The sequence below is a fragment of the Chitinophaga sp. XS-30 genome (genome assembly GCF_008086345.1).
Classification (GTDB): Bacteria; Bacteroidota; Bacteroidia; order Chitinophagales; family Chitinophagaceae; genus Chitinophaga.
The window spans coordinates 5,017,420-5,478,792 of sequence record NZ_CP043006.1; the positions used below are offsets into that span (position 1 = coordinate 5,017,420).

The 461,373-nt window shown below is 51.1% G+C and carries 327 protein-coding genes, 5 tRNA genes and 2 pseudogenes (2 of these 334 cut by a window edge); 135 read left to right on the forward strand and 199 right to left on the reverse strand.

The window, feature by feature from the left end:
- From araA to FW415_RS20270, 3 genes are all read left to right on the forward strand, one after another.
- Positions 1-1,245 carry the 3' portion of an L-arabinose isomerase gene (araA, locus tag FW415_RS20260; RefSeq protein WP_148388663.1) on the forward strand. 252 nt of this gene lie to the left of the window's left edge, so only the last 1,245 of its 1,497 coding nucleotides appear in the window; its start codon lies off the left edge, out of view; its stop codon occupies positions 1,243-1,245.
- Positions 1,246-1,259: 14 nt separating this feature from the next.
- Positions 1,260-2,942, forward strand: a complete 1,683-nt coding sequence (locus FW415_RS20265) for a sodium/solute symporter (RefSeq protein ID WP_148388665.1) — start codon at positions 1,260-1,262, stop codon at positions 2,940-2,942.
- A 173-nt stretch (positions 2,943-3,115) separates the two neighbouring features.
- Complete coding sequence (locus FW415_RS20270) at positions 3,116-4,459, forward strand: glycoside hydrolase family 105 protein (protein WP_148388667.1); 1,344 nt, start codon at positions 3,116-3,118, stop codon at positions 4,457-4,459.
- 61 nt (positions 4,460-4,520) lie between these two features.
- Here FW415_RS20270 and FW415_RS20275 read toward each other — a convergent pair whose 3' ends face one another.
- From FW415_RS20275 to FW415_RS20315, 9 genes are all read right to left on the reverse strand, one after another.
- Positions 4,521-6,239 carry a DUF885 family protein gene (locus tag FW415_RS20275; RefSeq protein ID WP_148388669.1) on the reverse strand — a complete coding sequence of 573 codons (1,719 nt, stop codon included), beginning with the start codon at positions 6,237-6,239 and terminating at the stop codon, positions 4,521-4,523.
- Positions 6,240-6,249: 10 nt separating this feature from the next.
- A complete protein-coding gene (locus tag FW415_RS20280) occupies positions 6,250-7,494 on the reverse strand; it encodes an FAD-binding oxidoreductase (protein ID WP_148388671.1) in 1,245 nt (414 codons plus the stop codon).
- Between the two features lie 117 nt (positions 7,495-7,611).
- On the reverse strand, positions 7,612-8,625 hold the full coding sequence (locus tag FW415_RS20285) for a 4-hydroxyproline epimerase (RefSeq protein WP_148388673.1): 1,014 nt from the start codon (positions 8,623-8,625) through the stop codon (positions 7,612-7,614).
- 111 nt (positions 8,626-8,736) lie between these two features.
- On the reverse strand, positions 8,737-10,125 hold the full coding sequence (locus FW415_RS20290) for an aldehyde dehydrogenase (NADP(+)) (RefSeq protein ID WP_246858819.1): 1,389 nt from the start codon (positions 10,123-10,125) through the stop codon (positions 8,737-8,739).
- A 17-nt stretch (positions 10,126-10,142) separates the two neighbouring features.
- Positions 10,143-11,069 (reverse strand): dihydrodipicolinate synthase family protein, encoded by a 927-nt coding sequence (locus FW415_RS20295; RefSeq protein WP_210420749.1) that lies wholly within the window; start codon positions 11,067-11,069, stop codon positions 10,143-10,145.
- Between the two features lie 244 nt (positions 11,070-11,313).
- Positions 11,314-12,777 carry a Gfo/Idh/MocA family protein gene (locus FW415_RS20300; protein WP_148388677.1) on the reverse strand — a complete coding sequence of 488 codons (1,464 nt, stop codon included), beginning with the start codon at positions 12,775-12,777 and terminating at the stop codon, positions 11,314-11,316.
- Positions 12,778-12,942: 165 nt separating this feature from the next.
- Complete coding sequence (locus FW415_RS20305; RefSeq protein ID WP_148388679.1) at positions 12,943-14,826, reverse strand: OmpA family protein; 1,884 nt, start codon at positions 14,824-14,826, stop codon at positions 12,943-12,945.
- A gap of 41 nt (positions 14,827-14,867) precedes the next feature.
- Positions 14,868-15,875: a type IX secretion system membrane protein PorP/SprF gene (locus FW415_RS20310; RefSeq protein WP_148388681.1), complete on the reverse strand. Its 1,008-nt coding sequence runs from the start codon at positions 15,873-15,875 to the stop codon at positions 14,868-14,870.
- A gap of 68 nt (positions 15,876-15,943) precedes the next feature.
- Positions 15,944-39,982, reverse strand: coding sequence for a Calx-beta domain-containing protein (locus FW415_RS20315; RefSeq protein ID WP_168208911.1), 24,039 nt, complete (start codon positions 39,980-39,982; stop codon positions 15,944-15,946).
- Between the two features lie 328 nt (positions 39,983-40,310).
- Between FW415_RS20315 and FW415_RS20320 the strand changes: the two genes are divergently transcribed.
- Entirely contained in the window at positions 40,311-40,949 is a 639-nt protein-coding gene (locus FW415_RS20320) for a response regulator transcription factor (protein WP_148388685.1), read from the forward strand.
- Here the strand turns inward: FW415_RS20320 and FW415_RS20325 are convergent.
- Together FW415_RS20325 and pepE are read right to left on the reverse strand one after the other, a co-directional pair.
- A complete protein-coding gene (locus FW415_RS20325; RefSeq protein ID WP_148388687.1) occupies positions 40,946-43,945 on the reverse strand; it encodes an ATP-binding protein in 3,000 nt (999 codons plus the stop codon). The genes FW415_RS20320 and FW415_RS20325 overlap by 4 nt on opposite strands.
- A gap of 170 nt (positions 43,946-44,115) precedes the next feature.
- Complete coding sequence (gene pepE / locus FW415_RS20330; RefSeq protein ID WP_148388689.1) at positions 44,116-44,811, reverse strand: dipeptidase PepE; 696 nt, start codon at positions 44,809-44,811, stop codon at positions 44,116-44,118.
- 53 nt (positions 44,812-44,864) lie between these two features.
- Between pepE and map the strand changes: the two genes are divergently transcribed.
- The 3 genes from map to FW415_RS20345 are packed head-to-tail and all read left to right on the forward strand — an operon-like array spanning position 44,865 to position 47,757.
- Positions 44,865-45,632, forward strand: coding sequence for a type I methionyl aminopeptidase (gene map / locus FW415_RS20335; protein ID WP_148388691.1), 768 nt, complete (start codon positions 44,865-44,867; stop codon positions 45,630-45,632).
- Positions 45,633-45,690: 58 nt separating this feature from the next.
- Entirely contained in the window at positions 45,691-46,878 is a 1,188-nt protein-coding gene (locus FW415_RS20340; protein ID WP_148388693.1) for a heparan-alpha-glucosaminide N-acetyltransferase domain-containing protein, read from the forward strand.
- Positions 46,879-46,887: 9 nt separating this feature from the next.
- Positions 46,888-47,757: an aldose 1-epimerase family protein gene (locus tag FW415_RS20345; RefSeq protein WP_148388695.1), complete on the forward strand. Its 870-nt coding sequence runs from the start codon at positions 46,888-46,890 to the stop codon at positions 47,755-47,757.
- Positions 47,758-47,949: 192 nt separating this feature from the next.
- On the opposite strand, the gene FW415_RS20350 is transcribed toward FW415_RS20345, so the two are convergent.
- Genes FW415_RS20350 through FW415_RS20360 form a run of 3 tightly spaced genes read right to left on the reverse strand, consistent with a single transcriptional unit; the run spans position 47,950 to position 49,373 of the window.
- Positions 47,950-48,657 carry a DNA alkylation repair protein gene (locus tag FW415_RS20350; RefSeq protein WP_148388697.1) on the reverse strand — a complete coding sequence of 236 codons (708 nt, stop codon included), beginning with the start codon at positions 48,655-48,657 and terminating at the stop codon, positions 47,950-47,952.
- A gap of 32 nt (positions 48,658-48,689) precedes the next feature.
- A complete protein-coding gene (locus FW415_RS20355) occupies positions 48,690-49,058 on the reverse strand; it encodes a hypothetical protein (RefSeq protein ID WP_148388699.1) in 369 nt (122 codons plus the stop codon).
- 15 nt (positions 49,059-49,073) lie between these two features.
- Positions 49,074-49,373 (reverse strand): GNAT family N-acetyltransferase, encoded by a 300-nt coding sequence (locus tag FW415_RS20360; RefSeq protein ID WP_148388701.1) that lies wholly within the window; start codon positions 49,371-49,373, stop codon positions 49,074-49,076.
- 158 nt (positions 49,374-49,531) lie between these two features.
- On the opposite strand from FW415_RS20360, the gene bioA reads away from it, so the two are divergent.
- Positions 49,532-50,818 (forward strand): adenosylmethionine--8-amino-7-oxononanoate transaminase, encoded by a 1,287-nt coding sequence (gene bioA, locus FW415_RS20365; protein WP_148388703.1) that lies wholly within the window; start codon positions 49,532-49,534, stop codon positions 50,816-50,818.
- Between the two features lie 69 nt (positions 50,819-50,887).
- On the opposite strand, the gene FW415_RS20370 is transcribed toward bioA, so the two are convergent.
- The 5 genes from FW415_RS20370 to FW415_RS20390 all read right to left on the reverse strand — a co-directional run bounded on the left by FW415_RS20370 (position 50,888) and on the right by FW415_RS20390 (position 54,913).
- Positions 50,888-51,385 (reverse strand): DUF2911 domain-containing protein, encoded by a 498-nt coding sequence (locus tag FW415_RS20370; protein WP_148388704.1) that lies wholly within the window; start codon positions 51,383-51,385, stop codon positions 50,888-50,890.
- An 84-nt stretch (positions 51,386-51,469) separates the two neighbouring features.
- A complete protein-coding gene (locus FW415_RS20375) occupies positions 51,470-52,018 on the reverse strand; it encodes an SRPBCC family protein (RefSeq protein ID WP_148388706.1) in 549 nt (182 codons plus the stop codon).
- Between the two features lie 91 nt (positions 52,019-52,109).
- The gene (locus FW415_RS20380; protein WP_148388708.1) at positions 52,110-52,682 is read right to left on the reverse strand and encodes an SRPBCC family protein; all 573 of its coding nucleotides are present in this window, start codon (positions 52,680-52,682) and stop codon (positions 52,110-52,112) included.
- A gap of 56 nt (positions 52,683-52,738) precedes the next feature.
- The gene (locus FW415_RS20385) at positions 52,739-53,800 is read right to left on the reverse strand and encodes an ABC transporter permease (protein WP_246858820.1); all 1,062 of its coding nucleotides are present in this window, start codon (positions 53,798-53,800) and stop codon (positions 52,739-52,741) included.
- A 159-nt stretch (positions 53,801-53,959) separates the two neighbouring features.
- Entirely contained in the window at positions 53,960-54,913 is a 954-nt protein-coding gene (locus FW415_RS20390) for a hypothetical protein (protein ID WP_148388713.1), read from the reverse strand.
- Positions 54,914-55,147: 234 nt separating this feature from the next.
- On the opposite strand from FW415_RS20390, the gene FW415_RS20395 reads away from it, so the two are divergent.
- Entirely contained in the window at positions 55,148-55,486 is a 339-nt protein-coding gene (locus FW415_RS20395) for a hypothetical protein (protein ID WP_148388715.1), read from the forward strand.
- Positions 55,487-55,595: 109 nt separating this feature from the next.
- On the opposite strand, the gene sppA is transcribed toward FW415_RS20395, so the two are convergent.
- Complete coding sequence (gene sppA / locus FW415_RS20400) at positions 55,596-57,347, reverse strand: signal peptide peptidase SppA (protein WP_148388717.1); 1,752 nt, start codon at positions 57,345-57,347, stop codon at positions 55,596-55,598.
- 134 nt (positions 57,348-57,481) lie between these two features.
- Here sppA and folK point away from each other — a divergent pair, with 134 nt between their 5' ends.
- Both folK and FW415_RS20410 read left to right on the forward strand, forming a co-directional pair.
- On the forward strand, positions 57,482-57,976 hold the full coding sequence (gene folK / locus FW415_RS20405; protein ID WP_148388719.1) for a 2-amino-4-hydroxy-6-hydroxymethyldihydropteridine diphosphokinase: 495 nt from the start codon (positions 57,482-57,484) through the stop codon (positions 57,974-57,976).
- A 1-nt stretch (position 57,977) separates the two neighbouring features.
- Positions 57,978-58,601 carry a deoxynucleoside kinase gene (locus FW415_RS20410; protein ID WP_148388721.1) on the forward strand — a complete coding sequence of 208 codons (624 nt, stop codon included), beginning with the start codon at positions 57,978-57,980 and terminating at the stop codon, positions 58,599-58,601.
- A 73-nt stretch (positions 58,602-58,674) separates the two neighbouring features.
- On the opposite strand, the gene FW415_RS20415 is transcribed toward FW415_RS20410, so the two are convergent.
- On the reverse strand, positions 58,675-58,893 hold the full coding sequence (locus FW415_RS20415) for a hypothetical protein (protein ID WP_148388723.1): 219 nt from the start codon (positions 58,891-58,893) through the stop codon (positions 58,675-58,677).
- A 213-nt stretch (positions 58,894-59,106) separates the two neighbouring features.
- Here FW415_RS20415 and FW415_RS20420 point away from each other — a divergent pair, with 213 nt between their 5' ends.
- The 4 genes from FW415_RS20420 to FW415_RS25060 all read left to right on the forward strand — a co-directional run bounded on the left by FW415_RS20420 (position 59,107) and on the right by FW415_RS25060 (position 62,577).
- On the forward strand, positions 59,107-59,703 hold the full coding sequence (locus tag FW415_RS20420; RefSeq protein WP_148388725.1) for a hypothetical protein: 597 nt from the start codon (positions 59,107-59,109) through the stop codon (positions 59,701-59,703).
- Between the two features lie 108 nt (positions 59,704-59,811).
- Positions 59,812-61,809, forward strand: a complete 1,998-nt coding sequence (locus FW415_RS20425) for a carboxypeptidase-like regulatory domain-containing protein (protein ID WP_148388727.1) — start codon at positions 59,812-59,814, stop codon at positions 61,807-61,809.
- Positions 61,810-61,886: 77 nt separating this feature from the next.
- A complete protein-coding gene (locus tag FW415_RS20430; protein WP_210420750.1) occupies positions 61,887-62,363 on the forward strand; it encodes a hypothetical protein in 477 nt (158 codons plus the stop codon).
- Between the two features lie 58 nt (positions 62,364-62,421).
- Entirely contained in the window at positions 62,422-62,577 is a 156-nt protein-coding gene (locus FW415_RS25060; RefSeq protein WP_168208912.1) for a hypothetical protein, read from the forward strand.
- On the opposite strand, the gene FW415_RS20435 is transcribed toward FW415_RS25060, so the two are convergent.
- On the reverse strand, positions 62,574-63,821 hold the full coding sequence (locus FW415_RS20435; RefSeq protein WP_148388729.1) for an NAD(P)/FAD-dependent oxidoreductase: 1,248 nt from the start codon (positions 63,819-63,821) through the stop codon (positions 62,574-62,576). The genes FW415_RS25060 and FW415_RS20435 overlap by 4 nt on opposite strands.
- Before the next feature lie 116 nt (positions 63,822-63,937).
- Between FW415_RS20435 and FW415_RS20440 the strand changes: the two genes are divergently transcribed.
- Positions 63,938-66,373, forward strand: coding sequence for an MG2 domain-containing protein (locus FW415_RS20440; protein ID WP_148388731.1), 2,436 nt, complete (start codon positions 63,938-63,940; stop codon positions 66,371-66,373).
- Between the two features lie 73 nt (positions 66,374-66,446).
- Here the strand turns inward: FW415_RS20440 and FW415_RS20445 are convergent, their stop codons facing one another.
- On the reverse strand, positions 66,447-67,652 hold the full coding sequence (locus FW415_RS20445; protein ID WP_148388734.1) for a hypothetical protein: 1,206 nt from the start codon (positions 67,650-67,652) through the stop codon (positions 66,447-66,449).
- Between the two features lie 314 nt (positions 67,653-67,966).
- Between FW415_RS20445 and FW415_RS20450 the strand changes: the two genes are divergently transcribed.
- The 3 genes from FW415_RS20450 to FW415_RS20460 all read left to right on the forward strand — a co-directional run bounded on the left by FW415_RS20450 (position 67,967) and on the right by FW415_RS20460 (position 71,637).
- Positions 67,967-68,040: transfer RNA gene (locus FW415_RS20450), tRNA-His, on the forward strand.
- Between the two features lie 82 nt (positions 68,041-68,122).
- On the forward strand, positions 68,123-68,716 hold the full coding sequence (locus tag FW415_RS20455) for a DUF445 domain-containing protein (RefSeq protein WP_148388736.1): 594 nt from the start codon (positions 68,123-68,125) through the stop codon (positions 68,714-68,716).
- 356 nt (positions 68,717-69,072) lie between these two features.
- Complete coding sequence (locus FW415_RS20460) at positions 69,073-71,637, forward strand: outer membrane beta-barrel family protein (RefSeq protein WP_148388738.1); 2,565 nt, start codon at positions 69,073-69,075, stop codon at positions 71,635-71,637.
- A gap of 75 nt (positions 71,638-71,712) precedes the next feature.
- Here the strand turns inward: FW415_RS20460 and FW415_RS20465 are convergent, their stop codons facing one another.
- Positions 71,713-72,369: a protein-L-isoaspartate(D-aspartate) O-methyltransferase gene (locus FW415_RS20465; protein ID WP_148388739.1), complete on the reverse strand. Its 657-nt coding sequence runs from the start codon at positions 72,367-72,369 to the stop codon at positions 71,713-71,715.
- 104 nt (positions 72,370-72,473) lie between these two features.
- On the opposite strand from FW415_RS20465, the gene FW415_RS20470 reads away from it, so the two are divergent.
- A complete protein-coding gene (locus tag FW415_RS20470; protein ID WP_148388741.1) occupies positions 72,474-74,198 on the forward strand; it encodes a phospho-sugar mutase in 1,725 nt (574 codons plus the stop codon).
- A 107-nt stretch (positions 74,199-74,305) separates the two neighbouring features.
- Complete coding sequence (locus tag FW415_RS20475; RefSeq protein ID WP_168208913.1) at positions 74,306-75,205, forward strand: DUF2279 domain-containing protein; 900 nt, start codon at positions 74,306-74,308, stop codon at positions 75,203-75,205.
- Here the strand turns inward: FW415_RS20475 and FW415_RS20480 are convergent.
- Positions 75,202-75,699 carry a phosphoribosyltransferase family protein gene (locus FW415_RS20480; RefSeq protein WP_148388749.1) on the reverse strand — a complete coding sequence of 166 codons (498 nt, stop codon included), beginning with the start codon at positions 75,697-75,699 and terminating at the stop codon, positions 75,202-75,204. The two genes, FW415_RS20475 and FW415_RS20480, sit on opposite strands and share 4 nt — an antisense overlap.
- Before the next feature lie 64 nt (positions 75,700-75,763).
- Here FW415_RS20480 and FW415_RS20485 point away from each other — a divergent pair, with 64 nt between their 5' ends.
- The 4 genes from FW415_RS20485 to FW415_RS20500 all read left to right on the forward strand — a co-directional run bounded on the left by FW415_RS20485 (position 75,764) and on the right by FW415_RS20500 (position 78,595).
- Positions 75,764-77,074 carry a (Fe-S)-binding protein gene (locus FW415_RS20485; RefSeq protein ID WP_148388751.1) on the forward strand — a complete coding sequence of 437 codons (1,311 nt, stop codon included), beginning with the start codon at positions 75,764-75,766 and terminating at the stop codon, positions 77,072-77,074.
- Between the two features lie 26 nt (positions 77,075-77,100).
- Complete coding sequence (locus tag FW415_RS20490; protein WP_148388753.1) at positions 77,101-77,880, forward strand: (Fe-S)-binding protein; 780 nt, start codon at positions 77,101-77,103, stop codon at positions 77,878-77,880.
- A 15-nt stretch (positions 77,881-77,895) separates the two neighbouring features.
- A complete protein-coding gene (locus FW415_RS20495; protein ID WP_148388755.1) occupies positions 77,896-78,405 on the forward strand; it encodes a hypothetical protein in 510 nt (169 codons plus the stop codon).
- A 114-nt stretch (positions 78,406-78,519) separates the two neighbouring features.
- A tRNA-Gly gene (locus FW415_RS20500) sits at positions 78,520-78,595 on the forward strand.
- 8 nt (positions 78,596-78,603) lie between these two features.
- Here the strand turns inward: FW415_RS20500 and FW415_RS20505 are convergent.
- A complete protein-coding gene (locus FW415_RS20505) occupies positions 78,604-79,011 on the reverse strand; it encodes a type II toxin-antitoxin system HicB family antitoxin (RefSeq protein ID WP_148388757.1) in 408 nt (135 codons plus the stop codon).
- A 149-nt stretch (positions 79,012-79,160) separates the two neighbouring features.
- Here FW415_RS20505 and miaB point away from each other — a divergent pair, with 149 nt between their 5' ends.
- From miaB to FW415_RS20550, 9 genes are all read left to right on the forward strand, one after another.
- Positions 79,161-80,579: a tRNA (N6-isopentenyl adenosine(37)-C2)-methylthiotransferase MiaB gene (gene miaB / locus FW415_RS20510; protein WP_148388759.1), complete on the forward strand. Its 1,419-nt coding sequence runs from the start codon at positions 79,161-79,163 to the stop codon at positions 80,577-80,579.
- 20 nt (positions 80,580-80,599) lie between these two features.
- Complete coding sequence (locus FW415_RS20515; protein WP_148388761.1) at positions 80,600-81,844, forward strand: sigma-54-dependent Fis family transcriptional regulator; 1,245 nt, start codon at positions 80,600-80,602, stop codon at positions 81,842-81,844.
- 19 nt (positions 81,845-81,863) lie between these two features.
- Positions 81,864-82,379: an LptE family protein gene (locus FW415_RS20520; protein ID WP_168208914.1), complete on the forward strand. Its 516-nt coding sequence runs from the start codon at positions 81,864-81,866 to the stop codon at positions 82,377-82,379.
- 41 nt (positions 82,380-82,420) lie between these two features.
- A complete protein-coding gene (locus FW415_RS20525; RefSeq protein WP_148388765.1) occupies positions 82,421-84,187 on the forward strand; it encodes a hypothetical protein in 1,767 nt (588 codons plus the stop codon).
- Positions 84,188-84,192: 5 nt separating this feature from the next.
- Positions 84,193-84,558, forward strand: coding sequence for a preprotein translocase subunit SecG (gene secG / locus FW415_RS20530; RefSeq protein WP_148388766.1), 366 nt, complete (start codon positions 84,193-84,195; stop codon positions 84,556-84,558).
- 89 nt (positions 84,559-84,647) lie between these two features.
- On the forward strand, positions 84,648-85,697 hold the full coding sequence (gene mltG / locus FW415_RS20535; RefSeq protein WP_148388768.1) for an endolytic transglycosylase MltG: 1,050 nt from the start codon (positions 84,648-84,650) through the stop codon (positions 85,695-85,697).
- 35 nt (positions 85,698-85,732) lie between these two features.
- On the forward strand, positions 85,733-86,704 hold the full coding sequence (locus tag FW415_RS20540) for a YihY/virulence factor BrkB family protein (RefSeq protein WP_148388770.1): 972 nt from the start codon (positions 85,733-85,735) through the stop codon (positions 86,702-86,704).
- A gap of 218 nt (positions 86,705-86,922) precedes the next feature.
- Positions 86,923-87,525, forward strand: a complete 603-nt coding sequence (locus tag FW415_RS20545; protein ID WP_148388772.1) for a thioredoxin family protein — start codon at positions 86,923-86,925, stop codon at positions 87,523-87,525.
- A 122-nt stretch (positions 87,526-87,647) separates the two neighbouring features.
- The gene (locus FW415_RS20550; RefSeq protein ID WP_148388774.1) at positions 87,648-88,058 is read left to right on the forward strand and encodes a hypothetical protein; all 411 of its coding nucleotides are present in this window, start codon (positions 87,648-87,650) and stop codon (positions 88,056-88,058) included.
- A gap of 6 nt (positions 88,059-88,064) precedes the next feature.
- Here the strand turns inward: FW415_RS20550 and FW415_RS20555 are convergent, their stop codons facing one another.
- A complete protein-coding gene (locus FW415_RS20555) occupies positions 88,065-90,530 on the reverse strand; it encodes a M14 metallopeptidase family protein (protein ID WP_246858821.1) in 2,466 nt (821 codons plus the stop codon).
- A gap of 70 nt (positions 90,531-90,600) precedes the next feature.
- Positions 90,601-91,068, reverse strand: a complete 468-nt coding sequence (locus FW415_RS20560) for a hypothetical protein (RefSeq protein WP_148388778.1) — start codon at positions 91,066-91,068, stop codon at positions 90,601-90,603.
- 138 nt (positions 91,069-91,206) lie between these two features.
- Between FW415_RS20560 and ggt the strand changes: the two genes are divergently transcribed.
- From ggt to FW415_RS20605, 9 genes are all read left to right on the forward strand, one after another.
- On the forward strand, positions 91,207-92,904 hold the full coding sequence (gene ggt, locus FW415_RS20565) for a gamma-glutamyltransferase (RefSeq protein ID WP_148388781.1): 1,698 nt from the start codon (positions 91,207-91,209) through the stop codon (positions 92,902-92,904).
- Positions 92,905-92,970: 66 nt separating this feature from the next.
- Positions 92,971-93,507 carry a DUF1572 family protein gene (locus FW415_RS20570; RefSeq protein WP_148388783.1) on the forward strand — a complete coding sequence of 179 codons (537 nt, stop codon included), beginning with the start codon at positions 92,971-92,973 and terminating at the stop codon, positions 93,505-93,507.
- Positions 93,504-93,914 carry a hypothetical protein gene (locus FW415_RS20575; RefSeq protein ID WP_148388785.1) on the forward strand — a complete coding sequence of 137 codons (411 nt, stop codon included), beginning with the start codon at positions 93,504-93,506 and terminating at the stop codon, positions 93,912-93,914. Before FW415_RS20570 ends, FW415_RS20575 begins: the two co-directional genes overlap by 4 nt.
- A gap of 1 nt (position 93,915) precedes the next feature.
- Positions 93,916-95,031: an aminotransferase class I/II-fold pyridoxal phosphate-dependent enzyme gene (locus tag FW415_RS20580; RefSeq protein ID WP_148388786.1), complete on the forward strand. Its 1,116-nt coding sequence runs from the start codon at positions 93,916-93,918 to the stop codon at positions 95,029-95,031.
- A 6-nt stretch (positions 95,032-95,037) separates the two neighbouring features.
- Positions 95,038-95,919 carry a TraB/GumN family protein gene (locus tag FW415_RS20585; protein ID WP_148388788.1) on the forward strand — a complete coding sequence of 294 codons (882 nt, stop codon included), beginning with the start codon at positions 95,038-95,040 and terminating at the stop codon, positions 95,917-95,919.
- A gap of 81 nt (positions 95,920-96,000) precedes the next feature.
- Complete coding sequence (locus tag FW415_RS20590; protein WP_148388790.1) at positions 96,001-98,163, forward strand: outer membrane beta-barrel family protein; 2,163 nt, start codon at positions 96,001-96,003, stop codon at positions 98,161-98,163.
- 43 nt (positions 98,164-98,206) lie between these two features.
- Positions 98,207-99,295, forward strand: a complete 1,089-nt coding sequence (locus tag FW415_RS20595; RefSeq protein WP_148388792.1) for a sensor histidine kinase — start codon at positions 98,207-98,209, stop codon at positions 99,293-99,295.
- Complete coding sequence (locus tag FW415_RS20600; protein WP_148388794.1) at positions 99,288-100,013, forward strand: LytTR family DNA-binding domain-containing protein; 726 nt, start codon at positions 99,288-99,290, stop codon at positions 100,011-100,013. The genes FW415_RS20595 and FW415_RS20600 overlap by 8 nt, the downstream gene beginning before the upstream one ends.
- A gap of 87 nt (positions 100,014-100,100) precedes the next feature.
- Complete coding sequence (locus FW415_RS20605) at positions 100,101-104,915, forward strand: translocation/assembly module TamB domain-containing protein (protein WP_148388796.1); 4,815 nt, start codon at positions 100,101-100,103, stop codon at positions 104,913-104,915.
- 261 nt (positions 104,916-105,176) lie between these two features.
- Here FW415_RS20605 and FW415_RS20610 read toward each other — a convergent pair whose 3' ends face one another.
- The gene (locus FW415_RS20610; RefSeq protein WP_148388798.1) at positions 105,177-106,379 is read right to left on the reverse strand and encodes a bifunctional 3,4-dihydroxy-2-butanone-4-phosphate synthase/GTP cyclohydrolase II; all 1,203 of its coding nucleotides are present in this window, start codon (positions 106,377-106,379) and stop codon (positions 105,177-105,179) included.
- A gap of 317 nt (positions 106,380-106,696) precedes the next feature.
- On the opposite strand from FW415_RS20610, the gene FW415_RS20615 reads away from it, so the two are divergent.
- The 4 genes from FW415_RS20615 to FW415_RS20630 all read left to right on the forward strand — a co-directional run bounded on the left by FW415_RS20615 (position 106,697) and on the right by FW415_RS20630 (position 116,516).
- Positions 106,697-109,945, forward strand: coding sequence for a carboxypeptidase regulatory-like domain-containing protein (locus FW415_RS20615; protein WP_148388801.1), 3,249 nt, complete (start codon positions 106,697-106,699; stop codon positions 109,943-109,945).
- 511 nt (positions 109,946-110,456) lie between these two features.
- Positions 110,457-113,501, forward strand: a complete 3,045-nt coding sequence (locus tag FW415_RS20620) for a TonB-dependent receptor (RefSeq protein ID WP_246858822.1) — start codon at positions 110,457-110,459, stop codon at positions 113,499-113,501.
- Positions 113,502-113,518: 17 nt separating this feature from the next.
- On the forward strand, positions 113,519-115,156 hold the full coding sequence (locus FW415_RS20625) for a RagB/SusD family nutrient uptake outer membrane protein (RefSeq protein ID WP_148388803.1): 1,638 nt from the start codon (positions 113,519-113,521) through the stop codon (positions 115,154-115,156).
- Between the two features lie 10 nt (positions 115,157-115,166).
- On the forward strand, positions 115,167-116,516 hold the full coding sequence (locus tag FW415_RS20630; protein WP_148388805.1) for a glycoside hydrolase family 27 protein: 1,350 nt from the start codon (positions 115,167-115,169) through the stop codon (positions 116,514-116,516).
- A 23-nt stretch (positions 116,517-116,539) separates the two neighbouring features.
- On the opposite strand, the gene FW415_RS20635 is transcribed toward FW415_RS20630, so the two are convergent.
- Positions 116,540-117,289, reverse strand: coding sequence for an esterase family protein (locus FW415_RS20635; RefSeq protein ID WP_148388807.1), 750 nt, complete (start codon positions 117,287-117,289; stop codon positions 116,540-116,542).
- Between the two features lie 94 nt (positions 117,290-117,383).
- On the opposite strand from FW415_RS20635, the gene FW415_RS20640 reads away from it, so the two are divergent.
- The 6 genes from FW415_RS20640 to FW415_RS20665 all read left to right on the forward strand — a co-directional run bounded on the left by FW415_RS20640 (position 117,384) and on the right by FW415_RS20665 (position 122,734).
- A complete protein-coding gene (locus FW415_RS20640; protein ID WP_148388809.1) occupies positions 117,384-118,091 on the forward strand; it encodes an esterase family protein in 708 nt (235 codons plus the stop codon).
- A gap of 29 nt (positions 118,092-118,120) precedes the next feature.
- Positions 118,121-119,065 (forward strand): RimK family alpha-L-glutamate ligase, encoded by a 945-nt coding sequence (locus FW415_RS20645; protein WP_148388811.1) that lies wholly within the window; start codon positions 118,121-118,123, stop codon positions 119,063-119,065.
- 25 nt (positions 119,066-119,090) lie between these two features.
- Positions 119,091-120,194, forward strand: a complete 1,104-nt coding sequence (locus FW415_RS20650; protein ID WP_148388813.1) for a carboxylate-amine ligase — start codon at positions 119,091-119,093, stop codon at positions 120,192-120,194.
- 103 nt (positions 120,195-120,297) lie between these two features.
- Entirely contained in the window at positions 120,298-121,116 is an 819-nt protein-coding gene (locus FW415_RS20655) for a type 1 glutamine amidotransferase (protein ID WP_148388814.1), read from the forward strand.
- Positions 121,117-121,128: 12 nt separating this feature from the next.
- Complete coding sequence (locus FW415_RS20660; RefSeq protein ID WP_148388816.1) at positions 121,129-122,322, forward strand: hypothetical protein; 1,194 nt, start codon at positions 121,129-121,131, stop codon at positions 122,320-122,322.
- A gap of 16 nt (positions 122,323-122,338) precedes the next feature.
- A complete protein-coding gene (locus FW415_RS20665; protein ID WP_148388818.1) occupies positions 122,339-122,734 on the forward strand; it encodes a RidA family protein in 396 nt (131 codons plus the stop codon).
- An 88-nt stretch (positions 122,735-122,822) separates the two neighbouring features.
- On the opposite strand, the gene FW415_RS20670 is transcribed toward FW415_RS20665, so the two are convergent.
- The 4 genes from FW415_RS20670 to FW415_RS20685 all read right to left on the reverse strand — a co-directional run bounded on the left by FW415_RS20670 (position 122,823) and on the right by FW415_RS20685 (position 125,543).
- A complete protein-coding gene (locus tag FW415_RS20670) occupies positions 122,823-123,131 on the reverse strand; it encodes a rhodanese-like domain-containing protein (protein WP_148388820.1) in 309 nt (102 codons plus the stop codon).
- Between the two features lie 67 nt (positions 123,132-123,198).
- Positions 123,199-124,026, reverse strand: a complete 828-nt coding sequence (locus FW415_RS20675) for a PASTA domain-containing protein (protein WP_148388822.1) — start codon at positions 124,024-124,026, stop codon at positions 123,199-123,201.
- A 55-nt stretch (positions 124,027-124,081) separates the two neighbouring features.
- Complete coding sequence (locus FW415_RS20680; protein WP_148388824.1) at positions 124,082-125,068, reverse strand: D-alanine--D-alanine ligase; 987 nt, start codon at positions 125,066-125,068, stop codon at positions 124,082-124,084.
- A 127-nt stretch (positions 125,069-125,195) separates the two neighbouring features.
- The gene (locus FW415_RS20685; protein WP_148388826.1) at positions 125,196-125,543 is read right to left on the reverse strand and encodes a 4Fe-4S dicluster domain-containing protein; all 348 of its coding nucleotides are present in this window, start codon (positions 125,541-125,543) and stop codon (positions 125,196-125,198) included.
- An 89-nt stretch (positions 125,544-125,632) separates the two neighbouring features.
- Here FW415_RS20685 and FW415_RS20690 point away from each other — a divergent pair, with 89 nt between their 5' ends.
- Both FW415_RS20690 and FW415_RS20695 read left to right on the forward strand, forming a co-directional pair.
- Positions 125,633-126,646 carry an acyl-CoA reductase gene (locus FW415_RS20690; RefSeq protein WP_246858823.1) on the forward strand — a complete coding sequence of 338 codons (1,014 nt, stop codon included), beginning with the start codon at positions 125,633-125,635 and terminating at the stop codon, positions 126,644-126,646.
- 260 nt (positions 126,647-126,906) lie between these two features.
- A complete protein-coding gene (locus FW415_RS20695; protein WP_148388828.1) occupies positions 126,907-128,439 on the forward strand; it encodes a S1C family serine protease in 1,533 nt (510 codons plus the stop codon).
- 312 nt (positions 128,440-128,751) lie between these two features.
- Here FW415_RS20695 and FW415_RS20700 read toward each other — a convergent pair whose 3' ends face one another.
- Genes FW415_RS20700 through proS form a run of 3 tightly spaced genes read right to left on the reverse strand, consistent with a single transcriptional unit; the run spans position 128,752 to position 133,981 of the window.
- A complete protein-coding gene (locus FW415_RS20700) occupies positions 128,752-129,513 on the reverse strand; it encodes a LytTR family DNA-binding domain-containing protein (RefSeq protein ID WP_148388830.1) in 762 nt (253 codons plus the stop codon).
- On the reverse strand, positions 129,510-132,446 hold the full coding sequence (locus FW415_RS20705) for a histidine kinase (RefSeq protein WP_246859043.1): 2,937 nt from the start codon (positions 132,444-132,446) through the stop codon (positions 129,510-129,512). The genes FW415_RS20700 and FW415_RS20705 overlap by 4 nt, the downstream gene beginning before the upstream one ends.
- Positions 132,447-132,505: 59 nt before the next feature.
- Positions 132,506-133,981 carry a proline--tRNA ligase gene (gene proS, locus FW415_RS20710; RefSeq protein ID WP_148388834.1) on the reverse strand — a complete coding sequence of 492 codons (1,476 nt, stop codon included), beginning with the start codon at positions 133,979-133,981 and terminating at the stop codon, positions 132,506-132,508.
- Positions 133,982-134,305: 324 nt separating this feature from the next.
- On the opposite strand from proS, the gene FW415_RS20715 reads away from it, so the two are divergent.
- The 3 genes from FW415_RS20715 (at position 134,306) to FW415_RS20725 (ending at position 137,659) form a co-directional block, all read left to right on the forward strand.
- On the forward strand, positions 134,306-135,307 hold the full coding sequence (locus FW415_RS20715) for a hypothetical protein (RefSeq protein WP_148388836.1): 1,002 nt from the start codon (positions 134,306-134,308) through the stop codon (positions 135,305-135,307).
- A 124-nt stretch (positions 135,308-135,431) separates the two neighbouring features.
- Positions 135,432-136,982, forward strand: coding sequence for an OmpP1/FadL family transporter (locus FW415_RS20720; protein ID WP_148388838.1), 1,551 nt, complete (start codon positions 135,432-135,434; stop codon positions 136,980-136,982).
- Between the two features lie 281 nt (positions 136,983-137,263).
- Positions 137,264-137,659 (forward strand): hypothetical protein, encoded by a 396-nt coding sequence (locus tag FW415_RS20725; RefSeq protein ID WP_148388840.1) that lies wholly within the window; start codon positions 137,264-137,266, stop codon positions 137,657-137,659.
- A gap of 43 nt (positions 137,660-137,702) precedes the next feature.
- Here the strand turns inward: FW415_RS20725 and FW415_RS20730 are convergent, their stop codons facing one another.
- The 7 genes from FW415_RS20730 to FW415_RS20760 all read right to left on the reverse strand — a co-directional run bounded on the left by FW415_RS20730 (position 137,703) and on the right by FW415_RS20760 (position 144,312).
- Positions 137,703-138,791 carry a HigA family addiction module antitoxin gene (locus FW415_RS20730; protein WP_148388842.1) on the reverse strand — a complete coding sequence of 363 codons (1,089 nt, stop codon included), beginning with the start codon at positions 138,789-138,791 and terminating at the stop codon, positions 137,703-137,705.
- A 2-nt stretch (positions 138,792-138,793) separates the two neighbouring features.
- Complete coding sequence (locus tag FW415_RS20735) at positions 138,794-139,135, reverse strand: type II toxin-antitoxin system RelE/ParE family toxin (protein ID WP_148388844.1); 342 nt, start codon at positions 139,133-139,135, stop codon at positions 138,794-138,796.
- A gap of 382 nt (positions 139,136-139,517) precedes the next feature.
- Positions 139,518-140,417 carry a tRNA (adenosine(37)-N6)-dimethylallyltransferase MiaA gene (miaA, locus tag FW415_RS20740; protein ID WP_148388846.1) on the reverse strand — a complete coding sequence of 300 codons (900 nt, stop codon included), beginning with the start codon at positions 140,415-140,417 and terminating at the stop codon, positions 139,518-139,520.
- Positions 140,418-140,482: 65 nt separating this feature from the next.
- On the reverse strand, positions 140,483-141,058 hold the full coding sequence (locus tag FW415_RS20745) for a plasmid pRiA4b ORF-3 family protein (RefSeq protein WP_148388847.1): 576 nt from the start codon (positions 141,056-141,058) through the stop codon (positions 140,483-140,485).
- A gap of 39 nt (positions 141,059-141,097) precedes the next feature.
- Complete coding sequence (locus tag FW415_RS20750) at positions 141,098-142,516, reverse strand: CCA tRNA nucleotidyltransferase (RefSeq protein ID WP_148388849.1); 1,419 nt, start codon at positions 142,514-142,516, stop codon at positions 141,098-141,100.
- A 51-nt stretch (positions 142,517-142,567) separates the two neighbouring features.
- Entirely contained in the window at positions 142,568-143,140 is a 573-nt protein-coding gene (locus tag FW415_RS20755; protein ID WP_148388851.1) for an L-threonylcarbamoyladenylate synthase, read from the reverse strand.
- Positions 143,141-143,169: 29 nt separating this feature from the next.
- Complete coding sequence (locus tag FW415_RS20760) at positions 143,170-144,312, reverse strand: glycosyltransferase family 1 protein (protein ID WP_148388853.1); 1,143 nt, start codon at positions 144,310-144,312, stop codon at positions 143,170-143,172.
- 176 nt (positions 144,313-144,488) lie between these two features.
- On the opposite strand from FW415_RS20760, the gene FW415_RS20765 reads away from it, so the two are divergent.
- The 4 genes from FW415_RS20765 to FW415_RS20780 all read left to right on the forward strand — a co-directional run bounded on the left by FW415_RS20765 (position 144,489) and on the right by FW415_RS20780 (position 148,375).
- Positions 144,489-144,668, forward strand: a complete 180-nt coding sequence (locus FW415_RS20765) for a microviridin/marinostatin family tricyclic proteinase inhibitor (protein WP_148388855.1) — start codon at positions 144,489-144,491, stop codon at positions 144,666-144,668.
- A 71-nt stretch (positions 144,669-144,739) separates the two neighbouring features.
- Complete coding sequence (locus tag FW415_RS20770; protein WP_168208916.1) at positions 144,740-145,693, forward strand: MvdC/MvdD family ATP grasp protein; 954 nt, start codon at positions 144,740-144,742, stop codon at positions 145,691-145,693.
- 33 nt (positions 145,694-145,726) lie between these two features.
- Positions 145,727-146,725 (forward strand): MvdC/MvdD family ATP grasp protein, encoded by a 999-nt coding sequence (locus FW415_RS20775; protein ID WP_148388859.1) that lies wholly within the window; start codon positions 145,727-145,729, stop codon positions 146,723-146,725.
- Between the two features lie 153 nt (positions 146,726-146,878).
- Positions 146,879-148,375 (forward strand): sulfatase, encoded by a 1,497-nt coding sequence (locus tag FW415_RS20780; RefSeq protein WP_148388861.1) that lies wholly within the window; start codon positions 146,879-146,881, stop codon positions 148,373-148,375.
- Here the strand turns inward: FW415_RS20780 and FW415_RS20785 are convergent.
- The 4 genes from FW415_RS20785 to FW415_RS20800 all read right to left on the reverse strand — a co-directional run bounded on the left by FW415_RS20785 (position 148,370) and on the right by FW415_RS20800 (position 155,160).
- A complete protein-coding gene (locus FW415_RS20785; RefSeq protein ID WP_148388863.1) occupies positions 148,370-148,885 on the reverse strand; it encodes a DinB family protein in 516 nt (171 codons plus the stop codon). The two genes, FW415_RS20780 and FW415_RS20785, sit on opposite strands and share 6 nt — an antisense overlap.
- A gap of 165 nt (positions 148,886-149,050) precedes the next feature.
- Positions 149,051-150,682 carry a SusD/RagB family nutrient-binding outer membrane lipoprotein gene (locus FW415_RS20790; RefSeq protein WP_148388865.1) on the reverse strand — a complete coding sequence of 544 codons (1,632 nt, stop codon included), beginning with the start codon at positions 150,680-150,682 and terminating at the stop codon, positions 149,051-149,053.
- An 11-nt stretch (positions 150,683-150,693) separates the two neighbouring features.
- Positions 150,694-153,786 (reverse strand): SusC/RagA family TonB-linked outer membrane protein, encoded by a 3,093-nt coding sequence (locus FW415_RS20795; RefSeq protein WP_210420753.1) that lies wholly within the window; start codon positions 153,784-153,786, stop codon positions 150,694-150,696.
- Positions 153,787-154,437: 651 nt separating this feature from the next.
- A complete protein-coding gene (locus tag FW415_RS20800; RefSeq protein WP_148388867.1) occupies positions 154,438-155,160 on the reverse strand; it encodes a DUF4197 domain-containing protein in 723 nt (240 codons plus the stop codon).
- A gap of 147 nt (positions 155,161-155,307) precedes the next feature.
- Between FW415_RS20800 and FW415_RS20805 the strand changes: the two genes are divergently transcribed.
- The 3 genes from FW415_RS20805 to FW415_RS20815 are packed head-to-tail and all read left to right on the forward strand — an operon-like array spanning position 155,308 to position 157,430.
- The gene (locus tag FW415_RS20805) at positions 155,308-156,150 is read left to right on the forward strand and encodes an oxidoreductase (protein WP_148388868.1); all 843 of its coding nucleotides are present in this window, start codon (positions 155,308-155,310) and stop codon (positions 156,148-156,150) included.
- Between the two features lie 10 nt (positions 156,151-156,160).
- Positions 156,161-156,499, forward strand: coding sequence for an Atu4866 domain-containing protein (locus FW415_RS20810; RefSeq protein ID WP_148388870.1), 339 nt, complete (start codon positions 156,161-156,163; stop codon positions 156,497-156,499).
- 19 nt (positions 156,500-156,518) lie between these two features.
- Positions 156,519-157,430: an AraC family transcriptional regulator gene (locus FW415_RS20815; RefSeq protein WP_148388873.1), complete on the forward strand. Its 912-nt coding sequence runs from the start codon at positions 156,519-156,521 to the stop codon at positions 157,428-157,430.
- A 14-nt stretch (positions 157,431-157,444) separates the two neighbouring features.
- Here the strand turns inward: FW415_RS20815 and FW415_RS20820 are convergent, their stop codons facing one another.
- Positions 157,445-158,854: a right-handed parallel beta-helix repeat-containing protein gene (locus FW415_RS20820; RefSeq protein WP_148388875.1), complete on the reverse strand. Its 1,410-nt coding sequence runs from the start codon at positions 158,852-158,854 to the stop codon at positions 157,445-157,447.
- Positions 158,855-159,214: 360 nt separating this feature from the next.
- On the opposite strand from FW415_RS20820, the gene FW415_RS20825 reads away from it, so the two are divergent.
- The 5 genes from FW415_RS20825 (at position 159,215) to FW415_RS20845 (ending at position 164,238) form a co-directional block, all read left to right on the forward strand.
- Positions 159,215-160,921, forward strand: a complete 1,707-nt coding sequence (locus FW415_RS20825; RefSeq protein WP_148388877.1) for an arylsulfatase — start codon at positions 159,215-159,217, stop codon at positions 160,919-160,921.
- A 208-nt stretch (positions 160,922-161,129) separates the two neighbouring features.
- Complete coding sequence (locus tag FW415_RS20830; RefSeq protein WP_148388879.1) at positions 161,130-161,885, forward strand: lipopolysaccharide kinase InaA family protein; 756 nt, start codon at positions 161,130-161,132, stop codon at positions 161,883-161,885.
- A 274-nt stretch (positions 161,886-162,159) separates the two neighbouring features.
- Positions 162,160-162,645: a MauE/DoxX family redox-associated membrane protein gene (locus tag FW415_RS20835; RefSeq protein ID WP_246858824.1), complete on the forward strand. Its 486-nt coding sequence runs from the start codon at positions 162,160-162,162 to the stop codon at positions 162,643-162,645.
- Between the two features lie 135 nt (positions 162,646-162,780).
- Complete coding sequence (locus FW415_RS20840) at positions 162,781-163,095, forward strand: hypothetical protein (protein ID WP_148388881.1); 315 nt, start codon at positions 162,781-162,783, stop codon at positions 163,093-163,095.
- A 57-nt stretch (positions 163,096-163,152) separates the two neighbouring features.
- On the forward strand, positions 163,153-164,238 hold the full coding sequence (locus FW415_RS20845) for a hypothetical protein (protein ID WP_148388883.1): 1,086 nt from the start codon (positions 163,153-163,155) through the stop codon (positions 164,236-164,238).
- A 188-nt stretch (positions 164,239-164,426) separates the two neighbouring features.
- Here FW415_RS20845 and FW415_RS25200 read toward each other — a convergent pair whose 3' ends face one another.
- The 6 genes from FW415_RS25200 to FW415_RS20875 form a co-directional block, all read right to left on the reverse strand.
- Positions 164,427-164,942, reverse strand: coding sequence for a helix-turn-helix domain-containing protein (locus FW415_RS25200; protein ID WP_148388885.1), 516 nt, complete (start codon positions 164,940-164,942; stop codon positions 164,427-164,429).
- 358 nt (positions 164,943-165,300) lie between these two features.
- Positions 165,301-166,701 carry a TlpA disulfide reductase family protein gene (locus tag FW415_RS20855; protein ID WP_148388887.1) on the reverse strand — a complete coding sequence of 467 codons (1,401 nt, stop codon included), beginning with the start codon at positions 166,699-166,701 and terminating at the stop codon, positions 165,301-165,303.
- A 229-nt stretch (positions 166,702-166,930) separates the two neighbouring features.
- Entirely contained in the window at positions 166,931-168,298 is a 1,368-nt protein-coding gene (locus FW415_RS20860; RefSeq protein ID WP_168208917.1) for a RagB/SusD family nutrient uptake outer membrane protein, read from the reverse strand.
- 158 nt (positions 168,299-168,456) lie between these two features.
- Positions 168,457-171,945, reverse strand: coding sequence for a SusC/RagA family TonB-linked outer membrane protein (locus tag FW415_RS20865; protein ID WP_168208918.1), 3,489 nt, complete (start codon positions 171,943-171,945; stop codon positions 168,457-168,459).
- A gap of 168 nt (positions 171,946-172,113) precedes the next feature.
- Positions 172,114-172,692 carry an RNA polymerase sigma factor gene (locus tag FW415_RS20870; protein WP_148388893.1) on the reverse strand — a complete coding sequence of 193 codons (579 nt, stop codon included), beginning with the start codon at positions 172,690-172,692 and terminating at the stop codon, positions 172,114-172,116.
- A 428-nt stretch (positions 172,693-173,120) separates the two neighbouring features.
- Entirely contained in the window at positions 173,121-174,293 is a 1,173-nt protein-coding gene (locus FW415_RS20875) for a FecR domain-containing protein (protein ID WP_148388894.1), read from the reverse strand.
- Positions 174,294-174,495: 202 nt separating this feature from the next.
- Between FW415_RS20875 and FW415_RS20880 the strand changes: the two genes are divergently transcribed.
- The 4 genes from FW415_RS20880 to FW415_RS20895 all read left to right on the forward strand — a co-directional run bounded on the left by FW415_RS20880 (position 174,496) and on the right by FW415_RS20895 (position 179,265).
- The gene (locus tag FW415_RS20880) at positions 174,496-175,383 is read left to right on the forward strand and encodes a T9SS type A sorting domain-containing protein (RefSeq protein ID WP_148388896.1); all 888 of its coding nucleotides are present in this window, start codon (positions 174,496-174,498) and stop codon (positions 175,381-175,383) included.
- Between the two features lie 417 nt (positions 175,384-175,800).
- Positions 175,801-176,811: a helix-turn-helix domain-containing protein gene (locus tag FW415_RS20885; protein WP_148388898.1), complete on the forward strand. Its 1,011-nt coding sequence runs from the start codon at positions 175,801-175,803 to the stop codon at positions 176,809-176,811.
- 490 nt (positions 176,812-177,301) lie between these two features.
- Positions 177,302-177,631 carry a hypothetical protein gene (locus tag FW415_RS20890; protein ID WP_148388904.1) on the forward strand — a complete coding sequence of 110 codons (330 nt, stop codon included), beginning with the start codon at positions 177,302-177,304 and terminating at the stop codon, positions 177,629-177,631.
- A gap of 140 nt (positions 177,632-177,771) precedes the next feature.
- Positions 177,772-179,265: a sulfatase gene (locus tag FW415_RS20895; RefSeq protein WP_210420754.1), complete on the forward strand. Its 1,494-nt coding sequence runs from the start codon at positions 177,772-177,774 to the stop codon at positions 179,263-179,265.
- A 149-nt stretch (positions 179,266-179,414) separates the two neighbouring features.
- Here FW415_RS20895 and FW415_RS20900 read toward each other — a convergent pair whose 3' ends face one another.
- The 16 genes from FW415_RS20900 to FW415_RS20970 all read right to left on the reverse strand — a co-directional run bounded on the left by FW415_RS20900 (position 179,415) and on the right by FW415_RS20970 (position 195,102).
- Positions 179,415-179,672, reverse strand: coding sequence for a Txe/YoeB family addiction module toxin (locus FW415_RS20900; protein ID WP_148390024.1), 258 nt, complete (start codon positions 179,670-179,672; stop codon positions 179,415-179,417).
- Position 179,673: 1 nt separating this feature from the next.
- On the reverse strand, positions 179,674-179,928 hold the full coding sequence (locus FW415_RS20905) for a type II toxin-antitoxin system Phd/YefM family antitoxin (protein WP_148388906.1): 255 nt from the start codon (positions 179,926-179,928) through the stop codon (positions 179,674-179,676).
- An 88-nt stretch (positions 179,929-180,016) separates the two neighbouring features.
- Positions 180,017-180,103 (reverse strand) — tRNA-Leu (locus FW415_RS20910).
- Positions 180,104-180,176: 73 nt separating this feature from the next.
- Positions 180,177-180,989: a 2,3,4,5-tetrahydropyridine-2,6-dicarboxylate N-succinyltransferase gene (locus tag FW415_RS20915; protein ID WP_148388908.1), complete on the reverse strand. Its 813-nt coding sequence runs from the start codon at positions 180,987-180,989 to the stop codon at positions 180,177-180,179.
- Positions 180,990-181,059: 70 nt separating this feature from the next.
- Complete coding sequence (locus tag FW415_RS20920) at positions 181,060-181,257, reverse strand: hypothetical protein (RefSeq protein ID WP_148388910.1); 198 nt, start codon at positions 181,255-181,257, stop codon at positions 181,060-181,062.
- Positions 181,258-181,304: 47 nt separating this feature from the next.
- Entirely contained in the window at positions 181,305-181,592 is a 288-nt protein-coding gene (locus FW415_RS20925) for a SelT/SelW/SelH family protein (protein ID WP_148388912.1), read from the reverse strand.
- Positions 181,589-182,281, reverse strand: a complete 693-nt coding sequence (gene rpiA, locus FW415_RS20930) for a ribose-5-phosphate isomerase RpiA (protein WP_210420755.1) — start codon at positions 182,279-182,281, stop codon at positions 181,589-181,591. Before rpiA ends, FW415_RS20925 begins: the two co-directional genes overlap by 4 nt.
- Positions 182,282-182,306: 25 nt before the next feature.
- Complete coding sequence (locus tag FW415_RS20935) at positions 182,307-184,259, reverse strand: heparinase II/III family protein (RefSeq protein ID WP_246858825.1); 1,953 nt, start codon at positions 184,257-184,259, stop codon at positions 182,307-182,309.
- Entirely contained in the window at positions 184,256-186,109 is a 1,854-nt protein-coding gene (locus FW415_RS20940; RefSeq protein WP_168208919.1) for a heparinase II/III family protein, read from the reverse strand. The genes FW415_RS20935 and FW415_RS20940 overlap by 4 nt, the downstream gene beginning before the upstream one ends.
- Positions 186,110-186,125: 16 nt before the next feature.
- Positions 186,126-187,322, reverse strand: a complete 1,197-nt coding sequence (locus FW415_RS20945) for an alginate lyase family protein (protein ID WP_148388919.1) — start codon at positions 187,320-187,322, stop codon at positions 186,126-186,128.
- A 53-nt stretch (positions 187,323-187,375) separates the two neighbouring features.
- Entirely contained in the window at positions 187,376-187,546 is a 171-nt protein-coding gene (locus FW415_RS25070; protein ID WP_168208920.1) for a hypothetical protein, read from the reverse strand.
- 67 nt (positions 187,547-187,613) lie between these two features.
- Entirely contained in the window at positions 187,614-188,603 is a 990-nt protein-coding gene (locus FW415_RS20950; RefSeq protein ID WP_210420756.1) for a DUF4466 family protein, read from the reverse strand.
- A 23-nt stretch (positions 188,604-188,626) separates the two neighbouring features.
- Positions 188,627-189,031, reverse strand: coding sequence for a hypothetical protein (locus tag FW415_RS20955; protein ID WP_148388922.1), 405 nt, complete (start codon positions 189,029-189,031; stop codon positions 188,627-188,629).
- Positions 189,032-189,048: 17 nt separating this feature from the next.
- On the reverse strand, positions 189,049-190,902 hold the full coding sequence (locus tag FW415_RS20960; protein WP_148388924.1) for a RagB/SusD family nutrient uptake outer membrane protein: 1,854 nt from the start codon (positions 190,900-190,902) through the stop codon (positions 189,049-189,051).
- A gap of 11 nt (positions 190,903-190,913) precedes the next feature.
- Entirely contained in the window at positions 190,914-194,045 is a 3,132-nt protein-coding gene (locus FW415_RS20965; RefSeq protein ID WP_148388926.1) for a TonB-dependent receptor, read from the reverse strand.
- A gap of 442 nt (positions 194,046-194,487) precedes the next feature.
- Positions 194,488-195,102 carry a trimeric intracellular cation channel family protein gene (locus FW415_RS20970; RefSeq protein WP_148388928.1) on the reverse strand — a complete coding sequence of 205 codons (615 nt, stop codon included), beginning with the start codon at positions 195,100-195,102 and terminating at the stop codon, positions 194,488-194,490.
- A 97-nt stretch (positions 195,103-195,199) separates the two neighbouring features.
- On the opposite strand from FW415_RS20970, the gene FW415_RS20975 reads away from it, so the two are divergent.
- The 4 genes from FW415_RS20975 (at position 195,200) to FW415_RS20990 (ending at position 203,510) form a co-directional block, all read left to right on the forward strand.
- Positions 195,200-197,389, forward strand: a complete 2,190-nt coding sequence (locus FW415_RS20975) for a radical SAM protein (protein WP_148388930.1) — start codon at positions 195,200-195,202, stop codon at positions 197,387-197,389.
- 91 nt (positions 197,390-197,480) lie between these two features.
- Entirely contained in the window at positions 197,481-199,031 is a 1,551-nt protein-coding gene (locus tag FW415_RS20980) for a right-handed parallel beta-helix repeat-containing protein (protein ID WP_168208921.1), read from the forward strand.
- 5 nt (positions 199,032-199,036) lie between these two features.
- Complete coding sequence (locus tag FW415_RS20985) at positions 199,037-200,983, forward strand: alpha-L-arabinofuranosidase C-terminal domain-containing protein (RefSeq protein WP_148388933.1); 1,947 nt, start codon at positions 199,037-199,039, stop codon at positions 200,981-200,983.
- A gap of 130 nt (positions 200,984-201,113) precedes the next feature.
- Complete coding sequence (locus FW415_RS20990) at positions 201,114-203,510, forward strand: ABC transporter permease (RefSeq protein ID WP_148388935.1); 2,397 nt, start codon at positions 201,114-201,116, stop codon at positions 203,508-203,510.
- 50 nt (positions 203,511-203,560) lie between these two features.
- On the opposite strand, the gene FW415_RS20995 is transcribed toward FW415_RS20990, so the two are convergent.
- Positions 203,561-204,892 carry a DEAD/DEAH box helicase gene (locus FW415_RS20995; RefSeq protein ID WP_148388937.1) on the reverse strand — a complete coding sequence of 444 codons (1,332 nt, stop codon included), beginning with the start codon at positions 204,890-204,892 and terminating at the stop codon, positions 203,561-203,563.
- A 119-nt stretch (positions 204,893-205,011) separates the two neighbouring features.
- Here FW415_RS20995 and FW415_RS21000 point away from each other — a divergent pair, with 119 nt between their 5' ends.
- The 4 genes from FW415_RS21000 (at position 205,012) to FW415_RS21015 (ending at position 211,081) form a co-directional block, all read left to right on the forward strand.
- Complete coding sequence (locus FW415_RS21000) at positions 205,012-205,572, forward strand: RNA polymerase sigma factor (protein WP_148388939.1); 561 nt, start codon at positions 205,012-205,014, stop codon at positions 205,570-205,572.
- Position 205,573: 1 nt separating this feature from the next.
- A complete protein-coding gene (locus FW415_RS21005) occupies positions 205,574-206,560 on the forward strand; it encodes a FecR family protein (protein WP_148388941.1) in 987 nt (328 codons plus the stop codon).
- A gap of 9 nt (positions 206,561-206,569) precedes the next feature.
- Positions 206,570-209,605 carry a TonB-dependent receptor gene (locus FW415_RS21010; protein WP_148388943.1) on the forward strand — a complete coding sequence of 1,012 codons (3,036 nt, stop codon included), beginning with the start codon at positions 206,570-206,572 and terminating at the stop codon, positions 209,603-209,605.
- A 75-nt stretch (positions 209,606-209,680) separates the two neighbouring features.
- Positions 209,681-211,081, forward strand: coding sequence for a metallophosphoesterase family protein (locus FW415_RS21015; protein WP_148388945.1), 1,401 nt, complete (start codon positions 209,681-209,683; stop codon positions 211,079-211,081).
- Positions 211,082-211,131: 50 nt separating this feature from the next.
- Here FW415_RS21015 and FW415_RS21020 read toward each other — a convergent pair whose 3' ends face one another.
- Together FW415_RS21020 and FW415_RS21025 are read right to left on the reverse strand one after the other, a co-directional pair.
- Positions 211,132-211,977, reverse strand: a complete 846-nt coding sequence (locus FW415_RS21020; protein WP_148388947.1) for a tetratricopeptide repeat protein — start codon at positions 211,975-211,977, stop codon at positions 211,132-211,134.
- Positions 211,974-213,422, reverse strand: a complete 1,449-nt coding sequence (locus FW415_RS21025) for a PLP-dependent aminotransferase family protein (RefSeq protein WP_168208922.1) — start codon at positions 213,420-213,422, stop codon at positions 211,974-211,976. The genes FW415_RS21020 and FW415_RS21025 overlap by 4 nt, the downstream gene beginning before the upstream one ends.
- A 79-nt stretch (positions 213,423-213,501) precedes the next feature.
- Between FW415_RS21025 and FW415_RS21030 the strand changes: the two genes are divergently transcribed.
- Positions 213,502-214,389: a RimK family alpha-L-glutamate ligase gene (locus FW415_RS21030; RefSeq protein WP_148388951.1), complete on the forward strand. Its 888-nt coding sequence runs from the start codon at positions 213,502-213,504 to the stop codon at positions 214,387-214,389.
- The gene (locus FW415_RS21035) at positions 214,376-215,011 is read left to right on the forward strand and encodes a LysE family translocator (RefSeq protein ID WP_148388953.1); all 636 of its coding nucleotides are present in this window, start codon (positions 214,376-214,378) and stop codon (positions 215,009-215,011) included. The genes FW415_RS21030 and FW415_RS21035 overlap by 14 nt, the downstream gene beginning before the upstream one ends.
- 45 nt (positions 215,012-215,056) lie before the next feature.
- Here the strand turns inward: FW415_RS21035 and FW415_RS21040 are convergent, their stop codons facing one another.
- From FW415_RS21040 to FW415_RS21055, 4 genes are all read right to left on the reverse strand, one after another.
- A complete protein-coding gene (locus tag FW415_RS21040; RefSeq protein WP_148388955.1) occupies positions 215,057-216,085 on the reverse strand; it encodes a phytase in 1,029 nt (342 codons plus the stop codon).
- A gap of 13 nt (positions 216,086-216,098) precedes the next feature.
- Positions 216,099-218,912, reverse strand: a complete 2,814-nt coding sequence (locus tag FW415_RS21045) for a TonB-dependent receptor (RefSeq protein WP_148388957.1) — start codon at positions 218,910-218,912, stop codon at positions 216,099-216,101.
- A 243-nt stretch (positions 218,913-219,155) separates the two neighbouring features.
- Complete coding sequence (locus tag FW415_RS21050) at positions 219,156-220,727, reverse strand: tetratricopeptide repeat protein (RefSeq protein WP_148388959.1); 1,572 nt, start codon at positions 220,725-220,727, stop codon at positions 219,156-219,158.
- A 104-nt stretch (positions 220,728-220,831) separates the two neighbouring features.
- A complete protein-coding gene (locus FW415_RS21055; protein WP_210420757.1) occupies positions 220,832-222,013 on the reverse strand; it encodes a copper amine oxidase in 1,182 nt (393 codons plus the stop codon).
- Positions 222,014-222,270: 257 nt separating this feature from the next.
- Here FW415_RS21055 and FW415_RS21060 point away from each other — a divergent pair, with 257 nt between their 5' ends.
- The 3 genes from FW415_RS21060 to FW415_RS21070 all read left to right on the forward strand — a co-directional run bounded on the left by FW415_RS21060 (position 222,271) and on the right by FW415_RS21070 (position 223,991).
- Positions 222,271-222,705 (forward strand): carbohydrate-binding protein, encoded by a 435-nt coding sequence (locus FW415_RS21060; protein WP_148388961.1) that lies wholly within the window; start codon positions 222,271-222,273, stop codon positions 222,703-222,705.
- A gap of 130 nt (positions 222,706-222,835) precedes the next feature.
- Complete coding sequence (locus tag FW415_RS21065; RefSeq protein ID WP_148388963.1) at positions 222,836-223,663, forward strand: universal stress protein; 828 nt, start codon at positions 222,836-222,838, stop codon at positions 223,661-223,663.
- Positions 223,664-223,676: 13 nt separating this feature from the next.
- Positions 223,677-223,991, forward strand: a complete 315-nt coding sequence (locus tag FW415_RS21070; protein ID WP_148388975.1) for a hypothetical protein — start codon at positions 223,677-223,679, stop codon at positions 223,989-223,991.
- Between the two features lie 60 nt (positions 223,992-224,051).
- Here the strand turns inward: FW415_RS21070 and FW415_RS21075 are convergent, their stop codons facing one another.
- The 4 genes from FW415_RS21075 to FW415_RS21090 form a co-directional block, all read right to left on the reverse strand.
- Positions 224,052-225,110 (reverse strand): response regulator, encoded by a 1,059-nt coding sequence (locus FW415_RS21075; RefSeq protein WP_148388977.1) that lies wholly within the window; start codon positions 225,108-225,110, stop codon positions 224,052-224,054.
- Complete coding sequence (locus FW415_RS21080; RefSeq protein ID WP_148388979.1) at positions 225,107-226,336, reverse strand: PAS domain-containing sensor histidine kinase; 1,230 nt, start codon at positions 226,334-226,336, stop codon at positions 225,107-225,109. The genes FW415_RS21075 and FW415_RS21080 overlap by 4 nt, the downstream gene beginning before the upstream one ends.
- Positions 226,337-226,553: 217 nt before the next feature.
- Positions 226,554-226,898 carry a DUF1801 domain-containing protein gene (locus FW415_RS21085; protein WP_148388981.1) on the reverse strand — a complete coding sequence of 115 codons (345 nt, stop codon included), beginning with the start codon at positions 226,896-226,898 and terminating at the stop codon, positions 226,554-226,556.
- A gap of 91 nt (positions 226,899-226,989) precedes the next feature.
- On the reverse strand, positions 226,990-227,391 hold the full coding sequence (locus FW415_RS21090) for an MmcQ/YjbR family DNA-binding protein (protein ID WP_148388983.1): 402 nt from the start codon (positions 227,389-227,391) through the stop codon (positions 226,990-226,992).
- 32 nt (positions 227,392-227,423) lie between these two features.
- On the opposite strand from FW415_RS21090, the gene FW415_RS21095 reads away from it, so the two are divergent.
- Positions 227,424-228,443, forward strand: coding sequence for an MBL fold metallo-hydrolase (locus FW415_RS21095; protein WP_148388985.1), 1,020 nt, complete (start codon positions 227,424-227,426; stop codon positions 228,441-228,443).
- A 31-nt stretch (positions 228,444-228,474) separates the two neighbouring features.
- A tRNA-Leu gene (locus FW415_RS21100) sits at positions 228,475-228,558 on the forward strand.
- A 733-nt stretch (positions 228,559-229,291) separates the two neighbouring features.
- Here the strand turns inward: FW415_RS21100 and FW415_RS25800 are convergent.
- Positions 229,292-230,074 (reverse strand): annotated as a pseudogene (locus FW415_RS25800) (recombinase family protein); the annotation flags it as partial.
- Positions 230,061-230,234: a hypothetical protein gene (locus FW415_RS25075; protein ID WP_168208923.1), complete on the reverse strand. Its 174-nt coding sequence runs from the start codon at positions 230,232-230,234 to the stop codon at positions 230,061-230,063. The pseudogene FW415_RS25800 and the gene FW415_RS25075, both read right to left, overlap by 14 nt.
- 128 nt (positions 230,235-230,362) lie before the next feature.
- Here FW415_RS25075 and FW415_RS21110 point away from each other — a divergent pair.
- Positions 230,363-230,656: pseudogene (locus tag FW415_RS21110) on the forward strand (transposase); the annotation flags it as partial.
- A gap of 75 nt (positions 230,657-230,731) precedes the next feature.
- Here the strand turns inward: FW415_RS21110 and FW415_RS21115 are convergent.
- The gene (locus FW415_RS21115; protein WP_148388987.1) at positions 230,732-231,088 is read right to left on the reverse strand and encodes a helix-turn-helix domain-containing protein; all 357 of its coding nucleotides are present in this window, start codon (positions 231,086-231,088) and stop codon (positions 230,732-230,734) included.
- Positions 231,089-231,171: 83 nt separating this feature from the next.
- Between FW415_RS21115 and FW415_RS21120 the strand changes: the two genes are divergently transcribed.
- From FW415_RS21120 to rsgA, 7 genes are all read left to right on the forward strand, one after another.
- On the forward strand, positions 231,172-232,050 hold the full coding sequence (locus tag FW415_RS21120; RefSeq protein ID WP_148388989.1) for an oxidoreductase: 879 nt from the start codon (positions 231,172-231,174) through the stop codon (positions 232,048-232,050).
- Positions 232,051-232,057: 7 nt separating this feature from the next.
- Positions 232,058-232,801: an SDR family NAD(P)-dependent oxidoreductase gene (locus FW415_RS21125; protein WP_148388992.1), complete on the forward strand. Its 744-nt coding sequence runs from the start codon at positions 232,058-232,060 to the stop codon at positions 232,799-232,801.
- Positions 232,802-232,845: 44 nt separating this feature from the next.
- Positions 232,846-233,676 (forward strand): SDR family oxidoreductase, encoded by an 831-nt coding sequence (locus tag FW415_RS21130; protein ID WP_148388994.1) that lies wholly within the window; start codon positions 232,846-232,848, stop codon positions 233,674-233,676.
- 236 nt (positions 233,677-233,912) lie between these two features.
- Positions 233,913-234,866, forward strand: a complete 954-nt coding sequence (locus FW415_RS21135; protein ID WP_148388996.1) for an alpha/beta hydrolase — start codon at positions 233,913-233,915, stop codon at positions 234,864-234,866.
- Positions 234,867-234,959: 93 nt separating this feature from the next.
- Positions 234,960-235,793, forward strand: coding sequence for an SDR family NAD(P)-dependent oxidoreductase (locus tag FW415_RS21140; RefSeq protein WP_148388998.1), 834 nt, complete (start codon positions 234,960-234,962; stop codon positions 235,791-235,793).
- 9 nt (positions 235,794-235,802) lie between these two features.
- The gene (locus FW415_RS21145; RefSeq protein WP_148389000.1) at positions 235,803-236,717 is read left to right on the forward strand and encodes an AraC family transcriptional regulator; all 915 of its coding nucleotides are present in this window, start codon (positions 235,803-235,805) and stop codon (positions 236,715-236,717) included.
- Positions 236,718-237,690: 973 nt separating this feature from the next.
- Positions 237,691-238,752, forward strand: a complete 1,062-nt coding sequence (gene rsgA, locus FW415_RS21150) for a ribosome small subunit-dependent GTPase A (protein WP_148389002.1) — start codon at positions 237,691-237,693, stop codon at positions 238,750-238,752.
- A 165-nt stretch (positions 238,753-238,917) separates the two neighbouring features.
- Here the strand turns inward: rsgA and FW415_RS21155 are convergent, their stop codons facing one another.
- The 15 genes from FW415_RS21155 to FW415_RS21225 all read right to left on the reverse strand — a co-directional run bounded on the left by FW415_RS21155 (position 238,918) and on the right by FW415_RS21225 (position 258,360).
- A complete protein-coding gene (locus tag FW415_RS21155; protein WP_148389004.1) occupies positions 238,918-240,324 on the reverse strand; it encodes a TlpA disulfide reductase family protein in 1,407 nt (468 codons plus the stop codon).
- Positions 240,325-240,421: 97 nt separating this feature from the next.
- A complete protein-coding gene (locus tag FW415_RS21160) occupies positions 240,422-241,729 on the reverse strand; it encodes a TlpA disulfide reductase family protein (RefSeq protein WP_148389006.1) in 1,308 nt (435 codons plus the stop codon).
- A 21-nt stretch (positions 241,730-241,750) separates the two neighbouring features.
- Positions 241,751-242,836: a TlpA disulfide reductase family protein gene (locus tag FW415_RS21165; protein WP_148389007.1), complete on the reverse strand. Its 1,086-nt coding sequence runs from the start codon at positions 242,834-242,836 to the stop codon at positions 241,751-241,753.
- A 67-nt stretch (positions 242,837-242,903) separates the two neighbouring features.
- A complete protein-coding gene (locus tag FW415_RS21170) occupies positions 242,904-244,388 on the reverse strand; it encodes a RagB/SusD family nutrient uptake outer membrane protein (RefSeq protein ID WP_148389010.1) in 1,485 nt (494 codons plus the stop codon).
- 12 nt (positions 244,389-244,400) lie between these two features.
- Positions 244,401-247,850: a SusC/RagA family TonB-linked outer membrane protein gene (locus FW415_RS21175; RefSeq protein WP_168208924.1), complete on the reverse strand. Its 3,450-nt coding sequence runs from the start codon at positions 247,848-247,850 to the stop codon at positions 244,401-244,403.
- 192 nt (positions 247,851-248,042) lie between these two features.
- Positions 248,043-248,516: a protein-disulfide reductase DsbD domain-containing protein gene (locus FW415_RS21180; protein WP_148389015.1), complete on the reverse strand. Its 474-nt coding sequence runs from the start codon at positions 248,514-248,516 to the stop codon at positions 248,043-248,045.
- An 8-nt stretch (positions 248,517-248,524) separates the two neighbouring features.
- On the reverse strand, positions 248,525-249,691 hold the full coding sequence (locus FW415_RS21185; RefSeq protein WP_148389017.1) for a FecR domain-containing protein: 1,167 nt from the start codon (positions 249,689-249,691) through the stop codon (positions 248,525-248,527).
- Positions 249,692-249,860: 169 nt separating this feature from the next.
- The gene (locus FW415_RS21190) at positions 249,861-250,451 is read right to left on the reverse strand and encodes an RNA polymerase sigma-70 factor (RefSeq protein WP_148389019.1); all 591 of its coding nucleotides are present in this window, start codon (positions 250,449-250,451) and stop codon (positions 249,861-249,863) included.
- Between the two features lie 215 nt (positions 250,452-250,666).
- Entirely contained in the window at positions 250,667-252,832 is a 2,166-nt protein-coding gene (locus FW415_RS21195) for a TIM-barrel domain-containing protein (protein WP_210420759.1), read from the reverse strand.
- Positions 252,833-252,882: 50 nt separating this feature from the next.
- Complete coding sequence (locus FW415_RS21200; protein WP_168208925.1) at positions 252,883-253,746, reverse strand: ThuA domain-containing protein; 864 nt, start codon at positions 253,744-253,746, stop codon at positions 252,883-252,885.
- Positions 253,747-254,235: 489 nt separating this feature from the next.
- Positions 254,236-254,631 (reverse strand): hypothetical protein, encoded by a 396-nt coding sequence (locus FW415_RS21205; RefSeq protein ID WP_168208926.1) that lies wholly within the window; start codon positions 254,629-254,631, stop codon positions 254,236-254,238.
- On the reverse strand, positions 254,612-255,172 hold the full coding sequence (locus tag FW415_RS21210) for a LemA family protein (protein WP_148389026.1): 561 nt from the start codon (positions 255,170-255,172) through the stop codon (positions 254,612-254,614). The genes FW415_RS21205 and FW415_RS21210 overlap by 20 nt, the downstream gene beginning before the upstream one ends.
- Before the next feature lie 10 nt (positions 255,173-255,182).
- Positions 255,183-256,316 (reverse strand): hypothetical protein, encoded by a 1,134-nt coding sequence (locus tag FW415_RS21215; RefSeq protein WP_148389028.1) that lies wholly within the window; start codon positions 256,314-256,316, stop codon positions 255,183-255,185.
- 292 nt (positions 256,317-256,608) lie between these two features.
- Positions 256,609-257,772, reverse strand: a complete 1,164-nt coding sequence (locus FW415_RS21220; protein WP_148389030.1) for a FecR family protein — start codon at positions 257,770-257,772, stop codon at positions 256,609-256,611.
- 42 nt (positions 257,773-257,814) lie between these two features.
- Positions 257,815-258,360, reverse strand: coding sequence for an RNA polymerase sigma-70 factor (locus FW415_RS21225; RefSeq protein ID WP_148389032.1), 546 nt, complete (start codon positions 258,358-258,360; stop codon positions 257,815-257,817).
- 564 nt (positions 258,361-258,924) lie between these two features.
- On the opposite strand from FW415_RS21225, the gene FW415_RS21230 reads away from it, so the two are divergent.
- The 7 genes from FW415_RS21230 (at position 258,925) to FW415_RS21260 (ending at position 270,949) form a co-directional block, all read left to right on the forward strand.
- On the forward strand, positions 258,925-262,230 hold the full coding sequence (locus FW415_RS21230) for a SusC/RagA family TonB-linked outer membrane protein (protein ID WP_168208927.1): 3,306 nt from the start codon (positions 258,925-258,927) through the stop codon (positions 262,228-262,230).
- An 11-nt stretch (positions 262,231-262,241) separates the two neighbouring features.
- Positions 262,242-263,915, forward strand: coding sequence for a RagB/SusD family nutrient uptake outer membrane protein (locus FW415_RS21235; protein WP_148389036.1), 1,674 nt, complete (start codon positions 262,242-262,244; stop codon positions 263,913-263,915).
- Positions 263,916-265,367, forward strand: coding sequence for a DUF4832 domain-containing protein (locus FW415_RS21240; protein WP_148389038.1), 1,452 nt, complete (start codon positions 263,916-263,918; stop codon positions 265,365-265,367).
- Positions 265,368-265,447: 80 nt separating this feature from the next.
- Positions 265,448-266,488 carry a carbon-nitrogen hydrolase family protein gene (locus FW415_RS21245; protein WP_168208928.1) on the forward strand — a complete coding sequence of 347 codons (1,041 nt, stop codon included), beginning with the start codon at positions 265,448-265,450 and terminating at the stop codon, positions 266,486-266,488.
- Positions 266,485-268,233, forward strand: coding sequence for a hypothetical protein (locus tag FW415_RS21250; protein ID WP_148389039.1), 1,749 nt, complete (start codon positions 266,485-266,487; stop codon positions 268,231-268,233). Before FW415_RS21245 ends, FW415_RS21250 begins: the two co-directional genes overlap by 4 nt.
- A 17-nt stretch (positions 268,234-268,250) precedes the next feature.
- The gene (locus FW415_RS21255; RefSeq protein WP_148389041.1) at positions 268,251-269,243 is read left to right on the forward strand and encodes a right-handed parallel beta-helix repeat-containing protein; all 993 of its coding nucleotides are present in this window, start codon (positions 268,251-268,253) and stop codon (positions 269,241-269,243) included.
- Between the two features lie 35 nt (positions 269,244-269,278).
- The gene (locus tag FW415_RS21260; protein WP_148389043.1) at positions 269,279-270,949 is read left to right on the forward strand and encodes a DUF4082 domain-containing protein; all 1,671 of its coding nucleotides are present in this window, start codon (positions 269,279-269,281) and stop codon (positions 270,947-270,949) included.
- A gap of 159 nt (positions 270,950-271,108) precedes the next feature.
- On the opposite strand, the gene FW415_RS21265 is transcribed toward FW415_RS21260, so the two are convergent.
- The 4 genes from FW415_RS21265 to FW415_RS21280 form a co-directional block, all read right to left on the reverse strand.
- Positions 271,109-272,125: a terpene synthase family protein gene (locus FW415_RS21265; protein ID WP_148389045.1), complete on the reverse strand. Its 1,017-nt coding sequence runs from the start codon at positions 272,123-272,125 to the stop codon at positions 271,109-271,111.
- A gap of 108 nt (positions 272,126-272,233) precedes the next feature.
- Positions 272,234-273,223 carry a terpene synthase family protein gene (locus tag FW415_RS21270; protein ID WP_148389046.1) on the reverse strand — a complete coding sequence of 330 codons (990 nt, stop codon included), beginning with the start codon at positions 273,221-273,223 and terminating at the stop codon, positions 272,234-272,236.
- Between the two features lie 68 nt (positions 273,224-273,291).
- Entirely contained in the window at positions 273,292-274,290 is a 999-nt protein-coding gene (locus FW415_RS21275; protein ID WP_148389048.1) for a terpene synthase family protein, read from the reverse strand.
- Between the two features lie 294 nt (positions 274,291-274,584).
- Complete coding sequence (locus FW415_RS21280) at positions 274,585-275,475, reverse strand: DUF2268 domain-containing putative Zn-dependent protease (protein ID WP_168208929.1); 891 nt, start codon at positions 275,473-275,475, stop codon at positions 274,585-274,587.
- Positions 275,476-275,738: 263 nt separating this feature from the next.
- Here FW415_RS21280 and FW415_RS21285 point away from each other — a divergent pair, with 263 nt between their 5' ends.
- The 3 genes from FW415_RS21285 (at position 275,739) to FW415_RS21295 (ending at position 277,576) form a co-directional block, all read left to right on the forward strand.
- Positions 275,739-276,119, forward strand: a complete 381-nt coding sequence (locus FW415_RS21285) for a hypothetical protein (RefSeq protein WP_148389052.1) — start codon at positions 275,739-275,741, stop codon at positions 276,117-276,119.
- A gap of 38 nt (positions 276,120-276,157) precedes the next feature.
- Positions 276,158-276,685 carry a hypothetical protein gene (locus FW415_RS21290; RefSeq protein ID WP_148389054.1) on the forward strand — a complete coding sequence of 176 codons (528 nt, stop codon included), beginning with the start codon at positions 276,158-276,160 and terminating at the stop codon, positions 276,683-276,685.
- A gap of 81 nt (positions 276,686-276,766) precedes the next feature.
- Positions 276,767-277,576 (forward strand): DUF6624 domain-containing protein, encoded by an 810-nt coding sequence (locus FW415_RS21295; protein WP_210420760.1) that lies wholly within the window; start codon positions 276,767-276,769, stop codon positions 277,574-277,576.
- Positions 277,577-277,946: 370 nt separating this feature from the next.
- On the opposite strand, the gene FW415_RS21300 is transcribed toward FW415_RS21295, so the two are convergent.
- The 26 genes from FW415_RS21300 to FW415_RS21425 all read right to left on the reverse strand — a co-directional run bounded on the left by FW415_RS21300 (position 277,947) and on the right by FW415_RS21425 (position 316,408).
- Complete coding sequence (locus tag FW415_RS21300; RefSeq protein WP_148389056.1) at positions 277,947-278,738, reverse strand: hypothetical protein; 792 nt, start codon at positions 278,736-278,738, stop codon at positions 277,947-277,949.
- 191 nt (positions 278,739-278,929) lie between these two features.
- A complete protein-coding gene (locus tag FW415_RS21305; RefSeq protein WP_148389058.1) occupies positions 278,930-280,105 on the reverse strand; it encodes a TlpA disulfide reductase family protein in 1,176 nt (391 codons plus the stop codon).
- A gap of 105 nt (positions 280,106-280,210) precedes the next feature.
- Positions 280,211-281,668 (reverse strand): RagB/SusD family nutrient uptake outer membrane protein, encoded by a 1,458-nt coding sequence (locus tag FW415_RS21310; protein WP_148389060.1) that lies wholly within the window; start codon positions 281,666-281,668, stop codon positions 280,211-280,213.
- 3 nt (positions 281,669-281,671) lie between these two features.
- Complete coding sequence (locus FW415_RS21315) at positions 281,672-284,956, reverse strand: SusC/RagA family TonB-linked outer membrane protein (protein ID WP_168208930.1); 3,285 nt, start codon at positions 284,954-284,956, stop codon at positions 281,672-281,674.
- Between the two features lie 241 nt (positions 284,957-285,197).
- On the reverse strand, positions 285,198-286,364 hold the full coding sequence (locus tag FW415_RS21320) for a FecR family protein (protein ID WP_148389064.1): 1,167 nt from the start codon (positions 286,362-286,364) through the stop codon (positions 285,198-285,200).
- 107 nt (positions 286,365-286,471) lie between these two features.
- Complete coding sequence (locus FW415_RS21325) at positions 286,472-287,074, reverse strand: RNA polymerase sigma factor (RefSeq protein WP_148389066.1); 603 nt, start codon at positions 287,072-287,074, stop codon at positions 286,472-286,474.
- A 32-nt stretch (positions 287,075-287,106) separates the two neighbouring features.
- Complete coding sequence (locus FW415_RS21330; RefSeq protein ID WP_148389068.1) at positions 287,107-288,546, reverse strand: ABC transporter permease subunit; 1,440 nt, start codon at positions 288,544-288,546, stop codon at positions 287,107-287,109.
- Complete coding sequence (locus FW415_RS21335) at positions 288,543-289,970, reverse strand: DUF3526 domain-containing protein (protein WP_148389070.1); 1,428 nt, start codon at positions 289,968-289,970, stop codon at positions 288,543-288,545. The genes FW415_RS21330 and FW415_RS21335 overlap by 4 nt, the downstream gene beginning before the upstream one ends.
- Positions 289,971-289,979: 9 nt before the next feature.
- Positions 289,980-290,675 carry an ABC transporter ATP-binding protein gene (locus FW415_RS21340; protein WP_148389072.1) on the reverse strand — a complete coding sequence of 232 codons (696 nt, stop codon included), beginning with the start codon at positions 290,673-290,675 and terminating at the stop codon, positions 289,980-289,982.
- A gap of 14 nt (positions 290,676-290,689) precedes the next feature.
- Positions 290,690-291,511, reverse strand: coding sequence for a hypothetical protein (locus FW415_RS21345; protein ID WP_148389074.1), 822 nt, complete (start codon positions 291,509-291,511; stop codon positions 290,690-290,692).
- Between the two features lie 207 nt (positions 291,512-291,718).
- On the reverse strand, positions 291,719-292,237 hold the full coding sequence (locus tag FW415_RS21350) for a TlpA disulfide reductase family protein (protein WP_148389076.1): 519 nt from the start codon (positions 292,235-292,237) through the stop codon (positions 291,719-291,721).
- A gap of 6 nt (positions 292,238-292,243) precedes the next feature.
- On the reverse strand, positions 292,244-293,419 hold the full coding sequence (locus tag FW415_RS21355) for a TlpA disulfide reductase family protein (protein WP_148389078.1): 1,176 nt from the start codon (positions 293,417-293,419) through the stop codon (positions 292,244-292,246).
- A gap of 190 nt (positions 293,420-293,609) precedes the next feature.
- Positions 293,610-295,142, reverse strand: a complete 1,533-nt coding sequence (locus tag FW415_RS21360) for a DUF6850 family outer membrane beta-barrel protein (RefSeq protein WP_148389080.1) — start codon at positions 295,140-295,142, stop codon at positions 293,610-293,612.
- Between the two features lie 20 nt (positions 295,143-295,162).
- Positions 295,163-296,473: a DUF4876 domain-containing protein gene (locus tag FW415_RS21365; RefSeq protein ID WP_210420761.1), complete on the reverse strand. Its 1,311-nt coding sequence runs from the start codon at positions 296,471-296,473 to the stop codon at positions 295,163-295,165.
- Positions 296,474-296,482: 9 nt separating this feature from the next.
- Entirely contained in the window at positions 296,483-299,284 is a 2,802-nt protein-coding gene (locus FW415_RS21370) for a carboxypeptidase-like regulatory domain-containing protein (RefSeq protein WP_210420762.1), read from the reverse strand.
- 12 nt (positions 299,285-299,296) lie between these two features.
- Positions 299,297-299,899 carry a hypothetical protein gene (locus FW415_RS21375; protein WP_148389082.1) on the reverse strand — a complete coding sequence of 201 codons (603 nt, stop codon included), beginning with the start codon at positions 299,897-299,899 and terminating at the stop codon, positions 299,297-299,299.
- Complete coding sequence (locus FW415_RS21380) at positions 299,899-302,052, reverse strand: HEAT repeat domain-containing protein (protein ID WP_210420763.1); 2,154 nt, start codon at positions 302,050-302,052, stop codon at positions 299,899-299,901. The genes FW415_RS21375 and FW415_RS21380 overlap by 1 nt, the downstream gene beginning before the upstream one ends.
- A gap of 345 nt (positions 302,053-302,397) precedes the next feature.
- A complete protein-coding gene (locus tag FW415_RS21385; RefSeq protein WP_148389086.1) occupies positions 302,398-303,720 on the reverse strand; it encodes a DNA mismatch repair protein in 1,323 nt (440 codons plus the stop codon).
- A gap of 93 nt (positions 303,721-303,813) precedes the next feature.
- On the reverse strand, positions 303,814-305,121 hold the full coding sequence (locus FW415_RS21390; protein WP_148389088.1) for a DNA mismatch repair protein: 1,308 nt from the start codon (positions 305,119-305,121) through the stop codon (positions 303,814-303,816).
- A gap of 33 nt (positions 305,122-305,154) precedes the next feature.
- Positions 305,155-307,509, reverse strand: coding sequence for a Gldg family protein (locus tag FW415_RS21395; protein WP_148389090.1), 2,355 nt, complete (start codon positions 307,507-307,509; stop codon positions 305,155-305,157).
- A gap of 66 nt (positions 307,510-307,575) precedes the next feature.
- A complete protein-coding gene (locus FW415_RS21400; RefSeq protein ID WP_148389092.1) occupies positions 307,576-308,496 on the reverse strand; it encodes an ABC transporter ATP-binding protein in 921 nt (306 codons plus the stop codon).
- Between the two features lie 77 nt (positions 308,497-308,573).
- A complete protein-coding gene (locus FW415_RS21405; RefSeq protein ID WP_148389094.1) occupies positions 308,574-309,341 on the reverse strand; it encodes a DUF4397 domain-containing protein in 768 nt (255 codons plus the stop codon).
- A 60-nt stretch (positions 309,342-309,401) separates the two neighbouring features.
- Positions 309,402-310,940: a RagB/SusD family nutrient uptake outer membrane protein gene (locus tag FW415_RS21410; RefSeq protein ID WP_148389096.1), complete on the reverse strand. Its 1,539-nt coding sequence runs from the start codon at positions 310,938-310,940 to the stop codon at positions 309,402-309,404.
- Positions 310,941-310,947: 7 nt separating this feature from the next.
- Positions 310,948-314,331 carry a SusC/RagA family TonB-linked outer membrane protein gene (locus FW415_RS21415; RefSeq protein ID WP_168208931.1) on the reverse strand — a complete coding sequence of 1,128 codons (3,384 nt, stop codon included), beginning with the start codon at positions 314,329-314,331 and terminating at the stop codon, positions 310,948-310,950.
- Positions 314,332-314,444: 113 nt separating this feature from the next.
- The gene (locus tag FW415_RS21420; protein ID WP_148389100.1) at positions 314,445-315,656 is read right to left on the reverse strand and encodes a FecR family protein; all 1,212 of its coding nucleotides are present in this window, start codon (positions 315,654-315,656) and stop codon (positions 314,445-314,447) included.
- A gap of 158 nt (positions 315,657-315,814) precedes the next feature.
- Entirely contained in the window at positions 315,815-316,408 is a 594-nt protein-coding gene (locus FW415_RS21425) for an RNA polymerase sigma factor (RefSeq protein ID WP_148389102.1), read from the reverse strand.
- A gap of 217 nt (positions 316,409-316,625) precedes the next feature.
- On the opposite strand from FW415_RS21425, the gene FW415_RS25805 reads away from it, so the two are divergent.
- Positions 316,626-316,781 (forward strand): DUF4372 domain-containing protein, encoded by a 156-nt coding sequence (locus tag FW415_RS25805; RefSeq protein ID WP_371417065.1) that lies wholly within the window; start codon positions 316,626-316,628, stop codon positions 316,779-316,781.
- A gap of 76 nt (positions 316,782-316,857) precedes the next feature.
- Positions 316,858-317,400 carry a T6SS immunity protein Tdi1 domain-containing protein gene (locus FW415_RS21435; RefSeq protein WP_148389103.1) on the forward strand — a complete coding sequence of 181 codons (543 nt, stop codon included), beginning with the start codon at positions 316,858-316,860 and terminating at the stop codon, positions 317,398-317,400.
- Positions 317,401-317,637: 237 nt separating this feature from the next.
- Here the strand turns inward: FW415_RS21435 and FW415_RS21440 are convergent, their stop codons facing one another.
- Complete coding sequence (locus tag FW415_RS21440; protein ID WP_148389105.1) at positions 317,638-318,351, reverse strand: hypothetical protein; 714 nt, start codon at positions 318,349-318,351, stop codon at positions 317,638-317,640.
- Positions 318,352-319,129: 778 nt separating this feature from the next.
- Between FW415_RS21440 and FW415_RS21445 the strand changes: the two genes are divergently transcribed.
- Positions 319,130-320,476, forward strand: coding sequence for an amidohydrolase family protein (locus tag FW415_RS21445; protein ID WP_148389107.1), 1,347 nt, complete (start codon positions 319,130-319,132; stop codon positions 320,474-320,476).
- Positions 320,477-320,488: 12 nt separating this feature from the next.
- Here the strand turns inward: FW415_RS21445 and FW415_RS25080 are convergent, their stop codons facing one another.
- Complete coding sequence (locus FW415_RS25080; RefSeq protein WP_168208932.1) at positions 320,489-320,665, reverse strand: hypothetical protein; 177 nt, start codon at positions 320,663-320,665, stop codon at positions 320,489-320,491.
- Positions 320,635-321,387 (reverse strand): SDR family oxidoreductase, encoded by a 753-nt coding sequence (locus FW415_RS21450; RefSeq protein WP_148389109.1) that lies wholly within the window; start codon positions 321,385-321,387, stop codon positions 320,635-320,637. Before FW415_RS21450 ends, FW415_RS25080 begins: the two co-directional genes overlap by 31 nt.
- A 166-nt stretch (positions 321,388-321,553) precedes the next feature.
- On the opposite strand from FW415_RS21450, the gene FW415_RS21455 reads away from it, so the two are divergent.
- Positions 321,554-322,558: a GlxA family transcriptional regulator gene (locus FW415_RS21455; RefSeq protein ID WP_148389111.1), complete on the forward strand. Its 1,005-nt coding sequence runs from the start codon at positions 321,554-321,556 to the stop codon at positions 322,556-322,558.
- 19 nt (positions 322,559-322,577) lie between these two features.
- The gene (gene gap, locus FW415_RS21460; RefSeq protein ID WP_210420764.1) at positions 322,578-323,591 is read left to right on the forward strand and encodes a type I glyceraldehyde-3-phosphate dehydrogenase; all 1,014 of its coding nucleotides are present in this window, start codon (positions 322,578-322,580) and stop codon (positions 323,589-323,591) included.
- Positions 323,592-323,691: 100 nt separating this feature from the next.
- On the opposite strand, the gene FW415_RS21465 is transcribed toward gap, so the two are convergent.
- From FW415_RS21465 to FW415_RS21535, 16 genes are all read right to left on the reverse strand, one after another.
- Positions 323,692-325,128, reverse strand: a complete 1,437-nt coding sequence (locus FW415_RS21465; protein ID WP_168208933.1) for a redoxin domain-containing protein — start codon at positions 325,126-325,128, stop codon at positions 323,692-323,694.
- A 34-nt stretch (positions 325,129-325,162) separates the two neighbouring features.
- Complete coding sequence (locus FW415_RS21470; RefSeq protein WP_168208934.1) at positions 325,163-326,536, reverse strand: RagB/SusD family nutrient uptake outer membrane protein; 1,374 nt, start codon at positions 326,534-326,536, stop codon at positions 325,163-325,165.
- Positions 326,537-326,549: 13 nt separating this feature from the next.
- A complete protein-coding gene (locus FW415_RS21475; protein ID WP_168208935.1) occupies positions 326,550-329,804 on the reverse strand; it encodes a SusC/RagA family TonB-linked outer membrane protein in 3,255 nt (1,084 codons plus the stop codon).
- A 245-nt stretch (positions 329,805-330,049) separates the two neighbouring features.
- The gene (locus FW415_RS21480) at positions 330,050-331,204 is read right to left on the reverse strand and encodes a FecR family protein (protein WP_148389120.1); all 1,155 of its coding nucleotides are present in this window, start codon (positions 331,202-331,204) and stop codon (positions 330,050-330,052) included.
- Between the two features lie 64 nt (positions 331,205-331,268).
- Positions 331,269-331,862 carry a sigma-70 family RNA polymerase sigma factor gene (locus FW415_RS21485; protein WP_148389123.1) on the reverse strand — a complete coding sequence of 198 codons (594 nt, stop codon included), beginning with the start codon at positions 331,860-331,862 and terminating at the stop codon, positions 331,269-331,271.
- A 184-nt stretch (positions 331,863-332,046) separates the two neighbouring features.
- Positions 332,047-333,213 (reverse strand): TlpA disulfide reductase family protein, encoded by a 1,167-nt coding sequence (locus FW415_RS21490; RefSeq protein ID WP_148389125.1) that lies wholly within the window; start codon positions 333,211-333,213, stop codon positions 332,047-332,049.
- Positions 333,214-333,219: 6 nt separating this feature from the next.
- Positions 333,220-334,632 carry a RagB/SusD family nutrient uptake outer membrane protein gene (locus tag FW415_RS21495; RefSeq protein WP_148389127.1) on the reverse strand — a complete coding sequence of 471 codons (1,413 nt, stop codon included), beginning with the start codon at positions 334,630-334,632 and terminating at the stop codon, positions 333,220-333,222.
- 113 nt (positions 334,633-334,745) lie between these two features.
- The gene (locus FW415_RS21500; RefSeq protein ID WP_148389129.1) at positions 334,746-338,294 is read right to left on the reverse strand and encodes a SusC/RagA family TonB-linked outer membrane protein; all 3,549 of its coding nucleotides are present in this window, start codon (positions 338,292-338,294) and stop codon (positions 334,746-334,748) included.
- Positions 338,295-338,599: 305 nt separating this feature from the next.
- Positions 338,600-339,763: a FecR family protein gene (locus FW415_RS21505; protein ID WP_148389131.1), complete on the reverse strand. Its 1,164-nt coding sequence runs from the start codon at positions 339,761-339,763 to the stop codon at positions 338,600-338,602.
- A gap of 91 nt (positions 339,764-339,854) precedes the next feature.
- Positions 339,855-340,442: an RNA polymerase sigma factor gene (locus FW415_RS21510; RefSeq protein WP_168208936.1), complete on the reverse strand. Its 588-nt coding sequence runs from the start codon at positions 340,440-340,442 to the stop codon at positions 339,855-339,857.
- 203 nt (positions 340,443-340,645) lie between these two features.
- Complete coding sequence (locus FW415_RS25085) at positions 340,646-340,810, reverse strand: hypothetical protein (RefSeq protein ID WP_168208937.1); 165 nt, start codon at positions 340,808-340,810, stop codon at positions 340,646-340,648.
- 107 nt (positions 340,811-340,917) lie between these two features.
- Complete coding sequence (locus FW415_RS21515) at positions 340,918-341,583, reverse strand: hypothetical protein (RefSeq protein ID WP_210420765.1); 666 nt, start codon at positions 341,581-341,583, stop codon at positions 340,918-340,920.
- On the reverse strand, positions 341,522-342,271 hold the full coding sequence (locus FW415_RS21520) for a hypothetical protein (protein ID WP_148389135.1): 750 nt from the start codon (positions 342,269-342,271) through the stop codon (positions 341,522-341,524). The genes FW415_RS21515 and FW415_RS21520 overlap by 62 nt, the downstream gene beginning before the upstream one ends.
- Before the next feature lie 111 nt (positions 342,272-342,382).
- The gene (locus tag FW415_RS21525; protein ID WP_148389137.1) at positions 342,383-343,234 is read right to left on the reverse strand and encodes a hypothetical protein; all 852 of its coding nucleotides are present in this window, start codon (positions 343,232-343,234) and stop codon (positions 342,383-342,385) included.
- 133 nt (positions 343,235-343,367) lie between these two features.
- Positions 343,368-343,577 carry a hypothetical protein gene (locus FW415_RS21530; protein WP_148389139.1) on the reverse strand — a complete coding sequence of 70 codons (210 nt, stop codon included), beginning with the start codon at positions 343,575-343,577 and terminating at the stop codon, positions 343,368-343,370.
- A complete protein-coding gene (locus FW415_RS21535) occupies positions 343,577-344,332 on the reverse strand; it encodes a hypothetical protein (protein ID WP_148389141.1) in 756 nt (251 codons plus the stop codon). The genes FW415_RS21530 and FW415_RS21535 overlap by 1 nt, the downstream gene beginning before the upstream one ends.
- A gap of 164 nt (positions 344,333-344,496) precedes the next feature.
- Between FW415_RS21535 and FW415_RS21540 the strand changes: the two genes are divergently transcribed.
- The gene (locus tag FW415_RS21540) at positions 344,497-344,709 is read left to right on the forward strand and encodes a hypothetical protein (protein WP_210420766.1); all 213 of its coding nucleotides are present in this window, start codon (positions 344,497-344,499) and stop codon (positions 344,707-344,709) included.
- A 379-nt stretch (positions 344,710-345,088) separates the two neighbouring features.
- Here the strand turns inward: FW415_RS21540 and FW415_RS21545 are convergent, their stop codons facing one another.
- The 19 genes from FW415_RS21545 to FW415_RS21635 form a co-directional block, all read right to left on the reverse strand.
- On the reverse strand, positions 345,089-345,841 hold the full coding sequence (locus FW415_RS21545) for a hypothetical protein (protein ID WP_148389143.1): 753 nt from the start codon (positions 345,839-345,841) through the stop codon (positions 345,089-345,091).
- A 28-nt stretch (positions 345,842-345,869) separates the two neighbouring features.
- The gene (locus FW415_RS21550) at positions 345,870-346,454 is read right to left on the reverse strand and encodes a hypothetical protein (RefSeq protein WP_148389145.1); all 585 of its coding nucleotides are present in this window, start codon (positions 346,452-346,454) and stop codon (positions 345,870-345,872) included.
- On the reverse strand, positions 346,451-350,350 hold the full coding sequence (locus FW415_RS21555; protein WP_148389147.1) for a pyocin knob domain-containing protein: 3,900 nt from the start codon (positions 350,348-350,350) through the stop codon (positions 346,451-346,453). The genes FW415_RS21550 and FW415_RS21555 overlap by 4 nt, the downstream gene beginning before the upstream one ends.
- Before the next feature lie 16 nt (positions 350,351-350,366).
- Complete coding sequence (locus tag FW415_RS25215) at positions 350,367-353,768, reverse strand: tail fiber domain-containing protein (RefSeq protein ID WP_210420767.1); 3,402 nt, start codon at positions 353,766-353,768, stop codon at positions 350,367-350,369.
- A 12-nt stretch (positions 353,769-353,780) separates the two neighbouring features.
- On the reverse strand, positions 353,781-356,819 hold the full coding sequence (locus FW415_RS21565) for a tail fiber domain-containing protein (protein ID WP_148389149.1): 3,039 nt from the start codon (positions 356,817-356,819) through the stop codon (positions 353,781-353,783).
- Positions 356,820-356,834: 15 nt separating this feature from the next.
- Positions 356,835-360,098, reverse strand: a complete 3,264-nt coding sequence (locus FW415_RS21570) for a tail fiber domain-containing protein (protein WP_148389152.1) — start codon at positions 360,096-360,098, stop codon at positions 356,835-356,837.
- Positions 360,099-360,392: 294 nt separating this feature from the next.
- Positions 360,393-361,988, reverse strand: coding sequence for a hypothetical protein (locus FW415_RS21575; RefSeq protein ID WP_148389154.1), 1,596 nt, complete (start codon positions 361,986-361,988; stop codon positions 360,393-360,395).
- A 455-nt stretch (positions 361,989-362,443) separates the two neighbouring features.
- Positions 362,444-362,839 (reverse strand): DUF5071 domain-containing protein, encoded by a 396-nt coding sequence (locus FW415_RS21580; RefSeq protein WP_148389156.1) that lies wholly within the window; start codon positions 362,837-362,839, stop codon positions 362,444-362,446.
- A gap of 339 nt (positions 362,840-363,178) precedes the next feature.
- Positions 363,179-363,691 carry a hypothetical protein gene (locus FW415_RS21585; protein ID WP_148389158.1) on the reverse strand — a complete coding sequence of 171 codons (513 nt, stop codon included), beginning with the start codon at positions 363,689-363,691 and terminating at the stop codon, positions 363,179-363,181.
- Positions 363,691-365,778, reverse strand: coding sequence for an RHS repeat domain-containing protein (locus tag FW415_RS25460; protein ID WP_148390037.1), 2,088 nt, complete (start codon positions 365,776-365,778; stop codon positions 363,691-363,693). The genes FW415_RS21585 and FW415_RS25460 overlap by 1 nt, the downstream gene beginning before the upstream one ends.
- The gene (locus tag FW415_RS21595) at positions 365,673-372,197 is read right to left on the reverse strand and encodes a hypothetical protein (protein ID WP_148389160.1); all 6,525 of its coding nucleotides are present in this window, start codon (positions 372,195-372,197) and stop codon (positions 365,673-365,675) included. The genes FW415_RS25460 and FW415_RS21595 overlap by 106 nt, the downstream gene beginning before the upstream one ends.
- 6 nt (positions 372,198-372,203) lie before the next feature.
- Positions 372,204-372,959, reverse strand: coding sequence for a hypothetical protein (locus FW415_RS21600; RefSeq protein WP_148389162.1), 756 nt, complete (start codon positions 372,957-372,959; stop codon positions 372,204-372,206).
- Positions 372,960-372,966: 7 nt separating this feature from the next.
- A complete protein-coding gene (locus FW415_RS21605) occupies positions 372,967-376,410 on the reverse strand; it encodes a hypothetical protein (protein WP_168208938.1) in 3,444 nt (1,147 codons plus the stop codon).
- A gap of 88 nt (positions 376,411-376,498) precedes the next feature.
- The gene (locus FW415_RS21610; protein WP_148389166.1) at positions 376,499-376,978 is read right to left on the reverse strand and encodes a hypothetical protein; all 480 of its coding nucleotides are present in this window, start codon (positions 376,976-376,978) and stop codon (positions 376,499-376,501) included.
- A 17-nt stretch (positions 376,979-376,995) separates the two neighbouring features.
- Positions 376,996-382,620: a PA14 domain-containing protein gene (locus FW415_RS21615; protein ID WP_148389168.1), complete on the reverse strand. Its 5,625-nt coding sequence runs from the start codon at positions 382,618-382,620 to the stop codon at positions 376,996-376,998.
- Between the two features lie 34 nt (positions 382,621-382,654).
- A complete protein-coding gene (locus FW415_RS21620) occupies positions 382,655-383,713 on the reverse strand; it encodes a hypothetical protein (protein WP_148389170.1) in 1,059 nt (352 codons plus the stop codon).
- 40 nt (positions 383,714-383,753) lie between these two features.
- Complete coding sequence (locus tag FW415_RS21625; RefSeq protein WP_148389172.1) at positions 383,754-385,979, reverse strand: hypothetical protein; 2,226 nt, start codon at positions 385,977-385,979, stop codon at positions 383,754-383,756.
- 316 nt (positions 385,980-386,295) lie between these two features.
- The gene (locus tag FW415_RS21630; RefSeq protein ID WP_246858826.1) at positions 386,296-387,087 is read right to left on the reverse strand and encodes an O-methyltransferase; all 792 of its coding nucleotides are present in this window, start codon (positions 387,085-387,087) and stop codon (positions 386,296-386,298) included.
- Between the two features lie 35 nt (positions 387,088-387,122).
- A complete protein-coding gene (locus FW415_RS21635) occupies positions 387,123-387,860 on the reverse strand; it encodes a glycosyltransferase family 2 protein (protein ID WP_148389176.1) in 738 nt (245 codons plus the stop codon).
- Positions 387,861-388,027: 167 nt separating this feature from the next.
- On the opposite strand from FW415_RS21635, the gene FW415_RS21640 reads away from it, so the two are divergent.
- Positions 388,028-389,248, forward strand: coding sequence for a hypothetical protein (locus FW415_RS21640; RefSeq protein ID WP_148389178.1), 1,221 nt, complete (start codon positions 388,028-388,030; stop codon positions 389,246-389,248).
- Between the two features lie 100 nt (positions 389,249-389,348).
- Positions 389,349-390,305, forward strand: coding sequence for a hydrogen peroxide-inducible genes activator (locus tag FW415_RS21645; protein WP_148389180.1), 957 nt, complete (start codon positions 389,349-389,351; stop codon positions 390,303-390,305).
- Positions 390,306-390,350: 45 nt separating this feature from the next.
- On the opposite strand, the gene FW415_RS21650 is transcribed toward FW415_RS21645, so the two are convergent.
- Together FW415_RS21650 and FW415_RS21655 are read right to left on the reverse strand one after the other, a co-directional pair.
- Entirely contained in the window at positions 390,351-392,486 is a 2,136-nt protein-coding gene (locus FW415_RS21650) for a carboxy terminal-processing peptidase (protein ID WP_246858827.1), read from the reverse strand.
- A 146-nt stretch (positions 392,487-392,632) separates the two neighbouring features.
- Positions 392,633-393,811 carry a sorbosone dehydrogenase family protein gene (locus FW415_RS21655; protein ID WP_148389182.1) on the reverse strand — a complete coding sequence of 393 codons (1,179 nt, stop codon included), beginning with the start codon at positions 393,809-393,811 and terminating at the stop codon, positions 392,633-392,635.
- Positions 393,812-393,971: 160 nt separating this feature from the next.
- On the opposite strand from FW415_RS21655, the gene FW415_RS21660 reads away from it, so the two are divergent.
- Positions 393,972-395,186 (forward strand): MFS transporter, encoded by a 1,215-nt coding sequence (locus tag FW415_RS21660; protein ID WP_246858828.1) that lies wholly within the window; start codon positions 393,972-393,974, stop codon positions 395,184-395,186.
- 10 nt (positions 395,187-395,196) lie between these two features.
- Here the strand turns inward: FW415_RS21660 and FW415_RS21665 are convergent, their stop codons facing one another.
- Complete coding sequence (locus tag FW415_RS21665) at positions 395,197-395,688, reverse strand: YkgJ family cysteine cluster protein (RefSeq protein WP_148389187.1); 492 nt, start codon at positions 395,686-395,688, stop codon at positions 395,197-395,199.
- 159 nt (positions 395,689-395,847) lie between these two features.
- Here FW415_RS21665 and gcvP point away from each other — a divergent pair, with 159 nt between their 5' ends.
- The gene (gene gcvP / locus FW415_RS21670; protein WP_148389189.1) at positions 395,848-398,724 is read left to right on the forward strand and encodes an aminomethyl-transferring glycine dehydrogenase; all 2,877 of its coding nucleotides are present in this window, start codon (positions 395,848-395,850) and stop codon (positions 398,722-398,724) included.
- Positions 398,725-398,835: 111 nt separating this feature from the next.
- Here gcvP and FW415_RS21675 read toward each other — a convergent pair whose 3' ends face one another.
- The gene (locus tag FW415_RS21675; RefSeq protein ID WP_148389192.1) at positions 398,836-402,534 is read right to left on the reverse strand and encodes a WG repeat-containing protein; all 3,699 of its coding nucleotides are present in this window, start codon (positions 402,532-402,534) and stop codon (positions 398,836-398,838) included.
- 196 nt (positions 402,535-402,730) lie between these two features.
- On the opposite strand from FW415_RS21675, the gene FW415_RS21680 reads away from it, so the two are divergent.
- From FW415_RS21680 to FW415_RS21690, 3 genes are all read left to right on the forward strand, one after another.
- Positions 402,731-403,498 carry a LuxR C-terminal-related transcriptional regulator gene (locus tag FW415_RS21680; protein WP_148389193.1) on the forward strand — a complete coding sequence of 256 codons (768 nt, stop codon included), beginning with the start codon at positions 402,731-402,733 and terminating at the stop codon, positions 403,496-403,498.
- A 174-nt stretch (positions 403,499-403,672) separates the two neighbouring features.
- Entirely contained in the window at positions 403,673-406,114 is a 2,442-nt protein-coding gene (locus tag FW415_RS21685) for a TonB-dependent receptor (protein WP_210420768.1), read from the forward strand.
- A 218-nt stretch (positions 406,115-406,332) separates the two neighbouring features.
- Positions 406,333-409,161: a TonB-dependent receptor gene (locus tag FW415_RS21690; protein ID WP_148389195.1), complete on the forward strand. Its 2,829-nt coding sequence runs from the start codon at positions 406,333-406,335 to the stop codon at positions 409,159-409,161.
- A 3-nt stretch (positions 409,162-409,164) separates the two neighbouring features.
- Here FW415_RS21690 and FW415_RS21695 read toward each other — a convergent pair whose 3' ends face one another.
- On the reverse strand, positions 409,165-409,674 hold the full coding sequence (locus FW415_RS21695; RefSeq protein ID WP_148389197.1) for a DinB family protein: 510 nt from the start codon (positions 409,672-409,674) through the stop codon (positions 409,165-409,167).
- A 114-nt stretch (positions 409,675-409,788) separates the two neighbouring features.
- Between FW415_RS21695 and FW415_RS21700 the strand changes: the two genes are divergently transcribed.
- The gene (locus tag FW415_RS21700; protein WP_148389199.1) at positions 409,789-410,493 is read left to right on the forward strand and encodes a membrane or secreted protein; all 705 of its coding nucleotides are present in this window, start codon (positions 409,789-409,791) and stop codon (positions 410,491-410,493) included.
- A gap of 75 nt (positions 410,494-410,568) precedes the next feature.
- Positions 410,569-411,249 carry an FKBP-type peptidyl-prolyl cis-trans isomerase gene (locus FW415_RS21705; RefSeq protein WP_246858829.1) on the forward strand — a complete coding sequence of 227 codons (681 nt, stop codon included), beginning with the start codon at positions 410,569-410,571 and terminating at the stop codon, positions 411,247-411,249.
- Positions 411,250-411,374: 125 nt separating this feature from the next.
- Here the strand turns inward: FW415_RS21705 and FW415_RS21710 are convergent, their stop codons facing one another.
- From FW415_RS21710 to FW415_RS21755, 10 genes are all read right to left on the reverse strand, one after another.
- Complete coding sequence (locus FW415_RS21710; RefSeq protein ID WP_148389203.1) at positions 411,375-413,378, reverse strand: RagB/SusD family nutrient uptake outer membrane protein; 2,004 nt, start codon at positions 413,376-413,378, stop codon at positions 411,375-411,377.
- Positions 413,379-413,397: 19 nt separating this feature from the next.
- Complete coding sequence (locus FW415_RS21715) at positions 413,398-416,604, reverse strand: TonB-dependent receptor (RefSeq protein ID WP_168208939.1); 3,207 nt, start codon at positions 416,602-416,604, stop codon at positions 413,398-413,400.
- Positions 416,605-416,837: 233 nt separating this feature from the next.
- The gene (locus FW415_RS21720; RefSeq protein ID WP_148389207.1) at positions 416,838-417,833 is read right to left on the reverse strand and encodes a chorismate synthase; all 996 of its coding nucleotides are present in this window, start codon (positions 417,831-417,833) and stop codon (positions 416,838-416,840) included.
- Between the two features lie 30 nt (positions 417,834-417,863).
- A complete protein-coding gene (aroA, locus tag FW415_RS21725) occupies positions 417,864-419,135 on the reverse strand; it encodes a 3-phosphoshikimate 1-carboxyvinyltransferase (protein WP_148389209.1) in 1,272 nt (423 codons plus the stop codon).
- A 76-nt stretch (positions 419,136-419,211) separates the two neighbouring features.
- Complete coding sequence (aroB, locus tag FW415_RS21730) at positions 419,212-420,237, reverse strand: 3-dehydroquinate synthase (protein ID WP_148389211.1); 1,026 nt, start codon at positions 420,235-420,237, stop codon at positions 419,212-419,214.
- Between the two features lie 24 nt (positions 420,238-420,261).
- Complete coding sequence (locus FW415_RS21735; protein ID WP_148389213.1) at positions 420,262-421,347, reverse strand: chorismate mutase; 1,086 nt, start codon at positions 421,345-421,347, stop codon at positions 420,262-420,264.
- Positions 421,348-421,382: 35 nt separating this feature from the next.
- Positions 421,383-422,225 carry a prephenate dehydrogenase gene (locus FW415_RS21740; RefSeq protein ID WP_148389215.1) on the reverse strand — a complete coding sequence of 281 codons (843 nt, stop codon included), beginning with the start codon at positions 422,223-422,225 and terminating at the stop codon, positions 421,383-421,385.
- Positions 422,222-423,394, reverse strand: a complete 1,173-nt coding sequence (locus FW415_RS21745; RefSeq protein WP_148389217.1) for a pyridoxal phosphate-dependent aminotransferase — start codon at positions 423,392-423,394, stop codon at positions 422,222-422,224. The genes FW415_RS21740 and FW415_RS21745 overlap by 4 nt, the downstream gene beginning before the upstream one ends.
- 1 nt (position 423,395) lies before the next feature.
- Complete coding sequence (locus FW415_RS21750) at positions 423,396-424,223, reverse strand: prephenate dehydratase (RefSeq protein ID WP_148389219.1); 828 nt, start codon at positions 424,221-424,223, stop codon at positions 423,396-423,398.
- Positions 424,224-424,808: 585 nt separating this feature from the next.
- Entirely contained in the window at positions 424,809-425,087 is a 279-nt protein-coding gene (locus FW415_RS21755; protein WP_210420769.1) for a hypothetical protein, read from the reverse strand.
- Between the two features lie 60 nt (positions 425,088-425,147).
- Here FW415_RS21755 and FW415_RS21760 point away from each other — a divergent pair, with 60 nt between their 5' ends.
- Positions 425,148-425,711, forward strand: coding sequence for an RNA polymerase sigma factor (locus FW415_RS21760; protein ID WP_148389221.1), 564 nt, complete (start codon positions 425,148-425,150; stop codon positions 425,709-425,711).
- A 21-nt stretch (positions 425,712-425,732) separates the two neighbouring features.
- On the forward strand, positions 425,733-426,821 hold the full coding sequence (locus tag FW415_RS21765; RefSeq protein ID WP_246859046.1) for a trypsin-like peptidase domain-containing protein: 1,089 nt from the start codon (positions 425,733-425,735) through the stop codon (positions 426,819-426,821).
- A gap of 189 nt (positions 426,822-427,010) precedes the next feature.
- Here FW415_RS21765 and FW415_RS21770 read toward each other — a convergent pair whose 3' ends face one another.
- The 8 genes from FW415_RS21770 to FW415_RS21805 form a co-directional block, all read right to left on the reverse strand.
- A complete protein-coding gene (locus tag FW415_RS21770) occupies positions 427,011-427,778 on the reverse strand; it encodes a carboxypeptidase-like regulatory domain-containing protein (protein ID WP_148389226.1) in 768 nt (255 codons plus the stop codon).
- Positions 427,779-427,918: 140 nt separating this feature from the next.
- Complete coding sequence (locus FW415_RS21775; protein ID WP_148389228.1) at positions 427,919-428,104, reverse strand: CsbD family protein; 186 nt, start codon at positions 428,102-428,104, stop codon at positions 427,919-427,921.
- Between the two features lie 91 nt (positions 428,105-428,195).
- On the reverse strand, positions 428,196-429,146 hold the full coding sequence (locus FW415_RS21780; RefSeq protein WP_148389231.1) for an aldose 1-epimerase: 951 nt from the start codon (positions 429,144-429,146) through the stop codon (positions 428,196-428,198).
- Positions 429,147-429,231: 85 nt separating this feature from the next.
- Positions 429,232-430,560, reverse strand: a complete 1,329-nt coding sequence (xylA, locus tag FW415_RS21785) for a xylose isomerase (protein WP_148389233.1) — start codon at positions 430,558-430,560, stop codon at positions 429,232-429,234.
- A 12-nt stretch (positions 430,561-430,572) separates the two neighbouring features.
- Positions 430,573-432,060 (reverse strand): xylulokinase, encoded by a 1,488-nt coding sequence (locus FW415_RS21790; protein WP_148389235.1) that lies wholly within the window; start codon positions 432,058-432,060, stop codon positions 430,573-430,575.
- A gap of 63 nt (positions 432,061-432,123) precedes the next feature.
- Positions 432,124-433,758 (reverse strand): sodium/sugar symporter, encoded by a 1,635-nt coding sequence (locus FW415_RS21795; protein WP_148389237.1) that lies wholly within the window; start codon positions 433,756-433,758, stop codon positions 432,124-432,126.
- A gap of 85 nt (positions 433,759-433,843) precedes the next feature.
- A complete protein-coding gene (locus tag FW415_RS21800) occupies positions 433,844-435,313 on the reverse strand; it encodes an alpha-L-fucosidase (RefSeq protein WP_148389240.1) in 1,470 nt (489 codons plus the stop codon).
- A 95-nt stretch (positions 435,314-435,408) separates the two neighbouring features.
- Positions 435,409-436,530 carry an FAD-binding oxidoreductase gene (locus tag FW415_RS21805; protein WP_148389242.1) on the reverse strand — a complete coding sequence of 374 codons (1,122 nt, stop codon included), beginning with the start codon at positions 436,528-436,530 and terminating at the stop codon, positions 435,409-435,411.
- Positions 436,531-436,642: 112 nt separating this feature from the next.
- Here FW415_RS21805 and FW415_RS21810 point away from each other — a divergent pair, with 112 nt between their 5' ends.
- From FW415_RS21810 to FW415_RS21845, 8 genes are all read left to right on the forward strand, one after another.
- Positions 436,643-437,227 (forward strand): sigma-70 family RNA polymerase sigma factor, encoded by a 585-nt coding sequence (locus FW415_RS21810; protein ID WP_148389244.1) that lies wholly within the window; start codon positions 436,643-436,645, stop codon positions 437,225-437,227.
- A gap of 72 nt (positions 437,228-437,299) precedes the next feature.
- On the forward strand, positions 437,300-438,481 hold the full coding sequence (locus FW415_RS21815; RefSeq protein WP_148389246.1) for a FecR family protein: 1,182 nt from the start codon (positions 437,300-437,302) through the stop codon (positions 438,479-438,481).
- Between the two features lie 176 nt (positions 438,482-438,657).
- Positions 438,658-442,362 carry a SusC/RagA family TonB-linked outer membrane protein gene (locus FW415_RS21820; RefSeq protein ID WP_148389248.1) on the forward strand — a complete coding sequence of 1,235 codons (3,705 nt, stop codon included), beginning with the start codon at positions 438,658-438,660 and terminating at the stop codon, positions 442,360-442,362.
- Positions 442,363-442,383: 21 nt separating this feature from the next.
- Positions 442,384-443,838 (forward strand): RagB/SusD family nutrient uptake outer membrane protein, encoded by a 1,455-nt coding sequence (locus tag FW415_RS21825; protein ID WP_148389249.1) that lies wholly within the window; start codon positions 442,384-442,386, stop codon positions 443,836-443,838.
- Positions 443,839-443,929: 91 nt separating this feature from the next.
- Complete coding sequence (locus FW415_RS21830) at positions 443,930-444,865, forward strand: ABC transporter ATP-binding protein (RefSeq protein WP_148389250.1); 936 nt, start codon at positions 443,930-443,932, stop codon at positions 444,863-444,865.
- Positions 444,865-447,282, forward strand: coding sequence for a Gldg family protein (locus FW415_RS21835; protein WP_148389251.1), 2,418 nt, complete (start codon positions 444,865-444,867; stop codon positions 447,280-447,282). Before FW415_RS21830 ends, FW415_RS21835 begins: the two co-directional genes overlap by 1 nt.
- A gap of 6 nt (positions 447,283-447,288) precedes the next feature.
- Positions 447,289-448,623 (forward strand): DNA mismatch repair protein, encoded by a 1,335-nt coding sequence (locus tag FW415_RS21840; RefSeq protein WP_148389252.1) that lies wholly within the window; start codon positions 447,289-447,291, stop codon positions 448,621-448,623.
- A gap of 12 nt (positions 448,624-448,635) precedes the next feature.
- Entirely contained in the window at positions 448,636-449,952 is a 1,317-nt protein-coding gene (locus FW415_RS21845) for a DNA mismatch repair protein (protein WP_148389253.1), read from the forward strand.
- A 29-nt stretch (positions 449,953-449,981) separates the two neighbouring features.
- On the opposite strand, the gene FW415_RS21850 is transcribed toward FW415_RS21845, so the two are convergent.
- Positions 449,982-451,004, reverse strand: coding sequence for a type II TA system antitoxin MqsA family protein (locus FW415_RS21850; RefSeq protein WP_148389254.1), 1,023 nt, complete (start codon positions 451,002-451,004; stop codon positions 449,982-449,984).
- A gap of 340 nt (positions 451,005-451,344) precedes the next feature.
- Between FW415_RS21850 and FW415_RS21855 the strand changes: the two genes are divergently transcribed.
- The 3 genes from FW415_RS21855 to bioB all read left to right on the forward strand — a co-directional run bounded on the left by FW415_RS21855 (position 451,345) and on the right by bioB (position 454,336).
- Positions 451,345-452,130, forward strand: coding sequence for a UbiA family prenyltransferase (locus FW415_RS21855; RefSeq protein WP_168208940.1), 786 nt, complete (start codon positions 451,345-451,347; stop codon positions 452,128-452,130).
- A 41-nt stretch (positions 452,131-452,171) separates the two neighbouring features.
- Complete coding sequence (locus tag FW415_RS21860; protein ID WP_148389256.1) at positions 452,172-453,272, forward strand: M42 family metallopeptidase; 1,101 nt, start codon at positions 452,172-452,174, stop codon at positions 453,270-453,272.
- An 83-nt stretch (positions 453,273-453,355) separates the two neighbouring features.
- On the forward strand, positions 453,356-454,336 hold the full coding sequence (bioB, locus tag FW415_RS21865) for a biotin synthase BioB (protein ID WP_148389257.1): 981 nt from the start codon (positions 453,356-453,358) through the stop codon (positions 454,334-454,336).
- Positions 454,337-454,635: 299 nt separating this feature from the next.
- On the opposite strand, the gene aroQ is transcribed toward bioB, so the two are convergent.
- The 7 genes from aroQ to FW415_RS21900 all read right to left on the reverse strand — a co-directional run.
- A complete protein-coding gene (gene aroQ, locus FW415_RS21870; RefSeq protein WP_148389258.1) occupies positions 454,636-455,055 on the reverse strand; it encodes a type II 3-dehydroquinate dehydratase in 420 nt (139 codons plus the stop codon).
- A 42-nt stretch (positions 455,056-455,097) separates the two neighbouring features.
- On the reverse strand, positions 455,098-455,658 hold the full coding sequence (locus tag FW415_RS21875; RefSeq protein ID WP_148389259.1) for a UbiX family flavin prenyltransferase: 561 nt from the start codon (positions 455,656-455,658) through the stop codon (positions 455,098-455,100).
- A gap of 353 nt (positions 455,659-456,011) precedes the next feature.
- Positions 456,012-456,773, reverse strand: a complete 762-nt coding sequence (locus FW415_RS21880; RefSeq protein WP_148389260.1) for a hypothetical protein — start codon at positions 456,771-456,773, stop codon at positions 456,012-456,014.
- Positions 456,774-456,967: 194 nt separating this feature from the next.
- Entirely contained in the window at positions 456,968-457,828 is an 861-nt protein-coding gene (locus tag FW415_RS21885) for a S41 family peptidase (protein WP_168208941.1), read from the reverse strand.
- Between the two features lie 647 nt (positions 457,829-458,475).
- Positions 458,476-458,546, reverse strand: a tRNA-Gln gene (locus tag FW415_RS21890).
- A gap of 135 nt (positions 458,547-458,681) precedes the next feature.
- Positions 458,682-460,622 (reverse strand): ATP-binding protein, encoded by a 1,941-nt coding sequence (locus FW415_RS21895; RefSeq protein ID WP_148389262.1) that lies wholly within the window; start codon positions 460,620-460,622, stop codon positions 458,682-458,684.
- Between the two features lie 142 nt (positions 460,623-460,764).
- Positions 460,765-461,373 carry the 3' portion of an SUMF1/EgtB/PvdO family nonheme iron enzyme gene (locus FW415_RS21900; protein WP_148389263.1) on the reverse strand. Its footprint extends 384 nt past the window's final position, so 609 of the gene's 993 nt are visible here — the last part of the coding sequence; its start codon lies off the right edge, out of view; the stop codon is at positions 460,765-460,767.

The window sequence follows — 461,373 nt, forward strand, 5'->3', positions numbered from 1 at the left end:
GCCAAAATGTGGATCGGCGGATTGAAGGCCATGCAAAAACCGTTGTTGCACCTGCATACCCAGTTCAACCGCGATATTCCCTGGAGCAGCATAGACATGGATTTCATGAACCTCAACCAGAGTGCGCATGGCGACAGGGAATTCGGTTTCATGGTCAGCCGCCTCCGCCTGAACCGGAAAGTGGTGGCCGGCCACTGGGAAGATCCCGAACTGATCGACAGCATCAATACCTGGACCCGCGCGGCGGCCGGCTGGCACGACTGGCAGGGGGCGCGTTTCGTCAGGTTTGGCGATAACATGCGGTATGTTGCCGTAACGGACGGGGATAAAGTGGAAGCGGAATACAAATTCGGCTATTCCGTGAATACCTATGGTATCGGGGACCTCACCCATGTGATCGGCCAGATCGGTGACAAGGAAATTGATGTTTTGGTAAAAGAGTATGACGACCAGTATGCGCTGGCCGATTCCCTGCGAAAGGGCAATGCACAGCATGCCGCACTGCGCGAAGCCGCCAGAATAGAACTTGGCCTGAAAGCTTTCCTGGAAGACGGGGGCTTCAAAGGGTTTACGGATACGTTTGAAGACCTGCACGGCATGCAGCAACTGCCGGGCATTGCCGCACAACGCCTGATGGCGGCGGGATACGGCTTTGCCGGGGAAGGCGACTGGAAAACCGCCGCGCTCGTACGCGCCATGAAAATAATGGGCAGCGGTCTTCCCGGCGGCAACTCCTTTATGGAAGACTACACCTACCATTTCGATCCCAATAACCCGATGGTGCTGGGTTCCCACATGCTGGAGATCTGTTCTTCCATCGCGGAAGGCAAGCCTTCCTGTGAAATACATCCGCTCGGCATCGGCGGCAAATCAGACCCCGTGCGGCTGGTATTCAATGCCGGCCAGGGCCCGGCCATCAATGCCTCCATCGTGGATATGGGTCAGCGCTTCCGCCTGCTTGTGAACGAAGTGATTGCCGTCAATCCCGTACACAGCCTGCCCAAACTGCCCGTAGCGCGGGTATTCTGGAAACCTTATCCAAATATGAAAACAGGTTGCGCGGCCTGGATACTGGCCGGCGGCGCGCATCATACCTGCTATAGCCAGAACCTTACTTCCGCACATATGGAAGATTTCTCGGAAATGGCTAATATTGAATATGTGCTGATCGATAAACATACGGAACTGCGCCAGCTGAAAAATGAATTGCGCTGGAACGAGTCCTACTACCTTCTCAACAGCTAATATCACATCCCGTTATGAAGAACAGTCTCGTATTTTACGACTATCTTGTTTTTGCCATTTACTTCGTTATCGTCGCATCCTTCGGGTATTACATTTACCGGAAAAAAAGAAAGGCCTCCACGGATACAAAGGATTTCTTCCTGGCGGAAGGATCGCTTACCTGGTGGGCGATCGGCGCTTCCCTGATCGCATCCAATATCTCTGCGGAGCAATTCATCGGCATGAGCGGGGAAGGATTTTTTGTAGGGATAGCCGTAGCCGCTTATGAATGGATCGCCGCACTGGCGCTCATCATCATCGCCATATGGTTTATTCCCGTGTACCTGAAGAACAAGATCTACACGATGCCGCAATTCCTGAAAACACGTTATAATGAAACGGTAGCGCTCATTATGGCGGTCTTCTGGCTTTTCCTGTATGTATTCGTGAACCTGACCTCCATTCTCTACCTTGGCGCCGTAGCCATCAATGGTCTTGTTGGCGGAGAATCATTGCACATGATCATGCTGCTGCTGGCGCTGTTTGCCCTCATCATTACCCTTGGCGGAATGAAAGTGATCGGGTACACGGATGTGATACAGGTAGCCGTGCTGATCATCGGCGGACTGGCCACCACCTACCTGGCACTGACGATGGTATCGGAGAGTTTCGGGCTGGGCAGCAACGCCCTGGCCGGTTTCAAAGCCATGATGAACGATGCGCCGGAACATTTCAAAATGATATTGCCCAAACCCACCGCCGAATCTTCACAACTAGAAATAGACCGTTATGTGGTACTGCCGGGTATCGCCATGTACTTCGCGGGGCAGTGGATCGTGAACCTCAACTATTGGGGTTGCAATCAATACATCACCCAGCGCGCACTGGGCGCTAACCTGCAAACCGCCCGAACCGGCATCCTGTTCGCCGGCTTCCTGAAACTGATGATGCCGGTGATCGTGATGCTGCCGGGCATCGCCGCCTACGTATTGTACAAGAACGGCCATCTTCCCGAACTGAGCAGCAAGGACGGTGCATACTCCGCCATCCTCGGATTCCTGCCCAGTGGCCTGAAAGGCTTGTCCATCGCCGCATTAACGGCGGCTATCGTGGCTTCTCTTGCCGGCAAGGCCAACAGTATTTCCACCATCTTCACACTGGACATCTACAAGAAATATTTCAATACGGCTGCCGATGAAAAGAAAATGGTATGGGTTGGCAGGGCTACAATATTTGTCGCCATGCTGGTGGCCGTAATATTTACCTGGGAAGACCTGCTGGGGATCGGCGGCGAAGGCGGCTTTACCTTCATCCAGAAATATACCGGCTTCATCAGTCCGGGTGTTTTTGCGATGTTCATTCTCGGGATGTTCTGGAAGCGCACGACAGGCACCGCAGCCATCGCCGGGGTGATCACCGGTTTCCTGCTGTCAGTTTTCTTCAACAGCTTCGCGGTACCGATGTTCGGTACGGAAACATTCTTCTATACCGCGTATCCTGATGGCAAAGGCGGCTTTGTGATCCCCTTCCTGATCTGCATGGGATTATCATTCCTCTTTACCATGATCGTGATGGTGTTGCTGAGCCTCGCCGGGCCTAAAGTAAATCCGAAGGCGTTCGAGCTGGACAAATCCATGTTCAAACTCAAACCCTCTACTATCGTCATGATCATCTTTACCCTGATCATACTCACGGCCCTGTACGCCAAATTCTGGTAAGCAGGGCATGAAGGTGCAGGATGCCCGGCATGCGAACTATCTGTAACTTCAGCTACCGGCCACGTTGTAAACAATGCACTGATCACCTTTAACTCATATACATCGGGATGATGCAGCTGCGTCATCCCGTTTTTTTGTTCCGCGAAACCGGATAATGCACAAATCCGTTGCTCATGAAAACATGCTTCATTTTATTTTTCATCGCTTCAGCGCTTGCGCTACCTGCCACTGCACAATATGTTACCGGTAAAGGGAATGACGTTAACACTCCGCTGCATCTCCTGAAACCGGATTATACGATCCCTTACGGCGAAACCACAAAGGAAGAGATCGTGGATGTACTGGACCGGGTGTACACCTACCTGAACAAAGTCACCCCCATGGCATTGATCGATAAAACCACACAGGCCATGATCACAGACCCGTCGAAAGCCAATGCCAACAGTATTTTCAAACCGGGTGATTTCAGGCTGATCAGTTATGAATGGGGCGTGACATACACCGGTATGCTTGAAGCCACGGCGGCCACCGGCGATAAAAAATATGCCGCTTATACGATCGACCGGATCAACTTCATCGGGGATGTGGTGAAACATTACCGTGAAATGAATGGCGCCACACCTGTAAGGTCCGTATTGGAGCCGCGTGCGCTGGACGATGCAGGTTCTATGGCCGCAGCAACGATAAAAGCCATGCGGGCGGGAGCGGACAACAGCGAACTAAAGACTATCGCAGACCGCTACATCGCCTATATCCTCACGAAGGAATTCCGGCTGAAAGACGGTACCCTGGCGCGCAACCGGCCATTGCCCAATACCCTCTGGCTGGATGACCTCTATATGAGCCTGCCCGCGCTGGCGCAGATGGGCGTGCTTACCGGAGACGAACAGTATTTCGAAAAAGCATTAAAGCAGTACCGGCAATTCGCCGGCCGTATGTTCAATAAAGAAAAAGGGCTGTACATGCATGGCTGGGTGGAGGATATGGCCCCGCATCCGCAATTCCACTGGGCCAGGGCGAACGGCTGGGCAATCATGACGAAGATAGAACTGCTGGACGCCCTGCCGGACAATCATCCCGGCAAAGCGGAATTGATGGAGATGCTGCAACAACATGCCGCCGGTCTTGCTCAACGGCAACACAAAACCGGCTTCTGGCATCAGTTGCTGGACAGGAATGACTCCTACCTCGAAACCTCCGCCACAGCGATCTACACCTATTGCATCGCCAGGGCGATCAACAAAGGATGGCTGGATGCCAGGGCATACGGCCCGATGGTGTTACTGGCCTGGAATGCGGTGAGCACGAAGGTCACCGAAGAAGGCCAGGTAGAAGGCACCTGTGTAGGCACCGGCATGGGCTTCGACCCGGCGTTCTATTATCATCGCCCGGTCAACAATTTCGCCGCGCATGGGTATGGCCCGGTATTGCTGGCGGCCGCGGAGATGTACCGCCTGCTGGAACGGCACCCGTTCAGGATCAATGACAGTGCGGTGCAGATGGAGGGTTCACGATAAACATAGTGTACAAATGACGGTCGATAGCCAGCCTCATATAGATGCCGGGAGCAAGTTAACTTTACAGCTTATAGAACTTCCAGCTGGTTTTGAAATCCTTTTTCAGCGGCTGGTTGGTGAGGATGGCCCGCACCATTTCCACGGGCATGGCGTTCTCGCGGATAATGGCGTCATGAAACTGCTGATAGCTCATCTTTCCGCTGTCTACCAATTCCTTTTTCAGGGCTTCGAACTGCAGGCCGCCGATCATATAGGCTATCTGGTATAAGGGGCCGTAGCCGCCGGTGAAGGAGCGGCGCACCTCTCCTTCTGCATTGGCACGCTCGTGATTTACACGGTCAACCAGGAAGTCGATACACTGCTGCGGTGTCCATTTGTGGGTGTGATAGCTGAGGGAGAAAATGATCCTGGCGCAGCGGTGCATCCGCCAGAACAGCATACCGATGCGGTCTTCCGGAGATTGGGGAAATTTAAGGTCCCATAACAGCCGTTCCCAGTAGAGGGCCCAGCCTTCCACCCAGAAGGGCGTATTGAAACGGCGATAGGTCTTATACCGCCTGTTCATGAACTGCTGCATAGCATGGCCGGCGAACAGCTCGTGATGCACGGTGGCGCGGGAGAAATGCGGGTTATTGCCGCGCATGCTCATCATTTTATCGTCATGCTGCATGGTGTTGGTGGGATAGGAAATGATAAATTCCTCCCCGCCCAGGAAGAAGGGGCTGACCAGTTGCCTTTCCGGCGCCATCATGCTCATCCGCCAGGTTTCCTCTCCCAGTTCCGGGATCGTGATCAGCTGATGTTTTTTGATGAAATCAACGGATTCATCATACAGTTTCATCATGGCTTCCGGTTGCTTCGACGGCGGTACATAACTGTTCTTCACTTTTTCCATCGCAGCTTTCCAGTCATCGCCAAAACCCATTTCCCGGGAGGCTTTGAGCATTTCGGCATCGCACCAGGCGAATTCCTTGTTGGCAATAGCTATGAGGTCCTCCGGGGTGTAAGGGATCATTTCCTGCTGCAGCTGCCGGATAATTTCTTCACGGCCGATGGGACTGCCGATGATGCCGCTGCCATCGTCTTTCTGGGAGGGATCGTTCTTTCCTTTGCCGGTCAGCAGGTTCGCATATTCGTCCAGCAGTCCGTCCAGCCGCTTGTAGGGCATGGGGATCCACCAGGTGTACAGGGGATCGTAGCCGTTGTAGAAATCAAAGGAGCTTTTCAGGGCGGCCTGCAGGCCTTGTGCGGTGGCTGCTGCCCGGCGGCTTAAGGCCAGGGGCATATCTTTCTCTTTCTCCAGCGCTGTTTTCGACTGCGTCAGTTCCTTCGCGATGCTGTTCATTTCAGCTGCGAGTTTTTCGGCATCCGGTGCTGCGCCGCGGCGGCGCGCGCGTTCTATATCATAGATCCTTTCCGCAAAGGGGAACCATTTTACGATCTGGTCATACTCTTTCTTTTCCGTTGCCAGCTCGTACAGGTCATGCTGCATATCACGCTGAAAAAGGATGTAATCGACTTTGGAGCCGGTAGGCAGCTTATCGAAATCCAGCTGTGACAAGCGTTTTTCATATTCGTCCGTCATTTTTTTCATCCGCTCCCTTCTCTCCGGGGAATTGCGGATAGCGTAGAACCGGTTCAGCGCACCTTTATCCGCATTGAACAGCACCATGATATTGTTCACTTCGCTGGATTGCTGATAGAGGCCGATGTCAGCTGACTGCGCATTGACGGTGGAATGCAAAAGCAACAGGGAAAGGCAGCACAGGAAAATTCTCATGATACTAGGTTTAGAAACGTTCAGGGGAAAAAGGTTTGATATCCATGCTTGTTGGTTGTTCATTGGCCAGTTCGCAGACCAGTTTTCCGGTGCCTGCACCGAGACTCAGCCCCAGCATGGAATGCCCGGTAGCCAGGATGCAGTTTTCCGTTTTGCGCAAACGGCCGATATAGGGCAAGCCGTCTGCCGAGCAGGGCCGGTATCCGAACCAGATCTGTTCTTTAGGCGGCATGGGAATATTATATGCCGGGATGTACCGCTGCACCGTTTTCAGGATGCCTTTTACGCGATTCATATTGGGCGGCGCGTTGAGCGATGTGATCTCCATCGTGCCGCCGAAGCGTATCTTGTTGCCATCCATAGGGGTGATGGCCACGCGGCCTTCCATAAGAATGGCAGGATGATTGAGTGTGTAAGGCGCATTCTCGTAGGTAACGGAATATCCGCGACCTGCGGCCATGGGAAGGTCCACATCCAGCAGGGCGGCCATTTCACGGCTCCAGGAACCGGTGGCTATTACAACGGTATCGCAGTCATACACCGCTTTGGAGGTCTTTACCCTGCTGATGCGGCCGTGCTGCCGTTCAAAGCCGGTAACGGTTTCACCGGGCACGAAACGCACCTGCTTTTCGTGCAGGTATTCCAGCAGGCTATGCATGAGCTTGTTGGGATAGAGATGCGCATCACATTTGAAATATACCGCTCCGTGTATATTCAGTTCCGTTTGCGGTTCCATGGCCTGCACCTGCGCGGCATCCAGGTACACGGCATCCAGACCCAGTTCCTGTGCTTTTTCTACGGTATGATGCGCATGCGCTTCATTCTGCGGAAGCTGAAAGATATCCAGCAGGCCTTTTTCCTCGTAACCGGCATCAAGACCGGTTTGTGAAAACCACGCTTCATACGCGCGTTTGCTGAGGATAGCGATATCCCGCAGCGGGATGGCGCTGCGTTCCACATGTGCCGCATTGGCGCTGCGCACGAATTTCAGTCCCCAGTTCACCAGGTCCATGCTCAGGCGGGGCTTGACGTAGAAGGGACTTTCCGGATCGAGCATCCATTTCAATCCCTGTTTGACGATACCGGGCGTTGCCATCGGCACAAAATGGCTGGGGCAGACGTATCCCGCGTTGCCGTAAGAGCAGTTGTTGGAAAAATCACCTTTATCAATAACGGTAACTTCCCAGCCGCTTTGTTGCAGGAAATATGCCGAACTCAGGCCGATAATGCCGCCGCCGATAACGATACACTTCATCTGTTTACAATTGATTTTTAGCGGTGACATGGAACCTTGCATGGTGGATAATCATTCCTGTGCGTATTCCTTGCGTCATGCCCGATTTCATCTGTTGTTATTTGTCTTTTATCGCTGTTACAATACCTGGAAACCATATGCATAGGGATCATCCTCGGGGTCTATGCTGATGGTATTATAGCCGTAAACCCTTGCCCATCCCTCGATACCCGGCCGGATAGCTGGCTTTCCGGCAACGTTCGTTTCTTCTTCAATGGTGCCCGTAAAGGTGGAGCCGATGATGCTTTCATGAATGAACAGATCGCCTTTCTTCAGCTTTCCTTTGGCGTACCATTGGGCCATGCGGGCGGAGGTGCCGGTGCCGCAGGGTGAACGGTCTATGGCCTTGTCCCCATAGAATACCGCATTCCTCGCCGTGGACGCAGGGTCCAGCACAGCGCCGGTCCACAATACATGCGAGCAACCGTTAATGGTGGGGTCTTCCGGATGCACGAAGCTGTATTGTTCGTTTATCCGTTGACGTATTTCCCGCGCCCAGCTGATCAGCTTGTCTGCCGGGTAATGTTCCAGACCGGCAAAATTGGGCTGCACATCCACGATGGCATAAAAATTACCGCCGTAAGATACGTCAAACACCAGTTCCCCCAGTTCGGGGCATTCCACGGTCAGTTCCGTTGCCGCCAGGAAGGCCGGTACATTGGTCAGTTTTACCGATCTCACTTTATTGCCGATGGTCTTATAGCTGACGTTCACGAGGCCTGCGGGCGTTTCCATCCGCACGGTGCCCGGCTTTTTGGGCAGCAGCAGACCTTCTTCTATCGCAATGGTGATGGTGCCGATAGTGCCATGCCCGCACATGGGCAGGCAACCGCTGGTTTCGATGAACAGTACGGCCACGTCATTTTGCGGGTCATGCGGCGTATAGAGGATGCTGCCGCTCATCATGTCGTGCCCTCGCGGTTCAAACATCAGCCCTTTGCGTATCCAGTCAAATTCCTCCAGGAAATGCTGCCGCTTTTCGCTCATGCTGTTGCCTTTGAGGCTGGGGCCTCCGCCGGCTACCAGGCGAACAGGGTTACCGCAGGTATGTGCGTCGATGCAGAAAAAGGTTTTTTTACCTGTCGGCTTCATCTGTATATATTTATTTTTTACGGGCCAGATGGAATGCTATTTCATCTTTACAAAATAATAAAAGTTTATGTATCCGGCCAGTTCATGTTCACTGTTCTTCAACGGAAATGGTCAGGTGTTTAGCCACTGCTCGTTCACCAGCCGCCATATCTTCCGGGGATTGCCGTCCTGCAGCTCTTCCGGCAGCAGGTGACCGGGGAAACCCTGGAAACATACCGGGCGCACCCAGCGTTTGATGGCGGTAGCGCCAACCGAGGTAAAACGGGCGTCTGATGTGGCCGGGAAAGGCCCGCCATGCACCATGCTGTTGCAAACCTCCACGCCGGTGGGCGCATCGTTGATGATCACCCTTCCGGCAAGCGTGGCCTGCAGCGCTATAATGTCGCTATGATCTTCCAGGTCTTTCTCCGTTGCCATGACCGTACCGGTAAGCTGGCCTTTGACGTTTTCCAGCACTGCCGTCATCTCCGTTTTGTCTTTGCAAACGACCATCAGGGAAAACGGGCCGAACACTTCTTCGCGGAAATGCGGGTTGCGGAGAAAAACTGCAGCGGCTACTTTTGCGATCACACCGGTACCTCTCTGCACAACGGCAATGCCTTCCTGGTCCAGCATATCCTTCACCCCTTCCGCATAACTGTCTGCAATACCGCTGTGGAGCATGTCGTGCGCCTGTGCCTGGCTGACCTCGGCGCCAAGCTGCTGCAGGAAGACCTCCAGCGCGGGGCTTTCCAGCGCCAGCAGCAAACCCGGGTTGGTACAGAACTGGCCCATTCCGAGCGTAATGGAGGCGGCAAAGGTCTTCACCAGCGCCGCCGTGTTTTTATGGAGGGTATCCGGCAGTAATACAACGGGATTGATGCTGCTCATTTCGGCGAATACCGGAACGGGGCGTTCCCTTTCGGCTGCATACCGCATCAAAGCCCTACCGCCACTGAACGAGCCGGTGAACCCTACGCCGGTGGTATGCGGATGCATGACCAGCGCCTTTCCGGTGGTACTGCCCGGACCAAGCACATGTTGCACGGTATGTTCCGGCACGCCGGATTCCCGGATGGCGTCAAGCACTGCGCCGAACACCGCTTCCGAGGTGCGCGCATGCGCGGAATGCCCTTTTACCACTACGCTGGCCCCTGCGGCCAGGGCGCTGGCGGTATCTCCGCCTGCGGTGGAAAATGCAAATGGAAAGTTACTGGCGCCGAATACCACTACCGGCCCCAATGGCACCAGCATTTTGCGTATGTCCTTATCCCCTTTGTCAATGGACGCTTCCACCCAGCTGCCTTCCCTTACCAGGCGGGCGAACATCTTCAGCTGGTTCGTGGTGCGGGTCAGTTCCCCGTTCAGGCGGGGCAGCGGCAAACGGGATTCTTCATGTGCTGTGGCTACCAGGGCTTCGCGTCTGGATTCCAGCTGTGCGGCGATCTGTTCCAGGAACGCCGCGCGCTGCGTAGGCGGGGTTTTACCATACTCCTTAAAAGCAGCAAGGGATCGCTGCATGATTCCGTCTATATTATTCATGCGGTTACATTCAGTTGATGATATGCCGGTAATACCGGTCTTGTTGCCAGCGCCTGCTCAATGACGCCGAGTACCCGTTCCCGTTCTTCCCCCACCAGCATCAGCCGGGGAGCGCGTACATATTCCGATCCGATACCGGTCTGCGCTTCTGCCAGTTTGATGTACTGCACGAGCTTGGGATGGATGTCCAGCTCCAGCAAAGGCATGAACCAGCGGTACAGCGGCAGGGCCTCACGCAGCTTTCCGGCTTTGATCAGCTTGTAGAGCGCTACGGTTTCCGCAGGGAAAGCGCACACCAGTCCCGCTACCAGCCCATCCGCACCGGTGACCAGTTCTTCGAAAGTGAGGGTATCCACGCCGCAAAGTATGCTGAAGCGGTCGCCAAAGCGGTTGCGCATCCTGATCACATTGGTGACATCACGGGTGGATTCCTTCACCGCATTGATATTCGGCATTTCCGCCAGTTCATCGAACATATCAAGGGTTATATCGATCTTGTAATCTACCGGGTTGTTGTACAGCATGATGGACAGGTCTGTAGATGCCGCCACCGCCTTAAAGTAGGTCACGGTTTCCCGGTGATCTGCGCGGTAGCGCATGGGAGGCAGCAGCATCAGGGCATCCGCGCCCCATTGCTTCGCCAGGGCTGCCTGCCTTACCGCTTCCCGGGTGGAGCCTTCCGCGATATTCACGACTATCGGCACCTTTCCGCCGATCTGTTCCACGGCATGCTGCACCAGTACCGCTTTCTCCTCCGTCGTCAATACACTGGCCTCACCCAGTGAACCTCCGAGGATAACCCCTTCCACCCCGGCCTCCAGCTGCGCCTGCAGGTTTAAGCTGAACAGGGAGAGATCCAGTTCATCATCTTCCGTGAACTTGGTTGTGAGTGCGGGAAATACCCCTTTCCATTTAATTGCCATCGATTTCTTTTTTTTCAAAAGTACCGGGAATGGCGGTGGGGGTATTTGTGGTTTTTAATCACTTCTGCGCAGATTTTAATCAATCTGTGCATTTTTTGCGCGCGGCGGAATGCCGTACCGGTGCGTTTATGGGTTTTTCCTGGGCAGGACGGGCCTGTTCAGGCGATCTGCCGCTTCAGCGCAACAAAAAAGCGCTCCGCATGACACGGAACGCCTTTCCATTTATCAATTTATCAACCTTTGATCAATGTACGTTCAGTTGTTTGGACGCATCTTTCTTTTCAATATTGCGAACGCCGGTATTGCCGCCGCCATTCAGCGTAAGGTCCACCGGTTTGTTGGTTTTCCAGGAACCTCTTGTAAAGTCCGGAATATCCACGCTGTTGGAGCGTTTGGTGATGGATTTCTCGCTCAGCGGCACTATGCAGCTCCAGGATGCGGCATCGTACACGTCCTGATCCAGTGGCAGCCCGTTGCGCAGGCAGTCGATCAGGCGCCAGTCCATCATGAAGTCCATCCCCCCGTGGCCGCCTACCTGTTTGGCGATCTCGCCCACGTGCCGGATGATCTCCGGTGTGTACTTGTCATACAACTCCTTCAGTTCCTCTTCTTTGATCCATCCATGCCCGAAAGCGATGCGCTCGGGAGAAGGGTATTTGGAAGCGATGCCTTTGGTACCGCTGATGAGGTGAATACGCGAGTACGGGCGCGGCGTGGTCACATCATGCTGTATCATGATAGTTTTGCCTTTATTTGTCCTGATGGTGGTCGTATTCATATTCCCGCGGTAAGGTTTGTCCACAAACTCCTTATAGAAGGGGTCGGATGCGGCCTTTTCCTTTGCCATGGCGTTCATCATGAAATCATTGGTGGCCATGGATACGAGGTAATCCATTTTGTCTCCCCGGTTAATGTCCAGGCATTGCGCAACGGGACCAAGACCGTGTGTGGGATACAGGTTGGCGTTGTGGCTGGCATTCTGGCGGAGCCTCCACATACTTTCATAACCTGTCTTTGAAAAGTTCAGATCACGCAGATCATGGATGTATGCGCCTTCCGCATGCACCAGTTCCCCGAACATGCCGTTGCGGGCCATATTGAGGGTCAGCAGTTCAAAGAAGTCGTAGCAGCAGTTTTCGAGCATCATGCAATGCTTCTTTGTTCTTTCCGAGGTTTCCACCAGCTTCCAGCAATCATCGAGGGTCAACGCGATGGGCACTTCACTGGCCGCGTGGCTGCCGTGTTCCATGGCATACAAAGCCATAGGGGTATGCAGGTGCCAGGGGGAAGTGATGTACACGAGGTCCAGGTTCTCGTTATCGATCATCGTTTTCCATCCATTTTCACCGGAATACTCCTTCGCTTTGGGCCTGCCGGCTTTTTCAACGATTTGCTGGGCTTTGGTGGCACGGTCAGGCAATTTGTCGCACAGCGCAACGATCTCCACGCCATCGATAAAAGACATGCGCTGCACAGCGCCAGGGCCACGCATACCGAGGCCGATGAAGCCGATGCGTACCTTGTCGATCTTCGGGGCAGCGTAACCGCTCATGTTAAAACGTTGCTGCTTGCCCGACAATTCCAGGGCCTGTTTCAATTCCCGGTCCGACGGAACAATGGGTGAGGAAGCAAAAGAGGGCATCCCCACTGCGAGGGCACCAGATCCTATCGCCAGCTGGCGCAGGAAGTTTCTGCGATTAGAACTCATAATAAGTGGTTAAACTGTAGAATAATAAACAATAAAGAGAAAGGGGAAATTAGTAAAGTTTTGAAAATAACGGGGCTTTTTTTTGTCAAACGGCGGGGATCGAGGTTAAAATACGATCAGGCAGCCAGTATTTGTTAACCGGCTGCCTGATCGTGCAAAGCAGTTTTAATAAATGATCTTCAGCTCAGACCTTCTGTTCTGGCGCTGTTGCGCTTCCGTACAGGGTACACCGTCCTTGCAGTCATTCACCAGGAACTGCTCTCCCAGGTTACGGTAATACATCCGTTTGGCCGGAATGCCCTTGCTTGCAAGGTAATCGATCACGGCATAGCAGCGCAGTGCCGAAAGGTCGAGGTTATAGTCATCTTTACCGCGGCTATCCGTGTACGAGAGCACCACTAATTTCCAGTCGGGGTGCTGTTTCAGGATAGTGCTCGCATAATCCAGTATTTTCCTGGATTCCGGCAGCAGGGTTGCGCTGTTGAAATCGTACAGGAAGCGCAGTTTTTCCAGTTCGTGGATATGTTCTTTTTCTGTGGGTGTCAGCACCTTGCCGCCGCCCGGAGTTCCGCCTGCAAGATCTGTGCCTTTGCCCGGTACTGCGCCGCCGGTTTCTTTCTCTCCCGGTTTGCCGGGTGTTATGCCACCGGTGAGGTCTGTACCCTTACCAGGCGTTAGGCCGCCATCCCGGGGCGGATAATTCCTGCTATTGCCCGTAAAGAATGCGGGATCAATAAAATGGTAAACATCATCAGATCCCATACCACCGGTACGGTTGGAGGCAAAGTATCCTTCATAGCCATTCCGTTTCAGGATAAATCCCATATCATCCGCGCCGGAATTGAACGGCAGCTGCAGGTTCTCAGGGGTTTCCCAGGTGGCCTTGCTGCCTGTTGCCCGGTAAATATCATAACCGCCCATACCGGCGTACCCTTTACTGGAGAAATACAAAGCGCCTTCTTCGTTAAAGGTGGGAAAAGTTTCCGCGGCTACGGTATTTATCCGGGGGCCGCAGTTCACTGGCTTGCCCCAGGTACTGTCGGCCTGTTTTTCGCTGTACCAGAGATCGGTCTGACCCAGCCCCCCTGGCCGGTCGGACACGAAGTACAGCACATCGCCATCCATGCTCAGCACAGGATGGCTGCTTGAAAATCCGGCCAAATTGATGCCGGGCAATATTTCTAGGGGAGACCAGGCATTTTCCTTTTTCACGGAATAATACAGCAACAGTCTCCGGTTCCCCTGCACAAATCCTTTCTTTTGCCGTACCTCCGGCTTTTCCTGCTCATTCACGGTAACATACAAGGTGTCCTCCGCACTGCTGAAGCAGGCCGGCCCGATGTGGTAATTGTATTTGCCGATCAGCTGCGGCAGCATCTCCTCCAGGTACATCGTTGCATTTCCCTGCGCATATTGCTGGTACACGTATGCGTTGTAATACGGCTGGAAGGTCCGCTTGTCTGTAACAGGATTGGATTCCGCTCCATCGTTCAGCAGCATCCTCCGGTAACCGTTGGATACGATCAGCAAACCCTGCTTTACCACGCCGCTGATCCATTCGGAATACGGCGTATTCAGTTCTTTCAGCCCATTGAGATGGCTCAGTTTTACGGCATGCTGTTTCCAGACGACGGCACTGTCGCAACCCTGCATGGCCGCTTCTTTCAATGCCAGGCTATCCGGCTGCGATGTGGAAAATCGCGTGTACTGCACTTTTGCCGAATCATATAACTCCAGGTTACGCAATATCTCTCCGTAGGAGAAAAAGGCGGAAGCGGGACAATCGGGTCGTTGCACCACCTGAGCATACCATTCGGCTGCTTCGCTGAAGTGGCCCACTTCACGATGGCAGTTTGCCAGTTTGATCACCAGCTCCACCGGTGTTCTGTTACGTTTGCTCTTTACCACACGGGTATAGAGGCTGCCGGCCAGCGCATATTCCTGCCTTGCATATGCCTCTTCCGCCAGGCGAAGCTCACTTTTCTGCTCCTGGGCAATCAGCTGCATGCTGCAGCATGACAGCATAACACAACATATCAGACGTTTCATATGGATTGGGTAATGATGTATCAAGGTCTGCCGGTTTTAGATTAGAAATAGCGGGGATTGGTCAACGAATATTTTTTCGACGGGAACAGGAAGCCCAGGGATATTTCATGGGAACCGCCCTGGTAACCTGCCATCCGGGTTACGTTCAGATCGTAGGCATAACCGATGCGCAACCTTTCATTGGCATAGAACTCCACCATCACGCTGGCGGCATTCACCGCGGTCAGATCATCTATGAGGTTATCCTTGTTCCATAATTTTACATTGGTACGGTAAGAGCCGCCGATCCATATCTTTTCATTGATCAGCAGGAAGGCATTGAGGTCAAGGCTGGTGGGGCCTTTGAAATCTTCCTTCACCATCAGGGAGGGCTTTAGCTGCAGGACCGGAGAAAGGGTGAGCATCGTTCCTGTAGTGAAGTACACATGCTGCGTCTTGCGGATGGCAGCATAATTGTTCCCTTTCCAGGAGTAACGGGTAGCATCGGTGTATAGCGCAAACAGGTCCATCACCGAAACGCCGGCATAAAACCTGGAGGTATAATAATAGATGCCGAAGCGGGCGTCCGGTATCCAGGTGCTGGCTTTGCCGGTGGGGATCGCTTCATCGTCATTGTCCACATACTGCAAAGCAGCGCCGTCTATCGCGTACTGGGTAACACCGGCGCCTATGCCAAAGCAGAGCCTGCGGGTATCTTCGTCATCCAGCGGAATGCGGTAGGAATAGGAACCGTAAATGGACAAAGCTTCCTGGGGGCCCAGCCGGTCCACCATCATTTGCAAACCCAGCCCGACTTTGTTGTCGCGCGAGTTGGCCAGGCCGTCAACCGAAATACCGCCGGTACGGGGGGCGCCGGGGAAACCGGCCCATTGATGCCGGTAGATGGCATTCATGTACCAGTCCTGTTTATACCCCGCATATGCCGGGTTAACGCTCAGGCCATTGAACACGTACTGGCTGAATTGCACGTTTTGCTGTGCTTTGCCGGGTATCACTGCTGCAACCAGCAGCAGGAGGGTCATGTAGATCGTACGTTTGCGCTGCATCATGTACATTTTTATACCGATCTGCCCGGCGCTGCACTGCTATGGCAGCGCCGGTGATCTTCATCGGTTTGTTATCTCAATATTTCAATCCATCCTTTGTGAACACTGTTGCCTTCGGGGCGCTGCACTTCCAGGATGTAATAGTAGGTGCCTTCATTCAGGCCGGACCCGTTCCAGTCGTTCCGGTAATCCTTGCTCTGGTACACCATTCCTCCCCAGCGGTTGTAGATGTAGATCTTCGATCCCGGGTATTTCTCCAGGCCGCCGATCACGAACCTTTCATTCCTGCCGTCACCGTTCGGGGTGAACACGTTCGGGAAATTCAGGTCTTTTACTTCTACAGGGATGAGCGTGGACGGAGCGCCAGCCTGCGGCGATGGATGCGGCTCATTCGCATTCGATGGATCAGCAGGTAATGTGGGTTGCTCGCCTTGCCCGTTGCCATTGTCCACCATCGCGGTGTTGGTGATCTCGGTGATGCCGTTCAGGCTGTTGCTCACCACTACCGTGAAGTGTACGGTTGATGTGGCGCCTACCGCGATAGCTCCGATGTTCCAGGAAAGTTCGTCTCCGTTTCGCACACCGCCGTTGTCGATGCTCACCAGTTCTGTTCCCGCAGGAATCAGGTCTTCTACGATCACATTGTTCACGGTCACATTGCCCAGGTTGCGGACATGTATGGTGTAGGTGATATTGCTGCCTGAGCGCACGGCGCCTGTTGTTCCTGATGGCGTGTAAGCCGCGCTCTTCCAGTTCACCGTTACCGCGCCGCCGCCGTCTACCGGCACTTCCGTAGCGGGTTGTGACGGATCAGGGTTCGGATGCGGATTGCCCGGATCGTTCGGATCTTCCGGAACAGTCGGCTTCATGCCGCCACCGCCATCGGTCTGCGCCGTATTCGTAATGTTCACAATGCCCGTAAGATCATTGCTCACTACCGCTGTAAAGCTTACGCTTTCTGTAGCGCCGATCGCTATTTCAGCAATCGTCCAGGTCAGGTTTCCGTTCGTGTGTACACCGCCGTTAGCAATGCTGCGGAAATCTGTTCCATCCGGCACCACATCCACTACCTGCACATTCGTCAGCATCACGTTGCCGTTGTTGCGTACATGAATGGTGTAGATGATCTCGTCACCCGGACGAACAGCGCTGCCCGTGCCAGTGCCGGTATAACTTACGCTCTTCCAGCTGATGGAACCGTCTCCGCCGTTATCCACCGGAATGTTTGTTGAAGGTTCGGCCGGTGTGGGGTTCGGATGCGGGTTGCCCGGATTGTCAGGATCTTCCGGAACGGTATTCTCCTCTCCTCCTTCGCCGCCGTCATCCACCCTTGCGGTGTTGACGATATTGCTTGCGCCGGTCAGATCATTCACGACGCTCACCGTGAAGCTGCGGGTAGCTGTTGCTCCGGGCGCTATCACCGGTATCGTCCAGGTCAGGCTGCTGCCCACCGGTGCGATATTATCCTGGGCGCTCACAAACTCAGTATAAGCCGGAACATCATCCCTCACCGTCACCTGGTCGAGGTTCACATTTCCGGTATTGCGCACATGGATCGTATAGGTGATCTGGTCGCCGGCTTTCACTGCGCCGCTGGCACCTGTGCCGGTATAGCTTACGCTCTTCCATTTTTCGGATTGTTTGATGTCGTTATCCGCGATCGTTACCGTAGCCTGATGGCCCGGAGCCGCTGCTGGCTGGAAGCTGCCCAGCGAAGTGGTGCTGCCGCCAATTACAGTGAGCACTACCGTTCTGTCCCCATCCACGATCATATCATCAATGACATTCACCGGTACCCTCACTTCCTGTTCACCCGCAGGGATGATCACCGTTGTGCCCATCGTCTGGTAGTCCGTACCGGATATTGCCGTACCGCTCACGGCCAGTTGAACAATGATGTCTTCCCTGGCAGTAATGCCCGCGGGCAGGCTGATCAGGTATTCGCCGTTCACCGGTCCGGTCTCGTGCGCATCCGCTACAGTGGCGGTGATCGCCAGCGTACGGTTGGCCGTTGTGTTATCGTTATCAGCAATGATGACCGTAGCATCCGGGGTAGCGCCGGGCGTAAAAGTGATGCCCGCGCCGTTCACCGTAGCCGTCCCGTTTGTGATCGTCAGCACCACCGTACGGTTGCCGTCGATGATCTGGTTATCGATCACCTGCACCGGCAGGGTAATGGCGTTGGTATTGGCCGGAATAACCACCGTACCGGTATGCTGTACATAGTCCATTGTGGTGGCATTGATATCTGCGCCCGGCTTAGCTGTACCGCCGACCGTGTAAGTCACCGTTACCGGCACCGCGGAGGTCACGCCTTGCGGCAGGCTGATGGTGAACTGGCCATCATTGGACGGTTCTGCCGCATTCGGGATGCTCGCTGTAACATTGAGCACCTGGTTCGCCGCTGTCGCATCATCATCCGCGATCAGCACGGTGGCAGCGTTGGACGCTCCTGCCGTAAAGGCGCCGTTAACTGAAGCGGAGGCCGAAGGATCAATGGTAAGTATCACGGTTTCATCGTCTTCAATGATCTTGTCATCTTTCACCTTCACTTCCACGATCACGCGGCTGGCGCCGGCCGGCAGTACAATGCCAGTACCAGGATCTTCATAGTCCGTTCCGGCGATAGCTGTGCCGGAAGTTGCAAACACTACATTGATATTATTTGCGGTAGTATAACGTGTACCGGGAACAGCCTCCGGCAACCTGATCTCGAAGTGTCCGTTAACAGCAGGCTCTGCCGCGTTATCCAGGCTGATCACCTCCAGCGTGCGGGCCGCGGTGGTGTTATCGTCATCCGCGATCTGCATTGTTGCCGTATGGTCAGTTCCGTCTGCCGGGAAGTACACATCATCATTTGCACTGTTCTTTCCGTTACCGCCGAGCAGCTGCATGGTCACTGTTTCTGTACCTTCTATAATATAATCGTCAGATACGGTCACATCCACATCCACACCATTTGCGCCGGCGGGAATGATCACGGTGCCGACAGTATAATCAACTCCTGCGGTAGCGGTACCGGACAGGGTGTACATCACCGTGATATCATTCGCGGCGGTGGTCCCTGATGGCAGGCTTACCCTGAACCTGCCATTGGTAGCAGGTTCTGCGGCATCGGACACATGTGTGATCGATACCGGGTTATCTGTCGGAGCGTTCACATCCACAATGTTTACCGTAGCGGTGGTATGTGCCGGATCGATGGTGAAAGTTACCGCTGAGGATACACCGGTCAGCGTCATCACCGCATCTTCCGGCCCTTCGATGATACCGTCGTTATAGGCTTCCACATCTATCCAAATCTCATTTGCACCGGCAGGGATGGTGACCGTATTACCGCCCACCAGGCTGCTGCCTTGTTTCAACTGGTAGTCAGTTGTTGCATTACGGACAGCCGCACCGCTCATGCTGAATGTTACGGTAATGTCCGCCGCACTGGTAAAGCCTGCGGGCAGGCCCAGGCGATAACGGCCAAGCGTTGCACCTTCTATGGCGTCGGACACTTTGGTCAGCAATACCACACGGGCATTAGTACCCGCATCGTCATCCATGATCTCCACTGTGGCGCTGTTGCCTGCTCCCGCGGTGTAGCTGAACAGACCGTCGCTGCCGCTATTCACCTGCATGATGACAGTTTCAGTGGATTCGATGATCTGATCGTCCAGCACATTTACGGGAACGGTTACACTGTTCTGGTAAGCCGGGATGGTCACCGGTACCGGTATAGCGCTGTAATCCGCTCCAGCCGTGGCCGTGCCGGCATTATCGATCACGAAGTTCACCGTCACCGGTCTTGCCGATGTGATGCCTGCGGGCAGGCTGATCACGAAGGAACCGCTGGTGGCAGGCTCTGAAGCGTCCTGCTGTTTCGCGATGGTCAGCTGCAGGTTGGCAGGGGTATTGTCATTATCTGCAATGGTTACCGTAGCCGGTGTACCTGCAGGGGTAAGGTTGTAATTGGTGGCGCCTACTGTAACCGCACCGTTGCCGATGGTCATGATCACCGTGCGGTTGCCATCGATAATGGTATTATCGATCACATTCACCGGTACGTCTACGCTGTTGGTATTGGCCGGGATGGTTACGGTACCGCTCAACTGGATGTAATCCTTTGTTGTGGCGGCCGCATCCGCGCCCGGTGTAGCCGTGCCGCTGATCGTGTAGTTCACGGTCACAGGCGCCGTGATGGTGACACCCGCAGGCAGGCTGATGGTGAATGCTCCGTTCACAGGGCCGGTCTCACTGGCATTCGCAACCGTTGCCGTGGCCTGCAGCTGCAGATTGGCCGGTGTCAGGTCGTCATCCGTTATGATCACAGTGGCAGCGCTTCCGGTTGGCGTGTACACATCACCGCTGATCGCGGTGGAGTTAGCCAGTGTCATGATCACGGTTTCATCGCCTTCGAGGATATCGTCATCCTTCACGGTTACCGGTATAAATATGCTGCTGCTTCCGGCGGGTAATACCACACCTGTGCCGGCTGGTTCATAGTCTGCTCCGGACGTGGCCGTGCCGCTGATCGCAAATACCACATTGATATCTTCCGATACGGTGTAGCGGGTGCCGGGCACTGCTTCGGGCAGCCTGATCTCGAACTGGCCGTTCGTTCCGGGTTCCGCACCGTCTGTTACCTTCACCACTTCCAGCATGCGGTTGGCCGCGGTGTTGTCGTTGTCTGTTATATTGATCGTAGCGGTATGGTTGGTGGCGTCTGCAGGGAACAGCAGGTTATTGCCGCTGATATCCTGGCCATTGCCGCCGAGTACGCGCATGATCACGGTTTCTGTGCTTTCCAGGATGTAGTCGTCCTTCACGGTCACATCCACATCCACCCCGTTTGTACCAGCTGGAATGATCACAGTACCGGTTGTATAGTCTGCTCCTGTTGTAGCCGTACCGCTAAGGGCGTAGGACACGGTGATATCCCTTGCCGAAGTGGTGCCGGTTGGCAGGCTTACCCTGAATCTGCCGTTGGTTGCAGGTTCTGCGGCGTCTGTTACGTTTGTTATGCTCAGCGCTCCGCTGGCCGCCGCATTTACATCCACAATGTTAACGGTGGCAGCGAATTGTGCCGCATCAACCGTGAATGGCAGCGCCGAAGTGATGCTGTTGAGCGTCACAACAACCTGCTCCTGCCCTTCAATGATGCCATCGTCTGTGGCATCCACGTCTATCAGCACTTCGCCGGCGCCTGCAGGTATCACAATGGACCCGCCGCTGATCACGGTGCCGCCGGGTACGGTTGCCAGCTGGTAATCGGTAGCGCGGGTTGCGGTGCCGGTCACCGTGAAGGATACGGTAATATCCTGCGATGAAGTGATGCCAGGCTGTAACGCAATGCGGTATTGACCTTTGGCCCCGCCTTCAACGGCATCGGAGATTTTCGTGATCTGCACTACGCTGGTGCCGGAGGTAAGGTCGTTGTCTATAATATTAACAGTAGCCTGTGCAACATCTGTTGTGAAATTGATGGCTGTAGTGCCGTCCGCTTCAAGCCCAGTACCGCCGGTGATGTCCATCACAACGGTCTCTGTCAGCTCAATGATCTGGTCGTCCAGCACATTCACGGGAACGGATACACCGGGATTGCCTGCGGTGATCACCACCGTGCCGGTAATGGCCTGGTAGTCTGCCCCCGCAGTAGCCGTGCTGGCGGCGTTAATGCTGTAGTTCACGGTAATATCCTTCGCCGCGGTCAGCCCGGTTGGCAGGCTGATCAGGAAGGAACCGGCGTTCACCGGTTCGGAACCGTCTGCCGTATTGATAATGCTCAGTCTGAGTTTGTCTGCCGTATTATCGTTATCTGCGATCGACACGGTAGCCATGTGCGCCGGAGCGGCCGCGGGCGTAAAGAGGCCCAGACCGGACGTGCCGCCGGTGATCGTCACAATTACCGTACGGGTGCCGTCAATGATCATGTTATCGATCACTTCTACCGGAACGCTCACGCTCTTCTCTCCTGCTTTGAGGATGGCGGTGTACGGCATTGGCTCATAATCCACACCTGCCGCCGCTGTGCCGCCTATCGTGAAGCTGATCTCCACATCTTCCGCAGCGGTAATGTCCGTATCCGCAAAACTGAAGGTAACCTCACCGTCCACAGGACCGTCCTCAGACGCATTGGCAATTGTGGCAGTGGCCTGCAGCACGCGGAATGCTGCCGTATTATCATCATCGGCAATATTTACCGTAGCCTGGCTGGCGGTGCCGACAGGTACGGATACTGCGCCAATGCTGGCAGACTGCAGGGTCAACAATACCGATTCAGAAGGCTCGATAATGTCATCATCGGCCACGCTCACGGTTATCATCACTTCTCCGCTGCCTGCGGGAATCTTCACGGTATTACCGGTAATGATCATACCGCCGGCATCTGTCAACGTATAATCAGTGCCGTTTATAGCGGTACCCGCGATGGTATAGGTAACATCTATGTCTGTTGTAGTAGTCTGCCCATTGGCCAGGCGGATGGTGAACGTGCCGTTAGTGGCGGGTTCCGCTGCATTGGCATTGGAGGCGATCACCTCCACGCTGGCATTGCCCAGATCATCATCCGCGATGGTCACCGTGGCTTCCGCATCCGTTGTGCTTGCGCCGATAGTGCCGATGGTGGCGGTAGTACCGTTGGTGAGGGTCATCACCACATCACGGTTGCCGTCAATGATCGTGTTATCGATCACTTCCACCGGAACGGTTACGGAAGATAAACCTGCCGGTATCACTACTGTGCCGGAAAGTGTTTCATAATCTGTGCCGTTCACGGCCGTTCCTGTAAGCGTGTAATGAACGGTGACCGGTTCTGTTGCCGTGAAACCGCCATCTATGCTGATCGTGAACAAGCCGTCTGTAGAAGGTTCGCTGGCTGCGGGTATGGTGGCTGCCACCGAGAGCGTTGCATTGGAAGCATCGTCATCGGCAATATCCACCTGTGCTGTTTCTTCTCCGGTTTTCACCGCAATGGCGCCAACGCTGGCGGTTGTGCCGCCGAGCAGTGTAAGTACCACGGAACGGGTACCATCGATGACCGTGTTATCGATCACATCCACCGGAACGATCACCGTAGCGTCACCCGGCTGGATAACAGCGGTGCCGTTCAGCATCGTGTAATCGGTACCGTTAGCCGCAGTACCGGCGATGGAATAAGTGACACTGATCGCCTCCGTGGCGGACATACCCACCGGCAGGCTGATCGTAAATGCCCCGTCCGTTCCCGGTTCGCTGGCATTCGCCGTGCTGGCGGAAATGGACAATTCAGCTTTTGCGGCATCATCGTCGGCAATCGTAACGGTTGCGTTTTCCGCTGCACCGTCTACCCCGATGTTCACCACCTGTCCGTTGATCGTGGCTTCACCGGCGGTGATCGTTACAATGACCGTCCGATTGCCGTCGATAATATCGTTATCGATCACGGTTACCGGTATTACCGCCCCCGCTGCGCCAGCAGGAATGGTCACGGAACCGCTTAACTGGATGTAATCATTGTCTGTTGCGCTTGCATCCGCACCAGGTGTTGCGGTACCGGCAATAGTATAATGTACCGTGATGGGCTGGGTAGCCGTTACGCCGGAAGGCAGGCTTACGGTAAATTCACCGTTCGTACCGGGCTCCGTCGCATTCGGCTGGCTAGCGGTTATGCTTAACCTTCTGTTAGCAGCATCGTCATCGTGTATGATCAGTGTTGCCTGGTTACCCGGTGATGGGGACGTAAACGCGCCCAATGCGCTGCCGGAAGGCAGTTCAATGCTGGTTATATTCATCACCACGCTCCTGTCACCATCTATCAACGTATTGTCAACAGGTGTGATGTTCACGGTGATGCTGTTGCTGCCGGCCGGGATGGTAAAGGTCAGCGGGATGGTTTGATAATCCGTGCCATTCACCGCCTGGCTGCCCGTCAGCGTAACATGTACGGTAAGGTCTTCCGCCACCGTGATGTTTTCGGGCAGGCTGATGGTAAACTCACCATTCACCGGTGCTATTCCTTCCTGTGCATCAGGCTGGGTGGCGGCAATGGTCAGTTCGCGGTTCGTTGCGATGTCGTCATCATCATGAATGATCAATGTTTCATTGGCCGGGCTGATGGTGAACGGCGTTCCGTAGGGATTACCGCCTGTTACCGTGATGGCGCCAGGCGTCAGTATTACGGAGCGGTCTCCGTCTATGATGTTATTGTTGACCGGCGTTATGCTTACTGTAGCCGAAGGCTGTCCGGCCGGAATGGTTACCGTCATGGTAACAATGGAGGCGTAGTCCGTTCCGTTCACGGCCTGACCGGTCAGGGTATAGGCGATGTTCAGATCACGGGATGCGGTTACGCCATTGGGCAAACCGATGGTGAATATACCATCCACCGGTGTGGTGCCTTCCTGGGCATCCGGCACTGTTGCGTCCAGCGTCAGCACAAAGTTGGCTGGCACATCATCATTATCGGCAATATTGAATGTAGCGGTGTTTTCCGTTGCATGTGCGGTAAAAGTAGCCACCGGTGCGCTGATCACGCTGTTGTTGATGGTCACGATCACATTACGCGTCCCATCGATAACCGTATTGTCGATCACGTTCACCGGAACATCCACATAACCGCTGCCGGCAGGGATGATGGCTTGCCCGGACAGTATTACATAATCCTTGTCCGTTTCACTGATAACAGCACCAGGTACCGCGGAACCGGAGACGAGGTAATTGATCGTTACCGGCTCATTGGTGATCACCAGGTCTGTGCCAACGGTGCCGGGCAGCTTGAAGCGGAAGTTCCCGTTAACGGGACCGGTTTCATCGCCGTCAGCGCCGGTCTTCAGCACACTTACAACACGGTTCTCCGGTTTATCGTCGTCATCGGTGATCGTCATATCCGCACTGGCTGTTGCAGCCGGCGTGAAGGCGCCAACGGACGAAGTACCGCCGGTGATGCGCAGCACCACGTTCTCGCTGCCCTCGATCGCGTAGTCGTCCAGTACGGCCAGCGGCACATCTACATAAGAAGAACCGGCCGGGATCACCGCAACACCGGTGTTGGTGCCTGCTGTATATCCGGCGATGGTGAAGTCCGCGCCATAGGTGGCAGTACCGGCATCCAGCACATAGTTGACGGTAACATCCCCTGCGGCCACGAGCGTTCCCGGGAGGCTCAGGCGGAAAATACCGTCGTTGAGACCACCGCCCGGTTCCGCAGCCGCCTGTTGTACTGCTGCGGACAGCACCATATTGGTATTATCATCATCCGTGATGTTAAGGGAAACATCCAGGCTGTTGTTCACGGTAAAGGGCAGTGTTCCCGCCGATGCGTTTTGCAGGCGGATAACCACTGTTTCTGTTCCTTCAATAATATTATCGTCTATGACCGGTACATTGATCACAGCGGAATTGCTGTTTTCAGGGATGATCACAGTACCGCTCAGGTTCGTATAATCGACACCGGCAGTAGCTGTGCCTGTTGTCTCTATCGTATAGGTCACCGTGACATCTTTACCGGCCAGCAGTGAACCCGCGAGGTGTACCCGGAAGACGCCCGGAGTGGAAGGCTCTGCGCCATCGGTCTCGCCAATTGCAGCGACCGCCATGTCGTAGGCCGGATCATCCTGGATGTACACTGTGCGTTGAGCCGTGCCCAGTACCGGCAGGTTCAGCGTACCGGAAGGTACTACTGCGGCAGCACCGTTCAGGCGGATGAACACAGATTCCTCTCCTTCTATCAGGTCATCTGTTACGGCTTTCACTACAAGGTCAACAAATGACTGGCCCGGCAGCATGACGATGGTGCCATTACCTGTACCCGGATCATAAGTGCCCGTAGATGTACCAAAATCTATCGTATAATCGGAAGCTTGCGCGGTTCCGCCGGGCATTACCGTGAATGATAAGGTAAGGTCATCCCCTGCCGTTGCGGCGGGATTGACGAGTTCAAACCGCACATGCCCATCCGTTCCGCCTTCGAAAGCATCGAGGGTGGCCGTAGCGCTGATGCTGACAGCGGCTTCATTATCAGTAATATTCACTGTTGCGGCATTGGCCGTGCCGGCTGTGTAGGATACAACGGTTGCGCCATATGTTGCCGTGGCAACCGTTGGCGCCAGTGTGAGGATCGCCGTTTCGGTGCCTTCCACGATATTGTCATCCTGTACCGCTACGGTAACGGTCATGCTGCCCTGGTTGGCAGGCAGGGTCACCGAAGTACCGATATTGCCGTAATCCGTTCCTTCCGTTGCCGTTCCGCTGATGCCAAAGGCGATATTCAACGGTATGGCGGAAATATAGCGCTGTCCGGACCCATGCATAGGCAGGCGGATATCGAATTGTCCGTTTGTGTCAGGCTCTGAGCCATCGGCAAGCGATACAACTTCGAATTGCAGGTTGGCAGCGTTGGCAATGTCGTCATCGATTACGTCTATGGTGATGGTATGATCCGTAGCATGTGCCGGGAATGATACCGTTTGAGAAGCGTTGGCCGCATCCTCAGCATTACCGCCCAATACAGTAATCACAATATTCTCAAGACCTTCAATAATATGGTCATCGATCATTGTCACCGTTACCGGTACAGATGACTGGTTAGCCGGTATTACAATAGGCTGGATGGTTTGATAATCGAACCCTTGCGCCGCTGTTCCACTGATAGCAATGGATACGGCGATATCTCTTGTATAAGCGTTGCCACTGGCTGTACCCACCGTAAAGTTAACCGTACCGCCCACTTCTGATGCGCTCGCCGTTGCAGGGGAGATCACCAGTGTATTCTCCGCGGCGCCGTTCACATCCAGGATATTCACGGTAGCGCTGGCCGGGCTCAGGGTAAACGGATCACCGTTACCATTCTGGGCGCCGGAAAGGTTCAGGATCACCGTTTCGGTCAGCTCTATCAATCCATCACTGAAAGCGTCCACTTCGATGATCACTGAATTCTGGTTGGCAGGGATCGTAATTGTTCCTGCCACTGTATTCAGGTGAGGTGCGGGCACCAGCTCATAGTCCGGTCCCACGCCATACGTAGCGGTACCGGTCAATGTGTAGTTCATGGTAATGGGGGTAGAACTGATCACACCATTCGGAAGCGCCACTTCAAATCTGCCATGAGCGCCATCTTCCACGGCATCAGACACACGGGTGAGCAGCAATACATTGGAATTGGCGTTATAATCCTCATCAGTAATATTCACGGTAGCGGTAGCAGTACCGGTTGTATAAGTATGCACCCCATCGCTTCCGCCATCAAGATCAACAGTTACCGTACGTGTTCCATCAATTATAAAGTTGTTGATCACGTTCACGTACACACGCGCTTCATCAACACCCGCCGGGATAACCACGGTGCCTGACAAGGCAGAGAAATCACCACCCGGTACCGCTGTGGAATTGGGGGCATCGAATGTGTAGTTAACGGTAATATCGCGGGATGAGGTAACGAGCGGCGGCAGTTTAATGGTGAAGTAACCATTGGTAGCCGGTTCTGCAGCATCCTGGGTAGCTTCAATGCTCAGTACCTGCTTGGCCGGAACATTATCGTCATCAGCGATGGTCACCGTAGCCTGGCCGGAAGTTGTGGACAGCGTGAAATCTGTGGCTATGGCGCTGTTCAGGGCCATGATCACCGTTTCATCGCCTTCAATGATCTCATCATCCAGTACACGCACTTTCAGCAATACATCGGGCTGGCCGGCCGGAATGGTGATGGTATTACCAGCGATCACAACATCTGATGCATCCAGCAGCTCGTAGTCCGTACCCTGTACGGCCTGGCCGGAAAGGTTGAAGGTTACCTGGATGTCCTGCGCGGCAGTTATCGTAGCAGGCAGGCTGATCGTGAAGCTGCCGTCATGTGTCACAGGTGTGCCTGGCTCGGCGGCGGCATTATCGGTTGCCGCTACCGTCACCAGTATTTTAGCCGGATCATTCCGGTCATCATCGAAAATAGTGAGGGTGGTGGTGCGCTGCGCCGCATCCAGCGGATGAGCCGGATACAGCCCTGCGTTACCATCGCCCAGATCAAGGATAATGGTCTCATCGGTCTCGATGATATCATCATCAATAATGGCTATTGCAAATGTCGCGTCACGCTGCCCGGATGGTATGGTCACCGTACCGGTAAGCGGATAGGTATAATCCGTACCGTTTGCCGCCGTGCCCGCGCCGTTGATGCTGTAGTTGACAACAATGTCTTCCGATGCGCGCACTCCCGCAGGCAGGCTCACCCTGAAGATGGCATTCTGCGGTACGGTATTGCCGGGCGCTTTCTCATAGCCGTCCTGTACACGGGAGATACTGAGGTAACGTGCGGAAGGATCGTTATCGTCTTCAATCACCACCGTAGCCGTAGCTGCGGCGGCATCATTGGTAAAGGTAAAGCTGGTGGATGTGGCGGTACCCAGATCCAGGATCACGGTTTCATTGGCTTCCAGCAGATCGTCCGTTTGAACGGTAACCTCCAGCGTAACACTGTTCTGGCCTGCGGGGAGAATAATGGTACCGGTGTTCGTTCCGGCATCATAGCCGGCCAGAGTATAGTCATCTGTATAGGCAGCGGTACCGGCACCCAGGCTATAGGTGATCGTGACCGGTTCCGAGCTGGTAATATTCGCAGGCAGACTGAAGGTGAACTGACCGTGTACGGGCCCGTCTTCCAGCGCAGGGGTAATGGTGGCCGCCACGCCGATCACCGTATTGGCAGGGATGTTGTCGTTATCGGTAATGTCTGCCGTTGCTTCAAATTCGGTGGCATGCAGGCTGTAGGGAGATGATCCGCTCGCGCTGGTGAGGGTAAGCGTTACATTTTCGGTTACTTCGATCACCTGGTCATCCACTACCGGCACGTCTACATCCACACTGTTGCTGCCCGCAGGGATCACCACGGTCCCGGTCAGCGTTGCGTTATCAAGACCGGTTATCGTATAGTCGTCAACATTGGCAGCGGTACCGCTTATTGCATATTCTACCGTTACATCTTCACTGGCCAGCAATGTACCTGGCAGTTTGATCGTAAACCTGCCGTTGGCTCCGCCTTCAGCGCCGTCTGTGGCTTTCAGAACGCTGATCACACCAGTGGCTTCCGTGATGCCGCCGAATGTGGAGAAGCTTTCTATATTGCTGAACTCAACGTATTTCACACCATTCTCTTCACCAATGTTGTTCAGCAATACCGCTGTCATATTATTCAAACCTGTTTCTGTAAGATCTGCCAGCACGTCTGTTACTTCACCCGGATGTTTGAACCACTTCCAGTTTTGCGGTGTGGCAATACTCCGGTCATTGGCCAGGTAGCTCTCCGCATCTGCCTTCTCTGCATCATTCCAGAAGAAACGCACCCTCACTCCTCCATTGACGGTGAGCGGAGCCCCGGTGTAGGTGATCTGCAGCATGCGGCGCATCAGTTGTGTTCCGTAGTCTGTGCCACCAGCCTTACCTAGTTCGGTATCCATATCCCGGTTAACGGAAATATAAACGGAGAACTCGGAAGGATTGATGGTATTACCATTCGGGTCGATGGCAGCAATATATTGATCAGGATTTGCAGGATCTTTGAAATAGAGCATACCGTTTGCATCAAGACATACGTTGCTGGTGGTGGCATCAGTTCCATCGGGCACCAGGAAGGCTTCAGCGGCCTGTACATTGCGTGTTACCAGCGTGAATACATCGCCGTTGGCAAAGCTGCCCACGTTATCGAACCGCACTGTGGTGCCGTCCAGCTCAGTGGCGGGCACCAGCACGTAATCCGTGGGGGACAGTGTACCGAAATTACCGCTGCCGGTCTTGTCGATCAGCAGGGCATAGTGTTCCAGTACAGTTCCACCGGGTGTGAGGCCGGTCAGGTCGAACTTAAGCGTTACCGGTTGCGCAGCATTGTCGAAATTGGTCAACTGCACTTTCCATTCACGGCTCAGCCGCTCTGTGATGCAACCCGGCAGGTCTGCCGTGCTGATCGTTACCGCACCGGGGTTCGCGCTCCACATGAAATAGCTCATATCCGATGCAAAAGTTGCGGTATTGGAGATATTATCTGCGGAAATTCCGCCCAATCCTATTGTCAATACTGCACCGTCATTGACGCTGCGGCTTTGTTTCTGTACCAGCGCAGTCGCATCATCCCGACCGATACCCGCGATATTTATATTATACGTGCCATTAACGGCTGCTTCCCATATGCTGGTCGTTCCGTCGGTGGCCAGATAATCCTGCGGCGAAGTCTGGTCAAGTGTAATGCCGTATTTAACACCCAGGTAAGACTCCACCTGTTGAGCCTCGGCAGTGGTGAGTGCTGCCTTATATACGATGACCTCTGGTATTTTACCATTAAAGATACGGGGGTCGAAAGTAGCGCCGCCGGTAGTGCGGCCACCAACCTCAAAGTTGAGGCCGTCGTTCTGGGTAGCGCAGTTGGTTCCCAAAGGCCCTTGTTTACCGTTCAACCAGGTGCTTCCTCCCAATGAGTTATTGGGACTGATATAAGCAGCCCTTGCAACAACAGGCGCCGAGCTGGTGGGCGTAGACGGGCTTACCAGGCATCCGCTGCCATCCATTGTATAATTGCCGTTGACAAGATTGATGAGCCCTCTGCCTGAGATGCTGCCCACCCAATCTCCGTTCGTTGCGAAGATACCGGCCAGGTCTGCCTGGGTTCCTTCACGGTTGGCCACGGAGAATATTGAGATCGGGTTGGTAGAATTCCAGGCCGAAATGGCGCTTCCTTTCAGCGATCTGTTCACAGCACCTGTAAAGTCTACAGAGGGGTTAAAGTTGATCGCAACAGGTTCAAGCGTGATTGCTGCGGTAGGCGTAATCGGGTCTGTATGGGAGATTGTGGACGCACGCAGCTCTGTAGCAACATTATTGCTGCCGCTCTGGTCGATCCACTGCTCTACTTCATTGCCGGCATTCGCCTGTACGCCTGCATCGGCCTTCACCCATAATATATCCCCCAATACGCCGCCCGGTGCAGTTACCAGTGCGGCAAAGGTGAAATATTGGGCATTATTCAAATCTACAGTAGCGGCATAATAATCTTCACCACCGACAGTGATCAGCGAGAGTGTGCTGTACTGGTCATTCTCATCAATGGTCTCATCATTGCTCACCACCAGTTGCAGCGAAGAAACGGTGGGGGAAACGATAGACGCGGGAACGGCGATCTGTACATTTCCTACTGTGCCGGTTTCCTGCACTTTCCATATCCTCGTCATGCGGGCAGTAATACCCGGTTTGGTGGTCATGCCGGTGGCGAAGGCTGTAGAAGCACCGTCGTCCCCCCATATCATATATGCTTTGTCTGCCGTGAAAGTATTAGTATTGGCCAGGTTGTCCGCCGCAATGCCGCCAAGGCCCACTATGGGCTGGAAGCCGGTGTTAATGCTTCGTGACTGCTTCTGGTTCAGGCCTTCCACGTCATCACGACCGATACCGGTGATATTATTTTTGTAAGTGGTGTTGGCTGTGGCATCCCATATCTGGGTACCGTCAGTAGCCAGGTAATCTGTAGCAGCAGTCTGATCTATCGTATAGCCGTACTTGATGGCCAGGTAAGTAGACACGCGTTGCAGTTCATTGGCGGTTAACGCATTGGGATATACGATAACGTCCCCAATGGTGCCGTTCCAGGCCTGCGCAGCATCCCATGGAGCGTTACCTATCCGGGCGTCGCCGTTGCCTGTGTTCCAGGGCCGGCCTATCGGCCCGCCTAGAATTCCCATCTTGCTATACAGGGTAGCATTGCCACCACTGCCTGCCCATACGCCCACCATTTCGTTAAACACACCTGGTTGCCAGTTTCCGGCAGGGCTTGTTACGTCATTGGCATATCCCACAAAACCGGCTGTTCCATTTCCTCCTACCACCGCAATACCAGTACCCGTGTTGGTTCCCGCCGCACCGTATCCAAGAATAAACTTCTGAACACCAGCGATTGTGGTTAAACTACCAGTACCGAAGAATGTTCTCGCGCTGGTGCCTACCGGCAGTTTGGTGATATCAAGATTCAGGTAATCCGCCCCGTCAAATTTCACTACAGGATTAAAGTTGGTATTGTCTACCGGGTTGTTCAGGTAAAGGGGCTGACTGGCCGGCACAGTTGTTTGTGTAGCGTTGTTCAGCTCGGATGCGTAATCCGTCCAGCCGCTGATAGCCGTATTGTCGATAGTGCTGGAAGTACCTGCGTCAGGACGCAGCCAGAGTGAAGTACCCACCACACCGCCAGGCGCCTTGATATAAGATGCGAAGCTGAAGTATTGTCCACTGGTCAGATCAATGCTGGCTGCATAATGTTTCACGCCATTCAGCATGATCTCGCTTACCGGGATGAACTGGTCCGTTCCGTCCAATGTGGCGTCACCGCTCAGCACCAGGTAGGTTTCCGCGGCGTTGGGCAATGCATCATAAGGCACTGCTACCTGTACGCTTCCAACAGTACCTGTTTCCTGTACTTTCCAGATACGCGCCATACGGTAATTCACGGCCGGGTTGCCGGTGATCGCTGTTTTGAACAGTGTGCTGGCGCCGTCATCGCCCCAAACCATGTAGCTTCTATCAACTGTAAAGCCGTTGGTGTTGGCAAGGTTGGTCTCGGCCAGGCTGCCCAAAGCGATGGCAAGCTGCATACCCGTGTTTGAGCTCCGGCTCTGTTTCTGCGAAAGGTCTTCAGTATCATCACGGCCTATACCGGCGATATTGTTTTTATATGTTACGTTGATTGACGCGTCCCACACTTTGGTGGTACCGTCGGTTGCCAGGTAGTCGGTAGCGCCGTTGTTCAGCGTAATGCCGTACTTGATGGCCATATATGTATTGATACGCTGCTGCTCATTCGGCGTCAGCGCATTGGCGTAAACGATCAGGTCGCCCATGCGGCCGCTGTAGGAGTTCGTGTTGGATCCCAACTGGAAAATGCTGTTGTTACCGCTAAATGTGCTGGTATTATTACCAGTGGCCACACTTAAACCATTTTTGTAAATGGCCTGCCTGTTGGCAGCAAGACTAATATCGCTGGTAGTAGTCCAGAGAATAACCTGGTTACTGATATCTCCTGCGTTGTAGGTAAGGCGGTTGCTGACATAAGGAGCATCCCAGTAAACAATATTGTCGCCCCAGGTGGCATGCAGTGTAAACTGGGTGCCTGTACCAGCTTGTTCGGTAAAAATAACGGTGTTAACAGGAGTCGTTTGACTGGCTGCAAAGAAGGCGTTGGCAGCGGTATAGCTGCCTGTCTTGAGGAACGAGTTACCTGCCATCGAATGGGGAGCGCCATTGAACCTGACCACAGGGTTAAAGTTCATATTGCTGGCGGCGTTGTTATGATACAATGGCTGATTGGCCGGTGTTGCCTGCGCAACATTATTCATGTTGGGGCTGTAATCGTTCCAACTGCTTATCGGTGTATTGTCTGCGGTGGCGGAAGTTCCTATATCCGCACGCAGCCATACCAGTGTGCCGCTGCTTACACCACCCGGATATTTCACCGGAGCGCCAAAGGTGAAATATACACCATCGGGCATCAGGCTGGTATTGAGCGTTACCGTCTTGTCGATAGTCACCGGCAATTCCTGGTCGATCGTAGCAAATGTAGGATCTGTGCTGATCAGCAGGTATACATCCGTGCCTGTTGCATCTGCTTTCAGGATAATATCCTGGTCGGCCCAGTTGGTTTTAGCCACCTTCCAGACGCGGGGCAGGCGGCGGGTTGCGTTCGTACCGCTCACCACAGTGGCGTATGAGGTAGCGGACAAACCATTATCTGCAAATACGAAGAAAGATTTATCGTTGGTGATGGTATTGGCGTTCTGCTCGTTGGTGAGCGCAATGCTGTTGCCAAGTGATATGGTCACAAAGCCATCATCTACGCTGAGGGATTGTTTGGTGTTCAAACTGGTCGCATCGTCCCTGCCTATGCCGGTGATGGAGTTTTTGTAAGTAGCGTCCGCCGTCCAGTACGGGGCTCCATCTGTATCAACGTAGTTGGTAGCACCGCCATTCAGCGTAATGCCGTATTTAAGGCCCAGGTAAGATTCTACGGACTGGCGTTCTGCATCGGAAAGCACGCGGTCATATGCGATCACTTCTCCCATGCTGCCCTTCCAGTAAAGTCCGCGGGCAGCGATGGTACGGGAACCTATAGAAACGAGATTGGCAGTGAGTGGCGTTAAGTTGATGGTGCCCTGGTTATCAAATGCGTAGTTTTCAAAGACACGTATACCGTTAGGTGTATTATTCGTCTGCGTGCCGCTGAAAATATAAGGTTTACCAAGCTGTTTCGGTTTAACACCGTTTACTGCCACAACTGATGCGGCATTCTGCAGGTACTGCAGAACGTTGCCTGAGACCATCCGGAATTCCATTCCATGAGCTGTGCCGACTGCGCCTGAACTTAAAATATCTCCCAACCCCAAACCGCTGGCAACCGCAAAGATGGTGGCCGTAGAAGGATTTATTCGTGTAGTCGCAATATCCAAAAAGTCGTCCGTACCGTCGAAAACAAGACTGTAATTGAAATTCAGGCCCTTTGCATCTGTGATGGGCTGGCCGGCTACGGCAGACTGCAATGCATTGTTACCAAAGTTGCTGTAGTCGCTCCACTGTGCACCGCTGGACTTTCCATCATCCGCACGCAGCCAGAACGTAATGCCATCCCTCACACCATTCGGACCTCTCACCATCCTGGCGAAAGTAAAGTATCCATTATCAGGCAGCAGGCCGCTGTTAATGGTAACGGTGTTATCGTCATTCATCACGTAGGCGGCGTCACCTGCGCCGAAGGTTGCATCAGCACTCACCAGCAGGTAGGTTTCCGCGCTGCCGCCGGATAATCTGATCGTAATATCCTGGTCGGCCCAGTTGGTTTTCTGTACTTTGAAAATGCGGGCCATGCGCTGGCTGACATTGTTGATGCCGGTCACCGGTGTCAGGAAAGTAACAGCACCGTTGTCGTCCCCGAAGCTGAGGAAAGAAAGATTGTTGGTGATCTCCGTTGCATTTGCAGCATTGGACTCCGCAACAGCGGGACCGGCAGCGATGGTAACGATACCGTTCTCCGAGTTGAGGGACTGTTTCTGGTTCAGCATGCCCCTGTCATCACGACCGATGCCGGTGATGCGCCGGGAGTAGCTGCCGCCTTCGGCGGCTTGCCACATGGTAGTAGTACCATCGCTGGCCAGGTAGTCCATAGGCACATCGATGCCCAATGTAAGGCCGTACCGGAGCGCCATGTAGGATTGCACCTGCTGGCGTTCCACAGCGCTCAGCTTGCGGGAGTAGACGACTATTTCCGGAATATCCCCATTGAAGGGGGCGTTGTGGCCAGCCCCGATATAATCTTTGGCGCCTGCCGGAGATACAAAGCTCACTGCATTGGCGGCGGCGGTTGCCAGCACCTTCCCGTCAATACCGGCCGCCCAGTCGTTGGTGGCGCTCCAGATGTTCAGCATATGCGGATTGCGCACATTCACCCCCGCCGGGTAAGCAAAATTACGCCGGGCAGTGCCGGAACCGAAATACGTATAGTGGTTACTGTTACTCCATGTATATGTTCCCTGGTTGCTGGCATAGGTGCCGCCAAACTCAAAGGGATAGTGCAAAGTGGCTGCAGTGTTATCAAGATTGGACGACTGTACGGAGAATATTTCACCTGCCGTAAAGGTGTTTGCAAATTCCGGCAGCGAGAAGTAGGTAGCGCCGGCAAAGCCTACGCCGGGGTTGAAGTTGAAAGACGCCGGTTTCCATGCCGCCACATTTCCATTGACCTTAGGCCAAACGCGACCGGAGGGGCTCAGTTCTTTCCATTGTGTAACGTTGTTACCACCTGTGATGCCTGCATCCGCGCGGGCCCATACTTCCAGTCCTGCTGCAACACCGGCAGGAGCGGATTGTTCGATGGCGAAAGTAAAGTAGGCTCCATCCGGCAGAAGATCACTGTCCAGTGTTACCAATCCTTGTGCATCCAGCTGGTAAACCTCATCTCCTGCTCCGAAAGTCGCATCACTGCTCACCAGCAAGTATTTCGTACTGTCCGCTCCCATCAGTGCCAGGCTGATATTGCTCTTGGCCCAGTTGGTGCGGTCAATTTTAAAAATGCGCGCCATCCGCAGGGTAGCATCGCCCAGCCCGTTAACGGTCTGGGTGTAGGTAACTGCTCCCCCGTTATCGCTGAAAGCAAAGAAAGAAAGATCATTGTCAATATTGGTGGGGTTCTCCTTGTTGGAAGGGTAAAAGACGCTGCCTGCTGCAATGCTGACATTGGCGCCGTCTACCTGGGAGCGGCTTTGCTTTTGGAGCAGTGTGCCGTTATCGTCCCTGCCGATGCCGGTGATGCGCTGGCCGTAACCGGCATTTTTGGTTGCGGTCCACATCCGGGCCGTACCGTTGCTGGCGATGTAGTCAGTCGCAGCGCCTGCGGCAGTTTGCAGGGTGAGACCATATTTCAGGGCCAGGTAACTGTTCACCTGTATCCGTTCAGCATCGCTCAGGCGTCTGTTATAGAAGATCACCTCGGAGATGCGGCCGTTGAAGATGGAACTATGACCCGCGCCAATAGCTGTATTGAGAGCAGCGTGTCTCGAGAAATCAACTGTAAGTGTTGTACTGCTGCCTATCGTTTTGCCGTCGAAATTCAGCGACCAGTTGCCGGGAGCACTCCAGTTATTTAATATATGGGCGCGATTCATGTTGATGCCGCCCAACGGGAAGCCCGGCCGCGTACTGATGCCAAAGTGCGTATAGTGATTGCCATTACTATAGTGATAATGTTGTGCGGTCATGTTTACTGGGTCGCCACCAAACTCAAACGGGAAGCTGGGCGCGGTAGCAGTAGCCGCCAGATTCGAGAACTGTACAGAGAATATCTCTCCGGCTGTATATCCGTTTGTAAAGACCGGCACAGTAAAATAACTGTTGCCGGTGAAGTTCACACCCGGGTTATAGTTAATGGCGTTCGCCTGCCAGGGAAGGATAACACCGGGATGAGCTTTGGACCATTCCCTTTGCACAGCCTGGTCATCCCAGGAGCTGACGTTGTTATCAACCGCCCTTATACCCGCATCGGCCTTTACCCATGCCTGCAGATCTGTAGCCACCCCGCCGGGGAAACGCTGCTGCTTGCCAAAGGTAAAGAACACGCCATCGGCCAGATCGGCACTGGAGAGTGTAACTGTACCATTGCTGCCCAACTTCAACTCCCGGGTGAGTGTACCGAAGTCAGCGGCTGTGCTGACAAGCAGGTAGTTGTCCTGCGATCCGCCTTCCAGTTGCAGCGTTACCTGCTGGGTATTATCCCACGCGGTGGTTTTCTGCACTTTCCAGATGCGGCCCATGCGGTGCGTTACGTTGGCGCCGGTCACTGCCGTGAAGTAATTGGTGGCGCCGCCGTTGTCGCTAAATACCAGGAAGGCTTTATCGTTCGTGAAAGTATTTGTATTGGCGGCGTTGGACGCAACAATAACATCACCCAGCGCGATGGTCACCATACCAGTGTCCTGGCTGAGCGACTGCTTCTGGTTCAGCATCGTGCATTCATCACGGCCAATGCCGGTGATCCGTCTGCCGTAGCCTGTATTGTTTGCGGCAGTGTACATTTGCACCGTGCCGTCGCTTGTAACATAGTTGCTTGCCCCGTTATTGAGCGTGATGCCGTATTTCAGCGCCATATAGGATTCTATACGCTCCACCTCTTCCGGCAGCAGATCACGGTTATAAATGAATACTTCCGGCACCAGGACTTTCGAATATTCTCCGTAGGTCGCGGCACCCACGTCCAGCGTCCAAACGGACGCATCTGAAGTAGCGCCTGTTTTCAACGCTGCACCACTGCCCCGGAATTCATAGGCCCCTGCGGCAGCACGCTGATAAGAATACATCCTGCCTTTGGTGCTGATGGCAGCGCCTGTATTCAACCAGCCTTCCACATATAAACGGTCTTCATACCCTGCATGCCAGCCAAACAGCTTGTTGCCTGTAGAGCTGGTGAACACGCGTCCCGTCTGCGAACCTTCCAGTTCGGCCATCCCCATCAGGGTATAAGCACCGGTAACAGCGGCAGCGGCGGGCACACGATGGGCGTCGTTGCCATCGTAATAAATAGCAGGATTGAAATTCACCAGACTGGCAGTGCCATCCGGGTCGCCTACTACCGTCATATGGTTGGCGTTACCGGAAATATCGCCCCAGTTCACGCCGTCTACCGCCTGGTCCGCACGGTACCAGGCCACGATGCCGTCATTTACACAAGCCGGGCCGGCAAAGGTCATGGGTATGCTGTTACCGAATTCCGAAGTGCCGCAGTCATTGGCGGGAATACGAAGCGTAGCCGTCCAGAAACCCAGGCCCGTAGCGCCCGGACCGGCATTGTAGGTGATCGTTTGCGTGGAAGCGCCCGCGCTTACATTCGGTATGGAGGTAACAAAATATTGCCCGCTCGTTTTACTCGTAGCGGGATCGTTGGCATAAATATCTATCGCGTATTGCGCGCCGGCCGTTATATTCGGGATAGTTAGCTGGAGCTCGTATTGCCCTCCTCCGAGCGGGACAGACGATACCAGCACCGGCGTACGATTGGTGGCGGCTGTATAAGTACAGTTGCCCGCGGGATTTGAAATACCCAGACCGGCATTATTATAAATAGAGTTATTGGTGATGACCACCTTGTTAGGTGCATCGTTATTGACACCCGATCCACCATTATCATATAACACGCACCCACTCACCTGCGCGTCCGTTACGCCCGCGCCACCGTAGAACCAGATGCCATGATTGGCGCTATTGACTACCGTATCACCCGTCAGGTCATAATCAGAAACCGCATTGGCGCCATTGAGCACGATACCGGACCGGGTGTTGTTCCTGAAAGAAGAGTTGACAATATCTACATTGCTACGCGCGAAGTTCCCACCAAATTCAATACCATCCTCGTTCGCGGTAAATCTTGAATTGGAAACCAGGAAGTTGGTCGCCGCTGCCACCACAACTATCCCCTCGTTATCAAATTCATTGAACGATACGTTATCGATCGTTACGTCGGTTGCCGCGCCCAGGAAAGCGATGCCATGAATCCCATCAACCGTATTGGCCGGCTTGTCGCCATCCAGTACCGAATTGGTGATGTTAACACCGTTTGCTGTGGTTTCGAACCTGATAAAAGAAGAACCGCCGTGAAGACCCGGCATCCTGTTCTCCATCAGGACCTGGTTGATCGTGATATTGCTGGCAGCGCCATTGAACCAGATATTATAAATATCGTTCTCATTGATATTGATCGTATCCAGTGTTATATTGTCCGCAGTATTGTCGAAGCGGATGGCATAGTCCCCGTCATTATCGGCGCCAATTACATCCATATCCGCTGTAAACCTGTTCAGCTCTATATTGGTGCTAACAAAATCGCTGTAAAAACCCAGGGCCACGCCGCTCCACAAGCTGTCGATAGTGACATTCCGGAACATAATGTTATTCGCCGTTTCTACCGCACCGCCGGTATTGTCCAGCACGATGCCGTTCTGAAAACCGCTGATATTGGAATTCGTCAGCGTCCACCCGTTCACCGCTGCGTCGCGGAACACAATACCTTCCCCGCCACGTACATTCCCTGCAGAGCTTAAATGGATATTATCCATCACCAGGTTCGTTTGCATGCCGCCTGTAAAATAAAACGCGCGCCCATAGTAAGAGCCGCTGGCTGGTTGAATATCGTTGGAAATAATATTCCTTACGGTCAGGTCGGTGGATGCGCCCCGCACCCACATGAACGCATTCAGGAAATTGCCGACTGTGCTGAAGGAACGGATATTTTCAATGGTGATACCCGTCCTGTTCGCAAAAATATCCACGTTGATATCACCGTTGTTCTGCAACGTGAAGTTCCGCACTGTCACACTGTCCGCATCGATCACAAAAGGATTGACAATGGCATCGGCGCCGGTCGAAAACAGCGTGATCTTGTTCTCCCCGTCGATGGTCAGCTTCTTTACGGTAATGGTCGGCATCGTTGACACCAGCGTGATCTGCCCGTGCACATTGAACACGATCTCATGCGGACCCGGCCCCGCCGCGTTTGCATCCAATATTGCCTGCCTGAATGAACCCGGCCCGGAATCATTGGTATTCGTTACCGGAAATGTGGCTGCCTTTGCAAAAGCAGCCGCTAACAAACAACAAATTACTAAAAGGTACCGGGAATACGCACGCATACGCAGCCAGGAAAGGAGTGTAAAATTCCTCATAGGAGTTACTGGTTAATGAAAAACGATATTCGGGAAAGGGTTTTTTAGCTTTCTCGCCCACATGGGTTATGGTTATGCACTGCTAAATTAATTGAAGGACGACAGGGCGCTTATAGAATAAGTACGTAGCGGCTGTAGTATAAATTCTACTTTTATCAAAAGCCGGGAACGGAATATACATCCTGTTCAAAATATACTACATTTGTTTATCCTTGATTTGGCGGGCTGAAGAGCTGTGAGCAAACAAACATATACTATGAAAAGCATTCTTGTTGCGGATGACCATTCCATTGTTCGTCTGGGCGTTTCGCATATCATTTCTACATTATCCATTCCTGTAAAGATCACGGAGGCGGAAACCTTTGACCAGGTGATCGCTTCGCTGGAAAAACAATCTTTTGACGTACTGATCCTTGACATTAATATTCCGGGAGGAAACAACCTGCAGATGATAGATGCCGTAAAACTGCGGCAACCGCAGATCAAGGTGCTGATCTTCTCCGGATATGACGAGCAGTTGTTCGCGATCAATTATATACAAGCTGGTGCGGACGGATACCTGATGAAGTACACACCGGAAGAAGAGATCAGGCTGGCTATCCTTACCGTGCTGAAACAGGAAAAGTATATGAGCGCCGTTACCCGGCAGCAGATGCTCAATATGCTGAACAACCAGCGCGCTCCTGTCATCAATCCTTTATCCTCTCTCTCTCCACGGGAAATAGAGGTCATGAACCTGCTTACCAAAGGCGTACCGATCGCCAGAATTGCGGAAACACTGCATTTACAGATCACCACCGTCAGCACTTACAAGACCCGCATCTTTGAAAAACTGGGCATTTCCAATATTGTGGAATTGCTGGAAAAAGTAAAGATGTACAGCACCCCGGGTTAATTCAGACGCAGCAATATCTCCATGCGTGTGCCGGCATCTTCATTGGCATGTACCACCAGCTTTCCGTTGATCTGCTGCAAAAGTTCCAGCACGATCATCAGACCAACGCCCTGCTGCATGGATAGCAACCATTTTTCATCGGACAGCTCCCGGCCATTCCCGTTGATCCAGTCCCGCATCTCCGGGGACATTCCAATACCGGTATCGGATATCCTGATGGATACCACACCATCCTCACAGGATGCGGCCATACCTACATAACCGGCCGTAGTATATTTTACAGCATTATCCAGCAGATTATTGACCACTATGGCCAGTAGCTGGCGGTTTACCGGCACTTTCAGATCCGGGCTCGTATTATTGTATATCCTGATGGCTCTGGATTCGGCTATAGGACGGAAAATACCGGCTTTTTCCTCCAGCAGCTCATACAGGTCCACATGCTGAATAGCAGCATGGTTGTCCATGACCTGCATTTTCATGTACTGAATGAGGTTCTCTACCAGGTGGTACATGCGGTAGACCGATTCATGCATGGCGCCCGAACGCCGGTCTTGCTGCGCTGTTGTGGAAGACAACAGCAAAAGGTACTTCATGGGGGTTTTGATATCATGCGTGATAGCGGTGATAAGGTGTTGCTGCATCTGGCTCTTGCGGTGCAGCTGCTGTTCCGATGCCTGCAGGAACAGGAGCGTCTCCTGCAATTCCCTTGTGCGTTCCTCCACACGTTGCTGAAGCATCTGGTTTTTATGATGAATATATTTTACACGCCAGCGTACATATACAAATATCAGCAACCCCAGGAGAAAGATGGCAGCAACTCTGAACCAGGCCGTTTCGAACCATGCCGGACGCACGATCAGCGTGATGATCTTCTCGGAATAATTATTAAGCCCGAACCCGTTGATCTTGCGGATATGGAGTTTGTACTCGCCCGAGTGCATTCCGGAGAATGAGATCACGCCTTTATCTTCCACCGGTAACCAGACCTTCCCGGCTCCATCCACCAGGGCATAGTCCATCTGTACATTATATCCATCTCCAAAATAAGGGGTGCTGACATGCAGCGCCAGGCGCAGAAACTGATTGGGGAGGTTGACCGTATCGCCCACGGCTATAGCCTGGTTATCCAGCATAACCTGGTCTATGATCAAGGGCCCTTTCGGCAACTCCGGCCTGACGTCTGCCGGAGAGAATTGCACCAGGCCCTCCATAGCCGGTAATGATATCCGTCCATCCTGCAGTTTGAGCGCACAGGGCTGACATCCTCCATTGAACTCGTTCGTCAGAAAACCGTGTTCTTTTGCATAATAGAGATAGTACACATAGTCCTGCCGGCCTTCCGCGTACGCCATCAGATCAGCTCTGGCTGCCTGAAAAAGCCCTTTATTGGTCGGGATCCAGAAAAAACCCCTGTCATCTGCTGCAATGCAGTGAGCCGTATTGAGGTAGTCGAGTTTGTCTTTGGGCAGTGAGATGAGCTTGTTTTGCCGGTACAGGAAAAAACCGCTGTCATAAGTGGTGATCCATACTTCATCCTTCGCCGGAATAAAGAGGCTGCGGATGTAGCGGTCGTTGAATTCCGAAAGCGTGTCAATATGCCGGGACGGGAGATGGATCCTTACAAGCCCCTTGCCGCCACCTACCCACAGCAATTCAGGGATTTCATGCAGTATGAAGGAAGCATCCTTTACATCTCCGGAGTACAGGACAGGATCCGGCGCGGATGCATCGAGGGAATAAAGCCCTGCATTCTTTGTTCCGATCCACAGGCGGTTGCTGTACCCGAGATACAATTGGGTAACTTCATCTTTTTCAAAGGAAAAACTCCAGAGCACTTTCGTGATCTTTGGATCATATCTATATACCGTCGATTTATTCTTATACCAGTAGCATCCCTGTTCATCCCGCAGCATACTGTACCGGTCCCACTGCGCATGCCTGGATTTCATCAGGTCCACGTATTCCGCCCTCCCATTCCTGCCAAATACAATACCCTGAGCCGTCACTATCCCGCTATCGCCATAAGGCGCCTGCGCATAGAATACATTATTCTGCTCATCGGGAGAAATAAAAGGATGGAAATGTTTACGGGTGTAGATGTACAATCCTTTAGACCGGCTACCCATGAACACCCGCTCCTGCTCCTCATCATAATAAACAGAAATAATATTGTTCCTGTCGAAATCAAACCGGCCTACGATCTCTCTCGTTTGCATTCCCCCTTCAGGCGAAACGGTCATATAATAGCATTTTTTGTCCTGATACAGGAACAATTGCTCTGCCACATAATTCCAGTAAAGCCTGCTCGTTCCCCTTGCCGCATTGAGCCCACCCGTCACCGGAACCTGCTGCACCGTATCCATGTTGAAGGTTACAAACTTTCCGGGTGCGGGCATGTGGTATAACTTCCGGCCAATGGTGAAGAAGGTCCAGGGACTGTGGTTACGGTATGCAAACGCATATTGTACGTTTCCCTTGCGTATGTAAGCTATGGAATCCCGGCTGATCCGGAAAAATGCCTGCGCTGATATCGGGATCACATACCGTTCCGAGTTGATAAGGCCGGCAAATATATTCGGCAACCCTGTAACAGGATAAACACCTACGGTATCATGATAAACCAGGTATTCATATTTATCCGGAGAGGCAGGGACCTTTTTATATTCTTCAGCATATCCATTCTTTATGGACAATACCTGGTGCTTTTCGGTACGCGCAAATAATCCTTTTCTGCCGTTGCCCGGATAAATGTAGGAAATGCGGCTGTTGCCGAAACTGCGGAAACGGGTGCCTTCAAAGCGCACCAGCCCATTTTCGGTAGCCAGCCACAGAAAGCCCGCCCCGTCGGGTGCAATAAATTTCACACTGTTTTGCGGCAAGCCGTTCTCATCAGTAAAATGCTGGATATGGTAGCCCGTTGTGTCCTCCTCATGGGCATGGACAATAATAGGTACACAGAAAAGCAGCAGGATAGCCGTTAATTTCATTCTCATGCCTGAACAAACACTTACTTACGCGGTGTCATTCTATATAGGGAAGCGCATTAGTGATATGCCGGCATACGGCTTCATATTCAATAATACTTTCACATATAGGGTATAGTAGATGTACTATATTGCAAATATATGATAGATGATTCGGAATCCTAATGTTTTTTTCACATTCAGAATAACGGGCCCGGCTCCTGCTCTACCGGCTCCTCTCCCGCCCTGAAAATCCTGGCCCTCAGTGGTCCGCGCAGGGACATGGTATTTCCATTCACTTCGATCCAGCTTCCTTCCCTTAATCCGATAACGGGGATCTCCTGTTGGGTATGAAACTCCCTGATGCGGGTTTCCCTGGTTTCCCCCATATGCAGCAGGCCGGGAACCGGATCAAGATAATGCGGGTTGAGATTGAAAGGCACCAGTCCCATAGTAACGAAGCTCGGCGGATAAACAATGGGCATATCATTGGTCGTTTGCATATTGATGCCGGCAATATTACTGCCGGCGCTGGCGCCGAGGTAAGGCGTCCCTTTTTCCACTGCTGTTTTCAACACGTCCATTAATTGCTGTTCATGCAACTGTTTTACCAGCAGGAAGGTATTTCCGCCACCCGTAAAGAATCCTTCCGCCTGATGCAGTGCCTCTACCGGCGAGGCAAAGGTATGCAGCCCTTTCACGGCAATTCCCGCACCAGCAAATGCAGATGCGGCACGGGCAGTATAATCATCATGAGAAATACCGCCGGGCCGTGCATAAGGAATAAATATGATCTCTCTGATACCCTCGAAAAGCTTTTGTATCACAGGTTGCAGGTAGGCCAGGTATTCACCGCCCGGTAAAGTGGATGTACTGGCCAGAACGATATGCTTCATGCCTCAAAAATATTACTTATCCGTATATTGCAGATAATTTTAAATCAATTGCCATGTCAATCACATCACAGGCGGAACTGCTGGGTATGCAGCAAGCCAGCGAAGCCGTTGCGGTTACACTCAGAAGCATGCGCGAGTTTGCCAGGCCAGGCATGAGCACTGCTGAACTGGATGAATACGGTCGCGCCCTGCTGGAGCGTTTCGGTGCCAAATCCGCCCCCAAACTTACTTACGGCTTCCCGGGATGGACCTGTATCAGTGTGAACAACGAGATCGCCCATGGCATCCCTTCGGCAAAGACTATCCTGCAGGAAGGAGACCTGGTGAATGTGGACGTGTCCGCCGAACTGGATGGTTTCTGGGCGGACAATGGCGGATCATTTGTGCTGGGGCGGGATCTCCATCAGCACCAGCAACTGGTCAATGCCTCCAGCGATATTCTCCGGATCGCCATTGCCAATATCCGCGACGGGGTGCGCATAGCCCAGGTAGGCGGGATCATTGAAACGGAAGCGCGGAAACGCGGTTACACCGTCATCCGGAACCTCACCGGCCACGGCATCGGCAGAGGCCTGCATGAAGAACCGCATTCCATCGCCAACTATTATGACAAATACAACAGGTCACGCTTCCGGAAGAATGCCGTGGTAGCCATTGAGACATTCATTTCCACCAAAGGCAACTGGGCCTACGAAGGCAGCGACGGCTGGACGCTCTCCGGCAAAAAGGGCGCCTATACCGCCCAGCACGAACATACCATTATGGTCACGGATGGCGAGCCGCTGATATTTACCCGGGAGAACGGGGTGACCGCTATCTGAGGTATAAAGCGGGGAAAATGCTGATTTCTTTTGATATCTTGACCCAAATCCCTGTTGCATGACCTCCACCCAACGCATTGCCGCCATCGACATCACCCGTGCGCTTACCATGTTACTGATGATCTTTGTGAACGACCTCTGGTCGCTCCACGACATTCCGTTGTGGCTGGAGCATACTGCCGCGGAAGAAGACGGCATGGGCCTGGCGGACACGGTTTTTCCGGCTTTCCTTTTCATTGTGGGGATGAGCATCCCTTACGCCATTGCCAACCGCATCAAAAAAGGCGATACCACCGGCCAGTTGCTCCGGCATGTGCTGGAGCGTTCTGTCGCTTTGCTGGTGATGGGCCTTTTTCTCGTCAACGGGGAAAACCTCCATGCGGAAGCCACAGGCATTCCGCGCGGCGTATGGAACATCCTCAGCTGCCTCTCCTTTATTTTCATCTGGAACCAATATCCCCCATCCTGGTCCCCACTGGCCCGGAACATCCTGAAGGGCACCGGTATCATTATTCTGCTGCTGCTGGCCTGGATCTGCCGTTGCGGGCAGGGAACGGAGATAACCCGTTTTGGTACGCACTGGTGGGGTATCCTCGGACTGATCGGCTGGGCCTATTTTGTCAGCGCCATGATCTTTGTGGCCGGAAAAGGGCGTTTTACCGTGAATGTTGTTGCCTGGCTGTGCTGCCTTATGCTGAGCATGGCCACGCATGGCCGGCTGTTCACTTATCCGCATTGGCTGAGTACCATCCTCGGTCCTGTTGCATACGGCGCCATGCCCGCGCTGGTGTTGGGCGGCGTAGTGGTATCCCAGCTCTTCCGGCGCTACAGCGCAGCGGGACAGTGGAAAATGGTGACCGGCGTATTGCCGGCACTGGGCGCTGTATTGCTGATGGCAGGATTCCTGACGCGCCCGGTATTCGAAATATCAAAGATCAGGGCTACCCCTAGCTGGGTGCTGATCTGCAGCGCCATCACCATCGGCTTGTTCGTATTTACCTACTGGCTGGGCGACCTGAAGCAGAAGGCGCACTGGTTCCGCGTGATCGGACCGGCCGGCTCAGATACGCTGCTCTGCTACCTCATCCCCTATTTCATTTACGCTATCATGGGAATGACCGGCGCAGCGTTACCGGCGATCATGCTGGGCGGGGCGATCGGTATAGGAAAATCCCTGCTGTTTGCCGTACTGATGATACAGATCGCGGGACTGCTCAGTAAACAGGGAATCCGTCTGAAACTGTAACTTTACCACATGATCAACATAACAAATGAATACCTGCAGGTAAAGATCAGCACGAAAGGAGCTGAACTGCAAAGTATTATCCGGAAAGACAATCAGCTGGAATATCTCTGGAGCGGCGACCCGGCCTTCTGGGGAAAGAAAAGCCCCGTGTTGTTCCCCATCGTGGGCAACCTGAAGAACAACACCTATTCCTTCAAAGGCGAACCTTACCAGCTAAGCCGCCATGGCTTCGCGCGGGATATGGAATTTGAGGTCATCGAGCATACGGAAAGCGCGGTTACGCTCAACCTTAGCGACAGCCAGACCACGCGCAAGAACTACCCTTTTCCCTTCAGCCTGAATATCCGGTATTCCCTGCAGGATGCTTCGCTGACCGTCAGCTATGAAGTGCAGAATACCGGCGATGACACCATGTATTTTTCCATCGGCGCACATCCCGCATTCAAAGTACCGCTGGAAGAAGGCATGACGTATGAAGATTATACCCTGCATTTCAATGAGACAGAAACAGCAGATGTATGGATGCTTTCCACATCAGGAGAACTGTCCCGCACACCAACACCTTACCTGGAACATACCCGGGAGCTGCCATTGAAAAAAGAACTTTTCGATAACGACGCCCTGGTCTTCAAAAACCTGGCATCTACCGCTATCAGCATCAAAAGTGAGAAAAAACCGCATGGGCTTACGCTGCATTATGCAGGTTTCCCATACATGGGCATCTGGGCGGCAAAGCATGCGGACTTCGTATGTATTGAACCCTGGTGTGGTGTAGCTGACCATGAAGATGCGTCAGGAAAACTGGAAGAGAAGGAAGGCATCGTACCACTTTCACCGGAAGAAATATTCCACCGGCAATGGTCGGTTTTACTTTTCTGAAATTAACAATTTCAAAGGAGTTTGTGCGAATGCGTTATACCATGTATTAACATCCTCTTACAGTTATAAACCGCACCTTTGCATTGGCTAATTGACAAATTAGTCTCTCACTAGCAATCCGGTGAATGACAGTAGCCGGTTGAACGGTTGGTTATTAAATGCAGGCGCCCATCTTCCGATGGGTGTTCCCGTTTAACAGCGGATCGTCTTCTTTTTCTTTACACCGCCCGGCCTGTTGCGTGCAGCGCTGATATATTCTTCAGCCAATGGCACTTTGCAGGCTGTACCATTCATATCCACAGATACAGCGCCGATATTCCGTGCAACGGCTACCGCCTGTTCATGCAGGGCATCAACATAGGTCCCCACTCCTATCACAAATCCATTCATTACATAACGTACGCGGTTCGGGGAGCTGTGAATGGTCTTCTCAATACGCTGCAACAACTTTTTGATCAACGGCAGGTCCAGCTCCTCATCCGCTTTCATGGATACGATGCCCCCGAGCGTGTTCCAGCCGCTGCCGGCGATCAGTTCGTTATCTGAATCTATCCACCGCAGGGCAAGTTCCCAGCCTTCCGGATGCTCTGCGGCTACCCAGGGAACGGAATATTCGCTGATACCCTGGCTGTTGGATGTTTCCGCCCAATGCTGCAGCTGCGCTTCCGTCATCTGTGCGCCGTCTGCGATCAGTGCAGCGAGGTAGCGCGCATCGTACACACCGCTGTCGAACAATGCCAGCGCAAGCGGCACATCCTTTTTTATCTTCTTCTGAAGGATTTTGAGATCAGCCACCTTCGCACCATAAACGGGTTCGGCGGCGCCGTGTTTCATCAGGGTGTTTTTCGTAGATGCGCTGCCGTAAGACCTGATCGCATCCAGTACTTCAGGGAGTTGCATATATGTGGCTTTACGATGGTGGCGGGCGGGTATTATGCCGGCATCTGCTGTTTGAAGGACCTGAATTCTTCCCGCAGCTCGATGAACAGCCGGTCGAACGTATCCATATCTTCCTGCAGCCGGGTATGTAATGTTGTGAGCGCAGCGGGACTGCCCTCACTTTCGGACATCAGCTTGTCAGCCTTCACAATGAGCTGCAACTGGTCATTGACCACTTCCTTCTGGCGGATAAGCGCATTCTGGAAATGCTCCACCTTTATCAGCTGGTCCTGCTGCATAGGTTTGCTGCTGAGCTCCGTCAGTTCCTCCGTGAGTGATCTGATCTCCTTTTCACTCAGCAGGAGATCTTTTTTCCATGCCTGGTGAAGGCGGTGGATCTCGTCGAAATTATCTATGGGCATATCTACAGGGTTTTGCTACACATTGATGCCATGGGCCAGCAGGCGCTTCCATTCCGGATGACGGCGGAGATAGGTGGCCACATAGGGGCAAAGGGGCACCATCCTGAGCTTTCTTTCATCCACGATCTGCAACACCTTCTCAACAAGCGCTGATGCAATGCCCTTGCCTTCGAGCGCGGAAGCTACTTCTGTATGGGTCAGAAATATCCTGTCCGCCCCCATCATATATTCAACTTTGGCGAGATGCCCGTCCACACGCGTCTCAAACTGGCGTGCAAGCTCATTATCTACAATTTCCAACTGCTTCGTTTCCATAAAAAACCTGGATTTTAAAAATGATGATCGTCTGCTGACTCTTCACAGACCAAATACCCTGCCGGTATTATACAAACACAAAGTTACGAAATTGGTTGCAGCCGCAGAATTATTCATAATTCCATGTATGTTTTGTTTCCATCATTTACTTTTGCCTCATGCAAAAGAGTTTAAGTGAACGCGATCTCGCCGTCATCTGGCATCCCTACACACAGATGCAGACGGCTCCGGCGCCGGTGGGGATCGTACGCGGCGAAGGCGCACTGTTATTCGATGAGGAAGGGAACCGCTACCTGGATGCAACATCCAGCTGGTGGGTCAATATCCACGGGCATGCGCACCCCCATATTACGGCAAAACTGGCGGCGCAGGCGGCACAGCTGCATCACTGCATTTTTGCCGGTTATACGCATGAACCGGCTGTTTCCCTGGCCGAGCGCCTCCTTCCCATACTTCCCGGCAATCAGCGAAAGCTGTTCTATTCGGACAATGGGTCCACTGCTGTGGAAGTTGCGCTGAAAATGACGATCCAGTACTGGAAGAACACAGGCCGGTCCAGGCACCGCATCCTGGCCTTCAAAAACGCTTACCATGGCGATACTTTCGGGGCCATGAGCGTCAGCGCACGGAGTGTTTTTACAAAAGCCTTTGATGATTTCCTGTTTGAAGTGGTTTTCCTGGATCTGCCCACCGCGGAAAACATCGGCGGACTGAAAGAACAGATAGATACCCTGGCCGCGGAGGCGGGCGCTTTCATTTTTGAACCGCTGGTACTGGGTTCGGGGGGAATGATGATGTACGATGCCGCGTTGCTGGATGAGCTGCTGGCCCATTGCAGGACACATAACATCCTGCTGATCGCGGACGAGATCATGACCGGATTCGGCCGTACCGGCACCAACTTTGCCATGGACCAGGTGCAAACGCCGCCGGACATCATCTGCCTGTCAAAAGGCCTTACCGGCGGCACTATCGCCATGGGCGTCACCACCTGCACCAATGACATCTACAACGCCTTCCTGTCCACCGACAAGCTGAAAACGCTCTTTCACGGCCATTCCTACACCGCCAACCCGCTGACCTGTGCCATCGCGCTGGCGAGCCTGGACCTGTTCCTGGAGCCGTCCTGCGCCGCCAACCGGCAGCGGATCAACACCAGGCACCGGGCATTTGCCGTAACGCTGGCTTACCATCCGGAAGTGAAGAATGTACGCTCTCTTGGCACCATCCTCGCGTTCGAGATCGTGACGGGTGAGACCGACAGCTATACCAATGAACTGGCGGGCTTCCTTTTCAGCTTTTTCCGGGAAAAACGGATAATGCTCCGCCCCCTTGGCAACACTTTGTACATCCTGCCGCCCTATTGTATCACGGACGAGCAGCTGGACGAGGTGTACGGGAGCATACTGGCAATGCTGGAGGCGTACGGGAAACAGTGGGCATGAGATATCTGGCTTACGAAAAAGGGCTGTACCGCTGCGGCACAACCCTTTCCTTTAAATAATGTTTACAGCCTAGAAGGTCAAAGGCACGGTCACGCGGGTTTTATCCCAGTGGATCACCATTTGCCCTTTCGGGAAAGAGAACGTCAGTTTTTCTGCTTCGGGAGCATTATTGTCTGCCGGAACCTTTACTTCGGCTACATTCTTGTCTTTGTTCTTCTCATACTCGGCAGCACCGGGTTGCCCCGTAACACTGTTCAGGATCACCGTCCACTCCTTTTCACCGGGAATGGTGAACAGCGAATAGGTGCCGGCTTTCACTTTAGTGCCGCCGAAGGTGGCGTCTTTCTTGAAAGTGATGTCGGTAGATTTGTTTGCACCGGTACGCCATACTTTTCCATAAGCTTCCAGGCCAGGGAAGATCACACGGCCTCTTTTGGAAGGCTGGCCGTAGGACACTTCAACGTTTTCACCGGTTGTAGTGACACGTGGACTTTTAGGAGGAGCTTGCTGGGCAAATATTGCGCTCGTTGTAAAGATGAGGGCCAGGCCCATTAACATGCTTTTCATAAAAAATAGGATTTGTTTTTATGTTGAAAAAGGAAAATTACGTTCTTCCCCGCACAATTACCGTACCACTCGTAACAAAGTCGCCTAATACTTCTCGGAAAGCATCTTTAATTTGCTCAGACCCTCTTCCATAGACTCACCGAACATGCGATCCATCAGAAAGCCCCGGAGTTTCCACCAGGGCGCCATGCCCACCTGCGTTTCCAGCCGCCAAAGGATGGCCGTGCCTTTTCCGTCTGCCGTGGGTTTCAGTTCAATGACCCCTGTTACGGGCTTCATGGCCGGATGGGTCATATTATAGGTGATCCCTTTTTCAGGGTCCGCCAGTACGATCTCTACCCTTCCGGAAGCCGTCCGGCCCGCGGTGTTGCTCCAGGTAAACCAGGCGCCTTTGCCCTCCGCGGGATCGGAATATTGCTGCATGCTGGCGCCGCCGGTGCGGTAGGCCGGGTCCCAGGGGTTCCAGGCCGGCCAGGTTTTCAGGTCACTGACCTGGGCAAATACCGTGGAAACAGGAGCATCGATCGACCCCGATCTTTCCAGCCGGGCTACAGAAGGGAATAAAAGCGACAAAAGGAAAATCAGCAGGCCTAAAACGATCACTGCCGTCAGAAACATTTTCAACACACGCATAGCGGGGAAGGGAGAATTTAATGATCAAAGTAAAGGATAAAAGTAAAGCATTTGCAGGGATTTCCGCTATCCGGCAGGGTTGAACATGGCGCTATGCTCCCGCGGTAAAATGTTCCTGCGTGTTTCCCCTGAACTTTTCGCAGACCCTTTTCAGATTGTGCAACCCTCTTTCGAAATCGCTCCCTACCCATTTATGCATTTTTCTGCGCATCAGCCTGCGCATGGGATTACGCCCTACTTCCGTTTCCAGGCACCAGGTGACCCGGGTGCCATCCGCCGCCTGCTCAAAGCGGAAATAGCTTTTTGAGCTATGCTGCTGCATCAGATACATATCATTGGCAATATATTCATTGACCCTGGATTCCGTGATCACCAGACTGCCCTTCCCCACCTTGCGGCGACGGCTTTTCCAGCGGTACCAGGCGCCTTTTCCGGCGTCCTTTTCGGAGAACTCTACCTTCATTTGCGGATCTTTTCCGTGCCAGGGCGACCATTGAGGCCAGTTGCGCAACGCATTCACCAGCATAAAGATCCGGGTGACAGGCGCCTGTATGAAAAGGCTGCGCTCAATACGAACACGGGATGGCAGAAAGAGTGAAAGGATAAACGTACCCAGCACCAACACTGCCAAAGCCCCTAAAATAACGAACATGGCTTGTTGCATAAGGAATAGTTTAAGGGAATACAAAAGATACGCCTATTCCGGGAATTTTCCAGCATTTATTCCCAGCGGAATACCTTGATGGCAACCGCGTACACCACCACTCCCCAGATGACCATCACCAGCAGCTGCGGCCACACATTCCAGATATGCAAACCTTCAAAGGCCACCTTGCGGAGGGCATCATTGAGATAGGTAAGCGGCATCACCCTGCAGATGGGCTGCAACCATGCCGGGAATACGTCAATAGAGAAGAAAGTGCCTGCCAGCAGAAACTGCGGCAGCGTAACGATGTTGGCCAGCGGCGGGATCGTGCTTTCTGTTTTGGCAATACCGCTGACCACAAAGCCAAAGCCCATGAAAATGATCAGCCCGAACAAACACAGGAGCCACATTTCCAGGAAAGTCATAAACCCGTTCACCAGCGTGAAACCGAACAGGAAATAACCGATACCGATAATGATCACCGCGCCGATGGACTGGAACAGCAGGCGGCTGATCGCCTCTCCGAGGATAATGTACATCCGGCTGACCGGTGTGGCGAAGAAACGTTTCAGCACCAGCGTCTGCCGCAGGCTGAAAAACAGGAATGCCGTGCCGAAAACGGCAGCGCTCAACAGGGAAAAGCCCAGCTGACCGGGCAATATGAAGTCTATCGCCTTGTATTCCCTGCCCGGTACTACTTCCGGCATTATCCGGGCAACGGAAGGACGGGGATATTCCACGTCGTTCAACTGATTGATGTGGGCGTTCAGTACATTGAACAGGATGCCGGCACTTTCCCCGCTGGCGGAAGAGGTCTTTATGTGGATATTGTACCTGGGAACAGCGTTCGCCGTGTCGATCTTCACAATGGCCGTCAGACGGCCTTTTCGCAGCTCGTCTTCCATTTCCGCCTGCGAAACCCCGTTGGCGATGCGCAGGTTGCCGCTGGTCACCAGGGCACGATAAACAGGATTAAGGGTGTCCGAAGCTTCGTCAATGCCGATCCTGGCGGAAACGCCCCTCCCGCCGATAAAACCGAACACCAGTATAAACACCAGCGGAAAAGCGAAACTGAACACCACCGCAGAAGGACTGCGGAACATGCCGCGGATGCTCGCCTTTGTGATCGCCAACATGGCCCTCCACTGATTATACTTAACTGCCATACGTTTGCATTAAAGGGTGTAAAACTAGCATTCATAAGCGAATAAACAACTACCGGCGATGGCGTAAATGAAAAAGCCCCCGCGGCGCTGGGCGGCCGGGAGGCTTTGTTGCTTGTACCTGAGAGAAATTTAAAAGCCGTCGAGCGCTGTGATCTCAGCCTGTACAGTGCTCTCCGTGGTTTCAGCGAGGGTCAGCGCTTCCACCTGGTCTTCCGAGATCGTGATATCCTTTTTGGCGAAATAAAATTTTCCGTCCTTGATGCTGAAAGCGATCAGCCTGCCTTCCGCACCCACCGGCATTGCATTGTCATAACTCTTTACCTGGTTTTCACCATCCGGTGTATATAATTGCGCCACCACATTATCTCCTTTTGCGATAAAGAATACATAGGTTTCTCCGCTCATTGCCCGGAAATTGGCCATGGTACCGGGATTATTGGGAACGCTCACTTTAACGGTCGTTTTGGGATTGCTCATGCTCCAGAAAATATCGCAATTCACCCATCCCAGTTCTCCAAAATCGAAAACAAATGCCATACCCTCTGCCTTTACCTCTCTTTGTGCGCCCTGACGGGGATTCTGCCATGCGAACTGATCCCCCTGTACGGTGTCCGCACCTACCCACAATTGCGTAAACCCGTCACGCTCCGTTGGTATTTCTATACGGAGCGGCTCTTTCAGGACCGCATCCACACTCTGCCCACCACTCTTTACGTCAAGGAAAAAAGAACCGTCGGATTGCAGCGGCATCCCGGAGATATGATTGGTATTCACACCACCAAGCACCAACTGGCTGCGTTTCAGCAATTCCATGGCCTCCACCGTGAGATTGCCCGTTACTTCCACGCCGTTCTTTGTGAATGCACCGGCAGGGAACGTGATCTTTACCCCGCCTTTAAGTGTAACAGTTTTCGGCAGGTCGGCTGTGGAAAAGGTGAAGGACTGCACTTGGGGGCCGGCCTTTTCTATGAAATCACGGGTATTGCTGATCTGATCTTCCGGCGGAGGTGCATCATTCTTTTTACAGGCGTAAAAACAAAAAGCCCCGGCTGCCATCACTGCTAATAATTTCTGCGTTTTCATGAGATACTGTTTTAGTTTAAGGATCGTGTGTTTGGAGATATATCAGCAGACCGGAAGTTTTGTTACCTGGTTTCGCAGATTTTTTTTTAACCGGCGATTAACAAATTAAAAATCAGTGGATTTAGGGGATTTATTATGTTGCGGGCATGAAATACTGCTGGGCTAAAAGCCAGTAATAGCCAAATCAACCGAATTGCCGCATAGTACGGCGCAACTGCAAAATCTGAACTGGGTATGAACGAACAACAATCCCCCACCGCAATGAAAGAAAATAACGGGCTTGAAAAAATGTGTGCCTGTTACGACAACATCCTCGTTTCTTTACAGGAATTTGAAGCGTTCAGTGCATCGCAGATCATTTGTAATGTAGTGAATGAGCACATCAAAAGGCTGTCTCTCGTCATCCGCCAGCACAACGAGATAGCCGCGACAGCGGAAAAAAGCATGGAAGCGCTGGCAGACGGGTTGCGGCGTCTGCGCCTGCAGGCACAACAGATCGTGGACGAAAACCATAACCATGTGATCCGCATGACCAGCGATGAGCGTGACCCTGTGTACACAGGGGAAGGATGATCAGCGGCAGGGCAAAAAATACAGCTGCAAAACAGTCCGAAAAAAGCAAAAGTGAAAAGTACGGATACTTTTCACTTTTGCTGATATGCGATAAGGCCGCTGTCCGGCATTATTGTATGATGAAGTCTCCGGGCAGTCTGGCCTGCACTCCGTTAGTCATACGTTTCAGGGTTTTCAATACCTGGTAGAAACGATAGTGCTCTCCCAGCTCCTCTTTTACCATGCTGCTGCGGATCTCGCCACCCAGGGTCTTGAGTATCTTCTCGTATGGATGGACCGGTTTCGGGTAAGCAACAATGTTGGTCTCCGGCAAATTGGCCATGCGGGACGCGCAGGCCACGGCATCTGAAATGCCACCAAGACGGTCTACCAGTCCCAGCCGCTGCGCCTGCAGGCCAGTCCACACCCTGCCTTGCGAAATACTGTCCACTACCGCGGCGCTTAACTTCCGGCCGTCCATTACACGGTCTTTAAAAGTCACATAAATGCTGTCCACCATTCGTTGTATGATCGTCTTTTCCTTATCCGTCAATGGGCGATAAGCCGCGCCGAGATCTGCATATTGTCCGGTTTTCACATTATCGAACGTGATGCCGAGTTTGTTATTGAAGAAGCCCTGCATATTGGGCAGCACCGCAAATACGCCTATGGAACCGGTCAACGTAGTGGGCTCTGCAAAAACGGAATCCGCCATACAGGAGATATAATATCCGCCGGATGCGGCGTAGTTGCCCATAGATACGATCACCGGCTTGCTTTTGCGGGCCAACGTCAGTTCCCGCCAGATGCCTTCCGAAGCCAGGGCACTGCCGCCGGGGGAGTTCACCCGGAGCACGATGGCCCTGATATCCTTATCCTGACGTGCTTCACGGATGATCTTGATATAATCTTCACTCGCGATCATATCGCCGTTAGGGCTGCTGCCGTCAATGATGTCTCCCTGAGCGTAGATCAACGCCAGATTGCCCCTCGTATCCGAAAAACCTTCGGCCTTGTTGTACCGGCTGAGGGACACAAAATTCACCTTTTCATCATTTTTCAGGTTCAGGCTGCGCTTGATCTCATCCATTACCTGATCATCATACTTCAGTCCATCTACCAGTTTATACTGCAATGCATCTTCCGGGAACTGGATGTTCCCCTCATTGGCGTATTGATGCAGCATCGCCGTATCTATTCCTCTTGCCCTGGATACTTTCTGCAGAAAGTTGCCGTACAGCTCATTCAGGAAGGCGGTGGTCTGGATGCGGTTGGCTTCCGTCATCTTCGTTTCCCGCAGCGGTTCGGTAGCGCTTTTGAATTTACCGTTATAGAATATCTGCGGCTGTATGTCCAGTTTCTCCAGTGTGCCTTTGAAGTACATCATCGTCAGGGAGTACCCGGAAAAGTCAATGGAGCCTTTGGGGTTCAGATATATTTTATCTGCTGCTACAGCTATACTGTAAGCGCCTTGCGGCATACCCTCCGCATATGCATACACGAATTTTTTGCTTTCCCTGAACTCCAGAAGGGCTTTGTACAGCTCTTCGCTGGAGGCATAACCGTTGCCGTTGCCGTCTGTTTTCAGGTAGATGCCTTTAATGTTATCGTCTTTACCGGCTTTTTTGATGAGGCGGACGGCGTCATACAGTCCGGGTACCTGGCCGGGGGCACCGCTGAAGTACCCGAGTAACGGATCATTGGTCCGCTGCTCATTGAACGTCTGACTGATGTCTACCACCAGCACCGCATTGGTGCCGATAACCACTTTATCAGCAGTGGTCATCCGGGCGATCATCATCAACATAAAAAAGAACCCGATGATGGAAAAAACAATAAGGGCCACAAAGGAAGCAAAGAAAAACTTGAGAAAACTGCGCATGTTATTTGATTAGTTTATATACTGGTGAGCTGCCGGCGGATGTAAAGCCGTGTTAAATCAACCCGGCTGTTTTCCGAAATGCGAATTATTTTCCAAAAATAAGGAATATGGCTACTTTTGGGCCGTCTAAATACATGAATACTGCAATATTACTTATAGGTGGCAATATCGGTGACCGGCCGAAATACCTGCAGCAGGCGGCTTTGCTGATCGCTGCCCGGGCCGGCCGTATCGCGGCGGAATCCGCGCTGTACGAGACGGCGCCCTGGGGGGAAGTGGACCAACCCGATTACCTTAACCAGGCCCTGCGGCTGGAAACGGAACTGGAGGCTCCGGTTTTGCTGGAACTGTTGCTGGACACGGAAAAGGAGATCGGCAGGGTGCGCCGCCAGAAATGGGGCGCCAGGGTGATCGACATCGATCTGATCTTCTTTAACCAGGAAGTTATTACCCTCCCCCGGCTGAAAGTGCCGCACCCGCAGATGCAAAACCGCCGTTTTGTACTGGCGCCACTGAATGAGATCGCTCCGGACTGGATGCATCCCATCCTGCAACTCACTGTTAACCAGTTACTGGAAGCCTGTCCGGACCCACTGCCCGTACATAAATTTGTTGCAGCAGCCCATTAAGATGTTATATCGTTTTATTACCATAGAAGGCAATATCGGCGCGGGAAAAACCACTCTTGCCAACAAACTGGCGGAACATCTCGGCGCCCGGCTTATCCTGGAAGGCTTTGCAGACAACCCCTTTCTCCCCAAATTTTACGCACAGCCCGATCAGTATGCTTTTCCCCTGGAGCTCTTCTTCATGGCGGAACGTTACAAACAACTGAAGGAAATGCTGGCCACACGAGATCTCTTCGCCCAATATACCATCAGTGATTACCTTTTTGTCAAAAGCCTGCTGTTCGCCAAAATGAACCTGAAAGATGATGAATTCTCGCTATATCAGAAACTGTTCGATATCATCAACCCCCAGCTGGCCCAGCCGGATATACTCATATTCCTGAACGCGCCGGTGGACCTGCTGCAAAAGAACATCAAAAAACGCAACCGCTCCTACGAGCAACAGATACCGGATGCGTACCTCCATAAAGTACATGAGATGTATATGCATTTCATCCGTCAGCACCCTCTGCGGACATTGGTAATAGATACGACCAAAACGGATTTTCTCCGCAGCGAAGAGGATTTCAGGAGCTTGCTGGCGGCGCTGGACAAGGAGCATCCAACCGGGTTGACCTACCTTTGAACTATCATTCCGGTAATATAAAAAGGTGGCGGGGAATCCCGTCACCTTTTCTCTTTGCAATTACACCTCCCGATCAGGCGGCGATCACTACCGGATCTACAAAAGAGGTTAACAGTGAGGAGGCCAGCGGGCCCACAAGCGGCGCAGTCATCACAAATCCCTTGGTCAGGAAGTAGCCGGCTTTCACAACAGTGAGCAGGTCACTAACATATCCGCCGCCCTGAATTTCTTTCAGTTCCTGCGCGCTCAGGGCTTCACAGCCAAATTGTTTTTCCAGATTGTTTTGCATCATGACAGATTAAATGGGTGAAGAAATAGTTGAGGTTAATAATTTTGAATTTAATGATTGTTGCCTAATCTCCAGCATACCATTTTGTTCATTTTTAATCCCTTCTGTTCATTCTGTTCATTTATCCTTACAAAAGGCAAAAAAATATTTCCCTCCCCTTTGGGGTACCCCGGCATTTCTCCGTCATATATGCAGAAACCACAAAAAAGAAATATCATGAAACAGATCATGCTGGTCTGCGCAGTATTGCTGCTCAGCCAATTCGCAAAGGCACAACATATCGAAACCCTGACCAGCCGGACAGGTAAACCCTCCAGCTTCGGCGCATACGGGAACGCCCAGGGAAAGATCACTGCTATAGATGGCAAATTTGCGGTCATGACAGGAGGTTATGGCGGCGTATTCCTCAACAAGAAGATATTGCTGGGCGCCGCAGGGTATTCCCTGGCCAACCGTATCAAAGTACCGCAGCAGGAGGACCGGAACTGGAATGTATGGTACACCGGTGCGATAGCGGAATATGTATTCAATTCGGACAAGCTCTTCCATTGGTCTGCCGGGGCCCTGCTGGGTGGCGGTGGCGTATCTCAGCGCACGGAATACCGCAAAGGCCGTGACGACGTGCATGTTTCCAGCGGGTTTGCCGTAGCAGAGCCATTCATCAATGCAGAAATGAACATTACCCATTACCTGCGCATTACCGCAGGCGGCTCATGGCGGCAGACCTTCGGAACCAGCTCCGGTGCAGGCATCACGGATGCCAAACTCAGCGCCCCGGCCTTCCACCTCGGCATCAAAGCCGGGCTGTTCTGACCGTTCGTACCAAACCACCGCCACCTTTTAATCGTTTTGCCCTAATTTTGGCCGCCGGGATCTGAAAAGACTGTCCCGGCGTCCGCCATGTACAAACGCTCCGCTGTATTGAAAAGCATCGTCCGCATCCTCCTTGTCACATCCGGTATATTGTCCGCCCCCGGCCTGTATGCACAACAGCCGCTCAGCAAAACCGTTTCCATAAAGGTCAGCAAACAACCGGTAGACACCGTATTGCAGCAACTATCCCGCCAGGGCAGGCTGCACTTCTCCTACGTTGGTACCCCATTCCGGAAAGACAGCCTCGTGACCATCACCGTCATACAGAAAAGCGTCCGGCAGGTGCTGGACATCCTGTTCGATTACCGCATGCAATACATTGAATCGGGCGATAACATCATTCTGCAGCAGGCCGACGGCTACCGTGAAAGACATTATTCCATCAGCGGATATGTGCGGGACCGCGAGAACGGGCAGGCTATTTCCAATGCCAGTATTTACGAACGTGCAACCCTCTACTCCACCTTCACCGACGGTTCAGGATATTTTCACCTCCGGCTGAAGGACAGAGGGCGCATGCCTTCCGTTCAGCTGACCGTCAGCAAGGAATTGTATATGGACACCGCGCTTTACGTCATGCCGGGGTTCGACCGCGAGATATCCGTAACGATCGCACCCGCAAAACCTGTGATGTTGCGGGAATTCACGGTTTCCGACCAGGTGGACAAAACATGGATCGGCAAACGCCTGCTTTCAGAAGGGCTGAGAAGGCAAACCCAGAACATTTCCCGGTTCTTTGCCAACAAGCCGTTTCAGTCGTCCCTCGTTCCCTCTGTTGGCTCACACGGGAAAATGGCCGGGCAGGTGGTCAATAAGGTATCCGTAAACCTTGTCGGCGGTTATTCCGCCGGATTGAACGGCGTAGAGTTTGCCGGCGGGTTCAATATCAATAAAAAGGATGTGCAGTATGTACAGGCAGCCGGTATTTTCAATGTCGTTGGCGGCAGTATGAAGGGCGGGCAGGCCGCAGGAGGTGTCAACCAGGTCATGCGGTCCGTCAGCGGTGTGCAGGCCGCAGGCATCCTTAATACCGCCAATGATACCGTAACCGGCGCGCAGCTGGCCGGCGTGCTCAACCGCGCCGGTGGAGATGTTACCGGCATACAGGCCGGGGGATTGCTCAATCGCGCCGGAGGAAAGGCCGCAGGCGCGCAATTCGCCGGGCTTGCCAATACCGTGAAAGACAGTCTGCATGGCGTTCAGGCTGCCGGCCTGGGAAATCATGTTAGCGGGAATGCCGGCGGTGCGCAGGCAGCGGGACTGATCAATCATGTACATGGCCATATGACCGGCGCTCAGGCGGCAGGGTTTGCCAATATTGTTTCCGGCGATGTTACCGGCCTTCAGATCGCCGGAGCTGCAAATTTTAACCGAAGCAGCACTGTTGGCGCGAACATCGCCGGCGTATTCAATCACAGCCACCATCCCATGAAGGGTATGCAGCTGGCCGGTCTGGCCAACAACACAGGGGACAGTCTTAACGGCGTACAAATAGCACCGCTGGGCAACCGCAGCGGCGGCACCACACAGGGGCTGCAATTGGGCGTGGTGAATATTGCCGGCTGGCTGAAGGGAACGCAGATTGGCGTTGTGAACATATCTGACACCTCATCAGGTTACGGCATCGGACTGGTCAATATTGCCCGGAAAGGTGGTTATTACAAGTTATCACTGGCTGCCAATGACATCATGCCGCTCAACCTTGCGTTCAAAAGCGGGCGCAGCCAGTTCTACACCATGCTGTCAGGCGGGTATGATCCTGATGAGGAACGGCATGCCCTCGGACTGGGGATAGGCCGTGCCTTCCATTTGTCGGAACGCTTCGCGATCACCACGGAAATATTGCAGCAACATATATTTTCTTCAGGGTGGAAGTCACTCGGAGATATTTACAGATTTCAACCACAACTTCATTTGCGACTGAAACGCTGGTTTTCCCTTCATGCCGGTCCCGCTCTTACATTCAGCGATGATTTTAAAGACGCCGGATTATTGGCCGGGCAAGGCTTTTGGGCAGGATGGCAAATTGGTTTGAGTTTATTTTGATGAAATTCCTGTACGATGTCATTGCAGTAAAAAAGAATTAAAGTAATTTGCCGCCATTGTTATTGTTAACCAAGTTGATGAGCATGAATCATGCGAAGTATGAGCCACTACTGATATCAACAGATGGCCGTGAATTCAAATTCACCAGTGACGGACCGAAAGGTAAAATTCAAAAGATCGTTCAGTTCATTGAAACCGAAGATCCTTCCATTTATAACCTTGCCTTCGGGGATCTTTTATCTGACGGTTATATAGATGATCATGTAAAAAATGATAATAAAGACAGGAATAAGATCCTGGCCACAGTTGCGGCAAGCGTGTACGAATTTACGGCCTGCAACGCCGGGAAATATGTATTCTTCACTGGCAGCACACCCGAAAGAACGCGACTGTACAGGATTGCGTTGGCCATTAACCTGGAAGAACTGAGCAGAGACTTTGAAATATTCGGCATGAACATCGTGAAAGGTTGCTATTGCGCAAAGCCGTTTGTGAAAGGGGTAGCATATGAAGGATTTCTTGTGAAACGAAAAAAAATACTTAGTTTTATGTAGTGAAGTGAGAACAGATGAAATAACATTCCATCTGACCGTAAAAAATAAACATGAACAGATGAAAACAAAAAAAGAATTGAAAGGAGCCGCCGCGCTTGGAGTGAAAGTCAGAAGAGACCGTTCTCTCGACAAACTTTCCGGGAAAGTATTATTCCCCGAAAAACTTAAAACGGCCAACGCCATGATCTCCCGGCTGAAATGGGGAACAGTTTAACCTTTCCTTTCCCCCAAACCGGCAGCGATCCAGCCGCTGGTCCATGCATGTTGAAAGTTGAACCCGCCGGTGATCCCGTCCACATCCATGATCTCGCCGGCAAAGAACAAACCGGGCACTACTCTGCTCTCCATTGTATTCGGATCTATTTCCGATAACCGCACTCCCCCACAGGTCACAAACTCTTCCTTAAAAGTCGTTTTCCCTTTAACAGGAAATTCCATACCGGTCAAACACCGGATCAGCTTATGCTGTTCCTTTCCTGGCAGATCCGCCCAGCGCACTTCTTCGTGTATGCCTGCCTGTTGTAGCAGAAAATGCCAGAGCCTTTGCGGCAATCCGAAAGGATTTTTGGCATGCATCATCTGTCCACCCATATTCAGCCGTATCCCGTGCCAGGCATCACGGAGCGCGCTTTCATGCTGATCCGGCAACCAGTTGACCACCAGGGTAAAGGTATATTGCAGGCTTTGCAGCAGCCGCGCGCCCCAGGCGGACAAACGCAGGATCACCGGACCGCTCATGCCCCAGTGCGTAATGAGCAAGGGGCCGGCCTCCTGGAGCTTCGTTCCCGCTATCTTCACCTGTGCATGGGGAACAGACACACCCATCAGGGCTGTGACCGGATGTTCCGGCATATTGAAAGTAAAAAGCGATGGCGCCGGCGGTTCAATGGTATGCCCCAGTTCCTGCAGCCAGTTGAACTTCTCCGCCTGAGCATATCCGCCTGCGGCGATGCAAACATATCTGGCTTCCAGGGTATTGCCGCCCGGCAGATGCAATATCCATTTTTCTTTCTGCCGGCTAATCCGGCTTACTTCCGACTGTACCGCCACTTTTACGCCGTACCTGTCCGCTTCCCGCAGCAGGCAGTCGATAATTGTCCCGGAGCTGTCCGTAACAGGGAACATCCGGCCGTCATCCTCCGTTTTCAGTTCCACTCCCCGGTCTGCAAACCAGCGGACCGTATCCTGCACAAAGAAATGCGGGAATGAGCGCTTCAGGAACTGCGCTCCACGGGGATAGCGCTTAACCATTGCTGAAATGCTCGTCAATGCATGGGTGACATTACATCGCCCTCCGCCGGAAACCTTTACTTTGGAGAGCAGTTTGTTCGTCTTTTCCAGCAGGCGGACTTCCAGATGCGGGTGGAGCCTGGCGGCGTTCACCGCACAGAAGAACCCGGCCGCACCGCCGCCGATCACTACCAGTCTGTTTGTACCATTTTCATCGTTCTGACCCATATTCCGGCGAATTTCGGACTTAAATGCGCAAAAATGAAATGTTAAAATCCGGCAATTCTTCCCTACTAATTATTCGTAATTCATTATCTTGTTGGTTTAAACAGATAGCCAACGCCATGCAACGCAAATCCCTGCTAAAGTTTCGTAACCTGTTCATCGTCGGCTTCCTGGCCATCGGAGCCTGGGGTATAACAGGTTTCAGGTTACCCGATGACTGGACGGACAGGATCGTCACCGCACTACAAAAATTCGCCCAAAACTACCCACAGGAAAAGGTGTACCTCCATTTTGACAAAGATTATTACGCTGCCGGGGAAACCATGTGGTTTTCCGCATACATCACCCTGAATGACCTCCCCGCCCTCGGGGCCCGCAACCTCTACGCGGAGTTACGGGACGCCAAGGGCGCCATCGTTCAGAAAGAGCTGGTACTGGCATATGAAGGCGGGGCCGCGGGCGAATTCCAGCTGCCGGAGAACATGAAACCGGGCCTTTACCAGGTAAGAGCTTACACGGCCTGGATGCTTAACTTCGATTCTACCTTTCTCTTCTACAGGAATATACAGGTCTTCGACCCCAAAAGCGGCGCCGCAGGCGATAAAGCTACGTCCAAGAACTACGCCGTGCAGTTCTTCCCCGAAGGGGGGGACCTGATCCAGGAAGTCAACAGCACCGTAGCATTTAAAGCCATTGATGAGAATGGCTACCCGATAAAAGTGGCCGGCGTAGTGCGCAACAGCAAAGATGAACAAGTGGGCGTCATCGAAACCGTACACGATGGTATGGGCGCTTTTGAGCTGAAACCCGTAGCCGGTGAAACCTACAAAGCCGTTGTGGAATCTGCCAGCGGCCAGCAGAAAACATTCCCGCTTCCCGCCGTTAAACCCTCCGGTATTGCACTGAAAGTGTTTAACCGCGGCGCACGGATATTTTACCTGACCGGCTTCCATGGACTGGACAAAAATTTCAACGAACTGGTACTGATCGCCCAGATGCAGAACCAGATGGTATATAAAGCCATGCTGAACATAGAGGAAGGAAAGGTAAGCGGATTAATCCCCGCCAAAGACCTCCCCTCCGGTATCATGCAACTCACCGTTTTCGATAAAACAGGCCGCCCGCTCAGCGAAAGGATCGTGTACCTCAATCAGCGGACCGATACCCTGGATTTCTTCCTGGACCCCCAGGAACTGAACAAAGGCCCGCGGGAAAGAACAGAACTGGTGCTGCAGGTGCCCGACTCCATGCGCGGACGTGTAAGCGTATCCGTTACTGATGCCGACCAGGTACCAAGAGATGCCAACGCCAATAATATCATTACCCATAATCAGCTCACCTCAGACCTTCACGGGTATGTACATAACCCATACTGGTATTTCCGTAACGACAGTGCCAGTACGCTGAAAGCGCTGGACCTGGTGATGCTGACGAACGGATGGCGGCGTTTCGACTGGCAGAAGATCATCAATGACAAATTCCCGGAACTCCGTTATCCCTATGAACAGGGAATTTCCGTTTCCGGCACCGCCTATGCCGCAGGCCGCAATCCGGTAACGGACGGCCAGGTGAGCTTCCTGATCCGCATACCGGTAGACAGCTCTACAGCCATTGCTTCATCCCCCGTGGATGCGCGGGGCCGCTTCTCGCTGGATAACATGCTCTTCAGCGATACCGCCAATATTTACTTTCAGGGAAATATGACGAATAAAAAATGGAGAGATGTGGATGTGGAGTTTGACCGTCACTTCTTTGACGTGTACGCTCCGGTAAAAACACCCATCCCCTTGTTGCCGCCACCACCGATAGACGATCGTATGCTGAAAAACTATCTGGCTACGGTGAATGAAGGCAATACGGTAAACCGGACCATCACGAACCGGACCATCTACCTGAAGGAAGTGAATGTCAATGCCAAGAAGCCAACAGCAGCACAGACCACCAACGAACGGTACACTTCCGGCATGTTCACAAGCGATAACGGTTATACGTTCGATCTGACACAGGAAAATCCCGTGGCTTTCAATGTATTCCAATACCTCCAGGCCAGAGTGCCCGGCCTGCAGATCAACGGGAACGTCAACAGTCCGACCCTTTCCTGGCGCGGCGGTACGCCCGGTGTGTTCCTGGACCAGATGCCGGTGGATATCCAGACCGTAGCGAACATCCCCATGGCGGATGTTGCGCTGATCAAAGTATTCCGTCCGCCGTTCCTCGGCGGCTTTGGCGGCGGAGATGGCGCCATCGCCATATGGACACGCAGAGGCGGCGATTCCCAACCGGACCCGAACGCCAAGAGCCTGGAGCTTATGAAAAAAGGCGGCTACCGCATACTGAAAGAATTCTACAGTCCGGACTATGCCGTGAGAAAAGAAGTGCACCGCCTGCCGGACAAACGCCTGACCTTATACTGGAACCCTAGTCTGCGTATTGACACAACAAACAACACCGCTCGTTTCACGTTCTACAACAACGACTTTACGAAGAACTACCATGTTGTGCTGGAAGCAATGGACCAGTATGGCCGGGTAGGCAGGGTGGAAAAGGATTTCTGACCATCGTAACTTTCATAAAAAAAGCGGGGCATTGTACGCAATGCTCCGCTTTTCTGTTTCAAGCATATCCCGGTCAGTCTTTCAGCTTGTTCAGATAAAAGCTGAGTTTGAACAACAACTCGTCCTGCAGGCCGGCCCTCAGCTTGGCCTCGTCGTCCGTAATGCCCAGTCTGCGAAGGCGTTGATAGTACACGTAGGAACCGCCCACCAGCTCCAGGCATTCCTGTATCTTGGTTTTCACTTCGGCTTCCTTGGCCTTTTTGTCAAACTCTTTTTTGGAAAGTATCTTGTCTACAAAATAAAAAGCGTCCTTGTCTTCCGTCCATTTCCCGTCTTCCTTGTGCTGCGGCTTGTACACTTCCAGGTAGCAATTATCCAGCTTTAGCGGCTCACCGAATTCCGCTTTGATATCGATCACCATCGGTTTTTTGACCGTGCGGCCTGCCATGCGTTTTTTGATGGCATTGCTGATCTCGATACCGAGTTCGCCGCTGTTCATCAGCAACTGGTTCAGCTCGGAAAACTCCAGTGCTATGGTGATCCGGGAGTAACTTCTGCCGGTGCGGATCTTTCCAAAAAGACTGGGTGTGGTTTTGTCATCGAACACAATGTCCTCCACCTGTACTTTGGAAATGGTCTGATAATTCGGCTTGTATCCTTCTTCCGCGGGCGTCAACCGTTTATTTTGCGGCTTGGCCACCTCCTGACGGCGAAGGTGTTGAATGAAATCATCCACAAAGCGAAGCTGGTGCTTCTTCAGTTTCGCGTACAGCTCGTGACTGGAATAATTGTGCACTCCCTGCAACACCTGCAGGTCTTCCCAGCTATGATGCAACTGCACCTGCTTCAGTTCATCAAGAATATCCTGCGGTGCCATATTGCGGCGGTACAGTAATTCTCCCAGCAGAAAAAGGGCATAGTCATGCGCGGGGTATCCCAGTTCCGGCAGCACGTCATACGGACTTCTTTTCTGGTCACGCGCTTGTGTCAGCAGCTCAAGATTGCTCACTACGGGAGATAGCAGGTACTTGCGCGCCGCCGTCTTCAATTTGCGGCTGACATAGTCCAGCAACTGGTCGTTTATCATGCTGTGATGCACAAAATCGTGCAGTATCTGCACAAAACGCTTCGATACCGGCAAACCGAACTGGGTCAGAATATCACTTTCCATCTCTCCCACCCGGCTGCTCACCGCTGTACTTGCAGCTTTCCTAGGCTTTTTGTCCAGTTGCTGATAGTGCTCATAATACTCCTGTAATTTCAATTTCAGTTGGTCCATATGCATAATTAATTGTATTCCAATTTATTATATAATTTTTCTTTGATTCATGGCAACAAAAAGCCCAGCACTTCGCATGCTGGGCTAGTAAGTTTTCGGGTGAATTGCGAATCGCAAAGATACGATATTTTATGGGGAAATCATGTGCATAACCCGGTCCGCAAACGGTTAATTTTCGAAGGGTGAATTTCGGGCTTAATATCAGCCAGTTATTTCCGTCAAAAAAAACACCTATAACAAAAAAAGATTTTTGCTGCACATTTGGAAATTGAAAACGAATTACCTTAACTTTGCACTCCACAAAATACGACACGGTGGCTGTAGCTCAGTTGGTTAGAGCATCAGATTGTGGTTCTGAGGGTCGGGGGTTCGAGACCCCTCAGTCACCCACCTCGCAAAAGATGGTCTCTGTCAAAACGGAGGCCATTTTTTTGTGCAGCACACAAGATTGTGCATCATAAAAGACGCGTATGTTACTTTACCTGATTCCTTTTCTCGGCGCATTGACCGGCTGGCTTGTTATCAAAGCTGCCATGTGGCTGATCTTTCATCCGGTTAAACCGGTCAGCCTGGGCCTGTTCACCCTGCAGGGCATCTTTCCCCGGCAGCAACAGCAACTCGGGGAGCAACTGGGAAAAATGGTATCGGAACAGTTTTTCTCTTTTGAGGATATCCGCAGCAAGCTGACAGACCCCGAAAAGATCAGTGCTATCAAACCGCATGTAGAAGAGCATCTGGAGCATTTTCTCCGCAAGAAGCTGCCGGAAACCATGCCGATGATCTCCATGTTCATCGGAGACAGCACCATCCTCCAGATCAAAACCACTTTGGCAGCGGAACTGGATCTCCTCTTCCCGAAACTGATCGATCAGTATCTCCAGAATGTGAAAGATGAGCTGGACCTCCGCAGCATCGTCTCTTCCAGAATATCGGGCCTTTCCGTGGCACAGGTGGAGGCAGGACTGCGCCACCAGGCCGGTAAAGGATTGTCCGCCATGAGTTGGTTGGGTGCGGCCATCGGTTTTGTTATGGGTTGCCTGCAGTTGCTGCTCGCCATGCTGTAAAAAGCCTGACCCGTTGCCGGCTTTCCAACACGCCATCACCGGCAACTGCTGAAAGACGCTTTATTCTCCCGAAACATGCGCCTGCAGGGTGTTAAATACTGTTAATACCTTCTGCCCCCGTTTTAATATCATTCGTCCCTGTTTCCTTTCACTTCATCAATTTGTCTGCAACACAGGCCAAATTGCCCATACTTTTGTGCCGGCAAATACTCTTCCTAAAAACAACGTCTAAATCTGAGTTAAAGTAAAAATCAAGATGAAACCGACTAAGGTTCCATCTGACCCGTAAAAAAACAGATATTAACAGAGAAACCGAGTAAGGTTCCATCGGACCCGTAAAAAACAGATATTAACAGATGAGAAAATTGTTCTTTTTAATTATTGGATCAATTGTGATACAGACGTACGCTGCAGCGCAAGCGCCCCAGGGCACACGGCCTGCCGGTGCGGCAGCCGGCCAGCAACGCGCGGCCATGCCCCAGATCGGTCATGTGTACGGCAAACTGGTAGATGCACAGACCAGGCAAACCATAGAATACGCTTCAGTAGCCCTCCTCCGCCAGAAGGATTCCGGTGTGGTAACCGGCATGCTCAGCAAACCCAACGGGGATTTCAGCCTTGAGCAACTGCCCTTCGGCCAGTTTATTCTCCGTATCAATTTCATGGGTTATAAAACCATCTTCAAAAAAGTATCGGTAACCCCGCAGGCCATGTCGCAGGACCTGGGGAATATCCGGCTGGAAGCCAATACCGAAGTACTCTCCGAAGTACAGGTAACCGGACAAAGGACGGCCTTCCAGATGAGTATCGACAAAAAGGTGTTCAATGTAGACCGGAACCTGACCAGTGTGGGCGGTACCGCCGCGGATGTACTGAAAAGCGTGCCTTCGGTGAACGTGGATATTGACGGTAATGTGAAAGTGCGCAACTCCTCTCCCAATATCTTTGTGGACGGAAAACCCAGCACCCTGACGATCGACCAGATACCCGCCGATGCCATTGAAAGCGTGGAACTGATCACGAACCCTTCCGCCAAATACGATGCCGAAGGTATGAGCGGCATCATCAACATCGTGCTGAAAAAGAATAAAAAGGCCGGTTTCAACGGCATGATCATGGGCGGTATCGGTACAAATGACAAATACAATGCGGGTGGTAATATCAACGCCCGCCAGGGGAAATGGAATGTCTCCGCCAACTATAATTTCAACGCCAACCGCAACTGGGGCAGCGGCGAAACGGACCGGACCAATTTCGGCGTTCCCGGCAGCAGTGTTACCACCAACAATTATACGACACAAACGAGCGATAGCCGTAGCGGCGGGCAATTCCAGTTCGGCAAACTGGGGGTGGACTATTATATCGATAACCGGAACACCATCTCCGTGAGCCAGAACATCGTGCGCGGGTCTTTCAAGAACTTTGAAGATCTCACCAGCGTGTTCAGCGATGAGAACAAAAGCTTCACCGGGCAGAACCAGCGGCTTTCTGACAGCAAGTTCGGCTTCCGCAACTACACCACACTGGTAGGCTTCAAACATCTTTTCGCCAAACCGAACAAGGAATTGACAGCTGACTTTTCCATGAATAAAAGCAGCAATGAACGCAGCGGAGGCTTCAACACCCGGATGCAGGACGCCAGCGGCAACCCGCTTGGAGACCCGCGATTCCAGTTCAACAACAGCGATGGCAAAACCGATTTCTTCACGCTCCAGGCGGATTATGTGAATCCTGTTGGCGCCACAGGTAAATTCGAGACAGGCGTTAAAGCAACCCTCCGCAACTATAGCAGCATCTACGATGTGTTCAACCGCAACAATGCGGGTGTGGATGAGCGGATAGACAGCCTGTCCACCGACTATGAATACAACGAACAGATCTACGCCGCTTACGGCAACTACTCCAATGTGATCGGCAACTTCGGCTACCAGCTGGGCTTGCGTGCCGAGCAGTATGTGTACGCCGGAGAGATCCCGAGCCAGGGCCTGAAGTTCAACCCCACCAGGGCAAGACCGGGCCTGTTCCCCAGCGTGTACTTTTCTTATAAACTGGAGAAAGAGCAGGAACTGCAACTGAACTACTCCCGCCGGGTGAACCGTCCCAATTTCTTCCAGCTGATCCCTTACCGGGACATTACAGACCCGCAAAACCAGCGCGAAGGCAATCCCGACCTGAAACCGGAATTCACCAACAGTCTGGAGTTCTCCTACATGAAAACCTGGAAGGCGCATAACGTGCTGGCCTCTCTCTACTACCGGAATACCAATAACCTGATCACTTCCCTCAGCACCGTGATCGGCAGGGATTCCCTGCTTTCCACATTCGTGAATGCACGGAAAAGCGCATCATACGGAGCGGAGATAACGGTAAAGAACCAGATCGTGAAAGGATGGGATATCACGACCAATGTGAACCTTTATCAGCAGGAAATAGATGTTTTCAATGAAAAGACCGGCAATTATATCACCAACAACGGGTTCAGCTGGCTGGCCAAGATCAATTCGGAAACAAAGCTGCCGGCGAACTTTACCTTCCAGGTAACAGCCAATTACCAGGCGCCGACCATTACCCTTCCTGGCGGAGGCGGTGGCCGTGGCGGCGGGTTCATGATGATCCCTACTTCAGCACAGGGAATGATCAAAGGATTGAGCGCGGTAGACCTTGCCCTGCGGAAAGACTTCCTGAAAGGCAAGAACCTCTCCGCCACCCTCTCCCTGAGCGATGTATTCAATACCCGGCAGTATGAAATGGACCAGGTGGATGAAGCTTTCGCTCAATCCTATCTGCGCAAGCGCGAGTCCCGCATCCTGAAGCTGAATCTGAGCTACCGCTTCGGGAAATTCGATACCCAGCTGTTCAAGCGCAAGAATATGCGTTCCGAGCAACAAGGCATGCAGATGGATACCGGGCAGGGATTCTAATAACGCATAGTTGTAGTTATCAGTATATAGTAGAAATAAAAAGGTCCCGTTGGCTTCGGGACCTTTTTTAATGCCTTATCCGTTCTTTCCGGTAAGCATGGGAACAAACGAGAAGTTGTCGAACACCTCCTCCTCATAATCGTCTTCCCCCACCTTGGTGATACGCAGCATGCGCTGCACATCCTGGCCTCCGACGGGGATCACCATCTTCCCCCCGATCCTCAGCTGCTGTAACAGCTTGCGGGGGATCTCCGGCGCCGCCGCGGTAACCAGCACCTTGTCGAACGGAGCATAGGTAGGCAAACCTTCATATCCATCCCCATAAAAAAAACGGAGCGTGGGATACTTTGATTTGAAAGGGAATTGTTTCACCAGTTCGAACAGCTTCTTCTGCCGCTCAATAGTGTACACATTAGCTTTCAGCTCTCCAAGCACGCAAGCCTGGTAAGCGCTGCCGGTGCCGATCTCCAGCACCTTTTCAAAGGGTTTTACTTCCAGCAGCTGCGTCTGGTAAGCAACGGTATAGGGTTGTGAGATGGTCTGCCCCTCCCCGATCGGAAATGCCCTGTCCTCATACGCGATCCCTTCAAAGGCCGTATCCAGGAAATAATGCCGGGGAATGTTGTTGATGGCTGCCAATACATTTTCATCCGTAATACCTTTCTGCCTGATGTTGTCCACCAGTTGCCGCCGCAGCCCTTTTTGCTTGTAATTGTCTTCGTACCGCCTCATGGCCGCAAAAATAACATTCAATCTGCATAGATACATGGAGGTTCAGCATTTTCTCATTATTTTACACTCCTAAAGAAATTCGTGGCCCAAAAAAGATAATAACAATGGATGCAAACATTCTCAGCAAAGTAGAACAATGGCTGACCGGCGGGTATGACGCCGAAACCGTATCGACAATTGAAAAACTCCGTAAAGACAATCCCGAAGAACTGACAGATGCGTTTTACCGTAACCTGGAATTCGGTACCGGCGGTCTCCGCGGCATAATGGGCGTAGGCACCAACCGCATGAACAGATACACCGTAGGGATGGCCACACAGGGATTTGCCAACTATCTCAAAAAGTCATTCAACGGGGAAATAAAAATGGCTATCGCGCATGACAGCCGGAATAACAGCCGCTATTTTGCGGAAGTGGCAGCCAATGTGATGGCGGCAAACGGTATCAAGGTGTTTCTTTTTGACAGCCTGCGGCCCACTCCCGAACTGTCTTTTGCCATCCGCCACCTGCATTGCCAGGCCGGTATTGTGCTCACGGCCTCTCATAACCCGCGGGAATACAATGGGTACAAAGCCTACTGGAACGACGGCGCGCAACTGGTACCGCCGCACGACAAGAACGTGATCGCGGAAGTGGACAAGATCAGCAGCATCGGGGAAGTGAACTGGACCGGCTGGGAACAAAATATCACCCTTATCGGGAAAGACATTGACGAAGCATACCTGCAGATGCTCAAAGGACTGAGCGTGTACCCGGAAGTTGTTGCCGCGCAGAAAGACCTCAAGATCGTGTACACCCCCATTCATGGTACCGGCATTACCCTTGTACCGGAGATATTGCAGCGCTTCGGCTTTACCAATGTACACATTGTGGAAGAGCAGGCCCAGCCTGACGGCAACTTCCCGACCGTTGTGTATCCCAACCCGGAAGAGTCCGAAGCCATGAGCATCGGCCTGAAAAAAGCGGCGGCACTGGATGCGGACATTCTCCTTGGGACCGACCCCGATTCAGATCGTGTAGGCATCGCCGTGAAAGACCATACCGGCAAATGGATATTGCTCAATGGTAATCAAACCGCCGTGCTGCTCTTTAATTACATCGTGGAAGCCCGCAAACGCAAGGGCCTCACACAACCGAACGATTACATCTGCAAAACAGTGGTCACATCCGACCTGATAGACGTATTTGCCGCTACCAACGGCATCAAATGCTACAATACCCTCACCGGCTTCAAATGGATCGCAGACCTGATCCGCCGCAAGGAAGCAACAGAGAACTTCATCTGCGGCGGCGAAGAATCCTATGGTTACATGATCGGGGACAACGTGCGGGACAAGGATGCCATCGCTTCCGTGGCCATGATCTGTGAAATGGCCGCCTATGCGAAACATGAAGGCAAATCGCTTTTTGAGCAGCTGATCGACATCTACCTGAAATATGGATTCTACAAGGAATCGCTCATCTCCATCACCAAAAAAGGCATGAAGGGAGCGGAAGAGATCGCTGAAATGATGACGGTTTACCGCGACAATCCGCCCAAGACCATCAATGGCTCTCCGGTAGTGAAACTGTTCGATTACCAGCTGCAAAAGGTAACCAACATTGCCACCGGTGAAACCACCACCATAGACCTTCCGAAATCCAATGTGCTGCAGTTCCTCCTGGAAGATGGCAGCCGCATATCCGCACGGCCTTCCGGAACCGAGCCGAAAATAAAATTCTACTTCAGCGTGCATGAGCCGCTGGACAGCGTGGCCGATCTCGAAAGAGTGGAACAGCTGCTGGACAGCAAAGTGACCAATATTATTCACGATATGAAAATTGGATGACCCGGCTGAAACGGACATTTCTAAGGGAGGCTGTACCAAATGACTGGTATAGCCTCTTTTTATTCAGATACCAAACGGCCGTTCCGGCGATATCCCGCATAGGCTGGTTGTTTTGTCTGCTTGCTCTCCTCGCCCGTCAGCCCGTTCAGGCACAGGATTCTACGGACCATACCAAAGTCTGGATACTGGGAACAGCCTCCGCCGCCGTGTACACAGGCTCGCTGTTCATACTGAACGAATATTGGTATAAGGATTATCCCAAGAAAAGCTTCCACACACTGAATGATTTTGGAGAGTGGCTGCAGGTAGACAAGTTCGGGCATACCTACAGCGCATACATGCTTGCCAAATACAGCCGTGAACTGTGGCGATGGACCGGGATACCGCGCAAGCAGCAGATATGGATAGGGGGATTGAGCGGGTTTGCCTACCAGTCCGTGATCGAAGTGCTGGATGCGCATTCCGGGCATTGGGGGTTTTCCTGGAGCGACATGGGCGCCAATGCCACTGGCGCTGCCGCAATGATCAGCCAGGAGCTGCTTTGGGATGAACAACGCATCCTGCTGAAATTTTCCACGATACCGAAACGGTACACAGACCCGGTACTGCGTAGCCGGACGGATGAACAGTTCGGCGATATTCTGCTGGAACGCATCCTCAAGGACTACAATGCGCAAACCTACTGGCTGTCCGTCAACCCTTCCGCTTTTGTGAAAGACAGCCGCTTCCCGAAATGGCTGAACATCGCCATCGGTTACGGAGCGGACGGCATGTACGCAGCGGACGACAATACCTGGGAAGATGCGGAGGGACGGCGGTTCAACTACGCGCATATTCACCGTACCCGGCAGTTCTATCTTTCTCCGGATATTGATTTCACGCGTATCCCTACACGAAAAAAAGGATTGAAAATACTGTTCCAGGTACTGAACAGCCTGAAATTCCCTGCCCCCACGCTGGAAGTGAACAGCGCCGGCAGGATCAGGATGCATGCGGTGTTCTTTTAAACGAGATAAGCAGAACGGATCTCCTCTCCTTCTACATCTACCATAACCATATCTTTAATGGTAGTGGCCAGGCTGTAGCCTACGAAGTCAACCGACAAAGGAAACGATTTGTGGCGACGGTCCACCAGCACAGCCGTCTGTATCTTTCCGGGCAGGAACTGCAGGAATGGTTTAAGGGCATATAACATGGTACGGCCGGAATTGGCCACGTCATCGATCAGAATGATGACCTTGCCGTTAAAATCCAGCTGATGGGATAATTCCACTTCGGCGGGATGCTGTTTGTCCAGCTTTATTTCCATGACATCGATATGGAAGGAAGCGATACGTTTGAGGTGCGCCGCGATCTTGGCGGTGAGAATGGAGCCGCGGTCCCAGATGCCCGCCAGGATAATGGATGACTCGTCGTAATTATGTTCGTATATTTCATACGCAATCCGTTCTATTCTCTTTTCAATCGCGTCCTGCGTCAGGATAACGTTCTTATTTTCCATATAGCGGTTTTGTGCAGCCGTAAAAATACATAAATTGCAATAACAACAAGGTCAAATCAAGGATATGCAAATTGTTTACCAACTCCTCTTTTTAACGGCCCTGGGTGTGGCGGTGTGGTTGTTTACGCGAAGGGCGCTGGGTATCCGGCGGAACATCCTGCTGGGGCGGAATGTGGAACTGAATGACCGTCCCGCCGAGCGCTGGAAGAACCTGCTGCTGCTGGCATTCGGGCAGAAAAAGATGTTCCGCAACCCGCTGGTGGCGGTATTGCACTTCTTTGTGTATGCCGGGTTCATTATCATCAATATAGAGATACTGGAGATCATGATCGACGGGCTGGCCGGCACGCATCGTATATTCGCGCCCGTTCTGGGCCGGCTGTACCTGGTGCTGATCGGTTGCTTCGAGATACTGGCTGTACTGGTAGCTGTTTCCTGCGCCATCTTCCTGGTCCGCCGGAATATCCTCAAACTGAAACGTTTCATCAGCAAAGACCTTGACGGCTGGCCGCGCTCGGATGCCAATTACATTCTGCTGACGGAGATCGTGCTCATGCTGCTTTTTCTGACGATGAACGCGGCAGACCAGGCATTGCAGGCCCGGGGTGCGGAGCATTACATCACTACCGGGGATTTCTGGGTGACCAGTCAGTTCGCCCCGCTTTTCTCCGGCTTGTCCGATTCCGCACTGATAGCTGTGGAACGCGGTGCATGGTGGCTGCATATCCTCGGTGTACTGGCCTTTCTGAACTACCTGCCGTTCTCCAAACATCTGCATATCATCCTCGCATTTCCCAATGCTTATTATACCGATCTGCGGCCCAAAGGCAAAATGGAGAACATGCCGGCCATCCAGCAGGAAGTGCTGTATGCCATGCAGCCTGAGCTGGCGGCCAATGCCCCCGTATCCGACACCGTGCCGAAGTTTGGCGCGAAAGACGTGCAGGACCTGACCTGGAAGAACCTGCTGGACGCATATGCCTGCACGGAATGCGGCAGATGCTCCGCCGCCTGCCCTGCTACGCAGACGGGGAAAGCCCTTTCCCCCCGCCTCATCATGATGAAAACGCGGGACCGGCTGGAGGAAGTGGGCCGGAACATCCGGCAGCATGGCAGCGCTACAACAGATAACAAAAGCCTTTTACGCGATCATATCACCGAAGAGGAGCTGCGCGCCTGCACTACCTGCAACGCCTGCGTAGAAGAATGCCCGGTAAGCATCAATCCGCTGCATATCATCCTGCAGATGCGGAGGCACCTGGTGATGGAGGAATCCAGCGCCCCGCAGGAATGGAACATGATGTTTTCCAACATAGAGAATAATATGGCGCCCTGGAAATTCAGTCCGGATGACCGGGACGCCTGGATACAATAATCATACACCGGAAAAAAAAGAATCATATGCAGATCAAAACGATGGCCGAATATTTTGCCAATGGAGAAACACCGGAAGTGCTTTTCTGGGTAGGGTGCGCCGGCAGCTTTGACCAGCGCGCCCAAAAGATCACCAGGGCATTTGCCGCCATACTGGATAAAGCAGGCATCCCGTTTGCGATACTCGGCAAGGAAGAAGGCTGCACCGGCGATCCCGCACGCAGGGCCGGCAATGAATTCCTCTTCCAGATGATGGCCTACAGCAACATTCAGCTATTGAACAACTATGGCGTGAAATCCATCGTAACCGCATGCCCGCATTGTTTCAATACTTTCCGGAATGAATATCCCCAGCTTGGGGGAACATACGAAGTAGTGCATCATGCCACTTATCTTCAGCAGCTGATCGACGGAGGCCGCATCAAAATGAAGGAAGGCGGCACTTTTAAAGGCAAAAAGATCACGTACCACGACTCCTGTTACCTTGGCCGCGCGAATGGCATTTACGAGGCTCCCCGGCAGGTACTGGAAACCCTGGATGCAGAGCTGGTAGAGATGAAACGCTGTAAAAGCAAGGGCCTCTGCTGTGGAGCGGGAGGCGCACAGATGTTCAAGGAAGAAGAAAAAGGCAATACCCGCGTGAATTTTGCCAGAGGCCATGAAGCCGTGGCCACCGACGCCTCGGTTATTGCCGCCAATTGCCCGTTTTGCATGACCATGTTGACCGACGGCGTGAAAGAAGCCGGAAAGGAAGAAGAAGTAAAAGTGCTGGACATCGCCGAAATGATCGAACAAAACATGCAATAGCTTAACTTTGCCATTATGAACACGGATATCAAACATATATTACCACAGGATTTTGATCCCGCATCCCGGGTCTGGATATATCAAAGCAACCGCCCTTTCGGGGAAAAGGAAGCAGAGGAGATAGAGGAGCAATTGCATCAGTTCACCGCGCAATGGAACTCACATGGCGTTCCCGTTAAAGGCTGGGGCGCATTGCTGTTCGATCAGGTCATCATCCTGATGGCGGACGAAACCGAATCCCAGGTCAGCGGCTGCAGTACGGACAGCTCCGTAAGGATCATCAAAAGCATAGAACGGCAGTACAATGTGAATCTCTTCGATCGTTTGCTGCTGGGCTTCCTGGTGAAAGACCGGCTGCAATTACTCCCCCTGGCCCAGTTGGGGTATGCACTGGAGAAAGGGTTCATCGGGCACGATACGATCTATCTCAACAACACGGTACAAACGAAGCAGGAATTGGAATCGCACTGGCTGCTCCCCCTGAAAGAGAGCTGGCTGATGAATAAATTGGGGCAGACCGCATAGAAATTGTAGCTGAACGACTATATTTGTGCCCGGCAGTTTTACTACTGCCGTTTTTGGCGGGGCAGAACACCCTCTTCGTCAAAGGTTGAACAGTTCTTCTTTTCGAAACAACAAGCGGGAATAGCTCATTTGGTAGAGCATCAGCTTCCCAAGCTGAGGGTGGCCGGTTCGAGCCCGGTTTCCCGCTCCATTTTTTCTCTATAATCTGACGTTCAACAATTCCTGCCCCAGGTCGTGCAACCCTTTTTCTATTCTTTTCTTCTGGCGTTCCGAAGCGATGGCAAGCCCTGCTTTGTACTGCCTTAAAAGCGAAGCGTTCAGGCCGATCCTCTTTGCAAAGTTGGTCACATCCAGCATCCCGAAATGCGCAAATATGCTCGGGAGGTCATATTTGTAGATGTATTCAAAATTGCCATCGTTCAGCGCGGGATCCGGAGTGCCTTCCTCCGCATTAACATCCAGTACCGCCTGCAGGGCGTCTGCGAAATCCTTTTTGGCTTCGGGAATGGTTTTGGCATACCCGGTAATGCCCGGAAGATCCTCCGACCAGGTACCAAAACCTGTGGACGAGGCTTCTACAACTACGATTAACGGCTTCTTTTTCATATGGGTCAAAAATAACACATCCGTTATAACCATCCAAATTATTTATAACACATTTGTTATTATTCTTTTCTTAACACCTCTTCCCCTCAAAAACCTGTCATTCTGGCATTTTTTTATGTATTTTTGCAGTCCTAAATTTTGGACAGGAAATGCTGGAGATCGTAGACAAAACCCATGATGAACACCGCCAGGGCGAAGCAATAGCCCCCCAGGCCGGGGATACCCGCACCTATGCAAAAAAGTTTTACATAGAAAGTTATGGTTGTCAGATGAATTTCAACGATAGTGAAATTGTCGCTTCCATCCTCAATAATGAAGGTTTCGGCGCTACCCGTAACGTTGAAGAAGCGGACCTGGTGCTGCTGAATACCTGCTCCATCCGTGAAAAGGCGGAGCAGACCGTTCGCAAGCGCCTGACCGAATTCAAAAAAACAAAGAAGAGCCGCCCGGGCTTTCTGGTAGGCGTACTCGGTTGTATGGCGGAACGCCTTAAAGCCCAGTTCCTGGAGGAAGAAAAGCTGGTAGACCTGGTCGTTGGCCCGGATGCCTACCGTACCCTCCCCGCCCTTATTGAAGAAGCCGGAACAGGCCAGAAGGCCATAAACGTGCTGCTCAGCCGCGAGGAAACGTATGCGGACATCAGTCCCGTTCGCCTCAACAGTAATGGCGTAACGGCTTTTGTATCCATCATGCGTGGCTGCAATAACATGTGCGCCTTTTGCGTAGTGCCTTTCACCCGCGGCCGGGAACGCAGCCGCGATCCTTATTCCATCGTGGCAGAGGCTACAGACCTTTTTGAAAGAGGCTACCGCGAAGTGACGTTGCTGGGCCAGAACGTAGATTCCTACTATTTTGTGGACGAGCAAAAAGATGAGACCGTTACTTTCGCCGCGCTGCTTGAAAAAGTGGCTGCCATCAGCCCGTTGCTGCGGGTGCGCTTTTCCACCTCACACCCGAAAGACATCACGGACGAAGTACTGTTCACCATGGCCCGCCATGAGAATATCTGCAATTATATCCACCTCCCCGTACAGAGCGGCAGCACGCGCATCCTGCAACTGATGAACCGCACCTACACGCGGGAATGGTATATGAAGAAGGTAGACCGTATTAAAGAGATACTTCCGGATTGCGGGCTTTCCACGGATGTGATCACCGGCTTCTGCACGGAAACGGAGGAAGATCACCAGGATACGCTGGCGATGATGGAATATGCACATTATGACCTGGCTTACATGTTCGCCTACTCGGAACGCCCCGGTACACTGGCCGCCCGCCGGTACACCGATGATATACCGGAGGAAGTGAAAAAGCGCCGCCTGGCGGAAGTGGTAGCCCTGCACCGCAGGCATACCCTGGAAAGCATGCAGCAGGACGTAGGCAAGGTCTTTACCGTACTGGTGGAAGGCGTTTCCAAACGCTCGGAGAACGATCTCTTCGGCCGGAATGACCAGAACAAAGTAGTGGTGTTCCCCCGCGGCGATCATCAGAAAGGCAGCTACGTCAAAGTAAAAATAGTATCCTGTACCGCAGGTACATTGATCGGGAAACCGGTTGACATTGACTGACAGTTTCAAAACCCTGAAGAATGGACAATATTCAAAGCATAAAGAACCGCTTCGGCATCATCGGCAACTCGCAGGCATTGAACTATGCCCTGCAGGTGGCCTCACAGGTAGCCGGTACCGATCTCACCGTACTGATATCCGGTGAAAGCGGCGTAGGTAAAGAAGTTTTTTCACAGATCATTCACGCGCTCAGCTCCCGTAAACATAATCCGTTCATTGCCGTGAACTGCGGCGCAATCCCTGAAGGGACCATCGATTCCGAACTGTTCGGCCACGAAAAAGGCTCCTTCACCGGAGCTGTGGACAGCCGCAAAGGGTACTTCGAGACCGTGAACGGCGGCACCATTTTCCTGGACGAGATCGGAGAAATGCCGCTTGGCACCCAGGCGCGGCTGTTGCGGGTATTGGAAGCCGGTGAATACATCCGCGTAGGCTCTTCCAAAGTACAGAAAACGGACGTCCGCGTTATTGCGGCCACCAACCGCGATCTCCTGGAAAGCACCCATCAGGGTAAATTCCGGGAAGACCTGTACTACCGGCTCAATACCGTCCCCATCCGCGTCCCTGCGCTGCGGGACCGCAAGGAAGATATACACATGCTCTTCCGCAAGTTTTGCGTTGATTTCGCGGAACGGTACAAAACCACTTCCGTGCAACTGGATGAAGAAGCCCGCGAGATACTGATTAGCTATCCCTGGCGCGGGAACGTACGGGAACTGAAGAACATCGCGGAACAGATCTCCGTGCTGGCCAAGGACAAGCTCATCACCGCATCGGAATTGAGACGTTTCCTCCCCGAACAACCAGCCATGAACCGCCTGCCCATGCTGGCGCCACCGCAGGCCAACGCCGGCGGCGGGGATTTCGCCAGCGAAAGGGATATTCTTTACAAGCTCTTCTTCGACATGAAAAAAGATGTTACCGAGCTGAAGAAAATGTTCTTTGAAGTGCTGCAGAACCCCTCTATCGGCCACCATAACAATAATTACCCCGATGGAGAGGTAATGCACAACTTCCCGTCTTCCGAAGCGGCCTCATCACCCAATATCATTCCGCCGCCGCAGCCATATATCCTCCAGGACAGCAACAAGATAGACCATCATGAAGAAGTGGAGGAAACACTGTCTATTGCGGACAAGGAAAAAGAACTGATCGAGAAGGCATTGAAGAAACATAAAGGTAAACGTAAAGACGCCGCCCTTGATCTCGGTATTTCGGAACGGACTTTGTATAGAAAACTGAAGGAATATAATATCAATGAGTAAAACAGGAACCCGGCAACCTATGTCCAGAATTATCGTTTGCTTTATCAGCACCAGCCTGTGGCTGTTTGCAGCAGCATGCTCCGTAAAATATTCAGCCAGCGGTGCGAGCATCGACCCGGAAGCCAAAACGGTGAATGTCCGGTTTATAGAGAACCGCGCTCCGCAGAACAATCCGCAGCTCAGCCAGCAGCTCACGGAAAAACTGCGCCAGAAGATACTGGCACAGACGCGCCTTACACAAACCAACGATCAGAACGCCGATTATGAATTCAAGGGTACCATTTCCGGGTACTCCATATCAAATGCTGCCGTAACGGACATTGATAAAGCCGCATCCGCGCGCCTGACCGTCACCGTCAACATTACTTTCCTGAAAAGGATAGGCGACAAAAAAGGGTTCAATAACCAGTCGTTTTCCCGTTCGGAGGATTTTAATGCCACATTGACGATCAATGAAGCTGAGCCAAGGATCCTGCCCAACATCATCACCAACCTGGCTGACGATATTTTCAACCGGGCATTCGCCAACTGGTAGCCGCTATTTGATTTAAGTATTATTTTCATATTTTAGCACTCATGACCGCCAACAGGATCATTCACCATATTTTTAACCAACCGGACCTCCGGCAAGTTGACCAGGCTGAACTGGAGCGGCTGGTGGAAACATACCCCTATTTTGCGGCCGCCCGCCTGCTGCTGGCACAAAAGCAATATTCCGAACAGCAAGACCTTACTGCTCCCGCGATGAAAAAAGCGCAGTTGTACAGCAGTTCACCGCAACAACTTTACCAATTGCTGACCGGGCCGGTTGCAGAAGAGGGAAGTATGGCACACACACAGGCGTCAGATACGGTATCTGAAGAACTGATCGAGGCAGCGGAAGAAGAGATCGAAGAATATGACACGCTTACCCATGAGATCGTAGAAGATGAAACGCTCGCTGAAAGGACGGAGATCGTGGAAGATCATGTGGAAACGGAAAGCGCGTCAGTGAATACCGTATCTGAAGAACTGATCGATGCAGCGGAAGAAGAGATCGAAGAATATGACACGCTTACCCATGAGATCATAGAAGATGAAACGCTCGCTGAAAGGACAGAGATCGTGGAAGATCCTGCAGAAACGGGAAACACGTCAGCGGAAACAGTATCTGAAGAACTGATCGATGCGGCGGAAGAAGAGATCGAAGAATATGACACGCTTACCCACGAGATCGTAGAAGATGAAACGCTCGCTGAAAGGACAGAGATCGTGGAAGATCCTGTGGAAACGGAAAGCACGTCAGCGGAAACAGTATCTGAAGAACTGATCGATGCGGCGGAAGAAGAGATTGAAGAAGAAGATAGCGCCGAAGCTCGTGACATGACCGAAGTTGCAACAGAAGATCATGAAGAAGAAGAGCAGGATGAGGTCATTGCAGTAGACTACGAACCGATAAAAGAACAGGAAGCAGCCGAACTGGCCGATGAGATCCTCGGGGAGACAAAAGACGAGATCGTTGCCGTTGATTACGAACCGATAAAAGAACAGGAAGCAACCGAACTGGCCGATGAGATCCTCGGGGAGACAAAAGATGAGATCATTGCCGTTGATTATGAACCGATAAAACAACAGGAAGCAACCGAACTGGCCGATGAGATCCTCGGGGAGACAAAAGACGAGATCGTTGCCGTTGACTATGAACCGATAAAACAACAGGAAGCAGCTGAACTGGCGGAGGAAGAACCTCACTTCAGACCTGCTTACGAACCGGAGATCGAGGAAGAAGAGATCGTGTTGACAGCGGATACGGAGCCAGAGGGCCTGGCTGCAGCCGGCCTGACACTTCCCGGCATTGCGGAAGAAGGTGCTTCCGGTGAAAACGAAGGCCCCATCAGGATACACCCGATGGACACTCCCGCCGAAGAAACCACGCTAACCTTCCAGCCCCTTTACACAGATGATTATTTTGCCTATAAAAAGCTGAAAGAGCCGAATAACGCAGAAGCGATGAATGAAAAAGCACAGGCGGAAATGAGAAGTTTCACAGACTGGCTGCGGGAACTGAAAGATAATTTCACAGCCGGAAAAAACACCAGGAACTGGTATCAGCAACAAATGCACCGGTTATATGAAGATGAGGAACCCGAGGTATCCGAAACCGTGGAAAAAATGGCGATGGAGTCCATTACATTCAACAACGATATCGTATCCGAAACACTGGCCGAAATCTGGGTACGCCAGCACCAGCACGCAAAAGCGATCGATATCTACCAAAAATTAAGTTTGCTTAATCCCGACAAAAACGCTTATTTTGCGCAAAAGATCAAAGCATTACAATCACTAACAGACAACAATAAATAGCGAACATGTTAATTTTCTTTGGAATATTGATAGTAGTGGCCTGTATTTTACTGGGCTTCTTTGTGCTGGTACAAAACCCCAAAGGCGGCGGCCTGTCCGGCAGCTTCGGCGGTTTCGGCAACCAGGTGATGGGCGTGCGCCAGACCACTGACGTACTGGAAAAAGGCACCTGGGTACTGGCAGGCGTCATTGCCATTCTCTGCCTCACTTCTGCCATGTTCATTGGCGGCGGAACCGGCGGAAATCAGCAGAAAGGCACCATCGAAAAAATGGGCAGCGGTCCCGGCAGTGCAGCTCCGGCCGGCGGCGTAGCACCTTTTCAGCAAAATCAGCCCGCTCCTGCAACAGTTCCGCAGGATTCAGCCAAATAATATATCAAATTATAATATTTACATAAACCTCGCCGTTGAAAGCGGGGTTTTTTGTTGGCCGGACGGCCGCCCTGATCATACAACATCCCATGAAAAACAAAGCGAAGCATCAACGCTCCCCCTGGCTCCGAAGAATTGCCGTTGCAATAGCCTGCCTCCTCGCCGGAGGCATAGTACTGGCGGCATACCTCCTGATGGGGCCCAATACCAAACCCTTTGGCGACAAGAAATACTTTTATGTACGTACCGGCAGCAACTATAAAAGTGTGCTGGAAGGCCTTAAAGAACAAGGTATTATCAACTCCGCGGCAACCTTCAACATCGTGGCACGCAGACTGGAATACCCTTCCCGGGTGAAAGCCGGGCGATACGAGATCAAAAAAGGCATGAGCAACCTCGACATCGTACGCATACTCCGTTCCGGCAGGCAAGTCCCGGTGAGACTGGTCATTAACAAATTGCGTACGAAGGAAGACTTCATCCGCCTCGTTTCCCGCAACCTGGAAGCCGACTCCCTCACCATGAAAGCCCTCCTGGCAGACCCCGTGTACCTCCGGCAGTTCGGACTGGATACGAATACCGCCATGAGCGCCGTCATCCCCAACACCTACGAATTCTTCTGGAATACCTCCGCCGTCAACGTCTTTGAAAAACTGGAAGACAACTTCGAAAAATTCTGGACAGCCGAAAGAAAAGCCAAAGCAACTGCCCTGGGGCTCAGTCGCACCGAAGTGATCACCCTCGCCTCCATCGTAGAGGAAGAAACCAACCGCCACGACGAGAAGCCCGCCATGGCCAGTGTGTACCTCAACCGGCTCCGCATCGGCATGCGCCTGGGCGCCGATCCCACGGTAAAATTCGCCCTCAAGGATTTCGGGTTGAGACGTATCCGCGGCGAACACCTGGAATTCGATTCCCCCTACAACACCTACCGTTACTCCGGCCTGCCTCCAGGCCCTATCTGCACCCCTTCCATGAAATCCATAGACGCTGTGCTGACACCTGCGGACACCGAATACCTCTATTTCTGCGCAAGGCCTGATTATAGCGGGTATCACGACTTTGCCAGCAACTACAAAGAACATATGCAGAATGCCAGGGCTTACCAGAAATGGTTGAACTCCCGTAATATCAAATAGTTTGTATTTTTATGATAACCCAATAACATCCCCGGATGATCGACGTAGAAAAAATCGTACTGGAATCAAAACCTGTCAGATGGGTTATACACAAAAGCAAATCACTCGTGTTACCGGGTTTCGATGGCGCTCCCCTGTATGACGTTATCGTTTTTTTTCTGAAAGAAACCGCCAGGGAAAGCCTTGCGGAACGCGCCGCCGCCATCTCGTTCAATTTCCTGCTGGCCATTCCCCCATTTTTCATCTTCATCCTTACCCTCGTACCGTATATTCCCCTGCAGAACGTGGAGCCAACGCTGTATGATCTTGCGGAAACACTCACGCCGAACTACAGCAGTTATATTGTCGTGCGGGATATGATACATGACTTCCTGTACACTCAACGCAATACCCTGCTGTCCTTCGCCTTCATTCTCAGTTTCTACTACTCCTCAAACGGAGTTATGGGCATGCTGACATCATTCGACAAGCTGCTGCCCGGCTTCAAGCAGCGCACCTGGTGGCAAGCCAGGCTTACCGCATTGAAGCTCACCATCTTCCTGGTATTATTGCTGCTGGCCACCGTTGTGCTCATCATCATGCAGGGGCAAATACTGGAATTTGTGCTCCGGGAAATCGGCATCCGCAACTCCTTCACGCAGTTCGTGATCGGCGCTATCAGATGGCTGCTGATCATGCTGCTGTTCTTTGCCATTATATCCGTTGTGTACCGCTTTGGCCCGGCCACCAAAAAGAAATGGAAATTCATCTCCGCCGGTTCTACATTTGCCACGATATCGATGATCATCGTTACCCTGGGCTTCTCTTTCTGGGTCACCAACTTTGCCCAGTACAACCAGATCTACGGGTCCATCGGAACGATATTGGTGATCATGCTCGTCGTGTACTTCAATTCCTTCATCCTGCTCATCGGATTTGAGTTGAATACCAGCATTACCACGCTGAAAGAGATCGCCGCGGAGCGTGAAACAGCTGAAAAAGAGCCTGAGTTACAAGGCCTTTCGTAAGAAATTCCCCACGAGCGGTAAAATGTGTTGTACGGTTTTAAAAAACGTTTGAAATACCTTAATTTCATATCGACTGTAAACTGAAAACTGAGCCTATGAAACCAGGGCATTGGCCATTTTCCTGCGTAAGGCAATAGTGCTGTTTCATAAAACATAAAAATGCCGGAGAAAATATGCTTGTCGCTTCATCCGGCCATTTGAAAATCAAACTAAAGCAGATGAAAAAGCAATTTGTTTTGTTACTCGCAGCTGCGTTCTGGCTGACCGCCTTCCGGTCTCCCTACGCACTTGAAGTAGGCGCCAGGTTGCCGAAAGCCGACATCAAAATGAAAGATGTGTCCGGCAAAGAAGTTTCCCTGAATGACGCCAAAAAGACCAACGGCCTGCTGGTGATGTTCAGTTGCAACACCTGCCCGTATGTAGCCCGCAACCAGGCCCGTACCCGCGAGATATGCCAGTACGCGCTGAAAAACAATATCGGCGTGATCCTTATCAATTCCAATGAAGCGGAACGCAACGGCGGAGATTCCTATGAAGCCATGCAACGCTATGCCAAAGACCAGAGTTATAGCTGGTACTATGTGGTAGACAAAAATAACGCGGTGGCTGATGCATTCTCTGCAGACCGTACACCGGAGTGTTACCTGTTCGATAAAAATGCCGTACTGATATATAAAGGCGCGATCGATGACAACCCAGGCAATGAAGCCGGCGTAAAGCAGCAATACCTTCTGAATGCTATCAACGCGGCAGTAGCCGGGAAAAAAGTGGAAGTAACATCCACGGCATCAGTAGGATGCGGGATCAAACGAAAGATGTGATAAAATTTCGCAGTATATAATTGCACAGGGTCGTACCATCACCGGTACGGCCCTTTCTTTTGCCGTTCCGGTCGCCTCTCCCTGTTAATGAAAACGTCAAAAGCCGTATTATTGCTTCTGTTATGGTAGAAGAAAGCGATGTACGTATAGGCAATTTGGTCTGGTATTATGATTATAATATGATGGAGACCGTATTCCGGGTTGAAGGTATCCTGGAGGGATATGTGTACAACACCGGGCTGCCCAAAAGCAAATTACCGCTCTCAAAAGTCCATCCCGTAGCGCTGGAAACGGATCACCTGGAGAAATTCGGGTTTCTGCCGGGGGATGCGGAATATGGGGAGGATGTGCATACTTATTCCTTCAAGTATAATCATAAGGACAGCATCTACATCCGTGATACCGGAGCATCTTTTCAGCCGCTGGCGCAGTCAGCCGACGGGTTTGTGGCGTATGGACGGCCGATCGTGCATCTTCATCAGTTGCAGAATCTGTTTTATGATCTGACGCGGGAGGAAGGGTTTGTGGGGTGATTACCCTTATTGCCCCACCAAAAACACCGCATTCCCGAACAACAACTTCCCGTTCTCCCAGAAACTCCGGAACAGGGGATTATCCACCATCAGCACCACTTCTCCCCTGCCCATGGACCGTACGCCAAAGATCAGTCCGTCCTTCAGCTTCGCTTTCGTTTGCGCGCCTACGAAACCGGTGAGATAATTATCGTTCTTCAGCACCCCCACATTCCAGCCGCCGGACGGGAGATATTCCACCAGCTTGTCGTTTTGCTTGAGGGTATAGTAATAATCCGGATAGCCGAATGCCAGCGGATGCGTTTTATCCATGGCTACTTTATAGATAGCCCCGGGAATGAACTGCGATACGCTTTCCCGCTCCCGGTTGGCATAAGGCTTCAGGTCCAGGTACGGATCTTTCTTTTCATCTTCTTTTTTCTCTTCTTCTTTCTTCAGTTTAAAGCCCCAATCCCCTTCCGCCAGCTGGGATACGGCATCCTCCAGCGCGATCAGTTTCCCTCCGCCCTGTACCCAGTCTTTCAGCCGGTCCGCTACCGCCTTGTCGCTTAACGCATTGTAATGCCCGTCCGGAAGGATCAGCACATCCAGGTCTTTCCAGTTCACGTTATAAAGGTTATTGCTGTTCAACACCGTAACGGGATAATCGATCTGCTGCTCAAAAAAATGCCATATCTCTCCCATTCCCAATGAAGACACGCCATCACCTGCCATCACCGCCACTTTGGGCTTGCGGATAAAGCGGATCTTGTCTGATCCGAAATCCGCTCCTTTATCCACAAACCCCGTAGGCACTTTTACCAGTCTCACGCCCATCTGTATGGCCAACGCCGGGATCAGCGATCCAAGTGCTTCGTTGCCGGCTTTTGTGATGATGAGCGTACCGGATGGGTAGGTATTGCCGTTCAGCGAAAACGCCTGCTCCGCATACCGTACGCGCACATTCCGGTTGAGCAGCGCCGCCAGGAACTTCAGATCTTTTGTGCTGTTCCAGGGTGCCAGGTAAGCGTAGGCACTGCCTCCTGACGCAGCTTCTCCGGCAATCCCCGGCGGAGCCTCGCTCACCGCGGGCTGCAGGCGCTGTTTGACGGCATATGCCGGAAGCCCGTAGGCATAGGGCATTGCCCATGCCGTGATATCATATGTAACGGAGTCGGTTAAACGGGATACCGGTTCAAAAAGCACCCGTATAAGGTTGGAGCGCGGTTGAAAGGCGCTGATCACAAGATCGCCTTTCTCAATATCGAAGTGTTCCGTTTTACCGGTGAAATAATTGCGTCCGTCCGCGTTGCTGTTGCCGGTGGCGAATCCTGCGTCAATTTCATTACGACGCAGCACGGCTGCCAGCATCTGCAGTTTCTCGGGATTGCCGGCGGCTTTCACAACATAGGTTTTATAGTCACCGGCCGGGTTTGTGCGCGCATCTGCAAAATATCGTGCGAACTCACTGACGAGCTTTCCTGCATGGGCAGTGGATACTTCGATGGTGGCAATGCCGGTGGTGTAATGATGTTCCATCCTGTCCGCCAGCGTGAGGGTATCGCCTTCGCGGTTGATGATAGCGAGACCGGCCCGGCCGCTGCCGCCCTGCTCATAGGTCATGCCGATGGCGCCGTTGTACATCGGATAGGTATCGCCGTAGCTGGGATAGAACAGATCGAACTGCTCTTTTGTAAAATACAGCCAGCCTTTGGCATCAAAATAGGTCGCATTATGTTTCCCGATCTGCACCTGGAAGTCCCGCTGCCAGGCGGTCACCGCATCATGCAGCGGCTCCGCGGCCGGCGCAAAATAATAAGGCGCATCAACGCCCTGCTCGTGAAAGTCCACATGCACCTGCGGCATCCAGCGGTTGTACTGCACGAGCCGCTGCTGTGATTCTATCTGTGTTTGCCAGGCCCAGTCCCGGTTCAGATCGAAATAATAGTGATTGCTGCGCCCTCCCGGCCATGGCTCATAATGCTCACGGGCAAATGGGGTGGCATCGGCGTTTTTGCTGTGAACGGCATTATAAAAACTGACATAACGCTCCCGGCCATCGGGGTTCAGGCAGGGATCGATGATCACTACGGCGTGCTGTAATAAAGCTTTCTTCTCTGTCAGCAGCGCGTACAATGTTTTCATCGCTGCTTCTGTGGACACTGCTTCATTGCCATGCACATTATAGCTCAGCCAGATGATCACCGGTCCGGAAGTTTGTCCGCCGCCTTTTGTCAGCTGCAGGTTATGCTCCCTGATCCGGTCCAGCTGCGCCATGTTCTCCGGGGATGCAACAACGGCCAGCATCAGGGGGCGGCCCTCGTAGGTCTGCCCGTATGTTTCCAATCTGACAGAGGAGGTATGTCTCGCCACTTCTTCAAAATATCCGGTCACCCTGAAATATGGCGTAAACCGGCTGCCAAGGGAATATTGCAGGTATGCAGCAGGTGAAGGCACCGTTTGCGCGGCAATGGAATGGCATAGTGACAACAAGAGGAAAAGGATTGATAACATGCGCTTCATGAAGCTAAGATAGGGATTCGGGGAAGTATTTCCATCGGGCTCAGGGCAGCCGGTAAGAAACCTTGGGGAACATGCCCATCAGGCTGTCCAGCTCATTCGCACAGGCCCGTTTTCTTTCCATCGCTTCGATCACATCCAGTTTATGCAGCTTCCAGTTATCGGTGTAGATCGTGGTATTAAAATCGATGACCGTATTGTATTTGAGAAAGAACTGCCCGGTAATGTTCTCTTCAGACCAGAACAGCTGACGCGCAAAAACCTCCCCTTTTCTGTCGAAATAATAACTGCCATATTTGCTGTACACCAGCTTTACGGGAAACCTTTTGAAAATGTACAGGTCCATCTGCAGACGGCGTACTTTCTGGTAATAGTACACAGAATCGTCGATCACTTCCATTCGTCTTTTCAATGTTTTCACGATGGCGGAATCTTCTTTGGCAAGCGGCAGGATAACGGGAGGAAGGGGTTTGCTTGTCTTTTGAGTACTGTCCGCTGTTGTATCTTTCATAGCAGCAGGAGGTTGATGACAGGCAACAACCAATAACACGCAGTATTGAAGGTAACGGAGGAATCCTCTCATAGTACAGGCACGATACTTTCATACTAAAAGTAATAAATCTTAATTTAGAACCAAACAGCACGTTTTATGCGCTCTACTCTGATCTTGTCTATATTTCTGACCCTGCCCGCCGCGTTGGCAGCGCAACAGGTGCTGACTCCTTATCAGTATTCCATCAATAAACAGCTGAATGCCAGCCACTATGCCGTGGTTTCCGCCCATCCGCTGGCGAGCCAGGCCGGTGTGATGATCATGCAGCAGGGTGGTAATGCGGTAGATGCTGCAATCGCAACACAGCTTGCATTGGCTGTCGTATATCCGCAGGCAGGCAATCTTGGCGGAGGAGGTTTTCTCGTAGCGCGGTTGCAGGACGGCAAAACGCTCGCTATTGATTACCGGGAGAAAGCTCCGGCCGGATCGCACCGCGATATGTACCTGGATGACAGCGGCGTCGTGCGGCCACGCAGCAGTATGGATGGGCACCTGGCGGCAGGAGTTCCCGGTACGGTGGCCGGCCTGTTCGCTTCCCATAAATACGCCCGGTTGCCTTTTGCCCGCCTCGCCGCTCCCGCCATTCAGCTGGCGGAAAAAGGTTTTGTGATCACGGAAGATGAAGCATCCGGACTGAACAGGCTCCGGGAAAACATCCTGCGGCTCAACACCGCTCCCACCGCTTTTGTGAAAGACCGCCCCTGGAAAACCGGGGACACCCTCGTGCAGAAAGACCTGGCCCGCACCCTGCAGCTGATCGCCCGGAAAGGCCGGAAAGGCTTCTATCAGGGTGAAACAGCGGAAAAGATCGTTGCGGAAATGCAACGCGGCGGCGGCATCATCAGCAAAACGGATCTTAAAAAATATGAAGCTAAAGAACGTCAGCCGATGCTGTTCGATTTCCGGGGCTACACCGTGCTGACGATGCCCCTCCCCAGCAGCGGCGGCATCGGGCTACAGCAGATGCTGGGCATGGTGGAACCGTTCCCGCTGGAAACATGGGGTTTTCACAGCGCAAAAAGCGTACAGCTGATGATTGAAGCGGAACGGCGGGCGTATGCGGACAGGGCCCATTTCCTGGGCGACAGGGATTTTGTGAAAGTACCGGTAACTGCCATCACCACTGCGGCATATCTGCAGGAAAGAATGCAGACCTTCACCCCCGGAAAGGCTTCACAAAGCGAAAATACCGCAGCGGGAAAAGTGGCGCCGGAAAGCACGGAAACCACCCATCTCTGTGTGATCGACAAAGAAGGCAATGCCGTATCCGTGACCACCACGCTCAACGGCGGTTATGGCAGCAAGGTAGTGGTGGGAGGCGCCGGTTTTTTCCTCAATAATGAAATGGACGATTTCAGCATCAAGCCCGGCACGCCTAATATGTATGGCCTCGTAGGCGCGGAAGCCAATGCCATTCAGCCCGGTAAACGCATGCTCAGTTCCATGACGCCCACCATCGTGATCAAAGACAATAAACCTGTGCTCATCACGGGTACGCCCGGCGGCTCCACCATCATCACCTCCGTTTTCCAGACCCTGCTTAATGCACTGGTGTTCGGGCTGGATGCGGACCAGACCGTAAATGCTCCCAAATTCCATCATCAATGGCTGCCGGACATTGTGCATGTGGAAAGGGACTTCCCGGACAGTACGCAACAGGCGCTGAAACAGATGGGCTACAGGATCGTTCCGCGGTCGCCCATCGGCAGAACGGAACTCATCCGCATACACCCCGATGGCCGCATAGAAGCCGTAGGCGATAAAAGAGGGGATGACAGCGCTGCGGGGTATTAACCGGCACAATGTCCTCATGAATTGTCCCCAACGAATTGTATTTTTGAAAGACATCATATTATGGACATGACAGTTGCAGAAATTTACCTGGACAGCCTGAAGAAACGCCTGCTTGGATATAAAGTACTGGCGGAGAAGACGTTTGCACAGCTGAATGATGAACAGCTGCACTGGCAACCTGCCGGTGAGCCCAACAATATCTACATCATCGTAAAACACATGAGCGGCAACATGCTTTCCCGCTTTACGGATTTTCTCACCTCCGACGGAGAAAAGCCCTGGCGCGAGAGGGACGCAGAATTCACGGATGACCAGCCCACCGGCACAAAGGCCGCCATGCTGGAAATATGGGAAAAAGGATGGGATTGCCTGATGGCAACATTGAACAGCCTGCAGGAAGGTGACCTGGCAAAGACCATCTACATCCGCACGGAACCGCATAGCGTGATGGACGCCCTGAACCGGCAGCTCGCGCATTATCCCTATCACATCGGCCAGATCCTTTACCTCGGCAAGATCATGAAACAGGAAAACTGGGAAAGCCTTTCCATTCCCAAAGGCGGTTCGCAGCAATTCAACCAGGAAAAAGCATCCGGCAAATGAGATATTTCATCATCGGGATAGCGCTGGCGCTGACAGCCTGCGGGTCCGGCAAAACCAATGCGCTGCTGCAGCATAAAAAATGGAAGGTCGAGAATGTAAGCGTTCCCCCGGGAGACCCCTACAACCTCGTACAGGTCACGCAAGCAAAAGATCTGAAAAGCGGTTATTACAGCGATGTGTTCTACCAGTTCCTGGACGATGGCCTGTTCATCGCCACCATTGCCGGTCAACCGGATACCGGGAGATACCGGCTCATCAGCAACGGCCGCATTATTTCCATCACTTCCCCCAATGGCTCCCGCGATGCGGAACACCTGGTAGAAGTGGTGAAACTGGATGAACAGTCCTTTGACATGAAAGTCAAATCCGGCGATTATCATTTCATCCTTCATACCAGGAAACAGTAATATGACCCGGATCACAGATACAACACCCGGCAGAACGGCCATGATAGACGGCAGGAGCTTCCTTTTCTTTTCCGGCTTCAGCTACCTGGGCATGCATGCCTCACCGGCTTTCCGGGAATTGCTGGCCGCAGGCACCGCCAGGTTCGGCAGCGTGCACCCTTCGTCCCGCATATCGAACTTGCAGCTAAGGCTATACGAAGAACTGGAGCATGCCCTGGCCACGCTGCTGCACCGGCAGTCCGCCGTGTGCTTCTCCTCCGGTTACCTCGCCGCGCAGGCTGCTGTTACCTATGCCCACGGCAAAGGCGAGCTGCTATACGCGCCCGGCGTACATCCCGCGATCTGCTACCCCGGCGCACAGCTGCCCGAAGGATCGGTACAGGACTGGCTTTCGAATATTATCGATATAGTGAACCAGGGCGATGATCACCGCTATGTACTGGTATGTGACGCCGTTCACCCGCTGACAGCCACTATTCACGACTTTTCTCCCCTGCAGCTGATCCGGAAAAAAGTACTGGTGCTGCTGGATGATTCCCACGGCGTAGGGTTGCTGGGCGATGAAGGCGAAGGCATCACTGCCTCGCTCCCGGAAAACCCGGCCCTGCATTACCTCATTACCGCCTCGCTGGCCAAAGCTTTCAGCCTGGAGGGCGGTTTCATTGCCGGCCATGCGGCGGACATCGCCGCCATCCGGAAACTGCCGCTGTTCACGGCCAGCACGCCCATGATACCCGCGAATGCCCATGCTTTCCTCCATGCCCGGGAGGTCTTTGCTACCGCCCGGAGAACACTGCGGCAGCGCATCCAGACCTTCGCGAACCTCACCGCCGGTATTCCCGCACTGCAGCATACGCATCCGCTCCCGGTATTCGCCATCCGCGAAACCGCTACAGATGAGAAAACGCAGCAGGACGAGCGGCATACCGTTCAGCTGGACACGCATCAGCATATATATGAATACCTCCTGAACCTGGATACGCTGATATCCTCCTTTGCCTATCCGGACCCGCAAGGGGCCAGGATCAACCGCATCATCCTGTCCGCCCTCCATACGCCGTCAGACCTGGAGATACTGGCAGAACACCTCACCCGATTCTATTCATCCATCCAATAAAACATCATGCTCAGAAGAACTATCGTTACCATCGCGCTCCTCCTGTTGCTGTTACCCACTTTTGCACAGCATTCGCTGCTGTACAGGATCTCCGGCAAAGACCTGCCGCAACCCTCCTATCTCTTCGGCACCATCCATCTGATCTGTCCGGATGACTTTTTTGTATCCGAAGAACTGAAAAAAGCCTTTTCAGCAGCCAAAACCGTTTACCTCGAAATGGATATGGACGATCCGGCGCTGATGAGCGGGCTGATGAAAGCCATGCAGGAAACGGATGAAGATTACAAACTGGAGAATATTTTCAAGCCGGAAGATTTTGCCCGGCTTAAACAATACCTGAAAGACAGCATGAAGATGGATATCACCTTCTTCCAGCAAATGAAGCCCATGATGATCATGTCTACCATCATGCAGCGGGCGCTGCGCTGCCCTGTTCCCGCTTCCTACGAAATGACCTTCCTGACGATGGCGAAAGAGCAGAACAAAACGGTAGAAGGCCTCGAAAAGCTGGACGATCAGATCAATGTGTTCGACGAGATGGCCGATAGTACCGAAAGCCGCATGATCATGGATTATGTGAACGACATGGAAAAGCAGCGGGACTATTTCACCCGTATCGTAGCGGCCTACCGGCAGCAGGACATCAGCAAGATACACGACTTCATCAAAGAAACCCCCGATATGGCCGGTTATGAAGATGTCATGGTATATGACCGCAACCGCAACTGGATCCCGGTCATAGAAAAAGCCGCACAGAAAGAAACCACACTCTTCGCCTGCGGCGCCATGCACCTCGGCGGGGATCAGGGCGTGGTGGAGCTGCTACGCAAAAAGGGGTATAAAGTCGAGCCCATCCCGAATACGATTTCCTCTTCCGGCCAGCGTTGATACATCCAAAACACCAATTGGTGTATTAAATTTCCCTGCCCCCGGGGCGGAGTATAAGTTTGTGTCATCAATCTGACCAATATGAAACTTATAACCCTCCTCTCCGCCTCCATTCTAACCCTCAGCGCCCAGGCGCAACAAAAAAAGGACTCCGTTCCGCCGGTAAAACAGCTGAAGGAAGTCAATGTTACCGCCACCGCTCCTGTGATCACCATGCAGGGCGGTACCATGGTGATGAATGTCAGCAAATCCGCCACAGCTGCGGGCGCTACCGCCTGGGAAGTGCTGCAGAAAGCCCCCGGTGTGATCGCTGACAATACAGACAACCTTCAGCTGAACGGCAAATCCGTTACCGTATATATCGACGGCCGCCCCAGCCGTCTTGCCGGAGAAGACCTGAAAACCTTCCTCAACAGCACCCCCGCAGGCAGCATCGACAAGCTGGAACTGATGAGCAACCCCTCCACAAAATATGATGCCCAGGGCGCCGCTATCATCAATATCAAAATGCTGAAAAGCAAGGATTTCGGCACCAACGGCACCCTCAACCTCAGTGCAGGCTTCGGGCGCTATCCCCGCACATCCGAAGGGTTCACGCTCAATCACCGCAGCAACAGCAAAGTGAACTTCTATGGCAGCTACGATCACCTGTATGCCCGGCAGTTCACCCATACGACCTCAGACCGCCTGTTCCCCGATGCTTACACGCTGGAAGACAGTGATTATGCCCGGGACAACCGCCATTCGCATAACCTGAAAGCCGGGGCGGATGTGGATTTTTCCAAAAACACCGCGGCAGGTATCCTGCTCAAAGGCTCGTTCAGCAACCGCGGGCGATGGGCGGAGAACAATACCGCCCTCAATGCCGGCGGAGACTCCACATTCTTCCAGCTCGCGGATGGGCGGCAATCCATCGTCAACCCATCCCTGAACGTATATTTCAAAACCGGCAGCGAAAAGAAAAAGAACGAACTGAGCATCAATGCAGACTACTTTTCCTACAGCAAAGACTGGGATGATGCCTTTAATGCCCGGTACCTCGATGCCGTAAAACTGCCCATCGGCGAGGCGGCCTATATCCGCAACAATTCCATTTCAGACATCCGCCTGTACTCCCTGAGTGCCGACTATACGCAGACCTTTGCCTTCGCAAAGCTGGAAGCCGGGCTGAAAACCACCTTCACCAAAACGGATAACGATATGATCTGGGAAAACAAAGTGGGGGATGACTGGCAGAACGATGCGGGCAAAACGAACCACTTCATCTACCGGGAAAATGTCAACGCTGCATATGCGGGGCTGAGCAAGACCATCAAACAATTTACCTTCAACACGGTACTGAGAGCGGAACATACCTATGCCAGCGGGAACAGTCTCACTATTGCACAGAAGTTCCGCCGCGACTATGTGCAGCTCTTCCCCAGCGCAAGCATCAGCTACGCAAAAGATGCCATGAACCAGTTCAGCCTCTCCTACCGGAAGAGCATCAACCGTTTCGGGTACGAGATCGTGAACCCGTTCATCACTTACAAGAACGCCTATACGTACATGCAGGGGAACCCGGATATCAGGCCGGTGCTGAACCACGCGGTAGACCTGACCTGGAGCCACAAATACCAGCTGTTCACCACCCTGGGCTTTACCCGCAGTAAAGACAACCTCAGCATGGTATTCCGCCAGGACCCCGAAACCCGCATCCTCGTGAGCAGTTTCGACAACCAGGCCTCCTTCAATGTGGCCTACGCCAACATTGTATTCACCAAACAGGTGTTCAAAAAGCTCCGCACCACCTGGACGCTGACGGGGCTGTATATGGATGTAAATACCATGCTGGACGGGCTGGAGTATAAAAAGAAGAACTTCGGCGCCATGCTCAACACCCAGAACGCCCTCACCCTGCCCGCGGGCATGACCGCAGAACTGGGCGGCGCCATACAGACACCCTTCACTTTCGGGTACGCCTCCCTGAAAACGGTGGGGTATATCGACTTCGGCCTGCGCAAGAATGTATTGAAAGGCAAGGGTTCCCTCAAACTGGCCGTTAACGACATTCTCAACACCCGGCAAAACCGCTTTGAAGTGAAATACGGCACCATCAACAATCTCAGCAAAATGAACACCGATACACGGGTGGTAAACCTTACCTTTAACTACAGGTTCGGCAACAGCAACGTGAAACAGAACAAAACGCGCAAGAGCAAAATTGAAGCCGAAGCCGGCCGTACCAATACGCAAACCATGTGATCACGGGATTGATTACTTTTGAACCAAAGCAATACATTACTTCATGTTGCCAGAGATCAAGGCTTTTTTCAGATCGGAATGGAAAAGATTATTACCACTGTTCGTGATAGCAGCCATTTACCAGGTGCTCGTGTTCGTCCTGGTTTACAAGCTGGACCCCAATCTCGCGGAAAGATCGTACAAGCCCTTCGGCGGCTTCTACGTCCACTCCATACGGGGAACGGTGGAGTTTGTTTTCACCTTCTACCTGCTGATCTTCCACGCCTGCCTGCCCCTGCTGAACAAACGGAAAAGCTGGCAGTTCGTATGGGTAGTGTTCTCGGTATTCCTGGTCAAATTCAGTTTCACGGCGTTGTTTGAATATGAACGGATCGATTACAGCACAAGCGGCGGCGGTTCGCCTAATATCGAAAAGTTCATGCGGGAGCAGAAATTCCTGTTCTTCACCATCAGCAACCTTATCGTTTATTTCTTCACACTGATCGTCTCCTTCGTGGTGGCCTTCTTCATCGATTTCAACCTTCGTACCCGGCGGCAGAAAGAACTGGAAAAACAGAAGATGGATGCAGAGCTGTCCGCCATCAAATACCAGATCAACCCGCATTTCCTCTTCAATTCCCTGAGTTTCATTTACAGCAAGACGGTGCCGCTGAGCGAAGAGGTTTCCCATGCGGTACTGCTGTTGTCCGACATCATGCGTTACGCACTGGGCAAGGAGGAAGATGCGGAAGGCAAAGTGGAGCTGACAAAGGAGATCACCCATATGAAAAATGTGATCGCCATCAACCAGATGCGGTTCAACAACAAGCTGAACATCCAGTACAGCGAGCAGATCGAAAGGCCGGATGCCCGTATCACTCCGCTGGTCCTCATTACACTGGTAGAGAACGCTTTCAAGCACGGCGACCTTCTGGATGCCCGTAATCCGCTGGTGATCAGAACGGAATCAAACAGCGAAAAGATATATTGCTACATCCGGAATAAAAAGAAAACCGGCCCGAAGGAACTGTCCACCGGCATCGGCCTCAATAACGTCAGGCAGCGGCTGCAGCTGATGTACGGGGATAAGCATACCTTTGCAGTAACAGAAAAAGAGGATTTTTACACAGCAGAATTGACCATCCATGATTAATTGCATCATTATCGACGATGAGCAGCATGCCATAGACCTGCTGACCCATCATATTCAGCAGACGCCCTTCCTGAACCTGCTCTACTCCACCACCGAACCCCTGGAGGGCCTGCAGTTGCTGCATCAGCATAAAGTGGACCTGATCTTCCTGGACGTACAGATGCCATCCATGAGCGGTATCGATTTCATCAAGGCCATCAATGGCCGGAGCAAGGTCATTCTCACCACAGCCTACAGCGAATACGCCATGGAAGGATTCGAGCATGAGATCGTAGACTACCTGCTCAAACCCATTTCCTTCGCCCGTTTCATCAAAGGCGCCCAGCGCGCGCTTACCCTCATCCAACCGCCACCGGCCGCCCCGAAGGAGGAAAGCGATTTCATCTTTGTAAAAACGGAACAAAAAGGCAAGCTGATCAAAATAAATATCAAAGACATCGTGTTCATAGAAGGCTTGAAGAATTACGTGAAGATACACACCCGCCAGGGGGAAGGCATTATTGCCCTGCTGAACATGAAAGACCTCGAAGAACGCCTGCCGGCGGGGGAGTTCGCCAGAACACACAAGTCATTCCTCCTTTCCACCGCCTGCATCCGGATGATTGAAGGCAATGTGGTGCACCTGGAGCATACAAAAGAAACCGTGCCTGTCGGCGATACCTACCGCGAAGCTTTTATGAACCTGATGAAAGGAAAGATCATGACAAACAGGAAGTAATACCGGGATATTCAATTGGCAAACATTTTGCGAATACCTATTTTTGTCTGAATAAACCGGAGTTCCCTGAGAAAAGCACGTAAAATATTGACCATCGCGCTGTTGAGTTTGCTGGGCTTGTTATTGCTGGTCACCATCCTCATCAATGTTCCCGCTGTACAGAACGTGCTGGTGCAGCAGGTGACCAAACGCCTGTCCAGGCAACTGAACACAAAGGTAGAGATCAGCTACGTCAATTTCCGCCTGTTCAACAGCATGCGGCTGGAAGGAACGTACATCGAAGACCTGCACAAGGATACCCTGCTTTATGCAGGCGCCCTGCAGCTGCGGATCACGGACTGGTTCTTCATTCAGGACAAGCCGGTGCTCAAATTCATAGGCCTGGAAGATGCCCGGGTCAATCTCGTCCGCCCCAAAGGTGATTCCGTCTGGAATTATCAGTTCCTCGTCGATCAGTTCGGCGCTGCGCCCTCCGCCAAACCCGCAAAGAAAAAGTCCTCCGGCATTTCGCTCGATCTGAAGCAGGTGGACCTGCAACGCGTAAAATTCAATATCAGGGACGCCTGGGTAGGCGAGGATATGGCGGTATCGGCAGACCGCATCTTCCTGGATGCCCAGCGGCTGGACCTCCGTGCGCATGATGTGCTGATCAATGAACTGGCACTCGACAAACCGGTTTTCATTGTGAGCAGCTACAAAGCTTCCCGCATTAAACGTCCTCCGCCCCTGCCCGCCACCGTGGCCGCGCCGGCGCCGGACACCCTCAGCCCCGTTCCCCTGCGCTGGAATGCCGCCAACTGGAAGCTGATCATCAAATCCGTTGTGATCAAAGACGGCCTGTTCGGGGTGGACAACCTGCAGGACACCATTCCTCCCGAAGAAGGCAGCTTCGATCCCGGGCAGATCCGCTTCGGAGAGATCAACCTCACACTTTCCAACAGCCGCATCGTGCAGGACAGCATTTATGCGGACCTCCGGCTCTCCACCAGGGAGCGCAGCGGGTTTGAAGTGAAGCAGCTGACGAGCAGCTTCAAGATGTCTCCCGTAGAAATGGAGTTCAATGATCTCGATCTGGAGACCAATAGCAGCCACATCCGCGACTACTTCACCATGCAATATGAGGACCTGAGCGATATGAACGACTTCGTGGATGCCGTGACCATGCGCGCCCGTTTCCGGAATACCCGCCTGTCCTCCGACGATATCGCCTATTTCGCTCCCCCGCTGTCATCCTGGGATACGGAGATCACGGTGAACGGGCGGGTGGACGGTCCCGTCAGCAACCTGTCCGCCGACAGTCTCTTCCTCAAAGGCGGCAACAACACCCGGTTCTCCGGGAATGTGGACATGCGCGGGCTGCCCTATATCAACGAGACCTATATGGAGATCGTAGCCAAAGAGCTGATCACCAGCGGGCATGACCTCCGGCAGTTCTTTCCCCTGCTGAAAAATGTGGAGCAACTGCGGACAGACCTGATCTCCAGCCTGCACTTCCAGGGGTCTTTCGTGGGCTTCGTGAATGACTTCGTGGCTTACGGGAAATTCCAGACCAACCTCGGCAACCTGGATTCAGATATCAACTTCAAGACCAGCGGGGATGTACCGGTGTACTCCGGACGGCTCAACACCAGCGAATTCAATGTAGGCACCCTGCTGGATAACGAGATCGTATCCACCCTCACCATGAGCGCCCGCGTACAGGGCGAGGGCTTTAACTTCCAGACCCTCAAGGCATCCCTGGATGCAGACATACAAAAGATCGGGCTGCGGGGATACGATTATGTGAACCTGAAAACCGCCGGGGAAATGAACCAGAAGTTCTTCAACGGCGCCCTCACCGTGAATGATCCCAACCTGGACATGGATTTTACCGGTACGATCGACTTCAACAGCCGGCTGCCCGTCTTCCAGTTCTATTCGGAGATCCGCAACAGCGACCTGAAAGCCCTGCATCTCACAGAAGATTCCATCACCCTGCAGGCCAAGGCAGACCTGAACTTTGCAGGCAGCAACATCGACAACTTCGATGGTATCGCCCGGCTGTACGATGTGTCACTGTTCAAGAACCAGAGCCGCGTGGAATTCGACTCCCTGTCCATCAGCACAGACATCGAAAACGACCAGAAAACCCTGCACATCGCCGGCAGCGAAGTACAGGGATATGTGCGGGGCTCCTACAGCTTTATGGAGCTGCCGAACGCTTTCCGCCTGTTCCTCAACAAATATTACCCCAGCTTTTTCACCTCTCCGCCGATGGCCAATGCGGGGCAGGACTTTACATTCTCCTTCGAATTCGGGGAAGTGGACAAACTGCTGCGGGCTTTTACGGACGATATCAAAGGCCTGAACGGCACACAGATCTCCGGCGCACTGAACACGCTCACCGGGCAGGTGAACGTGAATGCGGCCATTCCCTATGCCGCCTATACGGACTTTGGCGTAAATAATCTGCTGCTCAAGGCAAACGGCGATTTCCGGAAGATAGATGTAAGCACCAGCATTGGCAACGTACTGTTCAGGGACAGCAGTATATTCACCAATCCCCTGATACTCGCCAGTTCCGGGCGGGACACCTCTTTCATCAAAGTAGACCTTAAAGCCGCTGACACGGCGGACCTGGATGGTTTCTACGCCCGGGTGATCACCGTAGGCGACGGGGTAAAGGTGAATTTCCTCAACAGCAATTTTACGGTAAACGGCCGTCAGTGGAGCATGACGCCCGGGAACGAAGTGTACTGGAGCAAGCATTTCCTTACCGTGAACAACCTGCGCATTTCCCGCAACCTCCAGAGCATCACCATCAGCACCAACGAATTTAACCCGGATGAATCCCGGTTCATGATCGCATTGAAAGATATCAACCTTGCGGATGTGATCCCCGCAGGCATTACCGCTACGCGGATAGAAGGGCTGGCTAACGGTACGATCAATATCATAGACCCCTTTGAACAGCTGGCGATAGATGCGGATATCAAAGCCACGCAGCTCCGGATCGATAATGACTCCCTCGGCCTGGTAGAACTGAAAGGCAGCTACGACAACAAACTTGGAACAGTTGGTTTCGATGTGAAGTCGGACAACTCCCTCGGCAGGTTCATGGCCAAAGGGAGCGTAGGCATCTCAGCCAGCAACAAGGCGGTGGACGCCTCCACGGAGTTGAACGGCGCCTCCATCTCCCTCCTGGAGAAATACCTGGGCGAATACGTCAGCAACCTTTCCGGAAAAGCCACCGGCAAACTCACCGTCACCGGCACAACGGACAAGCCGTCTTTCCGCGGATCGGTAAAAGTGGAAGATATAGGGATGAAAGTGAATTATCTTGGCACCTACTACAAGATCCCCCTGCTGCATGTGCATAACATGGATGACAACCTGATAGAGATGCACCCTTTCACCCTGATCGATAAATTTAACAACGAAGCCAGGGTGAATGGCTTTATCAGCCATCAGAACTTTTACGATATGAATTTCGAGATGGATGTGAGCGCCCAGCAATTCCTCTTCCTCAATACCGGCATGCAGGACAACAGTCTGTATTACGGCGATGTGATCGCACAAGGCAGGGTATATTTCTCCGGCCCGCTGAATGACCTCCAGCTGCGGGTGCTGGCCCGCCCGCTTCGCGGAACGCACTTTCGTCTTCCTATCTCTGACAGCAAGGACGTAGGCAAGCACGAGTTCATCAATTTCAGGCAATACGGCACCGTTGTACAGGAACCGAAAAAGAAAAGTGAAATAAAACTCAATGTGAAGCTGGACATTGCCGCCAATCCCGATGCACAGATCGATGTGATCCTCAATGCCACCACCAACGATATGATCTCCGCCAACGGCACCGGCAATCTTACCATGAACGTGAACCTGGACGGAGACTTTACCATGTACGGCAACTACGTGATCAACCAGGGGACCTACAATTTCTCGCTCTCGCGTTTCGCCAACTGGAAGTTCGATATCGACCAGAACAGCACCATCATCTGGAACGGCGATCCCGCGGATGCCAGGCTGAACATCACTGCCAGGTACACCCTGCCGAAAGTAAGTCTATACAACCTGTCTTCCGCCGCCTATACTTCCGGCTCTTCCCGGGACAACAACGACCTGCTTAACCGTTCCGAACGGGTAGATATCAATCTGAACCTTCGCGGAGCATTGATGCAGCCGGACATCGCCTACGAGATCACCCTGCCGGAAGTAGGCTCTCTTTCCTATGAAAGCAGCATTGCGGCAAGACTGAAAGAGATCAACCAGGACCAGAACCAGGCGCTCTACCAGATGTACTTCCTGCTCGCCGCAGGCCAGTTCCAGCCGCCGGACGGTGGCGGGGGAGCCAATGTAACGGTGACCGGCAAGAACAGCGTAGGCCAGGCCCTGAGCGCACAAGCCTCCGCGATCCTCAACAACCTGTCCAATACTTTCCTGAAAAATGCCGGCATAGGCTTTAACGTCAATTATACCGCCTATAACTTCAATACGGATGTGAGCAATTCATTTGACCGGAACCTTGTGAGCGCGGGCATCACCAAAAATTTCTTCAACAACCGCATACGCCTGTACGTAGGCGGGGACTACGACTGGGGCCGCGTGACCGCTTCCTCATCTTCCCAGAATATTGCCGGTGACTTCCGCCTGGAATACCTGCTTTCGCCGGACGGCCGCGTACGTGTGAATGCCTTCAGCAAAACGGATTACGATGCATACCTCCTCGGCAACCGCACCCGCAGCGGCCTTGGCCTGTCTTACGTAAGGGACTACAATGTGCTCAGAGAGCTGTTCCAGGACAGGCTGCAACGCCAGCTGGGGGACAGCCTTCGCCGTGCTGCTGCCATACGCGAGCGGCAGGACAGCCTGAACAGGGTGCGGCAGGACAGTTTGCTCAATACCATCGCCCCGTTGCCCTGATGACGCCGGAGCGGTTTGGGCGGTTGCTACATACAGGCTTTTGCGCCTTTTCTAAATAGCCTTGCGCTAAAACGCGCCATGCTGACCAATGCCTGGAATCAGCAATACCCTTGCGCTAGAGCACTCCATGCTGACCAACGCCTGGAACCAACAATACCCTTGCGCTAAAACGCCCCATGCAAACCAATGCAATGCCTGGGACCAACAAAAAAACCGCCCCTTAAAGGAGGCGGCTTCTCAATTATCTGATAAGGAACGGCTTCAGCCTTTCAGTATTTCATGCCCCAGCTTGTCCCGTTTTGTTTTGAGATAGAATTCGTTATAAGGATTCGGGCAAACCTCGATGCCCACATTCTCCACGATCTCCAGGCCATATCCGTTAAGCCCGGCCCGTTTACGCGGATTGTTGGTGATCAGCCGCATCTTGGTCACATTCAGGTGCCGCAGAATTTGCGCGCCCACGCCGTAATCCCTTTCATCCATCTTGAAACCCAGTTCAAGGTTGGCTTCTACGGTATCTTTCCCTTCTTCCTGCAGCTTATAGGCCTTCAGCTTGTTCATCAGCCCGATGCCCCGGCCCTCCTGGTTCATATACAGGATAAGGCCTTTTCCTTCTTTTTCCACCATCTGCATGGCCGCCTGCAATTGCTCCCCGCAGTCGCAGCGCAGGGAGTGGAGAATATCCCCGGTAAAGCAGCTGGAGTGTACCCGTACCAATACCGGTTCACCCGCCTCCCAGTCCCCTTTCTTCAGGGCCATATGCATATCGTTGGTATTGAGTTGTTTGAACGCTACCAGTTCAAAGTTCCCGTATTTGGTAGGCATCTGCACCCGCACTTCCTCTTCGATGAGGGTTTCCGTACGGAGGCGGTATTCGATCAGATCTTTAATGGAGATGAGTTTGAGGCCGAACCTTTTCGCGATCTCCAGGAGTTGCGGCAGCCTGGCCATGGAACCATCTTCATTCATGATCTCCACCAGTACGCCCGCCGGCTCAAAGCCCGCGAGGCGCGCCAGGTCAATAGTGGCCTCGGTATGGCCGGTACGGCGCAGTACGCCGCCGCTTTTGGCTTTCAACGGAAAGATGTGGCCCGGTTTGCCCAGTTCCTCCGGGCGTGTTTCGGGGTCTATCAGCGCCCGTACCGTTTTGGCGCGGTCATGGGCCGAAATGCCCGTTGTACAGCCATGCCCCAGCAGGTCCACCGAAACGGTGAAAGGGGTCTGATGTAAAGCCGTATTGTCCCGCACCATCATCTCCAGCCCCAGCTCCTCACAACGCTCTTCCACAAGCGGCGCGCAGATCAGTCCGCGGCCGTAAGTGCTCATGAAATTGATGATCTCCGGCGTTACATTCCTGGCTGCGGTGATGAAATCCCCTTCATTCTCCCGGTCCTCGTCGTCCACCACGATCACGAGTTTCCCCTGCTTGATGTCTTCAATGGCGGATTCAATAGTATCTAACATGTAGTTTTTGCTTAAATAAAAGAATGTGCAAAGTTAGGATTTAAAGTTGGTAGTTGAGGGCCTCCGGTGGGTGCCACCGGGCTAACAGAACCGGACTGTGGATAACTCATTATATTATAATAAAATCGATTTGAGATTTTAAAAATTCTGATCGCTTAATTAAACATTTATCGCCCAAAAACAGTTAATCTAAAAGATTATGTAATACAAACCCGGCCTATTCTTGAAAAACGGCAACTTGTAACAATTTGTTAACTTCAAGTTAAAGTTCGGATGGCTTATTTTATCATCTTTGCAGCATCATCAAATCGTTTGTTATGGGATTCAAAAAATTACTCTCTTCCTGTTTTTTATTGCTGAGTACGATTTCCGCTATTGCCCAGGTGACCACCAGTAGCATGACCGGTACGGTCAAGGACGCCACTACCGGAGAAATGCTGATCGGCGCAACCATCAGAGCCGTTCACACCCCTTCAGGAACCGTTTACGGCACCACAACCCTGGAAAGCGGCCGCTACAATATTCCCAATATGCGTGTCGGAGGCCCCTACTCCGTTACGGTAACTTATGTGAGCTACAAAGAAGAAACCGTACAGAACATCAACTTACCCCTCGGCCAAACCTTCCGTCAGGATTTCCTGTTGCAAAGCTCTGCCACGGGCCTGCAGGAAGTGGTGATCACCGGTACGCAGGACAAGACCTTCAACAGCTCCAGGACCGGCGCTGCTACCTTCATCAACCGGGAACAGTTGCAAAACCTGCCCACACTGAACCGTGGTATTGCGGATTTTACGAAGCTGACCCCACAGGCCGGCAAAGGCCTGAACTTCGCCGGCAGGAACAAGCTGTATAACTCTTTCACAGTGGACGGCTCGCTCTTCAGTAACGCCTTTGGCCTGAGCGAATTGCCCGGAGGGCAGACCAATGCGCAGCCGATCAGTCTTGATGCGCTTGATCAGCTGCAGGTGAACCTGGCCCCTTATGATGTAAAGCTGAGCGGTTTTACCGGAGCCGGTATCAACGCCGTAACCAAAAGCGGCACCAATGAGTTCTCCGGCTCTGTGTACACTTTCATCAGAAGCACTTCCCTCACCGGCGACAAGGTAAAAGGAGAAACCGTTGTCAATAACGAGTTCAAGCAAAACCAGACGGGATTCCGTATCGGTGGCCCTATCATCAAAAACAAGCTTTTCTTCTTTGTAAATGGAGAGATAGAAAGGCAAACCTCCCCCGCCACAACACTGCGCCCCCTGGACGGGCCGCCGCTGGCGAACCTCAATGATGTGCCCACCGGCTTTTCAAATGTCAGCCGGAACGAACTGGAGACCGTTAAAAATCTGCTGATCAATGAATTTGGATATGACCCCGGTGCTTACGAGAATTTTGATTTCAAGCAGAACAACGAAAAGGCCACCATCCGGCTGGACTGGAATATCAATGAGAAGAATTCACTTTCCCTCCGTTACTCCTATCTCAATTCATTCAGGGATATCGGACCAAGCGGCTCCAACTCCAACAGCGGACGCGGCCCCAACATCAACTCCCTGTATTTCGAGAATATGAAATACAGGCAGTTCAATAAGATCAACTCTGTTGTTGCAGAGTGGAACAGTCAGTTCTCCAATCGTTTTTCCAATAACTTTTCCATTACCTACAGCGCTTTCCGGGACTACAGGGAAACCTTCGGCGGAAAGCCGTTCCCGGTGGTGGATATAGAATTCAACGGCAGGAACAATATTTCATTCGGCTCTGAACCATTCAGCGGCCTGAACTCCCTGAACCAGGACCTTTTCCAGTTTTCGGACAACTTCAACTACTATGCCGGCAAACACACCTTCCTGTTTGGCGTAGCCGGTGAATACTTCAAGTTCTCCAATGCCTTTGCCCAGTTCGTATATGGTCAGTTCAGATATGCTTCCATGCAGGACTTCCTGGACGCAGCCAATGGCAATACGGCCATCAACCCCACACAGTACCAGCTCACCTACTCTACGGTACCGGGTAACCCAAGGCCCACTGCTGACCTGAATGCGATGACCCTATCTGCCTATGCACAGGATGCCTTCCAGATAAAAGACAATTTCAGGCTGACCTACGGTGTACGCATTGACGTACCTACGTATCCCAAAGACCTGATGACCAATCCGCTGGTAAATGCCATGACATTCCGCGACGGCGAAAAGCTGGACGTCAGCAAACTGCCGAAAGCCGTTGTGCTCTGGTCCCCCAGGGTCGGCTTCAACTGGGATGTGAATAATAACCAGCAATTCCAGATCAGGGGCGGAACAGGGATCTTCACCGGCAGAATACCCTACGTATGGGCGGTGAATCAGGCCGGCCAGAACGGTCTGTTGTTTGGTTCTGAATTCAGCACCAACCCTACCAACAGGCCCTTTACCGATGACCCGACAGCTTATATCCCTGCAAACCCGCAATTACCGCCGTCCTACGCGATCAACGTTATGGACGATGAATTCAAATACCCGCAGATCTGGCGTTCCAACCTTGCCGCAGACATCCGCATTCCGGGCGGGGTGATCGCTACGCTGGAAGGTATCTATACGAAAGACATCAATGCAGTCTTCCATCGCGATGCAAACCTGGTTTCACCCACGGGAACACTTGCAGGCCCCGATAACCGGGCCACCTTCCCCGGCGGCAGCGCCAACCGCATCAACTCCACCATCACCAATGCCATCGTGCTGGACAATGTCAGCAAAGGGCACTCCTATAGCCTTTCAGCGCAACTGCAGAAAGATTTCAACTTCGGATTGAGCGCGATGGTGGCCTACACTTACACCGATGCGGAGGACGTGACCTCCAGTCCCGGCTCTCAGGCCAATAGCGCATTCACGGGCAACCAGGTAGTAGGAGACCCCAATAACCCGGTACTCTCCTACACCAACTTCCTCGTGAAACACAGGGTTGTAGGTGTCCTCTCCTACAGCGTCAAATATGCTAAAATACTGGGAACAACCCTGTCACTGATATATGACGGCGCACCTTACTCCGATCGGTTTGAAAATTCCCGCTTAAGCTATGTTACAGGGAATATCAACCGGGACAATGGAACAAGCAACGACCTGATGTTCGTTCCCGCCACACAGGCAGACATCATTCTGATCCCCAGCGCGGCGGTAGGCGGAGTTCCGGACTCCCGTACAACTGATCAGATATGGAACGATCTCAACACCTATATTTCCAATAACAAGTACCTCAGCAAAAGAAGAGGACAGTACGCCGAAAGGAATGGCGGAGAATTCCCCTGGGTGAACAAATTCGATCTCAGGCTGCTGCAGGATATCGATTTCGCCAGAATAGCACCCAACTCCAAGAGTAAACTGCAACTGACGCTGGATATCATCAATATCGGCAACCTCCTGAACAGCGACTGGGGCGTAGTGCCTTTGACGACCGGAACAAATCTCCTGCAGTTCAGGGATTTCAATGGTCCAAACGGTCAGCCACGCTACTCGTTCAACAAACAGGACAATTCATTCACAGACAGCAATGGCGTAGATTCCCGCTGGCAAATGCAGATAGGGATCAGGTATCTGTTTAATTGATTGATCTGAAAAAACAGATAAGAGGACCTTCCCCACATTTAAAATCCAGACCTTCGGATAAGACAATTAGAAAAAGGGGTTGACCAAAAGGTCAGCCCCTTTTTACATCCGCCCCCTCCCACCACATACCACATCCCCACCGCCGAAAAATAAATCGGAAAAAAATTACCGCATAATATAAATAAGTGTTAACTTGACAGTAATAAAAGCTGTAGCAGGCCGTATTTTATAGTGAACAATTCGGCAAGTAGTTAATCAACGGGACTATATTCAAGATTTTCCACGTTTCTAAACAAAAAATAACCTAACACTACATGTAACCACTATTTACACTTATTAATTGGTCCTGCACGTGCAACCGGCAGGATAACCAGATCGTATCCATGATCCGGAACGGGATATGTCAGTTTCCTCACCGCCGCATGACCGGCAGTCGGATGCTATTCACAGCCCGCACCGGGATACACACAGTGAACGGACACCCATTTATTTGACCAAAAAATTCCAACGGATGAAAAAACGCAATTGGCGTAGCCATGCCATTCAAAAAACCATGCATATTGGCTGTTGCATCATGATCATGCTGGGTACGCAAACCTCATTTGCTGCCCCTTCAGCAGGGCCGGCCGCAAATACCGGCGGGCACTTTCAGCAAATCATCATAAAAGGCAAAGTGACGGATGAAAACGGCGAAGCACTGATCGGCGTGAGCGTCGGTGTGAAAGGTACGCAGACCGGTACATCAACCGATGCCAATGGCCGGTATTCCATTGCGGTGAATGACAGGTCTGCGATACTGGTATTTTCTTACCTGGGATACAAAAATAAAGAGGTCTCCGTATCCGGCAATCCGGCCATAGATGTGGTGATGGAAATGACGGCGGAAAATCTGCAGGAAGCCGTGGTGATCGGTTACGGAACGCAAAGAAGGGCGGATGTGACCAGCGCCGTAGCTTCCGTCAAGGCGAAAGATTTCGTGAAAGGTCCCGTGCTGGATGCAGGCCAGCTATTACAGGGCAAGGTGGCCGGTTTAACCGTAGGGTCACCCAGCGGCAACCCTACAGACGGCACACAGATCCTGCTCCGCGGCAATACCACTTTGTTTGGCGCAAATGCCAATCCCCTCGTGATCATCGACGGCATTCCCGGTGATCTCAAAACAGTGGCGCCGGAAGACATCGAATCCATCGATGTGTTAAAAGACGGTTCATCCGCAGCCATTTACGGCGTCAGGGGCTCCAATGGCGTGATCATCATCACCACGAAAAGAGCAAGAGGCGGGGCCGCAACCAGCCTTGATTATAATGGCTACGCCACTACCCAGGTCATTGCCAGAAAACTGGATATCCTTACCGCACAGGATTACCGCGACCAGATAAAGGCCGGCACCCGGCTCGCTGCATGGGATGCCGGAGCGGATACGGACTGGCTGAAAGAAGCCACCCGCACACCGCTGACACAGGTCCACAACCTGACGATCAGAGGCGGCAACAGCACCACCAATTACCTCGCTTCCGCCAACTACCGCGCTTTGCAGGGCATCTATAAAAAAAGCGATAACAACACTTTTACCGGCCGGATCGATGTGAACCACAGCATGTTCGACGACAAGCTGAAGCTGAACATCGGGATACTGAACCAGACCAATAATTACACCAGGAACAATAACGGCGGCAATAGCTTCAATGGCTGGATCTACAGGCAAACGATCATCCGTAATCCCACGGAACCGGTGTACAACGAGGACGGCGATTTCTATGAGCAAACAGGGAATTTCGACTATGAGAACCCGCTCGGCCTTTTGTACGAAAGCGACGGGGAATCGAAGAACGTCAACTCACGCATGAACGCCACGCTTACATACCGGCCGATCAGCAACCTGAAACTGTCTGCCCTCTTCTCCTATTCCCGGTTCAACGGAAATAACGGCTATTCGGAAACAAAAAAACATATCTCCACCATCAAAAGCGGCGTAAATGGCTTCGCCTCCGTAAGCTCCAACTTATCGATCGACCGGCTGACGGAATGGACGGCAGAATACTCGAAATCCATAAAGCACCACAATATTGTAATACTGGGTGGTTATGGTTACCAGGAGAACGTTTCCACCAATACTTATACGGATAACCAGGACTTCCCGACCGATCTTTTCGGCTATAACAACATCGGATTGGGAGAAGGGATCAGGAATAGCCTGGCCACTATCAGCAGCGGGAAATCCGAAACAAACCTCATCAGCTTTTTCGGCAGGGTAAATTACAGCTACCAGGACAGGTATCTGCTCATGGCTAGTTTACGGCGGGAAGGGGCCAGTCAGCTCTACGGCGCCAATGACCCCTGGGGTAATTTCTGGGCGGTTTCAGGTGGCTGGAGAATATCGAACGAACCATTCATGCAGGATCAGCATCTGTTTGATGACCTGAAACTGCGCGCAGGATATGGCATTACCGGGAATCCGCCGTTAGCCGGCTTCCTCAGCCAGCCGCTGATAAACTACGGGGATTATGTGTACACCAATGGTCAGTGGACGAGGATACTGGTCCCGGCCACCAACGCCAATCCCTTTATCAGGTGGGAAGAAAAGGCGGAAGCCAATATCGGGCTTGACTTCAGCATGCTGAAAGGCAGAATAAGCGGTAATATAGATGTGTACAACCGCCAGATCAGGGGCCTGCTCTATGAATACCAGGTGCCAAGCCCGCCTAACCTGTACCCCAGAACAACGGCCAATGTCGCCAAAATGGAGAACAGGGGCATAGAGGTCATATTAAACTTCGTACCGGTATCCTCCGGCGATTTTGTATGGAATACCAGCGTTAACTTCTCCACCAATACCAACAAGATCATCAGCCTGTCAAACGAACTGTACCAGGCCACTACGCCGTATTTCACCACAGGATTTGCCGGCATACCGATCCAGACATTTACCAGCATTGCATTTGTCGGGAAGGGGATCGGCGATTTCTACGGGTATAAAGTGATCGACGTGGACGAGAACGGCAAATGGATCTATGAAGGCCGGGACGGGGAACCCGTTAATTATGACGATTTCGCCCATAGTTTTGAAGATAAAAAGGTGATCGGCAACGGCCTTCCCAAATATTATGCGGGATGGAACAACAGCTTTTCCTACAAGCAGTTTGACCTGAGCGTTACCATGAGAGGCGCATTCGGCTACCAGATACTCAATTCCCAGAGAATGTACATGGAAAATCCTGCCATACAGAACTACAACATCCTGAGATCGGCTTACGACCCGGTTTTCGGGAAAACACAGCTGAACGTAAATGCTCTGGAGTTTAACAGCTACTACCTGGAGAACGGGAATTTCTGGAAGGTGGATAACATTACAATAGGGTACAATTTCAAGAACATCAAAAGCAAAAGCATCAAGGGCGCCCGCATCTACGCGTCATCTTTGAACACGTTCACTATCACCAAATACAAAGGGCTGGACCCGGAAGTGAACAGAATGGGCTTAAGTCCGGGTATAGATGATCGCGACAAGTACCCTACTACCCGCTCATTTACTTTAGGTGTGAATCTGAATTTCTAATCCGTAAAAAACAGACGATGAACAAGCTCAAAAAAATCCATCTATATATAGCCGTAGTCACCTCCGTTATTACGGTATCTGCCTGTACAAAGCTGAAAGACCAGCCATATTCCGCTATCATATCCACCGAATTCAATCCCACCCAGGAGGATATCGCGGCATTGGTAGGTGCGGGATATTCGCAATGGCGTTTTGTGCTGCTGGACTGGAATGGCCTGTGGCGCGCCCAGGAAGTTACGGGCGATCAGCTGGTGATCCCCAAGCGCCCCTGGGGATGGTTTGATGATGGTGTTTACCAGCGGTTGCACAAACATACCTGGACTACCGATGATGATGTGGTGAATCAAACCTGGGGCAGAACATACGCAGGCATCACGAACTGCAACAGGATACTCTACCAGATAGAATCCGGCCTGATCCCGATCACCGACGGCAAGGAAGCCACTATCGCGGAGCTGAAAGTGCTCCGGGCTTCCTATTATGCCATATTGTGCGACTTCTACGGGAATGTTCCCATCGTTACGCAGTTTGATCTGCCGGCCGGTTTTCTGCCTGAACAAAATACCCGCCTGGAAGTCTATAATTTCATCGTCAGTGAACTGGTTGAAAACATCCCTTTACTGAACACTGAAAACAACGCGGCCACCTACGGGAAATTCAATAAATGGGCCGGGTTCACGCTGCTGGCCAAAATGTACCTGAACGCCGGCGTTTATACCGGAACACCGGAATGGGCCAAATGTATCGCCGCCTGCGACAGTGTGATCAATTCAGGTGCGGGATATATACTGGAGCCCGCTCAGAAAAATGTATTTGTAACAGAAAATCAAAATTCAAAGGAGATCATTCTGGCTATACCCATGGATGAAGATTATACCAATAACTGGAATGCCTTCGACCTGCATATGCAAACACTGCAGCAGGAGAACCAGGCAACGTACAATCTCAGGAACACGCCTTGGGGAGGCATCTGCGCCATTCCGCAATTCATCAATACATTTGATCAAAGCGATGCACGGTACGAGAACAACTGGATAAAAGGCCAGCAATACACTTCCGCCGGCCAGATGTTATACGTGGCGCAGGGAGACTTCACCGGTGCTCCGCTGGCCTTTGTCAATGAATTGCCGGGGCTTGAAAAGGGAGAATCCGTTCACGGCTTTCGCCTGAACAAATTTGAAATAAAACCGGGTTCCACGAACCGGCTGAGCAATGACTATCCCCTCTTCCGTTATGCGGAGGTGCTGATGATGAAAGCAGAAGCCCTCCTTCGCAACGGCCAACCCGATGCCGCCGCTACCATCGTTACCGAGGTGAGGCAGCGGAACTTTACCTCCGACCCCGCAAAAGCCGTTGTTACCGGCGCGCAGCTGATGATGGGCAGCTCATATGCCTATGGCTTGAAGGACGAGGTAAATAACCAGTTCACCAATGAAGGCGGCGCCGATATTCAATACGGAAGGTTTCTGGATGAGCTGGGATGGGAATTTGACCAGGAAGGGCACCGGCGGACGGATATGATCCGGTTCGGAGCGTTCACTAAAAAATCATGGCTGTCGCATGCAGCCACCAACAATATTAACAGGACCTTGTTCCCGATACCCAGAACAGAAATAGAGAAGAACAGCAACCTGGAACAGAACCAGGGTTATTAAACAAAAACAGATGTTGAACAAAAGCACACTTCCCGTTTTATTACTTTTTTTCTGCTGCCTTACCGCACAGGCACAATCCGCAAAAGACTTCCATACCTGGGCGGCAACACCGCCCATGGGCTGGAACAGCTGGGACTGCTTCGGGCCCACCGTCACGGAAGCAGAAGTGAAAGCCAATGCGGATTACATGGCCGAACATCTGAAAGCCTACGGCTGGAACTATATTGTAGTGGATATCCGCTGGTATGTGCAGAACGATAAAGCGCACGGTTATAATGAAAAGGACCCGGCCTACGTGATCGACGAATACGGCAGGTTCCTGCCTGCCGAAAACCGCTTCCCTTCCGCCGCAGGCGGCAAGGGCTTCAAGCTGCTGGCGGATTACATCCACAGCAAAGGCCTGAAATTCGGCATCCACATCATGCGGGGCATTCCCGTGGAAGCGGTCCGCCGCAACCTGCCGGTGAAAGGCACGGGCGTAACGGCCGGGGACATCTATTCGGAAAAGGACCAATGCCGCTGGCTGAAGGATATGTACACCATCGTTCCCGGCAAAACGGGCGCTCAGGAGTACTACAATTCCCTGTTTGAGCTATACGCCTCCTGGGGCCTCGATTTTGTGAAAGTGGACGATCTGTCCTCCCCCATCTATTTTGAGCAGGAAGTGGAAATGATCCGCAAAGCCATAGACCGTACCGGGCGCAAGATCGTGCTGAGCACCTCGCCCGGTGAAACGCCCATCGCCCATGCAGCGCATGTGCAGCAACACGCCAACATGTGGCGCACGGTAGGCGATTTCTGGGACAACTGGAAGCAGTTGAAGGAACATTTTGCCGTATTCGAGCGCTGGAACAAATGGCGCGCGCCCGGCGCCTATCCAGATGGGGACATGCTCCCGCTCGGCCACATCGGCATCAGGGCGGAAAGAGGGGATCCCCGCATGGCGGCATTCACAAAAGATGAGCATTATACGCTCATGACCCTCTGGTGCATTTTCAAATCACCCCTGATGTTCGGCGGCCACCTGCCGGACAACGATCCGTTCACCCTGTCGTTGCTTACGAACAGGAATGTGCTGAAAGTATTGCATGAAAGCACGAACAATAAACCGCTATTCCGGGATGAGGAGAAAGCAGCGTGGGTAGCAGAAGAACGCGGCACCGGCGCCCGGTACCTGGCGGTTTTTAATCTCGCGGAGCAGCAGGCCCCGGTCCCGGTAGATCTTGAAGCGTTGGGATTTGCATCATCCTGTGAGGTCACGGACCTCTGGTCAGGGAAAGCACTGGGTAAATTTTCAGGAGCGTTTTCTCCGGCCATCAACCCGCACGGAGCTGGTTTGTACAGGATAACGGGCCTTTAGGGCCGGATGTATAAAAAGCCGGTTCAGGCTTTTACCACCCATTCCAGGAAGTTGGGCATCACGCCTGCCCATGTGGCCAGGTCGTGCTTCCCTCCTTCCACCAGGGTGTATTGAATATGTTTGCCCTTTTCATACCCTTTTTCCTCCAGTAATGTCAACAGCTCCTCCGTATCCAGCACAGCATCATTCCGGTCTGATCTTTCATCTTCCGTACCTGCTTCGAAAAAGAACCGGAGATCAGGGTTGAAACGCCCTTCCTTTACCTGGCGGTGCATGATGCGGTGATGATTGTCGTCATTCGAAGAACGCCACCAGAGGGAACCGGAGAACACCCCGGCTTTCCGGAAATGCTGGGGATTGTTCCACACAATATCCAGCGCGGATAAGCCGCCCATCGAAAAACCCGCGAAGGTCTTGTCCGGGAACGACTGGTGGTAGCGCTGCTGCAAAAAAGGCAGCAATTCCCTTACGACAAAACGCGTGTACAGCCCAGCTTTACAGCCTCTGCCCTGGTAATCCACATGCTTTGCCGTACCATACTCCTGCAGCCGCTGCGGCCCGGCATGAATAGCCACCACCCAGAGCGAAGGATGCGTGGTATCCTGCAAATGCTCCAGCATCGCCGGAAACCCGATCTGTTCCAGTTCCTGCCCGTCATTGATCAGCAATAAATGCGGGGTCTCCCGTGTATTCGCCGGCAGATAGACATCGAAGCCTACTTCCCTTTGCAGGAAGAGGGAGTATTGACCAAAGGATTCTTTTCTGGGAAGCATAAGCGGACGGGTTATATTGCTAAGTTAAAAAAAATGCGGATATTCACAACAAACACGCCGCAGGAATAACGTTATCTTTAAAAAACCCGATCCTTTGACAGAAAACTACTATACATGGCATTCTCCTCATACCGGCCGGAATTTTGACATGCTGGTCTTCGGCGACCGCGGCTACCCCCTCATCCTTTTCCCCACCTCCATGGGCAGATATTACGAAAGCAAAGACCGCGGGCTGATCGATGCCATCCGCTGGTTTGTGGAACAGGGCCATGTAAAAGTGTACTGTCCCGATGGCATGGACATCGACAGCTGGTACAACCGCCAGGCGCCCCCGGCAGAACGCGCATTGAACCATTTGTTATACGACGCCGTTATCTTTCATGAGGTACTGCCCCGTGCAGCGGAAGAAACAGGTTTTGAAAGAGTGGCCGTAGCCGGATGCAGTTTCGGCGGCTATCACGCGGCCAACTTCGCTTTCCGGCATCCGGAAAAAGTATCGTACCTCTTTTCCCTGAGCGGGCTGTTCGACATCCGGTCCAGAACAGACGGGCATTACGATGACAACGTCTATTTCAACAATCCTATGGATTTCATGCCGGACAATCCGCATCCGGACCTCTGGAGAATGGGCATTGTACTGGGTGTGGCGGAACGGGATGTCTGCCTCGGGCAGAATGAACAGTTCTCCGGCATCCTCCGGAACAAGCAGATCAGCCACTGGCTTGACATAAGACCGGATACGGTACACGACTGGCCCGTCTGGAAACAGATGTTGCCGCACTACTTGTCGCTGATAAAATGAATTTCATCACCGTAATCAATATTTGACGGATGAAGAAGATCGGTATTTTATTCGGACAGGAAAACTCCTTTCCCCAGGCCTTTACGGAGCGCGTCAACCGCACCTGCGGCCCGGGGCTGACCGCTGAATTTGTAATGATCGACAAAGCCCTGCAGGGAGAACCGGAAGACTACGCCGTGATCATCGACCGTATCTCGCAGGATGTGCCATTCTACCGTGCCTGGCTGAAGAACGCCGCCCTGGAAGGCACCGCGGTGATCAACAACCCTTTCTGGTGGAGCGCGGACGAGAAATATTTCAATAATGCGCTGGCTCAGCATCTTGACATACCGGTGCCCCGGACGGCATTACTGCCCTCCTTCGAACAGCCGCCCGATACCGATGCCCGTTCTTTCCGTAATCTGCGTTATCCGCTGGACTGGGAAGCCATCTTCTCCAGGATCGGGTTCCCGGCCTATATGAAACCCTTTGCCGGTGGCGGATGGAAAAACGTTTACCGGGTACAGGACCGGGAAGAATTCTTCAGGATACACGCAGAAACGCAATTGGAGGTGATGATGCTGCAGGAAGAGATCGTTTTTGAGGAATACTACCGCTGCTACTGCATCGGCGGCAAACACGTCCGCATTATGCCCTACGAGCCGCGTAACCCGCAGGCAGACCGCTACAAGGCCGGTTTCCAGCCCACCAGGGAGCTGATCTCCGCCATGGAACATTCCGTACTGGAGCTCAACCGGGCATTGGGGTACGACTTCAATACCGTGGAGCTGGCCGTCCGCAACGGCGTTCCCTATGCTATCGACTTCTGCAATCCGGCCCCGGATGCGGATGCCGCCTCCGTAGGCGCCGATAATTTCGAATGGGTGACAGACACCCTGGCCGCCTATGCCATCGAACGCGCCAAAACACAGCAGTTCGGGAAAGACAACCTGACCTGGGGCACCTTCATCCGGAAAGCAGCACACCAACATTGACATAAATTTTCCGATCTTCACAAATATGAATTTCTCAGCCTTTACGCTCGGTATCGAAGAAGAATATATGGTGATGGACCCGCAAACGCGGGAACTGCGCTCCCATGAGCAGAAAATCGTAGAGCAGGCGCAGAAAGTGATCAAAGACAAGGTGAAAGCCGAAATGCACCAGGCCGTTGTGGAAGTGGGCACACAGATCTGCAGCAATATACACGAAGCCTATGACGATGTGATGTTGCTGCGCAAGACCATTTTCCAGATAGCCGGTGAACTGGGCTTCAGCGTCGGGGCCGCCGGCACCCATCCTTTCTCCAAATGGGAGAAACAGCTTATTACCGACCATCCCCGGTACTTTGAACTGGTCAACGAAATGCAGGACGCCGCCCGGTCCAATCTCATTTTTGGCCTGCATGTGCATGTAGGCATGGAGAACCGGGAAATGGCGCTGCACATCGCCAACAGCGTCCGTTATTTCCTTCCCCACATCTTCGCCTTGAGCACCAATTCCCCCTTCTGGGAAGGGCGCAACACGGGCTTCAAGTCCTTCCGCACCAAAGTCTTCGATAAATTTCCCCGCACCGGCATCCCGGACTATTTTGCCAGCATCGAGGAATATGACAACTACATCAAACTATTGGTAAAGACCAATTGTATAGACAATGCCAAGAAGGTCTGGTGGGACCTCCGGGTACATCCCTTTTTCAATACCGTGGAATTCCGCATCTGCGATGTACCGCTGACCGTGCAGGAAACCATCACCCTTGCCGCGCTTTTCCAGGCGGTATGCGTGAAGATCTACAAGCTGCGCATGCAGAATCTCAACTTCATTATCTATAACCGCGCGCTGGTCAATGAAAATAAATGGCGCGCTTCGCGGTACGGCATAGACGGGAACCTGATCGATTTCGGGAAGGAAATGGAAGTGAATACCCGCGCCCTTATCTATGAACTGCTGGATTTTGTGGACGATGTGCTGGACGACCTCGGTTCCCGCGCCGCTGCGGTGGGCGGAACAGACAGGATACTGGCCGGAGGCACCGGAGCGGACCTGCAGCTGCAGGTGTTCTCCGAAAAAGAAGACCTCGTGGCCGTGGTCGATTACATACAATCGAGATTCCTGGAACAATGACCGTCCTGCATCATTCCCGATTTCTGGCTAAATTTGCAGGAGATGAAGCCGGTATGTTAAACATCCGGGGCTCCATCCAGCCCGCAAAAATTAAAAATAACGGATGAAAGTAGCTGTGCTAGACATGTACGAAGGCGTACCGAATGAGGGTATGCGCTGTATCCGCGAACTGCTGATGGACTTTGCGGAACAACAGCAGATACCGCTGCAACTGAATGAATTTGATGTACGCCTCCAGCAGCAGGTGCCGGACCTGGGGTATGATGTATATATCTCCACCGGCGGGCCGGGCAGTCCCCTTGAAAGCGCCGGCAATGCCTGGGAAGAAGCCTATTTCGGCTGGCTGAACGATCTGCTGGCCTGGAACCATGTACCGGGCAACCGCAAAAAATACGTCTTCCTCATCTGCCATTCCTTCCAGATCGTCTGCCGCTATTTCGCCGTAGCCAGGGTCTGCAAACGCAGATCTCCCGCATTCGGCGTGTTCCCCGTGCATAAAACGGCCGCCGGAGAAGAGGAACCGCTGTTCAACGGCCTTCCTGACCCTTTTCATATTGTGGACAGCCGCAACTGGCAGGTGCTGCAGCCGGATGAGGAGAAACTGGCCGCCATGGGCGCCAGTGTGCTCGCTATCGAAAAGGAAAGGCCCCATGTGCCACTCGAAAGGGCCACCATGGCCATCCGTTTCAATCCATATATGACCGGCACCCAGTTTCACCCGGAAGCCGATGCCGGGGGGATGCGCAAATACCTGATGGTACCCGCCAAAAAACAACGGGTGATACAGGAACACGGCGAAGAAAAATACCGGAACATGCTGGAACTGCTCACGGAACCGGACAAAATACTGCTGACCCATAATACCCTGTTGCCCAATTTCCTGCAGGACGCCCTGCAGCAGCAATTGCAACAGTACACTTAAACCCGGAACATCATGATCCCTGCAGTCCGCCAACAATATAACCAAACCTTCACCGTTGCAAAATACGGGGCGCTGCAAGCGGCGCTGACGGCGGAAACCGGCATAACGCCCCCATTCCGGGTAGCGGAAACGCCGGTATTCCTCCCTGCCTCGCTATGGCAACAGCTGACGGACGCCGGCGAAGCCATCATCGGGCTGCTGCTGCAACCGGATTTCCTGGAGCTGACGGCCTCCGCGATACCCAAGGGCCGGAGCGTACCGGGAGAAAGCGCCCATTCTTCCTTTGTGATCATCGACTTTGCCATTACCCGCACCGAACATGGCACCCTGGCGCCGCAGTTGATAGAACTGCAGGGCTTTCCCAGCCTGTTCGCATTCCAGGAGCTGCTGGCCCGGCAGTACCGCGCAGCGTTCGACATCCCGGCGGACCTCCGGCACTTCCCCACCGGGCTGGACACCGGAACATATACCGCATTGCTCCAACGCACCATCCTGAACGGACATCCACCGGAATCGGTGATCCTCCTGGAAGTGCTGCCGCAACAGCAGAAAACGCTGATAGACTTTACCGCAACGGAAAAAATGCTCGGCATCCGCACCGTTTGCGTAACGGAACTTATATCCGAAGGCAAGAAACTGTATTATGAGAAGGACGGCCGGAAGATCCGCATCCGCCGCATCTATAACCGCATGATCTTTGAAGAGCTGGAAAAACACAGCGAAGTGGCAGACCTCGCTGACATCTTCCGGCATGAGCTGGATGTGGAATGGGCCCCGCACCCCAACTGGTACTACCGCATCAGCAAATACCTGCTGCCATTGATACACGGCCCGTTCGCGCCACGGGCCTGGTTCCTCCACGAGATCCCCGTGCTGCCGCAGGACCTGGAGAACTATGTGCTCAAACCCCTCTACTCCTTTGCGGGGCAGGGAGTGATCATCGATCCCGCGCAATCGGATATCGATGCCATCGAAGACCCGGAGAACTGGATATTGCAGCAGAAGGTACAATACGCACCCGTGATAGAAACGCCCACCGGTCCCGCCAAATGCGAAGTGCGCCTGATGTACTGCTGGCCCGATGATGCGCCGCTGCCCGTACTCGCGTTTAACCTCGCCCGCATCAGCAAGGGAAAGATGATCGGCGTGGGGTATAATGCGGACCAGGAATGGGTGGGCGGCAGCTGCTGCTTTTATGAAGGATAATACCTAAATCACAGATATGCAACGTCTCAACATCAGTTCAGGCGCCCCCTGGGAAGCCAAAGTAGGATACTCCCGCGCGGTACGGATCGGCAATGTGGTGGAAGTTTCCGGCACTGTTTCCGTGGATGGCGACAAGATCATCGGCATCAATAACGCCTATGAACAAACGAAACATGCGCTTGCGAAGATCGAAGCGGCGCTGGTAAAAGCCGGTGCTTCACTGCATGATGTAGTGCGTACGCGGATGTTCGTCACAGACATTTCAAAATGGGAAGAGATCGGCCGTGCACATGGCGAGTTTTTTCAGGCCATCCGCCCGGCGACCACCATGGTAGAGGTCAGGAGCCTGATAGAGCCTGGTCTGCTGGTGGAAATAGAAGCCACGGCCATCGTAGGGGGCGCAGCGAAATAGCCGCAAGTCTTCTCGTGAAAATGCCGGTATATAAAAAAATGGGCCGCCCATATGTGGACAGCCCAGGTATCTTTCTGCGCTTCAGCGTTTATCCGGGGAACTGTTCTCTCCAGTTCGTCATGCCGCCCACAAGGTTCTTCGTGTTGGTGAAACCCATCGTATCCAGCAACATACAGGCCTGACCGCTGCGGTTGCCGCTTTTGCAATACACGATCAGTTCCTTATCCCGGAATGCTTCCAGTTCATCCACCTGCATGGCCCGGATGTCACCGAGTGGCAGATGGATGCCGCCGATATTAAATTCTTCCCTTTCATGCGGTTCGCGAACATCTACGATATGCAGTTCTTCGCCGCTATCCAGGCGTTTTTTCAGTTCTTCCGCGGTGATATTTTCCATGGTAGTTTGATTTTTTTGATACTATAAAGTTATGAAGCCGGCGCGACTTAAAATAACGGATAAAAGATCATTCTCCGGGAGCAGGTGCCGGTTGCGGCAACCCCGTGCTGTCCCTTACCGGCCTTTCAGCCGACAACCAGAGGTCAATACCCTCCCCGGCGCGGATCAGGTTCAGTTCACCCAGCGTATTCCTGCGAGCGGGCATCTGCTTGAACACAAAAGCGCCCAGGGTGTCCGTCACTCCGCCATCGAACAATACAATGCCGATATTGAGATTGCTGGCAGCCAGCACTTCCCGGGCCTCCATATAGGTCAACCCTACGATCTCCGGCACCGGGTTCTCCATACTGCCTGTTCCGCTGCTCAGCACCAGTGTAATATTACTGCCTTCGGGAATCTCCTTGCCGGCCTTGATAGGCTTGCCATTGAGCAGCTGCTGCAAAACGGTATTGGTCGCAAAATCCGGTTTGTAAATAGTATCCCCCACATTCAGGCGTCGGGCTTTCAGCGTCATTTCCGCACTGCGGAAGGTCAGCCCCTCCAGGTCAGGCATCGGCACCATCGGTGGCACCACTTTATTCACGGTAAGGTAGACGGTCCGGTTCACTTTCACCACATCTCCCCGCTCCGGCGTTTGCTCATATACCAGCAGCGCCTGCATGGTATCGATATACACGGAATCCCGCACTTCCACACCAAACCCAAGGCCTTCCAGTGTTGCAGTAGCCGCTTCGATGGATTTGCCCCTGATGTCAGGCACCGTTACCACTTCTCCGTGGCGGGTGAGAAAACCCAGCGAAAAAAAGAAAAGAAAACCCAGCACCACCGCTAACCCCAGGATTACCAGCACGTTAAACCCAAAAGAACGCCTGGTGACTTTGTCGAATAATTTCATCCGTATAATTTTTGTCTTTCCATCTCCGCGATGGAGCCTTTTGTATAAGGAATAATCAGGTCAGGCATTCTTCAATAAGCATGCCGTAAAACGCCTGCAACGTCATACCCGCTGCCCTCACCTGCTGCGGAACGATGCTGTTCTCGCTCTGGCCGGGCATGGTGTTCACCTCCAGGAAGTACACCTCGCCGGTGCCCTCTTCCAGGATGAAGTCTGCCCGCACAATGCCCCGGCAGTTCAGCCGGTGATAAAGCTCCTTCGCTGCCGTGCGGATCAGCTCCGCCGCTGTTTCCGGTATTTCGGCCGGCGTGATCTCCTGGCTGATGCCCGGCGTGTATTTCGCCTCGAAATCAAAGAAATCTTTCGTGCTGCGGATCTCCGTCAGCGGCAATACATGCATCTCTCCCTGTGCAAAGAAAAGTCCGCAGGTCACTTCCGTACCTTTGATGAACTCTTCGATGAGCACCTGGCTGTCTTCCGCGAAGGCCTTTTGGATCGCGGGCTCCAGTTCCTCCGCCTTCGCTACCTTGCTCATGCCTATGCTGCTGCCCCCTTCGGCGGGCTTTACGAATACCGGCAGGCGGAGCTTTTGCAGGATCTCCGCGGTGTCGTACGGTTTATTGCGGAATATGTGTATGGAGCGGGATACCTTCACCACATCCAGCGCAGCCACTACCTTGTTGCAATAGCTTTTGTTGAACGTCAGCGCGGATGCCACCAGGCCGCAGCTGGTATAGGGGATGTCCAGCATCTCGAAATAGCCCTGCAGGCGCCCGTCTTCTCCCGGCGTGCCGTGTATGCCGATGAAAACCGCGTCAAAAGTGATGTGTTTGCCGGCGATCGTCAGGCTGAAGTCATTCTTGTCCACCTCATATACACCGCCATCCGCGGCCGTATAACGCCAGCCTTCCTTGGTGATCACGATCTTGTACACCGTGTAAAGGGCCGGATCGATATTCTTTTCGATCACGGCGGCGCTCCCCACAGAGATCACATATTCACCGGAATACCCGCCGGCTACCAGGGCAATATTTTTAGTCATAAGAAAAAGATGAAAAATTTAAGGGATAAAAGTAAAAATTAAAACGATATCCCTCAATTAAATAAAAAGGAAGACTTCCATACGCCGGAAACCTTCCCTTTTACTTTCAAAGTCTTTCGATTTTCACTTAGAGGTGTAAACGAGCTTTCTTTTCCATCAGTTCATCTACCGTTTCCTGGTACATTTCGTCCGGTACACAGCAGTCTACCGGGCAAACCGCGGCGCACTGGGGCTCTTCATGAAAACCCTGGCATTCAGTACATTTATTGGGTACGATGTAATAAGTATCCACGCTTACGGGGGCATTGCGCTGATCGGCATCCATTTCGGAACCGTCCATAAGGGTATAGCTTCCTTTTACTGTTGTTCCGTCAGCCAGCGCCCATTCTACTCCGCCTTCGTAAATGGCATTATTCGGGCATTCCGGTTCACACGCTCCGCAGTTGATGCACTCGTCTGTTATCTTAATTGCCATGATGTAAACTTTTTGTTTAGGATGTAAGCCATTAATTTTGCTTCAAAAATAAAATATCTTCAATTCAATACTCAATTTATTTCCGGGAAATGATGGATTTATCACAAAAAAAAGCGGCTTTAACTCGTCTGGGAGCGTATTTGAGCGGTCAGGGAACAGCAGCGGAGCGTGACAGCCTGCAAGCTGTGAAGGAAAAGGCATACATACATAACGGCTGGTTCACCCCGGAATTTACGGACCTGGCCATAGCAGGCATCTGCCGTCAGTTTTTACAGCCGGAAGCACTGGACGCCTGGTTGACCGCATATCCGGGCTTCGGCGAACCCGCCGTGCCCCGGAAAGTAGGGATCGTGGCCGCAGGCAACATCCCGCTGGTAGGGTTCCATGACTGGATGACGGGCTACCTCTCCGGTCACGATATCCGCATCAAGCTCTCCTCGCGGGACAATGTGCTGCTGCCGCATATCCTGGACAAGCTGAAGGCATGGTACCCGGAGGATAATTCCACCACCATCCAGGAAATGCTGAAAGATTGCGACGCCTACATCGCTACCGGCAGCAACAACTCCGCCCGTTATTTCCACTACTACTTCTCCCAATACCCCCATATCATCCGCCGGAACCGTACCTCCGCAGCCCTGCTCACCGGGGAGGAGACATCCGCGGAACTGGAAGCCCTCGCCGATGATGTGATGCAGTACTTCGGCCTGGGATGCCGGAATGTGACGAAGGTGTTCGTGCCCCAGGGTTACGATTTCGAGCCGCTGCTCGCCGCCCTGAAGAAGTACGACCATCTTGGCGAGCATCATAAGTATAAGAACAATTACGACTATAACCTCGCGCTCTACCTCCTGAACCTCTCGCCCTATAAAACGAACGGGAACGTGCTGCTTCACGAGCAGGAAACGCTCTTCTCACCGCTGAGCGTGCTGCATTACAGCTTTTATGACGACAAAGCACTACTGGAAGCGGAACTGCAGCAGCACCCGGACCTGCAATGCCTCGTGGGAAAAGGGCACATCCCGTTCGGACAGGCACAGCAACCCGCGCTCACCGATTATGCGGATGGCGTGGACACCGTGGAATTCCTGCGCGCATTGTAGCATACCGCGGCCACACCGCAGCCGCTAACAAAATGACACATCTTATTGTTATACTGACAGGCGCCGCCATACTTTTGGCAGTGCCTGTTCCGTTTATTTAAGGCGGCTTTAACGAATGACCTAAAAATCTGTTAAATGCATAGATGTTACAACGCTCAATAGCCTTTCTACGTTAAATTTGTAAGCAAGGGCATATAAATTGATACATAAAGGCCGTAGATTATTCATGCTTTTTTGACCTTTTAAAACCAATTGCAAATATGAAATTCAAACAAGTTGCGGCCACCGTTCTTATCAGCGCAGCCACCGCGTTTGCGAGCATATTTGTCTACAGCAAATATTTGCAGCCCAAACCGGAAGGACTGTTCCAGAACGGTTCCGATGATATCCCTGTCAACTATGCCAGCTATACTCCCGGAACGATGCCTAACGTCAACCTGACGCCGCCTACCGACTTTCAGCAGGCGGCCAGAATAGGCACACCGGCAGTCGTGCATATCAAAACGAAGATCAATCCGCGCCAGCTGAACAATAATATCCAGAAAAGAAGAAGCCTGCTCGAAGAGTTCTTCGGCGAGCAATTCGATGACGGGAATTCCCGCCGGTACTATGTGCCGGGCCAGATGGCTTCCGGTTCCGGTGTTATCATCGCGGATGACGGGTATATCGTTACCAATAATCACGTAGTGGACGATGCGGACGAGATCTCCGTAACGTTGAGCAATAACCGGTCTTACAAGGCCCGGGTAGTCGGCACCGATCCGAATACGGACCTGGCTGTCATCAAAATAGACGCTTCCGGCCTCCCCTATCTCCTGTACGGCGATTCAGACGATATACAGGTTGGGCAATGGGTGCTGGCCGTGGGTTATCCGCTGAACCTGGAAACTACGGTAACAGCGGGTATCGTGAGCGCCAAAAGCCGGGCCATCGGCATCAACACCCGCCAGCGCAGGTCCGCCATCGAATCCTTTATACAAACGGATGCGGCGGTGAACCAGGGCAACAGCGGCGGCGCCCTCATCAATACCGCGGGTGAACTGGTAGGCATCAATGCCGCCATCGCCTCACCCACCGGCGCTTATGCGGGATATTCCTACGCCATACCGGTGAACCTGGTGAAAAAAGTGGCGAATGACCTCGTGAAGTTCGGCAATGTACAACGGGCGTACCTGGGCATCGAATACAACGATCCGTCCAGGATGACCGAGGCACAGCTGCGCGAACAGCAAATGAGCCGGGACATGGGAGGCATCAAGGTGCTGGGCGTACCGCCCACCGGCGCTGCGGCAGCCGCCGGAATCAAAGAAGGTGATATTATCACAAAAATAAACGGTGTTTCTACCGCATCAGTTCCTGAACTGATGGAACAGATCAGCCGATACAAACCAGGTGATAAAGTGAGCATCAATTACATGCGAAACAACAAAGAGTACACCGCCAGCGCGGTCCTGAAGAACCTCGACGGGAATACGGGCATCGTTAAGGCAACTGTACTCGATTACCTGGGGGCTGAACTGAGCCCGCTGAGGGCCAGCGACGCGGAAAGACTGGGGATCAATGGCGGCCTGATGGTCACCAATATCAACAGCGGCCTGATCAAGAAACAGACCACCATGAAGTCGTCATTCGTGATCCTGAAGGCAGATGACACCGGCATCGCCTCAACGGACGACCTCAAAAATGCCCTGACCGGCAAGAAAAAAGTGCGGCTGGAAGGTTTTTATCCGTCAGACAGGTACTCGAATATCTATTATTACGACCTGGACCTGAGCAACAGCGTAGCTTTCTAGCATCATATGCATGTGTTCATAAGTGTTTTCATATAGGTTTTATAGGTTAGGATTGAAGGCCTCCCGTTTCCGGGGGGCCTTGCTTTTGGGTGCAAAGCCCTGAAAAAAGAAAAGCCTCCTGGAATCAGGAGACTTTTATTATGACCATTATTGTAAAGGCTCACAACAATGACCATATATCCTATGAAAACCCTACACTAAAAGTAGGACTATAAAGCATATTACGTCACTGCCACTTGGTAAACGTCAAGAATTAACTCGTCAACGGCAATAAAGATGCGGTGAAAAAAATAAGGGACATAAAAAAGAGGGCTAAAGATTGATCACCCCCTTCAGCTGGGTAAAGAATTCGTCCTTCTTCCGGGATGAAATAGGGATGTTCTTCTGGTCGCTCATGATCACGGCGGTACCCAATCCTTTGATAATCTTCACAATATGATGAATATTGATCAAAAATGACTTGTGTACGCGGTAAAAACCCTTGTCGGACAGCATTTCCTCGTACTCCTTCAGGGATTTGGAAATAAGGTGGGAAACATTGTTGATGAGCTGGATCTTGGTATAGCTGTCAAATGCCTCGCAGTAGATGATATCTTTCAGATCGATAACATTGTATCCGTCATTGACGGGGATAACGATCTTCGAGAACGCATTATCATTATTCTTTACATAATCTTTCAGAATGGAAGCCAGTTCGTTCAACCGGCCTTTTTTGCTGCGCTTCACTTTTTCCAATGCATCCTCCACCTCACTCACCTTGATCGGTTTGAGGAGATAGTCCAGTGCTGCAAACTTGATAGCCTGAAGCGCATATTCCTGGAAAGCAGTAATAAAAATCACTTCAAAGTTAAGGACAGGAAACATTTCCAATAGCTGGAAACCGTTATTTGGGGGCATTTCAATATCCAGGAACAGTACATCAATAGGGTTATTCTTGATCATTTCCGCGGCCTCATGGATATTTTGTGCTTCGCCTATCACCTTTACATCCTTACAGTAATTTTCAAGAATGTTTCGCAGGATATGTATGTTGCGGACCTCGTCGTCAACAATGGCAGCTTTTATAATACTCATAACATCTTTACAATGGGAATCAGGATTTCAACCAAGGTACCTTCCTTGTTGCCGAATCCAGACTTAAATTTATCAATAATTTCTAACTTTCCAACGCTTCCATTAAAAGATTTGATAATCTGGAGCCTTTCTTTAATAACACTCAGGGCCGTGGATTCGTGTTTGGCGAGTTTTCCGCTCTTTATATTATTAGCGTGTTCCCAGCCTATCCCGTCGTCATCCACGGCGCATAACAGCAGATCCCCCCGCATTTCCAGCTTAACCAGCAGGTGCCCGCTTCCGTTCTTGGGGGCGAGGCCATGCTTGATGGCATTCTCCAGGATCGGCTGAATGAGCATGGGCGGGATATATACCGTGTATTCCTTCAGTTCTTCGCTCATTTCGAAGCGGTACACGAAGGAATTGGCAAAACGGATCTTTTCCAGCTCCAGGTACCGGGCCAGGAAAGCGATCTCGTCTTCCAGGGAAATGAACGATTTCCGCGAGTTATTGAGCATCTGGCGCATCAGGGTGGCAAAGTCCGCCAGAAAATTGAGCGCCTGTTTTTCTTCTTTTTCGAGGATCAGATGCTGTACCGAGTTCAGGGAATTGAAGATGAAATGCGGATTCATCTGGTTGGTCAGCGCCTTGGCCTCCAGTTCAGCGATACGCCGGTTGTATTCGGTCTTCCGTTTCTCCCCGCCCTTGATGCGTCCCACGATATAGCGGAGCACCAGCAGGATGGCCATCAGCCCCAGCAACACCAGGATGCCCCTGGCCCACCATTGCTGGTACCATTGCGGCAGGATGGAAATGGTGAGGGAAACCGGCTGGCTCCAGCCGCTTTTATACTTGCGGGCGCGGATCAGCAGTTTATAGTCCCCGGGCTGTAACCGGGGATAAGGTATGATATTGCTCATGGTGGTCACCCACCTGGAGGCCGTATCGCTGGAGAAATTGTACTGGTATTCCACCAGTTCGGGCAGGTCGTACGCAATGGCGCCGAATTCTACCTCAAAGGAGCTGCCCCGTTCGTACAGGTGCCGGAAATAGGGAAGCGCCAGGTAGGTGCTGTCCCCATACCGGATCGCGTTCAGGTACACGGTGGGCGGCACGGTGTCCACCGGAATGTGGTCCCGGGAGAAATAGCAAAGCCCGTTGGAGGTGGCAATGAAGAGCGTATCGCGGTAATGGCTGACGCCCCGGATATCATCGCTCATCAGCCCGTCGTTTGACGTGATATTACGCAGCAGTACCAGCCTGCGGGCATCAATAACCGAAACGCCGCGGTTGGTGGCTACATATACGCGGTCTGTGCCGTCATAATAAAGTTGCTGGCAGATATCGCTGGCCATGTCATCGCGGACGCTGAAGTGGCGGACCACTTTGTTGTTCCTTAACACGAAAATACCCTGATCGCTGGTGCCTACCCACAGCATGCTGTCGATCCACCGCATGTCCTTGATGCCCTGGCGAAGGCGCGGGTCCAGGTGCAGCGGCTTGGGCATGGCATTGCCGGTACCGAAATAAAGCCCGTTGCCGGCCCCGAGGTAATAGGTGCTGTCGTCGACACAGGAAATACTGGTCAACAGGGTTTCCAGGCCGGAAAGGTCCAGCGGTACGGTGCCGATGCCGTTCAGCAGCTTGTCCCGGCTCACCACGCGCACCTTGCCGGAAGGCGTGATGTCCATATCTTTCACATCGCGCATATCCACTATGCGCACCGGTTTCCGGTATGCCGGAGCATAACGGTACACGCCATTATCCGTGCCGATCAGCACTTCTTCTCCTTTCGGCAATGGCAATATGCCAAATACGCTGTTGCGGCCTCCGCTGGAATCCAGCGCAAAACGGCTGATGCGGCCGTTACGGTCCATCAGGTTCAGCATCCCGGCATTCTCGCCGATGTACAGCATGCTGTTCCGCTGATCGCGGAAAACGCTGTAGACGGAATGGGAATACAGTCCGTTGGTATTATCCAGGTAGCCGAAATAAAAATGTTTGAAAGGAATGTGGTACACCCCGTCGCCATAAGTGGAGATCCAGATGTTCCCGTCCCGGTCGTTCAGGATGGAGGTGATGTAGTGGTTATCCAGCAGTTTGCTGAGTTTTTTCTCCCCTTTGAAGAAGTCGCGGATATAGTACAGGGAGCGCTGTGTGCCGATCCAGAGATTATACCGGTCGATGCACATGCTGCTGATGCTTTCCCTGATGCCCCATTCCTGCGCTTTGAAGAAAGGGATGATATCCTTACGGGTGTAGGAATACAGCGTGTTGTCGTAGATCACCACGGGATTTTTACCCACTCTTTCCGCAAAATCCGGCCGGTCTACCGGGTAGGGCGGAACGAAGAATATCTTCTGTGCCGCGTTATTGCTGTCTTTCAGCCCCTGTAACTGGAAAACGTGTTGCAGCGGCCGGAAGATGGTATCGTTGCTGAGAAACCAGAAAAGGTCCGCCGGCTTGGCGCCCAGCTTGTCATAGATCGTTTCCCGGCCGTTATACTGGATGATGCGGCCGGCGGTGTTGAGGAACCATACCGCCTTTGCCCGGTCTTCAAACGCATACTGCATGTACTGGCTCCGGCTGTTGAAGCGGAGGCTGGTATCATTGTCCTGATTATGCACAATATACTGCCCGTAAAACGACGGCATGCCGTTATTGGTGAAGAACCAGACCCTGCCGCGGGAATCGGCGGCAAGTTTGATCACATCATTATCGGTCAGGCCATCCTTTTTGGTATAGTTGCGGAAGCGTTTGCCATCGAATTTGCTGACGCCGGTGGGTGTGGCGAACCAGATGAAACCGGCGGTATCCTGTACGGCGCCGTACACCGTTGCGTTGGCCAGCCCGTCCTTCACATTGTAATTACGGATCACCAGGCCCTGCGCACCCGCCATGCGGGCACACACCAGGCTGATGAGCAGGAATGTTATATAACGGATGGCTTGCATCAACTGTGACAGTCTAATGTTTTTGTTCATAAAGCCGGCAAGCTGCGGATTGCCGGAATTTAGTATGCCCTGGCGAACAATACCCTTTCCCTGGAGGGTTTGCCGGAAAGGATGCAGGTGCCTTCTTCCTGCGGATTGTTCAGCGGGATGCAGCGAATGGTGGCTTTGGTGCGTTCCTTGATAGCTGCTTCTGTTTCCGGTGTACCGTCCCAGTGAGCGGAAATAAAACCGCCTTTTTCATCGAGCAGCTGTTCAAATTCCGCCCAGCTGTCTGCTTTGGTGATATGGGCTGACCGGAAGGCCAGTGCCTTGTCGTACATGCTTTGCTGAATGTCTTCCAGCAAGGTTATAATGCGGTCGGACAGGCCGTCGAGGGAGTAGCTGGATTTCTCCTTTGTATCCCTGCGGGCCACTTCCGCTACATTATTCTCCAGGTCGCGCGCGCCGATAGCAATGCGCACCGGTACGCCTTTCATTTCATATTCAGCGAACTTCCATCCCGGCCGGGCATTGTCCGAATCATCATATTTCACCCGGATACCGGCCTTTTTCAGTTCGGCCACGATGCCGCCTACTTTTTCGTCGATCAGCGCTTTCTGGTCATTTCCTTTGTAAATGGGTACGATCACGACCTGTAACGGAGAAATGCGGGGCGGTAGTATAAGGCCGTCATCGTCGCTGTGCGCCATAACGAGTGCACCGACGAGGCGGGTGGATACTCCCCAGGAGGTGGCCCATACGTATTCCAGCTTGTTTTCGCGGTTGGAGAACTGCACATCGAAGGCTTTGGCGAAATTCTGGCCGAGAAAATGCGAGGTGCCTGCCTGCAGGGCTTTACCGTCAGACATGAGCGCTTCGATGCAATAAGTGTCTACAGCGCCGGCAAATCTCTCGGAGGCGGTTTTCACGCCCTTTACAACGGGCACGGCCATATAGTTCTCCACGAAATCCGCATAAACATCCAGCATCTGCCGGGTTTCTGCTACGGCCTCTTCAGCGGTAGCATGGGCGGTATGCCCTTCCTGCCAGAGAAATTCCGAGGTACGGAGGAAAAGGCGGGTACGCATTTCCCAGCGCATGACATTGGCCCATTGGTTGATGAGCAGCGGCAGGTCCCGGTAAGATTGTATCCAGTCCTTATATGTATTCCAGATAATTGTTTCGGAAGTGGGGCGGATGATCAGTTCTTCTTCCAGTTTGGCTTCCGGATCTACGATCACGCCATTGCCGTCAGGATCGTTTTTCAGGCGGTAATGCGTCACAATGGCACATTCCTTGGCAAAACCTTCCACATGCGACGCTTCTTTGCTGAAAAAGCTTTTGGGGATCAGGAGGGGGAAATAGGCATTCTGATGACCGGTATCTTTGAACATTTTGTCCAGCACGTCGCGCATATTCTCCCAGAGGGCAAATCCATAAGGTTTGATCACCATACATCCTCGGACAGGAGAATAATCCGCCAGGCCGCCTTTCAGGACCAGATCATTGTACCATTGCGCATAATCCTGCGAACGAGCTGTAATCTCTTTACTCATATAAGTTTTTTTCTTTTACCGTTTACCCCGTCCGGGCCTGTTTCAACCAGCTTTGTTACAGGCACTTGGAAAGGGCGTTCTTCCGTTCATCCCTCCCTGTTGCCATTTGCCCCGAAAGCTACAATTTACAGGGATTCCGGCACAATTTATTGGCGTAATATTTGTTCTAATAATAATACGGAAAACGCCACAAACATAAGTTGAAAAAAGCAAACCCTCAACGGGGGTGTGCGAAGATAATAAAACGCCGTGTGCATGGCGTCGTTCCACGGGAAAATTCGTTTAATTTGAGTAAATTTACATTGTTAATCAAACATCAGCAGAATGAAACCTATGATATATAGTGCCGTAGTTGCGCTGCTCGTGTTAAGCAGTTGCTCTACCGCTTACAGAACCGCCCAGACGCCGGATGATGTGTACTACTCTCCGGTGAGGGAAAATGTTTATGCCAATAACACTGCCCGAAATACGGATGATTATGTGGAGGAAACGTATGACGAGGATGAAGGCAATTATGTGACCTATGCGGACGAGGATGAGGAGCGTTATGACTATGCGCGCCGGATCGATCGTTTCAGCAGGGGATATAGCGGTAACTACTGGGATGGTTACTATTTCGATGCCTTTGGCCCGAGCATGTATATGAACAATTATTGGGGCAGCGGTCTCGGATGGGGTTCCTTCTGGGGGCCTTCCGTGAGTATCGGCTTCGGCTGGGGCTACAATCCCTGGCGTAACCCCTGGGGCTGGAACAGCTGGTATGGCGGTGGATGGGGACATCCCTGGTATGGCGGCGGATGGGGCAACCCTTGGTACGGTTCCGGCTGGTATGGCAACTACTACCCCGGATGGGGCGGCGGATGGCATGGCGGCGGATGGGCCGGCGGTTATTACAACCCGCGCCCTTCCAATTCCTGGGGCCCGAGAAGTTCATCCAATTCCCGTGTATTCAACAGCGGCAATTATGCACCACGACCGAATACCAGCGGAAATGCACCGATCCGTACGTTTGACCGCAGCGGCACGAACAACGTGGTAACGCCCGGCAACAACAACCGTACAACACCGAGAAGGGTGTTCCAGACCGCTCCTTCAGAGCGCCCGGTAACACAGCCGAACAGGCAGACCACAAGGCCCGCCAGAACGTTTGACAGGAGTAACAGCTCACCTGCCCCCAATAACAGGCAGTCAGCACCCGCTCCCCAACGCCAGGCTTCTCCGGCGCCAAGCAGATCATTCCCCAGCGCTGCACCTGCGCCTTCCAATAACAGAAGCAGCAGCCCAAGCAGCACACCCGCAAGAACTACCCGTCCCAGAGGCGGTTGATCATAAACCATGAATGATCAATTACAGGCCTTCGCGTTATCCGCATAAGTCTGTAATTGATCATTTTTCTTTAAATCCTATGCCCTTACCCGAAAAATTAATTTTTCACAACACTGTTATTTCGATGAGTAAAAGAATTGCAGGTCTTTTAGTAGCCCTTAGTGTATCCGTTCATGCCCTGGCACAGGACGAAAGCGATGCACTGCGTTACAGCCGGCTGACTACCGGCGGTACGGCCCGGACACAAGCGATCGGCGGCGCAGCCGGATCCCTCGGCGGGGATATCTCCGCCTCCCACGTCAACCCTGCCGGCCTCGGTTTCTTCCGGACCAGCGAGTTCGTGGTCACACCGGGATTCTATTTCCGCAGCAACCAGTACGACTATCTCAACACCGCTACCGATCAGCAGAAAAGCGGCGTTTCCCTGAATAACCTCGGCGTGGTGTTCGGCATGCCCACCCACTCCAGGTCAGGATGGCGCAATGTGGCGTTTTCGCTGAACTATAACCGGCTGGCAGACTTCAACAATAAAACATATATCGCCGGCAGGAACACTTCGCACAGCTATACCGAAAAGTGGCTGGAAGATCTCGCCTTCAATAACGTGCAGGACCCGAACGATGCGGGCGTCATCTTCCCGCTCGGCGCCAGCCTCGCCTTCAATACCTACCTGATCGATACCGTGAGCAGCAATGGCGTGCCGTCAGGTTACAGAACGCGGGTAAATCCCGCAACCGGCATCTACCAGCAGGACCAGATCACGGAAAAAGGCGGGCTGAATGAATTTTCCGTCGGCCTCGGCGCCAATTATACAGACAAGTTGTATCTCGGCCTCTCGCTGAACTTCCCCACCATCAATTACGAACGTAACCGCACTTATGCGGAAGATGATGACTCCGGGGACGGCAACAACGAATTCTCCTTCTTCGAACATACCGAAAACCTGAAGACAGACGCCGTTGGCTTCAATGCCAAACTCGGCGCCATCTACAGCCCGATGCCCAGCGTTCGCCTGGGCCTCGCCTTTCACACGCCCACCTGGTTCGGCATGCGCGATGCTTCCACCGCCAGCCTGCTGGTGAACACCGAAAACTTTGAAGTAGGCGGCAACAACGAACGTTTCCAGACCTCCGGCGATCTTACAGACGGCTTTCCGGTTGAGTATGAATACTCGCTGCAAACACCCTGGCGCGGTATGATCAGCGGTTCCTACATCTTCGGCACCAATCCCGATGTGAGCAAACAACACGGCTTCATCACCGCGGATGTGGAGTATGTGGACTATTCCGCCACCAAGTTCCGCTTCAACAAAGGCAGCCAGAGCGACCGTGAAATAGCCAACGGCCTCAACCGGTCCATCAACAATTTGTATAAAGGCGCAGTGAACGTAAGAGTAGGCGGCGAAATGAAATTCACCGTGCTGGCCGTCCGCGCCGGCTTCGCTTACTACGGCGATCCCTATCAGCAGTCCACTGTGGATGCCAGCACAAAAAAGATCAGCGGCGGCCTTGGTTATCGCAACAAAGGATTTTTCGCGGACCTCACGTATGTGCATACACTGATGAAAGACGAATATTCTCCTTATTATCTGCAGGAATCCGCTACCCCGGTATTGCCGGCTACCGTGGATGCCTCCGGCGGGAATATTGTGATGACGGTGGGGTTCAAGTTTTAGGAGAGTTTGTTAAAAGTTATCGGGAAATCCGCTTGCTGTTATGGTGAGCGGATTTTTTTATTTTTGTAAAAGAGTAAAATATTCACCTGCTATTAAAGATTTCTTTCCAAAGCTGCAACCGGGATTAGAAGGGCCGATTGCTAAAAGCGTTGAGAACTTCGGTAGTGGCTATAATACTTTTAGAAGAGTGATAGTCGCCAAAAGTTTATATGGCGATATTCGACATTATAGCATAAAAATTGATTTCGCACCAATGCTATAAATTAATAGCGATAAATTATATGCCAATAACATTTATTGATAAAAATGAAAATTTAATTAGTTCTCTTTCCGGAGATCTAACATTATTAAGTGGTGCTCTGAAAAAAATCGACTTCTATCTGGATGAAAAAAATGAACTTTTTATAGACCTGATAGTAGCATTACTGTATGATCCCGAAAAAAGAATCGTAAAACTTACTTTTTCAGGAATAAGGGAATACTTATTTTATGCCAGTCATCCTTCTATTTTTTTCTATATAGAAGATTATAAATTCCTGAAAAATGACAGAGGCATATACCTGTGCCTGGATCCATTCTGGGAAAACAAGTTGAATAAGGTATCCACGCAAGATCAAAATTATATTGTAGCGGAGCAGGTTGATGGATATTTCATCAAACCGGACAAACTAACCTAAGTACGATACAGCGCACTGGCGTCAGGCAATGGATAGATGGAATTTATTCAAATACCACCGGTTCCAAATACCCCCTTCCCAAAGCATAAGGAATGAGCTTCTTATGCTGCAATCGTCCAATGATAATGGCGGGATGCGTATTGAACTGCTTTGCAAAATGCCTTATTTTTTTGTCGCTAAGGGGAGCAGCTGCCAATATCTCTGTTTCCTCGTCCTCTGTCAATGTCCATTTAACGGCAAATGCATCGGCTTCCTTTTCCTTGATGAGATCTTTATCGGAATACGCTACTTTCTCCAGAAAAATATCCTTTTTGCCATGCAGGAGGATATGCCCCGCTTCATGAAAGAAAGTGAACCAGAAAATATCATTGCGGTTGTAACGGCCTGTCAACTGAATGAAAGGGGTGTCGTTTAACCAGCGGGTGGCCCCACTGATGGGAGCTTTGTTGATGCAGGGCGTATGCACCACTTTTACGCCTGCTTCCAGGCAAATATGCTGCAACTGATCAAAGAAGCCATCAGGATGGCTGGCCATAACAGCCTTTAATTCCGGCAATGCTTCCCTAAACTTCCTTTCTGAATAATCGTTCGCCTTTAACGCTGCCGCCTGCAATTCCCCCTGACGAAGCCAGGCGGAAATGGCATAAGGCTCGTTAGTTTGTGCCAGGGAAATACGGAAAGCAACTTTAAGTTGCTGCCTGAAATAATAGTCTTCCCAGGCTGTGTGATTCGAAAAGCCAAAGAAGGCCAGCATTTCCGTTGTTTTTTCCTGCATAGTGGTTACCGGTGGCAACCAGCCTTTCTTTATCATATCTGCCAGAGGAAACTGCTTTGCCCATGTTGTTGCTTCCTGAATAACCGTTTGCCTTTTTTCTCTTGCCATACATTCATCGTAACCCCTCTGGTGATTCATCCAGAAGCTTGCAGGGATCTTTGTAACATTTTCAAACTGCACAGCCATATCAGGAGTAATAGCACTTTCCCCTTTGAGAACAGCAATGATTGTTTTCTCAGGCTTCCCGGTACGGAGCGCAAACTCTTTCGGCCCCATTTCCATTTCCTTCAGCTTTTCAGCCAAAGTTTCACCCGGATGGGGAACTGATTGGGGAAAATATTGATTCTGCCTGGTCATGATCACTTTTCTTTATGATAGTTAACTATTTCTATAACTTCTACTCCCATGATTTCCATCCAGACATACTGGCCATGTTCGTTAGCGGGTATGGGCTTTTCGTGAGGTGTGAAAACCAACCTGTATGGTTGATCCAGATCACAAGCCCATTGCCCTTTTCGATTATTGGCAAGTTCATGATAGTTGCCGGGTAAATGCCTTACTTCTTCAAGATTGGCAGCAAATCTTAATTGGGTCAGCCTTGCCTTGATTTTCTCAGCCCGGAGTTTGCCAAACTCTTTTAACAGCTTTCTGTCATCGTTGACCAGTTTCCGGAATTTCTTATCTGTAAACGTCAATTCCACTGCAAAGATATTTATTTTTTAGTTAACAGCAAGTGTAAGTCAAATTTACATATTCTTCTTGCTTGCTGCCTGATTGTTATCCGTACTTCGTACTGATGATCAATCAGGAAATAACCCGGCTTGACCTGCCAGTTTGCAGGGCATGGCAAAGCCGGGTCCTGAGAACCTGAAGCTTTTCATTTTCTAGTCTGATTATTGTGCTTACCTGCCTGAAGAATGGGGTTATAAAGGTGCAGAACTGTACTGCACAGCTCTCTTCCGGTTTAACAACTTACATACTTTTTTTTAAAATTTCAGAAAAAAACTGTTTCAGGCTTGGGGTAGATAAACGCTGGGCACAATCTCTACCCCATCCCCAATATCTTACCACAGCCAACGCGCTTCAGACCCGAGCGGATACCCAATCGATCAGCGCACTTCCTTCCCCTGCATCGAACCATTGCGTGCCTTCTTCCCGGCGGAACCAGGTCATTTGCCGTTTGGCGTACTGGCGGGTATGGGTCTTGATAGCTTCTACCGCTTCGGGAAGGCTCATTTTACCGTCAAAATGATCGAATATCTCGGCATACCCCACCGTCTGCAGAGCATTGTGGTGGCGGTAAGCCGTTACGCTGCGCACTTCGTCCACCAGGCCGGCGGCCATCATCATATCCACGCGCTGATGGATGCGCTCGTGCAATAATGCTTTGGGCAGGTGAATGGCGGTGCGGATGATGTGGAAATCCCGCTGCTGCGGGGTGGCGGTGCGAAACGTGGTGATGGATTGCCCGGTGGCATCCAGCACTTCGAGGGCGCGCAGGAGGCGGCGGGGGTTCATGACCTCCGCGTTGGCATAAAATGCGGGATCGCGGTGCCGGAGGGTTTCCTGCAGCCAGGCCAGGCCTTTCTCTTCGTACTGCGCGCGGATGGATGTGCGGATTTCCGGGGGAATGCCGGGCATCTCGTCCATTCCCTCCAGCAGTGCGCGGATGTAGAGGCCGGTGCCGCCGGTTACGATGGCAACGGGATGGCGGCTGAATATATCCTGCAGATATTGCAGCGCCAGCCGTTCGTAGGCTGCGGCGTTGACTTCCTCGTGAATGGAATGGGAATTGATGAAGTGATGCGGTACGGCGGCCAGTTCTTCCGGAGCGGGTTTGGCGGTGCCGATGCTCAGCTCCCGGTAACACTGCCGGGAATCCGCGGAGATGATCTCCGTTCCTAGCTGCTGTGCCAGCCTGATCGCCAGGGCCGTTTTACCTGACGCGGTGGGACCGGCCAGTAGTATCACCGTAGGTTTCATCTATTAATATACGTCTTGAAAAAGCCGGATGGCGAATGCAACCCCGGCCCTGCCGGTCGGTCCGATCAAAACAGGTTTTCCTCTTCAGCGCCTCCTTCCAGACCATCATCATCCTTTTCACTGCTCTCTTCCCCTTCCTCTCCGAATCCGTCCTCACTCATGCCTTCCTTGTTGAGGTCATATTTCTCCTCCATTTCCACCAGCTTGTCGCCAATGAGGCCTTTTGTGCCGTATTGGCTGGGCGCAAGCCCTTCTTTACGCACGCAGGCGGGATAGGTGAGCTTGATGTTCTCATCTTTTGCCACACCGATGAGCTCCACGAGGAAGGTCCAGTTTTTGGCAAAATCGTAGAGGTAGATGAATTTCTGGTTGGGGGCCTTTACCATAGACCCGATGGGTGTTTCAGCCATCAGCAGCGGCTCGGCCACACGGGGCTGGCCATCCTGTTCCAGGATGATCTCGCGGCCGCGCTGCCAGTTGTCGTTACTGCGGAAAAAGGTGGCTTTGTGCTTGGAATCGAACTCATATGCCAGCAAAATGGCCTGATGGAACTGCAAAAAATTCTGGGCAGGTTTAAGCGCAATGTCTCTATAGACACTTTCGTCTTCCTCCCAATAAACTCTGAACTTCAATACCGGCATATGCTATAGTTAAGTTAAGCGTCCTGTAAAATTACCAAATTATTTCACAGGGGTCAAGTCAAGTTCTTTGGCCTTCAATAACATGAACTGGTAGGCCGCTTCATAATTATTAGGTATCTCGCCATCCAGAATGGCTTCGCGTATGGCATTTTTAAGGTCCCCTACAGCCCTTCCCGGCTTCAGCCCGAACGTCTCCATGATCATCTCGCCGGTGATGGGCGGTTGCCAGTTGCGGATACGGTCGCTTTCCTCCACTGCCTTCAGGCGCTCGCGCACCATCTCGAAATTCTCCAGGTACCGTTTCACTTTCGCCTTGTTCTTCGAGGTGATGTCCGCTTCACAAAGCATCATCAATGCTTCCAGGTCATCTCCCGCATCAAAAAGCAGGCGGCGTATAGCCGAATCTGTTATATTCTCTTTTGTCAGGCTGATGGGCCGCAGATGTAATTCCACCAATTTCCGTACCAGCCGCATTTTGTCATTCAGCGGCAGTTTCAGCCTTGTAAAAATGCGGGGCACCATCTTTCCCCCTACGGCATCATGCCCGTGAAAGGTCCAGCCATGGCCTTCTTCAAAGCGTTTGGTCGCGGGTTTGCCGATATCGTGCAGCAGGGCTGCCCATCGCAGCCAGAGGTCCTTCGTATGACGGGAAATATTATCGATGACCTGCAGGGTGTGGTAGAAATTGTCCTTATGCCCTTTTCCATCCACCATTTCCACGCCAACAAGGTCGGTCATCTGAGGGAAGATGATTTTGAGGATGCCTGCCTGATACAGGAGATCCAGCCCCACGGAAGGTTTGGAACAGAGCATGATCTTGTTCAGCTCGTCCGAGATGCGTTCCTGGGATATGATCTTTATTCTGCCGGCGTTGTCCTGAATGGCGCGGAAGGTTTCCGGCAGGATGGTAAAGCCCAGCTGGCAGGAAAAACGGATGGCCCGCATCATGCGCAGCGGGTCGTCACTGAAGGTCTGCGCGGGATCCAGCGGGGTGCGGATAAGCTTGTTCTGCATATCCTGCAGGCCGTCGAAAGGATCGATCAGCCGGCCGTAATCCGCTTCATTAAGACTGATAGCCAGTGCATTGATGGTGAAATCGCGCCGGAGCTGGTCGTCTTCCAGGCTGCCGGGCGCTACAACGGGATTGCGGGAATCGCGGCTGTAGCTTTCCTTTCTGGCCCCTACGAATTCAATATCCAGGTCTTTATAACGTACCTGCGCCGTGCCGAAATTCCTGAAATAGTTCACTTTAAGCGAGGGATCAAGCAAAGCGGCCACACGATGGGCCAGGGCTATGCCATCGCCTACGCAGACGATATCCAGGTCTTTTGAGGCCCGGTGCAGCAGTTTGTCCCGGACAAAACCACCGATCAAATAACAAGGTACGCCCACCTGGCGCGCCGCTTCTGCCACGCATCCGAATAACTCCTTTTCCCGTGCCGTACAGGGAATCTGCATATACTTTCTACTGGTTTAAGGCGCAAAAGTACTCAATTACGATCTATTCCTTCAATTTCTCAGGATTTGCTGCCGCCCGTCCGGCTGTATCCGAACGATGCGGGAGGGTTGGCGGGGAACGAGGTCGTCCTGCCGGTATTCCACCACATAATCCACGCCATTCCGGATCTCCGGGGAGATCTCCGGAAAATTCGCGGGCGGGGGAGCGCCGCTGATGTTGGCGGAGGTGGAAACGAGGGGCTTTCTCAGCCTTTTTACGAGGTGGCGGCAAAAGGTATCCTGCACCAGGCGTATCGCCACAGTACCGTCCTCATGTATCACATTGGGCGCCAGGTGCAGGGCGCCTTCGTAGATCACCGTGGTAGGTCGGTCAAATGTGGCAATGGTATCGGTGATATCCGGCGGCGGATGGGACAGGTATTTCACGAGGTCGCGCGGGTCGGCCATGAGGATCACGAGGCTTTTGGACTCATCGCGCTGTTTCAGTTCATAAATGCGCCGTACGGCTGTTTCGCTGGTGGCATCGCAGCCAATGCCCCAGATGGTGTCCGTCGGGTAGAGGATAAGGCCGCCAGACCGCAGTACAGAGAGGCATTGGACGATATCGTTCTCAAAATCGGTCATAACAGTTATTCGCATTTTTGCGCCGGGCTTCAGATGCTGATGCCCCGGGCTGTTTCTTCATATACGTTCATCACGGCAGCGGCACATTTTTCAGCGGTAAACCGCGCTGCGTGCAAAAGCCCCCGCTCCCGCATGCCCTCCGCCAGCGCCGGGTCTGTAGCCACTTTCACCATCGCTTCCGCAATTGCTCCGGGCTGCAGCGGATCGATATACAATGCCGCATCTCCCCCGGTTTCCAGGAAGCAGGAGCCTTGCGAGGTGATCACCGGCGTGCGGGACCACAGGGCCTCCAGGATGGGAATGCCAAAACCTTCAAATACAGAGGGATACAACAATGCCGTGGCGCCCTGGTAGAGCACGGGCAGATCTGCAAACGGGAAACGGCCGGTCTCGTTCAGCCAGATCACCCGTTGCTCCAATCCGGCTGACCGGAGATACTGTTTCACCTGCTCCTTGTACCTGCGGCCATCGCCCAGCACCAGCAGCGGAAGGTCCAGCCGGCCTTTCAGCGAAGCCATGGCCTTTGCGATGCCCAGCAGGTTCTTTCGTTCGATGACGGAGCCTACATACAGGAAATATTGTGAAGGAAGACCATGGCCTGCCAGCAATGCTGCGATCTTTTCCTTTGCTTGCAGCTGCATGAAAGCCGGATCGCAGCTCTGGTAAGCGACTGTAATGCGGTCCGCCGGCGTATGATAAAATTCGATGATGTCCTGCTTCGTCTGTTCGCTGATGGCGATCACCCGGTCCGCATACCGGCAGGCATATTGCGCTTTTTTGCGGTAGGTGAATACATCAACAGGGTTATACTGCCCGGGATAACGTTCAAAGATCAGATCGTGCATGGTCACCACACTTTTGATGCCGCTTTTGTGGATGCCTGACGGCAGTTCTGCACTGAGGCCGTGGTAGATGCCGATGTTATGCCGTTTGAGGTCCTCCACGACCCATCGCCCTCTCCATACCGGGCGGAGCCAGCGGTGGAAGGCTTTCTGCGGCTGCACCACCTGTATGCCGGGAGCAGGCCGGAAGAGCGGTTTCACTTTGGGAGCGAACAGCACATACCGGTGCTGCGGGTAATACTCCGCAAGCGACCGGATGAGGGTACGGCTGTAATTGCCCAGGCCGGTGCGGTTCTGAAAGGCCCTTTTTGCGTCGAAACCGATGTTCAAAATGTCCGTTGATTTTTATCCGGCGGCAAAATAGTAAAATTTGGGGCAAAGAGGGGTTTTACCCCTAACTCCGATTTTTTTCTTTGCGGTAAAATTCCTAAATTGACTATCCCTGTTCAATCAGGGGAACTATTGAAAAACATCCATCTGTATCATCACTTAAAAACATCACAAGTATGAAACCCAATGAACAAGTGCTCAAACCATTCTTTGCACAATTCCTCGAAACACAAATGAAACCGGAAGAAGCGAAAAAACGCTCCACAGAAAGCAACTGGACGAGCAAACTCGCGGATGCTCCGGACCAGACGCAGAAGTACCCCTCCGATGGAGATGAAGAATGGTGGTTGCTTTAGTTCAGTCAACCCCCATTGATCATTAGCAAGCAATGGCCCGACGGCTGTTGCTTGTTTTTTATTCCTCGCTCATGATCCTTTGCATTACTCACTCCCGGGATACCTACACGATCGACCTGGTGCAGCAACGCCTGCGGCAATTGGGATATGCAAGTTTCCGTTTCAATTCGGATGAATTCGGCACCCGTTACCGGTTGCAATACCGCCTGGAGCATAACGGGCCGCAATACCTGCTGCAGCACGGCAACACCCTCATCCGCGCATCGGATATCACAGGGGTGTGGTACCGCAAGCTGTGGGACCTGGAAGTCCCGGCCAACCTTGACCCCGCATACACCGCCGTATTCCGCAAAGAATACCGCACCGCATTGCTTATTTTCCTGGATGCGCTGCATGTTCCATGGATCAATAGTCTGCATGCCGATCACGCTATAGGCGGCAACAAACTGCTCCAGCTGGCATTCGCCCAGGCATCCGGCCTTCATGTACCACGAACGGTCTTCAGCAATCACGCGGCGGACGCCCTGCAATTCTATGAGGATTGCAAAGGCGATGTGATCGTTAAACTGCATGGCGCTTTATCCAAAACAATGGATGGTGCGGGCGCTTTCTTCCCCACCACCCGGCTCCGGAAAGAAGATACCCTCATGCTGGATTCCCTCGCTGCGTGCCCCATGATCCTGCAGGAGCATATCCACAAGGAAAAAGAGCTCCGGATCGCTTATGTGGACGGCACTTTCTATACCGGCAGCCTCAAAGCGCCGGATGTTACCGACTGGCGCGCTACCGTTGTGCAATGGGAGCCTTACGAACTGCCGGATGCCGAGGAGGAAAAGATCGATAGCATGATGCGTGCCATGGGCCTGCACTTCGGTGCTATCGACATGATCGTGCAACCGGACGGGAAACACCTGTTCCTGGAGGTGAACCCGCAGGGGGAATGGGGCATGCTGCAGAAATATCTCGGCTTCCCCATTGCCGAAGCCATCGCGGAAAAACTGGTGAGCCGGATCAAACAAGGATGACCGGCAGCCGTATCCTTAATTAACCTGAAACCCATGTCCAACAAAAAAATACTTGTCATTACCCATTCGGCGGACAATGCCGCCACCGATCAGGTGATCCGCTTCATCACGGAAACGGGCGCAACAGCTGTCCGTTTTGATGTGGACCGTTACCCGCTGGATACCCGCCTCACCACGATCTATCAATCCGGCCAATGGCTGTTGCTGCTGGAAATGGCCGGCGAAAAGCACCGGCTGGACAATGTTACCGCCGTCTGGTACCGGCGGAGTTACCACATCGGGAAAGGGCTGGAAACCCTGCTTGAAAAAACATATCTCTCCACCAGCATCGGTGAGCTGCGACGCACGCTGTTCGGCATGCTGGAAGGACTGCCCTGTTTCCAGATAGAGCGCTACAGCACCTACCGGCGGCTGGACAGCAAAGAGGAACAGCTGCGGATCGCCGTGGCATGCGGGCTGCAGATACCGGCCACCTGCATCACCAATTCCCCCGCACAGCTCAAAACCTTCATGGAAGAGACCAAAGGCCCCGTGATCGCCAAAATGCAAAGCGCTTTTGCCATTTACCGCGAAGGGGAAGAACACGTCGTGTTCACCAACGAGATCACCACGGAACATCTGGAGCAACTCGAACAGCTGCAATACTGCCCGATGGTATTCCAGGAGAAACTGGAGAAATCGCTGGAACTGCGCGTAACCATCGTTGGTAAAAAAATATTCTCCTTCGCCATCGATTCACAAAAGATCCCGGCATCGCGGGTAGACTGGCGCAAGGAAGGCGCAGCGCTGGCGGAAGACTGGCAGAGCCATCCCCTCCCCTCAGCTATTGAACGGTCCCTGCTGGCGCTGATGGATATGTACGGATTGAATTATGGCGCCATAGACCTGATCCTGACGCCGGAAGGGAAATACTACTTCCTGGAAGTGAATGCTGCGGGGGAATTCTTCTGGCTGGACAAACTGAGCGATCACGCGATCTCCCGTCATCTGGCCGCAGTATTGCTTGGTCAGGAAGCGCGCAGAGGTGTTTAATCCATTTTCCGTCAGGTGCGGGCATGATGATGGCACTACAGGCGAGCATGATGAATTCCTCCCGTCCATATCCGCTTCAGCGGCAAAAATACCGGCGGTATGATATGACATTCCGGTTTTATGCGGTATATTGAATCGCATAAGCATCCTGTTATGAAACGTACTGCGCTCTTACTGTTTTGCTGCCTGCTGCAGGCGGCGTTTTCCTTTGCCCAGCAAAAGCCGAATATCGTCATCATCCTGTCTGACGACCATGCCTTCCAGGCGATCAGTGCCTACGGCAGCAAGGTGGCGCATACGCCTAATATCGACCGCATTGCACAGCAGGGGGTTATTTTCAACCGGGGGTATGTGACCAATTCCATCTGCGGGCCCAGCCGCGCAGTGATCCTCACCGGCAAATACAGCCATAAGAACGGCTTTAAAGACAATGATAATTCCCGTTTTGAAGGCAGCCAGGATTCTTTTGCCAAGCAGCTGCAACAGAACGGTTATCAGACCGCATGGGTGGGGAAATGGCATCTGGGAACAAAGCCACAGGGCTTTGATTTCTGGCAGATACTACCCGGTCAGGGCAACTATTACAATCCTGATTTCATTATGATGGACAGCAGCAAAGAACGGCGGGAAGGATATGCCACCAACCTGATCGAAGATATTGCGGAAGACTGGCTGGACCAAAGAGACAGCTCCCGGCCGTTCTGCCTCGTGATCGGCCATAAGGCCACACACCGCGCCTGGGAACCGGACACGGCCGATCTGAACCTTTACGATAACGTTCAATTCCCGCTACCGCATAACTTCTATGACAATTATGCCAACCGCCCTGCGGCCACGGGTCAGGATATGAGCATTGAAAAGACCATGACGCTGGATTATGATCTGAAGATGCCGGGAAAGAACTCCCGCGGCAATACCGCCCGCATGAATGCCGCGCAGAAAGCAAGATATAATGCCTACTACGATTCCGTTGCGGCGGATTTTTCGCGCCGGGACCTTAGCGGCAATGCGCTGACCGAATGGAAATACCAGCGCTATATGCGGGATTACCTGGCCTGCGCCGCTTCGCTGGACAGGAACATCGGGCGGACGCTGGATTACCTCGACCAGCATGGCCTGCGCGACAATACCATCGTCATCTATCTTTCTGACCAGGGCTTCTACCTCGGCGAGCACGGCTGGTTCGATAAACGTTTTATGTACGAAGAGTCTTTCAGAACACCCATGATGATGCGCTACCCCGGTGTGATCAAACCCGGCTCACAGTCAGACGCCATGGTCATGAACCTGGATATTGCCCCCACCCTGCTGGAAGCAGCCGGTGCGGCCATTCCCCCCGCCATGCAGGGCCAGTCCATATTACCGGTGCTCAAAAAAGGGAAAGGGCGCGAGGCCATGTATTATCACTATTACGAGAACGGCACCCATTCCGTATCCCCCCACTTCGGCGTCAGAACAGAACGGTACAAGCTGATCCGTTTCTATGAACGGTCAGACGCCTGGGAATTGTACGATCTCAAAAAAGATCCGCGGGAAGTGAATAATCTTTTCGGCCGGAAGGGATATGAAAAGATCACGGCGAAGCTTAAAGCAGAGCTGACCTCCCTCATCCGCCGCTATGAAGACACGCAGGCGGAAACGCTGTTATAGCGCCGGCTCCTTCAGTGCTTTGAGGATGTTCTTCAGCTGATGGGTATGCCGTTGCGTGTGCACGGACAGGAAGCTGATCCATTCCTTGCGCGTCATGGTGCCCACCATCGGCATTTCAAAATCCAGGCACATCGCAGAAAGGTCCTGCGTTTCCGCGATAGCGATCGTTTTTTTCCATACATCCGCCAGCTCCTGCGTCAACGCCTGTTTATCATGCGGCCCATCGGATGGCAGGATGAAGTCGGGAGAGGTCATTTTGATCCCGAAGTTCAGGAATTGCTCCCTGAGCGGGGCTATATACTGGTCCGGGTCCCGTTCGGCAGGTGCTGTTTTGCCGGACATTATCTCACTGATGCCGGAGGACTTCAGCACATGCTCGCTCACCTGCCCTGCCGTCCAGCTGCCTTCAAACGGAACGGTATTGAATGTATCATCATTGAAGGCGGAAAGTGTCTGCAGCAATTCCGCGACGGTTTTTTCCACGTCTTTAAGGAGTTGTTCCCTGTTCATACTTTTCTGTTTTAATGTGATACAAACCTAGTATGATTGCGCCGTACGGCCGGCGTGCAGAATTGACAATCTCGGGGGGATTATGTGCAAGCCACGGCATTCCCAAAATAACAAGAGGGCGCACCGGAACCGATGCGCCCTCTTGCTGTTGTCAGCATAAATATTTTACTGTTCATCCCACCATACCCGCTGGTTCAGGTAGGTAGGTTTATCTGCATTGGGATTGGCTTCCAATACTCTCTCGATATTGTAATTGATCTCATAGCTCGGTACGGCAAACCTTCTCGGCCAGTCCGTAGCGTTGGGGTATGCATCGGCAAAGCAGTGCGAAGGGCGCTGAAATCCTTTGTAAACGCCGGCGGCCTCGTTGTAATTACCGGATGCATCGGTACAGTAATCCATCCTGCGCAGGTCCGCCCACAGTTCGATGGAATACGACAGGGCGATGTATTTCTGTATCATGATGTGACTGAGGGTGAGGGCATTGGCATCCTGCACCACGGAGCTGCTGGCGAGATAATCTTCGATGGCGGTGGCGTTGATGCCGAGCAGGCCCATATGTGCGCGGATACCTGCTTTATAGGCCGTGAGCGCGTCAGCCGGGCGGCTTTGGCGGAACATGATCTCCGCTTCGATGAATTTCATTTCCGCATTGGTGAGCAGCAGGCCTTTGCCGCCGCGTTCCGTGTACCAGGTGCCGGTGGACTGGATGCGGTCTCCGGGGCCGGGGGCGGCGGGGGTTTTGCGCATGATCACATATACGGAATCCTTGTTGCTGAAAGCATTCGTGCTGGCATTAAAGGAATAGCTGGCAGGGCCTGTCTTGGGAAGATCGGATGTCATGTCTACCCCTTGCGAGCGGATCAGGTTGCCGGCTTTGTCCGCCTGACGCGGTACCAACAGATCGATACGCGGATCTTCCATCGGGCCGGTCGGCGCACCGGTATAATTATTCGTCAGGTAATCCAGGTACAACTTGGTGATCCTTGCGGAAAGCCCTGTGTTAGCGTACTGCAGGGCCGCTTTAACCGAACTGCTGGTGGTGGCCGATTCATCCACATACTGCATCACGGCGCTTTGCGCATTCTCCTGGGGAGCATTCGCCAGCGCTGCCAGTACGGCATCCGGGTTATATTCCGCTGTTTTGGACAGGTGATTCAGGAAACGGGCTTTCAAGCCATATGCCAGGCGTATCCATTTATCCACGCTCCCATTATTGAGGATATCCCCTTTAGCCAGTTCCGGAGCGCCGATCTCCTGTGTTTTTTGCAGGTCTGCAATACCTTCATCCAGCAGTTCCAGTACTTTTCCCTGGATGTAGGAACCGTCGTCGAATTTTGGCGTGATGGTGCTGGCATCGTCAAACTCATCATAGGGCATCATGCCATAGAAATCAGCGAGCGCACCGAAGCCCCATGCCTTGATGATCTTGGCGGCGCCGATGTAGTGATAAGCCCCCACTTTCTCCGCAGCGGCAATGAGGGGAGCAACGTTCACAGCGGAGTTTACATACCAGCACTGCCAGGGCCAGTTGGCGCTGGATGTATTGGAATACCAGCGGGTGAGGTTCCAGTTGTTATTGACCGCATAGGTCACGGCCAGTTGCTGCGACAGGAATGCGGCCCTTGTGCCGGCGCTTTCATATGCATCCACGAACTGGGCGATCAATGGCGGAAGGCGCTGATCTGCCGTTGGTACGGTAGAATTGGCGCTGTTGGGATTGTCGTTGATGTCCAGCCACTTCTTGCAGGAAGTGAGAACGATCGACAAGCTGAGTATATACAGTAGTTTTTTCATTTCCGTTACTTTTAGAATTTGAGATTTAAACCGAGCGCGAAGCCTGATGTTGCCGGCACACCGCAATAGTCAATGCCCACAGATCCCGAACCTATCACACCCGCTCCGGCGGCGCTGGTTTCCGGGTCCATACCGGAATAGTTGGTGAACAGCAGCACATTGGTACCGGATGCGGTAAGGGTAGCGCCTTTCAGGAAGGGCAGTTTCCGCAGTGCCGGCTGAGGCAGCGAATAGGCCAGTGATATGGAGCGAAGGCGCAGCCAGTTCACTTTCTCGATGAAAGACGGCGCATTGTTCAACAGGATGTCCCGGTAGTATTTCTCATCGGCCACTACCGTCCTGGTCACTTCTTCATACTTGGCGGTAGCCGGGTTGAGGGCCATGCCGGTAAAGGTGATCTCGCTACCTCTGTTCGCGGTCCTTTCGCTCAGGCCATATGCGGTAAGCAGGTATTCGGTACCGTTGTATATATCTCCGCCAACACGGAAATCAAACAAAAATGAAAAATTGAATGATTTGTAGGAGAAGCTGTTGTTCAGACCGCCGAGCAGCTTCGGTTCACGGTTACCTACCGGTGTAGTAGTCAGCGTAGAGGTCAGCGGATAACCGGTATCCCAGTTCAGCAGCAGGTTCCCGTCATCATCCGTTTGCCATTTGGAGCCGCTCAGGCCCATGAAAGTACCACCGTCGAAGGAGGCAGCTTTGGCGTTGCCTACCTGCACATCGGTCACATACAGGATGGGCAGGGCGCCGGGCAGGGCTTTTACTTTTCCGCGGTTACCGGAAACATTCAGCATCACATCCCAGCGGAAATCTTTCTTCCGGATGGGGTTGGCGGTTACCGTTACTTCCAGGCCCTTGTTCTCGATCTCGCCGGTATTCACAAAGCTCAGGATATAGGCGGTAGCGTTACTCACGCGGGGTTGCAGGATCTGGTCCTTACTGTTATTGATATAATACGCAACATCCAGCCCCAACCGTCCGTTAAGGAACCGCAGTTCGGTACCGAACTCCGTGGATGTGGTGGTTTCCGGTTTCAGCAGATCGTTACCACGCGTCCAGTAATTGCGGAAACCGCCGCCGATGGTCTGCTCCGGACCGAAGAGATAAGTATTCGTCTGGTAGGCCGGGGCATCCTTACCCACCTGCGCCCAGGAGGCGCGCACCTTGCCGAATGACAGGATGCTGCTCTTCGGCAACAGCTCGGTAAATACAAAGCTGCCGCTGAAAGAGGGATAGAAGAAGGACTGGTTCTGCACGGGCAGGGTGGACGACCAGTCATTACGCCCCGTCACGCTCAGGAAGATGGTATTGCGGTAGGATACGCGCAGATCACCGTACACCCCTACAAGGCGTTTCCGGTTGATGTTCTCTGAAAAGTATTTGTCTTCCGGATTGGCATTGTTCAGCGTGTGAAAATCCGGGATGATAAAGTTCTCAGAACGATGGGAAACGGAACGCAGGTAAGTGTCTTCCGATGAGGTCCCCAATACCAGGCTGGCATCCCAGTCGTTGAACGTTTTATGGAAATTGAGCATCAGGTTGGAGTTCACATAATTGTAACGGCGATCTGTTTTGGATAACATACCGTTCTGCCAATCCAGCTTTACACTTGAGTTGGCGGCGATCAGATTGCTGTAGGCCGTAACGTAATTATCTACCCCCAACCGGTAAGTAGCGTCAAACCAGTCGGTGAACTTCACAGTAGCATATATATTACCGATGAAACGATCGGTCTGGTCCGATTGCGGATTCTTGTTCAGTATCCAGTAGGGATTGTCCACATTCGCATCCAGGGAAAGATCGGGAAGGAGCAGACGCTTCGTACCGTCCGGGTTCAGCCAGGTTTTCATTTCATCGTTACGGGGCCAGGCGATGATGCTTTCCATGTAACCTGAGCCGCTGGAGCCCCACAGTCCACTACCGGTCAGGGTCTTCTGCGTTTCACTGGTGGAATAGGAAGCATTTACCCCCAGGGTAACGATGCCCAGTTTCTGCTCCCCGTTAAAGCGAATGGTAGAGCGCGTAAAGTTAGTAGTGGGCACTACACCGGACTGATTGAGGTTGGAGCCGGACAGGAAGAAATTACCTGTCTTTGATCCACCGGAGAGGCTGAAGCTGTTGTCGAAGGCATTGGCAGTTTCGAAGAAATCGCCCATGTTATCGTACACGGCTTCTCCCGGCTCAAATTTATCGCCCCAGGAACGGGTCGTTTCATCCGTGAAGCTGCCGTTATAATAGGAGCCTTGTTTGTAGATGCCTTGTTGTTTCGGCAGCCTGTTCACCCAGTTGGTGATATAGCGGGAAGTGACGGAACCCGTTACGGTACCTTCCTGGCCTTTTTTGGTGGTGATGATGATAGCGCCTGCAGCTGCGCGGAGGCCGTATAATGCAGCCGCAGCGGGACCTTTCAGCACGGAAATGGATTCAATGTCTTCCGGGTTGATATCCATCGCGCGGTTGCTGTTGGTGGTAGCCAGGTTGGTGGTACCATCAAAGGCGCTGTTATCGCCCTGACCGGTAGAGTTGTCCATTGGCATACCATCAATGATAAAAAGCGGCTGATTGTCCCGCTCCAGGGAAGTTCCGCCACGAATAACGATGGAGGCCGAGCTGCCCGGTGCACCACCGGAATTGGTAATGCTAAGACCGGCGATCTTGCCGTTCAGCGAATTGATCAGGTTAGGGTCCTTATTCTTGAGCAGTTCATCCGACTTGATGTCCTGCACGGAATAACCCAGTTCCTTCTTTTCCTTTTTGATGCCCATCGCGGTTACCACCACTTCGCCAAGCGCCGTTTCGGACAGCCTCATGGTGATGTTCAGCGTACTGCTTTCCCTCACCGTTACCTCCTGGTCTGCATACCCGATGAAAGAAAGCACCAGCACTTCGCCGCTGCTGGCCTGAATGGTAAAAATACCGCGTACATCCGTCTGTGCGTTCCTGGTGGTGCCTTTGATCCTTACCGTAACACCTGGCATAGGGCTGCCTTCATCTGAAAGTACGGTTCCTGTAATCGTCTTTTGCTGTTGTGCCTGCATGGCGTCCGGCAACAACAGCATTACTGCCGAACAGATCGCCAGTAACCGGAGAAGTCTTCTCATGTTGTGTAGTTTTAGAAATTGGTTGAATAGAAAAATTGCTAAATTCTAGTTACCTGTTACATTACATACATAGGTATAAATGACCCCGGATCGCATGCCTGTTCCGTTATCGGCATGCATTGTATTGATTCACATTTTTTGGGCAGATATTACACCCCTGGTTTGTTACACTGTCCTGATCGATTGAAAATGCAGTAGTATTATTGAGCGATTCTGAATTTGATTTAATTTTTGACGCAAGCCGATGAGCGGCAAGGTTCCTGTATTATGTCGATTTTGATTTTTGTTCCTCTTCGATTTTGATCCTGATTTGTCCGGTCACTGTCTTGCAGTAATGTTCTCTTCGATTCGATCCTGATTCATCCGGTTACTGCTGTCCTGTAATATTTCTTTGATTTTGATCTCCGCCACTGTCTTGCGGTAATGTCCTCTTCGATTTCGGTCCTGATTCATCCGGTTACTGCCAGGCTGCAGCATTTCCCCGATTTAACTTCTGGTATTTGCCTGATTAACGCTAATATACGCGGTATTGTGCCTATTTTCAAGCATTAGTCTGAATTTTTTTGCGGTATTTTCTCCACAATCCGCTAAAACGCAGACAGGGACAGGTATGCGGAGATACCTGTCCCTGTCTGCCCTATTTTGATATACTTATCTTGTCTGCGCCAGCGGGCTGCCGAATACTGTTTTCAGCAGGTCTGTCACCCGGGCTGCGGGGTCCTGCCGGATCTTTTGTTCCTCCAGTCCCACTTCATGGAATATTCCGGCAATGGCCTTTTCCGTTACATAAGCCGTGAGGTCTGTATTGACCGGTGTGGAGGAGAATTTATTATACGTGGAGAAAATGTCCGACCAGTATTTGGTGGCATCTACATTTTTGAGCGCGTTGTTGATCACGGGGCGGAAAGCGGTGGTCAGGGCGTCCGTGGTCTTCTGCTTGAAATAATTGGTGGCGGCGAAGTCCCCTCCCCGCAGGATACCGATAGCATCGGTGATGGTCATTTGCCGGATGGCATTAACGAAAATGGGGGTTGCCGATTTTGCGGCCTCTTCAGCGCCCCGGTTCATGGCCAGCACAGCTTTGTCCACCAGGCTGCCGAAGCCCACATTCCGCAAAGTGGACTCTACTTTCTTCGCCTCAGGCGGCATCAATATCTTCAGCGCGGCATTGGCGAAAAAACCGTTCAGGGAAGAAAGCCTTCCGGTACTGTTCTGTGTGCCGATGGTCAGCGCTTCCTTCAGCCCGGCCGCTATCTGTGCGGTGCTGCCCGTCTGCCCGGTGGAGGCCGGGAGAGTGCTGAGGATCTGCTGGGTGGTTTCACAACCGGTAAAAAGCCATAAAACAGTGAGTGCTCCGAGTATCCTTTTTTTCATGGTAGTGTGCATTGGGTTTATCAACAGGCACAAAGATATGTGATCTTTCGGCAGTTCAATTGTTTGAATTATACAAGTATATGTTTCGCAGCCGTAATAACCGCCGTGCCTGCGCCATCTACCTTTGTGATATCAAAAACAAAAAAGATGAAAACAAAAGTATGGTTTATCACGGGGGCTTCCAAAGGATTGGGGCTTGCGCTCGTGCAAAAATTGCTCGCTGCCGGATACCGTGTAGCGGCAACATCCCGGAACGTTGCAGACCTGCAGAAAGCCGTAGGCGCGGGGCCGGACAACTTTCTTCCGCTTGGCATGAACCTGCTGGATGAAGCGGATGTGGAAAAGGGCATTCAGCAGACCGCCGCGCATTTCGGGCAGTTGGATGTGATCGTGAACAATGCCGGTTACGGATTGTTAGGTGCGCTGGAAGAACTGAGCGATGCGGAATCCAGGGCTAACTTTGATGTGAACGTATTCGGTTCCCTGAATGTAATCCGCAAGGCGCTGCCGATCCTGCGGGCGCAGCAGTCCGGGCATATATTCAATGTATCTTCTATCGGCGGTTTTACAGGGGCTTTCCCGGGATTCGGCATTTACTGCGCTACGAAATTCGCTGTGCAGGGCTTAACGGAATCCCTCGCCACCGAAGTGAAACCTTTCGGTATTCATGCCACCATCGTTTCACCCGGTTATTTCCGCACCAGTTTTCTGACGGACAATTCACTGGGCGTTACCAAAACGGAGATCCCCGGTTACGGGCATGTACGGGAAGTACAAAACGCCCATCAGCACAGTTATAACGGCAACCAGGCCGGTGATCCGGATAAGGCCGCGGATGTGATGATACAGGTGGCGGAACAGCCTGAGCCACCGGTACATCTTTTCCTCGGGGCGGATGCGTACGCGCTGGCGGAAGAAAAGATCAGTTCCGTACGGAAAGACATGGAACAGTTGAAAAACCTGGCTACAGCTACTGCCTACGCCGTATAAATTGAACACTATGGCGGCCTTACACTATCTCATCATTTCATGCACCCTGCTGCTGTCCTGCGCAAAGCCGCGGACAGCAGCTATTTCAACATCTTCCACCATGAACAAATACATCGGCATGTGGGTAACCGGGGACGGTTATATCCGGCAGGAATTGCTGCCCAATGGCCGTTATGACGAGGCACGCGGACAAAAACAAAGCGCCTATACCGGCCGGTACGAGATCAATGGCGATCACATACAGTATTGGGACGATACCGGTTTTACGGCAGACGGCACTTTCCGGGGCAATGACACCCTCCATCACGGCGGTTACATTTTTTACCGGGAAAAGCCCAAGCAACCTTAAATTGTTTTAACTTTTCAGTATGGCAAAAACAGAGACGCTGGAAGATTTTTACCGGCAAAAGCTCAACTGGCTGCCGGAGAACCTGCAGAAGGATATCGGGCATTTCAATGTGTTCCGGCTGGAGGATTGTATGGGAACCGACAAGGCACCCGTAAAGTACAGCCGCAGGGAGTTTTATAAAGTGACGCTGATGCGCGGGCGGCATGCCTATCACTATGCCGACAAAAGCGTTGAGGTTTCCGGCACTACCCTGCTCTTCTTCAATCCCAATGTACCATACACCTTCGAACAACTCAGCGGCGACTCCACCGGGTTCTTCTGCATTTTCAAGGAAGCCTTTTTCACCAGTCACCTGCGCAACAATATCCGGGAACTTCCGATGTTCTCCCCGCAGGGCAGGCCGGGGTATCAGTTGAGCAAGCAGCAGGACAAGCTCGTCAGCGGTATTTTCGAAAAAATGCTGACGGAGATCGCATCCGATTATGTGTATAAATATGATCTGATCCGGAATTATGTGACGGAGATGATCCATCATGCCATGAAGATGCAGCCCACGGAAACCCTTTATCAGCATGTAGACGCCAATGCGCGGATCACCGCCGTGTTCACGGAGCTGCTGGAGCGGCAGTTCCCGATAGAATCCCCCACCCAGCGGTTCTCGCTGCGTTCCGCGCGGGATTTTGCGGAGCAGCTGGCCGTGCATGTGAACCATCTCAACCGCGCCATCCGTCATACCACCGGCAAAACTACCACCGATCACATCTTTGAGCGGCTGGCCAGTGAAGCCATGGCATTGCTCAAACACACGAACTGGAACATTTCCGAGATCAGCTACAGCCTGGGATTTGAGGAGCCCGCCCACTTCAATCACTTTTTCAGGAAACAGACCAGCCAGACGCCCACCGCCTACCGGGCAAACGCCCTGGCATGATCGTTACGAACGGATTATTTTTTACGGAAGCCCGAATTGATCAGCGCCGATCCGCTCAGGGGAAGATAGAAATTATTTACATCCACGCCTGCAGCACTCACTGACGCCAGCTTGGTGTTGGCATTGGCGCCGGTGCCTTCGGTGACCTTCGCCTCATTTTCTGTGTAGATATAAGCGCGGTCCCCAATGTTACTGCCACCGGCCGTACGCGGTTCGATGAAAGCATTGGCATTAACGATCTGGCTGGATTTCATGCCCAGGTAACCATTGATCCGTAAAGACACGCCAGACGTGCGGGCAACGGTATTGTTCAGGAACTGCACCACCGCATCGTCCGTTCCGCGGAAGCTCACACCGTCGTTCGCAAAATTATCGCGGAAGAGGTTGTTGCGCACGATGTGGGTAGCGCCGTTCTCTCCCGAGCCGAAGAACTGGAACAACTCGCCCCAGCCGTCATGCACGATATTGTCATGAATATTGGAGTTGGTCACCCGGCCGCCGATGAGCAGGCCGCCACTGTGGGAAGGATTGTGCTGCATGCCCCAGTTGGTGATGTCGTTGCCGTAGACCTCCAACTGGTCGATCGCCGCCGTCTGCATACCATCCGCACCGATATTTTTGATGACATTGTTATAGATCTTCACATTCCGCCATTTGATGGGTTGCACGTACTCCTGTCCCAATACCGCACCCGCAGGCAAAGTATAATAGGAATAGTTGGTGGTCAGGTTCCAGTAGGTGGCGGTATGCCCGATGTACATGGCCTCGTTATGTGTTCCGGTGACGGACACGTCATGGATCAGGAGGTTTTCCATATACGCATTGGGATAATGCGTCAGCGGATCTGCTTTTACGGGATCAGTTTTTGCCCAGATGCCGGTGCCGCCGTTGGTGATGGTGATATTGCTGATCTCGAAATTATCGGAACGTTCGCTGAGGGTCAGGTTGAAATACGCCGGGCGGCCGGGCTGGGTGGAGCCGTTGATCACAAAGTTCCCCTGCGTGGTGCCTTCCACTTTTACGTGGTGGCTTTTGCGGAAGCTGAGCGCCGTGGCCCAGGAACCGCTGTTCCAGGCAGGATTGCCGATGCGCAGGGTAGTACCCGGAGCGTTCCGTACCGTGATAGGCCGTCCCGCGCTGCCGTTCAGGTTTGTGAAGATCACTGCGGAAAAGGTGCCTTTGAGGTTGATGATATCCCCCGGCTTGTAGGTGCCGGCCTTATCGTCGATCACCAGGCGGCCTTCCTTGTCCGGCACCAGTGTGTACTGTTTGGCATTCGGGTCCGGGTCAGGCGCAGGCTTTGCCGGGTTTTCCGTTTCCAACGGCAATTCTTCGGAAATAGTTTTAGTGCAACTGGTGAAAGTAAGGAATAAAGTAATGAATAAGCCCAGCATGGTGCTTGAATTGAAGCGGTTTTTTGTCATGGTTTTTCTTAAGTCTATGGTCAAATAATAGCGGCTGCTGACACCCGGCCGGTGTTACAGCTCTCCTGTGATATGGTTTAGGTTTTTGCTCCCTTGCGGGCGCACGCCGGTAACAGCAAAAAAACGGCCATATTTCAGAAATATTATCCCTTCATCAAACCCTGACACAGTTACGAAGGTAGCGCTGAAAGCGGATACTCTTTGCGCATCGCTTCGGATTTTTCATATTTATTTCTATTTTACATGACTATCAAGGGATGCAGCGCGGAAAATAAGATAAAGATTTTCATCGATACATCAGAAATGTTTATGTATAAAAAATTTCGTCCTGTACCCCGTTTTACATTCAAAATACCGCTCATGCGCATCCGCAGAAAACCTTTAGCCATCGTTTCCCTATCCGCAGCCCTCGCCGCGCTGGCCGTATTTGCCGGGTTCCGGTCCGCCCCGCCCGCCGCAAAAGCGCCGCGTCCCAATATCATTGTCATTCTTGCGGATGACCTGGGTTTTTCAGATGTGGGCTGTTATGGCGGGGAGATCAGCACCCCGAATATCGACTACCTCGCGCAGAACGGCATCCGTTACACGCAGTTCTATAATACCTCGCGCTGCTGCCCTACCCGGGCCTCGCTGCTGACCGGCCTGTATAACCAGCAGGCAGGCATCGGCAAGATGACGGAGCTGGAGAACCAGCCCGGTTACCAGGGGCATCTGGCGGAAAACACCGTCACCCTGGCAGAAGTGCTGAAAACGGCAGGTTACCGCACGGCCATGACCGGCAAGTGGCATGTTTCCAACACCTTCGAGCAGAAAACCCGGGAAGCGCAGATGGCCTGGCTCAATCACCAGCAGGAGGGCGGAGACTTCTCCCCCATCAGCCAATATCCCGTCAGCCGCGGTTTCGATAAATTCTACGGCACCCTCTGGGGGGTGATCGATTTTTTCGACCCCTTCAGTCTGGTTAATGGCGTTACGCCGGTAAAAACCCTGCCGCCGGACTATTACCATACCGACGCCATTAACGATACTACTGCCGCCTATATCCGGGAATTCGCGCAATCCCCCGACCCGTTCTTTATCTATGTAGCCCATAACGCGCCGCACTGGCCGCTTCATGCGCTGCCGGAAGATATCGCCAAATATAAGGACACCTACAAGGGTGGCTGGGACAGCATCCGCGAGGCCCGCTACCGGAAAATGGTGCAGCTCGGGCTGATCGACCCCGCCAAAACACCGCTGCCTAAACGCTGGGAAGACGAGCTCAGCTGGGAGAACAACCCCGCGAAGGAATGGGATGCCGAAGCCATGGCCGTACATGCCGCGATGGTTGACCGGATGGACCAGGGCATCGGCCGCATCATACAGGCGCTGCGGGAAACCGGGCAGCTGGATAACACACTGATCCTCTTCCTGTCAGACAACGGTGCCAGTCCGGAAGACTGCTCCGCCTACGGCCCCGGTTTCGACCGCCCGGACGAGACCCGCGACGGCCGCAAGATCGCCTACCCAACGAAAAAAGAGGTGATGCCCGGCCCCCAGACCTCCTTTGCCTCCATCGGGCGGCGCTGGGCCAATGTCGCCAATACGCCCTACCAGTATTGGAAAGCAGAATCCTTCGAAGGCGGAATCCATACCCCGCTGATCGCCCACTGGCCGAAAGGCGTCAAAGTGAAGAAAGGCAGCTTCAGCGCCCATACCGGTCATGTGATGGACTTTATGCGCACCTTTACGGAGCTGGCCGGGGCGGAATACCCCGCTCATTTTGAGGGACGCACCATCACTCCCAGCACCGGCATCAGTCTAGCCCCATCCTTCCGCGACCGGAAAAGCAGCGGCCACGCCACCCTGTTCAACGAACATTTCGGGGCGCGCTACGCCCGTTCCGGCAACTGGAAGCTGGTATCCGCGGCCGGGGACAGCACCTGGCGGCTGTTTGACCTGGCCACCGATAAAACGGAACTGCAGGATGTCGCCGCCGCTCACCCGGATAAAGTACGGCAACTGGACAGCCTCTGGCGGCAATGGGCCTGGAGCCACCAGGTATTCCCGAAGCCCGGGCGTCGCTGAGATATTTGTTTTTCTCGTAAAATCTGTTCAATTTTACACCGCAACAAATGATTGCGTTTACCCGTCAGCGCCTCCCATCCGCGGAGGATAGCTGCTCTCCTACCTGTTTTTCACTGGCCTACATGTTTCACTGTTTATCGGCACCCCTTTCCTTTTCCATAAAGGAACGGCATGTCTGTATTTTTTAATGTGATAACAAGTAAGGCCAATGAGCATCCATATAGATATATCGCCTGGATATGAGTTTTTGAGAGATTACGTGGAAAAGATCCCGCAAAGGTTCAATTCCCTCGGTGAAGTGGTACATAAAACCCGGAATGTGATCCGGGTGGATATGGGGAATAATGTGAAGCTGGTGATCAAATCTTACCGGAAGATCTATCTCCTGAACCGGTTCTTCTACGCCCATGTGCTGCCCTCCAAGGCCAAAAGGGCTTACCTATACGCTAAAATGCTGATAGACAAGGGCTTTACCACCCCCGAACCGGTAGCGTACATCGAATGCATCCGCAACGGCCTGATGCAGGAAAGCTTCTTCATCAGCACCTATACCGACTACACGGAGCTGAAATACATTGCCGACATGCCCCCGGAAGAAGGCGGCGCTGTACTGAAAGCGCTTGCCCTATACACCTTCAAACTGCATCAGCAGGATATCTACCACAAAGACTACTCGGTAGGTAATATCCTCTTTAAAAAGAACGGCGACAGCTACGATTTCACGCTGGTGGACAATAACCGGATGAAATTCAGCCGGAGCTCCTTCGCCTACCGGATGAAGAACCTGCGGCGGCTGGACCTGCCGCTGCCGGCGCTGGCGTATCTGTGCCAGGAGTACGCGCGGCTGAGCGGGGAGAATGAGCTGCTGGCGTTGACGACGATGTTGAATTATAGGCGGAGGAGGGTGTTGTTTGCTTATAGGAAGGGGTGGATGAAGGGGTTTTTAGGGGGTAGGAGTCTGTAAACATAGCAAGAAAATCGGACATCTTGCCGGGCGTGATTTCTATTTTTTTTCCTGACGTATTAATGCAGCGATGTATCTTATCTTCGATTTTAGAAAGGCAAAACTGATACAGGAATGATATAGAACTTACAAAAAATGAAAGCTTAGCTCGAAGTGAATTCATTCTATTTTTAAATCTCAACTTACTACTAAAGAAGTAGTGAAGTGAAATACTTCATAAGCAGAATGTTTTCAAAAGCACTTTCAATTTATTGCTTAAAACAAAACATAGTCGATGAAGAAATCCATTTCGCCGTTCATGCAACGATCCGTTTATAGGAAAAGAAAAATTTTGCATGCTACATTGGAAGCCATAATAGGTCTATTCATTCTCTTATGGATATATACTGGCCTGAATAAGGCACTGGACTTGGAGAATTTCAAGGTTCAACTCGGACGATCACCTTTTATACAACCACTGGCACCATGGATTGCTTTAGTTCTTCCAGTTGGTGAAATACTATTGGCATTACTCCTGGTTATAAAGAGAACAAGATTGATAGCACTGTATACATCATTCTTTGCTATGGCACTCTTCACGGGTTATGTATTTATAATGCTGAGATACAGTTACGATCTTCCTTGCAGCTGCGGAGGTGTTCTAGAGGCATTGTCGTGGGAAAATCATTTGATATTTAACTTTACAGGAACTATACTGGCTGCTGTAGGAATATTCTTACAGATCGGAACTACCGCAAGTAAAAGCGTTAAATCTGAGTGATACAGTTGTTACAGTTATAATAAAGAAATTTATAGCTCTAAGAATCTAAATATAATTGATCAATAAACAGGAACCTGCCCTGTACAAAAAAGGTAGTTGTTAATCTTCTATTTCATCACTTAAAAATTTAGTTTTATGACAAAGTTAAAATTCAGTTTTGGGTTACTGGTTGCTATTTGTGCGATCGCACTAACAGTAACAACCAATGCGAAATCTATTTTTGCTGCTTGCTCAACAGTTGTAACAATCACGAATCCTGACCCGGATGTTGTATTTTCACAAGGAGACAGTTACCTTAGCGTTAACCAATATCAAGGCAGGACAGATTCCCAGCTCAACACACCGAGCTTTGACACTGAAGCTTGCGATGGTGTACTGGAAGAGTTTTGCTGTGCAACCAAAGCAAACCCTTCTGCACCAGTAGTTTTACTTTACAGAACAATTCCGTAACAAACTGGGCAAAGCACCAACTGCTACCAGTTGGTGCTTTGCATTTAAGATTATTAAATGATGAACGGAAAACATACATTAGCTGTCTTTTCACTTTTGGCTACTGCTATTTTTATCATCCTCTGGTTAAAAAATAGTACATATTTGCCGAACGTAAAGAACAATGGGTTTAAACGAAAATGGATAGAAAATCTCGTTGTTTTAGAGAAAGAGAAAAATATTAGTTCTGCCTTTGCTCGCTTCCCTGGAACTCACTCAGGCTACAATTTCCTTGCTACAAAAGACCCTTTCGTTTTAGTTAAATTCTCTGAAGATTTGAACCCGAAAGACACCTTCACTTTAAATCTTCCTAAAATAAACGCGTCTTACAATCCCAATATATTAGTTGTTGATTCTTTCAATGTTTTAGTAGCGCTGCCCAATTCAGCACTTTCATTTACAATCTCTTTAGATTCCGAAAAAATAGATTCAGTTAGATTACAGTCGGATATATTTACACGCTTTTCGAAAATGAGAAATTCCAGTGCTATTGTTCGTGCCCTTACTAAAGACCAAACTAGGCAATCTTTTAAAAAGATAGACCTGAAGAGTGGCGAAGTTATCAAAGAGGCGTCAATAGTTGAGAATGATAAAAGCTATATGGGATTTGATAGTGATGGAATTCTTCAATTCGACCCGATAAGAAATCTATTTATATATGTACAATACTATAGAAATGAAGTCCATTGCTTCGACACCTCCCTTAATCTGATATACAAATCAAATACAATAGATACCATAAGCACAAATTCAGCGGTGTACACAAAACTGGAGAAATTCGATTCACAAAAAGTAACCTCATCCGCAGCTAGACTTATAGTTAACAGAGAATGTATAGTAGATTCAAAAAATGGTGTATATTTCATATTGTCAAACTTGAGATCCGACGATGCAACAAACTCTGACTTCAGGGAGAACAATACATTGGATATCTATAAAATAGATGATGGAATGTATCTAGGAAGTTTTACGATACCCAAAAGAAATTCCACCTATTTTTTGTCTGCTACTATAGATTCGTCCCATCTTCTTGTTTTAAATAAAGGCAACTTGGCAAAATACAGAATTGACTATTCGAAATTATTACAAATAATGGCAAAATAGAGGTTCTTCTTAGATATCGAGCTGCACCCGGTCGCCAAAAATTATCGACAACTGCGATACCGTGATGCCCCGGTTTTGTAGTGGCTGTGTAAATTCTGACGATGTTGACCCAGGGTTCTGGGATGTTGACCCACCTGCGAAGCAGGCAATAATAGTAAGAGCTTGATGCGGGATAAAAATACAAATGGTTATTGATTGGCTTTAGATTTTTTTCTTCTCAGAGACTCACCTTTCAGTTCTATTCGATGTGCATTAGCTGTCAATCGGTCAAGGATGTCGCCAACCTGATACTCCAGGTGCATCGACATATCCCGGTTCTTAAGATATTGGTTGAAGTGGTGACAATAATGGCTATAGACATATCCGTCCGGATGTTGAACGATATACTCTCCCCAAAGTAACTGGCGGGTAACGCCGGTTTTGCCCAGTTCTCCCTGGGCGTATTGAAAATGGGTAACTAACTGCTGCAACCGATGGGCGTCATGCGCCATGCTATCATTGCCATAGGCTCTGTCGGCAAGTGTTTTACTGTCCGGATCATCACTTTCAGCCGATGTATCGTCTTTGGCCAGCAAGGCTACGTATTTGCGCACACTATTGCGGCTAATTCCTGTGCGGCGCGCTATCTCACGTATACCAACCCCGTCCTTTTGAAGCTGAAGGATCTGTTTTAACTGTTCCATTGCTATAGGCTTTTGTGCCATGCTCCGTGTTTTTGAGAGCAAATGACAGCAAAAAGCGCTTAACCAATACCGTTCGCAGGTGGGTCAACATCCCAGAATGACAACCTTCCTTCACTCTAAACAAATAGAACCAGGATGGGTCAACATCCCAGAAGCGGGAGTATCCAGACGGAGAAGATTCCCAAAAAATGGTGGCGGGTCAACATTCCAGAATGATGGGTGAACATAAAACAGAACAGTGGGTCAACATAGATCAGAATCTACAGGCTGCGTCCATTTCTTCTCTATATTCCGGGTTGTAATGTTTAAAAATAAAAAAATCGGAAATCTTTTGAAATCCGATTTTATACGTTTATACAGTCTTTGGTATAATGTCAGTTCACACTTCCTTTAGCGTTAGACACCTAATCATTCTGTCTTCAACTTTTATTGTCAGCCCATGCATTCGCAAATCCTTGTCAAGCTCTTCAATACTCCTATCTCCAACTCTAAAATCAACATCAATAGTTCCGCTATACCCAGTTTCATCGATAACTGGTATTTCTCCTGGAAATTTCATAAAATACTTATTTATAATTGCGATCATGGAGCTAACGGAGTAATTTCTTATACGAATAATATTTTCTTTCGTTCTCTCCTGCAAAGGTTCACCACCTTTGGTTCTAAAAAGGTGACTCCCTCCAGTACTAGTAATCACAAGGCATTTTTCCATTTTGTACTCAATACTTGATTTCACCGAAAAAAAACGATCTAAGTCCCGAATTACTAATGAGTCTTGTACTTTAGCCCTCCTCTCCGCAGGAAGTTTCATTATAGAGGGTTCAAATACAGTTTCATAGCAATAGATGTTTTCACTCATCCATTTACCATAGTCTATTGAATTCTGATCTGGGTAATAATATTTATCTTTGTTTTCAGGTGACTTTGTAATAATACTAACTTTCATTGCATTTGTAACTCTAGCAAGTAAACCATCGGATTGTATTGGAGACTGGGGATGAACTAGACCATATGCAGTTTGGAAAAGTCCTAAGATCGGGAAGTTTAGCATCCTTTTGGAAGCTGTGTCAACAACCTGCATTGCACCATTATTATATAAATTCATTTTAGTAAATAGTGTATAGGCTTGTACTTGTTTCATTTGATTATAGTTCGGTCCAACAATTTGATTAAATAGTGGACCGAACTTTAGAGCATGGTCGAATTTGTCGTGCTTTAATGTCAATGATACTTCGCCGGTACTTAGAAATTTTTGAATTGACTCTAAATTGGTATTATATGCGGCTAAAGTATATCTGACAAAACCCTCTTTATCAATCCAAACATGGTATGGCACAGAACTGTGAGGAAATAGTTTCTTTAGAATTTTATCAGATGTTACAATAGGAAGTTTAGTATTTTTTACAATCTCGGATCTTTCAAATAGAGATTTGAGTTCTTCATCCGTGTCAGTTGTTACTAGAAGAATTTGAATACTATCACCGAATCGTTGCTGCAACTTTTCCATTTTGGGGAATGCTGATATACATGGAATGCACCATTTGTTCCAGAAATCAATAATTACTAACTTTCCCTTAAAGTCTGCTAATTCAACACTTCTAGCTGGATAGTTTCGAAGATTTTCCAACTTAACACCATTTGGTACTCTATCACCAATTCTAAGCGGTTCAAATACTCTAGCAACTTCATTCTGTTGCAAGGGCGTTGTTTGCTGACCTCGAATACATAACGTAAATGAAATCATTAACATAACTGTTAAACAGAGTCGGATATTTTCCATATTTCTTATTTTCAACAATTTCAAATTCGCTATCTAGCACATGATCGTGTCGTTCTCAGAGTATCGGCACAAAGAACAACAAATATCTCTTTCAAAACCTTGCGGCTATCATAACTACACATAAACTACATAATATAAGATGTAAAAATGACCATATTGGGTGAAGGAATATTAGCTTCTTAATTTGAGAGATGCCTGGGACGCCCCAAAAGTAGAGTCAATAGGAGACTTATCTTTCCCATCCAATATTCTGTTGAATACCGGACAATTGAATAACATCATCTGGTATAGGAAAGGTATATCGGAAGCTATTAGGTTCCAAAATATAGGTATTCCCCCCAATTGTCCTAGTCAATGTCTCGGCGAATTGAGGATCAGTATTTAGGCGCCTCAAATCTGTCCACCGCTGTCCCCTTAAAACGAACTCCTTTTTTCTTTCGGATAATACCTTATGTAAAGCATCATTCGAATTCTCCGCTACAATAGGGACAAAAGTGTTAGAATCGTATCTATTCAACAATAGCAAATTCAAATCTCTCATAGCCTTCTCTACATCCCCTTTCCGCGCAAAGCACTCCGCTCGAATCAAATACAAATCACTAGTAGAAAGTCCCAAAAAAAGATTAGTAGTGCTATTATAGTAGTTACCTTTGAATACAATGGTTCCTGCACTTTCAATTCTAAAAAATGCCTTCTTTCTTAAATCATCCATTAAATAACTATCATACAACGTTTTTTCAATCTTACCTGATGACGTCAACATATTGTATGGGCTGCCAATACTATGAAAAATCACTTCATCATTAAACGTACCTATAAAATTTGCGCTGGTATTTATCTTATTAAAGTCAAGCAAAGTGCTGTATAAAACAAGGCATGAATCCGCAAAATCTCCTGATTCTTCGTAGTTCCCCATGCTCAGGTAAACTTTTGACAGCAGTGCAAATACTGCAGGTTGTGATGCCCTTGTTTTGAAAATCGGCCTAATGGGCAATAAATTCTTTGCTTCCATTAAGTCATCAATTATAGCTTGATAAGTAGCTTTAAGCGTCGACCTAACACTTCGAATATTAATGTCAGATTCGAATCTCAGAGGGAGTCCTAGGTCCAACTCTGAGGACAATCCATTGTAAGGTGGACAAAATACTTGCGCTAATTCATACAGATGTCTAGCCCTATTAAATAGCGCACCGCCTCTAATTCTCCTCATTCTTTCGCTGTTTTCCCCTGTTGACTTTATTTTCCCAATTCCCTCCAATACTACATTAGATGTACTAATACAGTAGTATGGAGAATTCCAATCAGCAATGTTAACATATGGTCTTTCATTTGACCAAGTATATGCATTAGATAGAAAGTCAGGAAACCCAGTTGCCCACCTTGACTCTAGCACATAATGCCCATCAGTAGCCAATTCACCTAAAGTCAATGCGCTTCTGGAGTTCATATCTAAATTATCTAACATAGCCTCGAAATCATCCAAAGTTTCGGGAACCGTAAGATTTTTATCAGGTTTCTCATCCAACCACTCCTTTGAACAAGAAATAAAGAAAATGATACTCAATGAAAATCCGATAACGAAGCAATACTTCTTCATAATCATTTTGTTTTTACAAATAACAATTCTCAATCGCATATAAATTGTCACAACGCATAAAGTTGTATTCAGAACTCCATTAAACAGCCTTTCCAAAATAATCTGACATGAAATTCCATAAAAAACCTAGATGCTTTTACTCCTAACAACTATTTTAATTAAAAAGTGACATTCAATCCAATAGCCAAAGATCTCGAAGCGGCCATATTTTGGTTTTCCGGATCAACCCCTTCTTTATTTGTCTTCCATATTAGCCCTAAATTTGTCGCATATGCGAAAATTTGCGCACCCTTAAAGACTTTATAATTGCGCACTCCGTTTCCAAAGTCGTAGCTCAATCTGATATCTTGTAGTCTAATATGATCAGCTTTCTCCACTAAAATATCAGATTGCGAGTAAATGCTATTTACGCGACTTGCATCTCCAGAAGATGGAATAGAAGGAACATGTGTCTCAAGTTCATCACCTGGTTCTAACCATCTTTTTGAATAGTCTGAATGTTCATTAAGACCGCGATATAGGTTGGTATATCTAACTGAACTCCGCCTAAAATAATGTCCCATCTTATAAGTAATGTTCACGGATAAAGAAAAATTTCTAAATGAAAAATTATTTCTCAAAGCCCCATAGAAGACCGGCATCGTCGACCCCGCCAAAACAAGGTCTTCAATTTTAGAGTTGGTAGCTGCAGTACTAAAGGACGAAATAGTGTCATTAAGGTATACTCTAGGGCCTCCAGTAACCGGATCAAGCCCCGCCCACTCGTAGCTGTATATTTTAAATAATGGATCTCCTACTATAGGCGTTCCTTCAGATAAATACTGACTTACGGTGGTGGGCGTAATGCTATACTTCAAAACCTTGTCTTTGGTGAAACTAAACAAGAAATTACTGCTCCATTTGAAGTTATTCAGCCTGATATTATTTGAATTAATTGATACATCCACACCTACACCTTTAATTTCCGCATTATTGGTTGTGTACTTAGTAAACCCCGAAGTTGGATCAACTTGAATGTCACTTATCAGGTCTATGCCTTTCTTCTGATAATATTCAAAAGACCCAGAAATTATATCTTTGATCATTCCAAAGTCAATTCCAACATTTGTCATTCTAACTTTTTCCCAACGCAAGCTTGGATTTGGAGGACTAATTAGAGTCGCTGACTGCGCCTGAGTCAGTGAAGCAATAGAATATGAAACAAGAGGATAGGCAGCTGCACTGTTATTCGTATTCCCATTAAACCCATATGTCAATCTTACATTTAAATAGGGGAATGACTTTAGAGTAAAGAAATTCTCCTCGGATATATTCCATGAGAGTCCCGCAGACCAAAGAGGAACCTTTCTTTGATTCGCTTTAACACCAAAAAAATTGGACCCGTCGATTCGGCCGCTTACAGTTGCAGTATATCTTCCGTCATAAGTATATGCAGCATTCCCAAAGATGCTCCTATACCTACTAATATTCCCTGAAATATTATCTAAATAGGCAACATTGGCTGTACTGAAGCCATTACTAGATAAATAAGGAAACTGTGTAACATAGTCAACTATTGACGTCTGGCTCGTTTGTTCGTTAAATCCATACTTCCGAATAAACTCCTGTTCCATCTTCACCTCTCTAAACTCCACCCCTGCCAATCCAACTAAAGAAGAACTTTTCAAGGTTTTCGAATAATTTAACTGACTTCGAAAATTCCATGATTTTATATTAGAATCCTGCATATCTAGTATGCTTCCTGGTGGGACTCCATAGATAACTCTGCCATTGTCAATTGACATATACCTATTGACTAAATCCCTAGTAAAGTAGGTGTTTAAACTGTTCAGATTTCTGAGATGGGATATCTCATACTGGAATTGATACTTTGCTTCAACGGATAAACCAGGGATAACTGAATACCTAAATCCTGTCCCCAGTCGCATCTCTTGTCTATCCCCCCTATTATTTCGATTACGTAGCTCATCTAGCGGCCTATAATTCCAGTCATACAAGGACGGATAACTAGCAGTATCCACAAACTTCTTTCTAATTTCATTAGTTACAGATAAATAATTGCCTTCGTCATCAATTATCCTATTATATGGCAAAGCTGAAAGTCCACTTAAACTAACTGAATTGTTATCAGTTCGCGATGAGACATATACTATATACCCATTCGCCTCCAAATTTTTTATTGGGCTGTAAGTATTATCAAGCCTTACAGTTAGGCGCTTAAAGTTATCTCCTATTGAAGTGCTTCGATTATTGTCATATCCAATTGATCCGTAATATTTATGCTTTACCCCTCCTCCCGACAGATTAATAGCATATTGCTGATTAATGCCAGTTTGAAGAAGGTACTTAGTTATATCATTCCGAATATCATTACTACGCAAATAAGCAATTTGTTCGTCAGCTTGAAATTGGCTAATTTCACCCCGCCGATGAGCTAGCAACACCTCAGCAACTTCTGGAATTGCAGGAAAGTAATTAAATGACGGATACGAATCGTCATAGTCATTGTAATATCCAGATGCAAAAAGGCTCTTTTGGAAGTCAATCAACTCGTTGACAGACATAGTAGGGGTCGTAAATATCCTTGCCTTTTCTGCTATGCTGACGTTCGAAACAAACTGTATTTTAGATTCTTGATTATATCTACCTCTTTTGGTTTTTATGACTATTACCCCATTTCCTGCCTTCACTCCCCATATAGATGCTGAAGCTGCATCCTTCAGTACTGTCACCGACTCAACATCATTCGGATTAATATTATTTAAGTCCCCCTCATAAGGAAAGTTATCTACCACTACTAATGGTTGCATGCTGGCATTTATCGTGCTAATTCCTCGAATAGTAATCGCACTTCGGTTATTTACAAACTGGTTCCTAGATTCAAAATTCAATCCGCTTGTAACATTTAATATTCTCTCTAATACGTTTGTCCCTAGTTGTCTATTGTACAGTTCGTTGTCTATATGTGAAAAAGAACCAGTAACTCTTTCTTTAGGCAAATCCTGATATCCTGTGGATAGCACTTCGATATTCTTCAGTTCTGTAATCCTTTCTTCCAGTTCAATGAATAGATTTGAATTACCTCTTATTTTGATTTCCTTTTTACTATACCCTATACTGCTTATTAACAAAGTTGCGTTCGCATTAACTTTAAAAAGCTCGAAGCGCCCGCTAGAATCAGAGACTGTGATGACCTGAGCGCCTTTTACAGCGACAGTAACCCCAGAAAGAGGCTTTCCAGAGAAATCTCTCACTAATCCTGAAACATTGATTTTGGGAATTGTGTCTTTGGTTGAATATGGCAACTCACTTCTTCTGATTGATTCCCTACTCAACACCACAGCCCCTCCCCTGAACTTCCACACAATCCCCCTCGCCCCCAGCAGCGCATCCATCACCGCCGTAAACCCCTTCCCGGAGATATCCACGGTGATCCGCTCCGTATCATCAAGCGTCGGTTTCCCGTACACAAAGGAGAAACCCGACTGTTTTTCGATCTGACGTAATGCTGTTTCGATAGGGATGTTGTTGCCTTGAACGGTGATACGGGAACTGTCCTGCGTGAAGGCTTTACTCTGTAGAGACAGCAATACCAGCAATAGTAGCAGCCATCTTTCCCGCTTTGACCGGCAGTAGAAAATACTCATAATTCGCATGTTTGTTTGGTTAGTACGAGGCATAATTTGCCCACCCACCCTATAAAGGGCGAAAAATTTCATCTACGATAAATACAATGTTTATCCTCGCCTCAAGCCAGGAGAAAGAACATGCACAATTTCGCGTTCAGATTGTGTTAAGGTGTATGATGTTGAATACTAGATTTGGATGCGAATGCACATGCAGATGACCAATAAAATATGTATTAATGACCTCAGCTTGACCATTGCCAGTTTCAGATGCGTTTTTAAAGAATTTTTGGAAATGCCCATCCTGTCGGATGCTTCGGCGTAAGAAAGCTGCTCTATATAAACAAGCTCAATAGCTTGTCTCCGCATAGGCGTAAGAACAGACATCAGGTATTGAACCAGCGATTCGTTTTCATGTTGGTTGATATCCCGGAGCACTTCCGGCAGACCTCCATAGGTAGTAGTGTTGGCCCAATGGGCGTACTTCTCATATTTCTTCTCCTGGGACTGGCGTTCACGTATTTTCCACATGCATTGATTATGCACCATCCGCATCAGGTACCCCCGGATATCCTTGATCTTCTCCCAAAGCGCCGGCTTGCCCAGCAAAATGGCAAAACATTCCTGCACAACATCCTCGGCTTCCTTGTCATCTTTCATGATCGTATAGGCGTACCGGATCAGCTCCTTGTAGTGATTGGTAAATGCATGCCTGAATGCATGACGGTTCCCTTGTTGAATTTCAGATATGATATCCCTCTCTTTCATTATAATTCGCGGTATATAATCTCGAACTTTGATCTATTGCGATGCCAGTGTATTCTTCTTTTAATTCATCTAAACGGTTGGTAATGACGAGCAGCTAAAAGAGAGAAAAACGAACTTGATGCGACGAACATTCTATAATTACGGTTGATTAAAAAGAGTATCAATACAGTTCGAAAATTGTGAAATTATATCAAAGATATCGTTATTTATTTGTTAAGGAATTTAAAATGTTCGAATCCCCAAACTATGACTGGTATTGACTTGTAGAAAATTGACGATGGAAATATCATCCGCTTATTTGTTAAGGCAATTTTAAGGAATGTGAAGAAATATTGGCATTTTTATTCACCCTTAAAAAGTTGTTTTGCTATCTCCTGAATAGGGTAAAAAGTAGCGTTTTTACCGCCCGAAAAAGCAAACTGCCATCTCTATTTACAATGTAAAACACCGTCCTTCCAGTAAAAGTTCGCATCCTTCGTCAGATTCATCAACTCCACAAACTCGGAAAGCGGCCTGTTCCTGTCCAGCCGCCCCCGAAACTGCACTTTCGCGATCTCCGGGTTATCGATCACCAGCTCCGTATTGAACCAGCGCGACAGCATCACTGCGATCTCGCTCACCGGCGCATTCCGGAAATAGTGAATACCTTCCCGCCAGCTGACAGTGGTAGACAGATCAAAGGGCTGCACCATAATATTATCCGCCTTCTCCTTCACCACTGCCTCCTGGTTGGGTTTCAGCTCCTTACGCTTCCCGCCCCCGGCAGATACGGCTACCTTTCCGTTAACCAGCGAGGTGACCACCTGCCCGGCCTGGTAGGCATTCACATTGAATTCCGTTCCCAGTACATGTACATCGGCCTCGCTGGTATGCACCACAAAAGGCGCCTCCGCCTGCTGCGCTACCTGGAAGTACGCTTCCCCGGCCTCTATATACACTTCCCGGCTTTTCCTGCCCCGGAAACTGAGCGGGAAACGGAATTTCGTGGTGCTGTTCAGCCACACAACGCTCCCATCCGGCAATTCTATCCGGTAATCCAGCCGGTTAGGCACGGTGATGGTATTCCAGCCGCTGGCTTCGAGGTCCGCATCGCCCGCCAGGGCCGCCATTTTTAACACACGGTTGGTATTGGACAATTGTGCATTGCCCAAAGAAAGGACCTGTTGCCCGGAGTCATGCAGCACTATGACCTTTCCATTGGCCAGTTGCAAGGTTGCCTGCTCCCCGGGGGTCCCGGTCCCGGAAGCACTGATGCCCGCCAGGTCAACAGATCTTTGTTTTATGGGTGGGAGGAGAAAAATTGCCGCCAGCATAACCGATGCCGCCACCGCGGAACCAATGACCAGGTTCCGCCGCCGCACCGTCTTATGCCGCCGTAGCTCCTCTTCTTTTTCCAGTACTTTTTGCCAGGCTTCCTCCGGATCAAGCCGGTCCAGCATAGCGGCCATTTCCTCCCGAGGGAGCATGCTGATCTCGTCCCGGATCTGCCGGGCTTCCTCATGGGCCGCCAGCAACGCTTCCAGCTCAACGCTTTCTTCCGGGGTCAGCTCACCAAAATGGGCTTTGATTAAAAGTTCACGGATGTGAATGATATCGGGCATTATGCAAGTATCAGTGTAGTATTAAGACGCAGTTTAACAATATGCGGGTGAATTTAAAAAAAATTAACATTCAAAGTGCCTTTTTCAGGCGCTGCCCTGCAATGCTATCGCAGCGCGGACAAATAAATTTGTGATGAATACCCACCTCTGTCCGCAGCACTGCCTGTTTGCCCGATTGTCAACCATTTAAAAGCGCACTGCCATGAAACGCTTGCTACTTTTCGCCGCCTTTGTCCTGCCTAACCTCCCGCTATTTGCCCAATGCAGCGTGGATATCGGGGAAGATGAATTCCAGCCTATCTGTTATACCTACTGGGGAATGTATGCTACCCAGCTGGCCCCATGGGCGATCGAAGAACCGGGCTGGACCTACTCCTGGTCGCCCATAACGGGACTGGATGACCCGAACATCCTCCAACCCATGGCCAATCCCAGCGTTACCACCACTTACACCCTCACAGTCACCGCGCCGGGCTGCGGCACCTTCATCGCCGGCACCTCCCGCGTGGAGATCATGCCCAACACCCCTACCATCACGCCCGCCGGTCCCATTACACACCATTATACGGACACTTCCGCCGTGATCCTCACTTCAGACGCGCCCTACGGCGGCTGGTACAAAAACGGCACACTGGTACAGGGCTGCTGCAACGATACCTATATCGTCAATTTCAACAACAGCAGCAGCAATACGACCGACTACTACCGCTACTACTCCCCCTACAGCTGCAACTGGTGGTCCAATACCATTGAAGTGAATTATATCGGCTGCGGCCTTTGCAGGGTGACCATTATTAATGAGATAACCGACCCGGCAAAACGGCAAAACGAAAAGATCAAAGCCATGAGAGCACTGGAAAGCATCCGGCTATTCCCGAACCCCGCCAGCTCCAGGCTCTCCATCTCCGCCCAAACCCCTGTTACCGAAGTAGAGATCAGGAACGTCAGCGGCGCCACCGTCAAAAAGATCAAAACCAATGGAACAATGCCCTGTTCGCTGAATGTGGAAGACCTGCCCACCGGGTACTACATCTGTACAATGACTATGTCCGGCGGTATAAAGCAACTGCCTTTTGTGGTACGCAGATAAATTGTCCCGCTTAAAAAAAACACTCCAGGTATGAAAATACCCGGAGTTCCTTTTAAATTGATAAAAATATTCAAATGCGAGTTAGCGGCGTATTCGGCATTCCAAAAAACGCCTGAATACCACCACCTCCTTTAGTCTGCCAAATTATATAGAAAGCATGATAATAAAAGTATCAATTCGAATGCAATTCAATCAATCCTCCTGTTAAAAAAAACACTGCCAAGAAGCCACCATAGCCAATTTAAAAATACACCCACAAAAACCTTCTCATTTTCCGGCAAATTTCTATTTTTTGTTTTCACCCTTCCCTGCGAGTAACGCCCTCATTATTAGAGAGAAAATTTCAACACAACATTCTAAAACCACGAACCATTAGCAAAAATTAATTCACTAACCCGGCATAAATCAATAATCATTATGCAACCCAGTTTACCCTCTGCCATCCTCTGGATCGAAAGACCCACTTTCTGGCACCCCGCAGAACCCTCGGCAAAGATCGCAAAAGAGTATGCCAGCCTGATCATGCCCTGCAGCGTTGTGGATTTTTCCAGGACCAAACTTCACGAAAAGCTTTGCCAGAAAGTGGACCTGGGCGATTTCAACATCTGGACGCATGATGTGCTGGCCTTCCTCACCCATCAGCTCGGGCCGTACACGCCGGAGCATATACTGGCCCTGCATTATATGTCGCAATCCAATGTGGATGCAGCCATCCTCAACAAGATACCCGTCAAGCTGATCGCCAGCCAATACAACCTGTTCAACCTGCCGGAAGGTCTCAACAAGGCCACCCTTTCCGCAGGCGAACACTTCTTCAGCTTTCACATCAATACCCAACCCGGCACTTTCGCCCGGTTGAAAGACCGGTTCCCCGAACTGGCAAGACTGGCGGAGAAAGAAGAACAGATGAAAATGGCGCCCGGCCCCGTCAATAATTCCCCGCTGATGATCAACGATGCCATCAGACTGCTGATAGAAAGCATCCTGGCCTGCAGGTTCATCAACCTACAGGCTAAATATTATCTCTACCGGGCGTGTGTGGACCTGCATATCATTTTTGCCAATCAGGACAAAAACCTGGAACTGGACCGAAAGGCCCTTACCCTCCGGGAAGAAAACTGCCTGAAAAAGTGTTACGACATCCTCACCCGCCGCCTGGATATCGCCATCACTCCCGCCGAAATGGCACGAACCACCGGCATGAACGCCCGCGATCTGTCCCAGGCCTTCCTGCATGAATACGGCATGCCCATGGAAAAATTCCACTATATGTTGAGAATGATGGAAGCCTACAGATCGATCGTGCAGGGAACCGGGAGCCTGAGCGGGATTGCGCATCGCACCGGATTCATCAACGGCCGGCAGCTCACCCGGGAGTTTGTCGCGCATTACCACATACATCCGCATGAACTGACGCACGCCCAATAAAAACCCGGCACAAGCCATAGGATATTTCCGGATACTCCGCCGACAACAGCTGGGAGTTCCTTACCTGTTTGCCATCTTCTTCCAGCTGTACACCTGGCACAACTATACCGGCAACCGGAAAGAAAGCCGGGGGCCGGGCGATAAACGCGGATCCACATATTTGTTTGCGGAAAATTCACCCTTCCCGCGTCAAAATTCACTCTTAAATTGCGTACCAAATCGTCAATTTGATATGTAACTTTTCAAACATCATCCGCAGGCGGATTACCCTCCTTAATGTGCAATGCAGGGACATGAGATTTTCTATTCAAGCATACACCAACCGTTTTTCCTTCCCCGAACACTAGTTTCCGTTCTGATCAGATCTGTATCTGACAGGGTTCGCATCATTTTTCTCTCTTAGTATCACGACTGGCCCTTAAATGCATTACGCCTGCACTGTAAATCGTGAACGCATACATTATCTTTTATCGTCTAACCAAATGTCGTTATGAACAGCTTTTTAGGGCTTCCTCCTTATGAGAGCAAGCCTGCATTTGATGATAGGAATTTCAAAGCGTATGTAAAACAAAGATATTTCGACCAACTGTTATCACATAAGAAAGTAAGTTTCCGGGTAGCCATTATCCTCACCATTATGGCATCCATTTGCCTCATTCTCGCTATTACGATCAAAACGGATTATTATACCTTGTCCTTTGGCCTGGCTACCGTTCCTTTCAGCATTGCCACACAGCGATCCTTTTCGCATTATTACCGGATATGTAAAGATATTGCAACATTTGTGGACAAGGCACTGGAGTGGGATGAGGAGGTTTAGCATTCAAACCGCCAGGATATTTTTATACGGGAGTATCATGGATGAGGTTGTGAACCCTGTCTGCTATCCGTGAAAAAGTTGGGAATTTGATATTATTTTTTTGCATTTTAGTTGCCGGGTTCAAAAACAAAATCCACGTTATGAAGCATAAACTGAGGCAGACTGGCACCTGCATAACTTTGCTGCTGGCTTCTCTGCTTGTCCCGATCGGCAACATATATGCGCAAACGGCCAGACCAAATATCGTGATATTTATTGCAGACGATGTGTCTTACAATGATCTTGGATGCATGGGGCATCCTGTGCTGAAAACACCGGCGATCGACAAACTGGCCAAAAACGGGATCAGGTTTTCCAACGCATACCTCACTACAAGTTCCTGCAGTCCCAGCAGGGTTAGTATATTGACCGGCAGATACCCGCATAACACCGGTGCCGCCGAACTGCACAGTCCCATTCCTCCAGGCCAGGTAGCTTTTCCAAAGCTGCTGAAAGAAAGCGGATATTACACGGCCCAGGCGGGTAAGTGGCATTTAGGTTCATCGGGAATAAAACCGGATGGCCCATTTCTTGATGCGTTCGACAGGGTTGGCGGCTCACATGCAGATGGCGGTGGGCCGGGTGGTGAGCAGGCATGGGTAGAATATTTACAGCAGCGTCCGAAAGACAAGCCGTTTTTCATGTGGTTTGCAGCACAAGATGCACACCGTGGTTGGGATAACGCCCCCAAGCCTGTTCAATATTCAGCGCAAGATGTACAGGTGCCGGATAACCTGGCAAACACAGCAGCCACCCGCACCGATCTGGTTCGTTACTACGAGGAGGTAAGCCGTTTTGACCATTATGTTGGTAAAGTCGTTGATGAACTGAAGGCCCAGGGAATTCTTGAAAATACGCTGATCATTGTTATGGCAGATAACGGCCGGCCCTTTCCAAGGAATAAAACCCGTATGTATGATGAAGGGATCAAGACCCCGTTAATCATTCATTGGCCTGCCGGCGTAAAAGGACGTAACCAGGTTTCATCCAGTCTGGTAAGTGCGATTGATATTGCACCAACTATACTGGAGGTTGCCGGTATATCGGAATGCGCCTCCGTTCAGGGAAAAAGCTTCAAAACATTGTTAGCGGAACCAACCGCTAAATTCCGGAACTACGTGTTTGCGGAGCATAATTTTCACAGCTTCCGGGCTTATGAACGAATGGTGCGAACCGACAAGTATGTTTATATCGAGAACGGACTGCCCGAACAAAGCAATGTGGGAGCAACTGACATTATGGGTGGCGCAGCTGGTGCCGAATTGAAAAAACACTACCTGGCCGGTAAAGCAACCCCTCTGCAAGCCTTGATATTCATCACCCCTCAACCGCAATTTGAGTTTTATGATCATTCTGCAGATAAAGATCAATTGATCAATCTATACGGCCACAAGGGATATAAGGCTCAACAGCAACACCTGGCCGACATATTGGAAACGTGGAAAAAGGAGACCGGAGATGATCAACCGGAAGATCTTACCCCCGATTGGTATGACAGATGGGATAATAAGGCGTTGCCGGAAAAAGGTAAACGCGGCACAATGCCCGGAAGCCTTCAAAACGCGACTTCCATTCAAAAACCAGGGCCGTTTTAGGCGGGATGTAAAGCAAGTTTCCTGGCTGAAAAAACGCCTTGTAAACTTCTCATTTACAAGGCGTCTGGTGCCCCTTGGTGAACAATTTTCGAACTGGTTCCTGCAAGATTTAAAGTTGCTTCGGTATCTGAAACATTGTGGTTAGCTACCTAGTGATAATGAAATCTGCATTGAATAATATGCAACCGCTTGTCTTTCACAGCATATACCAGTCTGTGTTCATCAGTTATGCGGCGGCTCCAGAAGCCGGAAAGATCCCCTTTCAGGGGTTCCGGTTTCCCAATTCCTTTAAAGGGAGAGCGTAAGGTATCTTTAATAAGATCGTTAATGCGCTGAAGGATTTTTTTGTCCTGTTCCTGCCAATAAAGATAATCGTCCCATGCATTCGTCTGCCATACCAGTTCCAGCTTATTTTTCAATAAGTTTATGTTTAACGGATTTGCCTTTATTCATTTCTGCTATTGCATCTTCCAGTCTCTTTCTGTTAGCTTTGGTGCTGGTCAGATGCAATGTTTCCTGGATAGAATTATATTCATCTAAATCCATTACCACCACATTTTTACCCTGCATTCTGGAAACGACTACAATTTCTCTATCCTCATTTACCGCGTTCAGGTTTTCAGTGAGATTATTACGGAATTCTGTATAATTAACTACTCTCATAAGTACTTATTTAGGTACAAAAATACGTACTTATTTCAGAACTGACAAAATAAAAAAACGCCTTGCAAACTTTTCATTTACAAGGCGTTGGTGCCCAGAACTGGATTCGAACCAGCACACCGTTGCCGGCGCTGCGACCTGAACACAGTGCGTCTACCAATTTCGCCATCTGGGCAACCGTGTTAGGGAGTGCAAAAGTAAGTACTTTTCAATTATTTCCAAATTTCTGCACCGCTTTTTTCCTGCTGTTAAACAGCAATATTGAACTCCCGAAGCGTGTCGTTCAGGCTCGTTTTCAGGTCTGTACTGGCTTTCCGCTGGCCGATGATCAGCGCGCAGGATACCTGGTACGCTCCGGCAGGGAATTTCTTCGTGTATGTTCCGGGGATCACCACACTGCGCGCCGGTACGCGGCCTTTGTATTCCACCGGCTCGGGACCGCTCACGTCAATGATCTTCGTAGATTGCGTCAGCACCACATTCGCTCCCAGTACGGCCTCTTTTTCCACATGCACACCTTCCACCACAATGCAGCGGGAGCCTACGAATACACCGTCTTCAATGATAACGGGACTGGCCTGCAAGGGTTCCAGCACGCCGCCGATACCCACACCTCCGCTCAGGTGCACATGCTTGCCGATCTGTGCGCAGGAGCCTACGGTCGCCCAGGTATCCACCATCGTGCCTTCATCTACATATGCGCCAATATTCACATAAGACGGCATCAGGATAACGCCTTTGGAGATGTACGCGCCATAACGGGCCACGGCATGCGGCACTACCCGAACGCCCAGTTCTTTATAGTTGGTCTTGAGCTTCATTTTATCATGGAACTCGAAGGGGGGCAGTTCCATCGTTTCCATCGGCTGAATGGTAAAATACATCAGGATCGCCTGCTTCACCCATTCATTCACTTTCCATCCGCCTTCCGCCGGTTCCGCCACACGCAGTTTACCTTTGTCCACGGCCTCTATCACGGCCTTTACCGCATCGGAATATTGCGTTTGCTGTAACAGGCTCCGGTCGTTCCAGGCGGCCTGTATTTGTTGCTGTACATCCATTTTTCTAAATATTTCCGGCAAAAATAATACAATCGGGGAGAGTTAGGTAATCAAAAGCGCGGAATGCTTCTTACCAGTTTAGTAACTCCTTCACTTTGGGATGTGTGGCCAGCTTTGCGATCAATAGTACCACGGCCACCGCTTTTAGTACAGTTGCCACGATGATCACCGTATCGCTGTGCGGCCAGTGCATGATCTTGAAAAGAATACCGGTAAAGCCGGCAATGAACGCGAATCCCAGGAAAACGAGGGCGTGCCAGAGTTTCATAAGTCAAAGATTATTGGTTCAAAGTAACAAAAAAAACTGCAGCCGTATTACTCCGCCGGTTTCCGGTCCGCATGCCCGAGGCTCTTGCCGGGGTTCACCTTGTCCCGCACCAGTTGCTTCACTTCCTTGATCTCCAGGAAATGGCCTTCCCGCTTGCGGTCAAAAACAATGTCGTCCCCCACCCTGATCTGGTAGCTGCCGGCTATGGCAGAGGGTTCGAGGGTAACGCCGGCCAGGTCTTCTTCAAAAGTGGTGAGCAATTCCTGCGCCATATAAGCGGCACGCAGCAGCCAGCCGCATTTCGGACAATATGAGATGGTGATTATTGGCTTCATAACGTAAATGTACTGTTCTGTTTCAAAAAAACCTTCACTGTGTTTCCTTCGCCCATCAGCACCCGCTCCGCCAGGCCGGAGAACAGGCCATGCTCCACCACGCCAACGATATTGTTGAGTTGTATGGACAGGCTCACGGGATCTGCTATCCGCTTAAAATCCGCATCAATGATATAATTGCCTTCATCGGTGATGAAGGGAGCGCCCCGTACAACTCCTTCTCCGCCCAGCTGCCGCAATGCCTGCAGCACGTAGTTCGCCGCAAAGGGGATCACCTCCACCGGCAGCTTGAATTTACCGAGCTGCTCCACGTATTTCGAGGAATCGGCAACGATCACTTCCTGCCGGGTTTTCGCGGCCACGATCTTTTCCCGGAGCAAGGCTCCGCCACCGCCTTTGATCAGGTGCAACTCCCGGGTGAATTCATCTGCACCATCTATCGTAATATCGATATGATCGACCGAATTGATATCCACCAGCGGGATACCCAGCTCCCGGGCCAGCGCGGCGGTGCTTTCCGAAGTGGGAACGCCTTTGATCTCCAGCCCTTCCCGCACCAGGCGGGCAATTTCATGTATGGCCAGCACAGCGGTAGAGCCGGTGCCCAGCCCTACCACCTGGTGGTCCTTTATCAGTTTCACGGCTTCCAGTGCCGCATGTTGTTTTTCCTGTTGGATAGATGATGACATGATGCACTAAATTAGCGCATTCGTACTATTTCTCCGCGATCGTAAATGTCATCTTGTCTTTCAACCTGGATGAGCCGCCGGTAAAATTGATGCGGTAGATCGTGTCTCCCCACTTCTGCCTGATGCCGCCGTCTTCCATGGTGACCAGCGGCACTTTTTCCACTGCGGCGCTGAGGTTTGCCGGATAATGCACATAAAAGTCCTTTGCCGTACCGTCCACTGTTTTGTAGTGAATGGCGAGGGTGCCGGGCTTCACGACCGTAGCGGGGTAACAGGTCATCAGGTGCTGTTTGATGCCTTCGTTCCTCGTCAGCTGGAACACATCTTCCACGACCACGTTCTTCCCTTTATTGAGCCGGATATTCCGCTGCCATTTTTCTATCCCAGCATCTGCGGGGTAGGATGCGCCGATATCCATCGTCATTTCACTGAAGGAACGGCCGGTACGGTATGCCACATCCGTGGCCCGGAACTTCATGCCGGGGGGCTGGGTGCGGCCGTTGATGGTGGGCACGTTATGGTAATCAGAACAGTTGTACCAGATATCGTAGCGCTGCCCGCTAAAGGTCTTGGCGGTATAGGTGCCGCGCCCCACATCGATAAGCAGGGGCAGGCCATCGTAGTACACTACATAGTTGCCGATATCGTTATGATTATGGCTTTCATCATTATTCCCGCCTTTGGTGGCGATGAAGAAACCGCTGGTGCTGCCGCCTTTGTCGCGGGAGATCATGACCTGCAGATCAGGCCACCAGGCATCCGCGGGATAAGGCAGCCCTTTCTCCGCGGTGTCGAACTCCTGCTGCATGAACATGGAGAACATATTGCGGAAGAAATGGAACCGGCTCAGCGATGCCTTATCATCTTTTTTCAGATAAAATGCACCGAACTTCATCATGGCCGGGTCCTCTATGGCTTTGCCGTAGCGGTAGATCATGCTGCCGGCCATGCCGGGCTGCGGATCGGCATCCGCGAAGTTGAGGAAATACCGTTCGCTGATCTGTGCTTTGTAGATGAACTGGCCCATGTTCCGCACTTTCTCATCCCGGAACACGTAATCGAATGCGTTATTGCTGGCGAGATTGAGGAGGGAAACGTTATCATAGAGCGATGCGGCCGCTGCGCCCCAGTAACCGGGCCCTTCATCGCAACCGCCGTCCAGCGGATGGGGGTTCAGAAAAGCGTCCAGCACTTTCAGCACTTTTTCCACCCCGGCAACGCGGCGGGTGTCATCTTTTTCCAGCAGCAGCACGGTGTTGAGCCAGTTGGAACAGATCCAGGGGTTCCAGTTATTGGGACGGCGCCCGTTGGCATTGGAGGCCATCCAGCCGTGATGTTTCGTCATCAGCGGCTGGAAGATGCGGCGGTCCGTTTCATAGTAGATGCGTTTGCGCACCTGCGGGGAAACGGCATCCAGCTTGTCGCCCAGGAAATAATCCGCCCAAGCGAGGTAAGTGCCGGTTTCCGCTGCAAAAAGATCTACAAAAGGGGCTGACACATCCACCAGTCCACCGTACTCCTTCCCTTTCGGCAGATGTGCCGGTACGCCCCAAAAAGATTCTTCGCAGATGGACCATATGCCATTGATGACCTGGTCTGTAAAACGGCCTTTGTTCTCATATGCTTCGGCCAGCATCATCAGCCCCAGCACTTCGCGCTTTTTAAAGCTGATGGTCTGGTACTCATCGCGGTTGCCGTTCCTGACGATGAGCAATGATTTTACAGCAGGAAGGCCCGGCCATTCATAGTCCAGCAGGCTTTCCGCTTTCTGTACGATGGCTTTCATGGTAGCGGGGTCCGCTTTCGCCCATCCGGCCTGATCGCCGGCGCGGGGAAAGGGTTTCCAGTTCGCATAGGGCGTCAACACGGATTTGAGCTGCGCCATGTTGTATCTGCCGCTGAGCAAGTCCTGCTGCTGTGCATGGACGTTCCCGCAAACGGTCAGTAAAAGGCTGACTGCCATGAATATTCTTGTCATTTTTCCCATTTTTCAAGTGGTTGTGTAAAAACGCCGCCTTTAGCGCTGCCGCTGGCATGGAACATGACCGTGATGCCGGTTTGCGCGGTGGCGGGGAGGTGTATGGCGAGTTTGGAAATGCCTTTGTTCGGGTTATCCTCTTCCGGGTCAGGGGAAGTGGGCAGGGGTGCGGCGGGCATGATGGCGAATACGGCATTTGCCGGCGCCAGCAATGTAGCGGTGTATTTTTTCCCGTTCTGCGAGAATGTGGCCGTCCGTTTGTTGCGGCTGAGGCGCAGGTCTGCTTTCGTATGGGCGAACCAGTAGATCTCCGAAGGGGACGCTGTGCTGATCTCATCCCGGACGATCACGGCGCCGCTTTTCTTTATCAGCGCTATGCCCCGTTTTACCGAGCGGGCCTGCCGCACATAGGCGGGCGTGAGGTCCATCAGCGCGTAAGCGGCATGATCTGCGGTTTTGAAGGTGGCGATCTTTGCGGCGGCTTTCGGGTCCTGGTCTTCTTTATTATCAGGATTGATCACCAGGGTATTGTGCGCTTCCGCGCGGTTGCGGTAATACTCCCAGCGCTTGCCGCCCACGGCGGTATTGAAATAGCCGGGCATGTTGTAGTTATCCGCGCCCAGGTCCACGATCCAGCGCTCGCCGGATGCATCGAGGATAAAGCTGCCGAGGTCGAGGTGACTGTGATTGGCTTTGTTATCACCTGCCTTGAAGGATACAAAAGTGGCGTCCGGGTCATTCCAGCGGCTGCGCATGGACGCTACTTCGGCAACGCGGAAATATCCGTCCGGGGACAGCTGCGGCGCAGACCGGAGCAATGCCGGATCATACCAGATGAGCGCATAAGGATCTGCAGTATTGAAGCTATGCAGGTATTGCGCCACTTCCGGCTGGTTAAACCGTTTGGCGAACCAGTAAAGCTGTGCGCCCCTGATGGCGCCATCACCGCCATCGGCATAATTGAAAGAGCGGTTGATGGGACTGTTCAGGTACAGCGGGAACAGGCCGGTTTTAGAGAACCCTTCTATGTCAGACAGACCAAAATCACGGCCCAGCGCGGTTTCCATAGCCGCGATGATAGCTACGTTATAACGGGTGGCATAGTTCCAGTAACCGGGACCTTCATTCCATGCGCCATCCGGCGCAAAATGATGCATGGCCAGCGGCAGGTATTCCAGCACATATTTCAGTATCTCATTAGCCAGCCGCGGCTCTTCCTCCGCGATGGCCAATGCGCCTACGCCGATGCCGCCATTGCAGACCTGGTTCCAGTTATGCGGCACTTTGGGCCACCAGCCGGTCGTGCGCGTGGCGAGTCCCTGGTACGCCAGCAGCGCATGGGACAGTCCTTTTTCCATGATGGCGGATTTGATGATCTTCCGCTGATCCTTGTTCCAGTAACGATAAAACCAGTCGTACCCGATCGCAAAGGCGTACGTCATTTCCCCTACGTCCAGAAAGTGCGTGGGGTTCCAGTCCGGAAACTGTGAAGCGGCCAGCAGTTCTTTCCAGGCGCGCTCCGCAAAACGCTCTTCTCCGGAAACATTGTACAACAGGCCGAGAACGGACACCCGGTCCACCACTCTCCTGCTCGTGGCCAGCAGTCTTTTGCCATCGGGTATCACGTAAACAGAAGGTGCTGCATTTAGCAAAGCCTCGCCCTCTTCGTAGAGTTTTGCGTAAGCTGCTTTCAGGTAGGCATCCGTTTCCTTCGCCGCAGCTATCCGCCGGAAATCTTCCGCGGTGGCGATCAGGCGCGGGCGTTCCTGCCGGAGGCCGGACAACAGGGAATCCTGGCCCGTAACTGCCAGGCTGCAGATCATGTATAATGATAAAAAGAGATAACGCATGGTAGTCATTTTTCGGTCAGTATGTCCACTCCGTAAGGGTGAGCATGTAATGATGAAAATCCTTGTTGCTGTCGCGCAGCGGCTGCAGGTCCAGCCCCGGATACTTTTTCTCCGCCACTACAGCGAGTGCCAGGTACCCGTTGTTATGTATGGGCTTGATCTGTTTGTGCTGCCAGGTTTCCCTGCCTTCGGCATAGGGAAGCATCCAGGCAAAAGCTTTCTTCAGGCTTTTACCACCCGGAGATGAATAGTTCCACAGATCGACACCAACATTTTCCGCCAGCAGGGCCAGCTCGAAGAACCCTTTCAGGTTCATCTGCGAATAATTCCAGGACAGGGTGCGGGCCAGCTCATGCGGCTGGCTGCCGTCTTCTTTCAGCTGGCTTTCGATCCGCTTTTCGGTCTGCTCCCGCAGGATGGTCTTTGCCAGCTCCGGTTGTGCTGTGAACAGCGCCATAGCTACCGTTTGCACATCATACCAGGTGCCGTGGTTATTATGTTCGTCGGCTTCATCCAGACCAATGGGGCTGGTGCGCATCCACTGCAGGAACTCCCGGTACCATGCCTGAATGCCCGCATACACTTCGGGTTTCAGGGCGGTGGTGTTTTTCAGCAGCTGAATGCCATCAAGCAATTTGGCCAGGTTATGCGTGTCTATGATACCGATGCCCCTGCCTTCCGTACGGCCGGGGATGGCCTGCCCGAAGTTGAGGTTCGGGTTCATCCGCGTTTCCGCATCCAGGAACCAGATGTTCAGCAACTTCGCCGCATGCTCCGCATATTTTTCCTCCCCGGTAAAAAAGCGGGCCAGCCCTAAAATATAAACATCCCGGCATAAAGCATTGTGATATTCCGCGTCGCGGATAGAAAATCGTTCGGGGTTCACCTGCCCGTCTTTCCGGATATAAGGCAGGCCGTCCGCTTTAGTGGAATCAGGCCACCAGTAGGGGCCCACGCTCATGTAATCATGCTTGTCCCCACTCGCCGGTGTTTTGCTTTTGAAGGTAACGGAATAAGGACCTTTGGTCAGCGCCTCATCCGCCTCTTTCAATAATGTGTCCAGCGCTTTCTTCATCTCCGGGTCACCATTCTTTATTTTTTGCAGGGATGCCGTTAATACGGCAGGTTTGAGCAGGAAGGTTTCGGGCGGGCCCTGCTGCCCGGTGCAGCTGAAAGCCGCAAAGCTCATCAAAAACAATAAGAGATATCTCATAACATGAAAAAGTTTTTTTGACTGAACGTGCTGATTGTTTATAGCCGGGCAGATCACATCATCTCAACCGGCATCACTTCATAGGGAGCTGTTCCTTTCCCCACCAATTGCTTCATATACGCCAGGTCTTCTGCCGTCTGATCAATACCGGGATGTACGAATTGCTGTGCGCGGGCAACAGATATGACGGCGAACAGGCACAACATCAATAGTAGTTTTTGCATAACGTTCCGTTAAATAAAAAGGCAGGGGCTATGCTGATAGCCCCTGTTCTCCTTTTGTGATGATATTTTACGGCATGGTATAGCGCTTCATGCTGATGGTGGCATTCTTGGCGCCGTTGTTAACCTTGTTAACGTAGATGTAGGCGCGGTACCTCCCGTCTGCCGTTTCCGCCCATACGCCAGCTTCCGCTCTCACATTGATGGCGAAGTTCGGCGCGCCTTCCAGGTTCAGTTCCTGGAAATCCACGTCATCTATATAAACGCCGTATTGCAGGCGTGCGAGGTGAAAATCGCGAAGGTTCCACACCTTGTTCACTTTAGTGCTCCTGTTCACCCCGGCCGGCAATGTTACGCCGGGGAGGTATTGCGGATCAGCGGCCGGAGATACCAGCGCATGGTTGAACGTGAGACCGGTGGGTGTGCGGTGAAGGTACACCAGGTCGATCTTACCGGGATTGGCGGCGGCTTCCGCAGCGGTATAAATGGCCATATCCTCAATGGAAATATAGCAGGCCGCGGCATCTGTTGCCACCATATCCAGCTTCATGTCCATATTGGTGATGGTGTAAGGCCCCATGGCGTAGGACACGGATTCCCCGTTGCTGCTTTTCGCCGAGAAAGTGAAGCTCACCGTTTTGCCGCGGGCCTCTTCGGGTATCCTGTAGAAATACCGGAGGGTGGCCGCGCTGGTATCGCGGTTGAAGGTTACGCTGGAGGTAGCGCCGGTGGTGGTGGATGGTGCGGCCACTTCCACGCCAACGTCTTCGCCGCTGCCGTTGGTATAATACGAGCGGTGCTCCAGGTAAGTGCCGGTTGCCCCGGCGATGGAAGCTTCCACCTGTGCGGATACGATCTTGCCTTTTTCCGGCAGGATGGCCATCGCGTAGGCAAACTCGATATCCAGGCCCACGAGGTTCGGCCCCAGGGTGCGCTTGATCGCATCGTTCTGCAGCTCGCTTTTCGGAACGGGCAATGCATAGTCTTCATCCTTGCAGCCCGTCATCACCAGGAGGAACGACAGGAACAATGATGTATATGAGAAGGTTTTAATTAACATGATCGACAGTTTAATGTTACAAACTATTGCTGTACGGCAACATTGATGGTGTATGTTTTCCGCACTTTCCGGTTACCTGACACAACGGTGTACTGACGTGGATTGGCCAGATCGGAAAAATCCGTCTTGCCCGCTACCTTCGGGTCCAGCTTGGCATCGGTTACCAGGGAGAACACGGGGTAGAGGTTCTTCAGGTCCGTTCCGAAAAACACTTCTATGTCAATAGTGCAGGCTGTGGTATCGATCACCGGGTTCTTGGTCCGCACCGTTTGCAGGTCTGCTCCCAGCAGGTTGAAATCGCTCACATAACATTCCGCGCGGTTGGTGATCAGCAGGCCATCCTCATCCACCGGATGCTCTTTCTTGCAGCCCGCCCACACCAGTGCAACCAGCAGAACGGTGAAGGTTATCTTGATATATCTTTTCATCTTGTTCATGTTTTAGGTTATAACCAGGGTGTGTTCTGTGTCAGGTTCGGGTTGCGGTCGCGCTCGCCCGGAGGTATCCTGAAGATGTAGTTCTGCTCGTACGTTCTTTCGGGAGCATTCTGGTAATACCGCTGCATCTGTGCACCGTGGGTATCTAAACGCCATACGCCATCGCCATACGGGGCTCCCCATACTCTTTCGATGGCTCTCCAGCGGCGGAGGTCAAATCCGCGATGGCCTTCCCCGAACAGTTCAATGATCCTTTCCTGCTCTATGGCATCGAAGAACACTTCCTTGTTCGCGGTCTTTGCACCGCTTAAAGGCGGCAGGTTGCCGCGGTGGCGGATCTTGTTCACCAGCTCTATGGCATCGGCCTGCGGGCCGTTCACGGCATTGGTCGCTTCCGCATACATCAGGTACACATCGGCCAGGCGCATTACCGGGAAGGAGTAGTCCCCATCGCTGCGGCCCTGCCCGGCGTAGTTGCGCAGGAATTTGCGGAACACGTAGCCGGAGTTGCTGCCGTCTGTATTATAGGTAGTATAGTTCACGCCGTTAATGGTCACGGGCTGGTTCCAGGTTTTGTAGATGAAGGGGACCATGCCGGTGGATTTCAGGGAGATCATGCCTACGCTGAATTCATAATCCCACTGGATGGAAGCCTTCATGCGATAGTCGCGGTCCGCATAACTCTGCGGGTTCACGGCGGAATTAGGTGCTGTTCTGGCGCCTGCGGTGTTCGGGTTCATGGGGATCAGCGGGGGCGCAAAATCGCCGGTGGATACCTGCTGGTACCGGTCTGCGATCTCGAACCTCGGGGACACCCAGCACTGGGAGCCTTCATGGGAGCGACCCGCCACATCACGCATCAGCTCTTCCCCCTGGCCGGTGCCTGTACCGCCGTGGGTAAAGGTCATGATCAGTTCCGGATCGCCGTTGGCGATGGGGGTGAACAGGTAATAATAGTTCGGCAGGTTCTCCGCCTGGCCGGGAGGATCGCAGACACCGGGCTCACCGCCGCGGAAGAGCGCAAGACCATAGTCGTTGATCACGCTACGGAAATCGGCGGCCGCATTGTTATAGGCTGTTTGTGCGGCAGCAGCATCCGGTACGAAGCCTGCCAGCTCGGGCCATCCGAACTGGTTCCAGCAAGCCCAGTACAATTGCAGCTTACCCCGGAAAGCCAATGCCGCGGGTTTGGACGCGCGGCCCAGTTCGGTTGCATGCGTGGGCAGCTTCTCGAACGCATAATCGAAGTCCGCCATAATGGAATCTTTCACCTGGCCAATGGGCGTTCTCGCCAGGGTAGCCACTTCGCTATTACTGGTGATGATCCTGCTGAAATAAGGCACGTCACCCCACATGGAGATCAGGCGGAAATATACCATACCGCGCAGCAGGCGCGCTTCCCCGATCACTCTTTCCAGTTCGGGCAATGAAGTGGCGCTGGCATTGGGCAGCATCTTCTCCACATTTTCGATCACGTAGTTGGCGCGGTTCACGCCGCCGTACAGGTAACGGTACATCTTGTCGAAATACTGACCATAACCGGAAGGCGAGTAGGCGTTACCGTTGGAGGAGGTATGATAGGCATCCCCTCGCTGCAGGTTGCCGGAAGTAGCGCTGATGCCCCGGGTCCGAACGAATTCGCCATGACCGTCAAAATAGTAATCACGGTCAAATACCGGGCGGATATCCGCATAGGCGCCCATCAGCGCGGTAGTGGCATCCGCTTCCGTTTTCCAGAAGGCGTTGGCGCCAAGATCTGTAGTAGGCTGCTGATCCAGAAGGTCTTTCACACACGATGTTGCAAAGATGACCACTCCCGTCAGCGCCGCTATCATTTTTATAATGGATTGCTTTCTTTTCATGGTTCTGCTTTTTAAAGGCTCACGTTAACACCGATGGAGTAAGATTTGTTGAGCGGGTATGCATTGCTCCTGTTGCCGGTCAGTTCCGGGTCCAGACCGCGGTAGCCGGTAATGGTGGCTACGTTCTCCGTTGAACCGAAGATGCGGAAACTGTTCACGCCTATCCGGTTCAGCAATTTTGCCGGTATAGTATATCCCACCTGGATGTTCTTCAGGCGGATATAGCTCATGTCGTCCAGCCAGAAAGAGGTTTCCTCCCGGTTGCCGCTTCCAAGCAGGCGGGGCCATTCCCCGTTACGGTTCTCCCATGACCAGGGATTGTTCCAGTGCTCCCATGTCATCGCATAACGCTGCGTGCCGAAGTTGACGTTGTTATAGTTGTTCAGCCAGTAATCCTTTCGGCCGGTGGCGCCGGTGAACAGGAAGGCCACATCTATTCCTTTCCAGGAAAGATTGGTGTTCAGCGCAAAGTTGGTCGTAGGCCGGTCACGCTGCTGATTGGGATACGCCTTTCTGTCCTCACCGGTGATCCTGCCATCGCCATTCAGGTCTTTCCGCAGGATATCGCCGGGAGAAGCGCCTTGTGGTGTGGCATTGTACACATCTTCCCAGGTCTGGGCGATGCCGATATCTTCATACGTATATAAGAAATGGTAAGGCATGTCCAGGAAGATCCATCCTTTGCCGAGGAACTCGTTCCATTTCTCCAGTACGGTACGGTTGTAGGAAGCGTTCAGATTAACGCCGTAACGGAACTGGCCTACTTTGTCCGACCAGGTGATGTTGGCTTCCACACCGCGGTTGCGGAGGTCTCCGATATTGGCGCGGGGCGCCTGGTATGCACCATCCAGCAGGATGGAGAATTCGGAGGGCCGCAGCATACCTACAGTGAGGCGGTCATAATAATCCAGTTCTGTGGTCAGGCGGCTATCGAGGAAGGCCAGATCAAGACCGATATTGAACACGGTATTGGCTTCCCAGGAAAGGCCCTGGTTCACCATTTTCTCGTACACAAATCCCCGTACAATATCACCGTCTATCATGTAGTTGCTGGCATTGAGCGTTTCCTGCTGCTCGTACCTGCCTACGCCGGCATTGTTACCCAGTCCGCCGTAGGAAACCCTCAGCTTGCCGCTGTTGAGGAAACTTTTGGTGAAGTTGCTGATGAAATTTTCTTCTGTAAAGCGCCATCCGATGGCCACGGAGGGGAAGAAACCGAAACGGCTGCCATCCAGGAATTTTGAAGAACCATCGTAACGGAAATTGGCTTCGAAGAGATATTTGTCGAACGCCGTATAATTGAGGCGGCCGATGTAGGAACGAAGCCCTTCCGCGCTGGAGTTGCCGCCGGTGGACTGGATGTCCGTCAGGGCAGCATCGATCTCGTGCAGTGAAGGATGAAGACGGTCGTTCCGGCTGGAGCCCTGGTAGCGGGTGTACCAGTACTCTTCGCTATACACGCCGAGTACGTTGATCTCGTGATGCTCTCCTATTTTCCGCTGATAATTCAGGCGGCCGGTCATCATGGTCTTGTAACCGGTATTGGTAAAGTTGCCGACGCCGGCGTTCTCTCCTACATACACACGGCTGCCAAAGGCATTGTTCTGGAAGTTGAAGGAACGGTTGGGCATATTGGCATTCCAGCGGAACTGGTTGTTGTAGTTCAGGGTATAATCCACACGGCCGGTCAGTCCTTTTACGGGAGACCAGTCGAAATAGATGCTCCCGTTCGCTTCCTGCCTGTTCTGGCGGCTGAGGGCGTTGGTGTACACCGTGTAGGGATTGTATGCCTGGGGGTCCTCATTATAGGCCATCACACCGCCATAATAGCCTGTAGCAGGATCATAAGGGGTGATCCCGGCAATGGCGTACTGCAAGTCGAAACCCGCCGTGTTCGTTGCGTTATCGTCCGTAAAACCGTCTTCCAGGGCATAGGTGAATTTGGACCAGTTGCCATTGAAGCGGACGCCTACGTTCATATTCTTCCGCAGTTTGTAATCGTAGTTGAAACGGGCATTGTAGAGTTTGTAATCATTATTGATCTGCAAACCTTTTTCGTCCTGTACGCCAACAGAGATAAAGAAGTTGGAGTTGTCGCCGCCGCCGGAAGCGGAAACGTTGTAATTCTGGATATTACCCGTTCTGGAAATGACATCCCACCAGTCCGTATTCGGATACCGGAGCGGGTCGATCATGCCCAGCGCCATCCACTGATCGATCGTACCATCTTTAAAGAGGTAGTTGGACCGGAGGGCATTCACCGCAGCGCCACGCTGGTGCAGCGTAAGCGCGCGCGGATAATCCGCCATGAACTGGTATGCCCTGGTAGGCTTCACAATGGCCAGGTTGCCGTTGAAATTGATCTGGGGCCTCCGTTGGCCTTTACCGGATTTGGTGGTCACGAGAATGACACCGTTAGCCGCGCGGGAACCGTACACGGAGGCGGAGGTCGCATCCTTCAGCACGGAAATGCTTTCGATATCGTTCAGATTGATACGGTTCAGGTCCACATCCGGCATACCATCCACAACGATCAGGGGGCCGGCGTTATTCACGGAGCCGAGGCCGCGGATCAGCAATGTGGCGGAGTTCCTTCCTGCCATGCCGGTAGACTGGTTTACGGCAAGGCCCGGAACGAGGCCGGACAGAGCGGAGGAAGCATTCGGCAATGAACGGCCGGCGATCTTTTCATCCACCTTCACGGCGGATACCGCACCCACAAGGTTGACTTTTTTCTGTGTGCCGTAACCTACTACAACAACTTCGCCGAGCGCCTTCTGGTCAGACTTCATTGAAATGTTGCGGATGCCCGCGCCGGAAAACGGCACTTCCTGCCGGGCGTATCCGATAAAAGAAAATACGAGCACACCGTTGGGGGTGTTGCTGCGCAGGGTATAATCCCCGTTGGCATCGGTAGTGGTGCCCGTGCCGGAACCTTTCAGCGATACAGTAACACCTGGCAGTGGCAGGTTCTGATCATCTGTTACGCGTCCTTTGATCACAACAGGTTGTTGCTGTTGATAGAACGCAGCCGACGCTGTGGCAGGTGCCTGGATGCAGAGGCCGGCAGGAGCCATGGCCAGCAATATCCACCTGACGCGTAACCAGCGTGGGCATAGAGAAAGTGGTAAGTAATTTGACATAACGCTTTATTTTAAGGGAAGGCAATACAATATCATTAAGCCGGTTGCAGGACCGGCAGTCAGCTGATGCATTCAGCGAATGCAAACGTTTGCATTTCAAATCAGGTTTTCAGCCTCGTTTTATTTGGTGATAAAATTTTCATACGTGGAAAGAATTTTTGTTACGTTGGAATTTGTTGTTGATTTTGGTGCTTGCTGTGAAAACAAATGTATATAAAAACAATCGATTGTAATTAATTTTTTTTCGGCCGGTGCAACGACAGAAAAACATTAACCCAAACAACCGTAAATCTTCTTATAATTATTTTATTCTCAAACCTTTATACGCTGATAAAGATACGCCTTTGGAAACGTATCATGACAAATATAGGGAATAAAGTTATCGCAACTTAATTAGTGTAAAAAATACGCGTCTTCTTTTCAAGTGTTTTTGCTCATCTTTTTATTCCCATTCATCATGATAGACGAATTTAGGCATCTGCCATTTATAACGGATAGCGAGCAAACGAAGAATGAGGCCAGCTATGGCAGCGATGATGGTAGCCAGGTGCGTACTGTACCCGAGATATTCCACACCTACATAAATACCGCCGGTCAGAATGGATACACTGGCATATACTTCCTTCCGGAAAAGCAGCGGTACATCATTGCACAGCACGTCCCGCAGCACGCCACCGGCGCAGCCTGTGATCATTCCGCTCAGCAACACGATGACTACCGGGAGCTGCATCTGCCCGGCCACTTGGCAGCCGATGATGGTAAAGACCACGAGGCCCAGGGCATCGAGATAAAGGAATAAAGTACGCAAACGTTTCATCACGGAAGCGATCAGTGCGGCGAACAAGGCGCCTCCGGCGGTGATCAGCAGGTATTCCGGATGTTCCACCCAGGTCATGGGATAATGGTCCAGCAGGATATTACGGATGGTGCCGCCGCCGAGGGCCGTGACCCATGCAATGATACAAACGCCTATCCAGTCCATATTCCGCCGGCCGGCAGACAGGGCCGCGGTCATTGCTTCTGCGGTGATGGCAATGATGTAGAGAATGTGCAACATGATGATCCGGTTTACAGGGGATTTGCGGTCAAGATACGAAAACAACTATCCCGTCTGGCTTTTTAGTGATAATTTTGCCGCTTAAACCAGACCTGATTTGAGCGCTTCCGTTTTTCTGATCACACCGCCTTTCACGCAGCTGAACACGCCCTACCCGGCCACGGCTTACCTGAAGGGGTTCCTGAACACCAGGAACATTACGTCGTTCCAGGCGGACCTGGGCATTGAAGTGACCCTGGCTTTGTTTTCCCGCGAAGGCCTGCAGCAGCTGTTTGCCCGCATCCAGCCCCCCGTGACGGACAACGCGGCGCGCATATTTGCCTTACAGGATGACTATATCCATACGATCGATGATGCTATAGGCTTCCTGCAGGGCCGCAACCCTACCCTCGCCCACCGCATCTGCAAAAGGGATTTTCTGCCGGAAGCGGGCCGGTTCTCGCAGCTGGAAGACCTGGGCTGGGCCTTCGGGTCCATGGGCACGCAGGATAAAGCGAAGCACCTGGCTACGCTTTATCTCGAAGACCTCTCCGATCTGATCATGGAATGCATGGACGAGCACTTCGGGTTCAGCCGTTATGCAGAACGCCTCGCCCGCTCCGCCAACAGCTTTGATGAACTATACGCCGCGCTGCAACAGCCTTATACGTATGTGGACGAGCTGCTGCTGCAGTTGCTGGACAAACATATGAAAACCGTACAGCCGCAGCTGGTGGCCATTTCCGTTCCCTTCCCCGGCAATCTCTACACTTCGCTCCGTTGCGGGCAGTGGATCAAGACGCATTACCCGGAAGTGAAGATCGTTATGGGCGGAGGATTTGCCAATACCGAGCTGCGTTCCCTTTCGGACCCGCGGGTATTTGAATTCTACGACTTTGTTACGCTCGATGACGGGGAAGCGCCCATCGAAAACCTGTTAGCTTATATTTCGGGAACAAAGACACAAGCGGAGCTGAAACGTACGTTCACGTTGACAGATGGTGTGGTCACCTATTTCAATAATAAAACCTGCACGGATTACAAACAGGGGGAAGTGGGCACACCGGACTACAGCGATTTTCTGCTGGACCGGTATATTTCGGCCATCGAAGTGGTCAACCCCATGCACCGCATGTGGAGCGATGGCCGCTGGAATAAGCTGACCATGGCGCATGGCTGTTACTGGGGCAAATGCACCTTCTGCGATATATCGCTCGATTACATCGCCCGTTACGAGCCGCTGACGGCTGCCCTCCTCTGCGACCGCATGGAGGAGATCGTGGCGCAGACGGGGCAGAACGGTTTCCATTTCGTGGATGAAGCGGCGCCGCCTGCACTGATGCGCGCACTGGCCATCGAGATATTGAAAAGAAAACTGGTGGTGAGCTGGTGGACGAACATCCGCTTTGAAAAGAGCTTTACCCGCGATCTCTGCCTGCTGCTGCGCGCTTCCGGCTGCATTGCCGTTTCCGGCGGGCTGGAAGTGGCGTCCGACAGGCTGCTGGAACTGATACAAAAAGGCATCACCGTAGCACAGGTAGCACAGGTGAACCGGAACCTTACCGAAGCGGGCATTATGGTGCATGCTTACCTGATGTACGGATTCCCTACGCAAACGGCGCAGGAAACCATCGATTCACTGGAAATGGTGCGGCAGATGTTCCAGGCAGGCATCCTGCAATCCGCCTTCTGGCACCAGTTTGCCATGACGGCGCATAGTCCCGTTGGCCTATACCCGGAAAAGTTCAGCGTAAAAAAGGCTACCGAAGCCATCGGCACATTTGCCAATAACGATATTGTACATATTGATGAAACGGGCACTGACCACGATGCGTTCAGCTTCGGCCTGAAAAAATCGCTGCTGAACTATATGCATGGCCTTTGCCTGGAAGATCCCCTGCAGCAATGGTTCGACTTCAAAGTGCCGAAAACCCGTGTGGCCCCGGATTTCATCGTCAAATCGCTGGAAGAGGACCACTATACCAGCCCGAAACCTACGGCCAAAGTGATCTGGCTGGGCAAAACACCCGCCCTGGAAACCTTCGTTAAATCCAAGAAAGGCCAGCAATGGGAAATGGCTTCCCTCACCTTCCAGACCCGCAGGGAACGGCACAGCATCAGCGTCAGCCAGCAGCAGGGCATATGGCTGGCCGGCATACTCGAAAAGCTGTCCGTTTACAACCCTAAAACCCATACGCTGCAGGAAGTGAAGGAAAGTTATGATGCGGCGGGACTGGAAGATTTTGAACTGTTCTGGGACAACAAACCCGTGAATACCCTGCACCGGTTCGGGCTGTTAAAATTATAAGACCGGCTTATAAAAACAGCGAAAACCGGTGAATATCCGCAAAGTGATCCCCGATAATTTGTTGCATCTTGGCTGACCGATGATTCCGCATATGAAAAGAACTTTGCTTTGCCTGGTCAGTGTTTTGTTTTGTGTCTGCGCCTTTGCCGCCACCTATTATGTGGATGCGAAGACGGGGAACGATATGAACAGCGGCGATCATCCTTCCCGGGCTTTCCGCAGCCTGCAAGCGGTTAACCGGCTTTCGCTGCAACCCGGCGACAGCGTGCTTTTCCGCTGCGGCACAGCGTACGACGGGAACCTGAAGATACAATGCCTCGGCGCTCCGGGGCGCCCGGTGGTCTTCTCCAGCTACGGCAACGGCCCCAAACCGCGACTGAACGGCAATGGTCTTGTTACGGCCACCATCCTCGTGTACAACTCCGCCTACCTGCATCTTTCCGGCCTGGAAGTCACCAATGCCGGGGCAACGCCTGCCGCGCACCGGAAAGGCATACACCTGCTGCTGGAAGACTTCGGGATAGCGTTTGACATCCGCCTGAGCGGGTTGTATGTGCATGATGTGAATGGCAGCAATGTGAAAAGGGCCGGCGGCGGCGCCGGCATTCACTGGACCAACCGCGGGCGCAGCAAACCCTCCGCATTCAACGGACTGCTGATCGAGCATTGCCGGATAGAAAGGACGGACAGGAATGGTATTACCAGCAGCGGATACTGGCAACGGCAGGAATGGTTCCCCAGCAGGAACGTGATCATCCGTCACAATCACCTGGAAGATATCGGCGGCGACGGTATTGTGCCCATCGGGTGCGACAGTGCGCTGATCGAGCATAACACCATTTACCGCGGCGGCCAGCGCTTCCCCGAGGGCGATGCGGCGGCGGGCATCTGGCCCTGGAGCTGCGACAATACCATCATTCAGCATAATGAAGTAGCCTGGTACGGCGGCCCCTGGGATTCCCAGGGCTTTGATTCGGACTGGAACTGCCGCAATACTCTTATCCAGTATAATTACAGTCATGATAACACCGGCGGTTTCGTGCTGGTGTGTAATGACGGCAATGTGAAAGCACCGCAGAGCGTGGGCAATACCGGCACCGTTATCCGGTATAACGTCAGCATCAACGATGGTTACCGGTCAACTTTCAAACACGCGGGCTTTTCGCCGGTCTTTCATTTTGCCGGCCCCACTTTTAATAACCGGGTCTACAACAACCTGGTGTATATCACCAAAGCCCGCCCGCCGCATACGGACAGCACCATGGTGGACATGGATAACTGGAGCGGGTATGCGGACAGTACCGTATTCGCCAACAACATCTTCTACACAGAAGGCGCCGTGGATTACCAGATGGGCAAAAGCACGCGGAATCATTATATTTCCAATGTCTATTACGGCCGGCATCTGCTACAGCCGCCCACGCCGGGGGCCGTGACGGACAAACCGGCTTTCCGGGAATATCCGGCGGAAGCGCCGCGGGGGTTTGAAGCGTTGCGGGCGTTCATGCTTGCGGCGGGAGGGCTTCGCGGGGTGTTGATGACGGAGGAGGCGGTGACGGATTTCTTCGGGAACGGGATACCGGCAGGGGAACGGCCGGTGGTGGGGATTCATCAAAACACTATCGACATAAAAAAACAGTGAACAACATGCACAACATCCTCAAACTATCATTGGCCCTCCTGCTGGCAGGCACTACGGCACACGCGCAACAATTGACCATTGAAGCCGGAAAGCCCACGGCAACAATACAACCCACCATGTGGGGCATTTTCTTTGAAGACATCAACTTTGCCGCAGATGGCGGATTATATGCCGAGCTCGTAAAAAACCGCTCTTTCGAATTCCTCCATCCCATGATGGGCTGGAAGACCTCCGGCAAGGAAGGCAGTATGCTGATCGAAAACCGTTACCAGACGCATCCGGAGAACCCGCGTTTTGCGACCATCAGGGTGAATGGGAGTTTCGGGATAGTAAATGAAGGTTTCAGGGGGATGGGCGTACGCCAGGGCGAGCAATACGATTTCTCCATGCTGGCCCGCCAGGCGGACGGCGCACCGATGCGCGTATCCGTGTACCTGGTGAACGAGAAGAACGAAAAGATCGGCGGCGCCACGCTCAACAAGATCGGTTACGACTGGAAAACGCATAGGGTTACATTCATTTGTTCACAGACCGCAGAAAAAGCGAAACTGGAAATACTTTTCGATGGCAATGGCGTGATACAGGCGGATATGATCTCCCTTTTCCCGCAGCAGACCTGGAAAGAAAGGCCGGGCGGACTGCGGAAAGATCTCGTGCAAAAGCTGGCTGACCTGAAACCGGGCTTCGTGCGTTTCCCCGGCGGCTGCATCGTGGAAGGGAAAGACCTCGCCAACCGCTACCAGTGGAAAACGACCGTAGGCGATCTGCAACAGCGGAAAGTGATCATGAACCGCTGGAACGTGGAGTTTGCGCACCGCAATGCACCGGATTATTTCCAGAGCTTCGGCCTGGGCTTTTATGAATACTTCCAGCTGGCGGAAGACCTCGGTGCAGCGCCCCTGCCCATCCTGAACTGCGGCATGGCCTGCCAGTTCAACAGCAGTGAAGTGGTGCCGCTCGATGAACTGGACCCCTACATCCAGGATGCGCTCGACCTCATTGAATTCGCCAATGGCGGAGAAAATACCAAATGGGGCAAGCTGCGCGCGGAGATGGGGCACCCCGCCCCCTTCGGCCTCAAACACCTCGGTATCGGCAACGAGCAGTGGGACCGCCAGTACTTCGAACGATACCAACAGTTTGAAAAGATACTGAAAGAAAAACACCCGGAGATCCTGCTGATATCCGGCACCGGACCCTATTCCGACGGAAAAATGTTCGACGATGCCTGGGCAGCGCTGCGCAAAACAAAAGCCGATCTCGTTGATGAACATTATTACAAGCACCCCGACTGGTTCCTGCGCAACGCGAAACGTTACGACACGTACGACCGGGAAGGCGCAAAAATATTTGCCGGCGAATATGCCGCGCATGATAAAGAGCAGCCGGCCGCAGAATCCAGGAACAGCTGGTTCAGCGCACTGGCGGAAGCCTGTTTCATGACGGGACTGGAGCGCAACGCAGACATTGTGCATATGGCTTCCTACGCGCCCCTGCTGGCCCATGTGGAGGCCTGGCAATGGCGCCCTGACCTGATCTGGTTCAATAACCTTACCTCCATCTGCACGCCGAACTATTATGTACAGCAACTGTTCTCCAACAATACCGGCAAACAGGTGATCTCCATTTTACAGGATGGGAAAGTGATTGCGGGGGAAGACAGTCTTTATGCCAGCGCCACTATCGACCGGGAAGCAGGCAAGCTATTCGTGAAGCTGGTGAACAGCGCGGCACAACCGAAAAAGATCGATCTCCGCATCAAAGGTGTATCTGCGCAACAGGAGGTCATCAGCACCACTTTGCATGCGGCGGACCTGATGGCTTACAACACTATTCAGGAGCCGCAGAAAGTATATCCGGAAAAAGGTATGCTGACCGGCAAACGCGGGGAGCTGTCGCTGGAGCTTGGAGCAGCTACGCTGCAGGTGCTGGAAATACCGGTGAAACGGTAAAACCGCCCTCACTGTTCCTTTCCGGACAGTCCGTTTTTCAAAAACGGACACACGACCCTCATCCCGTAAATGCAAACAACTGATTATCAAATTAAAAAGGAAGTGGCATCATTTTTACAGCAACGCTGCTATGCTTCTCAACTACCTCAAAACAGCTTTCAGAAACCTGGCCCGGCATAAAACCTATACGGCCATCAATATCCTCGGACTGGCGCTCGGACTGGCGGCATGCTGGCTGATCGTATTGTATGTGGCGGACGAACTGAGTTATGACCGGTATCATGCGAACGCAGACCGTGTTTACCGCCTTGTGCAGCATGCCCGCTGGAATGATAATGACCTGCATGAAGCCCCCACTTCTGCTCCTTTCGCTCCGGAAATGAAAGCTGCGCTTCCGGAAATACAGGAGGCGGTACGCATTCTCACTGAAGGCGGCGGCATCATTACATTAAATGAAAAAACGGTCCACCGGGAAGATATATGCTTTGCGGACAAAAATGTATTCGAGGTCTTCTCCTGGCCTTTCCTTTACGGCCATCCGGCTACGGCGCTGGCTTCCCCGCAATCCATCGTATTGACGGAAAGCCTCGCGGAACAATTGTTCGGCGATCCGCAAAAGGCGCTGGACCAGACGGTATTTTTCCAGAACGGCTTCCCGAACAAAGTAACCGGCATCATCCGCAATATTCCGCCAAACTCCCATTTGCGCTTCAGCGCCCTGCGCTCACTCCCCGCAGGCTATACCGGCGACTGGCAGGAATTCAATGTGTACACTTACCTGCTGTTGAAACCAGGCGTGCAGCAGGCCGATCTGGAAAAAAAGTTGCCGCTGTTTGCCGCAGGAACGATACAAAAGATCATGCGTATCGATGATTACCGGCTGGAGCTGCAGCCGCTGCGGTCCATTCACCTGCATTCTGACCTGGCCTACGAGATCAGCACGAATGGCAGTATCCGCCGGGTATATCTTTTTTCCGCCATTGCCTTGCTGATACTGATCATCGCCATCATCAACTATATGAATCTGAGCACCGCCCGCGCCGCTGCCCGGGTACGGGAAATTGGCGTACGCAAAGCAGTGGGCTCCGGCAAGCGGGAACTGGCCATGCTTTTCATTACGGAAGCACTGATGATCACCTTCCTTGCAGCTGCCATTGCCCTGTTCATCGTACAGGCGGCCATTCCTTATTTTAACAGGATCACAGCCAAAGAACTATCGATCTGGCGTTTCGGCGTTACCTTCACACTTCTGCTGGTGGCGGCTTTTTCTATGCTGACAGGTGCGATCAGCGGTACCTACCCCGCCCTGTTCCTTTCCCGGCTCAGGACCGTCCCCGCATTAAAAGGCCAGATGGGCAGGCTTTCATCCAACATCCTGCTGCGGAAATCCCTCGTTGTATTTCAGTTCGTGATCACTGTGGTCATGATCACAGGCTCCATCATTATCTACCAGCAGCTGCAATATGCCCGGCATAAGGACCTCGGGTTCAATAAAGACCAGGTACTGACCTTTCATATTCACGACCAGATGGTACGCAAACAGGTATCTGCACTGAAGGCTCAGCTGCTTCAAAACCCCGCCATTGAAGCGGTTGCCGTGGCCGGCAACCCTATCGGCAACAATGATATCGGCGGGCTGGGGTTCCGCTTTGAAACAGCGGAAGGCGGGTTTACCACCGGCACCACCATTGCGCAGGAGCTGATGATCGATGCGGATTATATTCCAACGCTGGATATACAGCTGCTGCAGGGAAGGAACTTTTCTTCCTCCATGCCCTCCGACAAGTACGGCGCGGCGCTTATCAATGAAACACTGTTGAAAAAGACCGGGCTGAAAGACGCCATCGGCAAAAGACTGCGGTTCAGGATCGGTAATACCGCCGAAACCGGGGAAAGAACGATCGTTGGCGTGATAAAGGATTTCCATACCTATTCCATCCAGCATAAAGTGGAACCGATGGTGTTGCTGATGCCGCCGGCCGAATCCATGGAAGACAACCTTTACGTCCGCCTTTCCAAAGGCAAGACCGCGGAGGGCCTGGCTGATATTACCGAAGTGTACCGCAGGTTCGACAAAACAAATCCACCGGAATTTCATTTCCTGGACCAGAACTTCGCCCGGCAATATGCCGCCGAAGAGAAACAGGGGCAACTGGCGCTCATTTTTACGGGGCTGGCGATACTGATTGCCTGTATGGGTTTGCTTGGGCTTGCCATTTTTATGGCGCAACAGCGCACACGGGAGATCGGTGTGCGGAAAGTACTGGGCGCAGGCATCGCGGATATTGCCGCCATGCTGTCCGTCGATTTTATGAAACTGGTGCTGATAGCGTCATTGATAGCGCTGCCGCTGGCCTGGTTCATTATGGATAAATGGCTGCAGGGCTTTGCCTACCGCATTGCCGTGCAATGGTGGGTACTGATACTGGCGGGACTGCTGGCCGCGCTGGTCGCATGCACAACGGTGATCATACAGGCCATAAAAGCCGCGATGGCCAATCCGGTAAAGAGCCTTCGCGCGGATTAAAAACATCGTTCCGGCAGAGGGGCGCACGGCGCCTGAATATACCTGATGCCTTACGGCTTTTTCTTTCCTCTTGACTTCGGCTTGCCGTACTTCTGCATCATTTTCTCCTTGTGGCTCACCTTTACGTTCACTTTTTTGTTCTTTGCGAGTTTTTCGTGGAAAGCGCCGCCGCTTTCTTCTCTTTTTGGGGTTTTCAGTACGATGTTGGGGACCACGAATTTAGGGTCTTCCTCATCCGTCAGCCGCGTGGATATTTCCAGGTCTTCCGGCAAAGGCTGCACAGGTATCTGGTAGTTCATCAGCGCTTCGATCTTCTCTTTCTGCGGCATTTCCCTTTCCGCGGTGAACAGGATGGATATCCCGTCCTTATCCGCCCGGCCTGTACGGCCGATACGGTGGATATAACTTTCGGAAACCTCCGGTGTATCAAAGCTGATGACATGGGACACGCCGGTAATATCCAGGCCGCGGGCGATGATATCCGTAGCGATGATAAAACGGTAGGTGCCGTCTTTGAACCGGTTCACGGTATTGAACCGGTGGTTCTGTTCCTTGTTGGAATGGATGACGCCCACCTGGCCGGGGAATTTGGCTTCCACCTGCTCGAATAACTGGTCCGCCAGCTGCTTGGTAGCGGCAAACACCAGTACCCTGGACATTTCCGGGTCCCGCGTGATGAGCTGTTCCAGCAGGTTCACCTTCGTGTAAAAATTGGGAACATGGTACACCCGCTGGCTGATATTCTTCAGCGGCGTACCTACGGGCGCGGCTTCGATCACTTCCGGGCTGTTGAAATACGATTCGATCAGCGCTTCCACTTCTTCCGTAATGGTGGCCGAGAACATCAGGTTCTGCCTTTTAGCCGGCATCAGGTCCATGATATTCCTGATCTGGGTGCGGAAACCGAGATTGAGCATTTCATCCACTTCATCCACCACCAGCTTTTTGATGCCTTTCAGCTTGAGCGCACCGCTCAGCACCAGGTCGTACAGCCGCCCGGGAGTAGCCACCACCACGTCCAGCTTGTGCTGCACCGCCGCCATCTGGGGATTCATATTAGTGCCGCCGTACACGCCGATCACCTCCACGCTCATATAGGTGGTGAGCTTTTTCACCGTTTCCACCACCTGCACCACCAACTCCCGCGTAGGCACCAGGATCAGCACACGGGCTAACTTCTCCTTCGAAAATTCCAGCTGCCGCAATACCGGCAGCAGGTACGCCAGTGTTTTGCCCGTCCCGGTCTGCGCAATGCCGCAGACATCGCGGCCGGACATCACTACGGAAAAGACCCGTTCCTGTATCGTTGTAGGGGTAGTATAATTCAGGTCGTTCAAAGCATTCAGCAACGGCCTGTTCAGGTTTAATTCATCAAATCGCATAACCTTCCGGAAAAATGAATGACAAAGGTAGGCTTAATCTCTTAACCTTTCCATAACACGGCAAAGTATAAATATCTGCCCAAACTTGTGTCTATTAGATTGAACAAGTGATATGCCGCATGGGCCAACATGTAGACGAACTTTTACTGGAATACATCAAACAGGATGACCACAAGGCGTTCGAGGTGCTTTTTGTAAAATATTACAGGGAGCTGCGCGATGTGTCCTTTTACTACAGCAATAACAGCGAGGATGCCGAAGAAGTAGCCGCTGATGTGCTTCACCAGATCTGGCAGAAGCGCAGGGACATTGTTATTGAAAAGAACATCCGGGCATACCTCTGCACGGCCGCGCGCAATGCTACTTTCAATGTGCTGCGCAAAAAGATCCTCATTGTGGAGGAACTGAGCGAGCATATAGAGAATGCATATTATAACGATGCGGCGGGAGCTTTCCAGGTGAAAGATTTTGAGCAGGAGATCCGGCGGGCGCTGGAGCAGCTGACGCACCGGCAGCGGGAGATCTTCCGGCTGTACCGGTTCCATGATTATACGCCCGCGGAGATCGCGCAGTTGCTGAAGCTGACGGAAGGCACCGTTAACTTCCAGCTGCATAAGGCCAATAAACGGCTGAAAGAGTATTTCAGGGTATTGTTTTCACATTCCAGGCAAACCTTCTGACGTGAGCATCGAACCATCAAATATAGACTGGGGCCTGGTGTACGCCATCCTGGCCGGGGAAGCGGACGAGGCCCAGGAAGCCCGGTGGAAGGAGCTGTTCCTTTCTTCCGAGGCCTACCGCCAGCTGTACGACCAGCTGAAACCGGCGTTCCGGGAAGCCGAAAAGAGCATGACCTTCGTCAGGCTGCAAGCCGTTTCAGCACTGCATACAGGGCCGGAAACCGGCCCGGAGAAACCCCGGCGCTGGTCCAGGCGCTCCCGCGTGAGAGCCGCATCCCTGTTGACGATGCTGACCGTGCTTTTTGTGATCTTTCCGCAGAGCAAACCGCCGGAAGAGAAAGCCGTGACCTGGCAGCAGATCAGCGCGGCGCCCGGACGGTCCACCGTCATCACCTTCCCGGAAGGCTCCACCGTCCGCCTGGCCCCCACGAGCAGCATCCGGTTCCCGAACGAGTTCGATCCCGCCCGCCGCGAGGTATTCCTCACCGGGGAAGGGTATTTCAACATCACGCGGGACAGTGCCAGGCCATTTTTTGTGCATACGCAGCATATCAGCACCAAAGTGCTTGGCACGGCCTTCCAGGTGCAGCAGGACAGCGCGGCTCAGGTACGCATCACCCTCGTGGAAGGAAAGGTGCAGGTGCAAAGGGACTCCTCCACACTGGCTACCCTCCAGCCCCGGCAGGCATTCACCTACGATGCCGCCGCCGGCAACTGGGAGATCAGGAGCATTTCATCTGCCGAAGCGGGCGTTCTGGCGGGTGGAGGCATTGTTTTCGAAGCAACGCCGCTGCAGGAAGTAGCCTTGTTGCTGGAAAAGTATTTTGACATGAAAGTACAATTCAGCGACCCGGCCCTCGGCAAACTCCGTTTCACATCCATGTTCAGTCAACCCTCGCTGACCAGCATTCTGCAGGCGATCAGAGCATCCAATAAAATAGATTATACGATCAGGGACAACACCATTTTGTTTATCAGAAAAAAATAATTCACTACCATGAAATCAAGAGCATGTTACGCTGCAGCCAGGCGTACAGGGTGGCTATTGCCCGTATTTTTACTTTGCCAGCTGGCTGCCATCGCGCAGGAAAAGCAGCTGAGCGACTACAAGGTTTCCCTGCAATTGCAGAAACGGCCGGTGAAAGAAGCGCTGGCCAGCCTGCAGGAATCTACCGGACTGGTGTTCACCTACTACGATGAAGACATCCGTACCGCCCCGCCAGTGAGCATATCCGTACAGAACACCTCTCTGGATGAGGTATTGCAGCGCCTGCTGGCCGGCCATCATTTATCCGCGCAACTGGCCGGCAGCAAAGTGTACCTCCGCCCCTACCAGCAGCAACAGGCACTTAAAAGCGGTGTCATCAAAGGTGTGGTGCGGGACAGGAGCAACCGCCAGGTACTCCCCTACGCTACCATCCGCATCAAGGGCACATCCGCAGGTGCTACGGCGGACAAGGACGGTATCTATATCATCCCTGATGTAAAACCCGGAAAGCTCCGGCTCTCCATAGCCTACCTCGGTTTTGCCACCATCGAAAAGGAAGTGCAGCTGGGAAGCGGGCAGACCATCAATGCGGATTTCGACCTGGAATCCCTCACCAAAGCGCTCAACGGCGTAACCATCACGGGCATACGCCGCGGCGAGGTGAAAGCCCTCAATTCCATGCGCAATGCGGATAACATCAAATACGTATTATCACAGGAACAGATGGAAAAGTTCCCCGACAACACCGTTTCCGAATCCCTGCAACGTGTGCCGGGTGTGGCAGTAGGGTACAGCTACGGCGTAGCCAGGGATGTGATCATCCGCGGTCTTGACCCCACCCGGAATGCCGTGCAGATGAACGGCAACCGCGTACCGGCCACCGAAACCCAGTCCAGAACAACGGACCTGAACGGTGTATTGTCCAATACCGTTGAATCCATCGAGATCATCAAAACCCTTACGCCCGACCGGGATGCGGATGCTACCGGCGGCGTGATCAATATCATCAGCAAAAGCGCACAGGAGGAAAAACCTACATTGACCGGTAAAGCGCTGGTGGGTTACAATGGCCTCACCGGCAAACCGAACTACGATCTCTCCGCCTCCTATGGCCGGAAAAAGAACAAATTCGGCTACCTGTTCAGCGCCAGCTACTTCGTTTCCACACGCGGGCAGGACAGGATGGATATTTCCTATTCGGATTACGAGCTGGACGGCACCGAATACCGCAAACCGGAAAGCATCACCTATGAAGCGTTCCATATCGACCGTAAGAACCTCGGCCTTACGCTGGACCTGAATTACGATGCCGGTAAACATACCACGCTGTACCTTCGCACGAATTATAATAAATACTACGAGTTCCAGTACTCCGGCAGCGTTGGCCACAGTATAGACGAATACGATTCGCCGACACATGTAACGGATATGACCATCTACCGCGAAGGCCGCTGGAGAGACTATCACCGCGATATTTTCAATGTGAACTTCGGCGGCAAGTCCCTCGTGAAGAACTGGCAGGTGGATTATGATGTGAACCTGAACAAGGGCCTGTACGATCAGCCCAAATACTGGAACGCAGGCTTCAATCTCCGTGGGCAATCCGCCACGCTGGACCTCTCCACACCCGATCTGCCGGTGATCAACTACGACAATGATGCCGCGCGGGACATGAGCAATTTCACTACCCGCAATTACATCAACCGTCACGAAAGAGTGGACGACAGGGATGCCCAGGCTACCTTCAACGCCCTGCGCAAGATCAACCTCGGCAGCAGCAAAAGTCTGGATGTGAAGTTCGGCGGCCGTTACCGTTACAAGACCAATGAACGTTTCCGCAACTACTACAACCATGTGCTGAAAACCGGAGAGCCCGCCTTCCGCCTGTCTGACTACAACTCTTCCTACCAGCGGAAAGAATTCCTGAACGGTTTCACGCACCTGCAGGGATTCCCGGAAACCGAGATCATGGAACAGTACTTCCGGGACAACGGGGACAAATTCGAGGATGACCCTACCTATACCCGGCAGAATACAGACCCGGATTCTTACAACGGGCATGAAGACCTCGCCGCGGCATACGCGATGGGCACATTACGCATGAACAAGCTGGACATTGTGGCCGGTGTTCGTTTTGAACGCACTTCCTTCAGCTATAAAGGCAATCAGGTGCTGCTGGACGAAACGGGGAAATATATTTCCACCACAAAGATCGACCATGCCAATACCTTTCATGGCCTCTATCCTTCACTGAACATCAAATACAAAATTTCCTCCCGCACGAACATCCGCGCAGCCGTCACCCGCTCCCTCACCCGCCCGAACTATTACGACCTTGTTCCCTGGAAGGAGATCGAGAGAAGAAGAAAACGGATCAATCAGGGCAATCCCGAACTTGTACAGGAAAGAGCCATCAACTACGATCTGATGGGTGAGCACTATTTTGCTTCCATCGGCCTGTTGTCCGGCGGCGTGTTTTACAAGGATGTCAGGGATGTGCTGTTCGACTACTCTTACGTTCAGCAGGGCGGCGAGTTCGACGGCTATCGCATCAATACCGTGAGCAATGGCGCAAAAGGGCGCATCTACGGTATGGAGATCGCATGGCAGCAGCAGTTCACCTTCCTGCCCGGGGCACTGAACGGTTTGGGTATCTATGCGAACTACAGCTACATCCAGTCCAAACTCACCGTACCAGGCATCACCAGCGAACGGGACATCGCTATGCCATCCATGCGCCCGCATGTGGGCAACCTGTCTCTCACCTATGAGAAATACGGTTTCTCCGCACGGATATCCTCTTATTTCTTTGCTTCCTTCCTCTCCGAAGTAGGGGACGAAGCGGCTCAGGACGAGCATGAGAAAGGGCGTATGCAGCTGGACTTCTCCGCCAGCCAGCAGATCACCCGCAGGCTGAAAGCCGTGCTGAACCTCAGCAACCTGACCCGTGCCAAACGCGGTGATTATCTCGGTTCAAGGGAATATCCGCTGAATACGTATGTAGATGGATGGTGGGGAAGCGCGGGCCTGAGCTTCAGGCTGTAATACGGGCAAAAGAGGTTGTCAGCACTTTTGACAACCTCTTTTCCAAACCTCACAATTATTTAACACGATCAGCACATGCAACGCTGTGTTTTTACTTATCTTGAATATATCATGAAGTTCATTCTTTTCTCTTTGCTCTTTACGGTTTCCCTTTCCGCAGCACAGGCGCAAAAATTCTATCCGGCTGCCTCCGTACCGGACAGGATCGTGCTGACCTTTGCAGGTGATCCTGCACGTACGCAGGCGGTTACCTGGCGTACGGACACACTGACGGAAAAAGGGCTGGCCATGCTCAAACCCGCCAGTCCCCATCCGGGACGCGAGGATTCTACCCTTTTGGTGGAAGCAACATTGGAGAAACTGGCGCTTCCCGGTGCGGAAGCCTTTCATCACACCGCGAAATTCACGGGCCTGCAGCCTTCCACGGCATACATGTATCGCGTAGGGAATGGTGAACAATGGAGCGAATGGCTGCATTTCACTACCGCCGCAGACCAGTTAAAACCCTTTTCTTTCATCTATATGGGCGATGCGCAGAACGATCACAAGGAACTCTGGTCCCGCGCCATACGCGCAGCATATACGCAGGCGCCGAAAGCAGCGTTCTCCCTGCACGCCGGGGACCTTATCAACAGAACGAATACCGACCATGAATGGGGCGAATGGTTTTACGCAGGCGGATGGATCTACGGCATGATGCCCGTGATCGCCACACCGGGAAATCATGAATATTACCGCGATGAACAACGCCGGCTCACGCTCACCAAAAACTGGCGCCCCCAGTTCGCCTTCCCGGAAAACGGGCCGGAAGGACTGGAAGAAGTGGCCTATTACCTGGATTACCAGGGTGTGAGGATCATTTCCATCTGCTCACAGGCTTTCCTGCTGAACAAGGCGGACAGCATCAGCCAGGTGGCTTGGGTGGAAAACCTGCTGCGCAACAATCCGGCCAAATGGACGATCATCACCATGCATCACCCGCTGTATTCCTCTGCAGGCGGCCGCGACAATAAATCGCTGCGCGATGCCTTCCAGCCGATGTTTGACAAATATGGCGTTGACCTGGTGCTGACCGGGCATGATCATACTTACGGGCGGGGCATAGCGGAAAGTTCACCGCAATCCCCGCGTATGCCGTTGAAAGGCCCGGTGTACATCACCTCCGTCAGCGGGCCCAAGATGTATGTGCCTTCGCTGGATAAATGGCAGCAAAGGGCCGCCGCGAACACACAGCTGTACCAGGTCATTGATATGGAGGCAGATCATATCGTGTATAAATGCTACACCGTCACCGGTACCCTGTACGATGCCTTCAGAATAGACAAAAAGAGAGGACAGAAAACGCTGACCGACCAGCAGCCTGCTGCCGTGAAGGAAATGGTGGAACTGCCGCCGGCATATCAGCAAAAATTATCCGCAACGGAAAAACAATCATTCGAACAGAAGAAAGAAACCTATCTGAAACGAAAGCCCTGAACCGTTGAACACAAGAGAGCCGCCGCAGCGAAAGTTGCGGGCGGCTTTTTTTATTTACAGTACTCCGCCAGCCGCTCCGCCGCATATTCCGCGCCGAGCTCCAGCGCACGTTTCCAATCCGCGCAGGCCCCTGTCTTATCACCGCTGTTATACTTCGTATTGCCACGGTTATAATACACCATGGCATTGTCCGGATCGAGGGACAGCACTTTGTTGAAATCTTCGGTGGCGGCTTCGTATTCTCCCGCTTCGTATTTGTTCACCGCGCGGTTGATATAGGCTTCCTTGAATTCGGGAGCCAGTTCAATAGCCTTGTCGTAATCCGCCCGCGCCTGCATGACCAGGTAAAGCGAATCTTTCACAATAGCGCGGGAGTACCAGGAGTTGGGGTTCACATCAAAAATGCGGATGGCGGTATTGAAATTGATGGCGGACGCGCTGTAGTTCTTCTGCTGCCAGGCGCTCATGGCCATATTGAAATATTGTTCCAGCTTGCCCTTGGCCATATCCGGGAATTCATCGTTCCCCGCGCCGGCGAAAGTGCCGTATCCTTCCAGCCGGCAATCCAGCTCAAATCCTTTCACAAGGATATCTATCGCCCAGCAGAGCAGATTGTCCGCATCCACCGGAAATTCATTGCTGACACCCTGCAGCTTCCAAAGTTCATCCTTTGGCGCAACCTCTCCCATCACAAAATCATAATTCGAGGCAAACAGCTGCTTCAGCTGTTCCAGTTGCTCCCGGTCACGGGCCACGAAAGTGAAATCGAACACCGCGAGCGCATACTCCTGGAATCCGCTGTCTTTCAGTTTCTGCCACACTTCCGCGGCATATCGTATCTCTGCATTGAACTGTGTAATGAACTGTTCCTGCGTAAAATATCTTTCCTTCGTCATGGTTGCAAATTTATAAGGATTTGTTTCAACTGCAGCACGGCCTTTTCCATATCTTCCACGGGATAACCGGTGAACCCGAACATCAGTCCTTTCGGATGACCGTATTTTATGGAGAAATCATCTACGGGTTGCAGGATGAGGCCCTGTTTCCCGGCGGCTTTCTCCACATCAGCGGCCAGCATGTCCTTTTTCAGCCAGCCGGTGATATGCATGCCGCTGTCACCCGGTTCCACTTCCAGCCAGGGATGCAGATGCTTCCCGATCAATGCCGTCAATTCATCCTGCAATTTTTTATACAGGATGCGCATTTTGCGCAGATGCCGGGCAAAATGGCCCTCCCGCATGAACCGGGTGATAATGGCCTGATCTATCACGGGGTTCTCCCGGTCGATCGTTGTTTTCAGCATCCTGAACCGCCGCGCCATCTCCAGCGTGGGCAGTACCATATATCCCAGCCGCAATGCAGGGAACAGCACTTTGCTGAAGGTGCCGGTATAGATCACCTGGCCAGCGTCATCAAGTCCTTTCAATGCCGGCACGGGCCTTCCGTTGTAGCGGAACTCGCTGTCATAATCGTCTTCCACGATCCACATTTTCTGCTTTGCCGCCCATTGGAGCAGCTTCAGCCTTTCCGCCAGCGGCAGCGTGCCGCCCATGGGGTATTGATGGGAAGGTGTTACATACGCGAATGTTGCGGCAGGGTATGTTTTGATGGCATGGTCGATATCCAGTCCGTATTGCGTCAGCGGCACGGGGCAAACCCTGCCGCCCCATCTTTCGATAGCCATGCTGGCGCCCCTGTAGCCGGGGTCTTCCATCCAGCATTGATCCCCTTTTTTAATCAGCAGCTGGGCGGACAGGTTGATGGCCTGTCTCGAGCCACTGACGATCAGTATCTGTTCAGGCGAACAGATAATCGAACGGTTGATGCGCAGGTAATCCGCCAGCTCATTGCGCAATGGCGCATATCCCTGTGTATCGCCATAGCCCAGGTGGAGGCTGTGAATGTTGCGGTAAACATCCGCTGCAATGCCCGCCCAGGTTTTGAAAGGAAAATGCGCGAAGGAAGGTATGGAGCTCTGGAACGGCAGCAACGGCTCGATGGAAAAGTCCGGTATATACTCCTCGGTTCCCGGCGTTTCTTCCACCTTCGGCGTTCTGGCCGGAACGATGCCGATCTTTGCGCAAACATAGGTGCCATCCCCTTTCCTGCCCTCCAGGAAGCCTTCCAGGATAAGCTGTTCAAATGCCTGGAACACGCTGTTGCGCGATATTTCCAGTTCCGCGGCCAATGCCCTGGTGGCCGGAAGCCGTTCCCCCTCTTTCAGCTGCCCGCTGAAAATGGCCTGTTTGATCTGCCCGTAAAGTTGCAGGAACAGGGGTTCCGCATCGCGCTTGCGCAATTTCAGGAACGGCAACGGTATCTGCGGAGCGGTTTTGCTCATAATGGCCCCTTTAAAATTGTTAAAAATGGCACTTTCTACAATACCAATATACATTTACTTTTGCTAAAATCATCATGACATGAGAATAGCGCTGATCAGTTACGCGGACCAGGGCAAATATGCCGCGGATTCGGTAGAGGACGAAGAGGGCCTGCTGCTGGCTCAGCTCCGGGCTTCCGGCCTGGATGTGCATCGTGAGGTATGGACGGACAAAAGGGTCAACTGGTCCGCCTACCAGCTGATATTGCTGAAATCCCCCTGGGATTATTTCGAAAAGTATGCCGCTTTCTGCAAGTGGCTGGATAAAATAAAAGCGCTCGGCATCCGTATGCTGAACCCCTATCATATTGTGAAATGGAACAGCGACAAACATTACCTGCAGGCGATCGCCGTTGCGGGTTTGAAAGTGATCCCTTCCGCCATCGTTGAACGGGGAGAGCTGCCATTGCTCTCCTCATTTTTTTATGAATTCGGGTGTGACAAGCTGATCGTAAAGCCCTGCGTAAGCGGCGGAGCAAGGCATACCTATACCGTTACGCCGCAGAACCTGGCGGAGCATCAGGCGCGGATCACGGAGCTGTTAAAAGAAGAGGCGTTCATTGTTCAGCCTTACATGACGGAAATAGAAACAGCGGGGGAATGGTCTTTCATTTTTCTCAACGGAAAGTTCAGCCATAGTGTAGTGAAGAAACCGAAGACCGGTGATTTCCGTGTACAGCCGTATTTCGGCGGCACCACTGTAGCCGCGGTACCGGCGGAGGAGCATATTGCCAGCGCCGCTGTTTATGTGGAACGGTTTGCCAAAGGATGCCTGTATGCACGGGTAGATGCCATCCTGATAAACGAAGAACTGCATTTAATGGAACTGGAGCTGATAGAGCCTTACCTGTTCCTGGGCACAGATCCCGAAGGTTATCAAAAATATACGGAAGCATTGCAAAACCTCCTTCTTCATGTTACCATCTGATCAACTGTTCATTTTCATCATGGCGGCTTTCATCATGGTTATCACACCCGGGCCGAACATGATCTATCTTGTTTCCCGGTCTGTTACGCAGGGTAAAAAGGCCGGCGTTATTTCCCTGCTGGGTGTGGCCTGCGGGTTCCTGTTCCATATCGTGCTGGTATCATTCGGGCTGTCCGCCCTGTTGCTGACGGTACCTTTTCTGTACACTGCGCTGAAAACGGCGGGCATTCTCTATCTGCTTTATCTCGCCTGGGAAGCGGTGAAACCCGGCAGCCGCAGCGTGTTTGAGACACGCCGGGAGTTGCAGGCGGACAAGCCGGCAAAACTCTTTGTCATGGGGTTGCTCACCAATGTCCTCAACCCGAAGGCGGCCGTGTTCTACCTGTCCTTTTTCCCGCAGTTCATTCGGCCGGCTTACGGGGATGTGCTTTTTCAAAGCCTCTTCCTGGGGATGACGCAACTGACTGTCAGTTTCATCGTCAACTTCATCATCATTATGCTGGCTGCTAAAGTGAAGGGAATGTTTGCGCAAAATCCGCGCTGGATAAAGGTGCAAAAATGGTTCATGGCCAGCGTGCTGACCGGGCTGGCGGTGAAGATGGCGCTGGATAAAGGAAAATAGCCACTTTTCAGCGGCTATTTTCAAAATGCGGCAGGACGTCAATCATTACCTGATCTGGTCCGCAATATCTTTCCAGGAATAATAATGGAACACTTTTCCGTTGCTCATGGCTACAAACAACCCCTGCGGGAATTTGCTGCCCAGCGGCACTGCCGTCACTTCCGACCCGTCGCTTTCGATGGTGGATACCGGTACTTCCGCCAGCAGGGGATGCTCATTCCCTTCGCGGGGATAGACCATGAAAGTATTGTTCTGCTGGTTGGACACCAGGATGTAACCGGTGGAATCCGTCAGCGGATAGATGGATATGCCTTCATGGTCCGATACAAAACCTTCCTTTCCAAAATGTGCCAGCTCGGTATTGTCCTGCTGATCCGGATCGGCTTTGTATTTGCGGATGCCTACGGTTTCATCTGAACAATACACATATCCCAGTTGATTGTCCACCGCTATCGCTTCTATCTCCTTTTTCCCGCTGTACTGGCCGAATTTGCGCACCAGCGCGGCTTTCACTGCGCCTTTACCATCATCTTCCAGCCGGTATTGCCAGAGATAATTTTCAACGGGCCCGGATTTACGGCCTACAATGGCAAAGATCGCACTGTCCGATGGTCTTTTGTACAAAGCAATGCCCATCGGGTCACGTTCGGTTTCACCGGTGAAGACCTCTATGCCGCCATTATCGAGCGGAAGCAGGTCCGGCAGCGAGAAAATGCGTATCCTGTTTGTTTCTCTTTCGGTGAGCACGGCGATGTCTACCGGGGCGCCATTGAGCAGGAGGCCATAGGCGATATCCACATTATTCGGGCGCTTCAGTCCGGGTACTTTTTTCACGATCTTTCCCTCCAGGTCAAAAGCGTAGAGTCCTCCGTCCGTATCCTTATCCGTTCCGATGATGAGGCTTTTCATGCTATCCGCCGGGTTGATCCAGATGGCGGGATCATCTGTGTCATGCCCCACCTGTTCTGTGATCACCGCGGGTTTCAGGGCGTTTTCCTTTATCGGGGCTTTGCCGCTGTCGCAGGCACTGATCAAAACGATACCACTCAGTAGAATACTTATATTTTTCAACATATTGCTTTATTGTTTACAGGTCAAATTTAAAACCGACGTTATAACGCGGGCGGTAAAACTCCGCCTGCATGGTGCGGGAGGAAACTCCCTGGTAATAACGCAGCGGCTGGTTGGTCAGGTTATTGGCTTCTGCGAACATCCGCAGGTGCTTTGTGAATTTGTAGGAAGCATTGGCATCCAGGAAGAACTGCTGATCATAGTAGGCGTCATCAAAGTCGGAACCGCCCAACTCATCCAGATAGGCCGCGGCATAGTTGCCGGAAAGACGGGCTGTAAAGCGGCTGTTCTCGAATGAGAGGGATGCATTGAACATATGCGGCGCGGTGCCGGGCAGTGTCACACCGGTGCGTTTTTCGCCATCACCGTTGTACACACCGTCTGCTGTGGATTTGGTGTAGGTATAGTTCACATACACACCGAAACCTTTGGCGAATCCCGGCAGGAAGTCCAGCTGCCGCTGCAGCGCCACTTCAAACCCGTAAACCTTTACGTTATCGCCGTTGCGGGCCTGCTTGTAGGTCCAGCGTTCTCCTGCCGGCACAGGGTTCTGCAGGCCGGGGAAGTCTGCCGTGAATTTCTCTGTGGAATACTGAAGATCGCTGTAGGTGTAAATGAAATCGCGGATGCTCTTGTAAAATACACCACCGGAGAGAATGCCCACGGAGCTGAAATAATGTTCCGCCATCAGGTCGAAATTCCAGGCATAAGCCGCTTTCAGTTCCGGGTTGCCGGCGCTCAGCTCTTCATCATCCAGTATGCTGCTTACAAAAGGCGTGATATCGTAGTAGTTCGGGCGGGCAATAGAAGTGGTGGCGGCAAGGCGCAGGATGAAATTATTGGTTACATCGTATTTAAAGCTCAAACCGGGCAATACATTGAGGTAGCTGTTCTGCACATCCCGCTGGCCGGCCAGCTCTTCTTCTTCCTCCACGATATTGCCTGTATAATCGATATGCGTGTTTTCCAGCCGTACTCCGGCGATCATGGAGAGTTTGGACGTCAGGTCCTGGTCCCAGCGTACATAACCTGCAACGATCCTTTCTTTGGCGGAAAAGTTCACGGCCAGGTATTCGGAAGGTTCGTCACTCGCTTCAAACAGGCTGGTATTGGTCAGCTGCTGGCTGCCGAGGAATTTATTGGAGATGAAAGTGCCGGGCACATACTTGCCTCCGGCCTGGAAGTCCTTGCTATCCCACAATACGGTAGGCATGGCGGCCATATTGCCGAAAGGCGTCAGCGGCTCATATTCGTAGAATACGTTCTCGCGTTTTTTATCTTTCAGGCGCAGTCTTCCTCCTACGCGCAGGCGGCCTTTCTGGTCCGGCAGGATGCTGAAGGGAAAGCGCAGGTTCGCTTTCATGCCCAGCTCGTTCTCGCGGGTGAAGTCGTGGTTCTCCGACATGGACTTGAACACGAAATCACTGTTGGCAGCGCCCGGTGCGCTCGCAAAGGGATAACGCGGATCGGCATAATTCAGGGTGATGGGTACATCCTCATTTTCATATTCGATATACCGTTCATTGGGCCGGTCTTCACTGGCGGATGAAAAGCTGATACCCCAGTCGAGGTCCACCTTGCTGCCCAGCAGGTGCTCTCCGCGCAGGGAGTAGTTCTGTACACGCTGATCTTCCAGCCTTCTGTTTTTATTCCGGTTATTATCAATGCCGCCTTTGGTTTCGCGGCTGAGGCTGCCGGTAAAACCCGTGATCTGGTCGTTGGCACCGTATTCCGGTTCGATATCCTTTAATTCGTGGCGGTAGCGGTTCTCGCGGTCATCGCGCCAGTTGTACATCGCGTTCAGGTAGATGGTGTTGGAGGTGTTGATCTTGTAATCGAGCGCGGCAGAAAGGCTTCTGCGGATGCGCTGTACATCGTATTTGCGGATCTGCACTTCTTCCGTGTACACATTCCCGAAATCATCCTGGGCCCATACGGCTTCCACATTATCGGAACCGTAATCATTATTGTTATAGGAAGCGCTGATCACTGCACCGAGCTTGTTCTGAAAGAAGCGGTTACCCAGCACCAGCGAACCGTTATAGAGCGGTTTGCTGCGGATGGGATTGTAGCCGCTGGACAAAGTGGCGGAGAGGCGCGGGCCATTCGGCGCGGCACGGGTGATGAGGTTTACGGCGCCGCCGATGGCGTCTGCATCCATATCCGGAGTGAGGGTTTTGTTCACTTCGATTGTTTGCACCATGTCCGAAGGGATCAGGTCCATCTGCACGCGGCGGTTATCGCCTTCGGCAGAAGGGATGCGGTCGCCGTTGAGCATCACGGAGTTCAGTTCCGGGGCCAGGCCGCGGATGATGATATTACGCGCCTCGCCCTGGTCGTTCTGCATGGTGATGCCGGGAATACGCTTGATGGCATCCCCCACGTTGGCATCCGGGAAACGCCCGATCTGGTCCGCAGACACAATATTGGTGATATTGGGATTGTTCTTCTGCTGGTTCAGCGCTTTGGCCTGCCCCCGCAAACGATCGCCCAGCACGATCACTTCCTTGCCGGCGATACCGCCCGCATTCAGCTGCAAATTCACCGATGTGTTTTTGCCGGCCTGCACCGTCACCTCCTGCGTTATCTTTTCATAACCGATATAGGTGATCTCCAGTGTATAACTCCCGGCCGGCACACCGAGGAATTCAAATTTGCCCTGCTGGTTGGACACCGTATAGTGGTTGCCCGGTTTCAGTTTCAGGGTAGCGCCCGGCAGGGATAATTGCTGGTTCTTATCCATTACGTGACCGGTAACAAGACCGGTGCCCTGTCCAAAGCACAGCATGCTGAGGCAGGAAAAAAGGATTGCTGATAAAATTGTTTTCATTCGGTTCGGTCGTTTTGTTTCGACGAAGCAAAGGTGTTGTTGCCGGGGCTGGATGTCAAATTCCGGGCGTGAACAAAAAGGAAACAGCGGTTAACGGGGCGTGAACAAAGGGGCAACAACATACCTGCAAGTGATTGATTATCATTAAATATCATCGTTACAAAATGTCCGTTAAGAAAATGTTACGCCGTTACAAGGCAGTGGTTTGCGGCGGCGCGAGGGAAGCATTTTCAATGGTAATTTTTATATGGATTGAATAAATGCCGTCAGGCTTTCGCCCTGCGGGAGGTTCAGTTTTTTACGAAGGCGGTAGCGCACCACCCGCAGGCTGTCCTGCGAGATGTTCAGCAAAGTGGCGATATCCCCTGAACCGATATTCATTTTCAGCAGGGCCACGAGGCGGAGGTCGTTGGCGGTCAGGTGGTCGCAGTATGCTTTCAGGCGGTCGAAGAAGGATTGGTGCACCTGCTCGAATATCCCCCTGAATTCGTCCCAGTGCTGATCGTGATTAAAGTTGTGGTTGATCTGGAGCTGCAATTGCTTCAGTTGCTTTTTCTGATCTCGTTTATCATCCCGCACCATTTGTTCGAGCTGGTTGTGCACTTCTTCCAGCAGCTGGTTCTTGCGGATGATGTGGAGCGTGTGGGCGCTCAGTTCTTTTGATCTCAGCTCCAGTTCCTGTTTGAGGTTTTGCTCCAGGGCTTCGCGATGTTCGAGTGCGCTGCGCATCTGTTCCTGTTCGCGCAGATGGAGCAATTCCGCATTCCTGATCTTGAGGCGCTGGCGGCTGATCACAAGCAATGCGAGGGCCACCAGCAGCAAGCCCAGGATAACGATGGCCACGGTAGCTTTCCGGGTATTCCGCAGGTTTTCTATCTCCCGGTCTTTCTTTTCCATATCGTACATGGTTTGCAGGAGCGCCAGTTGTTTGCCGCTTTCGGTGGAGTAGATGTCCAGCAGATGGAAGCGGCTCAGCTCGAGGTATTGGTAGGCGCTGTCCGGTTGCCGGAGGAGGTGGAAGCCTTTGGCCATATCGCGGTAGGCGCTGCTCAGCTGGTATTGCTCACTGGTCTCCCGGGCAAGCGCTACGGCCAGGCGCGTTTGTTCCAGCCCTTCGCGGTAGCTGCCTGTTTTGCGCAGTATATCGCCGAGGTTGTTCAGTATCTCGATCTTCGCCAGGCTGTCCGTATTCAGTGCCAGCGCATGCCCGAAGTAGTATTGCGCGGAATCGTACTGTTCCAGGTCTTCATGAATGCTGCCCAGGTTCTCAAATATTTTGGCCATGCCGCCGCGGTCGGCAATTTGTCCGTATCCGCCGAGGGCCATCCGCTGGAAATAGAAAGCGCTGTCGTACAACTGTTGTTTTTCGTAGAGATGGCCGATCTTGCCATAGGTCACAGCCAGGCCCGCGTTGTTGCGTTGCTGCCGGTAGATCCGCAGCGCTTCGTCGTATTGCGGGCGGGCCAATGCCGGCTGGCGGTTATAATAATACAAGGTACCGATGTCATTGAGGTTTTCGGCCAGCAGCATATGCTGCCGGGTTTCGCGGAAGAGCGTTCCCGCCTGCAGGTGGTAATCCAGGGCCTGGGGGTAATGCCCGAGGTGATAGCAGATGCGGCCCATCTGGCGGAGGGCCAGTGCGGCGGCTGTTTTGTCCTTTGCCCGGCGGTAAGCTTCTTTTTGCGCCATAAAAGCCGAGTCCGAAGCCGCCTGTTTGCCGAGATTGCTGAAAACCAGGGCAGGTTCCTGTTGCGCCTGCAGGGTTGTAACGGCCAGCAGGAAGATGGTGGTGATAAAAACAACGCTCCGAATCATGACGCAAAGGAAGGGGTTTAATGTTATGTTAGTGTTAAGCAAAAGAAAACCGCCCCCGTTTCCGGAAGGCGGTCTCTCTATTATTGATCAACAACAGGTTGCCGTTATTTCAGGTCAACCGGTATAAAGATGAGGGGCGTAGGCAGGCAGGATGCTCCCGGTGGGGAGTAGGTGAGTTTTATCGTTTGTTCTTCCCCGTTAGCGGCCGGTTCGAACACCTGTATCAGGATGGCTTCGGGAGCTGCTTTTGTTACCAGGCGGTCCGCCGGCAGCTGAATGATCCCTTCGCTGAATTTCCCTTTGCTTACGACCATGGTATTGGCCATACCGCCGCACCATTGGTTATTGCCGCTGCGGGAGTTCCAGGTCACCAGTGCCAGGCCTTTGCCGTCCGTGCTTTTCCATTTCATTTCTATGTTGTACATCACGCCGTAGTTACCGGCAAGCTTGGCGACCTCCGGCCTTCCGTCCATTTTTCCTTCCACCCAGGGATCTTTATCGCCATCCGCCAGGATGATCTCCATTGTGCCATTTCTGGTATCGTAAACGGAATCCGTGATCACGCGGTAATTGCTTACGCCGAATACGCCCCGGCCGGCGTTCTGGCCTTTGGGGGGAATGACGTTGGTGATGCGTTGCAGGGCTTTGGGGCCGCTGGTCTTCAGATCGGTCTGAATAACGCTGATCTCGCCCGGCTGGTCGATCACAAACTCGTAAAAGCCATGCACCAGCTCATCATACTTCACCACGTTCTTTTCCAGTTGCTCATCGATAGCTATAGCCTGACCGGGTTTTACGGTACGGACCTTCTTTTGCGGTGTTGATGCAAAATAATCCGCCAGGCCCTGTTTCCCGATCTGGTAATAATTGGTGCTGGGTTTTTGCGAGGCATATTTCAGCATGCGGATGTGCATGTTTGCCGTGCCGGTATTTTTGATAACCGCGGTAATGCGGCGGTCGATCTTCTCCGGCTCCTTTACGCCGTTGACATTATACACATACAACCTTACAGCGCCGGGCTGTACTGCTTCGTGCAGCGCAATACCCTCGGGAATGCGGATATACTCGGGATCGTCCGCGATCAGGTACTGCGGGCCCGGCATCACTACCTTCCGGTATGGGATATCCGGGATCTTTTCGGTCAAAAAGCCCGGCAATTCTACGATGCTCCCCTGTTTCGTACGAAGGATAGCGCTGTTCAATTCCGGTTTCAGCTCCTGCGCCTGTGCGCCCAGTGATATCATGGTAAAAGCGAACAACAGCGGCTTCCAGTTTGGTTGTTTCATTTTATGCTTGTTAAGTTGACAATCTGTATGAACGTGGTAATTGAAGGAATTTAAAATACTCGTCAAACTTAATAATAATTTTTATTAATTAACTCATGTTTTTAAATAAATTATTTAATTTCTTCCCCCAAAGGGAGGAAGGTGACGCATGCAGAAATCAAGTATTATTATTTATCTTTATGTGAAATATTCGATCATCCGGATGCGGGCAGCAAAAACCCGGCCTGCATCCCTGTAGAAAAGAACTATCCTAACCTATGAGGCCTCTTGCATTAACTGCACTGGCAGTTATTTTATTCTCCATATCGCTGCCTGCAAGAGGCCAGTCCCCCCTACCATTGAACCAACCGGACTCCATGAGCTTTGCCATGAAGGAAGGCGCCTACCTGGGGTTCCGGCAAGTGAACCTGAGCATGGGGGAGATCGGCTTTGAGGTGCTGGTCATCAGTAACCTGAAGGGAAGGTCGGACGCCCGGCTGGAATTCCGGATAGACCAGCCGAAAGGGCGGAAAAGCAGGCGTATTGGTACGCTCCGCATCCCTGACACCGCGGATACGACCTATGCGATCAAACTGCAGGGAAACCTGCGTAACGCCATGGGCGTGCATGACTTGTACCTGGTCGCCAAAGGCAGCGGAGCCTTCAGCATTACCGGTTTTTCCTTTATCCCCAACTGGTGGCGGATAGATTGAGCAGCTTACAATCAATCATCCCGTTGACTTCCGTCATCGTCAGACCTTTTGCTCCCCCGTACCTTCACATCATGAAGCCGGTATGATTAAATAGTCATTAAAGGCTCCATCTGACCCGTAAAGATTACATATGAAAAAGATCATAGCTGCCCTTGACGGCCTGAGGCTTAATCAGACCACCATACAAACCGCCATAACACTGGCCGGAGATATTAAGGCCCACCTGGTAGGCATTTTCCTGGATGACTTCACCCGGAATAGCTTCAGTATGTACGAGGTAATAGAAGGCGGGGAATTCTCGGAGAAAAAACTCCGGAAGCTGGCGGAGAAAGACCGGCAGATCCGGGACCTGGCCGTGAAGGATTTCGAACTGGCCTGCCAGGAAGCCGGCATCCAGTATTCCGTACGCCGGGATACTGCTATCGCCCTGCAGGACCTGCTGAAGGAAAGCATTTATGCGGACCTCCTGGTGATCGGTTCCCGGGATTCATTCAGCCGGATAGAGGAACCACCGCCCGCCAGGTTCCTGCGGGACCTGCTGTCAGCAGTGCAATGCCCCGTGCTGGTAACACCTGAAAAATATACGCCCATCAAAAAAGTGGTGATGCTGTATGACGGCGCACCGGCTTCCGTATTCGCCATCAAGATGTTCACCGGCATTATGCCCCGGGAGTTGCCGGTAGAGGTGATCACCGTAAAGGACGACAATCTGCACCTTCCGGAAAACAAACTGATGAAGGAATTCATGAAACGGCATTGCCCCCGTGCCACCTACAAAATACTGAAAGGGGAAGCGGAAAAGGAAATACAGCACCATCTGCTGGAAGAAAGCCCCGGTTCATTGATCGTACTGGGGGCCTATCAGCGCAGCGCCGTTTCCCGCTGGTTCAGGGAGAGCATGGCCGATGTACTGATCAGATCGCTGGAATCCCCGCTTTTTATAGCGCATAACAAGTAATAAGAAGAAGACGATGCAAAAGAGGAGAAATTACTTAAAAGTACTGGAACAACTAAAACTGGAAAATATTCAACTGAAGCAAAGGCTTACCAACGCCTTGAAACTGGATACCACAAAGGATTTTCTGGATAGAGCGGAATACCTGCAATTGCAGTTCCTGCAAAATGACCAGGCACTGGCGCTGTTGCATCACGACCTGGTGATGCTGTATCAGCAATATAAGCCTAATGGTATACAGATGGAAACCCTGGAGCAGGACCTTTTAAGAATGAAGCAGGAGCTGGAACACATTAAGGTGCTGTGCGGTGATCTGCCGGATAGCAGCTAAAAACGGCGGACGGAGGCCATAGCAGCAAGCGCTGCCAGTGAGCCGGCCGGCATATCCCGCTCAGTTCACCATTTCTTTGAGGCGTTTCCGTTCCAGCAGCAATATCTCCCCTTCCCGGATATTGATCAGCTTTTCATCCCTGAAATCCCCCAGTGTGCGGATCAGTGATTCTTTGGCAACGCCTGCTACCGCTGCCAGGTTATCCCGGCTGATATCAATGCTGAAGGAATCGCTGTTATCCGTATTATATTTCTTGTCCAGCACCAGCAAAGCGTCAGCCACTTTCTTCCGCAGCGAGTTATAGGCAATCCCCAGCAGCTGTTCTTCTTTCTCCACCATGTTTTTTGTGAGCAGCTGCATGAACTTCCGCAGCACAGCGGCATCGCTGTTGATCAGGTCTTCAAAATCCGTTTTCGGGATCAGCGCCAGCTCGGCATCTTCCATGGCCTCGGCACTTTCCTGATAGATCCTGGACTCCAGCAAAGTGGTGTAGCCGAGATAATCGCCTTCATTATACAGGCCGGTGATCAGTTCTTTACCGTTATCATGCCGTTTATAGGTTTTCACTTTGCCCCGCAGTACAAAATAAAGGTAGGAGGCGTGGTTCCCTTCCGTGTACACGACCTGTTTCTTTTTATAGGTATTGGTGTTCCGCTCTTCCTTCAGCGCCGCCAGCTGATCACGGCCGGTGGCAACGGACAGCAGGGAATTGAGCCCGCCCAGCCCTTCGGACAACTCTTCCCTCAGCAGGGCCGCTTTTTTAATACGGCTTTCTATGGCCTGCAGCAGTTCCATGGCATCGAAGGGTTTGGTAATGAAATCATCCGCCCCCATTTCCATACCCTTCCGCATATCCGACCGCTCGGTCCTGGCCGTCAGAAAGATAAATGGCGTGCTGTGCAATGCATTCCGCTTGTGCAGCATATGCAGTACGCCGTACCCGTCCAGCACCGGCATGGTAATATCGCAGATGATCAGGTCCGGTTTATGCTCAAAGGCCATGTGTACCCCCTGCATGCCATCTGCGGCGGTCAGCACTTTGTAGTTGGCCATTTCCAGTATCTCGGCGGTATTTTCCCTGATATCCGGGTTATCTTCTATAAGAAGGATAGTGTTCATATCGGTTCGTCAGTTTTTAAAGTCACGGTAAAGGTGGTGCCCTTGTTTTCCTCGCTTTCGCAGGTGACGGCGCCGTTCATCAGCTCCGCATATTTGGCAACGATGTGCAGCCCCAGGCCTGTGCCCTGTATATTCGTTACGTTGGAACCGCGGAAAAAGCGCTCGAAGAGATGCTGCCGGTCTTCCGGGGATATCCCCAGGCCTTCGTCTTTTACCTGTACCATAAAACGGCCGGGGGCATTTTCGGTACGCACCCGGATCGTGGAGTTTTCCGGCGAGAACTTGATGGCGTTGGACAGCAGGTTGAGCACAATATGCTTCAGCAGCCCCTGGTCCAGATGCAACATCTGATCCCCGCTATGCACATAGTCGATCTCCTGCTGCTTTTTGCCCAGCTCCTTCATTTCATGTACGATACCTGTAATATGTGCTTCCACATTGAATGTGGAAAGCCGTACCTGTATCTTCCCTTCTTCTATCTTGCCGACGGAGAGAAAATCGTTGAGGATATCCGTCAGCATATTGACGGAAGACACGATACGCTGGATGTGCTTCTCCCGCTTGGGCTGCTCATCCGTATGTTCGTATTTGGAGATCAGGAAAATGGAGGACAGCACTGTGCTGAGGGGCGTTCTGAACTCGTGGGAAGCCAGGGACACGAACCTTGATTTCAGTTCGTTCAGCTCTTTCTCCTTTTTCAAGGCATTGCGCAGTTCCGTGTCTTTTTTCTCGATCTCCCCCATTTGGCGGTTAAGCCGGGAGACCATTTCCGAAAGGCTTTCCGTACGCTCCGCCACTTTCTGCTCCAGCGCGGCATTCAATTCCTTCAATGCATTTTCGGATTCCTTTCTCAGGGAGATATCGCTCACGAAGGCCACCACATATTGGCCGTCTTGTGTCTTATTTGTGCCGAGGCTGATCTCTACGGGAAATTCCGATCCGTCTTTCCGTGTGGCAAACAGATCGAAGCCAATGCCCATCGGGCGGCTGTGCGGGTGCTGGTTGAACTTTTCACGATGATGTACATGGCGATGCCCGTATCGCGCGGGAATCAGCTTTTCCACCTTCTGCCCGATCAGTTCATCGCGGGTATAACCAAATTGTTTCAGCAGAAAAGGATTGGCCAGCACAATACTCCCCGAAGGGTCTGTAACGAGGATACCGAGTGTGGCATGATTGAACAATACATCAAACCCGATATGACCATTTTCATTGACAGCTTCCATGAAACCAAATCTACATTTTTTTTTATCGTGACGGGCCTCATATATAAAAAAAAACGCCGGAGAAGAATCTGCGGCGCTATCCGTATCTTATGAAAACACTAAAAGACAATTTGTATGCCCGATAGTGCAAAGATGGTCATTCAACGGGATAGAAAAGCTGATGAGGATCATCAGGGAAGATGATATTCCTTACATATGCTGCCGCTGCCACTTTCTTTCAATAGAACCGGGCGGCTTTTTTCAGGATACTGCCGATGGTCCTGAACGGGGGCGGCTTGTCCGGATCGATCATCATGATCTTCATTTTTGCCCGGGCTTCCTGGATCAGCAGAGGGTGATCGATCCGGTGGCCCTGTACAATGCCGATGTAAGGCTGCTGTGTCTTTTTATGCATCCAGAGATAGCAGAACATTTTGCCTTTATAGCAGAAAACAGGCATTTTGTACTTCCATTCTTCGGTGATGCGGGCATCAAACTGCAGGATGTATTGTCTTAGTGCTATAAGACAGCCTTTGGCAGGCTCTTCTTTGTAATGATAAAATGCGTCTATGTCTGCTTTCATGGAGAAGGGGATTTCCCGCAAGATAATGGCTTTCCGGAAGTTATGCTACAGTGTTGTTACGGGAAAGCGGCCTTCCCGCGGGATGTTTGCATTACAGCCCGTTCTTCTCCCGCCATGCGGCCTGCAGCTTCGGAGGCGCGGCGCCATACCAGGCGCTTTGAATGGCGTTGGAAAGCATCGCTTCCTCCACTTTTTGCAGATCAACGGTGGTCCAGCCCTGCCGCCCCCAACCGCCTTCAACGGGGAAGAAGCTTTCACTGTCCGCCTGGCAGAAAGCCGCCTGCTCCTGCGGGGTAAAGCCAAAATTGGCGCGCCGCTCCTGCTCCCTCAGCGTGGTGAATATCTTCCGTTTGGTCCGGAAAGCCGGGTGGCCCCAATGCAGCACTTCCTCCACTTCAGGGAGAGAAAGGCAGATCCGGCGGAATGTGTTGACAGTGACCATATCGCAAAGGTAAACATCCGCCGGCCATCCGGAATTGTAAGAATGCGACATTGATCGTAAATTGGTTGGAAATATCCTGATAGATGAAACGTGTTAAAGCATGGCAGTCCCCGAATTTCCGGGATGGCATTTTCCAGAACCAGTCCCCCACCAGCCTGATGTCCCCGGATGCATCGTATTTCAGGCTTTTGCTGAAGTTCTTCAGCAAAAGCAGCACGGTTTATCCCCCGGAACCGTTGCCTGCCGTGCGGACGGACCTGAAGGCCCTGCCGGCCGGGAACCCGGTCATCGTGTGGTTCGGCCATTCCTCCTACCTCATTCATCACAATGGTTTCAATATCCTGGTAGACCCTGTGTTCAGCGGGTACGCCTCCCCTTTTTCCTTTCTGGTGAAAGCCTTTCCCGGCTCAAACATCTATACGGTGGACGATCTCCCGGAAATCGACCTGCTCATCATCACCCATAATCATTACGATCATCTGGACCAGCAGACCCTGCGCCGGCTGCAGCACCGGGTCAGGAACGTTCACACCGCGCTGGGCGTGGGGAAAGACCTCGTAAAATGCGGGATAGCGGCCAATCTCATTACGGAAATGGACTGGTGGGATACGGAGGAAGTGGATGACGGCATTTCGTTAACGGCAACGCCCGCACGGCATTTTTCCGGGCGGGGGCTTAAACGCGGCGGATCGCTCTGGGCCTCCTTCGTGCTGCAACTGCCCGGAAACCGGATATATATCGGCGGGGATTCCGGGTACGACAGTCATTTCAAAGTCATCGGCGAAAAATACGGCCCATTCGACCTGGCGCTGCTGGAAACCGGGCAGTATAATCCCGACTGGCCGTACATCCATATGAGCCCGGAAGAGGCAGTGCAGGCGGCGCTGGACCTGGATGCCAACATCATGCAGCCGGTGCACTGGGGCAAATTCGCCCTGGCCTACCATCCCTGGAACGAGCCGGCCACGCGTGTGGTAGCCGCCGCGGGAGCACAGGGAATGAAGATCACTACGCCCCGGATCGGGGAACCGGTGATCCTTCGGGACAATACGCCTGATGAACGCTGGTGGGAGAATTTGAAAACTTTTGGAAATTTGAAATAATGCGCTACATTTGCACTCCCTAACACGGAATGCCCAGATGGCGAAATTGGTAGACGCACTGTGTTCAGGTCGCAGCGCTCGCAAGGGTGTGCTGGTTCGAATCCAGTTCTGGGCACCTTACTGGAAAAGTCGTAAATCTCTCGGCTTTTCCAGTTTTTTTTCTCCCCTAACGCTTTATTGATCAGGTAGATACATTGGACGACCGCGTTGATCCGCGTAGTTCGAAAACCTGTACCGTGAAACACCAGATTTTCCGGGTAAATCGAACTGATCAACCGCTTTTTCTTTTCTGCATTTGCTTTTTCATAAGCTTCATCCAGTTTGCATAATGTAAGGATGCCTTGTTTAAGCAGGCCGTTCACGTCATCGCGTTGCGTGGCAATAGTGGATAGCTGGCTTTCCAGTGCGGCCAGCTCATCGTTGTATTTCTTTTTCAGGATGCGGAAGTCGTCGGCATCAATATCCTCCTTTATAAGCAACTCCCTAGCCTTGTTCATGGCAGTTTCAGTGGCGCGTATCTTTTTCATGATCTCCGATTTACCTGTGGCTCCCGCCTGCATCTTCTTCCGGTATTGCTCGTATATGATGGTTTGGTACAGCCCGGCTATTTCCTGTTTTGGAATGTATTGGGTTAATTCACCTTTCAGGCGATCTTCCACCAGTTCCGTTCGGAAGCGCACACCACAACGGGCATTGCAATGATAATAGGTATAATAGGCGCTGTATCCTTTGGATTTGCTGGCGGTAAGCAGCTTGCCGCATTGGGGACAACAGAGGATACCCCGCAATGGAAATTCTTCCCTTGTGACGATCTTCGGGCGGTAGGTATCCCTGCTCCGGCCATCGATCACGTCCTGTACCCGGTTGAACAGGTCTTCGGAGATCAATGCCTCATGCTGGCCTTTCACAAAACAGCTTTCCTCATCCTTATATTTAGGAACGAAAATCTTCCCGCAATACACCGGGTTACGGATGATTGACCAGAAGTGCGCACGGCATATATTCAACCCTTTTTGCTTTGCCTGCTGGTACACCTGCAAAGTGTTGAAGCGGCCTAAGGACAGTTCTTCAAATGCCCATTTCATAATATCAGCCTCCGGTTCTTTGATAGCGATGTACTTTCTGCCTTGTTCGGTGATGCGGTTGGCATAACCCACAGGCGCCTGTCCCATCCAGCGGCCTTCCTTTCTGGCACGGCGCATGCCGTGCAGGGTATTCAGCGCCCGGCGGTCATTCTCTACCTCCGGAGCGGCGAGATAGAAGGCCAGCATCATTTTGTTTTCCGGTACGGTGAGGTCCAGCGGTTGCTCAATGGCCTGTGGTTCCACGCCAGCCTTGTAGAGCAGGCTGATCATCTGGTAGGCATCCCCGGCATTACGGCTGAAACGATCCCATTTGGTGAACAGCACCAGGTCAACTTTGTTACGTTTGCGCCTGTAATCCAGCAACAGGTTTTGCCATTCCGGGCGGTTGAAAGTTTTGGCTGAATGATCCTCAAAAACAATGCGACGGATCAGGAAGGATTTCAGTTCACAATATTTTCTCAAACGCTCTTCCTGATCGCGTTGAGAATAGCCTTTTTCAGCCTGTTCATCTGTACTGACACGGATATAAAGGTCAACAGTTTTCATAAGTCTTCTCTTGTAAATAATTATCGATCATAATGTCGGCAATATCCCGTAAAAAATCGAGCATAGCTTCCGCTTGATGCAGGGACATTTCCATACCTTGTTCCTTTAGCATCACCTGTACTTTTCCTGCCGTAATTTTTCCTTCATCCGCGTAATCCATCCTGCACCTTTTGTTATCTTGTTCAACCCGTTCATTACACCTGTCAGCAGCCCTTTAACCGGAGCTGATGAAAGAAGAAAAGAAGTTCTCTTTCGCAATAAAATTGTGTGGGATGATGGTGCAGCAAATACGGGTATGCTATCAAAAGCTGGAAGGAAAACTGGGAAGAACTAACCGTTTTCTTCGACTTCCCCATTGAGGTCCGTCAAATCATTTACACTACAAACCTGATCGAAAACCTTAATGGAAAGATCAGGAAATACACTAAAAACAAACTCTCTTTCCCCACGGATGAAGCGGTGCTTAAATCCGTTTACCTGGCCTTACGGGAGGTGACAAAGAAATGGACTATGCCTATTAGGAACTGGGGCGTTGTCCTCCATCAGTTTTTAACTATTTTTGAAAATAGAATCAAGTTATAGGTACAAATACGAAACTCCGATTTTTGAAACTTACACAGTTAATGAGATAGTGCCTAAATATATCTACTAACATTATTACATCTTATCTTTAATTCTTTCCCGATGTTGTTTTCCCCATTTCTCCATAGCTACCAAAACTTCAGTAACACTATTACTATATTCCGTAAGTGTATATTCTATTCTTGCAGGATAATCATCATAGACTTTTCGGGAAACTAACAGATTTTCTTCCAGATGCCTTAATTCTTTCGATAAAACACGATTTGTAATTTTCGGAATTGATTGCAAAATTTCGTTGAAGCGATTGTGTCCGTTATAAATAGAAATGATAATAGGCAGTTTCCATTTACCGCCAAGTACAAAATGTGTGTCTTGCACAAATTTTATTTTATCCTGAAAATTCCACTCTTCTTCTTTTCTAAGCTCTTTCATTTTAAGTATCCTTTTGTATACAGGTAACAAAAGTATATCTTTTTGTGGATACTTTTGTTGAAGACAAATAAAAATTGATAAGGATGAGTAAAACTTGGTTTATTACAGGAAGCTCAAGAGGTTTGGGCAAGAGTTTAACAAAAGCTGTTTTAGAAAAAGGCGACAACGTTGCTGCGACAGCAAGAACTCCACAACAATTAAATGATTTGGTAGAGAAATACCCAAATCAAATTCTCACGTTACAATTAGATGTAGCAAACAAAAAACAAATTCATTCTGCCGTAGAGCAAGCGATAAAACACTTCGGAAGAATTGATGTGTTGGTAAACAATGCGGGCTTTGGTATTACAGGAGCTATAGAGGAATTTACTGATGAGCAGATGAACAGCCAGTTAGATGTGAACTTATATGCACCTATCGAAATTACAAGAGCCGTGTTGCCTTATTTGCGTAAACAACGTTCAGGCAGCATTTTAAATGTGAGTTCAGTTGGTGGTAGAGTTGGTTCCGCAGGATTTTCTATGTACCAGGCAGCAAAGTTCGGTTTACAAGGATTTACCGAGGTTTTAAGTAAAGAAGTTGCCGCATTTGGCATCAAAGTTACATCTATTGAACCAGGTGGTTTTCGTACCGATTGGGCAAGCAATTCAATGACTTACGCCGAACCAATTGATGATTACAAAAATATCCTGCAATCTCTTAAAGATTATCTCAAAGACATTATGCCGTTAGGAAATCCTGACAAAGCTGCACAAGTTATAATTGATTTGGTAGAACATCCAGAACCACCTGTTCACTTGGTTTTGGGTTCAGATGCTGTGGCTATTTTAGAAGTCGTTGATGCAGATAGAAAAGCAGAATTTGAGAAATGGAAATCCATAAGCATTTCTACCGACTTTGATGATGTAGAAAATCCGTGGCTTTCTGAAGAGAGAAGACAAGCTATTTTAAAAGTAAAATAATAATCGAATGAAAAAATTAGAAGGAAAAGTAGCCATTGTAACAGGGGCATCCAAAGGTATCGGTGCGGGTATTGCCAGAGCATTTGCCGAGGAAGGAGCCAGTGTAGTAGTCAATTACGCAAGTGATAAAGTAAGCGCAGAAAATATCGTAAATGAAATTATCGCAAAGGACGGTAAAGCTATTGCAATATATGCCGATGTTTCAAAAGAAGCAGAAGTAAAGAAGATGTTTGAAGAAGCAAATACAGCGTTTGGTCGTTTGGATATTTTGATAAACAATGCGGGTGTTTTCAAATCAATCCCTATAGAAGAAATAAGCGTAGAGGAGTTCAACCGTCATTACAGTATCAATGTTCTTGGGAATCTTTTGGCGACAAGAGAAGCAGTTAAATATTTTGGTGAAAAAGGCGGCAGTATTATTAATATGACTTCGGTAGTGAGTGAAAAAGGCGTACCTACCTATTCAATTTATTCAGGAACTAAAGGTGCCGTACAAAGCATTACACACGCGCTTGCCGCAGAATTAGGCCCAAAAAATATTCGCGTGAATGCTATAGCTCCGGGAGCAATTGAAACTGAAGGAACACAGGTTGATTTTGGTGGTGGCGTTGCTGAACAATATATAAAAGCCACTCCATTACGTCGTATGGGTTTTCCGAAGGATGTAGCTAAAGTAGCCGTGTTTTTGGCAAGCGACGATTCGGAATTTTTAACCGATAGCCGCATCGAAGTCTCAGGAGGACTTAAATAAACAATTTTTCAATAAAACGCATTAACAATAAAAATTATATTAAGATGAGTAATCAAAAAGAACAGGTTTGGTTTATAACAGGAGCTTCAAATGGTTTTGGCTTAACACTTGTAAAGCAATTATTAGACAATGGGTATAAAGTTGCCGCAACTTCAAGAGATAAAACAAACATTGAAGAAAAAATCGGTAAGACCCCGAATTTATTAGCACTTACAGTTGATATAACCGACGATAACGAAGTAAAAGCGGCAATTGATGAAACGGTAAAAACTTTTGGGAAAATTGATGTTGCCGTAAACAATGCAGGTTATATGCTTTTGGGAGCATTAGAGGAAGTTTCTGCCAAAGAATTTCAGCAGTCAGTGGCTGTGAATGTGTTTGCATTCCAAAATGTAATCAGGAATGTAATGCCTTATTTCCGACAACAAAAAAGCGGGCACATTTTCAATTTTTCTTCGTCTGCGGGTTATTCTGCCGATGCAGGTGCAGGAAGCTACAACGCTGTTAAATCGGCTGTGATAGGATTCTCTGAAGCATTGGCGCTGGAAGCAAAACCATTCAATGTGAAAGTGACCATTGTTTCTCCGGGGCTTTTCAGAACAAATTTTTTAGGCGCATTTCCGGTAGCCCAAAATAAAATTGAAGCATACGGTACACAACATCTGGTTGATGCTATGAATCAATTTAACGGACAACAGCCAGGAAATCCCGATAAACTGGTTAAGATTTTAATTGATACTGCGGGAAAGGAAAATGCTCCTTTGCATTTGCTGATGGGGGGAGATGCCTATGAAAGAGCTGTAAATTATTACAAATCTCAGCTTGAAAATCTGGAACAACTGAAAGCGTTGAGCTTCTCAACCGGATTTGAATAAAATCCTGTATTTGAACACAACCCTAAGAGATTTGGATACAGTCCGCTTCTTGATATTCCTCATTTTTGATTTAGAAATTTAAAAGTGAAAGTTAGATGAACAAACGTACAAAAAACCGGAATTTATGGTTGTCCAGGAAAGTGAAACATATCGCTTTCACAACAACCATTATAATGTGCGTTTATACAACGTGTTTCTCTCAAATAGAATTACACAAGAATTTAAATAATAATAAAATGAAAAATCAAGAAGTTTTGACTGTGGACTATACGCAGTTAGAGGAAGGAAAGAACAGGGTTTATTTTATGAGCCAAGGTTACAAATTGGCGGGAGATTTATATTTACCCAAAGGGTTTGATAGTGAGAAGAAGTATCCAACTATCATATATACACGTGTTGGTACACAGGTTAAAGAACAAACTGGCGCAACTTATGGTAATAAACTTGCTGCCAAGGGTTATGCCTTTTTGGTTTTTGACCCTATAAATTTTGGTGATAGTGAGGGCGAAGTAAGAAACTACGAATCGATGCACAATATGATTCCCAATACAACAGATGCGATTAGTTTTTTGAGGACTTTAAAATTTGTTGACAGAGAGAAATTTTATGGACTTGGAGCTTGTGCGGGTGCACCTTATATCTGCAATGTAGCAATTGGCGATGTTCGGATTAAAGCCGTTGCAACACTTGTAGGTAATTTTGATGCTGCCGCAAGTTTATTTGGTGCTTATCCCAAAGAAGTGCTTGACAACATGTTGGAAGTTGCGGCAGAAGGCAAACAACGTTACTACGAAACGGGCGAATACGACACTGCACCCACATTTGGTGGAATGCCAATACCACCACCAGAAAATTCTTCAAAAGCACTGAAAGACGCTTATGAGTATTATTTCAACAGAGCAGGACAAGATAAAATTCCCAACTATTCGCCTTATTACCCTACTATCGGCATGCCAGTTGACCCTGCGAGAGTATTTGTAAATCAGGCGAAGTATTTCACAACACCATTTTTGGTAATTGCAGGAAGTGAGGCGTTTACGCACGATATGGACAAACAAGTTTATGAAATGGCAAAAGGGCAAAAAGAATGGTTTGTTGTAGAGGGTGCATCACATATGGACTTGTACGATATAGATAAATATCTTGACCCTGCAATAGATAAAATTGACGAATTTCTCAAAAAGTATTAAGCGAAATAAACCGTAGGAATTTTACGAAAAATTTTATGGTTATTGTTATTCATCAGATAGCGGATTTTATACAGGAAAAATCAATAGGTTAATATGAGGAATCAAAAAATATGGTTTGTTACCGGAGCTTCAAAAGGAATGGGGCTGTTGTTGACAAAACTATTGCTGGATAAAGGCGAAAGAGTTGCAGCAGCTTCACGAAATACAAACCAATTAAAACAAAGTGTTGGCATTGAAAGTGACAATTTTCTGCCCATTGAATTAGATATTACAAACAGCGAAGATGTTAAACAGGCAATCAACAAGACAGTTGAACATTTTGGAGGACTAGATGTAGCGGTTAATAATGCGGGATTTTCATTTATTGGTAGTTTGGAAGAATTAACCGATGACGAATTTAGAAAAGCATTAAATGTAAATTTATTCGGAACAGCAAATATCATCAGGGCTTCAATGGCACAATTTAGAAAGCAGCGTTCGGGGCATATTATCAATATCGCTTCTGCGGCAGGCTATGTTGCAGGTGCACATATCGGAAGTTATGTTACTTCGAAATTTGCAATGGTAGGGCTTACGGAATCATTGGCATTAGAAATTGCACCGTTTAATGTGAAAGCGACGGTTGTGTTACCTGGTTCTTTCAGAACTAATTTCCTTGATGAAGGCTCATTAACTTACACAAAGCACAGAATAGAAGAATACGATAGCGATAAAACATTTCAAAGTTATTCTGCCAGAGCGGGAACACAAGCGGGCGACCCTAAAAAATTGGTAACTGAATTGCTTAATTTGGCTAATATGGAAAAACCACCTGTACATTTAATTTTAGGTACGGATAGTTATAAAATGATAACGGATAAAATGGCTAAAAACCTCGAAGAATTTGAAGCATATAGGCACATTTCTATGTCTACTAATTTGGAATAAACTTACTGAATGAAAATGGAAAAACCGTATAGCATAAAATCGATTTCGGAGTATCATAGTTTGTTAGGTATTGAAAAGCCAAAACATCCTTTGATGAGTATTATCAATCACGATAGCATTAGAAATTTAAATGATGAAAGGTTGAAGTATAAAACGTATGATTTTTATACCATTAGCCGAAAAATCAACTACGACGGAACAATGAAATACGGTCAGCAATTTTACGATTTCCAGGAAGGTGCAATGGTATTTCACGCACCCAAACAAGTTATTGTATCTGAATTAGCGGATAATGTACAGTTGAAAGGCTGGACAATGCTGATACACCCCGATTTTTTAAGAACATACCCTTTGGATAAAAATATTCAACAATTTGGTTTCTTTTCCTATGCTGTAAATGAAGCGTTGCATTTGTCTAGTGAAGAATCAAATATAATTGAAAGCGTAATGGACACTATCCGTAAAGAGTACATTTCGGGCATTGATGTTTACAGTCAGGATATTTTGATTTCTCAAATAGAATTGCTTTTGAATTATTGCAACCGATTTTACAATCGTCAATTTATCACGAGGAAAGCGGTAAATAATGATTTTCTGGTTAGGTTTGAAAAATTATTGGCAGACTATATAAACAACGGATACCTGCAACAAAAAGGTATTCCGTCCGTTCGGTTTTTTTCTAACGAATTAAATATGTCTGCCAATTATTTGAGCGATATGTTGAGAAATCTTACAGGGCAAAGCACCCAACAGCATATACAAGACAAAATAATTGAACGGGCAAAATACATGCTCACTACAACAAATCGTACCGTGAGCGAAATTGCGTTTGAACTCGGCTTTGAATATGCGCAATCTTTCAGCAAATTATTTAAAAATAGGACTAATCAAACGCCTTTGGAGTTTCGGACTTCGTTTAATTAAATGTAATAGTTCGGATTTAATCTAACAGTTGACTGGCGAAACTGAAGCTTGATCTGACGCTGCCCCTGAATCCTTTTTCCTTTTGGAATGCCCTTCCCTGCCCGGAGGGCATTTTAAAAGGAATGTAGAGATTCATAGTTCTTATGACGATGGTTCAGAAGCAGTCTAATAGGTATTGTAAGAACAAATAGTAGCAATCACAAATTAAATAAGTACAAAAAGATTTTACCAAGTAATGCAGGTGCTTTTTATTCGCCTTGCAATAAGTATGCGTATGCCATTAAAATCCCAAATAAAATAAGCAGAAGTGGAGATTGAAGCAATAGCCTGAATAACTATTGCTTTTAGTGTTTGAAATGGTCATCCTACGTAATATATATGGCAGTTTCATTAAATCATAATAGCACAAATAGCGCCTGTTGCTTCCCAAGCCATTGAAAATGGTATTTTTATATTCTAAAGATACAATATCATTCAACTTTTCCAGCTCGTCCTAGCAAGCCTACTAATTGGAATTTCAACCGGCACTAAAGTATATGTAAATAAACCCTATACTAAAATCGCCGACATTTTTTTCAAGTCGGTAAAAAACCAGTTCGAAAATTGTTCACCAAGGGGCACCAAAGTGGACAAATCGGAAATTCTTCTGGTTTGTCCATTTTCTTTTTCCCGCAAACCCTTATCCAGTTTGAATACAAGCTCCGCCGACTCATTCATGCGTGCGAAATACTGCCGTTATATCCATGATCAGGGGTGAAATTGGCTCCGGGCGTTACGCAATATTTTATTATCTTTATGCCTCATGACACGCCAATCAACATATCACCTCTTGTCGATCATTGTCCCCTAACGCAGGCCCACAAAGCATTCCCGCTGTAATACTCACCGGCTACCTGCGTTGAAAGTCCTCAATTAATTTATTGAAACCGGTTTGCTATGCCTACCCGCATACGCAAGACAGAATTTTTGTACTATGTCGGCACTACAGTCGTACGGATGGAATGAGCATTTTATGCATCATTTCGAAACAAACACATCTCAGGATCTCGAAGCCGCGAGAGTCCTCTCCATACAAGGATTTATACATTTGCTGATCACCGGAACAGGCAACGTAGAAGCGCAACTCTCCGGCGCGCTTATCAACAGCCGCGAACCGGAAGCCTATCCCAAAGTAGGCGATTGGGTGCTCGTGAAACGATACGATAATGAAGGCATCATCATCGATACACTGCCGCGCATCAACTGGCTCAGCCGCAAAGCGCCCGGTACGCAAAGTAAGCGGCAGGTGCTTGCTGCCAACATCGATTCGGCGTTTATCGTGCAGGGGCTCGACCGCGATTATAACCTCATGCGGTTGCAACGTTACCTGCAGCAGGTCGTGCAGTGCAACATTCAGCCTGTCGTCATTCTCAATAAGGCAGACCTCGTAACCAATCCGGAAACGTACCGGCAAGCGGTACAGGAACTGGGATACAATTGCCCGGTGATATTCACCAGTGCGGTGAATCATACGCAGCAAGAAGAGTGGACGAATCAATACCTCCTGCCGCGGCATACTTACATCCTGCTGGGATCGTCGGGCGTAGGCAAAAGCACATTGCTCAACAGCCTGCTGGGCTACAGGCTACAGGAAGAAGGCGCTACCAGCACTGCCAACAACAAGGGAAAACATACCACCACCGCCAGGCATCTCATACTGCTTCCCAATGGCAGCATGGTCATCGACACGCCGGGGATGCGCGAGTTCGGCGTTACGGAAGAGGGCGGAAGCGAAGGGATACATCACCCCCTGATAGATGAGCTGGCTTCAACATGCCGGTTTGGCGATTGCACCCATCAACACGAGCCTGGGTGCGCCGTCATAGCAGCTGTCCGCAATGGCACATTGCCTGAGCCGGTACACCGCAGCTATCTGAAACTATTGCGTGAGCAATACCATTTCCAGGCCAGCGAAGCGGATAGAAGGCGAGATGAAAAGCAGTTCACTAAAATGGCGAAGCAGGTATTCAGGCACCGCAAAGACAGCAAATACTGATACCCGTAATCATGAAAGCAAAGCGGCCTGTAAATACACAGGCCGCTATTTTCAAGACAGATCCGCCTAGCCAGCTTGAAGGAGCAGTAGAACACAGTTATCCGTCAATACAACAAGCCGCGCCCATCATACGACCGGCGCGGCTTCCAGTCCGAAAAACAGCATCTATTTGCGGGCCATCTCCACCATTTGCACTACCTCTTCCGCAGCAGCTTCAGCTTTACCCGAAAACCCTGATACACTGAAACGTATCCTGCCCTTACCGTCTATAATGAACTTGGCAGGTATTCCGTTGACCTTGAACGCATCGGCAGCAAGACTGCGCTTAGTGTCCGGATCCACCGGGTCCATGTAAAGATCGAATGTATAGTTGCGCTTGCTCAGGAAATTCCTTGCATCTGTTAAAGGATCGGCAACATTTTCCCAGCAATGAATAAACAGGAATTTCACGTCCGGATCATTGGCATACCGGTTAGCCGCTATTTGCATTGCGGGAAACGATTCCACACATGGGCCGCACCAGGTTGCCCAAAAGTCCAGTACGATCGTCTTTCCTTTAAAATCCGCCAACGAAACTTTCCTGCCGTTCACGTCTGTCACCGTAAATTCCGGCGCGGCTTCGTTGATCAGCAATGTAGCCACATGTGCCTTTATTTTATCGATAAAGTCCTGCTGCAGATCCGCTATATAAGCGTCTACGTCTTTCCCCGGATGCAAATGCGCATAAGCCTTTCTGACCTGATCGACATACCTCTGCTCAAATTTTCCCTCTTTCACGGCTTTGGACAGCACGGGCAGCGCCTCCCCGTGCCTGCCGTTCAGGCTGGACAGGAAAGCGTAGTTCTCCACCAGAACTTCATCCTTTTCCCGGATGTTGTTGTAGGCCTCAGTGGTAAACTTGTATGCTTCATCGTTATCACCCGCTTTAAAAAGCAGTTTTGCATAGGTATTGATATAGCGGTAATACATCGTTTGAGGATCAATTTTCGTAACTGAACCCTGCGCAGGTAGTTGCTTTGTCTTTTTTACCATTTCCAGGTTCTTTGCGGCAAGATGCAATGCGGTAGCGTTATCGAAGTCGGCGATAATATCCAGCACCTGTATCAATCCTCCTACTTTCGCCGCCGGAATCGCTATCATGTTGATATACCGCATCACGTTGGCCGTATCGGGAATCTCCGCATATTGACAGGCCACCAGCGTTTTCTCGATATCCAGATTAACTCCGGGATAATCCTTCATCATCGACCGGAGCAAACCCTCCCCTTCCTGCGCTTTGGTCAATTTCATAAAAGGCCGCAGCCGCGCCATCATGGCGGGCTGGCTTTCCGGGTACTTTTTTACGAGACGCTTGATGTATCCAGCCCTTTTAACCGGATCTTCCGCGTAGAATTGAATCAAAATATCCAGATCTTCGGCACTGCCGTTCTCCAGGGTCTTGATTTTTGCCTGTAAAGCAGGCTGGCTCTTTTCCGCCTTCAGTGCTTCCAGCTGCGGATTTTCCCCGGATTGCTGCTGGGCCATAACGCCTGTTGATGCAAGCAACAGGACTATCACAATTAACTTTTTCATGCTCAGGATGGGTTTCTTTCTATAAATTCTTTAATAATTTGTAAAGGCAAGGCAGGCCAAACAAAAGGAACCCATTTTCAGTAACTTCATAGCGATCCTACCTGTTTTGATTGTTTTTGGCAACAGCATTACGTGCCTTCACAATCTCCACCATTGCTTTGAGCTTATAGTATTCCCGGTCCGTGGAACCTGCATAACCCATCGCATAGAAACGGATATTCCCCATGGGATCGTAAATTATTTTAGTGGGTGTTCCCATGATATTGAAAGCCGTATTCGGCTCATCGCGCAATACATCCAGGGTAATCCCTCTTCTGGCGACAAATACTTTAACCGTCGGAAGCGCCTCGAACAAGTTGACAACATACAGTTGAAACGGCTCGGTTTTGTAGTCGGCCACCACACGTTCAAAACCGCTGAACGCTGCTACGCAGGGAGTGCAGCCGGTTGACCAGAAATCCAGCACCAGAATTTTTCCGGCGTGATCAGCAAACTTCACCTCCTGCTCTGCCAGGTTCGTCAAGGCAATGTCCTTCACAGGCTTGTCGGCGTTAAAAAGCGTCAGCATTTCTCCGCTGCCTGAAGGATCAGGGAATTCTCCGGTGATGGTTTTTGTTTCCTTCGCGATATACGTTTTTTCGACTTCCTTGTAGTAATCCTGGTAAGCCTTCTCCTGCAATGATTTAATTAACTCGTCAACACCTTTTGTGCTTCCATGCACTTTCTTGTAAATATCCTTGTACACAGCGACCATTTTGGGATTGGAATCCGCATTGCGGATGGCTTTGGTCAGTGTATCCAATGCTCTTTTGTTTTCACCGGCAGCCGATAAAATCAGGCAATAGCGGGTGAGATACTTCGATTTTGAATCCTTGAAATATTTCATTTCCCTGGTATTGTCCTTTTGCTCACCCGATCTGGCGATATTCTTCATCGCCACATCTACATTACCCAGCCTGGCATTGGCCAGGGCATTCACTTCCAGCAACACCTGCGTCCTTCCCACCCCGTCGCTCAATACGCCTTTCTCCAGTTTCTCCAACAGGTCCCGGGAAGCCTGTTCCACAACCTTGATGTGCTTGTCCTCATCTACCATATACTCCAGCGTATAGGTCAGATCAACGAGCTTGATGACCGAAAACTTTGGATTCGTACGCATATAATGCTCATACCGCCCGATATCGCCTTTCGTCAGCCAACCGATGGCCAGTTGCGCGCGGCATTCGTTATCCACTTCCGGCTTCAGCTTTCCCGGCAGGCTTTGCCGGATCATCTCATTATAATACCGTTCTTGCTCCCCGATGTCCGCAATAAGGTTAAAATCCTCGAAGTTGTGCTTTTTATTTGTGTGTTGTTGCGCGAAAGCTGCGCTGGAAATCAACAGTAATACGATTAACTTTTTCATCTTGTTATCTTTTATCACGAATTATTTAATCACTTCGGCAAGTCGCTGGTGCAGATATTCATCTCTTAAATCTCTGCCAACAATTTTGCCATCGGGGTCCACCAGCACGTTAGCTGGAATGGATGTGATGTCATACAACTCCTTCACCTCGCTTTTGAACGCCTTGAAATCACACACCTGCTTCCACGGCAATTTATCTTCAGCGATGGCTTTCAACCACCGGTCTTTGTTATCGTCCAGTGAAACGCCCAGGACCTTAAAGCCCTTGTCCCTGAACTTCTCATATGCAGCCAGCACATTCGGATTTTCCGCCCGGCAGGGAACGCACCAGCTGGCCCAAAAATCCACCAACACGTAACTGCCCTTGTAGGAAGCCAGTGAAACGGGGTTCCCCTCCGTGTCGTTTATGGTAAAAACAGGCGCCGTGACGGTACCCGACGTTGCCTGGATCGCCCGGTCAAGCCGCGGTTTCCAACCCAATACCTTTTCGGAATGCTGCATTCTTTTGCTCAGGGTATTGTACATCGGTCCCACCAGCCCGGGTTGAATGGAGCTTTGCGTAAACAGGTCCATCAGGTCAACGCTGACGTAAGTATCCGGGAATCGTTTGACCATATCGGCAACCAGTTCTTCATAGAACCGCATTCCGCCGGCGGCGCTTTGCGTCTTGCTCCTGGCTACGGCTTCCTGGCTATAGGACATCCAGGCTTCCTGCTCCTTCCCGCCACCACGGTAGGATGCCATGCCAGCGGTATCGAAGGTGACATCTATCGATCCATCCAGGTAGAACAGGCCAACATTCTTCATATTATTGCCCTCTTCCCCGTCCTGACTGCGCTGGCGCGGCTCCCCTGCGGGATGGGGAATGATCAGATTCAGCTCCGCCAGTTGCGGCCTGCCGATCGTTCCCTTAAACCGGAATTTACCATCGATGATGGCGGTCGTATCCGCCGCATATTCTCCTCCTTTATCGTCGGGCGGGTAAGACATCACTGCTCTTGTGGCCTTGTGGTTGGCTGGTATTACTCCCCTGATATCGTACGCGGTCTGTGCTAGGCCGATGACCGGTATGGCAAAGGCTATTGATAAAGCTGCCAGTCTTTTCATGATCTTCTTTTTTTAAAGTGGTGAATCGCCGCTCTTACAGCGGCGATCCGGAATGGTTGTTTTATGATTATGGGTTTTCTTCGAGCCCTTTACTTTCCCGGAGCATCCGTTCGCCGAATTTCAGTGCAAACCGTTTGGGATCCAGCTCATGTGTTTCCACGACATCTCCGGCTACGCCATCACTGTTGACATCCTCAATGCTGCGCACCTCGTGGGCGTAACGGACGTGATCATGATATACCGGATCTACCGACAGGCGCCTCATATCCAGCCAGCGAAGCCCCGTAAATGCGAATTCGCGGATCCTTTCGTCCAGGATATATCTAACCAGAGTTTCTTTGCTGGCGGCGGCTGCCGGCGGCACGGCGGGCGCTCCGGTGCGTTGGGCCCTGAGCAGTTCCACATCGGAAACAGCCCCGGCGAGGTCATTGGCGCGCGCCCGGCATTCTGCCCGCATCAGATACAAATCGGGTAAAGAAGGGCCAACCGGGGTCCCAAAACCAATGGGGTGCCGCATGCCCAACGGGAAGGTGGCGGACCCATTGAATTCCAGCGGATCGAACATATTGGGGCGCTTGTCCTGCGGATCAAACAGTGCGATGGTAGCCGGAGACAGCAAAAAAGCATTTGCATTCCCGCCCACATAAGACACCGCGTACACCTGGATGTTATAAATGGTTTGGGTGTTTTCCGCCGGCTGTGGAGAACCGACCAGGAACAGCCCGAGCAACAATGGGAACCAGGTTTCGTCCGCATCCGGGTCCAGCACCTTGTTGTAGTCATATAAGGCCAGGGGAATGGTGGATTTGGGAATTTCGGCAATAGCCTCATCCAGTTGCTGCTTCGCGGCGTCGAAATTTTGCATGGCCATATAAATACGCGCCAGGTAAAAGTGCGCCGCCAGCCTGGAGATTTTCCGCCGGTGCTCCAGCGGCCCGAGATCGGGAATCGCGTCCGTCAGATCGCTTATGATCTGTTCATAGCTTTCCTGTTTCGTCTGCCTTTTAAAATCCGTCAAAGTAACATCAGCTTTGGTGAGCCCGGGGATGCCCAATTCCGTAGCCGCCGTAGCCGGATTGTAAGGCGTGGAAAAATCGGTCAGGAACAAGAAGTTGCAGATGGCCCTGCCGGCTTTCGCCTCGGCGAGAATCGCCTTCTTCTCCATTTCGGTGCCCCCTTGTGAATCCATCACTTCATTGATGATTTTGTTGAAAACGTACAGCCTGCGAATGTATCCTTCTTCCGAACTCATCTCTTCAGGCAGCTGGTCCGCTTCATAAATACGTTCCGCATATTTAAACAGGCGCTGCGCGCGGAGCGTGTGCTCATTGATAAAAGGCTGCAACGCCGCTAGTTCATCGCCCATATAGACGCTTGCATTGCTTTGCGTCAGGTAATTCGTGTTCAGTATCTGCCGGTAGTCTTTCGTCATGGTAGCGATCTGCTGCCCTTTAGGCACGATCTCCAGGAACTCCTTTTTACAGGATAACTGTGGCGCGAGTACTGCAAAAAGCACCAGGCAATGAATATATCTTGGTTTGAATGTTCTCATGATGGTAAATGATTAAAATGAAACGTGTGCTCCTACTGAAACGGTTCCCTGGGCAGGCCTTGACCGGGCCACGCCATTCTCCGGGTCGTAAAAACGGTCATTGGCCGTCCAGATCAGCAAATTGGACAGATTGAAACGCAAGGTGACTGCCTGGGCATTGACTTTCTTCACTACAAACCGGGGGAGATCATATCCCAGGCTGATATCCCTGATTTTGGCATAGGACGCGTTCAGTACGCGGGTGTGGGCGTAGGTGTAATACCACAGGTACCGCGTGGCATTCTCGGAAGCGAGGAAGACATACCTGGGAATATCTGTCCTGCTATCATCTCCCGGTTTCCGCCAGCGATCGTTGAATTCGGGGTTCTCGGGATCCAGTCCGTTCAGCGGGTCGCGCATCTTATAACCCAAACTGTAAATGATATTCACGGAGAGGTTGAAGTTTTTGTACTGGAAATTGTTGGATAAGCCACCATTCCAGGGCGCCTGGGTAAGCCCGCTGTAAACGATATCCTCCGGCATTGTCACATTGGGCTCGGAGGTCAGCGATCCATCCGCGCGCCTGGCCAGCGGATCCCCTTCGCCATTCAGGCCCGCGTAGTGATAGGAATACAGTAAATTCAACGGGCGGCCTACCATCATGGTAGCTGCCACCATTGCCGGCCCGGTAGTGGGCGGATTGATGTTCAGCCTGGTGAGCTTGTTCCGGTTATACCCGATCACCAGGCTCGTTCCCCACTGGAAATCATTCGTCTGGATGTTTATGGCATTCAGGAGCAGGTCTACCCCTTTATTCTGCAAATCGCCGAAGTTCCCGGTTACGCTGGCATAGCCGGTTAAAGGCGAAGTGAACAGCGTGCCGATGAGATCGGAGGTATGCTTGATATATGCGTCAACCGAACCTCTCAGCCGGTTATTGAAGAAAGCAAAATCGACACCTGCGTTATACACCCGCGTCCTCTCCCACGTCAGCTTGTCATTGGCGGGAACGGACAGGATCAGGCCCGCGCCTCCCACAGCATTTGCATTACTTTCCGACTCAAGAATGTCGAACGAGGCCGCCTGCCCTACGTTCGGAGCATTCCCCGTGATCCCGTAGCTGAAACGGACATCCAGCCTGTTCAGTGCCGTAAAGCCCTGCATGAACGCTTCCCAGCCTAAGGCCCATTTTCCGCCAATGCTGTACACTGGCCGGTTCTGCGCCGATTTGTCCAGCCCGAACAAGTTGCTCTGATCGATTCTCCAGCTCGCGTTCAAGGTGTATTTGGACAAATAAGTATAACCAGCCGTTGCGAAGTAAGAGGACCTTCTGCTTGCGCGCCCTTCACCACCTCCAACGTTGTAGGCAAGGCCATCAGTGCCCGTAGGCCCGGCAACGCCGGTAAAGCCCGTGGCAAGCGTGGCGAAATCCACAGGCCGCGACACCTGCAACTGGTCATCCCAGCCGTAATACGTGGCAATGCTGTTCATCCCCTGGTGGTGCGTCGCTTCCTGTCCCGCCATGACGCTCAGCCAGTGATCTTCAAACTGCCTGGCATAAGACAACTGGTTCCGCACCGTCCAGCCCCTGTCCAGCGAGTTGGTCGTATTCAGCCTTCCGCCGAACTGCGGCAGGTAGTACACTGGCGTGGAAGCCACCGTTGGGGCCGAGGTGTACATCATCAGGTCGCGCCGCACGATCCAATTGGACTCATCCAGTACCTCCCGGTCATTAACCGATGTGATGTTATAACCGTAGGTGCCGGTAAATTTCAAGCCGTTCAGGATGTCGATGGTACCGCCGCCCACGAGCCTGGCAGCGAGAATATTCCCGCGCTGGCTGCGCCGGCCCAGTTCGAGGAGGGGGCTGTAATCCAGGTTGACCCTGCTGCGCGCCTGGTAATCCTGCCGCATGGTTTCGCTGGGCGGCACAAATACGCCCCAGGGCGAAATGTAGTTGATATTAAGCGCATTACCGGCCGCATCGCGGTACAGCTGATAGCGCGGCGTGCCGCTCCCGCCGGAACCTTTGCTGCTGCTGGTGATATTGGTAAGATCGGAATTCAGGTACAGCTTCACCCGCTTCCCTAAGTTCACATCATTGCGCAGATTGATTTTAAACTGGTTCATTCTTTCGCCGGGAACATTGGAACGGGTGCCCACATGGTTCAGCGAACCGTAGAAGGAATGTACTTTCCCTCCGCCGGAAACGGAAATCGTCTGGTTATACTCAGCGGCAGAACGCACAAAGAAATCATCCAGCTGGCTCCAATTGTCGAGCTGCGACAAGCTGTCCAGCTTAGACTGCGCCTGCCCCGCCGTCAGCAAACCCCGTTGCTGGTCCCAGAGGACCTGTTTATGAGGCAAAAGACCAAGGGCGCTTGCGGCGGCATAGGTGGTGCCGGCGGCTTCAAGGCCAAATATCTCCTGCTGGCTGTTGATGTACCCGCTACTGGTCCAGGCGGGCAGGTAATCCCGGCGGGGCCTTCCGTTGAAGGAATAGTAACCATCGTAATCCACCCTCAAAGCCTCGCCGGCCTTGCCTTTCCTGGTGGTAATCACGATCACGCCGTTGGCGGCCTTGGCGCCCCATATGGAAACAGACGTGGCATCTTTCAAAACGGTAATATCTTCCACGTCCTGCATGTTCACATAATTGATATTCGGAACTTCCACATTGTCAACAACCACCAGCGGTTCCGTTGCGGCATTGATGGAAGTGGAACCGCGGATGACCATTCCTCCCGATTGCCCGCCGCTCCCGCTGGACAAACCGGGAATGAGGCCTTCGAGGCGCGAGAGCACATTGGTACTGGTGGTGCGGTTGCGCATTATTTTCAGGTCGGGCTTGGAAAACGATCCGGCGCTCCGGGAGCGGTCAATTTTCTCGTAACCTGTATTGAAAACTTCAACTTCCTGCAGCTTCCCGGTGGCCCGCTCCATTTTTATCGTTCCAAGATCGCGGGCAACAGCGCGTTCTACGGGATGATAACCTACGTAAGCGATGAATATGGTGGCATTGTCCTCGATGTTCCGCAGTATAAACTCGCCTTGCTCATCCGTGGTCGTCCTGCTCCTGGACCCCCTTTCAAACACGGATGCCCCCGACATCGGCTTGCCGTTTTCATCCACCACTTTACCCCGCACCTCGATCAGCTCCGCGACCTGCCCGCTATCAGCCGCTTCAGCCGGGGTTTTCCTGATGATCGTTACTATTTTCCCGTTGATGGTATAAGTCAGCGATATGCCTTCAAGCACGGATCTGAGCGCTTCGTCGATATCCGCATTTTTCAGGTTTACATCGATGAACTTGCCTTTGGGAATTATTCTCCCGTCATAGAAAAAGTCATATTGGCTTTGTTTCCGGATGGCTTTTAAAACCGACGCCAGGGATGCGTTCTTCTGGTTGATGGTGATCTGCTGTCCAAAGCCCGAGGCACTCACCTGCATACATGCAATTAATAACACGGTGGTTAATCGCATAACGAGCACGATTTTAGGGCCGGGGCTGGTTGAATACCTCCGGCATCTGTTAATAATTCTATACATTTGTTTGGTTTGGTTGTAACACAGCAATGCGCTTTTCGACCGGCTGCTTGCTGTAATTGATTTCAGTTGATTTCAGTTGATTCCAGACTAGCTAGTTCCGGCATTGTCGGGACTAGTTTTTTATAGCTAAGGCAATTTTTCCGCCGCTCCGGCTTCGCCCTTGTGATTGATGGCTAATGTATATTGCTTTTCAGCGGGCGGAAGGCACATTTGTTTGGTACAGGCCATGTACTTGATAGTAATGGAAACCGAAGTCGGCTTTTCGGATTTGAGTGTAATCGTTTGCGTGAAGGTCGCACCTTTTGCATAGTATGCCAATGTTTCCCCATCCTTTTGTTCCATACCCTTTTCCTGGATCTCATCCACAAACGCAACATTGTCATTCTCCCCGAAAGTGATCTCCGTGGGCAGTCCCATACCGCCGGAAGCCTGCCGGGGATATATGTGGTATGGCGCTTTCACGGTTGCCTGGAGAATAATCCGGTAAGTGAGCGGGGCAGTCTGTTCAGACCTGAACTCCCAGGATACGGGATAACTGTTTTGCGCTACAGCGAAACCCGCCAGGCAGGTAAATAATACAAACAGTGTAATTGATTTCATTTTTTGATCTATCGTGTTACATAAATTTTCCGGCCTTCCACCCGGAACTTCACCAAACCGGAAGACTCAATTGATTTAAGCACCGCAGCGAGCGGTTTTTGCCTGGAGATCCAGCCACCTGACTCCAGGTTGTCCGGAACAGCGTCATCATAAATAATTTCCATATCATACCACCTGGCGATCTTTCGCATGGCTGCTTTAAACGCAATGTTGTTCAATGCGAAATCACCGTTTTTCCAATCGGTGACGTTATCCGTATCCGTTTGCTGTACTGTTATCCGGCCTGCCTTGTTCAGGGCCTGTTCACCAGGTTTGATCCTCCGTTTGATCCCGCCGGCGCTAACGTCAACGGCGCCTTCCAGTAATGTGGTGGTTACGACCGGCTCATCAGGATAGGCGTTGACATTGAAATGTGTACCTACCACTTCGATCTCCTGGCCATTGCTTTGTACGATGAAAGGATGCTGTTTTTCCTTCGCTACTTCAAAATAGGCTTCCCCTTCCAGCTGTACCACACGCTTTCCGTTGCTGATCAGACCGGAGGAAAAGACCAGGCTGGAGGCTGAATTCAGCCAGACGTCCGAGCCGTCCGGAAGGCGGATCTGATACGTTTCTCCCCGGGCGGTCGACAACTTGTTGACTCCCGCGGATGCCCCTTTGGCCCCTTTCACTTCATAAACCAGGCGCCCACCCGGCGACTTGTGGATTACCACGCCGGCTTCTTCGGCCAACTCGCCGTCGGCGGCTTCCGAAAGCCTGATCTTTTTCCCATTCGATAAGGTCAGCGTGGCGCCGGTAGTACCCGCAGGAATATCTACCTGGTTTTCGGCCCGGGCAACCGGGTCAGCAGTCTGCCTGGCCGTGTACAGCGATATTCCGAGGATGATCACACCAACGGCGGCAGCAGCCACCGCCACGCGCGGCCAAAGCCTGATCCGTCCGGCAGCCGGGACCCGGTGTTCCACAATACGGTTGAAAACCTCATCTGCCCTGTCCTCCGGCAGAAATGCCAACGCATCGTCCGCCAGTTCGTTCCAATGTTCCTCCATCCGCTGATCCAATGCAGCTTCCTGGCTGGTATCCAGGATCACCTGCCGGAACTCCTCCAGCTCTTCAGGGCTCATATTGCTGTCCAGGTATGCCCGGTACAGCGAATTCATCCTATTCGTATCCATATAATGAAATTACGGCCTGATCGGCCCATTTCATTTATAGACACCTGAGCCTGGGGGATCGGGGTACATGAAGCCATAAAATTTCAGATTTTTTTGGGACAAGCGGCGATGTGGGGTATTTTGCCCGCGCGGCCAGGAGATGGCCGTATTCCGGTATGGTGCGATGAAACTATATCAACTTTAATATGATTAAAATTGCCGCTATGTCGGCATGGTCTTTAACATAAGACCTGACAGATCTAAGGGCCCGTTTGACGTGGGTTTGAACAGTCAGCGGGGATAAACCCAGGCGTTCCGCCGCTTCTTCGTATTTGAGTCCCTGTTGCTGGCATAATATATAAACTTCCCTTTGCTGCCTGGGCAATGCATCTATGGCCCTGTTCAGCACCTTGCGTACATCCCTGATCAGGATCTCGTCCTCCATATCATTGGTTTCCTCCCGCCAGTCTTTCCCCAAAGCCTTTTCGATCTTCCCCTCCAAAACCATCCGGCGCAGCACATTTAAAGACCGGTGCTTCGTCAGGGTCCTTAAATAGGCCTCGAGGTTGGCGATCTCCAGCACGCGATCCCCCATTAGCCAAAGCTTCAGAAATACTTCCTGGACCATTTCCTCCGCCTCAGACGCTGAATGCAACAACTGCAATGCATAGGTATAGACCTTCCTGCCATAATTATCGTAAATGACACGGAACGCCTGGTGATCCCGTCCGGCCACGCCGGCTAATAATTCCCTTTCATCGTCTGCAGGGAGAAGACCCATAGCTACCTGATTTCGAATAAATGTACAAATTCGCCGGGAATGATAAACAGGTTTTATGGCTGTTCAACATTTCTGATGCGGTTGTATGCATCGTCCGGAAAGCGCATTTGTCCGATCCCGCCGTTTGGGCAACGCCTCAATGTCGAGGACAATCGTTCCCTTGCCTTTTATTTCCTGCGTTACAAGCGCAATCAGGGGCATTTTCTCCTGCTCATTCATTTTTTATTCTCCGTCATAAACACCCACTTCACATCATTTGTATAGGCAAACGGCTTACCAGGCGCCGGCCTGGTCATGCTGCCCACAAGATCTCCGCTACTATTCCGTATTACGCTCAGCGTAATGAAGGTGCATGCACCCTTTTCATAATCAAAACTCACCCCGTCATCGTCATACAAGGTAAACCTGCCCGGGGCTTTCCCATAATGACGAACGATCAGCTGATCTTTGCTCTCGGGTGTCGGGGCTTGTCTTCTTGCAGCGATCATCGGTATAATACTGCCGTCCATTACAAACAAAGGAATTTTATCGAGCCCCGGCGTAATATTGATTATTTCATGTTCCCCTGCAAATGCCCCGGTATAAAAATCGTACCATTTCCCTTCCGGCAAATGTACCTTCCTGCTTTTTTCTCCGGTGAACATCGGCGCTACCAAAATATTATCGCCCATCATATACTGGTCGTTGATATCTTTTTTTATACTCATCGCGTAGGGATTTTTGGTGCCATCCAGTTTTCCTTCCACGTTTGTTTCTCCGAAATCAAATCCTGTCAGCAGGTTCATGGCCCTGAACGGGGGCTTCCCTTCAAATCTGTATTGGGCAAAGGTGCTATAGATATAAGGGAGCAACTGCATCCGCAGATCAGCTACGTCCTTTACCGCTTTCTCCACTTCGGGAAAGCTCCAGGGTTTTGTGCCATCCGCCCATGCGTTGAGCATGGCCATGGGTGAAAAACAAACCGTTTGCATCCTTCTCACCCACTCTTCAGCGGTTTCCGAAGCCCGTACCTCGGGCGTCCATAATACACCGGAGAAGCTGCTGTTGATCAATGCCGTTATAAAATCCCGATGGCTGTAATAATCATTGTATATGACGTATGGGAAAGCGCTTGCCCCGGCATTGGATGCGCGGATCAGCCCATAAGTCCGCTGATTCCTTTCTTTAAACCACGCCGCCGTCATTTGCTGCAACAGCAATCCATACACCTGCCGCATCTGTTCTCCGGTGTAACCGGATGGAAAGGTAGCCACATCCGGCCACAACCATTTATCATATCCGTCGATCTCGTCAATCTTATACCCGCTAACACCGAGTTCCAGATGATGCCTGAAAAAATGATCTTTGATCAGCTTTCTTGCCTGTGCCAATGTAAAATCCGGAACAATGCCATTCCATACGGTATGGGATCCGGACAGTTTTTTCATACCGGGATAGAGTGAAGCCCTGGGCGATACATATGGATTTAACCATAAGTTGGAACGAATGCCCATTGCGGATAGTTTCTTCAGGAAATCCTGCGGATCGGGAAATCTCTCCTTATCCCATTCAAAGGTACAGGGATAGGACATGCTTTGCCACCCAGGCTCTACCCCGATAAAATCCAGGGGAAAATCATGCTCTTCAAACATTTTTGCTTCGCGGATAATCTCCGCCTGGCTGAACAGGGTAGGCACGCGCTCCGTAAAACCGAGGCCCCATTTGGGTGGAAGGCAACCCCCACCGTTCATCAGATTGTAACGCTGCACGACATGCATGGGCGTAGGGCCGGCAATTACGTACATTTCCAGGCCCTGCGCGGGGATCAATATTTCTACCGCATCCGAGTAAGGCTGGGCGGACCAATCCTTATCGTTATTCCTGTCATATAATCGCGGTGGATGCTTGGTGTTAACGCTAACAGCGGTACCCGCATATACCGTCATGTACCTGGCCACATCAATCAGCACACCGTAACCACCGGAACTCACATAAAAGGGTACTGGCGCATGCGTGCGGCCATTGTCCGCTCCCCCATAATGATCAACATGCAGGTTCAATATCCTGCCCCGCTGGTTGACGGTTTTAAAATTCAATCCAAACCCGAAAATTTTCTCCTCCTGCTGTAAAGGAAACCGGAGATAAATTTTCCCATCCCGCTGCGTAACCGTAATTTCATTTTTATCTAATGGAAATGAAGTAGCCGGCAGTGATGCAAAACCGGCTTCATAGGCTTTTGCCTGCGCGGCTTTCAACAGGCTTATAGGCTCAGGCTCTCCAACAACCGATTTCCATATGCCCGGCTGTACCTGTTTCCATACAACCTTTACCTGGGCATAGCCGGCAGCGCTGATGAACAGTATCAGCAGAAAAGGTATGATCTTCGAAAATATTTTATTCATTGATTCCATTTTCATGTTATTGCAGATGATCTTGTTTTCCGGCAATACATTCACTCAAGTACGCTGATATTGTTATGAGGAAATTTTGCCGGCAAAGGGTATGTCACATTCCCGGTTGCCAGCCATTCCACGGCCCTGATCATGGTAGTTTGAAAACCAATGCAGCGATAAGCAAGGGGATAATTTTCGCCCTGCCATAAATGTCCCATACTGGAATTATACACCCGCCCCTTTCCATATCCGATCAACCAATCCACCGGCCAGTTTTTATCAGTAGCAGTATCGAACGCATATGAAAGCACGGTCAAATTTTCCGCAGGGCCTCTTGCATGCGTATATAGTTCCATGGAGACTGTTCGCCACTGCTCCGGAAAGTCATTGTTGATGGGATGCCGGTTGAGGATCTTTACCAATGCATCAAATCTTTCTCCATGACCCGTATTGCTTCCTTCTCCCGGCGGGATACGGATGATCTTTCCATTCCCGTCTATTTCCAATGCAAAACCTGTTTCTTTAGGCCGCCAGCCCAGCCCGATCATCCTGTCATATTCTTTCCAGTGTGGAAAAGCGTTGTTTGCAGAATGGAGAATGTATAGCCCACCGCCATCTGCCACATATTGCGCCAGCTTCTCCTCCATTCTCCGGGGCCAGCGCAAGGTCTTGTTATGAATATTATTGGTATTCTGTATAACTACACCATAACCGCTGAAATCAGGGTTCCATGCCAGGAGGCTGTCTGTATCAGTTGTTGCAGGCGCAGTGGTCACATCTACGGCAAAAAGCTTTGACTCCTCCAATATCCGTTTGGTTACAAGAGTTGTTTGCTTCCAGTCGTGGTTGCTATATCCATCTACTATCAGTACACGGATCAGTTCTTTATTTTTTTCCTGCCCAGATGTTGCCGTATTCAACATAAAAAACGGCAATAGTATGAGATACTTCCAGAATGACATAAACGTGCTGGATGCCATAATTTTCATATGTTTAAAATTCTTTCCTTAGAAGATATATTCCCTATCCACTTCATACTTTGGTAAGCATTGCCGACAGTCATTTAATGTTTCTTCGTAAAGGCATAAAACTTCACCCAAGCGAACGCCCTCCTGTTATTTATGAAAAAGACCGGACTATTCCGGTGCAACTCCACCGCAGAAAATTACTTACAAATTGATTCTTTTTCTGAAGAATAGCATGTTAATGATAATATCCGATCTGAATTAGTCAATGGAGCATCAAACTGAATGAGCAGGCCGTCAAAGGTCAGCATGACTGACCATTGCCCACGACATGCACGGCCTTACCCCAAGGGTCTGATCCGGCCCCGAAGGCTCCCGTTCCGCCACCCGTATAAACAGTATCCACAGGCAACGTTCATCGCCACCGGCAACCGTAAAAATTGCCACTTAAGCTTCCGCTGAATTTTTACTATGCTGTCTTTTTTTACTGGTAATACTATTCCCCCATTTCAGGATCATCTTTCTATTGCATACACCAAAAACCACATAAGTGAGAAACATGGCTATCCATATTAACAATAATTTTATGCCGGAAACTCCCGAAAAGAATAAGATGATCTGGGTAACGAAACCTGCAATCCAACACAATAACATGATACCTGCGATCACCCCTGCAACGTTTTCAATTTTAGCCGCTTTGTTCAGTTTTCTTAAAATTATAAGCGGCACAAACAGGGCGAATGAGCAAAAGAACATTCCGAAAGCAGCCCAAAGCACTACATATACCGGCTGCTGCTCTATCGTTTCCAAAATGGAAATAAAATCAGAACTGAACGCCATCATATTTTTTTTCACTGGCTGATATTTGCAGAAGCTGTTTTTCCTGGTATCCTAATAGTTTAGCCAGGATCAATGGCGGAAACTCGGCTATACCGATATTGTACATGTTAACGCTTTCGTTATAAAACTCCCTGCGGTCCGCAATGGCATCCTCAATGCCGGAAACCCGCTGCTGCAAAAGCGAAAAATTACTATTGGCCTTTAAATCGGGGTAATTTTCCGATACCGCAAAAATGGATTTTACCATGCGCTCCATTTCATTGGATAACTTTAATCTATCCTCACGATCAGCACTGTTTAAAAAATCGGTCCTTAGCTGCGTCAACCTCGTCAGCATGGTTTCTTCATAATGCATACTTTCCTTCACCACTTTTATCAGATCAGGTATTTCATCAGCACGTTGCTTTAATAGCACATCAATATTGAAAAAAGCCTTATTTACGTTGTTTTTCAGCATGACGAGCCTGTTGTACGCAGCGATAATAACGCTAAACAGACCAACAACCAATAAACCGATAATGATGTAAAAAATAATTGTATGCATAGTTATCGTTTTAATATACAGCATCTGTTATAGTATTCTTTGCCTTGAAAAAGTCAAGGTCTATCCCGAAATCCGGTGTTCCTATATTCAATTTTCCATCTACGATAGTTATAGGAGTAACGAGAATAAGGGAAACCATAAACGCAAAAGCGCAGGAAAAAATCAGGAAAGAATTTAATAACGGCTTAAAGGTATTGTAGTGCGTTATTTTATCCAAAGGGGCAATGGCAAAAACTCCCTTTACGGCTTCGTATTCAAAAACGGGTTGGTTGTTTTCCGCCAGGCCGGCCTTTCCGATAAGCAGCATCTTGTCATTTTCTTTTATAAGAAACTGTGTATATCGCTTTCCACCGGAACTGTACATTTCGTCCTCCGGCACGTATACGAATTCCATCTTTTCCGGGTTTACCTTTATTTTCCCGGTTTCGTCTGAAACATAAAAGGGGTTGCAGGTAATTTCGTCGAAAATAGTGGAGTAGCTTTTGTCACCATCCTTATCCGTACTGATATCTTCTATGCGGTATCTGTACCCGATACATTGCTTCTTGCCAATGGGCGAGCGCATTATTGCTATCCCCTCCAGCACGCCTTCAATTTCCGCCAATCCCATAGCAACGGAACGTATCCTGGAGGTGGGCAAGGTGCGTTGATACTTTAAAAATCTATTTTTATTGCTGGGCAGTATCGCAGCAATCACCGGAACGATAATAATCAGCAACAATACAGCAGAAAACCCGATGTGGTAAAAACTTACAAAAAACAGGGCAACGGCTACAAACCCCGCAACTTTCTTCCATAGCGGTTTAGGCGCAACATGATATCGCTTCCTGAGTTGCTCCCTTTCCTTTTTCTCCTCCCTGGATTTGATAACTCCGGCATAGACCATCCCGGTGAAGGCCAGGATAAAGACCGATATAAATAACAGGAAAAAGACAAGCATCACCAAATGCTTGCCCAATACTCCTGCCAGCAATATCAGCAGCGGGTCAACCACAAAAAACAACCACCCTTTAAAATCCAGTCGAAATAAGGCTGACAGGATGATGGTATGAAAGATGGCAATAAAACAGCTTCCCAGCATCAGAAAGAAAATGCCGGTGTTGGTAACTTCGTTCCGGGTAAAAAAGGCTATAAATTCCTGCATAAATTATGCTATTGCGGACCTGAAAAAGCAACGCCGGTTTTCAGTTTCCTGGTATTGACAATGGCAAGTGCCTTTTTACAATAAGCTCCTAACCGCCAAAACCCACGCAATGGCAGCAAAATTAAAAAAATAGTTCATACAACAAGCGGTAAGGTGTTATTTGCCTGACGATTTGAAAACACGGTGCTCCCCTAATAAAATAATTTTTGTAAAAAATGCAGGCACAGCCATAGCTTTGCCTGCATTACGAACGGAGTATGCAAATTGTTTTCAAGCTTATGATATGCACCCCCTACCTGAAATGCAGAATACCCTCCTGATCTATCCGGGCATCAATATGGGAGATGACCTTTAAATCCTCCATGAAGACGGTGATGGGATGGTTGCGGCTAATAACGCCGCTGAACCGGCGGGACAGGATCGCCGGATTATCAATTACTACCCGGACGCCATACCAGCGGGGTACTACCCGGCTGATCTCTTCGAGACTGGCATCGTTAAAATAGAACAGCCCCTTGCGCCAGCTGAGCACCTGCCGGGCATCAAAAGCAACTTGTGCGATGGGCTCGCCGGCCCGGTACACGGCCTGCTGGCCGGGCGTCAGCCTGCTCTCCCCGGTAGGCGCCTGCATATTGACCGATCCCTCCACCAATGCTACTTTTACGACGCCGGAATCATAAGTATTCACGTTAAATTCGGTGCCGAGCACTTGCACGGTACTATGCGGCAGATGCACAATGAATGGTTTGGCAGCGTCCTTTGCTACCTTCAGGTAAGCTTCTCCGTGAATGGTGATTTCCCGCCTGCGGCCCGTAAAAGACAGCGGAAATTCCAGGCGGGTGGCGGAATTGAGCCAGACTTCAGACCCGTCGGCCAATTGCACCCGGTAATCCAGCCCGACCGGTACAGAAAGGCTGTTCATACCCGCAGGGACCGTACCGCTCTTACCCATCGCATAGGTCAGGACCTTATGATTATTGTTGAGTTGCACGGCGCCGGCGTCAATAGCCCCCTCTTTCCGGGAAAGATCGATGACCTGGCCGTTTGCCAACTGCAATTCGATAGCGGGTTTTGAAGACACTCCGGCCAGGTGCGTCTTCCCGTTTTTGCTGCGCTGTTGCCAGAATATAGCCGCGACCACCAATACGCCGGTGACCATAGCGGCTGCGGCCCATCTTTTTTTATAGAAGGGAATATGCCTGGCTGTTGCCTGTGGCTGCTGCCGCCTTCGGAATTCAGTTGCGAGATCTCTCCAGGCCGGGTTTTCCTTTCGCCGTGCAAACCCTGTCTCCACATCCTCAGCCGGCAGCGACCGGACCAGCTCGTCATATGCCGGGCGGGCATGGGGGTTGGAAAGGAACAAATGCTCCAATGCTGCCTCTTCTTCCCGGGTAAGCGTGCCGGTCAACTTGCCCACTAACAAAAATCTTTCTTCTTCCGTCAATTTGTCCATCATACTATAATGACTATTTCCCGGGGCGGCGTCACTAACCGGTTATCAGATTTTTTTTAAGCTTTCCCGTAACGACTTCAGCGCCCGGGTCATATGGTTGCTGATCGTGGCCGGGGTGATGTTCAGCATGCCTGCGATCTCCGCATAACTCAGCTTTTCAATGTAATGCAGCCGGAATACCCTGGCCGGCATGGGCGGCAATTTGTTTATAGCAGCCTCTATTTCCCGGCGCAGCTCCCGGTTTTCCAGCTGACCATCGAGGGCCACCTTGCCACTCTCCGTATAATCGAACAGCTTTTTGACCTTTTGCCGGTTCTGCTCCTTTTTCAGGATCACCAGGCAGCGATTGCGGACCGCGCGGACAAGGTAGCTGACCAGGCCGGAATGAACGTCCAGGAATAGTTTACCCTCCCAGAAATCGCTGAACAGGTCCTGCACCACGTCCTGGGCCGCGGCCTCATCCTTTAGAAAAGAAAGCGCATAAACGAACAAACGTTCGCGGGTATGCGTATAGAGGATATCGAAAGCATCCAGGTCGGATGCCTTCAGCCGCTCCAATATTGTTTGATAGTTCACCTCTACCCGCTGCACGGTGTTAGCATTTTATAGTCAAATCTGAAATAATAGATGCGTTGACAGTTAAACTGCTTCGCCTGAAACTGTGAAATAGTTAAACGAATGTATCCCTTCCCTGATGGTTATTCCGTGGAATGCGGGGGAGGCAAAACGGCATCCGCCGGTCTTCCCGGACTTTCTCATGTATCGGGATCATAATTTACAATGGAAGAGCCGGCAGGCATATTCAGCGGCAACGAAAAATAAACCTTTTCGCGTTTCCGGAAAAAAATAAAAAAAAATCGAATCCGGTTAGTGACTGCCCATAAGTTTTTAGTCTATTGCTTAGGCAGGTCATCTGAAAGGACCATTTTTATCAACTAAATTGACTGTTATATGATGCATATAGATAGCGCGCCATAGCACGCCAGCAAAGGAAGAAAAGCCCCTCCCCGCCTGGACAGCATTGAAGGGGCATGGTCCGAAACATTTCAGTTCTAAACATCTCAAAACCAAATGCAAGATATGCCAAATATCCTTACAATTTGTATTAACAGGCTGTCGCGCCCGGCCTTTTTAAAAGGGAGCGGAAAGTTCATCATGCAAACAACCACATTCATACTCGGTGCGATTCTCGCAACAGCGCAAGTGCTCCTGGCTGCCCCGGGGCATGCACAGGGGAACGAACAGACCGTCATCTCCCTGGATTATAAGAACACGCCAATACAGCAGGTCTTCACCGCCATCGAAACGAAAGCCGATGTAGTGATCATGTTCGAAAATACCGGTGTGCTGAAGAACGAAAAGGTCACCATCTCCGCAAAGAACAAAAAGGTCGGGGAGATCATGGACGTGCTTTTGAAGGGAAAGGGACTGCAATGGAACATACGCGATAATGTAATACGGGTGGAAAAGCCACAACCAGCCACTATGTTTAACCAGGTAGCGCCTTCTCCTTCCGCCCGGGATACGGTTAAAAAGGATATACTTACCGGCAGGGTAACGGACGACAGCGGTGAATCATTGCCCGGTGCATCTGTTGCCGTAAAAGGCACCGCTGTGAGAACCGTTACCGATGCCGATGGCCATTACCTGTTACCGGGTGTTCCGGCCAACGGCACTATTTTGTTTTCTTTTATTGGAATGATCCCGCAGGAGTTCCCCGTTGGCAGTTCCTCCGTTATGAATGTTAAACTTCAGCAGGCCACAGTAGGGCTGAATGAAGTGGTGGCCATCGGTTACGGCACGCAGAAGAAGATAAATCTGACGGGGGCTGTCGGGAGCGTTTCCGGGAAAGACCTTATGGCGAATGTACCCACCAACACCGTGGCGGCATTACAGGGCCGTCTGCCGGGCGTCACGATCACACAACCATCCGGCCAGCCGGGAGATGAAGGAGTAAGCGTGATCATCAGGGGAATAGGCACCATGAACTACGCCGGCCCCATGATCATTGTTGATGGGCTGGAATCGAGAATGGACAATATTTCCCCGGGCGATATCGAAAGCGTAAGCGTGCTGAAGGACGCGTCTTCCGCCGCCATTTACGGATCGAGGGCTGCCAACGGCGTGATACTGGTCACGACCAAACGTGGAAAAAACGGTGTTTCCGAAATCAACTACCGGGGCTTTGCCGGCTGGCAGGCTACAACCAACCTGCCCGATCATCTTCCCTCCCATGAGTATGCTGAACTATACAATGAAGGTAACAGGAACCAGGGGCTGCCTCCCCGGTATAGTAATGACGATATTGCCAAATACAGATCAGGCACCGATCCCTACAATTTTCCGAATACAGACTGGCTGGGCCTCCTGCTGACGGAATCGGGGTTTACCCAGGACCATAGCCTTTCTTTTGCAGGCGGTAATAATATCACCAGCTACAGGGTGTCATTTGGGTATTTCGATCAGGACGGGCTCATCAAAGGATCTACCCACAAACGCTACAATGCCAGGATAAACCTGGACAGCCGCGTAAAGAAATGGCTGACCCTGGGCACAAATATTTCGCTGTCGAGGAATAACGTGATCTACCCTATTTCGCCCTTCAGCGGCGGTGAAGATTTTTTCAGACAGGCGAACTTTATCCCGCCCACGATAACCAGTAAGAATGCGGATGGCACCTGGAATCGCTATACAGACGGGAATCCTATCGCCTGGGTAGATGCGGGCGGATTCAGGAACGGCACCAACTCCCATTTGCTTGGAAGCGTTTTCGGGGAACTGACCTTGTTGAAAGGCTTGACCCTGAAAGGAGTGGCCGGCGTTAACTACGACCTGGGCGATAATAAAAGACATGTGAAAACGATCAATTATTACAGCAATGGTGTGCATACCGTCCAGGGCCCCAATAGCGTAACGGACAATATTACCCGTCAGCAAACCATCACCTTGCAAAGCCTGCTGAACTATAACAGGAAGTTCGGCAAACATGACGTGAAAGGGTTGCTGGGAGCTTCCCGCGAAGCCTACCAGTTTTTCAGCAACGAGGCATTCCGGATGAACTTTCCATCTAACGACCTGGACCAGCTGAATGGCGGATCAACGGTTGGTATGACGAACGGCGGCTACGCCATCGAGTCCCGCCTGGGGTCAGTGTTTGGAAGGGCTAACTACGAATTTGATAACAGGTATTTATTGGAAGTGAACCTGCGGAGAGATGCTTCCTCCAAGTTTAACCGCGGATACAGGGTAGGCTGGTTCCCCTCGTTCTCCGCCGGCTGGAGAGTGACGGAAGAACATTTCATGCAGGGCATCAGCTGGATCGATAACCTGAAGCTGAGAGGCTCCTGGGGACAACTGGGCAACAATAATATCGGCGACTACAATTATTTCCAAAGGATAAAACTAGGGCAGAACTATAACTTCGGCGGTATTGTTGCAGACGGCGCCGCTACTACCATAGCCGGCAATGCGATCATCAGCTGGGAGAAAACGACCGAGCTGGATATTGGCATCGATATCGATCTTTTCCGCAACAGGCTGCTGTCCATATCCGCCGACTACTACAATCGCTATACAGATGATATCCTTTCTCCCGTTCCGGTTTCAATGATCTTCGGATTGCCCGCGCCTGTTGTCAATGCCGGCGCCATGAGAAATAAAGGCGTCGAGTTATTGCTGGAGCACAATCATGCCATAGGAAATGTGCAATATACCCTATCCCTGAATGGCGCATTCAATGAGAACAAGGTAGAACGATACAGGAATCCCTCCAAAGGAGACCTGATCTACGTGGAGGGCGAACCATGGGGATCTTATTATGGTTACGAGGTAACTGGCATTTATCAGACGGATGCGGAGGCTTCAGCTTCCCCGCATGTTGAGGGGGCGCCCGTAAAGGCCGGCGACCTGATCTTTAAAGACCGCAACAAAGATGGCAAGATCAATGGAGACGACAGGGTTGTGCTGGGCAATACCATTCCCGGGATCACTTATGGAGCCAATATAAACCTGGGGTATAAAGGGTTTGACCTGTCTGCCTTCTTCCAGGGCGCCAGTAAGGTAAGCCGCGTGATAGGCGCTGAATCATTCTGGGCATTCGACCCCAACAATGCGTTGCGCATGCATCTGGACAGGACCATTGTCGAAAACGGGAAAGTGGTTAAAAACGGATACTATCCAAGGATACTGATCACCGAGAAGCACAACCAGGTGATGAGCTCTTTCAGCGTATTGAATGCCTCCTACCTGCGTTTGAAAACTGCCCAGGTAGGGTACACGCTCCCGGCAGCATGGTTAAAGCCGGCGGGCATTACCAGGACCCGGCTATACGCCAGCGGGCAGAACCTGTTGACATTTACAAAATTCCCCTCCAGCTTCGACCCGGAACTTTTATCCGGTTCCGGCAACGGCGCGTATCCACAGGTTAAATTTTATACTGTAGGGATTGACGTAACATTCTAAAACGTACAAGGATGAAAAAGACACTATTGACAATACTTGCGCTTAACCTTACCATGTTATACTCCTGCGGGAACAAGTTCCTTGATGTGAAACCAAGGAACGAACTGACGGATGCGACCTTCTGGAAAACAGAGCAGGATGCAACACTGGCGCTGAATGGCTGTTACCGGTTATGGGAAGCCTATGCGAATATTGTGCTGTTTGACGGCGCCAGCGACAATGCTTATGAAAAATCCAATTTCGGCTTCCAGGTACTGGGCAACGGAACATTAACGGCATCGAACTATCATGTGCTGGGCAGCTGGATCGACTGGTTCCATTTTATGGATGAAAATGGCGGAGGAGACTTTGCTGCATCTGTCAACTGGTACCCTTATACACGCATCCGCAAATACAATAATTTTCTTGCCAATATAGACAGGGTGCCGATGGATGATGCGAAAAAGGCACAATACAAAAGTGAAGTGAGATTCCTGCGGGCATACGACTATTTCTGGAAAGTAATGTTGCATGGAGATGTGCCGCTGGTTACAAAAGTGATCAACGCAACGGACGAGCTGCCCAGGGACCCTGCCGAAAAAGTAAAGCAGTTCGTGCTTGACGAGCTGTCCGCTATTATCAGCGAAGGCGCATTGCCGGTCCAGAATACTATTGACTCAAAAGGGCATGTTACCAAAGGCGCGGCATTGGCGTTGAAGGCCAGGCTGGAACTGGTAATGGGAAATTATGCCGCTGCCATGGCCGATGCCAAAGCGGTAATTGATATGCCCTGTTACGAGCTGTTCCCGAATTACCGGGACCTGTTCCTGGAAAAAAGCGAGGGGATCAACAAAGAAGCGATCCTGAACGTGCAATATATTGTGAATGATTATGAACAATCGCTCACACAGCTGAACCTTCCTGCCGGAGATGGCGGCTGGTCTGCCCTCAATGCCACTAAAAGCATGGTGGACGCCTATGAATGCAGCAACGGAAAACCTATTACCGACCCAACATCCGGTTATGACATCGATGATCCTTTCAGGAACCGCGATCCCAGGATGGAAATGTCCCTCCTGCATCCGGGGCAGTTATGGAAAGGGCGTTATTATAATACGCTGGACCAGTTCATGCCGGACGGCAGCCCTAACCCGGATTATAACAGGAACGAGCCCGCGGCCCGGTCAGGTATGAATGTCATCAAATACATCAACAGTCTTGCCGATAGCCCGGGTGGCTGGCCTCCCAATTTTGGCGGTGATATTATGGTGATCCGCCTGGCGGAAATGTATCTCACCTATGCGGAGGCCGCAGTGGAAACCAATACCAATACCGCTGCTGCACTTGACTATGTCAATGCCGTCAGAACAAGAAGCGGTCATATCAAGGCAACGGCTTTGACAAGGGCACTGGTGCGGAACGAACGGAGGGTGGAACTGGCCTTTGAAGGGCTCCGGTACCTGGATATCATGCGCTGGGACCTTGGGCCACAGGTGCTGAACGGCCCTTTATACGGCAGCCGCAGGGGAACGATGGACTTTACGGACGGCAGCATCACCTGGGTGGGAAACGGGTACGAAGTGAACGATGTGAACTACATCAAGCTTGAAACGCGTACGTTCCACCCGGTAAGAAAGTACCTGTTTCCCATACCACAGGCGGAAATGGATGCCAACTCAAAGATGGTGCAAAACCCCGGGTATTAAATGATGCGTTGCCTGCTGACAGCCGCCCTGCTCATTTTTTCATGCCTGCATGCACGGGCACAGGAAGGGAAAGGCGTGTATAAGAACCGTACCTTCTTTCACCTGGAACCTTACTGGGATAGCGCGAAAGTATGCAGCAATCCGCATAAGGGCTGGTTTATCCATTACTATGACAATAGTATTTCCAATTACGGCGATCGTTTGGCGGCAAACGATTCCCTGCCTGATTTCCCCGGGTTGAATGATATCTATCTGAGGCTGGCCTGGTGTTATCTCGAACCGGAAGAGGGCGTGTACAACTGGGAGCTGATGGATTCCGTTATCAACAGGTGGACCGGCTGGGGGCATACCATTTCTTTCCGCATCACCTGCAAGGAAACTAACGGGCCTCCTTATGCCACACCCGCATGGGTGGAAAAAGCCGGGGCCAAAGGTAAAATGATGCAGGACGGCAAAGCCTGGGCGCCGGATTACGGAGATCCTGTGTTCCTGGAAAAGCTGGAGAACTTTCATAAAGCCTTTGCTGCAAGATATGATGGCAAACGCTGGGTGGAATATATCGACATTGGCAGCATCGGTGAATGGGGAGAAGGGCATACCGCTTTCTCGGGCTGGGAGGATGTACCGGTGGCGGTTGTGAAGCGGCATATTGACATGTACAAGAGATGCTATAAAAGATCTGTGCTGCTGATCAGCGATGACTTTATCGGGCAGCGGGATGCGGACGATGGCGCAGATTATGAAATATATCATTATTGCCTGCAAAAGGGCATCGGGTTCCGGGACGACAGCGGCAATGTGAAATGGTACAGGGAGCTGGGGTTTGGCCCCTCCTGCATACGCAGCCCCGAGCTATATAGCAAAGTGTACAGGAAGATCCCCGTGGTGCTGGAATCCGATCATTACAGCGACGCAGTGAAATACGGCATGTGGAAGGATGGCGCCGGATTTGAAAAGGCCATACACGAAACGCACGCCACTTATATAGGGTTTCACCATTATCCCAGGGAGTGGCTCCTGGAAAATAAAGTGCTGGCAGGGAAGCTGGCTAACCTGAGCGGGTATTGGTATTTCCCGAAGTTCGCGATGATGCCGGATACCTTCCGGGTGCATTCCCGCCGCAACTACTTAAGGATGACCTGGGAGAACCATGGTGTAGCGCCGGCCTATCACCGGTACAAGCTTTCCGTGCAACTGATCAATAAGCAAACCGGCAGGTCCTTCCGGCAGGATTTGCCTGAATCTGACAACAGAACATGGCTGCCCCGCGAAATAGTAGCCGAGCAATATAAAATTGATATCAGTAAAGACATGGACAAGGGGAAGTATGAGCTGTTGATAAACATGCGCGATGCATGCGGATTTCATAACAGGGATATTCAACTGCCCCTTAAAAAGGAACGCGAAACAGTATCGGGCTGGTACAAACTCGGTGAAGTGACGGTAAACTGATCTGGTAACGGATTTTCCCCAAAAAGCGTGCAGTATCTGCATGATGACCACTTATGTGCATAAACGAACCAATAATAACCATGAAAAAGAACATGATCTCACGCCGGAAGTTCCTGTCCGCCTCCGCAATGGCGGCAGGTGGCGTCACCATTGCCTCCGGTGGATTAGCGAATGCACTGGAAGCCCCTTCAGCTTCAACGGAACGGGCAAACAGGGAAGTATGGGTTGCCAGTGTGTCTCAAATGGACATGACTGCCGAAACGCCGGCGTTAATGGTGGAAAAAGTATTCGGGGTATTGAACGAGGCGCTCGTTTATCAGCCGGACATCATCTGCCTGCCCGAGCTCTTCAGTACTTCCAACATCAAACGGAAATACACTTTTAAAGAAGAAGTGGCATTTTCTCCCGATATCATAGAACAGTTCGCTGCCTTTGCAAAAGCCAGCAATTGCTACGTGATCTGCCCGGTATATACGGAAGAAGCCGGAAATGTGTACAATGCCGCGGTGGTGCTGGACCGGCAGGGGTTAAGATTGGGGGAATACAGGAAAGCGCATATCGTGGAAGACGAAATATCGTTTGGTATTACACCCGGCACATTGTCGCCCCCGGTTTTTAAAACCGATTTTGGCATCATTGGTATCCAGATATGTTTTGACATACTATGGGAAGACTGCTGGCGAAAATTAAGAGAAAACGGGGCTGAAATTGTTTTCTGGCCCTCTGCTTTCGCCGGCGGACAGATGGTTAACACCAGGGCCTGGCAGCATCAATACCATGTTGTGTCGAGCACACGGAAAGACACAACAAAGATCTGCGATATATCCGGGACGGAAATTGCGAAGACGGGAATATGGAACAGGAACCTGGTTTGCGCCCCCATTAACCTGGAGAAGGCCTTTGTGCACGTATGGCCGCACGTGTTCCAGTTTGACAAAATAAGGGAGCAATATGGCCGTAAAATACGCATTACCATCTTTCATGAAGAAGAATGGGCCATCATAGAAAGCCTGTCCCCGGAAGTAAAAGTGAAGGATGTCTTAAAAGCTTTTAACATCAGAACATTTGAACAGCATGTGCAGGATGCCGGAACAGCACAGATAAATGCCCGTAAAAAATGAAAATAAGACTGATCCTGACCATTATTTGCGCCGGGTTGTTAAATGGCGCCTGCGCCCAGCAGTATTCGCTGTTAAACGCATTCAGGCCTGCATATACCGGCAAGGCTGAACTGGTTGACCTGGACGAAGATGGCGACCCTGACCTGATAAAGCTGCGGTTGTTCAATGGCTGCAATGCCATATGGGTGGATGATGATGATGACATGATGTGGGATGACAAAGAAGGAGACCTTGATAATGACTGCTTGCTGATCGACAGGAACGGTGATGGCATATTTGCCGGGCCGGGCGACCTGAGCATTGACTGGATCGATACTGATCATGATGGTGAAGCAGATATCCAGCTGGTGGTGGAGAATAGTGACCTGCAGTCGGTCGCCTACTGGGATTGGAGCAGCAATTACATGTGGATCATCGATGATGAAAAAGACCAGTCGTTCCATTTTATCAACTGGAAAGAGCTGGTACTGAGATGCTGGACGCACGCCGGCGCATCAAAATTCTTTGAGGACTACCACGGGCAAACCCTTTTTCTGAAAACACATGCTCCCAGCCATCGTATCAAAGACCTCAGGGTCAACTGGGAGAACCCCTTCCTGTTTTACGATACGGATGGGGACGGGCTGACGGAGATGTCCGTCCGGCTGGAAGATAAAGGGCATTTCACGCCAGGCGAAGAACGGGATATTTCGCTGAACGGTGTTGTGAACCGCGCTTTTGTGTCTGTAGACCTGGATAATGATAACGGGCCTTCCAACGAATTTGATTTTGACTTCAGCCTGTACTTTGAAGGGAAAGGTTTTTCCTATAAAGACCAGGTACACCGGATCAATAATGGTCATGCAGCGGGCATTGACGATCAGATCAGTCACCTGTTGTATGACAGCAGGTGGAGGGCTGTAAAAGAACTGATGTACACCTCCCGGGATGTTGCGTTGCATAAAATATTTAATGAGGGAGAATGGAGCCGCTGCTGGCTGGTGTTTGATGAAGATGATGATTGCGAACGTTGGGAGCGGGTAGAGTTCTATGAACCCAAAAACTTTTTCAGGATAGGAATGAATAATAACGGAATTGATCACAATCCGCAGGCGGATGCCGCCGGAGACCGGGGAGAATGGGATGAGGACAATTCGGGGAAGGGAAGCCTGTATATAGGATTTGACGGCAAGATCCATTTATACGGGGCGGAAAAGGGATGCTGGAGGATTGACCAGAACGCGGCCTGTTACCAGGGCTGGGGCGGATTGTATGAGGGGGAATACAAGCGTATCCCCGATGAGCCTGCGCAGTTTCCCACCATTGCCTATGAAGACACAGACGCGGATGGCTTCTTCGATCTGGTCAAATATGACCTTGATGGTGATACCACTTTTGAAAGCACTGCAGACCTGAAGGCATGGGGGATCGCTCCATCCTGTGAAATAATAAGCACCCGGCAATTCACCTATCAGGACTATCACGATCTGTTTGAAAAAGTAGCCGGACAGATGTGGAACAATGCCTTGCAATCCATCCAGGCAGCCAGGGCGCTGAAGATCAATTATAAATGGTACGCGTCACTGATGACCGCGAGAAGCAGCTGGGAAAAGTATAACAACGGGTATTGGCTTCAATTCTACATTTTCCATGATCTCCTTTCCCTTTTTGAAAAGAACGGTCAGCAGGAACTGATCAGCCTGTTGATGAAGGCTTACTATGGAAGGGATTGGCTTCAATTGCATGAATATGTCCTGAACAATTAACCATTTAAACAACCAAAATGAGACAATTACTATTGCTGTTAAGTATTGGCGCCTTATTCAGCGCATGCTCCGCTAAAGACGCGGCGCTGAAGGATACGGATAAAGTGCCTTTGGATGATGCTTTGTCCCACTCAAAACGCAGGAATTGCCACACCCCCGCCTGGCCTGACGCCACCAATACCGGGCTTCCCAAAGGATGGAAACCAAAGAGAACGTATGCGAACTATACCATGCGCAACAACGAAGTGTTAAGCGATGTGCTTGTTACGGGGTACATATCCATTCCTGTATCTGTAAAGCGCTGCACTATCAGGCGCTGCCGTGTCCGCGGAGATGAAACGATCGGTTTTGACCGTACGGTAGTATGGTTCCAGAACACCGCCCAGCCCAGTGTGCCTGGCGTGAACGGCGACAGAACATCTATTCTCATTGAGCACTGCGACATCGGCCCCGAACTGGGCAGCTTTAATCCCGATGATGTGGACTGCGGGATTGCCGGATGCGCTACCAATTGTACTATCCGGAACAATAATATTCATGATGTGGTAAGAGGGATCGATGCCATGAGCCATTCTTTGGTGGAGAATAACTTCCTGCATGAAATATGGGTAACGCAGGACAAGTCGAAGCACCATGATGGCGTGTTCATCTGGGGGAATTCCGATAATGTGACTGTAAGGGGCAATAATATTGAGCTATTGGATGAATCCAACACGGCTTCCATTTTCATGCAGGGGGCCGCTTCGCGGAATGTCAGCATCACTAATAACCGGGTGACCGGGGGCTCGTATGCCATCCGGTTGAACTTCCCGGATAACGGCGCCGGCCTGGGTGCAGGGATCTGCACAGGGAACAGGGTAAGGCGTAACCCGCCGGACCCTGGTGCAAAGAATCCTTTGGGCGGAGACTACGGACCTGCAAGTTATTGGGAGTTCTATCCTGCTGTATGGGCGAACAATGTATGGGATGATAATGATGAACCCTTTACCCCTGTGCTCGTAAACTGGTAATGATCGATTTATTATAACCTTAAAAATTTAAACCCATGAAAGTCCTGCATTTATTTTTACTGGCTGCCTTCCTGGTAACCGGTTGCTCAAAAATGAAAGACCGTGATGCCCTTAAGGCGGAACATGATCTTGCAACATTGAATGACGAGGAAGAGACCTATAACGTGTTCACCACCCAAACCCCTACCGTTACGGATACCGACGGTCCATACGAGATGGGTATGAAATTCAAGTCCGAACTGATAGGGAAAATCACGCAGATCCGTTATTACAAGTACAGCGGAGAAACCGGCACCCATACCGGGCGTTTATGGTCTGAAGGGGGAACCGAGCTTGCCAGCGTAACCTTCACGGGAGAGACTGCTTCCGGCTGGCAGACGGCAACGCTGAGCGCACCCTATGAAATTGCCGCCAATACCGTTTATGTCGTAACCGTGAACTCCAACACCCGGTATGGCGCTACCCCCGGTGGCCTGGCATCAGCCGTGACCAACGGGCCTTTAAGTACGGTAGTTGGCGCCAATGGCGTTTTCGGCACAACTATAGGTGCATTCCCCACCAGTACCTATAATGGCGGCAATTACTTCCGGGATATCACTTTTGAAGTGATCCCCGATGTGACTGCTCCAAGCACCCCCACTTCCGTGACAGCTGCTGATATAACAGGTTATGGCGTTGATCTTAGCTGGACGGCTTCTACGGATAATGTGCATGTTACCGGATACAATATTTACAATGACACCGTATTGATCGCTTCTGTTACGGGTACCTGGGCTAATATCTATGGATTGACCCCGTCTACGGCGCATAGCATCAAAGTAAAAGCGAAAGATGCGGCGGGTAACCTTTCAGCTGCAAGCACAGCGCTCAGCGTAACTACAGGTGCGGCCAGCAGCGGTTTGCGCGGCTGGCAGATCGATACGACCAATGTCGGGCTAACCGGGGTGAGCGTGGATAAAAATACGCTGCCTTTGTATAGCGACCCGATTGCAGCAGGCTCAACTATCAGCCTGAAAAAGCTGGTGAACCCTGACCTGAGCGCCGGTAATATCATTATTGACAGATGCTGGATCGTTATCAATATGGGAGGAATCAAATGGAATGTAGGCTCTGATAATGGTGCGGTCCTGATCAAAGATTCGCGTATTGAAGCAATCGATATCCCGGGCAAGTATGCTACAGCACCTTTCCAATCGCCAACCAATAAAGCGGTGACCTTGTTAAGAACTGAAATAACAGACCAGGGTGGCGGATTCTGGCTGGATGGCGCCGCCCTGGTAAGGAACTGTTATATTCATGATCTGCCAGGGTACGGTGACCCTCTGAGCGATACCGGCAACCATGTTGATGGTGGTACAAGGCGTAATGGTATTGCACAACTGAATGTAATAGATAACCACATTGACATCCGTAGTGCCGGCAACAATGCATCCTCCGCATTTTTCATACAGCCGCTTTATGGTTTTATTGACAATATCCTGCTGCGCGGCAACCTCCTGGGTGGCGGTGGATATACCGTTTACGGGTCAAACCATAATTATACTTATGGCAGTCACATTTATGCGGACAACAACAGATGGTATTCCGGTGCGGCGTATGGATATGTGGGAACTCCCAGCGGCCCCGGATTTGGGTCCTGGACAAACAACTACGTAAACAATCCCGCGAATACGGATAATAAGGGAACAGCCATCACTTATCCATAAACAATTGGATAGCATCATTTTGATCTCCCGGCCAATTACAGGTATTAACCTGTGATTGGCCGTTATTATAAATGAGCGGCACGGCTATTGCCAGTATAAAAGGGCTGTAATTTTTCATAATAGCGACGATTTTATCCATTGCACGCTTATGCCAGCCATCTAGAAATGCTTGATTTCCACCCTGTCCATCGTCTCCCCTTTTCCATTGGGTGGTACAGCAAATCCGCCAGGTTCATACCGTTTCGTCCCGCTTTTATAATACCAGTCATTCAAACCACTGATCATTTGTTTTATGTAGTAAATAAATTCCTCCGTCTCTTTTTGGAATGGACTGAAGTCCGGCAGATGGTTTGATAATGTTACAAATTCGTTTACAAACCCGTCATGCATCTTCATTCCTTCTGTGCAGGCTTCATCAAAAGATATTTTATTGTGATGCTGCAGTAATTTGATAATATTGAACATTTCTGATTCTATCGCGAGTTCTTTGCCAATTGTTGCAAAATCGTTCTGAAGCGCAACAATGATTGCCTGCAGCATAATAATGCGCTGGATAACGGTATGATTATAAATATAATCGGGTAAAGCAAAACCGGTTGTGGGACAAATCAGATCAACAAATGGGATCATGCCTATGGAATTGGCGCGGATCAAATGAAAAAGGGGGATAGGAGGAATGCCCTTGCTGATCTTATATGGTGATTCTTCCATAATCCCGTCAGTGACAAAACGGTACTTATAATTCTTAGCTATCCTTTCAAGCCAGAAATCCGGCATTCCGAGCGCAATCCACTCCTTTCTGTTTGTTTGCATCTGACGTAATATTCCTTTTTCCTCCGGCCGTGGACCATCTCCCATCATTACCTCAAAAATCCGGTCTCTGAAAGCCACTATCTCCTTTATTGGCAAAAGTTCTACATAATCATCAGTTACCGTCATATAAATTGCAAAACGTGTTGCATGGCGGACCTTGTCCTTTTCGGCGGCAGCCGGTATCATAAAGGGGCCTACATCTACCAGTCGCATCTTTCTATATCTTGCCATAGCCTCCTTTGTCAAGAATTGATAGTCCTGGTCATACCAATTGCTTTCTTCTTCATCGAAGGTTCCGGCGTAGGGGCTTTGAAGGGTTGTCCAGGGATATACTGGCTTGGGTACAGTGAATTCCTTGTTCATATGGTGTTTGGTTTGAGATGATGAAAAACTCGCAAGCGCTTTGCGTTGAGCACCGACTGAACCTCGTTGAGAACGGCCCTCGTTTAACAGCGCCAAGTCCCGGCTGAATCAGCTCTTCTCAGGCCAGGCAAATCCCTTTCCTCCGGACAAATATCTTTCTGTTTCCTGCACATAGAACGTATTCACGCCCTGGACGCCGAGCCCAAAATAATAGACGAATTTGTCCACATGCTCCTGGTATTCTCCAAACTCGCGATACTCCCTGTGTAAAGCAAGAAGCTCATCGAGATCTGCATCGTGGATGCGCAAGGTCTCCTTACAGGCATCCTCCAGCGAAAGATCATATTGCCGCTGAAGCACAAAAACCACATTAAAAACCTCAGTTCCTTTAGCCAGCTCTTTCGGCAGGGAATGAATGTCATTTTGCCATATGATAATTCTGACCATCAGCCTCATCATCCGCTGAATGACGCAGTGATCGACGATATGATCGGGCAAAACCAGGCCTGATTCAATTTCCCCTAAAATCAGGTACGGGTACATCAGCACGGCATATTCGCGGATTGCTTTATATACTGCGAAAGAAGGGGGTGGTTGATTGGCTGCCTTATAAGAATGTTCCACTTCGATCCCGTACCTGAAGGTCAGGTAGAAGTACCGGATGAAACGCTTCATCCATATTTCGGGCATGAATGCACGGAATTCATCCCTTATCAGTGCCAGGTGTTGATACATTGCATTTTCATCCGGCAACGGGGAAGCGCCATTCAGGATGTCCATACAACGGATGCGCTGTTGTTGCTTTTCCTCAAGCGGCAGATCTTCCAGTTGATCGTCGAGCACAACATATTGGAGCATGAACCTGTTGCAGGGAATGGTTTGTTCATACGTTAAGTCGGGCCACATGCAGGCAGTGCACGCATGTAACCGCATTTTTTTGTACATCTTCCTTTGCCATTCTTCCAGGTATGTGTAATCATGGTCGATCCAGTGGTTCATATCTCTCTCCATTTGTTCCAGGTGTGGATTGATCAGGATGGGCCACGGATAATAGCCATATGGAAGGTAATCTCTGGAGTTGAATTGTTCAGGAGCCATATATCAGCATTGTGATTAATTAAATTGAGTTTGATGAAAAGAGCTGGCCGCTTTTCAGCTGACCGCCTTTATCCTAAAGCCTGTTTTACTGTTTGTACATCAGGGAATCCCTGTATTGAATTATACCTGTCGAGCGTGGATGAAACAGATTTCCATCCGTTCAGCGTCATACTGATATAATGGACCCTGTTTGTTACCGCATCCTGCCAGGTCCCGAAGTCTGGCAGGAAATCCTGCAGGTACCGGAACTCCCGCAGATATTCGTTATGAAGGTGCAGCGTCTCCAGACAAGCTTCCTCCAGTGAAATATTACGGTTGTGCTGGACAGCTTTTACGACGTTGTAGTAGATCGCTCCTGTAGCTTCGTCTTTGAGCACCGACTGCACCTCGTTGAAACATGCCATCATGCGGACAGCCAGCGCTTTCAGGCGTTTTATGATGTTATGCTGATGTATGGACTCCGGGAGAAATACTTCCGTTTCAAGATCAAGCAGCTCCAGGAAAGGGTAGAGACAAAGCGAATCCTCGCGGATATCCAGGCATTCTTCTACAGAAGGAAATTCCTTTCGGGCCTTATAATAAAGCTCCCGCTGAAGGCCATTAAAGTATTTTTGAAGACCTTCGATAAACCGGTTCATCGATTCAGCAGGGAGAAATTGAACCAGTTCTTCCCTGAGTGTGCATAGCAGGCCGGCAAGAGGAATTTCAGCATCTGCCCGGGTTGCCGTTCCATTCAGGATTCCCAGGGATTGGTCGCGGACGTGGTGCAATTCCCGGAGGCTGCATTCTTCGCACCTGTCGTCATTATAAAGTGTCCACAGCATGAGCCTGCATACCGGCTTCAACCGCTCGGCGCCGGCTGTCGGAAACCATTGGGAAGCGATATGTGCGGTTTTGGTCATTTTGTACTTTTTCCTGGTAAGCGGGTCATTCCGATAAAGTGCCAGGTACTCGCCCTCTATCCAATGCTGTTCGGTGATTTCCTGCAAGGCGCCGGCAAATGGGTTCTTGAGCATGGGGAAGGGGTAGTGAAACTGGGATAGGATTGAAGTTATCTCTGTATTCATAGCAATAGTTTAGGTTGAGTTGGGGAGACATGGTTAACAATTAAATGTCCCAGATATGCTGGCACTTCCTGAAATAAAAAAGTTAACTGCCTGATATCAATTAAAAATACAAAGGCCCGCTGCAATATGCCTGCAGCGTAATTTGATATCTTCAATCATTAGTGTTAATTAATGATCCTTTGGGGCTTTTAACAAAAACTTGTTGCTACATTTTTTAGCCGGTTAGCGTATGGGTTATCACTATAAAGTCATTGCAAAAAACAGTGGGTTTCTATAATGGATAGGTTGCTTTATTTACTGGATATATTTTCTCAAATACCCGCTTTTGTTTAAAAATACCTTATAATCCCTGATGTCAAGTATTTCGCGCACAGCCTGTTTCTTATTCGGGGAATTCCGGAAATACTCCCGGGTGATCTTGTAGCCGATCCAGTAACCCAGATCATTGGGCCGGTCATCCTTTCCGGAAACACCATATAGCCAGTCTATATAGTTGGTGCTGTCCATCCTCTCAACAAATTCCCTGCACAACCTGTCCTCATGCTTATCCCCGTAGGCCGTTACTTTCCTGTTAGGGGGCCCTCCGGAAATCAGCTCCCCTAAAAAATCCGCGCTGCCTTCAATAATACTTTTTTGCAATAACGTCGGGGCTTCCATCCAGTTATTCTGCTGAAAATGGATCAGCTCATGTGCTACGATATAAGGAACGACATCGGCATCAGCCTGTTTCTCCGCTCCGATGAATACCCCTTTTTCGTTAGCTGTCCCCCCCGAGTTAAATGCGCCGATCACGAAATAAACGGGAGGGAACTTTGCATCGGGATACCAGTATTTCAAAGCATAGAATGTGCTTCTGCATTGCTTTTCCTTTTTGGTCATCTGCAAGGTCATGGCTCTTACCTTGTCATAGTCATTTCTTCGCTTTTTTACAACTTCCAGTAAATGGTCCGCACTTATAATCCTGTTCGGGGTAAAACCTTTTACACCCTCGCTGCCAATATCAATGTAGGCTTTGCCAAAAGGATTGGCTGTGGTATCCTCTTTAAACATATCAAATGCCCGCCAGAAATTGTCAATGTCTTTGGTGATAAAAACGGAACTGTCGGGATCACCGGGGAAGGGTGTCTGCGCATGAACGCACTGGAATATAAACACACTTGTTAAAAATGTCAGGCAATATTTCATGATAGATAGCATTTTTACATCTAAATAGACGACCGGGCAGAAAAAAAGTTACGCTTATGGCTATTTTATCTGAAAAGCAATACCTTTACGAAAATTTCGTAAATGTGCCGTATGTTCGTAAATTATTCATTCAGGCGCCGGAGCCTTTGTCGTTGTAAAATACCTGATGTAAAGAAATTGCCGGTAATCTTTACGCCTTTTGCAAACTTATCACTAGCACAGTTTTTGAGCATTCCGGTTAATAATTTTGCTTAGCTTCGGTTATGAATATAAGTTTTTTTTGCACCCTGTTATTACCACTTGTTGTTGCCTGTAACAAACAAAGTACTTCGACTGCATCAAATCTGCCTGAGCCGGATACGGCTATTATTGACAACACCTACCCTTTGGTAGCTGCAGCCAGCAGCATATCGTTGGATAGCGGAACCATGTACAGGCTGGGCCTGGCACAATATGCATCTTTTTTCAATTTTGACCGGAGTGTAAAAAACGGTGACCTGTACTATGAAGCAATGCTGGAGAGCACAAAGCAATTCAGCCCATTAAAGTTCTTTATATCAAGCAATGGGACCGGAGCGATTGTTGCCGTTACAACCCCCTCAAAGGCCGAGGTAGATAAGTTTAATAAAGCGTGGCGGCGATAACTGGTAACCAGTCTTCCCTATTCTAAAAAAAATCCTTTATGAAAAAGAGACAATTCGCTTATTCCCTTACAAAGAAATTTTATTATCTGCCATTGATATTGCTAGGCATCATAAGTGTTGGACCAGGATGTCAGAAATCAAAACAATCTGATCCCTGCGAAGGTGTACTTAGCGAAGGAACACCTACCCTGGTAGGATTGGTATTGATAGATGGGCAAACCGGGGAGAATATTCTTTTGTCAGAAAATATTGATACTTCGACTATAACCATCATCCCGGAAACAACAGATGTTCCTGCAGAACGGGGTGCGATTGAAAAAAGGCCGGGTGCGCCTATGTATGGATCACTGGTATTTCATATTGCTGATACAAAAGAGGGGGCATTCAAATATACAGTAAACATTCCCGATGTAGCCAGTGCTACCCTCTCCTATACCAACAAGAAAGTCAAATCAGATAATGCGTGTAACCCGTATTATATCACTGTAGCAGATCCTGTAATAGCGGACCATCAGTTTACTGTTTCACAAACAGGTCACCGGCTGCTATTAGAAGTAACACTTTGAGTTTCGTTTCAAATGCGATGAGTTGAATCAGGTTGAAAAACCATCTGACCAGCCCTGTGAACCGGGCCGCTAAAACTTGTCTTGAAAGAAATCAACAGGAAAATTCAGTTTGTGTTTGCTAATTTGAATGCCAATTCTCCGCAATGGTTCGTCGTTGCCGGGACAGACCTTACCTGCGAGCTTAATAAGAAATATCAAAGTAAAATGAATAAAATTTCAAGCATCCTGTTAATCGGGATATCGCTCATCGGATGCCAGCATCTACATTCTGATGAAAAAGTGGTGTTCAATCAGGAATTAGCAGATGAACTTGCAAAGATGGCTGAAGTCGATCAAATTGCGGCTTACATACCACAAGGTACATACAAAAAAATGACGACTGAGCAATGGAACGCTTTCAAAGACAGTGTTTTTACTGCACATGAAAAGCGGCTAAAGCAAATTTTTGACAAACACGGATTTGTCGGGTTCGATCTGGCTGGAGAAGATGGTTCAGAAAGCTTTTGGCTAATGGTGCAACATTCCGACAATAATCCCGAATTTCAGGAAGACGTTTTAGGAAAGATGAAAATCGAAGTAGATAAAGAAAATGCAGATCCGGGTAATTACGGTCTTTTGGTTGACCGTGTGATGCTTAATAAAGGTGGGAAACAAGTTTATGGGACACAGGTCACTTATAATATGGAAACAGGCCAGGCATATGCCAAAAGTTTGGAGGATAGCTTAAATGTTAATGAAAGAAGAGCATCAATTGGACTTGAACCATTGGAAGTCTATCTCAACGCAATGACGGAAAGGCACTTTGAAATGAACAAAGAAACCTATTTGAAAAAAGGCGTGACAGCTCCGAAACTATATGAAATAACACAGAATCACTATCCGCAAAAATAAACCACACAGATCAGGTGAGTGGCCGGTTAGCAGCTTTGAAAAGAAGCGATAGGGATGGACCGCATGAAACTCCCGGGAATTTCCCACCAGCCAGTCATTGCATCTTATTCCGGCAAGCTATTCATGCTGTGGTCCCTGGCGGATCACCCTGTGATCACTGAGGGAACACAAAGGGCTATGTGGACTTGATATGGAGATCGTCTGAAGTTCGTGCGGGTTTGATGCATCTGTTCAGCGGGATATCCGGGCAACAGGAAGCCCTCCGCAAGCACCGGCGCTTGCGGAAAATTGACTGGAAATATAGTGTGGGAGGGTATGACGTTCAATGGATAGTTTAATCACCAAAATACATCCGCTGGCAGGGAGTGGCTTATTCCCGCCGGATGACTGGCGGAGGCGGGGCAGTGCATGCCGGGCCTGCGGCGGTTTGCTGATTTGCAGGTGCTGCCAGGGAGTGCAGCCGCTGCTGCAACATCGCCGCTTGCTGGTATCGGGGTTGGTGGAAGGCCTGCTTTGTCTGCGGCTCCCGCACGGCAATAATATCAGCGGCAAGGTATTTCCTGTTCAAAGATGCGTTGCCGCTGCACATGCCTCTTACCTGCAGGGTTACCATCAGCGTTCCCTTGCCGGGCACATCCACATGCAGCGCCGCGCCTGCGAATACCTCGCGGGTATCCAGCACGATCATGGCGGTTTCAGTGCCCGTCACCCGGCGTTCCCCGAAATGAATACGGGTGGCGATCACTTTTACTTCCAGCATGGGAATGCCCCTGAACTGCGGCAGCGCTTGTGGAGGAATATGCAGTATCCCGTCCTCAGCGAGTGTTGGCGCCTTGGTAAAGAAACGGTCTGTTCCCGTGTGCTGGTTAAAGCGGAAGCCTGCGATGGCCCCGGTATTGCGAAGGCCGCCTTTGATGATGGTCTTGTTGAGGCGGTTGATATGCCCGCCATCGCAATGAACATCGAGATGGTCGGCGAATGCGCTGCGGATAAGGCGGCCTTTGCTGCTGGCGGCGCCGAAGCGCTGTGCGGCAAGGCGGGTGGCAGTCGTCTGCCGGACGGTTTCCGGCATGCTGCGGAAGTAGTGTTTACCGTCCCGGTAATAGCCGATCATATTGCCGGCTTTGCCCGTGAAGGTGAACAAAGAAGTTTGTTTTGCCATTGGATATGTGTTTTGTGATATATGAATATACCACTTATTTCTGAGGAAACAGGGGGATGCGGTCCTCATGCCGGGTATCCCTACTGTCCCGCAGACAGCCCGTGATAGCTGCCGGCAGGCATAATTTTTCCCTACTGAATTTTAACAGGCAAACCAGATGTGCTCAGCGCATCAAAAGCGGCGTTCCTGCCCTACTTTTTCCCTAATAACTCCTCCAATTTGGCGTCCAGTTTGCGTTCCTCATCATCCGTCACCCTAAGGACAATATTTCCCGACTGGTCCACCAGGATTTTAGTGGGATAAGCATAGATGCTGAAAATCTTACGGAGATCAGCGTCTCCATCATTCACATTAAAGATCTGCGGCCAGGTAATGCCATCTTTGGCAACAGCATCACGCAGTTTCTGCTCACCCACCTTTCTATCCTTGTCAAACTCCACGCCCACTCCGATAATTTCAAAACCCATAGGCTTGAATTTCTCATACACAGCTTTAAGATGCGGATGCCCTTTACGACACCATACACACCAGCTTCCCCAGAAATCGATCAGGAAAACACGGCCTTTATAACTATTGATGTCGATTGTTCCGCCTGCCAAAGATGGTCCGCTGAAATGCGGGAGCTTGTTTGTACGCAGTTCCTTTAATCGTTTGTCAAAATCCTTTCCGTCCGGGGTTTCTTTCAGTCTGGCCCCCAGCTGATCATACAGCGCAACCAGTTCTGCATAAACAGCATCGGCTCCCGGTCTGAACAATTTGTCGTTCTGATAATCCTGCAAGGCGTCCTTCATGGCCTGGATAGCGAAAGGATTGTTGGGGTAATTCCGGATGAAATCTTTTTTTGCGGCCACAATGGCTTGCAGTGCGGCGCGTTTTTTGGCAGACCTCTCCTTACCTGGTGGCTCTTTGCGTGTCTGCTGATATACCTTTTCGTTATTGTCTATAAACGGCTTCAGGTAAGCGTCGTACAGGTCGGCATCTTCCGTCATAGGCGAACCGGTCACTACCGCATTCCTGAAACCGTCATCGACCCTGACTTTCACCTTCCCTTCACCAAGGTATATCTTACGGCTTTCCGTGATGCCGCGGAGCCGGTTTCCAGGAGATGCAAGCTGCCCGAACCGGGCGACCAACGTAGCCTGCAAGAGCTCCTGCACTTCACCTTTGAATGCAAAGTTTCCTTTCACTACATCGGCGCTGTCTGCATGATTTTCGCCGTCCTCATAGTAATACAGGAAAATCTTATTGATCGAATCAGCCAACCCCGGGGAGATATGTCCGGATACCGTAAAGGCCAGTTTTTTCTCCTGTGCTGCACAAAATGAAGCAATGGCTGAAAGCATCAGGCTAAAGGTTAATTTTTTCATCTGTTCATTATATGTTAATGGTAAAGCTTGTCATAAGCCGCATATCAACGGTAAAAGGCTGCCGTGATTGTTGCCCTGATGCCTTCATCACAGCAGCCCCTGGAATTACAATCCGTAACCGGGGTTCGGCGTGAGATTTACGTTCACATTAAGCTCGCTGGCGGGAATAGGCCAAAGTTTATATTCCGGTTTCCATACACCACCTTTTGCGGCAGCAATGGCCGGCATTATTTCGTCTGCCCGCGTGATGGAGGTATTTGAAAATCCTTTCCACCGTTTGATATCGAACCAGCGATGACCCATTTCCGTAAACAGTTCAAGGCGGCGTTCCCTTTCCAGCGCCAGCATAAACTCCGGCAACGTTGTTGCGCTAACGCCGGTTTGCTCTGCCCGCGAACGGACCGCATTGATATCTGCGACGCCGCCATCGGTGCCCGAAATCCGTCCCTGCATCGCTTTGGCCTCGGCGCGTATCAGATATTGCTCCGCCAGGCGGAGTACCATCGTATGCTCCGTTGTAGGGGAATTTCCGGTAGCCTGGTAAACCTTATATTTAAAGGGATATGGATAGGTTGTTCCATCAGCGGCAAACAAGTCGGTCCAGCTGGCTTGCCGTTTATCACCCGCCAAAACATCCATCTGTGACGCGGAAAGCGCCAGGCCGGGATACCCGGTGACCGGTGAGGTCCTGATAATAAGAATATTCCCGTCCCAGGTATTAATACCGGAACCGTTCGCTGCCAGCCCCAACTGCCAGATGGCCTCCTTGCTGCGCACTAAAAACGTTTCGTTCATATTCTCTTCCAATTTGTAAGTGCCCGTCTGGTTGATCACTTCAGTAGCGCTGCTTTCAGCATTTGCCCAATCGCCTGCATACAGATAGGCCCTTGCGAGCAGCGCAGTGGCGGCAAATTTATTGGGGCGTACACGGTCTGCCGTCACCGCATTCGTTGCGGACAGGTATTCGTTCTCAAGTAATGCCTGCGCATCTTTCAGATCCTGGATGATTTGCTGATAAACATCCTGTACAGGTTTCCTGGGCAAGGTAATATTCACCTTATAATCGGTAGTGACAGGCACGGGAACATCGCCGTACAAATTGACAAGGTAGAAATAGCAAAATGCCCGAAGGAACCTGGCCTCTCCTGTCAGTTGCCGTTTTACCGGCTCACTGATCGTCGGAGATGCCGTCACCCCCTCAATGGCGGCATTGGCAGCATAAATGAGCTTGTAACATCTTGCCCATATGCCTGACACGTATGAATTATCTGCCAGCAAACTATTCTTTGCGAACTCCAGGTTCCCCTGCGATGCCTGGTAGTACTTCAGCTCATCCGATCCCATTCCTGTCAGGAGCCCTACGCCGGAAACACCATGCACGAAATCTGTGTTCACGGTCATATTATACAGGATACCGGTAATCACCGAGGTAGCTGTGGCGTTGGTGGTATATGCCGTTCTGTCGGAAATGGAGTTTACGGGAGGATCAAGCTCCACAAATTTTGCACATCCCGTTGTGGCAGCCAATAACGCAATAACGTATATTCTGATAATATTCTTCATTGTTTAAAATGTTACTTGTAAACCAAATGTCGTAACTGCGATAGGCGCAATAGATGCGCTCTGGTTCTCCGGGTCCATTCCCAGGTAATTGGTGAACGTAGCGAGGTTTTGTCCCTGCGCGTAAACCCGGAGGTTCAGTATCTTCATTTTCTTCAGCCAGGTGTCCGGAAAATTGTACGACAATGCCACATTTTTCAGGCGGGCAAAGAATATGCTGGCATAGGCAGCATCGTCAGTATTGCGGGGCCGCGCCTGGTAGGCAGGGGATGTTGCGCTTTGCGTCAGCTTGTTCAAAGTGGCGCCGGTATCCCCCGGTCCCTTCCAGCGGCGGTCATATACATATTGCGGAAGGTTGCCGTAATATCCCGGAACATATACACCGTTTACATTCCATATCCTGCCATTGGCTTTTGAGAACTGTAAAAACACGTCCAGCTGAAAGCCCTTATACCTGAACGAATTCTGCAAACCGCCGAACAGCTGCTTGCCGATGTTAATGGCTACGGTACGATCTGCAACCCCTAACAGCGCGATGTTGGTGACCGTATCGCCCAGCCTGTTCCGGTAACGCATGACACCGGTATTGGGGTCAATTCCCAGGGTGGGCACCAGCTTGGCAATAGTAAGCGGCTCACCCACCACGTAAGTGTTCGCATTGGATGAAGAAGCCAGGTCCGGATAATCGATAAGTTTATTATCCGGAATAGTGATGTTGAAGCTGGTGGTCCAGGAGAAATCCCGCCGCGCTATGTTTGTAGTATTCAGCTCTATTTCCCAACCGGTATTCTGCACTACCGCCGGCAGATTAAACGGCACGCTTGAAAAGCCGGATACCTGCGAAATGGGGTAACCTATCAGCTGATTTGAAGAGCGGTTGCGGTAAAAGTTGGTGTTCAGGAGGATGCGGTCCTTCAGGAATCCCAGCTCCAGGGCAATGTCAGCTTTCCTGTTGGATTCCCATTTGAAATCGCTGTTCGCCAGGTTGGCTGGCTGAAGGCCGATGCCGTTGTCGCCGTAATAAGGATAGTAGCTGGAAGTAGAATTATAAAGGGAAACATATCCATAGTTGGAAATGGCATCGCTTCCCGTAGTTCCGTAACTAAGCCTGAGCTTCCCGAAACTCAGGAACGGCAGCGCATCTTTAAGCGCCTTTTCCTCAGAAAAGATCCAGGCAGCGCCTACCGCTCCGAAATTACCGAAACGGTTGCCGGGACCAAAACGGCTCGATCCATCGCGGCGGGCAGTCAGGTTAAGCAAATACTTGCCATCTACGTTATAATTGACAAGCGCGAACAACGCATTGTATTTATAGTCGCTGAAGGCCGTTCTGCTGGTAACCGCCTGCGCGGAACCCCTGTTTTCAAGCAGTGCGTCATCCACAAATCCCGAGCCGTAATCCAGTGATCCCTTCTGCGTGCTCTGCTGGAAGGTGGTTCCCAGCAGAACTTTCAGCGGCTGCCCTAAAAACCTGACATCATAGGTGAGTTGCGGCTCGATGTTCCAGGTTTCGGTGGTATGATCTCCATACTCCGCAGCACGGTTTGCCGGCCCCAGGAAGTAAACGGGATTCGTAGCGCTCTCTGGAACGGTGTACAGCGTAGTGTACCTCAAATTGGAATAGCCCAGCTGGACTTTAAACTCCAGCCCTTTAAGAATGCGGTAACTGATCAGGGAATTGGCGTTCAGATTGGTTGTCCGGGCATCATACTTCTGGTTTAAAGCAGCCAGCGGATTGGCAAAGGCCGTACCGGCAAAGTTCAGTTTCCCATCTGGCAGATACAGGTCCATACCCAATGGCGGAAGTGTCACCGCATTATGGGTGGGATCATTGGGAGACAGGTTGTTTTTTTCTTTCAGGAAAGTTCCTGTCAGCTGCGCTTTCCAGCGCTGATCAGCGGAGGTATGATTAAGGCTGAAGCGTGCAGATGCTTTTGTATCCGCAAAATCGCCGGGGAATACAGCGGTCTCTCTCCAGTAACCGCCGGAAAGGGAGTAATTGGTATTCGCGCTGCCGCCCGACAATGTCAGTTGTGCATTGGTATAATGCGCGGTATTCCCGATCAGGAGGTCCTGCCAGTCGGTAGAACGCGTAGTATCCCACTGCAGCAGGTCCGGCGCATAGGAAGCGTCACCGATAGCCACGCCATCATTCCGCAATGCCTCATAGCGCATATCCAGGTACTGCCGGCGGTCCAGCAGGTCCATCATCCTGGCCACTCTGCCGAACCCTTTTGAAAAGTTAGCATCGATCTTGCTGTCGCCCGCCTTTCCTCTTTTGGTAGTGATGAGAATAACGCCGTTGGCGCCTCTTGATCCGTAGATAGCGGTAGCATCCGCGTCTTTCAATACCTCTATCGATTCGATGTCTGCCGGGTTCAGGGAATTGAACGGACTCGCACCGCCGCCAGGTTGCTGCCTGAAGTTATTGGGCACCGTATTGGTGGAATTCGCTAAAAAAGGCACCCCGTCGATGAGATAAAGCGGGTCGTTTGCCGTAGCCGTCAAGCTGTTCGTTCCCCTTATCCTGACGGTAACGCTACTGCCGGGGATACCGCTTTGCTGCGTAATATCCAGCCCGGGCACCCGCCCGATCAGCGCTGTCAGCACATTGCTGACCGGCTGCTTTTCGATGGTTTCCGCCCTTACCGTACCCACCGCCCCTGTATTCAGGCGTTTACTGGTGGTATAATATCCTTTTACCACCGTTTCATCCAGCCCAGATATGGCTACGCGCAGCACTATACTGATATCTGTATCGGTGCCGACCGTGTATTCCCGCGACTGATAGCCAATGAAGGAAACAAGTAATACATCGCCGGGATCCGCATTTATGGAAAATCTTCCGTTCGCTCCCGTGGCGGTGCCTTTTTTGGTCCCCTTGATGGATATGGTCACGCCAGGCAACGGATGGCCGGCGGTATCCCTCACCACTCCGGTGACAGGTGCGCGAACAGCTTCCTCCGTAACCGGAGCGGGCTGCTCAGCCGGCGGAGGCGAGGCCCTTTTTATAATGATCGTTTTTTCTACAATGCCATACTCGAGGTGCTGATCTTTGAGGCTCCGGCGCAGGACTTCCTCCAGGCTGATATCCTTTACATTCAAAGTAACCGGCCGGGCATTCCTGATCAGCTCGTTATTAAAGAAAACCAGGTACCCCGTCTGCTTTTCGATAGCGTTAAATACCTGCCTGAGCGGGGCATTCCTGAGCGACAGGGTGATCTGCTGCCCATAGGTTCCCGCCGATACCTCCAGGCAGGCACAAATGGTTAAAATACAAGTCAGTCTCACGGAGAGCAAAATTTTGGTTGAATACCGCCCTTTCCGGGGAACGGTTTTTACAAAACGATTCCATTGCATACATTTGCATTGTTTGGTTGACGTTAATCAATAATAGGTAAGACGATTGTTGTGACACTGATAACTCAAACATTCACCGGGAGCGGGTCCAATCGCTTCCGGCTTTTTTGTAATTAACAGGGATAAAGCTTTGAAATTTCTACATCATGATATCAACAGCTGGTTTTATACTTTAACGTTCCGCAGGCTCGATAACGATCTTCCTGCCTGTTATCCTGTAATGAATACCGCTCATGTCCAGCACGCTCAATAGTTGCGACAGGCCCAGGTCCCGCTGCAGCTTTCCTGAAAAATACAGCTTGCTTACACCCTGCTCGAACTCAACATCCACATCATACCAGCGGGAAAGCTGCGCCATTAATTCGCGTAATTCCGTATCCTCGAAATAAAATATGCCGTTCTTCCAGGCCATCACCCGCTCCAGATCGGGTGCTTTATTCAGATCCAGATCTCCATCCTTTGCCAGCACGGCCTGCTGTGAGGGCCGCAATTCCATCCTTTTGTTTGCAGCAGGGGCATCTACCTGTACGCTTCCTGTCAGCAACGTGGTGTATATCTGCCGGTCATCTTCATATGCATTGATATTAAAGTTTGTGCCGAGCACTTTCACCAGCAGCTTATCTTTTACTTTTACGATGAAGGGGGCCGATGCCTGGGCAGCCACTTCAAAATATACTTCCCCCGTTACTTCCACGCGCCGTTCCCCTTCCCTGAACGCTGTAGGATAACGGAGCGAGCTTGCCGCATTCAACCATGCACGGGAACCGTCTGGCAGTTGCACCGAAAACTGGCCGCCCCTGGGAGTTGAAAGGGTGTTGATGCTTCCACTTTCTTCATTGCCGGTGGCCTGGTACACCAGCAGCCCCCCCTGCTGCTGAACCGATGTACCGCCCTGCGGTATCAGCCGGTTACCGGCGCTGTCGAGCATTACAATGGAGCCATCCCCAAGCGTTAACATCGCTTTGGGCGTCGCAGCAGCAATGTCCGGCGTATATTCAGCGCTATGGCCTGTCTGTTGCTGCCGGTACATCCAGGTACCCGCCAGTATCAGCAACAGCAGACTGGCGGCAAACGCCCAATATCGGACCCGGGCAGCTTTCCTTACCATCACCGGGTCCTCCATTGCGCTTATCTTATCCCGCAGGAGCTGCAACAATGCATCATCGGCATTCTGCCGGCGATCCGCGTTCCAGCTAATCTCTTCGTGATCTTCCATAAGATCCTGGAATGCCTTGTCATCAGCGGCGCGTATGGCCTCAGACAGTATTTCCCGCTCCTGGCCGGAAAGGTCCCCGGAGGCATATTTCTGCAAAAGTGATTTGATGTGGTCCTGGTTCATGCTGATAGGTCTCTACATACAAGACTGCGTTTTGTGAAAAAGAATACTTTCACAAATAGATATATTTTACAACAATATGTAATTCGCAGGGAATTGAGTATGATGTATCAAAGATGGATAATGATCAGTATCGCAACAGGAATATCGATGCCCTTGTAATGTTTCAACTGGTCGCGCAATGTTTTCACGGCTTCATACAAATGTTTTTTTACCGCAAATTTTGTCATGGACAACTCTGCCGCGATCTCATCGAGTGACCGTCCGTGTTCGTTTCTCAGCAAAAGAATGCTGCGTTTTAGCGGTGTCAGCCTTTTTATCGCATTGCGGGCCAGTTCATGATATTCTTCCAGTTGCATCTTTTCCCGGATGGCGTCACCTGTTTCCGTTCCGGGCTGCGCAAACTGCCAGCCGGCAATGGCGCCTGTTACCTGTGCATCACGCCTGCGCTTGTCCAGCAGGCGGTTTTTGGCCATTCTGAAAAGATATGGTTTCAGGGACTTTACGATGATCATCGTTTCCTTTCTCAACCACAGCTTGAGGAAGATATCCTGCAAGATCTCCTCCGTTTCGTCTTTGGAGAATCCGGTAAGCGGGAAAATGAATGTGTGCAGGACGGGCTGAAAGAAGTAGTACAACTCCGCGAATGCGGCCTCGTCTCCCCTTGCCAGCGCTTCCAATAGCTGTATTTCATTTTCCAGCGTTACTTTCATTAACCCGGCTCCTGCTTTAGTTGAAAGATAAATTATTTTATCACCCGGCGTAAAGATGCGGTTATCGTCAGCAACAAAGTTAAGACAATAACCGGCAGGAGCAACCGCAGGGCTTCCGTCCAGTTTACAACGGGCTGCCGGAAATCGAATTCCGGCACTTTCATGAAATCGGAAAGCGTAAACGGCCGTGCCTGTATCGCAATATTGTTCAGGTAGTACCGGCGCTCCGTCTGATAAGCTTCTGCGGCAGCAAGGTACTGATGATAATTATTTATTTCCGAACCGGCTACCTGGTTAAATGCATGCTGAACAGCATACACCGGGTTCAGCCAGTTCAGCCGCAGGGTGCGCGCATATTCTTTCGCCTGGCTCTCCACCACCATTTTACCCATGCTGTTATTAAATCGGATCTGTATCTCGGACCGCATCAACCCTTCATAAAAACGCCGTGCGCCATCCCTCGTATCCTTCATGGCCGCAAGCGGGTAAGGATGCCGGAGGCTGCTGAACGAATCGGCCAGTTGCGCCGGCTCCAGATCATAGGCATCGGGATAATCGCCCCGTTGGTTAAACATCGTCTGCACCAGTTCTTTTTCATGAGAATCGGATACGTTCCTGTGAATGACAGATGGGACCAGCAACAGTAAAATGATCCACAATCCTCCCAGCACGAGTGCATTGGTGGTACTGGAACGGTTGAGTGAAGCGATGAAATAGACCAGTGAAAACCAGAAAATGATGTAAACAACCGTGATCAGCGCCCAGGTGCTCATCTGCAACGCCTCCTGCCGGAATGAAATACCGTTTATGGCGAAGGCGGCAAGGTTGATAACGACCGACAGCAGTATCAATACGGATGCCTGGAATGCCAGCTTGTGACGCAGTACTCTTTTCACATCGCCCTGGATACGCAGCAGTGTAAAGGTGCTGTTTTCCTTTTCTCCGGAAAGCACATTATACCCCAGCGCAATAATGAACAGCGGGAACAGGTAAATGATCACGAACGAAAGATCGAAATTACCGGCGAGCAATTTAACCGGGTTCTGGATATCCGTTGATGTTGTACTATAGATGTCTGCCCCCCTGAAATTATTGGACACTTCATGATAAAACGGAAAGTTGTCTTTCTGCCCGATAGACAGCGAAGTGAACGGACCTGGCCTGTACACGACCGTTTTTGCGCCGGCAACAGCAGCCTGATAATATTTCATCACATCATCGAACCTTTGCTGTTCTTCCGGGCTGAGCTTTGCCGTATCTCTTCTTTTTATCTCCTTTATGGCAGATGTTGTTTTCTGCTGTTGCAATGTATCTACAGCATAGATCATTTCCTCCTGCTGGCTTACAAAATGTTTGCCGTATCGCGCACCGAACAGGCCCGCCACCAGCAGGAACAGGAGCCCTGCCAGCAGGAAACGGTTCCTGAGCAGCAACACTGCCTGGTATTTCCAGATAGTTAAATACTTCGTCATGCTATCCTGATTTTATTGGATGTAAGCGCGATCAGCAAACAAACTGCTATGATCCAGGTGAATAAAGCGATTATCTCGGTGCTGTAATTAGCCAGGCTCCAGCGCAGCGAAGGGGATTCGTAGCGGTAGTCTTTCACCTGGTCCCAGTATTCCTGTGTAAGCTTTCCCTTGCTGTCTTTAAACTCCGATACCCTAGCCGCGTCCAGCTTGTTGAGGTCGCGGATCAGCACCCGCCTGTAGTCTTCCACATCTTTTGTAAAATCATAATGATGGTGCATGTCTGTGCCCGCAATAGCCATCGACAGATTTTTAACGGCCATGAAAGGGTCCGCAAATCCGGAGACCGCTCCTACCCTGTTCTGTGCCGAGATAATGTTGCTGATGCGTGTAATGGCCTTATCGTAGACATAATTATTGAAATCCTCATCAGCCTGCATCAATAAGCCACCCAGTTTTACAGGAAGCTGGCTGGCGCTGTCAACACCGTATGCGCGCAATACCGAATCTGTAAATCGCTGCGAGCGCTCATTACGGGTATCATGGCCATTGATGCCGCCTTTCCGGTCGTCCGCAATGGATTGGTCGAACGCCACCCTTGTTGGCAATGGCGTACGCTGCGCCCCGATGTTGGCCGCAGTTTTGGGAATGATCACCGTGAATACGAACCACACCGCCAGCAACCCGACCAACAAACCTGAAGGGCTATTGGCCCTTGCGGACAAATAAACGGTCAATGCGATCAACAGCGCGTAATATAATCCGTACAGCACTACCAGCAGGAAAACCCTTGGCAGCACACCGGCTCCCGCTTCGTGCTGCCCCATGTAAAATACAAGACCATATACGAAAGCCGCCAGCAGCAGGAAAATCCAGTAAACCGCAATATAAGCAGCGGCCCTCGCCGTTATCAACTGACGCATGCTCACCCCCTGGCATAGCAGTAACCGGAGCGTGCCGTTCTGCCGGTCGGCAATAACAGAACGGTAGCAGGTGAACAAAATCAGCAGCGGAAAGATCACCTGCAGCAACATCGCAAATGAAAATTCCCCGAACCGTATGAGCGATGATTGCCCGGAGGCGGGAATGAACACGGCTTCGTTCTGCCGGTGCGCTTCCAGCCTTACTGTAGTACCGGTATAAGCGTTTACGCCGGGATCGATGGCCTGCAAAAATGTGGCCGGCTTGAATACGATATGCCCGTAGTGCCCGGCCATGTGCGCGGATGTTGGTTTCTGGTGCTGCAGCATGTAACGCGCCGTATCGGTCAACTCATGGTGCTCCCGGTATGCATGCCCGTATTGCTCCGTGGAACTGAATATGGCGTAGCCGGACAACAGCAGCAGGAATACCGCCAGTACCTGGAAAGTGCTGTCCCTCCACAGTCTTTTCAGCTCCTGCGACGCTAGTGTTATGAATACTTTCATGTGAATCTTTTAGATGGTTTCCAGGTAAAGTTTCTGCAATGCTTCCGGGCTGATATTGTCCGCGCTTACCACATGCAGCAATTGTCCGTCTTTCATAATACCGACGTGCGTACCGATAGATACCGCGTTAAAGATGTCATGCGTAGCGATCAGCACAGACTTCCCCTGGGATGCCAGTTGTTTTACGATGCGGGTAAACTCGTCCGTAGCCCGGGGATCCAGTCCGCTGGTAGGTTCATCCATCAGTATTACGTCCGCATTCTTTGCGATAGCGATGGCAATGCCTACTTTCTGGCGCATGCCCTTTGAGAAAGTACCCACGCGTTTTTCATGGGCTTCCGGCTGCAGATTGGCGTCTGTCAGAAAATCCCGCAGTTGTTTGCGGCCATACGAGTAACCGGCGAGCTTGCTAAAGAAGTCGAGGTTCTCAACAGCGGTAAGGTTCGCGTACAACATCACCACTTCCGGAATATAGGCGATATAGCGCCTGGTATCGTTACCATCCTTCCCAACTTTCTTCCCGTTTATTAAAACTTCGCCGGAATCAGGCGCCAAAAAACCCAGCGAGATATTAATGGTAGTGGTTTTACCCGCGCCATTCTGGCCGAGGAGGCAAAATACCTCCCCCTTGTTGACAGTGAGATTTAATCCTTTCAGGGCATGATGATCCCCGTACGTTTTGTTCAGGTTGGTTATTTGTAGCATGTGCAGGATTTATGTTATGGTTTTTTATTCCAGCGGCTCCATAATGCAATTGCCTTCAGCCCTCCGGGTGTAATATATTCTGGTCTTTGTGCTTTATACCGGCCCAGTGTGTGAACCGCCCTCCGGTACATCACGGAGTCAATTTCCGAGGGCTTATGTCCCTTCGGCATCGCATAGGTGAAATACCCCTTGTTGCCGGCATATACCGGTATTGCGAAAAAATCGCGCGGAACAAGCTTTATCGTCGTATCCTTCTCCGCTGCCTGGTTGGCCGTCACAAAAAAATCGACGGCATATAACGGATACCCGAACAGCAGCCCGTATCCCCTGTTACGGTCGTGCCTGCTTTCATATTCGATAACCGGAAGCACGGTAGCTGGATCACTTTCAGGCGTGAAGCCCCATTGGCCAAAGAAAGCGGCATGCTGCGCAATCAACGACGAAAACCGGCTTTTCCGCACAACATATATTTCAATGCTGCGCATATGTCCCTCTTTTTGCGCAAAGGGCATCATGACAAACTGGTGATCCCCTTTGCTTAGTTCCGCGCAGATCCGGGCGTACTTTAATGCCAGCTCAGGCAGGCTGTCTGCCGGCGTCACCTGGTGATCGCCATCCTTCATTAAAGGTGTTTTCGCCACAGGAAATCTCAGGAATTTCACACTGCTGACGGGCTTGATCGTATCCAGCAGCGTATAAACGGCCTCATGGTCCAGTGCGTATGCCAGCATGCTGTCTGCAAGAACGCGGTCGTTGTTGTGTAATGTGGCAAACGGGCGGGATACCTGGCAGGATGCCACGGCTAAACCAACTACCATTAATAGAACGTATCTCATGAACTGATGATTGATATGAATGCAATCTGAAAAAATGCAACGCCGCCGGTCAAGGGAAAACCGGCAGCGCTGCAGATCGCAAAAAATTGCTTCAGGGCATTGCATTCCGCGGATATCGTATGCTGTGCCTTTATATTGATCAAATTAACCACACTAAATTATGCATCAATGTTGCAAATATATACATACAGCCGGAGAATCCAAACATTATTTCTGTTCCGACCGGATCATCTCCACGAGTGCTGGCCCGGGAAACGGCGGAGCAGTGGAGACAACGCGTCCCTGCCTGTCTATCAGCATCGTTTGCGGAGCGCCGGAGAATCCGTAATGCCGGTAAAACGGGTGCTCTCCGCCCATACCCATGGTGAATACATTCCATTCGCCTTCGCTCGTGTACAGTCCTTCCCGGATACTTCTTTTCCACTTCAGGAAATTGATATCCAGCGAAACGGACATGAACACTACGCTGGTATCTTCCCGGAACGCGGGCAAAACGGCATCGTGCAATCCCTTTGCTACCTGCACGCAGCCTTTGCATCCGGTAAACCAGAAATCCATGTAGATCACCTTGCCTTTGAGATCGTCGAGTTTCACCACGCTTCCCAGCGTGTCTTTGAACTCGAAAGGGAACGCCCGCTTACGCCCTGCCGCTGTTTGAGCGCTGGCGGCGAACTGAAGAAAGCTCATCGCCAGTGTCAGCCATATCATCATTCTCCGGATTGCCATATTGTGCTATTTCAGCAGGTTGTTTAATTGATCTTCCAGCTCGTCTATTTTGAGATTCCTCGCCACTACTTTCCCTGAAGGGTCCAGCAGCAGGTTCTGGGGAATGGCACCTATGTCATATTGCTGCGCCACTTCATTTTTCCAGCCTTTAAGGTCGGATACATGCAACCAGGCCAGTTGATCCTCTTCTACAGCAGCCTCCCATTTTGCGGCATCCTGGTCGAGCGAAACGCCCAATATTTCGAACTTCGGGCCTTTGAATTGCCGGTAGAGTTTTACGAGATCGGGATTTACCTTCCGGCAGGGGCCGCACCAGCTTGCCCAGAAATCGATCAGTACATATTTATTGCGCAGGCCGGATAACCTTACTGGCTTGCCTTCCATGTTATTCTGCACAAAATCCGGGGCCATAGATCCAACCGGCGCAACAGGGATCCTGACCGTTGTTTCAGCCGATTGGGCGCGAACATAGGAACGCATCTGTTCCTTGTACAGCTCCCCGAACTGACCAGCGATGACGATGGCGGCAGTGGAATCCGGCTTTCTTTGCCTGATGTATCCGTAAAAAGCCATTACGGTATGATAGGAATCAGGATATTTTTTAACTTCTGCCAGTATGAGACTGTCCCAGCGCATTAAGATCACTTCGTTCTTCCTCTCATACTCCTGCAAATAAGCTTCGGATTGCAGCTGCTCAGCAGCAGCATTATTGAATACGGCCGCCAGCTTTTTCTGCTCGCGGACCAGCGCCCCCTCCTTACTCCAGAATTCCCTGTGTTTTGCATTCAAGGATGAACCTGCTATCTGAACGCCTGTTCTCAGTGTATCTGCCGGCGCATTAATGGTCATGGTCCCGGTTTCAAAGAAAACGCTGGCAAGGCTCATGTCCGAAAAGAAGCCCGGCCCTTCAACACCCGGGTAATATGGACTGTATTTGACCATGATAGCCCCGTAAGCCGGTAGCAACGTCTTTTTCCGGTATTCAAATTCGCCGTTTTTCACCGGGATGGTATCCCATTTTTCATCGCCCATATAGATCCAAAGCTGCCGGGGTGCGTTCAGGTTACCCACCTTTCCCTTAACGATCACTTCCCCCGGTTTAGCGTCCGCAGCTGTTTTTTGTGCCATTGCCGGTGATGCGGCCAATAGCATCAGGATCAATAATTTTACTTTTGATTGCATTCTTGATTGCTTTAAGTTTTATGCACCAGGTTCTCTTTTAACAAGACTGCGATTTGAGAAAAAGAATACCGCCCCGAATAGATTTATTTTTCAACAATGTATAATAAACAGATTGTGGGCGTAATGGCTTTTCTACGCCACTACGCCCACAATACATCGTTTTGGGGGGAACACATGCTTTATTGACCCCCTAAAAATTCACGCCCACAGCAGCGCCATAAGCAATGCGATGATCGAAACCGGAGCTTTCCGCTTTAGTATATCCTGCATACCCGTTCACAAACATCACATTCTTCTTCTCCCTGCCGATCCGGAAGGAAAACGTCACCGGCAGCTCGGCACGGATAAAATCAGACGCCAGGTAACGGTAATCATTCGTTTCCAGCTGCGTTACAACGACGTAATCCTTGTTCGCACCATTGTACGCGTAACCGCCGCTGAGGTTCCTGTTATAACCGGCATTCAGGCCAACCAGCAACTGGCTGCCGCCAAGCCGGAAATTCTTCTTCGCGCCCACCTGGATGTAAGCGTTCTCTGTTCTCTTGAACGAGTAAGGGAGAATATATTCATCGTTCAGCTTCCTGTAGCGTACAGAAAAGTTCGCCAGCCAGGAATAATCGTCGTTCCCTTTTTTACCAACAATGCTGTAGTCCAGCGCTGCTTCCGTGGTTTTGAAAGTGGAGCGCACATATTTGGCCAAAGTCATCCAGCCTTGCTGGCTGCCGGAGTTATCGCGCTGGGTGATATACTGGATGCCGTCTATATGGCGGTTGTAATAACGTGCGGAAAGGGTGTGCATCAGCCTGGATGATTCCTGCTGTACCGTAGCCCCGGCTTCCCATGATCTACGCAGCACGGAGGCGCCATCGCGCGGAACGGTAAAGGATATGGTCAGGTCCTCCGCTTCCACGAGGTAGTTCAAATGCAGAAACAGCGTGGCCTTTCCGCTGTAACGGTATTGCAGCCCCCCGCCCCAGCTGTCGCCTTCGTAATTATTCGTTCTGCCGGAACCCAGCATGCTCACCGCCGTACCGAGGCCCAGCAGCTCGTAGTAAGTCTGGTCCACATACGTATTCACATTGCTCATCGCCGCCTCTTCTTTCACGTTCGCATAACGCAGGTTCAGGCCCAGATCCTGGTTGGGCGCCAATGCATAGATCACGCCCGGCGTAATGGACAGCGCATAGTAATAGTTCTCCGTACGGATGTCGCGCTGCTTGGCGCCGCTGCTGGCATTGTAGCTGGCGCCCAATCCCCATGACCAGCGGCCGTAGGAAGGCGTGGCGATGCCGAATTGCAACTGGTAATGTTGCTGCACCCAGTCGCTGGGATTCAGATCTGCAATAATATAAGGCATGCCTCTGAACGGATCGATGATGGAAGCATTGAAACTGGCTGCTTTGATCCCTTCCCGGCGGTAGTTGAATGAACCGGTGAGATAGCAGCTATCAAGGAAGATACCGCCTTGCGTTTCCACGATCTGCCGGTTGCCGGAAACACCTTCCTGCGGGCGGTGAAAGTTGCCGTTATACCCTTCATAACCTGCCTTTAGCTGGGAATAACGGTAAGGGCGGTCCAGTTGCAAACCGGCGGGGTTGCCGGACCGCTGCCACAGGCTGCGTTGCTGACGAAGCTCGAAGGCGGCCGGTGTATTGCGTTGCGTTTGCTGCGCGGAAGCGCCGAAAGAGGCGGTGAGCAATAATACAATATATAGTTTCTTCATTGTTTTCGATGTTGATTCACTTAATTGGTGTGGTTCCATGCGGGCATCTTTGAACCATGGCGCCTGAACTGCGGTACTACGCCGCGTTCAAAGTCATCTGTACTGTTATTGGTGTCTATGAAAATGGGCGAGCCATCCGGATTGGTAATATCAGACACCTTACGGGCCACACCCAGCGAATTGTAGGTAGCGCCCACGTAGGTCATACCGGCATCGAGCACGGAAGGAACACGTTTCGCATTGATGGAATTCTGGTTGTTGCCGGCCTCCACCGCATCGAGGATGTAGCGGATGGGGACCTTGGCATACTGTGTGGTGGAAGTAGACGCCAGGTTCCTCGTTTTCAGCGCGGGATCGTTCACCGGGTCATAGGTTTCACCGGGCGGTACGCGGAAGATCACATACGCGCCACCGAACACGGAAGTCAGGTATTGCGGCAGGGTTCCCTTGGATGCATTGCCGTTATAAAATACATGCTGCATATCCACCGCCGGCTGATCGGGGAAGTTCGGGTTGTCCATATTGAACTCAAACTCCGAGCTGCTGCAATCAACGGGAGATGCCGGATTGTATTGCGGCAACTGGTGGTTCGCAGCGAACTGCGACATCACGAAGGATTCACCGGGCAGCAGCGGGTATTGCGTACCATTGCCCGGCACCTTCCAGATGCGCTCCGCATAAGCATAATCAGCGCCATCTTCCGCGGGCCACAAAGGCAGATTGGTGGTGGCGGTGGTGGGCGTAAGGTTGGCAAAGCACAGCCCGTCCAGGTAAATCGTCTGGTCCGAGTTGTTGTACACTTCGTAGAACTGGTTCCTGAAATAAAAAGGAGTGGTGCCGGCAAAGAAGATCTCGGTGAACACGAGCGGGCTTACCTTCAGGCCGTCCACATCTATCTCCACGGTGCCGCCATTCGCCGTGATCGCATAATTTATTTTGGCGCCATTAAGGTAATATACATCGCCATCAGTTGTCTGTGCGCGACCGGATATGTTGATGCTGTAAATACCGGGAATAAGGCTGTCGATAGCCGTGGCGCCGGTACCCAGCGTTCTTTCCAGCCTGAACCCTTCCGCGAAGTTCTCGAATACCACTTTCAGACCGGCTGTGCTGGTGATCTCCGGAATCACGGAATTGGCTTTTACCGTAATGGCGTACGGTCTTATATCCTCCGCGTCCAGCGCATTATCTATCCTGGAACAGGCGCTGCATAAGATGACGAGTGCTATGATGAAATATTTCATCCGTATACTTTTTCTCTTTTCAGTGGCCGGATGGAACTCCGCATATACATTCCCTTGTGTGATATAATCTATCATGCTTCGTTTCATGTGTTGCAATTAGAGTGTGAGTGATAATTCCAGGCCGAAGAAGTACTGGTTGCCCCTCCTGGTATAAGTACCCGGAACGCGTTTGGATTCCGCGCGCTGATAGGCCCTGAACGCGTTGTTGGCGAAGAACGATACCCGCAGATAGTCTGCGATCTCTTTGGTGACGTTCACATTGAAGGTCAGCAGCGGCGGGTAAGATTCCATGATCTCGCTGGTGCGGTTCACATTCCGGAGCAAGGCTTTGAATTCGGGTTCCTCTCTTTTCGAAGCATCGAAATCATATACCAGCCCATCATCCTTGGAGATATATTTCACCGGAATGCTGTCGTTGCCCAGCCTGTACCAGTTGCGGTCGCTCCAGATCACCTGGGTGGTAAGGGTCACCACGAAGCCCAGCCTTGGTATGTTATGGGTTGTCCGCAATGTGGTTACCGCCGTTTCATTATATCGCTTCTCCATACCGGGTTCGTACAACCCTATGTGCGTTCTGGCGGAACCGGCATTGCCGCTGAAATCATCGAAATACAGATAATCTTTGTTATAGCTCTGCGTATGCATAATAGCTCCGTTCAATGCGAAAGCCGTGCGGATGGCTTTGAAGCGGCCCAGGTCGAGGTCCATCTCCAGCCCCTTGGTACGAGCTACCAGGTTGTTGGTAGGCATATAAAAGCTGGCGAGCACGTTATTGCTGGCCGACAGCTCGAAAGCTCCCGTGCCGTTACGCGTGTATTCGTTATACACCAGCGGCTTGAAGCCTGACAGAGAATTGCCCATCGTATAACCGTTATCAACATCTTCACGGAAGCCTGTCACGCGCAGCGTGGCCTGTTTTATATTCAGGCGAAGGCCCAGTTCCGACTTCTTGTTCTTCGCGATCTCCAGCGAATTATTTTTTGTGCTGAATACGCGCGTGGTGGTCATGAATACGCGTTGATCTTCAGGAATGCTGCTGGTAGCGGTTTCGTTGATGTTGATGTATTCGAAATAAGCATCTTCCGGATGGAGATAGAGTACGGACGGCGCTTTTGCCAACTGACCGTAAGCCCCGTTGATGCTGAGGATGCCAGGCACCACGTCCACGCTCGCGTTGATACGGGGAGAAAATGCGGTCCTGCTCCCGGAGAAAACGCCATAACGCATACCGGCCGAGATCTCCAGCCGGTGACCGCCTATCCTTGTACTGAAATTATCTTCCGCATACAGGCCCAGCTGGTTGATGCCGGGAATGTCTTTATAGGCCCGCTTTCTGAAGGTGGCGTTTTGTGCGGACAGGTTCCTGTAGGGCGGCGCGGAATCCGCAAAGGTCTTGCCGGCCCCGAAGTTCCGGTCAGTCTTGAAGTCGGCCCCCAGTATCCAGCGGTGATTGGTTTGGCCGATCCTGTTGAAGAAAGTGGCCGCCGTTTTGAAGAAAGTATTCAGTTCACGGCCATTGATATCGTACCGGCCGAGATAGGTACTGGGCAGATACACCGCATATTTGCCGGCATCAGCGGGATGGCTGGTGTTCAGCTGATTGCCATCCGCGTCCACGTAATTCCTGTCAGGATGATTGGTCAGCACACTGCCGTCGGTCGTGGTCATGGAATAAGGGGCATTGGCGGCGGTATATTGTGTTTCATAGAAGCTGTTCCTGGCGGTATAACCGATCCTCGCTACGTAGTTAAAGTTACGCAGCCAGCTTTTATTGAAACGGATGTTGCCGCGTGTATTAAAGATCAGGCCCAGGTCTTTTCCGGAAGAGGCCGTTTTGGTGATCTCGTCATCAGGGTTACGGTCACGGGTATCTTTTCCGTAGATAAGGTCCAGCGAAGTAGTGCTGGCCAGTCTGCCAAACAGCGTATTGGAATACATGGTGCTGGCGGTGAAGCGCTCATAGCGGAGGTATTGCTGCACCGGGTCGTTGGTGTTACGGGCATAATCTACCCCAACATTCAAAGCGCCTTTGCGGCTACCGAGGTTAAAGCCTCTGTTCAGGGAAAGCTGGTAGAGGCTGGCGTTCGTACGGCCCTGGACTTTCAGCGGCTGCACACCTGCTTTTGTATTCACGATCACCACACCGGATGTTACATCGCCATATTCGACGCCGGGAACACCGCGGATCACTTCCACGGATTCCACGTTGTTCATGGAGATGCCGCGTACATCGTAGCCACCGCCGGGGGACGCGCCACCGGCCAGCGCAGCGGTGCCGCCGCTGACGGCCGGCGTCATGGTCTGGAGGTTGGCGTTGTTGGACACCGGAGCGCCATTGAGCATCACGGACGCGCCGAAAGCATTCATGTCCGAAGCGGACGAGCCTACGCTGCGAATGTTGATCTGCTTGGCAAGACTGAGGTCCGGATTGGTGATGATACCGCCAGGCAGCAGCGCCATCACATCTGCCAGCGAGTTCGCCTGCAGGTGGTCCATCGCCGTGCGCGAAATGCGGGAACTGGTCCCGTTCGTATTAGCGGTAGTAGCCGTGATCCTGACCTCTTCCAGGCGGAAGTCCGCATTGCGCAGCGTCAGCTGCAACTCCAGGTCCCGGTTAACCTGCACCAGCGTGTCGATCGGCTCCTTACCCAGGAAGCGGACGTTGAGGCCGGACGTACCCGCGGGCACATTCAGCAACTGGAAGCGGCCGGTGGCGTCCGACTGTGCGGTAATCCCGTATGCGGACATTGTAATGGCGGCATACGGCAAAGGTTTTTTATCCGTGTCATAGACCGTACCGGCAACCCGGTATTGCTGTGCGAAGGAGGATAATGCCAAAAATAACAGCAAAAGCATCCCCGCACCTGCACGGTATGTGCATGTAAAATGTGATCTCATAGATGATATCAATTAATGTGTATGTCCCATCGTTTCGGGATTGATCATAATATGTGCTTTGAATGTGCCGGCTCCCATCAGCCAGGGCATGCCCGGGATATCGGGCGTTGTGGGAAGGCCGGTGCTGGCCCCGGTGGCGTAGGGTACATATACAACGTACCGGCGCTGCCCGTTCTTTATCTCTCCTGTTTCTTTCACCAGGTCTTCGCTCCTGCCCCAATACCCGTACAGGATGGTGGGGTCTTTCGGGAACGGAAGCGTGCCGGCGTTGATCTCGGCTTCCCGCACCTCGTCTTTCTGATGGATGTTCTTTCCCTGCGCTGCCAGCTCCCGGCCACGGGCCATGAAGGGCTCCAGGCGCTTTGGATAAGCATATACATACACGCCGGACTGCCTGGGGTTCGGGGCCAGGCAGATCATATCATTCGTCCCCTCCCGCAGTGTGGTCACTTTTCCATCAGGCGTGTAGCCGATCACGGTAGCACTGTCCCGGAATTCTTCAGGCGCCGCCATCAGCGCTACACGGACCTGCACATCTGCCGGCAGGACGGGTCTTTTCTTCGTTTGCGCCAGGGCGGTTTGCGCCAGCAGCAGTAATACCAGTAACTGTTTCATTATTGAAAGATGTTTAAGTTCTTGCGTGCCTGTGCTTTTAAGGCAGCCGTGTAACCGTTGCCGTTGGCAGCTTCCCTGCAAAGCGCGATGATGTCATCCCTTCTCCAGGAGCGGGGAAACCAGCTCAATGCTTCCAGCGCCGCCAATCTTACCGGCTCGCTGCTGCCTCCGTCTTTTGCAATGGTGATGAGTGCCGGTACGGTTTGATGATAGCGGTACGCGCGCATCATGGTGATCTCGGATATCCTTTTCTTGTCCGGTTTTGAGGCATCAAGAATGGTATCTGCCAGCTCTTTCATCTTCTGACCATTGCGGGTAACGGCTGCTATGAACTTCTTATCCGCATTCTGCTCCTTCAGCGCTTCCAGCATCGGTACTTCATTGATGAAGGTCATCGCCGTCTGTGCTTTGAAGGCGATACGTTCGGAATGCATGTCATAAGCGATCATATTGGCTATGGCAGGTGCCAGCTCATCGCTGCCGATCTCGCCGATAGCGTAAAGGGAGCGGCGGCGGATGAACTCGTAGGGATCGGAGGCTGCAGCCCTGAGCACCGTGATGAAGTCCTTGTTGTTCAGCTTTTCCAGTTGCAGAAATGCTTCCAGGCGGGTGGACTCATAGCCGGACCTGAAATAAGTGTCTTTCAGCAGTGTTGAATAGGCCGCTTTATCCATTTTTCCCGCCAACTGTACAAGCGCCAGCGCCTGAACATCCGCATCAGTGGTTTTCAGCAGGGATTTCCAGAAGGCGGCGTCATGCCTGCCGGTGATGGCTGCGTTCAGGTCAAGCTTGCTGCTGCTGTTGAAACTGAAAGTAGGATCGCCCATGATGTGGGTTTCCAGGTAAGCAATGTGCCTGAACCAGTTCCCTACCCGCACGCCGTGCTGCATAAGCCCCAGCAGCTCGGTGGCCCAGAGGTCCTGCAACACGCCTATGCTGTTGGCGACAGATACAATATTGCCGCCTTCGGAGAAGGGGTAATAACCGGCCAGGTACCTATCCAGGTGGAAAGAGCCGGTGAGGCAGTTATCCAGCAATACCATACGGGCATTGGGCCTGGCAGCGATAATATCTTCAATGTGGATGTCCAGGTGATGATTGAAGATGGAATCATCCTTCATCACTGCGGGGTCCAGTGCATTGTCCATCCACGACACCGGCACATCCAGGTACTTTTCATAATTCGCTTTGGCGGCGGCAATGTCTTTCCCGCTTTCCTGCGCGGCCCGGATCTTGGACCGCAGGTAACGGAGGATATTCTCTTTAGACTCCGTGGGGCTGGACACATAAGGATATCCGTTGATCAACTGGATATCGCTGTCCCCGTGACCATGCATGATGGCGAGGTCTGTTTCCGGCAGCTGCAATGCTTTCAGCAGATGGAACTTCAGCGCGCGATCGTTGGTGAAGTGGAAAAACCTGATGGTATTGCCCGGCAGGAACATGGCCGGGAACTGGTTCCGCAGCGCCAGCTGCTCTCCGGCAAAGGCATTGACGGATTCCGAGTTGTAGCCGTGCGCGGTGGAGACGAACATATTATCAAGACTGTTCTGCTGCTTTTTGCCGGCCACCACTTTGCGGAGGTATTCGCGGATCAGCGTGTATTTGTCCTTCCCAGGCACTACCGGCGGCTTGATCCTCGCGGAGTAGATGCTGAGATGGAGCTGTTGCACCGCATCGGGGTTGATGCTGTAATAGAAATAGTTTTTTTGCAGGCTGTCCTGTTTGATGAAATCGAACTCCAGGTGAAAATCGTCATAAAAGCGGTCAGAAGGCACGGAGGAGCGCTGCCAGTTGATCTTCTGGTTCATTTTGAACGTAGAAGTGAGGTATTGTGCGTCCCGGATCATGGGCACCGGGATATCACCGATCAGTACAGCTCCTTCCAGTTGCTGCGGCCGGGCGTACAGGTCTTTCAGCACCTTCCTGATCTCCTCCGGCTTGTTCCAGTGATGATGTACGATGTAAGTACCCAACCCCGATCCCTCGATGGCCGATCTGTAAGCGTTGATCTCTTCCGCAGCCTGTAAATAAGTAGAATCGTCTACTACGATGGCGAAGCTTGTTTTCGATATAACGGATGGCCCCTCAATCTTTTGTGCATACGCAGTTGTCACACTCAGCGCAGCAAGGCTGATAATAATCCCTTTCATGTATAAATGCATTTATTGGTCTCGAAGCGGTTCAGGGCGGGATGAAAGTCAACCGGAATTGGTATAGTTCGTACAAATTTCCGCCGCGAAAGTACGCAGCGATGGGAAACAGCAGTTTACGCAATCGGAAAAAGAATTGATCCGATTGGGAAAATCATGCTTCCCGATAACTTGAACAATAAGCAGCGGCAGCAACAAAAAGTTGCTGCCGGTCTTTTAAGAACACTATGCTTCGTACCATTTATGGGAGCAAATATATAATATTTGCAACAATATTGCATTTATTATTTAGAAGGGAACAACCGCCATGCAGCAAACAGCGACATCACATCAATAAAACACTTTTCATGCCTGCGAATTATTTAAAAGCTCAAGTATGCCTTCCTGCCGGATGATCATCATCCCCTGCCGGTCTTCCGTTATGCCTTCCTTCATTTGATAAGTGTACCGGGGGTGAGTCCCATCCATGATCGTAGGCATATAGGCAAAACGGATATTATCATTTTTCTTCAGCGCCTCCCCCACTTCGATGATATGCGTGGAGACCACAAACAGGCATTTTCTGTAATCTGCAAAGCCTTCGGTTACCGACAAAGTACCGTCATAAGCATCTTTTACATTGGTGCCTTTGAATAACTCATCGAACATCAGCAGCAACCTTTTTCCGGCAGCCGCTGCCAACGCGGCCTGCTTTACCCGCACCACTTCCGCATAAAAATGACTGTACCCCAAACCAATGTTATCCGCCACGTTAATGGAAGAATAAAGACCTTCCCTCACCGAAAAGCCGAAGCTCTGAGCCGCTACCGGGAAGCCCATGTGCGCCAGGTACAAGCCAATGCCTAATGACTTCATCAGTGTTGACTTGCCGGCCATATTGGCGCCCGTAAGAAACAGCACATTGGTATCTTTATGCATGCGAATATCATTGCCGACAGCATCGGGCACGCAGGGATGGAACAACCCGGTGGCCGAAAGGAAATTATCCTCCGGGGGATGCGCAACGGCATAGCCCAGCCCCTTGTTTTGCGCCACGCTGCCTACCGCGATATATACATCCACCTCATATATAAACGCCAAAACAGCCTCCAGCTCCTTGCGCAGCCTGCTTTTTAAAAGATGATCGTAATGGGCAAGCAGGCGTACCGGCAGCGCGGCATAGATATCCATATTTCTCAGCTTTTCTATGCGCTTGTCGGCCAGTATTGTTTTGATGATATTGGTCCGGGAACGGTAAGGCTCCTCAGGCGCCAGCGTTTCCAGGAACGAATGACATTGGGCAAGCGTGAGGATAGTTGCCTGCAGGCCCTGTATCTTTCTTTTATAGCGCTCATCGTGCGTCAGTGCCGACAAACACTTTTTTATAACCGTATCCGCCAGTACCAGTATTCCGCTTTTATCCGTTTTTTCATCAAGGTATTCCCGCATCTGGCTGACGTGCTGTACATCAAAGGGAAATGCATGCCCCGTGTCCCGGAAAAACCGGAACACCTTGCTGCGGTCATTGATAGCGGCAGCATCCTGCAAGGGATTGCGGAACATCTGGTCAAGCAATTGTTCGCCCCCGCTCGTTTTTACCTGGTTAAACATATGATAGACCGAACCCTGCCGAAATTTGCCCATCAGGTTCAACTCATCAAGCGTTTGCTTATCTATACTGAAATTCATAGATCATCGTCTTTAAAGTATTTTCATTCCACTGATATGCGTCCCGCAATTCGCCACGAAAAAGGACATCCGTTCTGTGGCGCCCGGCACGATTTACCGCACCTTCTTCCCTTCCCGCAGTATGTCCAATATCCCCTCATTCCGGATGATCACCATGCCATGGCGGTCATCGGTAATACCCTGCCGCAGCATATAGGGATATTCGGGGACGTTGCCGTTCATCTCCGTAGGCATATACTGAAAACTGATGGCAGGTTCTTTCTTTAATTCCTCACCAGCTTCAACAATATGGGAGGATATGATAAAAAGACTGTGCTGATTCTTTGCGAAAGCACTGGTAATGGCTACGGTTGCTTCATGGGCGTCTTTTACATTCGTACCCCTGAAAAGCTCATCAAAAATGACGAAAAGGGACTTCTTTTTGCTGAGCTCCACGGCTACTTTTTTTGCGCGGAGCACTTCCATGTAAAAATGACTGGCGCCGATACCCAGGTTATCCGGCAGGTTCACGGTAGTGTACATGCCATCCATGACCGAAAACGCCATCTCCTTTGCGGGAAGGGGAAAACCCATATGGGCCAGGTACACGGCTACACTGATGGAACGCAGCAGGGTGGATTTTCCCGCCATGTTGGCGCCGGTTAAAAAAATAAGGTTATGGCCGGAGCGCATCGCTATGTCGTTCCCCACGGCATTTTTCAGCGCGGGGTGAACAACGCCTTTTATCACCAGCGTTGCTGTTCCGGGTCCTAAAACCCGGGGATAAACGTAGCCGTTCCTTGCAGACAACTGGCCGACAGACAAGTACACATCCAGCGTATACACATAGTGCAGCAATTGCTCCAGCTGTTTATGCACCCTTTTCCTGAACAGTTGATCGTATGCGGTTACAGCCGAATAGGAGAGCCTGCCTTTCAGTTTTTCCTTTAACGCCGGGGCCAAGGCAGTATCCGCTAAAAGGCCGGCCAGTTCATTCCTTTCTGTGCTATAGGCCGGCAGATCGGTTGCATCCGCGGCATCTGCGAACGCCTGCATGCCCTGCAGCAACTCGATGGTAGCTACAACACCATCAAGGGTTTCTTTTTCGCTCAGCGTATTTTTGGACATGCCATCACTATCATCATCGGGTGCACGGCTCAGGTATTTCTCTATGCTGTCCAGCACACTGCCGTTTACCGGAAAGCCGGTTTTTCTCAACGCGAATTGTGCTATCGTGTTCAGGCGGTTATTGATGGCGTCCTTGTCGGCCAGGGGCGCTTTAAACCACTCCCGCAGCAATCTTTCGCCACCGCGGGAATGGGTGTGGTTATAAATACCGAAGATGCCTTCGGCCTCCTGCCTTCCGAAAATGCCCAGGTCGTCCAGCGTCTGTTCGTCTGTCTCCAATAATCTGGCGGTCATGTATATGCTGTTTAATTCAGGAAAGATGATTGATTATTTTCTCTTGCGGCGGATCAGTAAAATAGCTGCGCCGATCAATAGCAATGCCGGGAATACCCATATGTACAGCACTTTTAATGTGGCAGCTCCTTTTCGTGTGATGAGCAACAGGTTATCCTGGTATGCTTTGAAGGGATCGTAGATCGGAAATTTATTATTGTCCAGCCAGCTGAAGAAAGCCTGTCCATATGGCGTAGAACCCTTATACAGGTTGCTGGCCCAATCCGCATCGCTGGATACAATGATCCGTTGCTCCCTGCCATTTATATTACGGGAGAGCATAGTGGCTACCGGGAAGTTGCCTTTGATATCACCGGCGCGGGGGCTGAATACCGGCGCCGCGGAATCCGTGACCACCGGCCCCATTTTTACCCAGGCCGCAGCGGTATCGGCCGCTTTGAGCAGCGTTTCCGCTTTAAATGGCCCGTTCCCGGCAATGACAATCCCGGTTGCTCCTGATATGGACATTCGTAGCGGCTCATCCGGCGTGGTGGGCCTTAGTTTCTTTCTTTCCAGGACCCACTTCCTGTGCAGAAACGCTTTTTCCTCCGCAATATCCAGGGCAGAGTCAGCGTATGCCGGGTAAAAAATGTGCGGCATTTCATTATATGTGGGCTGCACAATGGTCCCGGGCAGCAGTTGTACACCAAGCTGTTGCAAAACGGGGTTGAGTATGTGCTGTTTACCCGGTTCACCCAGGATCATCATGTTGCCGCCTTTATCAATATATTCCTTTATACTGACAACCGCTTTTTCGCTTAACTGGCTCTTGGGGTCGGCAAGCACCAGCGTAGTGGTGTTTTCCGGGATGGCGGCGCTGTCCAGAACAATGGTATCTACGTCAAACCCGATATTGATAAGCGAATAGTTCTCTTCTTTCCCGGTAAAAAGCAACGAATACTCCCGTTGCCCGGTTTTGAACGGTGAACGTTCCCAATTTCCCGCAGCAAATACTACCCTGGGGATCGTATCCTGCATCAGCCGCTTTAGTGCGGCATTGACGTTGATCTCTTTGGGCCAGATATCCGGCGTCCTGAACGTCCGCAAAAATTCCGTTCTGCCATTATATTTCAATTGCATCACCAGCTTCAGGTTCTCCGGCCGCAGATCAACTTCCTTCCTGACTTCCCCTGGCGATACGAAATCATCCGGATCGAGCTGATATGCCTGCGCTGCCTTTTCCGCGATCTGCTCAAGCGTTTTACCGGGGAACATGGCAAACAAACTATTCCCCATTATCGCGCTGTCATGATCATAATAGTTGACATACCTGAAATTCATATCAGGCTTGAAGCGTTGGTATTTTTCCCAAAGGGTGCCCAGGTAGACATTGCGCGCCCTGGGTAATCCATGCCCGGCATTGGTGCCGAATACATTGGTATAAAGCGTTACTTCGAGCGGGCCTTTGTCCATACTTTTCAGTATCTCCTGCGTGCGTGGCCCTACCGTATGGAAATCTCCGGAAGTGGCATCCAGGTAGCCCGTGAATCTTGGCCTGGAGCTGATATAGCCGATAGCAAGCGCTATGACCAATACGGTGGTATATTGCATGGCCCGGACAAACCAGGGTTTGTGTTTGCGGGTACTGTTCAGTTTGATGAGGGTAAAACCAAGAAACATGCAAATGATCACAATGAAATAGATCACGTGCTTTGTCGGCAACAGGCCAAGTGTCATCCTGTCCGTCCGGTCCTGCAGGGAAAGAAACCAGGTAAGATCGCGGACGAAATCATACTGCTGCCAGAGCGAACCGATCCGGGTCAGCACAAAAACAATTAAAAATGTGCTGATGGCGGATACCAGCTGGTAGCTGCTGAGCGTGCTCATAAAAAGCCCGATCGCTGCATAGGCGGAAACAAGCAGGTAGAAACCCAGTATGGCCGACAGCAGTATGCCCCATTCAGGCGACTTGATCACAAAAACACCTGTCAGCATAAACATACCGACAATAGCAATTAACAAGCAGTTGAAGATCGCAACGGCCAGGTATTTGCCAAAAACGATCTGGCTGGTGGTAACCGGGGAAGAATACAGAAGTTTAATGCTGCCGTTGTTTAATTCCCGGCTGAACAGCCCCATGGTCAGCAGCGGCACAAAAAGATAGAGATTGTTCGCTATATTCCTGAATAACCCATTTCCAGCAAACAAGGTGCCTGTAAATGACTTGGCCGGACCGTAGTCAATAAACCATGGCGTATTTTCCAATAGTATGTCCTGACCATTAGCAGCATTGTACAAAGGGTTGGTAAAAAAAACGGCGCATTGTATAAAAAATATGATCAACAGGAACCACGCTACGGGAGAGTAGAAAAGATTACGGAGCTCCGCTTTGGCAATTTTAAAGATCATGAACTATGAATTGTTGGTGATGAATTTGTTGCATCCGTCCCGGTATTTGTTGCGGCGGACTCCGGTTTATTTTTTTGAAAGTTGTTTAAATGTATCATCGAGAAGCCCTTTGTCAAAGCTGATCTCCCTGAGCCGCCAGCCGCTCAGTGCGCTTGTTTTGCTTAGTTCCTCTGCAATTTCGTTGGCATCGCCTTCCACGTACACGCGTACCTGCTTGTCCGTCAGAAATTCAACGTTTTTCACCCCGGTGATGCCCAGCAACTGCGATTTATTGGGCGGATTTTCCATTCTCATCAATATGCTTTGCGGTTGCAGATAGTTATCAAAAGCGTCCATCGTGTCCGCAAATACGATCCTCCCGCTTTCAATCATCGTAATGCTGTTGCAAAGCAGCTGAATTTCAGACAGTATATGGGAAGAAAGCAGCACGGCGTGATCTTTGGAAATTTCCTTGATCAGTTTCCGGGCTTCTATCAGCTGATTGGGATCGAGGCCGTTGGTGGGCTCATCCAGCACCAGGAGGCTGGGTTTATGGATCAGCGCCTGGGCAATGCCTACACGTTGCTTGTACCCGCCTGACAGGTTACGGATCAGCCGGGAGCTTAAAGCGGCAATCCCGCAGCGTTCCTTCACTTCTTCCACCGCCTTTTTAATTTTGTCTTTGCTGATCAGCCGCAACTGTGCGGAATAGGAAAGATATTCGTCGATCGTGAAGTCAGGATACAAAGGCGGGGTCTGCGGCAGGAAGCCGATATGTTTTCTGGCTTCAACGGGGTCTTTTTCCAAGTCAATGCCATTGAGCCATACCTGCCCCTCTGTCTGGTTCAGCACACCACAAATAATATTCATGGTAGTAGATTTACCGGCCCCGTTGGAACCCAGCAAACCGATAATTCCGGACCGTTCAATTTCGATATTGATATCGCGGATAGCCCAGGAAGAGCCATACCGGTGAGAAAGGTGCGCTGTTTTTAAAATAGATGCCATGTGTAATTTAATTTGGTTCAATAGCAAGCCTCAGATAGCGTTTTTTGCATGCGACGAGTGCTTCTGTTGTATTGGTATTAATGGTTTTTTACGATGAACGCGGCAAGCGGCGTCAGGGGCGAATCCGGCGCACCGCACAACACCAGGGTGAAATTCCGGTAGCGCCATAGATTAGGGGATGCCGTACCGGGATTGTTGACATTGCTGATGGTAAAGCTGGTGAGTAAATCGCCGGTCCCGCTGTTCCTGAATTCAAATACATAGCTGCCGGTAGCAGCGTTGGCCGCATATCCTTTAAATGCTGTGATGCCTTTAAAAGGCAGGTTATTGACTTCTGTACCATTGGCCTGCCCTTTTATATTCACACTCACGGGAAGGCTGCCCTGCGCGAGATTTACGAAGCGCAGGCCCATACTGCTATCCGCAGGAGGGAAATAAATCGGTTGATCTTTGACCAGCAGCGTATCCGGTTTATTTAATGTACCTGCAATAAACAGGCTGCCGATATATCCGCCGGGAAATTCAACGTCCAGGTTTATCAATGGCAGACCGCTTACCAATTTGTCATTCCGGACGGCGTAGAGGTAAACAGTTCTTTTGCCGGACAAAAACCCGAATTCGTATCCCCCACCGGATACTGCCTTGGAGAGAATAGGCGGGACAGCTGCTTGTGGCAGTCCGGTCAATTCGTTGGACGTTAGCATGAGCGACTGGTAGCCGGTATCTATGAGCCCGTTAACAATCGTGAGGGAGGCGGTGCCATCCGGCTTGACCTGCTCCCTTGTGCAGGAAACAAACCCTATGATACCGGTCAGTACTATAAAAGAACAAAGCAATTTTCTCATGTCGAATACTATTTACGATGTGGTCAGTTCCGGTTTCCGGACATGGCAGTGTTGGTCAGATCAGTAGCCCGGGTTCTGTTTTAACCGGTGATTAAAGTTGATATCTTTCGGAGGGATGGGGTACAGCAATTGCTCATCCCCGGCCCATGGCTGCTTTGCAGGTATGGCTGAAAGTACGTTCCTGGCCTCGCCGGTGCGTTTCAGATTGAACCAGCGCTGCCCCTTTTCACAAAAGAATTCGGTTTGCCATTCGTGTGCCACGGCCGCCAGCAGCGCTTCTCCTGACAAGGAAGAGGGCAATGCCGGCAGACCGGCCCTGGCCCTTATAGTATTCAAGTCCGCCACAGCAGCAGCCGGTTGTCCGGCATTGGCCCTTGCATTGGCATCGGCCCTTACCAGGTACATTTCAGCGAGCCGGAGCAACATATAGTATTCCGTGGGCACAGCGTTCCGCACCCTGTTATATTGCCCCGTTTTATACTTCGCAGCATAGAAGAACGTGTCCGTTCTGGCGGTGGGACCGGAACCGGCAGCAACAACGATACTGTCTACCCAGCGGTCCCGCCGTTTGTCGGACGGGTCGAATGCACGCAACAGCTCGTTTGACAGGCAATATCCGATAGCCGGGTTGACAAGATTGAAGGGAAGCAAGGCAAGCCCATCGTCTGTTGCGTTCCCCAACCCGACATCATTTGTATTTTGCTTAAACTGAAAGATGGCCTCCCTGCTGTTTTTCAGGAAAACACTATCCAGGTTCCGCTCCAGGCCATACAAACCGGAATTGTCGATCACTCTGCCGGCAGCCGCAACAGCTTCCGGGTAATTGCCGTTAAACAAGTATGCTTTAGCCAGCAGCGCCGCCGCGGCCCATTTGTTGACCCTGATCCTTTCCCCTCCGGCCGCGGCATAGTCTTCCGGCAACGCCGTCTCCGCCTCCTTCAGGTCCGCGATGATGAACTCGTAAACCTGCTGCTTGCTGCTTCGTTCGATCAGCGCTGCGTCACTATATTCGGTGGTTGACACAAGTGGAAGGTCACCATAAAAATTAACGAGATAAAAATAGCAGAGGGCGCGAATACATTTGGCTTCGGCTGTGAGTGCTTTACGAACGGGCTCGTGCAGATCGCCGGAGGTGGATGCGGCAATGCCTTCGATCACCGCATTGGCGGCATAGATCACCGCATACCCCGCATTCCACGTAGCGTCTGTAATAAAACCGGCATCCGGCGCAACGCCTTCCAGGGTCAAGCGGTTAGCTGCCATGAGGGCTTCGGGGTCAAATGCAATGGCGTTCACCTTTAAAAGCTCATCCGATGAAAGCGATGCATACAGGGTAATGGGGCGTTTCACGAAGCCGCTGGTCATCATAGTAGTGTAAACACCATTCATGGCCATTCCGGCCAGCTCATCGGAACTGAAGGCGGTCCCGGAAGTTATTCTATCGACAGGGTCTGAAATATCCACCAGCTTTTTACAGGATGCCGTGCTGAACAGGCAGCCGGCCAGAACCAGCAGCAGAACAAGACCGGTTGTTGCATTTCCTGTGTCTTTTTTCAGTTTGGCCTTCACCAATGACAGATATATACAAGCGTATCTCATGGCTATGTTATTTGAATTGACAGGTCAGTTTTAAACGATAAATTGCAGCTGGCGGCAGTCTTGAAAGCACATCGGGGTCGAGCCCGTTGTATCTTGTCAGCAGCAGCACATTCGATGCTTCGCAGGCCAGCATGGCGCCTTTTAAACCGGCATACTTTACCCAGGATTGGGGAAAAGGATGACTGAGGTAAACGTTATTCAGGCGGATGTAGGAAGCATCACTGTACACCAGATCCGAGTTCCGGAAGTAGCCGATATTCCTGTTTGTTGAAAACGCGGGGTTCTCCGCGATATCGCCTGGTTTTTGCCAGTGATTACGATAGAACTCCACGGGAATATTTGCGTTAAATGTACCGTTTGAAAAAACTTTGCCGGCATGGATATTTTGCCCCATTTGCTTTTTGTAGCTTAACCCCAGACCGAAATTCAGCTGCCGGTACCTGCCGTCTACATGCATGCCGCCAAAGAACTTCGGCTGCCTGTTTACAATGACATACCGGTCGTCGTCTTCCATGGTTGGTACCGGTGTAGTGTACCCGCTGACTTTCCAGTCGCCATTGTAATCTTCAAACTCATATTCACCCGTCAGCGGGTTTACGCCAAGGTAGTGATAGAGGTAGACCAGGTCTATGGACTGGCCCACTTTGTATTGGCTGAAATAGGGGGTGTTTTCTATACCGGGAAAGGACTTCAATATATTTTTATTCTGACTGATGTTGAAACCGGCCGACAGGTCCATATCCTTCCTTTTGATCACGTTGGCGGTTACAACCCCCTCCCAGCCTGAATTCTCCAGCACCAGGGGTATATTATCCACAATGCCGGTAATACCGGGAGTATTGATATAACCCGGTGTTGGCACCGTGGTAAGCTGGTTGGATACGCGGTGGCGGTAATGCGCGATCTCAGCCGTGAGCCTGTTGTTCAGGAAACCGATATTGAATGCACCCTCCAGGTTGGTCTGGCTTTCCCACCCATACCGCTGGTTAGGTCTTACTGAAGGCGTAAGCGTTGTCTGGCCGTTGTAATTGTTAGCCGCTGTTTGTATTTGCCAGAGCGCCAGATATTGGTAGTCTGAAATGGCGTCGCTGCTGCCTTTTATCCCGTAACTGCCCCTGAATTTTACGAGGCTGATAACATCCGGGAGCACTTTTTCCAGCCATTTTTCTTCTGAAGCGATCCAGGCCAGGCCAATCGATCCGAAATCACCATACTTTTTCCCCGGTCCGAATTTTGAAGAGCCTTGCCGCGTTCCCACAAGATTAACGATGTATTTTCCCTCCCAGTCATAATTGATGCCGGCAATAAAACTGGCATCTTTGCTTTTCGCAGTTTGCATGGAAGGCACCGTAAATGCGGCGCCGTTGATTGACTGGATCAGGGCATCGGACGTGTATCCGGCTCCGATCATAGCAGTCGAGCTTGCGTTCTTGATCACCTCCTGCCCCACCAGGTTAACGGACAGCAGCCCCCGGCTGATCTGCACCCGGTAGTCCAGTTGCGGATAAATCGTCAAACCGGAAATATTGGTCGTGGAAAAGAAATTCCTTCCCTGGGGGTTGCCGTAAGGCGACTGCTGGGCAATGGTGATGAAATTCCTGGTATTGTTATTTGAGAAATTGTAGCCCGTTACCAGTTTAAGATCAAGGCCATTGGCTATTTTGTAGTTCAGGGCAAGGCTGCTGAACAGGACTGTTCCGGATTCGGGATTTGGCATCGCCTTGTATATGCCGAAAGGATAAACAGTCGCGTCCGGCAACAGGCCGTTTACGGTCCATCCAGCCCAGTTGAGGGAGCCGTTTGCATCGTATATACCGGGACCGTTGGGAGCATAGGCGCCAAATAACCCCTGGATCACATTTATATTACTGTAGGTAAAATTCGTGCTCAGCGAAACGGAAAACTTCCGGTTAAGGGTAGCATGGCTGACGTTGGAGGACACCGTAACCCGTTGTGTGGCGCCTGAAAGGTCCGTTGTATTGGTGGTTCGCGTATAGTTGGCGCTGATCCTGAAGTTGGTCTGATCGCTGCCGCCTGATACGCCTGCGGCGATCTCTGTGGTCCTGGCAATGCCACCCATCAGTTTCCGCTGCCAGTCGGTATAGCCTGTAGTGTCCCAATACAACAGGTCGGGCGCTGTAGCCAGGGTGGGGGTCAGGCCGTCGTTCTTGAACGCTTCCCTCCGCATTTCCAGGTATTGCTGTGTGTTTAACATATCATAGTACCTGGCGTTCCGGCCTATCGTAAAAAAGGCGGGGGTTACCTGTAATTCAAAACGGGTGGCGCCCGGTTTGCCTTTTTTGGTGGTAATTAAAACAATGCCATTGCCGCCACGGGCGCCATACACCGCAGTGGCATCGGCGTCCTTCAGAACTTCAATGCTTTCAATATCCTGCGGATTGATATTGAACAATGGGCTTTGCCCGCCAGTGGTCGCTGAATTTGGATTGTTGGGGCTTTGTTCATATCCGGGCGACACCCGTTCCCTGCGTCCTCCGCCGGCATTCAGGGACAATACGTTGATGGGCACACCATCGACAATATACAGCGGGTCCGCAGGCACACTTTTGTTTAATGAGTTCAGCCCCCTGATCTGTACGCTGACGGGAGAACTGGCGTAGCCGGTAGTAGGCGTGACCACCATACCCGGTACCCGCCCCTGTAAAGCCAGGAGGGGATTCATTACCGGTTGCCGCGCCAACTCCTCACCGCCAATTCTGGTGATGTTACCGGTTGCCAGCCTGCGGCTGGTTTTACCAAACGCCGTCAGCACCACCTCATCCAAGGTACTGGTAGCCTGAACGAGGCTGATGAGGAGCGGCCGGCGATCAGCATTGTATGCAGGTGTTTCACGGGTATTATAGCCAATGCAGCTTATCGTCAGCGTATCATTGAGGCGAACATTATCCAGGTAAAACTCTCCTTTTTCAGTAGTTATTACACCTTTCCCAGTGCGCTTTACAATTACATTCACATTGTCTATCCCCACATTGCGCTCGTTTACCACAACGCCCCTGATGGCGGTTACGACAACCTGTTGCCCTCCCGCTGTTTGCTCAGCCGGTACGTTTTCCGCATCTTTCCTTTCCTGTATGATGATCACTTCGCCGACCACCTGGTAGCGGACAGGCTGGTCTTTAAAACAATGGTCCAGCACGGTGGCAAGGTCTGCTCCTTTAACCGTCAGGGTAACCCTGATGTCATTCATTTTGGCAGGCATATACTCGTTGTAAAAAACGGTGTATCCTGTTTGCCGCGTTATTTCTTTCAGCACTTTTTCCAGGCGCTCGTTTTTTACGGACAGGCTGATCTTTTTTACCGGCCGCCGCTGGGAAAAAGCCGGAAACTGTAGCAATAGGCATAAAGCCATTAATGTGATGGTCAGTCTCATTGGCATCATTTTAATTCAATGAAATGTTTAATGCAGGAGATGGCATGTCCGCTGTATGCAGGCGGAAGCAGATACTCTCTGGTTGATAAAATATTAGATTGCTGGTTGTTTTTTTACTCTGGCAGTACGATAATTTTCTTCCCTTCTATTTTGAAATGTGCACCGGAAGCTTCAAGTATTCTTAATACCTCGGAAGCATCATGCGTTTTTGAAATTTCCCCGCTGAACCTTGTATCTGTTACCTTGCCCTGAAATTCCACGGTTACATCATACCATCGCTCCATTTGCCGCATGATCGTTTGCAGGTCGGTTTTGTAAAAATGGAAGAAGCCTCTTTTCCAGGCCATGACGGCTTGAATATCCGCATCCGGTACGATCCTGATGGTTCCGTCCTTACCCAATTGCCCCTGCTGGCCGGGCTGCAGCAGCTGCTTTTTGCTGTCCTTTTTAAACTGGATGGCGCCTTCCAGCAAAGTGGCCGTCAAAGCAGGTTCATCTTCATACGCATTCACATTGAAGTGAGTGCCCAGCACTGCTATCTCTGTGTTTTCAGTTATTTTTACCCTGAAGGGTTTTGTTTTGTCCGGAGCCACCTCAAAATAGGCTTCCCCCTTCAACATGACGGTCCTCTCTTTATGCGTAAAAGCTACCGGGTAACTAATAGACGATCCTACATTGAGCCACACCCGTGTACTATCAGGTAGTTTCATTTCTATTACTTCACTGCCTCTCGGGTTGCTCAGGGTGTTCATTCCCACCTGACCTGTATGTTCAATATCCGCGGTATCGTTGCTATATTCATAAGCGATCCGCCCATTGGCCAGTTTCAGCAGTTTGACCCGGCCCTGAATGGCCAGCTGGCCGTTGTTTACACTATCCAGGTAAACATCGCTCCCGTCTGCAAGGGTCAGTATTGCCTTATTTGTTTGCGGCGACGGAACCACGACTTCCAGCCGGGGATCGATCCCCTCCACACCCGTATTCTTTTGCAGTGTCCAGAACCAGGCTGCCAAACCCAAAAGCCCGGCCAGGCAGGCGGCTGCCAGCCATCGCAACCTGGTGATCTTTGGCTTGTCCGCCGGTGCCGGCCCGCTTTGCTGCTCCCCGAACTGCAACCGCGCCAGTATCTTCTCCCGGACCTTTTCTCCGTCAAAATCTTCATGCACGGCCAAAGATCTGTCTGTGTAAGCACTTGCCAGAAAATTATCCAGTTGCTCACCGGAGCCGGCCGCTGACATCAGGTCAACCAGTTCATGCAGTTCCGCAGGACTGATAGTATCCCTGACAAATTTCTGAAGTAAGGTTTCAAATCTTGAGTTTGCCATATTCTATTTCTTAAAGACGGAAAAAAAAGCAGGGCTAAGACAAGAAAATTAAAAAATTTGTCTAAAACGTCAATTTTGCCCCGGACAACAGGGCTTTGGAGAACAGGAACATACACAGGACGCCGCGGTGTTATGGCGCAGGTTAACAAATAAAGTGCTCAGCGAAGCGACACAACAGCCAACGCTGCAATAACGAGGCGATCCCCCGCATGGGTTTCCATATATTTCCGGATTTGCTGCAGGGCGCGTACCACATAGGTTTTGGAAGAGACTACTGAAATACTCAGCTGCGCTGCAATCTGTTCGTGGGTGAGCCCGTGTTGCCTGCTTAATGCAAACACATCTTTTACTTTACCGGTCAGGGAGTTGACGGCCTGTTCCATAACAGCCTTCAGCTCATTCAGCTCCAGCTTTTCCTGCGGCGTTTGTGTAGTGACCTGAAAATACTGTATCAGAAATTCAATATTGGACGGATCAAACACCCTTTTCCGCAAATGATCCAACACCAGATTTTTCGATAAAATGTAGAGGTAGGAAGCGGGATTCTTCACGTCCCTGAGTTTCGAGCGGTTTTCCCAGAGCTTGATAAATATCTCCTGGGAAAGATCTTTTGCCTGCTCCGGATTTTTTGTCAGGTGTAAACTCGTACCATATACCTGGGGCCAATAGTGATCAAAAACCTGCCGGAAAGCCTGTTCGTCATCATTTGCAATCCTTGCAAACCAGTCTGTTTCAATATCACTTTGTTGCATATGCGAGTAGCAGAAGTGGATTAATGCCCCCGAAAAATATGTTTAATATTTCATTTTGCCAAGCTTGATACCTGACTGATGATCCGTATTCATTAAATACCTCGTCAGGATAATGGTTGGTTCTTTGAAGTCCTGATATAAAAGGGTTTCAGCCGAATTTGATACCGTAACGATCAGAAAATGACAAATTCATAACTTTCTGAAAATCAGTCTGTTTATAAATCAAGGCAGATACGTCTTTGCGCAGATAAGTTCATTTCTGCCACAGCAAGCCTTTGGTACCATAGTCAGCCGTTATAATGGAGACTATCGTGTTAGACATTTTGCTTGCTGGAACCAGTTGTTGTATATTGGGAAGTTCCTTATTGGATAAAACCCAAATAAATCAGCTTCTTAAAAAACCAAGCGATCAAGATATCAGAAGCCAGTAATACATCAATTTAAATATTATGAAACACATAACTGATTTCCAACTGGAAAGTAAACCTGAAAATGATTTATTGGTAAAATATGAACCGTTGCTTCCTGTACAGCTCATACAGCTATGGCAAGAGTTTGGCTTCGGTTCTATTGTAGATGGATACCTTAAAATAGTTAACCCGGATGATTATGAAGAATTATTACAAGAAGTTTATAGCCCTATTTTTAAGAACCCGATCGTAATGTTTGCTACAGGAATGTCTGATTTGATAATTTGGGAAGAGAATTATACTGTTCTTATTAATTGTAAATATGGGTTTTCTAAAGTAATTGAATCCGGGTTCGATTATTTTTTAGAAGATGTATATAATACAGCATACCTTGATGACGAATTGAGTGGCGGGAACTATTTTAAAGCGAAGAATCAACTTGGTCGCATTGCCATTGACGAATGTTATGGCTATGTGCCGCTGCTAGGGCTAGGAGGGCCGGAAAAGGTGGAAAACCTTCAAATAGTAAAGATAAAAGAACATATCTCCATAATTGCCCAAATGCTTGGTAAGATTGAATAACATAGCAGATTATTGCACATCTGCAGCGTTGACTGATTTCACTATCATCAGGTAATTACAATAGAGGAATTAAATTCGTTTAACAATTTTAGATCCTGCAAAAACCGGTTCGAAAATTGTCCACTAAGGATTGAAACGAAAAGCTCACAGGTCGCCATAAAGAAAGCGGGATCAGCTTCCGCTGACAGCGCATTTTCCAGAGCATGCATGAGTGATGCACCAGCGTACAATATACGATCAGGGAACCTGTGAATATGTAAAATATGCATTGGCTGCCAGGTCAACCTTTAGCTCGTCGCGCCAGGAAGCTTCCACCACCTGGCGGCCGGTACTGTTTGCGGTCAGGTAACGTTCAATCGCAAAGGAATAGGGCCCTTCCAGTACCCAGTTGTTCTTTGAATAAAGGGGTAGCCGTTCTGCACCATAGCTATCCGGTATATTCAGGGCAAGGCCATGTTCCAGGTTGAAGAACAACTCTATGTTCGGCAGATTGTCAAAAGTAGTACCACGGTAACTATTCCAACCCAGGAAGTTGCCTTGTGCGCTATAGTGTCCACGTGAGGTATCTGCGCCAATGAGAACAAGCACAACAGTGTCCTGATAAACATACTGGTAGTTGCTGTATCTAAGGGTATCCGTCCATTCATCCGGCTTTTCATAGAATTCTACGGATGAAGGTAGCCGTTCTGTACCGTTATAGTGGAATATGCGCTGTCGGATCATCTTGTGAGGCTCAAGCTGGTACCCAACTACCCTGGTTACACGCTGCAGTTCGTCATAGTAAAGTGTGTCCGTCATGGTTTCGGTTAACTGCGTAGTATCAGCATCGGAGATACGCCTTACATGCAGCCATGGTTTGTGGTCATCGTTATAATGATAGACATCCAGCGCCTTTCTGTAACTCCCTGATCCCTGATAGTTGTATATGGTTCTTATTTCTGTCAGTAGCATATCCGGTTTACCCGGCAGGGGATTCATTGGATCCTCAACTTTGATACAGCCGCAGAGAACAGTGCAGTATAAACTAACCAGTAATGTGTACCTGTGAATTTGGTTTTTCATAAGATGAATTTATTAAAGCATGAAATGCTCCATTTACAAATGGAGTTAAGCAGATATTACATGGGTTGAATCCAGGATCGGGCTAACGGTCAACTATTCATCGGGTGTTACTCTTCAAAATTGTTATAAAGCTAACAACAAATGTGCATTCCGTTCATTACTCATTTAAGTAAAAATTAGCGCCGCCGGAGCGGTAGCTGCGGAGGTGTCGTCTGTGAAGGAACGCCTGTAATGTGGGCTGGAGGGTTGCGGGATTGAGCTTTATCGCACAGTGGGGATACCAGATATTTGAGGAGGTGATACAAAAATGCTTCGATCTCTTCATGCAGGGATTTGTTGCGAAAATCGCGGACCACCCCTACTATTGTACTTTCGTTCCCGTTAATGTTCGCTTCTTTCTGCCCCGATCTTTTTTTTGCGCCCGACAGGTAGAAAGTGGTAAATTACGTATAATTGTAAAGGCTAATGCAGTTCAGTTCAACAGACTTTTGGCTCAATCGAGGGTGATCCGTTTAAACAAGTGCGGTATTTCTACTGAGCATTTATGCAGACTGACAGGTTTGTGCTTCCACGTTCGCCACTACCCAGGCCCCAAAACGTTAATAACAGCTTGCTAAAACAATACCATTTTCTAAACCCGGGACGGTCAATAATTAAACAAGAAAATATGGAAACAAATAAAAAAACAATAGCCCTTTTATTTGTGATGATCTTCACAACTACGCTTTTCGCTCAGGAAGCCCCAACCAAAATATTAATCAATAACGTCAATATTTTTAATGGGAAAGACAATAAAATTATAACAGGGAACATTTTAATCGAAGGAAAGTTAATAAAAACCATTTCCGCGTCGGCGATAGCAACTGACAGAAGCGGGCTTACAAGAATTATTGACGGGAAAGGCAAATACCTGATTCCCGGATTAATCGACAATCATTCCCATTTACTGTTTGAAAGTATTCCCCAGATGCAAGCGATGGTATCCGATTTTGCATTCCTGAATTTATTTGCCGCAAAAGCGGCTGAAAGGCAACTATTGAGAGGGTTTACTACAGTTCGGGACTTAGGCGGAGGTTCTATTACTTTGGCAAAGGCCATAGACATGGGCCTGGTAATTGGCCCAAGGGTTTATTCCAGCGGCGCATTTATCTCACAAACAGGCGGACACGGCGATTTTGGTTTACCAACAGATGTTCCGAGAAAAATTGGTGAAATGTCCTATGCGGAAAGGAACGGAATGGTAGCTATTGCAGATGGGGCAGACCAGGTTTTGCTTCGCTCCCGGGAACAATTACGGCAAGGGGCTACGCAACTGAAGTTAATGGCCGGCGGAGGAGTTTCTTCCAGCTATGACCCTTTGGATGTTACGCAATATACAGACATGGAATTTAAAGCTGCCGTGCAGGCTGCTGAAAATTGGGGAACTTATGTAGCTGTTCACGCATATACTCCCACAGCAATAAAATCAGCTATTTCAGCAGGTGTAAAATGTATTGAGCACGGGAACCTGGCAGATGAGTCTTCGGCAAAAATAATGGCAGAGAAAGGCGTTTGGTGGAGTTTGCAACCCTTTCTGGACGATGAAGACGCCATACCTTTTCCGGAAGGCTCTGCAAACAGGAAAAAGCAATTGGAAATGACCAATGGAACAGACAATGCATATAAGCTGGCAAAAAAATATAATGTAAAACTGGCCTGGGGAACCGACTGTCTATTTGACCCTGCATTGGCAGAAAAACAAGGTAAACAGTTATCTAAAATGACCAGGTGGTTCACTCCTTTTGAAGTCTTGAAAATGGCCACCTACAACAACGCCCAACTGCTTGCTTTAAGTGGAAAAAGAAGTCCTTATCACGATGGCAAATTAGGCGAGATATCAGAAGGCGCTTATGCTGATCTGATTTTAGTGGATGGAAATCCCCTGAAAAACCTGAAATTGGTAGAAGACCCGAAAACGAATTTCAAACTCATTGTGAAAGATGGAAAAATATTCAAGAATACATTGGAAGAATAAGACCTGCCGCCATCAGCGTGCATGCGGCAGCTGAAAAAATCCTGCTTTGCGTTTTGCTGTAAAGTCCAATTTCTTTTTGTTGTGCGGTTCAGCCAGCTGTAAAAAACAGGGCATCAAAAAGATGCCCCGGCTGTCATTACCATCTGTTCCCCTATCGTTTACCGTTGGTTTTCGGGTTTCGATATCCATTCATTGTATTTGATGCTCCCCAAAAAAACGGGGTTGTCCGGCGTTAGTGTGGTCTGGCCGATAGCCGCTCCCGAATACAGTGCATTGGCATCCGTTACCACTTCCAGCGGGCTGTTCATCATTTTCAGGTATTGCCTTATCCAGGCATCTATGGCAATGCGTTCCGGCCCGCCGATCTCCAGGGTAGCGTTGGCTGGTTCTCCTGTTGCTTTTTCCGCCATGAAGGACGCTACCTCGGCACTGGCAACAGGCTGTGAAAATGCATCCGGCAACACGGCTTTGCCGTCTACCGTACCCATATATGCAATGCCGCCGGCAAACTCAAAAAACTGGGTGGCCTGAACAATGGTATAGGGGATGCCTGATGCTTTAACAAGGTCTTCCTGCACTTGTTTGGCACGAAAATACCCGCTTGCCTGAAGCCGGCTGGTGCCTGCTACAGAGAGTATGATCAGGTGTTTGATGCCCGCCTTTTTACTGGCGGCCACCAGGTTTTCAGTGGATGTTTTGAAGAAGTTCATTACATCGTCATCTGCAAAAGAGGGCGAGTTGGAAACATCCATTACCACGCTTGCATCTTTCAGCGCTTCATCCAGGCCTTCTTTTGTGAGGGTATTTACGCCTGTTTGGGGCGATGCTGCCAGCACTTCGTAACGGTCAGATAATTTTTTTGTCACCTGGCTACCTATAAGGCCGGTACCGCCGATAATTACCAGTTTCATATTGTATTGTTTTTTTGATTTGATAACACAAAGATGACAACTGTTTACCGGGGAAAACTTAAACTGGTTTAAGAAGTGAAACCGGCCCGATATGGCATTAATTGTATAAATTATGGCATTTGTGCCATCTGGCAGACATCTTACATTTGTAATACGCTATCAAATTATGCGGAAAAAAACGAAGAAACTGATCGTTGTTGTACCCATGCCGGGTACATTTTTGCTGGATATCGCCGGACCGCTTGACATCTTCACAGCTGTGGACGGCCTGTTGGGCGAAAGGGCGGCATCATCCGCTGAAGGATATGAGGTATTGACCGCTTCTCCGCTCAGCACGAAAAAGATCCCGACAAAAAGCCATATGGAAATAAGTTGCGAGGTGAAGGTGCATGAGATCAGCCGGCCGATAGATACCCTGATCATTGCCGGTTTCCCGATGGCCATGCTGCATACCAGTGAGGGTTTCATCCGCTGGTTACGGGACACTTACCCGAAAGTACGGCGCATCTGCTCCGTATGCGTAGGCACCTACGCATTGGCAGAAGCTGGCATACTGAAAGGGAAACATGTCACTACGCACTGGCAGTTCAGCCAGGATTTCCAGCACAGGTATCCGGGCATAAAAGTAGATACAAATCCATTCTATACGCGGGACGGCAATGTGTACACTTCCGGAGGCGTTGCATCGGGAATAGACCTCTCCCTGGCATTGGTAGAGGAGGATTATGGACGGGACCTGGCCCTTGCTGCCGCACGCAAACTCGTATTATACCTGAAACGTACCGGTTATCAATCACAATTCAGCTCGCTGTTGCAGGTGCATGCAATGGAGCATTCCATAGCAGGGAAATTGTATCCCTGGATGATCCGCCATTTGCAGGAAGACCTCCACGTAGCGCGCCTCGCTGAACACAGCCATATGAGCCTGCGGAACTTCAACCGCGTATTCATCAGGGAAACAGGCATGACACCCGCAAAATTCGTGGAGAAAGTACGGGTGGAAGTGGCCAGAAAATACCTGGAAGACAGCGACCTGAGCATGGAGCAGATAGCCGTAAAATGTGGATTGGGAGGGCTTGTGTCCATGCGCCGCACCTTTATGCGGCATATGATGGTGTCGCCTTCAGATTACCGCCGGTCTTTCAGAACGGCATTACCAACAGTACATTGATATTGATCACCTAAAAAATATGATGATGAAAGTAGCTATTAACGGATTCGGACGGATAGGCAGAATGACGCTGAGAGCATTGCAGCACAAACAAGGCGTGGAAGTTGCGGCCATAAACGACCTTACAGATATCGGACTGCTCGCGCACCTGTTGAAATATGATTCCTCCCATGGTAAATTCCCCGGAACAGTATCCCACGATGATAAACACCTGATCGTAAACGGCAAAAATATATTGCTGCTGAATGAGCGTTCTCCCGAGAAATTGCCCTGGGGGGCATTGGGCATAGATGTGGTCATAGAATCAACCGGCCGCTTTACCCAGCGGGAGCTGGCACAACAGCATATTACGGCAGGCGCGGGAAAAGTGCTGATCACGGCACCCGCCACCGGCCATGTAAAAACGATCGTGCATGGCGTGAACGATGATCTGATCAGTATGGATGATGAGATATTGTCTACTGCTTCGTGTACAACAAACTGCATCGCACCGGTACTCTACCTGCTGGATAAGGAATATGGCATCGCATCAGGGTTCATGAGCACGGTACACGCATTTACGATGGACCAGATGCTGCAGGATGGTCCGCATAAAGACTACAGAAGGGCCAGAGCGGCCACGCAATCTATCATTCCCACCACCACCGGCGCGGCAAAAGCAATCGGGGATGTACTGCCCGCGCTGAAAGGCAGGATGGATGGTTTCTCCTACAGGGTGCCTGTGATCGATGGCTCTATTGCAGATATGTCTTTGAACCTTGAAAAGCCTGCTTCAGCGGAAGAGATCAACCAGCTGTTCAAACATTATGCCGCTGCTTCGCTGAACGGCATCCTGGAGTACACGGAAGAGCCTTTGGTGTCCGCGGATATTCTCGGGAACACGCATTCCTCCATCGTAGATGGAACACTGACGCGTGCCATAGGCAATCTTGTAAAGGTAGTAGCCTGGTATGATAATGAAGTGGGCATCTCCAACAGGATCGCAGAGCTGACCGTGGAACTGGCGAAGCAAGAGACAACGGTATCAGCATGAATGCATAAAAAAAAGACTGTCTCCTGCTATTGCAAACACGGAGACAGTCTCTTTGTTATAAAACACTGCACTAATGATGACGCTGGTAAAGCTGTAACGGCTATCCTTTACTGTTTGCGGCCGCCATATCAATCATGGCTGAGAGTTCCTCTACCGCTGCATCATCGCCGCCGGTGAAGCCAGTCACCTTGAAACGGATGTTTCCACGGCCATCGATCACGAACTTGGCGGGAATGCCTCTGACCCCGAACATTGACACCGCATTGTTCTTTTTGGTCGCGGGATCTTTGGCGTCCATATACAGGTCGAATGTAAACTTGTTTTCCGCCAGGTAATCCTGCGCGTCTTGCTGCGGTGTTGCGGTACGTTCCCAGGTATGAATGAAAAGGAACTCCACATTCGGGTCCTTGCTGTATTTGTTTACCGCCATCTGCATGGCCGGGAATGATTTCTTGCAGGGGCCGCACCAGGTAGCCCAAAAATCGAGCACAATGGTTTTACCTTTAAAATCCGCCAGCGATACGGTTTTACCATTCACATCCTTCACTTCGAATGCGGGCGCCGCTTCATCCACCAGCATCTTCGCCACATCTTCCCGGATCTTTTCCCTCAGCACCTGCTGAACTTCCGCCATATACGCGGAACTCTCCCTGCCGGGGTTCAGTTGCTCATAAGCAAGCAATAACGCCTTCTTCATCTCCGCATCGGCTTTCCCCTCACGGGCGAATTTATCCAATATGCTGAAGGCTTCCCGGTATTTGCCATTGCGGCTCAGCAGGAGACCGTAGTTGCGGGCCATTTCCTCATCTTTGCCGCCGGTGCTGTCGTACGCCTCAGCGATGTATTTCAGCGCACCTGCGTAGTCTTTGTCCTGCATAAGTATCTTGCCGTACAGGTTCAGAAAACGGTAATAATCGTTCCGGGGGTTGTACAGGCGGTCGCCGGCACGGGCGGGATCCGGGTTTTCGTACAGCTTCCGGGCATTGTCCAGCTCCGTTTTAACCAGGGCTTTAGCGGATTTGTTGTCATACATCATCAGCTGACCGGCAATGATCGTGATCGCTGTATTACGGAAACCGGCCCCTTTCACCTGGCTTACATATTCCAGCGCTTTCTTCGTGTTCTTCTCTTCCACATAGGCATTGGCCACCGAATAGCGGATCATATCCATCTCTGCGTCAGGGAACTGGCGGCGGTAGGCCAGGTACATGTCCTCCTGCGTTTTTCCACCTTTTGCCTGGAAGAGTTTGTTCATGCCATCAACGGCGGCGAAGCGGCCGAGCGGATATTGCTTCACGATAGCTTCGAACAACGAGTCGGCATTGCCGGCATCTGGTTTGGCATTGTAGTACTGCAGCAGGACGCCGAGGTCTTCCTCGTTGCCGGATGCCAGCTTCGCAACACGCTGTTGCACCACGGCCGGATCTTTTTCATTCACCAGCGAGTCGAGCCGGGGGTTGCTGCGCTGTTGAGGAGCTTGTTGCGCCACGGCGCAAGTGGCTGTTATCAACAACGATACCGTAAGTATTTTTTTCATGTCGTACATTTTTGCGAGATAGTATTGGGTTGGTTTAGTAATCCGGATTATCATCAAGGACCGGGTTAGCATTACGTTCCTGCAGGGGGATGGGGTACAGCTGCTGGAAGGATTGCCATTGCGGCTTGATGAGGCTCAGCACTTCGGTGGCTTTATTCAGTCTCTTCAGGTTAAACCACCTGTCGGATTCCGTGAAAAGCTCCACCCAGTGTTCATGCTCCAGGGCGGCAAGCAACGCTTCCTTACCTGTATTGAGCGGCAACAGGCCGATCTGTGCGCGGCCGCGCACTTCATTGATATCCTTCACGCCGTCCTCCGTTTTGTTCTGATTGGCGCGGGCTTCAGCACGGATCAAATACATTTCGGCCAGCCGGAAAACGATGGGATACTCGGTCCCGGCAATCGTTTGCCGGACTTTGTACTTGTATGGGTAACGGTATTCCTTGCCCTGCCAGGTGATGGGCTGCGTCCAGAAAACCTTACGCTGATCGTTGGCTTCGAATGTATTGGCGAGCGTATCGTATAGCACGAACGTAGGCGTGCTCGCGGGTACGAACTCGGATGCTTGTATGGCGGCCTGGTTAGGCAGGCCCAACAGGGAGATATGCCAGATGGTTTCGCTGCTGTTGTTAAGAAAGACCTGGCTGAGATCGTTTACCAGGCTGTAATCAACATTGCCGATCACTTCGGATGCCGCTGCTTCGGACGCCTCCCAGTTACCCTGGTACAGGTACACCTTGGCGAGCAGCGCCGCAGCCACGTAGCGGTTGGCTCTGGACCGGCCGGCTGAAGGATAGGTGGAGCGCATCAGCTCTTTGGCTTCCGTCAGGTCCGTTACCATTTGCTTGTACACATCTGCCACTTCCGCACGGGGCAGCTGGCTGTTCGCGATAGCATTGGTATTGGTTACGAGGGGCATTTTGCCGAAGAAATTGGTCATCTGGAAGTAGCACCACGCGCGGAGAAATTTCGCTTCGCCCAGCAGCTGGTTCCGCAACGATGCCGACAGCGCAGTCGTGGCCGTCAGCCCTTCGATGGCATAATTGGTACGGCCGATACGGGTATATATATTCAAATACATCTCGGCCAGTTCGTTGCCCGCGGCCAGCGTGTTATTCTTGAAATTATCGAAGCTGGTAGTGGAAACATAATATCCTTCATCGGCGCTCATCGCTCCATACTTGATGCTGTTGAAAAAAACAGACCTGCTACCGGATGACAGGCCGCTGTAAATCCCCGAGATCACTGCCGAAGCGCTGGCGGAATCCACATAGGCGTTATCCGAACCGATGGCGTTGGGCGGTGTGCTGATATCGATGAATTTTTCGCACGAAGCCATGCCTGAAACGGCCGCCAGGAAAATGAGCCCTCCGCAGGTGTTTTTTATGCTGATATGTCTGAGTGTCATGCTGTAATCGGTTTTAAAGTGAAACATTGATACCGGCTGTGATCACGCGCAGCGGCGGCATGTTGAGGCCTGTTTCCGGGTCGTACACATATTTCTGTTTAGATATCCATCCAAGGTTCTGCCCCTGCAGATATACACGGAGATTGTCCATCCTGATGCGGTGGGCCCATGCCTCCGGCAGCTTGTAGGAAATATTCACGTTGCGCAGGCGCAGGAAGGAGGTATTCCCGAACACTGCATCGGATGACGAATAGCCCGAGTAAATAGTGGTAGCGGAAGAATAGCGCGGTACATTGGTGGGATCGCCGGGTTGCTGCCAGCGGTCAAGCCAGTGTACGGGCATATTGCCGTTGCTCAGTGCGCCGGGCGATGAAGTGGGCAGCAATGTTCCGTCCTGGAAAGTATATTGAAGGAAGAAGCTCAGATCGAAATTCCGGTAGGTGAATGTATTATTCAGACCGCCGTAAGCCTTGGGGGCGGTGTACCCCACTACCGCCCGGTCTGTGGAAAAGTTGGGCGTGAAGGTGAGACTGTCTTTACCCATATCACGGTACATGGGCCGCCCGGTGCCAGGGTCCACTCCGGCATACCTGAAACGCAGCAGGTAACTGAGCTGTTGCCCGATGGCATTGGCGTTGTAGTAGAAATAGCTTTTGCTCGCGCGCACTACTTTGGTACGGGGGATGGTGAGATTGAACGAAGAACTCCAGCGGAAGGCCTTCGTCCTTACATTCACCGTATTCAGCTCGAACTCTACGCCGGTGTTCTGAATGAGGGCATCGAAGTTGGCGCTGTAAGAGTTGAACCCTGCCTGTGATGCCATGGAAAGGAAGCCCAGTTGATTGGGGGTGCGGTTGCGGTAATAGTTGGCCGTGAGCTGCAGCCTGTCCTGAAGGAAACCCAGATCAAGACCAAACTCCATTTTATAGGTGGTCTGCCATTGCAGCGTGGGATTGTCGATCCGGTTGGGTGCAACGGCCGCACCGTTCTCATAAGGCGTTTGCGGCGTGTACAGCGTACGGTAAAGGTAATCGCCGATCTGGTCGTTACCTGTTACGCCGTAGCTGGCACGCAGTTTCCCAAAGTTCAGCCAGTGCTGCGCATTCAGGAAATGCTCGTTAGAAAAGACCCATGCCGCACCTACCGACCAGAAGTCACCGAAGCGGTTGCTGGCGCCGAAGCGGGACGAGCCATCACGGCGCAGCACAGCATTGAAGATGTAGCGGGAATCCCAGTCGTAGGTCACGCGGCCGAAGACGGAGTTATACCGGTATTGCGTATGGCTGGTGCCCGGTGTGCCATAGGAACCGGCGCCTGCTAAAGATCCCAGCAGTGCCGCCGTGCTGTAGTTGTCGGCCGTCATGCTGAAGGAAGTATTGAGACTGTGCTGAAAAGTGGAACCCAGCAGCGCCAGCAGCCTGCCTTTGGCAATGTTACGGCTGTAGGTGACTTGCGGCTCCAGTATCCAGGAACGCTGATCGAAATTATCGAACAAGGCGGAGTTGGTGGGGGTTCCGCCGAGGGGGCTTTTCGAAATAGCGGGCATCCGGGTATTCTGATCCAGCGAGATACTGTTGAACCCAAAGCTGGTTTTGATATCCAGCCCGGGGATCACCGTGTAGCGCAATACCGAGTTAACCATCAGGTTGCTGGTTTTGCCGAAATATTTCTGCAGCAGGTATGTCTCAGGGTTCGGGAAATTGCCCACCCATACCAGGTTGCCGTTATCATCGTAAAGCGGAAAGTTCGGCGGCAGGATGTACCGGCTGCTAAGGTCCTGCCGGAGCAGGTTGCTTTCACCGAAGGAATAGTTCACGGCCACGGCAGCGTTGAACTTTTGATCCTGAGAACTATGGTCCGCATTCAGGCGGGCGGACACGCGATAGTCATCAAATCCGCCGGGGAATACGGTGGTTTCTTTATGGTAACCGGCATTCAGCAGGAAGCGGTTCCGGCCATCCCCGCCTGAAACGGTAGCCTGTGCATCAGTAGTATTGGCGGTGCCTCCCAGGTACTTGCTTTGCCAGTCGGTGGTTTTGGTGGAATCCCAGACCAGCAGATCGGGCGCATTGGCCGCAGTGGGTGTGATACCATCGTTGGCGAAAGCTTCGTACCGCATCTGACGGTATTGCTGGTTGTTCATCATCGGGATAAAGTGGCCTACCTTACCGGCTCCCCGGTACACGTTCACATCAAATTTCGTTTTACCGGCTTTGCCTTTTTTTGTAGTGATGAGCACCACGCCGTTAGCGCCGCGGGTGCCGTAGATAGCTGTAGCGTCCGCATCTTTGAGCACATCTATCCGCTCGATCTCGGAGGGATTGATGATACTGAAAGGGCTGATACCGCCCTGTGCCGCGTAGGAGCCCCCCCGGGCATTGACATCATTGTTAACGGGAATTGCCCCATCCTGTATATTGAAAGGCACCCCATCAACGATGTACAGCGGCTGCGCACCCGCACCTGTAGGATCAAGGGTATTAATGCCGCGTACCACGATGGTCACGCGGGAGCCGGGCAGGCCGTTGGACTGGGTTACCAGTGCACCAGCCACACGGCCCTGCAGGGCGTTGAGCGGGTTGGCAATGGGCTGTTTGGCGATCTCTTCGGCCGATATGGAGCTGATGCTGCCCGTATTGCGCGTCCTGGTAGTGGTGCCATAACCGATCACCACCGTTTCGAGGGTGCTCACGCTTTGCTTCAGTTGAATATTGATCGTTTCGCGGCCTTTCACCTGCGTGCGCACCGTTTCATACCCTACGTAGGAAAAGGCCACTTCCCCTTCACGATATGCGTTGCGGAGCACATAAGTGCCATCACCCCGGGTCAGCGTACCGAAAGACGTACCGGGGATCACCACGGAAACGGAAGCGACGGGATGGCCGGTTTCATCTGTCACACGGCCCCGCAGGGTGAAGGTATCCAGCGGCTGGCGGGCTTCCCTGGCCGGAACGACCGGCTGTTCCGCGGGGCGTTGCTTCCAGCTCAGAATAATCGTTTTACCCTGCACCACATAATCCAGTGGCTGATCTTTCAGTACCGTATTCAAAAACTCGAATACCGGCATATTTTCCGCTTTGAAAGTAACCGGCAACGTTTTGTCAAAAAAACGTTCGTTGGCGAAGAACACATAACCGGTCTGCTTTTCCACAGCCGAAAAAACCTGTTTCAATTTAGCTCCCGTCCCGGACCAGGACACATTTTGCGCGGAGCCCACAGCATAGGTATGCACTAGCAATAACGTCAACAGAAAGGCAGTCCATCTCATGACCCTCAGGATTTTGGTTAGGCGATGGCGGGTGTATGCGTCCCCCATCCGCCAATGGCAGATTTTTTGCATAAATTGCGATCAGTTTGGTTGTTAATTAAATGGTTTTCCAGACCTGTTTGATTTCGATCGAATACGCCGTCCGGGGTGCAACCCGGGCGGCTTTCTTTTTTTCTACATAGTTGGCCCCGATCTGTTCTCTTTCTTGTTTTCTCTCCGGTTGGCAAATAAATATCTCATGTATGTCAAGGTAATATTGTCAGCTTGCGCCCTTCCAGCCTGAATTTCACGTTCGATTTCTCCAGTACTACCAGGAGTCCCGACAAGGGAATATCTCTCGTCATTTTGCCCCAGAATGTCATGTCCGGAACGCCTTTTTCATATACCACATCAATGTCGTACCATCTTTCCACCTGCTGCAGGAATTCCGCAAGTTTCGCGCCTTCAAAGTTGAAGATGCCGTTCTTCCAGGCTATCACTTTATCCAGATCCACATCAGCCGTCACAGTCAGCCCATTCTCTTTTTCCGGTTCCAACCGGGCCTGCTGCCCAGGTTTGAGCAATGCGCGCCGGTTGCCGTGCAATACCGCCAGGCTTCCTTCCAGCAATGTTGTTTGCATTACCGGCTCGTTGCTGTAGGCATTGATATTAAAATGCGTCCCCAGCACCTGTACCGTTGCGGTTTGGTTAACCACCACGTTAAAGGGTTTGCGGTCGTCTTTGGCCACTTCGAAGTAAGCTTCCCCCGTCACTTCCACTGTACGGTCCGCCCCGAGGAAAACCATCGGGAACCGAAGGGAGCTGGCGGCGTTGAGCCAGACCTTTGTTCCATCGGGCAGTGTCAGCCTGAACTGGCGCCCCTTGGGCGTGGTCATGGTATTATAGATCAATTCTTTCGCACTTTGGTCCGCATCATCGTACGCCACCTCTCCATTCTCCAGTTTCACATCCACCCCCTGTTGCGAAGCGATCAGGCCGTTGCCCAGGCTATCCAGCTCCACCTGCGTGCCGTCGGCCAGCGTGAGGATCGCACCGGACCTGCCGGGGGCAATGTCCTGCACCACGGCTGCCTGCTCCGGTGCGGGCGTTCCATTTTCGCCTGTCAGCAGGTAGGTTACCAGTCCAATCAAAAGAATGGCGGCGGCAGCCCAGCCCCAGCGGCGCATGAAATGCACACGATGCACGGTCACCGGCGCCAGGTCCGCTTTCTCTTCCCCGATCCTTTCCATCAGGCGCGCATGCACCGCTTCCTGCCAATCCTTCATCCGGGGCACATTGGTGATCTCATCACCCGAAGCTTCCAGCTCCTCCTCCCAGGCCTCAACGAGGCGCTTTTCCTCTGCGGTACAAAGACCCTGATTATAGCGTTCGAGCAGTTCTCTGGCTTTATTTGCGTCCATAATATTTACGTGGTTATAGTATAGTCGGTTGAAAAAGCCCAACCGGGTATAAAAAGGGGAAAAATTATTTCAGCAGGCCGGAAAGAGCCATAATGACGGCTACACCGGTGTACCCCAGCGTATTTTTTATGAGTATCATCGCCTGTTGCACCTGTTTCCGGGCGGTTTCGGGAGATGTGCCCATTTTTCCGGCAATTTCCGCGTAGCTGAGATGGTGTTCCCGGCGGAGGGTGTAGGCTTCGCGCACCCGGGCAGGCATGCGGGCAACCGTGGATCGTATGGCTTCCTGGATCTCTTTTAGTTCGAGCCGGAGCAGGGAATTTGGGGGAAGGGTATGAACAGCGGTATCCGTGAGCAGCGACAGGTAATCCCTGCGGGTGATGTTTCTGGCGATATAATCCCGCACCCGGTAGCGTACGCTGGTATGGAGGTAGGCGGATACTGAACCGCTGACGGCCAGTTCTTCCCTACGTTGCCAGAGAGAATAAAATACATCCTGCAACACATCCGCCGCTTCCTCCTCTGCTCTCAGCATCCTTGCCGCCAGGGTAAAAAGCTCGTCCCAATACCGGTTATAGAGTTGGCTGAAGGCCGCGGTATCACCAGACGCCATCCGCGTCAGCAAATCCCTTTCAGCCTGTGATTGGTCGGTTGACAATTTTTTCTCGTTTAACACCCCATTGCAAACTATGACAAAAAACGGAAAAATTGAACACAGAATGGACAGGGAGATTGCATTGCTGCTGTTAACGAGGACTTGCAGTTTTGGAATGGCGCAGTTAATCCAGGGGCCGTTTCAGCTATTTCCGAAACGGCCCCGTTATCCTGCTATTGCCTTACGCTTATTTTATCTTTTCCCGGATCTGATCCAGCGTTACATTCTCCGCCACCACAATTCCTTTTGCATCGAGCAGGAACATGGCGGGAATGGCTTTCACCTGGTAAGCGTTGGCAAGGCCCTGACGGTCGAGATAGCTGTGCCAGGGGAAGTTTTCTTCCTTGTCGGCTTTCGTCCAGTCGGTGTCTTTCTTGTCGATCGACACGCTGATGATCTCCACGTCTTTGCTATTTTCAGTATAGAACGCTTTCAGGGCAGGCACCGCCTTGCGGCAGGGCGCGCACCAGGAAGCCCAGAAATCAACGACCACATATTTCTTCCCTTTCGCGATGGAGGCGAAAGATACCGGTTGCTTGTTCACATCGGCAAACGCCAGCGAGGGAGCTTTCTGGCCGATATAGCTTTTCGGGTAAAGGTTGGCATATACCGCCTGGCCGTAATAGCTTTCTTTTGCTTCTTTGGAGAATTGCTCGAAAAGAGGCTTTTGTTCCGGTGTTAAATAGCTGAAATTATTGAGCAGGAGGAACGGTCCCCACCAGGTATCTTTATTGGCGATAACCAGGGAATCGATGGCATTGCCAACCGTCTGGAAGAATTCATGCTCTTCTTTTTCGAACTGCTTCCAGGCATCCGAAGTCATGATTTTTTTCTGCAAAACGGTATCCTTTGCATTGCGGGCTGCGGTCAGCTCATCGGTAACGGCTTTGCCGCGTTCATGATAGGCTTCATACAGTACATTCAGGCGGCTGCGCAGGGAGGATTTTTCTTCATACGCTGCGTGCGACTGGCTGCCTTTCACCTGGATATCAGAGAAAGTCAGGCCCTTGCCGCCTTTGCCCGGCGCTGCCTTCCCGGTTACGCTGATCGCTGCATTTTCCACCATCAGTGAAAAGCCGCTGTAGCCGCCGTCGGCGATCTTCACGAAAAAGTAACGCGGACCGTCCACGCTGCCGGTAAAAGTAAACTGGCCGGATTTCACGATAGCGGTGCCAACGGGTTTTTCGTCCTTGTGGGTACCGGCAGGGATCATTTCCATGACGGTGCCGTCGGGCAGTTCGCTGAAATGTCCGGTGATGGTGTATTTTCCTTCAGGCTGGAAAGATGAAAATATCACCGCGAGCGCCAGAACGGCCGCGGTGAAGAAGGTTTTGCTGAGCAGTGTTTTTCTCATGGCGGGTTATTGATTTACGTTTTGATGAATGGTTCCGTTGCCGGGATTGTTGATGGCGCCTTGCGGGAAGGGCATCGTCCACATATGTGAGCCTGGCGCAAGCGTCAGGGCGGTTCCGTTCTCGGTTTTTGCGAGTGTACGCGCGTACTGGGGCTCTTTGTTGAACCTCCGCATGTCCGCAAATGCCACGATGGAAAAGAGCGTTATGCTTTCCTTGGTGCGGCGGATGTATTCGATGGCTTCGGCAGTGGAGGCTGCGGTGAGCGCAGTGTATTGCGCAGGCAGGATGCGTTTTATGCGAACGGCGTTCAGCGCCTGCATGGCACCGGACCAATCGTCTTCCCGTGCCAGGCATTCCGCCTTGATCAGGTACACCTCGGAGGTGGTGATGCCGCCATCGTTAAACCGGCCGGTCATGATACTGTAGTAGTACGTGTCCGTTCCGATGGTACGCAGTTTCCAGCGGCTCATGAAGCTGGCGTCGCCGGCTTCGAAACGGGCCGCACGGTCCGTACGGATATTATACTCTCTTTTGCTGTAAGTGGCATCTTCATGTCCGAAGATGTAATTCTCTTCGAAATCGTATGTGCGCGGCGAAGGGAGGCTGGGATATACGCCCGGCTGATCGATCTGGGTTTGGTAGCTATTGTAAAAGGCCACCCAGTCGAAGAGTTTGTCATTTTGCGCCAGGGCCTCGTTGGCGGAGGTAAGGGCTTTATCGTAGTCACCCATCTGGAGATATACCCTGGCCAGGAAGGCATGCGCCGCGCCTTTGGAGCCATGCAGGATGGTAGCGCCTTTCACGGGCAGGTCGGGCAAAGCTTCGCTGGCGTTGCGAATGATGTAATCGTACATTTCCTGGATGGTCACCTGCTGGTAGGGCGCCCCGATGTCCGCGCTTTCGATAAGCGGAACAGACAGTTTGGTACCGGCACTGGAGGCATCGTAGGTATCTGCATAATAATTCACCAGCAGGAAGTAATGCATGGCGCGGCCCAGTTTGGCTTGTGCTATGAGGACCTTCCGTTCCGCATCTGTGGCTTCGGTAGCTTCCGGCGCGTACTGAACGAGGAGATTATAGCTGGAAATGGCTGCGTAGGCGGTGTAGTAAGCGGATTCGTCGCTGTTGTTGTAGGTGACCCTGTTCTCCCCTTCGGACCACATGTAATTGGCCTTGTTAAGCGGGTAATAATTCAGGGCCTCCGCCCGCTCGAAGCGGTCGTTAAGAAGATATATTGCCTGCAGATGCGGGTAGCGGTGATTGCCATACTCGTCGCGCATCAGGGCTTCGAAATCTGCCAGCGTGGTGGGCATTTTGCGACCCTTGGGCACGATGTCGAGATACTTGCTGCAGCCGCTTGTCAGCACTATACCCAGTATCAGGGCGATGTATATGTTAAATCTGATAATTCGCTTCATCTGTTAATGTTTATTTTTTACGGGCCAAATGGAACCTCGCATTAACATGGCCCTGTGTGATAAAATGTATCTTGCTCGGTTTCATAGCCTTTTCTTTTTTAAAGGTTCGATGATTACAGTCCAAGTTGCAGGCTCCACACATAATTGGGTCTTACATATCCTCCCATCAGGTATTTGGCGTTCTTGTCAGCCGCAATGGTAAATGCGTTCTCGACGTTGAACTGGAAACGCGCGCTTTGCAGGAAAGCCCTGCGGATAAAGTGCTCCGGCAGATTGTAAGCCAGCGAAATATTCCGCATGCGGATGTTGGCCGCATTCAGCACGTTAATGGAAGCCCTGCTATACAGACTGTATGTATCGGAGCTGAAAGCCGGGTCTTCCGCAAAGATTGCCCTCGGCACATTGGTGGTGGCCTCGTCGCCGGGCTCGCGCCAGCGGTTGACGATATCCTTGTTCACAGCGCTGAACTGGGTCATGTAGCTGAACATATTGTAATTGTAGGCATTCCCGAGCATGGGCAGGAATGTGTTCCGCATTTTGTGCCCACCTTCGTAGGTGAGCAGGAACGCGAAGGTGAAGCGCTTATAGTCGAGGGCGCTGCTGAATGATCCGCTGTATGTGGGCACGGTGGTACCGAGGTACTTGATGGCGTCCAGCTCACTTGGCGAGAACGTGGCGATGCTTCCCTTTTCGTCATACACCTGCGGCAAACCTTCTGCGCTGAGGCCTGCCCACTCATACCCGTAGAGTGCCTGGTAGGGATTGCCGACGCGGGGATAAGCCATCGGATAGTCCAGCTGGAGGAAATATACCGGTGCTTCCACGTTCACATACGTTACTTTGTTCTTGTTGTAGGCGAAGAGGCCGGTGAGGTTCCACTTCCAGTTTTTGGAACGGATGATGTCGGCACTGATGGTAGTTTCCAGGCCGTGGTTGGTCATTTCACCGTTATTGATCTCATAGGTGGAATATCCGAACCCTTCGGTGGGCACCCCCATGGTGTTGGCCAGCAGGTCTTTCCCCTGTTTGCGGTAATAATCCACGGAACCGGTGATCCTGTTGTCGTACATCGTTACATCCACGCCTATGTTGCCGGTGAACGTGCGCTCCCATGACAGCAACGGATTAGGTCTGGAACTGATGCTGCCCTGGACTCCCCCTACCTGGAAGTTCGGACTGTAGTAAGCGGTCATGTACGGTGCGGCGTTTTTGGAAATATTACCACCTACACCATACGAACCGCGCAGCTTCAGGAAGGTCACAAAACCGGGCGTAAAGAAGGGCTCGCGGTAGATGTTCCAGCCCAGGCCCGCAGACCAGAGGGGTTTGTTCTGATATTCGGAGTTGGTGCCCCAGAGGTTGGAACGGTCCCAGCGGAGACTGCCTGTTACCAGGTATTTGTCATCATAAGCATATCCCACGTTACCGTAAAACGACACGAAGCGGTTGATGATCTCCCGGTCGAAGCCCAGGTCGCTGGCAGAAAAATTGCCGTTGAAGAACGTTCCCTGCGCATTAGCCAGTGCCGGCGCATCGATCAGGTTATAGGAAAGCACATGAGGGTCGTAATTATATTGCGTCTGGTCGTTCAGTTCCAGCTTCATGTTCTTCGTTTCCGAACCCATGATCGCCGTAACGTTGTGATGCTGACCGAAACGCTTGTCGAAATTCAGCTGCTGGCGGAAGTTGTAGGCCGTATTCAGCTGGTTCTCGCGGTTGTAGATGTTGCCGTACGGAAGCAGGTAGAAGAACCCCTGATCTGCCGTGTATCCCGCAAAACTGTTGACCCGGTTGCGCACGTAATAGCTGTTCTTGTCGTACAGGGTATTGCTGCGCATGTTGTTATTTTCGTACTGGAACGACACCTGGTAGTTCAGCCATTTCGTGAACTTCACATCCAGCTTCGCATAGCTCCGGCTCATGAAGCTGCTCGTCCGTTCCAGGTTACGCCCGATCTCGTCCAGCGGGGTAATGTCCATGTTGTAGAGATCGTACTGGTTGATGATCGACAGGGAGTTCTGATTGAGGCGGCGATCGGCTGTCATGGTAAAATTGGAGCCGTCGGAGTTTTTCAGATAGTCGTACGGCATCACGCCATATCCGGGTGACATGGCATTATAGGTTTGCCTTTTGCCATCGGCGTACTGGAGATAGGAACTTACTTCAAAATCAAGCCAGGGTGTAAGGTGCGCGGTGTTCCGAATGTTCAGGCCGAGGTTCTTGTTGGCGGTGAATTTATCTTCCAGCGCATTGTGGCGGTAGGTCACGGAAGCATAGAAAGCATTCCTGTCGCTCGCATTGGCCACGTTCACGTTGTACTGTTGCAGGAAGGTATTGCGTTTGGCATAGTCGGCCACGTCGTCGTAAAACTTGTATCCCTGTCCCGCCAGGCTGTTCAGCTTAGCATCCAGTTCCTGCTGGCTGATGTTGCCGGCGTGGAAATTGAGGTAAGCGTCGGCCCCCTGGTTGATATACACTTTATTTTCCAGGAGCGACTGGGCGTAAGTAGCTGCGCCGGAGCCCTGAAAGTTGGGATTGCCGGCGGCCCATTCCTTTTCCAGTTCAAGGATTTCGGCGGAATTGGTGAGCCTGCCGGTATAATAATTGAAAGGCCGGTAGGTAATGGTAGAAGATGCGTTCACCTGCGGACGGCCTTTCTTCGCTCTTTTGGTAATGATCACCACCACGCCGTTGGCCGCGCGTGCGCCGTAGATGGAAGCGGCAGCCGCGTCTTTCAGTACGGTGATCTTTTCAATGTCTTCCAGGTTGAGGCCGGGGAGGTTTTCCTGGAGGGAATTTCCCGAGAAAGTGGTATTCTCCACCGGGAAACCGTCTATCACGTACAGCGGGGTGGTAACGCCGTTCATGGAGGTGGTGCCGCGGATCAGTCCATTATTGTAGCCGGCTACGCGCCCTTCGAGCAGTGCGCCCAGGTCGCTGAGGCGTTGTTGCTTCAGGGAAGAGGCGGTAACGGTGGCGAAAGCGCCGGTAGAGCGCTCCTTGCTGAGCGTCTGGTAACCAGTGGCGTAGTTATTAACGGTAATCGCGTCGAGGGAGTCTACCATCATGGTGAGCACCACTTCGAAATTTACGGACGCATCATCGCCGGGCAGGCGTTTCACATCCGGTATGGTCCGGCCGGATACAAGCCGGGCAATAGCCACTTCCTTCATCTGGAAACCGATGGAGGAGATCTGTAGCACCGCGTCTTCCGGCACCGCAGCCAGGGTAAACATCCCTTCGCCGCTGGTAGAAGCGCCGGTCTGCGTGCCTTTCACGCGAACGGAAGCACCCGGAAGCGGTTGCCGCTCCTGGGTATAGACGATGCCCGATACCTTCACGTCCCGCACCGGCACCTGCTGGTCCGCAGGTTTTTCGGAGAGGAAAATGGTTTCCACCGAAATACGGTAGTTGAGCGACCGGTCTTTGAGCACCCTGTCGAGAAATTCGCCGAGCGGCATATTCCGGGCGGAAATGCTCACCGGTTGCTTGTCGCGGATGAGCTGTTTGTTGTACATCACCACATAACCCGCCTGTTCCTTGATGACGGAAAACACTTTTTCCAGCGACACGTTGTTGCCGGAGAATGTGATGTGTTGGGAACGGACGCTCCCGGAAACATGAAGGCATACAGCCAGCAGCAGAAAGCTCACAATTTTCATGATACGCAGCATTTGTTCAAATTGCCGCCGTGTCGCGCTGTGTGGTAGAGATACTGAATCGTTCTTTCTACATACATCGGTTAAGGGATAGCTGAACCGGCCTCTTACGGGCACGCGCCACCGCTTGCAAATAGCAGTTTTTTGCATAAATTGCAATGTTTGGTTTGGTTGTTAAACGTAATTACTGTACGGCATTATAACCTTGCTGAACCTTCGCCGGGAGTGACCCCATCACTTCCGGTTTTTTATTCGGCAAGACCTCGATTTTTTTTCAGGCAACGCGCAGGGATGAAGGCAGACCGGCTTCAGGGCAAAACTACCAGCCGCCGGTTTGTGTCTATCCTGAATTTCACGCTGGCGTCCTGCAGACCGAGGAGTACGTTGGACAGGGGTTCGTTCCTGCCCATTTCCCCACCGAACATGATATCCGGTATTCCCTTTTCGTAGACGATCTCCAGATCGTACCACCTGGCCAGTTCACGCATCACTTCATCCAGTTTTTTATTGTCGAAATTGAACAATCCATTCTTCCAGGCTACAGCAGCTTCAGCGTTGGGCACGTTGCGCTGCTGCAATTGCGTGCCTTCCATCACTGCCTGCTGACCGGGATTGAGGATGGCCTGATTACCACCCGTTACCGCTACAGCCAGCCTGCCTTCCAGCAGGGTAGCAACGGTCACCGTTTCGTCCGGGTACGCCTTTACATTGAAGCGGGTGCCCAGCACACGGAGCGATGTTCTGCCAGGCACGTTCACGATGAAAGGCAGTTGTTTGTTTTCCGTCACTTCGAAATAGGCTTCGCCTGTTACCGTGACCTCCCTTGTGGTTCCGGTGAACGCCACCGGGAAGCGGATGCTGCTGGCGGAATTGAGCCATACCTTCGATCCATCGGGCAGCAGGAGCCTGAACTGCCTGCCGCGCGGGATGGTAATGGTATTGAACTCTGCAACTTCCTTCCCGTGCGCGCCGGCGTCGTACGTCAGCTGCCCTTTGCCAAGCGTCAGTTTGCTCCCGCCCTGGCGGGCTATTTCGCCCCCGGAGGTACTGTCAAGCGGGATCTCGGACCCGTCGGCCAGCGTCAGGATTGCGCCTTCATGCCCCGGCTGTACATCGGGCTCCGCAGGGGCCTGCACGACGGGAGGGCGTTGTACGGCGGGTTGCCGGGTCAGCCACAGGGCGGCTCCCGCCCCCACGAGGCATAAAACGGCCGCAGCCCAGCCCCAACGGCGGAAAAAAGACGGGCGGCGAAGAGGCACTACCGCCGGTTCCCGCATGGGAATTTCAATCGCTTCCAGTTCCGTCATCTGCTCCATCATCCATTCCCGATCGGACAAGACCTCCGTCAGCCGGCCGTTTTCCGGATTTTCCGCGGCCCAGCTTTCCAGGTGCCGCAGCTCTTCTTCGGAGATCTTCCCTTCCAGCTTTTTCAGCAGAAGGTGTTCCAGTTCATGCATTCTTTGCGCATCCATATCGTGGTAGTAAGATGTTATATGAGGTCGCCCCTTTAGTATAACACAACTAAAAGACCGTTTTAACCAAAAGAGGCGAAAAAAAAAATTTCTATAGCAATTTCATCAGCAGGAGTAAAGTCAGGAAGCCCTTTTCGGAAAGCCGGTAACGTAATAACCTGATGGCTCTGGCCTTTTGATTCAGGACGGTTTGAGGGGAAATGCCCAGCCTTTCCGCCGCTTCGGCGGTACTGAGCTTGCGAATGAAAATAAGCCGGAAAACTTCGCCGCATTGGGTGGGCAAGGCAGCCACCTCCTGGTAAATTTCGGTCAGCACTCTCGACTTCAGCATTTCCAGGTCCGCGGTCTCCTCTCCTTCCGGGGTCAGGTAGCGCAGCTCCTGATGCGACAGTTCGTGCCGGTCGCGTGCCTTTAAATAATTGAAGCAGGCGTTGCGAACGCTAACGTATAAAAAAGATTTGATATCCGACAAGTTGTTAAAGTCGTTCTGCTTGCCGAACAGTTTCACCATGCTGTCCTGCGCAATATCCTCGGCTTCTCCGGCATGCCCAACGATCTTGCGCGCGAAATACACCAGGCCCTTGTAAAACCTTCCGTATAGTTCCGTTGCCGCCTCGCTGTCCCCATCCCGGAACAGCCTTATCAGTTGTTGCTCATTATGTAGGTCCCTCTTATGCAAATGTCCGTTTAATCCCTCCGTTCCGCAAACTAAAAATAAATTGTCATAAAACTGAAGGCATTTCCCTGACCGGGGCATTGCCCGGCCGGGAATCCAGCGCTTTGCGGAACACGCCTGAACACTTGAAAGCCCTGCAAATCAATGATCTGCAGGGCTTTTATGCAAAGGCGCCTAAAACCCACGCTGTTTTTACAACGAACTTTTCACCATGCCTGCATCTCTTTTTCCAGATCGAACAGTGTGGTAAATTTCTCTTCCTCCACGGTCTGGGGTACAATATGCTCTTTTCGTCCCTTCAGAAATGTTTTCAGCATCTGTAATACCGACTTCTTTTCCGCATCACTGAGCCGCTTAAAGTATTCATGCATTTCCTGCTCCAAGGCTTTGCCTATATTAACTCATTTTCTACAAATTCAAGATTTCATGGCCAAATATCAGCCTGTCATGACGTAGCTTTCACAACTCCACTGCCCCACTATCGCCGCTTATCCGGCGTATCACCCGGAAACGTGATGAGGTTCAGCATCTGCCGCAACCGGCTGCGCACCCTTTTGCCGTACACCTCTTCAACATCCTGGCTGTTCAGGTTGGTGGTAACATGGGTGATCATACCGTAGTTGACAAAAAGATCGTAGCGGCTTAGCAGGATCTCCCCCATGACCTGGCAGTGGCTGCCAAAGTGCATGGCGCTGCATTCCAGTCCCAGGTCATCGAAACAATAGGCTTTGGGTTCATAGCTGTGTGCGCGAAAGCTCTTTTTGGCATAGCGGGCAATCACTTCATATCCATCGGCGGAAAACTCGAAACTGATATCCCGGCAGGAACGCATGGCATGTACCTGGCTGGCTTCCATGAGGTAGTTCAGCAAATGCATAAGGCTCGTTTTTCCCGCTCCAACGGGACCGTTAAGGAAAATGCCTTTATGTATCTCGATGTCCATTTTCTTTGCTACCGGCTCGTCTTTCAATACCCAGCATATCATCCGGGCAATAACCGGCGCATCATCTTCCCTGAGCTGGAATTGCTCACCATATTTTTCGCGGCCTTTGAGTGTCAGTTGCACCCAATATTCTGCGTAATCAAAACGGCTCTGCATAGTTTTTATCATCCTGGGAATGGAGATGGGTTTTACTGTTTCCATAGACTGAAGGTGTTTTTTTAGGGTTGATATTCAGCATCCATTTATCGGCAGCGGCCTGCCAGTTGGTGATCGGGGTTTGGCGGCCAGTAAGCCAGCCGGTGCTTTCATAGTGCAGGAAGAACTTTTTTCCTTCCGCGGGGTCATAGCCTTTTTGCCGGCAATAGGCTGCTGTTTCGGCGCCGGACGGGATTGTTTGCTGAAAGATATTTTTTGTACCGGAAAGGGTGCTGTGACTGTTTACACTGTTTATTAATTTGTTTATCTGTTTATAAATGCGTCCCGTTTCCGGTACCGGAGCAGTATCATTTCCGGTACCGGTATGGGTCAAAACCGGCCCGTTATCAGTACCATTTCCGGGTGGCGGGAACAGTTCCGCCTGGGGCACTGTTGCGGCGCCCGAAGGCAATGACAATATCTTCACCTTTGCCTTCGCGAACTTGTGCAGCGGCGGCTGGTACACGATATAACGGGCCAGGTGCAGTTCCTTCATGCAGGCATGATAGGTGTTCTTCGAACCGATCTTGCAAAGCTGCATGATCTGTTCCCGATGAATGGTGAATGCACTGCTGAAATGCACTTCATTCCAGCGTTGAAAGAGTGCCATGTAAAGGCTGATATGACTGGGTTTCAGGCGCTCATCCTGCCGTACCAGGCGAAAAAAGCTGTTGAGATGTATCACATAATTCATAGCCGGGGTTTTAAGCATTCGGATCAATGATCTTTAACCTGGCAGCGAATTAAGCGAATATTTTCATTCAGCAAACCTGTAAACTTTCCGGTAACAGGTGTAACCGGGTGATTATGAGACTGATATTTTACCCTTTTTTTGTCTGCCGATCCTTTTTGTCATTTCATTCAGCAGGTCGGTGATCTTATCACGGACGCCTATCATGGCTGAAAGCCGGTTCTTGTAGTAGAGGGTTCTCAGGGAGCCGGGGTCAATTACATCCTGCGTGTTGGTAGCGTATATCCGGGCGGCTGCTTTCAGGAATTGCGTGGTGTTGCGCACCTTTACGATGCCCACGGCTTCGGCTGCATTCATCAGGCAGGCCAGTTCCTGGATATTCAGATCGAACACGATCTTGTCACCGGCATATTCGGGGTCTGCATCAGCCTCTTTATCCAGCCCGAGCGTCATCCGCTTTTCGAGATAAGCTATTTCTTCATCTATCCAGATATTCAGTTGCTTCTTCAGGTCCGGTAGTCCTGCTTCGTAGACGTGATCGTCTTTACCGGTGATCTGGTTGATCCGTTTGCGAATGAGTGCCAGTTTGTCAACTTTCGCGGCCAGGCTGGTTACTGCGGAGATCTTTGTTTCTATCGTCTCTTTGCAATACTGTATGGCTTTCTGATGATTGATATTGTAGCTGCAAAGCAGTACATGCAACTCCCGCTGCACCTGTCCGCCCCGGGCCACCACTGTCAGCACATCTTCCAGGAAAGCCAGGAGGCAATTGAACCGGCTGAATGTAGCGGGTTTGCTGTTCTCATAGGTCATGTTCTCCGTAGCGACGTCCAGTATCAGCTGATGGAGGCGCTCGTTGATGTTGGCATCCGGCAGGCTGGATTTGATACGCTCAAGCAGTCCGCCGGGTTCGGGAGATAGCACAGCACGGATCAGTTGCTGTAACGCCAGGATCTCTGCATTCATAAGATGGTTTTGATTTTGGTTATGGTTTTGGTGTAATTCGCTGAACGGATCAAGGGGTTGAAAGTGCTAAAACTAAGATTTTTTTTAGCAAAACAAAAAAAACCGTTCCCGATATGCCGGGAACGGTCTGCAATTATGCCTGCTTTCTGGCAGGTCTTCCGTAAGCCGCCTGGCTCACCGCTGTGAGTACGCCGCCCGCAACTGCGAGGTATTGTGCAATATCGGTAACGATGGCCGGCATTGTTACCGGGGCGGTGATGATGGCGCCGCCTGCTGCTGCCAGTATTAAACCGGCGGTCCTGAGTTTGCGGAGGAGCGGTACCTTAGGTTTCCGCGGTTTCATCAGGCATGTGATACTTTCACCAGCGCCAGGGCATTGAACGTGCCGTTGTTCATCACGTAACGGTTGCCATTAACCAGCTGGACGAATGAAATACCCAGTGCCAGGAAGAGCGGCTTTGCGCTGTTGGCAGGCAACGGCATAGCCAGCGTCAGTGGTGCGGTGGCTGTGCCATTGATGGGCAGGTCTCCACTCGCGGCCACTTCACTTTTGTACAGGTTATTCACAAAATCCAGTTCCGCTGCAACGGCATGCAGTTCAAAGTGCGTGGCCCCAGCCGGGCTGGCAATAGCCGTCTCCGGAACGAATGGTGCAAAATCTACCTGCAGGTTGCCCGTTGCCCGGTCAATCACCGCCGTGTAAGGCGCAAAAAGCGATGTGCTGAGCGGCGAGGCGATGTTGAACTCAAAGCCTTCCAGCAGCGCGGTATCGCCATCTGCTATATTGCGCATGCCCCGGGGGCTGAGCGGGTCCGCTTTGACGGCGCGCATCATTTCGCGGGTGAGGCGGGTTACCAGCTTCCTGTCTTTCGACAGTACAATGGCCGTTGCCATGGCCGAACGAAGCAGCTTGCTGCCTTTGCCCGCACGGCCAAATTCCGAGAGGTTTTCGCGGGTACGCGCGAACTTCGGGTCCGTGGCTATGCGTTCCGCGGAAACACCACCTTTCGTTCTTACGCGGTAGCCGTCTTTGGTTTTATAGAAGCTGAAGTTCCCTACAACTCCTTCGATTTGTATCACACCGGATTGTTTTCCCATGATCATTTCAGTTTTAGTGTAAAAAATGTGGACACTTGCAAGGCGTGCCCGGTAAGCCTTTGGTGACGAGGCCAGGGAACGTCTTCCCTGATTTCGTACATTCGGTACCGATAACAGCGAAGCTAGACCAGTCGCATTCCGTACAAAAAACAGATGACCGTTTTATGCCAAAGTTTCCTGAAATGTCCCCCAGGCGAATAGTGATCTATCCCAAGGATATAGCGATGATGACGGGCCGTACCGAGCGTACGGCGCGGAGGATACTGGCACAGGTACGAAAAGCTTATGGGAAGAAATCGCGGGATTTTGTGACGGTGAGTGAATTTTGCTCGTTTGCGGGGTTTGCGGAGGATGAAGTGCTGGAGATGTTGCGGTGACCGGTGGGGTTAAAGGGAGGGATGTCCCGGGGATACTCCGGGGATTACCCAGGGATACCAGCCTGGAATAGCCTGGGGGGCGTTCAGGGTCAGGGTATAAAAAGAGGGACCGATTCAGGTACGATCCTTCCTTTGGAACTCAATTCTCCGATAACCAGGAGTTAACTGGATTGGAATCAAAACCTCACACTAAAACCAATAAATTCAACAATAAAATGGATACTATCCGCTTAATAAATTAGCGCAAATATTCTTCCTGAAATCACACAATAAATTGATTTACAAACACTTAATATTCACACCTAAATAAATGCCAAGATACTCTGCATGCTTATGCATTATCTCTTCCCGAACTCTATAATTCAGTCATAGGTACTCCCTAATCACAGGGAACCGTAAAATCAGGGGTGTACCGGGGCGGTAATCCTGATGGGAAAACAGGAGGCCTGATCTGCTGTTCCGGGAAAGCGCTGTGCGCAACAAGATACAGGAAGCAATGTATATCGTACCAGAGCAGGTTGCCGTATTCATCCAGCTCGTCAAAACTCTCGTAACCGTATAGCAGATCATGATCATAGATCCGTACCTGACTGTTTCCCGCTGCAACCGTCAGCGTGGCCACCGGTGAAGTATAATCCCCTACAACGGTGATATCGTTCTCATACGCGATCTCACGGATGATGTATTGAATGTTCACAGATTGGGGCAACACCAGCGGTTGCGTGCATGCGGCATCGCTGTAAAACCGGACATAGGCCAGCGGCTCATAATAGGCCCAGTAATAATCCGGCGGCGGATCGTCCGGGAAATAATACAGCGCGTCTATTTCCACCCTCGCATACAAATCGGCCGGAGGGCATCCCTGCAGTGGCACCAATTCGCTCCACCAGGGCATCCGGTTATCGGAAGGCAGATGGCTTTCCTCCAGGTACAACCAGTTCAACGCCTCCGTTTTGCTAATGCAGAAATTGTCCTGTGGAATGGTGGTGCCGGCTTTCTGTACAAAATATCCTTCCGACACTTTCTGCCGGATAAAATTATGGGTAACCAGGTGGTTCTGCGCTTCGGCGGACGCAGTTATCAGTATCAGTAATGCTGATAATAAAAAGGGTGTAGTTATTGAAATCTTCATTTGTATCTTTTGTATGCATTCGCGCCCGTTACTCCAGCAATAAATATACATCTCCTCCATTATACAGGTGGTGAGCCTCAAAATAAACCGTGCGGGGCAAATTGTCCCATTCATTATTGTCGTAAGCCTGCACTTCCACACCATTAACGATCATGACAAACCGGTAAAATTGCGCATTGCTAACGGTCGCTTGTATATAGGTGGGAGACCCGGTATAGGAACCATAGACCTCCAGGTCGCCCGGGCACAACTGATATGGCAACGAAAAACCCTGCAGGCCGGAAACACTGGTAATACAGCTTCCCCAACCCCAGGATTGGTTATAGACGGTCACCTGCCGGGAGACTGAGGGGAGCGGAACGATCTCGCTCCACCAGGGCATCCGGTTATCAGAAGGCAGGTAGCTTTCATCCAGGTAAAGCCAGTTGACCGCCTCCGTTTTACTGATACAGAAATTATCCTGCGGTATGGTAGTGCCCGGTTTTTGGGTAAAATACCCTTCCGTTACCTTTTGCCGGATAAAGTTGTGGGTAACCAGGTGATTCTGGGCATCCGCTGACTGCCTGAGCAGCAGCATTAACGTGATCTGTAATATTTTTATCCCTATCCTCATTTTGCATCCTGTTTTTGTTCAAGTAATTTTTCTACGAGCGCTTCCAGATTTTTCACTTTCTGTTCCAATGCTTCATTCTGCTGGTTCAACTCCTGTACGGACTTCACCAGTAGCGCCACCGTACTGGCCTGATCCACTCCCTTTCTACCGGGAATGGCGATCTCATCCGGCACCTCGTCCGCAATGAAGCCGATATTGGTTTTGCCTGTGCTGTCTGATTTGAACTGGAAGGTCCTGACCTGGGCGCTGCCGAGTATTGACAACGCCGAGGCTGTAAATGGCAGAATGTTCTTTTTGAGGCTTCTTAAAGACGATTGATAAAAGGAAGTAGCCAGGATGCTGGCGTTTGATGCGATGGATCCGTTTACCTGGAGGGTGTTGGCGCCGTCATTCGTGGCGCCGTTCATGAGCGTTTTGCCATCTGCGAGGATTTCCATGCGTTTAGTCCAGCTACCGGCGGCATTGGTAACCCAGACAGCCAAGCCGGGATTGGTGTCGCCGTTGATCTGGAAATTAACACCTCTGCTTCCTGCGGCATTTCTCACCTCAAGCATATCCACTACAGCATTGCTTCCGTTCTTGTATATCTGTATCTGGTTGGTGGAGCGGAAGATGCCGTTTATCATGGCGTTTGCAGATTGCGCGGTGGACAGCTGGTTCTGGATGTAATTACCGGAGCCGGAGGTGGGGGCTGCGCCGATGTCGGAGAGCATTTGGACGGGGGTTCGGCTGCTGATCGTACCAGCGTTGGAAACAAGATAGGCTGATGCTGCGGTAGCGAGGGCTGGTATATTACCTAGTTTGAGCGTCTTATCAACATTAAATGTTGCGGCTGGCAATCCACCGCCCGGGAGCAATTCTATAGGCTGGGCCACGTCCGTATAAATCCTGGCAGAGCCGGCCGGGCGGAATTGAATGAAACCGGTTCTCGCATTGTTCGCTGTATTCCAAACCGAGAGATATCCATCATCTTTTTGAATCCTGACCCCTTCCGACCCGGTGGATGCTTTGGATATCAGTTGTCCTTCGACTGTCAGTATCCCGGTACCATCCAGGCGTGCGATCTGGGTTGTGCCGCCGTACCATTTGAAGCCGTAATTAGCGGCATTTTGTGGAATGCTGTACCATTGATGTGAAGACTCCATACCCTGCGCATAATCTACTGCTGTGGTGCTTAGCGAAGGATACATCACGATCTTTGTTCCTGCACTGAGGGTGGTAAAAGACGGGGCGGCAACTCCTACATTATTGAACTGTATATGGTTACTGGTAGTATTGCTAAGGCTCAACTTACCGGGTGCAAAAACAGCAGTAACCAATCCTGCTGCGCCTATGTTCACCGGTCCTCCATCGGACAATACATACATCCCATTGTTAGATCCACTGCCTATCCCTACATATCCCTGTCGCGTTGTGCCATTGGACTCATAGAAGCCCATCCATGACATATTTCCCACTCCAGTCCCTGATCCGGCTATCCCGGAAGTATTGGGTACGAGGGTTTTAACATTGTTCTTTATAAGTGTTGAACTCATTCTGGCACCTTCCAGCAATACCGTTGATCCCGCTTGTCCAACAAAGAAAGAAAGGTAAGCAGGATGAGAGCCTCCTGCCGTCCAGGCGGCGGCTGACCTCGCTTCAATCTGTGCGCCGGTGTATGCACTGGCACCGGAGTAAGGGCCAAACAGCACACCGCCAAGTCTTTGATCACCGGCCGTAGGGATGCCGTTGTTATAAAACCTGGCAAAAGCCCCTGATGTTGAAGAGATCCCCTCGGAGTTGTAAACACCAAGCCCTATTGTCCCTGCCCCGACAATTTGTAATTTGTTGGCGGCATTCGTTATGCCGATTCCCACATTTCCACCGGCGGCGATATCCATGCGCACAGTTCCATTGGTACCGAACCTCAATGCCTGATTTATGTCAACCATCAGAGCACTGTTGGTGGCGGCATTGAATTGCAAATATCCCGTTCTTGTGGTGTTGGTTGCATTATACCCGGATACAAAGGCAGCATTGTTCACCATGCGCAGTGCTTCGGTTGTTGATGTGGGATAAAGAGACATTCCTCCTCCGGCAGTCAGTTCCATGTTTTTCACCCATGCACTACCGTTATGTGTCCAGGTTGCGAGACCAGGGTTTGTATCCCCATTCAACTGAAATATTGCACCCCGCGTTCCAGCAGCATTCCTCAGTTCCAGTCCATTTATTATTCCATTGCTCCCATTCCGCCAGACCCCTACACTACCATTGGCACGGAATCCCCCGGTGATCCAGGCATTAGCGGCCTGGGCAACTGATATCTGGTTCTGTATATAGTTTCCTGAACCCGTGACCGGACTAAAAGTACTATTCACCCACGATCTGGATGCAACCTGATACCACGTACCCCATGATCCATCATTCGCTCCTCTTCTGTACCATACATTATCCTCCGCCACATAATCCTGGAATATCTGGAACTTCCCCTGAGTCGCCGCGGAACTGTTGCCGGCGGCAGACAAAAAGCCAGGATTCCCGGTAGGCCTGTTGGTGGCCGTGCCTACATGCAAGATCGCCGTATTGGTGATATCGTTCAGATCAGCGGTATATGGACTGATATACGGAGGGTTAGTGGTAGCAGCTATACGGCTAACTCCTGACAGATCGTCTGTCGTCAACGTTCTCGTATTGATGCCAACAATATGCCCGCTGGCATTACTTTGTATACCCTCCAATACTTTTGCGCCGGATAAATCAGGATTAAATGCATTACCAGCTGCATGATTATTGGAGTGCCAAACATCGTATGTATTAACCCCTCCATTCGGACTGTACCTGGGAGCTGTTCCGTTGAACGGAAGGTAGAATATTTTACTGTTTGCACCTGATCCATCCATTGAGGCGAAACTCGCACCGGGAAGCCCCCCTCCCGCTACACCAAATGACGCTGTATAGTTGGTTGCGTTCACATTTCTTACTGCCTGATAAGTGTATTGGTTGAGATTCCCGTTTGCCCCTAACACAATATTATTTGTTGCCGTATTCCCATTCGCCAGAACCATCTGCAAAGGAATGCCAGCGGAAGCCGCACCAATATCCGATGGCGTTAATGTTCTTGTGGTAAACCCGGTAACATGGCCGCTGGCGTTGCTGGTGAAGCTGGCCGGGACATTCGCCCCTGTGAGTACCGGGGAGAAGGCTGATCCGGAAGCATGGTTGGCCGAGTGCCAATACTTCCCATCGGCATAATCCTTGAAAACCAGTTCCCTCCAAGCGCCCCAGGTGGTTTGCGTATCGTCCTTATTGCGGATAAAAACACCTTTGGGACCGGTAAGTTCTCCATCCCAGTTTACAGCCATCTGGTAACCGGCGGAGCCGTTCCATATTACATGGCCTGCATAGTAATTATTCCCCGATCCCGGATTGGTCAGCGCCTGATCGGATACTGCCGGCATATCCGGAGAACTATATGCATTGAAACCGGAGATTCGGCTGGCGGGGTACTCACCCACCGCGTAAGATACGCCCTGCGGGATAGCTTTGAATGATGGAAGCGGGGCGTAGATAGTATGCTGGACGCCCCTTTTTACATACAGTATGTTATCTCCCGAGCGGTAAATGGTATCGACACTCCCTATTCCGGGAAGTGTGCTGATATCGAGGGTATCCTGACCGGAAATGGCGATCTGGCTGCCGCCGATGCTCTCCAGCCGAATACGGCGGAATTCCGTACGGCCGTTGCCTTTGTTGTATAAAAAGCCATTTACCCCACGGGTACGATTTTCGATGATCAGCTCCGCGGTATCGCAGACATTGTAAATGCGCACACTGTCCGCACGGATCTGGTAAACGTGCTGGGCATTGCCTTGCTGACTAAGCAGTAATACAAACAGTACCTTGATGAGTTTCTTCATTGGGCAAGGGAATTATTTATTTTTTATCCTGCAATATCTTTTCAACAACCGCTTCCAGTTGCTTTACCTTCTGTTCCAATTCCTGATTTTGCCGCCCCAGCAATTGGTTTTGCGCCTCCAGTTCCTGAACGGACCTCACCAGCAGGGCTACTGTGCTGGCCTGATCCACGCCGGTCCTTCCCGGAATCGAGATCTCTTCCGGTACTTCATCCGCAATGAACCCGACATTCACCTTCCCGGTGGTATCTGCCTTGAAGCGGAAGGTCCTGACCTGGGCTTCTTTCAATATCGATAAAGCGGATACTGCAAACGGACGGATATCGTACTTCAGACTTCTGAGTGAGGTTTGATAGAACGATGCCGCATGCACCTGGCCTGTAACGGTCAGGGCGCCGGACATGCTAACATTCCCCGCGCCGTTAACGGAGAGGGCTTTAACTGCCACCCCCGCTCCGGAGGGATTGTACACCTGCAGGTCAAGGAAATCCGAGGCGGCAGTGGTACTGGCAGTATGTGTAAACTGGTAGGCATGGCCCGTGTTGGTGTAAATAGCACCGTTGTTGACGTTTCGGTTAAATGCCAGCGCGCTGTGCCGGAAGGACATCCGTTCGCTGCCTGCTGTTCCGATGGCTAACAATCCTCTCATATCAAAATTGCCCACGCCGTCCAGTCTGGCTACTTCCGTGGTGCCGCCGTACCACTTGAAACCGTAGGTAGTGCTATTCTGCGGCACCGCGTTCCAGATGTTCGCCGTTTCCATACCCATGCCGTAGTCTAATGCCGTAGTGGAAAGAGAAGGGTACAACACTACTTTTGTTCCGGCACTTCTGGTTGTCATAGCAGGTGGATTAACGCCCCCTGTGCTATAGATCAATGTATTTTTCGAGCCGTTGGAAAGATTGATATAGCCACCTGCATTCAGGTTGATATTGTTTGTACCGCTTGCGGCGGAGATATTCAAACTGCCATTATCGGACAACAGCGAAATGTTCCGGCCGGTTCCGCCTGCATTGCCTACATATCCGTCTCTTGTCACCTGATCCGACTGCATAAACTGGATGAAGGACTGGTTGGTGGTTGTGCCGGTACCTACGGTAAAAGACCCGTTTGCCATTCGCAATGTGCCGGGGATGTAAACGGCTCCGGTGCTTCTGTATATGGTGAGGGCATCGGGTAATGGCGAACCGTCATCGGCACGCCTGTTAATAATAAAATCATATCCTATGTTACCACTGCCTGTTTCGTTGGTCCCGCCTCTTATAATCCAGCGCAGTGCACCTGATGCATTCCTCAAATGATAACCTCCAGTTGCCGGCGCCGAATTATTCTCAAACTGGTTATTTGATCTGAATACTCCTGAAATCCATGCATTTGCCGTCTGCGCAGCCGAGAAAGAATTACTGATATAATTGCTGCTGCCTGACAGCGGAGCGGCTCCAATATCCGAAAGTACCTGTGCCGGGGTCCTGCTCTGGATATTCCCACTTACATGCGTCAGAAAAGAAGAAGCAGTTGTACCGCTTGCCGGTATGCTGCCCAGGGTGAGCGATTTATCAGTGTTAAATGTAGCTCCCGGATTCCCGCCACCGGGAATGATCTGAATAGGTTGAGGTACATCCGTATATATCCTTGTAGCGGCATCTGCGCTGATCTGCACAAAACCGGATCTGGCTGTATTTCCTGTATTGTAGAAGGCGATATATGACCCGTTATTGATTAACCTGATGCCTTCGGCCGCATTGGAATACATTGTGCCGCTGACAAAAGCGCCGCCGTTAACCTGAAGTTTCTGCCCGTTGTCGTTTGTACTGCCGATCATGACGTTTCCCAGATGATTGATCCGCATTTTATTCGTCAGCTGGCCAGCCTGACGGGTATTGAAATCCAATGCTCCGTTTTCCACACCTGCCGTATTACCAAGTATGACTCCCCACATTTGCGCATAAGGCACGGCAGCTGATGAAGCATTAAGCGCGCTAAACTGTACACCACCAGTAGCAACGCCGCCGGTAGCCAAATTGCGAAATAGGTTTAGCGTGCTTTCCCCGCCGTTAAGGCGCAAGACACCATCAAACGTAACACTACCATTAGCAAAATACTCCTGCCGCTTCACCCATGTGCTGCCGTTGTGTATCCATGTTGCGAGGCCGGGATTGGTATCCCCGCTGAGTTGGAAACCGACACCTCTATTTCCTGCGTTATTCTGAAACAGGACATGTGGTGATGATGCAGGGGTATATGTATTACTGCCGTCTTTAGCAACATCAAATCTATTGTTTGCACGGGCGATACCGGATACCCATAGATTGCCAATTTGCGGGGTTGAGAATTGATTCTGTATATAATTCCCCGATCCGCCAATTGGTGCAAAAGTACTGTTTGCCCAGTTTTGAGAAGCCAGCTGAAACCAGGGACTGATTGCCCCCTCATGCTGTGTACGGTAATACATAGCGCCGCTCTTAAGCGCCACCTGGGCTCCATTTAATCCATCACCTGGAATATGCAAACCGTAATGCGTTCCGGTAACCGGGGCATTTGTGGCAACGGCGACAAACCGGCCTGCCGTGTTTCCGAAATAGGTATTCCACGCATAGGCAACCGGAACTTCAGGAACAGCCCCAATATCCGAAGCAGTCAACACCCTTGTCGTAAACCCCGTCACATGCCCGCTTGCATTACTGGAAAAACCCGCAGGTACATTCGCCCCCGTCAGCACAGGCGAAAATGCGCTACCAGGAGTATGGTTCCCCGCATGCCAGACTGCGCCACCCTTGTAATTGAACTTGTCACGACCCAGTGATAAAACATCCATCACCCCTTGTTCATTCGGCGCATTGCTCCGGAATATCCATCCTTCCGTTCCGTTGTCTGTTGATTCAAAGATCAGATTACCGGCAGGCGTATCCTGCGCCGACTCTGCAAATATCTTCCAGCTATCCGTATTATAAGACCATAAAAGCCCATTGGACGGATTCCCCGATGCACTGTTGAACTGGATATTGTGGGTTGTGCTGGCTCCGCGGGAGGTAACGCTTTGCAGCGTTTCATTGGTGGACAATGGCGCAAATACAGTATAAGGTATTCCCTTCTTTACATACACAATATTATCCCCGGAACGGTAAACCGTATCAATGCCCCCGATCCCCGGCAGTGTACTGATATCCAGCGTATCCTGCCCGGAAATAGCGATCTGGCTACCGCCGATGCTCTCCAGCTGCAACCTGCGGAACTCCGTACGGCCGTTGCCCTTGTTGTACAAAAAGCCATTTACCCCGCGGGTACGGTTTTCGATGATCAGCTCCGCGGTATCGCAGACGTTGTAAATGCGCACACTGTCTGCACGGATCTGGTAAACATGTTGGGCATACACCGGACTTCCCAGCAACAGTGCAAATAATAACTTGAAAAGCTTTTTCATTGGGTACAAGAACTACTTATTCTGATGACGTAATATTTTTTCCATACGGACTTCAAATGCCTCCATCCGCTGCTGCAGCATCATATTATCCTTTCGCAAGGCTTCATTCTCCAGCTTCAGTTCCTGGATGGATTTCACCAGTAAGGCAACAATGCTCGCCTGATCCACACCTTTTCGTTCGGGGATAGCGATTTCATCGGGCACCTCGTCCGCGATAAACCCGATATTCGTTTTTCCTGTGCTGTCTGCCTTGAACTGGAATGTTTTGACTGCTGCACGGGCAAGAATTGAAATAGCAGAGCCGGTAAAAGGATGAATGTTCATCTTTAGTTCACGCAGGGAAGTCTGGTAAAAAGAAGTTGCCGTCATGCTGCCTGTTGCGGACACCGACCCGTTCACCTGCAGTTTATCCGTGAAATTGTCCACGGTTGTGCCAATAAGTATGTTGCCCCCGGTGTTTGCCCGCATCCTTTCTATACCGCTTGTATAAAGGGCGAAAGGATGGGCCGTGGAAGTGCCGGCGACACCTGCATTCCCTGAAGCGGAATAAGTGAGGTATGAATTGACCGTTCCGTTATTGGATGTTAAAGACCGTGCGCTGAAGTTCCCTGTGCCGTCCAGCCGTGCAATTGCAGTTGTGCCGCCATACCATTTGAAACCCCGGATAGTAGAATTAAGGGGTACGCTATACCACTGGTAGCCGCTCTCAATTCCTATGGCATAATCAGTGGCAGAGGCTGTAAGTTCAGGATACAGTACTATTTTGGCACCTGCACTACGTGCTGTAAATGCCGGAACGTCAATACCTGCAGTATTAAATGACAAATGATTCTTCGTGTTATTAGTCAGCACAACCTCACCAACTGCATTTAGCTTAATATCAGCAATCGTGGATTGCAGCAACAAATTATCCACATCCGCAACCAACTGCACCTCCTGATTCCCTACACCACCATCACCTACATAACCTTTCCTTGTCGATCCATCATTCTCATAAAAGGAAAAGTATGCCAGGTTTGCCGCACCGGTATTGTTGCCCATTATGCCTGATTGTACGGGCATGAGGGTTTTGCCCCTGAACGTAGCATTTTTGTTGGCCGCAATTGTCAATGCCGAACTTGCCTCTGAATCAGCAGCTCCTCCAGTTATGAAGTTGAAATATCCAGCTGTCCCATTGGCCTTAATATATATTGCTCCTTCTCTATCGAAAGACAATTTTTGTGCAACATTGCCCCCTAGCCGCAAGTGAGGGGCCGCCAGAGTTATTTCCGACCCATTCCCCGCCATTATGTTTGGAAAATGAAAAGTGCCGGTTGCAAATAATTCAAATCTTTTAACCCATGTGCTGCCGTTGTGTATCCAGGTTGCGAGGCCGGGATTGGTATCTCCGTTGAGTTGAATATTAGCACCCCTTGACAGATCGGAATTACTGAGCAAAAAAGAACCAGACAATATGTTCAAACCGTTTTTCTGAACCCTGAACTGCCCACTGGAACGGCCTTCTCCGCTAATCCAAAAGTTAGAAGACGATTGTGTTGATGCATTTTGACTTTGTATATAATTCCCTGCCCCCCCGGACGCCGCAAAATTGCTTGTCACCCAATCGCGATCCGCCAATTGTACCCATGGGCCGAAAGTACCGCCAGCCCTCCCCCGGAAAAACAGGTAATTAGACGTTGAGCTGGTATTCCCAAGTTGAAACCCATAGTTAATATCATATTTGGCATTGATTACAGCCCCCGCCAGTGCCAAAGCGCTGTTAGGCGAATTAAGCGGTATGGAGCCGCCGTTGTACAAGCCAACAATATTCGCCTGAAACGCAGTACCAATTGCCGTGTATGAGGTATTGAAATCTCCCTGTGAAATGTTGGATGTGATAGGCGCTCCAATATCCCCCGGTGTGAGCACACGGGTATTTATACCAACGATATGCCCGCTCGCATTGGACATTATTCCCTGCAGCACCCTTGCGCCGGAAAGATCAGGATTAAAAGCACTGCCTGCAACGTGGTTATCGCTTCTCCAGATATCAACATGTGAACCGTTATTATAATATTTTAGTGTACCGGTTCCGATATCTACCCGATACGTCGCCAGCGGAGCTGAAATATCCGGCGTCCAGGACAAGGAAGTATTGTTGTTGTTCGCGATCTGCGCTGACGCCGTAACGCCGTTTACCAGCCGCTTTATTGAGAATGCCCGGAATGCGGCGGAGGAGGGATTTATTTCCATGGAATTGGTGGTAACGGCGCCATTGTCCGTAACCGCCTGAAGATCACTGGTAGTGGGGAAAGACAAGGGCCTGCTGGTAATGTTATTCCAATGTACCTGCGCCTGTCCGCTGATCAGCAGTGAAGAAACAGCCGCATATTTTCCGTCTGCATAATCCTTGAATACCAGTTCCCGCCAGGCGCCCCAAGTAGTTTGCGTATCATCCTTATTACGGATAAAAACGCCTTTGGGACCGGTAAGCTCACCGTCCCAGTTCACTGCCATCTGGTAACCTGCGGAACCGTTCCTTACTACATGTCCGGCATAATAACTATTCCCCGATGCAGGGTTGGTCAGCGCCTGATCCGAGACAGCAGGCATGTCCGGGGAGCTATAAGCATTAAAACCTGTAATGCGACTGGCCGGAAAATCCCCCACTGTATAAGATGTTCCATTGGGTATTTCCTTAAAGGCAGGCAGGGGTGCATAAATGGTATGCAGCGTCCCTTTTTTCAGGTACAGGATATTATCACCAGAGCGATATATGGTGTCTATGCCGCCTATTCCGGGAAGAGCCCCGATATCCAGCGTATCCTGCCCGGATATTGCGATCTGGCTACCGCCAACACTCTCCAGCCGGAGACGGCGGAACTCCGTACGGCCATTGTTTTTATTATACAGAAAACCATTTACGCCACGGGTACGGTTTTCAATGATCAATTCCGCCGTATCACATACGTTATAAATCCGGACGCTATCTGCGCGGATTTGATAGATGTGTTGAGCATAGGCCTGCTGACCAAGCAAAAGTAAAAACAGTACCCTGATGAGCTTTTTCATTAGGCAAGGGAATTATTATTTTTCGTTTAAAGCTTTCTTCATCATGGCTTTCAATTCCTGCACTTCTTCCTTCAATGCTTTATTCTCCTCATTCAGTTCTTGTACCGACTTCACCAATAATGCAACAGTGCTCGCCTGATCCACGCCCGTCCTTCCGGGAGTAGACATCTCCTCCGGCACTTCATCCGCAATAAACCCGATGTTCATTTTGCCGGTGGTATCCGCTTTGAACTGGAATGTTCTCACCTGCGCGTTGCTTAATATCGACAAAGCAGAGGTGTTGAAGGGAAGAATGCTTTTCTTCAGGCTGCGAAGGGAAGACTGATAAAACGATGTAGCCTGTACCTGTCCGGTTACATAAGCATTACCGCTCGCATCTGTCCGCAAACGCCATCCGCTGCCATTGGCATTCACAATACCAACATCGTTAGCGCTATTGGCGTACAGTCCTCCGCGATTCGTTCCCTCTCCTGTCTGCAGCTCCAGCCAGGAAGCAGCCAGACCGGTGCCGCTTCGCATGGCCCAACTGCCTGGGGCATTGTTATAAAAATATTTCCCGGAAGATGTAAAAAAGCCCGTCCCGTCAATTATCCTGATCCAGTTTTCAATACCCAGGTAACCGTTCGCTTCAGTTTTCAAACCGATGTTGGCGCCTTTTGTGGCAAAATTGATGTTACCGGCATGCCAGACAACGTTGTCATTTACGCGCATTTCGTTTTGCTGCATGAAAGTAGTGGGCGTAGTTCCGCCATTGTACACACCGATCTGCGTAGTGCCTACCAATTCTTTGTTGAAATAGAACCTGTCCCGGTCGGTGGTGAAATGCGCCCATATGGTGTTTTGTGGGCCGATGTCTATATAGCCGTGGGTTGTTCCAATCCTTGCCCCATAATTAGTCCCCTGGCCTAAATATGTATTTTCTGTATTCAGGTAGATATTTGTCGGCCGGCCGGTACTGTGATTTACGGCAACATTGTCTGTCCAATGAGCGGCATTGGTGTTTTTTGTATCGAAATAAGCAACATACACATCGATGTTAGCCGCCGTACCTTCAATATAAAAGTAGTTTACCGTTGAGAACGTGCCACCGCTACCGGCGCGCCACATCACCATATAGTCCTTCCATTTGCCGTTACCGGCCCTGTCTGTCAGCCAGACCGCTTCCTGACCTGTTCCGAAAGCATTGGCGGCGACCTGCAGGGAATATCCGGAGGGAATTTTCGCCCTGATCCGGGTGACATATACCTGGTTAACCGCAGTGCCCATGGCACTCGTAACACCCCCCAAACCGGGCGTAGTGCCATTCGAAGTGCCCGGCCGTATTTGTATTCTCAGGTAATAGCCGGAATAATTCGGCACCGCCTCTGAAACCGCGTTTTCCCTGAACAATTGCACTGCGCTGCCCCCGGCATTATTATACACAAACAGGCTATTATTCCCAAGCCGGAACTCCGGATCAGGATATAAATTACTGCCGCCGAGACTGTTCCATAATTGTATCCCCGCATCATTGGACGCATTCAGGGCATTTCTTTGTTGTGTCAATACGCCGTCAATACCCACGCCGGTAGAAGAAATCTGCATTCTCTCCACATTCGCTGTAAGGAACCGATGGGCCGCACTGCCTTCCGCCGCATAAGATATGTTGGTATTGTCGTACCCGATATAACCGAGCCTGGTGTTCGATCCATTGTATAATGCCAGATATCCGGCCTGCGTTCCCGTACCCGGCACAAGGCGGGCGTTACCTATCGATCCTGAACCCGACCGGATCTGTCCACCTACCAGCAGCGCACTGCCGCCATCGTCCACCGCGCCATTCAGCAGCATCCGTCCGGAAGCCAGCAATTCCATATATTTCACCCATGTCGTGCCATTATGCAGCCAGGTGGAAAGACCCGGGTTGGCATCCCCATTCATTTGAAAGTTGACCCCGCGGGTTCCGGCATTGTTACGCAAGCCCAACCCGGTCACAATAGCGTTTGAGCCATCCTTTCTTACGATCAACCCATCACTTGCCCAGCCTATGCCCTGCACCCAGAAAGACCCTCCCGCCTGTTCGGAGCCACTTCCGTTACGGATATAATTGCCGCTTCCGGTAGCCGGAGCAGCGCCGATATCTGATAAAACCTGTGCGGCCGTTCTGCTTTTGATGATCTGCCCGTCCACCGTTAAAAACCGTGCGGCAGCTGTTCCCCATGCCGGGATGTTGCTCACGGAGATTTCTCCGTTCTCCGCAATCGCCATCCTTCTATTCCAGGTGCCTGCGCTGTTGGTAAGCCAAAAAGCCAGGCCCGGGGTAGCGTCACCCGTCAACTGGATATTCGCGCCGCGATTTGCGGCGGCGTTGGTCAATTGAAAGCCGTTGCTGTAAGCATTATTACCATCTCTTCTGATCGTGTAGGTTCCGCTGATCACCGCATTCGCCGTCTGTACCGATGCAATCTGGTTCTGGATATAGCTGTTTGAGCCTGTTGCGGGAGCCGCGGAAATGTCCCCGGCTGTTAGTGCTCTTGTGGTAAAACCGGTAACATGACCGCTGGCATTGCTGGTGAAACTGGCAGGGACGTTGGCGCCGGTTAGTACCGGGGAGAAGGCGGTGCCGGAGGCGTGATTGGCGGAGTGCCAGTACTTCCCATCGGCATAATCCTTGAAAACCAGTTCCCGCCAGGCGCCCCAGGTGGTTTTGGTATCGTCCTTATTACGGATAAAAACACCTTTAGGGCCGGTAAGCTCCCCATCCCAGTTTACGGCCATCTGGTAACCGGCAGAGCCGTTCCATGCCACATGCCCAGCATAATAATTGTATCCTGAAGTGGGATTTGTCAAAGCCTGATCGGATATCACAGGCATGTCGGGGGAACTGTATGCATTGAAGCCGGAAATACGGCTGGCGGGGTATTCTCCCACTGCATAAGATACGCCCTGCGGGATAGCTTTGAATGATGGAAGCGGGGCGTAGATGGTATGCTGGACGCCCTTTTTTACATACAGTACGTTATCGCCTGAGCGGTAAATAGTATCGATACCTCCTATTCCGGGAAGCGTGCTGATATCAAGGGTATCCTGACCGGAAATCGCGATCTGGCTGCCGCCGATGCTCTCCAGACGGAGACGGCGGAATTCTGTACGGCCGTTGCCTTTGTTGTATAGGAATCCATTCACCCCACGGGTACGGTTTTCGATGATCAGCTCCGCGGTATCGCAGACGTTGTAGATGCGGACACTGTCTGCTCGGATCTGGTAGACGTGCTGGGCGTAGGTTTGTTGGGTAAGCAACAGAAGAAATAATATTCTGACAATCACTTTCATTAGGTAAACGGATAATTCAGGTTTAATTTTATTTAATTCTTCTAGATTTTCTTTTGCACCGAAATAACAATGCTATAATGCGAATTTGACCTGCACTGTCTACCAATTGCATATTATGACACAGGCCATTGCAAGGAAATACAGCGCCATGATCCTGGTGCAGCGGAGCGCATTCAGGTTCAGTCCAAAAATTTTGAATTGGTAGTACAGCCCAAATTGCTTTATAATAGATTTTCTTACTTTATTCATAATGCCATCTGATTAGGGGGTAGCAGATTTGTTATTTGAAAAGCAGACATACGTGAAAAACCCGTTCCTATCAAAACCACAGCAAAGGATACCGAGCATCTGCCCTGTTGGTGAGATTTCAGAGGGCATTCCGGAAACAGCAACCCCTGGTGGACAAATCACATTCAAAGGACTATTCGATCCCCATCCATGGTACATGACGTACATTTTTTGTCCAGGAGTAAGGCAGTTTGTTATATCCAATGTTATGGAGGCAACAGAGGTTGTCCCAATAAAGTTTACAAATTCCTCATTTTTTGTTCCAGTGAATACATAACTATCCGGAATCGGGTCACTTTCGTAATAAACCTGCTCAAATAAAAAGGATGGCGATGCGGCACTTCCTGAAATCCGGCTATCCAGCGAATCCGTGAGCTGCCCTCTCGTGATATATTGATTTGATTCGAGTGCCGGAGCGCCCGTTGCGGTTCCTGCGATCTGCAAGGTTCCAGTTCCTCGTATATTGCCATTTACTTGAAATTTTTCAGTTGCAGTGATACCTTCTCCAACTCTCATAAACCCGGTCGCACGATCTACTGAAAAAGCGTCACCAAGAAGGTTCCCCGCATCATCATAATATGACAGGGTTAATCCATATCCGTGGTTGCCTGAACCCGGCTCAAAACCTTCTATAATCCATTCCCAGCGGCGCAGTCCCGCCAAATTCTTAATGCTCCATGCCGCTGCGTTCGGTGATCTGAACATTGATATGCCTCCATTCATCACCAGCCGGGCCGCTGCGTCATCAGTAACTGTTCCGAGAAGGAGCCGCCCACCGGCTGAAAAACTCCCACGCTCCAAATTGTTTGTAAAAAACTTCAATCCATGATTACTGGTTGAGCCGATCTCAGCAGCGGTAGTCCCATATCCAAATCTATTTGTGACACCACCATCAGAGGATAGTATTTGATCATCTGTTATGTTACCTTTATCAGTAACAGATTGCAAGTCCTGGGAAGTTCCACCATCCACAACGATGGTTTTCCAATGAGATGAATCAAAAGGTTCTATGGCCGGATTAAAAACAAAATGAACGGGCGTGATATGTTGAGGATTCAGACCGTCTAGGTGCCAGCTTACTCCACTACCCACCATCATGTCTGTCATTCCAACAGAATCGTATTCTCTGGATGCATAAAAATATACGTTATTGCGGTAAGCACTTTGAGATACAACCGGGGCGTCCGGGGACGTAGATGGCAGATAATACCATCCTGATCTGGTAATAACATTTACATCTGTTATTCTGATTGCCCTCCCATCTGTATGTGTAACTCTTGGAGATTGGAAATTATCAAGGATCGTCTTTAAATTCAGTGTATCCTGCCCAAGAATTGCAATAGCGTCACTACCGATGGTTGACAGCTGCATCTTTCTGAACTCAGTACGGCCTTTACCCTTGTTAAATAAAAAGCCCAGGGTGTCCTGGGTATGATTCTCCAGAATCAGTTCCGCGGTGTCGCAGACGTTGTAGATGCGGACGCTGTCTGCACGGATCTGGTAAACGTGCTGGGCGAAACAAAAATTGGTCAACAATAAACCGGCAATGGCGAAAAATACAGTTTTCATTTAATTATAATGTTGGTATAACAATAAATAGTTCATTGTGCTCCCATGAAGCTATGACGGCTGGAGCCACACTACTTTCACTTTCTTCCGGTGGCCCCTGACTTCCAGTTTGAGCGCCGCATACCTGTTTAGTGAGGGCGTGTAATCAGCCCCCTGCACGACTGCCAGATCATGTCCCTTTTTTTAACTTCACCGACATAGTAAAGTCAATAGCTTTAGCATTATCAAATGTCCCCTCCGAGTCATAGATTGCGGTCGAAACGGCCCTGCCGTAAAGATTCGTGGATAATGTGCACATACTCTAAAGGGCGGTCATACACAACTCCATCTTGTGTGTCAACATAGCCTGTTTCATTCTCTTCAAGACTATCGGCTCACAAAGTCGCTGATCAAGTGGGCAGGCAGCAAGAAGCATAGCTCTTTCAACTCCGCTTCTTGTTTTATTGGCAGATAATTTAAACTGACCTCCACCTTTCGATTGTTTCCTGCGCTATTTCGTCAACACCTTCTAACTTATCCTCTTTTGAAGGATTGTCAATAATTCTTTGCAACTCTAAAACCAAATCCTGATCTATTATGAACTCTTTAGAATGATATATTAATTGGTTAATACACCAATATTTCCATAACCCATCATTGCTTCTTAAAACCTTAATAATATTCCCCTTTATACTATTTGTATGCGCAGACAGCTTTTCAGCAATAGCCCTTGCATCTGGCCAATTAAAATCTTGCAGCCACTCTAACAAAATATCTACATGAGGTATTAACTCATCCCAGGCAGCTTCTTGTAAATGTTGCATAGCAACATGATCATCTTTATATCTTGGAATAAAATTTATTTGATTCATATGATTACGGTTTGGGTATTGGAGGTGTTTTCTAAGGCTTCAACTGCGTCGGACTTTAAAATTGACTACATATTTACAATTAGTTCGATACTCAAATCAAAATAACTACTATCGCAAATTAAATGTATGTCTCTCATCTAAAAAAGACAATGAAAACAAATCAATTAGCTAATATCGATAAAAACCCACACCATTTTTGCCTCGCCCGTATTACACTTTCGCCCCACTTCTCTACTCAAGTTCATGATATTTCTATTTTACTGTTATCTTCGGAATAGCTCGGAAAAGTAAATCGTCCGCGTATTCAAATATTTTCCTATACCGATCAAGAGCCGTCCCTTACGCTGGTAAATTAAAAAATTGACTCTGAGATTTGCCTATCCATAAGACGTCATCTTCAGCGCTTCTAAAAAAAACAAATCCATTATAATGACTTATAATCTGCTTCCATGAAAGCTTTTCAATTAAACGAAAATCCACATCATTTCGATCACCATTTATCCCGGCTTCGTAAAAACAAAACACAGGCTGCTCATAAGAAAACCAGATTCTTTCCAACAAATAGACCAATTCCTCTCTTCTTTTTTCAGCATGAAAAGTAAAACTAAGTTCAAATTGATCATCACTATATTGTAAACAATCAATCTCGCACAACAGCTTTTCAATTTGAATTTTTTGCATCAAACTCGTTAAGTCAAAATTATTCCTACGAGCAACCACAAAACCATCTTTGCTATTTTCTAGAAAAAATCTTAATAATACTAGGAGATAGTCATGACCAGGGCTACTATCACCTATACCCTTTATCGAGCATATATCTTTATCGTCTTCGTAAAAATGTAACTTAATCATTATCTAATTGGTTTAAAGAACGGTGCCATAAAAGAAGACGGATACCAATTTCGTTGCGATGTGTTTCCGTATTGTATACCTTTCCAATGAAATCTGATAGTAGAATGATACCCAAGCTTGCCTGTTGTATGCAATTTTCCATAGTCCCACCTGAATAGTGCACCTCCTCTTTTTGACTGTTTAATTGACAGAAGGGTTCCCGCTCCTTCACCTGCAGCAGGATTAGCGTACATAGCTTCCATCTTATACCCACCGACACTCAAACCTCCACGACCAAAAAGGCCATAGCCTCCGTTAGCGCTAAAGGCTACACCCGAGGTAATCGCCTTTGAAAGAGCAAATCTCCCGATCGCATAAGCCCCAGTTACTGTGTACGCCGTATTCATAATACTATTTAAGCTCGAAACAAAAGGCATACTTTTTTGATAAGCCGCTGCACTCATAACGCCTATATCTTTGCTTTCCTTCGCATAATCCTCCAATAACCAAGCAGGCGAATTTGCTGCAAGTGCATATCTATCATCAACGTAGCCAGGCATATTATGTCCGCCACTTCGATACATGGTGGCAGGATTATTTAACAACAAAGTATAGGTTTTACTAGTTTCATGAACCATTTCATTTTCATCAATTAGAATATTTCTATTTGTAATCTCCCAAACGTCCTCTCCTTCCGACTGGGTTATATCGATATTTCCATAGTTAGAAACTATATCAGGAATCTTTGTCTTGGGATGTCCATCTAAGCCTCCACCTAATGAACGAAAGACCTTTCTATAACTAGTATTAGTAATTCTAATAGTATCCGCACCACTCGGATCAATATTCAACATTGGGTTACCACCGAAGGCCAAGTAGGAACTTTCATATGGTTTAGCTACTATATCCACGTTCAGCCGCCTGCCCGTTCTCGGATCATACTCCCAAAACTCAGCTGTATAACTATTCCCTTCGCCCTTTATTTCATCCGATTTCTCTTGCCCATTAAAACCATACCTATACCCCCCAACATCAAAACCCCTCCCCACCATCAACATCCCGAACGGATAATAATCCTGCGCCGAAACGATCTTCGCCACATAGTAATCCACCAGACTACCACCATCCGAAACCGCTTCCTTGCTATCCCGCACCGTTGCCATCACATTCCCCAAATGGTTCCCCAACTCAAAGAACTTCTTCCCTCTCGTAAAGTTAGCACCTAATCCGGTTCCAAGGTTGCCCAAATTATAAGCAGGCACAAGCCCCGGATTCTCCACATTCAGCGCCACATCCATAATACCGAGGCGACTGCTTCCATACAGATGCACTTCCCGCTGCGTCAGGTCTCCGCCGTTCAGCGCGGCATCCCCGCTAACGTATATGCTCATCACATTACCGGTAGCATCACGGATGTACCGCGTTTCCACATCATTTACCTGTTTGCTCAGCCGGTTTCCGGATGCATCATAGGTATAATCGATCACCGTGCCATTCGCCTTCGTAATACGTTTGATCTTCCCGTACACCGTCCATTCGATGCTCAGCAAGCTGTCCTTGCTGTCGCTGATCAGGTTGCCGATGGCGTCATAGGCATAATTCCCGGCCTCCTGTTCGTCAATATCCACATCGTAATTCCCCGCGGGCACCGAATCATGCACCCAGTTCAGCTTATTTGTACCGGCATTGTAATGATACGTGAGCTTGTCCATCGCAGACGGCTTTCCCGCCCAGGTGTTGTTACCGTTCCGGTGATAGGTGAGGATATTACCGTTAGGATCATACGTCACGCGCTCTTTAAAATCATCGACTGAAATGGGCGTCCATGTATTTGAGGCGGCATTCAATCCATGCTCTGCATTCATGCCCTTCAGGCGGTTCAATACATCATAACTGTACTGATACAGCATTGGATCACCTACTTTCGGAACGTTCACAGACATGGCGGATATATTCCCGTTATACAACGGCTTGTTGGCTCCGCTGATAGCTGCAAACGGATTTACCGTGTTATTGATCGCTTTATAATCCTCATTTCCAAAATAATGCAATGCAAACCCGAAAGCGTCCCTCGCGGTGATACCACCGGCAGCGCCGTCACCACCCATATCAAAACCGGAAGAACCGCCGTACTGTTCACGCCTTTCAGCCAACCCTGCAGGTTGTAGGCATAGTCAACGCCCTGCACCTGCTGTTGCCCAAGTACCATCCTCGCCAGGGGGCCATGCTTATAATATTGATAGTAAGCATCATTTTCCCAATACACGCTATCCCTGCTGGTCTCCACATTCGTAATGCGGTTCTCCGCATCATATTGATAGCGATGATAAAACGCATCGGCCTGGCCGGGCTGATAGCTCACCATATTCACCTTTCCACTGATCAGGTCATAAACATATTCGATCTTTTTAAACCTGTTCGCTGCATTCGAGGCTGTACCGGGATTATAATCCTGTACCAGCGTTTTCACGTTCCCATGAATATCATAGCTGTAGAAAGAGCCTGAAGCCCGGTTACCGCTGTTCATATCGGCTGCGGTATTGTAAACGGCTGACCAGGAAACCCTGTTCCGCAGGTTCTTCGCATACCATACCAGGCCATCGAACGGCGCATGGGGCAGGTCGTACACCGTTTTGGTGATCTGCGTTTTGCTGCCGGAAGCATTGGTGATCCATGCCGCCAGATCCACTGCTTTCCGGCTGATCTGGTCATTCATGGCTGTGTTGCTGGTGATCTCCCCTACTTCTGTGATCCTGCCCAGGTCATCATACGTTGTGTAGCTATAATGATTGTCCAGTATCTGCTTCGCGTTCTGCGATGCCACCAGTCTGCCTAATCTGTCGTACCAGAAACGGCTCTCACCGGCATCCGGTGTTTTTTGCGCAATTACCTGGTTAAGCGTATTGTAACGGTAGTTGGTAGCCATGGTATGCGGAGGCGTCAGTTGCTCTGCTCCGGCGCGGGCAAGGGCCACGCTATCCGTCCATGATTTTTCTCTTCTTTTTATCACACCAGCGGGAGGAACGGTTTTGACAAGGTTTCCGACCTGATCGTAATAATATAGCGTGTAATGATATTCGCTGGATTGATAGGTCATGGAGAACTGCTCCATGGAGGCAGCCTGCAAAGCCATCTGCATGTAGGCTACGTCAAAATCGTTCTTGACGGAATCAACATACAGGTTATACAGCGTTTTACCCGCGCTTACGGCAAAGAAGGTACTGTCAGCACATGCACTGACGTCATTCAGATCTACAGCAGCGAATACCGGTGCGGCATTTCCGCATAACAACGGCCCGTTGCTGACGAGGTAACAACTATCCAGCCCCGGGCAATTCAGTGCTGTCCTTTCCGGATTGCTCGCCAGTTCCACCAGGTTTACCGTACTGATGCTGTTGCTCGACAGCATAATGCTCAACTGAGGGGCAGTTGTTTTCCGGATGCTGGCGGTCATGATATCCGTTCCAGTCATTGTTACCATGGTATCGTTACATCCGGTTTTACCCAGGATGTTGGCTAGCATCAACATGGATGACTGGCCATTATACAAACCAGCCCCGGCAAGGCTGCCATCCGGTTGCTGCAAAATGCGGAATAAGCGGTCTGTTCCGGTTGTCCGCACCTGCCTCGACCATTCAATAGAGTTATCTGCTCTCAGCTTATGCCAGAAAACATCCTGCGTTGATTGAGACGCGTAATATCCCCCGTCGAGCGCGGGACTGATCGTCCAGGATTCGGGAGTGATATTACCGGGACTTGATACCTTTTGCGCGGCAACGATATCACCGGATTGATCAACATCCATTAATACCCCATTCCCGTATGGATTTGCGCCATCGGCCAGGCTCACAACGGCGAGCTTGTATCCGGTGGATGTTTTCAATATACCGCCGGATATATTGTCACGGCCTTCCAGATCATACTGAACAATATCAATAAGATCACCGGTGTGCTTGTCCAGTTTCATCACTGCCACGTCGTAATTGCCGCCATCTGTAATAGCCGTTGCTGCCATCAGCGTATCACTACTTTCCAGCAAGCTGCCCCCCTTACGAGCAGCTGCGGAACCTGTCTGACGCATCCAGACCAGCTCTCCTTCACCGTCCAGCACACCTGTCACCCAGTCCACAGGAATATTCGTCAACGTCCGCAGTCCTGCAAATGCATACCTGCCGTCTACCAGCTGGATAACATCCGTCCCACGTCCCCCATATACTCCCCCGAAATCAATGACTTTGTTCCAGCTCACGTTCCCATTAGCATCCAGTTTTACTACCAGTATCGCCCCCCTGTCATAACAGTAGGAAAAAGTATGGCCAACGGCGATGAACCCACCATCTGAAGTACGCTTCAACCGCACAAATTCATCGTCCTGCTCGGCGCCATAGGTTTTAGACCATAAAAACAAACCGTTCTTATCGGTCTTGATCAAATAACCGTCCCTACCTCCGCTACCGGAGCCACTTGTTGAACCAGCCAGAACATAGCCGTTGTCTGCCGTGCGTTGTATATCTGTAATGTTATCAGTTCCCCCATTTGAATAGGTATTGACCAGCTGTTTCGACAAATCCCCACCTGGCCGGCAAACGACCGTACCGCCTTGTTGCGGCCCTGCGGCACAGCTATCCATGAACTGTATATACTCCCACGCCTGCTTTCCAAAGCCCAGGCGGCTATTCATATAACTGGCGAACAGCTCGTTTTTCTTCTGCTGAACGCTGTCAATATCCACCAATGAAGGGGTTATGCCCGGGTAAGCGGCTGTAAATGAGGTGTAGTAACTGCCTATTTCTTCGCAACTCGCACAGGCAGGAGCTGTCAGGCACTGGATCAGCGCGGGAATAGTAATTGGCCTGGGAAGGAAATTACACCCGTCTGTACCGGGCAGGCTGCAGGCATCCAGCAGCGCATTCAGATCGGATTGAGATATGCTTACTTTCCGGGTCCGCAGCAGGTAGGCAGACAGATTGGCATCTTCCGGCTGCTTCATGGCTTCATACTCCCGGTTAAGGTCTCCGAGTTTGCCGCATTCGCAATCGTCCGGCTTCGTATAACTCGGTTTGTCACCATACACCGGCTCCATGCCATATGCTTTGGGAGCGGTGATCAGCTGAGCATTACACTCCAGGGGATCAGTGATGCCATGTTGTGCATTATACTCATTCAGCACATCCTCAAAACTTCTGTAGGTGTATATGCTGGATGGCTTTACCGTTCTGGCGCCACGGGGATGGTCCCTGTCTGCCCCCTCACGGCACACCATTTCCAGCCGCGGAATAATAATGCCGTATAAGGCTGCGGAATCGTACTTGCAAGGGGCAAGCTGTTGTACCCATAACTGCACATAGGCTTTGCAGTTGTCTGCGTAGGCCTGGTTCATGGATGCATCGGCTATTGCCTGTACATCTTCCTCGCTCTGGTTATCTCCTGTCAATCCGCCAAGGCCATTTTCTTCCAATAAGTTTGCGGCATTGTTGAAATGGGAAAACTTCCCGTCAGATAAAACCTGTTGCAGGCTGGCACCGCAATTGACGGCAGACACCTGCGCATCTATCAACTCTTTTCTGATATCCAGGTAAAACTGCCGGAAAGTGCGCCAGGCCATATTCAGGTCACCTTCGCACATGGTGGCCTCATCGAAGGAGGTTGTAGGCGTATTGTATAGCGCCTGACATGCCTCGTCCCCGGATGGACATTTTGTTAATATCGTAGCCAGGCTCCATATGGAAAGGTTCGCTTTATAGTGCTGCAGCTTTCCGTTAAGCTGAGTTGCATAATCAACTGCCAGCGGATCGGCTCCGGCGGGGAACGGCAAACCTGGAAGCGCTGTAGGGTTCAGATATCCTGCCAGTTTGGCCTCCTCATAAGTATCTATTTTTGCAAAATCCCTTGCCCAAAAAGTGTTGTCGCGGAACTTCTCCAATTCCAGCAGTTTACAATACTCCGGATGGAATTTTAACAATGCTTCCGCCCAGGATGCTTTGAACTTTTCGGCAAACTGAGCCGGCGTCAATTGCTGCGGCGTTACATAAGCATTGATGTATTCGTTAAAAACAAGGTCTGGCCGGCCGGCATCATCAAGGTACGTCACACTGTCCCGCTGGTAAGGCCGCAGAGTATTCTCATCCGGATGATAAAAAATGGAGAATTTACTGGCACTGTCACTTACAGTGGCATACTGGCCGGAAGGGCTGCTGACATCTGCCAGCATCAGCAACCTGATATCATCGGCCTCGGATGCTATACCGCAAATATCATCACAGCTGGCAACTGCTTTCCGGTAAGCCGACCAAGCTTCTCCGCTGTAGACAGCGGTATCCGCCAGCTCGTATCCGGCATTCAGCACATAACTTTCCCGGAAATCCGTGAAGGAGCCGATACTGTCCAGGCAGCTCTGGCAATCGGGGAAACAGTCCGTTGTATGCTGCAGCTGGCGTTGTTCCTCGATCATTTGTTCGAGTGTCACGCAAACATTGGATTGCAGGAAGATGCTATCCCTATAGAAATCCATTCCCTGTTTACTGATCGTCAGCGTTTTGGTGATCTCGTAACTTCCTTTTTCCAGGTAGATGTCAAACTCCAGCGTGATCGGTTCAGGAGCTTCGCAACCCGGCAGTATCTCCCCTGCGTCATAGTTACGCAGCACAGTATCGAAAGGTTCCCCGCCAAGGCGCAGGTTATAGGCATCGTCCGTAATCCTGATCTGCAGGTCATACAAGCCCTTGTAGCATATAATATTATTATCACAATCAGGCTTCTGCAGCACGGGCGGCGTCAGCTGATACCTGAAATTGTAGTAACCGTCCTCCGTAACAAGATGGGATGTATGATTGGAGATCTTAAGATCTCGGATAATATTCTTGCCGGCGCCTGAAAGACTGTCTGTCACGGTAATCACCTCCTTGCCCGGCAGATCTTCCAATTCCGCGCCGGAAGGCGAGCCCACAAGCGCTGTTGCTATGGTGCGGCCATGCATGTCCAGATACGATACCGAATGCTGACCATTGGCATCGCTGACCATATTCTTGAAATAATGGCTGCTCAGGCCAGCTTCCGTTCCAAATAGCGCATCAAGGTCTTCCTGTGAAGGTGTTGAATAATAATATTTTGTTTCATGATTCGTCCCCAGTTGAAAAGCAGGCCCAACTCCCCCCTGCCGGGCTATCCGCCCGGTATTGTCCTGCGTATATTGTGTTTCCGCAAAGGCGTGCCCTTCCGCATCAGGGATGAACTGGTGAATACTGGTATTCTTGTCAGGATTGGAAGGTGAATAGTATCGATTCGCGCCAGATACCGTACTCATCGGTTTGGCACTGGCTGTCAGATACTCGGCTTCAGTATTGATCTCATCGTAATTGCTCTTGTCGTATTCCGCTCCGTTGATCGCCGGATTGAGGTTAGCGGTGTATTTCAATACATTGTCAAGCGTTGGGGCCGGCAATACCTGAATAACGGGGCGGCCCTGATAATCGTAAAAAGACTCTGCAACTACGGTGGTGTTGGTGCTGTTATCCTTCGTTACGGTCTGCCGGCTACGCAGGCTTCCATCGAAGTATTGTACCACTACTTTCCGTTTGCCGTCTTCCGCGAAAGTGATGGAGGATTGCCAATTGAGATTCCGCTCGTGGCCGCAAAAACCGTAAATACCCAGCCCGCCGGGAAACTCCGAACTCCAGGCGGTTTCCGTCCTGACGAAACCCTCCTTCTCCTGAACCGCTCTCACACGGAAGTATAACACGCCCCCATTATCATACAGCAGGGGTATTGCGTAGCTGTTCCCGGTAATGGTCACACGAGTGGTATTATTCACAAATACCAGTTCCGGGTTCAGGGGATTGCCATACCGGTGATCGGTCAGTACGGATGAATCAATGTACGCCCATTCCAGATCGTACACATTCGCCCCCACCGTAACAGGCCAGCTTACCATGATCTCATCCGTTGTATCCGTTACAGGCGGATTGTCAGACGAAATTGACTTCACTGCATCCTCCGTACATAAAAGTTTATAAACCGGATGCACCTCCATTTCGTTCTCCAGCATCAGCACGGGCAATACGTCATAACCGGCGGTGTTGGTCAATTCCAGCACCTTTACTTCCACCCTGTGCGAATTATTGAACACAAAACTGCTCCGGACGGCATATGCATTTGCCGTATCATACCTGATGCTCAGCTGCTGATCCACAGAATCCACCACCAGGTCCGGCCGGGTATAGTATATGCGAACATTGGCTATCGCGCTGAATGTATCTGGCAAAAAATGGCTGGAATATTCGTTGATCTTGAACGTAATGATGTTTCTGACCTTATAGGGCGTATCCAGCTTGTTGCCAAGTGCCGCATTAAAGTAAATACTATCCTGTACCAGGATGGATGAATCCTGTACCAGTTGACCTTCTGCGCCATCCAGCACCTTCTTCAATACAATCCCCGGGGCCGTCTGGGCCTGGCTTCTGCCTGTGATGAAGAGCAGCAGGACAAGCATTAATATTCTACCTGTCAGTTTCAGCAAATAAGGTTTCATATATTCCTATAGGTTAGGCGATCCTTTAAATATTGTATAGTCTGCATACTCCGGAGCAGGTGTGAATTCGTCCCCCTCCCGGTGGAAAAAATTATGTTCATCAAACCGCGCCCCGCCAGCTTCCAGTTTTTTATAGCCGGAAAGCTCCATTTTCACCACCGCATATTCACCATAATACGCCTGCGCGTCTTTATCTGATGACAATCCTTGCCCAGGCAGCAAAGCTGCCTTCAGAACATAGGTCACTCCGCTCATATACCCTGTTTTCCGGCTGACGTACATGCTCATCTCGCGGCAGGCTCCGCCTTCCTTAAAATCTATCCTGATTGTCCGGGTATCACCCTCTTCCACTATACTGCAACTCTCCACACCAGACCCTGCGAGTATAGACCGGATCTGCTGTAATGGGTCATCTTTACGAATCTTCGAAGGCCGCGAGAGATACATCAGCTTGTCCTCTCTGAACAGGATAATATTATACCGGTCGTTGGATACAGATTCCATATGGGCCACTTTATACCAGGTGTTTGGGCCGGACAGCTGAACGCTCCCTTTTAATGAATCCAGTATCATATCAGGATCTTTTTCACTGGTATAGGTATATCTGATGTCAAACGACACCGGGACCGATTGCATCACCTGCTGCAGCCGGCCGATTTCCATGAAAAATTTGCCTGTATCAATAGTTGCCTGCGCTACCGAGGCGTTACACCAGGCCAGCAACGTGACAGACAAAACGATAAATACCCGTTGTATATTCATGTACAAGTTATTCTTTAATTAAAGCGCTTCTGGTTTCCTTAAGTGTTTTGACACCTCTTTCCGTTTCCTTCTTCACACGCGTGAGCGTACCATCGTCATCGTACTCAAAGAAAGTAGCATAGTTATGTTCATCCAGTTCCGCCATCAATCTGAGGGTAACCGGATCGTAAACAAATGATTTCATATTAGCGTGATACGGATGAAAGCGGATATCATCGAAATAGACGTTCGCAGCACCGGTAGCCAGCATCACCATTGATAGTGCTGTAGTTCCGGCAGGCAGTTCTATTACCTGCTCATAGCGCTGCCATCCTTCTATAATACTACCTTCAGGCATAACAGTGATCGTAGTATTACCGGAAGGGCTCATTACCACGATATCTATTCTGTTGCTGCTATAGGAGGTACAATTGCAATCCCGGTCTTCTTTTACCCATGCACTAAAAACCACTTTTCTGCCGGACAGGGGGGTAAACCCGGGCAACAGCACACCTTTATTCGCCCGGACGCTTTTCAGTACCGGAACAGGACTGCAGGCATTGGCACCCGTATTGAAAGCAGGAGCCGTTAATATCATGGCTGTATCGGCCACATTGCAGACGATGCCCACGGTATCCCCGGGCTGTACCCGCAAGCTATATCTGCCGCTATGATGTTCCGCGCTATCGATATAATTCGCGTAAGGAGAAAAATCAACCCTGCGGTCAGCCGGGCAGCTGGTGTCGCAAGCATTGACGGCAAATCCATAATCCTCAAATCCATCATATGCCGTCTCCTGATAGCGGGCATTTTGCACTACCGCTACCGGGAAAGCATTGTCGTAACCATAAATGGCAGCATTATACCGGCCAAGGGGATCTTTATTTTCCAGCTCAAAGCCTTTGCTGTTGAATAATGTGGATTCCGCATTCCATACCCAACGTGTAGTGTCCTGCCGGGCTTTCCATTTACCCTGTTGCAGCTCCCAGAAAGCCATAAAATCGTTAAAGGTGCCATCCTTGCGTATGTTAGTTTGCGCGGCCGGGTCTGATTCTTTGCGCGCACCGTAGTAAGCATAGGAGCGGAATGGCCGCCAGTTACCCAACAGTCCGTATGTGTAGGGATTTACGCTAGTATCCGTAACTGCGCTGTAACAAGTTTCTATGTATGGCGCCAGACCAATAGTCACCTCATCATGGATTGAATTCTCACAGATATCCGCACTGATCTCTACATGATAGGTTCCTGCATGAGCAGCTGTCATCCCTGCAATGACCGGGTTCTGCAAAGCGCTTGTAAAACCATTAGGCCCGGTCCAGCTGTAGGTGATCGCTGTTGTGGGCAGGTTAATGACTTTGAACCGGACAATATCACCGACGCAATGCATCGGTTTATCGGCAGAGGCTACCTGGGCCGTGGCGAAGTCAATGACCTTAACCGTTTGTACAACGGCTGCACCACATTCATCCTCCACACGTATATCATAGTTCTGATTCACCATAAGCGTATATGCCCCACTTGAAGTAGCGGTACTGAACTTGCCTGTAGTATTAGTAGCCAGATACGGACCTGTTGCACCATTACCCTCAGCGGCTAGCTTGTATGTGTAATTGCCTGTAGCCTCCGTACTTCCGTTTATAGCATAAGCGGCAATACTTCCCGAATTGCTGGCACCGCCGGGACAGATCCAACCGATCGTCCTGTTCACATCTACCGCCAGCGGATGATGCACATAAGTGATGCTTTTTACATTTGCCCCGTTGCCATTAGCTACCTCCGGAGAATACTCGTTAACAGACGCCGGGCTTGCGGACATGGCGATCTTATAAGTACCGGGGACCGGCAAAGTCAGTATTCCCTGGTTAGGTACGATGGCCGGATCAAAACCCTGTTGCCCCTGAGGCCCTGATAATATCCGGAAATATGCAGGCCGGCTTGCATCGTTGTACATCGCTGTGCCGTCCGGAACAACTTTCAGGCCCTCGCAGCTTTGCTGTTGTGTATAGGTAAAATTGTAGCGATATACATCCCGCTCCTCAACAATGAGCGGCAAATCATATACACCGCATTCGTCCGTTATCCGGAACAGGTATTCCCCCGGACGGAAGTAAACATTCGGGTAAGGTGACTGAGAGGCGCCTATTGAGAACGAAATGCTGGAGTAACCACCAGGGATGGTATAGGAATAATCGTAGATACCCGGGCTGACCAGCTCAATTTCGGTACCAGGGGTAAATGCTCCGGAAGATTTAATGAGCCGGATCCCTGTTGTACCGTCATTACCTGTGGCCCCGTTCGCAAACAGCTGCGCAGAGTAGGGATTCGCCGGTGGAGCCAGTACAGGCCAGGTGCGTTCCACATAATAGCCATCGCCGGTTGTAATACTGTAGGTATATGTACCAAAAGGAAGATTCTGAAAATTATTGAAGGTGCCGTAACTCGTTATCGTATCATGCCATAGCTGGTTGGTGCTTGTATTCCGCATAGTGGCATATGCCGGCAGGCAATAGTTGTTATTGCTTCCGGGAACAATAGATCCGTTAAAGTCGATTGCACAGTTCGCTGTCGTATTAAGTTGCGGGTACGGTGCAGTCAATAACACAGGAAAATCATATACCTGACCGCATGCAAAAAGTACATGGAAGGTCACATATTTATTATAGGCATCCTTAACCGTCCAGCCACCAGGCAGTACCAGCGTATCTCTTACCTCCGGGTCCATAGGCATATAGGGTGACATTGGCCCTCCGTCAAAGGACACACTCCAGTGAAAGGGAGAAGCATAGCCAAAATAAGGACCAAAAACCGAAGAGGTATTAATCCTGAGCGATCCGATGACATAGGTATTGCATGTACCGGCCATGGGCGATAATACCGGCAGAACGAACGATGAAGCCGTTGGCGCAGGAAGTGAGCCCATTGACACGGTTTGCTGTGAAGCAATAGCATTACAGGCATCCGAAATGGAAAATGTATAGTCTCCTTCCACCAGGCTGTCTACCGTATAGCCGGCGGCGGAGGTAGTAAAAGACAATGGCCCGGTATATGCTGCGGGGGCTGCGGTTATATTGATCTGATAAGGCGCCTTTCCACTCTGCAACGTCACTCCCATCCGCCCCGTATTGCACATGTACAAAGTACTCCGTATGGGTGATACAAAGGCTGCAAACTGCACGTAATTGCCGGGCACCACTACATCTTTTGTTCTGGAAACAGCATCGCCGTTACAAACACCGGATACCACTACCCTATAGCTGCCAGCCGGTATATTTTCCAATTCCGGGGATGTTCCCGGGGAAATCCCGTACCCGCCGGATGTCAGTGGCTCAAGACTAAACAACAGATTAGTAACAGCGCCTGCATCAGCACCGGTCAGGGAAACGGTTATGGTCCCACTGGCAGCACACCTGGAACTGTCTATGACCGTGGAGATATCCCATTCGCATTGTGCACGGGATTTCAGAGCGGTCATTAACAGCATGCACAGCATGAGCTGAGGCAGGAGTAACTTCTTTATGTTGGAAGTAAATCTTTTCATTGCTATCGTGAATAGTGTACGGTTAAGGCTGGTTTTTCTTGCGGAAGTAACACACGACAGATTGCTTCACCGGCAAATTCCGTTCTGTGTCTTTATAATACGAGTTCGGCAAGGTCAGGCAAAACGTGTCAACGCCTGTAAAGAAGCAGCGAAATTTTACCGGTGGCAGATCTTCCCCGCTGCTTTGCAACTGCAACTCACCGGACCCAAAAGAATAACTGCCTGTTTCCATGTATGTCGAATACTGCCACACATACTGACTCCCGTTGAAGACCATCCGCTGCAGGATCATTGGCTGTATCCGCATGATCTGCGCTGGTTCCGTCAGGGTCTTTTCCGATAACAATTGTCCTCCGCGCTGTGCATACACTTTCACTACAGCCTTCTCTATCTCCCACTCTCCCTGCAGACTGTCCGGTACGGCGCCGGATTGCGCAGACAATTCATTTACTCCTCCGGCGATAAACAATACGCATAACACCAATAATCGTTTTATATACATAACATGTCTTTTTTTCATTAGTAAGCACAGATTATTTTGGACTTTTTACTATCCTCTATCTGCCAGTTCTGTTTGTATTCAACCATCGAAGCATCGATGATCCGGGAATCTGCATTTATTACCAGCTGGTATATCCCATCCACAGCCCGCAGGGGATTCCTCAGCATTGTTACGCCGCCAGCGCTGGCACTGATATTCTTCCTGCCGGAACGGACGATCTTCATCTCCATATCATTTCCGGTAAAAGGCACACCGGACTGGTCCAGGAAATAAATGGCCGGATCACCTCCGCTAAGCGCATTGGCATCCACCGCCCATATTTTACCATAACTCCGGAAACTGGCCAGTACAGGCTCACAGTCTACTCCGTCTACTTTATTCCTTGACCGGACCAGTATTTCGTCTCCGGAAGAAAAAAGATTGTTCACCTCCTCCGGAGCCAGTCCGGCGGTGATCTTTCCTTCTTTAATATCAATATGATCCAATACCGCCCCAATGTTCCTGTAAGCCCCGCTCATGCCATCATAAACCCAGCCGGCAGGATAGGAAAACTGGTAAAGCGTGTCGCCATGCTCATTTTGTGTTGCAGTCAGCAATACATCGCCCGTTTCCGCGTCAAACAGCATATTATGCGTCACAACCCTGCTGCCTTTCTCTACCACTACAACACTGTCCAGGATACCCTGCCTGTTAATCACTTTGGTGGCAGCAACGGAGCGATAGAGATTGTCCTGCCGCTGGGGATAAGTCAGGAATGAGAATGCACCCAACACCGGAGGAAGACCGAACGAAAACACATCCGCATTGGCATTGATGATCGTTCCATTGCTCAGAAACTGCTGCTCCCGCATATCCATCATCAATTCTATATCCTTACCAATTGTTGATGCAGTGTCGATCCTGCCGTCAGGATGCATCGTAAGCATCCTGTTGTTCAGATGCTTGAATGGCGTATGTATATCATCGACGTGATAGAAATTCTCAGTATAGGAAATCGGGTCAACGGGGTTTGATTCAGCATATATGGCATGCGTCCTCACTTTTCCATGCATATCATTCAACTCTATTTTAAAACCCTGGCTAAGCGCGATATGATATGCCGCCGCAACTCTAAATACATCTCCGAGTATAGGCTTATATTTCAGCTTACTCTCAGGATCGAGCAGGGAATGCTCCACGATAATCGGGAAATCATAAGCAGTATAGAAGGTCGTTTCCTCGTATCCGTTGGCTGAGCGTGTGTGCTTTGTTTTTATAGCCCGCTTCCGGACGCAGCTATATCCAACCGCTGGTGCGGGGAACAGGGATTCACCGAGGGGTTTTTCCACATATCCCAGGTTTGTCGGCGCCAGCGGAGCTACCTGCTCATTATACTCTATCGGCTGGCGGAACGGATTTTCCTCCCCCCCGAGCATAGGCTCATAAATTGCCACACCGCTACTGATCACCTTATCCTCCCCGTGGATATTCTTCACAGTCGTATAAGTGTATTCCGATCCGTACATAGACTCCTTCTTTCCCGTCATTGCATTCCAATGATCGTATATCACGATCCGTTTCACCCGGTGACCACCGCCATACTTTTTAAAAACAGGATTGTTCAGACGAATGTATGAACGGGCAAGGTCTGTTTCCCTGGCCCAGCCATTGCTTCTCGCAGTAGCATCGTAAGAGCGCAGAAGGTTCGTGATGTTATCCGCCAGTGAGAAAAGTACTTTTACGCCATCCGCCATATCCAGGTTGTCTCCAACATCGGAACCGGGATATGCTTTGGACGGCAGGTTAAGCCGGAGGAATTCAATAGCCGTCTTTGCCAGCGGGCTTAATGTTCCACCTTCAAGGCCACGCCTGTCTATCGCGCCCAGTTTTAACCATATGGTATTACCTCCATTAATAAAACCGTAATCCGACTTATCGGCCCTGGCATAACCGGAAACAAACTCATATCCCTTTCCCCATTTGTCATCCGGCATTTTTACATGCATACGGAAATAGAGCGTATCCATATTCTCCAGGTACATATGATATACTTCTTCCCTGGAAGTAACGGGGTAAGGTACATGTATGCCCACGTATAGATGATCTTTACTGCCATACAGCCTGTTGCTCAGGCTGCCGGCACCGGAAGGAACATCCGCCGAAAACCCGGCGATCCTGAACATCTGGGCCGCGCGGCGATTTTGGACGTAGGCATAGTCATCGCTTTCATAGGTCACTTTCATACGCCCGCCGGAAGGCAGCACAATGGAATCCAGGGCCCAGGCCGGCGCATTTTGCGCTGCCATGGCGCTATCCTGCAAAGCGTATGGGAATTCCGCATTAGTGATCAGATCATTGGATGAGGAGCCGGGATTGTCCAGCGGGTTCTTATAAGTCCCCCACCTGTCAGAAGACCTCGGATTATAATCCGGATTTTTGCTGTTATAGTTAAACACATATGCATTCTTGCTGCCCTTCTTGTTCCCGTTATAGGAAAACCAGATCCTCTTTAACGTGAGCTTTCCGGTGTCTGGTTTTGCAGGGTTCACCCCTTTACAAAGTTCATAGTTGTACTCAAAATGAACCGTTTTTACCGGTCTGGCCGCCGTATTGCGTTTGAGAAAATCTGCTTTTGTGTACAGGTTGATCTCTTTCAGTCGCTTTGCAGAGTTGTTATTTGCGTCTATTGTTCCGTTTTCGTTAATGGAAGCCATATCACTGCGATCCTCTAACGTAAATACAGCGATCATGTTCTTGGACTCAATCGAATTGAGATACCACAACTCCTTCTCGCCATATAGATAACTGCCTTTATCGTCCCTCGTATCAGTTTTCAGACCTTCATTGTAACTCGCTTGCGCATAAGGGGTGCGCCATCTATAGGGATTAGCAAGTCCGGCTGTTTTGGTATAATTGAAACGGATAGCATTTCCCGGGTCATCATCGGAAATGCCATTACCTGTCAGATCAACATAATCCGGGGAAACGAGCGCGGTCAGCAGGTAGGCATGCGCATACGGCGGCGTTTCCTCACCAGTATAGTAGTGGTCATTCCCATTGATGTTGCGGGTGCTGTTATCTGCACCATGATCATAAGACACCGTTCCCTCCTGTGCATTGCCGTTGCTGTTCTTCACCGAAAAGGTAACTTCTTTCTGTTTCAGGTTATAGGCCGGCAATCCATATATATACCGTTTGCCGTCATTATTCAGCACATCGATCTGGGAAATATGATTGGCTTTACGAAAGCTGTTGACCCGTTCCTCCCTGGTCAGCACACCTGGTACTGCCTCAAATGAATCCGTCGTATCCGGCCAGTACATATCTTTTGTACCAACGGTCACATCCCCGCATTTCCATTCCATGACCATCTTTGCACCCTCAACCCCGTTAAAGTAATCCAGCTTTATATTGTACACTTCACCAGCTTCCAGGTTCAATGTCGCGTAATTGATTTTTGGCGGGTGGTCTTTCCAGTCATCGATAATACAGGTATCATTCACGCAAAGCACCACTCCATCATCGGAATCCGTGGTAATATTATACACGCCTGTTACGGGCGCTTTGATCCTTCCTGTCCAGCGGACGCTGTATTGATTTCCCAGCGGAGAAACACCGGGCGGCGGATTGGCGACAATGGATGCATTGTCCATAAAGGCGATCAGGGGATCGTTCTTTTCATACGCTTTCACCCTATTGTTACGGTCGGTCCTGTAAAAATACTCGCCTTTAAAACCTGTACCATCCTGGCTCAGTTCATCCTGTGGGCCTGTATTGCAATCCTGAACGGCAATCCTGTTCAGACTATAATTCTCGATATACCTTGAGAAACCCGCATTGGCGGTTTCTTCCGCATTGAGGTAGGAGATTGTCTGTGTGCGCTTATCTCTCGTTTTTTTCACGGCATTAGCCCGGCTAAGCTGTATGTCCCCTATAGCTTTTCCACTGCGATAGCGGGTCAGATAGCCTGTGGTCGAAATATTCGGAGAATTCCTGCCATTCTGGAACAATTTTGCTCTTACGACGTCATCGCCACCTATCGCGTCGTAAAATTCATTTGTATTGACCGTCTTTTCACCAGGATTTCTGAAGTAAACAGCTTCATAATCTTTATCATGATCAGTGAAAGCAACAATGGATGCCAGTGGATTGGCCTGCACCCAGGGCCCGTTCTGCGTGTACGCCCTTGTAAAGGAAACATCGGCGCCGGCATGAACGATATCACCGAAGCCCATATTTACGCCGTAGCTGGACGAGGCATCTCTCGTGCGCATGCTATGATCATGAACATATCCGATATCGCTCCTGTACGCGCGAAAAGTACCGCCCGTTCCCTCGCCGGACATCGTGAATACATCGTAGGTGTAACCAGGGAGGGCAATAGTGGGAACAGCAGGGGTTTCCCGATAGGGTATTTCTTTTTCCCGGTTGTAATCCAGCAACGCACCGGTGTTACGCCTGCCGTTCTGGAAGTTGAGATAGCCAAAGGCGGGCATAATCATAGTGGTATCTTCATCCGCAATTCCCTGTTTTGAGACATACCCGCTGATAAAAAGATTCGGATGCACCACCTTGGTCTCCCAGCCCATCTTCACGGTAATGGAGGTCATTACGCTGGTATAGGGAATGCTGATGGCGGGAGTAAACGATGGATATGCGAATGAAATACCGCTGGAAAAAACACTGTTTGCCCCCGTCTGCCCGATCCATGAAGGAACACCTTCATTCTTTTCCTGTAAAGCGGCTATAGCCTGGGCGGTCTGTGCCAGCTGCTTTTCATTCCGCTTGTACCAGGTGATCCCTGCGGAATATTGCAACGCCTTCATCCCCGAACGGGAATTGTAAGGCAATCCTACCGACAAGCTGCCTCCCATGCCTCCCTCATCCCTGGCTTTTTTTGTTGAAAGGGAATACGACAAGCTGGGCGAAAGCGTAAGCCCTTCCTGGGAATTATTTGTGATAGCCAGCCCGGCCCCCAGGGAACCGGCGGATGAGTTGGCAACATTGATACTTGCATTGACATTCTTCTCCAATCCCCATCCACGATAACTATTGTGAAAAATACTGTGGCTGCCGCCAAAGTTGACCGGTGCACCGACTATTTCGATATCCGCACCACCGCTCACCCCGATGGTCTTGTTTTCCTTCACCCACGTCGTTTTCAGGATCGAATCCGTTCCGTTGAAATCATCCGGTATCCCTCTCACATTCCTCGTAATGGTACCGGGATTGATATTCCACCCAAGCCCTACCCAGCTGGCCTGCTGATCCATATCAATACCGCTGCTGTAACCAATGGCCAGCGGATACCCACCAACATCCAGCAACGGAATGGTATAGGAAAAATTTCCAGTAAAAAGGTCTACCATATTATCCGCATTTGCGGAGTGAAACGCTTCGCTCTCCGGTTGAGTAGGCCCGCCAATATCCCCTTCATTTTCTTCCAATGGCGGATGTACCGTCTTCTCCGTGGGCAGAAGCGCTCGTTTTTTCGCAGGCAGAGCAGGGAGATAGGGCTTGGGGGATACCGGGCGGTTAAAATGGTAATTTCCGTTCCTTGCAGTATCCATGGCAAATGCAGGCACCACCATTTCGGTGTACATTAGTGCCAGCATTATGCACGCAACCGTCTTCTTTCCTCTTGCAGCAAAAGCCAATATCATTTCAGCGTTTTTTAGGTATAAGGTTTCGGGACGATTAATCTTCCCTTGTATAAATAAATTTGATCTGCCAGTATTCCAGGCGCGAGTTCTTCAACCGGAACAAATAACTCTTTCCGGCCGACAAGCCCTTCTTTCTCTCCAGCGCCACATCCAGCAGGTTACTCCCGCGTTTCAAATGCAGCACCCCATCCTGCACTACACGATTCTGCTCCTCCAGCGCCACTACCTCGTACCGCACACTGCTGTCGCCTGTTTCATTCGTATATCCAAGCTGCAGCCGATGGCCATGTATAACCGTCCCATCCAGTTCTTTTCTAAGCTGTACATAAGCGCTGCCTTGCGGTTTTACCAGCTTTGAGGGTGACTGAACACGGAACGTCCATACTTCAGTTTGGGCAGCAAACAGCGATCCATTGCGGGCCGAGACTGACCAGGCATACAGCTTCCCCGTATCCAGCGCAACGGCGGAAGAAGGATAGTTGATGAACATTTCCTTCAGCCTCGTTGCCCGGAATACCGGGATGTTTTGCTGAACGGCTTCTTCCGGGGACTGGTTCTTGCGAACTTCCGTAACGGTCAGCTCATAGTTCAGATCATTGAAAAGGTTGAGCGGCGCCGGCGGCAGCCAGGTGAACTGCGGCAGGCGGGATTCCAGCACGCTGCCCTGAGCAGGCTGGTTTAACAAGGGAGGGCTTACCGGCTCGATGGTAAAAGGAATGCAATCCTCCCGCTGGCCTGCGCCGGTTTTATCGTCATCTATCACCACCGTGTAACAGGCCAGATAGTTCCCTGCAAACAGAAGGCCGTTCACACTTCGGTCTACCGCGGGGGACAGATATTCGTATTGTACCGGCATCACATCATCCGCCTGCAATTGCTTCGCGCCTTTCTGCAACAAGATCACACGGGTGATCCCGGTCAGTATCGGCTCATTCGTTTTTGCATCCATGAGGCGCAGTGCAACCCTGACCTTTACCGGCCCGTCACCTGCGGACACCAGCAGGATATTCCACAGTTGCGCTTTCTGAATAACGCCTGCCGGGGGCACCAGCGCCGTCATGCTTACCTGTGCGCCTGCACGGAATGACAGCATCAATAGGATTAGCCATAGGGATATTCTCATCCTTTCCTGTTTAAAATATTCTGGTATAGGTTACGCGCCCCGTTTTGTTGGGCACCAATTGTCTTTCAACACCTGGAATAAAACTTTTATCCGCCATCAGCCTGATCTCCCCGAGTTTAGGGATTTCCACCCTGACGTTCGCGGCATACCCAAGCTGCCGCATATCGTAAATGGTCTGATAGTTATATTTCAAGCCACCGCCAAGCTCCAGCCAGGTTTTTACCCGGTACTGCGCACTCCCGTCCGCACCATATAATGCATAATCCTGGTTGGTGGCTGAAGAGAGACCACCGTTCACGGTCAATCTACCAAGGAAGACCGATTGGTTCAGCAATAAATTCGTACTGTTGAAATACACAAAATTGCTGTCTGCCTGCCGGTTGTAAAATCGTGTGCCGGAGAACATGGTGTTCATGCTCGTTTTCCTGTACTGGTAGAAATGACTGACCGTACCTGCCAGCGTGTAGAACATGTTCTCCATAAATTTGTCCTCACCCAGCTTCATCAGCTGTGAGCTCGGATAATACCCTACCGTTACCACCGGCCAGCGCCGCTTTCTGAACGTAGCCTGTATGCTTTTAAAAACGGTGTTGCTCATGTAACTGGCGTTTTCAAAAATGCTGGTAAAGGCATTTTTCCTCATGGAACCGGAAATGGTCAGCTGCTGCCTGAAAAAAGGCTGGTCTACTTTCACCATCCATCCCGCCTGCCGGGAACCGGAAGGATATAAGCTGAAGGATTGAAAATTCGCGCCCATGAGCTTATACATCCCGCTGATCCTCGTTTTGGAAGCAGGAAAAAATGATTGCGCCGTTACAGCATATGCTTCATTTGAATGATCATCGAACCGGAACATGCTGCCGGCCATCCCTTCTTTCATTTCCCGGACGTGCAGTGGCAATGACGATTTGGCCACCTCCGCTACGATATAATTATTCTGGTCCACCTGCCACCGGCCTTCGAGCGACACACCCATGATCCTGTTGTCCGGCACCGAAACTTCCGGGCTGCCGGGAACCGTAGTATTGAAATTATAAGCCTGTTTTTTACCGGTATAAAATGAGAGGATAACATTGTTGCCCTCACGCATGCCAGTGCCTGCACGAACAATATTGAGATATTGCCGCATACCGCTCCGGTTGACAACAAAATCCCTGAAGCGGTAATCCACTGCCCCGCTCGCAAAAGCGAAATACCAGGAAGGATTAAGTTCCGCCTGCGCTCCGATGATGCTGATGTTCTTTGCCGTCAACTCGGAATAATCCACCATTGTTCTTCCAATACCAGCCGATCTCAATGCCAGCAATGTTTTATACCCTTTTGGCAGTACCGTATCAGGCAGATTCATGGACTCCAGTTGTTCCCGCAACGCTTTTGCTGATGACTTGCGCAGCAGCACATCCACCAGGTTTCCCTTCTTCAAATCATAGTCTTTCATTCGTTGCCGGTAGCGGCGCTCCAGTGCGGAAACCTCCTCCCGCAGAGAATCCAGTCTCTGCTTTTGTAATTCGTATTCCCGGCTGACCTGCTGAAAACTGCTATCAGCTTTGTTCTTTTTCGCCCTCATCTTTCCTTTTCCCTTCAACGGCAAAGGCATTTTCGTTGAAAAATCCGGCACAACTTCCTTTACAACGCCGTATAACTCCCGTTCCCGGGCTTCCACCAGCCGTTGTATCTGCAATGGTGTAGAAAGCCGTTCTTTCAACCGGTTCAACGAATCCCACTTGTTATCCAGCTGCGCCTTCAACGTTTCAAGCTCCTTCCATTGCCTGAGCTTGCCGGCGTCCCAGGCTTCTGCTTTATTCAACAGGGTATGTTTAAAATCCCTGGCGGAATATTGAAGGTTAAGCCCGGTGATATTCCGCAGCAGCACAGCATTGCTTTTGCTGGTACTGAATGTCAGGTGTAGGGGATATTGCTCTTTCACCATGATGTCCAGCGTGGTCTGCAGCGTATGCTGATGAATGTCTTTTTCCACAAAAGGGGTATCCGCATTGGACTGATAATAAAAATCATACATCACATTCCCGTGAACGGTCAGCAACGGCTTACGCGAAGCGGCCGGCAATGCAGCATACTGCCGGTTTTCCCGGATACGTACGCCCGTCACCGTACTTTCCCTTACACTATACAGGTAAGCAGGCACAAGCACCAACGATTTACACGTCCCCGTATGTACCAGGTAAAATGTGCTGTCCGTCAATAACAAACCGTCTTTTGAAAGCGTATCCGGCATATGCTGCTTATTATAATATCCACGGCTGCCGTCACTAAGCAAAGATTGCCCGAATCCTTTGCATGCAAGGAATAACAACACGGGTATAAGGAATATACGGGTCCTCAAGTTTAATGATCGTTCATGTACAGGGTAATAAAATACAATAGAAGGATTCCAGGTTCTCAAACACTCACAGGTAACAAAATTATTGGCTGTCCTTTCTAAAACTTGAAAAATCCCATCAGGGGATAACACTGATGGATCTTACCGGACAAATATATATATTTAAATCAATTTATTGATTTAAAATATTTTCTATTCTGCACATCCCACCCTAAAACCGCAACACAAACTCCTGCCGCACCTTAAACTCCTCCCGCAAAAACACCAACCCGATAAAAAACAGGTCAATGGACAAAGTCGTTGCCGGATGCTCCTTCACCACCTCCCAGGCCCGTTCCATCCCCTCCGTCCAATGCACATCATCGAATATCAGCAAGGCAGATGGTTTCACTTTCTGCAAACATTCCAGGTAATACCGCACGGTAGGCTCTTCGCGATGATTCCCGTCGATATACACGATATCCGGCGCGGGCATTTCAGACAGCACGGACGGCAGCACGGTATCGAAATTCCCTACATACTGGCGGATGTTCTGCAACCCCAGGGCGGCAAAGCTCTCCCCTGCTTTTGCGGCGATATTTGGACAACCCTCAATGGTATGCACCGTAGCGCCTGCGGACGCCATGTAGGCGGTGGAGAGGCCCATGGAGGTACCCAGCTCCAGCACCGTGCGGGCCTGAAAGTATTGCACCAGCCGGTAAAACAGTTGCCCGAATTTCGGGGGTTTAGCGGCATGCTTTACAATGTCTTTTATGCGGCGGGTATTGGTGGCGCCCATCAGCGATCCGGCGCCCAGATCGGTCACGGCAATGACCTCGCTGCTTTGCAGCAACTGTTTGCGCAGCGCTTCCATGGGGGCATAGGCGGGTTTGAAGGCTTTATCGTTCAGCACCTCGTCTACCAGCGCGTACACAAAGGGGGAATGTACATCATGGCGGTTGCCTGCCTTGAAATAATAATGGAGATACTTTTTCGCTAATGCGGCCTGGTGCTGTAAACTCACGATCGGTACTTTTCTTTCATCAAATCCAAAGCGGATCAATAGATTTTCGCCTTGATCAGCCCCCATTTATGCAACCGGTGCTGCAGGGATACCCGCAGTACGCCAAGTCCGTATATGCTGCTCCGTTTGAAGTTGATGCTGGAGGCTTCTTCGAAATATTTGGTGGGGCAGGTCACTTCCGCAATATCGTATCCTTTCATGAACACTTGGGAGACCATCTCATTGTCGAAAATAAAATCGTCGCTGTTGGCCATATAGTTGATGTTCCGGAGGATCTCGGCGGAAAATGCCCGGTACCCGGTATGGTATTCGCTCAGCTTCTGGCCGATGAGGATGTTCTGCGTCAGCGTCAGGAAGCGGTTGAAAATGTATTTATACATAGGCATCCCTCCTTTCAGGGCGCCTTTTCCCAAAATGCGGGAGCCGAAAACGGCGGGATATACATCATTGGCGATAATGCTGCTCATGGCCAGGATGAGCTTCGGCGTATATTGGTAATCCGGGTGTACCATGATCACGATATCGGCCCCAAGCTCCAGGGCTTTGTTGTAACAGGATTTCTGGTTGCCGCCATAGCCCTTGTTGGCATCGTGCCGGATAATATGCCGGATGCCGAGCTTTTTGCCGACTTCAACGGTATCGTCCTTGCTGGCATCGTCTACCAGCACCACTTCGTCCACAATGTCCACAGGGATTTCCAGGAAGGTCTTTTCAAGTGTTAATGCAGCATTGTAGGCGGGTAGTACCACCACTACCTTTTTATTATTCAGCATGAATCGAGGGTGCTTTAGGCTGCAAAGGTATAAAAAGTCCTAATACGTAAGCAGCCTTTTACAATTCTTAGTTTTATGCAGTAGAATTAATTATTATCTTTGCACTCAGGAATATTTGGCATTATATTTTCTTTTAGATTTTCTTAACATAAAAAGGACAATTAAGCATGCTGAAGCTAACCAGATGGATGATGCCATTGCTGCTGACAGGATTTGTGACGTTGCATACCTATGGGCAGGACCCGGAGCTCAAACCTCCCCAGGTCCAAACCGCAGACACCACGATAAAAAAGATCATGGAAGAGCTGGAAAAGGTTCAGGAGAGCGATAAGCAGAATTCTCAGATTATCGGCGAATTGACCCGTGGCAGAGAAATAGACAATAGTACCAAGTATGAATTGATCAAGAACAACCTGATCTATGCATCCGACACCTACTATCTGCTCAATAAGAAGATCATTGACCTGAAATCCCGGACCACCACCAGTAACCTGGACGTGTTCATCACCTCCCTCAACAACCCGGAAAGCAAGGAGCTCGGCTTCTCGCTGAGCGACCGCGTGGTGGAACTGGTGGAAACGATCATCCTGAAAGGGAAAGGGGACAAGAATGAGCGGAACACCAAACTGGTGGAATCCACCAAATCCATCATCAACAGCCCCATTTTCAAAAGTTTCACCTCCCTCACGCCACCGCTGGCCATCGCCAGCTCCGTGATGAACTTCCTGCACAGCGTCAGCCAGAGCAATAAAGCCATCAACCACAAGCTGCTGCAACAGTTTGAAAAAGAGTTGAATAAATATGTGATTTATTACACTGCCCTGAACGATGCGAACCAGAAGTTCGAGTTCGGGCTGAATTTCAATAAAGACCAGCTTTCCCTCCTGCAGGATAACATGTACGACCACCTGGCTTTCACGGCCAATGTGCTTAAAATGCCGCTGCCGGCCCGCGGGAACAAAACCATCGCAGAGTCGCTGAACGACTATTTCATCGACTTCAAAAAGGAAAGAGTGGTGGAGTTCTTCGCCAAAATGGAGGAAAAATACACCAAAGGCAAAAAGATCGACTACGAAAAGCTGCTGCAGGAGAACGCCAACCTGAAAGAGGCCAATAACCAGCTGGAAGACCTGGTGCTGCAGACCAAGCGCTTCGAGAACCTTTACAATGAATATTTCAGCCTGCTGGACTCCTATTACAACAAGGTGAATCACTCCCTGAGGCTGGCGCAGGATAACGGCCTGGCGGAAAAAGGGGTGGTGGAAAGCAAACAGGCGGAATTCCGCAACCTGAAGAATGAAGCCGTGCAGGAGATACAGGCTTCCATCAATATGCGGGAACTGTTGCTGAACGTGGAAAAAGTGAAATACCGCTACAGGATATTCTAATCTTGCATCCATCTACATAAAAGCGCATGATCATGTACCCGCATCATCATGCGCTTTTTCTTTTCAAAGCACAAGCATTTAATCGCTAATTTTGCCGGTTATGACAACGGTACAATTGGAATATGTGGTTGCGGTGGATACCCATCGCAGCTTTGTAACGGCAGCCGATAAGTGTTTTGTGACACAGCCTACGCTCAGCATGCAGATCCAGAAGCTGGAAGACGAGCTGGGCGTGAAAATATTTGACCGCAGCAAGTTACCGGTGGTGCCTACGGAAATTGGCATTGCCGTGATTTCCCAGGCCCGCGTGATCCTGAAGGAAAATGCCCGCATCCGGGAGATCATCGCAGATCAGAAAAAAGAGGTGCAGGGCACCCTCAAAGTGGGCATCATCCCCACGCTGGCCCCCTACCTCCTGCCCCGGGTGCTCACGGCCTTCATGAAAAAATATCCCAAAGTGAAGCTGGAGGTCTGGGAGTACTCCACGGAACAGATCATCCAGCTATTGAAACAGGAGCAGCTGGACTGCGGCCTGCTGGCCACACCGCTCCATAATCAGCACCTGGAGGAGCACCCCCTCTTTTATGAGACCTTTGTGGTGTTCACGGCCAAAAGCAACAAACTCTCCGGCAAAAAGATACTGGTACCGGAAGACCTGGATACCAAAGATATCTGGGTGCTGAATGAAGGCCATTGCATGCGCAACCAGGTGTTGAATATCTGCCGGGACAAGTTCAGCATGGGCGAGTTCAGGAACCTGGAATACAATACCGGCAGCGTGGAAACCCTCAAACGCATGGTGGAGCTGAACGAAGGATATACCATCCTCCCCGAGCTGTCGCTGCAGGACCTCTCTGCCCGCCAGATGAACATGGTACGCTTTTTCAAAGCCCCTGAACCGGTGAGGGAGATCAGCCTGGTCACGCACCGCAACTTCATTAAACAGGCGGTAATCGAGGCATTCAAGAAAGAAATACTGGCCAGCGTTCCGGAAAAGATGCGGATGAAGAAATCGAAGAAAGTGATCGATATCACGATAGACAATAAAAAAGGGTAAAGCATTTTCCGCTTTACCCTTTTTTGAAATATGATGATGAGCAGGCTACTTGGGCTCTTTGGTCTTCGCTTCGGTAAAATTATTCTTCAGCTTCGGATAGCTCTGCATGATAAGATCCTCCATCACGTTCACCGCTTCCGTCAGGTAAGCGTCCCGGGTACGGAACTTCAGCCAGTCGCGGTTACGCGCCATCTTCACCGTATCATCCTTGATCTTTGCCAGATCTACGCCCAGGCTGGTAATGTTCAGCGGCTTCACCTTGTCGTTCACCGCATCATATTTCTTCAGGGCAGCGGTGTTCTTCTTTTCATCCGCTTTATAGGCGGAAAGGCTCAGCGGGTAGTTTTTCTGCTCGTCCAGCTTCTTGAGCGTGGCGATATTCTCGTTAATGATCTGGAAGGCTTCATTGTTGGCCACCCGTTTTGCGCTGTTGGCTTTGAGGGGGGCAACATCCACCGGATCGCGCCAGGTGCTGTAGTCCGCCTTCGGTATCTCATCCCATTGCAGGGCATTTTTATCTTTCTTTTCTCCTACTTCGTAGTAGGCGGATGGCAGGATCACATCGGGGATCACGCCTTTCAGCTGGGTGGAGCCGCCGTCTGCACGGTAGAACTTCTGTACGGTGAGCTTGATGGCGCCCAGTGAGCCGCCGAGGTCCGTACGAACAAAGTTATCCAGTTCGAGCAGGCGTTGCACGGTACCTTTACCGAAGGTGGAGGGGCTGCCGATGATCACGGCGCGCTTGTAGTCCTGCATGGCTGCCGCCAGGATCTCGGAGGCGGAGGCGCTGAACTCGTTCACCATAACGGCCAGCGGCCCTTCATACTGTACGCTTTTATCCCGGTCTTTCTGCTGCTGTGTTTCACCGCCGCGGGAACGTACCTGCACCATGGTGCCTTCGGGCACGAACAGGCCGGCCATCTTGATCACATCCGGCAGGGAGCCGCCGCCATTGAAGCGGAGGTCCAGGATAATGCCGTCTACCTTTTCAGCTTTCAGCTTTTTGATCTCCTCGGCTACGTCGTCATAAGAAAACGCGCCCTGGCGGTCGTTAAAGTCCGCATAGAACTCCGGCAGATAAATATACCCGATCTTATGTTCTCCGTTGATGATGGCGGATTTGGCGAAAGTATCGTCCAGTTTGATCTCATCACGTACCAGGCTCACTACTTTGGTGGTGCCGTCCACGCTCTTCACGGTCAGCCGCACTTCGGTGCCTTTGTTGCCACGGATCAGGGTTACGGCTTCATCTACGGCATAACCGCCGATATCTACCGGTTCCTTATCGCCCTGGCCCACTTTCAGGATCACATCATCTGCTTTCAGCTGCCCCTGTTTCCAGCTGGGGGAACCGGTAACGATGCTGACGATCTTGATGCGGCCGTCCTCTTCACGGAGCTGCGCGCCGATGCCATAGAATTTGCCGGACATCTGCTCGTTGAAGGAGCGTTTCTCCAGCGGCGGCATATAATCGGTATGCGGGTCCATGGTGGTGGTGATGGCGTTAACGTACATGGCAAAACGTTCATCGTCCTTCATGCGGTTCTTCAGCCGGTCGAAATACCGGTCGTACACCTTCTTCACTTTCCCGCGGGCCTCTGCTTCCAGTTCGGCGTCCGTTTGCTTTGTTTTCTCCTTGTCCCGCGTATCGATCAGTTCTGAATACTTTTCGAGCGTGCGGTATTTCAGCGATTTGCGCCAGGCTTCCTCCCGGGCGGCGGCATCCGCCGGCCAGTCGGTTTCCTCGGGGTCCATCAGTATCTTTTCATCTTTGGAAAAGTCGAAGGGTTTGGCGAGAATGGCGGGATAGATCGTCGCCGCTTCCGCTACTCTTTTCTTGATGAGCTCATTGGTTTTGGCGAACACTTCCAGCGGAGCCCCGTTCAGTTCGTCATCCACGTGTGTTTCCAGTGGTTTCAGCGCATCCAGGTCGCTTTTCAGGAAAAATTTCTTTTCTCCGTCCAGGTTGCGGAGATATTTTGCGAATACCTGTTTGGAAAAAGCATCATCAATGGGTTTAGGCTGATAATGGCCTTCTTTCAATATCTGGCCGATCAGGGTGATGATCGCCTCGTACCTGCCGGGGGGCGTATCTTTTCCCCCGATTCTGGCAAAAGCAAATATGCCGGCCGATATGCTGATCAGCAATACCGGTATCAATACTTTCAATTTCATCTTCATAGCCGATTCAATTACAATGATCAATGGCGGGATTCCCGCTATTCAAATATAACCCTATTCCCCTTACCTGTAACGGATACATAAGGTGTTTTAACAAAATATTACCCAGGCATATATGTCAAATATCATGCTGAAACAGCGGCTGTTCAGGGCACCAGTTTGTACACGCCGCCTTTTACGCCGCCGGCCTGCGGAATGCTCACAAGCATATAGATCTCCCCTGCTTCATCCTGCCCCCAGCTCAGCAGCTGTACGTTTCCACCCGGCCTGTTGCCGATATCGAGCGTGGAGCGCTCCCATTTGTTGGCTTTTTGGGACAGTACCCATGTTTTGCCGTTGTAATCCCCGAAAATATAGCGGCCCCGCAGTGCCGGTATGGCTTTTCCGCGGTACACGTAGCCGCCGGCAATGCTGATCCCGTCGTCATGATCATATTCATGCACAGGATCGATGAGTTTCCGTTTATCGGCGCCGGCGGGCACATTGAATTCATGGAACCCTTCCATGATGCGCCAGCCGTAGTTGCCGCCCCGGGTGATGATATCCACTTCCTCATACTTGTTTTGCCCCACATCACCGGCCCACAGGCGTTTGGTGCTTTTGTCGAACGAGATGCGCCAGGGATTGCGGAGGCCGTAAGCCCATATCTCTTTCCGGGCGCCGCTCACATTCACGAATGGATTGTCCGCCGGAATGCTGTAGGGATCGCCATCAACATTGATGCGGAGGATCTTCCCCAGCAGGCTGCCGAGATCCTGCCCGTTGCCGGTGCTGCCATGCCGGTCACCACCGCCGCCGCCGTCTCCGCTCGCGATGTAGAGGTAACCGTCCGGCCCGAAGATGATGTCCCCGCCGTTGTGGTTGGATTCCGGCTGGTCGAATTCCAGCACCAGGCGACGCGTGGCCGGGTCCGCGGTATTATCGCCCGGCTTCGCCACGCGGAACTCGGAGATGACGCTTTTGTGGTTTTTGCCTCTCCCGGCATTCGCCACAGGCGCGCTGTAATAGAGATAGAACCTGCCGTTCTTCGAAAACTGCGGATGAAAGGCCATCCCCAGCAGCCCCCGCTCGTCGTAGGCGGGATTGATCTTTACCATTTCACTGCTCACGTCGATAAATGGGGTGGGCAGGAGCTTTCCCTTGCTGATCACCCATACCTTCCCTTCTTTCTGGAGCACAAACTGCCTGTTGGAACCATCTCCCGGAACAGCCATGCATACCGGAGACTGTACCTGGTCGGTCACCAGCTGCAAATTCACCCGCTGGGCTTTTGCAGCGCCGAAAGACAACAGGGTTCCGGCTAATAACAAATAAACTGGCTTCATACGGGTCTGGAATTTTTAGATTGGATAAAAATAATCATCTGCATCCAACCCCGGCAAAAAAATTGATTAGCGGAATGATAAGCCGTATTTTTGTGCATCCTTAAAAAAATCTGACAGATTGGACGAAGTTACATCACCCCGGAATGATCCGTATGCATCCTTGCGATATCAAGAATTCAAGTTCTTCCTGATCATCCGTTTTGCCCTCATCTTCGCGCTTTCCATGCAATTTGCCATTATTGAATGGAAGGTATATTCCCTCACCAAAAATCCGCTGAACCTTGGCCTGATAGGTCTGGCTGAATTTGTGCCGGCATTTTGCCTGGCGCTCTTTGCCGGGAATATTGTGGATAAGCGGGAAAAGCAGGGGATGGTAAAGAAATGCCTGGGCGGTTACCTGGTGATCGGCGCCGGTCTTTTTCTGCTCACCTGGGATGAGGTAGTGGCGGGCATTCCGCAAAGCGGGGTACTATTGATGATCTATCTGCTGGTTTTCTGCGGCGGCATACTGCGGGCATTCATCGGGCCGTCCAACTTCTCGTTGCTGGGACTGCTGGTGCCGCGGGCGCTGTATATCAATGCCACCACCTGGAGCACATCCGCCTGGCAGATCGGCGCCATAGCCGGACCGGTATTGGGCGGGTTGTGCATTGCCTGGCTGGGCGTCCACTGGTCCATGCTGCTGGTACTTGGATTTGTGCTGGTGGCCCTGGCCGCCGTGTTCCGGATCGGCCGCAAGCAGGTGCATTACAAGGATATCGGGGAAACGGTGAAGGAAAGGCTGACAAAAGGATTGAAATTCGTCTGGAACACAAAAGTGCTGCTGAATGCGATGGCGCTGGATATGTTTGCCGTGCTGTTCGGCGGTTCCGTGGCGATGATGACGATCTATGCGCAGGATATCCTGCATGTTGGCTCGGAAGGGTTCGGCATGATGCGGGCAGCACCGGCAGTAGGGTCCTGCATTACGTTAATGCTGCTGGCCTACCGGCCTATCGTGACAAAGCCCGGATTAAAGCTGCTGGGGTCCGTATTCGGTTTCGGTATCTGCATCATCGTATTCGGTTTATCGAAGAACTTTGCGCTCTCGCTGATCGCACTGTTCGGTACGGGCCTGCTGGACGGGGTGAGCGTCATCATCCGGCAGACCATCCTGCAACTGAAAACACCGGACGATATGCGGGGGCGGGTATCCTCCGTCAGTTCCATATTTGTTGGCTCCTCCAATGAACTGGGTTCTTTTGAAAGCGGGGTGGCGGCGAAGATCATAGGGCCGGTAGGCTCCGTCGTATTCGGCGGCTGCATGACGCTGGCCGTGGTGATCACTACCTATATCATTTCCCCGGCCATGCGGAAACTGCAGCTGAAAGCCTGATGGCGGCGGGTTACAAATGCATCCCCTTCAGCCGTTCCAGTATATAAAATACAGCGGGACAGATCGTTGAATTGAGATAAGCGGTATTGGGGCGTTTAAAGAACTCCCGGCTGTCTGTATAAGGATAATTGCGGCAATCGCCCGGGCGCACCTCGTAGATGCTGCAATAATTATCCGCGCCAAGAAAAGGACACGGACTGCGCTTCACCACATAATCCCCGTCTTCATCCAGCCGCAGATAAGTATCGATCAATACCGATTCCCGGATGCCCAGGAACTTCGATACCTTTTTAATATCCGGTGTTTTGAAACGCGGGCTGATGGTTTTGCAGCAGCCCGCACATTGCAGGCAATCGATCTTTTCGAACGCCTCTTCATGCAGTTCCGGCAGCATTTTCTCCGCGCCTTTGCCCTTTTTCGTCTGCATCTTCTGCAAAAACTGCCTGTTGGCTTTCTGCGCTTCCTTTGCCTTTGCCTCCCAACCGGTGAGTATATCAGACATCCCTCGTGATTTCCCGCAAAGCTATGATGATTTTATGACAATCCTCCCCTGTGAAGCCTGCCCTTTATCACTTCTGTTTCCAGCTTCCACGGGTGTTTTGGCGATTGCTTAAAAACATCATAGCTTTGCGCATTCTTTTCTTAAATACCTGCTTACATCATGAATCTTTTGAATACGTTCAGGAATGCGTTCATTGGTCGCCATATCGGGCCCAATGAAGCAGAGACCCGTGAGATGCTCGGCAAGATCGGCATCGGATCACTGGAGGAGTTGATCAACAAAACCGTACCTGCGGCCATCCGCATGCAGGGCGATCTCGACATCCCGGAAGCGGTGAGCGAGTTTGCCTATCTCGGTGAATTAAAAGACATCTCTCTGAAGAACAAAGTATTCAGGAATTATATCGGGCAGGGGTATTACGACACGATCACCCCCAGCGTGATCCTCCGCAACATTTTCGAGAACCCGGGATGGTACACCCAATACACACCCTACCAGGCCGAGATCTCCCAGGGCCGCCTGGAGAGCCTGCTCAACTTCCAGACCATGGTCAGCGACCTCACCGCATTGCCCATTGCCAACGCTTCCCTCCTGGATGAAGCCACCGCGGCGGCAGAAGCAATGACCATGTTCTTCAACGCCTTGAACAAAGATCACGATCATATTACCCGCGGCAAGTTCTTCGTGGACGAACGCATTTTCCCGCAGACCAAAGATGTGGTGATCACCCGCGCCAATCCGCTGCATATTGAAGTGGTGTTCGGCGATTACGCTACGGCGGACATCAACGGCGATTTCTTCGGCGCCCTCGTACAATACCCCGATGCCGAAGGGAATGTGGCCGACTACCGCGCTTTCATCGAAAAAGTGCATGCCGCCGGCGCTTACGTAGCGATGGCTACCGACCTGCTGGCGCTGACACTGCTCACCCCTCCCGGGGAACTGGGGGCGGACGTTGCCGTAGGCAGCGCACAGCGTTTCGGCGTGCCTTTGGGCTTCGGCGGACCGCATGCCGCTTTCTTCTCTACGAAAGATGAATTCAAACGCGCTATCCCCGGCCGTATCATCGGCATCAGCATAGACGCACAGAACGGGCGCGCACTCCGCATGGCGCTGCAAACCCGCGAACAGCACATCAAAAGGGAAAAAGCCACCTCCAATATCTGCACCGCACAGGCATTGCTGGCCAATATGGCCGCCATGTACGCCGTGTACCACGGGCCGCAGGGATTGAAGAACATCGCCCTCAAGACCATGCTGCTCACCGCCGCATTGTCCGCCAAACTGAAAGCTGCCGGCCTGCAACTGCGCAACGGCAGCCATTTCGATACCATCACGGTAGAAACGGCGGATGCCGCAGCCATCCTCGCCAAAGCCGCGGAAGCCGGTATCAACTTCCGCCGCATCAGCGCACAGCAACTGGGCATTTCGCTGGATGAGACCACCGACATAGAAGATGTAAATGCCATCCTCTCCGTCTTCAACGCCGGAAAAATAACCGAAGCGGAAACGGAAAAAGCCGCCAGCGGCATCCCTTCCGCCCTGCAACGCACATCCACCTACCTGCTGCACCCGGTGTTCAACACCCATCACAGCGAAACGGAAATGATGCGTTACATCAAAACGCTCGAAAACAAAGACCTTTCCCTCAATACCTCCATGATCTCCCTCGGCTCCTGCACCATGAAACTGAATGCAGCTTCCGAAATGATCCCCCTCAGCTGGAACCACTGGAGCAAAATGCACCCCTTCGCGCCAATGGCACAGGTAGGCGGATACCAGCAGATCGTGCATGAACTGGGCGAATACCTTTGCAGGATCACCGCTTTCGATGCCTGCAGCCTGCAGCCGAACTCCGGCGCACAAGGCGAATACGCCGGCCTGCTGACCATCAAAGGATATCATGAAAGCCGCGGGGAAGGGCACCGCAATATCATCCTCATCCCCATCTCCGCACACGGCACCAACCCCGCCAGCGCAGTGATGACCGGCTACAAAGTGGTGATCGTAAAAGCGCTGGAGAACGGCTATATCGATGTGGCCGATCTCAAAGCCAAGGCGGAACAGCATAAAGACAATCTCGCCGGCGTGATGATCACCTACCCTTCCACCTACGGTGTATATGAAGAAAGTGTGAAAGACATCTGCAACATCATCCACGAGAACGGCGGACAAGTGTATATGGACGGCGCGAACATGAACGCACAGGTAGGCCTGACGGCTCCCGGCCTCATTGGCGCGGACGTTTGCCACCTGAACCTGCACAAGACCTTCGCCATCCCGCATGGCGGCGGCGGCCCCGGCATGGGCCCCATCTGCGCAGCCAAACACCTGGCGCCCTTCCTGCCCTCTCACGTAAGCCTGCAGGCATCCAGCAACGGCACGCACAATGCCAATGCCGTATCCGCAGCGCCGTACGGCAGCGCCAGTATACTGCTGATCTCTTACGCCTATATCCGGATGCTCGGCCGTGAAGGCGTACGCAAAGCCACCGAATACGCCATCCTGAACGCCAACTATATGAAGGCCAGGCTGGAAAATGCGTACGATATCCTCTACACCGGCGTCAGCGGCACCTGCGCCCACGAATTCATCGTGGACCTCCGCCCTTTCAAAAACAGCGCAGGCGTGGAAGCGGAAGATGTGGCCAAGCGCCTGATGGACTACGGTTTCCATGCGCCTACCATGAGCTTCCCCGTACCCGGCACCATCATGATAGAACCAACAGAGAGTGAAGATAAAGCCGAGCTGGACCGCTTCTGCGATGCGCTCCTCGCCATCCGCGAAGAGATCCGCGCCGTTGAGGAAGGCAAAGCCGATAAAGCGAACAACGTACTGAAACATGCGCCGCATACCCAGGCAGTGATCACCGCAGACGAATGGAACAGGCCCTATACCCGCCAACAGGCAGCGTTCCCGCTGGAATATGTGAAAGAGAACAAGTTCTGGCCTTCCATCAGCCGGGTGAACAATACGTTCGGTGACAGGAACCTGATCTGTACCTGCGAGCCGGCGAGCGCGTATGCGGAAGCATAATCAGCGCTTTTGAAACAATAATATAAAAGGGGCTGTATCAAAAGTAGTTTGATGGGCTTGACAATCGCATAAACGAGTCGTCTCTCCATCAAGTGCCTGAATAAGATCAGGTCACAATTGCTTTTGAAACAGTCCCTTTACTTTTAAGACAGAAGGAGATAGCGGTGATGGCTGTGATGCCTGTGACGGCTGCGACGGCAGGGGCGGCATTCCATTATTCATCGTATAATCCTCTTTTAACGTCTTCATCATTTCCAATGCCTCCTTCTCCTGCATCGGGTAAAGCATAATGGCAGCAGGATTCAGGCCTTTGCCATCAAAATGTATTTTAAGGTAATAGCTCGCCCCGCTCATCAGCTCAAACTTCAGCGGCATCGTCGCGGCCTTCAGTTTCTTCGTGTTCAGCGCAAGCTCATGCAATCCGGAAGGCACCAGGTGAACTGCATAACTGTTGTTGCCCAGCTTGATGATCTCGTTTCCGTTGTTCATGATGGGTATACCAACGCCGGACAATTTCATACCGGTAGCTCTGATAAAATATACCCGGGCATTCCCCGCAGGTATTTTCCCTGTTGAAGCACGCACGCCCAGCGGCTGACCCTCCGGTATTTTTTTCAGCTCATCCATCCTTTTTTTTGCTGCTGCGTCCCCTCCTTTTATGGCCTTCTTGTACCACCGGAGGGCATTCTTGCGGTCATTCTTCTGTTCATGCCAAAGTCCGTACAGGTAATATGCATACGCGTTTTTCGCTTTCAGAGACCCTTCCAGCCATTCTTTCGCCTCATTCAACCGGCGCAGCGCTATCAGGCAGAGGATCAGGTTCGCTTTAGCATTCCCGTTCCTGCGGGCAAGCTTTTCATACCAAAAGGCGGCTTTATGGTAGTCCTGGTCAACATTCTCGCCAAACTGATATTTATTGCCAAGCGTCAATATGGATTTCTCAAATCCCCGCTCCGCCGCAGCAGTCAGCCATCTTATGGCCATGGCCCCATCCTTCTCCACGCCTTTCCCGGCTTCATAACATACCGAGAGGTTGTGTTGTGCGTTGCTGTTCCCGGCCTCCGCCGCTTTCCGGAACCAGTGAACGGCATCAGCGTAAGCTTCTTCCTTGTAGCATTTTTTGCCGAGCTCATTATAGGCCATCCCGACATTCCTGTAACGGCTCAGCGGCAATACAAAATTGCCCTTCTTATCAATAAATCCCTGTTTATAATCCGCACTCTTTACCAGTGCAAGCCCGTGCTCAAAGTCGCCTAACATGGTGAACTTCTTTGCGGAGACAGGGATCACCACCTCGCCTTTCGCATCAATATATCCCTTATCTGACGCGATCAGCCCTTCGCTCAGGTTGCCGAGGCGCTTGTAACGATATGGAATGACCAGTTTCCCCTCACGATCGATCATCCCGTAATCTCCGTAATAGCTTTCGTTTACGGGCATCAGCAATGCCTCCGTTTCCTCCACCATCAGCAGATTCCGCTCGGCTGCCCGGGTCACCTTGTACCAGGACTTGCCATCCCGCAAATAAGCAGCTGATTCTCCCTGCGGCGCAGGCGCATTATAAAGACGGACCTCCCCCGCATTGATTTCGTCCGACGATTTTTTGTCATTTATTACCGCATGAACGCAACTGCCCTTTGCCGACAGGAAATAATTTACGACCCCCAAGCCCTGAACGCTCTTGTTACTGTTGTCATTAATCAAAGGAATATAACCCGAGAACCTTTCCGACAGCTCCTCCGTAGTACAGATGAAAGTGCCAAGCTCCTTCGCTTCCGCCTGCTTCCCGGATTTATATACCAGCTTTGCTTTATAGTCGGTTGAAAATCCCCATTCATCACCCAGCTGCGTTATTTTGATCCCGTTAAATGTGTACCAGATATGATCATACATGATGGGGGTCATCACCGACCCTTCTTTTGACAATTCTCCCCACCTGCCTTCTGCTTTTACGAGGAACGAATGGAAATATCCCGCATTGTTGTGCTGGATTTGCACACCCTCTATCTCCTCGAACTGGGGAGCTACCAGCACGCTTGCATCATCGTTCAGCAGCCCGTATTGCCCGTTCATCCTCACGATGTAAATTTTCCTGTAGCTATTGTACATCTTCTTCCTGACCTTGACGAAGCTCTTCGTGTCCCCGTCAAACTCCTCACTGTCAAAATACACTGGCGCCACGTTCATGGCAGGCACATCGTAGATGGTATGCTTTTTACCTTGATGCTGGTAGCTCCTGGTATATATATCATCATAGTGCTTCGCAATGTATTCTTTTACCGCGCTTACATATTCGCTGCGTTCGTCCGCCGCTACATCATCATATTTCCTGATTCTTTCTATTCTGTCAAGCCGGGCATTGAGGTCGGCTCTTCTTTGCGCAGCTTCTCTTTTTTCTCTCTCCGCTTTCGCCGCGATCGACTGACGAATGGCACTGCTGGCCATGTCGGCAACGTCACCGATCGCGCCCGTCCAGGCATCCATTTTCTGGTTGCTGGCAGTTACTTGTCTCGCTACACTGTTATAGGCATTGTAGTTATTCCTGGCGTTTGTATTGGTGGACGAACGGTCTGTGAATGTTCCTTTTAATACGATGGGGCTTGGGCTGCTTTCACGATCGGCCTTGATCTTATAGTCACGCAGCCGTTTCCGGGTCCCGGCATCATTCAGCAGGGAAGGATTTTTATCCGTCTGTTCTTTGAGTTCATTATACAGCTGGGTAGCTGTTTTGGGAATATAGATGACCGGTGCCTTTGCAGGCTTTTTCTTATCCTTTGCAGGTTCCTTTTTTTCCTCCGTCTTCTTCTTTGCTGTGCCTGAAGATCCCCCTGCTGCCTTTTTCTCCTGTTCTTCCGGCTCTTCCATGGCTTTCTCTTCCGCTTCTTTTTCCTTTTTTTCCAGTTCCTCCATTTTTCTTTCAATGGCGGCGGACAGCTTTTCCACACCAGCTTTCAATCCCCCGTCCTCAACCGAAATGCCCTGGGCTTTTGCCAGCCACTGTGCCGCATTGTCCACATCATTTTTAGCAAGCGCGCTGTTTCCCTGCTGTATCGCATCCTTCACCGCGGCCTCCTGTTCCTTTGCCGAACGTTGTTCTTCCTCGGCCGCTTTGATATCCTGCTCCAGCTGCTCCAGTTCCTGCTTTACCTTCTCATCGCCCGTTTGCCTGTTCCTTGCCTGGTTATAGGCATTCCTCGCCCCGCGGGGATCATGTTTACCCAACGCCTGCCTGGCATTGGCGATCAGTTTCGTGATCTCCGAATTCGCCTGCTGTTCATTCTTCAGTTTGCTGCGGACAGCAGCTATTTTGTTCTTCAGATCATTGACATATATTTCGGTGACTTTTTCATTTTTCAGGCGCCCTTTATCCTCGAAGAAATTGCGTCCTGTTTTCTTTTTGTACGCATCCGCCGCCTTGATGACATCCTGCCGCCAGACAGGAACGGCGTAATCGGTTCCGCTTTGATTCAAATGAAAGGACACATCATAGGCCCCAAGGTCCGGATACCCCTCAAATTTCACCTGCCCTTTAAGGCGAAAGCCAAAGGTTTTCAGATGCATAACAAACCTGATACCGGCATCGGACATGGCCTTTCCCAATGCAGGGCTCATCCCCTCTCCCTCGTATTGCGATACCAGCAGCTGTGCATTTTTGGCATGCATCATACTGTTCTTGAAATAGGCCTGAAGGCTTGCCGTGCCCAGGAATCCATCCAGGCGGTACGGGGCGGAAATGTTCTGATATTGTTGTGCGTACAATCCGGAATAACAGCAAAACAATGTAACAGAAAGTAGTAGCGCTCTTTTCATTTCGGTATAAGTTGAATAAGTTCAGTGGTGTTTTCCCTGATCAGGGAATGGTGTTTATATTGTGTCCAGTAGTATATAGCAATAAGCAGTAATGCAAAAATAGGTAAGGTGTCAACCGGTAAAAATACCCTGGGCAGGGTATTTTTACTATATTTAACGCTTATCTGATTGCTAAATCCCTTATCCGGACCTTGAAATGGAAAAACTGATACTCGATGAAGCCCAAAAGATATGGACAGAAATAGCCCGTCAGAAAACACCGGGAGAACTGAAGCTGGAAGTAGAGCTTTACAAAAAGCTGCTCAATGTATTCCAGGTAGGTGATTACACCTATTTAATCTTTAATCCGCCGGAAATGACCATTGAGTTCTGCAGCGATTCCATTACCGCGCTGCTGGGCTATCAGCCTCATGAATTCACGCTGGAATTCCTTTTATCCCTTATACATCCGGACGATCTCCCCTATTTTATGGATTTTGAAGCCACCGTTACCCGGTTCTTTACACAGCTCCCCCCGGAAAAAGTACAGCGGTACAAGTCCCGGTACGACTACCGCCTGCGGAGAGCAGACGGCACTTACATACGGATATTACAGCAGATCGTAACCATTCAGAGCGATGAAGATGGCGCAGTGCTGCGCACATTCGTTGTTCATACCGATATTTCCCACCTTAAGACCGGGGGAAAAATGACCCTTTCTTTCATAGGGCTGGAAGGAGAACCCTCTTATTTCGATGTAAAGCCCATCGGGAAGTTCATTCCTTCCCGGGAAGTGCTGACCAGGCGGGAGAAGCAGATACTAGCCCTGCTGGTGCAGAACAAGCAGACCGCAGAAATTGCCGCTTTACTGCATATCAGCCCCGCGACCGTATCCACACACAGGAAGAACATGTTAAAAAAAACCAACACTCACTCCGTTCTGGAGCTGGCTGCGCTTGCCCTTGAGAAGGGATGGACGCCCTGATGGCGCCTTTGCCCGATTCCGGCCTACCCCGCCGCTGCCCAAAAATTTCCCGATTGCGTAAACATTTTTCCTTTTTTGATCAGGAAGCCCCCTGATCCCTCCCGACCTTTGCGGCACCATTTCAATAACACCGAGCTGACCAGCTTTCTGGCAGAACAGCCGTATAAATAAACTATGATGAAAAGATTTACGTATTTGCTCTTTTTGCTGATCGGGACGATCACCACCAGCCAGGCACAAAATCCAACAGGAACGATCAAAGGCACCATTACTACGAACGACGGCCAACCCGCTCCTTATGTGACCGTTCAGGTTAAAGACAAGAACCGCGGCGTGGTAACGGACGTTAAAGGAGAATACATCTTCCGCCGTATCCAGCCCGGCGAATATATTATCCAGGTTTCCCTCGTAGGGCATGAAACCTCGGAACAGCGCGTTACGGTAGCAGCGGGACAAACGGCCGATGTCAACATCAGCCTGAAGCTCTCTGATACCCAGTTGCAGGAGGTGATTATCATCGGCAGCCAGAACAAGTTCGGCAAAAAAGAAAGCGACCATATCGCACGTCTGCCGATCAAAAATCTGGAAAATCCGCAGGTATATAATACCGTGAGCAAGGAACTGATGAAAGAACAGGTGATCACCACCTTCGACGATGCCATCAAAAATGCTCCCGGCGTGAACAGGCTCTGGTCATCTACCGGCAGGCCCGGAGATGGCGCAGGATACTTCTCCATGCGCGGGTTCTCTGTACAGCCTTCCATGATCAATGGTATCGCCGGGCTCACCAACGGCTCCATCGATCCCGCCAATATCGAGAGGATCGAAACCATCAAAGGCCCCTCCGGCACCCTGTTCGGCAGCAGCCTGATCTCTTTCGGCGGATTGATCAACATCGTGACCAAAAAGCCGTACGACAACTTCGGCGGAGAGATCACCTACACCGGCGGCGGATTCGGACTGAACAGGATCACCGCAGACATCAATGCCCCGCTTAACCAGGACAAAACGGCCCTGCTCCGCGTGAATGGCGCTTACCATTATGAGAACAGCTTCCAGGATTTCGGGTTCCGCAAATCCTTCTTCCTGGCGCCAAGCCTTTCCTACCAGGTGAACGACCGCCTCTCTTTCAATATCAATACCGAATTCTATAACGGAGAAAATACCAACCCCCTCATGGTGTTCCTCAACCGCAGCCGCCAGCTGATCGCCAGAACACCTGATGAACTGGGTATCGACTTTAACCGCTCCTTCACCAGCAACGATATCACCAACAGAACACCGACCGTGAACGTATTCGGGCAGATGAACTATAAACTGTCTGACAAATGGACTTCACAAACCAATATTTCCCGCAGCAACCGCAAAAGCGATGGCTACTACTCCTACGTGATGTTCCTCGATGCAGGTGACGCCACTGTGGAAAAACCGAACGATACCCTGTTCAGCCGTTATGTCTACAAACAGCATTCCACTTCCGTGACCACAGACATCCAGCAGAACTTCATCGGTGACTTCCGCATCGGCAGCCTCCGCAACAGACTGGTATTTGGACTGGATTACCTGAGTATGGAGACCATCAACAACCACTCTCCTTACATGCTCTTCGATCTGGTGAATGCAGTGAACACAGCAGACCCACGCTACTCCCAGCTTAACCGCGATGCAGTGGACGCAAGACTCGCACAGCTGACCACCGGCCATACCAGGAACCGCACGCTGAACAACACTTACAGCGCCTATGCATCCAATGTGCTCAACATCACTGACGAGTTGATTGCCATGATGAGCGTAAGAGTAGACCATTTTGAAAGCAAAGGCACGGAAAACTATGTTACCGGCAAAACCGCAGGCGACTATAGCCAGACCGCCGTATCTCCCAAGTTCGGCCTCGTGTACCAGGTGGTAAAAGACAAAGTAAGCCTGTTTGCCAATTATATGAACGGCTTCCGCAACGTGGCTCCGCAGGTATTGCCGGATGTACTGGGCATTGACGGGAACATGAAACCGCAGCAAGCCAACCAGTTCGAGGGCGGTGTAAAACTCGATCTGCTGAACCATAAGCTGAACCTTACCGCCAGCTATTACGACCTCGCCGTCAACAATATGAGCCTGGCAATGTCTACCGTCATCGATGGAACAAACTACAACTATTCCGTGCAGGACGGCACACAGCGCAGCAAAGGCATCGAAATAGACCTGACGGCCAGTCCTGTTAACGGCCTGAACATCGTTGCCGGATACGGGTATAACGACAGCAAAATGGAAAAGGCCGACAAGAACGTGGAAGGCCTCCGCCCCACCACTGCCGGCCCCGAACACCTCGCTAACCTCTGGATCAGCTACACCGCAACCGGCGGCAAACTGCAGGGCCTCGGCGCAGGCTTCGGCGGCAACTACGCCAGCGAGAACCTGATCACCAATACCGTTGCCACCGGCATCTTCACCCTCCCCTCCTACACCATCCTCAACGCCTCCGTTTTCTACAGCGTAGGGGCTTACCGCCTCGCCGTGAAAGTGGACAACCTTGCCAATAAAGAATACTTCGGCGGATGGACGACCGTAGAAAAACAAATGCCCAGAAGACTTGCCGTTAGCGCAGGGTTTAAATTCTGATAAACTCCCCGCTTCCCGGATCGGTTAAATATTGCAGGACTGTATCGAAAGCGATACAGTCCTTTTTTATCCATGTCTGCCAACCCATCTTTTCCCATCCCGGCAGGCAGACCGGCTCCTGACATCCCCACCGCTCAACCCTGAAAACATTCGCTCAAACTATTTTATTCGTTTTTCTACGAAACATTCGTAATTTAGCCGGAAACCAAAAAGGCGCCATGTTACGAATTATATTCATCGTTGTAATATTGATGACCGGCCTGCATCAGGCAAAGGCTCAGCAGAAACAGGAGTTACGGGGAACAGTGGCGGATTCCGCCAGCAATGACCTCCTGGAAATGGCTACCGTTACCGCGCAGGACAGTAAAGACAGCAGCCTCATCACCTATACGCTGACCGACAAGAACGGCGCCTTCCGCCTGACCGGTTTGCCTGCAGACAAATCCATCCGCCTCCTCATATCCTACACCGGCTACGGTACCTATATCAAAGTATTGCCTCCCGGCAGCCCCGCCAACCTGGGGCGCATCACCCTCGCCACCGCCCCGCATGAGCTGAACACGGTTGTCGTTGAAGGCGACCGCCCACCGGTAACTATCCGGCAGGATACCATCGAATTCAATGCCGCCTCCTTCAAAACCCGGCCCAATGCTGTGGTGGAAGACCTCCTGAAGAAACTGCCGGGGGTGGACATTGACGAAGAAGGCAATATTACCGTCAACGGAAAAAAAGTCAGCCGCATACTGGTAGACGGAAGGGAGTTCTTCGCCAATGACCCCAAGCTCGCCACCAAAAACCTCCCCTCTGCTATCATCGACAAGGTGCAGGTAGTGGATACCAAAACAAAACAGGAAGCGAGGATGAATGTGCTGAAAGACGGGGAAGACAAGACGCTCAATCTCACGCTGAAGGCAGATAAAAAAAAGGGACTCTTCGGGAGGCTCTCTGCCGGAGGCGGCACAGATGAACGGTTTGAACTGAGCGGCATGGCTAACGCGTTCGATGGCGCCAGGCAACTGAGCATACTGGGATCATCCAACAACCTCAACAAGATCGGGTTCACCCAATCAGAGATGTTCAGTAGCATCAACACCAGGAACGGCATCGCCATAAGCGCCAGTTCAAATGGCTCCCTTGCCGTTAATGGCATCAACTTCGGCGGCACCGGCGAGGGCATACGCACCGCGTCCATGATCGGGTATAATTACAACGATAAGTGGAACAAAACGGATGTCAACAACAGCTATTTCTTCAACAATACCGATGCAAGGTTCCGGACGCTGAACAACCGGGAATACCTTAACGGGGATAGCCGCATGTTCACGAACAGCGACCGCAACGGCTATAGCAGAAATGCCAATCACCGGGTGAACTTCAACTTCGATATTGAGCTGGATTCCACGCTCCGGCTCACCCTGAACCCCGCTTACGACTATGCGAAAATGAGCAGCAATGCCTCCGGCAGCGAGATCACCAGTGATGAGAACGGGGCGTTGATCAATACCAACGAAACGGAAAACCGTGCGCTCAGCACGAATCATAACTTTTCCAACACCCTTGGTCTCACCAAACAACTGAAGAAAAAAGGCCGCAACATCGGCCTGCAGTTCTCCAACACCTACGGCACCTACGATGGCGATGCCTACAATCTCAGTGAACTGGAATATTACGAGAACGAGCAGCTCACCGAGGCCAGGCATGTCAACCAGCTGACCGTGGCGGATAATACCACCGAAAACTACCGCCTCAGCCTGTCCTACACCGAGCCATTGTCCGAAACCTGGAAACTGACGGCCGGATACGGTTTCAGCCACAACACCAATACTTCCAACCGCCAGACATTCAACTATGATTCCACCAGCAAAGGCTACACCATACCGGACGAGGCCTTTTCCAACAGGTTCCGCACCGTTAATACCAGCCAGACGCCCAACCTGGCGGTCGATTTCAACGGGAAAAAGATCCGTGCAAGCATCGGCGGCACGCTTTACCTGAATATGCTGGACAACTATTCATATACCACCAATGCCACGCTCAAACAATATCAGACCAATTTTGCGCCGAACTCCCGGATCAACTACAGGCTGAAAAACGGCGGTTCCTTCAACCTGAACTACAACGGATACATGCAACAGCCCTCGCTGGAGCAGCTGCAACCTGTGCCGGACAACACGAACCCGCTGAATGTGCGGATCGGTAATCCCGACCTGAAACCGGCGTTCACGCAGAATATACGCTTCGGGTACGACCGCTTCTCACCCACTGGCTTCGGGGTATTTTCCAGCATTGCTTTCAGCCCGATCCTCAACAGGTTCTCTACCGCCAGTTTTATCAACTCAAAAGGCGAAAGAACAACACAAACGATCAATGTGGATGGTACTTACAACGTCAGCATGAACTTCACCATCAGCAGCACAAAAAAAACAAAGGATATACAGTACAGGATCAGCGGCGGCGGCTTCATCAACGGAAGCAGGAATATCAGCTACAACAATACCGGCAATATCGCCGGCGATACCACCCTCTACCGGAATACTACGCTCAACTTCACTTACACCCCTTATGTATTGTACAATTATGCGTATAAGGAACTGCTGGACATCTCGGTGAGTTACCGGCCCTCCTACACAGATGCCCGGTACAAACCGGCCGGCAATATAACAGGCAGTTTTTTTACGCAACGCGCCACCCTGGGCAGCACCTTGTACTGGCCGGGTAATTTTTCCTGGGACAATGATGTGAACTATACCTACAACAGCCGCATCGCAGCGGGTTTCCAAAAGCATGTGGTGCTGTGGAACATGGGGCTGGCCTATGATTTCTTCAAGGATAAAAGTCTGCAGGCCAAAGTGTCCGCATTCGATCTGCTGCGGCAGAATACCAGTGTGCGCCGGATCGTAAATGAACTGTATATTGAAGATGTGCAGACGGATATTGTAGAACAGTATTTCATGCTGACGCTGACCTGGAATTTCTCGAAGTTCGGGGCAAAACCCAAAGGCAGCAACCGCAGGATAGACGGCGGGCGCAGCATGTTCATGTTCTAGCCGTTAAAGGTAACGTTCCCTGATCACCCGCTGATGATGCAGGGCATGGCCGATAATAATATACCCGAGGCTGAGCACGGTCACCGGTGTATTGCTCGCCATCCCCTTTCGCTGCATCTCTTCTTCGTTGAGAGAACGGAAAAGATGCTCGGAAGACAGTCGTACCATCTGGAATTCCTCGATCATATCCACCCAGTCGCGATGCTCCACCCTGGCTGCATCGGCAAACCCGTTCTCATCAAAACCCGCCAGCGGCGTATGGTCTTTCCGGGCAAAACGAAGGGCACGGTAAGCAAATACGCGCTCCGCATCCGTGATATGCTGCAATACCTGCCTGATCGTCCATTTGCCGGTGGCATAGGCATGGTTCTGCTTGTCCTCCGGTATGGCGTCCAGGAACTGCAGCGTAACCGCCGTCTGATTGGAAAAAGCGTCCAGTATGTCATTCTCCGGTACCATCGACACATAAGTGTGATAAAATTCCCCGTAATCCTGTGCTGAAGGTCTTGCCATATATGTATATTTTACAATGAAGATAAACAAGATCACTTATATTTAAGTAGCATACAACCTACAAACAACTGTATGAAAACCGATGAAGCATAAACACGTTAAAAAATACGCATTATGAAACAATTGCTTACTGCAGCCGCTTTGCTGCTAACCTCACACCTATCCTACGCGCAGGATGAACTTTCCGGCGCCTGGAAACTCAAAGGCGCCGGTGAGCCGCAAACCGTGCGCATCATTGAAGACGGCTACTTCATGCAAACCGTATTCGACCAGGCCGGGAAAAAGTTCATCAGCACACTGGGCGGCACGATTGACGCGGACCAGCAGGCACTGAAAGAAACGATCGAGTTCAACACCGCGGATAAAGACAACATCGGCACCACAAAGAACTGCACCTATGTGCTGAAGGAAAACAAACAGCTGGCCATCACCTGCGAGGGCAAAACCGAGCAATGGGAGCGTATCGATGATGGCAAGACGGACCTGGCCGGCACCTGGCGCATCACCGGCAGGGAAAACAACGGACAGATGACCACCATGCGCCCCGGAGCCCGCAAGACCCTGAAGATACTTTCCGGCACCCGCTTTCAATGGGCGGCGATCAACCCGGAAACCAAAGAGTTCTTCGGCACCGGCGGCGGTACCTACACCTTCGAGAACGGAAAATATACAGAGACCATCACTTTCTTTTCCCGGGACAATACCCGCGTGGGCATGAGCCTCTCCTTTGACGGCAAAGTGGACGGCAATAAATGGCACCACAGCGGCAAAAGCTCCAAAGGTGATCCCATCAGCGAAATATGGAGCAGGATCGAATAATGTATTATATTGCAGTCATAAATATATATAACTGGTAATATGATACGAAAATGCCTATTAATCAGCGCATTAAGTGTGCTAACTGCTCAAACGGCCTTTAGCCAGCGGAAAAAGAAATCCCGCAAACAACCTGAGCCCGTTGTTGTAACGCTGACGAACCAGCTGGATTCCATCAGCTACACCATCGGGAACGACCTTGGGGAAATGCTGAAAGGCCAGGGCCTGGATTCACTGAACCTGAAACTTTTATTCACCGCCATTGAAGATCATTACGCCGGCAAAACGCCGCTGATCTCGGCAGAACAGGGAAAAATGAGCGTAACACAATATTTGCAAAAGCTGAAAGCGGAAAAAGCGGAAAAGAACAAAGCGGCCGGACAGGAGTTCCTCGCGCAGAACAAAATCAAACCGGGCGTTGTAACGCTGCCCAGCGGCCTTCAGTACCAGGTCGTGCAGGAAGGCACCGGTCCCAAGCCCACTGCGCAGGACAGGGTGAAAGTGCATTATCGCGGCATGCTGATAGACAGCACTACTTTCGACAGCTCTATAGACCGCGGCGAACCATTGACCATCGGGGTATCCGGGGTGATCAAGGGATGGACCGAAGCGCTGCTGCTGATGCCCGTCGGCTCCAAATGGAAGTTGTTCATACCGTCTGAATTAGGCTATGGCGAACGCCAGGCCGGTGCAAAGATATCACCGAACAGTACGCTCATATTTGACGTGGAGCTGCTGGAGATCGTGACAGGTCAATAACCGCACAATATTAAAAAGGCGTATCAAAAGCAAGCTGATCAGGCCGGGCATCGCGCAAGCGGGCTCCTTCCGATCATTACTTTTGATACGCCTTTCTCTTTTAAAAGCCTCTTTCCTCAACATCTCTATTCATACCCCGGGTTCTGGTACGCCCGTTTCTGCGCGTCATCCATCGGCTGACCGTTCACCGTGGTCAGATCGATCTGCAACTGCGGAACGGGCCGCAGCTTGTGATGCGGTGCAAGTCCCGTTGCATCTTTGTTGAACAGCGTAGTGCGGTCGAACAATGTTTCCGTCCGCACCAGGTCTTCCCAACGGTACAGCTCCCCGCACAGCTCACGCGTTCTTTCATTCAGCATGAAATGAATAAAACGGTCTTCCGTAGACGTTACGGAAGGGGGATAATTTTCACTGGCCGCATTGGTCATGAATAACGCATTCGTGGCGGTCAGCTGCGGATACGTGCTGTTCTCATCGTCGTAAGCGCCCCCGTCGAACATCCAGTAATGCGGGTCTTTAGGCTCACCATCGCGGTATGCCGCGCGGCGCCTGATCTCGTTAACATAAAACAATGCCCTTACATAATCGCCTTTCCTGCCATACGCTTCCGCCGCAATAAGATATGTTTCACCGAGACGGGCCAGTATGCCGTTGCGCACACCGCGTTCCTCATTGAAATTGCTGGTCACCCTTACCGGGTCCATGAATTTATCGAGCGACAGGTATTTGTTGTTATTGAACCCTTCCAGCAAAGTGTTGCTGGCGTCCAGGTAATAACGGGCGAACACCAGGTAGCGATATTGCGCGCGTTGCGCCATGGTGAGCGGCGTTGCCGGGGTATTCATCACAAACAGCGCGGCAGTGTCGCCCAGCGCCACTTTGGGCTTTCCTACCAGCGAGGGGTCAGGAGCGTCCGCGGCGGTAAAAAGCGGCCGGTTGGCGGGGATGGTATTGGCGTAATAAGTTGTTCTGAAACTCTTGTAAAAACGGGAATCATTTCTGCGGTCAAAAAGATCCAGCGTATAGTCAGAAGGCGCAAGGCGGCGGAAGGGCCTGCCATTCCAGTTATCAGCCGTTCTGATCACACCGGGGATGCCGGCATCGTACTGCATGAGAAAATATTCATGCACCCGGTTCCCTGCGCCGGCGAGGTTCTGGTTGTCGCTGAACTGTGCGGCAAAGATCACTTCCTTGCTGTTATTGGCCGCCTGTATGTTGCCGATCTCTCCGGAAGGGATGCTGCTGGAGCCGTTGTAATTGTATGGCGGCTGGCCATCGGACCCTATGGGGGTGATGCTGGGCCTCGGGTGCCCCTTTACATATACCCCGTTCCAGAGATTCTTGTAATCCGTTTCCAGTACAAACACCCCGTCATTGATCACCTGCTCTGCGTAATAGGCCGCACTGTCCATATCCGTAGCTTTCTGGCCCCGCGCCTCTGTTACGGCGCTGCCGCGGGTGAGGTAGGTCTTGGCCAGGAAATGGTCCGCTGCGCCTTTGGTAGCCCTGCCTTCTGCCGCTTCAGTTGGTGAAAGCATATTGGAAGCGTTCCTGAGATCGGAGATGATCACCTCATAGATCTGCGGCACCGGAGCCCGTGCAAAATCTGTACGCACCCCGCTGCTGGATTGCAATACCAGCGGCACCCCGCCGAACTGCTGCACCAGCTGGAAATAGTACAGGCCTCTCAGGAAGTACAACTCACCCATGCGCTGGTTCCGCTGGGCTTCGGTGCCCAGCAGGGAGGATGCCGGATTGCTGTATGCCGCTATCCGCTCCAGGCCAAGATTGCATCGGTTAATACCGTTATAGTTATTCGTCCACATCCCGTTCAGAAAACCTGTAGAGGAATTCAGACCGGCATCGTAGGTATTCAGATAACTGTGATTGAACTGGTCGCCCAGAATGAATTCATCCACCCCGAAATTATGAAGCGCATAACTCTGTTCGTTCTCAAACTTCCATTTAACGGGTGCGTAGGCAGACCGTACCAAGTCTTCCAGCCCCTGATCCGTATTGTAATGGTCATACGTCAGGGTGCTCACCAGGTCTTCTTCAATGAATTTTTTGCAGGATGTACTGTAAATCACCACCAGGCTTGCTGTTAACAGTAGAATATACTTTTGCATGATAGAATGATTTTAATGATTATAATCCCAGGCGTACACCAAAAACAAAGCTCCTGTAGCTATAGGAAGAAGGGCCCGGCGCTGTTGTATTGGTAGGGTAAGAAGACACGTAATTGCTGCCTGTCTCAGGATCGAAGCCTTTGAATTTACTGAACAGGAAAGGGTTTAACGCGTTCGCATACACGCTCAGGCTGTTGACCCGCAATTTGCTCAGCAGGTCCGGGGCAAATCTGTAGGAAAGCGAGATGCTCCTGATCCTCGCAAACGTCCCGTCCCGGAAACCTGCTGCCTGCCAGTACTGGTAGATATCGATGGTGCGGTTAGGATGCGGTTGCTCGTTGGAAGGATTTTCCGGCGTCCAGTAATTGACGTAGTTGGATTGATAGCGGCCGTTGAGGCTCGGGCGGATATCCCGGATCAGCGAGCCTTTGCGGATATACAGGTACACGCTCAGCTCGAAGCCTTTATACGCCCATGTGCTGTTAATACTGCCGGTCCATTCCGCATTGGGATAACCGAGTATCACCTTGTCCGCATCATTGATCAGCGTATCGCCATTGGCATCGGTCACCCGTACCCTGCCGGGCCGGAAATTGATGCTGTTCCTGTTACCGGGGATCTGCCAGTAATGGTCCAGTATCCCTCCCCGCACCGTATCGCCATACTGATAGATACCCTCAAACTTCCAGTCGTAATACGTTTGAATAGGATGCCCTACGAACCACTGGTTGCCGAGGTTATCGTTATCCGTGCCATCCAGCGTCACGATCGCTTCCCGGTTGCGGGAGAAGATGAAATCGGTCGTCCACCTGAACCCGTCCGCATTATTGACGTTCACGGTAGACAGGCTGATCTCGATCCCGCGATTGCGCACACGCCCGAGATTCACCAGTACAGAGGTATATCCTGAAGCGGCGGGAATGGACTGGTTCTGCAGCTGATTGGTGGTATTGGCTTCGTACACATCCACGGTTCCCCGTATCCTGTTCTTCAGTATGCTGAAGTCCAGCGCAATATTGCTCGTGGCCGTTCTTTCCCAGGTGAGGTCAGGCAGCGGCAGCGTGGCGGGGGCATATCCCTGGGCTGCGGCGGTGCCGAAATTATAGATGCTGCGGCTCAGTGTGCCCCTGGTGAGATAGGCATCAATGGAAGAGCTGCCCACCGCGCCATAACCGGCGCGCAGTTTCAGGTCGTCGATAAAGGGAACACTTTTCATAAAGCCCTCCTGGCTCACCCGCCAGGCAACAGCAGCGGAAGGGAACCATTCCCCTTTGCTGCCCGTGGAAAGCACGGAAGAGTTATCATTACGCTGGCTGAGCGTCAGGATGTATTTGTCTTTGTAAGCATAGTTGACCCTGCCCATGAACGACAGCAGCTGCGTTTGCGAGAATGAGCCGTCACCCGTGACCGTGGCCAGTGAATTATTCTGCAGGGAATACCATTTCTGGCTTTCATAGATCAGGTTCTCCGCGCGCATGGTGTTCTGCTCGAAGCGCGTTTTCTGCATTTCGTGCAGGAGCGTAACGGAGAGGGAATGATCTTTGCCAAAGGTTTTGTTATAACTCAGAATATTATCCAGCACCCAGTTAAAGCCCAGCCGGCTCGCGTAACTGGCATTGGCCGGATTGCCCTGGCGGACGGAGGATACCGCGCCGTTGAATGTGCCCTGCCTTACATTGGTCATATCCGCGCCGAATGCTGCGCGGTATTTCAATCCTTTCAGCAATTCCACTTCCCCGAAAACATTTGCCAGCAGCCTGTTGATGCGCAGCTCATTGAATACGGTGTTCGGGTCGTTCAGCGGGTTCACGATATTGGCGTCTTCGCCGGGATAGAAGATAAGGTTGCCGTTTTCGTCATACGGCAGTGCCAGCGGTATCTGGTAAATGGAACCGGTGTACACGCTGGGACCAAGGTTCTGTATAGCGGAGGAGTAAGTAATGCCACCACCCACGTTGATCCTTTCATTGAATTTGAAATCCGTATTCTGGTTGAATGTGAATCTCGTATAGTCCTGACCGTACTCTATGCCTTTCTGAGAAAAGTATGCGCCGGAAAATGAGGCCCGGAATCTTTCCGTTCCGCCGGATACCTGTATCTGGTGGTTGTGGGTGAGACCATTCCGGAGGGCTTCATTCTGCCAGTCGAACGACCGTACTTTGGAAGGATCATAGATCGCCAGGCTGTCCAGCACGGCGAGGCCGAGGTTTGCCATGAGCGTTCTTTCCCCTGTGGTGGAGGCTCTTTTGCGGGCGTTGAAAATGCCATTCGCAGGGTCCAGCTGCGCCCAGTCATACCCCATGGCCACGGAGTTCCAGACGTTCTCATCCTGTCTGAATAAAGCGTAATCGGAAGCCGGATCAGGGAAATAAAAAGTGGCGCCGCCATTCGCCAGCGCGGGATCATAAGATCCATTGGCAAAGTAGGCCTGGCGTCTCATATCGGCAAACTGTGCGCCGTTGAGGGATTCGATCGGCTGCAATATCTTGTCCACCGACATGCTGCCGCTGTATTGTACGGAGAGCCTGCCTACCTTCCCTTTCTTGGTCGTGATCTGGATCACGCCGTTCGCGCCGCGGGAACCGTAAATGGCGGTGGCCGATGCGTCTTTCAATACGTCGATGGATTCGATGTCCAGCGGGTTGATGTCATCAATGCTGTAAGTGATGGGAATACCGTCCACCACGTACAACGGTTCATTCCGGCCATTGTCCAGCGTTGCCGAGAAGTTATTGTTGGCGCTCGGTGTCAGCGAACGGTTCCCCCTCACCCGGATGCGCGCGCCGGAGCCTGGGCGAAAGGAGGTGTTGGTCGCTTCGATACCGGGTATCCTCCCCTGCAATGCCTGGGAAACATTGGTAGTAGGCACCTGCTCTATCTGCTTCGCATCCATGGAAGCAATGGAACCGGTTACATCCCCTCTTCTGCGGGTGCCATAACCGACCACCACCACGCTTTCGAGCGATTGCTGGTCCCGCTGCATGGATACATTGATCGTTGTGCGGTTATTCACTGCCACTTCCTGCGGCTGATAACCGATGTAGGTAAAAAGTAATGTTACGTCCCCCCTGTCTACCGCAATAGAAAAAGTACCGTCTTCAGCAGTCACCGCATTGAACCGTGTACCCTTTGCCTGAATGGATACACCGGGTAGGCCGACTTTACTTTCATCCTGTACTTTCCCCCTGATAGTGATGCCCGGGGATTGAGCTTGGGCCTGGATCAAACAGGGTAAAACAAAACATACAATCAGCATAATTTTTTTCATAACCGTGGGCTTTTAGGGTATTTGCTAAAATCGTACGGCGGGAAAGTTATCAAAGTAATTATGCCTGATCGTCCTGTTCCATCCTGCCCGGATGAAAAAAAAGCATCCAATCACTTAAAAACCAATTCGTTATTAAGTGTACAAATGAGAATTATTTACAGAAAGGAATCCGGGGTCAATCCGGGGTGTTGTTATCTGCGGTATCCTAACGTGGAATCCGCTATCAGTTTAAAGTCTGCCAGTACCATGGCCGTTACTGCCTCCAATACCACAGGCACCCGCAAGGCGATACAAAGGTCATGTCGACCTTTAACGGAGAACGTCTCCACCTCACCGCTGGCGATGTTAAGGGTCTGCTGTTCCTTCGGCGTACTGGATGTTGGTTTCACTGCAACGCGGAACACGAGCGGGTTTCCGTTGGTGATACCGCCTACTACGCCACCGGCGTTATTGGTGGCGGTTTTTCCATTGGTATCGATGATGGCGTCGTTGTGCTCAAGGCCTTTCATTTTTGCAGCGGCGAAACCGGCGCCGAACTCAACGCCTTTGATGGCGGGAATGGCAAAAACGGCATGCGCGATATTGGACTCGATCGAATCGAAGAAAGGTTCGCCCCAGCCGATGGGCAATCCATCCACGGTACATTCCACGATGCCGCCTACGGAGTCTTTGGCAGCGATGGCGGCTTCCAGTCCTTTTTCAGGGTCAGGCAGGCCACCTACTTCTTTCAATACGGCTTTCACCTGTATGCTGTCGCCCAGTATTTTCTTGGCGATGACGCCTGCGGCAACGAGGTTAAGTGTGAGCCTGCCGCTGAAATGACCGCCGCCACGGTAATCTTCAAAACCGCCGAATTTCTTCGAAGCTACAAAGTCAGCATGACCGGGGCGGGGAAACTCCCGCAGCTTGGCATAATCGGCGCTGCGGGTATTATTGTTTTCGAACAGGATGGTTACCGGCGCGCCGGTGGTGTGATCGTTGAACACACCTGATTTCAGGAACGGCAGGTCGTCTTCCTTCCGGGGCGTGGTGCCTTTTGCACCGGCTTTGCGGCGCTCCAGGTCAGGCAGAAAATCTTCCTGCTTCAACGGTATGCCGTATGGCACGCCATCAATATTTACGCCCACGCTTTCGCCGTGCGATTCCCCAAAAACGTTTACCCTGAATATTCTGCCAAAACTGTTCATGATGTTACTTTATGCTTTCCTGTTTGATAATTATGCCGTCACTTCTTCTTTTTCAATTACGCCACCCAAAGCAACGAGGTGATCGTAAAACTCCGGGTAGGATTTATTGATCGCTTCCGCATTCCCGATAGTCACCGCTCCGTCCGCTGTCAGCGCTGCTACGGCGCAGGCCATAGCAATACGGTGGTCATTATGCGAATGTACAACCGCTCCTTTGATGCCGGTGCCGCCATGTACCAGCATGACATCGCCTTCCAGGTCTATACGGATGCCCATCTTGCCAAACTCCTCCTGGAGCGTCAGGCCGCGGTCGCTTTCCTTATGCGCCAGGCGGCTTACGCCCTTGATCCTGGTGATGCCTTTGCAATTGGCTGCCAGCGCTACCAGCGGCGGGAACAGGTCCGGGCAGTCGGTCGCATCCATTTCAAAGGCCTTCAATGCTTTCTTCACCACGATCATCGTAAACACACCGGGCAGTATTTCAGCGCCTGCTTTTTCCAGGGCTTCCATAATGGCTTTATCGGATTGCGCGGATAAGGTATTCAGATGATGTACTTCCGCTTTACCGGCTACTGCTGCCGCAACGAGCAGGAATGCCGCGCCGCTCCAATCGCCTTCCACGGTGTATTCACCAGCTTTGTATTCCTGCTTTTTATCGAAATGGAACACTTCAAAATTCTCCTGTCTCACCTTCACCCCGAAATGCGCCATGATCTGCAAGGTCAGTTCGATGTAAGGTTTACTTTTGAGGTCCGTTACCCTGATCTGCGCTTTATCCGCTACAGATCCGAAGGCCATGAGCAGGCCGGTGAGGAACTGGGAGGACAGGGAACCGTCTATCGTGATATCCTTTGCCTGCAGCGGACCGTGGATCTCCAGGGGCAATTTGCCGTCCTGGCTCCTGATCTTTACGCCCAGTTCCGGCAGCACCTCTTCGAAGAAATGCATGGGGCGGGTAACGAGACTACCGTGACCGTTAATGGTGATCTGCTGCTCAGCCAGTGCGGCAATGGGTGTGAACATGCGAATGCCGAGGCCGGACTCGCCGCAGTTGATCTCATCGTAGAACGGCTGAACACCATTGCTCGTGATCTCGATATCCTCATTCACCCGCTTTACCATTGCGCCGAGGTTTTCCGCGACTTCCAGCGCGGCCAGGCAATCGTTGCTCAGGCCGGGATTATGAATAGTGGTCCTTCCCTTTGCCAGCAAAGCCGCCGCTACTGCCCGTTGCATCGCGCTTTTGGAGGGATTGGCGGTAACGGAGCCGCTGATGGTTGCGGGTGATACAATAACTTTCATCTGTTCTTAATTGACTTTTTAGCAGTCAGATGGAACGGTGTTTCATCTGTTCTTATTTGATTTTTCAGCGGTGATACTATAATTCCTGCAAGATCTGCTTCAGGTCCTCTATCAGGATCGGGTGCGTGACCGCTTTACCGATCGCATCCAGCAGCACAAAATGAATATGGTCCTTCTCGCGCTTTTTGTCCAGTTTGAAAATGTTGAACACCGCAGCTTTATCCGAGGTCATGGTTACCGGCAGGCGGTAATCATTGATCAGCCGGATCAAACGGTTGGTTTGTTCCGATGGCAGATTGTTTATTTTTTCGGAGATCTTAGCAGCTGCCACCATCCCGATCGCCACCGCTTGTCCGTGTGCGATGCCCTCCAGTTTTTCCACGGCATGCCCGAGTGTATGACCAAAATTCAGCCAGCGCCGTATGCCGTTCTCGAATTCATCTTCCAGTACAAACTTCGTTTTAATGTCTACCGACCTTTCCACCAGGTATTGCAATACGTCTACATCCTGCGCCAGCGCCTTATCCTTATTGGCTTCCAGGTACGCGAACAGCTCCGCATCATCAATGCAGGCATATTTGATGATCTCTGCAAACCCGTTGCACCATTCGTCTTCGGGCATGGTCAGCGGGAGTTTGTAGTCAAAGAGAATGAACTCCGGCTGATGAATGGTACCGAGCAGGTTCTTGTGCATACCGTAGCTGACGCCATTCTTCCCGCCGATGGATGCGTCTACCTGCGCCAGCAATGTGGTGGGCACAAAGGCAAACGGGATGCCGCGCATATAGATGCAGGCGGCAAAGCCGGTAATATCCGTGAGCATACCGCCGCCGATACCGATCAGTGTTGTTTTGCGGTCTGCTTCCAGTTCCACAAGCCCGGTCATGATCTGCCCGATCACGTCCATATTCTTGTTCTCTTCCCCATCCGGCACTACCAGCTTTTTCCAGCCGGAGAACAGGTCTGCATAATACCGGTCCACATTCTCATCCATAATGAGGATGCTGCGGTCTTTCTGTACATAGCTGCCCAGGTTCTCCAGGCTTTCGCCGAGGTAGTAGGTTGTTGACTGATGTTTAAAACGATGTGTTTGCGTGGTCATAAATTTCTGAAAGGGGCCTGATAATTAGTCGTTCATCACTTTGTTCTGACGGTTGATGGATTCCAGGTGCACCGCATCAAAATATTTGGTGATGAAATCCTTGGTGAGGCCGAGTTTTTCACCGGCTTTTACACCACGGTCCAGTATTTCGTTCCAGCGGTTGGTCTGCAGGATGGTGATGTTATTCTCTTTTTTATATTGACCGATCTTCTCTGCGATCTTCATGCGGTTGCCCAGCAGTTGCAGTATCTCGTCATCAATACCGTTGATCTGGTTGCGGAGTTTCTCCAGGGCGGTATTGAATTCGCGCTGGTCTGTGCGTTCATGCCTCCAGATGATGTTATCCAGCATTTCGCCGAATTTTTCCGGAGTGATCTGCTGTTTGGCATCGCTCCATGCATTGTCCGGGTCCACATGCGTTTCCAGCATGAGGCCATCGTAATCGAGGTCTATCGCTTCCTGGGCAACAGCCTGCAGAATGTCGCGGCGGCCGCTGATGTGGCTGGGATCGCAGATCATCGGCAATTCCGGGTGACGGCGTTTCAGCTCGATGGCGAGATGCCACATGGGAGCGTTACGGTATTCCGTGTTGCCATAGCTGGAGAAGCCGCGGTGAATGAGGCCTACGTTATCGATACCGGATTTCTGGATACGCTCCACCGCACCGATCCACAGTTCCAGGTCAGGGTTGATGGGATTCTTGATGAGCACGGGAATCTTCACGCCTTTCAGCGCATCCGCCACATCCTGTACAGAGAAGGGGTTCACGGTGGTACGGGCGCCTATCCAGAGGATATCCACGCCGAAATGCAGCGCAGCTTCCACCTGTTTGCCGGTAGCCACTTCCACGGTAGTAGGCATGCCGGTCAGCTCTTTGGCTTTCTGCAGCCAGGGCAAGCCTTTAGCGCCGATGCCTTCGAATGAGCCGGGGCGGGTACGGGGTTTCCAGATACCGGCACGGAGTACGTCCACTTTGCCCGTTTTGGCAAGGGCCAGCGCAGTGGCCAATACCTGCTCTTCCGTTTCAGCACTGCAGGGCCCGGAGATGATCAGCGGCTTTTTGTCTGAAGCCGGATCGGCGAATTTCGTTTTTGCTAAGATCTGTTCCATTGTTATTATGATATGTTAAGTTAAAGAATTGATTCCTATTTGAGTATTTTCCTGATCTTGTTGCTTTTCTGGATGAGTTTGTAAAAAGCGTCGTAATCTTCCTGCTCCAGCAGGTCCCGCATCTGCTGCAACTGGTGGATATGCTCGTCCAGTACGTCCAGCACATTGCTGCGGTTATGCCTGAAGATCGGCACCCACATGTCCGGCGAGCTTTTGGCGAGCCTTACGGTAGATTCAAAACCACCGCTGGCCAGCTCGAATATCCGGCCCTGCTCCTTTTCCTTCTCCAGTACGGTCAACGCCAGGGCAAAAGAGGTGATGTGCGAAATGTGCGATACATAGGCCGTATGCAGGTCATGTTCTTCAGCGTTCATGTACACGAGGCGCATGCTGAGCTTCTCTACCAACGATTCTATCAGTTCCAGGGCGTCCTCGTCGCTGTTCTTCACATCGCAGAGCACCATGGTCTTCTGTACAAAAAGGTTCCTGACGGCAGCTTCCGGCCCTGAATACTCCGTGCCGGCCATCGGGTGGGCCGCCACGAACCGGCCGCGCTTTGGATGACCGGCAACGAGTTGCAATAATTTTTCCTTGGTGGAACCTACATCCATGATCACATGATGCGGCATTACTTTGTCCAGGATGGAAGGCATGGCCTTCAGCATGGCATCCACAGGGATGGCCAGTATGATCAGCTGGCTGCGCTGAAGGGCATCTTCCAGCGCAGAGCTTTCGTCTATGATCTTCAGTTCCTGTGCTTTGGCCAGGTTGTCCCGGTTGTTATCCACGCCGATGATCCAGTTTGCCACACCTTTTTCCTTCAGGCTGATGGCGAGTGAACCGCCTATGAGTCCTACACCTACTACTGTTGCTATCATATTTTCACGGTTTGGGATTGACGTATTCTGCCGATGGCTTCTGCAAAGACCTTTTCATCCCGGCAGAGGCTCACCCTGATATATCCGTTGCCGTTGGCGCCGAAAATACCGCCCGGGGTGATGAACACACGGGATTGCTGCAGTACCTCATCGCTCACGGCAAAGCCGTCCGCGTATCCCGCGGGTATCTTTGCCCATACGAACATGCCTGTTTGCGCCCGGTCATACGTACAACCCAGCAGGTCCAGCAGTTCAAATACCTTTTCCCGGCGCGCGCGGTAGATCCCGTTCAGCTCCGCATACCATTCCGGCCCCAGCTCCAGAGCAGCCACAGCCGCCATCTGTACGGGCTGGAACATACCGGAATCCATATTGCTTTTGAAACGCAGCACTTCATTGAGGAATGCGGCCTTGCCCACGAGCATGCCTACACGCCAGCCTGCCATGTTGCTGCTTTTGCTGAGGGAATTCAGTTCCAGCGCAACATCCATCGCACCGGGCGTAGCCATAAGACTGGTCGGCTGATCGTTCAGGATGAAGCTGTAAGGGTTATCGTGACAGAGGATGATGTGATGTTTTTGAGCGAAGGCTACCAGGGCTTCAAAAACAGCCTTCCTGGCGGGAGTGCCGGTGGGCATATGCGGGTAATTCACCCACATGAGCCTCACCCTGCTCAGGTCCTGCTGCTCCAGCGCCGCAAGATCAGGCTGCCAGCCGTTCTCTTCCCGGAGGGAATAGGTCACCGGGGTGGCGCCGCTCAATTGCACAGCAGAGCGGTAGGTGGGATAGCCGGGATCGGGTATCAGCGCTTCATCCCCTTCCTGCAGGTAAGTCATGCAGATGTGCATAATGCCTTCCTTGGAACCGATCAGCGGCAATACTTCTGTATCCGGGTTGAGCGGAACATCGTAGTACCTTTTGTACCAGGCGGCGATAGCCTGCCGCAGGGCGGGAATGCCTTTGTAACCCTGGTAAGCATGGGTGCCCGGTTTGGCCGCATGCTCATTCAGTGCGGCGATCACGGCGGGATGCGGCGGAAGATCAGGGCTTCCGATACCGAGATTGATCACATTGGCGCCCGCTTTGTTCATATCGTCTATCTCGCGGAGCTTCCGTGAAAAGTAGTATTCTTCGGTGTGTTGCAATCTTTTGGCTACCTGTGGTTCCATATCATGAATGCGTTTTGCCTTTTTTATAGATGCCTAATACGGTAAGATGCTCGGTCAGCGGGGAGATCTTTGACAATCCTTTATTGAAATGCTGCAGGGATTCAAATTCCATATCCGCATGAAAATAGTAATGCCATTCCTTCGCCGGGATGGGGAAACTCTGGATCTTGCTGAGGTTGATGCCTTCTGAAGCCATTTTGGTCAGCACTTTGGCCAGGCTCCCGCTTTCGTTGGAGGTCTGGAAATACACGGATGACTTGTTGGCATCTTCAGGAGGTTCTACCCCATTCTTTGCGATGGCCAGGAAACGGGTATAGTTGTTCTTGGCGGTGTGAATATTGGGGGCAATGATATCCAGCTCGAATATCTCTGCGGCCAGCTTGCCGGCGATGGCGGCGGTGGACTTCAATTTTTTCTGGCGTACATGCCGGGCGCTGAGGGCCGTATCTTCGGTTTCCACCAATTTGATCTGGGGATGCTCCTCCAGGAAGTCCATACACTGGAGCAGTGCCATGGGATGGGAATGCACTTCGCGGATATCCTCGATGGTCTGTCCCGGTAAAACCATCAGATGCTGATTGATCTGCAGATAGACTTCCCCGGTAATGTGAAGCCCCGAGTTTTTCAGCAGGCTGTAGTTGGGCAGGATGCTGCCGGCAATAGAGTTCTCTATGGCCATCAGCCCCGCATCCACTCCTTCGCCCTGTTTTACTTTGCGGACCAGTTCCGAGAAAGAAGCGCAGGCTTCAATGGAGATCTGTTTCCCGAAATAATTGCGGGCGGCTACCTGGTGAAAACTTCCTTCAAAACCCTGAATTGCGATGTGCATATGATTGTGTTCGTAATTGAAATGAAAAAGGGCCCCGTGAGCCGGGACCCTTCATTGTAAGTTCAAGATAAACGCTTGTTACAAAGGAGCCCCTGCTTCTTCCCGGTAAAAGAAAAAGTAAAAAAAATACAGGCTGAAGCTCTTTTGTGACATATCGTTCGTTTATCAGATTTCATTTTAAATAGAAAGGCCCCCTTTTGCAGGAGGCCCTTTTGTTAGTTATATTTTTTAGCGTTACTAGCAAACGAACCTCCTATTCCTGATACCAGAAAAAGTAAAAACCGTAAAAGTATCCAAAGGTCCGTTGTTGCATCGCGTGTTAGCTTGTTTGACAACACAAAAATAAAGCAGGGTACTAATTATTCAAACAGGGGAAGAAAAATATTAAATTCATCTAACAAAAGACGTAAATACATAGATATTTTCTAAAAACAATAGGTGTTACAAACGATCCGCATATCAAAATGCGTTATTGAATGCTATAGCAAGTAAATTTCATACGTTCACAGGGCATAAAAAAAGCCACTGCCTGGTGAGACAGTGGCCCGGATATTATATCCTGATTATTGTTTGCTTGCCGTAATATTATTGGGCAGCAGCAACAGAATCAACCGGAGCGGCAACGGAATCAACCGGAGCGGCAACGGAATCAACCGGAGCTGTTTCAGGAACTGCACTGTTGATAGAAGTATCCATGCCGGTAGAATCACCTTCAGAAGTTGTTCCGCCAGAGTTACAAGCTGCTACGAGCAGGCCCAGGGCCAGTGCTAAGAAACCAAATTTTTTCATCGTAATACGTTTTAAGGTTTTTTTGAAATGAGATTTATACTTTATTCCGGAAACAGGTAAAAGGTAACCCGCCATCGGGGAAAAATTTTTTTTTGGTACTTTGGGTTACTAATCGGGCATTAATCGTATTAATAAGTGAATAATCTTTTGCACATAGAACGGGATCAGGAATTACTGCAGGGACTTGCCATCGATGATGACAAATCATTGAAAGCCATCTATTTGGAGAATTTTCCAATGATCGCCAGGATGGTACAACAGCATAACGGATCGGAGGATGACGCCAAAGACGTTTTCCAGGAAGCGATGATCATATTATATGAAAAGGTGCAGGAGGGGGATTTTGTACTGTCATCCCGGCTGAAAACATTCCTTTATGCTGTTTGCCGCCGGTTGTGGATGAAAAAACTGCAGGGCGCTTACCGCGAGGGGCCGCTTGCAGCAGAAACGGAGGACAGCATTCCGGTGGAGGATACCCTGGAAGCCCATGCGGAAAAGGACCTGCAGTTCAGGAAAATGGAGGAATCCATGGGAAAGATCGGGGAACCCTGTAAAACGATACTGGAAGATTACTATATACACCGGAAAAGCATGCAGGAGATCGCGGAAAGGTTCGGTTACACCAATGCGGAAAACGCCAAGAACCAGAAGTACAAATGCCTGATGCGGTTAAAAAAATTATTCTTTGCTCAACAATAAATCAGCCCGGAGGCTTACGTGATGAATGACTTATTATTAATACAGGAAATAGAGCGCTACCTGGAAGGTGAAATGAGCGTTCCCGAAAGGGAAGCTTTTGAAGCCCTCCGGCAAAGCGACCCTGCCATTGACCGCCAGGTGAAGGAGCAGCAACAGCTGCAACAGCAACTGCGGGCAACAGGGCAACGCCGTCAGCTGCTCAGCCGCATGAATGCGATCCATGCCGACATGGGAACGCCTGTGGCCACTGCGGTTCCTGAACCGGATCCCGCACCCGTTATCAGGCTGCGCAGCAGGCGCACCTGGCTTAACCTGGCCGCGGCGGCCTGCATTGCCCTGGTGACTTCCCTGTCCACCATCGCCATCATGCAGAAAGCTTCTAAAAAGGCCACCACCGCGCAGTATGAGGACGTACGCAGGGTGCTGAACAACATTCAGCGCTCCCAGAATGCACTGATCCACAACATCAATTCCGGAAAAAAAGCACCGGTGAACCCCGGCACTTACGGCGGTACCTGCTTTGCCATCTCCCGGAACGGCTATATGGTCACCAATTATCATGTGGTGGCGGGAGCGGACTCCATTTATATCCAGAATAATAAGGGTGAAGCCTTCAAAGCGGTCAGCGTTTTCGAAGACGTATCCAGCGATCTGGCCGTATTGCGCATTGCCGATTCCACTTTCCATTCACCGGCCCTGCCCTACTCCCTGAAGCTGTCCCCTGTACGCCCCGGCGAAGAGGTGTTCAGTATGGGTTTCCCGCGGGACGAGATCGTGTATGGCAAGGGATATATCAGCGCCCAGACCGGTTTTAACGGCGATACCCTGGCCTACCAGGTATCCATCCCCGTTAACCCGGGCAACAGCGGCGCCCCGCTGCTGGATGCCCACGGCGGAGTGATCGGCATCATCACCGGTAAACAATCTACTTCAGACGGCATCGCCTTCGCGGTGAAATCAGGCCATCTCAAACGCCTGCTGGATGAACTGCCGAAAGACCAGTTCTCCCGCAAAGACCTGAAACCCTACAGCCAGCTTGCCGGTGTTAACCGGGTAGAACAGCTGAAAAGGCTGGAAGAGTTTGTGTACATGGTGAAGGTGTATAACTGAGGAGTTAAAAATGAAAAATAAACGAAAGCGGCTGGAGTGATCCGGCCGCTTTCGTTTTCAGGCTACCTGCAGAGCGGCAGCCATCTGATTATTCCCGAACGGCACCGCATACGCGGTCTTCATTGCCGTATTTTAATATTCCCTCCAGGGCACCATTTCCCACTATACCGTAAATTATTGGTAAAATGCCTAATCCTCCGGCTTCAGGGTCGCACTCGGATCTTTCCGCCATAACTGCGCCCTTTCCGATATCCAGTAGATCAGCGTTTCATTATTCATTTGCCGCAGCATATCGTACGGTGGCTGGTATTTGTTCATGAATTGCAGCAGGGAATCACCGGTTAAGCCGGTTACGCGCTGTACAAAGGTCTTGGAATACCGGTAGTCGATATACGACTGCATTTCATGCCTGGCATAAAGCTCCTTGAACTTGCGGAGGTCTTTTTGCCTGCGGGAATAACGGGTAAACGGACTGAACGTCAGCCCGAAACCGCCCTGGGACCTTTTATCCGTATCTACCAGTGTTCTGTTCTTTGTTTCCAGGAAGGGGCGGTACTCCTCATATCGCCGTATGGAATCCAGCTGGTAGGGGTTCCACTTTTCGGACACCTCCACGCTGGGCAGGAAACGCTCCTGCAGTTCCAGCCGGATGTCGTGCGTTTCCACTCCAGCGGAATTGGCGACCACAAAGGTCTGCGGCATATAGCCGATAAAGGACACAAGGATCGTGTCGCCCTGATTGGCGGTGATGCGGTAATAACCGCCATTGTCCGTAAATACGCGGTAATTCGTTTGCTTGTTCCGCACAGTGGCGGGGTATAATACCAGTTGCCGGTCTGTATCGGTAACCTGACCGCGGACGGTCACGGGAAGTGTCTGGGCCTGGGCTTCAGAACGTAAGCCTCCTGCCAGCAGGCAAAGGAAGGCGATGGCTGGGAACGGTCTACAGGATCTCATATAACTATTATCAACAATTATGCGCCAAAATAGTTAAGCAGCGCTGCTTAGTTGCGCTCCCGCCTGTTAAATGTTTCCCAAAATACCGTTAACCGGAGCGCAGCTTGCCTTGCCTCCGGCCAACGGTTTTTGATACTTTTTTACAAGGAACGGATAAGGGAGATCACTTCATCCCTTGTTTTACCGAGCTTGATCTGGATCTGCCCGATCAGGCGATCATCCTTCCCCTGTTCATAAAACAGGTCGGTATCGGACAGATCGGCGAACATCGCTCTCAGCTTCTCTTTGATCTCATTCCACCGGCCCTTGATCATCAGAATGTCCATAATCAAAAGGTTTTAAATAAATAAAAAAGGGGTCTGATGTAATAAAACCAAAGTTTGTGCCAAACAACCACAAAATGGGGTGAAATTGCTACTATCGGGCCGGAACCCGGCCTGCCGCAATATCCCGCTGCACCCGGATGGTGGTGGTAAACCGCCTGCTTTGCCCCGCTCCCAACTTCACCAGGCCGATGCCATTATTGAAAGCATCCGGCGCGCCGGTAAGGTTCTCGATAGCAATGCTGCGGCGATGCGGCGGGGTGTATATCTGCAACACCGGGTAATGTTCATCAGGGTAAAATTCAATGCTGACCCCTTTCTGCGGATCGCGAAGGGTGCATAGCGGCGAGGGCTGCGTAAAATCCAGCAGGAAAGAATTGTCCAGCTCCACACCCGCGAGACTTTTGGGCTGCACAAAGTTATCATAAGGCAACAGTTTCCCGGTAGGGATCAACCGCTCATCGAACTCCACGATCTCCCGGGAAAAGAACTGCAGCTCCAGCTGGTCTACCGGTGTGCCGGTGCTGAAATACGGATGCCATCCGTCCATCAGGGGCATGGAGCGATCACTTTGATTGATGATCGTGGTGATCACTTCCAGCATACCGCCCGGCAGCAGGCGATATTGCACATTACAGGTATAGGAAAATGGATAACCGGGATCGGTGCCTTTGTACTGATGCACCAGGGTAATGCCGGCTTCCGCTTCATCCGCCGATTCCTGCGCGGTTTCAAATGCCATATCGTATAACAGGCCGTGAATGGGTGATTTGGCAATGGTGTATTGTTCCTGTTCCCAGGTATAGGTGGCGTTGCTGATACGGCAGGCAAAGGGGCTGAGTTTCACGCTTTTGAAGCTGCCATTCACTTCTGCGCGGAAAGCATCCATATCCGGATAGCTGTCTATCACGTTCAGCCCGTCTACTTCAAAAGTATGCAGGGATGCGCCCAGGGCGGGAATGACCGCTATGCGGGTGCCTGTGCCGTCTTTCAATTCGATCATGGAGAAACCCTGCTGCTGCAGGTGTGCAATACTGAAAGCCATATGCTGCGTTGTTTGTATGAAAAAGGGTCACCCCTTCCTCCGGGATACGAAAGAAGGGGTGACCACAAAAGTAAGGATCAATATGCTAAATGTATTGATTGACGATATTTTCCAGCCATTCCTGCTTGCCGCTGATCTGTGCCGGTTCGCCATTGGCGAGGGCAAAGGCGCGCAGGTCTTCCAGTTGCAGCTTGCCGTCTTCAAAGGCCTTGCCCTGACCGCTGTCGAACGACGCATAGCGGTCTGTCCGGAATTTTTTGTAGGGGGATTCCCGCAGTATCCTGTCCGCAATGATCGCCGCGCGGGCGAAGGTATCCATACCACCGATATGCGCGTGGAAGATGTCTTCCAGGTCTGTTGAGTTGCGGCGGGTCTTGGCGTCGAAGTTCACCCCGCCACCGGCAAAGCCGCCGGCTTCGAGGATCACCAGCATTGTTTCAATGAGGTCGTTGAGATTCATCGGGAACTGGTCGGTATCCCAGCCGTTCTGATAGTCGCCGCGGTTCGCGTCTATACTGCCGAGCATCCCCGCATCAGCGGCTACCTGCAACTCGTGCTGGAAGGTGTGGCCGGCGAGAGTAGCATGGTTCACTTCAATGTTCAGCTTGAAATCCTTGTCCAGCCCGAACTGGCGCAGGAACCCGATCACCGTGGCGCTGTCGTAATCATACTGATGCTTGGTAGGCTCGCAGGGTTTCGGTTCGATGAAGAACACGCCCTTGAATCCCTGCTTGCGCGCATAATCCCTTGCCATGGTGAGGAAACGGGCCAGGTGCTCCACTTCCCGCTTCATATTGGTATTGAGCAGGGTCATGTAGCCTTCGCGGCCGCCCCAGAATACATAGTTCTCCCCCCCGAGTGCAATGGTGGCATCCAGCGCGTTCTTGACCTGTGTACCGGCATGCGCTACCACCGCAAAATCAGGATTGGTGGATGCGCCGTTCATGTAACGCGGGTTGCTGAACACATTGGCCGTGCCCCAGAGCAGTTTCACGCCGCTTTCCTTTTGCTTGCCTTTGGCATATTCCACGATCTGCTGCAGATGGCTTTCGTATTGGGAGAGGCTGCTGCCTTCATCCACGAGATCGATATCGTGAAAGCAATAATAAGGAACGCCGAGTTTGGTGATGAACTCAAATGCGGCATCCATTTTATCTTTGGCCTGCTGTACGGGATCGCTGGCAGTGAGCCAGGGGTAATGTTTCGTACCCGGACCAAAAGGATCGCCGCCCGTGCCGCAGAAGGTATGCCAGTAGCTTACGGCAAATTTGAAAAGCTCTTTCAGGGGCTTGCCGTTGATCACTTTGTTCTCGTCGTACCATTTGTAGGCTAACGGGTTGTCTGATTGCGGTCCTTCAAACCGGATCTGTCCTACGGAAGGAAAATACGCTTTGTCTCCTGTGATGATATTCATTGTTACTGTATTTTATGATTCCTGTAATATTTTGCCCAACCGGTCTTTCCATTTCGTGTAGGCATCGCCATAGGCCGCCTGCGCTGTTTTTTCCGGTGTTATGGTGGCAAGGCATTCCATACCCACAAAGGCATCCGCGAGCTGCGGGTAGAACCCGGAACCTACCCCGGCTCCCCTTGCCGCCCCGAGTGCGCCATCTGTATTGTACAGCTCTATGGTCACCCCGGCGGTGTTGGCAAATGCCTCCCGGAAAAGCGGGCTGAGGAACATATTGGCCTTACCGGCGCGTACACGGCTGATCTGCAGCCCCATATCGCGCATGATGTCCACCCCATACGTCAGCGCATATACGATACCTTCCTGCCCTGCCCGCAGCAGGTGCGGCGTATGATGCACACCAAATTCCAATCCTTCTATCCTTGCGCCGGGCTGCCGGTTGGCGAGGATGCGCTCGGCGCCGTTGCCGAAGGGGAATATCTGCAGGCCATCCGCCCCGATGGGCGCCTGTGCGGCCAGTTCGTTCATTTCCGGGTAGCTTTTGCCGCCGGTGATATGGCGCAGCCAGCTGTTGAGGATACCGGTGCCGTTGAGGCACATCAATACGCCGTTACGGATGGCTTCTTTTGTATGGTTGACGTGGATGAAGGTATTCACCCGGCTTTCCGCATCATAGGCCACTTTATCATGCACCGCATATACCACGCCGGAGGTGCCTGCTGTTGTAGCGGCTTCTCCGGGTTGCAGCACATTGAGGGAAAAAGCATTGTTCGGCTGGTCTCCCGCCCGGTAGGTAACGGGGATGCCTGCACGCAAGCCCAGCAGTGATGCGGCTTGTTCCGTTACTTTCCCCTGGTCCCCGAAAGTGGGCACAATCGCGGAGAGCAACGCACGGTCTATCCCGTAATGCTGCAGCAGCGGCGCGGATATCTCCTGTTCCGCAAAGTCCCAGAAAATACCTTCCGAGAGGCCGGACAAGGTGGTGGTGGCCTCTCCTGTCAGCCGCAGGGCAATGAAATCGCCGGGCAGCATGATCTTGTGGATGCGGGCGTACAGTTCCGGCTCATGCTGCTGCACCCAACGCAGTTTGGATGCAGTAAAATTCCCGGGAGAATTGAGCAGATGCGGGAGGGTATAACCTTCTCCCAGCGCCCGGGCTGCATCGTCGCCGGTTTGCACGGCGCGGCTGTCGCACCAGATAATGGAGGGCCTTAATACTTTTCCGTCCTTATCCACACAAACGAGACCGTGCATCTGGTAGGCGATGCCGATGGCGTTGACCTTTGCGGGATCAAAAGGATGTTGCTTTTGCAGGGCGTGCGTGGCTTTGATGACTTCCTGCCACCACATTTCAGGGTCCTGCTCCGCCCATCCGGAGCGGGGCACATTCATGACCAGCTCTTCCGCAGAACCGGTGGCCGATGCCAGGCATTTGCCGGTGGCGGCATCCAGCAGCGCCGCCTTGATGGAAGAAGAACCAATGTCGTAGCCTATCAGGTACATAATCTATAATTAAAGGGAACGGCGGGTGTTATCCCGGCCGTTCCACCGGTGATCTTGACTGCATTACCAGAAGATCGTGTACAGGGCTGCCAGGATGCCGCAAATAACAATGGCGCCCACCGTAAAGCCGGTGTTGAGCCTGAACATGGAAGCATCCACTTCCAGTCCCTTTTCGTTGTTCTTGCCTTTCGGGTCCAGCAGGCTGATCACGACCATCAGTGCCACAATGATCACGAACACCCATCCCATCCGGTTAATGAACGGCAGGGAGGGCATGGCGAACTTGAACAGCACGGATAAAGGGATCGCAAGGATAGCGCCGATCAGCGCCGCATTGGCGGTGGTGCGCTTCCAGAAGAATCCCATGATAAAAATTGCGAACACTCCCGGCGAAATGAAACCGGTGTATTCCTGGATGAACTGGAATCCCTGATCCAGGCTTTTCAGCGCGGGTGCCACACAGGCTGCGATCACGCAGGCCACGATGATGGCGATCCGGCCGACCTTCACCTGGTCCTGTTCCGTTGCATCCTTCTTGAAAAAATGTTTATAGATATCCAGCGTAAAGATGGTAGCGATACTGTTGGCCTTGCCTGCCAACGAAGCCACAATGGCGGCGGTAAGCGCGGCGAATGACAAGCCTTTCAGCCCTTCGGGCAAAAGGTTGAGCAGGATGGGATAAGCATGGTCCGGCTTCACTACACCGTTGGCATCGAGCATTTCCTGCTGGAACATGCCGTTCTTGTACAGCACATATGCGGCGATACCGGGCAACACCACGATCACAGGCATCAGCAGTTTCAGGAAACCGGCGAAGAGCAGGCCGTTGCGGGCCGTCTTCAGGTCCGCCCCCAGCGCCCTTTGCGTGATATACTGGTTGCAGCCCCAATAGTTGAGGTTCACGATCCACATACCGCCGATCAGCACGGCAATACCGGGCAGCTCCGAATAGTTGGCATTGCTCTTGTCGAAGATCATGTGAAAATGCTCCGGCGCTTGCTGCCGCAATAAACCCAGGCCGTCCATCATCCCGTTCACGGAATAGGAAGCGCTGGCATCGCCAAGGTTCTGCGATACCAGGTTCAGCGCCAGATAGGTGGTAGCGAGACCGCCCAGCACCAGGAAGAATACCTGTATCACATCCGTAAACCCGATCACCTTCATACCGCCCAGCGTGATCAGAATGGCGAAGATGGCCAGGCCGATCATACAGGCCACAAAGTCGTAGCCGGAGATCGTCTGCACCGCCAGCGCACCCAGATAGAGGATGGAGGTCAGGTTAACGAAAACGTAGAGCAGGAGCCAGAACACTGCCATCACGGTACTTACGCGATTGTCGTACCGCTGCAGCAGGAACTGCGGCATGGTGTAGATCTTGTTCTTCAGGTAAATGGGCAGGAAGAAAATAGCCACTACCAGCAGGGTGGCCGCGGCCATCCATTCATAGGTGGAGATCGCCAGCCCCATTTTAAAGCCGGAGCCGGACATGCCGATGAACTGTTCCGCGGAAATGTTGGAGGCGATCAGCGACGCACCGATGGCCCACCAGGTAAGGGAACCTTCGGCGAGGAAAAAATCTTTGGTATCAGTTAATGCTTTCTTTTTCCGGTTATAGATATAATATCCATATCCGGCTACAATGATAAAGTAGATGAAAAACACAACGTAGTCCCAGGCGAATAAGCTTGAATTTTGCATGTTAGAGTCAGTGAACGTGGTAAAAAAAATAGTGCGTCAAGATAACAAACTATTTTAAATGTACGAAATACGCATAAAATGTTTCTCACTCGACAATATACGTCACTTTAAATGCAAATGCATGCTTGCAGGGCACTTCCCTCAGCGACAATTTCGGCACTGTAACCTCTATGCCATCTTTCACTTTCCGGTAGGCCAGTGGCTTGTTCAGCCCAAGTATGGAAACGGTGGTGCGGCCGGAGGGCTGAAGGCCTTTGATGAGCAATTTGCCTTCCGGCAATTGTGGCGCGATGGCATATACGGTGCTCCCGTTGCGGGTAAAGAAAAGCTCTTTTACGGCAAATCCCGGCTCGGGGTCTACGGTCTGCTTCAGCAAAGCCTCGCCGCTGACCATTCCGGGAGCGGGCTTCCAGTCCCGGCGGCCTTCAGACCATTGCACATGCTCCTTCCAGCTGCGGGTGTTATAGATGGCTTCACCATTGACATCCAGCCATTTGCCGATCTGCAGCAGGCGCTCCTGCATGATGGGGGGTATCTTCCCGTGGGCATCGGGACCAATATCCAGCAACAGGTTGCCGCCACTGCTCACAATGTCCAGGAGCAGGTAGATGAGGGATTGTGCGCTGTTATAGTCTTCCACATCCTCATTCCGGTTATATCCGAAGGAAAAGCCCATGCCGCGGCATTCTTCCCAGGGGCGGTCATAGGTTTTGCCGACTTCGTACTCGGTGGTATAATACCCGCCGTGCTGCTGGCGCATCCCTTTGCCCCAGCGGTCATTCACGGCTACATGTGCTTTCACGGGCGACTCGTTATACAGCCAGGTGAGGAACTCGCGGGACTTCCACAGCGTATCGCTCTGGTCCCATTCGCCATCCGTCCACACAATATCCGGTTGGTAGTTGTTCACCAGCTCCTTCATTTGCGGGAGCATATGTTCATCTACATATTTATCATATTGTTTGCCGGCATAAAGCGGGTTGTACCATTCGTAGAGGGAATAGTAAAAGCCCATTTTCACATCTGTTTTCTTTACGGCGGTGGTGAGGTCGCCCAGCAGGTCGCGTTTGGCGGCGGCGTCCATGGCATTCCAGGGCCTGCCGAACGCTTTGCTGGCCTCTTTGCTGGGCCACAGCGCAAACCCGTCGTGATGCTTGGAGGTGAGCACTATATATTTGGCGCCGGACTTTTCGAAGAGTTTTGCCCAGGCATCGGGGTCATAATCTTCCGCCTTGAAATGATCGGCAAACTGATAGTAGGAAAAATCCTTGCCCCATACCCTGTTATGATGATCGAACACCGCGGTGGGTGAAGGGTTGTTGTTCCCGAATACGGATCTGGACTGGAGCCAGTACTGATACCATTCGGAATATACCCCTTTGGGAGACCAGGCGGGAACGGCATATACGCCCCAGTGGATGAAGATGCCGAATTTGGCGTTCTCGAACCATGCCGGTACGGGCCTGCTGTCCAGCGACTCCCAGGTGGGTTTATACTGCTGGGCCTGCGCCGTGAGTGGCAGCATCAGCAGGATCAGGCGTTTTAAAAGTTTCATGTGTTAACGTGGTTTATCAGGGAGCTACAATATAGGTATTGCCCCCCGGCGTTGCAAGGGAACGATAATCCAGTATCAGTATTTGACATGATAGTTTAGGCGGAGCGGAGCATCAGCCCGGCCAGTTGCCGCCCGGCCTCCGAACCGATGGCTATCCCCATCCCGCCCATCCTTACGGCCAGGTATATACGATCGGAATGCGGCCGGATGATGGGCTGCTTTGTTGGGCCGAAGGCCATGATACCTGCCCAGCGGTCTTCGATCCCGAACTGCAGGGAAGGCAGGATGATAGTGCGGAGTTTCTCTTCCAGGTCTTGCTGAATACTGTGCTTCAGGGCGATGTCGGTGGTCGCCTCCCCTGAAAAGTCGAGGTTGCGCCCGCCGCCGAACAATACGCGGCCATCCAGTTCCCGGAAATAATAATATCCTTTGTCAAAATGATAGATGCCTTTGAACGGTAGGCCTTTGACCGGGGTGGTGATCAGCACCTGGCCGCGGCCGGGTGTTACATCCAGCTCCGGCAGCAGCGCTTTGGCAAATGCATTGGTGCATACCGCCACCTGCGGGGCAGTGAAAGTGATGGCCTCCGTATGTACCTGTACCTGTTTCTCCGTTTCTGTTATACCGGTAACATGGCAGCCTGTTTTGATCTCAATTCCTCTTTCGGTTGCCAGGTCCGTCAGCGTACGCATCATCATGCCGGTATGCAGTTCCCCTTCAAAATTATTCCTGACGAGGGCCTTCACATACCCCCGGTGGAAACCCATACGCTCCAGTGCTTTTTCCGCCGGAGCAAAAGCGGGGCCGGGCAGTATGCCGGACAGCAGGGCATTGACGGCATCCAGTTGCTGCAATGCAGGCATTTCCGCCTCACTGATCAGTTCATAACTTCCATTCTCGCGGTACAACATGCGTTCGTCCCCGATGCGGCTGCGCAAGAGCTGCAACCCTTTGCGGCGCAACTGCACCAGCGCCACCACATCTTCTTCCGGCATGGTTTGCAGATCGTCCAGTATCTCGGTGAGGCTGCCGATGCAGGCAAATCCCGCGTTTTTTGTGCTGGCCCCCGTGGGCAGCAGTCCCCTTTCCATCACCAGTATCCTTTTCCCGGGCGCTTTCTCCTTCAGGCTGATGGCGGTGGAAAGCCCTGTGATGCCGCTGCCGAGGATAATGCAGTCGTAATGCAGCAGGCTTTGCTTTTCCCAATAGCTTAACATAGGCTGAATTTAGTATAAAAAGTCATCCCCCCAACATCCCCTGGGCCAGCCGCCACAATTCCCGCGATAATGACCACTTTTTTGTTAAATTTACCTTCAGCATCCTGAATCTGTGGCAAACGACGCTCTCCATACCGACCATGAACTGATCAGCCAGATGGCAGCTGGTGGGGAAAATGCGTTCACACAACTTTATCAAAGACACTGGCAGAAACTTTACCTCACCGCCTGCAAAAAAATACAGGATAAAGATGCTGCCCGGGAAATCATTCACGATATCTTCCTGGATCTCTGGAAACGCCGTCAGGAGCTGGCCGTAGCCAATCTTCCTGCGTATCTTCACAAAGCCCTTCACTACCGCATCATCAACAGGATCGTCAGCAAAAAAGACCTGTTCTTTTTCGAGATACTCGAAAGTTCCGGCAAATCCCTCTACGAAGCAGACCAGGCGCTGCTGGCTAAGGACTTCACGGCGCTTATCGCCACCTGGGTGGAAGCGCTCCCGGAAAGAAGGCGCCAGATCTTCGTCCGTTACTACTTCCAGCATCTCACCACGAAAGAAATAGCGGAAAGTCTGCAGATTTCCACTAAAACCGTTCAGAATCAGCTGAATATATCTGTACAATTCCTCCGCGCCCGCTTCGGCCATCTCCTTTCCCTGCTGATCATGCTGGAAGAGATCTCCCGCCAAAAATAATTTCTCAAAAAAAACGGTTCCCGGACGGGAGTACCGGCTTTATTTCCTGACTATACTATAAACACCCATAACATGTATCCTTCTGAAAAGGACAGGGAATATTTCTTCCGGTTGCTGAACAAATATAACGAAGGGATTGCCGCTCCGGAGGAAAGGGCCTTTGTGGAGCAATATCTTCATATGCTCAATTACCGCTCTCCGGATATACTGGCAGACTTTGAACAGGAAAAAGATGATATAGAAAAAGATATACACAACCGGCTATTGGCCGGTATCCAACAGGCCGCTCCGCCATCGGGCCTGCCTGTAGCCATGCATCGGGTCCCTCTCCATCGCAGGAGGGCCTGGTGGGCTGCGGCTTCGCTGCTGCTGCTGATCGCTGCAGGAAGTTTCCTCATCTTCAGGAGCAGCCCCTCCCGGCAGGATGCCCCGGCTGTGTTTGCGGATATCAACGCGGGGAAAGAAGGCGCTATCCTTACCTTGTCAGACGGCAGCCAGGTGGTGCTGGACAGCCTGGGGAATGGTCTCGTTGCCTTGCAGAGCGGCTCCCGGGTGAAACTGGTGGACCGGCAATTGCAATACGAGCCGCATGCGGCACCCGCCGCTCCGGTCATCGCCTACAATACCATGACCATCCCCCGGGGAAGACAATACAGGCTTCTGCTGCCTGACGGCACCAGGGTATGGCTAAACGCTGCCAGCAGCATCACCTACCCCACGGCATTCTCCGGCCCGGAAAGAAGGGTGCGGATAACCGGCGAAGCCTACTTTGAAGTAGCGCATAATAAACGGAAGCCATTTAAAGTGGCCATCAATGATCACACATTCATTGAAGTGCTGGGCACGCACTTCAACATAAATGCCTATAGCGATGAAAACGGAATCAATACCACCCTGCTCGAAGGATCGGTAAAAGTGATCGCCAATAGCAGCACACAAATGCTAGCTCCCGGGCAGCAGGCGCGGATTGACGGACGCACGGCCGCCATCAGCCTGATACCGGATGCCAATACCGGCGAAGCTATCGCCTGGAAAGATGGCCGGTTTGCTTTTGCGGATGCCGATCTTCCCGCAGTCATGCGCAAACTGTCCAGATGGTACGATATCGAAGTGGAATACCGCGGAAACATCCCGCAGGATAAATTCAGTGGGGAAATAGACAGGTCATTATCCCTGTCACAGGTACTGAAAGGACTGGCCAGCACCAGGATCAACTATACAATAGAAGGCAGAAAGCTGATCATTCTGCCATAGCACAACAATGGAGTTTTTACAACCAGGATCATACAAGCAAGACAGCCTTTAATGGCCGTGCGCTGGCACAAAAAAACCGGGCGTAAAGATTGGCGTCCTTCCCCGGCTTTTGTTTCAGTGAACGCAAAACAGGTGTTCTGAAGCTGCTTATTATTCAACTAAAACATTGCAAAGGTATGCAAATTAATGGTCTTCCCATTCAGGCTTCCCGTGTCCGGCACTCATGGCCGGGCCTGTCAACCAAAAACGCCCTGACCGGCGGATCAGCCAATATCCGGCTCCGCTGCTTCAACGGCAAAACAATTGTGAACGCAATGAAACTTACCATCGTCCTCGTACTTGTTGCGGTCTTTCAGGTAAATGCGAGATCATCGGCACAAACAGTGTCCTACACCGGCAAACCGGTTTCCCTGCAAAAGATGTTCTCCCTGATCAGGGAGCAAACGAACTACAGTTTCTTTTACCGGAATGAAGATATCGCCGGTACAGGTCAGGTGAATGTGCAATTAAAGAATGTGCCGCTGGAAAAGGCATTGGAGAAAATACTGGCCGGCCTCTCGCTGGAGTTCGAGATACAGGGCCGCACGATCTTCATCAGCAAAAAGGCGCCTGCAAAACCGGCACAGGCAGGTTACCCGATAGTACAGCCTGCGGAGCCGCCGCCCGGCGAGGTCCGCGGTCGTGTGCTGAATCACCGGAACCAGCCGGTGCCGGGCGTGACGGTATTTGTCAAATCAACCAGAACGATTATCATCACCAACGAGGAGGGAGAGTTCATGTTCCGGAATGTCCGGGAAGGAGACACGCTCATGTTCAGCAGCATCAACTACGAAACGCTGTCCGTTCCCGCTACTTCCAGGGCGCCGATGCTCATCTATCTGAAACTCCGCATCACCAATCTCGATGCCGTTACGGTATTCAACACCGGTTACCAGGAATTGAATGCCGAAAGAGCTACCGGTTCCTTCGGCAAACCGGATATGAAAGTGTTTGCACAACGTACCGGCACCATGGATATCATTCAACGGCTTGAAGGGCAGGTACCGGGCATGCAGATAAAGATCGGCGTCAACGTCAATGCTCCCAACAGGAATGGCAATGGCATTACCACCAGGGGCAGTATTATCAGGGGTATAAGTTCCCAGGCCCTGTCCTCCGATCCGCTGTATGTGGTGAACGGGGTAGTAGTAACAGACTTCAGTTCGGTAAACCCGGATGATATCGCGGATATCACCGTATTGAAAGATGCGGCAGCGGCGGCCATCTATGGGGCCAGGGCTGCTAACGGCGTACTGGTGATCAACACGAAAGGCGGCAACAGGAACCAGCGGTTGACGGTCAACTATACCGGCTTCATCAACTTTACCGGCAAACCTGATTTTGAATATATGAAAATGATGAACAGCAGGCAGTTCATCCAGTCTGCCAGGGAAATATTCGACCCGGTGGTCAACCCATGGTCTTCCCGCGCCTATTCCAGCATTGCCCCGCATGACCAGATACTGTACGATCAGCATCGCGGGCTGATCTCCCAGGCCGTTGCCGATCAGCGGCTGGATAGCCTGGCTGCCATCAGCAATATGTCGCAGATCGAAGATATCTGGTACAGGCCGGCGCTGACGACCAACCATACCGTTTCCGCCTCTGGCGGCAATAATGTATATGCATTTTATGTTTCTTTCGGTTACACCGGCACACAAAGCAACACCCCCGGCGAACGCAACAATGCTTACAAGCTCAACCTTTCCCAGAGCTTTAACGCGGGCAGCCGGATTAAGCTGCAACTGAATACCTCCCTCATCAATACCGCGGTAAGCAGGCCAACCTCAAACACTGCAGACCACTCCTTCCTGCCATATCAGCTGTTCAGGGACGCGAACGGCAACAACCTTTCCATGCCGTACCTCGTGCCGTACAATGAAGATATCCGTAACGACTATGCTGCACGCAGCCGCATCAGCCTGGACTATAATCCGCTGGATGAGAGGTTCCTGGCACAAAGCAAAGTGAACAACCTGATCCTGAATGTGACTGCAAAAGCGGATGTTCAGCTGTGGAAGGGCCTGCGTTTCTCCGGCACTTACGGATATGTAAAATCACCGGGAACGGCTACCTATTACACGGATAATAAAGCACTGGGGCAGCGCCAGCAGATCATCGGCCTTACCGTAGCGCCAACGGCATCGTCTGAACCGGTGTATCTCCTTCCTGTAAACGGAGGCACCTTTCAATCCGGTGCTAATGACCAGCGTAACTGGACGGTCCGGAACCAGCTGGTGTACACCGCAACACCCCGCCAGGGGCGGGACAATCTGACCCTGCAGGCCGGACAGGAGGCGCTGGAACAATACAGCTACCGGTCCAGCACCCTCATGCATGGCTACGATAAAGCACTTGGCACCTATGCCGTGCTGGACTATGCAAGGCTGCAGGCAGGTATCCCCGGCACTGTTACCGGATACGGCTCTCTCTGGGTGCAGCCGTTCCAGATCAATGAAACCTACAACCGCTATGCATCCTACTTCGGGCTGGCCAGCTATACCCTCAACCATAAATATAACCTGGACCTGAGCTGGCGGCAGGATCAAAGCAGCCTGTTCGGCAGTGAAGTATCCCGCCAGAACAAACCATTCTGGAGCGCCGGGGTTAAATGGCTCCTGAACAAAGAAGCATTCATGCAGCCGCTCTCCTGGGTCAATGACCTGGGATTGAGGGCCACATATGGCTTTACCGGCAATTCCCCTTACGCTGGCGCCGCTTCGCTTAATGACATCATCAGCAGCATTACACAATCCAACAGCCCCAACGCCATTGCCGGGGATGCCTTTGCCGTCAGCCGTGTGGCCAACAGGCAGCTGGCCTGGGAAAATACGCAGAACATCAATATCGGGCTGGATTTTTCCTTGCTGGACAGAAGGCTTGCGGGGAGCATCGAATATTACAGCAGAACAACTACCGATCTGATCGGCCCCATCCCTCCCAACCCTTTCACCGGCGTTAACTCCATCACCGGCAACATCGGAGAGATGGCCAACAAGGGGGTGGAAATGCGCCTGCAATCCGTAAATATCCGGACGAAGGACTTCAGCTGGAGCTCCATCTTTACCATTGGTTACAACAGGAACAAGCTGATTTCCTTTTCGAAGCCTTACGTATGGATGCAGAACCCTGAAAGCTACGTCAGCAGCCTGAGCTACCTGGTGGGATACCCCATGCGTCCCATGTTCTCTTACCAGTATGCCGGCCTTGACAATATGGGCGATCCCATGATCTACCTGGCGGACAAAACCGTTTCCAAAGATCCCAATATCGCCGGGCTGGATGACATCGTGTATAACGGCACCACACAGCCTTTCTGCAGCGGCGGTCTTTCCAATACTTTCAGCTATAAAGGCATAAGCCTTACACTGAATATGGTCTACAACATGGGCGCCGTTATGCGCCGGGATATCAACATGCTGTACGCCGGCCGCCTGCCCTCTTCATCCAGCCTCGCCGGCCAGAACCTGCCGGTGTCTTTCCTGGACCGGTGGAAACAACCGGGGGATGAAGCCTTCACGGACGTGCCCTCTTTTGTAGCAGATTACGGGACCGACTATACACGCCGTAAAACCAACTATTATATGCGGGGAGACAATACCGTTGTCAGTGCAGACTTTATCAAGCTGAGGGATATCACCCTCTCCTATGACCTGCCGGCAGCTGCGCTCCGGTTCCTGAAAATACAACGCGCCAGCGTTTTTACCCAGGCTACCAACTTTATGGTGTGGAAGGCTAGCCAATACGATATCGATCCGGAATTTCATGAGCCCTCCGGCGGTGGCCGGACGCTGCCGCCCTACAAACACGGTTACAGCATCGGTCTTAATCTGAGCTTTTAGTTTCATTCTCAATCCAACAACATGAAGAAGCATATTATCGCGATAACAATACTTGGTGCGCTGTTCTCCTGTAAAAAAAGCTGGCTGGAAATTGTGCCGCAGGGTGATCAGGTGGCAGTAACCACAGACGACTACGGCAAATTGATGAACAATCCCGGCCTCTATAACTACTCCGCAGGCGGATGGGGGGAAGCGCAGCTCATGGGGGATGAAGTGGCCGCAGAAACGCCCTATTTTGCCAATATCAACATCGTGCGGGACCGCCTGTTCCAGTGGAAAGATTCCATTTACGTGGAACTTGAATATATGCCGTACCTGCTCAATCTCCATAACCAGGGCATGTATGGGCTGAACAAGGTCATCAATGAAGTGATGTCCTCAACCGGCGGCACTGATGAGCAAAAAAGGGCCATACGGGCGGAAGCGCTGGCTACGCGCGCATGGAGCAATTTCAATATGGCCGGGCATTACTGCAAGCCCTACAATGCCGCCACCGCGGCCACCGATCCGGGATTCCCGCTGGTCACGGAAGCGGAAGTGAATACACGGTCGTTTCCCAGGGGCACCGTTCAGCAAACCTATGATTTCATTATCAAAGACCTCACGGACGCACTGGTATCCATACCCGTCAGGCAACCGATCGTCACCCGCATGTCCAAACCTGCCGTAGAAGGCCTGCTGGGAAAAGTGTACCTCTTCATGGGCAGGTATAACGAAGCGCTGCCGTTCCTGAACGCAGCTATTTCCTCTGTTACCGCCAACGGACAGACCAGCTTCTATAACTACAACGAAACATTCGCTCCCGGCGGCGCTTTCCTGCCGGTCAACACTTTCAGCGGCCCTAATTCACCGGGGCAGAACCAGAACGATCTCCGTGAGGCCGTGGTATCCAAGGTATGGAGAAGCGGTTCTTATTCCGGCAATGTTACGGGGAATAACGGACTGGTGCTTACGCCGCAGGCGGCGGCACTCTATGGCAGCAGCGACCTCCGGCTGCTTTTTTACACGGATACCAACAGCGATATGACGCCCAATCCCGCGGGAAGACTGCGCAAATACGGCGTGAGCTATTCCCGGTTCGGGCTTCAGCTGGCAGACCTGTATCTCCTGGCGGCAGAATGCAAAGCCAGGCTCAATGATCCGGATGGCGCCGTTGCCGATCTGGAAATGCTGCGCAAAAACAGAATGCCTCCCGCTGACGCAGTTGTACCGGCCGCTATTGCCGCAGATCAGGCTGCCCTTGTCCGCTTCATTATCGATGAACGCACCCGCGAATTCGCTGCCGAAGGCTACCGCTGGTTCGACATGCGAAGACTGTCCACTGATCCGCTTTTCGCGGGAACGGCCTATACACACACCATGTATAATGAAGATGGAACAACAACGGTTTATACGCTGGACCAGTCCAAACGCTTTGTATTGAAGTTCCCGCGCAACTACACCGATACCAATCCTGACATGCCGGACAATCCCTGATCCGCCCGCATCATCCTGCAATACGTCTGCGGTGCCGCAAGTGCCGCCGCAGACGTTATTTCCGGTATTTTATTATCGTCAACAGAACAACATGACCAATATTGTAAAAATTGAGCGCCTGTCGCACAAATACAGCAGCGCATGGGCCATCCGCGACATCAACATGGAGATCAGCCAGACCGGTATCGTCGGACTGCTCGGCTCCAACGGCGCAGGAAAGTCCACCACCATGAACATCCTCTGCGGAGCATTGAACCAGACGGAAGGGGATGTATTTATCAACGGCATCAATATGCGGGAAAACCCTGCGCGTGCAAAACGTGAAATAGGGTTCCTGCCGCAAAACCCGCCCTTGTATATGGACCTTACCGTGGATGAGTACCTGAACTATTGCGCAAGCTTGCGCCTTATTCCAAAAGACAGCATAAAACCCTCCATCAAAGAAGCCAAGGAACGTTGCGGTATTGACCACTACAGCAAGCGGTTGATCCGTAACCTTTCCGGCGGCTACCGGCAACGCGTAGGCATTGCCCAGGCCATCGTGCATAAGCCGCGGCTGGTTGTGCTGGACGAGCCTACCAATGGTCTCGATCCCAACCAGATCACCGAAGTAAGGGCGCTGATCAAAGAAATTGCCAGAGACAGGGCAGTGATCTTCTCCTCCCACATCCTGCCGGAAATACAGATCCTCTGCAAGGAGATCAAAATGATAGAGAACGGCAGGATCGTATTCTCAGACACGATGGACGCTTTCAACAATTATGTGGAACCGCATAGCATGCTCATTCACATGGAAAACCCGCCTGCAGCCGCTGAACTGGAAAAGATAGAAGGGATCACCCAGGTGAATTTCCTCACGGAAAGGCAGGTACGCTTACATTTTAACGGAGACCGGAATATCACGGAAAAAGTAGTGGCATTAAGCGTTCAGCACGGCTGGAGGCTAAGCGAGATCAGCCTCGACAAAAGCGCGCTCGACGAGATATTCAAACAATTATCCAGTAAATCAACTCAACAACAGGATTAATGAGAACAATATTCAAAATTGCCAAAACAGAATTGCGCATCCTCTTTTACTCGCCTATCGCATGGTTCCTGATGATCGTATTCCTTGTACAATGCAGCATTGTGTATTTCGGCGTGCTGGAAAGTTATGCCAGGTTGCAGGAGATCAGCGGAACAAACCTTGAATGGCTGACGAATATGACGGAGAAAATCTTCCTCTCCAGGCAGGGACTGTTCGGCAACGTCATGCAGAATCTTTTTCTGTACATACCACTGCTCACCATGAGCCTTATCAGCCGGGAAACCGGCAGCGGCACTATCAAGCTGCTGTATTCTTCCCCCATTACGGTAAGGGAGATCGTTTTCGGCAAATACCTGGCCATGATGATATACAGCCTCCTGCTGGTAGCTATCGTAGGCATCTTCACAATATCCGGTGCTTTCCATATCAATTTCCCTGAAAAAGGTATGCTGATGGCGGCCATGCTGGGCTTTTACCTGCTGTTATGCGCATATTCGGCGATCGGGCTGTTCATGTCCTGCCTCACTACATACCAGGTAGTAGCAGCGATCTGCACATTTGTGATGATCGGCGTACTGAGTTATATCGGCAACCTCTGGCAGGATATTGCTTTTATCAGGGAGCTCACCTATTTCCTGTCCATTAACGGCCGTACGCAGAATATGCTCTCCGGCCTCATCACCACAAAAGACGTCGTGTACTTCCTGATGATCGTCTATATCTTCCTCGGCCTGAGCATCTTCAAACTGAAAGCCGGTATGGAATCCAGATCTGCCATGGTAAAGAGCGGCCGGTACATATCCGTCATCGCATCCGCACTACTGATCGGCTATCTGAGCTCCCTCCCCGGCTTCATCGGCTACTATGATGCTACTTCCAACAAGTCAAGAACGCTGACGCCAAACGCGCAGAAGATCATTGCGGAACTTGGAGACGAGCCGCTGGAAGTCACCGCTTACAGCAACCTCCTGAGCAGGCACTGGTACTTCGGCAGCCCCACCTCCTACAACCAGACGCTCGCCCGCTGGGAACCTTACATGCGCTTCAAACCGGACATTGTGCTGAAAACGGTGAGTTATTACGACAGCACACTGGATGACACACGCATGTTGTCCGGCCATGCCGGCAAAACCCTCAAAGAGGTCGCGGAACAATACGCCAAAAGCATGGATGTGGATATGGCCGATCTCAAGTCACCCGAAGAGATCCGGAAGATCATTGACCTGCGGCCCGAACTGAACAGGTATGTGATGCAGCTCAGGTGGAAAGGGAAAACCACTTTCCTCCGGGTGTTTGACGATCAGGCGGCATGGCCGGGCGAAACGGAAGTCTCCGCCGCCTTTAAACGCCTCCTGCAGGCCAACATACCCAGGATCGCATTCGTCTCCGGTCATCTCGAAAGGGATATCAATAAAATGGGGGACCGCGAATACAAGGCGCTGACCAATCACAGCACTTTCCGCAATTCGCTTGTGAACCAGGGATTCGATGTGCAGACCCTTTCACTGGAAACACAGGATATCCCCACGGATATCGCCGCCCTCGTGATCGCCGATCCCAAACTGGCACCCGGCGATGCGGCCATGGCCAGGCTTCAGCAATATATCGACCGTGGAGGCAACCTCCTGATTGCGGGAGAGCCGGGAAAACAGGCGATCCTGAACCCCATCCTGCAACAGCTCGGCGTGCAGATGATGGAAGGGCAGGCCGTACAGGAAAGCAGGGAATTTGCACCGGACTTCATAACAGCGGATGTTACGGAACTGGCCGGCACGTTCTCCAAAAACCTGGGGAAAAGAATGGCGGACAGCCCGAAAGTTTCCATGCCTGGCGCGGCCGCACTCTCCTTCTCCCCCAACGGCGCATTTGACATCCAGCCACTGCTGATGACCGACAGCAGGCTGACCTGGAACAGAAAACAGAAGCTGGACCTCGAAATGACCACCAACGCAAGCGCCACATCGGAAACAATGCAGAGCGCCATGGCCATGCCGGTCATGATCGCACCCGTTACCGCCACACCGGAGCGTACCCTTAAAAAGGATCCCGGTACAGTCACCTTCTCCCCTGCGAACGGTGATCTTAAAGGCCCCCTGCCTGCCATGCTCAGCCTCAAACGGCAGGTCGGCAACAAGGAACAACGCATCATTGTGTCCGGCGATGCAGACTTCATGAGCAATGCCGAGTTACAGCGTTTCAATATCAGGACCGTGAATTTCCTGTTCAACACAGCAGTTTTCAGCTGGTTATGCTACGGGGAATTCCCGATAGAAACCACCCGCCCGGACCCGAAAGATACCCGGGTGACCGTTTCACTGGACCAGGCCCGTCACCTGAAGGTCCTCTATCTCTGGGCGTTGCCGGGCATGCTGCTGATATTCGCCTCCATTCTGCTGATCAGGCGCAAAAGGAAATAAGCACTTATGTTATTTACGACAGACAAACAAACACTGGAAGACCTGAATATTTTTGGCAGGCATGGCGGGGACTCGGTGTTCAATATCTTCAACCGCTGCATCACAAAAGGTGGTGCAGCGGTCATGGAAGAGATGTTCCGCTATCCGTTATCCGATGAAAAAGCGATCAACCGCCGCAGCGGCATCATTCAGTATTTTGCCGTCAATGGAACCGTATTCCCTATGCAAAGCGCGCTTTTCGATGCGGCAGAGGCCTATCTTGCCAATACCGATGAAAGAACAAAGCTTCAACCGGAAGAGCCGGGCATCGGTAAAAAACTGGGCCATCTCATTGGCACAGATACGGAAACTGCCCTGCTCGTCAAAGGCATCAGCGCTTTGGTGGAGCTGATGAAAAACATGCACAGCTTCATTACTTCGCTGAATCTTCCCGAAGATCATGGCTACTTCCCTGAAAAGGCCGCAGTAACAGCACTTTTGTCGGAACCGGACCTTGCGCCGGTGTTCAACAGCAAAGGCAGGCCTTCCGGCGCCGCCATGGCTGCATATGACGCCCTGTTGCGCTTCCGGCACCGCAGCAGCATGCAGCAGTTGCTGCGTCACATCTATCACCTTGATGTATATGTTTCCGTTGCGAAAGTTGCACAGGAACGCCGCTTCGTATTTCCTGCGGCACTGCCGGAAGACCGGCATATGCTGCACCTGAAAGGCGTATTTCATCCGCAGCTCAAAAACGCCGTTCCCAATACCATCCATGTTACACCGGACAACAATGTTACCTTTCTTACCGGCGCCAATATGGCCGGCAAATCCACTTTCATGAAGTCCCTGGGCATTGCGGTATTCCTTGCGCATATGGGATTTCCCGTGGCGGCGGAACGAATGGAATTTTCGGTATTGAATGGCATTTATACGACCATCAATCTGCCGGACGATCTGGGCATGGGAGCCAGTCATTTTTATGCGGAGGTGCTGCGGGTGAAGAAAATGGCGCAGGAGCTGAGCCAGTCCAGAAACCTCCTCATTATTTTTGATGAGCTGTTCAGAGGCACTAACGTCAAAGATGCTTACGAAGCTACAATAGCCGTAACGGAAGGGTTTGCCGGCAAACCGGGCAGCCTCTTTGTGATTTCCACACACATCATCGAAGCGGGGGAAGTGCTGCGGCAAAGGTGCCGCAACATCCGTTTCATTTTCCTTCCCACGCGGATGCAGGGCAACACGCCGGTGTACACCTACTCGCTTGAAGAAGGCATAACGGATGACCGCCACGGGATGGTTATCATCAACAATGCACAAATCCTGGATATCCTCGCCAAAGGAACGCCAAAAGAAGTATAAACGACCATCAGCATGAACTTTATAGCAGATAAACAGACACTGGAAGACCTTAACCTGCTGGGTAAATACAAACCCCATTCCATCTACAGCCTCTTCAACAGGGTGCACACACATGGCGGAGAAAGGCTGCTGGAAGAGATGTTTCATCACCCCCTCACGCAACCTGATGATATTAACCGGCGAAGCAGCATTTTCCGTTACTTCCAGGAAAGGGACATCCCGTTCCCGCTCAGCGCCGAAACGTTCCGGATTGCCGCGCACTACCTCGGCGCCGGAACAGCGGGGAATTGCCTTGTTGGGGCAGCCGGCATGCTCCGCAGCAAAATATCCGCTTCGCTGCTGCGTGATGATCAGTATGCTCTCCTGCAGGGAGGCTTGATTGCCGCAATCCGGGTGCTGAATGATTTAAAGGATTTCCTTGCCCGTCTTGAAAAACAGCCCGGCCCCTATTCCGATGAGGCGCAAACACTTCGCAACATCCTCTGTAACGACCGGCTGGCCTGGCTGGAACAGGAAAGGAAAACCCTGCAATTGCCTTTCCTGAAGCTGGTCCGCTACAACTACCTGTTCCGGCATACCATGAGGCTGGAAATAGAAGCGCTGCTGGAAGGCATCTGGCGCCTGGATGTGTACCTCGCCGTAAGCAAGGTGTCCCGGGAAAAAAGCCTTTCTTTCGCTACGGCACGGCCGGCGGAGGAACATCTTTTCCGGGCCGCCGGAATACGGCATCCTGCGCTGGCCAAAGCAGTGGCTAACCCGCTGTTCCTCCATCCCGGAAACAACCTGCTCTTTCTCACCGGAGCCAATATGGCCGGCAAGTCCACTTTCATGAAATCTTTTGGCATAGCAGTGTATCTGGCGCACATGGGCTTTCCCGTTGCTGCCGGTGAAATGGAATTTTCGGTCATGGACGGGCTTTATTCTTCCATCAATGTGCCGGACAGTTTAAGCATGGGCTACAGTCATTTTTATGCGGAGGTATTAAGGGTTAAAACAGTGGCGGAAGCAGTAAGCAGCGGAAAAAACCTGGTAGTGATATTCGATGAATTGTTCAAAGGCACCAATGTCAAGGATGCTTATGACGCCACACTATCTGTAACAAAGGCCTTCTCCCGCTACAGGAGCTGCTTTTTTATCGTTTCCACACATATCGTTGAAGCCGGAGAAGCTTTAAAGGCATGCGAAAATATTCAGTTCTCTTTCCTGCCAACAGTGATGGAAGGCGTCATACCAAAGTATCCTTACACGCTGACCGCCGGCATTTCCGGCGACCGGCACGGCATGATGATCATCCGGAATGAAAAGATACCGGATATGCTGCGCTCCTGAAAGGGAAACGGCTGAAATCCGTTCACACCTTACGCCCCCATCAGATCAAAAGCATACTCCTGGTAGCTGATCAGCTTCCTTTCCCCTTCCAGTTCCTTCCATGCCCGCTCAAGATGGCTGAGGTCTACAATATCCCAGGCGGAAGTATCCTTGAACTTCCGGGTGATGGAACGAATGGTGTCCAGCTCTTCGCTGGAAAAAACATCCTCGGCGGGCGGCGTTTCGGCGGCAACGGCAAATATTTCCACGGCGCCGCCGGAGCGTGTTCTTTCCCAGCAGGAAGTGATGATCTGCTCGTTCTCCAGGTAAGTGTAGATGTTATCATAATTAGCCGGCACCGGCCCATAATTGATGGCCCGGTACGATAACCCGGTGATGGACCGGCCGTAGTGCTTGTAATGGCTGAAATCCGTATAGAACAATTGTTTGTTCAGCTTCAGTTTGTTGTTATAACCGGCCCTGGAATGACGGATCAGGTGGGTAACCAGCGCGGCAACCCGGTCGGCATCCGGCCGTTTATACCCTGTAAAGCTGTTGGATTCGTGGTGAACGTTCAGGCTGGCATAGAAGGGTTTCAGTTTCCTGCGTTCGCCAAGCAGTATATGCACCCTGGCTTTTGCTTTCTCAAACGCATTATCGGAAAAATACGGCCTGCCATCTTCCAGGAACTCCTGGAAAACCTCCGGTTTATCTGCGGTTTTGATCAGGTTGGCCATCGCGGGAACAGGCATTTCCCCCTTTTCATAATTACCGTAACTGTTGGCCCCCAACCCCAGCACCTCACTCATCCGGGCAGCGGAAAGCCCATACTGTTCCCTGATGGCCGTGATCTCTTCCGGGAAAAGTATGTTGTACTTTTCCCGGTATTGATTATGCGCCTGCGCGAGGGTGATGGTATCGCTTTCTGTGGTGGTAAACTCTTCGTTGCATTGCCCGCACCGGTAAAAATGCTCCATCACCTTGAAAACATCTTTACGGTATGCCAGCTCCTTCGGCTGTTTCTGTAAAACGGCCATACCATCACAATACGGGCATGCTATTTTTTCTTTCATAATTGATTGTCTTTTAGCGGGTAATATATCAAGCGCGGCAAGGGCAACGGTGTTTTTTTCTCTCGGCCGGAAAGCAATGTCAAATATTTTGATCTTTCTTTCAGCATGGTTAAAAATTCCTCTACTTCAGATATTGTGGTCATCCCTGAAATTGATTACTGGTTAACAAACTTCATTAATACAACACAAATGTACCAACATTTTCAATAAAACATCACTTTTTAGTGGAGTTTTATCCCCTCAAAAATTTACCTGCCTTTTCCCTATTTTGCACGGCATGTTCCGGGGCCTTTTCAATTTCTTCCTTTTCAGTTCCATATTCATTGCCATTTGTGCGGTCATGATGACCTGGCAAACCAACGAAATACTGCAACTCCGGTATGACTGGCAAAATTTCTACGGTTTTGTGTTCTTTGCCACCCTTTGCAGCTATAATTTCCACTGGTATCTTACCCCAGGCGCCATCCACCAGTCGGAACGCATCAGCTGGGGCCTGCGCAGGCGAAAACTGCAGCTGCTGGGCTGCGCCATCGGCATGGCCGGCGCGGCATGGTTCTTCCGGCCGCTTGCTCCCCACTGGCTCCCCGTCTCGGGCGCCGTGCTGCTGACCTTCCTCTATTCGGCGCCCAAAGTTCCGCACCCTGCTTTCCGCTGGCTGAAAAAGATCGCCATCGGGAAAACCATCTTCCTGGCCTTTGTATGGACCTACGTGACCACGCTCCTTCCCGCCCTCATCGCCGGACAGGCAAACAATACCGCCGTGCTGTACCTCACCGCTTACCGCTTCTTCCTGATCTACGCCATCTGCATTCTTTTCGATTACCGGGACAGGGAGGCGGACCGGCAGGAAGGTATCCGCAGCCTCATCACCTGGTTCGATGACCGCAGCCTGGAAAAACTCTACTACGGCTCCGTCTTCCTCTCCGCATTGTCCGCTTTGCTGCTGGCCCCCTCCATTCCCCTGTTTGTGCTGTGCAGCCTTATTGTTCCCGTAGTTATAACGTCTATGATTAAACGATATGCAGAAACCCATACCTCCGATTATGTCTATTATTGCTACCTGGACGGCCTCATGATGCTCTCCGCCCTGCTCCACCTGGCCTGGACGGCCGCGGGTGGCATTTAATGCTTCGGAATCCTTATTTTTGCCGGATCAATCCGGATAATATGGCAAAGAAACAGAAATCAATACTGACGAAGGAATCACTGGCTTTCCTGAAAACCTATCTCAACAATCCGGCCCCTACAGGCTTTGAGAAAGAAGGACAGAAATTATGGCTGAATTACCTGAAACCCTGGATCGACGATTCTTTCGTGGACCCTTACGGTTCAGCGGTTGGCATCATCAACCCGGAAGCGGCTTTCAAAGTAGTGATAGAAGCGCATGCAGACGAGATATCCTGGTTCGTCAACTATATCTCTCCGGAAGGGCTCATTTATGTGATCCGCAACGGCGGCTCCGATCAGGCTATTGCGCCCTCCAAACGGGTGAATATTCATACAGCACAGGGTATCGTAAAAGCCGTATTCGGATGGCCTGCCATCCATACCCGCCTGCGCAGCGCGGACGGCAAGGAACCGCAACCGAAAGTGGATAATATCTTCCTGGACTGTGGCGCACGCTCCCGGAAAGAAGTGGAAGACCTGGGCATTCACGTTGGATGTGTGGTCACCTTCGATGATATGTTCGAAGAACTGAATTACGATTACTATATCTGCCGCGCCATCGATAACCGCATCGGCGGCTTCATGATCGCCGAAGTGGCCCGCCTCCTGAAAGAGAACAAGGAACGCCTCCCCTTCGGCCTCTACATCGTCAATGCCGTACAGGAAGAAGTAGGCCTCCGCGGCGCAGAGATGATCGCCAAGCGCATCAAGCCGAACGTGGCCATCATCACGGATGTAACGCATGATACCACCACACCGATGATCAACAAGAACATCGAAGGAGAGATCCGCTGCGGCAGCGGCCCCAGCATCACCTACGGCCCCGCCGTCCACAACATCCTGCGGGACCTGATCATCAACACCGCCAAAAAAGAAAAGATCCCCTACCAGCTGCATGCCGTCAGCCGCAGCACAGGTACTGATACGGACGCTTTCGCCTATTCAAACGAAGGCACCCCCTCCGCGCTCATCAGCATCCCCCTGCGCTACATGCACACCACCGTGGAAATGATCAAGAAAGATGACGTCGAAAATACCATCCGCCTCATATACCAGGCTTTACTGAACATCACACCTAAAACCAACTTTCAATACCTGTAAAACCATCGCGAATAACAAAAAATCATCATCTGTAATGGTTATTTCGCATGGGTTTCGTAGGTTTGTCGCTAAATCCGAAGTTTATGATCCGTCACGACTGGACGATAGAAGAGATAAAAGACATTTACAACACGCCCCTGCTGGAGCTGATGTACCGCGCAGCCACCCTGCACCGGGAATATCAGGATACCGCGGAAGTACAGGTATGTACCCTCCTGTCCATCAAAACAGGCGGCTGTTCAGAAGATTGCGCTTACTGCCCCCAGGCAGCCCGCTATAATACCGGCATCGATGTACAGGCGCTCATGAAAAAAGATGAAGTGCTCGAATACGCCCGCAAAGCCAAGGAAGCAGGGTCCACCCGCTTCTGCATGGGCGCTGCCTGGCGTGAAGTACGCGATAACAGGGACTTCGACCGGGTGATCGATATGGTGAAAGGAGTGAACGAGATCGGTATGGAAGTATGCTGCACACTGGGCATGCTCACCGAATCACAGGCGCAGAAACTCGCCGATGCCGGCCTCTATTCCTATAATCACAACCTGGATACTTCCGAGGAGCACTACAGCGAGATCATCACCACCAGGACTTATGACGACCGTCTCCAGACGCTCGACAACGTCCGCAAAGCCGGCGTAACCGTTTGCTGCGGAGGTATCATCGGCCTGGGAGAAAGTCATGAAGACCGTATCAACATGCTGCTCACCCTCTCCACCATGCCATCCCATCCGGATTCCGTGCCCATCAACGCCCTCACCCGCGTAAAAGGCACGCCGCTGGAGCATATGCCCAAAGTAGAGTTCTGGGACATGGTGCGCATGATCGCCACTGCCCGCATCCTTATGCCGCAGGCCATGGTACGCCTCAGTGCAGGACGCGCGGAAATGAGCCTGTCCGAACAAGCCATGTGCTTTATGGCCGGCGCCAACTCCATTTTCACCGGAGAAAAGCTGCTGACCACCAAGAACCCCTCCTTCGAGGAGGATCACATGATGTTTGAACTGCTCGGCCTCAAACCCCGCGAAGCATTCAAGGAAGAACATGTGCACACGCACGCGCATTGATATAACGAACAGCAAAAACCGGGAGCTGGCTAAAGAGCAATTGATTACGCGCAAACACCGCGCAAAAGATACGCTTTAGCCAGCTTCTTCTTTTTCCTGATATCGCGAAATCATGCACCTGCCTGGGCGACATGATCGCCGCGCAGCTGGATAGCTTTACGACCATCATTTCGATCGAGCTCAGCACCAAACTCCATAAAAAAGCAAAGGAACGTTTCAGGCAACAGGCCCATGTGAAGCTATATCAGGGGGACAGCAGTCATGTACTGCCGCAGATCATGCGCAGTGCGCAATTAAGCTCATTTATCAAGAAAGAACCGCACACCCAGCGCGTAGCCCTTCATGCCGAGGCCGCAGATCACACCCACCGCCTTGGCAGCCGTAAGAGAAGTGTGGCGGAATTCCTCCCTTGCATAGATATTGCTGATGTGTATCTCCACCACCGGCGTTTTGATGCCGGCGATCGCATCGCGGATCGCCACGGAAGTATGGGTGTAAGCCCCTGCATTCAGCAGGATGCCATCAAATGTAAAACCGGCCTCATGCAGGTGATTGACGATCTCTCCCTCCACATTGCTCTGATAATAGGTAAACTCCACCGCCGGGAAAGCGGCTTTCAGCTCTTCCAGATATTGCTCAAAAGTAAGGCTCCCGTAAACTTCAGGTTCCCGTTTACCGAGCAGATTAAGGTTCGGGCCGTTGATGATGGCTATTTTCATGATGAGGAATTACAGTTGGAAAAATTAAACGTTGAGCAATAACTACGCCCCCCAGCGGAAAGTATCCTGCTCCAGCCCCGCCAGATCTATCACCCGGTCCACCACCGTTGCCGCCACTTCCTCAATAGTCTTGGGTTTGCTGTAAAAGGATGGTGTGGCCGGACAAATGATGCCGCCGGCTTCGGTAACGGTTTGCATATTGCGGATATGAACGAGGTTATAAGGTGTATCCCTCAGCACGCAAATGAGCTTGCGGCGCTCCTTCAGCACCACGTCCGCCGCCCGCGTGATCAGGTCGTTCGAGATCCCGCCGGCGATACGGCCCAGCGTGCCCATCGAACAGGGACAGATGATCATCGTATTGAAGCGCCCGCTGCCGGAAGCAAACGGCGCATGGAAGTCATGCTGCGAAAACACGCGGAACGGCAGTTGTTCGAATCCCCTGTCCTCCAGCTCCGTTTCCCAGACTGTACGTGCATTCTCCGTCATCACGATCGCTACCTCATCCAGCTGCTCCTTCATTCCCGCCAGTTTGCCTAAAAGCTGCCTGGCGTAAATGGAACCGCTTGCGCCTGTAACCGCCACTACTATACGATGTTTCATACAGCAAAGCTACAAAAAGAACAGGTTAAAGAGAGGCTTTGGGTTTTCCCGTTATTCTCGGAGGTTTCGCTTCAAATGCCTGGTTGTTCTGTACAGGTCAGAGAGACAACGGGCGGATGACGGATGGAACATGGGAGGCGACCGGGGAAAAGGTGGACTTGTAGCGGTGGTGATCCGGTGGCGATGCGGGAATGAGTATTTGCAGGATACCGGATGAGGTGGTGTTATGCTCAAAAACGGGAATGCCCGCAGCGAAGGCCTGCGGGGGAAATCAGGGGTTGCGGTATGTGTTTTTCAGGATCGGTTTTCAGGATAGTTTGCTCACCAAATACAGTACTCAAGGCGGGGATAACCTATTCTCTTTGTACGATGTGTCGGGTGGATGGCCCGTTTGGAGAGCGGAATGAGGTTTTGATATGCCTGAGCATAGTGGTGGGTGGTGGCGGTGGTTGATGGAAGATCTTTCCGGTTTGTGGTTCCTGCACCGCTACGATATCCGCTGCTACGTATTTCCGGTTACCGGAAGGATATCCGTCCTTCATGGCCCTGACCTGCAGGGTCACTACCAATGTCCCCTTCCCCGGTACGTCAACAGATAATGCCGCCCCGGCAAAAGGTTCCCGGGTATCGAGGACGAGGGTGGCCGTTTCTGTGTCCACCACCTTACGCTCTGCAAAGCTGATCCGCGCGGCGATCACTTTTACCTCCAGGGCCGTGAAGCCTTTGAGCTCTTTCAACGTTTGCGCGGGGATGTGCAGGATACCATCAGCAGACAGTACCGGGTCTACACAAAAGAACTTGTCTATTCCCGTATAACGGTTAAACCGGAAGCCTGCGATAGCCCCGGGATTGTTCCTCCCACCTTTGATAATCGTCTTATTCAACCGGTTAACCCGGCTGCCGTCGGAACGGATATCCAGTTCCTGCGCAAAAGCGCTTCGGATAAGCCGCCCTTTCCTGCTGGCGGCGCCGAAATGCTGTGCGGCCTGGCGGGTAGCAGAGGTTTGTCTGACGGTTTCAGGCATGCTGCGCATGAAATGTTTGCCGTTACGGTTGTAACCGATCAGGTTGCCTACTCTCCCCGTAAAGGTGAGCAAAGATGTTTGTCTGCCCATGAGTAATTGTTTTGGTGCTATCTAAAATAACGAAATCCGGGGAAGAAGGTTCAGGAAGGGGTTGGAGGATATTCAAAGGAGGAAGCCTATTAACGAAAAATGTTCAGGGTGCGCAAATGCGGTATTAGACAATGACGAATGCTGATCGGACAGGGATTGGAGAATTTCGAAAAAGGGAATGGCAACGATCAGGATCAATCCTTCTTTAACCATTCCAGCGCTGCTTTCACTTTGGCGTCCCGGAGCAGATCATTGAAATTATCGCCTTCCGTGATAGTGATATCAGGGGAAACGGCATCATCATAGACGTGACCGTTGCGGTCTGATAGAAAATGTGTGGCTAAAGCCAGGTAATGTTCCTGTAAATTGAATTCTGCATTCAGGGTTGTGCGGCCCAGGGTTTTCTCTCCAAAGAACAATGTGTTGCTCCTCCCCTTGAATGCAATGGCCAGCATTTCACCGGCGCTTGCTGTGATCTGGCTGATCAGCACCACGATCTTGATATTTCTATTGGCTTTACAACCGTTTTTCACCGAGGCTACGATCCGGTTACCGAGATGCAGCCTGCCGTTTTCCACAAACCATTTGTCTTGCGGCGATCCATTCAGATCGCAACTATACACGATCCTCCCGGCACCTAAAAGCTGGTTCACACCGGTAAATAAAGGATAGATGCTTCCCCCTTCATTCAACCGGAGGTCTACGACAATACCCTTTAAATTTTCCAGGTCCAGTTCGCATAAACGATCCTGATATTGCTGGCAGGTGCGTTTATCATTCCGGCCCGTACCCGGCAATAAAATATAACCGTACCCCTGTTCAAGGAGTTCCGCCTTTACTTCCACGGGACCTCTTTTAAAGGGCTCTTTCAAAGCCGGACGAACAGTAAAAGAAACAGAATCCTGCAGCCCAATTCTCTTTCCCCTGAAATAAAGCGCGCCGTGGGAGTCGCCAATTGTTGTGAATATTTGCCGGACACGCTGAAGGAAGTTCTCTGTAGACAGAAGGGAATCCGCCCCGTGAAATATCTTTGCTTCCAGCGCAGTCCAGTTCACATTGCTTTTATAGAGAGAATACTGCCGGGCCCTTGTATATATTTCTTCAAGAACTTGTTCTAGGTTATGCTCCTTTGCTGTTGAACTTTGTCCATGTGAACGAAAAGGAAGCGTTAAAAGGGCAATAAGTACAATAAATTTCAGCATGTTCTGAAGCGATTTAATTCGCTGATTTTCCGGATCATTTGCCAGCCTGGGGTCAACATAAAACTATGTACTTTTCCTTCCATGTCGAAAAATATACGATTTTATACGCTTTGATTCGATTTTTTATACGGTGTCTTTCCGAAGAGTGAATATACGGTCCTGTACGATTTTATACGATCTGTTTTGTTGATATCTACCTGCTGTATCTGCAGGTGGCGACACTGTCGACGATGCGCTTACGAGACATGTTGACTTCCAACTCCCCTACGTCTTGATGATATGTCCAGTTTTATTTTCGTATTTGCCTGGCCAATGCATATGGCAGAAACTCAACAATATGATATATTCTAATAATGTCAGGTAAATGATGGCATTTATTTGACATTATTATTGGCTTAGGAGTAGTATTTGCACCGGCGGCAGCGCAAATAAAAAGCCGCCACAATCCTCGACTGCAGCGGCTTTTATTTTCATCAACGCCTGTTGGCGCTTTATTTTTGTTACCCGACCTGGATTCGAACCAAGACAAACAGAACCAGAATCTGTGGTACTACCATTATACTATCGGGCAATTTGGACTGCAAATGTACAATTTTTCAGAAAAAAAACAAACCCTGTTGCAGGGATATTTTTTAGCCGAAAGGAAAATGCAGCCCACAGCCCAACGAAACAGGACAGGCGGTGCAGAGATGCGCAACAACCCCGCCTAAAGTTCCATTTTCCTGACCTGCGCGATCTTCAGCAATGTTGTCAGCATCTCCCGGGGGAAGAAAGGTTTATTCAGGATATCGAATATCCCTTTGCGCGCGAATTTACGCCGCACTTCGGGCATGATGTCCGCCGTAAAGATCACAATATGGATCTCGGAATATTCATTACGGATGATCTCCGAAAGAGCGTAGCCATCCATTTCCGGCATATGCAGGTCTATGAACGCCACGTCATAGCTGTTCTCGCGCAGCAATGCCGTTGCTTCCTCCCCATTCAGTGCGCAGTCCGGCTGAATGCCGAAATACTCCAGCTGGCGTTTGGCCACCATCACATTAATGGGATTGTCCTCTACGAACAGCACCCGCATCCCTTTGAATTTCTTTGCATAGGTGGACAGTTCCGATATCTGCGCACGTTTTGGCGGCCTGTTCTTTTTGGTGGGCAGTTCAAAAACGATATCAAAATAAAACGTGGTACCGGCGCCCGGCTCACTTTCAAGCATGATATGGCTGCTATGCAGCGTAATGAGCTTCTGCGTGATGGTCAGCCCAAGTCCCGAGCCGGAGCCGGGCTGGTTGCCGGCGGCGGGCTCATGCACCTGCCGGAAGCTATCGAATACGGTATCATGATACTCTTTCGGAATACCGATCCCTGTGTCTTTCACCGCAAAATGAATGGTGACCTTTTCTGTCTGTTTCGAAACCAGTTGCAGCGAAATGGTCACCCCGCCTTTTTCCGTGTACTTGATGGCATTGCTTACCAGGTTATTCAATATCTGGCTGATGCGTATAGGGTCCGCTATGATCTTTTTGGGAATATCCTTATCCACCTCGCTGGTCAGTTTAAGCCCTTTGGCATCGGCCAGCGACTTGAACTGGTTATGGATATTCCTCACCAGTTCATGAAGGTTCACAATGGTACAGGTCAGCTCAAACTGATCACGTTCCATTTTATTCAGGTCGAGGATATCGTTGATCAGCTGCAGCAGATGATCGGCGGAGAAAAGGAGATTGCTGATATATTCTTCCTGTTCCTCGGTGTAATTAAGTTTCAGCAGATTGGTAATGCCAATGATGCCATTGAGGGGTGTACGGATCTCGTGGCTCATGATGGACAGGAAGTCGGATTTTGCCCTGGCGGCATCTTCCGCGATATTCTTGGCCCTGATCAATTCAAGTTCGGCTTCCTTTTTCTCCGTGATATCCTGTATGCTCAGCACAATAATGGCATCCGCCGGTTTTGGCGCCTTGATGACCGGCCGTACCCTGGCCCGGAACCATTGGTTCACAGCTTCGTCCAGATGCCGGTAGGTGATCTCGCGCACTTCTCCCGTGCGGATCACTTCCGCCACTACCTCGCTGAACATGGCGCCCTGGGGGCCCATGGCTTCCTGTATGCTTTTGCCCAGGAATTGCTTTTTAGGCATGAACAGGATGCTTTCATCATGCACCCAGACATTGCGGAACACCTGGTTCCCGTCCACTTCAAATACGATATCCTCCAGCGAAGTGATCAGTGCCTGCAGGTGTGTGGACAGCTCCTGCTGCCGGAACCCGGCCATCCTTTCATCGGTGACATCCCGTACATACCCGATAAAATAGTCTGCTTTGCCCTGCTGGCCGTGTACCAGGCGCACATTGGCATTGCAGTGACGCAATCCCTTGCCGGGATGTTGTAAACGGTAAGAAAAATTGATCGTATCATGGGGCTTCGCCACAGCCTGCCCGATAATGGCCGCTGCTTCCTGAACATCCTCTTTTACGATGGCCTGCAACCATCCTTTTCCCATCGAGGCACCGGCATCAAGGCCTGATATATTCTCCCATTCACTGTTCACAAAAAAACAATTCCCTTCCATATCCGCCATAAAGGCACCGATCGGGGCAAGTTGCAAGGCATTGTATAGGTCCTCCCCGTTATGCAAGTCAGTTTTCATCGGAAAGGTTTAAGAATCAATAAAATCTGGTTATTCTAACACCCTTCAATATAGGATTTTTTTGAAGATTATGCGGGGCCTTAACATATATGATTTTGGGGTTGACATGCTCCGGGCAATCCGGGTGCATGCCTTGACGCGATCAAAGATCCTTCGGCTGGCTAGCGAAATACTTTGCGATCTCGGCCGGGGATGGCTGTTTCAGGGGGCGGACGATGCGGAACCCTACGAACGAGGCATCCGTATTCCACCAATCGCTTTTCGGTATCTGGGGGTCACGCTGCTTCCATCCGGCGCGGGAAGCCGTTCTGGCCGCGCAACGGAGGTCTTCCGCATCATCGTCCCATGATCCGCCGCGAACGGTGCGGGGGTAAAGTGTTCTGGGAACGGCCCAGGGGTTCTTCACCCTGCTGCCCGGCGTGGCGTAGAATCCGCTCACATACTGGTCCAGCGTCCATTCCGCCACATTCCCGTGCATATCGTACAATCCCCAGGCATTGGGCTTTTTAGTGCCTACCTTATGGTACTTTTCCTGACTGTTCCTGCTATACCAGGCGTATTCCGGGAGTAAAGACCGGTCATCCCCGAAAGCATAGGCTTTCGATGATCCGGCACGGCAGGCATATTCCCATTCCGCTTCCGTGGGCAGCCGGTAAAAATGGCCGGTAACTTCCGTCAGCCATTTGCAGTACGCCAGCGCCGCATACTGCGTCATATTCACGGCAGGATATCCGCTTTTGCCCATCCCGAA

Excerpts from the sequence above, each read along its gene's own strand:
- FW415_RS20265 (WP_148388665.1), top strand. The coding sequence starts at position 1,260 with ATGAAGAACAGTCTCGTATTTTACGACTATCTTGTTTTTGCCATTTAC.
- FW415_RS20270 (WP_148388667.1), top strand. The coding sequence starts at position 3,116 with ATGAAAACATGCTTCATTTTATTTTTCATCGCTTCAGCGCTTGCGCTA.
- FW415_RS20275 (WP_148388669.1), bottom strand. The coding sequence starts at position 6,239 with ATGAGAATTTTCCTGTGCTGCCTTTCCCTGTTGCTTTTGCATTCCACC.
- FW415_RS20280 (WP_148388671.1), bottom strand. The coding sequence starts at position 7,494 with ATGAAGTGTATCGTTATCGGCGGCGGCATTATCGGCCTGAGTTCGGCA.
- FW415_RS20285 (WP_148388673.1), bottom strand. The coding sequence starts at position 8,625 with ATGAAGCCGACAGGTAAAAAAACCTTTTTCTGCATCGACGCACATACC.
- FW415_RS20290 (WP_246858819.1), bottom strand. The coding sequence starts at position 10,125 with ATGCAGCGATCCCTTGCTGCTTTTAAGGAGTATGGTAAAACCCCGCCT.
- FW415_RS20295 (WP_210420749.1), bottom strand. The coding sequence starts at position 11,069 with ATGGCAATTAAATGGAAAGGGGTATTTCCCGCACTCACAACCAAGTTC.
- FW415_RS20300 (WP_148388677.1), bottom strand. The coding sequence starts at position 12,777 with ATGAGTTCTAATCGCAGAAACTTCCTGCGCCAGCTGGCGATAGGATCT.
- FW415_RS20305 (WP_148388679.1), bottom strand. The coding sequence starts at position 14,826 with ATGAAACGTCTGATATGTTGTGTTATGCTGTCATGCTGCAGCATGCAG.
- FW415_RS20310 (WP_148388681.1), bottom strand. The coding sequence starts at position 15,875 with ATGATGCAGCGCAAACGTACGATCTACATGACCCTCCTGCTGCTGGTT.
- FW415_RS20320 (WP_148388685.1), top strand. The coding sequence starts at position 40,311 with ATGAAAAGCATTCTTGTTGCGGATGACCATTCCATTGTTCGTCTGGGC.
- FW415_RS20325 (WP_148388687.1), bottom strand. The coding sequence starts at position 43,945 with ATGAGAATGAAATTAACGGCTATCCTGCTGCTTTTCTGTGTACCTATT.
- pepE (WP_148388689.1), bottom strand. The coding sequence starts at position 44,811 with ATGAAGCATATCGTTCTGGCCAGTACATCCACTTTACCGGGCGGTGAA.
- map (WP_148388691.1), top strand. The coding sequence starts at position 44,865 with ATGTCAATCACATCACAGGCGGAACTGCTGGGTATGCAGCAAGCCAGC.
- FW415_RS20340 (WP_148388693.1), top strand. The coding sequence starts at position 45,691 with ATGACCTCCACCCAACGCATTGCCGCCATCGACATCACCCGTGCGCTT.
- FW415_RS20345 (WP_148388695.1), top strand. The coding sequence starts at position 46,888 with ATGATCAACATAACAAATGAATACCTGCAGGTAAAGATCAGCACGAAA.
- FW415_RS20350 (WP_148388697.1), bottom strand. The coding sequence starts at position 48,657 with ATGCAACTCCCTGAAGTACTGGATGCGATCAGGTCTTACGGCAGCGCA.
- FW415_RS20355 (WP_148388699.1), bottom strand. The coding sequence starts at position 49,058 with ATGCCCATAGATAATTTCGACGAGATCCACCGCCTTCACCAGGCATGG.
- FW415_RS20360 (WP_148388701.1), bottom strand. The coding sequence starts at position 49,373 with ATGGAAACGAAGCAGTTGGAAATTGTAGATAATGAGCTTGCACGCCAG.
- bioA (WP_148388703.1), top strand. The coding sequence starts at position 49,532 with ATGCAAAAGAGTTTAAGTGAACGCGATCTCGCCGTCATCTGGCATCCC.
- FW415_RS20370 (WP_148388704.1), bottom strand. The coding sequence starts at position 51,385 with ATGAAAAGCATGTTAATGGGCCTGGCCCTCATCTTTACAACGAGCGCA.
- FW415_RS20375 (WP_148388706.1), bottom strand. The coding sequence starts at position 52,018 with ATGCGTGTGTTGAAAATGTTTCTGACGGCAGTGATCGTTTTAGGCCTG.
- FW415_RS20380 (WP_148388708.1), bottom strand. The coding sequence starts at position 52,682 with ATGCAACAAGCCATGTTCGTTATTTTAGGGGCTTTGGCAGTGTTGGTG.
- FW415_RS20385 (WP_246858820.1), bottom strand. The coding sequence starts at position 53,800 with ATGTTGGCGATCACAAAGGCGAGCATCCGCGGCATGTTCCGCAGTCCT.
- FW415_RS20390 (WP_148388713.1), bottom strand. The coding sequence starts at position 54,913 with ATGAAAACGCAGAAATTATTAGCAGTGATGGCAGCCGGGGCTTTTTGT.
- FW415_RS20395 (WP_148388715.1), top strand. The coding sequence starts at position 55,148 with ATGAACGAACAACAATCCCCCACCGCAATGAAAGAAAATAACGGGCTT.
- sppA (WP_148388717.1), bottom strand. The coding sequence starts at position 57,347 with ATGCGCAGTTTTCTCAAGTTTTTCTTTGCTTCCTTTGTGGCCCTTATT.
- folK (WP_148388719.1), top strand. The coding sequence starts at position 57,482 with ATGAATACTGCAATATTACTTATAGGTGGCAATATCGGTGACCGGCCG.
- FW415_RS20410 (WP_148388721.1), top strand. The coding sequence starts at position 57,978 with ATGTTATATCGTTTTATTACCATAGAAGGCAATATCGGCGCGGGAAAA.
- FW415_RS20415 (WP_148388723.1), bottom strand. The coding sequence starts at position 58,893 with ATGATGCAAAACAATCTGGAAAAACAATTTGGCTGTGAAGCCCTGAGC.
- FW415_RS20420 (WP_148388725.1), top strand. The coding sequence starts at position 59,107 with ATGAAACAGATCATGCTGGTCTGCGCAGTATTGCTGCTCAGCCAATTC.
- FW415_RS20430 (WP_210420750.1), top strand. The coding sequence starts at position 61,887 with ATGAGCATGAATCATGCGAAGTATGAGCCACTACTGATATCAACAGAT.
- FW415_RS25060 (WP_168208912.1), top strand. The coding sequence starts at position 62,422 with ATGAAAACAAAAAAAGAATTGAAAGGAGCCGCCGCGCTTGGAGTGAAA.
- FW415_RS20435 (WP_148388729.1), bottom strand. The coding sequence starts at position 63,821 with ATGGGTCAGAACGATGAAAATGGTACAAACAGACTGGTAGTGATCGGC.
- FW415_RS20440 (WP_148388731.1), top strand. The coding sequence starts at position 63,938 with ATGCAACGCAAATCCCTGCTAAAGTTTCGTAACCTGTTCATCGTCGGC.
- FW415_RS20445 (WP_148388734.1), bottom strand. The coding sequence starts at position 67,652 with ATGGACCAACTGAAATTGAAATTACAGGAGTATTATGAGCACTATCAG.
- FW415_RS20455 (WP_148388736.1), top strand. The coding sequence starts at position 68,123 with ATGTTACTTTACCTGATTCCTTTTCTCGGCGCATTGACCGGCTGGCTT.
- FW415_RS20460 (WP_148388738.1), top strand. The coding sequence starts at position 69,073 with ATGAGAAAATTGTTCTTTTTAATTATTGGATCAATTGTGATACAGACG.
- FW415_RS20465 (WP_148388739.1), bottom strand. The coding sequence starts at position 72,369 with ATGAGGCGGTACGAAGACAATTACAAGCAAAAAGGGCTGCGGCGGCAA.
- FW415_RS20470 (WP_148388741.1), top strand. The coding sequence starts at position 72,474 with ATGGATGCAAACATTCTCAGCAAAGTAGAACAATGGCTGACCGGCGGG.
- FW415_RS20480 (WP_148388749.1), bottom strand. The coding sequence starts at position 75,699 with ATGGAAAATAAGAACGTTATCCTGACGCAGGACGCGATTGAAAAGAGA.
- FW415_RS20485 (WP_148388751.1), top strand. The coding sequence starts at position 75,764 with ATGCAAATTGTTTACCAACTCCTCTTTTTAACGGCCCTGGGTGTGGCG.
- FW415_RS20490 (WP_148388753.1), top strand. The coding sequence starts at position 77,101 with ATGCAGATCAAAACGATGGCCGAATATTTTGCCAATGGAGAAACACCG.
- FW415_RS20495 (WP_148388755.1), top strand. The coding sequence starts at position 77,896 with ATGAACACGGATATCAAACATATATTACCACAGGATTTTGATCCCGCA.
- FW415_RS20505 (WP_148388757.1), bottom strand. The coding sequence starts at position 79,011 with ATGAAAAAGAAGCCGTTAATCGTAGTTGTAGAAGCCTCGTCCACAGGT.
- miaB (WP_148388759.1), top strand. The coding sequence starts at position 79,161 with ATGCTGGAGATCGTAGACAAAACCCATGATGAACACCGCCAGGGCGAA.
- FW415_RS20515 (WP_148388761.1), top strand. The coding sequence starts at position 80,600 with ATGGACAATATTCAAAGCATAAAGAACCGCTTCGGCATCATCGGCAAC.
- FW415_RS20520 (WP_168208914.1), top strand. The coding sequence starts at position 81,864 with ATGTCCAGAATTATCGTTTGCTTTATCAGCACCAGCCTGTGGCTGTTT.
- FW415_RS20525 (WP_148388765.1), top strand. The coding sequence starts at position 82,421 with ATGACCGCCAACAGGATCATTCACCATATTTTTAACCAACCGGACCTC.
- secG (WP_148388766.1), top strand. The coding sequence starts at position 84,193 with ATGTTAATTTTCTTTGGAATATTGATAGTAGTGGCCTGTATTTTACTG.
- mltG (WP_148388768.1), top strand. The coding sequence starts at position 84,648 with ATGAAAAACAAAGCGAAGCATCAACGCTCCCCCTGGCTCCGAAGAATT.
- FW415_RS20540 (WP_148388770.1), top strand. The coding sequence starts at position 85,733 with ATGATCGACGTAGAAAAAATCGTACTGGAATCAAAACCTGTCAGATGG.
- FW415_RS20545 (WP_148388772.1), top strand. The coding sequence starts at position 86,923 with ATGAAAAAGCAATTTGTTTTGTTACTCGCAGCTGCGTTCTGGCTGACC.
- FW415_RS20550 (WP_148388774.1), top strand. The coding sequence starts at position 87,648 with ATGGTAGAAGAAAGCGATGTACGTATAGGCAATTTGGTCTGGTATTAT.
- FW415_RS20560 (WP_148388778.1), bottom strand. The coding sequence starts at position 91,068 with ATGAAAGATACAACAGCGGACAGTACTCAAAAGACAAGCAAACCCCTT.
- ggt (WP_148388781.1), top strand. The coding sequence starts at position 91,207 with ATGCGCTCTACTCTGATCTTGTCTATATTTCTGACCCTGCCCGCCGCG.
- FW415_RS20570 (WP_148388783.1), top strand. The coding sequence starts at position 92,971 with ATGACAGTTGCAGAAATTTACCTGGACAGCCTGAAGAAACGCCTGCTT.
- FW415_RS20575 (WP_148388785.1), top strand. The coding sequence starts at position 93,504 with ATGAGATATTTCATCATCGGGATAGCGCTGGCGCTGACAGCCTGCGGG.
- FW415_RS20580 (WP_148388786.1), top strand. The coding sequence starts at position 93,916 with ATGACCCGGATCACAGATACAACACCCGGCAGAACGGCCATGATAGAC.
- FW415_RS20585 (WP_148388788.1), top strand. The coding sequence starts at position 95,038 with ATGCTCAGAAGAACTATCGTTACCATCGCGCTCCTCCTGTTGCTGTTA.
- FW415_RS20590 (WP_148388790.1), top strand. The coding sequence starts at position 96,001 with ATGAAACTTATAACCCTCCTCTCCGCCTCCATTCTAACCCTCAGCGCC.
- FW415_RS20595 (WP_148388792.1), top strand. The coding sequence starts at position 98,207 with ATGTTGCCAGAGATCAAGGCTTTTTTCAGATCGGAATGGAAAAGATTA.
- FW415_RS20600 (WP_148388794.1), top strand. The coding sequence starts at position 99,288 with ATGATTAATTGCATCATTATCGACGATGAGCAGCATGCCATAGACCTG.
- FW415_RS20610 (WP_148388798.1), bottom strand. The coding sequence starts at position 106,379 with ATGTTAGATACTATTGAATCCGCCATTGAAGACATCAAGCAGGGGAAA.
- FW415_RS20615 (WP_148388801.1), top strand. The coding sequence starts at position 106,697 with ATGGGATTCAAAAAATTACTCTCTTCCTGTTTTTTATTGCTGAGTACG.
- FW415_RS20620 (WP_246858822.1), top strand. The coding sequence starts at position 110,457 with ATGAAAAAACGCAATTGGCGTAGCCATGCCATTCAAAAAACCATGCAT.
- FW415_RS20625 (WP_148388803.1), top strand. The coding sequence starts at position 113,519 with ATGAACAAGCTCAAAAAAATCCATCTATATATAGCCGTAGTCACCTCC.
- FW415_RS20630 (WP_148388805.1), top strand. The coding sequence starts at position 115,167 with ATGTTGAACAAAAGCACACTTCCCGTTTTATTACTTTTTTTCTGCTGC.
- FW415_RS20635 (WP_148388807.1), bottom strand. The coding sequence starts at position 117,289 with ATGCTTCCCAGAAAAGAATCCTTTGGTCAATACTCCCTCTTCCTGCAA.
- FW415_RS20645 (WP_148388811.1), top strand. The coding sequence starts at position 118,121 with ATGAAGAAGATCGGTATTTTATTCGGACAGGAAAACTCCTTTCCCCAG.
- FW415_RS20650 (WP_148388813.1), top strand. The coding sequence starts at position 119,091 with ATGAATTTCTCAGCCTTTACGCTCGGTATCGAAGAAGAATATATGGTG.
- FW415_RS20655 (WP_148388814.1), top strand. The coding sequence starts at position 120,298 with ATGAAAGTAGCTGTGCTAGACATGTACGAAGGCGTACCGAATGAGGGT.
- FW415_RS20660 (WP_148388816.1), top strand. The coding sequence starts at position 121,129 with ATGATCCCTGCAGTCCGCCAACAATATAACCAAACCTTCACCGTTGCA.
- FW415_RS20665 (WP_148388818.1), top strand. The coding sequence starts at position 122,339 with ATGCAACGTCTCAACATCAGTTCAGGCGCCCCCTGGGAAGCCAAAGTA.
- FW415_RS20670 (WP_148388820.1), bottom strand. The coding sequence starts at position 123,131 with ATGGAAAATATCACCGCGGAAGAACTGAAAAAACGCCTGGATAGCGGC.
- FW415_RS20675 (WP_148388822.1), bottom strand. The coding sequence starts at position 124,026 with ATGAAATTATTCGACAAAGTCACCAGGCGTTCTTTTGGGTTTAACGTG.
- FW415_RS20680 (WP_148388824.1), bottom strand. The coding sequence starts at position 125,068 with ATGACTAAAAATATTGCCCTGGTAGCCGGCGGGTATTCCGGTGAATAT.
- FW415_RS20685 (WP_148388826.1), bottom strand. The coding sequence starts at position 125,543 with ATGGCAATTAAGATAACAGACGAGTGCATCAACTGCGGAGCGTGTGAA.
- FW415_RS20690 (WP_246858823.1), top strand. The coding sequence starts at position 125,633 with ATGATGGATTTATCACAAAAAAAAGCGGCTTTAACTCGTCTGGGAGCG.
- FW415_RS20695 (WP_148388828.1), top strand. The coding sequence starts at position 126,907 with ATGAAATTCAAACAAGTTGCGGCCACCGTTCTTATCAGCGCAGCCACC.
- FW415_RS20700 (WP_148388830.1), bottom strand. The coding sequence starts at position 129,513 with ATGAGTATTATAAAAGCTGCCATTGTTGACGACGAGGTCCGCAACATA.
- FW415_RS20705 (WP_246859043.1), bottom strand. The coding sequence starts at position 132,446 with ATGCAAGCCATCCGTTATATAACATTCCTGCTCATCAGCCTGGTGTGT.
- proS (WP_148388834.1), bottom strand. The coding sequence starts at position 133,981 with ATGAGTAAAGAGATTACAGCTCGTTCGCAGGATTATGCGCAATGGTAC.
- FW415_RS20715 (WP_148388836.1), top strand. The coding sequence starts at position 134,306 with ATGAAACCTATGATATATAGTGCCGTAGTTGCGCTGCTCGTGTTAAGC.
- FW415_RS20720 (WP_148388838.1), top strand. The coding sequence starts at position 135,432 with ATGAGTAAAAGAATTGCAGGTCTTTTAGTAGCCCTTAGTGTATCCGTT.
- FW415_RS20725 (WP_148388840.1), top strand. The coding sequence starts at position 137,264 with ATGCCAATAACATTTATTGATAAAAATGAAAATTTAATTAGTTCTCTT.
- FW415_RS20730 (WP_148388842.1), bottom strand. The coding sequence starts at position 138,791 with ATGACCAGGCAGAATCAATATTTTCCCCAATCAGTTCCCCATCCGGGT.
- miaA (WP_148388846.1), bottom strand. The coding sequence starts at position 140,417 with ATGAAACCTACGGTGATACTACTGGCCGGTCCCACCGCGTCAGGTAAA.
- FW415_RS20745 (WP_148388847.1), bottom strand. The coding sequence starts at position 141,058 with ATGCCGGTATTGAAGTTCAGAGTTTATTGGGAGGAAGACGAAAGTGTC.
- FW415_RS20750 (WP_148388849.1), bottom strand. The coding sequence starts at position 142,516 with ATGCAGATTCCCTGTACGGCACGGGAAAAGGAGTTATTCGGATGCGTG.
- FW415_RS20755 (WP_148388851.1), bottom strand. The coding sequence starts at position 143,140 with ATGACCGATTTTGAGAACGATATCGTCCAATGCCTCTCTGTACTGCGG.
- FW415_RS20765 (WP_148388855.1), top strand. The coding sequence starts at position 144,489 with ATGAAACCCAATGAACAAGTGCTCAAACCATTCTTTGCACAATTCCTC.
- FW415_RS20770 (WP_168208916.1), top strand. The coding sequence starts at position 144,740 with ATGATCCTTTGCATTACTCACTCCCGGGATACCTACACGATCGACCTG.
- FW415_RS20775 (WP_148388859.1), top strand. The coding sequence starts at position 145,727 with ATGTCCAACAAAAAAATACTTGTCATTACCCATTCGGCGGACAATGCC.
- FW415_RS20780 (WP_148388861.1), top strand. The coding sequence starts at position 146,879 with ATGAAACGTACTGCGCTCTTACTGTTTTGCTGCCTGCTGCAGGCGGCG.
- FW415_RS20785 (WP_148388863.1), bottom strand. The coding sequence starts at position 148,885 with ATGAACAGGGAACAACTCCTTAAAGACGTGGAAAAAACCGTCGCGGAA.
- FW415_RS20790 (WP_148388865.1), bottom strand. The coding sequence starts at position 150,682 with ATGAAAAAACTACTGTATATACTCAGCTTGTCGATCGTTCTCACTTCC.
- FW415_RS20795 (WP_210420753.1), bottom strand. The coding sequence starts at position 153,786 with ATGAGAAGACTTCTCCGGTTACTGGCGATCTGTTCGGCAGTAATGCTG.
- FW415_RS20800 (WP_148388867.1), bottom strand. The coding sequence starts at position 155,160 with ATGAAAAAAAGGATACTCGGAGCACTCACTGTTTTATGGCTTTTTACC.
- FW415_RS20805 (WP_148388868.1), top strand. The coding sequence starts at position 155,308 with ATGAAAACAAAAGTATGGTTTATCACGGGGGCTTCCAAAGGATTGGGG.
- FW415_RS20810 (WP_148388870.1), top strand. The coding sequence starts at position 156,161 with ATGGCGGCCTTACACTATCTCATCATTTCATGCACCCTGCTGCTGTCC.
- FW415_RS20815 (WP_148388873.1), top strand. The coding sequence starts at position 156,519 with ATGGCAAAAACAGAGACGCTGGAAGATTTTTACCGGCAAAAGCTCAAC.
- FW415_RS20820 (WP_148388875.1), bottom strand. The coding sequence starts at position 158,854 with ATGACAAAAAACCGCTTCAATTCAAGCACCATGCTGGGCTTATTCATT.
- FW415_RS20825 (WP_148388877.1), top strand. The coding sequence starts at position 159,215 with ATGCGCATCCGCAGAAAACCTTTAGCCATCGTTTCCCTATCCGCAGCC.
- FW415_RS20830 (WP_148388879.1), top strand. The coding sequence starts at position 161,130 with ATGAGCATCCATATAGATATATCGCCTGGATATGAGTTTTTGAGAGAT.
- FW415_RS20835 (WP_246858824.1), top strand. The coding sequence starts at position 162,160 with ATGAAGAAATCCATTTCGCCGTTCATGCAACGATCCGTTTATAGGAAA.
- FW415_RS20840 (WP_148388881.1), top strand. The coding sequence starts at position 162,781 with ATGACAAAGTTAAAATTCAGTTTTGGGTTACTGGTTGCTATTTGTGCG.
- FW415_RS20845 (WP_148388883.1), top strand. The coding sequence starts at position 163,153 with ATGATGAACGGAAAACATACATTAGCTGTCTTTTCACTTTTGGCTACT.
- FW415_RS25200 (WP_148388885.1), bottom strand. The coding sequence starts at position 164,942 with ATGGCACAAAAGCCTATAGCAATGGAACAGTTAAAACAGATCCTTCAG.
- FW415_RS20855 (WP_148388887.1), bottom strand. The coding sequence starts at position 166,701 with ATGGAAAATATCCGACTCTGTTTAACAGTTATGTTAATGATTTCATTT.
- FW415_RS20860 (WP_168208917.1), bottom strand. The coding sequence starts at position 168,298 with ATGAAGAAGTATTGCTTCGTTATCGGATTTTCATTGAGTATCATTTTC.
- FW415_RS20865 (WP_168208918.1), bottom strand. The coding sequence starts at position 171,945 with ATGAGTATTTTCTACTGCCGGTCAAAGCGGGAAAGATGGCTGCTACTA.
- FW415_RS20870 (WP_148388893.1), bottom strand. The coding sequence starts at position 172,692 with ATGAAAGAGAGGGATATCATATCTGAAATTCAACAAGGGAACCGTCAT.
- FW415_RS20875 (WP_148388894.1), bottom strand. The coding sequence starts at position 174,293 with ATGCCCGATATCATTCACATCCGTGAACTTTTAATCAAAGCCCATTTT.
- FW415_RS20880 (WP_148388896.1), top strand. The coding sequence starts at position 174,496 with ATGAAACGCTTGCTACTTTTCGCCGCCTTTGTCCTGCCTAACCTCCCG.
- FW415_RS20885 (WP_148388898.1), top strand. The coding sequence starts at position 175,801 with ATGCAACCCAGTTTACCCTCTGCCATCCTCTGGATCGAAAGACCCACT.
- FW415_RS20890 (WP_148388904.1), top strand. The coding sequence starts at position 177,302 with ATGAACAGCTTTTTAGGGCTTCCTCCTTATGAGAGCAAGCCTGCATTT.
- FW415_RS20895 (WP_210420754.1), top strand. The coding sequence starts at position 177,772 with ATGAAGCATAAACTGAGGCAGACTGGCACCTGCATAACTTTGCTGCTG.
- FW415_RS20905 (WP_148388906.1), bottom strand. The coding sequence starts at position 179,928 with ATGAGAGTAGTTAATTATACAGAATTCCGTAATAATCTCACTGAAAAC.
- FW415_RS20915 (WP_148388908.1), bottom strand. The coding sequence starts at position 180,989 with ATGGATGTACAGCAACAAATACAGGCCGCCTGGAACGACCGGAGCCTG.
- FW415_RS20920 (WP_148388910.1), bottom strand. The coding sequence starts at position 181,257 with ATGAAACTCTGGCACGCCCTCGTTTTCCTGGGATTCGCGTTCATTGCC.
- FW415_RS20925 (WP_148388912.1), bottom strand. The coding sequence starts at position 181,592 with ATGAAGCCAATAATCACCATCTCATATTGTCCGAAATGCGGCTGGCTG.
- rpiA (WP_210420755.1), bottom strand. The coding sequence starts at position 182,281 with ATGTCATCATCTATCCAACAGGAAAAACAACATGCGGCACTGGAAGCC.
- FW415_RS20935 (WP_246858825.1), bottom strand. The coding sequence starts at position 184,259 with ATGACAAGAATATTCATGGCAGTCAGCCTTTTACTGACCGTTTGCGGG.
- FW415_RS20940 (WP_168208919.1), bottom strand. The coding sequence starts at position 186,109 with ATGCGTTATCTCTTTTTATCATTATACATGATCTGCAGCCTGGCAGTT.
- FW415_RS20945 (WP_148388919.1), bottom strand. The coding sequence starts at position 187,322 with ATGAGATATCTCTTATTGTTTTTGATGAGCTTTGCGGCTTTCAGCTGC.
- FW415_RS25070 (WP_168208920.1), bottom strand. The coding sequence starts at position 187,546 with ATGCAAAAACTACTATTGATGTTGTGCCTGTTCGCCGTCATATCTGTT.
- FW415_RS20950 (WP_210420756.1), bottom strand. The coding sequence starts at position 188,603 with ATGTTAATTAAAACCTTCTCATATACATCATTGTTCCTGTCGTTCCTC.
- FW415_RS20955 (WP_148388922.1), bottom strand. The coding sequence starts at position 189,031 with ATGAAAAGATATATCAAGATAACCTTCACCGTTCTGCTGGTTGCACTG.
- FW415_RS20960 (WP_148388924.1), bottom strand. The coding sequence starts at position 190,902 with ATGAAAAGAAAGCAATCCATTATAAAAATGATAGCGGCGCTGACGGGA.
- FW415_RS20965 (WP_148388926.1), bottom strand. The coding sequence starts at position 194,045 with ATGTCAAATTACTTACCACTTTCTCTATGCCCACGCTGGTTACGCGTC.
- FW415_RS20970 (WP_148388928.1), bottom strand. The coding sequence starts at position 195,102 with ATGTTGCACATTCTCTACATCATTGCCATCACCGCAGAAGCAATGACC.
- FW415_RS20980 (WP_168208921.1), top strand. The coding sequence starts at position 197,481 with ATGAAAAGAACTTTGCTTTGCCTGGTCAGTGTTTTGTTTTGTGTCTGC.
- FW415_RS20985 (WP_148388933.1), top strand. The coding sequence starts at position 199,037 with ATGCACAACATCCTCAAACTATCATTGGCCCTCCTGCTGGCAGGCACT.
- FW415_RS20990 (WP_148388935.1), top strand. The coding sequence starts at position 201,114 with ATGCTTCTCAACTACCTCAAAACAGCTTTCAGAAACCTGGCCCGGCAT.
- FW415_RS20995 (WP_148388937.1), bottom strand. The coding sequence starts at position 204,892 with ATGCGATTTGATGAATTAAACCTGAACAGGCCGTTGCTGAATGCTTTG.
- FW415_RS21000 (WP_148388939.1), top strand. The coding sequence starts at position 205,012 with ATGGGCCAACATGTAGACGAACTTTTACTGGAATACATCAAACAGGAT.
- FW415_RS21010 (WP_148388943.1), top strand. The coding sequence starts at position 206,570 with ATGAAATCAAGAGCATGTTACGCTGCAGCCAGGCGTACAGGGTGGCTA.
- FW415_RS21015 (WP_148388945.1), top strand. The coding sequence starts at position 209,681 with ATGCAACGCTGTGTTTTTACTTATCTTGAATATATCATGAAGTTCATT.
- FW415_RS21020 (WP_148388947.1), bottom strand. The coding sequence starts at position 211,977 with ATGACGAAGGAAAGATATTTTACGCAGGAACAGTTCATTACACAGTTC.
- FW415_RS21025 (WP_168208922.1), bottom strand. The coding sequence starts at position 213,422 with ATGAGCAAAACCGCTCCGCAGATACCGTTGCCGTTCCTGAAATTGCGC.
- FW415_RS21030 (WP_148388951.1), top strand. The coding sequence starts at position 213,502 with ATGAGAATAGCGCTGATCAGTTACGCGGACCAGGGCAAATATGCCGCG.
- FW415_RS21035 (WP_148388953.1), top strand. The coding sequence starts at position 214,376 with ATGTTACCATCTGATCAACTGTTCATTTTCATCATGGCGGCTTTCATC.
- FW415_RS21040 (WP_148388955.1), bottom strand. The coding sequence starts at position 216,085 with ATGTTGAAAAATATAAGTATTCTACTGAGTGGTATCGTTTTGATCAGT.
- FW415_RS21045 (WP_148388957.1), bottom strand. The coding sequence starts at position 218,912 with ATGAAAACAATTTTATCAGCAATCCTTTTTTCCTGCCTCAGCATGCTG.
- FW415_RS21050 (WP_148388959.1), bottom strand. The coding sequence starts at position 220,727 with ATGATTCGGAGCGTTGTTTTTATCACCACCATCTTCCTGCTGGCCGTT.
- FW415_RS21055 (WP_210420757.1), bottom strand. The coding sequence starts at position 222,013 with ATGAAACAACCAAACTGGAAGCCGCTGTTGTTCGCTTTTACCATGATA.
- FW415_RS21060 (WP_148388961.1), top strand. The coding sequence starts at position 222,271 with ATGAGGCCTCTTGCATTAACTGCACTGGCAGTTATTTTATTCTCCATA.
- FW415_RS21065 (WP_148388963.1), top strand. The coding sequence starts at position 222,836 with ATGAAAAAGATCATAGCTGCCCTTGACGGCCTGAGGCTTAATCAGACC.
- FW415_RS21070 (WP_148388975.1), top strand. The coding sequence starts at position 223,677 with ATGCAAAAGAGGAGAAATTACTTAAAAGTACTGGAACAACTAAAACTG.
- FW415_RS21075 (WP_148388977.1), bottom strand. The coding sequence starts at position 225,110 with ATGAACACTATCCTTCTTATAGAAGATAACCCGGATATCAGGGAAAAT.
- FW415_RS21080 (WP_148388979.1), bottom strand. The coding sequence starts at position 226,336 with ATGGAAGCTGTCAATGAAAATGGTCATATCGGGTTTGATGTATTGTTC.
- FW415_RS21085 (WP_148388981.1), bottom strand. The coding sequence starts at position 226,898 with ATGAAAGCAGACATAGACGCATTTTATCATTACAAAGAAGAGCCTGCC.
- FW415_RS21090 (WP_148388983.1), bottom strand. The coding sequence starts at position 227,391 with ATGTCGCATTCTTACAATTCCGGATGGCCGGCGGATGTTTACCTTTGC.
- FW415_RS21095 (WP_148388985.1), top strand. The coding sequence starts at position 227,424 with ATGAAACGTGTTAAAGCATGGCAGTCCCCGAATTTCCGGGATGGCATT.
- FW415_RS25075 (WP_168208923.1), bottom strand. The coding sequence starts at position 230,234 with ATGGATTACGCGGATGAAGGAAAAATTACGGCAGGAAAAGTACAGGTG.
- FW415_RS21115 (WP_148388987.1), bottom strand. The coding sequence starts at position 231,088 with ATGAAAGAGCTTAGAAAAGAAGAAGAGTGGAATTTTCAGGATAAAATA.
- FW415_RS21120 (WP_148388989.1), top strand. The coding sequence starts at position 231,172 with ATGAGTAAAACTTGGTTTATTACAGGAAGCTCAAGAGGTTTGGGCAAG.
- FW415_RS21125 (WP_148388992.1), top strand. The coding sequence starts at position 232,058 with ATGAAAAAATTAGAAGGAAAAGTAGCCATTGTAACAGGGGCATCCAAA.
- FW415_RS21130 (WP_148388994.1), top strand. The coding sequence starts at position 232,846 with ATGAGTAATCAAAAAGAACAGGTTTGGTTTATAACAGGAGCTTCAAAT.
- FW415_RS21135 (WP_148388996.1), top strand. The coding sequence starts at position 233,913 with ATGAAAAATCAAGAAGTTTTGACTGTGGACTATACGCAGTTAGAGGAA.
- FW415_RS21140 (WP_148388998.1), top strand. The coding sequence starts at position 234,960 with ATGAGGAATCAAAAAATATGGTTTGTTACCGGAGCTTCAAAAGGAATG.
- FW415_RS21145 (WP_148389000.1), top strand. The coding sequence starts at position 235,803 with ATGAAAATGGAAAAACCGTATAGCATAAAATCGATTTCGGAGTATCAT.
- rsgA (WP_148389002.1), top strand. The coding sequence starts at position 237,691 with ATGTCGGCACTACAGTCGTACGGATGGAATGAGCATTTTATGCATCAT.
- FW415_RS21155 (WP_148389004.1), bottom strand. The coding sequence starts at position 240,324 with ATGAAAAAGTTAATTGTGATAGTCCTGTTGCTTGCATCAACAGGCGTT.
- FW415_RS21160 (WP_148389006.1), bottom strand. The coding sequence starts at position 241,729 with ATGAAAAAGTTAATCGTATTACTGTTGATTTCCAGCGCAGCTTTCGCG.
- FW415_RS21165 (WP_148389007.1), bottom strand. The coding sequence starts at position 242,836 with ATGAAAAGACTGGCAGCTTTATCAATAGCCTTTGCCATACCGGTCATC.
- FW415_RS21170 (WP_148389010.1), bottom strand. The coding sequence starts at position 244,388 with ATGAGAACATTCAAACCAAGATATATTCATTGCCTGGTGCTTTTTGCA.
- FW415_RS21175 (WP_168208924.1), bottom strand. The coding sequence starts at position 247,850 with ATGCGATTAACCACCGTGTTATTAATTGCATGTATGCAGGTGAGTGCC.
- FW415_RS21180 (WP_148389015.1), bottom strand. The coding sequence starts at position 248,516 with ATGAAATCAATTACACTGTTTGTATTATTTACCTGCCTGGCGGGTTTC.
- FW415_RS21185 (WP_148389017.1), bottom strand. The coding sequence starts at position 249,691 with ATGGATACGAATAGGATGAATTCGCTGTACCGGGCATACCTGGACAGC.
- FW415_RS21190 (WP_148389019.1), bottom strand. The coding sequence starts at position 250,451 with ATGGGTCTTCTCCCTGCAGACGATGAAAGGGAATTATTAGCCGGCGTG.
- FW415_RS21195 (WP_210420759.1), bottom strand. The coding sequence starts at position 252,832 with ATGAATAAAATATTTTCGAAGATCATACCTTTTCTGCTGATACTGTTC.
- FW415_RS21200 (WP_168208925.1), bottom strand. The coding sequence starts at position 253,746 with ATGTTGAATACGGCAACATCTGGGCAGGAAAAAAATAAAGAACTGATC.
- FW415_RS21205 (WP_168208926.1), bottom strand. The coding sequence starts at position 254,631 with ATGATGGCGTTCAGTTCTGATTTTATTTCCATTTTGGAAACGATAGAG.
- FW415_RS21210 (WP_148389026.1), bottom strand. The coding sequence starts at position 255,172 with ATGCATACAATTATTTTTTACATCATTATCGGTTTATTGGTTGTTGGT.
- FW415_RS21215 (WP_148389028.1), bottom strand. The coding sequence starts at position 256,316 with ATGCAGGAATTTATAGCCTTTTTTACCCGGAACGAAGTTACCAACACC.
- FW415_RS21220 (WP_148389030.1), bottom strand. The coding sequence starts at position 257,772 with ATGATGGACAAATTGACGGAAGAAGAAAGATTTTTGTTAGTGGGCAAG.
- FW415_RS21230 (WP_168208927.1), top strand. The coding sequence starts at position 258,925 with ATGCAAACAACCACATTCATACTCGGTGCGATTCTCGCAACAGCGCAA.
- FW415_RS21235 (WP_148389036.1), top strand. The coding sequence starts at position 262,242 with ATGAAAAAGACACTATTGACAATACTTGCGCTTAACCTTACCATGTTA.
- FW415_RS21240 (WP_148389038.1), top strand. The coding sequence starts at position 263,916 with ATGATGCGTTGCCTGCTGACAGCCGCCCTGCTCATTTTTTCATGCCTG.
- FW415_RS21245 (WP_168208928.1), top strand. The coding sequence starts at position 265,448 with ATGAAAAAGAACATGATCTCACGCCGGAAGTTCCTGTCCGCCTCCGCA.
- FW415_RS21250 (WP_148389039.1), top strand. The coding sequence starts at position 266,485 with ATGAAAATAAGACTGATCCTGACCATTATTTGCGCCGGGTTGTTAAAT.
- FW415_RS21255 (WP_148389041.1), top strand. The coding sequence starts at position 268,251 with ATGAGACAATTACTATTGCTGTTAAGTATTGGCGCCTTATTCAGCGCA.
- FW415_RS21260 (WP_148389043.1), top strand. The coding sequence starts at position 269,279 with ATGAAAGTCCTGCATTTATTTTTACTGGCTGCCTTCCTGGTAACCGGT.
- FW415_RS21265 (WP_148389045.1), bottom strand. The coding sequence starts at position 272,125 with ATGAACAAGGAATTCACTGTACCCAAGCCAGTATATCCCTGGACAACC.
- FW415_RS21270 (WP_148389046.1), bottom strand. The coding sequence starts at position 273,223 with ATGGCTCCTGAACAATTCAACTCCAGAGATTACCTTCCATATGGCTAT.
- FW415_RS21275 (WP_148389048.1), bottom strand. The coding sequence starts at position 274,290 with ATGAATACAGAGATAACTTCAATCCTATCCCAGTTTCACTACCCCTTC.
- FW415_RS21280 (WP_168208929.1), bottom strand. The coding sequence starts at position 275,475 with ATGAAATATTGCCTGACATTTTTAACAAGTGTGTTTATATTCCAGTGC.
- FW415_RS21285 (WP_148389052.1), top strand. The coding sequence starts at position 275,739 with ATGAATATAAGTTTTTTTTGCACCCTGTTATTACCACTTGTTGTTGCC.
- FW415_RS21290 (WP_148389054.1), top strand. The coding sequence starts at position 276,158 with ATGAAAAAGAGACAATTCGCTTATTCCCTTACAAAGAAATTTTATTAT.
- FW415_RS21300 (WP_148389056.1), bottom strand. The coding sequence starts at position 278,738 with ATGGCAAAACAAACTTCTTTGTTCACCTTCACGGGCAAAGCCGGCAAT.
- FW415_RS21305 (WP_148389058.1), bottom strand. The coding sequence starts at position 280,105 with ATGAAAAAATTAACCTTTAGCCTGATGCTTTCAGCCATTGCTTCATTT.
- FW415_RS21310 (WP_148389060.1), bottom strand. The coding sequence starts at position 281,668 with ATGAAGAATATTATCAGAATATACGTTATTGCGTTATTGGCTGCCACA.
- FW415_RS21320 (WP_148389064.1), bottom strand. The coding sequence starts at position 286,364 with ATGAACCAGGACCACATCAAATCACTTTTGCAGAAATATGCCTCCGGG.
- FW415_RS21325 (WP_148389066.1), bottom strand. The coding sequence starts at position 287,074 with ATGAAAGTAACGCTGGAAAATGAAATACAGCTATTGGAAGCGCTGGCA.
- FW415_RS21330 (WP_148389068.1), bottom strand. The coding sequence starts at position 288,546 with ATGACGAAGTATTTAACTATCTGGAAATACCAGGCAGTGTTGCTGCTC.
- FW415_RS21335 (WP_148389070.1), bottom strand. The coding sequence starts at position 289,970 with ATGAAAGTATTCATAACACTAGCGTCGCAGGAGCTGAAAAGACTGTGG.
- FW415_RS21340 (WP_148389072.1), bottom strand. The coding sequence starts at position 290,675 with ATGCTACAAATAACCAACCTGAACAAAACGTACGGGGATCATCATGCC.
- FW415_RS21345 (WP_148389074.1), bottom strand. The coding sequence starts at position 291,511 with ATGAGATACGTTCTATTAATGGTAGTTGGTTTAGCCGTGGCATCCTGC.
- FW415_RS21350 (WP_148389076.1), bottom strand. The coding sequence starts at position 292,237 with ATGGCAATCCGGAGAATGATGATATGGCTGACACTGGCGATGAGCTTT.
- FW415_RS21355 (WP_148389078.1), bottom strand. The coding sequence starts at position 293,419 with ATGCAATCAAAAGTAAAATTATTGATCCTGATGCTATTGGCCGCATCA.
- FW415_RS21360 (WP_148389080.1), bottom strand. The coding sequence starts at position 295,142 with ATGAAGAAACTATATATTGTATTATTGCTCACCGCCTCTTTCGGCGCT.
- FW415_RS21365 (WP_210420761.1), bottom strand. The coding sequence starts at position 296,473 with ATGAAACGAAGCATGATAGATTATATCACACAAGGGAATGTATATGCG.
- FW415_RS21370 (WP_210420762.1), bottom strand. The coding sequence starts at position 299,284 with ATGAGATCACATTTTACATGCACATACCGTGCAGGTGCGGGGATGCTT.
- FW415_RS21375 (WP_148389082.1), bottom strand. The coding sequence starts at position 299,899 with ATGAAACAGTTACTGGTATTACTGCTGCTGGCGCAAACCGCCCTGGCG.
- FW415_RS21380 (WP_210420763.1), bottom strand. The coding sequence starts at position 302,052 with ATGAAAGGGATTATTATCAGCCTTGCTGCGCTGAGTGTGACAACTGCG.
- FW415_RS21385 (WP_148389086.1), bottom strand. The coding sequence starts at position 303,720 with ATGAATTTCAGTATAGATAAGCAAACGCTTGATGAGTTGAACCTGATG.
- FW415_RS21390 (WP_148389088.1), bottom strand. The coding sequence starts at position 305,121 with ATGACCGCCAGATTATTGGAGACAGACGAACAGACGCTGGACGACCTG.
- FW415_RS21395 (WP_148389090.1), bottom strand. The coding sequence starts at position 307,509 with ATGATCTTTAAAATTGCCAAAGCGGAGCTCCGTAATCTTTTCTACTCT.
- FW415_RS21400 (WP_148389092.1), bottom strand. The coding sequence starts at position 308,496 with ATGGCATCTATTTTAAAAACAGCGCACCTTTCTCACCGGTATGGCTCT.
- FW415_RS21405 (WP_148389094.1), bottom strand. The coding sequence starts at position 309,341 with ATGAGAAAATTGCTTTGTTCTTTTATAGTACTGACCGGTATCATAGGG.
- FW415_RS21410 (WP_148389096.1), bottom strand. The coding sequence starts at position 310,940 with ATGAGATACGCTTGTATATATCTGTCATTGGTGAAGGCCAAACTGAAA.
- FW415_RS21415 (WP_168208931.1), bottom strand. The coding sequence starts at position 314,331 with ATGAGACTGACCATCACATTAATGGCTTTATGCCTATTGCTACAGTTT.
- FW415_RS21420 (WP_148389100.1), bottom strand. The coding sequence starts at position 315,656 with ATGGCAAACTCAAGATTTGAAACCTTACTTCAGAAATTTGTCAGGGAT.
- FW415_RS21425 (WP_148389102.1), bottom strand. The coding sequence starts at position 316,408 with ATGCAACAAAGTGATATTGAAACAGACTGGTTTGCAAGGATTGCAAAT.
- FW415_RS21435 (WP_148389103.1), top strand. The coding sequence starts at position 316,858 with ATGAAACACATAACTGATTTCCAACTGGAAAGTAAACCTGAAAATGAT.
- FW415_RS21440 (WP_148389105.1), bottom strand. The coding sequence starts at position 318,351 with ATGCTACTGACAGAAATAAGAACCATATACAACTATCAGGGATCAGGG.
- FW415_RS21445 (WP_148389107.1), top strand. The coding sequence starts at position 319,130 with ATGGAAACAAATAAAAAAACAATAGCCCTTTTATTTGTGATGATCTTC.
- FW415_RS25080 (WP_168208932.1), bottom strand. The coding sequence starts at position 320,665 with ATGGATATCGAAACCCGAAAACCAACGGTAAACGATAGGGGAACAGAT.
- FW415_RS21450 (WP_148389109.1), bottom strand. The coding sequence starts at position 321,387 with ATGAAACTGGTAATTATCGGCGGTACCGGCCTTATAGGTAGCCAGGTG.
- FW415_RS21455 (WP_148389111.1), top strand. The coding sequence starts at position 321,554 with ATGCGGAAAAAAACGAAGAAACTGATCGTTGTTGTACCCATGCCGGGT.
- gap (WP_210420764.1), top strand. The coding sequence starts at position 322,578 with ATGATGATGAAAGTAGCTATTAACGGATTCGGACGGATAGGCAGAATG.
- FW415_RS21465 (WP_168208933.1), bottom strand. The coding sequence starts at position 325,128 with ATGAAAAAAATACTTACGGTATCGTTGTTGATAACAGCCACTTGCGCC.
- FW415_RS21470 (WP_168208934.1), bottom strand. The coding sequence starts at position 326,536 with ATGACACTCAGACATATCAGCATAAAAAACACCTGCGGAGGGCTCATT.
- FW415_RS21475 (WP_168208935.1), bottom strand. The coding sequence starts at position 329,804 with ATGAGATGGACTGCCTTTCTGTTGACGTTATTGCTAGTGCATACCTAT.
- FW415_RS21480 (WP_148389120.1), bottom strand. The coding sequence starts at position 331,204 with ATGGACGCAAATAAAGCCAGAGAACTGCTCGAACGCTATAATCAGGGT.
- FW415_RS21490 (WP_148389125.1), bottom strand. The coding sequence starts at position 333,213 with ATGAGAAAAACACTGCTCAGCAAAACCTTCTTCACCGCGGCCGTTCTG.
- FW415_RS21495 (WP_148389127.1), bottom strand. The coding sequence starts at position 334,632 with ATGAAGCGAATTATCAGATTTAACATATACATCGCCCTGATACTGGGT.
- FW415_RS21500 (WP_148389129.1), bottom strand. The coding sequence starts at position 338,294 with ATGAAAATTGTGAGCTTTCTGCTGCTGGCTGTATGCCTTCATGTTTCC.
- FW415_RS21505 (WP_148389131.1), bottom strand. The coding sequence starts at position 339,763 with ATGGATGCGCAAAGAATGCATGAACTGGAACACCTTCTGCTGAAAAAG.
- FW415_RS25085 (WP_168208937.1), bottom strand. The coding sequence starts at position 340,810 with ATGCATGAATACTTTAAGCGGCTCAGTGATGCGGAAAAGAAGTCGGTA.
- FW415_RS21515 (WP_210420765.1), bottom strand. The coding sequence starts at position 341,583 with ATGGAAACAGTAAAACCCATCTCCATTCCCAGGATGATAAAAACTATG.
- FW415_RS21520 (WP_148389135.1), bottom strand. The coding sequence starts at position 342,271 with ATGAATTATGTGATACATCTCAACAGCTTTTTTCGCCTGGTACGGCAG.
- FW415_RS21525 (WP_148389137.1), bottom strand. The coding sequence starts at position 343,234 with ATGAATGCAGAGATCCTGGCGTTACAGCAACTGATCCGTGCTGTGCTA.
- FW415_RS21530 (WP_148389139.1), bottom strand. The coding sequence starts at position 343,577 with ATGAAACCGCGGAAACCTAAGGTACCGCTCCTCCGCAAACTCAGGACC.
- FW415_RS21535 (WP_148389141.1), bottom strand. The coding sequence starts at position 344,332 with ATGGGAAAACAATCCGGTGTGATACAAATCGAAGGAGTTGTAGGGAAC.
- FW415_RS21540 (WP_210420766.1), top strand. The coding sequence starts at position 344,497 with ATGCCAAAGTTTCCTGAAATGTCCCCCAGGCGAATAGTGATCTATCCC.
- FW415_RS21545 (WP_148389143.1), bottom strand. The coding sequence starts at position 345,841 with ATGAAGATTTCAATAACTACACCCTTTTTATTATCAGCATTACTGATA.
- FW415_RS21550 (WP_148389145.1), bottom strand. The coding sequence starts at position 346,454 with ATGAGGATAGGGATAAAAATATTACAGATCACGTTAATGCTGCTGCTC.
- FW415_RS21555 (WP_148389147.1), bottom strand. The coding sequence starts at position 350,350 with ATGAAGAAACTCATCAAGGTACTGTTTGTATTACTGCTTAGTCAGCAA.
- FW415_RS25215 (WP_210420767.1), bottom strand. The coding sequence starts at position 353,768 with ATGAAAAAGCTTTTCAAGTTATTATTTGCACTGTTGCTGGGAAGTCCG.
- FW415_RS21565 (WP_148389149.1), bottom strand. The coding sequence starts at position 356,819 with ATGAAAAAGCTCATCAGGGTACTGTTTTTACTTTTGCTTGGTCAGCAG.
- FW415_RS21575 (WP_148389154.1), bottom strand. The coding sequence starts at position 361,988 with ATGAAAACTGTATTTTTCGCCATTGCCGGTTTATTGTTGACCAATTTT.
- FW415_RS21580 (WP_148389156.1), bottom strand. The coding sequence starts at position 362,839 with ATGAATCAAATAAATTTTATTCCAAGATATAAAGATGATCATGTTGCT.
- FW415_RS21585 (WP_148389158.1), bottom strand. The coding sequence starts at position 363,691 with ATGATTAAGTTACATTTTTACGAAGACGATAAAGATATATGCTCGATA.
- FW415_RS25460 (WP_148390037.1), bottom strand. The coding sequence starts at position 365,778 with ATGGGTGGTGACGGCGCTGCCGGTGGTATCACCGCGAGGGACGCTTTC.
- FW415_RS21595 (WP_148389160.1), bottom strand. The coding sequence starts at position 372,197 with ATGAAACCTTATTTGCTGAAACTGACAGGTAGAATATTAATGCTTGTC.
- FW415_RS21600 (WP_148389162.1), bottom strand. The coding sequence starts at position 372,959 with ATGAATATACAACGGGTATTTATCGTTTTGTCTGTCACGTTGCTGGCC.
- FW415_RS21605 (WP_168208938.1), bottom strand. The coding sequence starts at position 376,410 with ATGACCGCTCTGAAATCCCGTGCACAATGCGAATGGGATATCTCCACG.
- FW415_RS21610 (WP_148389166.1), bottom strand. The coding sequence starts at position 376,978 with ATGTATATAAAACGATTATTGGTGTTATGCGTATTGTTTATCGCCGGA.
- FW415_RS21615 (WP_148389168.1), bottom strand. The coding sequence starts at position 382,620 with ATGATATTGGCTTTTGCTGCAAGAGGAAAGAAGACGGTTGCGTGCATA.
- FW415_RS21620 (WP_148389170.1), bottom strand. The coding sequence starts at position 383,713 with ATGCTGTCATTCCGTGCAGGCGCACAGGTAAGCATGACGGCGCTGGTG.
- FW415_RS21625 (WP_148389172.1), bottom strand. The coding sequence starts at position 385,979 with ATGCCGGATACGCTTTCAAAAGACGGTTTGTTATTGACGGACAGCACA.
- FW415_RS21635 (WP_148389176.1), bottom strand. The coding sequence starts at position 387,860 with ATGCTGAATAATAAAAAGGTAGTGGTGGTACTACCCGCCTACAATGCT.
- FW415_RS21640 (WP_148389178.1), top strand. The coding sequence starts at position 388,028 with ATGCTGAAGCTAACCAGATGGATGATGCCATTGCTGCTGACAGGATTT.
- FW415_RS21645 (WP_148389180.1), top strand. The coding sequence starts at position 389,349 with ATGACAACGGTACAATTGGAATATGTGGTTGCGGTGGATACCCATCGC.
- FW415_RS21650 (WP_246858827.1), bottom strand. The coding sequence starts at position 392,486 with ATGAAGATGAAATTGAAAGTATTGATACCGGTATTGCTGATCAGCATA.
- FW415_RS21655 (WP_148389182.1), bottom strand. The coding sequence starts at position 393,811 with ATGAAGCCAGTTTATTTGTTATTAGCCGGAACCCTGTTGTCTTTCGGC.
- FW415_RS21665 (WP_148389187.1), bottom strand. The coding sequence starts at position 395,688 with ATGTCTGATATACTCACCGGTTGGGAGGCAAAGGCAAAGGAAGCGCAG.
- gcvP (WP_148389189.1), top strand. The coding sequence starts at position 395,848 with ATGAATCTTTTGAATACGTTCAGGAATGCGTTCATTGGTCGCCATATC.
- FW415_RS21675 (WP_148389192.1), bottom strand. The coding sequence starts at position 402,534 with ATGAAAAGAGCGCTACTACTTTCTGTTACATTGTTTTGCTGTTATTCC.
- FW415_RS21680 (WP_148389193.1), top strand. The coding sequence starts at position 402,731 with ATGGAAAAACTGATACTCGATGAAGCCCAAAAGATATGGACAGAAATA.
- FW415_RS21685 (WP_210420768.1), top strand. The coding sequence starts at position 403,673 with ATGATGAAAAGATTTACGTATTTGCTCTTTTTGCTGATCGGGACGATC.
- FW415_RS21690 (WP_148389195.1), top strand. The coding sequence starts at position 406,333 with ATGTTACGAATTATATTCATCGTTGTAATATTGATGACCGGCCTGCAT.
- FW415_RS21695 (WP_148389197.1), bottom strand. The coding sequence starts at position 409,674 with ATGGCAAGACCTTCAGCACAGGATTACGGGGAATTTTATCACACTTAT.
- FW415_RS21700 (WP_148389199.1), top strand. The coding sequence starts at position 409,789 with ATGAAACAATTGCTTACTGCAGCCGCTTTGCTGCTAACCTCACACCTA.
- FW415_RS21710 (WP_148389203.1), bottom strand. The coding sequence starts at position 413,378 with ATGCAAAAGTATATTCTACTGTTAACAGCAAGCCTGGTGGTGATTTAC.
- FW415_RS21720 (WP_148389207.1), bottom strand. The coding sequence starts at position 417,833 with ATGAACAGTTTTGGCAGAATATTCAGGGTAAACGTTTTTGGGGAATCG.
- aroA (WP_148389209.1), bottom strand. The coding sequence starts at position 419,135 with ATGAAAGTTATTGTATCACCCGCAACCATCAGCGGCTCCGTTACCGCC.
- aroB (WP_148389211.1), bottom strand. The coding sequence starts at position 420,237 with ATGACCACGCAAACACATCGTTTTAAACATCAGTCAACAACCTACTAC.
- FW415_RS21735 (WP_148389213.1), bottom strand. The coding sequence starts at position 421,347 with ATGGAACAGATCTTAGCAAAAACGAAATTCGCCGATCCGGCTTCAGAC.
- FW415_RS21740 (WP_148389215.1), bottom strand. The coding sequence starts at position 422,225 with ATGATAGCAACAGTAGTAGGTGTAGGACTCATAGGCGGTTCACTCGCC.
- FW415_RS21745 (WP_148389217.1), bottom strand. The coding sequence starts at position 423,394 with ATGGAACCACAGGTAGCCAAAAGATTGCAACACACCGAAGAATACTAC.
- FW415_RS21750 (WP_148389219.1), bottom strand. The coding sequence starts at position 424,223 with ATGCACATCGCAATTCAGGGTTTTGAAGGAAGTTTTCACCAGGTAGCC.
- FW415_RS21755 (WP_210420769.1), bottom strand. The coding sequence starts at position 425,087 with ATGGCGGGTTACCTTTTACCTGTTTCCGGAATAAAGTATAAATCTCAT.
- FW415_RS21765 (WP_246859046.1), top strand. The coding sequence starts at position 425,733 with ATGAATGACTTATTATTAATACAGGAAATAGAGCGCTACCTGGAAGGT.
- FW415_RS21770 (WP_148389226.1), bottom strand. The coding sequence starts at position 427,778 with ATGAGATCCTGTAGACCGTTCCCAGCCATCGCCTTCCTTTGCCTGCTG.
- FW415_RS21775 (WP_148389228.1), bottom strand. The coding sequence starts at position 428,104 with ATGGACATTCTGATGATCAAGGGCCGGTGGAATGAGATCAAAGAGAAG.
- FW415_RS21780 (WP_148389231.1), bottom strand. The coding sequence starts at position 429,146 with ATGGCTTTCAGTATTGCACACCTGCAGCAGCAGGGTTTCTCCATGATC.
- xylA (WP_148389233.1), bottom strand. The coding sequence starts at position 430,560 with ATGAATATCATCACAGGAGACAAAGCGTATTTTCCTTCCGTAGGACAG.
- FW415_RS21790 (WP_148389235.1), bottom strand. The coding sequence starts at position 432,060 with ATGTACCTGATAGGCTACGACATTGGTTCTTCTTCCATCAAGGCGGCG.
- FW415_RS21795 (WP_148389237.1), bottom strand. The coding sequence starts at position 433,758 with ATGCAAAATTCAAGCTTATTCGCCTGGGACTACGTTGTGTTTTTCATC.
- FW415_RS21800 (WP_148389240.1), bottom strand. The coding sequence starts at position 435,313 with ATGAAACTTTTAAAACGCCTGATCCTGCTGATGCTGCCACTCACGGCG.
- FW415_RS21805 (WP_148389242.1), bottom strand. The coding sequence starts at position 436,530 with ATGTTAAGCTATTGGGAAAAGCAAAGCCTGCTGCATTACGACTGCATT.
- FW415_RS21815 (WP_148389246.1), top strand. The coding sequence starts at position 437,300 with ATGTATCCTTCTGAAAAGGACAGGGAATATTTCTTCCGGTTGCTGAAC.
- FW415_RS21820 (WP_148389248.1), top strand. The coding sequence starts at position 438,658 with ATGCAAATTAATGGTCTTCCCATTCAGGCTTCCCGTGTCCGGCACTCA.
- FW415_RS21825 (WP_148389249.1), top strand. The coding sequence starts at position 442,384 with ATGAAGAAGCATATTATCGCGATAACAATACTTGGTGCGCTGTTCTCC.
- FW415_RS21830 (WP_148389250.1), top strand. The coding sequence starts at position 443,930 with ATGACCAATATTGTAAAAATTGAGCGCCTGTCGCACAAATACAGCAGC.
- FW415_RS21835 (WP_148389251.1), top strand. The coding sequence starts at position 444,865 with ATGAGAACAATATTCAAAATTGCCAAAACAGAATTGCGCATCCTCTTT.
- FW415_RS21840 (WP_148389252.1), top strand. The coding sequence starts at position 447,289 with ATGTTATTTACGACAGACAAACAAACACTGGAAGACCTGAATATTTTT.
- FW415_RS21845 (WP_148389253.1), top strand. The coding sequence starts at position 448,636 with ATGAACTTTATAGCAGATAAACAGACACTGGAAGACCTTAACCTGCTG.
- FW415_RS21850 (WP_148389254.1), bottom strand. The coding sequence starts at position 451,004 with ATGAAAGAAAAAATAGCATGCCCGTATTGTGATGGTATGGCCGTTTTA.
- FW415_RS21855 (WP_168208940.1), top strand. The coding sequence starts at position 451,345 with ATGATGACCTGGCAAACCAACGAAATACTGCAACTCCGGTATGACTGG.
- FW415_RS21860 (WP_148389256.1), top strand. The coding sequence starts at position 452,172 with ATGGCAAAGAAACAGAAATCAATACTGACGAAGGAATCACTGGCTTTC.
- bioB (WP_148389257.1), top strand. The coding sequence starts at position 453,356 with ATGATCCGTCACGACTGGACGATAGAAGAGATAAAAGACATTTACAAC.
- aroQ (WP_148389258.1), bottom strand. The coding sequence starts at position 455,055 with ATGAAAATAGCCATCATCAACGGCCCGAACCTTAATCTGCTCGGTAAA.
- FW415_RS21875 (WP_148389259.1), bottom strand. The coding sequence starts at position 455,658 with ATGAAACATCGTATAGTAGTGGCGGTTACAGGCGCAAGCGGTTCCATT.
- FW415_RS21880 (WP_148389260.1), bottom strand. The coding sequence starts at position 456,773 with ATGGGCAGACAAACATCTTTGCTCACCTTTACGGGGAGAGTAGGCAAC.
- FW415_RS21895 (WP_148389262.1), bottom strand. The coding sequence starts at position 460,622 with ATGAAAACTGACTTGCATAACGGGGAGGACCTATACAATGCCTTGCAA.